We start from the raw sequence: 461,373 nt of genomic DNA on the forward strand, positions 1-461,373 counted from the left end.
CCATGTTCGACATCACGCTTCCCACCACCGCCGGCCCCAGCGGTACGTTGTCGATCACCACTACACTGCCAGTATAGGCATCCTCGATCGACACCCGAACCGAAGGCGCATACAGCATCAACCACAACACATACGCTAACAGCAAATCCTGATAGCGTATGCCGCGGCCGTCCCATTGCAACAAGGCCCGAAGCATGACGATGATGACGCCGATCAAACCGCCGACGGCCGCTGCTGTGCGGTAATCGCCGGTACAGGAGATCATCGCGATGGCATTGAGTATGGCTTGCAAATAGGCGGAATCGCCCACGGAGAAAATTTCAAACATGGGCGACCTGCCTTTTAATGAAAGAGGGAGAAATGCATCGTGGGGAGGACGGGGAATGAGCGTTTAAGGACTTGGCCACGCCATCCCGGACGCCGGCAACTGTGCCACGGTACCGTAGTGTTTCGGCTTCACGGTGGTCATCAACTGCTGGTAAAACGCCATCAAGGTTTGCGGATTGCCGTAGCGTCCGGCGATGGTGACGTACTCGTCTTGAATCTGCTCGCGGGCGTCTTTCAAGGCATCCATCAGCAATTTGGCGTAGGCATGGTCGTTCATGTGCGCCGCGGTTTGCACAGCATTGAGCAAATCGTTGACGATCAATTGCGCCAATTCCAGAGCAATCACCGGCGCGACTTCCTCGGCCCACAACTTTGCAATGCCGGCATCCTCCCTTGCCAAGTTATGGATCATGCCGCCGATGGCATCTGGCACAGTTTGCATGAAGGCTTTTTCGCTGTCGGTGATCTGGCCGCTGTTGGTCGAGAATTTGTAGATTAACCCGTTGCCGGTATTGGCAGAACCCAGCAGGATTTCCATCACCCGTTGCTTCAAGCCCACCAGATTGACGTTCTGGACAATGGGTTTGAGGCACTGATCGGCATCGTGTCCATCCGAACAGGTGTACATCCTGACGGTTTGATAACTATTGCCGACGTCATTGCCGTACATCAAATCCTTGATCCGCAGCACCGGTGGCGGCGCGCTGATGGCATTGTTCTCGCCTTTGCCATCGGGTGCGGCTTGCGGGGCATCGACGATCACGGTACCGGAAATACTCATCGCCGCTTCCAGCAAACTGTTGCCGCCAAAGCGGAACCAGCCGCCGGCATTTTGATTGACCAAGGCTCGCCAGACCAGATTACCCTGGATGATCTTGGTCATGTCGGTCGGGTCGTTCTGCTTGATTTGTTGTACCGGATCGCCCAGGGTGCTGGTATTGGTCCAGCTGGAAAACACATCCGATATGCCTTGGGTAAACGAGGCATTGGATAGATTGGTTTTACTTTGCAGGTCGAAGGCTTTGACCGTGTCGTTGACCAAGCCTTGTGCCAACCGGCAGGAATTGCTGAACATCTGGTTCATCTCCTGAATCTTCTTTTGCAGATCGGTCATCACGGAGGCACACCAGGGACACATGGCGCCGACCGCCAGTTGAAAGGCATAGCCTGCCGCATTGCCGGCCACGTTGCGCATCAATTGCACGAACTGGTTGAAATTGATGAAACTGAAACTGCCGGCGAACAAATCGATACCCCCGCAGCCGGCGCTGAACGAGGGCGGCACAAACGACACCAGATTGGTGTTGGTGATGCCATTGCGCGCCACCAGGCTGCCGCCGGTAATCACGCCACGACGTTGCCCCAAGTGGGCGGTCGGCCCCGTAAAGTTGGTCATGGTGCCGAACATGCTGTCCATTTCTTGCTGCAGGTCGGCATAGGCTGGAACGGAACTCCCGACCAACAGGATCAACACCAGTACCTGGCGGCAGCGCAGAGACAAAGAAAACGAAATCATGGCGTGCTCCCCAGATGGGCACTGCGTTGCAATGCCTGGATCAATGACAAAGGATCTTGTGCCACCGCCGGGCTGATACTGCCAGCCGTAGGTAACAGCATCGGTGTATTGCGAATCCCCTGAGTGGTTTGGTATTGCGAAGCATCGATCCAACCCGCTTCCTTGGCGGCTAGCAGAATCCGACCGGTGATTTCTTCCAGCGACAATGCGCCTTGCGCCAACGGTACAATTTGCTTGGGCGGTTTCATCAGAAACAGCGCCGGGGTTTGCTCAACGCCCAACATCGCCGCCTGACCGTTATTCCGTTTGAACTGACTGAAAAAGCCGTTCGGCATCGGTAAACCATCCAGCGATACGGGATAGATTTTGAAACCGTAGGCGTTTTCCAACATCGCCAGAATCGGTGCCTGCACATGGCAATATGGGCAATCGGATCGGAAGAAAAACAAAATGCCGGCTTGGGCCGCAATCGCTTTCAAGGCTCGTTCGGCCACCACGCTGGCTTGATGATTGGCTTCATTGGCCGCATAAGTCGCTACCGGTCTGCGCACGGTTTCATCGAGTTGCGGATCGGACATCACCACGTAACGGGCCGCATTGGTAAAACGCTCGGCTTTATCCATCATTACCCGCTGCAAATAGTAAAACGCCGCCACATTCTCGGGACTGGGATCGTCGATGGCCTGGTTCAGGTAATGCTCCAGGTTTTGCTTCAGCCAGGCGGAAGACAGCGGTTGGGGTTCTGTAGAAGGTTTGGCTATCGGTTCTGAAACCGATTTTTCCGAAGCATTGGCTTCAGGCTTGGGCAATCGCGGAAGAGGTTCAAGTGGTTTTTCAGCTGGGATGTTCTTGACCGACTCCGGCAACACCTCATACCAAAACCAGCCGCGCTGTTTGTCTTCGAAATACGACAAAGCAGGCGCCGGCAACGCCTCATCCCCGCGGACCATCGAGGTCGGCAGCGACAGAACGATCAGGAATGGAAGCAGGACGTTTTTCGGACTCATAGCCGAATTGTCCAGCACTCCCCTGCCCCGGCTGTTTGCGAAAACTCGCTAATTTTTGAGTTTTCGCAAGTTGAGTAAAAAAATTGCGTTTTAGACGCCCGGATCAACGAAATCCGCGAAAACATCGACTTCTCACGGAAGACCGTCAAACTCGGCCGATTAAAATTCAGCGTGCAGGGTCAAAATCACGATGGAAAAACCTACTGGCATTTGCGTAACGATCGCCTTGGTGTGCCTGGGCCGCAGGGGATTGCCTGGAGATCGGCGAGATCATGGCCGCCCTATACAGGGTTTTTCGTCCAATGTTCATACAGGGAAATGACTGAAGCTAAGACGCCCATCAAGACTAGGCAAGTCATTGATTCTATGAGGCATTTCGTAAAAAAACCTTGTTAGGTTTTTGACTCGGATTTTGACTTGCCTTGAACCCGTAATTTTTTCCCAAAAAAGTCACTAGGTTTTTGCAGCGAAAAAACCTGTGGTTAAGAATAGGTTTTTGACATGAATCCGATTACCGAATCGAACGATCGAATGACGTATGCCGATGAATGCGTCGTTGAGTGGCTGACAGCCAACGTTGAAGGTCTGCATGGTCAGGCGCGTATGCTGGTCGATGATTATTGGCGGCGAGTCAGCCAGGAACGCAAAAAATATCCGGCCTCTCAACGCGGCCGACTGGGTGTCCGAATCCGGCGCCGGGAGAGCGCTTATTCTTTCACCATCGAGTGGTTTTTGATTGCCTCGCTGTCGATCGATGGACAAACCAAACCGGTGACGCAATACCTCAAAAAGGGCAAAGGCTACCGCTATCCTTTGCAGCACGTGCTGAAAAAAGAGCCGGATTGGGAAGCCTCACTGGTAGAGGAATTCGAGAACGAGTTTGCCGACCTACGCAAACAAGTCGATTTATTGGGCAAGTTCCGAGATGCCTTTCATCGCTGTCGGCGTGGACTGCGTGAAAGCCTGAATTGATCGGTAGTCTGTTTCGAATGCCATGTTGGCCCGAAGTTATCCACAGAGGCGTAGCCCCTTATATAGATTAAAAAAAGATTATAAATAGATTAGCACCCGCTTTTTCGTGTCGTTAAAAATCGCTGCAGACCACGCTGGGCAAGGCCTGCGGCGATTCGTAAAAAAGAACTAAGCGTCGGTCGAATGCCGTGCCACTGTCGGCCGAATGCCGTGCCTCCGTCGGTCGAATGCCGTTAGTGCGTCGGCCGAATGCCGTGTCAGGGGGCTTCGACCGGACCAAATAGGCGTCGGTCGAATGCCGTGCTTTTTAGCCGATTTTGTTTTGCAAATAACGCTGCTGACTGGGGGTAGGATTTTTTTTGATTTTGACGGTATCTTCGGAAAGAACATAGCTTTCCAAACAGCCAATCCCCACCAAAGCATCCAGTGCTTTACGCAATCGGTATTTGAAATCGCGCAGCGTCCTAGCGCTACTTCCGCTCAAACGATGGATCGTGCTGATCTTCAACGGATACGGTGCCGCATGCGACGACAGAAAGCCATGCAGCCATAACGCCAGTGGGTGTTTACGCAATAACTGCCGCTGCTCGAATTCGATATGGGTATAACCGTCTTCAAACATTCGTAACATCGACTCGGTCAGTTCCACCACATAGCGCTGAGTTGCCTCGTCGCGGTGGTAGCGCAAAAAACCCTTTTCACCAAAGGTCTGCCGACCGTGATAGGTGATTTCAACGAAGGCACCGCCTAAACGCGCCATGGATTCTTTTAGCCATTCGTGCTGACTTTTGCCAGTCGAGCGGCCCAGCGCCGTCAGCAAGGCATGGGCACTGAAGGTTACGCTAAAGCCGGGCAATTGCGTTCTGGACAGGTGCACGATCTGCATCCAGACGTCCAAGTCGGACTGATTCAGTTGAACCCCCAGATAACGAACTTCGATGCCATCGACAGCCGCCAGTAAGGTGCGTTTTTTGTACGCTATCCGTTCATTGCCCTGCACACCGGCAAACAAGGCACTGCGCAAACAGGCATTTGGCGTGCCGCGCATACCGGCAGGCCAACTGGGAAGGGTGTCTAGCGGTTCAACACGTCGTGGTTGGGCTTTCTTGCGCTCCGTCAGTAACTGGAAGCGTTCGCTCAGGTTGGTCAGTAAGGTCGCTGTTTGTTGAGTCATAGCCATCTCACTTTTTCAAACTACGCGGATCGCAATGCCGGGTTGGATCGGTCGGGGGCAGTGGGGTTTTCTCGAGCCATTCGCGCTCGGCTTCAGTCAGCTCGAGCTGATGATGGCAGTATTTGCGCCAGGCGCGCTCTACCACCAATGGGTCGGGTGTAACCGGCCGCTCATCGTGATTCGTCGCGTCGACGGAGGCCTCGGTGGCCATCGACCAGATGGGATCTGCCAGCCTAACCACATGTTCGATGGACGACGTACACCAGACCGAGCCACCCAATCGACTGGGTTGCCGGGTGACGTCCAGACGCCATGCCTCGGATGTTGTGGTGGGAATCAGGGATTCGATGACAGTTTCGCTGACTTGATCAGACGGGGCTGGTAAGGTGCTGCAACCCACGCTGAACAAGGTGGGCAAGATGGCGGCAAACGGGGCGATGCGGATGTTCATGTCGTCTCCAAAACAGTAAGAAGACTCGACACAGTAAGCACTATTTTTCCAGGCTCGTTTGCGAAAACTCGATAATTATGCGTTTTTCGCAGATTGACTCAAAAAAATGACTGGCATGATAGCGGGTCATGAAAACCACACGTTTACCGTTCTCTATCCCTTGGCTGCAACGTTTCTTCGTTGCCGGCAAACCTGCGCCTGAGTCAAACCCGGCCAGCCCGGAGGAAGAGATACCGCGGTATCCACCGTTCATGAAAGGTTTACCGGCTGCGCCGGTGGCGCGTATTCTCGGCACACAAACCGAGTTGATCCAGTCTATTGAGCAGGCTTTGGCCTGTCCGGAATCCCTGTTTCAGGGCATCGTACTGCCGGTGATTGAGCGTTATGCGGCCTTCAGCCATCTACTGCCGGCGTCGGAATCGCACCACCATCGCGGTGCCGGCGGTTTGTTTCGGCATGGATTGGAAGTCGCGCATTGGGCAACGTTGGCATCCCAGGACTGTCTGTTTGCCACCGATGTCACGCCGAAGGCGCGTAAAGCGGTGGAACCGCGCTGGCGACTAGCCGTTTGTTTTGCCGGGTTGCTGCATGACATCGGCAAACCGGTATCGGACATCGCCGTGATGGATAGACTGGGTCAACACACCTGGAATCCTTGCGATGAAAACCTGGCCGATTGGGCATCGCAGCATCACATCGATCGATATTTCTTACGCTGGCGAGAGAATCGTCACAAGCGTCATGAGCAGTTCTCGGCCCTGGTCATCGAACGGGTATTGACCCGTGAAGCACGCGCCTACATTCTGGCCCCCGGTCCCGACATCATGCAGGCTATGCTGGAAACCATCCACGGTCTGGATCGCGGCTCGAAATGCTACGCACTGGTCATGGCGGCCGATTGCAGGAGTGTGGAACGGGATTTGAAAGCCCATTACCAAGGTCTGGAATCGGCCATGGGCATGCCGGTCGAACGCTACCTGTGCGATGCGATGCGTCGATTGGTCAAATCCGGTCAATGGCTGGCCAATGAAAAAGGCGCCCGCATCTGGCGTTTCCAGGACGGCCTCCATATCGTCTGGCGCAGCGCCGTCAAAGACATGCTGGCTCTGCTGGACAAGGATCACATCCCCGGCATTCCCCGCGATGAAGACACCCTGGCCGATATTTTGATCGAACGTGGGCTAGCTATTCCCAAAACCCTACCGAACGGCGGGCGGTTTCGCTATTGGCGCATGCAAACCGAAACCCTGAATGGCAGCTTGTTCATGTTGCGCCTGGCCTCGATCGAACTGGTATACAGCGGCGAGCCGCCGGTGGCAGTGGATGGCATCGAAGTCAGTGATGAACCGGAATCAACGTCTACCAACCCCGCCGCCGCCCAGTCCCAAGCCACCAGCAAATCGGCTTCCGACACCAGTGGAGGAAAACGGCGAAAAGCGAAGACACCTGACCGTGCAATCGAGACAGTGAGCGCTGAATCCAATGCTGTGCAATTGGCTGAGTCGGTCATCCCGGACGATTTAGCCGCCATTTTGGCGATGGATGCCGACGCTGACAGAGACCGCGATCTACACGAACATTCCGGTCAAGTCTTGGACGATAGAAGTGATCAACACCCAAACGATACCACGCCAAACGCTTCAAATAGCGGTTCGGACGGCACGATTGAAGCAGAGGCGGCATCGGTCTTGCCTCAAAATTCTGCGCCGGATCAAAGTGACGTTGCCAGACAATGGCTGGAATCGCAAGGTCAAGCAGGGCACTGGCTGATTCAACTGGCCGGAATCGTCTTGTCTGAACAATGGCGCTGGGGCACTGATCTTCTGGAACATAAGGACCAATGCCTGCTCGCTTTTCCCCGAACAGCGGATGCCCTGCAACTCGAAGCCAATCAGTTCATCAAATGCCTGGACGAGAAAGGCTGGTTAGTGACCGACGTGCTCTCGCCCATGCGCAAAATTCGGGAGATCGACAAAATCCGTGGCGTGTTACTTGCCAGCGGACCGAGTGCTATGTTCAAACGGCTGTTGGCGAGCACGCTGGTGTCCACCGCAAGTTTGGCGTCAGAGCCACTCGTTCCATCGGCAGTCGTCGGCAGCAGCAGTGAGTCAAAAGCAACACATCGACCAACGACAGCGGCACAGCAGACCGAGCAATCATCATCGCCGCAGTGTCAGGCAGTCGTTGAGAATGCGCCTGCTACTGAAGCGACGGCAGTAGTCGTTGCATCGCTGGATAACATAAAGCCAATGCCTCCGTCTCGGTCCACCAATAGACGGCAGGCTATTCAACCCGAACCATTGTCGTCACGATCGGAATCCAGCGCGCTCCCAAAACAAAACCTCCGGCAAGTCATCGAACACTGGATGGACGAGCTGGCGCAAGCCGCCCCGCCGCCGTCCGCAGACGGAACCGACTCGGCATGGCTCGATGTCGAGGATCGGTCGATTGAGGCCTTGCTGCGAAACACACCCGGCTTGACCCGCACGCAGTTGATGCGGGCACTGGGTAGCCATGCCGATTTTCGAAGTATCGGTACCGTTTTGCAAATGCGGCGTAGACCATGAAATCCGATTACGACTACCAGTTTCCCTGGCGACCCATCTTCGAGGTGTATGCCATCTCGGGTTGGTTGGGCGGTGCCGGATTGGCATATTTCACCAGCCGCTGGTCGGGCCTGCCCCGCGAACCCTTCGATTGGTTGATGACGGCGTGCGCCGTGATGGCGTGTTGGCGGCTGTCACCGGCATTGAGTCTCTGGTATCGCAAACGCCGGTTGCGTCAGTTTCGGTTCCAATATCTGGATACCGAGAAGCTTGTCACCCTGGTGAAGCGCAACCCCGAGGCTTTGTGGTTCGGCTGGGGCTTCGATTGGGCGCAAAAGCACGCACAATTGGCGTATGAAATTCTGAAACGGGATGTCTCGACGCTGATTCCGAGCGATCATCAGCGCATGGGCTCAGCCTGGATACACGGCCTGGAAGTGTCCGAAAGCGACATTCGTCAGCCTTTGCAGCATACCGCCGGCCATACACTGCTGGTTGGTACCACCGGCGCCGGTAAAACGCGTGCCTTTGACGTGTTGGTGACGCAAGCGGTCTTGCGCGGCGAAGCGGTGATCATCATCGATCCCAAAGGCGACAAGGATTTGATGGCCTGTGCCAAACGCGCCTGCGCCTTGACCAAGCGTCCGGATCGTTTCGTGTATTTCCATCCGGCATTTCCGGAAGACAGTGTGCGACTCGACCCTTTGCACAATTTCAACCGTCCCTCGGAAATCGCCAGCCGCATCAGTGCCATTTCGCCCAGCGAAAGCAGTAACGATCCGTTCAAAGCCTTTGGGCAAAAATCGCTGGATAACGTGATTCAAGGCTTGATGGTGATCGAGGAACGGCCAACCTTGGTGAAACTACGTCGTTACCTGGAAGGCGGTCCTTCGACTTTGGTGATTCAGGCATTGGAACGCTATTTCGACAACAACCTCGGCCATTGGCGGCAAGAAGCGCGGCCTTACCTGAAAAACGCCAAGGACATCGACTCGAAAGCGTTGGGGCTGGTGCGGTTTTACCGGGAGGTCGTACAGTATCAATTGCCGAATTTGGATCTGGAAGGCTTGTTGTCTTTGTTCGAACACGACCGGACGCATTTCAGCAAGATGGTCGCCTCCTTGATTCCGATCATGAACATGCTGACCTCGGGTTCATTGGGACCTTTGCTGTCGCCGAACCCGCACGACGCGGATGATCTGCGACCGATCACCAATACCGGCCACATCATTGAAAAAGCCCAGGTCGCTTACATCGGCCTGGACTCGTTATCGGATGGCATGGTGGGCAGCGCGATTGGCTCGATTTTGTTAGCCGACTTGGCCGCCGTCGCCGGCGACCGTTACAACTACGGTGTCTCGGACCGACCCGTCAATGTGTTTGTCGACGAGGCGGCGGAAGTCATCAACGATCCCTTCATTCAGGTGTTGAACAAAGGCCGCGGCGCCAAGATTCGCTTGTTCATTGCCACGCAAACCTTTGCCGATTTTGCAGCCCGCACCGGCTCCCAGGACAAGGCCCGCCAAGTGCTAGGCAACGTCAACAACCTGATCGCGCTGCGAATCATGGACGGCGAAACGCAGCAGTACATCACCGACAATCTGCCCAAGACGCGGTTGAAGTACATCATGCGCACCCAAGGCGTCGCCACCAGCGCGACCAATCCCACGGTGTTTTCCGGCAATGTCGGCGAACGCTTGATGGAAGAAGAAGGCGATTTGTTTGCGCCCCAACTGTTGGGTCAATTGCCGGACTTGCATTACATCGCCAAGTTATCCGGAGGCCGGATCGTCAAAGGTCGCCTGCCGATACTGCGGTCGGAACTGAATCGACAACGGGATCACCAAGGTGCCAGCTCATGACGCGCAATCTGTTGTTCAGCCTAATGCTTTGGCTACTGGAGGTGATCCTGGTGGCCAGTTTCGTTTCCGACCGCTGGACGCGTGAACTGCAGCGCGCCGAAGATCAGATGATGATCGGCTATTTTGGCGCCGATAAAGAATCTCAGATCAGCCATACCGCGCAGCGCTGGTTTGATCGCTTGTTCGTCAGCACCGGTATCCGAGAAAGCGTGTTCCGCTACTTCATCCCGACCGAGCGCGAACGGCAGATGTCCAAAGGCTTCGAGGATGTGGGGCGCAACGATTTGTTTCCCTTTATCGAAAGCCGGCTTAACGTGCTGTGGGACACGATTTTTCAAATGATCAAGCGCCTGACCACGGCCTGCATCTGGTTGCCGTACTTGGCAGCCGCCTTGCTGCCGTTTGTCGTCGACGGACTGGTACGGCGCAAGATCAGCCAGACCAATTTCGATTACCCAAGCCCCATGGCGCATCGCTACAGCCTTTACCTGATTGTAGGCGCGTTGTATCTGTTGCTGGTCAGTTTGACCTTGCCGTTCCCTATTCCGCCGCAAGCCGTCCCGGTGGGCGTCTTTGTCGTCGCTTATGCCGTCAACGTGCTGTTGGCCAATACGCAAAAGCGGATTTAGAGGCAGGCCATGGATTACATCAGGTACCTGGACTGATCGCACCTCAGAAAACAAGCCCCCATATTAAGTCGCAAGCTCAGCCAAACACTCGATTCACCCCGTCAACCTCTATTACTTGTGTACCATGCTGTCGCCACTACCCCGGTGCAGCACCGGGGATCTTCATTTGCTCAATTCCCCCAGACGTATCAGCTTTCCCCGAATGTAGAATCGGGGCAGCCTGCACATTGGCTTTTTCGAGGCTTGCTCGGCGTTAATTCGCATTACGACCTGCACACGCGCGCCGTCACCGTATATCGTGAAAGTTTCACAGAAGGCTTCAGCCAGTTCGTTACTGGCGTAATCGTATCGGAATCGATGAGGGGTTGATTCGGGATGGGTGGCTGATTTAGGCTGGAATATGTACCATTGTGGATGCAACTAAATTAACCGATTGAGAATATTCCATGGCGAAGGGATTCTATAATTTGGAGAGGTAAAGCGTCATGAAACAGACCATCAGCTTTGTCACCTTGGGGGTTGCTGATCTCGAACGCAGTCGCCGCTTCTATCGTGCGTTGGGCTGGACCGAATCGCCGAGCAGTCAGACGGCTGTCGCCTTCTTTCAAGTTGGCTGCATTGCCTTTGCCTTATTTGGTCGCGAATCCTTGGCTGACGATGCCAATGTCTCGTCCGAGGGCTCGGGATTTCCGGGTTTTACTATTGCACACAACGTGGCTTCCGAAAGCGACGTTGAAGCGACCTTGCGGGAAGCCTTGGCTGCGGGAGGTCGTTTGATTCGAGCTGCAGAAAAAGCGCCCTGGGGTGGTTTCCGAGGTTACTTTGCCGATCCCGATGGTTTTCTTTGGGAAGTCTGTTACAACCCGTTCTTTCCCTTGGATGACCAGGGCTTCGTGAAACTGCCAAAGTGAGCGTCGACAGTAGGCTTGTTTATAAAAAATATTTCACCTGAACTACATTCGCCAAGGTCTTGAGTTTTCAAGCTATCCCCATTGGCTCGCAACAACTTGTTGCACCGTATCGACTTGATATTCCAGTAAAAACTGAAAAAATGCACCCCATCGACAACCTGATAGATTTGATGGAGTGCGCTATGAAAGTTTTACTCGTGGCTTTGACCATACTTTTTTCTGCAGCGATTTTGCTGGTCGCTGGTTTTCAATTGATTCGCTTGTTCGTCACCGAAGTGGCCGAATTTGTCTTGGACGCTTGGCATAGTCCGGAATTGCCGTCGGCGCATTGAATTCACATTGTAGGTTCTTCAGTCGGTGGAGGTTGAAGACGACGATTGTTAAAACCTGTGGCGGCTAATGTGGATTAGCCACCATTTCCGCTATTCTCCAATCATAAAACCAAGTCGTGAGATCGAAGGCAACTATCTCTTGTACAACCGGTATGCCAGTCCAATCAGCGTGGAGCCAATCAAGCCCATAAGCAATACATAGCCTAGATAAGCATTCGACGCGCCAAATAAGGCATTACCCACGGTCGGCCACAACTGGCAAATGGCAAGAGGCGAGTCAACGCAGCGCCCATCCATGTCTCCGGCAACTAGGACTGCTAGCGATTGATACAGAAAGGGATAAACCGCGACTAATGCAATAATTAACGGAAACAAGACTTGAGCATGGCTCATCGACCTGGAATCCAACGGAGCTTGTTCCAGTTGATGACCGTCTTTGTGTTTGCTTGCAACCGACTCGACCGTCCGTTGTGCATCAAGCAGGCTGATACCATTCTTGATCCGTATCAAGCGGGCCGCTTCAACTTTATTACCACGCTCTATGGCCAATTCTGCCTCTTGCGGTATCTGAATTTTTCTTGCTTTTCTTTTCACGATGAATCCAACCAAATAAAAATCTAGGCGATTTTACTATGAATCGACAGATCACTGATTGTCATGATCCGGTCTGATGTCTAGCAAAACCAAGATGTTGTGGCCGGCGAGATTATCAGGATTCGGCGGGTGGTTACGAGAAGTTTGGAAACGATGAAGGTTATTCGTTCTTTGCTGAAGTCCAACTATCTTTTAGGGAAACCCACCGTCTGCGCCAACAATACTTGTTGATCATGGGACAATTCCAATGACTCCGCGATGGCGGCACGGTCGATCCATGCACGGATGACCGTAGACAACCCAGCGCTCGCGGAAAATAAATAGACATTTTGCGCAATGGCGCCCGCCGCTGCAGAAGCATATGATTCCCGCTGAGTGACCGGCACCATCGCCAGGCGCCGATAATCCGCGATATAAACCAAATCTAGCGGGGCTTCATCGACAAAGTCTTGATAACCCGTGATGCGTCTCAGGTCTTGTTTCACCATCAGGTCGAGAGCATGTCCGTGAGCATCGTACAGATAGGCGCCCTCAGGCAATGCGACATAAACATCGATCTCCTGCGCGTTTAAAGCCGAAGGCGCGGTACGCCCTCCATCTGGCCTATTAACGCCATAAGCCGCCCACAACAAGTCGGAAAGTAGCTGCAACGGCAAAGCATCAGGAGCAAACTCACGCGCTGAACAGCGTTTTAGCAACGTCTCCATCAGCGGGAGCCCACCCGCTTTCTCTGGCGGAGGAAGCGCGATCGATTCCTTCGATTTGCCCCGAACAGGTCCGGGACGCAGTTGCCCCATTATTCCCAATGCCAATTTGGTCAAAGTGCTCACGGTGGCCTCTCCAGGTTTGGAAGTAAGAAGAACTAAATCGGTTATGCCGCTTTGAACGCAATGACCTTCACAAAATTGCAAAGTTTAGACTTTTGCTCAAGGTCAGGGTATCGAATTTAATCGATTTACCAAATTCGTCACCCGCCGCCCCGATTTCTGCGTCCTGACCGCTATGCCCAAGGCCTTTGGTTCGCAGATCAGCACCACCAATTGCTTGCCACGCGTCACGCCGGTAACGGCATCAACTTTTCCCGCATTCGCAAAATTTTCTGGGGTTACGGATTAGAACTCGCATTCATTACTGCGACAACCGGCCGCGCGGCAATGCGCCGCATTTTGGCACAAAAAAGGTTCTGATAAATTACACACGCTCTTGCGTTGGGGGGAACGTAACAGGGTAAGTTCAAATCTATTTTTTAAGGAATGAAAGCATGAAAAAATCCGTGATTACCTCAATGTCCATCCTTGCTCTAGTCTTCGCCGGCTTGGCGATGTTCAACAGCAGCGTTGCCGGCGAAACCAGCGAAGACGCTAAATCAGTCGCCTGGTACGTCGCGAATATTCAAGAAGCCCGTCAACAAAATCAAGCGTGCTATAACACGCCCGGCCTGCAATCCACGCCGAATTGCGTCAACGCCTTACACGCCTTGGAAATCAGTTTCAAAGGCGGCAACTAATCCTTCGAGCCAGTTCCTCGATAGTACCCAACCTACCCGAGGGTAGGTTTACCTTTGTATGCGTAGTATCCTTCTCATATCCGGCCTCGTGCCGGATTTTTTTCGGCGGACGCCATGAAAACAGAATGGAAATGATGAGTTGGGCTACGAATCCCCGGGCCGTTGGATGCCTAATGGCGAAACTTTACCTGGGTCGGCGTGCAAATCAATGTCAGCCGGAATCAGTGTCATAATCGCCTGTTTTTAACCCCAAAGGAGTCAGCATGAACAAATCCGAATTGATCGATAGTATCGCCCAACACGCCAATCTGACCAAAACCGATGCCGGCAAAGCCTTGGAAGGCTTGATCCATAGTATCGAAACCACTCTGAAACTAGGCAATAGCGTAGCCTTGGTGGGTTTTGGCACTTTTGAACTCAAACACCGAGCCGAACGCAAAGGCCGTAATCCGCAAACCGGCGCCGAAATCACCATAGCGGCGGCAACCGTGCCGAGTTTCAAGCCGGGCAAGGCATTGAAGGAGGCCGTCAACGGATAAAGTCGCGAGAGAAAAACGGTTACACCATTCGAGCTATTGCATGCTTGCTCTAATGGCTTAGCGTACTATTTTTTCCAAATTCTGTGACTACCCTAATCCAAACCGATGACTGACTCCGCCTGGACTAAACAAGGCGTAACATTGAGCCTCAATAACGCTTGCAAGGAGTTCGGCCTTTCCGAACAAGAAATCATTCAATCGATTCAACAAGGCAAATTGCAATATCGGCTCAATTACGCGCATGGAAATCCTTATTACAAGTTACTCAGAAAGGAAGTTCAGGCATTGGCCCAGGCATTATATGGCGATGATTACTTGAAAAAGCAGGCCCTTGAGCATGAGCTGCTGACAGTAAACAAAGAAATCAATAGCCTGAAAAGGAAACTTTCAAAGCTCGAAAAACAAAAAGCAGAACTGTCCCAAAAACTGGGTATCGCTTGAATGGAAGCTTTGTCAGCGCGGGGAATGTAAGCAGATGCCAGTGAGCGATTGGTTCGGTTTGTTGTTTGGCGTGCTATTGGTTGGAAGCGGGTATTTTTCCATCAAAAGAAAACGCTCCTCACACACCCGTTACGGCCGGTTTGAAGGACAGGGCACCATAAACGTGGGTCTTTTCTGGCTACGCATCCATCAACACCAGAAGAACTAACGATTGCCTACAATGCCAACTTGTTGTCTGTGAGCTTCAATGAAGCACTGTCAGTGCTCCAAGCGCAATTTAATACCATGTACGACATTAAAATCCGCACGCTAGATTTGTATGGCTTACTTGAAGAGATCATTTATGATCAAGAAAGCAATGATTCGAATCTGTTTGGCATAATCAATGTCACCGACGCTTGCATCAAGCCAGACAAACCGCCATTTACCTGTAAAAACCCCGGAACTTGCCTATTCTGGGACGGCATACATCCTACCGAAACAGTGGCGCAACGGGCAATGAATGCGTTGGAAAGCTCCGATTAGGTTTAGCGATTGGCCCAGAACCAACTGCAAACACGCTGCGTCGTTTGCGTTGGTTATGGTGTCCTAAGTGTTTCCTGGCGCTCCGTCTGTCGTAAAACATTAGATGCCGTTTAACTCTCCGGATATTCAGCATAGCGCGGCAAGGCATCTCCGTCGCACGACCAATCGGTTCTTGAATGCCAAAATATTCGGGCTTGAGGTTTGATTGGGATTTCATCGTCCAGCGACCCGGCAGGAACCACGACTCCATTTAATTCCGGAACAAATCGAGCAACTTGGCTACCGCATTCACTGCAAAACTGGCGGGTGAAGCGCTTGGCGTCCGGCACTTTGAATTGCTTCAACAAAGATTCTCCGGCACTAAACGCCAAATCCGCGTTCGCCAGGAACAGATTGGTCGCGTGCCCAGTGCCGGAAGACTTGCGGCAACGGGAACAATGGCAGTGATAAAAACGTTCTGGATTCCCACTGACTTGGTATTTCACGGCGCCGCAAAGGCAGCCACCTTTAAGCGTGATTGACATAAAGCCCCCTGGTAATAAAAAAACGAAATAGCGGTCGCGCGCCCAGAACCGGACGAACCAAATCCCTGCATGAGAACCCTGACCGGTTTAGCGCCTTAAGTCTACATCCTAAAGCGAGCGGCCTTCCCGCGACAAACAGAAACCAAAAGCCGGTTGGCCTTGCAAAGCAGGAAGCTACAATATAACGAGATATTAGGTGCTAATTGGGCCCAGACCAATAAAAAGCTACTTGCTACGCCCGAGCAAACTGAAATCGTTGCCGGATGAACTAGCGTGCGGATTCCGATCAAACCCACCACTGATTCCAATTCAAAGTCGGCCAGGGATTCCAATCTCAAAACCACCACCCATTCCGATATGATTGCGCCAGTACAGAATGAGTTTTTTAGGAGCTGTAAACTGTCGCAATCGACCCAAACTAGCCTGTCACGTTTCTCCAAAGCTGCCAGTCGGCCGAAACCAGATTTTGGGACTGGAGGACTACAAAGCCGACGTTGGCGACCTCAACCGAACGGCCAAAAGCGGCCAAATAGTCCAATCCCTTAATTTTCCGATAAGCAGACACTCAGAATTAGTAGTGGCATTTATCAAGTTCCACTGATTGATTCATATCGGTTATTTATGTGAATTTTGATTAACTAATTGCTCCATCGTTTGCAAATCAACATTGTGCGGTCGAATTTCTTTTAATTCTTTGACTAAATCACCTAATCCATTTTTTAAAGCGCCTTGGTTAGCCAATCTAGCTGCCTCTTGCCAGCGGACAGCGAGTTTTCCACCAGAAGTAAGTTGTTTCTTTTTTCCACCAGCACGTTCCCAAATACTATCCAATTCATCGGGTGCGAGATTAGCCCCCAATTCAGCAACTGCTTGAACAAGCCTATTCCGATCCAGATGATTTGGACTGCGGCTAACATGATTAAAAGATAACCAAAGGCACTGTAAAAAAGAAAGCAAATCCTGGCAACTGTCTACTGCAAGCCCCAATTCGTAAGTTTTATTTATTCTGTATAAATCAAAGAGCTTCTCAGCCGCAAGTTTCCATCGATAGTCAGACACTGCTCTACCAATCGCCGCTGCTGTAGCCGTATCCCAATCCATTCCAGAATAAGATGAAAGCCAAGTAACTACTTCCTGCTCATTCAATGGCACATGCCAAGAAAAAAGCACAGCAAGGAGTTTTACGGATGGTCGGTTTTTGCGGGCTTGGCTGACAACAGCCGCTACCAATTGCGGTTCTGGCATGGTGATAAATTGCCCGGCATTACATTCACCCATCAGAATAACCGCTACGTTTGGCAACAATGCCGCGCCTCCATCAGCACTGAGCTTGCCCCAAATCTCTGCCCGTCTTGGATGGCAGAAAACCAACTCCGCCAAATCATTTGCCAATTTTGCAATTAATACAGAAGGTTCGTCACCTGCCAACACGGCATCTAACAGCCCGTTGCCAAGTATTTTCCGATTGGCATTGGCAGGCCAAAGTGTGCCGCCTGCACTGACATGTGCCGCCCAGAGTTTACGCCACGCAGATTGGCTAACATCCAAACCTTGTAATAATTTCGGTTCTTTGGCGGTACGTTGGGCCACTAGCGGAATGAGTTGATGATCGGGATTGGCAATGGCTTCTTCAATAACCGCCAAGCCTGATAAATGCTCGACCAAGTAAACTAATCCAGGCAAAGGATCGCCAGAAAATCCGCATTGGGCTTGGAAAGCTTCATGGGCTGAAAATAGGTTTTCCGCCGCCCAAGCATGTAAGCGTGACCAACTGCGTTCTATGGTTTGTGTTCTGATTTGCTGTAAGTCGGCATCAGATAAAGCAATGCCAGAAGTGGCTGCCAGCAAAGCGGTTTCAAGTTTTTCAGTGGCGGGCAGAATCGCTTTAAGCACTTGCTCACAGTTCGCTAGGCTCAACCAATGCAACGCGGCTTTCGCCCAACCCTTATCAGGATTAGCCAAACCTTCGGAAAGTGAGCTTTGCACCGCGTGTTGCCACCAAGTTTTCGCTCGATTGGGCGATAGTTTTTCCAGCAATTTGGCGGATTCAGCGATGAACAGCGTGGGGGCATTTTGGCTAATCCATAGCGAAAGCGCGGATTTTGGTAGATGTGCTTCGGGTAAGGCAGAACCCAGATTGACTAAAGACATTACGAATGCTGCCGAGCCATTGGCTAAGCCAGCAGAGACGATTTGCAAAGCATCTTTTTTCAAATCTTCGATGGCATTTTTGTCAGGCGCTAAAATTTCCAATGTCCGCAATAATTCAAGCGCATGTTGCGCCTGGGGCGAATTTCGCATTTTATCCAAACGGTCTGCCGCCCGCGCAATCGTGCCTAGGCTTTTCAATTCGGCAGCACTGAAATGACAGGCTGTTTTTATCGTTTCAAAAGTAGGATCATCATTTCCCATCAACCAAGCCGCCGCCCGATTGCTGGTTTTTGTAGCTGCATTAGCAGTAACCAGCCGATGCCGAGACCATTCCGACGTACGGGTAGAGGGTATACCAAACAGCCAAGGCGGGGCGACTGATTCGCCACTTTGCGGTGGACTTAGAGCGACCCGCGCCGAAAATGCCTGCCGTGCTTCAGGCCACAATCGCAGCCAAAGATCAGCAATTATGCTAGGCCATGCTTCCAAACCGACGACTACAGGCGGCTTTCCGGTTTCAGAAGTGACTAACGCTTCGGCAACTGCGCTTAACAAATCGGTGGGTGTAGGCGGAATTTCATCTAGCCCAGCCAATGAAGCCATAACGGGGCGCAAATCAGCAAAATGGCCAATTTCAGCAAGAGGCCACAAAGCCACTTCACTTTTCACCATGCCGCCACGCGTTGCGTCGGAATCGGGAACGGTCCACCACAATGCCCACCAATCGCCTAACGGCTCGCATCCCACCGAAGGCCACCAGCAATCCCCCGGTGCAAAAGTGCCGCAAGGCATATCCGTTAACCCCAATAGCTCCGAAGGCAATGGCGAGGAGTGGCCTTGCCATTCCAACAAGTCGTGCCGATTATCTTTAGCCCCGTATTTGGCTCTTAGCGGTGTCATGATACTTTCAACAACCACGCCAAGGGTTGGGTTAAATCGGCATCCCGCTCGCCGCCATTCGGGGCAATCACCCAACCTTGATGTTCTGGGCCTTCGTCGATGAATTTATCGTTTTCGCTATCTTTATCCAACGCACAGCCTAATGCCGAAAGTCCCCACACACTGACGGCATCATCTGCCCAAAGACTGTGGATAAATGCCGAAACTAATGGCAAATGCGTGGCTAAAACTTTGCTAGGCAGTTCTTCGCTGGTTTCCAACTCGTCATAGCAAGACAACAATACTGTCAGCCGAGGCGAGCACAAGCGTTCTACCGTTCCTAGCCCAGCCACATGCAGCAAAATTTGCAATAATTCCACCCAGCGGGCATTGGCATCCCACACACCGGGGCGTGCCACGCTGCCGTTGCTGTGCTTGGCTCGTTCGCTCAGTTCTGCCAGCACGTCTGGGTAGGTCGTTTCTTTGCGTAAACGGATCAGCAACACCCAGCCGTCGGCTTTTGACAACCTATCGCGCCACGCTTCCGGCACTTCCCGCTCTTTAAAAACGGTTTCCAATTGCTCCCCGCCGTAATCAGGCCAAAACAGATTCATTTCATCGCCTTGGGCATCGACTAGCGGCAACAACACTTCCCTCCATGTTTTCGTTTGCGTGTGGCTGGCGGAACGGCCATTTTCCAAACAATGCAACACTTCCCCCAACGGGCTGAGATCAGGTGGTGTGCCTTGGTCGTTGCGTAACTGTAATTGCCCGGCATGACGGCGCAAGCGTATGTAAAGCTGACCAAAATAATGAGTTTTGCCACTATTTGGGCCACCCAGCAGAACGATTTCAGGTGTGTGCATGATGGCCTCGGTAAGCGGCAAAAGGCTGGTGATGGTGGATGGGTTCAACTATGGGTTGTGCCAGTGCAGGTGTCCAAGTGGCTGCTATCACGGTTGCCAAGGCCGACAACAGCGATTCAGGGCGGTTAGTGCTGGTGCTGGTTTCGTTGGCATGAGGGATTCGCTCATTCAATGATTGGCGAATTGCATTGCGGATGCCTTCACTAGGCTCATGTTCGTCTTTTGCCCAAACCAAAACCGTGGGGCGATTGCCCACATGATTACCCAGTCGTTCCAACAGTTCGCGCAAATCTTTCCTTGCCGTGCCACGTTCCGAACCGGAAAGCCGCTGGCAATCCGCAAACACCAAAAACGCATCGGCGTTGTTGACCACCCAACGCGCGCCTTCGGCATCGGGTGCATCGGCAATCAACGCCCAACGGCTAAACCATTCGCCGGGCGCATCGATTAGCAAGACATCCCTAAACTCATCGTTTGCAGCGCGTAACGCCAGATGCAATAAACCAGGGACGCGGCTAGTGCCGCGCGGTGTATGCGGTGGAAATGACGGAGGTCTGGCAGCATCGTCAAAGCGTGTCCACGCCGCCAACGATTCCCATGCCCCCAAAGTGCGTGATCCTGCAAACTGCGCCCCAGCCAGCGTTCGGCCTTGCAGAAGTTGCAGGTAATTACCGATTAGCAAAGTCGTTTTGCCGGCATCATGTGCGCCCAAAACGCCGACGACAATGGAACGACCGCGTGGGGTTAAATGGGCAATATCCGCCAAACCTAAGGCGCTGCCAGACCAAGGCACACGTGCTGAGGCTTGGGCAGAGGGTAGTGTTGTGGTTTCTGGTTCAATTTCAGCAGCGTTTCCAATCCATGCGGCGCATTCGGTGTACGGCATTTCCCCATATGGGCAAGATTCGCCCTCATGGACATAGCAAGTGGCATTTGAGCATTTTTGATTCATTGATTATTCCCCGCCAATTGCACAGCTTGCTCTTGCCGGAACAAGGCATGGGCAAATTTGGGCAAGCTCAGTTCAAACTCGCCGCTGGCTCCGGTGCGTTTGATGGCGGCAGTAATATCGGTGGTTGGATTTGCCAACACGAATACCACTAAATCACGCAGGCTTAAGCGGCCTGTTTCGGGTAGTGGGGTTAAAGTTTCCAGCCATACTTTGGGTAATTGGGCGCGGTCTTTGACCAGTGCCGCCAATAAATCTTGTAGCGTCAGTTTACGGTCAAATCCGGCTTCGGGCAGACGGTTGACGGCTTCGGCGAGCAAATAGCCGACGCTGGCGGGCGTAGGTTTGGTAACTTCGTTTAGCAGGTCTATTGCCATCACCACGGTGGCGATGGTTTGGGGTAGTTCGCGATAGCTACAGTTTAAGAACGATGAATAGAGGGCTTCTGACCACCAGAGGGCGTTTAGGCGGGTTTGTTCGGATTGTTGGACTTCGATAACCCAGTTTTGTTGGGATGACATTGCTTGGTTTACTGCCGAAGCTACGTTTATCAAGTAGTTTTGAGTATGTTGAATTGTTTCGGTTTGAGACTCGCATAAACTGGTCGCTAATATGTCAAGCTCATCAGCCAGTAGCCTTTGCATCCTTGGTGCAAATTGATAAACCCATTGCTGGTGAGAATTTGTCCAATGGGGATTGGGATTATCCATCGGTTCACCTTGCTCGTTACTAGGGCCAGCAGAAGCTTGTACTTTTAGTAATAATGAATCCCTATCGACTCTAGGCGGGTCAACTTCAGGTAATTCAAAATCTCCTAACAAAACTTCCTTTGTCTGTTCGGCGGAAGTATCGGAGCAAAACATGAGGCTTTCTTCTGAGTTTTTAGCCCATGTCGCGAGCATTTGGCGCACTACGGCTTCCTCTTTCCCCAACCGCAACAACTGCAATGTATCCACCGCCGTCAGCCAAAGAATCGCCGCGTTGTTGCCATCATTCGCCGCAAGGTTACAAGCTGCCAATAATATCGCTCGCAGTAAGTTGACTGGCCTGTCGGTATGCACCGAACGCATGGATTTCCATTCGTTAATCAACGCCCGTTCTGCCTGCACAAGCGCAGGATCATCGATAGGTATATCGGGGTCAAGCCCTGCCAAAATAGCACCGATCAACAATAGTGGCTGACCGCGCAGTTCTTTGGCAACCGCTACGGCGGCGCTTTCCATTTTGGTTAAGCGGTCGTCATGTCCATCTACTTTATCTATAAGTCCTGTGTTCCAAAGATCAGTCAACAAGTCCGTCATGCAAAGCCTCCAAGGCATTGGTTTAAGTGTGTTAGTTTGATTTCAGTGCGGCAAGGTAATTTTGTAGTGTTGCGTTTTCGGGCAAGTCTTCTAAAGCTTCCTCCAAAATGGCTTCCGGCCTTGCCGCCGCACCTTGCCTACTGGCCTGCCAAAGCCGTTGCCACAAATCGCGTGGATTAGGGATGTTCTCAACTTGGCTCGCTTTACCGCCTGCCCGTTGCCACAAAGCACGGGCATCACGCACATCGGGGTATTGCTCCGCCAGCACTTCGATAAGATCACGCGGGATACCGGATAAGTCAGGTAATAAAGGGCTAGATGCCGCCAAAACACTAGCATTTCTGCTTGCTCGGTTAGGCAACAAGCCTTCGCCATCGCGTAATAGCGCGATCAAACACTCCGCCGATGCCCTGGCTGCAAATTGCCGGTAACGGTCATCTTTGAACGCATCACCAAAGTCGGAAACACCTTTTGCCACCAGCACTGGGATGTCATGAATGTCACCCAATGCCCCTAGCGAGCTGGCTTCCATTTCTATGCCCAGCACTTTTCGCATGGATTCGGCGAGGCGGTCAAACAGTTTGGGGTCTTCGGTAACGGTTGCGCCTGTGGCGATAGGTGCGGTATGAATGTTAAAGCTGGCTAGTTCGGGTAGGCCGTGCGGATGCAGTAGTTGCCGTTCTTCAGCTCGTTTGCGGCCTGATTCAGTTAAAACCAGTGGCTTTTCTAACCATGTTTTTTGCCATAAACGTTTTAAAACCTCGCTCCAATCAGGGCATTCTTTGTGGCAATCAGGGTGTAGGCTAGGGTTGCTGTCGCCTGCTAACAGTCTTAATAAAACCCAATCTTCCTGATATTCGTAGGGCAATTGCGGGCGTAATGCCAGCCATTCGGCATCTGGGGGCATTTTAAGATGCTGCATCCGTTGCACCCAATGCGTTGAAGGCCGGTATTGCAGCATATCGCCTTGAAAGCGTTGTTCACCGTTTTCCACCGTCATTTTGCCCGCATCATAAGACCACATCCGATCAGCGAAAATCACATCCCCTAACACCACCTTGCCACGCCGTCCCGCGCAAATGCCGCTCATGGCAATACACTTAGCGGGATTCTCGCTAATGAGTTTGCTGGCAAGGGCTTGGACTTGTTCGCGTCCCATATAACTGGCGTGGCTAGCACGAATGGTTAACGGATTACCGGATGAGGTGGAAAAACTGGCATCGGCAACTAGCCAGCCGTTACTGTCTGGATACTCTTGCCAGCCCGGATCGATCAGACCATCCGTAACTCGTAGAACTTGATCGTATTCGTCTTTTAGCGCGCAAATTAGTAATACATCAACAGGTTGGGTTTTATCAGATAACTTCATGTGAATGTTCGAATTAAACTAGAATTGGAGAAATAAATATTTATTCTTTCAAATTGTAATTTGTAGTTGAAATGTCAGCATTGATCGATTTGAATGGCTGCTTTGTCGAGTATTGACTGGCCGGAAAGGGTCGTCAAGCGACCGACCGATCTTCAGATTCATCGCCGGAAAGCGGTCGGTCAATCATCGTCCGACTCCTGAAACAGGCCGGTCGTCACTGAGTGAAACCGACCCGATCTTGACGATTTCATCGTCAAGATAGTCACGGGTTTTTAACCAACCTGACAGCCAGATGAGTGATCCTTCGCTGCGATTGCTGGTTTTTCACAGCCATGGCCAACGCCTTGGGCTGGGCAATCACCACGACCAGTTGTTTGCCACGCGTGACGCCGGTATACAGCAGATTGCGTTCCAGCAGCATAAAGTGCTGCATGGCCAATGGAATGACAACCACCGGATATTCCGAGCCTTGCGATTTGTGCACGCTGGTCGCGTAAGCCAAGGTAATTTCATCCAGATCACTGAATTCGTAGTCAACTTCCCGATCATCGAATACGATCTTGACTTGGCTTTCTTCAAGATCAATGGATTTGATCCCGATGTCACCGTTAAACACTTCCTTGTCGTAGTTGTTGATTCGCTGAATGACCTTATCACCGGGCGCATAGGTATTACCAAAGCGCGTAATCTTCGGTTCGCTGTGTCCATTTAACCGAGCTTGCAATTCGATGTTCAGCGACCGCGCGCCCAGGCCACCGCGATTCATGGGCGTCAGAATTTGTACGTCGTTGACCGGATGAAATTGGAAACGCTGCGGAATCCGTTCGAGGACGACTTGCATCAATTTAGCGAAAATTTCCTCGGGTGTTTCGGCGTAGAGGCAATAGAAATCATTGAGGGCTTCGGTCTTATCCACCACGGGCATTTGTCCGTGGTTAATGCGATGGGCGTTGGTGATGATTTTGGAGGTACTGGCCTGGCGGAAAATCTCGGTCAGACGCACGGTGGCAATTTGACCGGAATCGATGATGTCGGCCAATACGGAGCCCGGACCGACCGAGGGTAATTGATCGACATCTCCGACGATCAAGACCGCAGCTTCCGTCGGTATGGCTTTTAACAGCTGATTCATCAACACCACGTCCATCATCGACGACTCATCGATCACCAAGCAATCGAGGTCGAGCGGGTTTTCGTCGTTATGCTTGAACGCGAACTGCGTCGGATCGAACTCCAGTAAGCGATGTACCGTTTTCGCTTCCATGCCGGTCGATTCCGCTAAGCGTTTTGCCGCTCGCCCCGTCGGCGCACACAAACCGATTCGCACCCGTTTGGCTCTGAGAATCTTGAGTAGACTGTTGACCAGCGTGGTTTTACCGACACCGGGACCACCCGTGATCACCGAGACTTTATGCTGGAGTACCAGTCGAACGGCAGACGCTTGCGACTGCGACAAGGTCATGCCGGTTTGCTCTTCCACCCAGGGTATGGCTTTATCGGCGTCAATTACACCCCAGGGTGCATCACCTTGATTTAATCGGTTCAGGTGGGCGGCACAGCCTAGTTCAGCGCGATGTAAAGGCGTCAGAAAAATGAATTCGTCACTGCCGTCGATTTCGGCGATTAAATTGCCTTCGGTTAATTCCGCCGCGATCGCTTGGTCGATAATCGGCAGTGGAATTTCCAGTAGTTTCGCCGCCATTTCGCACAGATTGCTGCGAATCGCCGCGCAGTGACCTTCGCCGGACCATTCCTGCAAGACATGCCGGACACCCGCTTGGGCGCGTAGCAGCGATTGCGGGCCGATGCCGAGCTTCTGTGCCAGCGTGTCAGCCGTTTTAAAGCCGATGCCGTGAATATCCAGTGCTAGGCGATAGGGGTTTTCGCGCACTTTCTCGATAGCCTGCTCGCCGTAGGTTTTATAAATTCGCACCGAACGCGATGTGCCGACGCCATGCGATTGCAGAAAAACCATGATCTCCCGAATCACTTTCTGTTCCGCCCAGGCACTGGTCACCCGCTCCTGGCGTTTCTTACCAATTCCCGGTAATTCCAACAGACGCTCGGGTGTTTGCTCGATCACTTCGAACACTTGCTCACCGAAGGCTTTGACCAGTTTTTTGGCGAAATGGGGACCGATACCTTTGACCATACCGGAGCCCAGGTATTTTTCGATGCCGTCCAACGTGGTCGGCGGCACGATTTTTAACGAGATGGTTTTGAATTGCTGGCCGTGCTGGCGATCATTCACCCAGCAACCCAGGCATTCGATGTATTCACCCGCCGTGACACTGGCGGCCGAGCCGATCACCGTAATCAGTTCACGATAACCTTTGACCTTGACTCGCAACACGCAAAATCCCGAAGCCTCGCTATGGAACGTCACATGCTCGATGGAGCCGTGTAGTGTTTCGACGGGATTGTCCGCATGCGCTGGTGCAGCCTGTAAGGTCATGGATCACTAAACCTCGTCATGTTCGATAAACAACGACGCTTGCATGGGATTCGCGTCATTGGACGTGCCATCGATGACAGGAAACAAACGTGAATAAGGTACCAGCCAGGTATTCTGCTCACTGATCTTGACAGTGGCCGTTTTGGGGTTCAGCCTAATGACTTCGCCGAACAGTTCATGGTTGTCCCGGCCCTTAAATCCCACCCGCGTACCGACTTGCAATGCACTTTTGGGAATCCCGGTGGTATGCGGTTTGGGTTGAATCGCCGTATCAACGTCATCCAGATTGAGGTAATAAAATGGGATATTCCAGTTTTTCTGGTCTTTGACGTTTCTCACCAGGCAACGGGTCTTTTGAATCTTCAAGATCACCGCATCGATCAAGCCGTTGGCTTGCGGGTCGAAATAGCTAATCGATTGGCCGACTTTCAATTGGGCTTTTACCTGCTCTACCCGAACCGGATTGATGAGTTCCTGATAAATGGCAGACTGTAATCGATGTAAATCAAACAGTGATGCTTTATTGAGCGCTTCAAGAATTGCTGTGTAGTCCATTGCCGACGTCCCCGGTAAACAGTTTTACTGCGATATTACCGGCTTTTATATCGGCAAAATAGTGCCAGGCATCGGGTAACATACAGAGCCGCCTCGTTTTTTCGCTTCCCGGTGTCACGCGGTTTACCGACGCGATCAAACGATACCCAGTCCGCTATACTGGGTTGGCGGACAAAGCATCTACCAGGGCGATTAATTTAAGCAGCATCTATGGACTTCATTAAACTATGCGTGGGCGAGCGCTTCGAGCATGACATGCCGGAAGAAGGCATGAGTATTGTTCTCGCTAATGGCGCGCCATTATTGACTTTCAATTTTTCAGTTTCGCCGGGCGAAATCCAAGCCTTTCTCAATGGCGCTGCCTCGTTTGCATTGTTTGCCGAACAAAACCATGTGTTCTTTTTGTTTAAAATCGAGGGCTTTCTGGATTGGTCGGACTTGGCATTTACCATTCATCTTGCCGGCGATGAGGACATTGATGAGGGTGACGCCTACTTGCCCTTTAATCTGGTTTTGGTGGAACCGAACACCAAAATTGTCAAAGGTCTGCGCATGGTGACCGTCTCACCGGATTTCAGGTCAAGATTGGCTGAGTTGATCCGTAAACAAGCCTCAGAGCCGTTTGATACGATGGCTTACTATCGTGGCATTGGCAGCCTTTATGACAAATATCCCACCGCAAGCGACTTACTCAAACAAGCCGTGATCATCGAACAAGGCGGAAAGACACTACCGATAATGCATACCCGATAATGACTAAATCCCAGCTCATCGAACACATCAGTCTTAAATTGCCCCATTTACAGCAATGCGATGTCGAAATGGCGATCAACATCACCATCGATGTGATGACCCATCATTTGGCACATGGCCAACGTATTGAAATTCGTGGTTTCGGTGGGTTCTCGGTGATTCAACGAGCCGCCCGGATGGGTCGCAATCCCAAGACAGGCGAACAAGTGAGTTTGCCGATACGGCACGCCACTCACTTCAAACCAGGGCTGGATTTACGTGAACGAGTGTCCCATTCCAGAGACCGATTCCCCTTGATCAAGGACTAGCCATCCAGCTATCCAATGATATCAGCATCGCATTGGCAGTGATTATCTCAGGGATGCTGCGGATAATTCAAAGCCCAGACTCATTTCAATCTTTTTCAGCCCAATTTGCGAAAGCGCGATAAATAGCGAGTTTTCGCAAACGACCTGCCGAAAATCCTCTTCACAATAATGACCATCCCAACCGGAGGTCATTATGGAACCCGTTGCCATCCCCCAATCGATCGACGATCCGATCCATATTTTATTGTGGAGCGCCGACGAGATCGTACCCTTCATGGTCAGCATGCTCACCGGCATGTTGATCGACCAGTTCATTCCCGGCCTGGCGCTGGGGTTGATTGCGGTCAAGTTTTACCGGCGTTTCCGCGATAACCGACCTGACGGTTACACCTTACATGCGTTGTATTGGCTGGGTTTGTTGCCCAGTCGCGCGCAGACCATCCCCAATCCTTATATCCGCCAGTTTCTGCCATGAAATGGGCGGAGTTTCTGCAAACCTGGGACGGGCACGAGACCGAGAACCGGTTTAGCCGCGTCGTCATCATTGGATTGCTCGTCGTTTGTGTGACTACCTCGCTGGCCGCCTGGCGCACCGAACGTAGCATCATCCTGGTGCCGCCGACCTTGACCCAGGAAGTCGAAGTCACCCGCAGCCAGGCATCCAGTGAGTTCAAAGAGTCCTGGGGTTTATTCCTGGCCGAACTCCTCGGCAACACCACGCCGGCCAATGCCGATTTTCTGAAAACTGCGGTTGAGCCACTATTGGCGCCGGATATTTACCGCAGTGTCCTGGATGCCATGAGCGATCAAATCAAGGCCATCAAGATGGATCGGGTGGCAATCAGCTTCACGCCTCGTCATGTCGATTACGAAGCCGAAACCAATAAAGTCTTCGTCAGCGGCGAACTGAAAAGCCAAGGTCCCAGTTCCAAACCGGACGTGAAGCCTCGTACTTACGAATTCATCATCGTCATTAAAAACTATCGGCCCCGATTGGAATACATCGATGTGTATCCGGATACCCCCAGAACGCTGGCTCGTTTGAAATCTACGCAAGGCCAACCGCATGAGGCTCAACCATGAAACGATTATTGCACCCCTGGTTATTTCTTTGCTTCGCCAATGGTGCCTTGGCCGCCGGTGAGTTACCGGTGACGATATTACCACCGGTCACCACCGTGGCCGAAGAGTCACCCGCATCGCCATCACAGCCCGACTTTGGCATTGAGTTACCGCCGGTTGATGCCAGCGTCTTGAAAGCCGCCAAACAGCAAGCGGCAGCGTCAAACGCAGCATCAACCACATCAATCGGTCCCCAGCATATTGCGGTTAAACCCGGCATCAACGAACTGATGCCGATTGCGGTCGGCCACTTGAATCGGCTGGTCACGCCGTTCGAACATCCAGTGGTCACGACAACCAGTCAGGCGACAACCAGCACTAAAGACAAAATCGTTTACGTCGCTACCGCCGACGAAACGCCGGTGACCTTATACATCACCCCCGGCGACAACCAGGACATCGCGCTGTCGCTCACCCTGATTCCCAAACGCATTCCGGCACGGGAAATTCACCTTGATCTGGACAAGGACAGCTATCAGTTGCTGAATCAATGGCAGCGCGCCGATAGCGCGAGTCGGACTTCCAGCCAACAGGAACAAGCTTACATCAGCCAACTGAAAACGCTGTTTCGGGATTTGGGGTTGCAAAAGACCCCAGCGGGTTATTCGTTACGCGAACCCAAGCCGCAGGAACAGATTCGCTGCCTGCAAGACCGTGTGCAGATCAAAACCGGTCAAGTACTGGAAGGTCAGGATCGGCTGATTCTGGTGGGACTCGCCAAGAATACCGGCGGCGACATGCTCGAATTCGACGAACGCAGTTGTGCAACGACACAACAAGACGTACTCGCCGTATCGGTCTGGCCCAACGTAGTGTTGAAGCCGCAGGAAGCCACCGAGTTGTATGTCGTGGTCCGCCAATCGCCTGAGGCATCGTCCACATTGCGGCCTTCGTTACTGAGCGGAGGACAGCCCTAATGGCCAGCGTCGATAACTGGTGGCTCCGATTGAGTCCGGTTGCCAAACGCAATCTGGCCGTCGGCGGCATTGGTACCGCGCTGTTAGCCCTTATCATCGCGCTGGCCACCATCACCCCGGAAGTCAGCAAACCGCTCAGCAAACAGGCTACCATCCAACACATCCTGACCGACAGCGATCCGCGCTCGCTGGGCATCGACGGCATTTCCGCGCAATTGCGCGATCTGCTGCAGAGGAACGACGAGCAAGCCCGCCGACTAGCGGCGATCGAGGAACAGCAACGCCGCGAGCAGCAGTCCGACGAAATCCGCTTCAAACAATGGACCAGCGCCGAGCGCGACGCCTATGAAGCCAAGCTTCAAGCGGTCACCGGTGAAGTTGAGACGTTGAAGAACAAAGCGTCTACACCGGCAGTGGCTGGCAACCCTGGCGACGCCAATCAACCTGCTGTGGAGCCAACGGCACCGGGAAGACCGTCATACCGCCGCCCGAGTAATCCGCCGTTCGACAACGGGCAAGACGATCTCAACCGAGTGTTCGAGCAAGCCGCTATTCCTGCACCGACTGCTAGCAATACCGGCGTCTCAGGAGCACGAGCCAATAGCCAAGCGCCGGCGGCGATGCAGATTCGTGTCATCCGGGAAGGCGCCGAGCAGTCCAATGGTAAAGACAAAGACCCAGCTCCAAACTCTGAGCGAGGCCGTTCGAACCGCGATCATGCCAGCAGCGATGTTTTCATCCCGGCCGGCAGTATTTTAACCGGGGTATTGTTGAACGGTCTCGATGCCCCTACTGGCAAAAAAGCCAAGAAAGAACCCATGCCGGTACTGTTCCGGATCAAGAAGGAAGCCATTCTGCCCAACCGTTTCCACGCCGATGTGCGCGAGTGCTTTCTGCTGGCCGCGGGCTTCGGCGACCTGAGTGCCGAGCGCGCCTACTTTCGCGGCGAGACCTTTTCCTGCGTACGTCAGGATGGTGGCGTGATCGAAGTACCGATGAATGCGTATGCCACCGGCGAAGACGGCAAAAACGGTGTGCGCGGTCGCGTGGTTTCTAAGCAAGGTGCCCTACTCGCTCAATCCATGATGGCAGGCTTTTTACGCGGCTTTTCCGATGCCTTCGGTCGTAACCAAATTCCCGTATTGATGACTGGTGGCCTGGGGGCTCTATCCGGCACCACACCGTTCCAAAGCGCCTTTTCCTCGCAGTCGATGGAAGGCGGTGCCTTGAAAGGCGCGGGCTATGCAATGGAGCGTCTGTCGCACTTTTACATGGACATGGCCGAGGAGATTTACCCGGTCATCGAAGTCGACGCTACCCGCCAGGTCAACTTCATCGTGCAGAAAGGCACGGCCCTGAAGCTGAAGATGCCGAGCTGATTCTTTAACCCAAACCCAAAGGTCGTTATGACGCTACGCCACATTCCTTTATTACTGGCCATGCTATTCGGTACATCCATTGCCCTGGCTGCCAACCCTCAAAAGCCTGCGGTCTCGGATATTACCGCCGGCTTGCTATCGATCAAAATCGACGGCATGCAGGACTTGCCGATCTCGGGCCTGAAGATGGTCAAGTCCGGCGAGCAGACGTTGTTTATCTCCAGTAACGGCCGCTTTGCTTTTTACGGCGGCAAATTGATGGACATCTGGACCCAACAGGAAATCAAGGAATTGGCTGATATCGACAAAATCGCCAATCGCATCGACCTGTCGCGGATGAAACTCAAGTCCGACGATTTGGGCGCCGTGACCGTCGGCCACGGTAAAGCCCAGGTATTGGTGTTCATCGATCCGCGTTGCCCTTATTGCGGCAAAGTTATGAAAGAGCTGCAATCCTTGCAAGACCAGTACACCTTCAAACTGGTCATGGTCCCCATCCTCGGCCCCGAGTCGCAAAACCTCGTCGTGCAACTGGCGTGTCAGTTGGGAGCCAGCGATACCAAAGCCAAAGATGCCGTGCGCGACCGACTGTTGAAACAGGATTACGCCGGCTTGCCGACCGAACCGCCCGCTCAGTGCAACAAAGAGCCACTGCAGAAAGCCGTCGTCACCGCCAAGTTGTTCGATTTGAAAGGCGTGCCGTTTCTGATCGCTCCGGACGGTCGCACCCACAGTGGCGCACCCGAGGTGTTAGCCGATTGGTTAGCCGATAAACCGAAACGGTCGCCCAGTCTGGCAACAACGCCCGATACAAACGCACAAAACACAAACGCCACGGAGAAAAAGCCATGAAACGCTTTCATCAGTTTTCTATTTATAGACTCAGTGTACTGCTGATCGCCATCACCACCGGCTGCGCCACCGACTACGGCTGTAAAGGCATGCCGGACGAGCCCAGCTGTCTGTCGACGACGCAGGCCTACCAGGTCACCAATACAGCGATTTCGGAAACACCTCCGGAAAATAGCCAGGGTTCGGAATCATTAACTAAACCGGCACTCGTACCGCCGTTACAACAACCCGTGCCCAAGATCGACGATCCCACGCCGATTCGTACCCCATCGCAGGTCATGCGCATCTGGATTGCGCCTTGGGAAGATGCCGACGGAGATTTGATGGTGTCCAACTACGTCTACACCGAACTGGAACCCCGGCGTTGGATGATCGGCAAAGCAGCATCGACAGCCAGTTCGTCGTTGATTCCCTTACAAGTCGAACAACGCTTACCCGAGAAACGGCCGACCATTGACGCCAGTGATGACGACAACCCGTCATCCCGACTCGGCAAGCCATTGCCTTGATGGGTCACAACCCATTTAACCGCAGGTCCCACAACCCCTGCGAGAGTGAGCGGGCGACCGCTTAACAAGTGCCGGAATTGATCTTCCGAGATTCGACGGGCAACCGTCTATTTCTTAACACTCGAGGTCATTTGAATGAAGTCGTCCACTCGAACCGGGGTCTTGCTGGCCCTGGCATCGTTATTTTTTATGTTGATGGCATCCGACGCCATGGCCGGTGCCGGCGGTACCGAGTTCAACAACGTCTGGACCTTGCTGACCGGCTGGGTGGAAGGCTTGCTTGGCCGCATCATCGCTATCGTGTTCGTCATCGTCGGCCTGGTCGCCGGTGTCGTGCGCGGCAGCATCATGGGCTTTGTGCTGGGGATTGCCAGCGGGGTCGGCCTGTTTGCGGCACCGACCATTATCACCAACATCGTGACGGCCACGATTTAGGCCTGGAATAACGATGACCGGTTCAACTATTGATACCGAGAAAGCGGCGGGCAACCGCCGCCCTTGCACATTGGCGAAGGATAAGCGGACCGTCAAGGTCCAAGCAGCCAATGGTCAGCCGATCAACCCATGTCATCCGGCTAGAGCCCGGCAGTTGAAACGCAAAAAGCGTGCGGTTCGCGTTTGTCGACAGCCCTTTACGATTCGCCTGCGTGCCGAGCATCAAACCGAAGCCATGCAACACCTGTATTTCGAGGATCAGACCCCATGACCACCGCGCAACGCCAACGTGCCGATCAGTTATTCACGGTACTGGCTTATGAATATGACCATCATCTGTTTCTGATGGCTGATAGCAGCATTGGCTTTGGTTTTCTGTGCCGACCGCTGACCGGTGCCGATGCCAGCGTCTCCGCGCGCGTCAACGTGTTGCTAAACCAGGACTGGCCGACTGACACCTTGTTGCAGGTGAGCCTTTGGACTTCGCCGGACATCGAAGAATCGCTGGCCATCATGCAAACGCGGCGTCTGAAACAGCAAAAGCAGACCTATAAAACTATGACCCAAGCCAGTATCGATTTCTTGCGGCGCGGTACAACCAAAGCCCCGGAAGCGATATCGGGAGCACGCTTGCGGCGCAGCCATATTCTGGTCACGGTCAAACTGCCGATGGCCTATCCCAGACCAAGTGAACAAGACATCCGTCGAGCCAGCGAATTGCAAATGGCCACCCAGCAATCGCTGTCGACCATCGGCATGCATCCGGAACTATTGGGCGCCGATCAGTATGTGCGCATCCTGAATACGCTACTCAACTGGCAGCCCGATGCCGGCTGGAAAGATCGTGTGGTACCCGAGTGCGATCCGACCCAGTTGATCCGCGATCAATTGCTGGATTACGACAACGCCCTCGAACTCGATGAAAAAGGTCTGTGGCTGGGACATAAGCGCGTCAAGACCTTGTCCGCCAAACGCACCCCCGATCATTTTTACTTCGGCAGCGCCAAAAGTTATTTAGGCGACATTCTGTCTGGTACCCGTGGCATCCGCCAGAATACTTTGCTCAGTCTGACCTTGCATTACCCCGATGCCGAATCCACGCGAACCCGTCAGGAAGGCGTGCGGCAATTTATCACCAATCAGGTCAATACACCGATTGCCCGGTTTTTGCCAGTGTTGGTCCAACGCAAACACCATTTCGACGTGTTGTTCGATGCCTACCGCGACGGCGACCGGCCGATTCGGGCTTATTTTGGTGTACTGCTGTTTTGCGACGAAGCCGAAGAAGCGGCGGCCGTTTCGAATGCGCGGGTGTATTTCCGGGAGCTGGGTTTTCAACTGTTGGAAGACAAGTATTTTTGCCTGCCGTTTTTTCTGAATTGTTTGCCGTTTGGTCCTGAGCGCTCGGCCATTGCTGATTTGAAACGCTACCGCACGCTGGCTACCCGGCATGCCATTCCGTTATTGCCATTGTTCGGTGATTGGGCCGGCACCGGGACGCCGACCTTGAATTTCGTCTCCCGTAACGGCGAACACATGGCTGTGTCGCTGTTCGATACCACCGGCAACTACAACCTGTGTATCGCCGCCGAATCAGGTAAAGGCAAATCCTTCCTGACCAACGAAATCATCGTCAGCTACCTGACCGAAGGCGCGCAAATCTGGGCCATCGATGTCGGCCGCTCCTATGAAAACCTCTGCGAGGTGCTGGAAGGCGATTTCGTCAAATTCACCCACGGCTCCGGCATCTGCATGAACCCGTTTGAAATCGTGCAAAACTTCGAGGAAGAAGCCGACATGTTAGCCGGATTGGTGAGCCAGATGGCCGCACCAACCGAGAAATTGACCGATTTCCAGACGGCTGGTCTGAAGCGGATATTAAAACAACTCTGGACCGAAAAGGCTCAGGCCATGTCCGTCGACGACATTGCAAAATGCCTGTGTGCCGAAACCGATCAACGCTTGAAGGATGTCGGCGAGCAGCTTTTTCCATTCACCACTAAAGGCGAATACGGCCGCTACTTCAACGGCAAGAACAATGCCAAATTCGCCAACGACTTTACCGTACTGGAACTGGAGGAACTCAAGGGTCGCAAGCATCTGCAACAAGTCGTGTTGCTGCAACTGATCTACCAAATCCAGCAGGAAATGTATCTGGGCGAACGCAACCGGCCCAAGATCGTGATTATCGACGAAGCTTGGGATTTGCTCACCGAAGGCGATGTCGCCAAATTCATGGAACACGGGTACCGCCGGTTTCGGAAATACGGCGGTGCAGCAGTCACCATCACCCAATCGGTGAACGACTTATATCGTAATGCCGCAGGGCGAGCCATTGTCGAGAACTCCGCCAATATGTACTTGCTCGGTCAAAAAGCCGAAGTCATCGAAGGCATGAAGCAAGATCGGCGCTTGCCGTTGTCGGATGGCGGCTATGAACTCTTAAAAACTGTCCACACGCTGCCAGGTGCCTATTCGGAAATCTTCTTCATCACCGAGATGGGTTCCGGTATCGGACGGCTGATCGTCGATCCGTTCAAACGCATTCTTTTCTCGACCAAACCCGAAGACGTCAACGCCTTGAAGCAATTGCGCCGGCAAGGTTTGAGTCTGGGCGATGCCATTCAACAACTCATCGACAGCCGTAGAAGCAAACCGAGGGAGACTGGTTATGGATCTTAAATCGCAATGGCTCAGCACCGTTTTAATCGCGGCTTGTTTGGGCGGCATGGGCGGTTGGCTGGCTGCGCAACAGCAACTTCAACAGCCATTGGCACGCCTGAATCTGGTTACGCCGGTGTTCGTGCTCGACCGTGCCAAATTGATTCAATCGATACCGCCCAATGCCAGTCAGGAGCAGATGGCGAAAATCGTCGATGACTGGCAGGGTCAAGCCAAAAAGCTCAGTGACGCAGGCTATCTGGTGATAGATTCGACGGCGGTGGTGGCCGCACCGGAGGATGTCTATGTTCGACAAACCGGACGCTAAGCCTATGAATACCCCCGGGTTCCATTCGCCATCGTCGCCCCGCTTCACTCGCCCGCGTTTAGGCCGTTTTCTGCTCAAGGCGATACCGATTTTGTTGCTGGTGTTAGCCGTGGAACGTTACCTCGGCCAACGCTTTCTGATCGGCGGCGATGACCAGGTCGATCGCTGCCTGCCGGATAAATGGATATACCTGATCGACACGCACAACAAGGACATCTGGCGCGGCGATTTGATTGCCTTTCGCGCCGAGCGCATGGCGCCTTTTTTTAAGGACGGCCAGATCATTGTCAAAATCGCCGCCGGCGTCACGGGTGATAGCATTCACGTTGATCCGCAGCACACCATGATCAACGGTGAACGGATCATCGACGGTTTGCCGCTGACGGAGAAACTCAACAAGCCGGCTGCCCGTTTTAACCGCCATGAAACCATCCCACCGGCTGCCTATTGGGTGACCGGGCAAACCGACAAAAGCTTCGATTCACGTTACTGGGGCTATGTCTACGATCATCAAGTGATTGGACGGGCCTATGCGTTGTTTTGATTGGTCTCAACATCCTTGGTGTCAATCGACGATCTGTTTGCTCTGTTGGTTCAGTTTGCATACGGTTCAGGCAGAGGAAGCTTGGCTGCAACGTTCTCAGGCTATTTTGCAGACATTGGAAGGCCAGCCTCGTCCTGACTGGTTGAACGGTCAATCTGAACAGTTGGGCGTGAAACGCCAGGCGCAACAATTGTTGGAAGCCTCACAGGTGATCCAAACAGAGGCGCTATCGACACGATCGACAACAGTGGCAAGCGGTCTGCCAACAACCCGTTCGAACAAACCACTTACCTTGTTGTTTGTGTCCTTCTCGCTGGGTGACTCAGCACTGAAAAGCATCTTCGAAGAGGCGGCAGGCCGGGACGATGTGTTACTGGTGTTTCGCGGCCCCAAACCCGGCCAAAAGCTACCGGCCTTGATGGCAGACCTCAAACGCTTGCTGAAAGGTATTGATCCTCTGCCCAACATCATCATCGATCCCACCCGTTTTCAACGCTGGTCGGTTTCATCTGTGCCAGACATCGTCGTCGAACAGGACGATAAAGCCCGTTTACACGTTCGAGGTGTCAGCAGTCTGTCATGGTTGGACGAGCAAATCAAAGCCGGCAAACAAGGTGATTTGGGCGCCTTGGGCGATGTTGGCGAAATTACCGAAATCGACTTGCTTGAAGAGATCAAACGCCGGATGGCCGCCATCGATTGGAAGCAAAAGCAACAACAAGCCATCGCTCGGTTCTGGGAACAGCAGAAATTTGAAGACTTACCCACGGCTCAGGCCGATCGCGACCGCATCGTAGATTTGACCATCACCGCCTCACGCGATCTAGTTGCTCCCAACGGTCAGCTGATTATCCATGCCGGACAAACCGTCAATCCGTTGGACAAGATGCCGTTTGGCTTATGCCTGAAGGTATTCGATGCCACGGTGCCGGCTCAAGTCGAGTTGATTCAGTGTCAGTCCTGCCAGAATAAACAGGCTCGGGTGATGTATCTGGCCACGGCTCTGCCGCGCCAGTCCGGGTGGGATAGTTTGCAGCGTTTGGAAACTGCGCTTCAGGCACCGGTGTATTTATTGACACCGGATGTGCGCAGCCGCTTTCAATTACAGCAGGTACCGGCGATTGTCGAACAAGTCGGTAACCAGTTAGTGGTTCGTGAACGAAAACTGCCTGCCTCAACAGGAGAGCGGTCATGAATCTGTGGATTTTGCCTTGGACTTTGGGAGTGTTGGTGACGTTGGCTACCCCGGTCTATTCCGAAACCACCACCAATAGCGTCGACCCATTGTGCTCGGACGCCGAGCTGTGGTCCGGCAACCTGATTACCGATATTTGTTGGAGCTGCTTGTTTCCGATTCGTGCAGCCGGGGCATCGTTGGGCGGCGGCAACGTACCGAGCATCGCCACCGACGAGAAGTTCTGTTTTTGCACCGATCCGATGGGCATTCCGGAGCTGGGCATGACCATGGGCCTTTGGAACCCGGCCCGGCTGATTGAGATTGTCCGCAATCCCCGGTGTTCACCGTCGCTGGGCGGACATAAATTCAGCGCCTCGAATGTGCGCTTAATCGCCACTACCGGCAAAGCCGATTTCGATGCCAGCGAAATGTCCTTTTTTAACTACCACTACTTTGCGTTTCCATTGACCATTTTGCTGGACCTATTCTGGGATGGTCGCTGCAACACTGATGGCTACCGGGATTTTGATTTGCTATATGTCTCGGAACTGGACCCGACCTGGAACAACGATTTATTGGCGTTCTTCACCAATCCGGAAACGGCGTTGTTCGCCAATCCGGTGGCCATCTCCGCGTGCGTCGCGGATGCTGCGGCGGCCGCCACTGGCAATCCTTTGGATGCCTTGTTCTGGTGTGCCGGCGCATGGGGCCATATGTATCCCTTATCCGGCATTTCGCCGACCAGTTACGGCACCGATCCCAGGATTACCAGTTTGTTGGCCACGCGCGCCACGGCCTCCTTGCATCGCCGTGGGCTGGCCTGGAAAACCTCGGGCAATGATGCTTTATGCGGCGGCTATATCTATCCTTTCATCCCCAAGTCGCAATACCGGCTATCGATGTTTTATCCGGTCGCCGAAACAGAGTCCAATCATGTAATTGGCGAAACCACGTTCAAATGGGGGGCGGGACGCACGTATCCGGGGCCGGGTGAAGATCATCTATACATCCTATTTAGGTGGCAAGATTGCTGTGTTGGTTTATGAGGCGATGAGACAATTCTTTGATCCCCAAACATTTGTTACGCAAATCCTGTCAGCGGTGCTGTGCGTCACGCTGGCCTGGACACCGTTTGGTGTGTCCTGGGCCGATGCGATTCAGGCGGCCGGGCGTGATGGCCAACAACTCGGTCAGCAAGTCCTCGATGGTTTTGCGTTTCCGCTCGATACCGGCAACGGCACGCTAACCTTGAATCCGGGGACTGCTCAGGAAAGTGCCATATCGATTGGCACCTTGTTTCCGGATACTAACAGCGCTACGACCACGGCCCAGGACTTTGCCGATCTCTATGGCAACAACCCCGGCACACTGGCGGCGGGGTTAAACGCGCAGACCGCCCTGAACGGCGAAACCAGCTTCACCGGCGAAGCCTATCGCACCTTGATCGACAATGCCCACCAGTCGCATCCGGATTTACAAGCCGATCCGATCTGGCACAACGGCGATCAGGTAATCAGCGACTTCACGCCTTGGGCACAGTCGTTCTCGGACTGTACCACTGTGACCACGCAAACGGCGACTAGCCATTCAGTACAAATACCTGATTATCAATTGTGTCTGCGGCAACCAACCGTGCCGCAGAGTTGCACGGCGACGCATCAGGTCAGTGTCGTACCGTTACTCAGTTTTGTATCCGGTGACGGCGGCATATCCAATTGCGGGCCGGGCTGCATGGATTTGTATGTCGGTCGGGTCGGCGACAACTATTGGTCGTCCGGATGCGCGGTGTTTACCTGGCAAGTGACCTATAACGTCCTGCATCCGGAAGCGATTGTCAGCGCTACATTGGAGGACGTGGAGTTCGACGACCATGCTCGGGTGTATTACGGCGGCAACCTGATTTATACCGGTTCCACCGGCTGGGGCGGCGCTTGCGAGCTCAGCAATAGCTGGGTCGATCATCCCAATCGCGACGTCACCTACGCCTTCAACAGCGCGGGCAATAAAGTCTTCAAACAAGACACGATGGTCGGCGGTAATGGCGAGGGCTATTCGCGAATACGACTGCGTTATGACTTGTCGAAACTGATCACCCAGGACGAATGGAGCTGGAGTGGGCCGAATTGCCAAAACTTGGCCAATGCGATCACCGACGGCATTTGCCAAGCCGGTAGCCAATTGAGTTGCACGAACGATCCGGCCAATGCCTCGGGTTGTTATGTCGACCCAACTTCACAGGTCATGGTCTGTGGCTCGGATTTGGCGCAAGTCCCGGTGGCTAGTTCGACAGGGATTCGTAATACCTGTATGAGTATCCAGGCGGCCGGAAACTGCGATTTGAATCAGTACGGTCAATGCTGGACCGATACCGCCGGTACCCACTGTTTAGAACCGCTGGCGAACGGAATACCCAACAAAACCTGCGCGTCGTTGGAAACCCAAGGCTGCTCGTTCATCAAAAGCCAATGTACCAGTGTACTGGCCTCAGGTACCTGCTGGGATAGCATCGATACCTACGACTGCGGACAAACCGTTGGCATTCCCGGCATTCAAAGCAATACTCAACAGCAATGCGCCGGGCCGATCCGCTGCATGGGCGAAGACTGCATCAGCGTGAATCGCACGCAAAGCCAGGATTTCACCAAGGCGGTGGCCTTACTCAACAGCGCCCAGCAAATGGCGATGGATTTGCATTGCGATTACGCCAATGCCGATCTGCAGCAAAAGGATCCGACCACCTGCCAGGTATTCCAAGGCAAGCCGGCCAGTTGCAAAATGGTCGGTGGCGCACTCAGTCTGGTCGATTGCTGCGAAACGCCCTCGGGTGCGATGGGACTGGGACGTTACATTGATTTATTGATCGCCACCAGTCAGATGGACAGCGCGGTGATGGCCATGGACAGTACCTCGGCGATTCGAGGCGCCTGGGAAACCATGCGTACCCCGTTCACGTTGGCCGGCGATGCCTGGAACAGTTTTCAGGCGGATTTTGCCTCGACAGTGAATGACTTGGTCGGCACCGACATGCTCAGCACTAGCGACATTGCCTCGCAAGGCTTGCTCGACTCGCTCAAAGGCGAATTGATGAAGTCGGTGGCGGAATGGATAGGCCAGACCTTTGGTGAAGCGGCCGGCAATGCGCTGTTCAGTGCCGGCGGCCAGGCGGCCTTCGATTCGGCGGGTAATCTCACACCTGCTGCGGAATCCGGTGGTGTCGAATTGGGCGGCGGTGCCGCGGTTGCCGGCGAACTGCTCAGCACCTTGATGACAGCCTATACGGTGGTGATGATCATCATCATGATCATCCAGATCGTCTATTCCTGCGAGGAACCGGAGTATGAACTGGCTGCCAAGAAACAACTGAAAGTCTGCACGGACCTCGGTACCTATTGCGAAAGCAAGGTAGCTGGCGTGTGTTGGGTGCGCAAGGAGAGCTATTGCTGCTATAACTCGCCGTTAGCGCGCATCCTCAACGAACAAATCAAACCGCAATTAGGGATGGATTTCGGCACGCCGGAAATTCCAAGTTGTACCGGCATCAAAGTCGGGGACCTGGACCGCGTGGATTGGACCCAAGTCAATCTCGACGAATGGTTGGCCATTCTGGCACAGACAGGGCATTTGCCGTCCGCCGCCAATGCCGCGTCCATGCTGAATCTCGATCAACTCACCGGGTCGGGCAGCCGACTCAATCCACAGAAATACGGCGCAGCCTCCAGCGGACGACAAGACACTTTAACCCGCACCCAAGGCCGGATGACCGATCTGGACGTACCCACGGTCAAGCGGCAATCGGAACAGGAAGGCTGGGGCATGGGGCCGCAATGAACGGCCTAAACTTTACTGAACCGCGTCTTTCAAGCCCTTGCCGGCTTTGAACGAAGGCAATTTGGCGGCGGCAATGGTAATCGCTTCGCCGGTTTGTGGATTGGGGCCAGTACGCTCGGCACGCTCTTTCACTTCGAAGGTACCGAAGCCCACCAGCACGATCTATCGGTTGTATTAGGTATGTATTAGTCATGTCGGTGTCTTATAGGTTCTAAAAAAAACGGTTCTCCTTAGTCTAGGTAGCCCCCTGCAATCCCAAACATCTGTCCATCACTCCTCATTTTCTAAAGCGCCACTCATCATCATTACACAATTAACTGTACGCTTTTTGTTGACTTTATGATGTCTTTACTTACAATTAACTGCATGCAATAAATATTTTTATCTAAAAATAAATACATCAATTATTTTTGAAAAATGCTTAAGGAAAAGACATTAATCATTACAAACTGCACAAATAGAAAACGACTGGAGCCACCTCCAGAGTGCAGTATTGGTCAGTACGATCCTGGCAATGTTGACGAACTAGCAGGTAGGTGGTTAACGCAATTAGCAAAGGTTGATAAGAAAACTTCCGCTGAATGGCTTTACTGTGGACGTGTGTTCGCCGAAGTCAAAAGTGCAACAACTCTGTTGAATGCTAAGCTACTTGTGGCCTCAGCAGGACTTGGATTAATAGAGGCGTCAAACGAAGTTCCAACCTACAGTTCGACAATCTCTAAAGGGAATGGCGATTATGTACTTGATAAATTGATTGAAGGAAGTGTGTCTGATTGGTGGGATGCATTGAATCGCAAGAGTCCCTTTTCTGTGGCTTTAAATACCCGGCCATATGAACTGGTGTTGATCGCAATGTCTTATCCATATTTCAAGTTGATCCAAAATCAACTCATTGCGCTTAATGACACGGAAAAATCAAAGTTGAGGTTGTTTTTGAGAGTTAATAGAAGCGATGTTTCAAGTTGCCTGTTACCTTATTTGATGCCGTACGATGAGCGATTTGATGGACAAGAAGGACCAAATCGGGGAACGCTGAATGACTTTCCACAGCGTGCATTGAGGCACTTTGCTGAGTCTATTCTTCCAATTTCGTCAATTAACTCATCTGAAATTCACACTTTTTTAGTAGAAGAAGTTTTGAAAGAGTTACAACCTCACAAAAATGTTGCTGGCGTTAGGTTCTCGGATGAAGAAATGACTTGCCTTATTCAAGAGCAATGGTCTGAAAGCTTTACGTCACCAACAAAGATGCTAAGGTTTTTTAGAGACTCCTTAGGCATCGCTTGTGAGCAAAAAAGATTTCAACGACTTTTCCATAACGTAGCTAAGTTAATGGAGACGCGCTAATGCCTAAAGCAATAGAGCATATAGTTGTTCGAGCATTACATAGTACCCAAGGTAATAATGTCGACGTTTATTCTTTTTTTCTTTTTGGCTCCGATATAACAAAGGTCGCTGATATTTCTCGCGTTTGTAGGGAAGATGGTGAAATGCGGGGGTTCCAACGTAAAGAAATTCGTAGTCACGTTAACGCTATTGTTGAGTTCTTAAACAGTGGGCCAGTTTTATTTCCTAATGCCATCATATTAGCTCTCTCGAACGAAATTGAGTTTAAACAAACTCGAGGTCCGTCCCCTATAAACTTTATAGACGTTGCTCAGGCAGGAACACTATCGATTCCTATTTATCCTGAAGGTAAGCGTATAGCTTGGATTGTAGATGGCCAACAGCGATCATTGGCTTTGGCTAGATCAAAGAACAATGAAATCGCAATTCCAGTTGTAGGTTTCGTTTGTCCGGATATCGAAATCCAGCGCGAGCAGTTCATATTGGTTAACAAAGCGAAACCGCTTCCAACTCGGTTAATCAACGAACTACTTCCAGAGGTAAATATGGCTTTGCCTAAAGACCTGGCCGCAAGAAAGCTTCCTAGCGAATTATGCAATCTTCTAAATAAAGACCCACGCTCCCCATTTTACCGCTTGATCCGAAGAGAATCTGATTCTGAGAGTACCAATGCCATCGTAGTTGATTCCGCATTAATTGAAGCCTTTCGCCGAAATTTAAAACCTCCATTGGGAGCCCTTAGTCAATTCAAGATTTCTAACGATATTGATACTGAAGGAATGTATAGAACCCTAACCACGTACTGGTCTGCCGTGCGTGACGTTTTTCAAAACGCTTGGGGTAAGCCTCCCACTGAAAGCCGATTGATGCATTCTGCTGGAATTCGAGCATTGGGGGCATTAATGGATCAAATTATGTTGAGGGCGGATGGCTCTTCTAACCCAGAAGTTGAAGTACGTGATTCTTTGGAAAGGCTTGCCCCTCATTGTGCATGGACAGAAGGGACCTGGGCAGACCTTGGTTGGCGCTGGAATGAAGTCCAAAATACTGGACCACACATTACAAGATTAAGCGAGTTTCTTATCAGACTGGATAGAGAATTATCAAGGCGGGACCGATGAAATTTATCTTTGCTGACAGCATGGATATGGTTGATCCCGAGTATGATTTTTTGAACGATCGATCGAAACCTAGCCGTAAAGTATATTGGGACGATCGTTACCCACATGAAATGTTTAGCTCGGCACCTTACGATGGAGTCTTAGTATCCAGAGCAACTGTAGATGGCTTATATACAGACTCACAAGCAATGCGGTTCCGTAGAATTGGAGCACGAGAATTTCTGAGACTCGATCATCCCAAATTCAGTCATCTAGATATCTTTGGCGATTGTGGCGCATTCTCGTATGCGAAAGAAGAAGTACCACCATTTTCGCCAGAAAATATGCTGGAGTTTTACCATGATGGTCAGTTTTCTCATGGGTGCTCAGTTGACCACATTATTTTTGACTTCGATCCAACAGTAAAAGGTCTGGAAGGAGGGGGTGAAGACGCTCGGCGACGTTTTGATATAACGTTAGAAAACGCAGACGTTTTTTTGAAAGAAAGCAGAGCGCTAGGAAAAGGCTTCACTCCTCTAGGAGTTATTCAAGGTTGGTCTCCAGAGAGCATGGCTGAAGCTGCACGACGCTTGGTTTCTATGGGATATACATATCTAGCTGTAGGAGGGATGGTCCCACTAAAAGCAGCTCAAATTAAGATGTGTCTTGAGTCTATCCGCTCAACCATTCCTGCATCTACCCGGTTACATATCTTGGGGTTCGCAAAAGCCGATGAGATCTCGACTTTTACACCTTATAACATCACTAGCTTTGATACCACGTCCCCTTTAATTCGGGCATTTAAAGATAATAAACAGAACTATTACGTCCGCACAGGCGATGTTTCTTTACGCTATTTCACAGCAATTCGTGTACCTCAAGCAATTGAGAACCAACGATTGTTACGACTAATTAAGCGAGGAGTCTTTCGTTCGGAAGATTTAGTCAAGCTGGAAAAAAATGCACTTCTTCATCTAAGAGCATATGACGAAGGACTTGCTGAATTAGAAGAAACCCTTGAAGCCGTCATGTTGTACAGCTCTCCTCTTATGCTGGAGAAACCTTATGACGAAGTAAAGCACACCAATAAAATTACTACGTTAAAGGCACAATACCTCGAAACGCTCACTGAAAAACCTTGGAAAAAGTGTCCGTGTCCAATTTGTCAGGATAGTTCTATTGAGGTAATGATTTTTCGTGCTAGCAATAGAAATAGGCGACGTGGAATGCATAATCTCCAAGTATATAAAGGGATAATTGATACCCTAAACAAACAAGGCTCACTAAATGGATAAAATATCGTTCTTAGCAATTCGCGCACAACAAAGCCCTAACCATACAGTTGTTTCTTTTGCTGCAAGTGCGGAAGATCTTTTACGCTTTGCATCTATCGAAAGAATTGGCCGAGATTCAGAAGGTCATCTTAGTGGGTTTCAACGCCCACAAATTGCTTCGCATATTAGAGAAATTCGCGATTATCTTGAAAAAGCTGAAGCAGTTCTACCCAACCCCATTGTAGTTGCTTTTACTGATGGCATTACGATCGAACCATTGGATGGAAACGTCTGCCGAATATTGATAGAAACTTCAGATATTCCACCAGGACTTGTTGTAGATGGTCAACAAAGATTGAGCGCACTAAGCCAAATTGAAAACAAGGATTTTCAAGTTTTCGTTTCGGCACTGATTTGTAAAGACGATGCAGAATTAAGAAGACAATTTGTATTGATTAACAATACAAAACCACTTCCAAAATCACTTATTTACGAATTGTTGCCCACAGTAGATGGACTCCCTCACAGACTAGACGCGCGCACTTTTGCGGCCGATTTAACAGCACGCCTTAATTATGACCCTAACTCGTCACTGAAAGGATTAATTCGTCAGCAAACCAATCCAAATGGTTTTATTGCAGACACTTCAATTCAGCGAGTGGTCATGAACTCGGTTAACGATGGCATGATGCGCGAATTTATAAAAGAAAATGACGGTGCCGAGCGTTGTTTTGATCTGATTAGCGAATTTTATCGAGCAGTTCAAAAAGTATTTGCAAATGAATGGAACGGACATACTCCAAAGACATCGCGATTAGTTCACGGTGCAGGTATTGTTTCACTAGGCTACGTTATGGAAATACTGGCATTGCTTGATGGAGCAAGAAATTGGGAAGATTTCGCAAAAGGTATGGGATGTTTATCTGGACGTACCGCATGGACGCACGGTGAGTGGAAATTGGCGGAAAATGATATACGCCATTGGAAAGCCATTCAAAATATAAATAAAGATATCGTCTCCCTCACTCATTATCTTACTTCTATTGTCAGATCAGATCTACGCTCAAGACGTACTGATGTGATTACTTCTTGAAATTGTTGATATTTAAAAATGGCGAGAGTGCCAACCTTTAAAGAATATTCAAAAATCGATAAATTATATTCGTGGTGCTATGGATGTGGCTCATGTCATTCTTGTGACATACATTCCAGAGGTTATAGAGCCTTTCGTGAGCCCAAAGGATAAGACTATATCAACTCGGTTATAAAATTTGATATAGTTCGCACCACTGAACGACGTTGACTAAAGCAATAGGAGTTCGATGAGTTATGAGTTTTGATAGCGATCTTTCAAATCTATCAGAAAAGGAACTTAAGGATTTAATAAACACTGCCAGACAAATTCTAAATCAACGTTTAGAAGAGAAACGTCAGGATGGAATAGAAAAGATCAGAGAAATAGCAGATAGAATTGGAATTCAGGTTGAAATTATTATGCCAAGCAAACAGAAAATATATGGCAAAAGAAAATCAATAATTAAATATAAAGACCCGCATAACCCACACAACACCTGGACTGGCAAAGGTCGTATTCCAAGGTGGTTGAATGCACACATTAACCAAGGGCATTCTATTCAATTATTTAAGATCTCATCTGAATAACACTGGAGATCAAAAAACTAAATCTATAGGTGGTTCGAATGGATTCTTATTATATTTTTAATTAACGAGCCAATACGTCTACCCCTTCGTACCAGGGTTTGCCATCGGAAATATTTCCATATATGCTTTGTAAACTTGCAACAATTTGATCACGACCAGCGCGAGTATCGTAACTCGTGCTTTTCCATTCTGATGTCCAAAAATCTGCATTTATCCCTTCAAGTATATCCTTCGTATATTCTGCAACCTTATCTGGATCAGCCATGCTAAATTTTGTATGTTTATTTATTGACATCGAACGCAACTCACGCACCAGAAACTCTGTTAAACAAACGATGCCAACCTTATCTAAAAGTTTATTCCCTTTATTATTGTTAAAAATGGACTTCCACTCAGTAGAAATCACGTTCCAAATGGTAATAAAAAACTCGTCAATACTTTCGTTATCATCTAGATCTCCAACGCCAAGAGATTTGATAAATCCAATTGCCGCCTCTATGGCTGCTGGCATTACAAAACCTTCATTATTAGCCTTGTCACCGTCATAAGACATATTGTTTGGCCATTTAATCAAACCTTTAAAAGGACTTTCGGAGTCCTTGTCCATAACACCAACGGAACCGACATTGTCATTGAGACTCAACCGAGCATCTTTCAAGCGGTCTGTTAATCTAGCAGTATTATAATTTAAATTAAGAGCCCTAATGTGATCAACTGATACTTTAGCTACCTTGTTATTAATTACTAAAAATTGAAAAGCTTTTTCATCAGCATCTGCATCGAGGAGTGCCACAACATTTACGCAAGTTTGACAATCATATGCTTCGATACCTTTTAGTCTGTGTTGTCCGTCTATTACCAGTCCTGGCTTTTCAGAATCAGAAATGTTGTTAGGTAGATTGATTTTCAAAACAGCTAATCCAGAATCCGTAATAACCCTGTCTTGATCCTGCTGTTCATCAATAGAGACAAAAGTTATATCAATATTATCTAATGTCAATATAACTGCTGTTGGTATTGTGTTTCTTGGTTCACGTTCAAGAAATCTCTTAATACCTAGAATTCGGGTTCTTTTGGGATCACGCTGAATTGCTGCCGGATCGTTCTTACTTAATCGTTGAATAGCCGCCCATTGCAAAATCTCTGATACTTTAGCACGAAATAAGCAAAATCTAGGCGAATTGGAAGTATTTCGCTGACTATAAACAAAGACTGGATAATGAAAAGAGTTGCTCATTATAAATCCTCTAAATATATCCCTGACTCTTGAAAATCATGAACTCTTAAATTAAAAAAATCAGCAGTGTCGAAGGCATCTACTAAATGAATTCGTTGAAGTCTAGGACCAACCGAAAGATATGCATTTTTTAATGTGGAGCCATTCTTTCTCGCATAAGAAATGGCAACTCTCATATGTAACCCGATTTTAAGTTCACAAGGATGATTATCATCGCATATAAATTCAGACTTACCTTCAAACTTTGGAAAAATAGATTGCAAGGGAACCCACTCCCAGGAAGCTATGCTCGATTTTGCTCTGTTGCAATAGGGGCATGATGGCAATAAATTTTCTTCAATTGAATTTCCTCCATATGTATGTGGCCAGAGATGTTCGTATTCAAGATAATGCGGATTAGGAATTAATTTCCCTGTTGCATTATCCGTTATCATATCTGCCTTATCATCCGGATGTAGATCAATGCCGCATGAATAACAATTGAAAATTTTCTTACAATTCTTGATGACTTTGCCTTTCTCTCGTGCATTAGGTGTTTTGCTAGAGTCACTTGCCGCATTTGCTGCTTCGAGTGCCAATTGAGCAAGTTTTGAGAATGAAGAACACGTGGCTTTTGAAATGCCAAGAGTTTCAATCGCAAATGATTCAATTGCCCGGTTACTCTGCTGAGGACAATCTATATATTCTTTCCGATACCATTTTGCAGCTTGCAACAACCTGCCAAAACAGTGCAATACGATTGCGCCTTCAGTGAATCGCATAAAATCGCGACCTCGAATAATATCGGAAATTGAGTCATTATAGAGATGTTCGAGCGCTCTAAATTCGCCTACGTTTTTAACTAAAAAATGAAAGAGTTTTTCACCGTCCGTTGTGGCTTTCCAATTACCAACAAGCCTATCTGAAATTGCCATTACTTACCTTGGAAAGTGTTGTATTAACGAAATGCAATACCATCTAGTGCGCTCTTAACTATGCTGGCAGTACCCTTACCAGAAGGCATAATGATACCCCGTTCTTTGCGCGAGTCCTTAACGCAATAGTAAGCTTGATGTTTGCTGCTTTTCCAAGCAAATACGAATACATCGGCATTCTTCGCAAGTGAAACCAGACGATCAGTTGCAACACCATCATTGTTTGTCTCAACTCGAACTCCTGGAAAGTATTTTTGCAAGATAAGCTTCGCACGTTGGCCTGCACCTTCCGTAAGAGTGTAAATACCAATTAACCCCGTAAACTCAGTCGCTATAGCATGCTTATGGCTATCAATTTCATTGTCACTAGGCGGCGGTAACGATTCGAGAATATTGAAGCAACCGTAGTCCTTTGCAAGAAACTCAAGGACATCTCGCTGTGTTGCAGTTACTCGATGGGGAAATGAACTGACTATAGAAAGCACTTTCGAAAAAAACTGCAATCGCAATTTGCCGCCATCTTGAGCTGGATACAATACTAGAAGTTCGGATGCATTAAGAGCCCAATCAAGATGAATTGGGGAGTTATTCGCTGAAATGATTTCACATAAATCCTCAATGCTCTCTTGATAAACTGGAAGATCTGGCCCTGTAGCAAATAGTGCGTGGACGAGCGACGATGCAATCTCGAGTTCATCTGGGGAAAGTGCGCCACTCCATCCGAGACTTTTAATGAGGTTTAGATAGATCGGTGTAAACGCCCGACTGGATTGGCTTTGTCGTTCAATGAAAAATTCAACAAGGTAAGGGAATGCTTGACGATAAATTTCCTCTTGCTCTCCAATTGCATTACCGATTAGTTGCGCTAATTTGTTACATCGATCATTGTCGTTGCTATAGTCATCAATACTCCATTTGGTAACATTCTCGTCGAGAACGGCGATAGCCGAAGTTAATGTCACGCCATTCGCTACTTCTTGAGCCCAACCAATCCAATCCGAATCTATCTCTGATGAATTAGATGATTGAGCAATGGCTAGTCGAAGACTTTCAAAGCGTGAATGGTCCTTCGAACTAAATCGAGCCAAAACATCTTCAGGTATAGCATCCAATACCTCGAAAACTTTTCGATTAACATCGATAGAATTTAACTCTGCGGCACAACGAAGCAATGTACTGTAAGCCCAGTACTGTGGAAGTAATTCAAAACAAAGTTGAGATGCTGTGACATAGTCCTCATCTGCAATCGCCTGACGTGCACTTTCTAAAGGGGTTATCTCAATTACTGTCGGTTTATCGTTCGCCTTTTCCTGTAATAAGCCAACCCATCGATCTATTAGATTGCGACCCTCGGCACTTTCCGGATAAGCAGTAAGAATCGAATCACACCTTTTAACATTCGGTTCATCCTTTACTAACTCAAATAACAAAAAAGCTCTAAGGACAGTGGCATGCCGTATTCCCTTTCGATCTTTAAACAACGAACCAAATGAGCGAGAAATATTTTGTTTAAACCCAGCAATAATCTCGTCTACATTAAGATTTGTTTCAATCGGTCTGATATACGCTTCATAAAGCGAATCAACCACATCAACTAACGTTTGTCTCGGAAGATTCAGATCCTGAATGGAAGAAATTAATGGCTGGCTTCTAGCTAATTCCTCCTTGCGACCTAATCCAGCAAGGAAACGCACTTCAAGATATTTTCTTTGCTCGGCATCTACACGACCTGAATCAATCAATTCGTCTAGAAATTCTTGGGCATGTTTAGCGTTCCCTGCTAACAATGCCAAATCAAAGTCGCGCCTTATTTTTCCAAAAGGCCTTTGTGTTCTATCCGGTATGGTTGGGCGTCGAGAAAGAAGGTCGCGATACAGAGATAAAGACTGATCAATTTTTTGATAATTATTAGATTTCTCACTACTGAACCTTATAACGCGATTACCAAAACGTTCTTTTAATACCAACTCTGGTTCGCTGGTATCTGATAACTCCCAAGATTCACCACTGAAGTCACTATAACTCGGCCCAATAAAGCTATTAATTTCATCTATTAATTGACAAAACATTTGATCGTCTATGGCCATTCCATACCAAGCTATGGGACCATTAGAACCATATAGTGGCAGTACTAATGGCCGATCAATTACTGGTGAGTTTATCAATTTTATCCAAGGAATAACCCTATCTAAATCGGCTGTTGCAACTTGACCAGATTCAATACTTTGCCATGACAATTGGTTTTTTCCAGAAAAAAACCTTGTTAACCACCACAACTCTTGGGGAGGGATAGTGATACTCATAAGCCCTCTAGATAGATATTAAATTCTAACCGCGACTTTGCAATGTCTTCTGGATCAATTGAAAACTGAATCCATTCATCATTCATCTCAAGACCGTTATAAGTAAGATTCATAGACCCAATCAACAGACTATTAGAAAGCAATATTCCTTTTGTATGTAATTGATCTTGAAGCTTAATTGTCAATTCACTTTCTAAGGCGAATTGTTCTGTCATATCCCTTAATTTATTAATAAAAGGTGTATTTGTTTCTGTGTTACGAGTCACTATTACTACTTGGCTCCCCCTCGCCATTAGTGCAAGTAATACATCTATCAAGCGAATTTCTCTTCTACTCCATTCGGGGTTCAAAGTATCATAATTGCCAGATCTATTATCAATTAGAACGACATTACTAATCCAAGGAGATACGATCCAAATTTTTTCTCCTGCTAGTAGCATCTCACCCACAAACATCATTTGAAGCAATTCACGAAGTGTTGCTACTCCGGTATGCTGACTCTTAAAAATACGACGATAAAGAACTTTCATTGCACCGCCTCGAGAAGTTCTATATCAATCTCTAGCAAATCGTTTGTCTTTCTCACTCCTTGTAATTTCGCATATGCTTTCAAATAACCAGAATCAATCGGATTTGTAATGAATGTATGAAGAGCTGAACCTAATTTGGCGCGATTTACGTCAAGGCATGTCAATGTAACTAATCGACCTTTAGCTAAAAGCTCGATGGCATTTTCCAACCAGTTATTGTCATTATCTACTGGCACCAATTCACGATCGTCTTTAATAGTCTCTATAACTAATAGGCGTTCTATTGGTGGCAATTCGTTAAACTGATTCCAAATTTGTAATGAGGATTGTCTAATCCCTCTGCCTCTAGCCCATAACAATCCGTAAATGGCACTCATTCGCCAAGCCGATCTATCCTGGCCAGGTAAAATACCAACTTCATTAACAACATGGTCAATATCTGCAGCTTGACTTAGCCAATAACAAAGCACTCTTAAATCAATTTCTAAGCCTAATCGCGCCTCTTCTTCTTCCCACCGTTGGATAGCAGTCGAAAGATAAGCATCAGATGCTGTGCCAGTCCCAGGTCTTAAAATGCGGTTTCCCATTGAAACTAAAAAACCATGAAATGGCGAAAATCCTTCGTTTACTAGAGTTAGCCTTAATTTATGTACTGCTTTGGTTAATTGTTCATGGTTTGATATTTCCCTAACTTTCCTAACCATACTTCGCGTTTCGGAAACTGAATCATCGTTGGCCAAAAGATGGATCAACTTAGTCAATTGGTAATCAATTAATTCAAATTCGCTCATCTCAAGGGAGGAACGAACCATAGAAAAGAAGTGACGAGGGTCCTCTGCATATCTACGCATGAGTTCTTCAATATGTCCGCATCCTCCTGGACTTTTCTCTGTAATCCAAATCTCTTGAAAATCATTGCGAGGAGCAAGATGCTCATGAACTTCAGGTCCTCTATCTAGATCGATCGATAGATCATCTAAATTGATAGTTGGACAGAGATCTCCTATTGTTTTCAATAGAGCGGAGCCTAAAGTGCAATGATAGACATCTCGCAACCATGGTTCCCATTCTGCAGAAATGGGTTCCCAAAGATTTCTCGCTAATTTTTCCAATTCCTCAAGAATGTCAGAGCGAGTAAGCAATTCATCAATATCCTGTCGTAAACGATCTTGGCCCCAAGTTTCGGAACCCTCTTCGGTGTCGATTACCTGAGACTGAAAAAGAATTGCTAGAACTTGAGATAGACTAATACTGGCAGTTCCCGAAAGCACTGATTGAATTGCAAAGGAAAGATCACTATTAGTCTGTATTGCCTCGTATGTAATTGCAGATAAAAAAACCTGTGCTAGCCACTCGCGCATGAAGGGACTACCTACATTGGCGAGGACTTGGCCACGCCAAGCATCATCAAAATATCGAGTAGTTCTTAGTGCGCGCCACTTAGCAGAAGAACCTTCGGCAATGGAATATAGACGATCTGGTAAGACTATCTGAAATACCAGGCCATCCGCATAGAACGCAGCGCCAAGTGCAACTGACTCCTCCCCAAATGTAAAATCGAGATTTAATCTAATCTTTTCCCCGGGCCCGATCCCTACTTCGGCCAACGAACCCGTTGCGAAACGCCGCACTTCAATTGGTGCATGGCGGGAATGAGTAAAAAATCCCAATTGTGGAATGAGCGTATTCCACACACTACCATTAGGTGGTTTCAACCAAATTGGCTGACCAAACGGCACAAATTGAGAAACCCAATTAAGGTGAGCTTGAGAACTGTCTGCAATGTTTTCGGAAGGAGCAGAGGGCCTCAGAATCGTAGGCCTGAAAACAGGAACTTCGATTTTGGCACCATCCTTCCAGTAGGAATATTTTCCGAGCGGGATATATTGGCCAAAGTCAGTGATTGCGAGAGTTGAATATGCTAATCCGGAAAGAGCTTCTTGTGACGGAGAAATCCAATATCGCTCAGTACGATACCGAACCCCAAACCTTCTACTGACGCGTCCTGGCGCAAATTCGCGCAAAGCCGCAAAAACAGGCATTGCGTTCTGATCTTCTTGATTGCTTCGTGGAAGCTCGATTTTAACCTCAGCCAAATTAAGATCAGCGAATAAGGTCGCAGGAATAAAATCTGGTAATGGGTTATTGCGGATCTGGAAATCTTGCCCTAATTGACCTTTAAAACACCACTCGGACGACAATCTGCGAAGTGCGGTTGGTATGACCATGGTCATGAGTGGACGAGGGTATTCCCATAAAAGGGCAGAAACTTCATCACTTTGCATTTTCAAAGAAAAACGCAGATGAGTCTCAAGTTTTTTGGTGCTGTTTTCTGATTCAAGAATGGATCTCAGTTCCTTTATTAACCGACTACGCCGATTACCTTTTGTAAGTTCCGATAAGTCTCTCCAAACGCTTCCCGCTGAGGCATCCTGAAGTTTTTGCCCTAAATAGTCGATTGTAGAATAGACTGCTTGCATCCTTGTGATATACCGATTAGTGAGCGGTAACGTCCTCGCCGGCAATTCAGGATCGAAAAGTATGTCGTAACCCTGGTAAGCGATTCTATCGCGACCATAATCTGACAGTACGATGGCTGTCCAAGGTCGCATTCCACGAGTACGGCCAGCCCGGCCTTTACGCTGCAGGAATCCCGCCAGTCCTCTAGGTGCTTTGTGTTGAACTACTGCTCCGACACTGGGGTCATCAAATCCCACTTCTAACGCAGCAGTAGCCACCACGACATCTGCTCTTTGATCCACGCCTCTATCTTGCGAACTGACGCGCTCGATAAACAATTGATTGCCGAGTTCATGCCCCAACTCCTCACACATTCGCCAATCCTGGCCATCTCTATATCGCGATAACGATGATCCAGATCGCCGAAGTACTGCCAGTCCACCATCAGACGCATTTCGCCTATCAACCCTTTGGTTACTATCTCGACCTTCAGCACTAAGTAAATCAAAGTAAAGTCGGTTCGTTACATCAAGATCGTCAGTAAACACAAATGATCGTTGACCAAACAAACCTCCACTCACTGAGTCATTTACGCTTGCAGTCCTTGGATCAAGACAGCGCTGCAATAACATCGTAGTCTGAATGGTGGTAGATAGCAGAGCGGTACGCGACACAGGATCCCCCCTCAAAGCTATCATGTATTCAGCACCTTCTGATTCGACTTCATCTGGGCGCGGCGAAATTTCCTCAACATTAGTGTCCCAAACTCCTGTCAGAGATGCGAAGAAGGACGGTGCTTCTCGTAATGTCGCTGAAAGCCCGACAAATCGTAAAGGTTGTTCGACCAAATGAGTCCAACGCCTCATCAAATAAGCAACTTGAGCTCCATGTCTACCATCGTAAGTATGTACCTCGTCTAAAAGTACTAATTCAGGTGGTCTCTGTGTCTTAGCACCTATTCCAAACAGATGATTGTAATTATTGTCAGACAAGCGCTGATTCAGCATCTCTGTTGTCGTAAACAAAATGTCTGGCGGATATTGAGCAAGCGACTTTCGCGTCAACGGAAATACATCTCCTTTAATATCCCACCCACAGTCTTTACACTTCAGTCGCTCCTTGCCAAGACTATAATCAGTTTCATGCCAATGCATTTCTCCATTGCACATAACACATTGCAGCGTAGGACAAATAAAGTCATTGCCTATCTTATTCCACTTACACCAACGGATGTCAGTTGGCGTATCGCTGTATAGTGCGCCGACTCGAATAGCAACGTTTTTTAAAGATTTGGTTATACCAATCGATCGACCAATAACCTCGCGAAGTTGATCTTTAAGAAGTTCCGACCTTGGATAAAGCGCAACTGTTTTAACCCAGGGCAATGGATCACCGCTGAGATGATGTCGAACCATCGAAGCAAGTGCCGGTAAATAGAACGCCAAAGTTTTTCCGCTACCTGTTCCAGAACAAACAATTGTTGCTAATGCTTTCTTATTTTCTATACCACGTAAAATCCGTTCCGCAGCCCTGACCTGAAACCCAGAAAGCAAAATATCTTTTTTACCTGCCGCAAGTATCGCTTCAATGCCAGTTAAGATCGACGCATTATCAGCAACTAACTTTATTCGTTCCAAGACTTCATTTCGAGTAACATCGCGCTTAGGATATTGCCTACGGCGTCGCTGAAAGCGAAAATCAGCAACCAGCGTAGGGGCTTCTTGCCAACCATTTGGACTACGGCCATGTTTGGGAAACAATTGGCGCAATCTTTGGAGGAGGCGAACAGATTCAGCCATACGCGATCGATACCCAATCTCGCTTTCAGGGATTTCAACCTCTACCAATAGCTTACGTTCAAGAAGTGCGGTTATAACCTCATCAGTATCAAGAAACTCGTCAATTCCAGATTCAAGCGCCGAATCGATTAGCGGCGAAATAAGATCGGATAACTCATGACGCTGGAAAAAACCATCGACAATACCCCAGACTAATAATTTAGATTCTTTTTGTTCTATGCAATCTAAAACGTTGGACAGGAATGTTTCACGTAAATTAGACATGGTTAATTAAATTTGTTTAGCGCGGACCACATAGTTCATCAGTGAATTGTTGCTGCGCAACCAATCAATCACTTCGGGAGTAAGCATTTCGAGACTTGCACCGCCCGTCCCAATTGCTTGAAAGAACTTACTGACATCACGTGGTACGTCTTCCTGAAATTCTATTTGAGCTAATTGATCAGATAGTTTCCTAAGATCGTCAAATTCTTCTGTGTTCCTAGGAATGTTTGAACGATATTTATTAAAGTGTTGATACAGTGTTCTATACCGTTCTAAAGCCTTTTTATTTTCTGGCGTAGGTGCTAATTGTGCACTGCGCTGATTTGGTGGTAATCCGCCAAAAAAATTGCTTGAAAAGAAAACTTTCCAATCATTGGCTTGGGCCTCACTAGATTTTGTTGAAAGTGTTTTCAACTTGTTATTCAAGCTAGTCCACCGCATGCCCTTTAACGTACTTGATTTAGGCGCTTCTTGAAAACGCTGTGAAACATTTCTAACCGTTTCAACTGCAGAATTAAATTCGGACACTGTAGATAGCTTAACTCCTTGATTAGAGAGCAGTTTGGCATTGAATGAGAGTTGTGATATTGGGTTCGCCAGTTGCTCAAGTTCCTTTCTAAGGCCATCTAAAGTCGTTGCTTCCTCCTTATCCACTCCTGCTTCTCGAGCCTTGTTTAAACGATTAAGCATCGATTGAGCCCTATCTAGCATCAACATTTATTGCCCTCCCTTCTGCAATATAAGTATGTCTTCAATTAAATGATCAAATGTCTCTGTCAATTCCTGTACTTTTTCATCCGGACTAACCCCCTGATATTGTGATTCAAGAAATTTTGCTTGTTTTTCTGCTGCGCTTATAACTTTCCTTGCACCATTCAAAAAGTGTTCGGTCACGAGCAATGGCGAGAGTGGAAGTTTAGCCCCTTGCACAATTCTTTTAGCTGGAAATTGATTATCACCATTACTGTCCTCGTTCCTTTGTAGAACTGAAAAGCTTTCTTTGATTGCTGCAGATCGAAAATCCTCACACAAATCCATGAAACCTTTTAAAGAAATCCCAATCTCGTTATCACTCCAAGTCCCCATATCTTTGAGTGTTGTCGCTAAGTCCTTAAATGTACTCAATACAGTTTGCTTATCAAAGTCCGTACCAAGTTCAGTAACTATTGAGTTTTGGATTTTCTTTACATCTTGTAACAATCGGTTAAGCCGGACTATTACCTTTGCATCACTCATGTTCTGCAACTCCTGCTTCAGAGCAGGTGAAAGTTCATATATATCTGCATAATCAATACTGAACCCTTCTGATGGGTAATCATCCAATAAGCGTACTATATCAACACCATACGCTGTCTTCCCTGTTCCCTGAAAACACCCGTTTGTATCAAGTAAGAATTGCCGTAATTGGGGCCTAATTTCGGCCGCTTTTTTTTGTAGAACTGTCCACTCTTTAAACGATTCGGGAGCGGGATCTGTCACAAGTTCAATTTCTTCAAAATTACCAAACAGAAAAGAAGCAAGCGCCGCTGGCGTCCCTCTCCGCTCACTGATACCTAGCAACCGACTGTTTGCTGCCAAGGTGAACATTACAGACTGGTTGTGTTTTTTTACCGAAGCACGAACAATCTCAATAACATCCGGCATAAGACGTTCAACTAAATTGGAGATACGGGCAAGGTCCTCTTCCACGCCGTCATAGTCTGAGTTGGACTTGTATACATCGACATAGCGCAATAGTGCCAACAAGTCTCCACGTAAACGCCCATCAGGGTCGTCGCTATTTATCGCTATCTTAATTGCATCATCTGAAACATTGCCCTCACCACCCGCTTTAGGAATTGAAAATGTATTCACCTTAATCACATTAAGTTTCTGGCATCGCTCGGCATTCCAGTCGATACGCTGATTGATCAAAGTTGCCAGTGCCTTTCGTATTTCATTAGCAATTTTTTGATCTAATCTTGTTTCATTCCGAACCCAATCCTCCAGCGCAGTCTGATACGCGTGGATTTTTTGTTCCTGCTCCGAAGTGGTCTTGCGAGTGGTTGTCTCTGTTGTTTTTTCTGTGGGTTCAATCGGTTTTGAAATCGGCGGAATGTAATCAAAATCCGGTTGAGGCAAGCCAAAAGCCTCAAACACTTCTTTGGGAATGCGACCTATCTCTGATTGTGTCTTTGGGTCATTGCCCCAAATAGTGACTAAACGTTCATAGCGATTTTGTTGGTCTTCTGGTTCATGCAATGATGCTCGCCATTCGGTAACTTTTTGAGACCCTTTTGCAGTGATGCCAGGAGGTGGAAATTGTCCATTTACAAAGGCTTCTCGGCCCATCATTAAGATGTCCCTAATAATATTTTTGATGACATAGCGTGGATTGAAGATTAAGACATTACCTGAAGTCAAAGTGATGCGCGCAAGAAATTCAATAGCCGCTTCAGTGAACGGAAAAAGCGGTACGTTCTCGATATAGCCAAAAGCATTTAGCGTCTTGTTGTCTTCATCACTTCCATCAGAATAAACTCCTGGTGACCAGAACAAATTGCCTGATTCATCCGTTAAGTTTGCTTGTTGATAGTATTTTTTTAATGTAGTCTCACCGTGTCGCGCTGCATTTAAATATGATGCTACAAGTGCCTTTGTGCGCCTTAACGTTTCGGCTTCCGACTCAAGTTGACTCTCAACCACCCATTCGCGCCCTGCACGGGTCGCCAAGGTATCTCTGCCCGCCAGATAGCCATCAGTAACGGCAATGGCAGAACGTATCGTGGCAAACTCTTTACCTTTACTGGTTTCACCTTCCTGAATCAGCACTTTGGCAAGAGTATCTTGAATTCCTACCAAGGCGGCAAAGTCTTCCACCAAAATAACCAACTCCCTGTTGTCCACCAAAAGGAGACGCCGGATCTCCAAAATAACTTCCGCAAGGGTCATCCCCCCCAGAGACTGGTTTAACTGATAAAGTTGTCGGGTTGCTTTGTCAACAACTTCATTTAGCACGCTGACGGCGACAGATTTTCCTCGCCCCTCTTGTGCATTAAGATTTAGTTGGCAGTAACGTTGAACTCGTTTATTGGCTTGTCCAAGGTCAATGTCACTCAAATCGAGGTCCTCTTCCTTAAACTGTGATGCTGTCGAGTCAACCTCTTTTAACTCTCCTTCTACAGAAACTGCACCACTGACCGAACGTTGAATAATCCTAGGAAAAACTGTCTGGCTAAAATGACTAACTGTTTCTGCATCTGCCATAAGTTTGGGCAAGTCCAGTGCATGAGCATAACGATCTTTAAGTGCTATATTCGTCATGTCTTGTTCAAATCTTTGCCTTAAGCTTAAAGCATACTCATTCAGGGCAATTTCTAATTGTGCTTTAAACATAACAACCGCTTCATGCAACGGCACATCTGCCAAAGCCCTAGAAAACTCTTCCTTTACTTGGTCATATTTTGGATTTTGGAGTGGCTCCGCCTCGAGAATTAACTCCACAACACGCCTTAGACTGGCGCTCTTAGGTATCCGAATAATTAGATAACGGTGCGCGTTTGGCAGGCGACGCAAACGGGCGTCGAGTATTCGGATAAGGTGTGATTTACCGACGCCCGAAGCCCCGGTAATGGGTAGTACATGACTTCCGGAAGGGGCATCAGCAACAAAATAACTGATGAGCTCATCTTCTGTAGCTAGTGTTTTGCTTCCAGGCATGACTTTGCCGTCCGGACCAACTCTTGAATACGACAAAGGAAACTGCTGATGTACAGCAAGCAACACTTCGTCAGAAGAGTTCTCAGCTTCAGCCTTAATACATCTATTAATTTCATCTAAAGAAGGCCAATAATTCATGAGACTCATGCATGCACTCCATTCCAGACAACGGATTCGAAACCTATCCATGTACGGTACATTCGGCCAGTTAACCGCAAACTGCTACCGGCATCAGCCCGACCTTTCAACTTGATCTCACCATTTAAATCTAAGCGCCGCAAGGCAAAAGAGAGCGATATCGATAAATGCCCATCACTCGGCTTTCGCCAAGTCGTCGTATTCAAGTTACTTTCAATTTCACTGCGATAAACACCCTTATCGAAGATCGGCAACTGTGTGCTAAGCGCAGTTAAAAAATCGTTTGCAGATAATTCGTGTTGTGTTCCAAAAATCAAAGGCAGTTCATCCCTAATGGCTACCGTTGGGTCAATCTGAAAAGAGGCGCTATCGCCAGAAGCAAAACCTAGGTATCGTGCCCAGAAACGTAGATTCGTCCAGCGAGTGTCATTTTGGACGATCTTTTTATCTCCAGTTATCTGTACTTTTTCATGGTTTTCTGCCCCACCGCTCCATGTCGTTGGCAGCATATATAAATCTTGTGCGAGCAACCAGGTAATACCTCTAACAAAATCACCAGCAGGCGCGGCAGATTCTCCCCAGAATGGAAAAGCATTCTTCTCTTCTAGGATTAAGCTGCGGCAAAATGTAGGCAACTTGGCGGTGAAGCTATCTAAATCCTCCTTTTTACTTTTCGCAAATCTATCATCTAAAGAAATACAGTTATCCTTCTCTGTGAAGAGTCCTAGTTGAGTCCAACGTAACAATGCCCCACGTAATCGCGTTGGAGTGGATGTATCGGAGATTATGTCAGGAAAGCATATCTGCAAAAGATCATCGGCATTAACCTTGCCTAAATAAGCCACAGTACGAAATAAAACAATAAGCTCAGGATGCAATCCGTCACTAGTGTTGTTGAGAATGGTCATTGTTTAATTACTGCAAGTAGTTGTTCGAGTCGTGCTGAGTTTGTCGCTGTATCGGCGATTAAACGATGTGGATAGTTTGGGTCTGCTGTGTTTGACGGATAAAATACCCAGTGCGCTGGGCGTTGCATAAACAATAATTTATTTATTTGTTGTGATGTTATGCGTTCATCAAAAACAGTCACTCTTGCCAAAGGCGAGTAAGGTTCTTCATCCAATTGTCCAAGTTCGCGATTAATCACTATTCCACTCCGCGCATGCCGATATAATTTCCTCCAATCCGCAAGTTTGGCAAGATCGGAGGATTGATCCACACTAAGTTCCTTAACGTTGCATTCAATGACCAACCATTTAACTAAGCTCACAAAGGAAGACAGTGGAGTTCCTGGTTCGTAGAACACTGCAAGAAATGTAGGATCAAGGTGTGGGAATGTTGATTGCCAGGTTGACAAATCAAGCGGGGATAGATTGTAGATGGGTACAGCAATCGGAACGTGATATTGGTCTTTCCTGTTATCCCTGAAACGATCAACGGGACAACCACCACAAACTTGAGTCACACTAACTGGCCAACTCACGGAATTATTACGATACAAGTCCTTGAGAATTTCAGAAACTTCCTTTTCTCCATTGAGAAGAGATTGCATTAACTTAAGGTTTCTTATACCTGCATTTAAGGTTTTCTGACGAGAGTTTGAAATAACATCTTCCCATACGCTTTCCAAACAATGATCATTTCGAAAAAGGCGAATTCGCATGACCGCAAGATCAGTTATTGCAGATGTATAGGAGTCAGTATCATTTTCCGCGCTTTGCATACTGTTTGGCTCGACATCAAGCTCCAGAAAACCGGCACGCGCCATAAGCATTAGGGTCCGCATATTCCACTTCAGGTTCTCTCCAAAACCGCTGCTCATTCCCTGTCTTAATGCTCTAAGATCTATCCTAATAAGCTCGCCATGGTTTGTGTAATTTTTTCTGCTTTCGTACAGTGCGCGCCAACGGGCCATACCCAATTCATTTGAAATAAGTCTAGGGTTTGCCATGTTCTCGGTTAATACCCAGTCTGTATCTTCATAAACCAGTAAGCTAACCGAAGGCATGCCGTCACGTCCGCCACGCCCGACCTCCTGATAAAAACGGTCTAATGTTTCGGGTATCGTCGCATGAAGAATGGTACGAACATCCGCTTTATCGATACCAACGCCAAAAGCGGATGTGGCAACAATGCCGTCTAGTTTATTGCTGATCCAACCATCAATGATCCTTTTGCGCTCCTGGCCATGTGTGCCACCATCAAACCTTTGAATCCTCTTTAACCCAGCATTTTTTAAGATCCGGTACCACAAGGTCGCGTCTTCTCGAGTAGTCACATAAAGAATAAACGGACGTGGCGCATGTCTTAAGGCTTCTAAAATGCGTTCTTGTTTTTCGACTCGAGATTGCGCTTTATAGAACCAATATTGCGGTTCAGGACGTAAATGCACTGCGGCAATCATTTGAACTCTTTCAGGAGGACCAAAAAGATTTGCTAGCGTATCTATGGTTTCTGGAGTGAATGTGGCGCTTAGCAGTAAGGTACGAAAAGGCGGAAGTTTTGCTTCATTTAGTTTTCGAAGCAGACTATTGCGTAAGCCTGCTAATACTTGGAATTCGGGACGGAATTCATCGCCCCACTGTGTAATCAAATGAGCCTCATCTATAACAATATAACGAAGCATACCATTTTGGGCTACTTCAAAAACCGTTCTTAGCAGCGATGTCGTTAACGCCTCCGGCGAGGTAAATAATATTCTTTGCGTCCCCTCGAGCATACGGTGGCGAATCTCAGAGCGATCAATTTCCGGCATGGCCCCATACCATGCTAAAGGCCATGCTTGGTTTATTTGTTTAGATCTCAAAAAATATTGTTCCATTTGCCTTGCTTGATCGATAGCAAGGGCAACTGTCGGTACTACAAATAAGGTTAAGTGCCCATCTTGATAATGAACCAAAGCAGGTGCCTGTCCAACTAAACTCTTTCCAGACCCCGTAGGCAAATTGACGATTAAAGTGTCACCAGGAGGAATCAAAAATGCTCCACGAATTGCTTCCCGTTGCCCAGGACTTGAGTAATACTCATATCCCGTCACATCAGTGATAAAAGGATCAGCTAGGCAACGTCCATCTTCCCTGACAGTTTTGTTCGAAAATGCATCAGTAAACACTCCAACGTTCCCACCATCCAGCCAAGTTGGATTCCATAATGCTACAGAGAGTAAGAAAGAATTTGCACATCCAACTCTCATGACTGAAACCCCGTGCGAAGTCCAGTCCGCTTCTGAAGGCCAAGCTGAATCTGCAGGGACACGTAGGTTCTTCTCACATCCCGAGTTACTAGATTCTCTAAGCAAAATATGCCGAATTAATGGCTGAAGATCGGACTTTTGTAAAACTTCCGTACACCCAAACTCTTTCAGGATCTGAAGGATTCGATCCATGAGGGAGTCGTTAGCGGTCAATTCTGAAATTTGGAGTGACGGCCACTCTAAAAGAATTTCTTGTAACTTGGAAAAATCGAAATCCATTTTCTCACTTGAAAAATTAGCTGGTATAGGGAAACGGCATATCGGATAGAATTACAGCACCTGCTACGTCGATTTTTACAACTGGATTCTTAATTCCTAGATATAGGGCTTGGTTAAGTTTGGTTTCTAACTCTAGTTGTTTACTTTCCGACACTGCTTCAAGTCCATCAAGCATGCGAATACGGGTCGCTAGTTGAGCTTCACGAATCTCGTCTTCTATTCTGGCTCGTTCGATTGCAATTGTCTTTGCGTCAGCCAAACTTGGTCGAGCCAACAGAATTGCTTTCGCGCGATCACGCATGCGGGTGCAACGTTCTGCCCAATTCGCAAAAGTGTCGGGCAAGGCTTCCATCAAAGAAAGAAATCTCAATGTCTTAAGATTAGTATCGATATAACGACCATCATTTCCAAATTTGTCGTATGGCAGTTCCAGGTGCTTTTCAATAAACTCTATAGATGGCTCATCTCCCTCCTCATCAATCCATACCTTTGCAATAATTGGAGGAAAGAGCGAGTCCCTGCGCCGAGAAATAGCTGCACGTGCTGTATCAGTTAATGTAACGGGCGCAGACGCAAGAACCGAATTAGCTCCTTCAAGTTCGCCCTCAATTAAAAAATCGAAGCAAAAATACATTCTGCTTTCTACTTGATTTAGACCTTTACGAAACTGCCGCCACATGGCAAAACTCCGGCCACGATCATCCAGGTCCGAAAAAGATTTTAAGGTTTCGATAAAATCATCACCGTACCGCAAAAGCCGAATACCGTCTTTGACTGCGGTAGGGCGACGAGAACAATGCGGGTAAGTCAATGGTTGCGAAGCGGTTGAATGGCGATCTCCATAATCAAGAACTCCCAAAAAACTATCTAGGAAACCTGATAGTGGTATCAATGTGGCCTGTCCACCGTGTCCAGGTGGCTGATATTGAAACCTAAATACAGGATCAGAGTTATCGACCGCAACCGCCGGATATTGGTTAAACATCAATGTATCGCAAGCCCAATATAGTATTGAACGACGAATGTTTTTCCAGTCTGAATCAATGTCAAAAACGGTCTCTAAATCGCTTTCAACTACAGGAGACAGTTCATCTAATCCGTCTTGTTGGTCGATAAGTTTTAACTCTTTTTCCACGACTCCGTCTTTACCCTTGAGTTTGCTTACCCACGATTCAATGGCTTCAACTCCTTCTGAAAAAATCACACTCTTAATTTGCTGCAATTGATCGTCAACTAAATATTGTAAACTCGAAATAGATCGATCAAACACTCCAAGTGCACTATCGAGTAATGAAAACCAGTTCTTTTGATACTTGGATCCATCATCGAGAAGCACAAGTGATTCAATACCGTCACCTGATCCATATCGATCAACCCGGCCAATACGCTGCTCAATTCGATTGGGTTCTATTGGGAAATCAAAATGAATCATTAATTTTTTTCCACCCTGAAGATTTATTCCTTCCTCGGCAGTTTGATCACAAACAATTATCCTGGTGGACTTATCAGAAATGAACTTAGCTATTGATGACTGCTCATCATCGGCAGTATCAAGAACGTCTCCTTCATGTCGAACAACGATCTCGTCAAACTCAACGGTTAATCGGTCATATACCGTATCAGCAGTCATTTTTTGGGAACAAAAAATGACTATCTTTACCTTACTTAATAACAATGTTGATAGTTCATTAGCAAGACAATCTAATCGACAATTTAACCACTGCTGTCTGTCAATCAACTTTGTTAAATCTAGAAGTAATTGTTCTTCGTCTTCGAATGAAAGTTCCGTTGCGTTGCGAATTGATATTAAGCGCCTCTCAGCTAAAGATTTAACATCTCCTGGATTAGTAAAAAGAGCACTTATCAATTGCCAAAAGAAATTGGTCTTTCCAACATTAGGTACTTGATATTCTTCGGCATCGTCCGTCAAGGTAGCACTAACGCGCCATTGCTCTATAAGGGATTCGATCCTCTCTAATTGAGTTTCTGGAACAATAACGGTGCGAACTCCCATCCTATTTGGAGTTAACCCTGTTACTTGTCTACGTCTATTTCTTAAAATCCTGCGATGCAAACGATAGGTTTCTGATAAATGAGCTCGCAAGATACGAATAGCTTCAATAAGATCCGGGTCATTTTCATCAGGTAAACCAATCAATTTTTGTTTCAAAACTCCTACCAGATGAATTAAGCGCTCATCATTCGGTAATTTTTCGAGCAATTCATCTAAAATTGAATCTAAGTACAGTACGTTTTGCGGGTCTAATGATGCAACCGCCTCAGCAAGTATTTGTCTGTTAAGAATTTTAGTCCGAAACCCATCCTCATCCTCGAGGCTATAAACGACCGGATCTAGTAAATGTAGCATTCGCAAAAAACCCGACTCATTCCTAAGGACAGGGGTAGCTGATAAAAGCAACAATCGCTCAATTTTATTGGAATGAGATCGAACGATGTCATAGAGTCGTCTTGAATGCTCATCGCTCCCTGAGGTCGCGTGATGGGCTTCATCGATAACTAACAGATTTGTGCTATTTAAATGCGCCTCAATTTCGTCTAACAAATCAAAAGAGATAACAAAAACTGACGTATCAATAAAATCAATTAATCCAAATCGATAAATTAATTCTTGACGCCACTGATGCGCCAAAGACCTAGGCACAAGCACAGTTACCCTATGTTTTATAGGGTCATCCAATACAGCTTGTCGAATAACAACGCCAGCTTCAATAGTCTTTCCTAAACCAACTTCGTCGGCTAACAGATAACGTTGCGATGGATCATTCAGAATGCGCCTTATAACGTTTATCTGATGTGATTCAAGTTCAATAACGGATGAAAGTAATGCAGAGATTCCCCAAGCGGATCCCCTCTGTGAGATATACGATGCCATGAAGCCACTGCGAGCTTCCGCATACTGTGGCGTTTCCGTTATTACATTCGCTAAATAGTCAACCGGGTCATCAATTGGCTTTTTGCAACGAACAAACAGATCATCGTATTCACAGAAGACATCGTGTTTATCAGAGAACCGAACCTCCGCACCGTCCCCCGTGTCAACCAATATCCGCCCAACCAACCATTGCCCCCCCTTAAATCGACAATAAACACGGGTATTCGACCCTAAAGTCTTTCTAATAATATCCTTCGGAAGTACAGAACAGATTTCTCGATGAACTTGAGCTGGAGACTCAAAGTATTCAATCTGAAGATGAGTAGCATTAGAATCTATTATCTTTGCTATTCCTAAGTATTCCTGTCTTTTAACTATGCAAAACATTAATCATCCTATTGAGTTCATTCCTTCTTGCAAATCTGCTGTCCACATGTTTTAGTGACGAACTAGAAATTAGCCGATTATATAGAGTTACGCATACGAGGCACAATTAACGTTAGAAATGTTCTCGTTCGATCTCGCTCAATTCAATCGGTTTTACGCTCATTCCATCACATTCTCGATATTTAACATCTCGCTATTTTAATGCGTGGCGATGTATTGCTAAGCGCTTAATCGTTACCTCTATAGATACAACCTGAAGTGCAAGTTTCCTTGATTTCTAAGCATCCCAGTTCGGGTAGCTTCGGTTTAAGTTTTTGCCAAATCCATCTTGCTATGTTTTCACTGGTAGGATTTTCCAGGCCTTCAATTTCGTTCAGGTAATAATGGTCCAGTTGATTAATGATTGGTTTAACAATTGATTTAATGTCTGCAAAGTCCATGACCCAGCCACTGGTTTCGCCAACATTTCCGCTTACAACGATACGCACATGGAAAGAATGTCCGTGCAGTCTGCCACATTTATGTCCTTCCGGTACATTGGGCAATAAATGAGCTGATTCAAAACTAAAGTCTTTATAGATTTCCATTAACTAATGAATTTAAGTGTTTTTAGATTGGTATTGATGTGAATAACGATTATGCGATATCGATCAATTTATGAGTTTGCAAATTCAATCGCCATTTCGGATGCTCTAGGCAGTATTGAATTGTTTGTTGAGTAACAGCATCTTGTTGAAGATTGCCAGTCTTCTTTGAGTTTGGGGTAGCCATTGGTGTCAAATAAAAATAATCGGCTTTGATGTGATTGAATAGCTCAGGTATTGCATCGAGTTGAGGGAAAACCAGTTTCAACTCGTTGCATTCAGTCACAACGATTTTAGATTGCCCCTTAGGGCTGATACAGACCCAATCGATTCCAGGCGGCAGAGGCAATGTACCATTGGTTTCTATCGCTACTTCAAATCCATGCGTATGGAACGCTTCTATCAGGTGTTCGTCTAGTTGCAGTAACGGCTCGCCGCCCGTGCATACTACATAAGGCTGACCGCCATTTTTCTTCGGCCAAAGTTCGTAAACTTTTTGAGCCACAGCATCGGGCGTATCGTAAACACCTCCGTTCTCTCCGTCAGTACCGATGAAATCGGTATCACAGAAATTACAGACCGATTCAGCACGATTTTCTTCTTTGCCACTCCAAAGATTACATTTGCTAAAGCGGCAGAAGACTGCGGGCCGACCGCTTTGAGCCCCTTCACCTTGCAAGGTATAAAAGATTTCCTTGATTTTATAAGGCTTAGGCATCTTAGTAAGCGAGAGGGTCTATCGCACCATTGTTGGAAAAGGCTTCTAGACGTTCGACACAGGAACCGCATTTACCACATGCTTTTGTCCGACCGTTGTAGCAGGTCCAGGTTTGGCTGTAGTCCAGTCCCATTCTCAATCCGTCAGCCAGAATCTGGCCCTTGTTTTGATTTAAATAAGGAGTGGTAATTTCGACCGGATGGTAATTGGCGATCTTTGCTACCGCATTCATCTTCTCTACAAATTCGGGTCGGCAGTCTGGATAAATGGCATGATCGCCCGAATGAGCCCCGAAATAGACTTTATCCGCGCCTTTCGAGACGGCGTAACCGATTGCTAGTGACAACATGATCATATTACGGTTCGGCACGACCGTTGCTTTCATACTTTCTTCGGCATAATGACCTTCCGGTACATCGATATCGGAAGTCAGAGCCGAACCTTGTAATAGATGATTAATTGCCGAAATATCCACTACTTCATGTTCAAGGTTTAATCTCTTGCAAACTGCACGGGCAAACTCAATCTCTTTAACATGGCGTTGGCCGTAGTTAAAGGTCAATGGAAACACGTCGAAGCCGTTTTGTAAGGCCTTGTGCAACACAGTAAATGAATCCATACCGCCTGAGTAGATGACGACAACTTTTTTGTTTTGCAAAATCATTATTTGTTTTGTTCTTTGAGCCGAACTTTTTGGCTGAAATAGAAAGTGAAGAAAGCAATCAAGAAGTCAATCCCTGCCTGTCCCAACATTCCAATGATCGTTTGCAGCGACGAATATTTTTCCGTGTAAACATACAAACTGATATTGGCTAGGCCAAAGGCGATCCAGGCCATGACGCTTACGCCATCCGCAGATTGCTCACGTAATATTTTTACCAGTTGAGCCAAGCAAGCTAATGGAAATATAACAGCGGGAATCCAGCCAGAAAGCTGTATGAGCGAAGGAGTCATGTTTTGAGTGATCAACTAAATAGAGTTTGATTCTACAACATGGGCGAACTTTAAGTGTTAAGAACGGAAGGCTAAAAATCGAACGATCACTGGCTAACGCATATAAAATGGCCGTTTAATTCAGTTTGACCTTTGTGCTAATGCCAGACACCACATACAAACAAGCGACCGGCTTGATCCGCGAAGCCGAGAAAATCAGCAATCTGCCAGTCCGTGTGACGTGGGACGATACACTACAGGTGGGCGCCGTCCTGCATTTGAGCGAAGCGCAATGGTCTAAACAGTTGCGGATTTCCGTCAAACCGAGCAGGCCGGACATTCCCTATTTGGTTGGCGTGCAGTGCGCGTTAGCGGTTCGTTTTTACACACAACGCGAACAAAGGCATTTAACCGCTTCGCAAGCCAGCCGCGACAAAGCTCTCAGTGAATTTCGCGAACTGGGTTATGCGCCCGAGATGGCGAAGTCTCTGGCGGAGAATTTATTGGCGCAACTGGGCAGCCAGATTCGCAGTGCTGCACCGTTGATCAAACTGTCGGCGCAGATATTCAGAGACTATCCGGAGCTACGCGACAGTCAGTTGACACATTTTCTTTTGGAAAAAGAAGACGGCGAACGATCATTAGGCATCGATGCTGAGAAGTTTCCGGAATGGATATTACGCAGTCATCAAGCCATCAACGGCGCTAACGCGTTGGCCGCCGATTATTTGTTCGATCGTACCGATTTTTTTGCGCCGTTCAAGCAAGCCGGTTTTGAAGCTATTTGTACTGGATTGGTAGGCGACATCACCGACAGCAAAGCGGATGTATCCGATACCGATCTGGTCAATGCTTGGTTGAGCCGCTTGGATTTGAACGACCGTTTTGAATGGATGACACCCTGATATGCAAACACCCAGTACCGTTTTTATCAAAATCGCCGATTACGATTTGTCGGGCTTGCCGGAAACCTGCCGTGACCCGAATGCACCCGGTTTCGCGGATACGTTGATTCGACATGTTTCCGACGAATACGCCGCTGATGGGATGTTTGCCAAAGTCAGCATCGAACAGGATACCTTGATCATTGCTGAAGACCTGGAAGCCAAGGCCAAGTCAGACGAAGGTCTAGATGCATTGCAGCGCGGGGTTTATGCCACGGGCAAAGCCATTTTCGAAGCCTTGCTATTCGAGCACCCGAATAATGCGATTGTGCTGTACAACTTAGGCATGGTCTACAGCGACGAAGGTAACCTGGACAAAGCTATTGAGTTATTATCGACCTTGATTCGCCTCAAACCGGATTACGCCCATGGCTGGGTAGCGTTGGCTGTGGCGTACATGCGGAACAATCAAATCATCGAAGCCGATCAATCCGCACAAAAGGCGGTGCAGTTAGCGCCGAACGATCAATACGCACTGCGCACTGCTGGCTATATTGCATCGAAACTGAATGAACCCGAAGCGGCCGCCTTACTGGAAAATGCGGTTAGAGCCGCCCCTAACGATCCCATCGCGTTATTGGCGCTGGCGGAAAATCTAATGGTTACCCATAAAGACGAGGCCATCAAAAAGCGCCTGTCGGCTCTTTTGACGCAGGTCATCGATGTCGCGCCGGGCTCCAAAGCGGCCGAGCGCGCGGAAGAAATCTTGCGAAATCTCGCTTACGACAAATTTCGCCAAACCGGAGCGCTCAATCCGCAAGCCGTTGAGTACTGCCTGCATGCGCTACGGACGTTTCAGGGGATGTCTCATCAAGAAGTGGCGGGTGTGGCCTTGGAAACCGCCGCATTAGGCCAAGGTGGCTTGGATGTGAATAACCCCAATAAAACCTATCAGCTACGCGCAGTTCCCGGCAACTACACCGGCCTGCAGGTGGTTTGCTTCATGTATGTTGCTCTGGAACAAGTCGCGCCAGGTCAGGATATCGGGTTTGATCTCAAGGCGGAATATGAAGAGGCGCTACGAATGTTTAAATCCAGCAATCGTTGATGGAGATTGTCTGATTTTAATAGGGACCATCACATTTATTGGATTTCAAATGTTGCTTCATTCCCTAACGCCGCATTACAGCGTGGGAATAAAGTGAACCGAATTTGGATACACCGCATCCTCATGACACATCAAAAAAACAATCGTATTGCGGTGTTCGTAGACGCCGAAAATGTCACGAACTGGATCAAACACGGCGGCGTCAGAATACTGATGGAAGAGCTGAATCAGTTTGGACAGATCATTATCCGTCGCGCATACGGTGTTTGGAGCAAACCGAATTTGGCCATGCACCAGGCAGCGATCAATCAATCCGGGTTCGAGCTTATCCATTGTTATCATCCTGTGACGGGCAAAAACACAGCGGACATTCAGATGACGCTGGATATCATCGAATGCGCATGGGAACTACCGAACATTACCTGCTTTGTGCTGGTCACAGGCGACTCAGACTTTACACCAGTCTTTCGCCGACTTCGGGAAATGGACAAGGATGTGATTGGCGTTGGCCAGCATTCTACCTTGAGCGAATGCGTGAAGACGTCTTGCACTCGGTTCATTTATACGGACGATGTCATTAACACGTTGATCGGCAATGAGGCTTCGCCACAGGAGTCCCTACCTCCGCAGCCATTACCGAATTCCCAACCAACCCTTACGCTGGCACAGGCCAATGAGTTGGTCATTGCCCACTTGAAGGCATCGCCTATACCGATCAATATCGGACAAATCAAGAGTTCTCTCAAGCAGACTGCGGCCGACTTCGACGAAAAACATTTCGGATTTAAAACGTTCACGGATTACCTAACTGCAAACGACGCCATCGAAATCAGCAAAATCGGCACGGTTAATTTCGCCAGTTTAGCGAAGCCTGCCCAGTCGATCGAAACAGCCAAAGTCGTCGCAACCGCGGAAGCCTACAAAGCCCTACTGAAAAAATACAATGCACTGCCGGACAATGCCGACACGCTGAAAAAAATTTACAAACATGCCGTGGCCTTGAAGGATGTTTATCCTGATCCGGCACAATTCAGAGTGGCTTTATTTGATGTGTGCCATCAGGCTGATCCGAGCATCACAAAAACGACCGTGAACAAGGCATTTTCCTATTTTATCGTCATGGGACTGGTTCATACCGAAAAGGCTAAAGGTGGTATCGATTCCGTGCGGGTGAAAAAAATGACACTCAAGGACTTTTTATTGAAATCCGACAAGTTGGTCATCGCCAAACTTCTGGAGCTCGGAAAGACCCATGCGTTGGACTTGAAAGCCAAGGAAGTCAAGAAAATCACGCTGTCAACGATCAGTAAAGACAGCATCAAAAAATTGATTGGGGAATAAGACACGATAAACCGGATGGATCAGGCACAACTCGTGCGTAAATGCCCCCCTTAAATGCAGCTTTTGCTACCATCGGCCACTGATGAAGAAATAGCCATGCAGGAACTGAAAGCGTTGTTAAAACCTCGCATTGCAACTGGAACATGGCAATGTCGTCAGCGCGTCCAATCACTCTATCCTTGTGGAAATCTTGCCATCGCCACTTGATGGGGTTAATACGCATAGTTTCGACGTTATGCTTCGAGAGAACGGCGTAAATCCTTGATGAGACGGTAAAGGTGGAATGGGTCAGTCGGTGAGGGGACAAAACCAAACCGCTCGTAGAACTGTTTAGCGGGCTCGTCCTTGGCGTGAACAGCAAAAGCACGAATACCGCCAATGTCGGCAGCCTGCAATGTCCGTAGCATGGCGTCTTTTAATAGGCCGGAACCAATGCGGCCTTGCCATGGGGTACTTACAGCCAACCGTGCTAACAACATGACGGGAACAGGGTGACGGGCTAAGCCTTTGGTCAAGCGCTCCGGCGCATCGCCAAAGGCGACTTCGCCCACTACCAGGCTGAAGAAGCCGATGACCTCCTGGTCATGCAGACCGATATAGGTTTGCGAAGCGTTGGCTTGCTGATTGCCTAGCGCATAGCGAATAAGAAAGCGATCAAGTTCGTCGCGCCCACAGGTAAAGCTATCAACGGGATGATCGCGCCGTAGCTTCTCAATCCGAAACCCCGTCATTCGGTCGTCGGCAGATCAAAGGGACTCGGCTCGCGGAACAAACGCTGAATCTGGGGCACAACTTGCGGCGGTGCATCGAGTGCGGCCATGAAATGTTCCCATTGCTCTGCATTAAGTTCAAAGCGTTGTCGCTCGCTAAGCGTTTCGGCGGCGCGTGATAAGGCACTCGCCAATACAAACTGACTGACGGAGCAATGGGCTGCTTGTGCCGCCGCGCTCAAGGTTTGCTTTGCTTCGGGCGATAATCGCAGGTCAAGTTTGGTGGTGCGTGTCGATTGAGTAGCCATAATACCTCCTTTGGGCATGGAAAAGCAGTATAGCCGCCAGACTTTGTCATGACAATAATAAGCTAAACGGTTTACGCAGGATCGACGCGGTAACGAACTCCCTATTTTTTACCCAGTGGTTGAGTCAAATGTGGCTATCACCCTTCTGTGAATCATGATCAAAAGTGGATTCCGGCTCCACATTCAATCCTGATTCCAGTCTAGCAATCCTTAAGTCCTCCCCATGTCCCTGCTCATGCGCCGCCTGATGCGCATGTCGTTCCATCGTCACTATTTTATTGGCCAGTCGCTGTAATCGCTGCTGCCACTGATAACGGGCCTCGATGCAATGTTTGTTGGAGATGATCTGGCATAGCCACAAGGTATCCATCACGATCATCAATTGATCCAATAAACGAATCAACTCGACGAATTGCGCAATCTGCGGCGAGGCAATCTTCGCAACGAATTCCCTGGGATGCGTGTAGGTGGGCGTTTCAGTGATGCCATTGTCGGCTTTGAGTTTTTCCAGACGCATCTTTTCCTGCTGCAGCTGCTCCGCGCATTCGGCAATCATCTGACTGACGAGACTCTCGATTTCATCGACCGTTTCCTCCCGGCCGATGATGCGCAGGATCACGTCGATCGCGTACAAGGACACCATCAGCCGGTGATAGCTATTGCGAATCACGCGAATGGCTTGTTCGCTGTTGATGCTAAACGTACGCTCAAATATCGGGCGACTGATCGTGTGTCGTTTGCTTTTGGGTTGAACCGGACTTTCTGCCATGTCAGCACCTGTTTGGGAGGATTAAAGATCGCCCAATCATACGGTGTCTGTTTCTCATGCCTGTTCGCGAAAGCTCGATAATTGTCGAGCTTTCGCGAACGACTCTTCGAAAAAATCTGCTCCAATGGCATCACAGTTCATGAGGTGTTTTATCTCGTCATGATCCGACTTCGGTCGGCGTTCCGTCTTTAGGCGGCGGCGGTGGTTTCTCATCGGCGTGTCAGGTGCGTCAAGCCTGATGTGATTATTGATTGTGTTTACCCTGCCGGGCGTATCGATTCCCCGCAGGGATTCGGCGCTCCGGCATACCCATCGCCGCGCCGTTGGGTATTGTTATCGTTGAGTCGGGCGCGGCCGACAGGAGAAATGTCATCATGGCCAATCGCGGCGTGAACAAAGTCATCTTGCTAGGCCGGCTCGGCGCCGATCCGGAGGTTCGCTACATGCCAAACAACGGCGGCAAAGTTGTCGCCGTTCGCTTAGCCACCAGCGAAGTCTGGAACGATCCCAAAAACGGCAAACAGGAGCGGACCGAATGGCATCGGGTGGTGTTTTTCAAAAAACTCGCCGATACCGCCGAGCAGTATTTGCATAAAGGCAGTCAGATCTACATCGAAGGCCGTTTGCGCACCCAGCAATGGGGCCAAGCGAATGACAAACGGTACCGTACCGAAATCACCGCCTTTGAATTGCAGATGCTGGATCGCCCTGCCCCATCAACATCTGGAAATGGTTCATCAACATCAAACTCAGCACCCGAGGACTCTGATTGGGATGACGACTACAGTGATATGCCCAACCATTAAACCGCGGAGCGCCGATTACTGGCGTTCGTTGCTTTAAGTTTTCATCACCGATCCTTTTCAGGCTTCGGTATTTCAACCCCAAGGGGAATTCCATTCCCCGGCGGGCAATGGCGTTCCCTTTTTTTATTGAAGGAGACTCACCATGAGCCAAAACAACCGTAATACCTTACCCAAAACCCGTGACCTGCCGATGCCGGCTGTTGTGCAACAAAGTTATGGCCTGTCGGAGCAGTCCTGGAAAGTGCTGACGGAAGTCACCTTTCCCACCGCGAAATCCCCGGAAGCCATTCTGATGGCGCTGGATTATTGCAAGGCTCGCAAACTCGACATCTTCAAAAAGCCGGTGCATATCGTGCCGATGTGGAGTGCGGCATTGGGCCGCAATGTCGAGACCGTCTGGCCGTCCATCATGGAAATCCAGACCACCGCGTCCCGAACTGGTGTTTGGGCTGGCATGGATAGACCCGTATGGGGTCCTGATGTCACCAAAACCTTTACCGGGCGCTACAAGGACGACAACGAGCAATGGCAGGAGTCCAGTGTCACCGTGACCTTTCCCGAATGGGTCGCCGTGACCGTGTACCGGATCGTCGGCGGTAAACGCTGCGCCTTTACCGAGGAAGTCTACTGGCTGGAGGCTTATAGCACGGCCGGCGGTAAAAACTCGCAAGTGCCCACCGCGATGTGGATCAAACGCCCCAAGGGGCAATTGGCCAAATGCGGTAAAGCGGCGTCTTTGCGTACTGCCTTTCCAGAGGAATGCGGCTATGCCGCCGAGGAAATGGATGGCAAAACGCTTGATGACATCGCCGACGGTAACGTGATCGATGGCAGTGCTACGCTTGTGCATGCAGCCGAGGTTGGCAGTGAAGATCAGGTTTGTGGGGACGATGATGCAAACCGCGTCATCGATCTGTCGCAAATCCATCCCAAGGTACAAAAAGCCGTGGCGGAATTAGTTCGTCGCACTACGGCAGCCGGTGCCTGGAAAGCGGCTTACGACTATGCCAATCAGAAGTTCAAAGGCATGGATCTGACGTTTGCCTTGGCCGAGTTGGATAAGGTATCGGAGGTTGAACCCAGGACCACACGGGCATTGGGTCAAACTGAAGCTACCGTCATGCCGCCATTGACACCGAAGGAGATGGCCATGAATCATGCGCGTCAGACTTTGGGTGCCAACCGTTAGTCATATCGCTGGACAGGGCTTTTCCGTTGCTTAATCAGGCTATCGGCTAGGACATTTTCAATCGGGCGTCTGCTGATTTTCAGCATCCGTCACTTCAACCACAACCCATTCAGGGCGTCATGACTCGCCCGTGTGGGGATTCATGACGCTCTGGATTTTTTAATAAGGAGAGATCATGAATGCAATCGATCAATCATTGAACCGCGTGCCCTGTCATACCGACTGGCAGCGTTACGATTCACCGACGGTAATTCGCCGGCATGGCCGCGGCTTTTTAGAGCGTAACTTTAAACCGGGCGTAGTCGTGGCAGAGGTCGACAAACCCTCCAAAGCGGAATTACACAATTTGGTGGAAAGCTTTGGTGGCTTGGTGTTGCCGACCACGGATGCCGTGTTGTTGCTATTTGCCGATTTCCATTGGGCCAAGCGCTGTGAACAGCATTTAACCCAACGCGGCGTGCCTTCGTTGCGGTTAGGCTGTCACATTCAGTTGCCGGATGCCTGGCAATGAACGTCATCGACGTTTCGCAACGTTCCGCCGCATGGCGGCACTGGCGTTCACAAGGTGTCAGTGCCAGCGAAGCGGCCGTCATCATGAATCGTTCGCCGTACAAAAGCCCTTGGCGCCTCTGGGCAGAAAAGATCGGCCTGGTTCTGGAAGCCAGCCTGGACAACAACCCGTTGATCCGCGCCGGCATTCAGCAAGAGCCCGAGGCCTTGCAACGCTTCGAGGACAAACACGAGTTGATGTTGTTACCGTTATGCGGCGAGTCGGAACAGTATCCCTTGATGCGAGCTTCGTTCGACGGCTTGTCCGACGCAAATGAGCCCGTCGAAATCAAATGTCCGCATGAGACCACGTTCTTGGATGTGCTGTTGAATCGGGAAGTATCAGCGGCCTATCAGTTGTATTGGTGCCAGGTGCAACAGCAGCTGCTGGTCGCTGAAGCCGAGCGCGGCTTTTTGTTTTTCTACCACCAAGGCCAGGACGTCGAGTTCGAGATTCAGCGCGATGAGACCTTTCTCACCGAGCTGATCGAGTCCGCGATGGCTTTCTGGTCGGCGGTCAAATCGAAAAAGGAACCGAGCAAGGATCCAGAACGCGATTTGTACTTACCCAAAGGTGATGCAGAGCAGCAATGGCAACAGCTGGCGGCGAGTTATCGCAATAGTGCCGTAAAAATCGCTGATTTGAAAGCGGAGTTAAAAACCTTGGAGGATAGTCAAGCGGCCATTGAAAACACGTTGGTGTTGCTGATGGGCGAATACCTGGCCGCGGAGCATTCCGGGTTGCGCATCAGTCGGTTTCAAAGCCAGGGTGCTATCGATTACAAGGCGGCACTCCAGGCCTTGCAACCGGATGTTCTGGCATCGGCGCTTGAAGTCTATCGAAAACCGTCTGCCACGCGAGTCCGCGTGACCTGCCGGGACGACGACGGTAAACATGCCGAAGTGCCGTTCGATGCGCAGGCTTTGAAAGACCTGGTGGACATGGACTTTTGGTTTTGAGTCTTGATGGTTCGTTTCACGACATCCTGTAACCCTGGTGGTTACGGGATGTTCATTGATTGACGTCAGCCGGTCAAGACAGTTGACGCCTGACAACGGATCGAATCATTTCGTTATGGCCTGTCGGTTTTAGGCTGGGCTTTTAAAAAAGTCCAACCCAAAACCCGCATCGTTCAGGTATTCCTTTCATGGAATCCCGAATCCGGTTGCGACCGGCGTTCCGTTGTTAAGCGGCATGAGCGTTTGCCTCGTGTGCCAGGTGCGTCAAGCCTGGTGTTTTTGTTTGTCCCGTTGGGGTTCATCACCCTTGCGGGATGGTGCCCCCTTTTCACTTTTGAAGGAGGTCATTATGAATCACGACTTTTGGAAAACCTTGCATGGCTGGTTGAACGTTGCGCATAGCGACGACATCCAGGCCAAAAAGCGTTTGCTGCTGGAAATGCATCGTCAAATCTCGGACCCCGGTTTAAGAAGCGACATTCAGCGCATCCTGCGTTTGATGGATCGGGAGCTGTTGGCCCGCGCCGAATGGGCGATGTACTGCGTAATGCAGTTACGTTAATTTTTTCTCCCCTGGTTTACCAGGGTTTTAATCACCCGCTGGGGCTCATTACCCCTCGGGGCCGGTGCGCCCCTTGTCATTTGAGGCTAGTCCTCGAGGAGCTCACCATGTACCAACAATATTCCATTGCTAACACCTTCGGCATTCAGGCCCCGGCTTCCATGAAAGTGGAAGGTTTTAGCCCGGCCAATAACCCGTATGTGCCGGCTATCAAGCCCTATGTGTTTCGCAAGGATCACTTGCGGGATGTGTTGGCGTTTTTGGGCGCACACAATGGCGATGGTTTATACCTGACCGGGCCGACCGGTTCCGGCAAAACCTCGTTGTTGGAGCAAGTCGCGGCGCGTCTCAATTGGGGCGTGCATTCGGTCACCGGTCACGGCCGACTGGAGCTCAACGATCTGCTCGGTCAGTACATGCTAATCGACGGCGGTGCGATGAAGTGGATCGACGGCCCCTTGACCTTGGCGGTACGTCTGGGCCATGTGCTGTTGATTAACGAAATCGATGCAATCGATCCCGCAGAGCTGATTGGCCTGAATGAAATCGTCGAAGGCAAACCGTTGACGATTCCGCAGACCGGCGACGTGATTGCCCCGCATTCCAAGTTTCGTTTGGTGGCCACCGGCAATAGTGCCGGCAGTGGCGACCAGTCGGGTTTGTACCAAGGGGTGTTGCGGCAAAACCTGGCCTTCCTGGATCGGTTTAGGTTGATGGAAGTCGGTTACCCCGAGCCTGAAGACGAAATGAAGCTGTTGGCCGATGTGGTGCCGACCATGCCGGAATCTGTACGGGAAAGCATGATCAAAGTGGCCAATCAGATTCGTAAAGTCTTTATTGGCGGTGCGGATGGCAACGGCATGTTGTCGGTGACCTTATCGACGCGCGGTTTGGTGCGCTGGGCAACCTTGGTGGCGACCTTCAAAAGTGCCCCAAATGCCCTCGCCTATTCGCTGGATCGTGCCTTGACTTTCCGTGCAGAACCCGCCGAACGCGAAGCGATTCATCGCATCGCCAAGGATGTGTTCGGTGACGATTGGGCTGTGTAGCTATGATAGCCTGGAGTTTATACCGTCATCGTAATACAGACGGCAGTTCCAAAGACTGGGCGGTCCGAAGCAATTCGGATGGCAGTATCACCACCCGCTGGGGCAAAACGGCCAATCGATTACCGGGCGTCAGTAATCGTTATGGGATTCAGCAACGCGATATCGAACGGCAAAAACAGGCCAAGGGCTATGAATGGGTTGGTTTGGTGGATATTGATGTGAACGGCAACGTACGGTTTCCGGACACGTCCTCGACGATCGCTCCATCCGTTCCAGAGGCAACCACCATCCCGTCTCCGCCCGTCAGGGTCGACAAGCTGTATTGGCATGTCGATTGTCGCGCCGGTCAGGCGACCTTGCTCGACATGAGGCTCGCCTTGCGACGTTGGTTGGGCGACCTGGAGGCCTGGTCTCAGGCTCAAGGACTTGCCGTAAGCGACTGGTCCGGTTGGCAACGGCTGATCGACGCCAGTCTGGGCGAGGAAGCCTTCGATCTCAGCGGTCAAATCCACCTCGAGCACGGGGTGTTGCCTTGGCTGTGGTTGATGGCCTTGAAGCAGGCCGCCTTTCCTGGCGTCTCGGTCGGAATTGCCACCGAAAGCGGCCGCGACGTGTCGGCAGAGCTGAAAGCCGAAACCGAAGTCCTGGCGCTATTCGAGATCGACATCGAGGCCATAAGGCCGTTGGCGGAAAGTTTGGGGCTATTGAAACCCCGACTTGATCTGGCGTTGGCCATGGCCGATCAAACCGATCACTGGTTTTGATCAGCTGAGGTTCCGACCATTGATTCCTGCAGCGAACTGTTCTCTGCAGTTTTTTAACACTCACCCGGAAGGGGCCATTTGCCCCCATGGGGTCAGTGTGCCTTCTTCCCTAGGAGGTTCACATGACACAAACCCAACTCATTTTAGATCAAGTAGTCTTGGTCAAAGTCGACGCCACGATTTACGGCGCGCGCAAAAAACTCAACAAAGAAGATCTGGTACTGGCCGACGGTAGCAAGTTGCCGCCGGAGGATTTGGCCAGTTTAGGCTCGAAGCGCTTGCTCGATCCGGACCGTCTCTCGGTGTTCAACCGCCTGAAAAAGGAAGCCGAACGCATTTGTTTACGCGTCGGCACCCGCTTTCTGGGCGGTTTCATCGTACCGGTCGCGGCAGCACCACAAGTCACGGTGGAACTGGATCGAATCGCTGGGGATTTTGCTCAGGCACGGGCCGAGTTTTTGGATGGCTACGATACTGCGGTACAAGACTGGATGGTCAAACATCCGGAATTCGCCGGCATCATCGAAAAAGCCATTGACTCGGTGGCCTTGGTCGCCACCCGCTTGACCTTTGATTATCTGGTGGTGTCGGTGGCCTTACCCGAACAGTTGCCAAAAGTGGAGGTCGAACGCCTGGAAAGCAAAATCGGTTCGTTGAGCGAGCAGATGTTCCATGAAATTGCGGTGGACGCCAACTTGCTGGTCGAACAATCGTTGCTCGGCAAGGAACAAGTCACCCGCAACGCGCTCAGGCCGATCAAACGCATCCGCGACAAACTCGATGGCTTGAGTTTTTTGGATCATCGCGTAGCGCCGGTGGTAACCACCATTGACGACTTGCTCGGCAAAATTCCGACTCGGGGCTCAATCGAAGGCGGTTTGCTGCAGGAAATTCTCGCCATGGCGATGTTGCTGGCCGATCCGGATAAAACTCGGCGGCACGGAGAAGGATTGTTGGCGGCGCAAGCGCCTACACCGGAGCTAGAGACCGATGCTGACGTTGATGTCGAAGAAATCGTCGATCCAACGGAACCCGAGTCATCCGAATTGCCAGCATCACCAACACCCGTCATCCCTGTCATTGCAGAGACCGTTTCGAGCGATCCGGATTTTACGGATCTGTTTGATGGCATCTTTGACGATGAGCTCGAAGCAGAATCGTCATCCGATGACTGGGCTTTAGAAGTCTTGCTGGATAAACGCCAGTCCGATTTGGTAACCGGTCACGATGCCGATCAAGCCAATGATTTGGAGAACTCAGCGGAACCGGCAACGGTGACGGCGGGAGACGATGAGGAGGCGGACGATTCCGACCAGGATTACTGGTTCTGATCTGACGCCATTTAACTATTCACCCACTGGGGCAAAGTCATGTCCCGCTGGGGCCATGGTTTGCCCCGTATTTTGGAGCACACCATGAAAAATAGAACCTTACACAACGCATTTCCCATCGTTGCGGCCGCCATTGGCAATCGCTTTGGCGTCAAAGTCAGTGTCGGTGGCAATCAGGCTTATACCGATGGGAAATCGATTCAGTTGCCGGCTTATGACGGCGACGATCAGGATTATCAGGATATCGCCTGGGGACTGTTAGCCCACGAGGCGGCGCATATTCGCTATTCGGATTTTACGCTTCGCTATGGCAGTTCGGTCTTACGTCGGAGGCTTTGCAATGCGATTGAAGATGTCCGAATCGAGTATGAACTGGCCAAAGACTTTCCGGGGACTCGACTGACGATACGCACGGTCATCGAAAAGATGATTGCCAAAGGCGACTTTGTCGCCAGCCGTATCGACGACCATCCGGCCAATATTCTGTACAGCTATGTCTTGAAAAGCTTGCGTGCCAGGGTATTGGGTCAGTCGGCGTTACAGCCGTTGGTCGAGGAAACCGAAATCGCATTGAAGGCAACGTTTCCCATCGGCGCGGTAACGCGACTGAAAGGCTTGCTGTCCGAAGTTCCGGAGAGCTTGCAATCGGAGAGCGATTGTTTGCAGTTGACCGATCGCATCCTGACCATGATTGAACAGGAGTTCGAACAACAACGGCAACGCAATCAGGCCCAGCCATCGGCAGATGAGGAAACCACTCCTCCTAAACCGGATGAGACCTATCAGGATGCTGAATCAGCCGAATCAAATGATACGGAAGGCCCGGATTCCGAGGATGACACGAAGTCCAATGAACGCTTACCCAACGACACTGATGACGAATCGTCTTCAGAATCCGATGGTAACGATGCATTGAATCCGGCAGATCCTGACAATGAACCAACAACATACTCCAATAGCGCTTTATACACTCCGCAATGTGATGATGAAGAGACCACGGAGATTCGGGACCCTATCGACGTCTTGAAAACCTTGTTGTCCGCTGAAGACGGTGACATCGAGCGGGATTTATTCGAATCGCTGAAATCGGCTTTGTCGTTGGCGGCCGAAGACGTATCGGAATTGCTGATGCCGAGCGGCCACGAGCCGCCCATGGATGAGCGGGCTGGTGCGTTTTTGCTGCGTAAGGTGCAAAGCGAATCGGGAAAAATCCGCGCCGCGTTGCAAGGCCTGGTGCAATCGCAAACCCTGAACCGCTCGCAACACGCCTGTCGTGGGCGACGGCTGGATGGTAAGCGTTTGCATCGACTGCCGCTGGGCGAAACCAAGCTGTTTCAACGCAAGCAGTCCAAGGCGGCACCCAATACGGCCATCCATCTGCTACTCGATAAGTCGGAAAGCATGGGTTATCAAGTCACCGATAGCCAGGGTCAGCCGATAGGATCGCGAATGCCGATTGCATTGGAAGCCACTTTGGCGCTGGCCTTGGCCTTTGAAGGGATTCCGGGAGTCAATCCTGGCGTCACTGCGTTTCCAGGCCATCACGATGATTCGGTTTTTCGTCTGATTGAGCATGGCCAACGTGTGAATGCCAGAACTGGTGCCTTCTCTTTGTCGGCTACCGGCAGTACGCCGATGACCGAAGCGATTTGGTTTGGTGCGGCGTCACTGCTGCGTTGCCGGGAACCGCGCAAGGTATTGATGGTAATGACCGATGGTCAACCCAATGATACCCTGAGCACACTGGAGCTGTTGCAGCGCTGCCGCGATAGCGGTATTGAAACCGTCGGTGTGGGGTTGGGACTGGATGTCAGTCATCTATTCCCGATTGCCATCACCATCAACGAACTTCAAGAGCTGAGAGCGCAATTGTTCGAACTCTCGAAATCGTTGTTGTTGGCGGCTTAAATACTGAAGGAAACCTCGCTTACTCGAACAAGGTCGATAGTCGTGCCAGCACGTCATCCATGATGGCGTCCGGTACGCTATCGACCCATCGAGCTTGGCGAGCCGCCAAATCGAGGATACGCGGTTGGTCGCAGCGAATCACACCGGTGGTTTTGATTCCCGTCAACGGAACCGCAAATCCCAGGCGCCGCGCGAAATCACCGCCCGTGGTGATCGGTAATACCACCGGCAGTTTGGTGACCTGATTGAATTCATCCGGGGACACGATGACCACCGGCCGGCTGCCTTTTTGTTCATGGCCTGCGGTCGGATCGAGTGAAACCAAATAGATGTCGCCGCGCTTCATAGCAGTTCGTTACCCACCGCCGGCGTATCGATCCATTCGCGCTCTTCTTCGGACAGTGGTGCGGAATAGTCTGAATTGGCCAGTAATTCGGCCAGGGTGTAATGCGGCTTCGGAGATGGCTCTACGACCAAACGGCCGTGATCGATAACCAAGCCTACCGTCGCGCCGGCTTGCAAGTGTAATTGTTCCAACAATGCCGGAGGCACCGCCAACATGATTGAGCCGCCGACTTTACGTAGATTGGTAGTGTGCATAGCATCGCTCCGGGGATAATTGTTATACAAAAATATAACATAAAATCCCTCTCCACAGGTCGGTTTTTCCGATGGCTCGACTTCTCAAGTCCAGCCATCGGAAAAACAGGCACTTCATGCGTTCTGTCCAGAACGCTGAATCCGACTTCGGTCGGCGTTCCGTCTTTAGGCGGCGAGCAAGGTGTTCCCTTGATCGTGTCGGGTACGTCAAGCCCGATGTAAATCGCAGTGGTGCTACCCACTGAAAATCAAAACCCGCTTCGGGCGACCATCGCCCGGCCGGGCGCTGTTCATTCGAAGTGTTTTCTTAAATTTTCAAAGGAGAACTTCAATGAACTTTATTTTCGGCGTCATCCTTTTGGCGATGTTTATCCTTGCCTTGCGAGTCCTTTGGGCAACGGCGTTGCAACTGCTGAGCGCATTGCAACACGCAGCTCAAACGTTTCACCGCTATCGTGTGCAGCGTTTGGCTCGTAACCGGCTACCGGTAGTCATGCCCCAAATCCGTCATGAGGTGGATTGGTTGGCCATGTCCGATTCCGTGCGCCAGGAAATTCAGACACGTAATCACGCTGTCAATCGTGAGGCTGTACGACTGGAGGCACAATTACAGGCCAAGTTAAAAACCATCGAGATCTATGAAGCGAATATTCAAATCGCCAAACTGGAGCGGGAGTTGTTGAAAATCAAACCGGTGATCGACAGTCCAGAGCCTGAAGTCAAAAAAACTCGGCGCTCGAAAAAGCAGTCGGTTGCCGTCACTGAAACTACAACCCAGAACACGAAACATCCGGTTTCTCAGCTACGGGCTGCATTGAAAGGCAACGATTTATCGACGCCGGTCAGTGAGTCTGTCCGCCATTGAATACCGCAAGCGTCGCGCCGTTTTTTGTCATTACGGTGCGTACTGGCTTAGCCAAGTCAACCTTGGGTTCGTCGAAGCGAAAGCCATCCGGCAACAGCGATTGGAGATCCTCAAAGGTTTCCCGTCGCAATTGCCGGACATTGCTCAACAACGTCCAGGCTCGCTTCGGATCGTCGATATTTTGCAACACATCGGCTTCCGCGGCATCCAACTTCGTCAAAATTGTTTTGCAAAGATTTAACGCATTCAGTCTGGGATCGAGTGGTATTGCCATCGGTTTTCGTACTGGTTGCGTACTCTCGGTCTGCTTAAGACTGAGGAAATCAAAAATGCGCAAAATATCGTCAAACATGGCTATTTCTCTGCTATTTGATGAGTTTTAGTCACCATATACCGATTTTTGCGCGAATTCAACCCCGCTGTGTGAGCCAGATTTAGGCTTAATTCAGCGTTTTTAACCCTGCAGGAACCTCATCCTGTCGGGTGGTCGTTCCTGCATTTTTTGGAGGAGATGACCATGAAAACAATCAACCAACCTAGCGTTGGCACAACCCCTGCCGAAAACAGCACGGTTCGGTATCTGAATCAGTACCGGTGTCCCTACTGCCAAACCGAATGGGAGGATGAATGGGATTGCGCCTGTAACGATCGCTGCCCGGACTGCAACAAGGAAATCGAGCCTTATGAAAGCGCATTGATCGAGGGTGAATCGGCGGAAACCGAGTCCCCAGTCGAAGAACCCGCGTCAGCCAATGTCACGGCGGCGGCTATGAATCGGTTCTTCGTAGTCTCCTACGAAATCGACTATATGCACCGCGTTTCGGTGGGTATCACTGCGGAGAGTCACGAAGCGGCACAACTGATTGCCGAGCAGGCATTCAATGACGCCACGATTTGGGATGACACCGCTGCTATGCCGTTATTGTCCGATGAATTTCATGAATCGGAGGGTGAAAGCCTGGTCTGGGAGTGCGTTGCGGTTGAACAATGGCCAGACCCGGATCATTCGGTACGGCAATTGAAGCAGGAACAAGCAGCCATGCGGGTTTGCCGGGGATTGGTCGAAGCCTATCAACAAGGTGAAGCCAGTGGCGGCAGTATCGATTGGGACGACTTGGATCCATTAATCCCTCTGGCCTTACAAGCCTTGGGGAAACCTGCATTGGAAATTCAATCCTAAAACTTCGCGCGGTCTTTAAGCGCGCAATTTGCAAAAGCCCGAGGTAGCCACGTCATTTGATTTGGCACTCATTTTTTCCACCCACACGGGAATGTCCTATTCCCGCTGGGGAATCGTGATGTTTCCGTTTTTTCCTTGAGGACAACATCATGAAACAAATCTTTGAACACACCTTCGGCACGGGGCATTGCATCCAATATCAGCGTTTGCCGTCGGGCACCTGTTATCACGCCGATACACCGGAACCGGTGGTCGAGTTGCTGGAACAGCTTCGCCATAGCCGACGCAAAATCAGGTTGTATTACGGCGACACCCAAACAGGTCAGTCCTGGCTCGATGAGAATGATGTCATCGGCTGGATCGGCCGCTCGACCGGCACGATTAAAGTGCCACTTTTGATCGAACCGGGTGACATCGGTGGTCCGGCATTGCTGGATCATTGCATCGTCCGTATCGACAGCCCACGCCAAGTGCTTTACCAACACGATGAATTTCGTGTTGGAGAGGTGGAACTGGTCAGAGGTGAGCTTAACCGCTTGCCTTGGGAAATCTGGATCGACGGAGCCGTGCATGCCCGGTTCAAGGGGAAAATCGAAGCCCGGCAGTATCAGGACTTCATAGAAGGCAAACGATTTGCGTTGATCTGACGCGTCGTTTTCACTTTTGACGCTCGGTTAAGCCGAGTTTTTTCAAGATCCCCTGCGGGATGATTCAATCCCGCTGGGATTGAATCGGTCGCGAGGGGGTCTTTGGAGTACACCATGACAGACCCATTTCAACATTACCCCGTATCCTCTGCAGTCCACGCCAGATAAGGCGGTAACACTGGTAATACCAGAAATCTCACTTCACTATAACTTCAACAGTTACAGCGCTCGGGTTTGCTCAGAGTGGCACTACAGTCTTTAGTGATGTTTAAACAGGTCTTTTATAGATCATAAAGTGCTATATTTGTGATCTATGAAATCGTTTTGTATTAATCATGCTCTGGAATTGGCAACTGGCCGATTGGCCGCACTTAACCTATAACGCGTCGCAGCTGGACGATTTTGAAAAGCGCTTATTGCTTGGCGCCGGCGTATCATTCGGCGCGGTGAAGCATTTATCCGAAGACGACAGACGACAGTTGACTATCGAACTGATCAGCAATGAAGCCCTAAAAACGTCAGCTATTGAAGGTGAATATCTGAACCGGGACAGCCTGCAATCTTCCATTTGCCGCCAATTCGGTTTAATCACCGATCATCGAAAAGTCCCGCCGGCCGAGCAAGGCATAGCGGAAGTTATGGTCGATCTGTACCAACACTTCGCAACGCCTATGACTCACGAGCAACTATATCAATGGCATTCCTGGATTACCGCCGGTCGCAACGATCTACTGGATGTAGGACGTTATCGAAGCCACGAAGACCCAATGCAAATTGTCTCCGGTCCCATTTACGCGCCCAAAGTGCATTTCGAAGCGCCGCCGTCCTGCCAGATGGCACGAGAGATGGATCAGTTCATTGACTGGTTCAATTGCACGGCACCCGACGGAAACACACCTTTGCCTGCATTACAACGTGCCGGGATTGCCCATCTTTATTTCGTTAGCATCCACCCGTTCGAGGACGGCAACGGTCGCATCGGTCGGGCGATTGCCGAAAAGGCGTTGGCCCAATGCCTGGGGCAACCAACATTAATCGCGCTGGCATTTACCATCGAACGGCACCGCAATGCATACTACACTGCCTTGGAAATGGCCAACAAGCAAATCGACGTGACTGATTGGCTGGTGTATTTCGCCGAATTGGTGATGGCCGCTCAGGAATACACCCATCAATGGATCGATTTTTTAATTCAAAAAACCAAGCTCTACGACCGCGTACGCGGACAACTGAATCCGCGTCAGGAAAAAGCCTTGGCCAGAATGTTTCGGGAAGGTCCAGATGGCTTTACTGGTGGACTCAGCGCGGACAAATATCGAAGTATTACGGGAACTCCTTCAGCAACGGCCACTCGTGATCTGCAGGATCTAGTCGCCAAGGGAGCATTGATTCGAACAGGCGAACGGAAACATACGCGCTACTATTTGAATTTAACCGAGCCACTGCCTTAAATTCTAATAAGCCTGCTCGCAATACCTGGCCCAATCGGCCATAAGCTGCGATCGCTTTTCCATCAAATCCCCTCGGCGATACGCGGCCTCCGCCTGATTTTTAATCGTGTGGGCTAATGCCATTTCAACTACTTCACTGGGATAATGGGTAGTTTCAGCGGCCCAATCCCTAAAACTAGATCGAAATCCATGAACCGTCAGTTCCGGGAGGCCCATGCGTTTTAATAGTTGCAGCATGGCCATATTAGACAAACCTCTTTTTAATCCAGGAAACACAAATTCATTAGTTTTGAGTAGACTCATCTCCTGAACGATAGCCATTGCGCGAGGTGGCAAGGGTACTCGATGAGGTTTTTTGGCTTTCATCCGTTCAACGGGAATTGTCCATGTCTGACTGATCACATCTATTTCATCCCAAGTTGCGCCGATGGATTCATTGGTTCGGGCGGCGGTAAGGATCGTAAATTCCAGACATCGCGCGGCTACACCCTGTTGATTTTTTAGCTTTACAATAAATTCCTTTATATCCGTGTAAGGCAATGCAGCGTGATGCTCGACGTTTTGAACTTTGGATGGTTTAGGTAAAATCTTGTCGAGATGACCACGCCATCGAGCTGGATTTTCGCCTTCACGATATTTGCTTACAGTCGCCCAATCCAGCACCGTCTCGATGCGACCTCGTAATCTGCTGGCCGTTTCATTTTTGGACGTCCAGATTCCTTCAAGACATTTAACAACCAATGCCGTATCGACTTCCGTGACCGGGAGTTTGCCAATGGTTGGATATGCGTACTGTTCTAGGGTATTGGACCATTGCTGAGCATGCTTAGGATTTTTCCAGCCATGGCGATTAATCTCAATGTAAGCGGCGGCACATTCTGCAAATGTCATTGATTTGGCGACGGACAAGTGAAGCTCGCGTTCAATTTTCCGTTTTTCCACCAGAGGATTCAGACCTTGTTTGAGCAGCTTTCGGTATTCAGATGCTTGCTCCCTGGCTGCTTCCAGCGAAATATCGCCAAAACTACCCAGACCAATCTCGGTAGCCTTTTTATTCCTGACAAATTTGAAAATCCAGCTTTTTGAAAGTGTCGGACTAACCTGTAGGTAAAGACCTCCACCATCACTGTGATAACCGGGAGTTTTGATTGTCACAACCTTGCGTGCGTTCAGCTTATTCAAAATCCGACTCATAAATCCGACTCATAAATCCTACCCTACTTCCTACCCTACTTTCGGCATCGGATTGGAGTATATTTTATCGAACCAAGCTGGACAATAATTTTATAACTTATCGTTTTTTAACAAAAATTTAGGACAATAAAAAACAATATCGGACTCTTGTTAGGCGGACTAGCTCTCCGCCATATTCTAAAAGGCCTTGTTAATCAAGGCCTTTTTTGTTTTAGAGGCTAAGACAAGCAAAATTTGCTGCAAAAGCGCCCTGCGTGGATACAAAACCCTATCAACTAACCAAGCGGAAATGTTTATTTCCCGTCGATTGTAGCCTGCTCAACAATATGCTTTGACGCTTCTTCCAGCAAAATTAGCGTCGACGTTTCCTCGCCGCCTAAATTTCTGAAAGCCTCGTATTGGGTGCCGGGCGCAAATTCCAATCCGGTAAAACGCTCGGCACCATCGTAATCGACCAACAGTTTGCCGTTTTTTGTATATTTGGCGTTGTAGACCAACGATCCCCTGCCCGCGCCGAAACCTACCGTCAATCGTAATGCGGCATTACCCGGATCAAATGCCGAAATCGCCACATCCAGCTGCGTAGCATTCTCGTCGGTAACAAGATTAAATCCCGCAGTTAATAAAGAAGCCTGAATATAACGCTTGAGTTTATCGACAATCTCCGCGTTCTCGCCACTTACATCAAGCTTAATGTCCTTCCCGTAACTCGAAACACTTTCCGACGATAGTGTTTTCAGTTGGTGAGTCGAACACGCGGTTAAGATCAATAGCGATAGAATCAAAGACAGTAATTGCACATTTACCTCAGTTTTTAAAATCCGTATTGCGTTGGCTCGATACAATCGAGGATTCGTTGAATATAGCCCCCTCGATTCCGTCAACGCTTCATTGAGGCCTATTGTATAAGATACCGCTATCGCGACGGCTACCTACCCAGCTGATTTACCAATCACCGCCGGCAATTGCTTGGGCGCCTTGATGCGCAGTTGTTTATTGATGTTATAGCGCCCGAACACCACCTCGATATCGCCCGTTGCCACCCCAAACTCTTTGGCTAGAAAGCGCACCATATGATCGGTGGCCTTGCCGCCCACCGGCGCGGCGGTGACGCTAATCTTGAGTTGCCGGCCTTTAGGTTTGCCGATGACATCCTGCTTGGCGGATGGCGTACCGAGCACATTCGGCACCAGCACGTCGCCATCCCAGCCGCAAAACGAATCCATCACCAATCCCTTGCCCGTTTCCTTAGCCCCGCCCTTCGCTTTGATTTTTTTAGGTTTTGCCATGCTGTCGATTAATTCCGGAAAAATGCGTGTTTAAAAATGAATAACCAACGCGGTCTTTGCAAGACGACGCGGAGCGTCTGGGAACGCACACCTTATCGCGTTTCCAAAGGACGCGAAGGCAATCCCCATGAAGCCGAAGGCACATAAAAATGTCACGTAGGCACCCACCCAGCTTTCGAACATACCCTCGCGAATCTCGAAGGCGCATTCAGCGACCTTGACCGCACCTCCAACACATTTGTCCGTGCCCCCACAGCCAGCGAACACACATTCCGGATATTTTTACATACGCCCGGGAAGTTTTTATACCTCTCCCAAGCCATTGAGAGTGCGTCCACGGGATTATTAGATACACACGGGACATCCGGATATACATTAATTAATACAACCGATGCGCTTCACGTTGTTCTGCACATCCTAAAAGGCGACGAGTTACCGCATGCCACGCCGAACATCGGAGATTTCAGCGGAGATAGCGCATAGGCACGATTAGGCCCGAAGCGCGGGCAAGCCCGTCGTTCCCACGCAGCGCATCGGAACGAGGAATTCTTTAAGGGGTTGGTTTACTCCCGTATGCCGCGCCGAGCACCGGAGGTTTTGCCGAGAATGGCCCGCAGGGGAGCGGCAGGGATGCCGCTCGTTTTCGGAGGGGGCAGGAAGCCCCTTCCGAAAACCCTCGGCAAATACCCACAGGGCACAAGAGCGAGGAGCGCAGGAAACAAGCAGCATCCGGGTCGCCTTTTCTTTGGATACTTTCTTTTGGCCACGCACAAATTCGTCTGGAGCGAATTTTTCTGGTTACCACGCAGCGCGGGCAAGCTGCGGGTTCCCACGTAGCACGTGGGAACCAGAAAAAAGGCCGCGTAAGCGGCCACACCTTTTCGCGCGAAGCGCATACCAAATCCCCTATGCCGCGCCGAGCACCGGAGGGTTTGGGCGGATCAGCCCGGCAGGGGCGCGGCGCGCTTTCGGAGGGCTAGGACAGCCCTTCCGAAAACCCCGTTCAAATCCTACGGCGCGCAGGACCAAAGCGGCATCGGGGGGCTTTTTCTTTGGATACTGTCTTTTGGACACGCACAAATTCGTCTGGAACGAATTTGAACAGCCGATAGGCTGGCCCGGAGGGCGAAAACCAGGGATGATTTTCGTAGCAGAAAGTATCGGAGTTGCCGGTCCGCGAACCGGCGTTAAATTAGGCTTCGCGATAGCAAAACAATATTCATACAAGCTTTTAATTCCGCATGGTTACAAAAACCGTGCCCACCTTATCTGGCTTCGATTTAGCTATTCATTTGGATTGACTTAGATAACAGTATCTACGCTGGCTATTTATTCGATTCACTATTCGTTGAACTATTATTTCCTTGTGTGGATTGTACATTTGAACTTTGCATTGGAACTTTACCAGGAGCCATTTGCATTGTCGGGATATCAGCACTTAGTCCGACAATGCTCCCATTTCCAGGAGCAATCATCATATTGGGTATATTAGCGCTATCAAGTGCCAACTTAGTGGATAATGTAGATACTTCTTGTGTTTTTTTCTCATTGCTCATTTCAGGATTCCCATTGATGTTAACTGTTACAAAGAAAATAGTTAGTGAAATAGAAATAATAAATAACAAACCAGTTAAATGGTTTATTATTAAATTTATTTTTTCAAAGTGATTTTTTCTGTCTGCGCACTTATTAAAGCATTAATATAGTAATTTTCAGCAATAGACAATTGTCTATTTATTCCGTAATTACTGATCAAAAATGAAACCAACGAAAAAATTATTGTTAAAAGAAACAGAACCCACGACAATTTTATCGACCACAAATGCCCTGCGAGATCAATAGGAATAATAAGCTTTATTGCCGTAAGAGAAAGACCTAGCGCTGCTGATGACAGAGACAAAATCGCTTTGTCATAATTTTCGGTATTAGACAACTGACGTTTTAATAATTCGGCTCTATAGGCGTCATGAATTTCAATACATCTCTTTTGCTCTTCTTCCGTTCTAACAAATTTCTGAGCTTTAGCCATAACTTGTAACGTATTTAACTAATAGGTTTGGCGAACGCTGAAGTATTTTGACATTCAGCCACTAAAGTCCGTACGGCGGAACCACAAAATCATCATGCCGCCTGCAACTCCCTCAACGGCAAATGCAAAACCGCTAAATTTTGAATATCCGCTTTTTGACTTGCATGTTGAACATCGATCCCCACCAATGCACCGTTTTCGTCGAAATCCAATACCACACCATCACTGACTTCATCCGAATCGACCGAAGGCCTGTCGGCTAAATGAATGTAAAGAGAATCTGTCGCTTCGTCGTAGCTCAATTTCATGGTTTAAATCTCCGGTCGGGAAAGGCGTTGTGGATGGTTATGCCATCGGACAAGGTAACAACACGCAAATACTTATTTAATTCGGATACGAAAAACCAGTGACGAATTCTACCGTCTTCTTGAATTTCGCGGCGAAACGGTTCGGACAATGCAGATTGGCACCATTCGAGTCTCATGTAAGGCCTTTTTTGCAACACATCGTTACGAAAATACTCGGTCGTCGCTATCTCAATCATCGTCGGATTATAACGAACCGCACCAAATTAACCACACTTCGACTCCCCACAATTCAAACAAGTCATACACCCATCCATCAACACCATCGCTTTAGTCGAACATTTCACGCACAACACCGCTTTTTCCGGAAACGCCTGCCCCTCCGTCGTGCCATGTTGCGCTTCAAACTCCCGGCGCTTTTCGTCGACCAATTGCTGGTGGTGATCGCTGAGTTTTTCCGGCTTGATCATGCCGATGTGTTTCATGTGCGATTCGATGGCGTGACCGATCTCAGCCACCAGGGACGGCATGAATACCCCACCTTTTTTGAAATATCCGCCCTGCGGATCGAATACCGCCTTCATTTCTTCCACCAAAAAGGTGGCGTCACCGCCCTTGCGAAACACTGCCGAAATCAAGCGGGTCAGCGCCAGTACCCATTGAAAATGCTCCATGTTTTTGGAGTTGATGAAGATTTCGTAAGGCCGGCGTTCCTGATGCACCGTGCCTTCGTTCAGGATGATGTCGTTGATGGTGATGTACAGGGCGTGCTCGGACTGCGGGGTTTTGATCTTATAGGTGGAACCCAGCAGCATCTCCGGGCGCGCCAGATTTTCGTGCATTTCTTCCAGTGAAGGTTTTGCCAGTTCGGCTTCCGCCTGGGCAGCTGCTTCCAGGTTTTCTTTGGTCAGCACTTTGTAGCCGACGATTTTTTTGTTGATTTTGTGTAGGGTCATGGGTTTTCCGTATTCTGTAGCTTGGGTTTACCGGCCGGGCATAAAAGCGCATGCGTAACCCAAAATTGCCGTCGTGTTGGGTTACGGCTAACGCCTAACCCAACCTACATTTTTTAAAAATCAAAACTTGCCGTAATAGCCTTCTTTCAAAGCATCAAACAAGTTGGCAGCGGTGTGGGTTTCGCCATCGTATTCCACTTCTTCGTTGCCTTTAAATTCCACCACATGGCCGTCTTCCAGGGTGAACTGGTAGGTGGTGTTTTCCAGGTCGGATTCCTTGACCAACACGCCCTGAAACACTTCCGGGTTGAAGCGGAAGGTAGTGCAGCCTTTCAGGCCTTGGTCGTAGGCGTATTCGTAGATGGACTTAAAGTCTTCGTACGGATAATCGGTCGGCACGTTGGCGGTTTTCGAGATGGACGAGTCGATCCAGCGTTGCGCAGCAGCTTGAATATCGACATGCTGTTTGGGGCTGATGTCATCGGCAGCGATGAAATAATCCGGCAATTGCTGAGCCGGATCCTGGCTGTATGGCATGGCTTGCGGGTTGATCAGTTCGCGGTAGGCCAGCAATTCAAAGGAAAACACGTCGATTTTTTCCTTGGACTTTTTGCCTTCGCGGATTACGTTGCGCGAATAATGATGGGCAAAGCTCGGTTCAATACCGTTGCTGGCGTTGTTGGCCAGCGACAGTGAGATGGTGCCGGTCGGCGCGATCGAACTGTGGTGGGTAAAGCGGCAGCCAACTTCCGCCAGTTCCGCGACCAATTCCGGCAGTTCCTGCGCGACTTTTTGCATGTAGCGGCTGTATTTGGCGTGCAAAACTTTACCGGGCACTTGGTCGCCCAGTTTGTAACCGTCCGCCGTCATTTCCGGGCGTTTGTGCAGCATTTCGCCGGTGACGGTGAATAACTGCTCCATGATAGGTGCCGGGCCCTTTTCTTTTGCGAGCTCCAGGCCGGCTTTCCAGCCTTCCAAAGCCAACTCTTTGGTGACTTGTTCGGTAAATACCAGAGACTCTTCGTTGCCGTATTTCATGCCCAACATAGTAATGGTGGAACCCAAGCCTAAATAGCCCATGCCGTGGCGGCGTTTGCCAATGATTTCTTCGCGCTGTTTTTCCAAAGGCAGGCCGTTGATCTCGACGACGTTATCCAGCATCCGGGTAAAGATACGAATAGTTTTACGATAAGCTTCCCAATCGAAGCGGGCTTCTTTGGAGAATGGTTTATCGATGAAGCGGGTCAGGTTGATCGAGCCCAGCAAGCAACTGCCGTAAGGCGGCAGCGGTTGTTCGCCGCAAGGGTTGGTGGCGCGGATGTGCTCACAAAACCAGTTGTTGTTCATCTCGTTGACTTTGTCGATCAAGATAAATCCCGGTTCGGCGTAATCGTAAGTGGAGGACATGATGATGTCCCACAAGCGGCGGGCCGGCATGACTTTGGTAATGCGGCAAGCCACCAAGCCGGCCTCGTTGACCACATAGCCTTTTTTATTGGGCAGATCGCGCCAAACGATTTTGTCGGTATCGGTTAAATCCAGTTTATCGGCATTGGCTTCGCGTTCGGTAACCGGGAAAGACAGCGGCCATTGGCCGTTGCTTTTAACGGCTTCGACGAATTCGCTGGTAATCAGCAGCGACAAATTGAACTGGCGCAAGCGGCCGTCTTCACGCTTGGCGCGGATAAAGTCCACCACGTCCGGATGGGCGACGTCGAAGGTAGCCATTTGCGCGCCACGGCGGCCGCCGGCCGACGATACGGTGAAACACATCTTGTCGTAAATATCCATGAACGACAACGGGCCGGAGGTATAGGCGCCGGCGCCTGATACATAAGCGTCTCGCGGCCGTAATGTCGAAAATTCGTAACCGATGCCGCAACCGGCTTTCAGGGTCAGACCGGCTTCGTGAACCTTGTGCAAAATGTCGTCCATCGAATCTTCAATGATGCCGGATACGGTGCAGTTGATGGTGGAGGTGGCCGGTTTATGATCCAAAGCGCCGGCGTTGGAGGTGATGCGACCGGCCGGGATCACGCCTTTCCGCAAGGCCCACAGAAATTCTTTGTAGTGTTTTTCTTGCAGCGCCTTGGTTTTCTCCACACTAGACAGGGCCTTGGCGACGCGCTTATAGGTGTCATCAATGGTTTCGTCAATCGCTTTGCCATCCTTGGTTTTTAAGCGGTATTTGCTGTCCCAAATATCCAGGGAAGCACTTTGCAGCGGGATTTCGGTGGCGTCTTGTGTCACAACATGAAGTTTTGCGGTCATTCGTGGATTCCCTTTTCTAGTTGAATGGTTATAGGCCTATCTTGCCGCTCCGGCACGGCTAAGATGTTGATGTTTATTGGATTAAAACCGAAAACAATACAGTCCGGCGATATACTGCATATAGTGTCTATGTTGAAATTCTAGCACAACATATTGTGTTGTCAGCGGGAAATTTTTACTAAATAGCCGCACTTGCGTGCTTTGTTTTTTAACTCAAGGAGTTAGCGGCGGCATTTAATTTCAATTTCCTAATTAGATGGCCTAGCCATAAGATTTCGAATTGAGCGGATGGTTTACTCAGGCGCGGGAGGAGTCGAGGTTGCCGTATCAACCGATTATTCCCGGAATGCGGACGCGCCTAACAACAGCGGACCGCCACTGCATTTGGTGTTTATCGTGGGGATTGAAAATGGCGTTAATAAGACAGACAGTTCTGGTGTTGCGCTCGGCCTGGGCCAGTCAAAGGGCTGGAAGTAATGGAGAGTTCGCTAAACCGCAAAGCTAACAATGGCAAGGCAAAACCCAGCTTGCCATTTTGCCGAAAATAGGAATCCGTTGCGACGATGGCGTAGCGCTTGCCTTAGGAGTATTGATTGGGACGCTTGAGATTACCGAATAGAATCGTGGGAGATTCTACATTTAACCTCCGATAGTCTGGTGGGTGCTGAGGGGTTCGAACCCCCGACCCTCGCCTTGTAAGGGCGATGCTCTCCCAGCTGAGCTAAGCACCCGACTAAAGGACGCGCATTCTATCCAAAACTGGAGCTGCTGCAAAATGTTTTGTTAACTTTGCGATGCAAATACTCGTGCCACACGTGCAGTTGCCAAGAGTTTGCATTCTCCGGACAGCCATTAGAAAAACAGCCGGTACACGCAAACCATTTCTAGAAAAAAATTACACTGATAAACTCACCCCCTCAAAACCGGCCCCTACACACAAACCGCAAACACTGTGTGCGTCAGCTTATTTTCCGGATGTATTGAAAAATCCCGGTTTTAAGTTACCTTTATGTAGGCTTATGACTACGTAAAATGAAAGCCTGGAGGCTCATAGTGTTTCAAGCACAATTATCCAAGTTACCTTAAGACACGTTCTACTAAGCGCTAAACCCGGCGCATTGATACGGAACAATCGAAAGCAGTGACTGGGTTAACAATCCCGGCGCGAGCAGTACTTAAACCGTTATACGTTTATCGACAAAAATCTGATGAGTAAAGGCACCACTTACATACCGATTTACGATTTCTCGCCGAGCGTTAACGCCGGCCATCTAAAACAAATCCTGCCATTATTGATGCGTCATAACGTTGCTGCCAATCCCATCAACTACGCTATTTGGTACGACTATGTGGCCGGCGGAAACCCGAGCTTAAACAAAGCAGTCGACTCGTTGCTCGCCGAAAACAAGGCCTTCGATTACGACAACAGCGTCGAGCTTTACAAATCACACATTTGTAATGCGTCTTTGGAATCTTTCGAGCAAATCAACCGGCAACTGCACAAAGTCATCGAGCAAGCCACTAGCGCGATCAACGAAACTTACAACAAGGCCGAAGAGACCAACGACAGCTTTCAGAAAAAATCAGTCATCTTGGAAACTTTCTCCGCTTCAGACGGCTTGAAAACCATCTTGGAAGAAATCATTCAGGAAACCAAAGCGCTGGCGATGACCAGTCAGGCCATGCAAACCAAGCTGACCGAAGCCAACCAAGAAATGGAGCAATTGCGCACCGAGCTGGCTCAAGCCAGACAAATCGCTACCACCGACGGTTTAACCGGCTTGTTGAATCGGCGCGCGTTCGACATGACCTTGGCAGAAATCATCGAACAATCCGCACCCGATACCGCGTGCCTGTCGATGCTGGACATAGACCATTTCAAACGCATTAACGACACTTACGGCCACACTATCGGCGACAATGTCATTAAATATGTAGCGAATTTAATGAAGAAACACGCCGAGGAACATCATCACGTTGCGCGTTACGGCGGTGAGGAACTGGCGATTATCATGCCCAACACCAGCCACGAAAAGGCGGTAGAAATCTCCGAAAATATTCGCACCGCGATGGCAGCCAGCCGCTTGCAACGCAAAAACGACAACCAGTCGCTGGGCAAAATCACCTTGTCGATAGGCGTTGCCAGATTGCAATCCGGCGATAATCCGGAAAGCTTTATCGTCCGCGCAGATAACGCCTTGTATAAAGCCAAGCAAAGCGGCCGCAATCGGGTAATCCATTCATAAACCGCAGAAAAAACTAGCGATCCGTCAAGCGCTGTACCACTATGCAACCCACCATATCGCCCTCGACGTTGACCATGGTCCGCACCGTATCCAGTATGCGGTCTATGGGTAACAGTATCGTAATGGCTTCGGTCGGGAGACCAACCGATTGCAACACCATCATCATGGTCACCATGCCGGCGCTGGGGATGCCCGGCGCGCCCATGGCGGCGATCATCGTGGTAAAACACACGATCAATTGTTGCGCCAAATCCAGCTCTATGCCGGCTAAATTCGCGACAAATAACGCAGCGGCAGCTTCGTAGAGCGCGGTGCCGTCCATATTGACCGTGGCACCCAGCGGCACCACGAAACCGGCAATACCGGGTTTGACGTGCAAATGCTGTTCAACGCAACGCAAGGTGACGGGCAATGTGGCAGAGCTGGAACTGGTGGCAAATGCGGTGATTAAGGCTTCCCTGGCGCCCAGGAAAAACTTCAGCGGCGAAACCTTGGCAACTATACCTAACAACAAAGGCAACACGACCAAGCCATGCAGCATGGTGGTGCCAATGACCACCGCGACAAATTCCGCCAAACTGCTTAACAAGGCCATATTTTGCGTCGCCAGCAACTGCGCCAGCAAAGCCATGATGCCGAACGGGGCCAGCCGCATAATCCAGCCGACCAAGCGCAGCATTAACTCCAAGCCTTCCTGCAATAGCAGCAAGATATTGCGGTAACGATCCCCTCCCACTACCAAAGCAATCCCCAACAACAGTGCAAACATCACGATGGGCAGGATATTGGCCTGCGCTAGTGCGGCAAACGGGTTAACGAATAAGCCATGCAGGAAGCTGGCTACAAATTGCGCAAAGCTCATTTGCTTGGCGGCGAAGTTGGGAACAGCGTTATTGAATAAGTCTAGATTCAAACCTTTTCCGGGCTCGAATATATTTGCCGCCGCCACGCCCAGCAGGATAGCCAGAGCCATAGAAACCATAAAAAAAACCAAGGTAGACAGCCAGACTTGATGCAATTGGCCGTGCATGCGCAAATTTGCCACCCCAACCGCAATGGAGGTAAACACCAAAGGCACCAACACCATTTTCAACAAATCCATGAATAAAGTACTCAATAGACCGCAAACGTAAATACCTTGTTTGCTGAGCGCGGCGTCCGGTCCCAACTTGGCGAATCCCATGCCCAACGCTACGCCGAATACGGCACCCAGAAAAATTTGTGTGTTTAATGCGACTTTCAATCCGGCCTCCTGAAAATACGCTGATCGTAAAACCCCAAAGCTTAGAGATTTATCATAACAAGCCCAGCCCCCATCATCTAAAAGCGCTGTCAGTGCGCGGATACGTTCCGCCGAGAGCGGCTAAGATTGGCTTTTGGCTTGTCTATTTCGGTAAAATCCGCCGTTATGACGACAATCACCGACCCACTAGAAACCTGTTTATGCGGCTCCGGCCTCGATTATGCCGATTGCTGCGGCCGCTATCACAGCGGAGAACACAATCCACCGACTGCGGAAGCCTTGATGCGCTCGCGTTTTAGTGCCTATGCCCGGCGCGATGTGGACTATTTATTGAATACTTGGGATACCAGCAAACGGCCGGCAGCCATCGACTTTTCCAAGGAAACCGCGCAATGGCAAAAACTGGCGATAGCCAGCACTAAAAAAGGCAGCGCCCACGACAGCAAGGGCATTGTCGAGTTTAAGGCTTTTTACCGACAAGACGGCGAAGACTATTTCATGCACGAAATCAGTCGCTTCGTTAAATCCAATTCCCGTTGGCTTTATCTGGACGGCGTCATCAAAGCCGCAGGCAAAGTTGCGGCAAGTACGGATACCGGCAAAAACGCGCCTTGTCCGTGCGGCAGCGGCAAGAAATTTAAACGTTGCTGCGGCCGCTGAAAACCGGCCCGCTAAACCGTCATCAAGTCAGCGCGCCGCATCCACAAAATTCAATTGCTTCCAGGCTTCATAAAGCACTATCGCCACGGTATTGGAGAGATTAAGACTGCGGCTTTCCTTACGCATCGGCAAATACAGTTGCAGCGCGGTCGAATGTTGACTGAGAAATCCGGCCGGTAAGCCACGGGTTTCCGGACCGAATAACAAGGCATCTCCCGCTTTGTATCGCACCTCACTGTAACCGGTGTGGCCTTTGGTGGTTAAAGCAAATAAACGTTGGGGCTTGGCTTTTTCGACGTAATCGTGCAGGGAACCGTACTGGCGGATGTTCACCCATTCATGATAATCCAGCCCGGCGCGACGCAGACGTTTGTCGTCCAGATCAAAGCCCAAGGGCTGGATTAAATGCAGATGCGCACCGGTATTAGCGCATAAACGGATGATATTGCCGGTATTGGCCGGTATTTCCGGCTCGAACAAGACAATATCCAGCATTGTTTCAGTATTTTTCCACGTCCACCGGCGACAGCTTCCAAATCTCGCGGTTGTATTCGCTAATCGTTCTATCGGTGGAAAACTTACCGCTGGCCGCGGTGTTGAGAATACTCATTTTGGTCCAGCGCTCTTGATCACGCCAAGTTTGCTCGACGCGCTTCTGTGCTTCCAGATAGCTGCGGAAATCGGCGATAGTCATCCAAGGATCGTGCGGACTTTTAATCGAAGCAATGATGTCGTCGAAAATCCCCGGCTCAAACTGATTGAAATGCCCGCATTCCAGCAAGCGCATCGCGCCTTGTAAATCGCTGTCCTGATTGATGAACCATTGTGGATCGTAATGCGGCCGCATCGCCTCCACTTCGGTTTCGGTCAAGCCGAACAGGAAGAAATTGTCGGCACCGACCTCTTCACGAATTTCGATGTTGGCACCGTCCAAGGTACCGATGGTCAGCGCGCCGTTCATCATAAATTTCATATTCCCGGTACCGGACGCTTCCTTGCCGGCAGTCGAAATTTGTTCCGACAAATCCGCGCCCGGACAGATTTTTTCCATCGCCGATACGCAGTAATTGGGCATAAACACCAATCTCAGCTTGTTGCCTACTTCCGGATCTTCATTAATGACATTGCCGACATTGTTTATCAGCTTGATGATTTTTTTCGCCATGACATAGCCAGGGGCCGCCTTGCCGCCGATCAAGACGCAACGATCCACCCAGTTTTGCGTATCGCCACGTTTAATCCGATCATAGAGATGAATCACATGCAGCACATTCAAAATTTGCCGCTTGTATTCGTGGATACGTTTAACCTGCACATCAAACAAAGCATCGACATTGATTTCAATGTCATGTTCTTCTTTTTTGTAGTCAACCAAACGTTGTTTACTGGCCCGATTCAAGTCGTACCATTTTTGCCTGAACGCCGCGTCCTCGGCATAAGGCGCTAATTTGGACAGCTGAGACAGGTCGGTAATCCAGCCGTCACCAATAGTTGCGGTGATAAACTCAGCCAATTCCGGATTACAGCCGGCCAGCCAGCGTCTAGGGGTCACACCGTTAGTTTTGTTATTAAATTTTTGCGGCCAGAGCTCATAAAAATCTTTAAACAAGCCTTCCTGCAACAGCTTGGAATGCAGCTCGGCGACACCGTTGACAGAAAAACTGCCGACGATAGCCAAAAATGCCATCCGCACCTGTTTTTGATAACCCTCTTCGATGATGGACATCCGCGCCATGCGGGGATTGTCGCCAGGCCAACGCGCCGACACTTCAGCCATGAAGTGTGCGTTGATTTCAAAAATAATTTCCATCAAGCGCGGCAGCAAATGCTGCATCAGATTAACCGACCATTTTTCCAAGGCCTCGGGCAACAAGGTATGATTGGTGTAGGCCATCGTTTGCCGCGTGATGTTCCAGGCTTCTTTCCAAGGTAAACCGTGAATATCCATCAACAAGCGCATCAGCTCGGCCACCGCGATGCTGGGATGGGTGTCGTTGAGCTGAAAGCAGTTTTTCTCGGCAAATTTACTGAAATTATTACCGTGGCGCCCCACCCAGTTGGCGATGACGTCCTGCAAACTCGCGGAGGCCAACAGATATTGCTGTTGCAGGCGCAAGGCTTTGCCGTTTTCGTTGGCATCGTTGGGATACAACACCATCGTAATGTTTTCAGCGGTGTTTTTCTCGGCCACGGCTTCGGCGTAATCACCGGCATTGAATTCCTGCAAATTGAATTCTTCCGTGGCGATGGCTTTCCACAAGCGCAGAGTATTGACCGTACCGTTTTTATAGCCAGGCACCGGCGTGTCGTAAGGCATGGCAATCACATCATGGGTATCCAACCAACTGGTGCGCTTGTTGCCTTTTTCATCGATGTGGGTTTGGGTGTGGCCGCCGAATTTGATGCGGTGCATGTATTCCGGACGTTCTATTTCCCAGACATTGCCCATCCGCAACCAATGATCGGGTTTCTCGACCTGCTCACCATTGACGATTTGTTGCGAAAACATGCCGTATTCATAACGCAAACCGTAGCCCGTGACCGGTAGTTGCAAGGTGGCACAACTATCGATGAAACATGCCGCCAAGCGTCCCAAGCCGCCATTACCCAAACCTGCGTCCGGCTCGCTCTCGATGAGTTCCTCGGCTTCCAAACCCAAATCATACAAGGCTTGCGTGACAATATCGTCAACCCCGAGATTCAACATGGCGTTGCTCAAAGAACGCCCCATCAAAAATTCCATAGACAGATAGAAGGCTTTTTTACAATCGGAGTCGCGATAGACGTTGTAGGTTTTCTTCCAGCGTTCGACCAAACGGTCGCTGATCGCCAAAGACAAGGCTTCGTAGGCGTAATGCGGAGAACGGCAATTTTCATCGCGCCCGAGCCGATGACTGTAGTAGTGTTTGAAGTCGGCGATGAAATGCTTTTTTTCCATGCCCAACTTGGGGAGCTTGGTAATATCGGCGGCGGGATTACTCTTATTAAAGACTCTATGCGGCATAGTACTTACCCTTGAGGACAGTGAAAATTAAAGGCCGTGGGCCGCTGATTTTGCAAGGCTGAAAGCGATGCCAAAGGCCCTCTAAATCAAATTGTCGGGCAGCCGCGACGCCCGGTTTGGGGCGCCGCGGTTAAACATTAGTTCAACTTGCCGTGGCATTGCTTGTACTTTTTACCGGAACCGCAGGGGCATGGGTCGTTACGGCCCACTTTGTTGCCGAGTCTGACAAAAGGCTGCTCCGCGTTCTCCGGGTCTGAGTCTGGCTGAGCTGCTGGTGCCACGGGCTCTTCTTCAAAAATGGAGTGGGCTTCCGCGTGTTCGTAGTGCATTTCCAGCGGTGCTTGGCGTTGTTCGTCGATCGCCTGCACGTCTTCTTCTCGCGCCACTTGTACCTTGGCGAGTATACCCACCACTTCCTGCTTGATATGCGTCAACAGGCCGGTAAACATTTGGAACGACTCGCGCTTGTATTCCTGCTTGGGGTCTTTTTGCGCATAGCCTCTGAAATGAATACCTTGGCGCAATTGGTCCATCGCCGCCAGATGTTCTTTCCAGCTATTATCCAGCACTTGCAACATCACGGATTTCTCGAAATGCCTTAGCACTTGCACACCTACGGCCTCTTCACGGGCGCGGCTTTCTTGCTCGGCTTTTTCGATAATCAGCCGGCGCAATTTCGCTTCATTCAGGGTACGGTCGTGCTCCAGCATTTCCACTAGCGGCATCTGCAGATTAAATTCTTGCTGCAAATGGGTTTCCAATCCACGCACATCCCATTGCTCTTCCATGGTTTTCGGCGGAATGTATTCGGTGATGACGTCGTTCAACACGTCAGCACGAATCGCGTTGATAATGTCGTTGATGTCTTCGGCAGCCATCAACTCATTGCGCTGCGCGTAAATAACCTTGCGCTGATCGTTGGCGACGTCGTCGTAAGCCAAAATTTCTTTGCGAATATCAAAGTTACGATTCTCGACTTTGCGTTGCGCGCTTTCGATGGAACGAGTCACCCAAGGATGCTCAATCGCTTCGCCTTCTTCCATACCCAGTTTTTGCATCAAGCTGGCGACGCGCTCGGACGCGAAAATCCGCATCAAATCGTCTTCCAGCGACAGATAAAAACGGGTCGAACCCGGATCGCCCTGCCGACCGGAACGGCCACGCAATTGGTTGTCGATCCGCCGCGACTCGTGGCGTTCCGAGCCGATCACATGCAGACCGCCGCTTGCCAAGACTTTTTCATGTCTTTCCTGCCAAGTAGCACGCACCCGCTCTTTATCGGCTTCGCTGGCATCCGGTCCCAAGGCAGCCAGTTCGGCATTCAGATTGCCACCCAACACGATGTCGGTACCGCGACCGGCCATATTCGTAGCAATCGTGACGGCGCCCGGCATACCGGCATTTTCGATAATGTGGGCTTCGCGCTCGTGCTGCTTGGCATTCAAGACTTCATGGCGGATGTTTTGTTGTTGCAGCATCCGGGAAATCAATTCAGAGTTTTCGATCGACGTCGTACCCACCAACACCGGTTGGCCGCGCTGCACGCAATCTTTGATGTCTTCGATGACAGCCTTGTATTTTTCCCGCGCGGACAGATAAACCAAATCGCCCTTATCTTTACGAATCATCGGTCTGTGGGTAGGAATAACCACCACTTCCAGGCCGTAGATTTTGTTCAACTCAAACGCTTCGGTATCCGCAGTACCGGTCATACCGGATAATTTGTTGTAAAGACGGAAATAATTCTGGAAGGTAATCGAAGCCAGCGTTTGGTTTTCGTTTTGAATAGTCACGTTTTCCTTGGCTTCCATCGCTTGATGCAAACCCTCGGACCAACGCCGGCCGCTCATCATCCGGCCGGTAAATTCGTCGACGATGATAACCTGACCGTCCTTCACTACATAATCCACGTCTTTTTGGAAAAGTACGTGAGCTCTCAGCGATGCGTTCAAATAGTGCATCAAGCGGATATTGGCGGCTTCGTATAGTGTGGAGCCGTCGGCTATCAAGCCGTGCTCCGCCAACAACCGCTCAACGTGCTCATAGCCGGCTTCGGTCAGATGAATCTGCCGCGATTTTTCGTCCACCGCATAATCGCCGGGCATTTGATCCTGTTTTTCCGGGTCGTCGGCTTTTTCCTGTTTGGTCAGGTAGGGAATGATTTGATTGGTCTTCAGGTAAATATCGGTACTGCCTTCCGCCTGGCCGGAGATGATCAACGGCGTTCTGGCTTCGTCGATCAAAATAGAGTCAACCTCGTCGACGATGGCAAAATTCAGATCGCGCTGGACTTTTTGTTCCAGGCTGAAGGCCATGTTGTCACGCAGGTAATCGAAACCAAATTCGTTGTTGGTGCCGTAGGTAATATCCGCTGCATAGGCAACCTGGCGTTGCTCGTGCGTCAAATCGCTGACGATGACACCGGTGGTCAAGCCCAGGAAACCGTATAATTTGCCCATCCATTCCGCGTCGCGGCGGGCCAAGTAATCATTGACGGTAACGACATGCACGCCTTTACCGGGCAAGGCATTCAAGTAGGCGGCCAAGGTCGCCATCAGGGTTTTACCCTCACCGGTTTTCATCTCGGCTATCTTGCCACTGTGCAAGACCATGCCGCCAATCAACTGCACGTCGAAATGCCGCATGCCAAATACACGGGTCGAGGCTTCCCGCACAGCGGCAAAGGCTTCTGGGAGTAAATTGTCTAAGTTTTCGCCTTGGGCCAGGCGGTCGCGAAATTCCTGCGTCTTGGCTTGTAACGCCGCATCGGATAATTTTTCGTATTCGGCGGCCAGAGCATTGACTTTCTTGACTAGCTTGCGTTTCTTCTTGACCAGCCTGTCGTTGCGGCTGCCAACTACCAATTTAACCAGCTTACCCAGCATGATATTTCCAGAGTGAGAGTGAACCAAAGTTTGCGATTATAAACGGTATGGGGCGGCTGTGACCAGAAAACAAGCCCGGCAAGCTGAGACTATTCACCAGCCTGTTTTTGTAAATCGGCTATTTAAAACAGGATTTTTGCTTGGCAGCCGCAGCCTAACTGCATCATCCGGCGATTTCCATCGCCGCAAAGTTAGCACTCGCTGGAACATGGACAAGCCTATCGATCAGCGTATAATTCGCCGGCTTCGGCCCTTGTGGCGGCAAGCATTCGACATCATTACTGGCTTTAACAATTTATGAAAATAGTGATTCTCGGTGCCGGTGTGACCGGCTCTTCGGTTGCCGGCGCATTGGCCAGTGAAGAAAACGATATTGTCGTTATCGATAAAAATGCCCACTTGCTCACCGCATTAAAAGGCCGCCTGGATATAGCCACCGTCGAAGGTAACGCGGCCCATCCCAGCGTGCTGGAACAAGCCGGAATTCAGGACGCCGACATGGTGATTGCCGTTACCGACCGCGACGAGACCAATATGCTGGCCTGTCAGGTGATCAACACCCTGTATAGCAAACCCAAAACCATCGCCCGAGTGCGCGCCATCGATTTTCTCAACCATCCGGAATTATTTGCCCCGGGCGGTATTGATATTGTCATCAGCCCTGAGCAGGTTGTCACCGAATCCATCCACAACCTGATCAAATACCCCGGCGCGCTGCATGTGTCCGAGTTTGCCGACGGCTTGGTCAGGCTGTTTTCGATTCGCGTGGTACCGACCGGCTTTCTGACCGGCAAACGCATCCACGCCGTCAAAGAAAAACTGGCCGACAGCATGATCCGGGTCGCGGCGATTTTCCGCGACGGCAAAGCCATCGCGGTAAACGGCGAGGCGGTGATTGCTACCGGCGACGAAGTATTCTTTGTCTGCCCACGCGATAAGGTTCGTAAAACCCTGGTGGATCTGCATAAACTGGAATCGCCGATCAAAACCATTATGCTGGCCGGCGGCGGCCACGTCGGCAAGCGGCTGGCCATTGCCTTGGAAAAAAACTACCACGTCAAAGTCATCGAACAAGACATCGAGCGCGCGCGGGAGATATCTAACGATTTGCGTAACACCTTAATTCTACACGGCGACTGTACAGACGAATCGCTACTGCAGGAAGAAATGATCGAAGACATTGATTTGTTCTGCGCGATTACCAATAACGACGGCATCAACCTGATTGCCGCCGGCCTGGCGAAAAAACTCGGCGCCAAAAAGGCGATCTGCCTGATCAACAATAATTCTTACCTAAAATTATTGGACGGCACCGAAATCGATCTGGCGATTCAACCGAAACTGGAAACCTTGGGCGGCATCCTCAAACACGTGCGTAAAGGCGACGTGGTCGGCGTCAGCTCGGTATGCGGCGGCAGTGCGGAAGCGATCGAAGCGATTGCTCACCGCAGCAAGAACTCCAGCTCCGTGGTGGGCTTAAGGGTAGATCAGGTCAACTTACCGGACGGCGTCATATTAGGCGCGCTGATTCGCGAAAAAGAAGTGATTCCGGTGCATCACGACACCGTATTCGCGGAAGGCGATCACGTGGTGATGTTTGCGTTGAACAAGAAAATGGTTAGAGACATTGAAGGCTATTTCCAGCCCATCTAGTCCGCCAAATCCGCATCGATAAAAGCCAGTGCCCGTTGCGGCAAACCGTCGTTTCCCTCGCCTTGCAAAGAAGCCTGGCTGTCTTCATGCACCGCTGTCATGAACTGCAACAACTGCATTTCAATCTTCATTTTTTCCTGCGGTTCTTGGGCATCCCACATCCGATTCAATAACTGCTTGGCGTGATGGTGAATCGTGAACGCCACCGCTTCCGGCAGATGCGCGTAACTGGTGCGCAAAGACTCCTTCAGCTTATCCAGTGATTGCAGATATTGCTGATAGTCTTTTAAATCCTGCTGACATTGGGTTTTCACCATCGCCAGCTCATTGCTATTGCGAGCTTTGTTGACGGCCAACTCGTGCGCCAATTGCTGCGACTGTTTTTTCAGTTGCGCCACCAAGGCCTGTTCCGCCAGCGCCTTGGTTTGCCGCAGTTCGGCGACATCTTCGTGCCTGGATAAATGCCATTGCAGATTGTCGTCGCGACTGCGCCGCAAAAACGCCAGCGCTTCGCCCAGCCAACTGCTAATCGACGACATGCAGTTGGTGGCGTAAAGCCAGCATGGCCGCAGCATCGGCTTGTTTACGATAGGTACGCAAGGCTTTGCGCAGATTTTTATATCGAGTGGCTGGCAATTGCGCCCGCACCGCTTGCAATTCATCGCTAATTACCGCGAATAAGGCCCTGGCCTGTTTGCGGTTATCGGCTACCATCAATCGTTGCCGCTTGAATCTGCTCAGATAACTCAACTGCCGGCATTCCGCAGCCTGGCGCCGCTCAATATTTTGCCGACGAATCTGCAAAGACAACAGCTGCCGTACCGCCGCCGATTCGCGACTGAAATACCCGCGCAGCTCACGGTAAACCGCTTTAAATAAGGTCATCACGCCCAGCAAAGCCAGCAGGCCCAAAGCCAGTAACATCACTTTACTGGCCAACAGATAAAACAGCCCCATCAACAAAACCAAGCCAAACTGCAAACACACAAACCCCAGCACAAACAGCAGCATCGCCAGGCTGCCTATCAGTAGTCCGCCGAAAAAAAGCCGTCCGAACATGACTCTCAAGGCCGCTCGATAAACTCCAGCGCATTGCCGTCTCTATCCCGGCAAAACAGCGCCTTGCGGCCGGAGATACTCAGCGTGTAAGCCGTACCGGCCCGCTCCAGATCTTCGCGTAGAGCATCAACGGAATCAATATGCATCGCCACATGCCGATCACGGCCGCCATGCGCCGGCCTGCCGGTGGTGGGATCGGGATTTTCCAATTCCAACAAATGAATTTGCTGCGCACCAATTTGCAGCCAGGCGCCTGGGAACGGTAGATTCGGCCGTTCGGTCTGCTCCATTCCCAACACATCGCGGTAAAAAAGCAGCGATTGCTCGGTATCGGAGACGATCAAACTGGCGTGATGTATCGTGAAATTATGTTTGGACATGGCAATCAACAGGTGAGTAAGGCAGCGAGATTATACCGCCCGATTATTTCACCGCGTAGGTTTTCAACCATTCCAAACTGACAGCGGTCTCAATCGTCGGCCGGTACTCGGCACCCACCCAACCTTGGTAATCCGAGTTTGCGATAACATCGAACAAAATTTTGAAATCTACGGCGCCCGTACCCGGCTGGCCGCGGCCTGGAGAGTCGGCAAATTGAATATGCCCGATTCTATCCATATGTTGGCGCAAAAATCCGGCGCAATCTTCGCCCATCCGGCTCATGTGATAAATGTCGTATTGCATGAATAAGTTTGGATGATCGATTTGCTTGAGCACATCCAGCATTTTGTCGCCGGTGTCGACGATAAAACCTGGCATGTCGTGGCTATTGACCGCCTCGAATACGGTTTTGATACCCAACTCGGCAAACGCTCCGGCGGCGTAAGCCAGATTTTCCAGCAAAGTAGCGTGATATTCAGCCAAGCGACGTGGATTAAAACAACGGCCGGGCAACACATTAATGACGCTTGGCTTCAAGGGTTCGGCGTAAGACAAGGTCTGCTCAACCGCAGCTTTAAAGTCATCGCGTCTTTCTGGAACCGCCGCCAAACCCTCGCCGCCCTGCAGCAAGGTATCGGCATCGACATTGAACAACACCAGCTTTAAGTCTTGTTGAGCCAATAGGTCACCGATTTGTTCGACTCGCAGCGCGTAGGGAAACTGGATTTCCACTGCGTCGAAACCGCACTGTTTAGCCGCCTGAAACCGTTCCGGCAAGGGCAACTCGGTAAATAATAAACTCAGATTGGCTGAAAAGTGCAGCATCAGTCTTGGGCGTACAGTTTGATAAGTGTCGAGGGATCTTGCTCCAAAAAGCCGCTACTGCCGTGCAATTGCATGAGTTGCGCCGCCAAGCCCGACATGGGTATCGCACTGCCCTGCTTGCCGGCTAAATCGACGGCCATATTTAAATCTTTCAATAAGGTTTTCACGCGCCACTTTACCGGCTCGAAACGCTGGTCCGCCATTTCCGGGCCAACGATTTGCAAAGGCTTGGAATCGGCAAAGCCGCCGGCCAGCGCTTCCGGAATTTTTGCGGCATCGACGCCGGCCGAATTGGCCAGCGCCATCATTTCCGCGATCACCAGCACATTGCAACTGACGATCATCTGATTGCAGATTTTAGTGGTCTGACCACTGCCGACCGGCCCCATATGCGTCAAACGGCTATACAGCGGCCGCAATACTTCACGGGCAATTTGAATGTCTTGTTCCGCACCGCCGGCCATAATCGCCAAACTACCCTGCTCTGCCCCGGCCGTGCCACCGGATACCGGCGCATCGACCCAGCGCATGCCGCAAGCTGTCTGCAATTGAAATGCCATGCGCCGGGTAGCTTCCGGATGAATGCTGGATAAATCAATCAACAGTTTGTCGGCAGCGCCGTTGGCGATAATGTGTTCCGTCACCATCGCTTCAACGGCCATGGTGTCGGCCAGGCACAAAATCACCACATCGGAGGCTTTTACCAATTCGCCGACACTGCCACAGACCTTCGCACCGGCGCCAGCCACCACAGCCAATTTAGCGGCAGTGCGATTCCAGACATTCACCTGAAAACCCGCCGCCAGAAGCCGCATGGTTAAAGGTTGCCCCATCAGACCGATGCCGACGAAACCGAGCGTGTAGTGTTGTTCTGCCATAGTGACGCTCGCTGTTATTCGAATAGCGCCGGGCTTAAATCCAAACGCTCAGCATCGCCGCGCCCGCTCATCAGATGTTGATAGACGATTTGAAAAGCTTCGTCGAAATCGGCATTCACGAAACGCTGGGACAAATGCACGCAAATCGCATATAAGCCGGAATAATGCACGGTCTCGCCGGAAGTACATAGGTTGATTTTCTCGGACAGCACCCGCATCACTGACAGCACTGAACCATCTTGCCGCCAGTTGGCGGACACACTGACCACCTCATCGCCCCGGCTCGCGATAGCCGCCAGCGCATTAAAGGATAAATCCACCAGCCCAGCCAAAATTTTGATGAGGTCGCCGCTGGCAATGGCTTTAAAGGTCTCGCTACCGCAATCCAATAATAGCGCTTGGCGCAGCACAATATCCATATCTGACAAGTGCCCGATCTCGCCGTCATCGGGCTGCTTGATAGCGAATTTCCGGTGAAAATCTCTAACTTGTTGTAAATGTTTGTTCATGATTCTACTCCGGGCTTGGATTCAAAGAATTCGGGGAATAATGGCGCGGCGCTGGATAACATCGGTAGTCAACGACCTAGCCATTTTTAGGACATTAGCACAATCGGAGAATGCGCCAATGCATCAAGTAGGGCAACGGGGAAATCGGTTTTAACGCAGTTGCCGGCGCGATTCAATCAACGACAAACTGACTATTACAATCAGCAGGAACAAGGATGTTTCCAATAATAAAAACGCGGCTATTTTGAAATAAGCAAAAGCCGGATCGACATAACGCACCAACCAACCCGCCGCTTCATCGGCAATTGCCGCGGCATAAACGATTGCGCTGATCCAGACTTTCATCAGAGTCGGCAACGAGGTCATCAGCATCAGATGCGTCAGCGTCAATACCAACATACCCATAGCAAACAAATGAAAATGACTGACTTCCAGTAGGCTTTGATAGCTTTTCGGCTCGTTAAACTCTTGCTCGTTACCCAAATAGTAAGAAACGACCGACTCCGGGGTGAGATTCATTTTATGGAAATACATCAGACCATTGCTGATCCACAATAAGGCCACATAGGCCAAGAACATCAAGATCAGAGAGTTGATCAACAGCTGGCGATTTTGCTCGCCGGTTACAAAGAAACGCATTATTTGGGCTTGTTTTGGATGAGAACTTGATAAATCGCCAATACCTTGCGCGCGCTGTTAATTGCGGCTCGGGTGCTGAGCGTCGCCCCCGCCACACCCTGTATATCCTGATTCAGGCTCAACTCTTCGATGGAATGATTAGCCAGCAAGGCCATCCAGCGCTCCGGCGGTTGATATTCCGGCGGCTCATGAAACGCCAATGTGTGGACGTTACGCAATTTGCCATCCGGCGTAAGTACCACCAACAAGGTTTCCGGTTTGGTTCTAACAGTGTGGGCCTCAATCGCGGCATAGCCGATTACTGCACCTTGCTTCTTACCCACATAAAAACTAAACAGATTGGATTCCAACTTGACCTTCGCGAGCTGTTCGATCTGCGCGACTTCCTCCGGCGTGGGAAACAGCGATTGCATTTCCACGGCAGCGTCGTCGCCGAAGGCCAGCTTCATCGCTTCGTCCTTGCTGTAAAACACGGCGGCGACAAGGTTTACGCTCGTTAAACAAAAAACCAGCAGCGTCAGCATAAGCCGACGAGTTTTTGAAATCAGCATGAGTGGGAAAAATCCAGGGAGTGAACAATACGGCGGCTATGATAGAGACCGGCAAACAATTTGCCAAGCCGATACGCGCATAAGCAATTTATGCGGCAGCATTATATAACGATGTACCCCGCTGTATGAAACGGCGGGGCTTAACACGCAACTAGACAGCCGCCTTAGAAAATAAAGCCCACACCCAAGTTGAAGTCGTCTGGAGACGTGCCCGACTTTTGGGTGAAATTACGGTAATCGGCCTTTATCACGACATTCGGAATGGGTTTGTAGTTGAGGCCGACTTGGTAGATTTCGACATCCCTGGTCAAATCGTCTCGACAAATGGCGTTTGCGCATGTCGAAGCAGTAGCAACAGTATCCATACGCTCGTAACGTACGAAAGGAGCCAAATATTGGGTTGTATCGTGCGCAAAGTGCGGCAATATGTCGTAACCAACTTCACTGTACCAACCATAGTTTTCTTCACCGATACTTTTAGCATTGGCGACACTCAACAAGGCTGCATCGCCGATATGCCCCCAGGAACCCAAGGTACGAAATTCCAGGCCACGGTATTTCCATTGCAGATGGGCTTCGTAAAGTTGCGTTGCTACTTCGAGTTGCCGCCCGTTATACAGCTGATTCTGCCCGGAATTACCGACATACGCCGAGCCGCCCACCATGACGCCAGGCAACATCGGCGGCGCATAGTCCACGCGACCGACATAAGCCAAATCTTCCGCCAACGCCTGTCCTCCTGATTGCCGGCCGCTACGAATGCCGTCAGCGCCAAAATTCTTAGCGTTCATACCGTTAACCACATAGGTTGTGTAGGTCAGACCCGGCAACAATTCACCGAATAACCCCACACCGTTTTCACGCCAAGTGCTGGGAATAATGCGTCTTTCGACTTCCGGGCGATTGTTACCGAAGAAAAACGGCGGCTCATGTATCTGGTTGATAAAGCCCATCGGCATTAACACCATCCCGGCCCGGATGTTGACCAGCGGGTCGATGAAGAAATCCAAGGAGGCCATTTCAACGGAGACGGTGCCCGTGCTACCCGATCCGTTATTGCCAGTTGAGGAATGTTCGAACTCTATTTCGCTGTTGAACAGTATGCTGTCAGTGAACTTATAACCCGCATAAATGACTAGTCGTTCGAAATCTGTATTGTCCGGATTAGTGACGGTACCGGTTGCCGCATTACGCCCGCCCTGATCATCAACCCGCGCCTGATAATTGACCTCACCATAGCCACCTAAGGACAGACCCTTGCCTACTTGATACACCTTCGAGGCGGCAGGACCTAAACCGTATGCGCTTTTGTATTCGACTTTTTCCGGCACCACCAACTCGGTACGCAGCTTTTCCACTTCCTCCGTCAATACATTGGTTTTACGCTCCAAATTGCTGACTTCACCGGTGGGCGCTTTTTGCGCGACCGCTTCCAGCTTTTTAGTCATGCTATCAATCTGCTGCTGCTGAGCCTGAATGATCTTCCACATTTCATCCATGGTCTGCGGCTTTTCGGCGGGAATACCTGCAGCGTTTACCCCGGCACTGACGACAATCGCCGAGATCGCGGCGCTAAGTTTTGAGTTTAATGGCTTCATATCGGTCTCCAAGAATTTGAGACTCGAGTATAAAACCCCTACAACAACTAATGCAAATCATTCTCAAATCTATCCGCATTACGAAAAAATAGTTACCCCCAAAATATTGACTCCCATCCAATTCGGCCGCTATAAGCAGCTACACATTGCGATAAGATGAAGTTTTTCAGTACGTTTCATTTTTTTGATGAACACTTCCCTTCTTGAGGCAGAAACACGATCATGTCCCGCTTCGACAAACACCAATTGCCGAGGTTGACGGCTTCTAAAGTATTTGGCTCCTTTTTGCATCAGATGCTGGCGGAAACGTCTTTCAACATCGGTACTGATTCCGGTATACAGACTACCGTCATCACACTGAATGATATACACCGACCAATTCGACACTGGCGCGCTATTCAGAGTCGGTGGATTTATTCAACCAACTGTTCAACAAAATCGCTACCAATACGCCAAACCCGATATAGGCATAGCGAACGATGAAGATCAGTGCGGCGCTTTGGCTGTGACTTGCAGCATCTTTGACACTTGGCGTGATAGCCAAAGTCCAGAGCAGCGCCGCCAAAAAATAGACCACCACACCCGACACCGCCCATGAGATTGGCGGACGACTTGAGCGTGCCGCCGTGTTGTAAAACCAAATGCCGACTAACGCAGCAGCTATCGAACCTAACATGTATTTTCCTGATTTTAAGTGATTTATCGGCGAGACAAGCGCTCGATCCCCAGATTGGCCAACTGATCGGCACGCTCGTTACCGACATCCCCGGCATGCCCCTTCACCCATACCCAATCGATGTTGTGACGCTGGATAGCAGCATCCAAACGTCGCCATAAATCTTCGTTTTTCACTGGTTTATTTGCCGCGGTTTTCCATGCCCGCTTTTTCCAATTAGCCATCCATTCGGTAATACCTTGCAAAACATATTTAGAGTCAGTGTGCAATTTGACGCTACACGGTTTTGTTAGTGTTTCCAGAGCCTGTATTGCGGCCACTAATTCCATCCGGTTATTCGTCGTTTCAGGTTCACCGCCGCATAGCTCCTTTTCTTTATTTCGGTATTCCAAGCGCACGCCCCAACCTCCTGGCCCAGGGTTGCCCTTGCATGCACCATCCGTATAAATAATGACTTCAGTCATGGCCCACCTTTCTATGTAAGTTCGATTTCAATCCCAATCCAACCGCAGCTAAATTGGTGCGGCGTTGCTGTGCCGCAGTCAAAGGAATCAATGTGTATTGCCTTTTCACCGCCTTAATGCCGTAAGCCATCGCAAACAAAGACGCAAAGCTGAACTCGAATTTTCCGTGAGCAATGGTGTAACTGTCTAATCCAAACTCGGCAGTGGTTAGCAATTCGAAATTCATCAGTTTCAACCAATCCAAAACCCGAGCTTTGGTAATCAAATGCGCCCGCCAGGATTCCGCGAGCTTCCAGTCCCATAAAAACTGAAAACGTACCGACATACTGAACGGATTGAAATTCAACATGACCAATTCGCCACCCGGTTTTAACACGCGATTGACTTCGCGTAGGGTTTGAAATCGACGCGCGTCGAACTCCAAAATGTGCGGAAGTATGACTAAATCCATCGATTCAGTTTGAATAGGCAAGCTGAATGCCTTAGCAGTCACCTTCAACGCGCCAGCATCACCCAAGGCCTTGCCGTCAAGAATTAGATAATTCTTATATAAGGAAAAATCGACGAACTCATTTTCCCAACCTAAGCCACCGATCTGGAGTTGTCGTTGTTTACAACTCACCGTTATTGATCTTCGCAGATAGTTGGCCTCCATGGTTTGCAGCAGCTTGCCCCTTGGGGTTTGGTACAACGCAAACAGAAATTGTCTCTTCATTTAACCGCCGCTAAGGGTATGTTTTTTTGGCTATTTTAGAAAGCCATGCTAGGATCTAATTTTTTTATTTTAGCGAGTTCAGACAATGCCCCGCTCAATTTCCAAAAAATCAGGCCGTCATCTGTCTTATCTACTACCTATTTTGCTGGCAACCGGTTGTAGCCAACATGCGCAAAAAGACCATCTAAGCCAATCATCAACCAGCAAGTTTTCCGTATTTACCCGGAATGGCAATGCCGGAAAAATCCATAACAAACAGGTAGAAGCAAAAGAGCACGCCACCATCTGGGATAGGATGCTGTCTCTTTACGCCTTACCGGAAATCGATAATGCCAGAATCGACCGCGAAGTAAACTGGTATCTCAGAAACCCTGAATATCTGACCAGAGTACAACAACGCGCTGAGCCTTATTTATACTTCATACTCAACGAAATCGAAGCGAAAAACATCCCCGGAGAATTGGCCCTGTTACCTGCAGTTGAGAGCGCTTTCAGACCTGACGCAATGTCGCCAGCTCAAGCATCCGGTCTTTGGCAGTTCATTCCGCCGACCGGGCGTCTTTACGGGTTGAAGCAGAATAGCTGGTATGACGCGCGACGCGATGTGGTGCAATCGACTCAGGCAGCCACTACCTTTCTGAAAGAACTGAGCGAGACTTTCAATAACGACTGGTTACTGGCGCTCGCTTCATACAACGCCGGCAAAGGCAATATCAAAAACGCCGTAGATAGAAACCTCGAACGCGGTCAGCCTACCGACTTCTGGTCTCTGGATTTGAACAACGAGACCTCAGCTTACGTACCCAGGCTGCTGGCAATCGCCAAGATCTTTGCCAACCCGGAAAAATATAACGTCAATCTGCATCAATTCGCCAATCAGCCTTACTTTGAATTGGTGGATGTAAAGTCGCAGCTCGATTTGGGTAAAGCCGCCGAAATGGCGCAAACCCCACTGGACGACTTCTTAAAGCTCAATCCCGGCTACAACCGCTGGAGCACCGACCCGAACGGTGCGCAACATCTGTTGATTCCGGTAAGCAAAGCCGATTCCTTTAAAGAGAAACTCGCTGAACTGCCACACGAAGAAAGAATCAAGTGGGAACACCATACAGTTGGCAAGAAAGAGACGCTGAAAAGCATAGCCAGCAAGCACAGCACCAGTGTAGAAGAGATTATTAATGTCAATCATCTTGACGACGATACGGTTGCCCAAGGCACAATCCTGCTAATTCCAGTGTCTTATCATTCACAGAAAGGCGAACCAACCACATCGGCTGTTGCCGCAGTGTCACAACAATCCACGCCAACCCCCGCCCAATCAAGCAAACAGCAATATACGGTTAAGAAAGGCGATACCTTATGGGATGTCTCGCAACGTTTTTCTGTTGATAAAGATGATATTGTGAGTTGGAATAAATTGCCCAAGAAAGCGGCTCTGAAACCCGGTCAAAAACTGACTATCAAGAAAACCAGCGGCAGTATAACCGTGGCATCTACCGCGCCTTCCGTCAAGCAAATCAGCTACACAGTCAAACCCGGCGATACCTTGGCGCAGATCTCCAAAAAATTTAACGTTAACGTCACCGAGCTCCGCAAATGGAATAACGTTCCCAAAAACAAGGCGGACATCAAACCGGGCTCTAAGCTAAAAGTGATGATTGAAGCCGGTCATCCGTCTACCTAAAGCTTCAGACAACAAATACGTAAGTTCAATATGGATCTACGACACTAGATCTTTCTCATCGCCGCAAGAGTAAACTTAAATAAGCGATTTAGGTTTACTCTTATGCTTCGCGAGATCAAACCGCCCCAGTAAAGCGATCAGCATAGGAGACGCTAGTCGCCACATCACCACAGAAATAGTGATTGGACTTAAAATACTGAATTAAAACAGACGATATAGCAAACTTTGCACAGCATTATTTCCGCTGCGCAAGAGCTATAAATTTAAGAATTGATGGCGTCCCCACGGGGGTTCGAACCCCGGTTACCGCCGTGAAAGGGCGGTGTCCTAGGCCACTAGACGATGGGGACTAAGACTATTTTTTCAGAATGACTTCTTCAACAAGAAGTGCCGGTTTAACCGACTTTAGCCAAGTTGGCGTCCCCACGGGGGTTCGAACCCCGGTTACCGCCGTGAAAGGGCGGTGTCCTAGGCCACTAGACGATGGGGACTCAGGACTAAATCAACTACTTTGGTGGAGCCAAGGAGGATCGAACTCCTGACCTCTTGCATGCCATGCAAGCGCTCTCCCAGCTGAGCTATGGCCCCGTAGTTGAGTTCTCGTATTATACGGATTTTCAGAGCTTTGTCTAGGAATTTTCTACATTCTTTATGTATCTGATCGCTCGCTCTATTCTGTGCAAGGTTTTCTCTCTGCCTAATAGAGCCAAAGTCAGATCAATAGCCGGCGATACGCCGCTGCCACAAACCGCAACGCGCAAGGGCTGCGCAACCTTACCCAGATTAAGTTGCAACTGCTCCGCGCTGTCCAATACCACTTGATGAAGGCCTGAAGCTTCCCATTCGCCGATAGAGCAAAATTGCACCAGTAAGTGTTGCAATACATCATCCACGCCCGCTTTGAAATTCTTCTTGGCGGCTTTTTCTTCGTAAGCATCGAATTCCTTGTAAAAGTATTCGCTCTCGGCAGCCATATCCACCAGAGTTTTGCATCGCTCGCGCTGCGCTTTAACCACATCCGCCAGCGCCGGGCCGGTAGTCGGATCGATACCGCGCTCCCCCATATGCCAAGCCAAGTGCCGAGCGACGTGCGCCGGATCGCTATTCATAATGTACTGATGATTCAACCACACCAGCTTCTCGGTATTGAACGTGGACGCGGAAACGTTAACTTTTTCCAACTCGAACAACGCCACCATTTCTTCCAAGGAAAACAATTCCTGATCACCGTGCGACCAACCCAACCGCACCAGATAGTTCAACAAAGCTTCGGGTAAATATCCGTCATTACGATATTGCATCACGCTGACCGCGCCGTGGCGTTTGGACAATCTTGCACCGTCGGAACCTAAAATCATCGGCACATGCGCATACACAGGCAATTGCGCGCCCAAGGCTTTCAGAATATTAATCTGCCTGGGCGTATTGTTAACATGATCGTCACCCCGTATTACATGAGTAACTCCCATATCCATATCGTCGACTACTACCGTCAGGTTATAGGTCGGGGTGCCGTCGGAACGGGCAATGATCAGGTCATCCAGTTCCTTGTTAGCAACGACGATACGACCTTTTACTAAATCGTCGATAATCACTTCGCCCTGCTCCGGGTTCTTAAAGCGCACCACCCGCTCGCCTTGCGGATTGTCAACGCCATGCCGGCACTTGCCGTTGTAACGCGGCTTTTCCTTGTTGGCCATTTGCTGCTCGCGCAAAGCTTCCAACTCTTCGCGACTGCAGTAGCAATAATAGGCATCTCCCTGCGCCAGCAATTGCTGAATGACCTCTTTGTATCGATCAAAACGATGCGTCTGATAGAACGGACCCTCGTCATATTCCAAGCCTAACCAAGTCATGCCTTCCAGAATTGCATTCACCGACTCCTGGCTGGAACGTTCAAGATCGGTGTCCTCGATTCGCAAAATAAATTTGCCACCGTGTTTGCGCGCATACAACCACGAAAACAGAGCGGTTCTGGCACCGCCAACATGTAAATAACCGGTGGGACTGGGGGCAAAGCGGGTTCTAATACTCATCGTCAATTATTTAGTTGTTAAAAATTTCTTGGCATATTCGCCGGGAATGGAGCGAGAGGCGTTTAAACGCATCGCCTGGTAATTAAATTGCACGCTGCCTTTCGCTGCATCGTTTCTGCCCAGAATCGCCAGCGAGGTGGCATGTCCTTGTTTGGCAGCTTTTTCGTACCAATCGGTAGCCTTATCTCTGTCGCTATTCACGCCCATGCCTCGATCATACATCGCACCCATGACCACCTGAGCATCGAGCAAACCTTGATTCGCCGCCTTTTCCATCCACTCCGCGGCCTTGTGCTCGTCCTTCTCGAAACCCTCTCGGCCCAGTAAATACAGCGATGCCAACTTGGCTTGAGCCTGCGCATTCCCCTGCTCAGCCATTTCTTTCACGCTGTCAGCCTTTACCGCACTAGCAAGTAAAAACATCGCACAGAAAAATAAAATCTTGCCCATTACATTCTCCAAGGAAGCCTGAGGATTAAAAACAAACCGGCATTATTTCACGGCGCCCGGCTAAGATGAACGCACTATTTAAAAATAAGGGATTGATGTTAGACTTAAGACACCAAGGCGGTACGCTAGGCCTTGTCGATGCAGAACAATAACCTGGAGAATCAATACATGAAAAGAAACCTTTTATTCACGGCCACTCTGGCCGGAGCGCTGCTTTCCGGTTGCGCGACGCAGTCGAGCAATAATTTCCAGGCATTCCAGCCTGAAGACCTTAACGCGCTGGTTAAATCCGGAAAACTGGTACAAAAAACCAACAGCTTTTTCGTGATTAATGATTCGTCTTCATCCATGAGCCGTACCTATGTAAATTCTGCGGATTACAGCGGCACCAAGCTGGATGTCGAAAAAAATCTGCTCAATAAGTTTAACAAATCCATTCCGGTTATGCCGCTGACATCCGGTTTGCGCAGCTTCGGTTTTGGCCCATGCCTGTCTTGGGGCTCAACTTATCTCAACCAAGCCGTGCAAAATTACACTCAGGCCGGTTTCGAAACTGCAATTACCTCTCTACAATGCTCTAGCGGCGGCACCCCACTGGCCACGGCGCTAAGCGAGTCCGGCAAAGACATCACCTCTGCTCCCGGCAATATCGCCTTAATCGTTTTAAGCGACGGTATCGAGGAAGTCTCGCCGCTACCGACTGCAGAAGCACTTAAATCCCAATACGGAGACAAGCTATGCATTTACACAGTCTGGGTCGGTAATGACCAAGATGTGGCCGGACAAGCGGTGCTGCAAGACCTAGCCAATGCATCGGGTTGCGGATTCTCCACTACTGCCGAAGCGATCACCAGCGCCAAAGGCATGAGTGATTTCGTTAAAAACGTCTTCTTGAAAGCAGGCACACCCAAAGTGGCCGATTGCTCAACCCAAGACGACGACAAAGACGGCGTAAGCAACTGTGCCGATAAATGCCCTGACACCCCTAAAGGCGCTATCGTCGATAAAGACGGTTGCTGGGCGTTCCGCGGCCTACTGTTCGATTTCGACAAATCCGACGTCAAAGCCAAATACGGCCCGCTGATCCAAAACGCCGTGGAAGTCATGAAAATGAACCCTGGTTTGACCATAGAGATTCAGGGCCACACCGATAGTTACGGTAAAGATGCTTACAACCAAAAGCTTTCCGAGCGCAGAGCCAATGCGGTCAAAGCCGAGTTGATCAAACAAGGCGTGGAAGGCAAACGCCTGACAGCGGTTGGCTTCGGCGAGTCCAAACCCGTCGATACCAATGAAACCGACGAAGGCCGTGCCTACAACCGCCGTGTCGAATACAAACGTACCGACCGCTAAACGATAAGCTTCCAGCTTGACGAAACCAGGGAGGCCCAGGCCTCCCTTTTTTATGTCCAGCCCGGTCCAATCCACTGCCGGCGTATATTTGTGTTGCGTAGCGTAATTGTCAATTTATCGAAGCATCAACCTCGTATCTGCATGTTAAGTACACGAAACCATGGGATGCCTATAAATTACCTGAAATCGGACATTCCAGAATTTCGCCAGTCCATTCAAAAATTTTTGATATACCTAATTTGGATTTTTGGCGTGTAACCAAAGCGAGCAACAAATCCCAGATGGCCGCAAACGTGAACGGGCTATTAAAGGTGTAACGCTTTGGCATATTTTGTTTTCAGTGGTCGAGCTCAACCCGTTGCGGCTTATCACCCAATCTGGTTCAATCACGGAAACTTGTTCATAACCAGCTATGACTAACCTTCATCGAATGATATACAGAAGTGAAAATATTCTGCTAATCAATACAGTAGGATTAGCGCCACGTTGGGCGCCAGCCGAATGCCGATAGCGATGCTCACGATCTCTGACTGGGATAGCGCACACGAACGCGACAAGATGATTGAGAGCCCCACTTGGTCAGAAATCGAATCTGCTATTCGCGCGCTGAACAACGAAAACCTAAACGACCTATATCTCTACCCAGAAAAGAATAATACCGAAACCTATCTTTGCATCGGCGGCGGTTCTGGTCGCTACGTTTTAACCGGTTCTATCAAAAACCAATCTTTCCCAACGTTAATCGATCCTGATCGCTCAAGTATGTCAAGTACTCAGTTGGTAGTTGGTGGTCAGTTAGGTGACTACCCAAGCAATTGGGTCATGGATCTTTGCACCACGCTGCAAACCGCGAAAGCTTTCTATGACGGAAGCGGGTTCAAATGCGGTGTTAAGTGGCAGACAGCATGAGTATCGCTACTGGCAAGATTCGTAAACTCATCGCACCCTAAGCCTGCTTTTGTTTGGACATTTGCGATTGGGCATTTTTGTTTGCTTTGGCGGGTATTCGTCGAACTCAGTTTATCCACTCAACACCCATAAATACCGGCCCCTCAACTGTCAGGTCAATACCTGACCAACACCGTTTCGTTGGATAACAAGCGCCGCAGGCGGATCAGGAGTTCATCGCTAGGGCGCACGCGCCAGTCGTCGCCCAATTGCAGGGTCGCTTTATCGGTGCCAGTTCGGTACTCGATTTGGATTGGACATTGACCGCCGCAGAATGGCGTCAGCGTGGCCTGTAGGCTTGCCAGCCAACCGGACGGCAGGCCGCCATTGGCCAGATCTATCGTCAACGTAATGCCGCGGGCATATAACTCGCGCGCTTCTTCCATACTGTAGAGCTTCTCGGCAGTCATCCTAAGACTGTTGGTAAAGTCGTCCATTGCCAATGAACCTTCGGCAATCAGAATCGTGTCTTTGCTGAGCAGGTTGCGGTATTTTTCGTATATATTGCTGAAGGCCGCCACTTCCAGCCGGCCGGTACGGTCGTCCAGCGTTGCAAAGCCCATCATCTTGCCCTGCTTGGTTTGCCGGGTACGCATTTCCACGATCAGGCCGGCAACACGCGCTTCCATTTTGCCTCTGGAGCGGCCGGCATCGACTTCCAGACTGGCGAGCGAGCCATGGGTGATATGTTTTAATTCCGGCAAATATTCGGCGATGGGATGGCCGGTCAGAAATAGCCCCAAAGTTTGCTTTTCCGCTTCCAGCTTTTCTTTTTCGGTCCACGGCTCGACCACGGTGGAATAAGCTTCCGCTTCACCGTCGCTGACTTCCACTTGTACCGCCAAACCGAATAGATCGTTTTGACCGGCCAACGCCATTTTTCCGTGTTGTTCGGCCACTCGCAACGCAGTAGTCAATTCAGCGAGATGCGCCGCGCGATTAGGATCGATGGTATCCAGCGCTCCGGCTCTGATCAATGCTTCCAAAACCCGGCGATTGACCTTGCGCAAATCGACGCGCTTGCACAGATCGTACAAACCCGCAAACGCGCCGTTGGCAGCCCGTTCTTTTAATAGATCTTCAATCGCATTTTCGCCGACACCCTTAATCGCGCCGATACCATAAACAATCTGACCCTGGTCGTTTACCGTAAAACGAAAGTCGGAAACATTAATGTCCGGCGGGCAAATCTCCAGCTTCATCTCCCGACATTCGTCGATCAAAACCACCACTTTGTCGGTGTTATCCATATCCGACGACATCACCGCCGCCATGAACGCGGCCGGATAATGCGCCTTCAACCAGGCGGTCTGATACGCAACCAAAGCGTAAGCCGCCGAATGCGATTTGTTGAAACCGTAGCCGGCAAACTTCTCCATCAGGTCGAAAACATAAGTCGCGATCGCGGCATCGATCTGGTTCGCTAACGCGCCCGACATAAATTTTTCCCGCTCCTTGGCCATTTCCTCCGGCTTTTTCTTACCCATCGCCCGCCGCAACATATCGGCGCCGCCCAAAGTGTAACTGGCCAATTCCCGGGCAATCTGCATCACCTGTTCCTGATACAGAATAACGCCGTTGGTGGGTTTTAAAATCGGTTCCAGTAATGGATGCGCGTATTCAGCCTTGGCGCCGTGCTTGACGTTGATGTAATCGTCAACCATGCCCGATTCCAAAGGGCCGGGACGGAATAAAGCGACGAGCGCGATAATGTCGTCGAAGCAATCCGGTTTCAGTTTTTTGATCAACTCCTTCATGCCGCGCGACTCCAGCTGAAACACGGCCGTAGTCTGGGCGTTTTTTAATAATTCATAGCTGGGCAGGTCGTCGCGCGGAATCTGGGAAATATCGACCGGCTCTTCACCGCGCTGCGCGCGCTGGCGATTGATGGTTTGCAGCGCCCAATCGATGATTGTCAAGGTCCGCAACCCCAGGAAGTCGAATTTAACCAAGCCAACCGCTTCGACATCGTCCTTATCAAACTGCGTGACCAGATTGCCGCCGCCCTGCTCGCAATACAAAGGGCTGAAATCGGTGAGTTTGGTAGGCGAAATCACCACGCCACCGGCGTGCTTACCCGCATTCCGGGAGATGCCTTCCAGCGAACGCGCCATATCGATCAGCGCTTTAACCTCTTCCTCGGTATCGTACAACGCCTTTAATTCGGCACTGTCTTGCAGAGCCTTATCCAGGGTCATGCCAATTTCGAATGGAATCAGCTTGGCCAAGCGATCCACAAAACCGTAGGCGTGCCCCATTACCCGCCCTACGTCGCGAATTACCGCCTTAGCCGCCATCGAGCCGTAGGTGATAATCTGTGATACGTGGTCGCGGCCATAGTGGCGGGCCACGTAATCGATCACCTCGTCGCGGCGTTCCATGCAGAAGTCGATATCGAAATCCGGCATCGACACCCGCTCAGGATTCAAAAACCGTTCGAACAGCAAATCGAATTCGATCGGATCAAGGTCGGTAATCTTCAACGCATACGCCACCAAAGAACCGGCACCCGATCCTCGCCCCGGCCCGACCGGTATCGCATTGTTCTTGGCCCACTGAATAAAGTCGGCAACAATCATGAAATAACCGGGAAAACCCATTTGGGTGATCACGTTCAGCTCAACTTCCAATCTTTCGTCATAGACTTTGCGGTTTTCCGCGAAGCTGCCCTTGCCTACCGGCGGATACTGGATTAAACGCTCTTCAAGCCCTTGACGCGAGGCGTGCTTGAAATAGTCGTCCAGCGTCATACCTTCGGGGACTGGAAAATCGGGCAAATAATTTTCGCCCAGAGTCAGCTCGACATTACAGCGTTTAGCAATTTCCACGCTATTGGCCAATGCCTCCGGAATATCGGCAAACAATTCGGCCATTTCCTCGGCAGTACGCAGGTATTGCTGAGCTGTGTAATTTTTCGGCCGGCGGCTGTCGTCCAGCACCCGGCCCTGATGGATACAGACCCTCACTTCATGCGCATCGAAATCGTTTTTACTGATAAAACGCACGTCGTTGGTGGCGACGACCGGCAAATCCAGTTCGGCAGCCAAATCCGCCGCTAATTTAATATAACGCTCTTCGTCCGCTTTGCCGAGCCGCTGCAATTCCAGATAAAAACTGTCTTCGAACAAATCCCGCCAATATTCGGCACAGCGTTTGGCTTGCTCGGTATTTTCCGCCAACAAAGCCTGACCGACGTCACCATCCATCGCTCCCGATAACACGATCAAACCCTCATGATTCTCGGCAATCCAGTCTTTTTGCAGCATCGGTATCCCTTGGTGCTGCCCTTCCTGGTAGCCTCGGGAAATCAGCTCGGTCAACGTCACATAGCCTTTTTGATTGCGCGCCAACATAGTCAGGCGAAACGGCGAGGCCGGCTCGTCAGGATTGAAAATCAGCGCATCGGCGCCGATCAATGGTTTGATGCCGGCGCCTTGTGCGGCTTTATAGAATTTAACCAGCGAGAACAAATTGCTTTGTTCGGTAATCGCGGCGGCCGGCATTTGATACTCAGCCAGTTTCTTCACCAACGGCTTGATTCTGACTATACCGTCAACCAGGGAGAACTCAGTATGAATACGAAGATGAACGAAACTCGGCGTCATGGCTGTTTAAACAAGATACTTTTTAACAGGAGCAAACGATTTTCGATGCTGCGGGCTAATCCCAAGCTGTTGTAAAGCCGTTAAATGCTGCTGGGTAGGATAGCCTTTGTGAATAGCAAAAGCATAACCGGGATACAGCCTATCCAGCGTCTGCATTTCCTCATCGCGGGCGACTTTGGCTAAGATCGAGGCGGCGGAAATCTCCGCGACCAGCAAATCGCCTTGTACGATAGCTTCTCCCGGTATATCCAATACCGGTAGCCGATTGCCGTCCACCTTGACCCCATCGGGGCGATAGTCCAATTGCGACACCGCCCGCTGCATCGCCACCATCGTCGCTTGTAAGATGTTGATAGTGTCGATTTCGCTGGCTTCGGCCCGGGCAACGGCCCAGCACAAGGCATTGCTTTTGATCTGCTCTGCCAGCAGCTTGCGTTTCTTTTCGGTAAGTTTTTTGGAGTCGGTCAAACCCGCGATGGGTCTGAGTGGATCGAGAATCACCGCAGCGGCAACCACCGGCCCGACTATGCAGCCGCGGCCAACTTCGTCGATACCGGCTATGCGTGGGGGGTTATCGGAGGATACCGCGTGTGACATTACGTAGAAAGCTGACCATATTGGAAAGTTCGTTACTTTCGCCGGCCATATCTTCCATTTCTTCGATGGCGTCTTCCAGACGCAGATTGTTTTTATAGAGGATCTTATAGGCTTTGCGAATCTGCCGAATCACTTCCGGCGGCACGCCGTTACGCTCCATACCCACCGAATTGATCCCGTGCGGGCGAGTGGGCCTGCCACCGACCATCACATATGGCGGAATGTCTTGAGTGATTGCGCTACCCATCGCCGAAAAGCTGTATTCACCGATTTTGGTAAATTGATGCACCAAGGTAAAACCACCCAAAATAGCATGATCACCCAGATGCACATGCCCGGCAATCGAGGCGCCATTCGCCATGATCACATGATCGCCAATTTCGCAATCGTGCGCCACGTGGGTGTAAGCCATGAACAAATTATCGCTGCCGATCAACGTCAATCCTCGATCTTGCTGCGTGCCACGGTGCATCGTACAAAATTCGCGTATTACATTGCGGTCGCCGATTTCCAGACGGGTGATTTCATCGGCGTACTTCTTATCTTGCGGGTCTTCGCCTATCGAGGTGAATTGGTAGATCGTATTATCCTTGCCGATGGCGGTAGGACCTTTAATCACCACATGCGGCCCGATCTCTGTACCTGAATCTATCTGCACATCCGGACCAATAACCGAAAACGGACCGACTTTAACATCGTCGGCCAATTCGGCATTGATATGCACAACCGCTCTGGGATCTATCATTTATGCCTCTGCTGCCACAGCCGCACACATGATTTGCGCACTGGCGGCCAGTTCACCATCTACTTCCGCACGGCAATCGAAGGACCAGAGGTGACGCTTGTGTTTGATGTAAGTCACTTCCAGGCGCAATTGGTCACCGGGAACAACTTGCTTTTTGAAGCGGGCGTTATCGATGCCCGCCAAGTAATAAATCGTGCCTTTGCCCAATTGATCGTTGCTTTGCGACGTCAGTAGCGCAGTAGCTTGCGCTAGGGCTTCCATGATCAACACACCAGGCATAATAGGTTGACTCGGAAAATGGCCTTGAAAAAACGGCTCGTTAAAGGTCACGTTTTTCACAGCCAGCAAACGCACGCCCGGCTCGCAGTCTAGTACCCTGTCTACCAGCAAGAAAGGATAGCGATGTGGCAAGAGTTCCTGAATTTGTAAAATATCGAGTGTGCCGGCCATGAGTTATCTGTGCGAAATGAGGGGAAGCGGGAAGTTCGCTTAGACCAGGAACTCCCCAACTTAAGTGCTGCATGCTCCCTCAATCAGGAAGCATCGGGGAAAATCTTACTGCGACAAGTTTTCCAGTTTTTGCTGAACGCGGCTGGTAACATCAATTTGATCGTTGGCGTAAATAACACCGTCGGTCAGCAACAGATCAAAAGACTCTTCTTTGGCTAACGCTCTTACTGCTTCTACGATGCGTTTTTGCAGATTGCCCAACTCTTCGTTTCTACGCATGTTGAAATCTTCGCTGAACTCTTGTTGTGCACGAGCCGCGTCGCGTTTTTTGTCCAGAATGTCTTTTTCGATTCTATGACGCTCTTCTTCGCCCATTACCGCAGTGTCTCGGCCCAACTTTTCTTCCAGCGATTTAATCTCTTTTTGCTGAGAAACCAGCGCTTTGTCTCTTGGTGAAAATTCAGTTTCCAAGCGCGTTTTTGCTTTGGCGGCTTGTGGCGCTTTTTCCAGAACCTTCGCCACATTGACAAAACCGATTTTCAGCTCTGCGTGACTCACGCCAGCAAAAATCATCAGCATTAGAAACAAAGAAATTCTATTTTTCATGGTCAAAACCATCTCCGGTTAATTTTTTTGAGTTTAAGACAGAACGCAAAAGCGATTATAGGGCAAAACAGGCTCAAACTAAACTAAAATCCCGAGCCGAAGGTGAACTGGAAGGCTTGAGTTCTGTCGGTACTTTCCGAATTCAGGGGCTGGGCAACACTCACTGCCAAGGCACCAAACGGCGACAACCATTCCCCAGACAAGCCCACCGAATAACGGAAATACTTGCGCAAATCGCCGGTACTAAGTCCGGGCGCCAGCGTGCCGGCGTCAACAAATGAGCCAATTCTCACCGATTTCATATCGCTTAAGAACGGCACAGGGAAAAACAGCTCGGCCTTGCCAATCAGCTTGGTGGAGCCCCCGATGGGTCGATTGTAGGTATTGGCGGTATTGATTTCGTTTTGGTCAATGACACCCAAGGTATTTTGCATAAAACCGCGAACGTCACCGGTACCACCGGCAAAATAGTTTTCAAAAAACGGCAAGCCGGAACTACCACCGTAGCTACCGCCATGCGCCACCTCACCTAACAAGCGGAAGGTAAAGTCGTTGGACAAGGGAAAATAATGCTGATGTTTATAGCCGACTTTGAAATATTCCAAATCACTACCGGGTACGGTTATCAATCCGGACAGTCTTTGCTGACCACCGCTATGAGCGAAGGTGGCTCTATCTAAGGTATCGTGAGTCCAACCGACGGAAGTTGACAGCGTATCAAAGCTTTTCGACCGGATTGCAGAAATGTCGTCGCCCTTTTTAAACCCTAGGAATTTTAGAATCGTGTCCGAAGACAAGGTGGTGTTTTCGATCTCGGTGCGCTTTAGATCAATATCAAAACCGATTCTGTCGAACTCGTTCAACGGGATACCAAAGTTGATACCGGCGTTTGTAATGGTTGTATTGTAAGCCGCCAAGTTAGCCGCGTAGGCATTTCGAGAGGTGTAACCCAGGTTGTAGCCCATCGCCACGCCATCCAGCGTGTAATAAGGATCTGAAAAGCCCAGGTTGTAACGTGTCAAAATACTACTGTTGTTGAACGCGAAATCCACCCGCTTACCGGTACCGAAGATATTGTCTTGCGACACGTTGGCGTTAAAGATAATTCCTTGCACCTGGGAGTAACCGACACCGGCCTGCAAGTTACCGGAGGCTTTCTCCTTGATCGTGTAATTAACGTCGATCTGATCGGCCGAACCGACCACAGGCGGCGTTTCCACACCCACTTCCTCAAAATAACCCAATCTATCCAGACGGGTCTTGGTCCGTTCAATCTTGCTGCTGGCCGCCCAACTGGACTCCATTTGCCGGGCTTCCCGGCGAATCACTTCGTCACGGGTCTTGGTGTTACCTTTGACGTTGATGCGCCGCACATACACACGCTTGCCAGGATCAACAAAAAAGGTCATCGCCACGGTCTTTTGCTGCTCGTTAATCTCCGGCACCATATTCACGTTGGCAAAGGTATAGCCTTCGTCACCCAGGCGATCCGAAATGGATTTGGAGGTTTCCGTGGCGTTTTTCCGGGAGAATATCTCACCCGGTCCGACTTTAACCAACTTGATCAACTCTTCAGGCGGCACGATCAATTCACCGGACAATTTGACCTTTTCCAAGGTGTACACGTCGCCTTCCTTGACGTTGATGGTGATGTAAATTTCCTTCTTATCGGCCGTAATATCAACCTGAGTGGATTCAATGGAGAAATTGATATAACCGCGATCAAGATAAAATGAACGCAGCTTTTCCAAATCAGCAGACAGCTTTTGTTTGGAATATTGGTCGTCTTTGGAATAAAAAGACAGGAAGTTGGTGGTGCTTAATTCAAACTCTTTCCGCAACACATCGTTAGCAAAGGATTTGCTGCCGACGATATTGATTTGCTTGATCTTGGCAACCCGGCCCTCGGAAATATCGATATGAATGCCGACCCGGTTGCGCGTCAATTCCGAAACTTCGGTTTTAATTTTCAGGCCGTATTTACCATGGCTGAAATATTGTCGGCGTAGCTCTTGTTCGACCTTGTCCAGGATTTGCTTGTTGTAAACCTTGCCTTCCGCCAAGCCGATTTTTTTCAAGGCTTCGGTTAAATCTTCCTTTTTAATGTCTTTGTTGCCTTCGATAACCACTTTCGCTACCGAAGGCCGCTCGACCACATTCACCACCAGCGTGCCGCCATCGCGTTCCAGCGATATATCCTTGAAAAATCCGGTATTGAATAAAGCCCTGATCGCCGCGGCTTGCTTGTCTTCGGAAAAGGTTTCGCCAACATTAACCGGCAAATAGTTGTAGACGGTACCGGCGGAAATTCTTTGTAAGCCCTTGACCTGAATATCCTCAACTACAAAGCTGCTTGCATGAGCGGCCTTGCCGGACAGCATACTCAGCAACAGTATTTGTAATAGTGGGTTTTTCTTCACGCAGTCAACCATGGAAAATGAACAGGCGCGATTGTAACACGCTGTTTTCGGATTCCCGCGCCTTCAATGGTAAATACTCGTAAATACTGGCCGAAAAATTGCTTTCTTATTCAGTTTCAATTGCAAGGAAAAACAATTCAAAAAAAATTACAAAAATCCAATGCAAGCTATTGAAATAAAATATTTTTGATCAAAACATCAAGTCAACCAAACGTATCGGCAATCAAGTTCCGATAAACGGCTCGCGTGTAATCCGCTTCCGCAGCGGCAACTTGGGCATCGGCTCGCGCACTTACTCCACCGGCGCCTTTCACCGGCGCAATCGCATCGGCTGCATCCAGTTTGTAAACACCGGCCACGGAGATACCGTGGTCAGGCGCGATCAGGCTATAGCAGGTATTCAGCCAATGTGCTTCGGGGACGGGGGTCTGATTAAGCAAGCTCGTCACCGCCAGCGCACACGCTTTAGCTTCGGAATTAGCGGCAAAAGCAGACTTAGGGATAGGCGCATAATGCGCAGCGTCGCCAATGACATGGATAAAGTCGTCAAATAACGATTGGCCGGTCAGCGGCCGAACCGGACACCAACCGGTGCTATCGGCCAAGCCCTGCTGCAAAGCGATATACGCAGCCGTTTGCGGCGGAATGATGTTCAACACGTCGCCCCGGAATCGGTCGCCGAATTCGCTAGTCAGCACCCTATTCGGCTTATCCAGTTCAAGTAAAGGATTATCTGCCAAGCTATGCCACTCGATCAGGCTATTGGCGGTGCCGTAACCGTAATGCTTGGTCCAGCCGGCTTCGAATAGAGCCTGTTTGGAAAAGCTGCGTTTGGCATCGAGGATGAGTATTTTCGAACGCGGTTTATGCTGTTTCAGCCAATACGCCATCATACTGGCCCGCTCGTAAGGGCCGGGCGGACATCGATAAGGATCGGCAGGCACCGCTAGCAACACTACCCCACCGTCCGGCATGGCTTGCAGTTGCCGCGCCAGCATTAAGGTCTGCGGACCGGCCTGCCAAGCATGCGGAAATTGCTCCGCGGCGGCCTGATCGTAACCAGCCATCGCATCCCAGCGAAAATCGATGCCAGGCGACATGATTAACCTGTCATAGCTCACACTCTGCCCGCCGGCCAATCGCAATCGCCGTTGCCCAGCATCTAAACTGCTGACGCGATCAATTAACAGTTTGATTCCATATTTGTCTTGCAAAGCCTGGTAATCGACCGTCAACTGGTCGAGGCCCGCCAAACCGGCAAACAGCCAATTACTGCCGGGGCAAGTGATATATTTGGCTTTAGGTTCGATCAGCGTGACTTGAATATTCGCATCCAGCAAGCGCAGATATTTCGCCGCCGTCGCACCGCCAAAGCCACCACCGACCACTACGACATGCGCTTTGGCACCCGAAAAGAACGGCAATCCGCCACAACCGCTAAGAACACCAGCCCCAACTCCGGCAAAGCCTTGTAAAAAACGTCTGCGGGATAATCCGGTCATTAATGGCGACTCAAATACTCGGCAACCGCCGCCAGCTCGGTGTCGCTGTAACCTTTAGCCAAACGCGGCATCAATGTGGCCGGCCTTTTGTCGTATTTAAAATCCAGCAAGGCCTGCTGGATCTGCTGAGCGGATAAATTTTTTAGCGAAGGGATTGAGCTTTGGGCATCTAAGTTTGAATCGGTGTGACAATTCCAGCAATTAAAGGCCATTGCTCTCGCATCGATTTCAGCATAAGCCATCGAGCTCAATGCGCTGGCAAGCAACGCCGCCGAAACATAGCCCATGCGCTTCATGCCGCTTAAGCAAGCAGTTTCTGCCGAAACACTTCGTACAACAATACGCCAGCAGCCACCGATACGTTCAGGCTTTCCACCTGTCCAGCCATAGGAATTTTCACCAGAAAATCGCAATGCTGACGGGTCAGATGGCGCATGCCAGTACCTTCCGTACCCATCACCACCGCCAAAGGCATATCGAGTTCCATCTGAAACACAGTTTGTTCAGCTTCGCCGGCCGCGCCCATGATCCAGATATTCTGCTCTTTCAACCAGCGCAGAACTCTGGCCAGATTGGTGACCTGATACACCGGCACCGTTTCCGCTGCACCGCTGGCTACTTTACAAACCGTCGGCGTGATACCGGCGGCATTGTCTTTAGTGACGATCACGCCATGCGCACCCACGGCATCCGCGGTACGCAGACAAGCGCCGAGATTGTGCGGATCTTGCACTTGATCCAGCACCAGATAAAACGGCGTCTGGGTTAGCGCTTCAACATCTTGTTTGAGCTGGTCTTCGCTGCGCATCGCCGGCAATTCCACGGCCACCACAATCCCTTGATGATTTTTGCCGTCGGCCATCTTTTCCAGCTTTTTACGCTCGGTTTTTTCCGGATTGATTCCCAGCTTGACGAGATCGTCTATCACTTGCTTCAGGCGCACATCCTGGCGTTGACTATCCACCCAGGCTCGGCGAATTTTCTGCGGTGAATAATCCAGCGCGGCTTGCACCGCGTGAATACCAAACAATTGGGTTAAATTCATGAGCGACGGCGTTTTTTGGCTTTTGGCTTACTTGAGGATTTTTTATCTTTATTCGACTTCGTCGCTTTAGCGCTGGCTTCGGCTTTTTTGCGGCCCGAAGAGGATTTGGTCTTAGCGATTTTTTTACCTGATTGTAGCAACTCAAAATCGATTTTCTTGTCGTCCAGATTAACCCGCACCACGCGAATTTTCACCATATCGCCCAAGCGGTAACGTACGCCGGTACGCTCGCCGTACAACTGATGTTTACTGGCGTCGAAGGCAAAATAATCCTGTACCAGGGAGGCGATATGCACCAAGCCTTCCACGTAAATCGATTGCAATTCAACGAAAAAGCCAAAACCGGTCACGGCGGAAATCACGCCGTCGAACTCTTCGCCGATCTTGTCCATCATGTATTCGCATTTCAGCCAGCTCACCACATCGCGGGTGGCGTCGTCGGCTCGGCGCTCGTTCGCCGAACAATGCTCACCCAACAACACCATGTCAGGATGCGTGTAATAAAAACTATCAACCGACTTACCGGCCAGACAATGCCTGATCGCCCTATGCACCAGCAAATCAGGATAGCGCCGGATCGGCGAAGTAAAGTGCGCATAGGCATCCAGCGCCAAGCCAAAATGGCCTTTGGTTTCCGGGCTGTAAACGGCTTGCGACATGGAGCGCAGCAAAATCGTCTGAATCAAATGCGCGTCGGGACGTTCCTTTACCGACTCCAGCAGATGCATGTAATCCAATGGCGTGGGTTGAGCCTTACCACCCAGAAATAAACCCAGTTCGCCTAGAAAGGTTTTCAGTGCCAGTAATTTTTCCGGGCCGGGGCCATCGTGGATCCGCAGCAGGCGCGGCATTTTTTTCTTGTTCAGAAACTTCGCCGCTGCCGTGTTGGCGGTAATCATAAATTCTTCGATCAGCTTATGGGCATCGTTGCGCTGCAAAGGCACGATTTCAGCGATTTTGCGCTCCGGCCCAAAGACGATTTTGGTCTCCTGGGTGTCGAAATCCATCGCCCCGCGCAACTCGCGCTGCTTACGCATCACCTTGTACAAGTCGTACAGAGTCTGTAAATGTGGCAGCAAAGCGGCGTGTTTTTTTGCCAACTTCTGATCGCCATCCACCAGCATTTTTGCTACGTCGGTATAGGTCAAACGCGCATGGGAGCGCATCACAGCTTCAAAAAACCGGGAACGCAGGACATTACCTTCTTCGTTGATCAGTAATTCGCAGACCATGCATAAACGATCCACTTCCGGGTTCAACGAACACAATCCGTTAGACAGTATCTCCGGCAGCATCGGAATGACTTTTTCCGGAAAATATACAGAAGTACTGCGGTTTTTGGCTTCGGCATCCAAGGCCGTATCGACTTTTACATAATGTGAGACGTCGGCAATCGCTACCAATAATTTCCAGCCTTTCGGGGTTTTTTGCGCGTAGACAGCATCGTCGAAATCCCGGGCATCTTCGCCGTCTATGGTGACCAAGGGCAACTTGCGAATATCTTCCCTGCCCTGCTTGGCGGACTCGGGCACTTGCGGCGTGAGTTCCTTGATTTCTTCCAGTAACTGGTCCGGCCACTGATTGGGCAAATCGTGAGAGCGAATCGCCATTTCGATTTCCATGCCCGGCGCCATATGCGCGCCCAGTACTTCGATGATGCGGCCCAAGGGCTGGCAATGCTGGCTAGGTTGCTGAATTATCTCTGCGACCACGATCTGGCCTTGTTTGGCATGGCCGACGTCTTCCTTGGCAATCAGTACTTCGTGGGCAATCTTTTTGTTATCCGGCACCACATAAGCCACGCGGCCCTCGGTAAAAAACCGACCGACCACTTGATGCGTATTGCGTTCGCTGATTTCAATCACTGCCGCTTCGCGACGGCCGCGTCTATCAATGCCGGCCACGCGCGCGATGACTCGGTCATTAGGCATCAGCGGCTTCATTTCCCGCGGCGACAAAAACAGGTCTTCGCTACCGTCATCGGGTTTCAAGAAACCGAAGCCTTCCGGATGGCCAAGCACCCGTCCGGCGATAGTGTTGCCGCCGGAGCCCAAGCAATATTTTTGCCGGCTGTTAAAACTTAGCTGGCCGTCGCGCTCCATGGCGCGCAGCCTGCGGCGCAGCGCCTCCAGGGCATCAGGTGTTTCCAGGGCAAATTGTTGGGCGATTTGTTGGCGGCGTAGCGGCTTGCCGGCTTCTTGAATAAGCTGGAGAATCAGCTCGCGACTGGGGATGGGATTCTCGTATTTTTCGGCCTCACGCTGGGCGTGCGGATCGACGAGGGCGTTAAAATCAGATGTCTGATCGGTATTTGCTGTCATTGAGTCTGTTTGCTGGGTTCTGCCGCCTGTTCCCTGTCGGAACCGGGCGGCAATCGTCTTTGTTATATAAAATCATAGCCTTTCTTCTTGTTCTGCGTGGGAACGACGTCGTCCAGAATACGCCGGCATTCGAACTGCCAATAGCCCAAGCCGATATTTCTACGGCCGTTCAAAATAATGGGAAAATTCTCATGCCCCATGAACATTCGCAATAAATCGCCGTCTTTCAAGCGAAAAGAATCCATGATGATAAAGCTCTTTTCGCCTTCATTATCTCTTATGCCATAGATCAAGGCTTTCTTGCGCTCCGCATCGGTATCCGCCTCCAGCGCCTGATAAGCCACAGGGAAAGCTTGCGCGGCGATGACCATCACCTCGAATATCAGCTTGGAATCCTGCTTGGGGAGCAGTATTTTGCAAACCACGCCGAGCGAACGTTGTTGCGGCATCGCGTCTATCTTACGAAAACTCACCAAGCTACCGATAGACAGCACGCCTTCCTTGTGGAAATTACAGGACAATGCGCGTTCGGAGTCAGTCTCGGCCCGTATTTCCAGACCGGTTTCCAGACCGGGTCTACCGGTTTCCAATAGATCATAGGTCGTTTCCAAACCAATAGCCACATATCTATCCAGCCTATCGGCAAAATAGACCGTCCCTTGCGGCTCCTTCCCTTGCCAGCGCTGCATCAGATAGTCGAACAGTTCCGCCGAGAGCTTTTGATGATTATTCTTATCGACTTCCAGCGAACTAAAACGCGCCTCCTCCTTGCTGCACAGTTTGTCCGCCTGTTTGATGACTTTACCCAACTTGGTCAGATTCAGGTAAAGCATGGCCGAATCCGACCGGCGATCCGTCTGTGTGCCGCCGAGCAAAAAAGCCGGCGGCAGGTCTTCGTCCATTAAAATCGCGCATTGCACGGCTTGTTCGGCTACCGGTTTGGTTTCGATTTGCAGAAAATCGCTGATTTTCTCGAGAAACTCATAAACCAGTTGAAACTCTTTCTGCATCAAGCCGGATGGATAAGCCAAACTTAACAGCAATATTTGTTTATAGCTGTCTTCGACTGACGACAGTTTACTGAATATACCGCCCTGGTCGGCCACCTTGGAGCCCGCCTTATCCAACTTCACGGCGAGTTTATACAACGAGTGCAAATCGATCCAGATCCAATCCGGCACCGGATAGCTCATCATGTAGTGACTTATCACGATGCGGCTCAAGCCCCGGATAGTCCGCTGTATCGCCAAGGCCGTGGATTTACCCTGCAACCAACCAATTTCTCGGCGGGTCAAATCCTTGACCACACTCCAATAGCCGATGGTAAATTGTCTTTCGATTGCACAGGCCAAGCCGAATATTTTTTTTTCGCTTTCGCCCTTTGGGAAACCGAACTTGATTAACCGCGAGCGCAAATAATCGTCGATCAAGTAGAAGCTGTCTCTGAGTAACTCCAATGCATGCAAGCGCTTTGCCGCCGGCATTTCCACCGAAATTAATTCACCTAACAACTCGTAAAACAAACGGGCGGCCAGACCGGGATTGGCAGTCGGCAGTTCCGTAATCCATTGCCGTAGCGCATCGTCGGTAAACGACGCCGACAATTGGGGATCATTTTTTTGCTGGGGTATGACCAGAAAAAACGAGTTTTTCACAGAGCATCCATTATTGATGAACGTGCTGCGAATCGCTCACTATTCAGGATGACATCCCAATAGGCGACAAAACCAACAGCGCGCTGTGTTGCTAAGCCCTCAACCATTGCCTAGAACAACCCTTCATCGTCTACCATCAAATTTTGCAAGGCATTCACATCCTTTCTGAGTTGCTTCCTTGCCAACAACTTGGTTTGCACGCGCTCAGGAAGCTCGGTAAAAATCAGCACCTGATTGGCTACCAGTAAATCCACCAAATCGTCTATGACCCTGACCATGTCGTTATCGGTAGCTGACAAGGCTTCCCTTGCCTTATCACTTGGGACCTGCTGCAAGAATGCAACTACTTCAGGGTGGTCGACATCGAGCCACTCATCGCTACTGTCGCACAGTTGCACGATTGCCCCTGTCTGATCGCGGACTACAAACGGCACGGGTCACCTACCATCGACATAATCAGCAAAATCCCAGACCTTATCGGTAAGCAACGGCAACGCAAAAACCGATCATCTAGGTGAGATAGTCAAAGCGCCCAAGGTCACGCCAATGTCTATACCACGACCCTTGCCGGACAGCGCCAAAGAAATTTCGCCTCGGGTTAACAATTGCCCGTCTATCGATTTAGTGGCACCGGCATGGCCTTCGAAGGCGACAAAGCTGCCGTAGATTTCATTCAGATTTCTAACTTCGGAAAACACCCCGGTCCCCTCGATTTCCGATTTACCGATGGTAAAACCTATGCTCTTGGACGCCAGTGCAACTTGCGCCCGCTGTCCGTTACTGCAGCTGATATTACCCAGGCCATCGTATTGCTTATAAACGAGTGACCAACCGCTCAACTTGTAAGTCATCGTGCAGGATGTTAGCGATTGCGCAGCCGCCGGAGACACGAAAAACAGTCCGCCTAGGCTTAGAGCCAACAGTGGAATAAATCGAAAAAACTGGGTTGACATTAGAATCTCCATTTTTATAAAACCTTAAATACAAATCGATGCGCCACTATCGCTGCGTAAACGCCATTATATTACAAACAGTGTAAGCTTCCGTTTACTGTGAAACGCTCAACGATAGCACCGATTTAATCCCATCGGCTGTTTCAGCCTGATTCAACTCGGTCGCCATCAGATACAGCCTATCTTTGCTAATCCCGCCCGGTTCGGCCAGATACTGCGCGATATGATTGGCTCTGGCAATCGCCAGATCGTTAAGGCGCTGCGGATCGGGTGGAAAAATGCCTTCCAGTTTCTGTTGCGCCAACGGGTAAAAGTCAGAGTCCGGATTAGCCTTGATCCGCGGCTTGCCTAATAAGGATCTATCCATCTCCTGCGGGAAGACTTCGCCAAAAAACTTGGCCAGCAAGCGCTTGTAGTCATCGTCGGTCAATTCAATGTATTCGTGCCGAACTTTCTCACCTTTGTCGCGCAATTCGCCGGACTTCATTTTTTTCAATACATCCTTTACTGCTTCAAAGCGCATCGCCGGCCAATCCATGTTTTGGTAAGCAATACCTTTGATTTCCAGGGTCAACTCGGGTTTGCTGAGCAAGGCTTTATTAAGCTGATCCAGTTTGGCGGATTCTTCGACAGCCAATTCAGCACTACCCGGTGCGAAAGCCACCGCGCTAAAGTCCTTGTCATCATCGAGCAGCGAACCCAGCGCTTTGAACGGCGACATCGCCACTTTAGAGATCAGATTAACCAACACATCGGCCAGCAAGGAACCAATACTGAATTTCGGATCTTCCAGACTGCCGGTGATGGGAAAATCCAGATTAATTTTGCCGTCCGCATCTTTCAGCAAGGCAATCGCCAAATGCAAAGGCAAGGACACCGCATTCGGATTTTCCACATGCTCACCCAAGGTCAACTGATCAATGAGCAATTTATTCTGCACTGCCAACTGCGCCTGCTTGATGGTGTAGCGCAAATCCAACGCCATTTGGCCTTTCTCAATCCGGTAGCCGGCAAACTCAGCCATATAAGGCGTAATCAACGGCAAAGGCATGTTGGTAAAATTTAGGGCAATGTCCGAATCCCCCGTATCGAATTGATATTTGCCTTTGATACCGACCGAGGCCATCTCGTAAACCTTGCCTTTTAAAGCCAACTTGGCCTCGGCATCTTTGTCCGAGGAAAACCCGCTGACTTCGCCGTTGAGACTGTTCATCGCCGCTACGAACGGTAATATCAAGGAGTAGTCGGAGAAATCCGACTTACCCTCTTTCAGTTCGATTTTACCGATACTGACCCGCGGCTCGGTGGATTTGGCGGCCGCCGGTTTTGCAGGAGGTTTAGCTGCCGGAGCTGGTTTTGCGGGTGTTTGCGGCAGCATTAGATCGTCGATATTGGTTTTACCATCCTTTTTGATATTAAACCGCAGGTAAGGACGGTCAAACATTACCTTGGCGAATTTGAAATCCTGTTTCGCCAAATCGATATCTATTCCCGACACCTCGAGATTGGACCATTTCAAGAAATCCACGTTCTTGAGCTGATCCCGAGTCACCAAACCTTCTAAATTGGCGTCGCCCTGAAAAGTGAGTTGCAGCTGCTCAGCCACCGCTAATTGCAGATTGCCCTTACCACTGAAGTCGCCATCCACCAATTCCAGTTTTAAAAAGGGGTCCAGATAAGGTTGGAACACTTTCAGGTTAATATCGTGAATATCCAGCGCCCAAGACCCCGCAAATGGCTGCAAACTCATCTCGCCGTCCACTTTCAACCCGCCGGTATTATTGAACTTGCAGCTCAATTGCACCGGCAATTTACCACTGTCCTGCGTGCTAAATTTTTGCACCTTGCCACTCAACTCGCTCAGTTGCAGCTCCAGCGGCTTCGGCAAACTGTAATCGGTAAAATGAATGTTGTAGTTGTTGAATGCCAACTCATCCACTCTAACCAGCCAGGGCTTGCTTTCCTCGGCAACCATCGGCGTTGCAGGTGGTTGATTAACGTCTTGAGCCGCGGCATCTCCGGCAAACAAAGCCTGATAATTGACAATACCGTCAGCTTGCAACCACGCGCTAATCCCCGCATCGCTGCTGGATACCACTCCAATCTCAACTTGCTGCTGATTAACATCGACATTAATGCCGTTGACCGCCAAGGCCGGCAGACTCACTAACGGCTTACCGTGATTGTTCTCGGTGATCTCCAGCTGTTTGATCTCGACATTGCCGTTGCTTAGCTTTGTGAGCATCCCATCCGCTGCTTGGGCAAGCGTGTAATCGACTTGCAAACCCAGCACGCCGTTGACGATTTCCACCGGCAGGATTTGTTGCAAAAATAATTGCCAGCTTCTGGCCAGACCTATTTTTTCCAACTGCAACTGACCCTTAGAAGCCAGCGGTGCAATCGAGAAATCGCCATGCCATTGGATAGTGCCGCCCGATTCCAAACCCACACTCAATTCGCCCGGCGCACTGCTTGCCGCCTGAGTGCTGAATTCGTTGAGTTTTAGATTAAGCCGTAACAGGTTTTCCGATAGCACTTGACCGCTGGTAGCATCCCGCCAGCCTATGCGTCCTTCTGTGACCGCGATTTGATGAACCCACAGCGCCAAGCTTTTGCCGTCACTGTCTTTTGTGTCAGGCTGCGACTCTGATTGCTTGGTTTTTATATCCGCAAAATTGAATGCGCCGTCGGCGCGACGTTCGATATTGACTTGCGGATTATGCAAATCAATGACGTCTAAAACCACACCGCCCAGCTTTGCCGACTCGACGGTGTCCAAATCGACAAATAAACGCTCGAAACCCGCCAGATCTTTGCCGTCTTTCGCCGCCAGGGCAAAGCCTTCCAAGGTCAGTGTGAATTTGAAGGGGTTAAAGCGAATTGCCGAAAGCCGGGCTTGCTGTCCGGTTTCTTCCTGAATTAAAGCCGGCAGTTTTTTTAAGGCCAGGGCCGGCACCAGGTAAAACCCCAAGAAGGCGTAGATCGCCAAAAGCGCAATAAGCCCCAATCCTGCGATCAAGCCTTTTTTTCGATTCATTGTCACCACCACACGCTGGGAATTAGTGCAGCTTATTCAACAAATCGGCATCTATCCGGCATCCACCGAGATCCGGATAATCGGCCAGGTTTTGTTCGAAATCTCGAAAGGACGGATGTTGAAAAGCCAGGCGGGCAATCTTGCCTTGCACTAACTCAAACTCCAAAGCCCCGCCTTTTTCACGCGGACTGCCGGGTTTGGTGACAAACAGCATGATGCCGATATTCGCCAAAGGCTGGCCTTGATCTTGAGCCGGACGCGCACAAGTGTAAGTCTCGACATTGAGCCCGCTAAACACACCCGCCAGCTGAGCGGCGTTGATCAGCACGCCTTCGTCAGCAACCGTCGGCACTTGCAGTAGCGCTTCCAAACCAAAGTTGCCCAAATGGTTTTGCAGTAGCACCGTGCCGTTCCCGCCTTTTTCGGTATTTAATAAAGGGTATAGCTGCCGAGCGGCTTCGTCTTTGTTGGGATTTTGCAAAGCCGACAAAAATTGCCGCGCCGCCGATTGAATTGGGTTGATGACGCCTTCTTTTTTCTGCCGTGAGTTGGTCAGCGCCTCCCAATCCTGCTCGGTGTTAACCGCTAGCTTCATGCTCTTCATGACGGCGTAGTCTTCGCTCGCCAGACAGCCGGCGAAGTCCTTAGCCCGATATTGTTCCAGCAACTTGGGGCGGATTTCGTCGGTCATGGCCCGCTGCGCGGAGATATTAAAGTTTTTCCAATCCGGCGAGGTTTTGCTCAGGAAATAGTACAACACCGCATTGCGATCAAATTTATTGAAGCCCAAATCTTTCATCGCCAGCTTCAAGCGCCGGCATTGGCTTTCCACATCCGGGTAATTCTGCCAATCCGGTTGCAGATTGGGTTTCGCGGCCGGGTCGACTTGATCGATCAACTGCCGCAAACTGACTTCGCCATTGGCCGTTTGAATCGGTATCCGCCACAACTCATCAAGTGACAAATCATGCGCGTCGGGCGGCAGGTCACCCGAGGTTTTCAACAGTAATGAGGAGACAATTTCGGGGTATACCCGCAATTCGCCCAGCAGTTTGCTTTCGGAAGACCAAGCACTCAAGCCACCTTCAACCACCTCATAAACGCCAAGACGGATTTGATTGAAACTACTGCTGTCCCCCGCAAGTACCACACTGGCAGGCAAAGAATGCGTCTCGGAACTGTATTTACCGTTACCAGAAGTACCGGCTGCGGGAGTTTTGGCCACCACTTGCGGATTGCTCTCCACCCAGTTGCCGGCCAGCTTGCCCATCACCGCCATACCCGCGCCGACACCGGTGAATGCGAACAAACTGCTGGCGGCATTCACGTCGTTAATTAATTGGGAAAGATTGGCTTCGTGGCTGTTACTGGTCAGAAAGTTGTATTCGATCAGGGTGTCTTTGCTGGAATCGAGCCGTAACCAAGGGGTCAGATAAGATTTTTTGGTTTCCAGCTTGAAATTGCATTTGCCGGTTGTGGCTTGGTACAAAAAGCCGCTGGCTTCGCGCTTCAGTTTTAAGGCATCGTTATGCACACTGAATACTAGCGCCGCGGACAGGTCACCGTTTTCGTAATGACCACCGACATCGCTGCAACCGCCTTTCAGGGCGTTATCCCCTTTGAAATCAAAGTCGGAGACCAATTGTACATAGTAGTCGTCACCGCTCACCATAGATTGACCGCGTAGCGGCTTAATCGGTAAAGACTCGGTTTTGGGATAATCGACGGCAATTTGCCGGGTTGTGGCGCAACCGGCTAGGAAACCGCTGGTTAGCAATGCAGTAGTCAGGACTGAAAAACAACGTATCGACATTAAATATCCTATGGTGTCGCGAAACCCAGGCAGGCATGTGCCCGATGCAGTATCGTTTAAATGTAGAATCGAGTTCTTAGGCGCCGCTTAATCGTGATTCGATAAAATTTATCCTAAGGCATCTTGATGCCGCGGATAGACGCTATTCAAGCACTAATTCCATGCAAGTTAGCCGGGAATGATAAATTGAAGTGTGTTTTGTGGCTATTGTTTTGTTCGACGCGCCAATAGTGCTTAGAGCGCGTCCTGTTTGAAGCGATGGATTTGTCGGCGTTGTTTTTTGTTGGGTTTATGCTCGCGCTCCGACGGATGCAGCAAGGCTTGCTGCTGCTTGTGTAACTCGATTTGCTTAAGCCGCTTATCGATACTGGCTTGGTCTTCGCTGTAAAGCGCCACAGCCTCTTTAGCCGGACGGCGTTGATTATTCAAATCAGTCACCGTAAGCTCCCAAGTGTATTGGTCTTTGGTGACGCTAATCAAATCGCCGATTTTCACTTCCTTGCCCGGCTTGCAGCGCTGGCCGTTGACGTGCACTTTGCCACCGCTGACTGCATCACCGGCCAGACCGCGCGTCTTGAAAAAACGCGCGGCCCATAACCACTTATCGATGCGGACTTGGTTTAACTCACTCAACGCTTAAACCACTCTCCGTCCAGGCTTTAAAACCGCCCGCCATGCTAACCGCACCGCTATAACCCATTTGATTCAAGACCTGAGTAGCCAATGCCGAACGTCCGCCGGTCTGGCAATAAACCACTATGTCCGCATGTTGCCGACCTTGAAAATCCGGATGGGTATCGATCTTAAATTCCAACAAGCCACGAGGAATATTAACAGCCCCCGGCAAATGTCCGGCGGCGTACTCGGCTGGCTCGCGCACATCCAGCAATAAACTGCTCAAGCGCGCTTGCGCAGTCGCCACGTCGATTTCGGTAATCTGTTGTTTGGCGGCAGCCACCAGTTCTTGGGCAGTAAGGCTCATAAAAATTCTCCAGTCGGAAACGGAATTAAGCTTCCATATGTTTTTTCAATTCTTTCGGAATCGAGAAGACTACTTTTTCTTCTATACCTTTGTTTTCACGAACCTGGGTGGTTTCGCCGCCCCACTCTTTGAGTTGATTAATGACTTCCTGCACCAACACTTCAGGCGCGGACGCCCCAGCAGTCACGCCGACTACGTTGATGCCCTCCAGCCACTCTTGTTTCAAATCCTTGTAGGTATCGATCAAAAACGCCTGTTTACCCAGCTGTTCGGCGATTTCCCGCAAGCGGTTGGAGTTGGAGCTGTTCGGCGAACCCACCACTAAAATCAGATCCGAAATCTTTGCCAGATCGTGAACTGCGTCCTGGCGGTTTTGGGTAGCGTAGCAAATATCGTCTTTTTTCTGTTCTTTGATGGACGGAAACTGCTCACGCAATGCGTCGACCATTATTTTGGTGTCGGTCATGGACAATGTAGTCTGCGTGACGTAAGCCAAATTATCCGGATTATTCACTCTCAGGTTTTTCACATCATCCGGGGTTTCAACCAGATAAATATCGCCATGCTCGGTGCATTTGTCGTACTGTCCCATAGTGCCTTCAACCTCAGGATGACCGGCATGGCCGATCAGAATCACTTCTCTATCCTGTTTGGCATGTTTGGCTACTTGCATGTGCACTTTGGTAACCAACGGACAAGTCGCGTCGAACACGGTTAACTTGCGCTCTTCCGCTTCCTTTTGGACCTGCTTGGACACACCGTGAGCGCTAAAAATCAGGTACGACCCCACCGGCACGTCACTGAGTTCTTCGATAAAAATCGCGCCTTTTTCCTTCAAGCCATCGACTACCGTACGGTTATGCACCACTTCGTGCCGCACATAAATCGGTGCACCGAAGGTATCGATCGCTTGATCGACAATTTCAATAGCCCGGTCTACGCCGGCACAGAATCCACGAGGGTTTGCGAGTACGATTTGCATATTCTTGAGTATTTTACTTGGTTAAGACAAAACGATTTTAATCCAATTTTGTTTCCGAGACGATAATTCCGTCGCTATCGGCATAAAGATAGTGATCTTTTTTGAAATTGACGCCGGCAAAAGTGATCATCGAATCCCGATGTCCATGTCCGTGCTTACTGCTGCAAAGCGGGTGAGTGTTCAGAGCCACCACACCAATCGGCATTTTGTTGATCGCTTCCGAACCGCGAATACTGCCGTAAACGACGATACCCTGCCAGCCATTTTCGACCGCCAAAGCAGTCAAGGTATCCCCCAACAAGGCGCAACGCTTTGAGCCGCCGCCGTCGATAACCAGCACCCGATCAGTGACTTTTTCTTCCAGCACGGTCCGCACCAAAGTGTTGTCTTCGAACACTTTTAAAGTCGTGATTTGCCCGCTGAACTGGGTTTTACCGCCGAAATACCGGAACAAAGGCTCGGCAATTTGAAAGTTTTCTTGGGCAGAAAAGCGGTCACATAAAGCGCCGGTAAGAAATGACATACAGCCTCCAAAGGCTAGAAATAACGCGCCAGCAGTCCGTACTGGCAATCAGCATCAGGCAGTGGAATTTTCACTTCATAACCGCCCCCAGAGGCTTCCTGCATGGGCTGACCGTATTTATCGACCATATTCTCCACGGTTATATCCCGATTGCCGTGCGGCAGGATCAATTCCAGCTTATCGCCCAGCGAAAACTTGTTTTTGACGCTAATGTCCGCCCAACCCGTTTCGGTGTCGTAATGGGTAATTTCGCCGCAAAATTGCTGCTGATGACTTTTGGAATAACCGGATAGGTAGTTTTGATGTTCGTGGGTATGGTGGCGCTGATAAAAACCGTCTGTATAACCGCGATTCGCCAAGTTATCCAAAATCCCCAACAACTCGGGCTGAAACGGCCGGCCCGCCAATGCGTCGTCTATCGCTTGCCGATAAGTCTGCGCAGTGCGCGCTACGTAAAAATGCGATTTGGTACGGCCTTCGATCTTCAGGCTGTCGATACCGATTTCCACCAAGCGCTGCACGTGCTCTATCGCCCGCAAGTCTTTGGAATTCATGATGTACGTACCGTTTTCGTCTTCCATCACCGGTAACAACTCTCCCGGACGTCCCTCTTCTTCCAGGAAATAGATATTGTCGGCCAAAGGATGCCGGTCGGCGCCGCCGCAACTGGCGGTATTGAGCCCGGCATTCAAATCATTCATCGAAATGACCGCACTATCAGCCAGCAAATAATCGCCTTCCGCATTTTCCACAGCCGGCTTAGTATCGTATTTCCACCGGCAGGAATTGGTGCAGGTACCTTGATTCGGATCGCGATGATTGAAGTAACCGGACAGCAAGCAGCGACCGGAATAGGCAATACACAACGCACCATGTACAAATACTTCGAGCTCCATATCCGGACATTGTTGGCGGATTTCGGCAATCTCATCCAGCGATAACTCCCGCGACAAAATCACCCGCTCCACACCCATACTTTTCCAGAATCTGACACTGGCATAATTCACCGTGTTGGCTTGCACCGACAAATGAATCGGCATCTCCGGCCATTGTTCCCGCGTCATCATGATCAAGCCAGGATCGGCCATGATCAACGCATCCGGCTGCATCGCAATGATCGGCACCATGTCTTTCAAGAACGTTTTAATCTTGGCATTATGCGGAATGACATTGGCGGCCAGAAAGAATTTCTTACCCAACTGATGCGCTTCGGCTATGCCTTTGGCTAGGTTGTCGGCCATAAAATCGTTGTTGCGCACACGCAGGCTATAACGCGGCTGCCCGGCATAAACCGCATCAGCGCCAAACGCAAAGGCGTACCGCATATTACGAATGGTGCCGGCGGGGGAGAGAAGTTCGATGTGTTTCATGTCTGTACTAAAAAATGAGCTAACAGGCATTCTAGCAAATTATCAACGGCTCCAGGGTATCGGAAGCATTGACCAAAGAACCCGTAAATCTTGGCCTGAACGAACGCGGAATTACTTAACGGGGACAGTCGGTCTATTAAAAAACTGCGGCATCCGGGAAAGAACCTTACGTAAAATAAACATCGGCATTCGCACGGGCAGGTTATTCTTTCGGCAAGCGTAATAAGCTTCTATGTTTCCTTTGATAATGCCGATCAGACTATTATTGGAAATACCGCCGATCCGCATTTTTATCCAGATTTTGGGAATATAAACAGCCTTAACCTTATTCACGGCTAGAAATCGCATAGTCAACTCAAAGTCTGCTTGTCTGGAAAACTGTAAATCGAATCCGCCCAACTGCTCATAGAGGCGGCGACGCACAAAAAAAGTGGGATGCGCCGGCATCCAACCTTTTTCGAATAAACCGCTACGATAGTTACAAGAAGTCCAATATCGAACAATTTTTGAAGCATCGTACCTATCGACATACAACAAATCTGCGTAGCAGACGTCTACAGTAGGGTCAGAAAAAATGTCGGCGACTTGGGATAATATCGTGTCATCCGCATACACATCGTCGGCGTTCAGTGTACCTATGACATCACCGGACGCCAGAAAAATACCTTTATTCATCGCATCGTAAATACCGTGATCAGGTTCGGAAATAAACTTGGCCAGATGCTGACCGTATTTACACACCATATCGACGGTGCCATCGGTTGAGCCACCATCAATGACGATATGCTCGATGTTATTAAAATTCTGCCTCGATACTGACTGCAAATTATCGTGAATAAACTCAGCCGCATTATAAGATACGGTGACAATTGATATTTTCATTGACTTGAGATAAATACTTAAGAATCTTGAAACAATTAATAGCCGTCTCCACCTTTAGCAAAAAGAAATCATCGGTATGTTAATAAGGTGAACTTTATCAATCTTTAATAAAAACAATTGCTCATAAGCCAGAACACTAATGCCTAATAAATTTACCTAACCGTACCCAAACAAAAGCGCAACCACGTCTGAAGTCGCCAGTCAACACTCTTCCGATAAAAACCGATATGGCACCGTAAATTATTGCCAATCCTTTTGGCAGCTTAAAAATTGGCGCGACAAAACAATGAAAAGTCCAATGCCGAGAAAATCTTGCATTAAATCGTGAATAGGCAATGCTCAAATCTTCAGTTCCCTGCAACCGTAACCTTAACACGTAGTATGGATAATAGCCTATCAGCATATCCGACTCGAGTTTATATTTGGTATCGACGGATAATCCACTATCAATATATTTATCAACAATAGCGCCAAACTTATCAACGAACACGTCGGAAAAGGAGTAGCCGCCGCTATTATTACGCTTATAAGCCACCAAATAGCTGTCTACATATAGATTAACAGGCGCCTTTAAAGCAGCACTGTAAATTAAATCAATGTGTACCAGATTGGTTCCGCAGTAATCGTTAGCATCGACACCTTGCAAATAATCCTTGGATATTATATTCACGGAAATCAACGTCGAAAACTTACCTAACTTGACAATAAACTCGTTTGAGTTTGCAAATTCGTACAATTTCTCGCTACCGCCAGGGTATTCAGCCCTAAAGTCGAAGTCGTAACCATATGCTCGGACTGACACCACACCATAATTTTTACGCGCCAATAAACTTTCCAGATGTTTTAACGAGCCATCTATCAGTAAGTCATCATCGCCAAAAATTAAAACGTATTGCCCAGCCGCCTGATTAAAGCATTGTGCAATATTTAGATCAGGACCTATGTTCTCCGAGTTTCTTATATATCGTATCGGAAGTCCTTTGTTTAAAAACTCGTCGACGCAGTCTTTAGTATTGTCGCTGGAACAGTTGTCGGATACTAAAATCTCTATTGGATAAGTTAATTCACCAAGCTGAGATACAATTTGTTCGATATTCTTAACTAAATAATTTGCCCTATTCCAAGTTGGAATGGCAATAGTTAGTAAGGGCCTATTCTCTTTATTCATATTTTTATTATATTATCGCGTGCCACTTTTTACGAAGCATTACCCACATCACCAGAGATGTCGGAAAACCGAACCCAACATTCACTAAAAACAACACCAGCACAATACCCGCCGAACCCAAACTTGGCGCCAGCCAAACCGAGCCACCAACGGTCAACAACGCTCCTGACAAGGACAACCAAAGAAAGGGCTCCTTACGGTGCGCCCTGAGATAGATAGCTAACAATCCGGAAATATGGGCAAACAAAATTGCACCGATGAGAACAAAAGTTTCCCAAAACGGTAAAAATCTTACGCCATACGCCGTGTAATCGGCCGCATAGCGAATCAAAACAAAAAACACCGCCCCCAGGACAAATACCGCAAGTGAACGTTTAAAACCCTTTTTGAATTCCTTGTCCAGTAAATCCCAATCCTGTTGACCGGCAGCTTTCGCTAACACGGGGATTCGGCTCGTCATCCAAGCTAAACTTAACAAACCCAACATGTTGCAAACGGTCATGGTGACACCCATTTGCCCTGCAACCACAGCATTCTGAGTTTGAAACAATAGCGGAGTATGCATCTGCGTTAAAAAATACCCGCAGAGCCAACTGATTCCCAAACGCCATTGCATCGGCCAAAGCTCTCGCCACCAACCGAAGTCTCCGGAAATTCCAAACAACGCTGACACCCATAGTTTCGGATAGCGAAATAGTGCCCATACCAAAGCAATCAAGGCAGCCGATGCGGGCATCATAGCGACCGCATAAAGACCGCCCCCCTGCATTAGGGTAAACCAAATGGCGATAGCGCCAACAATACCTTGCACCAAGCGCAGCGAATAGACCTCCACAACTTTACCGCTGCCTTCCACTATAGCCAAAACCGGTAATAAGGCCAAACCTACTGCGGTACTGACAACTAGAACCAACCAAGGTTGCTGCCAGGCTAAATCCGACTCCTGGGGCCGATGACTAAAGAAATACAAACCGCCCGGATAAACCAACAAAAACAGCAGTCCTGAAACACCATACCAACACAACGCTTTTTTAGTCAGAGCCAGATAGCGGCCGACATTTTTACCAACGACCGCCCCATGCGGCAACCAAGTCAATTCGGCAAATTCATGCGCCGCCTGCTGCACCAGTATGGTGGACAGACCCATATCCAATAACGCCTGCAAGCCGGCGAGACTGGCAAAGGTGTAGTAGTAGCCCTGTTCAGCAGGCGATAAATATCGTGCAATGCAAAACAGCGTAATCAGGCCAGCGCCAGCCTGCCAGCCGCGTTGCGCTAAAACTGCTAACGTTTTCTTATCGACCTGCATATAGTTTTGCCTCGGGTTCCCTGTATCCAATGAATGGATTGGCTAGTTATAAATTCAATTCGGCAAAAAAATCAAAGCCTGGATCGATCAATAGTTAAAGTTCTCTCGGGTAAATTAAAAAGCTTACGATAAAATCGCCGCAAGCCTCCTGCCAAACGGCCGGGCATTAAGCAATAGACCAGCAATACGATTAGGATGCGACCGCGCCAACCATCACCATATGCCAGCATAGACAACAAATAATTGAATTGATTTATACCTTGGGCTTTATAGTTTAAAGCGACTTTAACCAACCATAAGCAGCCGTTCTTACTATTCCTGTCCCTTGTCATATACCGAGTGATTTCCCCAATAAATTTTATACGGAGTTTTGTGTCCGTTAGAAACCTACTGGTTCTGAACCAAGCAGCATACCATTCCAAATCACCGAAATAATATCCTGGGCCGGTATTTGGAGTATGTGTCATTAAGTTATTTTTGGTACTATAAACAAGGAGAGGCGTTTGTTGCACGGCAAGGATGGCTGGTACTAATTGAGGGTAAGCATCGCCAATATTCATGTAAGAATTTGGCAAATAAGCCGCCAAAATAGAACGCCTAGTTATTGTTGCGGAAATCATGCTAATACTAGCAAAAAACAACGATTCATTTTGAGCCAAATCCAGTGCACTGATAAGTTGACCTCTATGCTTATCCTCTACCAGCCAACCCAAACGAATAATATCGGCATCGCTATTTTTCAGTGCAAAAATTAACTCTAAAATAAATTCTAGATGCCAGTCATCATCATCGCCGATAATCCAGCAATATTTTGAATCAGTTATTTCCACCGCTCGCAAAATATTACCGTTACCGCCAATATTATATTTGTTACGATGATATTGCAGATTAGGCCATTGCTCCTGATATGCAGCCACAACATCACCTGTCTCATCTGTCGATGCATTATCCAGAACATGCAGACGCATCTCGGTCAGACCGGCATCGAGAAAAGTTTGCAATGTTTCTTTTAAGCACGAGGCCCTATTATAGGTAATCAATACTGGCTCCAGTAGTTGATTATTCCATTGCCCAAAGTTGGTCATGCTTGCCTCATCAATGAATTTTCAATGAAGTAAACACATAGCAGGCAAAATCTACCCCTTGCTCGTAACATATTCCAGCACATCCACAACTCGTCTTTGCTGCTCCGAAGTAAGTCCAACCCAAAGCGGCAAACGTATCAATTTTTCTGAGCGCGAATTGGTAACTTCAAGTTCGCCGTGAACTCTTCCATATCGTTCCCCAGCCGGCGAAGAATGCAACGGAACATAGTGAAACACTGACGTGATGTCATTACGCTTGAACTCATTCAATACTTGTTGCCGATCAATATCAGAAGCCAATAGCACGTAGTACATATGGGCATTATGTTGACAACTATCAGGGACAATAGGTCGGCGTAGAACACCTTTCGATTCGAGAGGCTCCAATATCTCATGGTAACGCTGCCAGCTTACCAGCCGCTCATGTGTTATGCGCTCAGAATCTTCAAGCTGAGCCCAGAGAAAAGCAGCGATCAATTCACCAGGCAAAAATGATGAGCCAACTTCTTGCCAGGTATATTTATCAACTTCACCACGGAAAAAACGACTGCGATCAGTACCCTTTTCTCGAACAATTTCGGCACGCAATGCTAGGTCAGGATCGTTTACTAATATAGCTCCACCCTCTCCAGATATAACATTCTTGGTTTCATGAAAACTATATGTCCCAAGATCACCGATGCTTCCTAACATGCTCCCTTTATAACTGGCCATGACACCTTGCGCGGCATCCTCTACAACCTTAAGATCATGGCGCTCAGAAATAGCCATAATTGTGTCCATTTCGCACCCAACCCCAGCGTAATGAACTGGTACAATCGCCTTCGTTCGCGGCGTAATAGCTGATTCGATCAATCGCTCGTCCAGATTCAAGGTATCCTCTCGGATATCCACAAAAACTGGCACGCCACCACGTAACACAAAGGCATTGGCCGTTGAAACAAAGGTATAAGACGGCATAATGATCTCGTCACCAGGCTGAATATCCAATAGTAATGCAGCCATCTCCAGCGCAGCCGTGCATGAGTGAGTTAATAAAGCTTTACTACAATGGGTACGCTCCTCTATCCAGCCATGACATCTCTTGGTAAAAGGCCCATCACCAGCCAAGCTTCCATTGAAATGAGCTTCGGCTATATAGTACAACTCCTTGCCTGTCATATAAGGCCAATTAAAAGGAATAGTATTATGCATATTTTTCATACTTTAAATCTTCGTAGCAACTATAAGTCGGGATCCACCTAAGGGATAATTCATTCCAAACTTTATCCCTGCAAGCTCAATCCTTAACAAGCTAGCGAATAATATATTCAACCAAGGATCAATTTTAAGCTCAGATGTGGGATCAAATTTCTCGTCCTTATTCTTTTTAAAAAACCTAGAAAATATCATCGCAGGCAAAATCAAAGACACAAAAGACGTACTTCTGACGATTCTAAACCCCGCCATCTCTACCTTTTTATAAATCTCTATAGCAGAATAACGACGTTCATGAAGTGCATATTCGTCAGCAACGCTCCATAACCACGCATGCTGAGGCACAGTGAGCAATAGCACTCCTTTGGACTTCAATGCCTTATGAATCTGACTAAGAACAAGCTCATCTTCTTTGATGTGTTCGAGTACATCGAAAGCTCCAATAGCATCAAATTCATCCATAAAGGGAATTTGCCGAGCATCCATTTGCATGAGATTAGCTGAAGGAACTCGCTTCGCAGCAAATCCTAGCCCTTCGACGAAAATTTCGCTTCCATTAACTGCCACATCTGGAAAAGAATTTTGAATTGCGCTCAACACAAAACCAGTACCACAACCTATTTCAAGAAAATCTCTTAGGCTTGGAGAGTATTTTTTCAACGCCCACAAAATTATTTTATTTCTCGATTGGAACCAGAAATTAGATGATTCAAGACAAGCTAACTCCGAAAAATAACTTGCCTTAAAGCCTCCGCCACCACGAGCATAATCAGGCGCGTAAGAATCAAAACCGTCTATATTGCAGGGGCTAAATCCACAACTTAAACAGTTAGAGTTTTTAGTATCATATTGCGAGTTACAAGCTAAGCAATGTCTCATACCTTACCCGCATTAACACTTCCAGAAGCCGTAAAAACGAAAAACTTGAATGTAAAAAAAAGGAACAAAGCCACGATAAAAATCGCCGCCGCTTGAACTAACTCATGTGGGTATCCAAGCTTATCAACCATTACGATAAGTATCCCAAGGTTAATAAAATATCCTACGCAATGTACAATTGCGTAACGGACTCCAGCTCCAAGCAAACTTCCCGAGTGCGCGAATGTCAGTTTACGGTTGCCAATAAAGCCAATAACAGCCCCAACAGCATATAGACAAGTCATGGTTATCTTAGGAGCCCCTCCAAAATAAGTAACCAGTAAATAAACCATATAACCCACCGAGTTACTGAAAACTCCAACAACTCCGTAGCGAAATAATTGTTTTACTGAACTTCGACTTCTCTTTTGTGGCAAAGACATATTACCCATAAGTTAAAACAGCCAATCCAAACCCTGTCTTGCCAAAGCCATTGCCGTTATAGAGCATATATCGATGGCCTTTGTGCTCAAAAACAAATGGATACTCAATCATTTCAGAATCCCATCCATAAATAGAAACATCAATGCCCGCGTCTGCCAAGGATAACTCCCACTGCTTTCCATCATTACTAAAAGAATATCCAATTCGGTATTTACCTCCAATATCGCTTCGATAGGAGAACCACATCTTAAATCCGTTTTCTGAATCACCTATAACTGTGGGCCTAGAAAAGGCTTGCGCTCTTCCAATTTCGTAAGGTATTGCTAACCCTTTACGATTCCATTTGTGTCCGTCATGAGAAGAAGCGTATTTGATCGGAGCTAACATTTCTCCATTGCCAATATCCCAAGTTGTAACTGAGCTATACCACATGCTATAACCGTTCTCATCCTTTTGGACCCAAGGATAAGAAAGACTTATGGGATCAACATCATCAGATCCCATTAGAGGAATATCAGAATCTAGCTCTAAACTCCAATCCGGCTTTAAAATCAATCTACCAATATCGCCCCGCCAATGCCCCTGTTTAGGCGTCTGCCAACCCATAAAAAGCATATAGGTTATCCCATTAACCTCATAGCAATTACCGATGCTAACGCCGTCAGCATAAAAACAACCCTCAGGTCCATGTACAAAAAAGGGTTCACTATGCTCACAAACAAGTTCGCGTGTTAGGATATCGATATCAACTGCACCAACCGAAGAGCGATTATTCGCATCTCTGCCGCTAAAAAAAATACGGTATACATCATCTTTCAGTAACACGGGCAGAGGATTTGAAGCATGGGTCATGAGTTTGGGATGAAGCCCGTTACTAGGGGTACTGTAGAGCAGTCCTAGCTTTTGCCATTTGCTATTCATATTCCCCTTAATCTGGTACTTGGAATTTTTGATCGATCTGTTGCCATTCCCATGTAAACACCTTCGGGTTCAGCATTCACGAGCAACAATGCTCCAGCTCCAATAACGCATTTTTCGCCAATTTTAATGTGATCTCTGATTGTCGCGTTAACACCAACGAAACATTGCTCCCCAATTTCGACCCCTCCAGAAATAACGACATGAGAGGCGATGAAGCAATGATCTTTAATAGTAGAGTGATGACCGATGTGATTGCCGCTCCAAAGTGTTACGTTATTACCAATCGTAACGTAAGGCTGAATTGTGTTGTCTTCAAAAATAAAACAGTTATCACCAATTCGCCCTTCGTTTAAAATTGTAGCCCTGCTACTAACATAACTTGCTAACTGGTATCCTTTTGCTTTGGCCGACGAATACTTTTCTTTACGAACTGCATTTAGTTTCGAGTAACTAAGTGCGATAAAACACTCATACTCTTCTGGGCTATACTGCAGAATAATATCTTCAAATGCCACGACTGGAAGACCGCAAAAAAATGAGTCCGTTATATATGCTCTGTCAACTGTAAAAGCCACGACTTCATAATCTGAGTCATTACTGAAATAAAAATAGGCAAGCTGTGCTATTTCACCGCAACCGAAAATTACAAGCCGATTCTTCATAATTATTTCCTTACCAATATCGTGAACTCATACAGCCCATAATCATGCAGCAAAGCCACATTTCGCGAATAGCGGCGCTTACACAAATCAAACAAGGCACACGGGTCCGCATAATAGAGGTAATCGCGCATCTTATCTGCGTCCGAATAAGCGGTAAGACAATTAAACGCAAATCCTCGACTGGCATATTGGGACATAGCATCCAAAGTCGTATGAATATAATCAATCCAAGTATCGTCTGAATACTCAAGCTTGACGTTAAAAACGCCGCTTGCCAAACAATAATCTGTGACTTCTAGCATTTGACTTCCAACATTAAACCTAACATTTGACTGATCGCAATGCTCTATCCTCGCAGCATCGATCATTTCAGCGGAGACATCGTATCCGAGGTACTCAAATTTTTCGAAACGAGCTGCCAAATAGTCCGCCAATGCGGCATAACCACAACCATAATCGGTTATAGAAAACTCATCGCAGGCACCCGCGTCAAGCAATTTACATAATTGACTGAACCGCAAAACTTGGCTAGCCTCTCCATTCCAGTCCACACCCTTAGGACTTACCCCATGCTCGACAATCTTTCTACCGTAGTAATTCCCTATGTCTTTAATTAGTTTTTCAGCAGTCATAATATCGGGCAATCTAAACTATTAAACAAATATATGAATCAAAAATAACCGCATCGTTGCGAGCAGGAGTCACGCCGTAGCTATTAAACATTATGTTATATGTTAGACAGTTTATCATTAATAATTTCTTCCATTAAATCATGAATTGATATACCTCTTTTTTTTGCTTCACTTATTAATCTGTTTTTTGACAATTCAGTAACACCTTCAAGCATTCCAAAATACCTGGTCCTCGCCGTACCTCCACGCAATCCTTTATGAATAACATCTATATTCATTTTTGGAAAACCAATATACGGAGAAAAAGAAATAAGATAAAAGCAATTTCCTAAAACATAGGTTATCTCAATATTATCTGCATTGTATGGAAGCGCGTCCAAGGGAGCATTAGAGGCCCACAATCTATTATTATTAATTGCTATTTCTGCATACGGAGTACCTCTTAAATGTGATGCAATCCCTTCATCACCAAACATCACTTTACCGCCAATCTTGCATACACGCTCCATCTCAGAAATAGCCTTCCCAATATCTCCAAATAAATTAATACCACCAAAATGATAAACCGCATCAAAATACCTAGATGCATAAGGAAGAGATTTGGCATTTGAAACAGAAAAACATAAATTATTAAATTTATTTATGTCACTGCTTTTTTTAACCATTGCCAAACTAAAATCCTGAGCATGTAATTCACCTTCTTCGCCAATAATATTCATAATCAGCGGAATATCCTCACCCAGACCACACCCAATAACTAAAACCTTCATACCTTTAGCAAGGTTTAAACGATTTATAGTTTTAACTCTGAAAAAGGACTCTTGCTCATCAAATGTTTCGAAAAGCCAGTTTAAAAAATTACGATAAATTTCGGTAGATCCCTCTGAATTATACATTTTCAGATTAATATCATCAGTTTCTGTTAAAGAATACGGCTCAATAAAATCGATAACCAACGGGTTGGAGTTTACAAATTTATACAATACACCGTTACTATTAACTAATCCGTTGAAGCCATCAAGCTTAAGCTCACTTTGTACAACAGGATCAGAAAATGCCTTATATAAGGAAATATTTTTGTTAACCATTTAGTTTTTCCTAAAATAGCGAGCCAATAATCAGTAATATTTATTTTTACGCATTGCGAAATATTGCCCAACGGAACTCGCTTCCATATAATCATATCCAAGAATTTCTTTTGCCTCTTGAGATAATGTATTATCATTTATATTGTTTGGTATACTAATCTGTTGTTTAAAAAACGGGATGTTATAGAGATGATTAACCGCGCGACGCTCATAATTTGTTTTATTAAACCCACCGGAATGAAACAGCATACAATCGAGCACAATAAATGAACCAGCTTTTGCCTCTACTTGTATAGCATTACGTTGAATATAACTTAACGAAGGAAATGGTTCTGATAAATGCGATGCAGGAAGTACAAATGTTGCCCCATTTTCAAATGTAAAATCGTCAACACAGAATAAGGCATTGATAGCGAGAGGTTTTGTAGACACAAAGTGCTGATAAGGCAAATCCCGATGCCAAGCTCCTTGATTATAAGTCTCTAGCGGAGGATTGATAACTCCATTTTGCTGATTAAGCACAAACTTTCCTGAAATCAAGCGCCGTAGCACTAACAGAAGATTTTCATTCAAAGCAAGACCAATAAAAACGCCAACTCCTCCATTATGAGTTAAAGGCGACCGAATAGTGTGATATTCATTTATATCTCTAAGCAATTGTTCTCCGTACATCGAAATATATCTCTTTCGAATACGATTAAATTCATCCGAAATATCCTTCAGCTCAGATAACGAATAGCCCCCGTCAACAACTGCATAACCAACTCTTGTAACTTGCTCAACAACCTCATCAATCACTGACTCCACTTGACACTGCTGCCAAACTCCATATGAACCACTAGGTATACTATTAACTGTCATTTTGCACCTCGCGATTGTTGAACATGTCTATAAACATGCCGAATTATCGTATATGGCCGTTGTTTGACCTCGGAAAATACCTTTGATATGTAAATACCTTGCACGCCAATAAAAAAAATAATCAATCCAGAAAACAACCATATTGATGCAATAATTGAAGTGTATCCACTAGGCGGCGAAGCGATGAAAAAAAACCTGAAAGAAAGATAGGCAATGTAGATCAATGCGGAAATCGAGATAACGAATCCTGAGTAGAATGTGAATACTAATGGAAGACTACTAAAAGATGTTACCGCGTTGACGAAATGACTAAATCTTCGAGAGATAGAGTATGTCGAGGGGCTACTTGAGTGTTTTTTGACAATTGATTGGCATTGTTTAAACCCAGTGATAATCCAAAGTCCGCCAATATTAATTTCCCGTTCCTGATGTAACAGCAAGGCTTCAACGTACCTTCGTGACATTAGCCGGGCAGTGACGATATTATTTGGCTGAGCTATTCCAGTAAAAACTCGAAATAAACCATAAAACAAAACACCAGTGATTCTTTCAAAAAAACCTCCTTTGCGCTTGGATTGAATGCCGTATACAACATCGCATGCCTCCGATTCCATTTGCCTTATGAAAGGTAGCAACCATTCTGGTTCTTCCTCAAGATCGCTATCAATCAAAAACACTCGCTCACCTTGCGCTATCGATAAACCGGTCATCATCGCTTTGTGATGGCCGAAATTACGCGACAGATCGACAACAATCACATGGGGATCTTGCTCACTAAGCTTTACAGCAAGATCGAGACTGTTATCCGGAGAACCGTCGTTAACTAGTATTATTTCGTATTCACCACCTGTTAATTCAATCGCGGCAGCGGTTGCCCTAGCATGGAACTCATTAATATATAGTGCCGATTGATAAAGAGTAGCAACAATTGAAAGCTTCATGGGCTAACATACCTCATATAACTACGCGAATCTTTACCGCAATTGAACAAAAGATCCAGTATGGTAACACCATGCGTGAAATCACCCCAAAGTTGCGGGTACTCAGGATATCCAGCATAATCGAACCACGTAAGCTTGATACCTATTTCTCCAAATACGTGTTCGTCAATATAGCCTTTAGCGGATGGACCTGAAATATATTCTGAACCACCAGCTTGAACACAAAGATTTGCAAGGCGTTCTGTTTTACCATCAATAAGATGGTAATCCCATGAATTAGATATTACAGTTTGTATACCTAAATATTTACAAACAACCTCAATAAACCTCCGGTTCAACTGGGAGATATATATGAAAGATTCGCCTTTATAGATAGGTTCAATAAGTGAGGCAATCTCATCAAAATAAGGAGTTCGACGATAGTTTTGCTCAAGTGCTTTCCAATGCATTCCCGACCAGTCATTGCCATCAATTTGGGTTTCTCGAATCTTCTGAAGATACTTACCTTTCACTTGCACGGGAATTGTTAACCATTGAAGACCTTGAGGCGTCTTAATTTGATTGCGATTCCGCCAATCTCGACGAGTATATTGCATATCGTCATATAGAATAAACTCATCTACTGCAGCAATAATGTCAAAATAGCCTTTCCAAGGGATATAATTTGATTGAAGGATGGCTACCTTTTTCATATTAACAAAATTCCTTATAAGCCAGATAAGCCTGCATGTTATAAATCAAACCATTTTAAATACTTATGAGCGCAAGATATAAAACACGAAATAAACACCTACACAACTAAGTTACCAAATAATTTATTTTTATAGATAGTTATAGTTTGCACAACACAACCCGTTATTTTTATGTTCATATACTAGCCCTGCGTGCTCAACATAACTACACCTAGCAATAACCCCTCTAGGCTTAGCAATATCAAGCACTCTTTTAGTGCCCAAGCCAGTCAGCTGCCCCTGCAAGTCGAGATAGGTAATTGGAAATAGTATAGAAAAACGCTTCATGCTTTCATAGGTTAAATCGTCGACAATAATTCTGCCTTTATCCATATTCAGTTTACATGCGCTAGCCAACTCCAAAATATCATGATTAACTGCGCCGAGACTATTCAACGCAATTGATGGACCCACAAAGCCTTCCTTTAAATATTTGTTGAATAATACAAAATTCACAAGTAGGGATGAAGCAACTACACAAACACAGACTAACGCATATATATTTATAAGATGCTTAAAGTATCCAGACCTAAAACCAGCAAGAGATAGACAAACAACAACAACAATTACATAATTAAGAAAAAAAGTCCTATAAAAATTATGAGCCGCGTCATAAGCATACAAAAAAACAATCGGAGAAACAATCAAACACAGAAGCAAATATTTTATATCAAAATATTTTTTACAGGTGTATTTCGCCTTAAAATAACAAAATAACCCATTAATCATCTTAAAAACGCTAAAAAATAAAACCCAAAAAAATATAAAAAGATTAAAAAACAGAATAATCCGTATAAACCAATTTAAAAACCTTAGTTTAATAAAATAAACTATAGACTCAGGTTCGACGGAGGGCAAGTAACCAATCGCATATTCACTATTATAAAGAAACGGCTGAGAATAACCGACAAAGTTATTATTAACCCAGCTAAAGAATCCCTGCAATACAACTGCATGTATATCAACTGTCATAGAAGACAAATAACTCTGTATACCAGGGTAATTGTCGCATGACATGCCCCGACTAAACCCAATAATAGCTGCAATTGACATACCGAACAAATATGCAACAGATAATATCGTGGGAATAATTTTATACGTGAATGATCGACATAGTAATATTGCAAGAACTATAGACAGCGGAACAAATAACACCCCTTGAATATGCACATAAACCGACAATGATGCACTAGCCAGCAAACCAACCAATACAAAAATACCGATATAAAGCTTACGAACTTCAGAATTATCCCAATAAACAAATGAGAGTAAGCAGAAAAGCAAATTAAGCAAATGAATAAATTCAGGACGAGCCATCGTTAGCCCGGAGCCAGCAACCCCAATAAATCCTGTTGAAATAATTAGTACCGCAAGTGGATTTACACCCTTGACAGCCTTCTTAGCCACATATAATGCTATCGTCAAAGTAACCAATAATGGAAAAATACGAAACTGCACAGGATTTACCAAAAGCATAGTTTTAGACAATAACCACGCTGGTAATGCAAGCAGCATCGGGACTTTCAGCCCCCAAGCCGAGCAAAGTGCAAACAACCCGTGAGAAACGCCCTTATCCTGAATAAACCTTCCCGCATAGAATTGCAATGCAACTTCATCAGGATAATAAGGCATGTCACGCCAAACAATTAAAGACAGAATACACAAACCACTGACAGCGATTGCCAAATAGTTTTTTTGAGAAATCACCATGATTTGAATAGATTATCCGACTATAAAATACAACCTATAGACTCACGACCTATGATATTCAACAATTAGCAAACTTGAAAACATCCACATAAATAACGCCACCAAATATACCGTTATATAATCGATAGATACAATATCAAATGACTTTGACGCGGGAGCCACGATTTCTGTTGGCCTCATGCTCAAAATAATCAATTTTAGCTGGGAAATTGTTTCAACGACCTGACTATTGCATTCTTTCTTGTCTAAAATTTTCTCCCAATAAAGTATTTCACTTTTGACACTATTGAGTTCTTTGTTTAATTTTTGCTGATGATGATCGACAATTTTCTGAGCTAAAGCAGAAACTAAGCGTTCAGCATCGTCAACAGAATCCCAATGGACTAGTATCTTAATTGCTTTATTATTATCGATAGGATGCGTCCTAATTCTCTTTGAAAGGCCCGTAGGAGATACGTTATTAGCAGTCGCCACCGAAATTAAGGTTTCTGAGTTACGTAAATATTCGATGGATTCCGCCGCGCCAGCAATGGGCGTATCGTTATCAAATTGACCTAATTTAATTATAACTTGCGCCTCATATTTAACAGGCATTACTTCCAGTAAAATAAAGGCCATCAAAACCCACAATAGGAGATTTAAACCTATATATCCTTTATTTTGTATAAGCGCATCAACTAGGCTTTTAAATGTCATGAAAATTTCCTTAAAGATACTAAAACCGGGTAACTCATGATTATCAACATGAAAAGCAGACAAAATGGACGAATATATGCACCAAATGTCAATCCGGTTGATACATCCACGTAATGCTGCGAAAGAAAACTAAATTGATTGAACTCAATTATCGGACCAACCACAAAATCCAGAGGAATCAACAGCACAAACATGATTATCCTTCTATATTTATTAGCATAACTTCCAATTAAAATTGCACTTAAATATGGCAGTAACAAAATAACTGCATACCCACCAGGGGAATCAGTAGCGACCATCATAGAAAGCAAAACAACTACGCTTAATTGCTCCCAAGTAAAAAAATGAGCTTTTCGCGCCGATAAAAATAAAATAGACGCCGCAACAAAAAGAACAAACCACCTTAAAAAGTGCGCAGTCAAATAGAGGATTACCGGAATCCTGTCCTGATAGTAAAAGACAGCTTTCGACCATGAACTAAGCGAAGTTGTGTACCAAACTTTCTGAAAAAAATCCGAATTAACAGCGCCGGAAAAAGAAAACATATTTTCGAAAATTTGCCTATAGTTTCCATCTTCCAAGACAATCATACTTATTTGATTAATCAATAATGATGCAAAAAAACTTATCAGAAAGTATGTATATTCTCTTTTAAAAAACGGCACGAACCAGAGCACTATTAAATACTGCTTAATATTTATAGCCAACGCAAGAAATACTGCGCCTTTCCAATTGGCGCCAAAAGCCTGAGAAAAAGCCAACAACATAAAAGCAACTATAATATAGTTGCCTCTTTCTAACGCATAAAGCCCGGGAAATTGCATCAGCAACGCAAGAAATATAACAATCTCAACCGAAATATATTTTATACCCACCTGCTTTACGATTAATTTTGTACATACAAAAATTGCACAAAAATAAAACAAAAATAGCCAAGCGATAGAATATGGCGAGCAATCTCGTAACTCTGCCGGTAAAACAACGGAAGCACAATAATCCGGCACTAACATTTGCGCCAATGCAAATACGCTTATCGGATAAATTGATTGCCATATGTCATAACGCCCATCATTTAGACTCCAATAATTTGTATTATAGAAGTCCATAAATGTATCTAAAGGCGCAAAGAAAAATGGCGGCATTGCATAACCGCTGGATTCAAAATACTTGACAAAAAAGATCAGAAAAACCAACTCTGAAAAGATTATCCAGACAAACCACCAATGAATATTTTTATTTTTTACACAAACACTATCAGCTGAAGTCATTCAATATGCCATCCATACTAGATAGTAAATTTAAGATAACTTACTTTGCGCACCATTCTTTTTAAAAGAAAATCGGCGATGCAAGATATAACTGCTTATCACAGTAATAGATACTATAATTGCTTGGGCAATCAATGTATGTAGATTAAGTCTCTCGACCAAAAGAGGTAATGCTATTAAATTAAAACCAAAAGCACCAAGGTAAACCATATTAAACCTAAAAAATTCTTTCAACCACCGCCCTTTCACGCGAAACACATAAATCCTATAACCCAAATATGCATTAATCACCGATACAAAATGACTTATGATTAAAAGCCACACATAATGTAAATCATGGTGTAGGAAAAACCAAATAACTGCAAAAAAACCATACCCAAAAGCGGTATTGTACAAACCTACAAATAAATAACGAATTTTTTCGTTACCCCAAAAACGTTTAGTTATTGAACCCAACTTGCTTTCTCACGATAAAATTAGGTCGATTCTTCACTTCCTCGTATATCAAACCAATATATTCTGCAACAATACCCAACATAGTAAATAATATTCCGAACATCAAAAACATAACGGTCATAATGGTCCCATATCCAGCAAACGGCACACCCCAGAATATTGCTTTTACTATTGTCCATACTAATAGGATAAAAGACGCCGCAGATATGGTTATTCCCAATATAGTAATAAGCTTTAAAGGCACATAAGAATGGGCCAATATGCCTTTTAACGCCAGTTCGATAACCTTGAAAGTGTGAGCTCCTGATACGCCGGCAAAACGTTCGGCACGCTCATGCTCAATACCTATGGATTTATATCCCACCCAGGCGAATAGTCCACGAATAAAACGGTTGCGTTCGTGTATGGAATTGATGGTTTCGTATACTTTTCTATCAATCAGCCTGAAGTCGCTAACATTTCTGGGAACCATGCCGTTGGTCAAACCGTTGGCCACCCAATAAAACAATTGCGAGTTAAAACGGCGAATTAAGCCCGTGCCATTACGTTTGGTAACAATACCGTAAACGTTTTCATATCCCTCTTCCCATTTTTTGATGAACTGAGTTATTAAATGTGGTGGATCTTGCAAATCCGCAGTCATGATCACGGCAGCATCACCAGACGCATAATTCAGTCCAGCTGTAATGCCGCCATCCATTCTAAAATTACGCGCCAGTTGCACAATTTTAAACCGCGGATCTTTCTCATGTACCGCGCAGAGCTTTTCGTAGGTATTATCTTGAGAACCGTTCTCTACGATAATAGCTTCAAAATCGTATGCGCTATTTTCCGCAAATACTGCTGTTAATTGTTTAGCCAATTCATCAACATTGTCCTGCTCGTTATAAGCAGGAATTACCACTGAGATTAGTTTTCTATTCATACTGGATATGTTTATTGCAAATATTGCGCTACTACGGAATATAGATTCTCATCCAAGTCCGGAGTCATTTGGTGCAAGGGATTTGATTGCATCGAACCTGTTTCCGTTACCCTACTGGTAATTTTGGGAAAATAGGTTTGTTCCGGATCTATCGGTACAACAAACCCAGCCGGTTCATCGCTTGCGAATAGGCGTTGGAATTCCGGGTCTTGCTCGAAATTGGCATCGAGTTTGATACAAGGCAGATTAAAGGCTTTAAATAAGGTTAGCCAATCCGGCAAACCCAATCCCGAGGACTGGTCGCAACCAATATAGGCACCATTAAAATAATTTCTTTGCGTCATGCGAATGGATGCATAGCCATTATCGTTAAAAATGAAAATTTTCAGATTTAACTTATTGACAGCAACCGTGCCCAACTCCTGTAAATTTTGGGCAAATCCACCATCGCCTTCCACTAGAACTGTCCTGCGCTGCGGATAGGCGAAAGCCGCGCCTATTGCTCCGCTCAAACCGTACCCCATCGATGCCAAGCCCTTGTTTGTCACAATGTGTTGGCCGCGCTGTTGGGCGAAGGTTTGCATCATCACGGTAAAGGCTCCACCGCTACTGCAAGGAATGACATTATCCGTGTCTCGGCAGTGTACCGACAAACGGCTGACAAAATCGTACGGCGATAAATAATGCTCTGCCGTGTTATTGATCGGCTCGATCAACGGCAATTGGGCTTTCACTTTTTGGCAAAAAGCCACCCATTCGGCATGCTCGCCAAGGCTAGCTGCCGCCAATGCTTGTAACACTTGATTGGCATCGCCTTGCAAACCGCAATCGACGCGGGGATGGCCTTTGCTAAGCTCGGTAGGGTCGCATTCCACTTGCACTACTCTGCCGTTAGGTACGAACTCCTGCCAGTTAAACCCGGTTTGTTGCAGACCCAAACGGGTTCCCAGTGCGATCAGCAAATCGGCTTGTTGCATCAATAAATTGCTGTAACGTTGCCCCCAGGTATTGGGGCGGCCAAAATACAAAGGGTGATCCGCTGCCACCCTATCCGCGCCATTCCATGTGGTTGCCAAAGGAATACCCATGGGTTCCAAAGCCTCGTATATCTTTTCTACCGTCTGTCTGGCAACACCCGCTCCAATCAATAAAAACGGCCGTTTTGCCGTGCGAACATCGTCGATTAGGCGTTGGATTTCGGCTGAATGTATAGGTGGAATTGCTTGTTTAGCGGCTGGAACAAATTCGCATAGCGGATCGTTTACATCAACTGGCGCACCTTGAATATCCAACGGAATTTCAAGAAACACCGGACCTTTGCGGCCTGTAACCCCGGCGTCGATAATCCGATTAAATGCCTCACAGGAAATCAAGCTATCCATCAGCACTGATTTTGAGGTGATCGGCTTGACTATATCCACACCATCAATCTCTTGAATGCCGCGCTGGCGTACTTGTTGCCGGCAAAGATCGGCTGTCTTTACTTGCCCACCTATCACCAACAATTCCCGGCTCTCCAAATAAGCACCCGCCACTGCGGTGACAATATTGGTTAAGCCGGGACCGGCGGTTACCAGAGCAAAGGCTTTGCCATCGGTGCTTATTTCGTTGAAATATTCTGCTGCTATACCGGCTGCCACCTCATGCACCACGCTAACGCATTTGAAATGACGATTCACGCTGGCGAGAATGTGCATGATATTGCCGCCCGCCACGTAAAAGCAGTGGGTATATCCTTTTTCTTTTAACCAATCGGCCAATAGATCGCTATATTTTATGGTCTTGTTTTGCATTGATTGTTTGCCAACTTATTGACGGATACCAAAAAAGATTTCTATTTTCTCGGCAACAAATTCCAACATCTCGGTGGTTAAGGCCGGATAAATACCGATCCAAAAAGTTTGCCGCATAATTCTATCGGTCACATCCAATGAGCCGGAAATTCGATATTGTCTGCCTTTCATATAGGGCTGACGGGTCAAGTTTCCGGCAAACAGCAAGCGGGAGCCGATTTTGTATTTATCCAGATATTTCAACAATTCCACGCGCTCGTGACCTGAGTCTTCCTTCAGCGTGATAGGAAACCCAAACCATGAGGGATCCGATCCCGGTGTGGCTTCCGGCAGAATCAAATACTGCTCGCAAGTAGCCAAGCGTTGCTTCAGGAATTTAAAATTACGTTTTCTGATTTCAATCAATTCCGGCGCACGCTCTAACTGCGCTAAGCCACAGGCCGCCTGCATATCGGTAATTTTTAAGTTATAACCCAAGTGCGAATAGGTGTATTTGTGGTCGTAGCCTGCCGGCAAATCGCCTAACTGCCAACCGAAGCGTTTTTTACAGGTATTATCAACACCGGGGGCGCAGTAACAATCCCTTCCCCAATCCCGAAACGACTCGATGATAGTTTTCAGACGGCGACTGCTGGTAAATACCGCGCCACCCTCGCCCATGGTGATGTGGTGAGCAGGGTAAAAACTGAGCGTACCAATATCGCCGAAGGTACCGACATTACGGCCCTTGTAGGTTGTGCCCAAGGCATCACAGCAATCTTCTATCAACCAGAGATTGTATTTTTTTGCGATTTCGACGACTTTATCCAGGTCAAACGGATTGCCCAGCGTGTGGGCAATCATAATTGCTTTGGTTTTAGGCGTGATGGCCGCCTCGATTTTACTGGGATCGATGTTGTAGGTTGGTATTTCCACATCGACAAATACCGGAACAAGGTCGTAAAGCAGAATGGGATTAACCGTTGTGGGAAAACCGGCCGCTACGGAAATGACTTCATCGCCTTTCTGTAAGGCACGATCACCCAGTTTTTCGGATGTCAAACAGGCAAAAGCCAGCAGATTCGCAGAGGAACCGGAATTGACCGTCAACGCGCTGCTAACCCCGATAAACTCTGCCAATTGCTTTTCAAACTGGTCGTTAAATCGTCCGGTAGTCAACCAACCGTCCAGCGAGGCTTCGACCATATAACTAAGTTCTTTAGCGCCGAGAATTTTACCCGAAGGCGGCACTACGGACTGTTCCGGAACGAAAGCTTTTTCGGCATAACGTTCGGCGGCGTATTGTTCAACCAAATCCAAAATCTGCGCTTTTAATGTATTTTCTGTCACTGTCTTATCTTTGTGTTCAATAAAATTAATGTTGATCAGCCGTCAAAAACTGCTCTAACTGCTCCACGCAGACTTGCCGCATATCCTTGCCTTGTTGATAGGCCAGGTTCCAGTCGACAATCATCGCCAACGCTTGGGCCAGAGTCCAACGCGGTACCCAACCCAGAAGGGTCTTGGCTTTGGAGCAATCAAGCTTCAAATAGTGCGCTTCATGCGGCTGCTCACTACCATCGATTTGCCAACTTGCGCCATTGCCCCATAAATCTGCCAGTTTTTCCAATATCCACGATACGGGTTGCGCATCTGCTTCGCCAGGCCCGAAATTCCAGCCCTCCGCATATCGGCCGCCTTGTTTATACAGTTGTTCTGCCAGCAGGACATAGCCGGTAACCGGCTCCAGTACATGCTGCCAAGGCCTGATGGCCGTAGGGTTACGAATCGTCACAGCCTCCCCTGCCATGAAAGCCCTAATAATATCGGGGATTAAACGATCTTGAGCCCAATCCCCGCCGCCGATCACATTACCGGCACGCACCGACGCCACCGCCACACCGTGCTCAGCGTAGCGTTCGCTGGGAAAAAAGGAATTACGATAGCTGGCAGTCACCAACTCTGAGCAGCCTTTGCTGTTGCTGTAAGGATCGAAGCCGCCCATCGGCTCGTTTTCACGGTAGCCCCACAACCATTCCTTGTTTTCATAGCATTTGTCGCTGGTGACTATCACGACTGACTTTACCGACGCAGTGTGCCTGACCGCCTCTAGTAAATTAACCGTACCCATCACATTGGTGGCATAGGTTTCCACCGGCTGTTGATAGGAATAACGAACAAGCGGTTGCGCGGCCAAATGAAACACAATCTCAGGTTGAAAACTTTGCATTTCCGCCATCACGCTGGCTAAATCGCGAATATCGCCTTCAACGTGCTGCAGTACCGAAGCCACATCAGCCACTTGGAATAAGCTGGGCGCAGTAGGCGCCGGTAACGCATACCCTTTGATCTCCGCACCTAACCGGTGCAGATATAACGCCAACCAACCGCCTTTAAATCCGGTGTGCCCGGTTATAAAAACCCTTTTGCCTCGCCAAAAATCGCTATGCTCTACCATATTTTCCACGGTGCTTTTTGCTGTTGCCAAAGCTGTTCCAAATGCTGTTTATCTCTTAATGTGTCCATGGGTTGCCAGAAGCCTTTGTGGAAATAAGCGTGCAGCTGATTGCTGTTCGCCAGGCGCTCCATCGGTTCTTTTTCCCATAGCGTTTCATCGCTATCGATTAAATCGAACACTGCCGGTGACAACACAAAAAAACCGCCATTGATCCAGGCACCGTCGCCCTGCGGTTTCTCCTGAAAACTCTTGATGCGGCTACCCACCAATTCCAAGGCACCAAACCGGCCGGGCGGTTGCACGGCGGTCACTGTTGCGGCGTCATTGTGAGAATGATGAAAATCGATCAACGCATGAATGTCGACATCGCCGACCCCATCCCCGTAAGTAAAACAGAATGTTTCATCGCCGACATAATCGCGAACTCTTTTTAAGCGACCGCCCGTCATGGTTAACTCACCGGTGTCAACCAAGGTCACCTTCCATGGCTCTGCATATTTTTGATGCACCTGCATCTCGTTATGCTCCATATCGAAGGTCACATCCGACATATGTAAAAAGTAATTCGCAAAATACTCCTTAATAATATAGCCTTTATAACCCAAACATATTATAAATTCGTTAATTCCATAATGAGAATATAACTTCATTATATGCCATAAAATAGGCCTGCCGCCTATTTCAATCATCGGCTTAGGCTTCACCGAGGTTTCTTCATTAATACGAGTGCCCAATCCACCCGCAAGAATAACCAACTTCATTAATATTTCCTCTTGGTTATAGACATAATCATCTACCCACTACATGTATTCAAATTACGAATATACTCGGCAGTTTCTAAAATCTGTAGATCCAGACCTGTTACGGGAAATTCGAACCCCTTTATAATGTCTTTAATAGGCTGCTCATTTCCCAAATAGCTATCGGGTTCCCCATTTATCATATTCGGACGTTCAACTGTTAAGTCAGCAGCATTAAGGAGATTGCATACTTTTTCAGCTAACTCACCCACTTCCACCGTTTCATCACCCACGGTGTCGAAACAGACGATGTTTTCGAAACGTTCCGAAAACATCAGGCGAATACAGATCAGCAGTAAATCCAGTATGTAAATATAAGACCGAAACACGGGCTTATTTGCCCGAATTAACACATTTTCTCGGGCTACGACATTTGCAATAATCGAGGACAAGGCATAAGCATTTAGCTTATTGATATATGGCCCGCTTAGATTAAATATTCTCGGGATAAGAAGTTTTATATCAGCTTTACGGCATATCTCTTGAAATCGCAACTCATCTTCATATTTTAATCTACCATACAGATTTGCAGATTCATCTCTATTACTATCGTTTAAATAATCGTAGACTGCTCCGGACGACGACAATAGCACAGCTTTTACCTGTGATTGTTCCAATACCTGTGTCACCAAGCCCTGAATAACTTTATTCAAGCGAATATATTCATCGTCTGAATATCCGCCAACCTTATCCTTGGTTAAAAACGCAAAGTGAAACAAATAGAGAGTATGTTGCGTATGCCGATGGGTGATTTCCGCCAAAGGTCTAACAGATACCGTACGGCCATCAGCCAATACTATCTGCTGTTCGCGCGATCCATAGCCTGATACCCGCTGGTTAAATTCATCGCCGTACAAAGCGGAGAACAATTCCAGAGTTGCCCGACCTAACCAGCCGCTGGCACCGGTCACAGCAATATGGCTTTGTTTACTAAATAGGTGATCTAATATAAATGAATAATCAGCGCCAAACGCTTTTTCGAAATCAAAAGCCATTATTTGTAGCTCTGACTAATGACTGAACTAATCGCAGACTTCAAATTGATTATATTTGCCTCGGTTTTATCGATAAATAACCGTTCTAACGCTCCGGAACCATTCACACTGATAATAATAAAATGACTGGTGGAATGCTTTTTATCGGATATAAAACACTCAAAGACTTTTTCCACATCAATTCGCTGGATAATTTCCTTCAGCATCGGAATTTCATCCAATAAGCCAATGACATAATCTTTCAACTGTTGAGTATCCGCCGGAATGTGCTCCAGGCCACCGCTCACTTGGGCATAGTTAATAGCAATCAGCATGCCTAACCCAACCGCTATGCCATGGCTCACTTCAAAATTGGAAGCACCTTCCAAAGCATGCCCGAAGGTATGACCAAAATTCAGTAATAAACGCTCGGCCTTATCAAATTCATCAATTTCGATAAACCATTTTTTTGCTTTTAAACTTAATTCAATGACGTCCGCATACCCTTCTACATTCATATCCATTTGCGGATTTAACCGCATATACTCAGAAAAACACGAACTTCCTTTGGCATAGCAAATCTTCACGGCCTCGCACAATCCGGCGATTTTCTGTTCTGAGTTGAGGGTTTTTACTAAATTCGGATCAATTATAATGGTTTCCGGGGGATGGAAGTTTCCAACCAGATTTTTATAACGTCCAACATTGATAGATGATTTACCCCCAATACAAGAATCCACCATACCCAATAGAGTGGTGGGAATATAATCCCATTTGATACCGCGCATATAAATCGATGCACAAAAGGTGGCTATATCCTGCAGGCTACCGCCACCGACGGCCGTCAATTTAGCTTGCCTTGTTAAGGCTAAATCTCGCATTTTTACGATTATCTCGGGTACGGATGTCAAACTCTTGGTTTCTTCATTCGCCGGCACCGCAATAACCTTGGCATTCCCGGAAAAAGCCGTTTCAAAAAAGTTATCGCATAACACGGCGCTATTCTCATCTTGCCGTTGTACTTCGGCAAAAGCACCGTTTTCTATTACCACGCGATAATTTGCAATACTGGATTGAATATCAAACGATACGGACATGACTAAACCCTAAGTCTGCACTAATAAATTGACCTGTTATACCGGTATTTTCCGGAGAACACAGAAAATAAACCATATTGGTCACATCCTCCAATGTGGCTAGTCGGTTAAACTTCGTCGCATCGATTATCTTTTTCAGTTGTTCCGGCGCAAGATTTTGATGAGTCATTGGCGTATCCAATGCCCCCGGCAAAACCGCATTAATTAAATAGCCGTCACGGGCAAGATCGGTTGCAGCAGAAAGCACTAATCCATGCAACGCGGATTTAGTCATGCAATACGATAACTTGTCCTGTCTGGCGATATTTTGCCATATTGAACTAATCACGGCTAAACGCGCATTTTCGGCTAATATATTTTCATTTAATAAAATATTTAATGCTTTGACAATAAACAAGCAATTAGCTTTATATAGTTCAATATTTTTATCTGTATCAACATTATAAACACTATCGTTACAATTCATCCCTTGCGCCCAACACACGGCATTGAATTGGCCTGCTGCTTTAAGCGCGGATAAATTCAAATTGTCATCGAATGGGTCAAATAAAATATGCTCAGGAAGCGCGCTTTGCTTTCTGGACGCTATAACGACCTGCCATCCCTTGGTATCGAATAATTGGCAAACATGTGCACCTATTGTACCGGTACCGCCGAAGACCAGAATTTTTTGCATTGCTTCGACCGAATTAATTGCTGTCTCTTAATACGTTCCAACGTCCCTCAAGCATCGCTATTCGAGACAGATCTTCCTTGGCAATAATGTCGTAATAATCGCGTTTATTCTGTAACCAAAGTAACTCAAAATGCACAGCGTTTAACAAGCCCTTTTCAATATCCGGCTTGTCTAACGAATGACCGGAAAATATGACTTTTCTGGTTTCAAATCGGGTAAGGTGAACCTGATTAATTTCTTTTAATGCGGGTAATGCATCAATGGAAACACCGCCGCCCACTACAAAATCCAAACCTTTTTCTTTACACTCTTTGGCAGTGGCAATGCAACATTCCGTTACTTGCGGCTGATTAATGGCATCTCTCGAATAACCTCGTGACAAGGAAAAATCTACACGGCCAAACACCATGCCATCGACACCGTTATCTTGCCTGGCTTGATCGGCCAAGCTTTGCACGACTTGAAACGCTTGTTCGGTTTCAATATTGAATAAAAAATCAGTATCTTGCTGCTCGTCTTCCGTGAATACTTTGTTCTTCGCGTCTATATACTTAGACAGCGCGTAAGTGCTTTCAATCATCGGCGCGATGATATGATCCACACCAATTAACTTACTCTCTAATAAATCCCGCATTGCTTCGCAACCGCCAATCTTCAAACCCACTTTCAGGTCAGCTCTGCGCACTATCTCAATCAGCCTCAACAGCTCGTCCGTTCTAGTACCTTCCGCTTCAAACTCGGCTTTAATGCCTTCGTATCCATACTCCTGCTTTCCCTTCTTTAAAAGGTCGAGCATTGAGCGTTCTCTTTTATTCATATAACTTCCTCTTTTATTGAAATCAAACCAAGCGGCAGCGATAAACTGCATGCTGCAGTGCCAGCCCGGCGGATATAAACATGTTAAATGTTAGGCTAACAGGCATCCTTGAACGTTGCGCCCAGCAAATCCTTGCTCGAAAGTTGCGGCACGCCCTCAAATGGCCAGGCGATTTTCAAATCTGCATCATTCCAGGTAATGCAACGCTCATATTCGGGCGCATAATAATCAGTGGTTTTATATAAAAACTCGGCTGTTTCGGACAGCGTTAAAAAGCCATGCGCAAATCCCTCTGGTATCCACATTTGCTGTCGATTTTCCACAGAAAGTATCTCGCCGACCCACTTTCCGAATGTAGGGGAATTCTTACGAATATCCACCGCCACATCGAACACCTCTCCCTGGACCACCCTCACCAACTTGCCTTGCGCCTTAGGCGGCAATTGGTAATGTAATCCGCGCAATACTCCTTTTTGAGATTTGGAGTGGTTGTCTTGAACAAAATTGACACTTAATCCTGTCAGCTCCTGAAAAACTTTTTGGTTGAAGCTTTCAAAGAAAAAACCACGTTCGTCACCGAATACTTTTGGTGAAAATAAAACGACATCGGGTATAGCAAGTCTAGTTGCTTGCATTAAAACACCTGCTTATTCAATAGGCCCAGTAAATACTGGCCGTAGCCATTTTTCGCCAATGGTTTGGCCAATTTTTCGATTTGCTCATCGCCAACCCAGCCGCTACGCCAGGCGATTTCCTCCGGACAGGCGATTTTCAAACCCTGCCGGGTTTCGATGGTTTCGATGAAATTGCTGGCCTCGATCAAACTGGCATGAGTACCCGTATCCAACCAGGCATAGCCGCGACCCATGATTTCGACGCTAAGCTGATTTAGGTCCAGATACATTTTATTGACGTCGGTAATCTCCAACTCGCCGCGCGGCGACGGCTGTAAATTGGCGGCTATATCGACGACTTGATTGTCGTAAAAGTACAAACCGGTAACTGCATAATTACTTTTTGGCTGCGTCGGTTTTTCCTCTAGCGAAGTTGCCCTACCCTGAGCATCAAAGCTGACGACACCGTAGCGCTCCGGGTCATTGACATGATAGGCAAAAACCGTTGCCCCTGAGGATTGATCGGTCGCGCGTTCCAATTGAACGTGTAAATCGTGGCCGTAAAAAATGTTGTCACCCAATACCAATGCACTGGGTTGCGCGCCGACAAAATCCCTACCGATGATAAAAGCTTGCGCCAACCCGTCGGGACTGGGTTGTACGGCATATTGCAGATTAATCCCCCAATCGCTGCCGTCACCCAATAAATGCTGAAACAAAGGGGTGTCTTGCGGCGTGGAAATGATCAAAATATCGCGAATCCCCGCCAACATTAGCGTGCTGAGCGGGTAATAAATCATAGGCTTGTCGTAAATCGGCAGCAGTTGTTTGGAAACCGCTTTCGTTACCGGATACAGCCGGGTGCCGGATCCTCCGGCCAGGATGATGCCTTTGCGCTGGTTCATAGTCACTTTCCGTACAGTTCAGACAACATTCGCTCGACACCCTTTTGCCAAGCCGGCAGTTGTAAATCAAACACGCTTTGCAACTTTTCGGTGTTCATACGTGAGTTTAATGGCCGCTGCGCCGGCGTTTGGTAAACGCTGGTGGGAATTGCCGTAACCGATTGTTTGTCGGTTTTCAGCGCCAGTCCGGCTTGACGGGCATAGTCAAGCACCAAATGTGCGTAGTCGTACCAACTGGTTTCGCCGCTAGCGGTTAGATGATAAACACCAGCCACTTCAGGTGTTTTCAAGGCATGACGAATGGCGTGGGCACTCACATCCGCCAGCAATTCGGCGCCGGTTGGCGTACCGATTTGATCGTTAATCACCGATAGCTGTTGCCGTTCTTGCGCCAGGCGCAGCATAGTTTTGGCAAAGTTATTACCTCTGGCTGCATAAACCCAACTGGTCCGAAAAATCAAATGCCGGCAATCGCTGGCCTGAATGGCTCGTTCCCCAGCCAATTTGCTTTGCCCATAGACATTCAACGGCCCAACCTGATCATCTTCCCGCCAGGGTTTATCACCGCTGCCGTCGAATACGTAATCCGTCGAATAGTGCAGCAACCACGCATCGATACGTTTGGCTTCTGCCGCCAAAACTCCCGGCACCACCGCATTGATCGTATTCGCCAAGTCGCTTTCCGACTCGGCCTTATCCACTGCGGTATAGGCAGCAGCATTGACGATGACATCGGGACGCAGCGCGCGAACCGTTTCGGCAATCCCGTTGGGGTTGCTTAAATCGCCGCAATAATGTTGGTCGAATCTGTCAAGCGCAAGCAATTCGCCCAAAGGCGCCAAACTGCGTTGCAACTCCCAACCCAGCTGGCCATTTTTACCGAACAATAAAACTTTCATTCACTCAACCATGCAAAGCATTGATCACGCAGTGCGCCCTGCATAGTTTTTATCGAGCCAGGACTGGTAGTCACCGGACAACACATTGCTAACCCAGGCTTGGTTATCCAAATACCACTGCACGGTTTTGCGAATGCCGGTCTCAAAGGTTTCCGCCGGTTTCCAGCCTAGCTCCCGTTCCAGCTTGCCGGCATCGATGGCATAACGTCTGTCGTGCCCAGGCCGGTCGGTGACATAGGTAATCTGTTCGGCATAGGATTTGCCGTCGCTACGCGGCTGCAGCTCATCCAGAATACTGCATAGCGTGTTGACTACATCCAGATTGGCTTTTTCGTTCCAACCGCCGACGTTATAAACCTCGCCAAGCTTGCCGGCTTCCAGCACCCGGCGAATCGCGCTGCAATGATCCTTCACAAACAGCCAATCGCGTATCTGTTGACCGTCGCCGTATATCGGCAAAGCTTTGCCGGACAAGGCGTTCTGAATGCACAGCGGGATGAGTTTTTCCGGGAAATGATAAGGACCGTAATTGTTGGAGCAATTGGTAGTCAATACAGGCAAACCGTAAGTATGGTGATAAGCACGCACCAAATGATCGCTGGCGGCTTTACTGGCTGAATAAGGACTATTGGGTTGATACTGGTGGGTTTCAGCGAACGGCGCATCGGTCTTTTCCAAAGAACCGTACACCTCGTCGGTAGACACGTGCAGTAAACGAAAAGCCTGCTTGGCCGGCTGTTCCAAGTTGTTCCAGTATTGCCGTACCGCTTCCAACAAACGGAAACTGCCGACGATATTGGTTTGAATAAAATCTTCCGGTCCGTGGATGGAACGATCAACATGTGATTCGGCAGCAAAATTGATCACGGCCCGAATCCGGTACTTTTGCAGTAAACTCAGCAGCAAATCGTAATCCGCAATGTCACCTTGAACAAATACATGCCTGTCATCGTCATGTAGAGAAGCCAAATTCTGTAAGTTACCCGCATAGGTCAATTTATCCAAATTGACGAGCAATTCGTCGCTTTGCGCCAACCAATCCAATACAAAATTGCTGCCGATAAACCCGGCCCCACCGGTGACTAAAATACTCATTTTTAAAGTTTTCTTATTTTTTCTAACCGTCTGCCCGACGAAAAACGCTATTATTACCGGGGCCATTGTACCTTAGTACCATCCTTCAGTGTCTAATGATTCTGCAATCCTTAAGGCAAAAAAAGTTTAAACCTCGCCCCACCCAAACGACTTTCGTTGTCGATCCGCACAAATCCGTTTTTCCCGGCATTTTTGTGCAGGCCGGCCATTACCGACACAAAATACAAACCCAGGCCGGTATTTCCCGACACCCAGTCCAATTCGGCAGTATCGTTTAAGTCCGCGGTTAAAAAATGAGGCGGATAACCCGCACCGTCGTCTTCGATGGCGATGGTTAGATAGCCGTCCTTCTCAGTCACGGCAATCAATACGGTTTTGTGGGTATAGCGCAACGCATTATTCAAGACAGCTGCCAGCGCATTGCTGATGATGGCGTTATCGCAGTAGCACATCTCGTCATCGCCACAATCCACTTGTAGATCAATGTTGTGCAATCCAGCCAAGCGCGCCTGTTGATGAATCGCTTCATCGAGAATATCGATTACCGGGCATTCTTCAATATGCAAACTAAATTTTTGCGAATCGACCTTATACATCACCAGCAATTGCATCAGACTGTGATTAATACGAGCCGCTTCGAATTCCAACTGATTTAATTCGGCAGACGGGCCGTCTTGTTTGGCAGCAGTTTGCCTAACCAGCTCCAGCAAGGTACCCAGTGAGTTTTTTATATCGTGAACGGTTGACGCGAGAATAGTCGGAAACAAATCGTTGTTTTTAGGATGGGTTTGCATGGTTTTAAGCCTTGACCGCTTGAGACTGCCGCAATTTCGCATACTCCATTTGTAATATCCCCAGCTTATGTGGATCAACGCCAATTTGCTTGGCTTTAATAAATAAAGCTCTGATGCGCTGATTTTTTTCTTCGCAAAACTCATTAACCTTCAAATCATGAATCATGATCTTCAACATATTCACGATGATGGTTTTATTATCCGGCATAGTCAGAATGGCCTGTTCGAACAAATCCAATGCTTCGGAAAACTTACCCTGTTTATAAAGCGCCACCCCTTTGTTGTTAGTCGCAATCAAAGCCTGCTTGGTTTTTTGAATCAGAATTTCCGAGTGATTATCCATGCCAATGCCGCTTTGCATGCGGCGTAAATCGTTCAAAAATTGTTCGTCGTCGATATGTGCATGAATCAGATCGTAAAGTATTTCTTCGGCTTTATCGTGTTCATCGCTGAGGAAGCAGGTTTTCACTACCTCCAACTGCAAGTCCCTGGGCGCTTTATTACCCAAGCGGCTGCATATATCCACCGCTTTTAGCAACGCTTTCTGCGACAACTCGTCGTTACCCAGCGTTTTATACACATCCGCCTCCACAGTCGAGGCGCGTAATTCCGCCTCGGGATGATTGGCATATTCTTTGCGCATTTCCTCCAGCGTTTTTAATGCCTCGTCCGCGGCATTGGTTTTGGCATAAAGCTTGGCCAATCCGGCAAAATCACTGCAGGAACGATGCACGGAATGCTTGCCCAGCTTCACCACCGACTTATAGGCCTTCTCGGCGGTTTCCAGATTGCCGTTCCGGTCCGCCGCTTCGGCCAGTTTTTTTTGCCTGAGTATCGATTGCGGCGACAATTGCAAAGCCTGCTGCAACACACTTTCGACGTCGCTGTACTGATCCAATGCTTCGTAGGCCTTGCCCAGCCAGTCGTAACACTCCATCAACATCGGATTGTCAGCCACCAGACTCTGAAAACCGGCAATCGCTTGTTCGATGTTATTGTTTTGAAAATCGATCACGCCCAAACCCAATCGGGCCCAGGGCAGTTCTCTATGCTCCAGAACTTCATGATATATCTGCCTGGCCTTGTCGAAATCGCCGGCGGAAATCGCCAGCTCGGCACGCATTTTCAGCAAATGCAAATGCATTTTCTTGTCCCCGGACAGCAATAGTGCATCGCATAACTGAATGGCTTTAGACAAATCGCCAGCGGCCAACGCCTTGTCGACACTGGCCATAAATTCCTTGCGGGCAAAATTACGTGTCAGCCGACTCATTAGTTGCTGCGCGTTGAAGGGCTTGGTCAGATACTCATCGGGCTTGCTGTCCATAACCCCCAACACCGCACTGGTAGTCTGCTCGGCGCTGATCAATACAAACACGCAGCGATAATCGATTAAATTCCGGTGTCTGGCTTCCTCCAGCACCTGCTGCCCGTTCTTACCCACACCCAGGTTGTAATCGCACAACACAATATCGAAACTGCTTTTGCTCATGGCATGGATCGCGGCTATGCCATTATCCGCTTCGACAACAGTGACGGCTTGCAAGCTATAAAGCATGTCGCGCATCGCTTTCCGAAACACGGGATTGTCCTCGACAATAAGGATACTTTTGCCGGCTAAACTAAAACTCATGGCAGAAAGGCTAATAAAACGCTCAAGAAATCGGCTCCATAAAATCCACGTAGCGGGCGGACTTGAAAAATAAAATTATCATCCCCAACTCGCCCGAGTCCACTTTACAACCAAATGAGTATAGACATGACTGTTGAAGCAAACAAACAAACCCTTGGTTTTCAAACCGAAGTAAAACATTTGCTGCACTTGATGATTCACTCCTTGTATAGCAACAAGGAAATCTTTTTGCGCGAGCTGATCTCCAACGGTTCCGACGCCGCCGACAAATTGCGCTTCGAAGCCCTGGCCAATGACAGCTTGTACGAAGGCGATAGCGAACTGAAAATCCGCGTCGATTTCGACGAAGCCAAAAAGACCATCACCATTACCGATAACGGCATCGGTATGACGCGCGAAGAAGTGCAGGACCACATCGGCACCATTGCCAAATCCGGCACCAAAGCCTTCTTCGAAAGGCTGACCGGCGACCAAGCCAAAGATAGCGAACTGATCGGCCAATTCGGCGTGGGTTTTTATTCGTCGTTCATCGTCGCCGACAAAGTCACCTTAACCACCCGCAAAGCCGGCGCGCCAGCCAGCGAAGGCGTGCGCTGGGAATCCGACGGCCTGGGCGAGTACAGTATCGAATCGATCGACAAAGCCGGCCGCGGCACCGAAATCGTCTTGCATTTAAAAGAAGGCGAAGACGAATTTTTAAGCGCCTGGAAACTGCGTTCGATCATCAAAAAATACTCCGACCACATCTCCCTGCCGATCATCATGAGCAAGGAAATCCCGGCAGAGAAAGACGAGGAAGGTAACGAAACCGCGCCAGCCCGCGTCGAAGACGAAACCGTCAACAGCGCCTCGGCTCTCTGGACCAAGTCTAAAGAAGACATTACCGAAGAACAGTACAACGAGTTTTACAAACACGTCGGCCACGACTTCCAAGACCCATTGGCTCACGTCCACAGCAAAGTAGAAGGCACCAACGAATACACCTTGCTGCTGTACGTACCGGGCCGCGCGCCGTTCGATTTGTGGGACCGCGACGCCAAACACGGCGTCAAGCTGTACATCAAGAAAGTCTTCATCACCGACGACGCCGAGCAATTGATGCCGCGCTATCTGCGCTTCATCCGCGGCGTGATCGACACCGACAGCCTGCCGCTGAACGTCTCGCGGGAAATTCTGCAACAAAGCAAACAAATCAACACCATCAAAGGCGGTGCGGTTAAAAAGGTCTTGGGATTGTTGGAAGACCTGGCCGAAAACGACGCGGAGAAATACCAAAAATTCTGGGAGCAATTCGGTAACGTCATCAAAGAAGGCCCGATCGAAGACCACAAAAACAAGGACCGCGTTGCCGGCTTGTTGCGCTTCTCATCGACCCACACCGACGACAAAACCCAGAACGTCTCGCTGGCCGACTACGTCAGCCGGATGAAGGAAGGCCAGGAAAAAATCTACTTCATCACCGCCGACAGCTTCGCCGCCGCCAAAAGCAGCCCGCACCTGGAAGTGTTCCGTAAAAAAGGCATCGAGGTGCTATTGCTGACCGACCGCATCGACGAATGGCTGGTCTCCAGCCTGACCGAATTCGACGGCAAGCACATGCAATCCATCGCCAAAGGCGAGCTGGACCTGGATAAATTCGACACCGAAGAAGAGAAAAAACATCAGGAAGAAGTCAGCAAGGACTTCGAATCGGTGGTCAAACAACTCAAAGAGGTACTGACCGACAAAGTCAGCGAAGTCAAAATCAGCCACCGTCTGACCGACTCCCCGGCTTGCCTGGTCACCGGCGCTTACGACATGAGCCTGCACATGGAGCGGATCATGAAGGAAGCCGGCCAAGCCGGCGGCATGTTCGGCATGGGCGGCAACAGCAAGCCGATCTTCGAAATCAACCCGGACCACGCCATCGTCCAAGCCCTGAAAAACGAGCAGGACGACGCGCGGTTCGCCGACATCAGCCATATATTGTTCGACCAGGCCATCCTCAGCGAAGGCGGCCAGTTGGACGATCCGGCAGCGTTTGTGCATAAGTTGAACGGATTGTTGCAGGGGTTGTTGAAGTAAGTTGTTTGATTGTAGAAAGGCCGGGAAACCGGCCTTTTTTGTGGTTGTCGCGCTAAAGTGGTCAGTATATCCGTTAACTTTTGCCGACAGACAGATCCTTTTAATTGCTTATAGTCGTCTGAACCTTCCATGTCTAACAGCATTCCCAACTCAGTCATTGGCGCCGTGTCATCAGTCATCGCGGCGCACTATTACAGCCATTCGAAATTGAACGCCCTGTTCTTAGAATGCGGTGCACCCGGTGATGCACCAGAAGGCAACTGCGAGACCAAGTGCACAGCTTGGCTTAAAAGATGCAACAATGATCCAGCTATAGATGCACTCTCCGTGCTAGGACAGGTAATTCAGAGGTTCATGGACCTAGAACCCTCGGATTTGCAGCCGAACATCGCCGAAGGCCAGAACCGCATTCGGGAGAGCCTTTCAAAGAATCAACTTACCTATCAGATCAACGGCTATGTGACTTTAGCCGGAGCGTGCATCACTGCAAAGACTCTATCCGACTACCTAAAGCAAGGTGACTTTGCGTCTATTGAGGCAGAATTTGCGCGCGCGATCACTCAGCTTGAGCGAGATCCTCAAGCTGCAATAACCGCTGCAAGCTCAATCGTGGAAGCGCTCTGTAAAACGTACATTGACACCTTTGCACTCGATATGCCTACCGTCCAATCTATTTCACCGCTCTGGAAGACCGTTCAGACTCATTTGGGGTTGAACATTGACCCAACTCTGAGAGACGATCAGAAGAAGATTCTTCAAGGCGTAGCTTCAATAATAGATGGCGTCGGCGCCTATCGAACGCACATTGGTTCAGCACATGGGCGCGGGGTCGCGCCGCCCAAGATTAAAGTAGCCGAGGCACGCTTGGCAGTTAACGCAGCACATACTGTCGTCACATTCGTAATGGAACGCTGGCACGCAGGCGCATAACCCCTTGAGCGGGACGGGTTTTCCTCGTTCCCACGCGCCGCGTGGTAATGCAGGGCTTGGCCGCGCTGCGGCACAAATTCACCGCAGCGCGGTACATCTGAGTTCCCACGTGACACGTGGGAACTAGCAAGTAGTAAGTAGCCTCGATGCAATCGAGGATTCGAAGGCCAATCCCCTACCGTTTGTCGACGTTGCCCTGATGATCTGATGGCCAATTTTCCCAATTTCCGTCGTGGGCTTGATAACCGGATGGTCGTCGCCCTCGATTCCGCTGGCGCTCCATCGAGGCTACACTTGACTCGTGTCAAATTGATTTTCCTCGTTCCCACGCGCCGCGTGGTAATGCAGGCTTGGCCGCGCTGCGGCACAAATACACCGCGGCGCGGTACATCTGAGTTCCCACGTGACACGTGGGAACTAGAGCAATTTAGCCTACTTAACGATAAATTCCGGAGTGGAGTCTCTCCCGTATGCCGCGCCGAGCACCGGAGCTTTCGGCGGGATCAGCCCGAAGGGGTGCGGCAGGGATGCCGCACGTTGACGAAGGGGCAGTAAGCCCCTTTCGTCAACCCCCGGCGAAAGCTTCGGCGTGCAGGATCAAAGCGGCATCCGGGTGGCCTTTTCTTTGGACACTTTCTTTTGGCCAAACAAAAGAAAGTGTCGCGGTTGTCGGTCCGCGAACCGACATTAAATCAATCCGTCGCGCCAGCGACATAAATCACACAAGGCTACCGAATAAAAACACAATCCCCTATAATCGAACTTACTCAAAATTAACCACCCCAACCATGCCAAGCCCCTTCCAGCGTATCGGTATCATCGGCAAATGCGGCGATCCCGGTATTGCCGTGACGCTGAACGAACTTTTCCGTTACCTAAAAACCCGTGGTCACGACATTGTCGTAGACAGCCAAAGCGCGGAGTTAATAGCCGGTGAAAATATAAATGGCGTGCATATCGAGCGCCTGCCGGAATTGTGCGACTTGATTATCGCCGTGGGCGGCGACGGCACATTTCTGGCCGCGGCCCGCGCCGCCGCCGATTTTGAAACACCGCTGCTGGGCGTTAACCTGGGCAGGCTGGGCTTTTTGGTGGATATTTCGCCGGAACAGTTGTCCACCCGCCTGGATAAGATTTTGGCCGGGGAATTCAAGACCGAGCAGCGCCAATTACTTAGTACTCATATCATCCGCGATCACGAAATCATCCACCAGCAAACGGCCGTCAATGAGGTGGTGGTACACCGCTGGGTGACGCCGAGCATGATAGAGATCGTCACCAGCATCGACGGCGTGTATCTGAATACCCAGCGCTCGGACGGCCTGATCGTCGCCACGCCGACCGGCTCTACCGCTTACTCGCTATCGGCGGGCGGCCCGATTCTGCATCCCGCTTTGAACGCGCTGGTGTTGGTGCCATTGAACCCGCATACCTTGTCTAATCGGCCCATCGTCATCGACGACAACGTGGTCATCGAAATCCGCTTCAGCCAGACCAAACAGATCAATGCGCTGGTGACTTGTGACCACATGGAGATTCCGGACGTGCGGATCAACGACAAAATCGTCATCAAAAAAGCCGCCAAACCGATTAAAATTTTGCATCCCGCGGATCACGATTTTTTCCATACCCTAAGAAGCAAACTCAACTGGAGCGGCTACCCCGCCTAAGGCCATGCTGTTAAACCTGAATATTATCGACCTAGCCGTTGTCGACGCGCTGGACTTGGACTTGGACCCCGGCATGTCGGTATTGACCGGCGAAACCGGCGCCGGCAAATCGATTTTATTGACCGCGTTGGGCCTGGCCTTGGGCGACCGCGCCGATTCCGGCTACGTGCGGCCGGGCAGCAAGCGCGCCGAAGTCAATATCGAATTTGATCTATCCAAGGCACCTTTGGTCAAACAATGGCTGATCGATAACGAACTGGACGACGACGGCCAATGCATGATCCGCCGCACCATCAGCGACGACGGCCGTTCCAAGGCTTATATCAACAACCGCCCGGTCAATCTGCAAACCCTGCAAGGCCTGAGCCGGCAATTGGTGGAAATCCACGGCCAACACGCCCATTTGACCTTGCTGGACAGCGAAGAACAGCGCCGGCTGCTGGACGGTTTTGCCGGCAATCAAGCCTTGCTGGACGATCTGAATACCTGTTACCAAAACTGGAAACAGGCGCATAAGCAACTGCAGCAATTATTAAAAGCCGGCAGCGACCAAGCCGAGCGCGAGGAATTGCTGCGTTATCAACTCGACGAGTTGCAGCAACTGGATTTGGAAAATTTCGATTACCAAGCCCTGGCCGACGAACATCACAAGCTGGCCAACCTCGGCAAAATTCTCGGCGTCGGCCAACAACAGCTGGATGTTTTGTACGACAACGATCAACAATCGGTGGCCGACATGCTGGGCCATGTGATTCATGCCATCAACGAACTGGCCCAATATGCCGGCGAACTGAACGGCGTTGCCGAGTTATTGAGCGATGCCGAGATTCAGATCGGCGAAGCCACCCAGCAATTGCGCCGTTTTCTGGAAAACCAGGAAGCCGATCCGCAACAACTAACTTGGCTGGAAAACCAGATCGGCGTGATTCAATCGCTGAGCCGCAAGCATAAAATCCAGCCGGAAGAATTGCCGGAATTGGCCGCGCGCTTTGCCACGGAACTGGATAACCTCAGCCACAGCAGCGAGCGCATTGAAAGCTTGAATACCGATTGCGAGCGGCTGTTAAGCCAATACCGCAAATTGGCCGGAGAATTGTCCACCAGCCGCCGCCAAGCCGGCACGGAGTTGCAGCAACGCATTTCCGACGCCATCAAGGAACTGGGCATGCCGCACGGCGAGTTCCTCGTCAATCTCCGCACGCCGGAAGACGCAGAACCGCAACGCAACGGCGTCGACAGCATCGAGTTTTTAGTGAGCACCAACCCCGGTTTGCCGGCCAAGCCGCTGGCAAAAGTGGCGTCCGGCGGCGAATTGTCGCGGATTAGTTTGGCGATCCAGGTCACCACCAGCACCGACAAGACTACGCCGACGATGATCTTCGATGAAGTCGATTCCGGCATCGGCGGAGGCATCGCTGAGATCGTCGGCCAAAAGCTCCGGCGTTTGAGCAAGAACCGGCAGGTCTTATGCGTCACCCACTTGCCGCAAGTTGCCTCGCAAGCGCATCAGCATTTATTCGTCGCGAAGAATCAAAAAGCGGCGGTAACATCGTCCACGGTTCGCCGCCTCAGCGAAGACGAACGAGTCAACGAAGTGGCCCGCATGCTGGGCGGCGTAACGATTACCGAAAACACCTTGGCGCATGCGCGGGAGATGCTGGTATCGGGCGGCTTGGCGTCCGATTAACGGCCCCTCACTTCCACGACAAACTCAATACTCCAACCATCACCAACGCCGCCCCGCCTATCTGCGCGGGCGTCAATTCTTCACCCAACACATAACTGGCCATAAACAAGGTTGCCACCGGCCCCAGCGAGCCGATCAACGAGGTGTGACTGGAACCTATCATCTTGATCGCTGCCGACAGCATGAACACTGGCAGCACCGTCGAGAAAATCGCCATCAGCAAGCTCAATTGATATACCCGCATCGGCAGCAGCAAAGCCTGCGGCGGATGGGTGAGTAAAAATTGCGTCAGCGTCGCCGCGCAAGCCACCAGCATCGCGTAAGCGGTAAAGCGTGAAGCACCGATGCGGGCCACCGTTTCGCCGGTGCCGATCAGATAAGCCGAGTAAGTCAAGGTGCTAGCAAACACGAAGCCGGCTCCCAGCAACAGATGTTCAGACTGAATATTGATTTCGTCGAAAAACACCACGCCGATGCCGGCGTAACTGAGCACCAGCGCCACGACTTCCTTGCGGCCAAACGGTTTGCCCAACAGCAACGCCGACAGCACGACGACCATGGTCGGATACAGGAACAGAATCAAGCGCTCCAGCCCGGCAGAGATATATTGCAAGCCGACAAAATCAAACAAACTGGACAGGTAATAACCCAGAAAGCCCAATATCAAGAGAGCCAGATAATCTCGCCGGTTTAATGGCCTAAGATCCTTTTGGCCGGCATGCCGCCACGCAACGATTAAAAAAAACGGCGCGGAAAACAGCATGCGTAAGGCCAATAGCGTCAATGCATCCACCGGCTGGTAATACGCCAGTTTGACCAAAATGGCTTTGCCGGAAAAACCGATAGCCGCCAGGGTGGCCAGGGCAAAGCCGAATAAACGGTTGCGGTTGAATGCTGTGGTGGATTTAGTCGTTGCCATTAGGCCTCCTGAGTGATGCGGGCCTTAGGCGAGTGTCGAAGCAACTGCGGCAAGACCCGCGGTTGCTTGATTGTTTAGAAAAACGCAAACACCACGGCGGTAGGCAATGCCCACAGCCATAGGTGTCTGTTTTTTGTATCGATAGGATTACTCATGCACGAACTATATAAGCGGGCTGATGCCGCTGTCAATCGCTGCTGAACACGACTATCGCTTGAACTGACTCACCAACTCATTCAATTGCGCGGCCAATTTCACCAATTCGTTACTAGCGGCATTGGTTTGCGCGGCATCCTGCGCGGTGCGTTCGGTCAGTTGGCCGATATTGGCAATACTTTGCCCCACGTGCTGCGCAACGCGGCTTTGATTATCGGCCGCTTGCGACATCCGCGAGTTCAATTCGCGGATCTGCGTCACCCGCTCGGCAATCGCGCTTAGACCCTGGTCGGCGCTTTGCACTTGTTCACGGCGCTGCTCAGCGCTGTTTTTGGCATTGTTCATCACCGTGACCGCGTCTTTGGCTTCGCGTTGCAATTGATCGATGATGCTTTGAATTTCCTCGGTTGCTTTATGCGAACGTGTAGCCAAGGTGCGGACTTCATCGGCCACCACCGCAAACCCGCGCCCCTGCTCGCCGGCTCTGGCGGCTTCGATGGCTGCATTCAAGGCCAACAGATTGGTTTGCTCGGCCAGGCCTTTGATCACATCCAACACCGCACCGACACCGTTACTTTTTTGATCCAGACGTTTGATCACTTCAGCGGCTCTGTCGATTTCATTCACCAGTTCGTTGATACCGTTGATGGCATTTTTGGTCGTCGCAGCGCCTTGCGCGGCCTCCTGATCGGCTTCCACGGAAGCTTGCGCCGCACCGGTCGCCCCGCCGCGCACGTCTTGCACAGAGTTCTCCAGTTCGTGTATCGCTTGAATCACCGTCTCGGTTTCGCTGCGTTGTTGCGTGGCCGCTTGCGAAGTTTGTCGGGCCACACCGGATATTTGGTTGGTTGCGGACGCCAATTGCTGACTGACCGAAGACACCTGCCCCAAACTACCGGCAAAATTTGCCAACATGGTATTAAACGACTCGCTGACCTGGCCGATTTCGTCGCCGGAATCGACTTGCAATCGTTGCCGTAAATCCGACTGTCCGGCAATGGCGTTAACCGTGTCGCGCATCGCCACTAATGGATTAACCACAATCTTGCGCATCAGCATATTGACCAGCAAGAGGCCGCCGGCAAACATCACCAAGGAGATAGCCGAAGCAATCACCAAATCGCGATTAATCTGCGCATCGAGATTTGCCAGTGAAAAACTCACCCGCACCGCTCCCAACACTGTCCCCTCGCTCACCGTGTGACAAGTGAGACAGTTGGTGCCGCGAAAATTGGCGCTAGCCTTAACCGGCTCCAGCACGGTGATCAGGCGTCCGTTTTTGTCGTTACCCGGTTGAATGATGCTTTCACCGGCCAGCGCGCGATCATCCAAATTATCAACGGGTCTTTGCTCGGATTTACCGGGACCGTAAAAATCGGTAATTTGCTTGCCACGAATTAACCGCACTTCCGTGACATTGGTATGCGAAAGGGCTTTATCGCGCAATACTTCACCCTGCGCCATCGCGCCGGTCAGCATTAGGGTATTCACGCCGTCGAAATAACTATTGGCAATATCCCGAGCTTTATCTGTCGCCAGCGTTTGTATCATGTCTTTTTGCCGTTCCGCCATAAATAGCGTGCTGACAAACATCAGCAACAAAAATACACTGGCTATGCTTAGCAATATTTTGGATTGGATTGTGGAGTTCTTGTTCATGAGATCAGCCAATGTATTGGAATGTGTGGTTATACACCTTGGGTTGTCGGCAGCTCCTGGAAAATCTATATGTAATCCTAAGCTTACCCTTGTAATCCATGCATCAAGCATAGAACAAATCCTTGCCACACGGGCCATATATAGCAATCAGAGTAACAAGCGGTTATCCTGAATAGTGACGCCGCTCACGAATACGACTACTTTTGCAAATTGGCGCGTAACCCAGCGCATTTGCCGCTTCACGCAGAAGATCTGGCCGTGACCTGAAAAGCTTGCTTGATAACCCAAATAACCCACCGTTTGCCCAGCCTTGGAGAGTTGCCGTGGACGATTTTTTCGGTTTTATCGCTTTTGTCCTGATTTTGGTGCCCATCGTAATAATCGCGATGTTGACCGTTTTAATGGGCCGCCAAAAACGTAACCAGGATGACATTAATCAGACCCTGCGGAAGATAGAAGCGGCACTACGCGAGGACCGCAAACTGCTGCGTGAGCTGGCAAACGCGCAAGTAGTGCCTACTCACGAAACACCGCCGCAACCCGCTTTATTCGAAGTGCAAACACCGGCAACGGAACAGGTGCTATTCGATATTACCCCCAGCCAACTCCCTACCGAACTGGTGCCACCGGAACCCCCAACGACGCCGGAACCGATTGCGGAGCCAGCCCAGGAAAATCCCTGGAGTCAAAACACCTGGCAACCCGCCGAACCCAGCCGTTTCGAACTGGCGGCGCAGAAAGTCCTCAAAGAAATCTGGAACTGGATCATCGTCGGCGAAGGTCACCGCCCGGAAGGCGTGGCGATGGAATATGCGGTCGCCAGCAACTGGCTGCTGCGTATCGGCGTGTTGATTTTGGTGACCGGTATCGGCTTTTTCCTGAAATATTCCATCGACAACGGCCTGCTTGGCGAACAGGCGCGAGTAGCCTTATCAGTGCTGGCCGGTGTCGGCATGATTGTCGGCGGCGTGCGTTTGGTCGGCGGCACCTACCATCTGTTCAGCCAGGGTTTGCTGGGCGGCGGCATTGCAGTGTTGTATTTCAGCGTATTTGCCGCGCACAGTTTTTACCATCTGCTGGACGTCTACCCGACTTTTGCGTTGATGATTTTGGTGACCGCCTGCGCGGCGTTTTTAGCGATCAAGCTGGACTCGATGCTCGTCGCCATCTTCGCAATCATCGGCGGCTACTGTACGCCCATCATGCTCTCCACCGGTCAGGTCAATTTTCCCGGACTGTTTAGTTACATGTTGCTGTTGGGTACCGGCATCCTGGCGATCAACTGGTACAAGCAATGGCATTTATTAAATTTCCTGAGCTTTTTCTTTAATTACCTGTTGTTCTTCGGCTCGATGCAAAACTATCAGGTCGAGTATTTCTGGCAGGTCTTGCCGTTCTTGACCGGCTTTTTTGTGCTGTATTCTACAACGGTGTTTTTGTTCTGCCTGGTCAATCAAACCAAATCGACCCTACTGGATTTAATCGGCCTGATCGTCAATGCCGCCATCTTCTTCGGCACCGCCTACCATCTGATCGACGACGCCTACGGGCAAATCTGGACCGCCTTGCTGACCGTGGCATTGGCGGCGTTTTATGTCGGCCATGTCTATTATTGCCTCGCGCGGAAGGTGGTGGATAAGGAACTATTGATCAGCTTCATTGGCTTGGCGGCATTTTTTGTGACCATCACCCTACCCTTGCTGCTGTCCAATCAATGGATTACCGTCAGCTGGTCGTTGCAAGCCTTGGTAATGCTGTGGATGGCGGGCAAATTGCGCAGCGCGTTTTTACAACAAGTGGCATATCTACTGTATGCGTTGGTGCTGGTGCGTTTTTGTTTCATCGACTTGCCCGGCCAATACGGCATGCAAATGGATAGCCAGCAATCATTCGGCGCCTTCTTGCTGGGCTTGCTGGAACGGGTAATCAGCTTCGGCATACCCATCCTGTCGCTGGCCTTGGCCTACACGCTGATCGAAAAACCGGCACCGGCTTCACCACTAGCCTGCGATGCCGGCAACGATGTGCCGCTGTGGCTGAAAGACAATCTGCTGTTGCAAATCATCCTGCTGGTCGGCGGCGGATTGTTGTTTGTGGTACTGCAACTGGAGTTGTTCCGCAGTTTTGCCTATCTGTATCCACCCTTGCAATTGCCGGTATTGACGTTGGTCTGGCTGGCCATGTGCTGGCTATTGTTGACCCGTTACGTGGCCGGTACGGGCGATTGGCTGCTACAAGCGCTTCGGCTGTTCCTGATCGGCGTGTTCCTGAAGATGCTGTTGTTCGATCTGCCGTCCTGGGACTTGACGCTGGGGCATATCGGCGTCGGCGACAGCGTCTGGACCTTGCGCTACGGCGGCGGCTATTCCTTCGAACTGGCATTGATGCGTTTGCTGGATTTCGCGGCGACCATAGCCTTTTTGCTGTTCGCCTTACGCCGTCTGGCGGACTACGAAACCGACACCGGCAATATCCGCCAATGGCTGGGTGGCGCGGCGCTGGTCTTGTTATTTACCTTTTTAAGTCTGGAAATTAACTCACTCTTGTATCAATATGTGCCGGGTTTGCGTTCCGGCGGCGTATCAATCTTATGGTCGATATTTGCGTTGACACTGGTATTCAACGGCATCAAGCGGCAAATTGCCGGACTGCGCCTGGTCGGTCTGGCGCTGTTTGCCTTGGTGGCCTGGAAGGTGTTTTTCATCGACCTGGCCCGGTTGGAACAAATTTACCGGATCGTCGCCTTTATCGTGCTGGGCATGCTAGCGCTGGGCGGGGCGTTTTTTTACATGCGTTATCAACAAACTTTTATCGGCAATGCCGAAAACAAAACATGATCATGATCGCCAAATTTGCAGTGTTATGCTGCCTGTTTTTGACCCAGGCTTGGGCCAACGAAGCGCCGGCCTTCCGGTACAGCCGACCAGCACTGGCCCAAGATAACGGGCAACAAAGCCTGCTGGCCGTTCCGCTGGACAGCGCGGTGTATGCCAACACCGCCGCCGACTTTCGCGACTTGCGCCTGATCGATCAAAACGGCGTCGAAACGCCTTATTTGCTGCAAAAAATCGCCAGCCGGAAGACCGTCAGTAAGCGCGTGGCCAGCACCAGCAAGACCATCGATTTGCAAAAATTCGGCGACGAGGACGAAGGCTTCGTCGTGACCGTGCAACTGGACAAAAACGCCGCCAACGCCGACGGCCTAAGCCTAGTCACCAACCAACATGATTTCGAATACGCCTTGCAGATTCACGGTTCCAACGACGGCCAAAACTGGCAATTGCTGGTCGAGAGAGCGCAGATTTACGATTATTCGCGTTATATGACTGTTGGAAACCGCGACGTCGAGTTGCCGGCGAATAGCTACCGGCAATTTAAAATCGTCGTCGCCAAAGCCAGCCAAACCCGGGTGGCCGAGCTCTTGGAACTGACCCGCACCGTGCGCGGCGGCGAAGAATTGCAACGCCAGGAAACCACGCAACAGTTCAAAGAACCTCTACATGTCGAGCGTATCGAGCTCTGGCACAACGCCAGCGAAACGGTTGCCGACACCGATCAACAATTTGATTACCCGGCCGGTTTTAAAATCAAACTCGATGCCGAGCAAAAAGCTACTATCATCGACGTAGACACACTGCGGCAACCACTGAACGGCTTGAAGCTGCAAATCATGACTCCAAACTTCAGCCGCCAAGCCGAAGTGCAAATCCCGCTGACGCAAGGCTTGGAAACCCAAATGCGCACCATCGGCAGCGGCACCCTGGAAGCTCTGCATTATCAAGACATCAATCGCGAGCAAACCACCATCAGCTTTCCGGAACAACGGCAATCGCGCTACCGCATTGTGATTCGTGACCAGGACAACCCGGAACTGCATATCAACACCGTCGCCGGCACCGGTCTCGGCTACCAATTGCTGTTCTTGCCGCAAACCGGCCTGAGCTATCAAATCCAATACGGCGCCGAAGCCGCCGAGGCGCCGCACTATGACACCGCACCGATCCAGGAATTATTACGCCGCGGTTACCAGAGCAATCGAGCCGGATTGGGGCCGGAAGCCGAGGCCACAATCGGCGAACAACACTTCAATGTCGCTAAACTGCTGAACAGCTCTTGGTTTCTGGGCCTGGTCATTACCTTGATGGTGGTCGTGCTGGCGTGGAGTTTGTTTCGGGTCGGCAAGCGCGTTGCCAATCTGTCTGATTCAACTGAGCGGGAATGAAGTGCGCTGTGATACCCCAGCAAATAAAAAAATGGGCGGATAAGCCTAGCGTCATCCACCAATCAACATAAATTAAAGCAATGCCACAGTGTCGACACTTGGCATCGCTTCGCCCTACTCCCCTTTTACGCTAGCCGCGCGATGGAGGGTGTGGCGGCGCGACTTGGCCAGTATGCCCAGCAAACCGCCCAGGAACAGCCAAGCCGTAGTCGGCAGCGGCACGGCGGCGACCCGCAGACTGCCGTTGGTTGCCAAGTTGGAAAAGTCGAGTAGCTTGCGGTCTATGCCGGCGACGCTGATGCGGTCCGGGTTTAAACTGCCGCTGAAGTCGGCGAAGTCGAATAACTTGAAAACATCGCCGGCGACCGGCGTGAAGTTACCGCCGAACACCAAGGACAGGGTGCCGTTAAAATCAAAATGGCCGATATTCAGTAATTGATCGTATTGGCTGCCCGGCTGATTACCGAAGATTTCCATCGTCAGCACCGAACTGGCACCAAAGCGGAGGCTGCCGCCGTGGAAGTCGATGGCGGCCGGGCTGTTGCCGGGATTGTAGCCGCCGCGAAAAACAACGTTGCCGCCAAACCCACCGGCGCCGTTGACATCGTTCAGGAAAGTCAAGGTGCCCCTCGATCCAGTCACCAGACCGTTGTTGGTGAAGTCGCCCAGAATGCTGGCGCTACCGGTGTAGCTCAGAGTGTCACCGTCGCCCAAATCGATGCCGTTGATGCTGCCCAGTTCGCCGCCCTTGCCCAAACTGGTGGAGACGCCCAACTGGGCTTTATCTTTATCCAGCAACGTCACTTGATTTGAGCCGACATCAAGCTTGCCGCCAAATTCGAAACCTTGATTGGAATTGACGTTGCCCAGCACCAGTTTGCCGCTATTGGCGCGGATGGTGTTGGCCGCCGTGCCGCCGCTCACTGTCGTTGTCAGCGTGCCGTAACCGGACAAGGTGCCGATGTCGTTCATATCCAGATGGCTACCGTTATGGAAGACGATTAGTCCGCCGTTCACTGCCAGCGTGCCGGCCTTTAGCGAGCCGCCGTTTAGCCATAATAGACTGCCGCTGTTGACGTTCAGGCTGTTGGTCACCGCCAAGGTTTTGCCGCTGGTCAGGGTCGTGAACGGGCTAGAAATCTCACTACGGCCCAAGGTCACGCCGTCGGCACCGGTGACGCTCAAGGTGCCGGCGAGCCAGTTAAACTGCCCGCCAGGCCCAGGGCGAACGTCGTCTTGATTGACGACTTCGAGCGTGCCGCCGTTCAGATTCACGACGCCGGTGCTTAAAATGCGTAAGCGTCCGCCAACCGAAACTAGGCCCTGGTTTTCGATATTAAGCAGCCCCTTTCCACCCCGGCCGATCAACAGATCGCCTTGGTTGCGCCATTGCGAGCCGTCGCCGTTGACCATAACCTTGCCCAAGCCGCCGATGGCATTGCCGATGACCGCGCTTGCGCTTTCCACTTTTCCGCCATTTTCCACATTCAGCGTGCCGGTGCCTTGATTGCCTACCATTAGTCTATCCCGGACAGTCCATGTCGACCCTTGGCCTTTGATGCTTGCCACCCCCACACCGCCACTGGCATTGCCGATAGTGCCTCTGTCGCTTTTCACGCTGCCGCCGCTATCGACGACTAAGATGCCATCACCCTGATCGCCGACCAACAGCTCGCTTTTGTTAAGCCATTGGGCGCCCAAACCCTGCACGTTTACCCGGCCGATACTTTGCGATTTTGCGCCGACGTAACCGAACTGGTTGCTGACGGTGCCGCCAGGACCGACGAGTAACTCGCCTCTGCCGCCGCGCTCGTATCCAACCGACAAATTGCCGATGATCAGCATACTGGAGCCCGAGTCCTCGATTAAAACTTCGCCCTTGCCCTGATTGCCGATAATGGTAGATTGGCTTTCCATGCTCCCGCCCTTGACGATATTCAATTCGCCCGCACCTTGATCGCCGATAACGCTTTGGCCGCTTACGACCATGCCGCCGTTAGCGATTTTCAAACTACCTTGGCCAGGCGAACCAATAAACAGGCTCTGATTCGTCCACCGCGATCCGGCGCCGTCGATGGTGACTAAGCTGGGATGCATGGAGTTACCGCCACCTATGGTGCTTTTGCCGGAGTTCAACACACCGCCATTGGTCACGCTCAGCGTGCCTTCACCAAGATAGCCAATGTGCAGATCGTTACTATTGGTCCAACTCGATCCCAGGCCATCGATGGCCACTTGGGCACCGTTGCCGAGAGACGCCGTCTTACTGATCACCGAGCCGGAATCGAGGATATTCAGGATGGCTTTGCCGTGCGTGCCTACATTCAAGTTCCCGCTATTGGTCCATTTCGATCCCGAGCCTTGGACGGTCATTTCCGCCGTGCTTCCCTGGCCGGCGCCGATGACAGCCGAGACACTGTCCAGCGTACTCCTGCCTTTCACCAGCAATTGTGCTTGTCCGGTTTCGCCGAGCATCAATGGGTTATCGCCGGCGGAAACCCTGGCGTAGCGTAGCAAGGTCAGGGAATGGTCGCGCAAACCGGCGAGTTGATTCACTTGCAAAAAACCGCCGGGGATATTGCCGCCATCCCATATCTGATCGGTGCCGATGATGATCGGCATATTGATGGTTTGCAGATTGCGGCTGGCGTTGACGATATTGCCGATGCTGAAGATGAGATTGCCGTTTAGGGTAAACGCCCTGGCGTCGGCCGCAAAGGTCATGCCCTTGATGGCCAGGCCTTCCGGACCGTCGTTAAGCGGCGTCAACCGGGTGTGGCCTTTGAAGACCAAGTTATCGTAATGTTTCGGCAGCAATAATGGGTCGTTGTTTAGCCAGTTGGTATTGGGATGAAGGAAATCGTTGTTCGAGAAAAACCAACTGTCGCTGTCGCCGCTGCCGTCCCAAACCAACTCAGAGGCAAGGACGGGGGAGGTCAAAAGGCTATTGGCTAGGATGCCGGCCAAGGCCAGCGCTAATGGGTGGGCTTTGAAACAAGGGCGGGACATGGTGCTGCTCCTGAGTAAACGTAAAAAGTATGGTCTCGGAGGCGGTTAGTCGCTAACCGATGTCCGATGGTTGGCGTTTACTGGTCATTTCTTGTGCCAATTGCCGCGTGTTTGCGGCTATTGCCCTGTAAGCGATTGTTTTAAGGTTGTTTTGGTCTTGTCGTTTAAGGCAATTCAGGTTGGCGGCAATGAGCCAGCGGGCGGAAGCGGCGACGATATGTCGTTCGAGTGACGAAATATCGTTGATTGCCGGGCCGATCAGCCCGGTACGCAAGGCCTAGCTTTTCGCTTTGGTCAACATACTCGTGTTTGAATGGTAAGTGGTGCTTACACCACTGCTGGCGTTGCCGAGACGTGGTTTCCAAACTCCCGTTTGCAAACCAGAAAAAGCAGGATTTCAGACTGTTAAAAATCTTTTCCAACGCACCTTATTCAGCCATCAACCCGGCGATTTGGGCTTTGGCGTTACATTGGCCGATGGCCTCGGCTATCTGAGACGGCGTGAGTTTATGTTTAACGGCAACCGTTCCATACCAATCGAATGCTTGATATTCCTTTTGCGCAAATGTGGCGATCTGGCATTTTTTAGCGGGCGAGTTGGCAAACGGCATTGGGCTATCGGCCGGCAAGGGTTCCATGCCTTCCGAGCTAGGTGCGTAAATCAAAAAATCGCCGTTCATCGCCAGGACTGCGCGGTATTGCTGGGCGGTGGTGAAATACAAATCACCGACCGCAATATCAGCTTCTGTTAGCCACAGATTTTTGTTTTTCTTAGTCTTTTTCATGGGGTGATTCATTTAAACAGGTATGGGGATTTTCAAGTATCGGGATTAGCGCGCAGTTTGGCCAGAATAAAATCGGTGTGCGAGACGCCAAGCAGGTCGGCAATCTTCCGCACCAGATACTCCTCTTGCGGGTCGATAGTGCCGTCGGCATAAGCGATTTGCCAGAGGGATTTAACAAACTTTATCTTTTCCTCAGGACCAAGGCATTGGTTGATTGTTGAGGTAAATTCGTAATAATCAACCGCCTGCTGACGCTTGTGTTGCGCCTTGGCCATCAAGGCCTCAGCCTGTTCGGTGGAGAGCGAAAAGCACTTTTGCACCAAGGACAGGATTTTGGTCCGTTCGACATCTTGACAGACATCGTCCATGGTCATCATTTCGGTCATTAAGGCAGTCAAAGCCTCTTGAAGCTTTGCTTCCGCAGCCTCCGGTGACGGTAAGGACAGGTGTTTTTCAAAAAACAGTTTAATTTGCTCGAGCATATTGGGTTTGGCATACATTGCAGATAATTAAAGAACCCGTTAATCCTATTACACGGCCCCTATTTCCGAAGATTGTCATTCCGCCCAGGATCGCCATAATCCAAATGCCATCGCGTGGTTAAGGCAGCAATAAGAAACCGGCAATAAAGTGAAATCTCCCAAGCTAACCAGCCTAAGCGTAATGAACACTCAAACCGCCAAAATCGACAATCACAAAGCCAAGTTGCCGAAAAAGCTTTATATCGCAACCGATGGCTCGTTGAAGTCATGCGTTACCGGGCCATTGCTGGAGCTGCCTATCGATTTTCAGGCGTGGCCGCCAATGGACACCAGCAACATCGTTTTGTTTGTCAGCAAAGCCGCGTAGAAGGCTGGTGAAAAACTCACGAATATTTCCCCTTACCCACGGTAACCTTGATTTTTTTGCGCTGAAATTGACCACGAAGTCGAGTTTCAGCGGTTATGCCCCCTGTTTGGAGAGCTTTTTATTCGCCTGAAGCCGTCTTTGAGCGGTTTTCAGGCGTACTCCACTCCGGTTTCGGCGTGAACCCAAAATGAGTTTACCGCGCCTCCGATAACCGGTAAAGCCGACGCTAAGCTTGGGCAATAGCATGCGCCGATATTTCAAACGTCGCTTAACAGCGGCCGGCTTAATGTTTGGTACCACCAACCGGCCGCTTCACCTTTATTTGCGGTGCGCATTGCCAGCCACACCGGTTCCGGCGGACGCGCTTCCTCAACCTGCAATTCCATCAGCGATCCGGTTTCCAGCTCTTGGGCGATTAATCGGCGCGGTAAAAAGCCAAAGCCCAATCCGGCCCGTTGAAATTGGATTTTGGTGTCTATATTCGGCACCGTAATGCGTTTTTGCCCGGACAATAAACCTACTGTTTTTGCCGGCAGCGACCGGGCGCTGTCGGCGACGGCGATAACGGTATGTCTATGCAGCATGTCGGTTTTAATTGGCTGATCCGCTGCAGCCAACGGGTGGACGGGCGCGACGCAAAATGCAAAATCCACGGTATCGATCTGCCTGACTTGATAGCCGCTCCAATTCGGACAATCGCCGACGGCTATGACGATATCAGCCCGTTCCTCACGTAATGCCTCCCATACCCCGCTCATCACTTCCGTGGTGAAGCGAATGCGGGTTCCGCATTCCAGGGTATTAAACTCATGCAAATCGTTAATAAACACCCTGCTGGGTATCAGCGAATCAAACACCAGGGTCAGTTCGGCTTCATATCCGGAAGCGATTTTATATAACCGAGATTCGAGGTCGCCAAAGGCGTGCAATAACAAACGCCCTTCGTTTAACAAGGCATTTCCGGCCGGAGTTAGCGAAAGCTTGGGGCCATTGCGTTCGAATAACTTCAGATTCAATTGTTCTTCCAATTTGCCGACGGCATAGGAAATGGTGGAGGGTACGCGATGCAGCAGTTCCGCCGCGCCCGACATCGATCCGGTGCGGTCGATCGCATCGATAATTTGAATAGCTTCCAGCGATAACTTCATTAGAACTCCAAAACCACTTTCGAAAAAATCGAATATTAAAAGCAAAATAACTCGTTTTAAATACTAAAAACTCAGGAGTATTCTAATTTCACTCGCTTAAAACCCCAATACTCCATACAAAAGCTGAGTGAATGTTAATTCGAAATTTTTGAAAGGAGCTCGATCATGCTGGAAATTCGTCCCGCCCACCGCCGAGGTAGCGCTCATTTCGACTGGCTATTCTCAAGACACACTTTTTCCTTCGGCAATTACTGCGATCCGCAGCAAAGCGGATTTTCCGATTTGTTGGTAATCAACGAAGATATCGTGCAGCCGGGTAAGGGCTTTGGCACGCATCCGCATCGGGACATGGAAATTTTTACCTATGTCATCGACGGTGCGCTGGCGCACAAAGATTCGATGGACAACGGCTCGGTGATCGAAGCCGGCGACGTTCAGTTAATGACTGCCGGAACCGGCGTGACTCATAGTGAGTTCAATCATTCGCAGAGCGAGTTGGTGCATTTTCTGCAAATTTGGCTGGTGCCGAGTAGCAAAGGCGTCGAGCCGCGCTATCAGCAAAGTCATTTTGGCCCCGCGCAAAAACAAGGCCGGCTGGCGCTGATTATTTCGCCGGACGGTGCAGAAGGATCATTGTCGCTTTACCAGGATGTGCGGGTTTACGCCGGCTGTTTTGATGTCGGCGAACAGGCGCAGTTAACGCTAGCGGATAATCGTTATGCTTACGTGCATCTGGTACGCGGCACTTTGACAGTGAACGGTACAGTGCTGCACGCTGGCGATGGCGCCCGCATCCGCGGCGAGCGCCTAATCGACATACAACAGGGTCACAATGCCGAAGTGTTGGTGTTTGATTTACGCCCGCATGAGAAACCCAGCCGGTAGAGCGCCATGAACGAAATCAGCCAAACGTCGCCCAACAACGAACAAGTTTTTTTCGCCATCCGCCATCGGCTGAAAAAAGGTAAGCGCAACCTTCAGCAATACGAGCGTTGGTTAAGCAAAATCATGCCGATCGCGGCGAGCTTTCCGGGGCATTTGGGCGTACAAGTCGTCCGGCCGCCGGACGGCCACAACGAGTATCTGATCGTGGTGCGCTTTGCCGGAATCCAGGCCTTGGAATTCTGGCAGCGGTCTCCGGAACGCCAGCAGTTGCTTCAGGAAATTACCGGGATTCTGGACAGCGAAGAAGCGATCGACATCAAAACCGGCATCGATTACTGGTTTACCCCGCCGGCGGTGGGTAAGCATCCGCGGCGTTGGAAACAATGGCTGGTGACGACGTCGGTGATCTGGCCGTTGACGATGTATGTGCCGCCAGCGATAGAACCCCTGTTTGTAAAGTATCCGCAGTTAGGAGAGTTCGGCATTCGCCAGGGTGTATTGGCTTTGGTTATCGTCGGTTTGGTGGTGTATTTGATTATGCCGCTCTATGTCCGGCTAATCGCGAAATGGTTTTTTAAAAGTTAGCGTCCGAATTATGCCTAGGGCGCAAGTCAACGGCAGAGGACTGTGGCAATCGTTACCGCAGTCCTGGCAAAGCCTATTAAGACCACTTTAATAACGGGACAGACTGAATTATGGGACAAACTCCTTCCAGCAAAATACTGAACTGGCAGATTGAAGGTTGCCATTTTTCTCGCTTCGATATATCGCCCGAGCAGTCGATTTCACTGGAAAAAATCTTTCACGATGAAATTGCCATTATCGGTTTTTCCGGTGTGGTTTGGAAAAGCCGGCAAAATGGTCAGAACTATCTTGAAACGCCAAATTGTCTAGTGATGCGCGATGCGGGGCAAATATTCTCCCTGAAATCGGCTTTTATAAACAAGGACGGTGCAATTTGTCGCGAAATCAAAATAAGTCCTCGGCAACTGATCGATTATTGCGAAAAACACGAGTTAAGCAAGTTTGTATTGGATTTCAAAAATCCGATTATTGATAACCTGTATTTACGAAATTACTTTGCCGATACGCATAGAGTTTTAGAAGCCAGCCAATGCGCTCTGGAACAATCGACTTGTCTGGCGCTATTCGTAAATCGGTTTTTGCAGCAAGTGACAGGCAATCATTACCGTTGCCCGCACTTATTAAAGCCTTGGAAAGTGAAAATATCCATTGAATATTTGCGGACTTTTTATAATCGAAACATTTCGCTGAACGAGCTTTCGGAAGTCACTAAATCGAATCCGTTTGTGCTATTAAGAAATTTTAAAAAATGCTTGGGAATTACGCCCCACGAATATCTGCAAGCGTATCGAATTATTCAAGCCAAAAAGTTTATTTCTACCGGAGTCGCATTAACCGATGTTGCGACATTGTGCGGTTTTGCCGATCAAAGCCATCTAAATCGCGTGTTTAAAAGAAAGGTCGGAGTAACGCCGGGCCAATTTCGAAACGTCTAATTGTTATTGTTTACCTGCCGAATTATTGTCGTTTTTACGGTAAAAATAGCATAGGCTTTGTAGCACTTTTCCTACCGGCTCCTCCATGTTTCGCTTTGCCTTTTGTTTACAGGAGAGATATTAAACCATTTTATTTATACGTTAATTTTTAAGAAAAAAGTCAATATTGTTCAATACCCAAGTCTTAGAACTTGGTCAAATGCAAGTCCGTGAATTCTAACTTAATCAATTTAGTTTAAAGGAGCAATCAATGAGCGCAGCCACCGAAAAACTTATTACCCCCGATAATTGTGCGTTTATATTTATCGACCATCAACCGCAAATGGCTTTTGGCGTGACCAGTATCGACCGCCAATTACTCAAGAACAACACCGTTGCGATGGCCAAAACGGCCAAGTTGTTTAATATTCCTACCGTTCTCACCGCCGTCGAAACCGAATCCTTCAGCGGCTATATTTGGCCCGAGTTGATGGATGTGTTGCAGCAGGACCCAATCGAACGTTCCAGCATGAATAGCTGGGAAGACGAGGCCTTCGTCGCCGCCGTTAAAAAAACCGGACGGAAAAAATTGGTGATGGCTGCGTTATGGACGGAAGCTTGTCTGATCTTCCCAACCATCTGCGCGCTGGCGGAAGGCTATGAAGTCATCATGAATACCGATGCCTCGGGCGGTACTTCGCTAGAAGCGCACAATGCCGCCATCAGGCGCGCCGAACAACATGGCGCGGAGTCGATCACCTCGCTGCAGGTACTCTTGGAACTGCAACGCGATTGGAGTCGTAAAGAAACCTATGTCGGCACAACGGATATTGCCCGGGAACATTTTGGCGCGTACGGCATGGGTATCGACTATGCGGCCAGCATGGTGCACGACTATGGGCAACGCGCCAAATATCCGCACAAAGTCAATAAATAGGCAGTATTCCGTTCGTTAAATTCACAGATCGAGGCACCGCCCATGACTATCTCTAGCCCGGACACTGTTTTATTCAATGGCAAGATTACCACGCTAGACAAAGCACAGCCGGAAGTCAGCGCCATCGCCATCGCGGGCGGAAAAGTTGTTGCGCTAGGGGCTGATGCACAGATCCGAACGCTGGCAACGGCCGATACCGTTGTCATCGATTTGAACGGTAAACGGGTCCTGCCGGGCTTGAACGACTCGCACCTGCATTTGATTCGCGGCGGCCTCAATTACAACATGGAGCTGCGCTGGGAAGGCGTCGGCAGCATCGCCGATGCCTTGGCGATGCTGCAGCTGCAAGCGGCCAGAACGCCTGCACCGCAATGGGTGCGGGTGGTTGGCGGCTGGAGCGAGTTTCAATTTAAGGAAAGGCGGATGCCGACCCTAGCGGAAATCAACGCGGTTTCGCCGGATACGCCGGTGTTTATCCTGCATCTTTATGACCGGGCGTTATTGAACGGCGCCGCGCTACGCGCGGCCGGCATCGGTAAAGACACACCCGATCCGCCCGGCGGCAAAATTCAGCGCGACGCCAACGGCAATCCGACCGGGATGTTGATTGCCGAACCCAATGCGATGATTTTGTATTCGACCTTGGCCAAGGGTCCGAAATTGCCGCTAGACGATCAAATCAACTCCACCCGGCATTTCATGCGCGAGTTGAATCGCTTGGGCGTGACCAGTTGCATCGATGCCGGCGGCGGTTTTCAAAATTACCCGGAAGACTATCAGGTGATCGAACAACTGCATGCAGACGGACAGATGACCGTGCGCATCGCCTACAACTTGTTTACCCAAAACAAGGGCGGCGAGCTGGCGGATTTTCAGAAATGGGCCGGCGTTGTCAAACCTTACAGCGGCGACAGTTATTTTCGCCAGAATGGCGCGGGCGAGATGCTGGTATTTTCCGCCGCCGATTTCGAGGATTTTCTGCAACCCCGCCCGGACATGGCGGCCAGCATGGAAAAAGAGCTGGGCGACGTGGTTCGGTTTTTGGTGGAGAATCGCTGGCCGTTCCGGCTGCATGCTACTTACGACGAAACCATAGACCGGGCACTGGACGTGTTCGAGGCGATTGACCGCGACACCCGTTTCGACGATTTGCGCTGGTTTTTCGACCATGCCGAAACCGTCAGCGAAAAAAATCTGGCGCGGATCAAGCAGTTGGGTGGCGGCATTGCGGTACAGCACCGCATGGCCTTTCAAGGCGAATATTTTGTAGACCGCTACGGTAAAAAGGCAGCCGAGCATACGCCGCCGCTGCGAAAAATGTTGGAAATGGGCATCCCGGTAGGCGGCGGCACCGATGCCACGCGGGTTGCCAGCTTTAATCCCTGGGTTTCTCTGTATTGGCTGGTGACAGGCAGAACGGTCGGCGGCTTGCCGCTCTACGGCGAGAGCAACTGCCTGGAACGCGAGGAGGCCTTGCGTCTGTGGACCGCCGGTAGCGCGTATAAATCGAACGAAGAGACCGTAAAAGGCGCTTTGTCGCCAGGCATGTATGCCGATCTGGTGGTGACATCGCACGATTTCATGACAGTCCCCGACGAGGCCATCAAGGCTATTACCTCGCTGCTGACCATGGTAGGCGGTAGAGTCGTTTACGCGGCGGATGATTTCAGCCGGTTCGATACGCCGTTGCCGCCAGCCAGCCCCGATTGGTCGCCGGTGCGCTATTTCGGCGGCCATCAAACGCCGCAAACGCATTATGCGTTACCGGCCGCTTCATGCGCAGCGCACGCCTGTGCGATTCACGGTCATCACCCAGGCCAAGATGGAAAACTGTCGCGCTGGTTGGGGCTGGATAATGCTGGAAAACAAGCGCAGTTTGACAATCCGTGGGCACTGGGCTGCGGCTGTTTTGCCTACTGATAGCGGCTAGCCTTCATGCGATAACGCGAAAGAGGACATTGCCAATGAAACCCGGACTCATGCCATTGGCTTTATCGCTGGTTAGCGCAGCAGGGATCGCGCAAGCGTCCGAGCCGGGTTTTAACAGCAACCGCTGGCAGGAAAATTACCAATACCTTGCCAAGCAAACTCGGCGAAGCAGCTATGAATCGCTCAAATACCTGCCGCTGACCGCCGACCGCGAGGACGTGTATTTATCCTTGGGCGGAAATTTTCGGGAACGTTTCAATAGCTACGACAACGATTTGTTCGGACTGAAAACACGCGCCGACGGCCAGCAATTTTTGCATCGCTTTTTGCTGCACGCCGATCTGCATGTCACCGAACACTTGAGGGCCTTTGTGCAATTGGCCAGCTATCTGTCTAATAACCTAGGTCTGCAGAAAGGGCCTTTGGATAACGATAGCGCTGATTTGCAGCAGGGTTTTATCGACTTGCATTTTCAAGCCGTGACCGCTCGAGTGGGGAGGCAAGAGTTTGCGCTGGGTTCGTCCCGTTTGATCAGCGTACGTGAAGGCCAAAATGCGCGGCGAGCTTTCGATGGCGTGCGACTCTCGCTAAAGAACGACAGTCTGGACCTGGATGCGTTCGGCTTTGAAGAAGTGGCGATAACACCGGCGACTTTCGACGACCAGGGAAATACCCAAGAAAAACTCTGGGGGCTGAACAGCAAATGGTCGTTCAAGCCGACCGATGTCGAGATCTATTACATAGGCCTGCAGCGCAAAGACGCCCATTATCAAAACACCGTCGCCGACGAATCCCGCCATTCGTTCGGCAGCCGGGTGTTCGGCAAGCGGTTCGGCTGGGATTGGAATTTTGAAGGCATTTATCAACTCGGCAGCTTCGGACCGTTGACTATCAATGCCTGGACAGCGGCATCCAACACCGGCTATACCTTTGCCACCCCAAGTTGGCGACCGCGCTTGGGTTTAAGCGCCAATATTGCCAGTGGCGACAGGAATGCAAAAGACCGGCAGCTGAATACCTTTAATCCCTTATACCCCAATCTGTCGTATTTTGAGGAAGCGGCGATACTGGCGCCGCAGAACTTTTTTAATCTGATGCCGAATCTCTCCTTGCAGCCGTTGCCGGGCATCCGGCTGTCCGTTGATTGGAACTTTTACTGGCGATTATCAAAAAACGATGCGGTATATACGCGAGGACTCAACCCATTGAAGCAGACGCTAGGGACTAACGGTCGATTTGTCACCCAAGCCCTTTCCACCAATATAGAGTGGGAAATCGATAAGCATTTTTCGCTTGGTTTTAGTTACAGCCATTTTTTTGCGGAACAGGTGATTACCGAAGCGGGAGGAGGGGATACCGACTACGTCCGTACCCAATTCAACGCGGTATTCTAAAAACGGGTTCCGTTGCAGTTGGTTGATGCAATTGCCGGCGAGTTTGTCCCATAATCGGGGAAATTTCTCCGGCTTTTACGACTAAGTTAATTTATGGCTATGGATTCATCCGCCTTGCTGTCCCAACCTTTCCTATTCTTTGAAACGCCAATATTTACGCTGGGTACGCAATCGGTCAATGTCATTTGGTTGGCTAAATTCACGCTGTGTCTAGGGTTGATGCTGTTGGTCGTCCGCTGGATACGCCATATCCTGAATACGCGCTTGTTGGTCGGCCTGGTTGTCAACGAGGGCGATCGCAAACTGATCGCCAATCTCGCAGGCTTTACGCTGTTGGCGGTTGGTATCGTAGCGATCATGCAAGTCATGGGCATCAAATTCGAGACGCTGGCGCTCATTTTCGGCGGCCTGGGAGTCGCGGTCGGCTTTGGCTTGCAAGACATCACTAAGAACATCGCCAGCGGCATTACCCTGATGAGCGAACGCAAACTAAAAGTGGGCGATCTTATTTATTTTGCCGGTGGCGAAGGACGCATCAGGGATATTTTTCTGCGCTCGACCGTGATTACATCGTTCCGAGGTTCGGAACTGATCATTCCCAATGTTCAGCTCACCAACAATATCGTGGAAAAATGGGGGTATCAAGCCAAGCGTGGGCGGGTTGAAATTCCGCTTGTGGTCGAACAGCACAGCAATCTGGTATTGGTGACCGAGTTGTTATTGAAAGCCGCCAGCCAGGAACCCAACGTATTAAGCGATCCGGCACCTAAAGCCTTGCTTCAAGGGTTTGGCGATATCGGGTTGAATTTCGAACTTTGGGTTTGGACCGATCATGTCGATCAACGAAGCCTGATCAGAAGCGCTTTAAACTTTCGGATTGAATACTTATTTCGACTGCATGCCATTAAAATTCCCTATCATCCGACGAATAACCGGAACCTTTACCCGGCCATGGAGGCGGCCGCCAACCCGATCAACGGTTCGCCGGAAGCGGCAAGCATGCCGTCCATACACAATGCTCTCATTGAACTGCCTTATTTTCAGTATTTCGATGAACTGGAAATACGCGAACTGATAGAAAAGGGCTCGCCGCGTTATTTCAATCCTGGCGACATTTTGGTTAAACAGGACGAATACTTTCCATTTTTCTGCGTCATGCTCAAAGGCGAGGTCGATGCGATATTCGAGAACGAGAAAGTCAGTCAACGCCTGTTTAGCCTGGAACATCGCGATTTTTTCGGCGAGCTGCCCTTGCTTTTGAAGATTCCCTATCCGACATCGATGCGCGCCGTCGGCGAAGTTGTTTTGTTTACAATACCCGAGGATTGCTTTGCGGACCTGTTAAGCCGTTATCCGCAAATCAAGGCCGCCGTAAGCGAAGAAATGCTGAAGCGGCAGGAATACATTCGACTCTGTCAATCGTCGTTGAAAAAAATGGGTTTGCTCCCCGAAGAATTCGACAATAATCCGGTCACATGGCTAAAAAGCCGGCTAATGAAGCTGTGGGGAAATTGATCTTCTCCATTTTTGCAGACAAGCCGTAATCTCGGTTGTTGCTGAGGCTCGGATCATGCAATATGCCTTATCCCTCGCGCCGGATAGAAGAAGCGTTTTTTCAAGTCCGGGCCGATGCGGTTTTCGCCGAGCGCTTAGCGCGTAAAAGTGAAAGCGATGCCGCGATTACCTTATTGCTCCGCCACGTAGCCGAAAGTGTGAAAAGGATCGGAGTCTCCCATGCTATGCGCGTCTCCTGGGGGCAAAATGCACGCCGACTCGACCCGCACCCCATACCGAAACACGGCATCGGTCACTTCCACTAGTCAGCGGGGCAATTTTCTATTGGGTCTCCATAGGCATCGTTTCTTTTATTGGTGTTGTCCGGTAAAAACTTGTCTAACAGATGGCCATTGGCGCCGTGAATTTCCACGCCGTCAAAACCGGCACGTTTGGCGTTTTCCGCGCCCTTACGGTAAGTCTCGACGATACCTGGAATTTGCCATTGAGATAATCCGGATGCGAAACCCGGCCTACGCGCCAAAGCTGTAGAAAAATTCGGCCGCCGACGCCGTGAACGGCTTGGGTGACCTTGGTCCAGCCGTCGATTTGTTCTTCCGACCAAATGCCGGGTGTGTCGGGATAGTCCAAGCCTTGCGCGGAGACGCTGGTGGCCTCGCTTATCATCAGTCCGGTTTTCACTAAATTATGTCACCCGACACTTGGCAATAATCTTAGCACCAATCATCAATGGTTTAAGGAAAACCGCACTGACTCGGGTATCGTTAAAAATAAGACGCCTCTATAATCCGCTCCGGCATCCACCGCCCAACCAGCACCAGCAGCCCTTCACTGGCTTGATTGCTCACGGCGATTCAGCATCAGGTGGGCAAGACGATTGCCGGCTTCAATCAAGGGATGGATCACAAAATTGGCGCCCGCTTTTGATAATTGCTGTTCTTCCACACCGTGATAACAAATACTGCTGATTTGCCCCGTGAAACCGCGCTTCCTAAGCTGAGCCACCGCGGTCAAACGCACCTCGAATGCCGGCACCGTCAGGATAATGCCTTTAACCTTATGCAAGGGTAAACCGCTCCATAACTCGGTGTCCTCGGCGTCGCCGTAGAGCACGCGGCGGCCGGCGGCAAGATGATATTCCAACACGGTAGGGTCGGCATCCAAGCCAACCACCCTTTGCTCTTGCTGGCACAGGGTTTTATAGACCACGCCACCGGTTCGGCCCATGCCTATCACCAGCCATTCGGCGGCGCCGAACGAATCCGGCAGGCGGTCCGGGTGGTCGGACTTTCTTTCAAACCTCACCAGCAGTGGCTCTACCCAGGAAAACAAGCGATGGGAATAACGGTTTAACGGTGCGGCAATGGCCAGCGAACCGGCCACCGCCAAACTGATGATAGCGTTCCATTCCGCTGGCAACAGTTGAGCTTTGACGACGGCGCTGGTGGTAATCAGCGAAAATTCGCTGTACGTCGTCAAGGCCAAGGACGATACGAAAGCAGTACGCGCCCGGAGTCCGGCGACCACAAATAGGCCAAAGAACAGCGCACATTGCAAAGGCAACAACGCCAGCAATTGCAAAGCGTCCATAATCTGCGCCCGGTTCGGTAAGTCACTGACACCAATCTGCAAGAAGAACGCCACCAAAAACAGCTCTTTCAAACCCCAGAGTCTGTCGCTTAACTCCTTGATCCTGGGATGATTAGCCAACATCACGCCGGTCAACAAAGCACCAATATCCGCGGCAATACCGACGCTTTCCGCGGCGACGCCGCCGGCCAGCGCCAGGGTTACCCCCAACAGCAATTTCAGTTCCGAAGATCGGCTGACCGACAATACCCGATGCGCTATCGGCCGTAACAGCGGCACCAGTAACAAAGCCAATGCCCAAGGCGTAGGCTGTCTGCCTTCCGCCAGCGCCAGCAAACCGATTGCCACGATGTCCTGCAAAATCAGGATACTCATGACATCCCGACCATGCAGCGACGACAATTCGCCGTTATCTTCCAGCACCTTGATCGCCAACACGGTGCTGGAAAACGCCAAACTGAGCCCCAGCACCAAGCCGCCGGTGACTCGCTGCTCTAGCCACAGAAACACCAGCGCGGAAATCAATGCCATCAACATTAAATGCAAGCCACCGACGCTAAGCACTTCGCGACGAATCAGCGAACTGGGCTTGAGTTTTAAACCGACCGAAAACAACAATAATTCAATACCAATCTCCGCCAAATGGTGAAGATCCGGCAATACCGCAATGCCCAGGGCATGCAATACGTAACCAGCGACCAAATAACCAACCAGCGGCGGAAAAGACAGGCGGCTGGCTACCAAACCAGCGATATATGCCGTACTAATCCAAGTTAATTCCATCATATCTATCAACCAAAATAAAAACACCGTTTAATATATCGGGATCGTAACCTGTTTTAAAAGGTTACTGGCTAATTTTTAAACAGCTAGGCCACTTGCGCCTGGATTTTCCGGACGATCTAGGCCCAACTATTTTCGCGGAAATCCCAAATTTTAGCCGTCCGAGCAAGCCCATCATCTGTACAGAAGGTTGATAGGCCGAGTGTTTTACCGCATCATCCTTTATAGATTCACCCTCCGCCTTTTTACCGGTACGCACCATGAAACACCCCGAATTTTCGTTAACCGACGAGCTGATTTATCTCAACCACGCCGCCGTGGCCCCTTGGCCGAAGCGCACCAGTAAAGCGGTGATTCAATTTGCCGAACAAAACTGCCAGTTCGGCTCGCATTACTATCTGGATTGGTTGAAAAAAGAAAACGAAATCCGCCGCCAATTACAGGCCTTACTGAATGCGCCCTCGGCCAACGATATTGCCCTGGTGAAAAACACCTCGGAGGCCTTGTCCTTCGTGGCCTTTGGCTTACCCTGGCAAGCCGGCGACAACATCGTCTCCAGCAACGAAGAATTCCCGTCCAACCGCCTGCCCTGGCAAGCCTTGGCCGAGCGCGGCGTCGAGTTTAGAGAAGCCGATTTGCACAGTGCCGCAACCCCGGAAGATGCTCTGTTTGCGCGGGTGGATGGCAATACGCGCTTGCTGACCATCAGCTCCATTCAATTCGCCTCCGGCTTACGCATGGATCTGGAGCGCATCGGCGAGTTTTGCCGGCAACGCGGCATTTTGTTTTGCATCGACGCGATTCAAAGCCTGGGAGCGGTGCAGTTCGATGTGCAAGCCTATCACGCCGATTTCGTGATGGCCGACGGGCATAAATGGCTGTTCGGCCCGGAAGGCCTGGGGGTGTTTTATACCAACCCGGCCGCGCGCGACCGGCTCAAGCTCAGCCAATACGGCTGGCACATGATGAAAGACACGCATAATTACGAAAACCTGCCATGGGAGATCCATCCCGGCGCCCGCCGTTTCGAATGTGGCAGCCCGAACATGTTAGGCATTCACGCCTTGTCCGCCAGTTTGTCTTTATTACTGGAAACCGGCATGCCAAACGTCGAGTCGCTGGTTCTGGAACGCAGCGCCTACCTGCGCGAAGCCATCAGCACCAACGCCGAGCTGATTTTACTGTCGCAGCGGCACAGCCGTTTGCAGTCCGGCATCGTCAACTTCAAACACCGATCCATAGACAATGAGGTGCTTTATAAGCATTTGCAAAAAAATGGTGTGGTTTGTGCCCTACGCGGCGGCGGAATCCGCTTTTCCGCGCATTTTTACAATACATTGGCGGAATTGGATCGGGCGTTGGAACTGGCTACAGCCGTTACCGAATAGGCATTTGCAGCGACGATTTTATTGATAGCCATTGCTCCTCCTTAAGCAGGTTAGCATGCGTAAATTGCACTCTCTATGCTAAACGCACCTATGAAAACAGTTACGCTCAGTCGATTTTTGGAAGTGCCGTAAGAGGAATTAGCCAAAGCTCTCCAGTAACAGGTTTTCGTGTGTGCCTGTATTCTTCAATTGTCGGTTGCGGCCCGCATCTATCTGCAATTACAAGATGGGTTTTTGTAGTGTATATCGCCTCAGGTTGAAACCGAGCGCATTGCCCTCCCGTTTTGGGTTGTATCACCTGGACAAACCAGTCTAGCGTCCCATCATGCCGGTAACGGATTAACAATTTATTCCATTCTGTGGCTGTATTGACAACAAAAAAACCTTGACCCACTGCAGAGACTTTCCAGGCCCAGTGTTTGCCAGAACTAATTAGAGGATCAAGATTAATCAGCTTACGTTTCGACCAATCCACAATTCTTGATCCGTAAGCAGCAACCCCTTGGTTACGTGCAATGTCAACCGTCGCGCGCCACTCTTCCGGACGAATTTCCCTATTAAATAAGAACCAACTTTCAGCCTCGCTCCAAGCGCCATTTTCTGCAGTGACCTGAACCGGCGAAAGTGTCGTATTTAACGAGGAGATCGTTTCCGCAGCTATTTTCGCTTTTGCAGTCTCTGTATCAAAAGCATATTCAACCGCGTTGGAATCGAGCCGACTGTCAAAACGGAGCCGATCAACAAGGGTTGTAGCTGGCTTATTACAATCAGATAGGCGACGATCATTGTGAAAAGATAGGCTATCCAAGGGCACCGCTGGACGCGACTGGATGGTAGTCAACGAAGCCAAATCAGCACCCGAGGTTTTATCAATTAACTTCCACTTGCCATACACTCTTAATTCTTCATTTGCCGGCGGAGACAGAAGCAGAGCGACTCGGGCCGCGGGTGAGTCGATGTGGCGACGCGCAATACACGTCTCTGGTAAAAATGGGGCTTCATCGATTAGCACCGTTTTACCAGATGGCGATTTTGGGCATGCGGGATCCCCGTCGGTAGCGAGCTCCAGCCTAACCCAAGGTGAAGCAGTGGCTTCCATCAGTCGCTTGTTACTTTGTTCTTTTGTTATGCCTCCGTCAAATCCAATGAGTGCGGCTGAACTAGTTTCTACAAACAACAACTTTCGATCCCTAAAGAGCTGGATGAGTACATCCGGCTGCATAGCACCGCCTTCGTCGAGAAATCCATCGGTAACGATAACATCAGGTAGAGCCTGCAATTCACTTTTACACGTACCAATCCCTTGTGTTCTCCATCTGCCTGCCGCTTCCGGAACTATGTTCTGCTGGTAGTACGAATAAAACCATCCTCCAAATACCAAAACAATCGCAATGAGCCGAAACCTCCCTTTCAGAAATATGGCAGGTAGCAGAAATGAGCTTGCAAAAATAACAAAGAAAATTGCGGCAAGCGTGTAAGCCAAGTCGTTTAAATTGAATGGCGGCATACTCTTTTCCAAATATTAGTTCGTAAGGTTTAAAGGGCCGAATAGACCCCAGGATTTACCTGAGCAAGTAGCCCAGGTGAAGCTTAGCGAAATCTGGAGTAATAGAAAGGACACGCCCTGATGATAACCCTGCCCCACAGTAACTTCAGTGCATACTGCGCAAACAACCATGTTTATCGACTCCAGATGAGCTTTACACTTTCTTAACATCCCACCCCGGAATTTTTACGACATTTTTACCCGCCAATCGGTAGATTGTGACTCAGGCGATCAGCGGCAAAACCGCCAAAATTTTGGGCTGTTTGACGCATTCGCCCGTCTAAAAAATGCTTAAGCATATTTGCAGGAGGTCTATATGAGCGGGATTTATCTATTAAGCGGCGGCTTGGCGCTGCTGGTGTTTATTTATCTAGTGGTCGCGCTGTTTTATCCGGAGAAATTCTGATGAACGAAACCGGCTTCCTACAAATTTTTATCTATCTGCTGGCCTTACTGCTGCTGAGCAAGCCACTGGGTACGTACATGGCACGGGTGTATCAAGACGAATCCATCGTGGGCAACACTTGGTTTGCCAGGGTTGAGCACGGGCTGTATCGGCTGTGCGGCATCCAAGCCCAGCAAGATATGCGCTGGCAGCAATACGCAGGTGCATTGCTGGTCTTTAACGTGCTGGGTTTACTGGTGGTTTATGGCTTGCAAACCTGCCAAGACCTGTTGCCGCTCAATCCGCAGGCCCTGCCGGCCATCAGCTCCGACTCGGCGTTGAATACCGCGATCAGTTTTGCCACCAACACCAATTGGCAAGGCTATGCCGGTGAGGCCAGCATGAGTTATCTCACGCAAATGCTGGGTTTAACCGTGCAGAACTTTTTGTCGGCAGCCAGCGGTATGGCGGTGCTGGTGGCTTTGATACGCGGTTTCAGCCGACGTAACACCAACGCTATCGGCAATTTCTGGGTGGACATGACCCGTTCCACTTTGTATATCCTGCTGCAGCTTTCGTTGCTGCTGGCCCTCGTACTGGTGGGGCAAGGTGTGGTGCAAACCTTTGATCGCTACGCCACCGTCAAGCTGCAAGAACCGCTGACTTACTCGGCACCAGCAATTGATGCAGGTGGACACGCGGTTCTGGATGCACAAGGCCAACCCGTCACTCAAAGCCAACAAAGCCAGGAACAAACCCTGGCCTTGGGACCGGCGGCATCGCAAATCGCTATCAAGCAGCTCGGCACTAACGGCGGCGGATTTTTCAATGCCAACTCGGCGCATCCTTACGAAAACCCCACCCCGCTAAGCAATTTCTTGGAAATGCTCGCCATCCTGTTAATCCCCGCCGCGCTGTGTCATACCTTTGGTTTTTTGGTCGGCGATAGCCGGCAAGGCTGGGCACTGTTGGCAGCGATGACTCTAGTGTTTGTAGCGCTGGTTTTCCTCACCGTACCCGCCGAACAACACGGCAATCCGGCGCTGGCGAGTTTGGGCGTTGATCAAGCCGCGTCCAATCAACAAGCCGGCGGCAATATGGAAGGTAAGGAAGCCCGCTTCGGCATCGTCAATTCCGCACTATGGGCGGTAGCGACCACCGCCGCCTCCAACGGCTCGGTGAACGCCATGCACGATTCGTTCACCCCCATCGGCGGCATGATCCCGATGTGGTTGATCCAGCTGGGCGAAGTGATCTTCGGCGGCGTCGGCTCGGGTCTTTACGGCATGATCGTGTTCGCGCTAGTGGCGGTATTTATCGCCGGATTGATGATAGGCCGCACGCCGGAATATTTAGGCAAAAAAATCGAAGCCTTTGAAATGCAGATGGCGGCGGTGATTATTTTAATTCCCCCGCTGTTAGTGTTGGGCGGCACGGCGCTAGCCTTGATGACCGAAGCCGGCAAGGCAGCCATCCTCAATCCCGGTGCGCATGGCTTTAGCGAAGTGTTGTATGCGTTGTCCTCGGCAGGTAATAACAACGGCAGCGCCTTCGCCGGCCTGTCGGCCAATGTGCCGTTTTATAACTACTTGCTGGGCTTGGCCATGCTGGTATCGCGTTACGGTCTGATGATTCCGGTATTAGCCATCGCCGGCTCGCTGGCCGCGAAAAAACATGTACCCGTCGGTCCCGGCACCTTACCCACCCATACGCCCTTGTTCGCGGTATTGCTGATTATCACGGTGTTAATGGTCGGCGCGTTGACCTTTGTGCCGGCGCTGGCCTTAGGCCCTATCGTCGAGCAGTTGCACATGCTCGCTCATTCTTGATTTCATAGCAGGTAAGCATATGACTCACAAAGCGCTCTCGTCTTCCTTATTCGACCCTGACCTGCTTAAGCAAGCGGTTTGGGAAGCCTTTAAAAAACTGACGCCGCAGCAACAATGGAAAAATCCGGTGATGTTTGTCGTGTATCTGGGCAGCCTGCTAACTACGCTGTTATGGCTGCAAGCTTTGGCCGGTGATAGCGAGGAATCCGCCGGTTTTATCTTAACCATCACGGTCTGGTTATGGTTTACGGTGCTGTTCGCCAACTTCGCCGAAGCGGCCGCGGAAGGCCGCAGCAAAGCGCAGGCGGCTTTCTTGCGCACCGCCAAGCGCGATATTGCCGCCAAGAAGCTGGATGAACCGCGTTACGGTAGTAACTACACCAAAATCGCCGGATCCAGCCTGGTGAAAGGCGATGTGGTGCTGATCGAAGCCGGGGATTTTGTGCCGGGCGATGGCGATGTCATCGAAGGCGTGGCCTCGGTGGACGAAAGCGCCATCACCGGCGAAAGCGCGCCGGTGATCCGTGAATCGGGCGGCGACTTCAGCTCGGTCACCGGCGGTACTCGGGTATTATCGGATTGGCTGGTGGTGCGGATTTCCGCTAACCCCGGCGAGACCTTTCTGGACCGGATGATTTCGATGGTGGAAGGCGCGAAACGGCAGAAAACTCCGAATGAGATTGCCTTGACCATCCTGCTGGTGGCGCTGACGCTGGTGTTTTTAATGGCCACGGTAACCTTACTGCCTTTCTCGTTGTATAGCGTGGAAATGGCCGGCGCGGGCCACCCAATTTCGATCACCGTGCTGGTGGCTCTGTTGGTGTGCTTGATTCCCACCACCATAGGCGGCTTGCTGTCGGCTATCGGTGTGGCCGGGATCGGCCGGATGATGCAGAAAAATGTCATTGCCACCTCCGGCCGCGCCGTGGAAGCGGCCGGCGATGTGGATGTACTGTTATTGGATAAAACCGGCACCATTACTTTAGGCAATCGGCAGGCTGCGGCTTTCATACCAGCCAAGGGTATCAGCGAGAAGCAGTTGGCCGATGCCGCGCAACTGGCCTCGTTGACCGACGAAACCCCGGAAGGCCGCAGCATCGTCGTGCTGGCCAAACAAAAGTTTGGTTTGCGCGAGCGCGACGTGCAATCCCTGGGCGCGACTTTTATCCACTTCAGCGCCCAAACCCGGATGAGCGGGGTCAATTTCCCCTCACCCCAGCCCTCTCCCGAAGGGCGAGGGAGCGAAAACATGCGGCAAATCCGCAAGGGTGCCGAGGATGCGATTAAACAGTATGTGACCGAACAAGGCGGCCGCTTTCCCGACGAAATCCAGAAAATGGTCGTCGACGTGGCGCGGCGCGGCAGCACGCCGCTGGTGGTAGCCGATGGCAAGCAGGCCCTGGGCGTCATCGAATTAAAAGACATCGTCAAAGGCGGCATCAAGGAACGCTTTATCGAACTGCGGCAGATGGGCATCAAAACCATCATGATCACCGGCGACAATCGCCTAACCGCTGCGGCGATTGCCGCCGAGGCCGGCGTGGATGACTTTCTGGCCGAAGCGACGCCGGAAGCCAAGCTGGCTTTGATTCGTCAGCATCAAGCAGATGGCCGCTTGGTAGCCATGACCGGCGACGGCACCAACGACGCACCGGCACTGGCGCAAGCCGACGTGGCGGTGGCGATGAACAGCGGCACCCAGGCCGCCAAGGAAGCCGGGAATATGGTCGATCTGGATTCCAACCCCACCAAACTGATCGAGATTGTCGAAACCGGCAAGCAAATGTTGATGACCCGCGGTGCCTTGACCACCTTCAGCGTAGCCAACGACGTGGCAAAATATTTCGCCATCATTCCGGCCGCGTTTGCCACCACCTATCCGGCTTTGAACGTTTTGAACGTCATGGGTTTGGCCACCCCGGCCAGCGCTATACTGTCGGCGGTGATATTCAATGCGCTGATCATCATCGCCTTGATCCCGCTGGCTTTGAAAGGCATCAAATATCAGCCGCTCGGCGCTGAAAAACTGTTGCAAAATAATTTGCTGGTCTACGGTGTTGGCGGTTTGATAGTGCCGTTTATCGGTATCAAGGCGATTGATTTAATTCTGGTAACGATGAATCTGGTGTAGGGAGAACAACATGACAAGCTATTTCAGACCTGCTGCCACCCTCCTGTTGCTCATGACCTTTCTCACCGGCGGCCTCTATCCGGCGCTGGTTACTTTGCTGGCGCAAAGCGTTTTTCCTGCCCAAGCCAACGGCAGCCTGATACTCGATAAGCAAGGCCAAGCCATCGGCTCCGCTTTAATCGGTCAAAGCTTCAGCCAGGCCCGCTATTTTTGGGGTCGGCCGTCGGCGACCGCGCCCTACCCTTACAATGCCGCCGCCTCCGGTGGTTCCAACCTCGGCCCGACCAATCCGGCCTTGAGCGACGCGGTAAAACTGCGCATTCAAGCACTACAGCAACTCGACCCGGACAATCGTGCTCTGGTGCCTGTGGATTTGGTTACCGCATCCGCCAGTGGTTTGGACCCGCACATCGGTATTGCGGCGGCCCATTACCAAATCAAGCGCGTAGCCAAAGCGCGCAAATTGCCGGAAAGTGTCGTTCGGGATTTGGTCGAATCGCATAGCGAACCCAGGCAATGGCTAATATTCGGCGAACCTAGAGTCAATGTCTTGAGTTTAAATCTGGCTTTGGACGCCTACTCGCAAGCCGCCAGACCATGAACGAGCAACGCCTGGACCCCGATCAACTTCTGGCCCGCGTCGAACGCGACAAAGCCAAGGCCAAACGCGGCCGCCTGAAGATTTTTTTCGGCGCGGCGGCCGGGGTCGGGAAAAGCTATGCGATGCTGCTGGCGGCGCGCGAACGCCGCGCGGAAAATCTTGATGTGATCGTCGGCTTGGTGGAAACCCATGGTCGCGCCGACACCGAAGCGCTGTTGGCGGGCTTGGAAATCCTCCCAACCCGCAAGATCGACTACAAAGGCGCCGTGTTGCAGGAGTTTGATATTGATGCGGCCTTAAAACGGCGGCCGGCCATCATCTTGGTCGACGAATTGGCGCACACCAACGCCCCCGGCTCGCGCCATCCGAAACGCTGGCAAGATATTCGAGAATTGCTGGAAGCCGGGATTGATGTGTATACCGCGCTGAACGTGCAACACCTGGAAAGCCTGAACGACGATGTCGGGCAGATTGCCGGCATTCGTATCTGGGAAACCGTACCGGACACAGTATTCGAGGACGCCGACGAAGTCGAGCTGGTGGATTTGCCCCCCGACGAATTGTTGCTGCGCCTACGAGAAGGCAAAGTCTATTTGCCGCAGCAAGCCCAACACGCGATTCAGAATTTTTTCCGTAAAGGCAATCTGATTGCGCTACGCGAACTGGCCTTGCGGCAAACCACCAATCGCGTCGACGCGCAAATGCTGGATTATCGTGAAGACAATGCGATTCGCGAAGTCTGGCAGGTCAACGAAAGGCTGATGGTGTGCATCGGCCCGAATGTGCTGGCTGAGCGTCTGGTTAGAGCCGGCAAGCGCTTGGCGACCAGCCTGCGTTCGGCTTGGATCGTGGTTTATGTGGAAACGCCCGAATTGGCGCGCTTGCCCGCCGAAAAGCGCGACGGGATTTTGCGGGTTTTGCGGCTGGCGGAACAGCTTGGCGCCGAAACGGTGACGCTCAGCGCGCCGGAGATGAGCGAAGCGTTGATCCGCTTTGCTCGCGAACGCAATATCAACAAAATCGTGGTCGGCAAACCCAGCCGGCGCGGCTGGCGGCGCTGGCTGTTGGGGTCTGTGGTGGATGTGCTAATCAGCCACGCCCACAATATCAATATTTACTTGCTGGGCAGCCCACAACTGGGCGAACGGGAGGAACTGGAAGCCGAGCTGTCTTTATTCAAGAAATCACCCCTGCCCGGCCTGCGACAACGCATCCCCAGTAAAACTCGCCGCCGCTATCGCGGCTATCTGTGGGCAATGGCGGTGACCTTGCTCTGCACGGCAGTGGGTAAAATGTTGTTCGGCAAGGTGGAACTGGCCAATGTGGTAATGGTGTATTTACTCGGTGTGGTGTTTGTCGCTACCCATTTCGGGCGCGGGCCTTCGGTGTTGGCGTCCTTGCTGAGCGTCGGCGTATTCGACCTGCTGTTCGTGCAGCCTTTCTACAGTCTGTCGGTAGCCGATAGCCAGTATCTGATCACGTTGTTGGCCATGCTGGTGGTGGCTTTTGTCATCAGCAATCTGATGGTCAACGTCCGCGCGCAGGCCAAGGTTGCCGCGCATCGCGAACGCCGCGCCGCGGCCTTATACGCTATGAGCAAGGAGCTGGCGGTGGCGCAAAGCGAACAGCAGATCGTCGCGACCGCTGTTAAACATCTATACGCCGAATTCAGCAGCCGCAATGTCATTTTATTTGCCAATCCAGGCGGGCGGCTGGTCTATCCGAAACAACACAGCCTGCCTCAATCCTTGCGCGGTGCCGATTTGAGCGTGGCGCAGTGGGTCTACGATCATAACGAAATGGCCGGGCACGGCACCCATACCTTACCCGGCAGCGCGGCGATTTATTTTCCGATTCAAGACGAAGACAAAGCCATCGGCGTATTGGCGCTGTTACCGATCAATTTACGCCGGGTGTTTTTGCCGGAGCAGCAAAAATTACTGGAAACCTTTTTGCGGCAAATCGGCCAGGCCGTCGCCCGTTTACGCTTTGCCGAACAGGCCAAATCGACGCAATTGCAAATCGAAGCCGAACGACTGCGCAACTCCTTACTCAGCGCCATTTCTCACGACTTGCGGACCCCGTTGTCGACGATCATCGGCTCGGCCAGCGCCCTGGTCGAAGACGAAGGCCATTTACAGACCCAGCACCGGCTGGAACTCGGCCGTGCCATCTATGACGAAGCCGAACGCATGGCCAATTTGGTGAATAATATTCTGGACATGGCCAGACTCGACGCCGGCGTGGTGGAATTAAACAAACAGTGGCATCCTGTCGAAGAAATTATCGGCACCGTCCTAACGCGCTTGCAAAAACACCTGGCCGGCCGAAAAGTCAGCGTCAGCCTGCCGCCGGGTATTCCGCTGGTATTTGTCGATGCGGTGATGATAGAGCAGGTGTTGATTAATCTATTGGAAAACGCCGTGCGCTATACCGCTGCGGGTTCCGAACTTGAAGTGTTTGCCCAATACGTCGGCAATACCATGGAAATTTCGGTCGCCGATCACGGCCCCGGTATTCCCAAAGGTCTGGAGGATAAATTGTTCGAGAAATTTTACCAAGCCCGGCATGAATCGGCGCAAAGCGGCGTCGGCTTGGGGCTGGCGATTTGCCGAGCCATTGTCGAAGTGCATGGCGGCCGGATTCGCGCTAACAACAAACCGGGGGGCGGTGCGATCTTTACCTTCGCGCTACCCAACGACGAACCCCCTCCGCTTATGGAGCCGGAGGAATGAACGTAATCCCACTGGATTTTGGCCATGGCTAAAACGCATCCCGTCATTATCGTGATCGAAGACGATCCACCGATCCGGCGCTTTTTGCGTACCAGTCTGGCGACGCACGATTTTGCCGTATTCGAAGCCGAGACCGGCAAACAAGGCCTGATTGAAGCCGGCGTGCGTAAACCGGATTTGCTGATTCTGGATTTAGGCTTGCCGGATATGGATGGCGTCGAGGTGATCAAGAGTGTGCGCAGCTGGTCGTCGGCCCTGCCTATCATCGTGCTGTCGGCGCGCAGTAACGAACAGCAAAAAATCGACGCCTTGGACGCCGGCGCGGACGATTACCTAACCAAGCCGTTTGGATTCGGCGAGCTGTTGGCGCGCATACGGGTGGCTTTGCGGCATGCCAGCCGACCGGCGGAACATGCTCAGGACGAAGTGTTTGTCGTCGATGCACTGAAAGTGGATTTGCGCAATCGGGTAGTCAGCGTCGATGGCAACGACATTCATCTGACGCCGATTCAATACCGCTTGCTCTGCGTGCTGATCAAGCATGCCGGCAAAGTTTTGACGCATCAGCAAATTTTGAAGGAAGTTTGGGGGCCGTCGTATCAGGAGAACCCGCATTATTTGCGGATTTATATGAGCCAATTGCGGCAAAAGCTGGAAAGCGATCCGACTCAGCCGAAATATTTGCTGACCGAGTCGGGTGTGGGCTATCGCTTTAAAGTGGGTTAAGCGACTATCGCCGTCTGATGGCCGCAGTGCGAAAACCGAATCAATATCCCACTTCTACCCGGTTTCTACCGCGTTGTTTGGCTTGATACATCGCGGCGTCGGCCCGTTTGAGCAAGAATTCCGGGCTATCGCTACCTTTTAAGGCTGCAACTCCCAAACTGGCGGTCAGATTCAACACGTCCATGCCATAAGCCAAAGTGTGCGATTCAATATCTGCGCGGATGCGCTCGCCTATCACCATCGCACCGTCGATGTCGGTATCGCTCAGCAAAATCACAAACTCTTCGCCGCCGTAACGAAACACCGCGTCGCTGCCGCGCACACTGTCTTTCAACCAGCCGGCCAATGACGACAAAGCCAAATCGCCGCAAGCATGCCCGTAATCGTCGTTGATATGCTTGAAGTGATCGACATCCACAAAAATCACCGACAAATGCTGCGAATTACGATGCGCACGTTTGATTTCGCGCAGCAAACAGTCGTTAAACGCGGTGCGGTTATTGGTTTTGGTTAAAGGGTCGGTGAATGCCATTTTCAATGCTTGCTGAAACAAGGTGGCATTTCTTAGTGGGTAAATCAGGCAACACAACAGGCTTTCCAGCATTTTCAGCTCATCTTTGCTGAAGCGATTGCTACGGGTTAGTTTCAACTCGCCCAGCTGCTGCTCTTCGACTTTTAGGGCATAGCTGCAAGAGTGGCGGGCCATCACGCCGCGTTTGAATTCCAAATCGAAATCTTCGTTGATGTATTCAAAGCCGTTATGCGGAATGGTATTTTGAATTTTGTCGCAGAAAATGGCGATCAACTCGTTGAATTCCAATGAAGTCTGCAAAGCACTACTGATATCGTAGTGATGCAAATTGACAGCGGTTGACGCTTCAAAGGTTTTATTACTGACTATCGCTAAATCGGCTGCTTTATCTCTCATGACGGTTCCCCGAGTCTTGAATCAAACTTCAAGGAGAATAAAGCCAAGAGCGTGCCAATTATTTTATATTTATAAAATACAATGACTTAAACACAAACAACCGCAGTTTTCTTCAGCAAGCGGCAATTTTCCGCCGCTTAGCTGCCGCCGCCCTTTGCCGACTTTTAAAACAAACCCAACTGTACTTGCGCGACTTCCGACATCATTTCCCGCGACCAGGGCGGATCTAACACCACTTCGACATCAACCGAACTGACGCCGGGCAAGGCGCGGATGCATTTTTCCACGTCGCTTTGGATGACCGGACCCATGCCGCATCCGGGCGCGGTCAAGGTCATCTGAATATGCACATCGTTGCCACCATCGGCGTTAGGCTTGGCGCTGCAATGGTAAACCAAACCCAAATCGACGATGTTGACAGGGATTTCCGGGTCGTAGACGGTTTTCATCACTTCCCAACAGTTCTTTTCCACCGCCTTGCTGTCGGTTTCCGACACTAGGGTATGCAAATGCTGGGTTTCCTTGCCCAAGGCATCGGCGTCAATCCCGGCGATCCGTACCATATGGCCGTAATCGGTCACCACGGTGTAATTGCTGCCCAAGGCCTGATGGATGGTCACTTCCTGACCTTTACTCAAGGTGCCGTGGTTGCCGTCCGGAATGGTGACGATGTTGACGTCGCGGGTTAAAAATACAACTTCTCTGTCTGCCATAAGTTTCTTAAGGTTTGAAAGTTTGGGCGTCAATAATTTGACCGGTCTTGCCGATACTGGCGTCGCTGAATAAGTAAACATACAGCGGGTCCAAGCTGTTCATGCTTGGCAGCCTGGTTTTATCTTCGGCCGGGAAAGCTTTCTTCCGTAATGGCGAATCCACCGGTCCCGGGACCAAAGTATTAACACGGATTTTTCCAGCTGCTTCCAGTTCTAGGGCCAGAATACCGGCTAAGCCTTCCAGCGCGATTTTCGCTACGCCGTAAGCACCTGAATAAGCCTGGACTTTACGCGCCGAGGAATCGGAAATAAACACGATGGAAGCATGCTCGCTGCGTTGCAGCAAAGGCAACAACACCCGGCACAACAGGAAAGGCGCACTGAGGTTGACGTTTAAGGCATGTCCCCAATCCTTGGTTTTGTAATTGGCGATGGGGCTGTAAGCGCTAAACTCCACGGCCGCATGCAATACGCCATGCAAAGCACCGTAGCGTTGCGCTATCGCTTCGGCCATTTCTTCGTATTGCGCTTCACTGGCACCGGCCAAATCGAAGGGATACATCACCGGTTCAGGACCGCCGGCAGCGACAATCGCATCGTAGATTTTTTCCAGCTTGGGAATGCTTTTATCCAGCAGAATGATTTGCGCGCCCTGCCCGGCTAATGCCAGCGCCGCCGTGCCGCCCAGACCGCCGCCGGCTCCGGTAATCAGTAAAACCTTATTGCTTAATGACATAAATTAGCGTGTATCCATTCCATCAATTGAGGCGGCTGTTCGATCAAAGCGTCGGCACCCCAGGTATCGGGCTGATCGTCGCTTTGCAAATAACCGTATAGTGCCGCCAGGGTTTTCATATTCGCGCGTTTGCCGGCGGTAATGTCGTGTATCGCATCGCCGATATACACGCAATTCTCCGGCGCTACCCCGGCTTGACGGCAGGCGGCCAACATCGGTTCCGGATGCGGCTTGCTATTGGCAGTGGTATCGCCACTGATAATGCAGGCGGCTCGGTCGCTGAGTTGCATCGCCTCCATCAAGGGCACGGTAAAACGGGATTTTTTGTTGGTGACTACGCCCCACTTCAAACCCAGTTGTTCTATCGCTTCCAAACTATCGGCAATGCCGTGAAAAAAACGGCTATGTTCGGCGATATTCTGTTCGTAGGTATCCAGCATAAAGGCCAGCATCTGCTGCGCCAAGCTGTCTTCAACGCTCACGCAATGCCTGATCATCGGCATGGCACCGTGGGAAATGAAGGGCCGCACTGTCTCCGCAGGCGCTTCCGGAAAACCGTGGGCCAGCAGCGTCTTGTTCAAACAGGCGATCAGATCGGGTGCGGTATCGACCAAGGTCCCGTCCAGATCAAACAGCACGCAATCCAGTTTAAATCCAGTCATGCTGGCTTACTCGGGGCGCTGAAACGCCGCTATATAGTTGACGTCTATATCTTTACCCAAACTAAAGCGCTTGCTGAAGGGGCTGTATTCGATACCGACCATCCCTTGTAACTCAAGCCCTACGCTTCTGGCCATCTGCCCCAATTCGGAAGGCTTGATAAAGGTTTTATAGTCGTGCGTACCTTTGGGTACCATTTTCAGCACATGCTCGGCGGCGACGATAGCCAGCAACCAGGCTTTCGGCACCCGGTTCAAAGTCGAGAAAAACACCATGCCGCCGGGCTTAACCAGTGTTGCGCACGCGGCAATGATGGACGCCGGATCGGGCACGTGCTCCAGCATTTCCATGCAGGTGACATGATCGAAGCCGGCCGGCTGTTCCTCGGCCAGTTGTTCGGCGCTGATTTTCCGGTAACTGGCGTTGACGCCGGTTTCCAGGCCATGCAAATCGGCAATATCCAGCAAGTCTTCGCTTAAATCCACACCCAAGGCATCCGCGCCGGCTTTCGCCAAACCTTCGGTAAGAATCCCACCGCCGCAACCGACATCCACCACCCGCTTGCCTGACAAATCAGCGTATTGCTGAATGAACTGCAAGCGCAAAGGATTGACGTCATGCAAGGTTTTAAATTCGCCGTTCGGATCCCACCAACGCTCGGCTTGCGAGCCGAACTTATGAATTTCGTGAGGATGTACGTTTTCTGTCGCTGTCATAATGCCAACCTGTTCATGGGGCTATAGTTTACTGTATTACTAGGTTATTCGTCATGCGCCAACTTCCGACCCTGATCTTGAATTCAGTACCACGGCTTGAATGGCCTTTAACAAGGCCTCTCGGCGACTTCTAAAATGGCTGTTAATTCGCTGGATGTTCTTGCAAGCGTTCTTGCCAAAGCGTGACTTTTTGTCGCAGAGCCGGAACATCAAACGAGGTCAATTCGCGCTTGCGCAGTAACTGCTTGCCGTTAATCCAAACATCAGTCACCTGATGCCGGCCGGCGGCATAGACGATTTGCGCCAGCGGATTGAACAAGGGTTGAGTTTCCAGTTCACTCAGATCTATCGCCACCACGTCGGCCGCTTTGCCGATAACCAGTGAACCGATTTCAGCGTCCAAACCCAAGGCCTTGGCGCCGTTAATAGTCGCCATTTCCAACGCTGTCGTCGCCGACACCGCGCTGGCATCGCCTGCTACCCCCTTACCCAGCAAGGCTGCAGTACGTATTTCCGACAGCACATCCAGATCGTTATTGCTGGCGGCACCGTCGGTGCCCAAGGCCACATTGATACCCGCAGCCAGACACGCCGCCACCGGACAAAAGCCGCTGGCCAGTTTCAAATTGGATTCCGGACAATGCACGATGTGGCCGCCGGTTTCCGCGTAAAGTTGGATGTCCTCGCTGGACAATTGCGTCATATGCACCGCTATAAACGATGGCGTCAGCAAGCCCAATTCATGTAAACGCTGTAGCGGCGTTTGGCCGTTTTTACTTTTTTGCTCGTCGACTTCGTGCGCGGTTTCGTGCAAGTGCATATGCACCGTCAAGTTCATCTCGTCGGCGTAGGTGATGACATTACGCAAAGGTCCGTCCGACACGGTGTATGGCGCGTGCGGCGCAAACGAGGTGCTGATCAAAGTTTCATGCCGGAGTTGCTCGTGCAGCGCCAAACCCTTGGTCAGATAGGCATCCGCGTTTTCCGCCCAGACGGTCGGAAAATCGAACACGATCAAACCGATATTGGCGCGTATGCCGTGTTGCATGGCTTGTTGCGCGACGATTTCCGGAAAGAAATACATGTCATTAAAACAAGTCGTGCCGCAGCGCAGCATCTCGGCAATCGCCAGATCGGTGCCATCCCTGACAAATGCTTCGCTGACCCATTTTTGCTCGGCCGGCCAGATATGGTTTTGCAGCCAATCCATTAAATGCAGATCGTCGGCAATCCCGCGCAGCAAGGACATCGCGGCGTGGGTATGGCAGTTAATCAAACCCGGAATCAGTGCATGCTGATCCAACACTTCGAGCTGTCGGGCTTGGTACTTTGACATGGCCTGCTCGGTCGGTAACAAATCGACAATTCTGCCGTCATCTATCACAAGACTGGCGTGCTCATGGATTTCGGACGCCGGCTCTACCGGTATTATCCAACGGGCTTGAATGAGAAGGTCGACCAGCATGGGTTCTCCCGATATGCAAAGCGGCGATTATACCTCGTTAGCCGGCTTGCTCGCCTGCGGAGAACAGCGCAGGCCGCCACCCACTCCGACCCACACCCCGATTTAATTTTGCTGAACGTCATGATGCCGGAATGGGACGGGGGCACTGTACTGTCTCGCCTACGCGAAAACCCAACCCCCGCCGTTGTATTTACGCGGGTTCGCAGCCAACGGGAAGTCAATATCCCCCGGCAGTAAGTGCAAAAACACCTTAAAATAGCACTCGTACAACGGACTACCGCCGCATCTGATTTGCCTTTTCAACGCAAATTGGCCGCGCTTTTACCTCAAGCGCATAGGGAAAAGTAGCAGTTGCCGGGCATTTCATAACCTCCTCAAATATAGATTTAGACGAAATCATCATGACTACAACGCAAAAACTTTCCGTACAAGCCTTGCAATGGAGCGGACACAGCCTGAAAGTGCTGGACCAGCGCTTGCTGCCGGAAACCATCACTTACGACGAATACAACGATGCCGCCGGCGTTACCGAGGCCATTGCCTCAATGCGGGTGCGCGGCGCCCCGGCCATCGGCATCGCCGCGGCTTACGGCGTGGTGTTATCGGCGATACAACATTATCCGAACGGCGATTGGCAATCTGCTGTAGAACAAGACATTCGACAGCTGGCCACCTCGCGGCCGACGGCGGTAAACCTGTTCTGGGCGCTGGATAAAATGCGCGGCCTGCTGGCGGAAAATCCGCCGGAACCTGTCGTCGCATTGACTCAATTGGCCGAGCAAATCCACGCCGAAGACATCGCTGCCAACCACGCGATGGGTGAGCGCGGCGCGGATGTCATCGGCGATGCCAAAGCCGTATTGACCCACTGCAATGCCGGCGCGCTGGCCACCGGCGGTTACGGCACCGCGCTGGGCGTGATTCGCAGTTTGCACCAGCGCGGTCAATTACAAAACGTCTACGCGGACGAAACCCGGCCTTGGCTGCAAGGTGCGCGCTTGACGGTGTGGGAATTGGCGCAGGACGGTATTCCGGCCACACTGATCGCCGATTCGGCGGCGGCCTGGCTGATGAAATCCGGCAAAATCGACTGGATCATCGTCGGCGCCGACCGCATCGCCGCTAACGGCGACGTCGCCAACAAGATCGGCACGTATTCGCTGGCGGTGTTGGCCAAACAACACGGGGTAAAAATGATGGTCGCTGCGCCCTCTTCCACCTTCGACTTCAGCATGGAAAACGGCGACAGCATCGAAATTGAACAACGCAATCCTAAAGAATTGTTGGCGGATTGTTACTTAAACGAAGGCTCGTTGGTGAACGCCTGGAACCCGGTGTTCGACGTCACCCCGGCCGCCCTGATTAGCGCCATCGTCACCGAACGCGGCGTGGTTATCGATCCCGGCCTGCACGGGGTAAGGAGCTTGGCACCATGTTAAATTTACCGCGCGGCAATAACCCTGTCTTTGCGCTGACCTGCTTGTGGCAGGGCGTGAAAATGCTCAGCCACCCCGAGTTGCGCAAATATCTGCTCATTCCCTTGTTCATCAATATGGTGTTGTATACCGGCGCCTTCGTGCTGGGCTACCATTCGGTATCGGCCTTGATTCATTCCTTTATCCCGGACTGGCTGTCCTGGCTGAATTGGATTTTATGGCCGCTGTTTTTTATCAGCTTTTTGGTGATCGGCTTCTTTACCTTTACCCTTTTTGCCAATTTGATCGCCGCGCCGTATTACAGCCAGTTAGCCGCCAAAACCTTGCAGTTGATTAGCGGCGGCAGCGTTGCAAAAGCCGATCTGCCTTGGGACAAGGTTTTTTTCGGTGAACTGCGCCGGGTCGGCTATCTATTGTTGCGGGTACTGCCATTGCTGCTGCTGTTTCTGATACCGGTGGTCAATCTGATCGCACCCTTTATCTGGGCGGTATTTGCCGCGTGGGGCATCGCGATGGAATTTTTAGCCTACCCGCTGGAAGAACGCGGCCTACCGTTTCCCGAGCAAAAACAATTCATGCAGCAAACCCGCTGGGGGGTATTAAGCTTAGGTGGCTTGACCGGCCTGGGCTTGACCTTGCCCATAGTCAATTTGCTGATGGGCCAGGCGGCGGTGATTGGCGCGACGATTTATGTCTACCGTTTAGCGGAAACCTCATCGCTGGCGGACAATCAATCGATTACTTAACCACCATGATTAGTTACCCCGGCTCGACCGGGGTAGACGGCGTGACGCGCGTTTTTAGACTCGGGGCTTTTTCGACGCAAACGACCCAAGGCGGAAGTTCGTGTATTTACCTTGAATGTCGGTTTAAAATTTAAATCAGCCATTCAAATAATAAAAGTTGTAGGGTGGATAAGCGAAGCGCCATCCACCTATTTGCGTTCCTATGGTGGATGGCGCTTCGCTTATCCACCCTACGGCCCTATATGGTTTTTTGCAGCTTGCTCAGTTTGCTGCTGCTGGCGCGCCACTGGTTGACAAAAGCCAAATAATAATTCGGCGTTTTGCAGTTTGAGTATGCCATCCCAAACCGTATCTGTTCCAAATTTACAGTCAATCGCCAATTTCTTTAAGATTATGCCAGTAGAGAATTGCGGTTTCTGGAAGTGATGAATTGTCACAATCGACCAGTTGTTGTCTGTCGACCAATCTGATTCAATGGCGGCAATTTAATCATACCCGGTCACAATTACCTGTTACAGGTGATATACGTAAATCAATTGCATATGATCGGACGCTTCGGCTATCGGCTCAAAACCGCGTTGGACGAACTAAAATAACTCAGGCAATCAACGTGACGACAGGCTTTAATTGGAATTCCTTTGAAACCACTATTGAACGAAGGATTCGGTCTTTAGAGTGGATTCTTGATCAAGCGTATCCTACTCATCCACAACAACCAAAGCACTTTATTAGGATGCTCCACACAAACAGGCTAATTGAAGAGAGTGAGTGCGCAATAAATGAGAATATCGTGACTGTTTCGGGTCAGGAGTTGCGTTATTGGTTTCGCCCTTACTGCCAACCGGGATCACAACCATTTGACTCCTGCAGATTGGATGGACTTTTTGGCTTCATGCGCATAGTAATCTGGCCGCGCATGGTTAAAGAGTGGTCTCTAGAGCGCCTAATTCTTGAACCGAAGCTTGATGAGAAAAGTAGGTCCATGGTGGAAACGTACCTACAACTACAGGCGAGGGCAAAAGAAATGGCGAACAGAGAGATTGAGTCACTTCTTAAAGGCAAAAGTGTTCATCTTCAAGTAGTCAAAGCAATAACTTCGCTAGACATTGCTTCCGTTAGCGCTTTTGCAGATAAGATAACGGTAGAGACAGTTGGGATAGGGCGTGAGGATCTATTGTCGCTTGTTGATGCGGTTAATCGAAGGGACGAGGAACTAATTGCATCAAAGCGAAGATCGTTTACGTTCCGTGTGCTTTATCAAGCGCGAATGAACGACCGTTCTCAAGATCCCTTAATAGAGCCACTTACTTATGGCACCGGTGAATTTCAAAGAAAAATGTCCGAACATTCCAAAGCCCTTACGATCGTAGCAGAAAGGCATTTCGCAGAATCTTTTAGGAAATTCTGCCAATGCGATGCCGTTAAGAAGATCGAAAGTGAAGTGTTTGGACAATATAGATCAGTTCACTCACAGGACTTTTCGAAACGTGTCGAAGAACTGGTATCAACTGTTTGCCATTAGTGAACAATTTATGATCTATACCAGCCATTGACAAAGACACCTCGAACGGCAGAAGTTGGCCGATACTTGCCCCACCCCAAAGCCACAGCAGTACCATGTCGAAAAGATGCGTAACCGTTCCGGCTGAAAGCGAAGTATTTTCCAATCATCGTGTCAAAACCCGCCTGGGTCGTGACACAACAATCAAATAGCTTCGTTAAATCAATCTCCACTGATTCTCACATTCGGCATCAGAACTTAATCGTCAAGCCCACAAACGCCGAACGTCCCATGCCAGCGATGTTTCTGCCCCAGGGCACGGTGACATTGGCGGCAGCGGTTGGATTCATGCCGTAGCGGTCGCCCAGATAGGCACCTGCCAACGGATGGTAATACTGCTTATCCAGCACGTTATCGAGACCGACATCGAAACGCACTTTGCCCCATTCGTAGCCGGTACGGGCATTTAATAAAATATACGCCGCCGTCTCGGTTTCGTTGCGGATGGCCTGTACATCGTCTTTACCGTCGACAAATTGCATTTCTATCGCGCTTTGCCAGCTGCTCAAACGGTGATCCAAACTCAACTTCATATTGAACGGCATCATGTGATACAGATTACCGCCATCCATGCGCTCGCCGCGCACGTAACTCATCGTGGTGTGGGCCGCAAATTCACCGACGGTTTGGTCTTTATAAATCCGCGTCCGGCCGGATACATCCATCCCCCACAACCGGGCGTCGTGATTGGCATATTGCAGATAGACGAAGCTGTTGGTGGCGGTTTGCGGTGTGGCTTTGCAGCCGCTGGCCGCCGCATTGGAGGCGCTGACGCAGCGGTCGGCATCGATGAAGTTGTTCACGTAGGTAAAATACGGCGTGACATTCACTTCCCACAGATTGTTTTTCGGCTCGTGGAATGCGGCGGTCAAGCTGACGGTGTGCGCGGTTTCCTCGGTCAAGTCCATATTGCCGACGTAACCATTGCCGTCGCCATGCCAGCCTATCATCGCCATGTCCATATTGCGCGCGCCCCAAACGTAGCGCTCGTATAAATTAGGCGCGCGGTTTTTCCGAGCATAGCCTAGTTCGTATTGGCTCATGTCGTTGGGGGTGAATTGCACCAGGGCGGTCACGTCAAAGGTGTCGTTGCTGCGCTCACGATCACGGGCGTTAAAGGCGTTGGCGGCATTTAGCGCGGTAATCGCCCCTGCTCTATCCACCGTACGAGTCGGACCGGTGTTGATCAAATTGGGATTGTAGGGTTGAACCTCACCAGTATTGGTGGTGGTGTGATCGTAACGTAGACCCAACAAACTGCGCCATTTGGCATCCCAATTGGCTTCCCACTCGCCAAAAAAGCCCACCCGGTCGCGTTCGCCGTTGTTGATGTTTAAATACGCTTCCGGGGCCATCATCCAATAGGCACTGCGGGCGTCGGTATTATTGGCGGCAATGCTGGTATTGGTGTGGACCGCCGGCCAGTAATCATTGATTTTGTTGCTGTGATATTCGTTGCCGATGCGAAAGGTATCGCGCTTGTTGAAAGGAATTTCCGCTTGGATTTTATACCCCAGGTTGCGGCCACGGGTTTCCATTGGCATCTGATCGTTGGGCGGCGCAAAGGTGCCGCCGCTGGCGGTGCCATCCAGAAACTGGCTGTGTTTGTCCTCGCCAATATCCATGCTGTGCTGGGTGCTTTCGAAATAGAATTTGCTCTCCAGCGAACCCCAATCGAAACTGCCCTTGTGCATGATATTGCCGAAGATGCTGTCGTTGTTGGTCAAGTCCATCCGTTGATTGGGAAAGCCCTGGAACGGAATATGCTGCTGACCGCCGCGAATCACGACCAAATGTTTATCGGTTTTGAAGGATAATGCCGCCGAGTGGTTTTGGTTTTCGTAAGCGGTGGATTTGACGATCTGGCCGTTGCCGTCGTTGTAATTCATGCTTTCGGTGTGCGAACCGGTATAGTCCAGCCGCACGTTTTGCGTCGCCACGCCGGCAGCGATGCTGCCGCCAAAGGCGTCGCCGTTGCTGCGGTAAAACGAGGATACGCTGCCGTCCAGCAAAATATCCTTGCCCGGCTCGGCAAATACCGGATCGGGCGTTTGCACGGAAATCGTGCCGCCGATACTGTCGCCGCCCAAGCTCACCGGCGTCACCCCGGTCAAAATGGTGATCTTGCCGATATTGCTGCGGTCTATGTAAGACAGCGGCGGATTCATGTGGTTGGCGCAAGCCGAGGTCAGCGTCATACCGTTAATGTCGATTTTCACCCGGTCGTCGTTCAAACCGTGGATCACCGGCAAACTGGACACGCCGCCGGCACCGTATAAACTCACCCCCGGCGTGTCTTCCAGCAATTTGGCGGTATCGCTAACCGCCGCGCGCTTGCTGGTGAGAATATCCGCTTCCATGTCTGAAGCATTTAACGCTTTTACTCCGGGAAACTTGTCGGTGACGATGACTTTTTCCAGTACCACTTCATCAGCCAGGGAGTTTTCGATTGTGTCATCGGCGCTAACCGCCGAGCTAAAGCCGAGAGGCAGCATGCCAGTCGCCAACAAACCCAATAAGCCGAGACCTGTTGTTACTGACGAGGGGACGTGCCGGACCGTTTGTTGATTGTCTGTGCAGATTTTTTTCATAATTCGCCTTTCGAAAGTCAAAAATAACTTCAATTTGCTATTGCTCCCTACCAAGATCATCAAGACCTTTCCGGCCTTGAAACCGTCAAAAAAGCTGGAATTCTGTGAAATGTCGAAACAGTTTTTATGATTGACTACAGCCGGAAGCGGTCAATTAGCTATAACAAATTAAAGCAAACTATATTGTAATATTAGAATTATTTAATTCAAGTTATTGAACTATGTTATTTAACTTAATATTTGATGAATTTCAATAACTTATGCTGCCATGACCACAGTAATCAAAACAACGTAAACAGCAATTTGCCAAACATCAGAATCGAAAGACCCAATGTTAGCGTTAAGTTTTGCGGTAACTCACTGCCGCCACTTACAATAATCTTCATTTAGCCATTAACCTTTGAGAACACTCTATGAAATACCAACCTTGTATCGACCAATGCACATCCGAAGGCACCCACTGCGGCGGTTGCGGCAGATCGCACCAGGAAATCACCGACACCAAAAAATTGGTGACATCGGTCGTGGAGTTTATCCGGGAGCATGACTACGAAAATCCCGAAGACTTTGTGGAACGGATCAGCAAAAGCATTTTGAAAAAGCTGCAAAAAACCGCCTGACCGTTGCGAATTGATTGCGCCCCACGTCAACAAGAAACGATCATTAAAAAAAACGCCCTTAACGGGCGTTTTTGCTAACCAAGCCTTGCAACCGGCTATCAAGCTTTGCGCTGCTTCATACCGATAAACCCGGCCAGCATCGATCCAAACAACCAAACTGCGCCAGGAACCGGCACAGCGGCTGGCGTTACCGACACCAATTCGTAGCTGTAAGATGTTGCATTGTTGGCTTTATCGAATACCGCGCCGCCGAAACCGCCAAAGCCCATGCCGCTGTAATAATCAAAGCCAGTGGTGCCAAAGTAATTGGTGGCAATCAGTTCTTGTTGCGCGCCGTTAATCTCGTCGCCGAGATACGGGCTGTTGAGGTTGTAGACCATCGCCGACAAATCAGCCAGGTTATGAGTAAACGCAGCGACGATAGAGTTACCCGAGAACGACAAAGAAAACGCCGAGATTTCATTGAAATTCATCCCGAAATTGGCGCTTCCCACGTTAATTTGCCCGGAGTGATTGGCGTCATTCACGGTAAAACTACCGGAAATGGTCGCCCCGTCGTCAAAACCGGTTTGCACAAAATTGTAAACGGCCGCGTTAGCGCCGGGCGCCAATAACGCGGCCGCAACCGCCAAGGCCAGCTTTATAGATTTAGTTGTCATAATCAGCAGGCCTTATTGCGCGGGTGTGGAGGGCAGGAACGGCGAGAAACGGGTACCGGAGGAGGTGCCCAATAAGCCGAAATTATTGGTCCATTGCCCGATAAACGATTGTTTGTCCGGGGTAAATTGCAAATCAAAGAATGATTGCACGGTGACGTTCGGCGCCGGCGAAAAATCTAATTGTGCCACGGCCGAGCAATCGGTGTTCATGGTGGCGGTACCGCTGACCGGGCCGGCGAAACCAGGGGTAATAATTCCGCTTTGCGTGGTAGTGAATGCGCATGAACCGCCGACGACGCCGTTAAGAACCGTAATTTCACACCGTCCGGTATGCAGATTAGCCAGCGCCACGCTGTTTTGATACAGCACATAGCTGCCGTTCAAATTAGCGGCGCTACAACCTGGTGCGGCTTGAACTTGGCTGGACAGCCCCAACGTGGCAGCGAGCAGTAGATATTTAAAGTTTTTCATCGTGTCCTCTCGAAAATCTTGATAGTTATTTTGTGATTGGCGAATTACCCCTAATCATTCCTGCTGATTGCGATTCCGCGCAATCTGAGGCTTAAGTAGGGAAGCAACCCAAAACTACCTATCAATCCCTATGCCACCGATTTAGTAAAACATATAAAACAACAAGATAAGAGAAAACACGCATCCAATTCGTCCGGTAAAACAGACCGATTCAAACCGATTTATGCTAAAAATTAGTGTTATGTCACAAATTATTGTAAAAGTAAGTCGTATGCCCAAAAGAGGTGGGCAAATTTTCCAGGCCAAGGACATTTCACGACATGACCGACAGAAAAAAGGCGGGATACAAAAGGCTGCACAGTGACGAATTATCTATGCAACCCGGTCAGCAACAACATTGCTGGCGTCAATCCTTACCTTCTCAGCTTGGCGAGGGCAGATCGCTAATTTTTCAGCTCGATCCGTCCCTGAGTTACATAGAAACGACCTATCACCCCCTGCACGATCTGGCGATCACCAGCAAAATCGATTTCGGCGAACCACGCCTGGTAGTAACGCTTGGGATAACCGGTCACACCCGCTTCATCGACAGCGACAAGCACGAGCTGACATTCAGCGCAGGCCATACCACGATTACCAGTTTCGACAGCAGTCACGGCGAACGCCGGTACCAAGCAAATCAGCCTATAAAGCAATTGCGTTTTTCAATCGGCAAGCGCTGGATGGACCGTTATTTGGGCGAAAATGAATCGGCATTTTTCTTCCGGAACAATGCCTTGCAACTGTTAAGCAGCCGGCCAAGCCATACTCAAAGCACGATTTCTGCCCGGCAATTACTGGGATGTGACCTCAGCGCCCCTTTAGCACCGCTAACCTTAAACGGCCATGTCATGACGATACTGGCTAACGAACTAAGCGAACTCTGCCGGCCTGAAAAATATGGCTATTCCAGATTCGATGAAGCCAGCCGGCGCATGGCGGACCAGGCTCGCGAGATCCTCGAACTGCATTACCAAGACCCACCGTCGCTGGAACAGCTGGCAAAAACGCTAGGCATCTCCCCGTTCAAGTTAAAAAATCTGTTCCAACATTATTTTAATAACTCTCCTTATGGCGTAGTGACCGAGATCAGAATGCAGCATGCTTATCGCGCATTGGCGTCGACTCGGCAACCCGTCAGCTTGGTGGCAGAGATGGTGGGTTACAGGCACACCAGCAACTTCAGCTTGGCTTTTAGTAAACATTTTGGCGTCTCACCCAAACAAATTTCCAAGAAACGCTGAAAACCCCTGGTTTTCCCATTTCCACCAGTAACACATCCTGTTGTTAACAGGATTTGCCAAATCCAAGCAAATTTGCGGAAATGGCGGCTTTTCCAACAAAGCTTTCATTTTTGCAAACCATGAACAATACCGACTTGCAATCCCTCCCCCGCCAAAGTGTCCCAGCCTTCCCCGGTTGGTGGGCGGCGCTTGGGCCCGGCGTGGTGTGGATGGCGCTAGCGCAAGGCAGCGGCGAGTTGATCTGGTGGCCTTACATGATTGCCAAATACGGCCTGACTTTTTTATGGCTGCTGGTCCCGGCCTGTTTGCTGCAATATCCGTTGAACCTGGAAATTGGCCGTTACACGATGCTGACCGGCGAAAGCATTTTCCACGGATTTATTCGTTTGCATCGCGGCTTTGGGATCTTTCTGTGGCTGCTGATGACCGTGTCGTTCTTGTGGTTCGGTGCGTTTGCTTCGGCCGGCGGCACGGCGATGGCGGAATTGACGCACTGGCCGACAGGCTGGACCCAGCGCGGGCAAAGCTTGTTCTGGGGCTATGCTTCCATTGCGGTGTTCATTACCGCGATTCTGGCCAGCGGCGTGGTTTACACCCTGATAGAGCGCTTTATGAAACTGGTCGCGGTAGTGACCGTGGTCGGTTTAATGTCAGCCTGCCTGCAAAGCGATGTGCTTAAGGCCCTGCCGACGTTTAGTTTGGGCCTGCTCGGCCCGGTCGGCGAGATGCCGCGCCCCTGGGACAGCGCCGATGCCAGCAAGTTATTAACCGCAATTACCTTTGCCGGGCTGGGCGGCTTTTGGATTTTGTTTTATTCCTACTGGTTGCGCGACAAAGGTGCGGGCATGGCCGGCCTGGTGGGTCGTATCACCGGCTTGGGAGGTGCAGAAGAAGCTGTATTGAGCGACGGCTTCCTGCCCGCCGACGAAGCGGAAAGCGCAAAAAACTGGTCGACCTGGCGACGGTTTTTAAGCGCGGACATATTGGTCGGCATTATCGGCAATCTGCTCACCACGCTGATGACCTGTCTGCTGGCTTATGCGCTGTTGTTTCCCAAAGGTTTGCTGCCGCAGGAATACGAACTGGCGGTGGTGCAAAGCCAGTTTTTTGCGGTGAGTTGGGGCGAGATAGGCCGCTTACTGTTTTTGGTGGTGGCGGCCGCGTTTTTAACCGACACCTGGCTGGCCACCGCCGACGCGGTCAGCCGTATCCAGACCGATATTATTTTGACCTTGTTTCCGAAAAGCCGCCGTCTGCCGGCCCGGCGCTGGTATTACATCTTTCTGGGCTTATTGACGGTCATCACCTCGCTGACCATGCAACTCGACGCCCCTGGCCCGCTGATTTTAACCAGCGCGATCATCGGCTTCGGCGGCACCATCATGTTCCCGGTGGCGTTGTATCTGATCAACCACAAAATGCTGCCGCCACATTTGCCGGCATGGGCCAGACCTAAAGGTAAGCCGTGGCTGTTGGGTTTGAGCTTTGTGGTGTATTTGCTGTTGGCATTGTTGTATTTAAAGGCCAGCCTTAAACTTTGAGCCGGTTCGTCACGACAGCCAATCCTCTAATTTGAGACCCGGCACCCGCTGAAATTCCCGGGTATTATTCGTTATAACCGTTAAGTCATTGGCAACAGCGATAGCGGCAATCTGCAAATCATACGGGCCTATGGGTGTCCCTTGACTAGCCAAAAAGGCCCGAATCTCACCAAAACGCTGTGTTGCCGGGCCTGCAAAGGGTAAGCTTGGTACCCATTCTAATAACGTAAGCAGGCGGGAGCGATTTTGTTCTTGCCGAACGCTTTTTGCCACACCGAACCACAACTCCGCTTCGACAGGCGCACACAGTTTTAATGATGTCCTACCTACGTGACGAACATGATTAAGCAAGTTTGGATTTTCCTTCAACAGTGCAATGGCAGCATTGGTATCCAATAAATAAGCCATCAGTCCCAAGTCTCTCTGAGTGTGTCAGTTCCTAAATCGGCATCACTAATATCATCCGGAAAATCTTCGCTTAAACCACCAGCCAATGCAGCCAGAAAGGCCGCTGTATCGTTCTTCTGCTCTGTTTGCGGCTGATCCATTGAATAACGTTGCTCCAGAAACTCGATAAAATCCAAGGCTTCGCGAGCAGCCGATTCCGGGAGATTTAAACTGTGTTTATAAATAGTTTCGGCTAGGTTCATTGGTCATTTCCTGAGCTAGGTCGGTATCACGTCTAAGAATATCCTATCCGCCAGTACTGGCAGCTACAAGCCTAAACCTATAGCGTAAATTCGTAAGAAGCACAAAGGGAATTTGCTAACTAAAACGCGATCTATTGAGGGCTTGGTACTATTCGCACCATCCAAACTTGCGAGGAATTAGCGTATGGATCTAGCCAACAGAGCTTAGATTGCAGACCAGAACCCAAAATCGGTAGTTGCTCAAGAATCATTTGCAGATAGTGTGAAACATTACTACCATCATCGCTGGAGGTAATAAACATGGCCAACGTCGAAAAAATATCTATCGCTTTAACACCCGAAATGGCGACTATATTGCGGCAATGTGTTGAAAGCGGTGAATACGCCAGTTCCAGCGAACTCATTCGTGAAGCACTGCGTGACTGGAAAACTAAACGGTTGTTGCAACAAAGTGAACTTCAAGAACTAAAAAGTCTTTGGCAGACAGGTATTGATAGTGGCTCTGGAACATTTACCGATATGGATGCCGTTAAGATGGAGGCCAGAAAACGCCTTGCATCATCCACTAAATAGTACGGCAAACTATCCATGGGTAGCGTCCAGCGTACTGCTCAATCCGAAGAGGATTTAATTGAGATATGGCTCTACATTGCCCAAGACAATCCCCATGCGGCTGATAGAGTATTGGATGATCTGGAACAGCGTTTCATCATGCTGGCAGACAATCCCCAGATGGGTCGTTACCGCCCCGATATTGCACCAGAGCTACGGTATTTTATATCAGGCAAATACCTTATCCTTTACAGAACCCTAACCGATGGGGTGCAGATAGTTCGCGTCATTCATGGCGCCAGGGATTTACCCAACGTGATCTAGTCGCCGATGCACATTGGTATTCCGCTTCGGCTTTTAGCCTTACCCGCAAGGCATTTAGACTTGCGCACAAAGTTTTTCGCTATCCTCGCCAGGCTTTAAGGCTCGCGAGTGAACCTGCATAGCCTTGCGAATTAAGCTCAAAGCCTCGCGCTCAAGGCAACTAAGCTTGCGCACGCGGTTATTTGCTATCCTCGCCAGGCATTTAAGCTTGGGAGCGGGCCACCACAGCCTTGCGAATCAAGCTAAAAGCCTTGAGGCCAAGGCATTTTGGTTTGCGCCCAAGCCGACGAAGCGTTTGCGAATAGCAAAACACCATTCACGCCAGGCTACGAGACTTGAAGTCCATGTTTCCTGGCGAAAATCAGTGATGTAGATGGATTAACTGCCGGGAAGCAAGCAATAGGCAATGCCGTAAGCAATTGCCGATACGATAGCCCCTAAAAACGACAGCCATAAAACCATCACACTATTCGCAAAGCGACAATAAAGTCATCGCTAATTTAGAGGCCATCAATATTAGGGCTCGCGCCTGACCCCAACGCTAAGCTGACGTAGGGCAAATCAAATAGCCGCTTGCCCGCTTAAAATTCAACTTTCACTGAGCCCAGGAAGCTCCTTGGGGTGCCAATCCCTATCCTAGTGTCACCATTGGTGCCGGTGTAGTAGGTTTTGTCCAAAAGATTGTTGGCATTGAGTTGCAAGGTCACCTTGGATTTCCCGACGTTTAAACCATAACTGGCCAGTAAATTAACCGTTGCGTAACCTGGCAACTGAAAGTCATTCAAATTTCTACCTTGGCTTTGATCGGCCGCGACTACGCCACCACCAATCTTGAGACCACGTAAAGCAGCGTTTTGAAATTCGTAGGTATTCCAAAGACTGCCAAAATTACGTGGTGTATTAGATATACGATTTCCGGTGTTACCAAAAGCACCGTCTTCGTTGATATTTGCGTAAGGCATATGGGTATATGCTCCAATGACGCGCCAGCCTGGCAAAATTTCACCCGATGTTTCAAATTCATAACCTCGCGTTTGCTGCTCGCCTATTGCTCTCGAAATATTTGGGTTACTTGGATCGACCACCGACATATTTCTTCTAGTCAAATCGAAATAAGCAAAACTGACCGACAAACGGCCATCAAGGAATTCAGTTTTCGCACCAAGCTCCCATTCTTCCGCAGTTTGCGGCGGCAAAGCAGGTTGGTTTGGCGCCCTAAAAAACAGAGTGTTGGACGGCCCAAAGTTTTCCGAATAGTTTCCGTAAACAGACAACCATTGAATGGGACGCCAAAGTAAACCGCCTCTAGGACTAACTCGGCTATCCTCAGCGTTAGTCAGGTTTCGCGTTTCATTACGACTAATCGCGTGGTCATAACGCAAACCGACATTACCATACAGGTTAAATGGCAGCTTGATTTGATCTTGGATATATAAGCCATACCACTCTTGATTTCTTCTCGGTGTCGGTGAATAACTGAATGTGGGAGCTGACGTTAAGTAACTTGGGTTATAAATATTGAAATTGGAACCGCCAGGGACATCACAACAAGCATTTACGCCACCTCCATTGTCAATAACAAAGTAATCAAATCCCCACAACATGCTGTGCTCAAGCATCGCGGTATTGAATTTGCCCGTCAGATTGAGAGTGGTGTAGTACTCTTGTTGATGTGATTGACCATTATTAAATCCTCTTCCTGCCGAGGCTGATGATGGGAGATTGGCGAGATTGCCATCTGAACCAACTTTCCCGAAAAAGAAGGTGAAATTTTGCGCAGCATCAAAAAATTCAGCGCCAAAACGATGGCTAAGTTTCCAGTTATCGTTAAACGCATGTGACCAATTCGCGCTAACCAAGGTCCTGTCACCAATGTTGCTGTTATTGAATGGATCGGCTATTTGGCGATTTATTGGCACAGCGGCAGGACGATTTCCGACTACCGGTATACCAGAATCGGTGGTATCGTCAAAATGTTGGTAGTTAATATCCAAGTTGGCTTGGGTTTTATCGGAAATATTCCAAGTCAAGCTGGGGGCGAAAAACACCGTATCGGTTTTTACGAAATCGCGAAATGAGTTGGCATTTTCATAAGAGAGATTCACGCGATAAAGCAAACTGTTATCAGAGCTGATAGTCCCGGTTGAATCAACGGCCGTTCTGTAGAAGTCATAAGAACCGAACTGCTGCTGAATGGAATGATACGGGGTCGCTTGCGGCCTTTTGGTGACCAAATTTATAATCCCGCCCGGTTCGTTACGACCGAACAGAATTGAACCGGGCCCTTTAAGCACTTCTATCCTCTCAACATTGGCTGTTTGCAGCCGAGCGTCGCTAGCCCCCTGTCCTTCAGGCAATAAAAAGCCGTCTCTGTATAAATTCGTGTATTGAAAGCCACGCATGCTAAAAACATCAAATAACCCACCGCTAGTAAAGTTGGCTTTCACGCCTGCGACATTTTGTACAGCCTCTTCAACGCGGATTACTTGTTGGTCCTTTAATACTTGTTGAGGTACAACCGCCACCGAATAGGGGGTTTCCATTATCGGTGTATCAGTCTTAGTTGCGGTGGAAGCGTTCGGCAAACGGTAATCCGGATTATAAGGATCGGTCGAATCATAAGCCGCCTTGCCCACCACCTGCACCGCCGGCATGGTCTGCGGCCCCAGATTGTTGTGCAGTTCCGCCGCTCGCGGCTGCAAGGTGATAGCCCCTTCGCCGGTCGTCACCGCTTGTAGCGGCGCATCGCCCAATAAAATCCTGATCGCTTCATTGGCGGTGTAGTCGCCTTGCAAGTTACGGCTGCGCAGGTTGTCGGCGATGTCGGTGCCGTACATCAGTTGCTGCTGGCTTTGCCTGCCGAACATCAACAAGGCCTGATTCAGCGACTGGGCGGGAATGTCGAAATGGTGTTTGCCGGCGGCATCGCCGTGGGCGGTTTGCGAGATCAGCGCCGCGAGCAAGGCGGCTTTGGCAGCATGGCGCCGACCCTTGCCGGCTGTGGGGTTGCAATGCTTTGCGTTGGACATGGATTCTCCTGGTTTCGGTCTGATTACACGGCAGCAATTGGGCTGGTGTTAGTTAAGACGGAAACTTTTTGAAAACCCACATCAGTCGGCCATTGAATTTTTTACATTGGGGGGAAATAGGCAATGGAAAATTGAATTGGCGATGGCAAAGCGGGACAGTGTTTACCTAAGTAGTTGAGACTAAATCCCCCTCGGTCCCCCTTTTTCAAAGGGGGAAGTGGACGTCGCTGGCTCGGATTCGATGGTTTTATTTCCCCTCTTTGAAAAAGAGGGGCCAGGGGAGATTTTTTAGATAAATCCCCCCTCAATCCCCTTTATGCCCCCGAGGGTACTTTTTCAAAGGGGGAAGTAACAACGTCTAGCGCAGCACCACCAAATAGGGCGTAATACTTACAATCTGCAGCTCCGGTACTGCTGCTTTCAAACTGGCGATGGCTTGATCCAGCGCGTCCAAGCGAAACAGACCGCTGATGCGTTTGTCAGCCAACGCGGTATTCAGCAACACGACGCGGCCGGGACGGTATTGGTTGATTTGGGCAATGGCATCGCTTAGCGGCAAGCCGTCGAATTGCAGATAGCCATCGCGCCACAGCGCCATGCTGTCCGGATGGCCGACGCTTTTTAGGGCAATGCTGCTGGCGCCTATCGACGCGGACTGCCCGGCCGTCAGGCGTTCTTGGTGTTGCTGCCCGTCTTGTATTTCAACAATCCCTTCGACCAGTTCCACCTCGGTTTGCTCGGATTGTCGCTTTACGGCGAAGGCGGTGCCCACTGCCCGCACTTCGCTGCCGGCAGCAGTGACCACGAACGGTCGTTGCGGATTTTTAGCCACGTCAAAAAAGGCTTCGCCGGCTAATAACTCCACCCGGCGCGTGCCGGCATCGAAGTGGATGGCCAGGGCCGTGGCGGTGTTGAGCATTACTCGCGAGCCGTCGGCCAAAGTCACGCTGCGCTGCTCGCCTTTGCCGGTCGTATAGTCCGCGCGCCAGAATGCCGGCGGATACAGCGCGGTGAGCGTGACTGCCAGCATTGCACAGCAGGCGACAGCCAAACGGAAAGATCGGCCACGGTGGCGGGTTCTAGTATTGACCCGGACTTTAAAATCCCTGGGGCTGTCATTTCCGCGCCGACGGGAATCCAGCACAGCCACCGGACTTGCGGCCGGCGCATCCGCTGCCTGCGCTTGCCTGCCACCTTGCCCTGGAGACTGTCGTAAAAGCTTCCTCTCTTCTCGGGACGACTGCATGGATGCAGAAGATGGGATCGTGTCGGGATCAATTACCGAGAGGGCGGTGGTGGTCGGTATAAAATTAATTTGCATCCCCTCACCCTGCCGTCTCCCAGAGGGAGAGGGTTGTATTTTGGCTGTTAAGCTTCCCTCCCCCGGCAAGGGTTGCGCACCGGGAATGCTGCGGCGGCCGCGCAGTTGTCCCAAACCGGCCCACAGCGCTTGGGCGCGTTGCCACGCTTGTTCGTGGGCGCTGTCGGCGGCGCGCCAGGCGTTCAGCTCATGCTGCGCGGACACGGAAAAATCACCGGAATGCAATTGGCTTAACCAAGCGCAAGCCTGTTCCAGCAAACGCTCGGCATCATCCGGCATCGGTTCGGTGGACATGGTCAAATCCTGGTTGAACGGTGGGGGAGATATATCATAGACGAGGCCGGAGGCCTAAACCACAGACGCTATTCGAATCCATCCAGGGTTTTAGCACATTGCAGCAATGCCCTTTTGATGTTCTCTTCGACGGTGCGAACCGAGATATTCAGGGTTTCGGCGATTTCGCGCTGCTTCAGGCCTTCGAAGCGGTTCAGGTAAAAAATGCGCTGGCACAACGGGGACAGGCTGCTCATGCCCTCGATCAGGCGGTCCAAATCTTCCTCACCCAGCGCCACAGTTTCCGCGCAGCGCAGGTCTTCCACTTCCGGCGGCGTATCGTCCGGCCATGACACCAGCGTAGCATGGCGCACGGTTTGACTGCGATAGTAATCAATCACCAGGTTTTGCGCGGTACGGAACAGATAGGCTTTTAGATTGCCGACACTACCCAAGTCCTCGCTGCGGCATAAGCGCACGAACGCTTCCTGGCAAATGTCGGCGGCGGTTTCCCGGCAGCGTACACGCGAATACAGCACAGTCTCCAACTCGCCGTGGCAACTGACGTACAGCTCTTGGAGGGATTGATGGGCTGGAAAAGACATGCCGGCTTAATAGTTTCGGTATCAGTGCTTAAACCGAAAGTAATCAGCAAATTTAAAGCCGGACTAGAAATGTTTTGCGCAATCAAACAGCTAGAAAATTGGCAAGACGCCAAATCCGATAGTTTTTTATTAATCTATGTTAAATAAAGCTGTTCTAGCCCCCTTTTCACACACATTTGCTATACCCAATCGACAGAGACGAGCTGCCCGCAGCCATGGTCCGGCAGCTTAACAATCGTCAAATCCCTCGCCTCTTTCCCGGCTTTTCCGCGCGGCTTCCGCCAGCAATTCATCGATAAAATATCGACAGTAATTGGGTACGTACAGTTGTTTCAGGTAAGCAATCTTCGTCGTGGAACTGGGTATCAAGCCCGACAGGTCTAGAGCGACCAAATCGGCATCCTTGCTGGCTTCGTAAGCCGTACCGGCAATTATCCCCACACCCATTCCCAAGCGCACATAGGTTTTTATCACATCGGAATCGGCCGCCGCCAAGGTAATATCCAGTGGTAAATGGGCGTTATGAAAGGCTTTTTCTATCGTCGAGCGACCTGTAAAACCAGGGGTGTAAGTCAAAATCGGCTCAGCTGATAGCCGTTGCAGGCTTATTTCGCCTTCCGTCAGCCGGTGACCGAGTGGCACCACGGCAACGTGATGCCAGTGATAACAGGGCTTGACCACTAATTTGTCGTCTTCGTCCAGTTTTTCGGTGCAGATGGCGATGTCGGCTTGATGCCTATGTAACAAATTAATCAGATTATCCGGCGACGATTGCACCATATAGATTTTAATGCCCGGATATTTGCGCCTAAACCGGCCTATCGGTTCCGGCAGTAAATATTTGGCCTGGGTATGAGTAGTCGCTATCCGTAAGGTGCCGTTACTATTTTCCAGAAAGTCGTCGGCAATCAGTTGGATATTTTTTTTAGCCTGATTGATTAAATCCACTTCTTCCATGATCTTTTCACCTAAGGGTGTCAGACCCGTCAGTTTTTTTCCCTGTCTGACGAACAGAGGCGAGCCCACTTCTATTTCAAACAACTGGAGTTGCCGACTGACCGCCGACTGCACCACGTGCATTTTTTCCGCGGCTTTGCTCAAGTTGCAATCGGTTTCCTGCAAAACTCGCAGCAATTCCAATTGATTAAGATTCATAGGCGTGCTCCTAAAAAAATTCCGGGATTCAAAGCAAAATTTTATTACTAACCTATACTGTAATTCGACGTTGCAATGACAATCGATTCTTTCGATATAAAAATCACATTATATCGTTTTAATTTAGAGGTTCCGTTCATTAACATGACAAATCGACCAGGTGATTTTGTCGGCTTTTGTTAGTGAGAGGCAAACCTCCTCCTAGCGACAGGGATGTTTTGATGGCGGGTTGCATAGACCCGCCATTTTTTTCGTCACCAGTCTGAGCACATCGGGGCAATCAAGCGATGATTAGTAACCCGGCCACTAACTACCGTTCGCCTTAGTGCCCTTGCGGGCACAGAACCTGCGGAATGCAAACCAGCCGGGGCTTCAACGAGCTCAGCCTTTATGCCCCTGAGGATACGAAAGGGATAACGGTGTGCAATATAGGACCGGGAAATCCTTTCCTGGGATGATGACGAGCGGTCACCCCTTAAATGTCGCCGCTACCGCGAAAGCAGCCTCTCCGAGGCTGCGGACGACGTGGCTGATGGCATAAATAGTTTCGGAGGCCTTAACCAGCGACAGTCCGTTTACGCTGCAACTCCGCCAGAGTCGTTTCCAGCGCATTGGCCAAACCTTCGGCCAGTACCATCGCTTCTTCGGCCTGATCCTTGGCGGCCACCTCGGCTTGCTGCGCCAAGTTCTGTATTTGCTGAATCTCGAAAATACCGGCAAAACCTTTCAAATTATGCGCCACAAATTTAATGGCGGCATAGTCGCGCTGCTCAGCGGCCAACCTTAGTTTATCGACGTTAGCCTGCTGCGCGCCGTCCAAGGCGTTGTCGATCAACTTGTCTATAAAGGCCTGACGACCGTCAAAACGCTGCTGTAAGGCCTCCCAATCGATCAAGCCTTCAGTCGCTACCGCCACCATAGCCTCATTTGCCGCATCCGAAATTTCAATTACCGCGGCAGCACCAGCTTTTCCGCTTGCGTCGTCAGACACTTTGCTGATGGGCACATGCTGCCGCAACGCACCGACCAGGGCGTTGGCATCAATGGGTTTGGTAACGCGATCCCGCATGCCCGTTTCCAGGCAGCGCTGCCGCTCTTCGGGCATGGCGTGAGCGGTCAAACCGATGATTGGCAAATCCGGCGCGATTTCCAGAATACGCCGCGCAGCCTGATAACCATCCATGACCGGCATCTGAATGTCCATCAGCACCGCATCGAAACCGGCATAGCCGGCTTCCTCCAAGCGATCCAGCGCCTGTTGGCCGTTTTCCGCAAAAGTCACCTGCGCGCCTTCGTGGCTCAACAAATCCTCCAATACCAAGCGATTTAAAGCTACGTCTTCCGCAGCCAATATTCTCAAACCGCGCAAACGTCCGCCTTTGTCCTGATGATAATCCGCTGAATGCTCGACACCGGCATCCGTCGCCGGTAGCGGCACAGTCAAAGTGAATTTGCTACCTGTCCCCAACGTACTTTTGACGACAATATCGCCGCCCATCAAGTTGGCCAGATCCCGGCTAATTGCCAAACCTAAGCCGCTGCCGCCGAATTTACGGGTGGTAGAGTTATCCGCTTGCTGAAAAGCGGTAAACAGACGACCAATCTGCTCGGCGGTCATGCCGATACCGCTGTCCGTGACACTGATGTCCGTCATATCGTTGTACCGATAAATTTCCAGACTGACATAGCCATGATCAGTAAACTTCACAGCATTTGACAATAAATTCACCAAAATCTGTCTTAAGCGCAAGGGGTCGCCAATCACCCATTCCGGCAAATCTTGGGGGCGATGCACTATTAAATCGAGTTGCTTTTCCTTGGCACGCATATCCACCAGACTGATGGCATCTTGTATCAACGCATCCAGACGAAACGGATGCTCGTCTAAGGTCATCTTGCCGGCCTCAATTTTGGAAAAATCCAAGATGTCGTTGACCACACTGAGTAAATGCATGCCGGCATCGTAAATACGGGCGCTGTTTTCCTGCATATTCCGCCCGGCATTATCGCGTAGGTTCATTTTGGCCAGGCCGATAATGGCATTTAATGGTGTACGAATTTCATGACTCATATTGGCCAGAAACTCGCTTTTCATATGCACCAAATGCTCCGCCTCCAAACGCGCAGCTTCGTGCGCCTGCTCTACTGCCTTGCGATGGCTGATGTCACGCATAACCCCAATGTAAGTGCTACCAAAATCATCCATCAATTCGTTGACGCTCAACTCTATCGGCACCAGCAGCCCATCCTTACGCTTGCCTTCCACTTCGATTCGCCGGCCGATCATCACCCGTTCCTTAGTATTGTCCAGATGCCGGCGCAAATAACCGTCATGCTCGGAATAGTAAGGCTCCGGCATCAACATCTTCACATTTTGCCCCAATAACTCGTCTTCCTCATAGCCAAACAAATCGCTAATGGCGTCGTTAACCAGCAGCATGATGCCTTTGTTATCAATCAACACCACGGCATCGGACATGGTCCGCAGTACCGCCCTAGTCCTGGCTTCGCTGGTCATCAGTGCCGCTTTGGCACGTTTTTTTTCGCTGATGTCGCGCACCGTGGCTTGCAGCAAAATTTCGTTGTCGATCTCCACCCGGCTGAGTTGCACTTCGGCGTAAAAGGTTTCGCCGGTTAAGCGTTGGTGCAACCATTCGAAGATCACCGAGCCTTCGGCGATGGCCTGCTCGAGCTTTTCATTGGCCAGCTCGGAGGATGATAGGCCGTTTGGTTGAAATTCCGGCGACAATGAGGCCGGGGTTTGCGCTAAAAACGCTTGTTCATCCCGGCAAGCAAACAGATTGAGTGCCGCTGGGTTAACCGAGATAAAGCCACGGCTGGCACTGAGGGTCATCAGCGCATCCCGCGAAGATTCGAACAGGGCCCGATGGCGCTGTTCGCTGGCTTGCAAAGTCTGTATCGCCTGTTTTTGCGCGGAAATGTCTCTGATAAAGGCGCTGAACTCGACAGCAGTTGCCAATTTGTTAGGGGTGATGGCCAATTCAATCGGAAATTCATGCCCGTCACGGTGCAGCGCCACCACTTCAATTCGCTGGTTCAAGACCGTTCCGCGCCCGGTATCCAAATAGCGCCGTATGCCTTGCTGATGAGCTTGTTGGTAACGCTCCGGAATAATCACATCATGCAACAAGCGGCCCAAGACTTCGGTGGCCGGCCAACCGAATATCTGTTCGGCCTGGCGATTCCAGCCATTGATAAAACCATCGGCGTCCATCTGCACCAAAGCATCCAACGCGGTGTCGACAATACTGCGGATGCGGATTTCGTCCTCGCGCCTCGCAGCCAATAGCGCCGCAAAACCATCGGCCATTTCGTTAAAACTCTCCGCAACCTGCCCGATTTCATCACGCAGGGTTAACGGCATTCTTTGCTGAAAATCGCCGCCGGCAAACGCTTTTGCCGTTTTCGCCAGCCTCTCCACGTATTGGCTCACCGCAAGATGGGCGCCAATCGCAAAATAAATGATCAGCATAAATATAAAGCCGGGGATGCCGATACTCAGCGCTAGCGTGGTTTTCGCCACGCCAATTCTGGCCTCGATCAGTTGTTCGGCTGCAGGGATAAAACTGTCGTAAATTTCCGCATACGCTGTATCCAGCGCTAAGGTAACGGTGGAATGAAAGTATTCCGGATTGATGGAGAATTTTTCCTGGACAATATCGGCAATGACATGCTGAGTAATTAGCCTGGCTGCGTTGACAATATTTTCCCTGGTGGTGGCGAGTATTGGGTGCAATTCCGGTTTATAGCGTTTAAAGTCATGAGTCGTTTCTTCAATGACCCTGATGCCGGATTCGATTCTGTCCTTAATCAGGTAAATTTCGATTTTTTCCTGAGCGCTAATCTGCTTTTTGGCCAGTATCCCAATGCCATACGCACGCAATTGCGCAACGCCTTCCAGGGCCTTTGGCATTTGCTCGGTTACCAGCATGATCAGATGGTAGGAATCCAGATTCGAGTCGGTGAACAACAAAGATTCCTCGCCAATCAGTTCTTCTAAATCCAATAACTTCTCGACCAAACGGCTGTGTAAGCGGTAGCTTTCTTCAATGCTTTGGTTGGCGGCGTTTTGCCGGAGTTGCTCCCAATCGTTTTTTATATCCGCGTATGCCGCAGCGGTCAACGAATCCGCCGCCAGCGTTGGCCCCAAAGCCGATAAGGCCGCAGCGACTTTGGCTTCCGATACGTCAAGTTTATCGCGCAAACTCTCTATGCCGCCGAGCACCGCCACGGTGATGCCGCGATGCTGCTGCACAGATTGCATGGTCTGCGTAATATGCTTGATTTGCAACAGTCCCTGCAGTTCGCGCTCTGAATCCAATATCACCCGGTTCAGACTTTGATAAAGAGCGTAAAACACCACGGCAACCGCCAGCAACGACAGAAAACCTATCACCACAAACTTCTTGCTGAAACTCAATCGATTCATCAGCGCCACGGCGGGCGAAAACAACGCTTGCATAGGCAATCCTCGGTGCGATTATTAGATCGGTAGGGATTCAGGCGGGTACTTATCGGCGAGTTTGGGCCGATTGCAGCAAGGCTTTTTGCTTTTCGACAATTTGGTTCAAACGCAAGGCTAGCCTGTTGTCGTTCTCGAACAGGTTGTCCATCTGCGAAGTGAGTTCGTCCACATAACCGTGCAGCAAAAACTCCTGGCTATCAGTCAACCCCAGATGAATAAAGGCGCTTTCCATGTTCATTTTGTGCTGTTCGGCCAAATTCACCATCTGCGAGTGATTACTTTGTTGATTGGCCTCGATCTCGATCAATAAATCGGTCAACTCTCTCACGCCTTCCAGGCGGGCATTCGCTTCCTGTAGACGTTGTTGTTCGCTGATCATGGCTTCGATACGGGCACCGGCACCTTCGGCAAGTATCGCCAGATGATCGCGCAAGCGGCCGATCGCATCCGGATCGTCGGTATCCAGACCGGTCACCAAGAGCGTCACGTGCGGAAAATTAAACACCAAGCGATCACCGGCCTGATAAATCCGGCCCAACTTAGCCACGTAGGTAAGGATGGAGGCTTCGAGCGGCGTACAGATTGTTTCCGGACTAAAGTCGTATTCGTTGGCGGTATCGGTCAATTTCACCAAACCGTTTAGATCGTATTGCTGCAAAGTCTCGATTAACAAACTACCCAATTGCTGAAACGACACGCATTGAAACGATGAGCGTAAGAACTGCAATACCGTGCCGGTTTCGCCCAAACTGGACATAGCGGTAAATGCGGTTTTTTGTGCGTAAGACAGTTGCGATTGCAGTTGCCGTTTTTGCTGCTCGGCTTCGATGGCCAAATCGACCTTGCGCAGAAGCACGTCTTTTTTGGCGTTTTTCGGAATAAAATCGTTACCGCCGGCATCGAACGCGGTCAGCAAAATCTCCAGATCGTCGTGGGCAGACACAAACATGACCTGCACATCGTCATTGCCGTCAGCGCGAATCTGCCGACATACCTCGATACCGCTGAGGCCCGGCATTTCAATATCCAACAAAATCAGATTGGGGGCCAAATCCATGGCGGCCAAACATTCCTCGCCATTGGCAAACTCGTGGAGTTGATAGCCATGCCCCTGCAATTGGTCGGTTATGACCAAACGCAACAGTGCATCGTCATCCACTACAAAAATACAGAACGGTTTTTCGGGCATGATATTTCCTGGGTTGCTGGATTTGCGGGTGAGGCGATAGCGTGTGCCAAATAAGCATAGCGGTCCGAGCCAAAATTGCCCGACCGCTTAGTTAAACCATCTTAACAGCCGCAGCGAACATTCATGCCGGCGGCCGGGCAGAACTGTGACGGCCGCATCGGTTGTGAGAATAAGCTTGTGATAAGGCGCCAAAAATACCTGATCACCAGCGGGATTAGCGTATACAAGCGCGAATCAGGCGCCGTGCGCATTGGCAATAGCCAACGCCGCCCAATCGAAGGCTGGGCCTATATCCCATTTATCGCTGCGAAAATTCACATGACTGGCGATACCGGAATAGCTCTGAAAAAAATCCAGATCGCGTTCAAATTGCTTGGCTTTGGGAGGCAAGGTTTTCGGTATGGAAAATCGCCCGCATAAATCGTTCAGCAACAAGCGAATCGCTTCTACCTGCTGCGCTGGAAAGGTAGCGAAATACTGCTCGCCCCGATAGCTGGTTTGCATATATTTATCGGTTTGGGCTTTGTCACAGTATTTAGTACCGAATAACTGGGTTTGGCCCCGACGCGGCGGCCACCAATTCAAGACCTCCGGATTATCCGCCGCCGGTCGCAATGGTCCGACATTGGCAATTTCTATCGCTATTGAGCGTTGATCCAGTCGGCCGCTAAATCCCGTCACCCCCAGATGATAAGCCCACTGCGTCGGATCGAACACTTCATAGACCGTGCCGTCGACATCGACCAGATAGGCTGCGGCAATATGTTGCGTATCGCCGATCCAGGTATCGAACGCCGACTTGGCTGACGAACCCGCCGTGAAGTGCAAAACAATCAGATCTTTTTTTGGCCTCTCGGTAAAAAACTGCCCAGCCGGCAAACGGAATCGGGAGCGATTGATCTGCAAACCGGCAACCGCAGCGGCAGCTTGGTCACGGAGCAGCATAGTATCGGTACTCGCCTCGTCTTCGTTCGGCGTTAGCAATACCCGCGGATTGGGCCGATCTGTGGCCCCCGCCCAGAAAAAACAATTGTCTTTATCCTGATACCAATAGCCGTTGCCGGATACCACATCACCTGCCGTAAAGCTGACGACCTCGACTTTACTGCCGGCATCCAAGACGCGCAGCACCGGTGCACTGACAGATGCGCGACTGCGGAGATTTACTTTACTCAGCAAGCCGATTGGCTTGCCGGCCACCAAATCGGCTGCCGGATCGGGCAACGCAGTGGCAATCAGCTTGGCAATATCGACACGCGCACCGGGGCAGTTTACCGAGGCACGAATCGCGCTATGCGACAACACATGATCCGCATCGACGCTAATCCGCCAGCGGTCGGCAATTTCCCTGATTAATTTCGAGCATGCCGCTAATTGCATGGCCGTAGGCGGGCCAAGCACCGACACTTCTAAGGCAACACCAATCGAGAAAAAATTGGGATTGGTGTTGGGCCGCTGCTTGATAAATTCGGCAGCCGGATTGACCACCAAACCGGCATGAAATGCCGTGTCGGCTTCCTGGACGTATTGATGAATCTCTCCATTGTTGCCGATGGCGTAATGCACAGACTGCAACGTGCCCGGCTTGTTGTAGCACATAGCGGCATTCGTCAAGCTGCCATCAGTCGTATGCAAAACTATAATTTCCGGTTTGAAGCCTGCCGGGCGGCCGGTCCGAAAATTACCCGGCGCGCAGCCTATCCATTGCTTTTCCATACGGCCTCCTCAGCCCTGCGCCTTCAGATCGCCACGTTCGCCGTGTAACGGATTGGATGCCGGCAAAGTGCCGGGGGTTTGAGGTTCGCCGCCCGCAGTCTGCGTGGTTTGGCGGATTGCTTTCTGCTCATCATCCTTGCGGGCAAGGCCGGAGCGCAATTGCACCAGCTTACTCAATGCGTTATACCAAAACGGCCCGCCCAGACTCAGTAGAAAAATCGACAAAATCAAACCGGGAATACTCACCAGCTTCCAATGCTTACACCAAGCATCCCGGTCAACCGGCAAACTGATCAAGCCCTGTTGAGCTAGAAAATTCAGATAATACTTTTGCTTTTCCTGATCGATGCCTTCTTTGGCTGTAACAGTCTCGTCAGCCGAGGTCTCGGTATCCTGCTCTCCGCTAGCTTTGGCAGCGGCTGGTTCAACTGCATCCTTTAGTTGCGGATCTTCGGTTAGCGAAGGGGCCAATGCCACAAAAGTCGCGCGCATTTGCTCGTCCATAGACAGCCGATTGATCAAATACACGGTGTCCAACTGCAACGCAATCGCTACCAGGGCGGCGCTGATCACGCTGACTACGCGGGTGGTGGCGGTAAATCTGACGCTGACCCGGTCAAGCAAATGGTCGAAATTCAAACAAATTTTCGCCAGAAAATCGCTGGATGCTTCTTGTAGCAAGGCATTAGCCTCACGCACGTCGTGCGCCAGTTCCGGGTTGGATTTTTCAAATTCCAGCGCTAGCATCCGCGCGTTTTTCAAGGTAGAGGCCGGATCTTCGATACCATTGTCGTGCAGCACGGATTTCAACTTGTCCAGCAGATCGATTTGTCCGGCGACGATTTTCTCCAACTGCTGAAACTGTTGTTTTTTGGTTTCGGCCTTTTCTTTTTTGATCTTGGCAAGCAAAGCTTCAATATCCAGGCGCTTAAAAAACAGCGGATATTCCAGGAGTTTGCTCTCCAGGGCCTCCGTGGCTTGGCCAACATTGATGGCTTTATTGGCTAGCCTGACTTTGATCTGTTCAAATTCCGTTTTGATCGACACATCGTAGCCAGCCGCTAAATCCAGCAAAATCTTGATAAATTCTTCGCGATGGATCACTTCGCCGAACTGAAAAAATTGCAACCACGCCGGCAGTCGGCAGCGACAGCGGCCGCCGATAGTCCGTTGCGTCAGGGTTAAGGCGGCGATGGCCTCGGCCTCGGTTCTGGAAAACCTTGCATCCAGCAACTCCAGCAAGTCGGCCAAACCAGTGCGTAGATTGCGGCCGCGGCTGGCCAGTAAATTAAGTATTCCTTGGCTAATCAACGTCACCGCCATGCTGACGATCAACATCACCACCGACAAACCCAGTAACACGTCGAGTGACTTCAACATTATTCTTCTCCTTTGGAAGGCCGTTGCGGCCGAATGAATCTAACATTCCCGCAAAGGCGGCGTCCAGGATTTTGGTTTTTAGCGCTTCCCGCCGCGACACAAACTCAAATGCCAGTCTAAACAGCCAAACGCTCCATCAAATAACACAAACAGTCCTGGCGGATGACTCGTTCGTCCAGCGTTAGCATGGACGGCATTGTTTGCCGCGTGACTTGCACTTGGCCATCCGTAACAGTCAGGAATTGCTCCGTAACCGGCTTACCGTCGTTGTCTTTGGCAATCAAGGGCATCCTGGCGCAGTCGGTTGTGCCCAACACCTTACCGGCCGGAATCTCCGTGAAATTCAGACTTTCCAATTCCGGATCAAGAAGCAGATCGGCCGTGGCATCGCTAAAGCTATAACTGACATCTTCAGCAACAGTCACTTGCGCGACGGTGTGATAAATATCCACATCCTGCTTCGCAATCGGCTGGGCCGGAAATTCATGCAAGTGCAAGCAACTGTCCAGAAATTGAAAAGCATGTTCGGTACCGTGCGGCTGGCCGGGACGGCCGCATTCCAAAGTCACCGCCGGGCAAAACTCGGCAAAGGCGCTGGACTGCGTGCCCTTGGGATGGGTGAAATACACCAGCAAGCGGCCAAACAGCGCGCCGAGATGCAGAAAATCCTTACCCAATTTATTGATGCAGGCGTAATGCGGATTCAAGCCGGTATTGTTATGTACATCCACGCTGGCAAACACCTTGCGTTCGCGCATGATCTGGCAAATCTGCGCTGCCCAAACCGCTTCCGGCGACTCTGGTAAGGCTGTGCCGGGCCAGATGCGGTTGAAATCCGGCTGGCCATCCAGCCGTCTTAAATTGAAACGCGCCGCCTGGGTATTACCGAAAAACAAGGTCAATCCGCGCGGCAAGCTTTGGCCGTGATATTTTTGCAGCAGCTTTTGTACGGCCAGAAAACCGGTGGATTCGTTGCCGTGCAACAGCACCGAGACGAATAACGTTTCCGGGCGTTTGCCGGGGAGGTGGAAAAGCGTGGGCTCGGTGATTAGGGTGTGTAGGTTATTAACCGAAATATCCAGCAAACCGTTTGGCAGGCTGTCGAATTGTTTGGGGATGCAATTGGCGCGTGAAATCTGTGGCATAACGAATTTAACTGATTTGCTTGGAGCGATTCTATCGTTATTTTCAGGCTGACATAAATGAAACCGGGAAAACCACCTACACTTACCCGGCCACAGCATTATTAACCCGGCCCTATTTATCTCTGGTGCCCCGTTAAGGCTGAGCTCATCGAAGCCCGAGGTGGCTGACCCTTCGTTAAACTCAGTACCCTCAGGGCAAAGGCGAATGGCATTTCCGATCTACGCATCCGCTAAATTTCACTAAATTTACATCCCGAGGTCCTTATGGATAAAGACAATACAGACAAGACCACCTATGCGCCGTTCATTCTTCTGGACTCGGGAGAATACCGGTCTCTAATACTTTCCGACCAGGATATGGTTGAGAAATTGCATGTATTCGAAGAGCGGGCTGACGAAGGCTGGAATGGCAACGGTTACGACTGGAACTCAATTGCTCAAGTCATACTATTCGAACAACTGCCCGATTTACAAGATGAGCTCGATTTCGATCCGGAGGCGGGAATGTTTTCCGCACAAGGATCACGTTCCGCGCTGGAACGTCTCGGAAAAGCAATGTCATTGGCCTTTAACAACGAAGAGGTACTTCGAGATCTGCTGTCACGGGCTGAACTTGATTGATCGGTTGGCGTAGAACATTTGTTTATCATTCCCACGCTCCAGCGTGGGAATGTAGCCCGCACCGCTCCAGCGGTGCACATCGGGACGCTGGAGCGTCGTGCAACCCTGTTCCCACGCCGGAGCGTGGGAACAATGATGTTGTGCTTATTCATATCCCCCACCCGGCAACCGCTTCCTCGCTCCGCTGCCGCTGCAAATAAACCCGCGTCAGTTCCGCAAATTCGCCCGGATTTTCCTTGATAAACCGCCGCTGCCAGTGGCTGCCGGTCTGTTGATTGGCTAGGCGCTGGCGAATCACATCCAGATAATTCTCACAATCAGCAGTGCAGATGCCCAACGCCTGCAAGCCCTGAACGGCACGCGGCACTAGCTCCTGCTCGATCAGCACCGCCAACCGTAGTTTATGTTCACCAAACCAGACGACATGACTATCCAAACCGTGCCGCGCCGCTTGATAAAAATTATCCTTGGCCTGGGCGAAGGATAACTCCGCCCCGCCCGCTTGCCATTCGTCGGCCAGATTTTTCACCAGTCCATAATAAAAGGCGGCGTTGGCAATCATGTCCAGTACGGTCGGCCCGGCGGCCGGCGTACGGTGTTCGATACGGATATGCGGCGTACCGTCGGCATCGAAACCCACCAGCGGCCGGTTCCAACGCCAGATCGTGCCGTTATGCAGGCGTAAGTGTTGAAACGCTTCCGGCGCATCGTCGAAATACTCCGGCAGCAGAACCGGAAAATGCTGCTGGTTTTCTACAAAGCATTCCAGGATCGAATGCCGGGCAAAATCGGAGCCAAAACTGACCCGGTGCAAGGGCCCGTCGGCGGCCCCGGCATAGCCGCCGGTGGCAATGGCCTGTTCGAACAAGGGAATACGGGTTTCCGCCCAGAGATCCTTACCAAACAAAAACGGCGCGTTGGCAGCCAACGCCACCATCGCCGCCGAAGCGATGATAGCCGCGTTATACACATGATGAGCGATGCTAAGCGGGCATTGGATATGCAATTGAAACGAGGTGGTGGCGGCTTCCAGCATCACATCGTGATGCTCTATTTTCAGATGCTCATGCCCGCATATATCCAGCACAATCGGCCGGCCTCGGCAGCGCAAAATCTGTTGATTCAAGGCCCGATAACGATTCATGTCCGACATATTGCCCAGATGCAGATCGCTTTGCTGCAAGGTCGGCAAGGTGCCTATCGCCAATAAATGCAAATCCAGTTGCCGGGCGTGCTGTTCAGCTTGCTGCCAGGTGTTTTGCAAATCCTGATGCATGCGGCTGAAAACTTCGCCGGTCAACGCCAGCGGCGGCGTGTTCAGTTCGATATTGAATTTGGCCAATTCCGGACCGGCCATAGGGTGGGCAAAAGAGTGCAGATAGTCCTGATTCATCGGTGCCGGCCGCATGTAGTCGTCCAGCAGCCAAGCTTCGATTTCAAAACCAGCCACCGGCTCGGCTTCCGAACAGGCGCGGCTGTTAATCAGCCGGCCCAGCAGTTCGGTTTCTGCAGATAGGCGCTTGCGGAAACGCTGAAAGTCGGCATCTTGATAGATTGCGGCATGAATTTCTTGACCCATGACATTTGCGCTCTTAGTCCGGCGGAACAGCAGGGAATAGTAAGACCATTGCAGCTAAAGCACGAATTTAATCCATTTATGCGAATTACATATCTGCCGTTATCTGGCTGATTAAATATCGGTAACAGCAATCCTTAACCACCGCTCCAACACCTTACAAACATAGGTTTGTTCGTCGTCATTTAACTCTCTACCCTGCGGAATTTTATGCCATTTTTCCAGGCATCCCCGACAGCAGCAGGCGGTGGCGTGTTGCGCGACGAATACCGGATGGCCGCGAAACGGGGTTTGTTTGCCGTCATTGCGCGGCTCGGCGGCGGCCAGGCGCTTTTCGACAAAGTCCCTGGCGTGGCTCAATACCGTTTCCATGCCTTTGCTCTTTAGATAATCCCGGTCTTTGGCATTCAAACGAAACTGGCTGCGGAATCTGGATTTAGCCAAACCGGCAAATAGTTCGTCCAAATCCCGCACGGTTTTTCGCTATCTCAACACGCCAGCGGAGGGCGTGTAACTGTCCAATACATGGATGTAATTGGCACGCTCATACGCGCTAGGGTCTATGGCGTGCTGTTGACTGACGCTGCCTTTTAACTGGCTGATGGAATCGTATTCGTGTTCGATCAGCCATTGTTCCAGTTCCGCGCGGATTTCGCTGAGTTTGCCCACACCTTGCGCCAACAATACACTGCACAGATGCACCACGTCCGCGCCCGCCAGCAAGGCTTTGATCACATCCGCGCTGTGGTGAAAACCGCCGGTGACCGCCAAGGACAATTTCACGCGACCATATAGCAAGGCCGTCCAGCGGATACGCAACAAGGCTTCGGCTTGCGTGGACAATTGAAGTTTCGGCACCACTTCCAGCGTTTCCAAATCAATATCCGGTTGATAGAACCGGTTGAATATCGCAATACCATCGGCACCGGCAGCTTCCAGGCGTTGGGCAAAATGAATCGGCGAGCTGAATTGCGGACCGAGCTTTAGGGTCAGCGGCACACTCACCCGGCTTTTTAATTCCCGCAGAATATCCAGATAGCGGTTTTCGACCGTTTCGCTGCTTTCGTCGGCATTGGCCGCCAGGTGGTAGATATTCAACTCCAGGGCGTCGGCCCCGGCTTGCTGCAAGGCTTGGCCGTATTCGATCCAACCACCCTGGGAAATACCATTCAGGCTGGCGATCACCGGAATATGCAAACTGCTTTTCAAGCGTTGCAGATGTTCCAGATATTGTTCCTGGTAAGTCAAAATCTGCTCAGGCACCGGATGAAAGGAATCGGCCTCGCCATAGCCGATGCCTTGCCCGAAAAAAAACCGCTCCATCTGTTGCTGTTCGGCTTCGATTTTTTCTTCAAACAAGGAAGACATGACAATGGCCGCTGCGCCGGCATCTTCCAGCCGACGCGCACTGTCCAAGTCCTTGCTCAGCGGTGATGCCGACGGTACTAGAGGATGCGCCAGTTTCAGGCCCAAATAATTTGTTGTTAAATCAACCATGTTGGCTCTCCTGGGCAAGATCGGCTTTCAGTGCCGCTTTGGCAGCGGCGACGCTGGTGGCATCGCTCCATTCCAGCGCGGCCAGTTGTTGGTAGTAACGATAGCGGTTTTTCACGTCTTGTTGCGCCTGTTTCAAGAACGCCTCGGCGTGGTCGGGATGACTCTGCCAGAGCATGCTGAAGCGGGTTTCGCTCATCACAAACTCGCGTAGAGGCACCGACGGTTCCGCGGAATCCAGTTGCATCGGATTCTTACCTTGCTGGATGCGGCCGGGATTGAATCTGAACAAGGGCCAGTGTCCGCTTTTCACTGCCAGGTTTTGTTGGCGATGATTGTTGGACAAATCAACGCCGTGCGCGATACAAGGCGCATAAGCGATGATGATGGACGGCCCATCGTGAGCTTCCGCTTCCAGGAAGGCGTTCAGGGTTTGCGTGTCCTTGCCGGCATAAGCCACATGGGCGACGTAAACGTTGCCGTAATCCATCGCCAGCAGCGCCAAGTCTTTTTTCGCGGTGGCCTTGCCGCCTGCCGCGAACTTGGCCACCGCGCCCAGCGGCGTGGATTTGGAGGTCTGGCCCCCGGTGTTGGAATACACTTCGGTATCCAAAACCAGGATATTGACGTTGCGACCGCTGGCCAACACATGATCCAGACCGCCGTAGCCAATATCATAGGCCCAGCCGTCGCCACCGATGATCCAGACGCTTTTCTTGCACAGATAATCCGCCAGCGGCAACAAGGCTTGCGCGGCAAGTTGCTTTAGCGAGGGTAAATGCTGTTTCAATTCCGCGACACGTTGGCGTTGTTCGTAAAGGCCGGCTTCATCGGATTGGTCGGCTTGTAAAATGGCATCAACCAGTTCGCCACCCAAAGTTTCTCGTAACGACACTAGCAATTCGGCCGCATGTTCGGCTTGCTTATCTATAGCCACTCGCATGCCTAAACCGAACTCGGCATTGTCTTCGAACAATGAATTGTTCCAGGCCGGCCCCCTGCCCTCGGAGTTTTTAGTCCAAGGCGTGGTCGGCAGATTGCCGCCGTAAATGGACGAACAGCCGGTAGCATTGGCTACCACCATGCGGTCGCCGAAGAGCTGAGAGGCCAATTTCACGTACGGGGTTTCGCCGCAACCGACACAAGCGCCAGAGAATTCGAATAAAGGCTGCAACACCATAGAACCCTTGATGGTATTGGTTTTCAGCAGCCTACGGTCGTATTCCGGCAAGGACAAGAAATAATCCCAATTTTGGCTTTCCGGCTCGCGTAGCGGCGCTTGCGGGCGCATGTTCAAGGCCTTGCGGCTGGCGTTGGATTTATCGCGAATCGGGCAAATATCCACACAAAGCCCACAACCGGTGCAATCTTCCGGCGCCACCTGATAACTAATGGATAAACCGGCCGGAAAATCTTTACCCAACATCGCCGCGTGTTTGAAAGTCTCCGGCGCATTGCTCAAGGCTTCGTTAGGCACAATTTTGCTGCGAATCGCCGCGTGCGGACAAACCATCGGACATTTGCCGCATTGGGTACACAAATCGGTTTCCCAAACCGGAATCTCCAACGCCAGATTACGTTTTTCGTAGGCCGCCGTGCCGGTCGGAAAGGTGCCATCGGCCGGCATCGCGCTGACCGGCAAGGCATCGCCCCGGCCGGCGATAATTTCGCCGGTGACGCGGCGGATAAATTCCGGCGCGCTATCCGCTATCAATCCGGCAATATCAAAACCGCTATCGGCCCGCTTAGGCAAAGGCACATGGCGCAAACCGGCCAGCGTTTCGTCTATAGCTTTGAAGTTTAAATCAACGATACGTTGGCCTTTTTTGCCGTAGGTTTTTTGCACGGCGTGTTTAATAGCCGCAATGGCTTGCTCTTGCGGCAACACCCCGGAAATCGCGAAAAAACAAGTCTGCATGATGGTGTTGATGCGTTTGCCCATGCCCGATTTTTCCGCGACCGCGTTGCCGTCTATCAGATAAAACCCAATTTTCTTATCCAACATTTGCTGCTGCATCTTGCGCGGCAGAGTTGCCCAGACTTCATCGACCGACGCCGGGCTATTCAACAGAAACACCGCCTTGTCGGCGGCGTTGGCCAGCATATCGTAGCGTTCCAGAAACACGGTTTGGTGGCAGCCGATGAATTGCGCGTCGTTTTCGCCGATCAAATACGTGGAGCGTATCGGCTTTGGCCCGAAGCGCAGATGCGAAACGGTAACCGCGCCGGATTTTTTCGAGTCGTAAACGAAATAGCCCTGGGCGTATAAATCGGTTTCTTCGCCGATGATTTTGATGGTGTTTTTATTGGCGCCTACCGTGCCGTCACTGCCCAAACCGTAAAACATGGCTTGAAAGGTTTGATCGTGGGTATCGGTGCGGTAAGCCGCGTCCCAATTCAGGCTGGTGTGGCTGACATCGTCGTGAATCCCGACCGTGAAGTGGTTCTTCGGTTTCGCATTTTTCAGTTCGTCGTAAACCGCCTTAATCATGCCCGGCGTGAATTCCTTGGACGACAAGCCATAACGGCCACCCACTACTTTGGGCAGGCTGGTAAATTTTTCGCCATCGCTGAAGGCTTGGGCCACGGCGGCCAATACATCTTTGTATAAAGGCTCGCCGTCGGCACCGGGCTCCTTGGTGCGATCCAAAACTGCGATTTTTTGGCAACTGGCCGGCAAGGCGTCGATCAAATGCTGCGGTGAAAACGGCCGGAACAAACGCACTTTCAACAAGCCCACCGCTTCGCCCTGGCGATTCAGATATTCCAAGGTTTCTTCCACCGCTTCGGCGCCGGACCCCATAATCACGATTACTCGCTCGGCTTGCGGCGACCCGACGTATTCGAACAAGCGGTATTGACGGCCAGTCAAACCGGCTAGCCGGTCCATGGTTTGTTGGGCAATCTCCGGCAACGCGGCGTAGTAAGGATTAACCGATTCCCGGCCCTGGAAATACACGTCCGGGTTTTGCGCGGTACCACGCAGCACCGGCTTATCCGGCGTTAAGGCCCGGCCGCGATGCTGGCTAACCCAGTTGTCGTCGATCATCGCCCGGATGACGCTATCGTCGATCTCGACAATTTTGGCAACCTCGTGTGAGGTGCGGAAACCGTCGAAAAAATGCATGAACGGGATGCGGCTTTGCAAAGCCACGGCATGCGCTACCAGCGCCAAATCCTGCACTTCTTGTGGCGAGTTGGAGCACAACATCGCGTACCCGGTCATCCGCGCCGCCATCACGTCGCTGTGGTCGCCAAAAATAGACAAGCCCTGGCAAGCCAGCGAGCGGGCGGCGATATGAAACACGGTCGGGCTCAGTTCGCCGGCGATTTTGTACATATTCGGCAGCATCAACAACAGGCCTTGCGAGGCAGTGAAGGTGGTGGCCAAGGTACCGGCTTGCAGCGCACCATGAATGGTACCAGCTGCGCCGGCCTCGCTTTGCAGTTCGACTACATGAGGTACAGTACCCCAGAGATTGGGTTGATCGCGGGAGGCCCATTCGTCGGCCCATTCACCCATCGCCGAGGACGGGGTAATGGGGTAAATTGCGATCACTTCATTGAGTTTATAAGCAATACTGGCCGCAGCCTGATTGCCGTCTATGGTGAGGGTTTGCTTTTGCATGGGATAACCTTTTCAGGAAACAAAACGGGGGGCCGTCGGGCAAAGCCGACGGCTTTTTTATGATGCTCTAAGCATAGTCAAAAATTGCCTGACTAATTTTTAGTCAATTTAAAGATGTCCCAAATAGGACGGGCGATTGGCTGGTTTGCTCACGATTTGATCACAAGTTTATCCACAACTTCTGTGTATAACTGTACTTTTGGACAATGGCTGCCACCGAAAACAATAGCCTAAACCCCATGGACTCAAGCTGATTATTCCTCCCCCAACGGCTTATCCGCCGTCTAACATTTGCAAACCTTGCGTTTATTCAGCCCAGTCGTCGCGCAGTACGATAGGCATCACTTTATCTTCGACTGCAATCACGGCCTTATTCAACACTACCAATTGTTTATCCTCGACAAACTGCACACCCAACATATAAAAAATCGGCCCCCAAAACGGGTTGATCATCAAGCCACCGAGTATGCTTTTCGCGCTGCGTTTCAAATTTTTTAACGGGTTAAAAGCGACAGCCAGTGTTTGCTGGGGATGCTCGGCGAATACGTCGGTGATCGGCTTAAAAGTCTGTTTATCCCGGCTTTCCAGTTCATCCAAGGCAACCGAGAGCTTGCGAGCCATTTTGTAAAAATGCAGACGCGCCGCAGTCGCCGATACCGCGAAGGCAATCGCCATCAGCGGCAACAGAATACTGGGCGGCAACAAGGGAGCGAAAGCCGGCGCCAGCAATACCAAGCCATATCCCAACATGACGGTATCTTCCCCGCGCTCGACATCGCGGTCCAGATTTTTAACGATAGCAACCACTTGATTGCCGGACTGATCCAAATAACCTTTGTCTTGAGCCATATTCGTCTCCTTCAGGTTGAATGTGCAGGGTCTTGATTAGATGCCTGCGGTTAAAAAAAGTCAACTGCCAAACCGATACCAAATTGCATGCGCTACGGCCCGCCAACGCCCCACTTTGCTTGCAGATAATCGCGGCGCGTATCGAAAATACGCTGCAACTTATCGCCGATAAAGCCATGCAACAACTGACCCAACCAGCCGAAGGGCATCGTATAAAACACGATGTCTTCCAATACGATGCCGTCCTCGCAAGGTCTTAGGCAAACTTCATGGCTCCAGAATCCAAATGGGCCGACGGCTTGTTGATAGACAAACCTATTCGGCTTATCGCAGTGGCTGACTTCCGAAAGCCAAGACATGGGCACACCCAAAACCGCTTTCATCCGATAACGGATCAATAAGCCGGGGTAAATATCCTCGGGGACCGGCGAAGTAATATCGACATGAAAAAACTCCGGCGTAATTTGATTTAAATAGTGCGGAGACGAGAAGAAAGCCCAAGCCTGCTGCTGGCTGAGCGCCAAGCGTTGCTGGCGGTGGATGTGGTAAATTTTCATGATACTGGCGGACGACGATGCTGAGTTACTGCGATAGCCAGCAATCTACCGTAAAAAAATTTTTGCGGTAGTGCAGCTTATGCACCGCAATCACGCGGATACGAGAGTCCGGACATCAGAACACTCGGAGGTGAGGCAAGATCCGGGTAAACCCAAACAAACCGAAGATTATAGCGTCGTGCCGCTTTCTGCCTTGATTTCAGCAATTAAATCGCCGAGGTTTTCGCGTTGTCTCAGCACGAAATTTCGGCTTTCCACGGCGGTGCGACTACCCAGCATGATGATGTCCTTGCGATGTTTATGCGCCAGATAGCCGGCCAGCAAACCACCGGAGAATAAGGCAAGCGGATGGCGGATCATTGCACGGGTGATGCTTTTGCTGGCGTGCGTCAACCCGGAAATCACGATACCCATCACCACACCTTTGACCAAAATCTCGCCATTGGTCGGCGGTGCCATTCTGCCTTTCTTGCCTTTGCGCGCCGGCGATTTCTTAACTTTCTCGGTAACCGCCTGGTTTACTATTTTTGCTTGCGTCATATCCCTGTCTCCCAAAAAACCACACTCCGGATAACAGCATAATCCAAAACCGCTAAAACTGAACCCTATTAACCGCCGCCGGCATTATTTACCGCTTTACTGACCAATTGTTGTTTAGCGCCCGGATTAGCGGCTTTGCTTAGAGCGGTTTGCAACAATTGATCTTGACCGTAAATATCCGGGTAAAAGCGCGGTTTATCGTCAAGGCCCACAAACACAGTGGTATAAAAAAACAATACGGGTATCGATTTTTTCAGCGTGACCCGCTGGGTTTTAGGCCCGGCCATAGCTTGCTGTATCGTTTGTTGGTCCCATTCGGCTTGGTCGCCCAGCACAAATTCCGCCAGCTTTTCAGCCTCCGCCACTCTAACGCAGCCGTGACTGAGATCGCGGCGATCACGATTAAACGCTGCTTTGCCCGGCGTATCGTGCAAATACACATCGGCTTTGTTCGGAAAAATAAATTTCACCCGTCCCAAGGGGTTGCTGCTGCCGGGTCGCTGCCTGGCGCGGACCCGCCCGCTCTTGATTTCGTCGACGATGCTGTCCTGATTTTCCTCTTCATCGTCGTCGGCGTCACGTCCCACCAACTCTATATCCTGATTCGCCAGAAACTCTTCATCGCTCACTAGCTTGGGCAGCATTTCCTTGTCCATAATGCTTTTCGGGATATTCCAATACGGCATGAATTCCAGATATTTCATGTCCTCCCAGAGTACCGGCGTCTGATTTTGCTCGGCTTTGCCGACGATGACTTTCATCGTCAAAGGCTGTTGATCGTCGCGAGAATTGAAAGCCCATAACTGAAACGCCGGAATATTCACAAATATCCTCGGCCCTTCCGGCAACTCCGGCATCCAACGCAAACGCTCCATGGCTAATTCAAGCATCGCAATTTTTTCGGCCGGCGTTTGATTCAATAAGGCCAGGGTTTGCTTACCGATCACCCCATCGGCTTTTAAGCCTTGTTGCTGCTGTAAGCGTTGCACTGCTTCCGTCGCGGCCGCATCGTAAAGTGTTTCCGTGTTGCCGGCACCGACAACGTCTTCCGCTTTCAACACACCCAACTCCAACAGACGCCGGCGTAACTCGGGCAATTGCGCGTCTTGCTCGCCTGGGCGCAACGATTTCGCCAAAAGTAGTTTTGGCTTCTGCGCCCCAGTATTTTGCTGGCGATAAGCCGCCAACAAAGTCTTTAACTGCTGATATTGCTTGAGTTTTGGCGCCAGCGCCGCCGGCAGTTCGGCAAGGGATTGTTGTTGAATATGTTGGTTCAGCGATACCGCCACCTCGCTTGCCGATTTGGCGGCAAACTGTGGGGGATAATTGAAGTCGCGCGGATCAACCCGGCCAATATGCAGATCATGCGCGTAATGCACCAATGCTATCGACAAAGCCACGTCGTAAGAGACCAACTGCGTCGTTGCAGTGTGTGGCAGCGCAGCGGCTTGTTGTATGTAGCCGCGCAAACGCTCGACTTCGTAAACGTCCGGATTTAAACCATCGACTTTGGCATTGCTTAACAGACTCAAAGCGTCTTCGCGATTTTTCGCGGCCCGACCTTCGCCCAGCCAAATCAGCTGGTTGGCATTCATCTGATACAACTGCTTCAGAGCATCGCTATACTGCGAAAAATCCGCTTGCGCCAGTAAAGGCTGCTGTTTGCCGGCTAGTAACGATTGTATGGCTTGCCCTACGGAAGGCTCCGGGCTCTGGCTGCTGGCGGATTGCGAAAAAACATACAACAGCATCAGTACCGTCAGCAGATACGGTGGAAAATTGCGCCTGGTTGTTTGATTGGTGCGTGATACGGCTTGCTGGGTCATGATTTTTGCAAGTTCAAATTCGGACAAAGGTTGCCATATTGACAAAATACGGGCTCAAGTTCTAGTTTTGCCTTATGAAAAAGGCTTAATGCCATACAGTTCTCCGATCATTGCCGCACCCTAAAAAGTTTCGGCTAAAGTGATGTTGCTATCGGCAAAATACCGTGCAGGCTCAAGTTTCACAAGTTTGGATCAAGCTGTTCAGAACATGTCGATCAGCATGTACGCTAGCTAACAAAATAAGCTCAACCGCCTGTTTGTAAATGATTTTTGCCGATTTAGCAGATATCTGTATAAGAATTTACCGATTAACGGACAGGCGTATCGCGCTAGAATAGCCGCGTAAATTCTGTTTCAGCACCCATCCACGCCTATCGTTTTCATGCATCCCCATCCAGAACCTGAGCAAACCCCTAACGCCAGACAGCTGAATAGCGATTGCCGCTGCTCGTCGCTAAATCGCACAGCGCTACGTCGCGAACTGAACAAGCTGGACGGAAACGGCGATTTGTATCGGATGATTGCGGAGGAACGGCCGAATTTGTTTGCCGAGTCTGCGGTGTTTATCGATCAAGCTTGCCTGGATCAACAATTGGCAATCATCGCTGCACTGGAACGGGTGATTGCACTACCGGCGTATCAACAACAGGTACTTACATACGCACCGGACGCGGCGCGGTTTTTAGCCAAAGCCCATGGCGTATTTCTAGGCTACGACTTTCATTTGAGCGCTGACGGCCCAAAACTAATCGAAATCAATTCCAATGCCGGCGGCGCGATGATTAATGCATTATTGATTCGCGCGCAAAACAGCTGTTGCGAAATCGCCGGCAACCAGCAGCCTGGCTCACTTAAATTGCCTGGGCAGGATACTCGGCCAGCCGAAACCTTATTTATCGACATGTTTTACCGGGAGTGGCGCGCGGAGCGTGGCTTGGCGCCGCTGCGCAGCATTGCCATTGTCGATGAAGACCCAGAAAATCAATACTTGTGGCCGGAGTTTCTGTTGTTTAAACAGTTGTTCGAACAACATAAAATCAAAACCGTAGTCTGCGACCCCAGGGCCTTGCGCTATGACGACGGCGCACTTTGGCACGGTGATCTGCAAATCGATCTGGTTTATAACCGCTTGACCGACTTTGGCTTGGAATCGCTGGAATGCCGGACTTTACGGGAAGCCTATTTAGCTGGTGCGGCCGTGCTGACGCCGCACCCCAGAAATCATGCGCTGTATGCCGACAAAAGGAATCTGGTTTGGCTAAGCAACGACGAGTTTCTGCGTACAATCGGCGTCGATGAGCGCACCCGAATACTATTGCGAGAAGGTATTGCCAGCACGGTGCTGGTTGATGCGCAAAATGCCGATCAGTTCTGGGCCGAACGTAAGCAGCTGTTTTTCAAACCCGCCAGAGGCTATGGCAGTAAAGCGGCGTATCGCGGCGATAAATTGACCCGGCGCGTTTTCGAGGATATTTTGCAACACGATTATGTCGCGCAGACGCTGGTAAAACCCAGCGAACGGCATCTGGATGCCGGCGAGTTAAAACTGGATTTGCGCCACTATGTCTATCAAGGCCAAACCCAATTGCTCTGCGCCCGCCTCTACCAAGGCCAAACCACCAACTTTCGCACGCCGGGCGGCGGTTTCGCGCAGGTGGTGGTAGTGCCATAACGCACAGGAAAAGAGATGGAACCCGGCAAAGCACTAATCGTTATCGGCGCGGCCATCCTGGTGATCGGCTTGATTCTTAATTATGCCCCATGGTTGCTGAATTGGTTCGGCAAGCTGCCTGGGGACATTCGGATTCAGAATAAAAACAGCTTCGTGTTTATACCGATTACATCGATGATTGTGGCCAGCGTGCTGATCACGTTACTGGCCAATTTATTTTTCAGAAAATAAGCTTTCGCACAGCGAGAAAAAATCATGAGCAAACTGGTGATATACAACCACGGCAAGGACAGTATTCCCTGGGGCAAAAAACCCTTGGCATTGGCGGAGGTCGCCAAACGGCAAGGGTTTGAATTTATCAGCCCGGATTATCAAGCCAGCAACGATCCGGACTGGCGGGTACAACAGCTGTTAGCGCTGGATGTATCGGGACATGAAACGATAGTGCTGGTGGGCTCCAGCATGGGTGCTTATGTTTCGACCGTCGCGGCGGAAATCATCAAGCCGAAGGGCTTGTTTTTGATCGCGCCGGCATTCTATTTGCCGGGCTACGCGCGGACCGAGTTTAAACCAACAACAGCCAATATCGAGGTATTTCACGGCTGGGAAGATGATGTGGTACCACCGGAAAACGCCTGGCGCTTCTGCCGCGAACATCGCGCGCGTCTGCATATATTGGATGCCGACCACCGCTTATTAAGCATATTGCCGATAATGGCGACTGCTTTCTCGCGATTTCTCGGCGATTGCGCCGCTTAATATCCAGGGAAAATCCAATGAGCGATTACAAAAAATACCATTGCCAGGAATGCGAACACATTTACGACGAAGCCAAGGGCGATCCGGATAGCGGCATTGCGCCCGGCACCCGCTGGGAGGACATCCCCGACGACTGGGACTGTCCGATTTGCGGCGCGCCGAAAAGTTTTTTCAAGTTACTGGAATATTGAGCGCTCCGATCAGGCAATCTCAGTACATACCGTTACCGAGCAAAGCCCCGGCGGCGGCACCAATGCCGGCGGCTATCGGGTCGCCATTTCCGAGCTGATAGCCCATTGCACTACCGACCATCCCACCTAACAAGCCCTGCGGCGAACGCTGGTCGTAGCCGTAATAAGCCGGTGGCGGTGGTGGCGCGTAATACCGAGGAGCCGGCACATATTCAACGACCGGGGCGGGTTGATAATAAACCACTTCTTCCCGGTACATCGGCCGATAATGCCCGTGATGATGGTGGCCATGATGATGCCCCCAATGCTCATGGTCGGCCAACGCAGCAGACGAAACCAATAAACCCAAAACGATGACTGTTGTTGTTTTTAACATCGCAAACCTCCTGTTAAACAATTATTTGCTTGCGATAAAGTTTGCCGTCCGTAGCTTAATTTTTGCTTATTGGCGATACAAACAGCAGCGCTGTTTTGGCGGCTATCAACGATTCTTTTGCTCCACCCGCTTCAACAAGCCAAATAAATCGCTATTGGTAGACAATACTATGGTGGCGTCGCCGTCTATCACTTTGCGATAGGTTTCCATGCTCTTCAAGAACTTGTAAAACTCGGCGGACTCGGACTTTTGCCCGTATGCCTTAGCGTAAATTTCCGTGGCCTTGGCATCCGCTTCCCCTTGAATTTCTTGCACGCGCTTGTAAGCCGTCGATTCGATTTCGTTAAGATCCCGGTCCCGATTACCGTTAATTCTGGCCGCCTCGCCTTCGCCTTCCGAGCGGAAGCGCTGGGCAATTTGCAAGCGTTCGCTGATCATCCGTTGATGGATACGCTCCAACACTTGATGGTTGTAATTAATGCGTTTGAAACGTACATCCAGCAGCTCGATACCAAACTCCGCCAATTTCGGCGCGGCCGCATCGAATACGTCTTTTTCGATTGCCGCCCGGCCCACCCGAATCGGCCGCAGCACCCCTATGGTGCCTTCGCCGGTCAACGGCCCCAAACTTTCGTCTTGCAAGGGTTTGCGATCCTTATCCGAACGCACCACTTCGATCAATTCATGGCGGGCAATCGCCGTGCGGGTCTCGCTACCCAAAATATCTTCCAAACGCGATTGCGCGCTGCGTTCGTCGCGCAAGCGCAAGTAATATTGCATGGGCTGGGTGATGCGCCAGCGGGCGAAGGTATCGACCTGTACATAGGTCTTATCTTTGGTGGACATTTCCACCATCGGCCCATCCCAGGCCAGGTAACGCTTATCGAAGCTATTGATCTGCTGGGTAAACGGGATCTTGAAATGCAAACCAGGGCTGGTAATCGGCTCGCCGACCGGTTTGCCGAACTGGGTGATGATGACTTGCTCGGTTTGATCAACGGTAAACACCGATTGCCATAGCAAAAACCCCGAAACAACGATTAACAGCCAGTTTCTTATCGATAAATTCATTTCACTACTCCCGCTGCCTGACCGGGAAACGGCAACATCGGCAATATTTGCTGCACCGTGTCATCGACAATAATTTGCTGGCTGGCTTGCGGCAACACCTCGCCCATGGTTTCCAGATAAATCCGCGCGCGGGTCACGTCCGGCGCTTTTAGATATTGCTCCAACACCTGATTGAAAGCGGTGACATCCCCTTCCGCTTCGTTAATTCGTTTAAAACGATAACCTTCCGCCGCGCGAACTTTCTGATCCGCTTCACCACGTGCACGCGGCACGGCTTTGTTATATTCGCCATTAGCCAAATTGATGACATTCTCTCTATCTTGCTGAGCACGATTCACTTCATTGAACGAGGGCTGTACCGGCTCGGGTGGATTCACATTTTTCAGTTGTACCTGGTTAATTGACACCCCCAATTGATAGCGCTCGGCTAAAAGGCGCGCACGTGCCAATACGGTTTCCTCTATTTCTTGCCGGCCGATGGTGATGATTTCATCGACAGTGCGATCACCAACCACTTCGCGCATCACGGCTTCGGAAATATCCCGCAAAGTCACACCGGGGTCGCGGACCACAAATAGATATTTTTCCGGATCGGTGATCCGGTATTGCACGATCCACTCGACCAGCGCCGAGTTCAGATCGCCGGTGACCATAGACTTTTCCAAAGCCGGCTCGTCACTGATTTGATCCGGGTTGGTGAAGCCTGCCGTGGCAAAGCCAAACTCCAGCTTCTGCTGACGCTGAGTCGGCACGGTGATGACGCTATCCACGCCAAATGGCAGTTTGGCATGCAAACCGGACGGAACTTTTTCGATGTATTCGCCAAAGCGCAACACAATCCCCTCTGACTCGGCGGGAATGGTATAAAACGACATGCTCGCGCCGACCAGCACCGTGATGAGAATCAGAACCGCCAAGGGCGAAATCGGCAGCGAATCGGGCAGATTTTTAAAAAGGGGATTGACGTCGTTCAAGGGCTGACTCCGTTAAGTCGGCGAAAAATCAAGATGCAAGGCAAGGCATTGCCGGTCACCAGCACCGCCGAATTTAGTAAACAAGCATGGACCCGCTCCACCCTTTCGTCAATTTGTATGCTATTCAAATCGCTATGGTGGACTCGATAACACTTTGCCGCAAAAACAGCTCAAACTGGTCACTGGGCATCGGCTTAGCGAATAAATAGCCTTGAATTTCCTGACAGCCCTGTTCGCGCAAAAACTCCCGTTGTTCAACCGTTTCCACACCTTCGGCTATGGTCCGCAAACCCAGGCTGGCGGCCAAACTAATCACCGCATTGACGATGGCTTTATCTTCCGAATCAGTACTGATGTCGCGGACGAAAGATTGGTCAATCTTTAATTTGTATACTTTAAATTTCTTCAAATAACTCAGCGACGAATAACCGGTACCAAAGTCGTCGATAGACATGCGTATCCCGCGATCATGCAGATTATTCATCACCGCTATAGCCGCTTCTGGATTCTGCATCGACACCCCTTCGGTCAATTCCAACTCCAAATACTCAGGCGGCAAGCCTTCCTCTTCTAGTATGCGCGAAACCAAATCCGGCAAGGCCGGATGACTAAATTGAGCAGCCGAGAGATTGACCGCCATGATCAAAGGCCCCAACAACCCCTGATCAAGGCAGGTTTTCGCTTGCCGCACCGCCGTTTGCAATACCCACTCACCGATAGGCAAAATCAGTCCGCTATCTTCCGCTACCGGGATGAATTCGGCCGGCGAAACCATACCAAACTCGGGATGCCGCCAGCGCAACAAAGCTTCCGCACCGATCACGCGCCCGCTATGAATGTCCGCCTGCGGTTGATAATAAACATGCAGTTGTTCACGGTCCAAGGCATGGGATAAGGCATTAACCAGTTGTAGATTGCGCTGGGCGCGGGCTTGCATTTCCGGTGTAAAAAAGCGGTAACCGTGCCGGCCATCGGTTTTGACTCGGTACATGGCCACATCGGCGCTTTTAGACAGGCTTTCCAGATCTTCGCCGTCGTTAGGATACAAGGCTATGCCAATCGATGCGCTCATCGTCAAATCGAATTCCTCAATCCGGTAAGGTTCGGCTATCGCATCAAGAAGCTTCTGCGCGACATTCGCCGCCCCGCCGGCATCGGTGCCCGGCAACAAGAAAATAAATTCGTCGCCGCCCAAACGGGTCACGGTATCTTCTTCGCGCAACACGGCACAAAGCCGATTGGCTAACTCCACCAATAGCGCATCGCCGACGCTATGCCCCAAGGTATCGTTAATATTTTTGAAATGATCGAGATCAAGAAACATCAGAGCTAAGTGGCCGTTACTCCGTTTGGCCAAACTCAATGCATATTTCAAATGATCGTCCAATTGACTGCGATTCGGCAAGCCGGTGAGCGAATCGTAATTGGCCAAGTAATAAATGTGCTCCTCAGCCTGCTTACGTTCGATAGCTAAGGCGACGAAATGCGCCACCATTTCCAGCAAGCGCAATTCATGTTTGCTGGGAACGGCAGGGTGACGATGATAAATCGCAAAGGTACCCAGCACTTTTTTACCGGCGGAGAGTACCGGCTCCGACCAGCATGCCGCCAAACCGGCCCGTTCTGCCAGCGGCAAAAAAGGCTGCCAAAAGGGATGCTCGGCCAGATTTTCCGCAATCGTTCTTTGCCCGGTGTACGCGGTATTGCCGCACGACCCCGCTCCGGCACCAATTTTTAGCCCATCGATCGCCTGATTGTAGAAATCCGGAAGACTAGGTGCCGCGCCTAGCCGTAAACATTGCTCATCATCCACGAGCAAAATCGAACAAATGCTACCAGCCAACATAATTTCCAGTTCGGTAACCGCATCATGCAAAATATCCGTCAACTGCAGGTTACCGTTGAGCCGTTCCAGCATAAACACCCGCAAACTTTCCATCTGCTGCGCTTGCTGGCGCTCGGCCTCACGCTCGAAGCCACCGATGGCATGATCGATGTCCATGGCCATTTCCAACAGCAGATTGCGCGCGGCATCGTCAAACACATTGATTTGATCGCCGTACAGCATAAACGCCCCAGCCGGCTTGCCGTTTCGATGCAAGGGTAAGGCCGCGGAAGCCTGCCAATCGAATTTTGCCCCACGCGCATGCCAGGCTACGGTGGCGGGGTCGTGTTGAAAATCCTGACACCAATATGGTTTGTCCTCTCTGACTGCGGTACCGGTTGGTCCGCACCCGGTCGGCAGGTTCTCGTCTATTGATATTTCAATGCCATCCAGATACTCGATGCCGATGCCATAACAGGCAACCGGTTTAATAGTTTGGCTGTTTTGGTCAAGCATGCCGATCCAGGCCATTTTCATGCCGCCAAATATCACGGCGTCGCGGCAGATTTGCGGGAATAATTCGGCTTCGCTGGTACAGCGCACGATGGCTTGGTTACATTGACTTAGCGCGGCATACAATTGCGTCAATCGCAGATTTCTTGCCTCGGCAGTGCGGCGCGCGGCTTCAACGCTTGCCAAACTTGCCCGCGTTTCCGCCAACCAGCCCAACACGCTGTTGCGCATGCCCTTGCTTACCGGAATATCGGCGGAAAAATCGCCGCTACCCAGCCGCACGATCTGATCGTGCAATTCATCGACCGAGGCTCCCAATATTGCGTGTAAAGTCCGATACGCCCGCCAAAGCGTCAATAGCAACATTACCCCGAACACCACAAACACCACCCGCAACCAAAAGGCAATACGCGCTCTGGCAACCACACTCTGTTGCGTGCGCAGGTCTATCAATTCGAAGGCGTCGATGATCGATTGCATGACTTTCGCTTTTGCTCGATGGTAAGTCGCATCGTGCAGCATTAGATTGGCTTGATGCCATTTGCCGTCGGGCATTCCCTGATTCGAATCAACCATGTCCATCGCCGTGCGCTCTATTTGGATAAGTGCAGCGGAATCGGTCGTGGCTTCGGCCATTTTCGCCAGTTCCTGCTCGGAAAACCCGGCTTGCCGCATCAACTCCAGCAAGGCCACCGGCTGCGTGCTTGATTGCGGCGCCGGATGAGCATTGGCGATCACCAAGTCCCAATACATGTCGTGATAATTTTCGGGCCTGGGCAGTTTGCCGTCGCGAATGTCGATAATCTCTTGAAAATAGTGTTTATAAACCGGATCGCCGGTCGCGACATAACTGCGCGCCACATGCGAGAGATCGTTGGACGATTGCCTAAATTCATCGGCCAGCAAGTGTGACGCAAAGCGGATTTCGTTGGCGCGATCAATTTGCTTCTCGGCGCGCACGTAAACCGCGAATGCGATCACGAAAATCACAAACATGACCAGATTCAGCCACAAAATTCGAGAAAACCGGGAAAAGTAATACGGTCGCGTCATTTTGCTTATTCCGTTATTCAACTCCAAAATAGACACCAGCCGGCCAAAAACTTAAAAACAACCGGCCTAAAACCACGAGTAATATAAGTGAAATATAAGGTGAACCGTAACACTAAAGTTTTCCGGCTTTCGGTCCGGACGCCCGAACCATGGGGCTTATCTGTTGAAAATGGATGTCGGGCCTATCCAAACGAATCACTGCGATTACCTATTCACCATTGTGTAAGCGGCTTTTTGCGGCATACTGGCGATTATAATTAAACACAAAAACATTCGGTATTTCACCGTCGTAAGCCCCTTAAGGGAGATCATGCATGCAAAAATACACTCTTACATTCAGGCTCTTGGTCTTCATGCTGCTCGCCTTACCAACGTTTTCGATGACAGCAAACGCGGCTCCGCTGCAAGTTGGCCAATCGGCACCGATATTTCAACTGCAAGCGCACGCTGGCGACCCAGTAAGTTTAGCCGCTCGGCGCGGGAAAGGTTGGACAGTCTTGTATTTTTATCCTAAAGCCGGTACACCCGGATGCACTGCGCAAGCTTGCGCTTTCCGCGACGCCATCGAACTGATCCGCAAACAAAATGCCGAGGTATACGGGATCAGTACGGATGACGTCCAGGATCTGTTGGCATTTCATCAGCAACACAAACTGACCTTCACCTTATTGTCTGACGCGGACGCCAAAGTCAGCGAAACCTACGGCGTAAAAATGCCCATATTGAACATGGCCAAACGCTGGACCTTTATCGTCGATCCCGACTTAACCATACGCCGTATCGATGACGATGTAGACCCGGCCCTGGATGCCAAACGAGTTGCGGAAACGCTGAAGCAATTGCAGGCGAGCGGGAACTGATACAAAACCAAGCGTATAAATATTCACCCAACCGGGCAACTCTTAGCGGGTTTGTAGCTCACAACCATCCTGCCCGCTTCAAACGCCAATACAAGGCCAAGCTGCACACCGCCACGCTGCCCACTACCAAGGGATAGCTATAGGCCCAATCCAGTTCCGGCATATGTCGGAAGTTCATGCCGTACCAACTGAATACCATAGTCGGTATCGCTAAAATCGCCCCCCAACCGGCCAAGCGTTTGACCACCTCGTTTTGCCGCACGGTCTCGAAAGTCAGATGCACCTGCATCGCCGCCAACAACATCTCGCGCATACCGTGGATAGCCTGATCAACACGCTTGATGTGATCGGCGATGTCGCGGAAATATACTCTGACATCCTTATGTATCAGGCCAACATGAAAGCGCATCAACTCGTTGCAAATGTCGATAACCGGATTAATCGCTCCTTCCAAAAGCAATAATTCGCGCTTCAGCTCGTATAAGTCTTCCATGGTTTGCCGGCTGGGCCGGTATTGAAATATCGCGGATTCCAGCACATCGAAACGGTCTTGCAAGCCGGCTATCGCCACCATGTAATTATCGACGATGAAATCCATAATCGAATACAAAGCAAAACCCGGTCCCTTGCTGAGTTGGTGCGGCATGGCCTGACAACGCTCACGCACCTTGCTCAAACTCTGCGACGCGCCATGGCGCACGGTGACCACAAAGCGCGGCCCCATAAAAATGTGCGTCTCGCCGAATTCCACTTTTTTCTCGATCAATTCCGCCGTGTGCAACACGATAAACAAGGAATCGCCGTATTCCTCGATCTTCGGCCGCTGGTGCGCAGCACAAGCGTCTTCAATCGCCAGATCGTGCAAACCAAACTCCTGCTGAATTTTTCTCAATATCTCGGCATTCGCCTCGCGTAGACCCAACCAGATAAAGGTATCGTCTTTCAGCAACACTTCGCTGATGTCTTCGATGGTAACGTCACCGATGCCCAGGCCTTTTTGATAGGCCACGCAGCGCATCACCATGTTTTTATCGATAGTTTCGCTCAAAATGTCTCCCGTTTATTTGGAAATGGTGATTTCCGGCGCACCTTTGCGCGCCAAATCGGTCATGGTCATTTGAAAAATCTGGCATAACAATCTAAAACCTTCCCGATTCCATTGATAGCCGGTTTCCGGCTCTAAGGCATAATAATTGTCGCCGAAACGCACACTAATATCGGTTGACGACGGCTCGTCTTCGCTAACCAGCAAGGCCATGGTTTGCGCAGGATTCTCTCTAACCGAAGGCGTTTGCGGATGTTTATCGACAGGATACTCCGGATCGTCGCTTATCGTTTGACCGATAAAATTCAATACATTGTGAAAACTGCGCAAACGAAACACGCCATGCAGCGGCCACTCGCCACCAGGATAGCCTGCTCGAATATCGACGCTGACATCGTTCTCGGCGCCTTGATCGGCTTCTTCATGCAAACGCAAACGCTCTTCGTTGCTCAATGTTACGGGATCGTAATTGGTCAATAGGATTCGTCCGGTCACCCGCTTAGTTAAGGTCAGTTGCTTTTGGTCTGCGCTAAACTCAACTTTATAGTCTTTTTGCAAAGCAGCCAATTGCTCGGCGTTTAGCGATTCGGCAGGCAGACTCCAGCTGCGATTGAATATCAACGGTTCCACAAACAACTTATGGCTATCCTGAATGGACGACAAATGCAGCACGGCTTGGCGGAACAGCCTATAACCGTCACCATCCATGGGTTTGTTCAAGTACACGCCAGCCTGCTCGCCGCCGTTTAGACGCAGCTCGCCAGCAAGCAGACGCAGCACCAAATCCACGTCCACGCCTTGCCGCAACAACATGGTCAGCTTGCTTTCCTGAAACGGTGTCAACAAGCGCCGGGTAAACTCTTCGCCTTCAATAGGCACAATGCTGATAGTCGGATTTTCCGACATCGTCCCGCCAAATACGGGCGTCATCACCGAACCGACTTCACCGGTAAAGGCCGGCGTGGCACCGGCATTGAATTGAAAATTAAACGTAGCGGCGATGTTCGAGACACCGGTGAAATGCATGGGTTGGTGCTGATGGGCCCGGCCGATGTTCAGCAACAATTGTTTCGACAAAATATCGGTGGCAACCTTGTCGTATTCGACAACTGCCCTGTCCAGCGCCAGCGGCGAAAAGCAGCCTTGCAAAGCACATAAAGCCAACACAGTCGTGTACCTGACGGCGAAAGGCGCGAGAGAATAGCGGCAATTCAAGCTCATCTTTTCTATCCAAACCAAAAATGAGAGAGTGTGCCTGCTACGCCATCCAAAACGCAAGTAAGCTGATGGACACACCGAGACGCATACCGGAAATACTCCGAGTCGTTTTAAACTGCCGAACCTAATTCTGCTAATCGGATTACGAGCATGAAAATTCACCATCTAAGCCCCGAAGAAGCTCTGGACAGTTTAGGCTCCAGCATGAACGGCCTCGCCGATGCCGCCATTGAAGGCCGTTTACATGAATTTGGCTTCAACCGTATCGAGGAATCGAAAAAAACCTCGGCCTTGCTACTGTTTGCCCAAGAGTTTCTGCACTTTTTTGCCTTAATTTTATGGCTGGCAGCCGGATTGGCCTTTTTCGCGGAATCCCGGCAACCCGGCGAGGGCATGGCCACTTTGGGCTATGCGGTGCTGGGTGTCATAGCGATCAACGGCTGTTTCTCATTCTGGCAACGGCATCAAGCCGAGCAAGCAATCGCCGCCTTACAAAAGCTGCTGCCGCATCAAGTTAAAGTGATCCGAGACGGCGAGCTGAGTTTGGTATTTGCCGACGAATTGGTGCCGGGCGACCTGCTGGTATTTCAGGAAGGCGATAACGTGCCGGCTGATTGCCGGCTGCTGGAAGCATTTAATTTGCGGGTAAACAACGCCACCATCACCGGCGAGTCACTCCCCAAGGGCCGCGACGCGCAAGCGTCGGATGTCGAGGACATCAGCCAAAGCCGCAACATTCTATTGGCCGGTACCTCGGTGGTGGCCGGCGAAGGCAAGGCACTGGTGTTTGCCACCGGCATGCATACCGAATTCGGCAAGATTGCCCATACCCTGAAAACCACCGTCAAAGGCCAATCGCCGCTGCAATTGCAAATAAGCCGCCTCAGCCGTTTTGTGGCTTTGCTGGCCCTGCTGTTGGGTGTGGTGTTTTTCTTTATCGGGCAATTCATCGGCCTGACGTTTTGGGAAAACTTTATGTTTGCGATCGGTATCATCGTCGCCAATGTCCCGGAAGGTCTGCTGCCCACCGTGACGCTGTCGCTGGCGATGGCTACCCAGCGCATGGCCAAGCGTAATGCCTTGATCCGCAACCTACCCTCGGTGGAAACCCTGGGCTCGACCACGGTAATCTGTACCGACAAAACCGGTACGCTGACTCAAAACCGCATGGCGGTTAAGCAGCTGTTTCTGGACAATCAATATTGGCAACCCGAGCAATTGGGCAGCGATAGCCTGCAACATCACACCGCCTTTTTAGCCAACGCGGCTTTGTGCCATAGCCTGAAACACGTGGAAGGCAAAGGTTTGCTGGGCGACCCGATGGAAGTGGCACTGGTGTCCATGGCACATGAACAAGGCATGCGCATCGATTACCCGAAAATCGGCGAAGTGCCCTTCGATACCGACCGCAAACGCCTGTCGACTATTCACAATACACCACAAGGCAAAATGTTGTTTTGCAAAGGTGCACTGGAAATGGTGCTGCCGCTGTGCCGGCACATTGTGATGCACGGTAACGTAGAACCTCTCGGTGACGCTGGTCGTCAACAGCTGGTAAACGCTCTAAAAATCCTGGCAGACCAAGGATTGCGCGTGCTGGCGTTTGCCTATCGGCCCCTATCGGACCCTGTCGAAGCCGAGCCGGAACAAGCCTTGATTTTCAGCGGCCTGGTCGGTCTGGAAGATCCGCCGCGGCCGGAAGTCGCGGATGCCATCGCTCAATGCCATATCGCCGGCATTAAAGTCATCATGATTACCGGCGACCATCCGCATACCGCCGTGGCGATTGCCCGGCAAATCGATTTGGTCAAAACCGAAAATCCCAAGGTGATTACCGGCGATAAACTGAAAAAACTCACGTCCAGCCAGTTGCAGGTGGCCTTGGATGCGCCGGAGATTATTTTCGCCAGGGTCGGCGCCGACCAGAAAATGCTGATCGTGGATGCCTTGCAGCGCAAGAAACATGTGGTCGCGGTGACAGGTGACGGCGTCAACGACGCACCGGCCTTGAAGAAAGCCGACATCGGCATTGCGATGGGCAAGGCCGGTACCGATGTCGCTAAGGAAGCGGCCGATATGATTTTGCTGGACGACAACTTTGCCAGCATCGTGGCCGCCATTGAGGAAGGCCGCGCGGTGTTCGACAACATCCGCAAATTCCTCACTTATATCCTCAGCTCCAACATCCCGGAACTGATCCCTTATCTGGCCTTTGTGTTGTGCAAAATTCCGCTGCCATTGACCATCATCCAGATTTTGGCGGTTGACTTGGGCACCGACATGCTGCCGGCTTTGGGCTTGGGCGTGGAAAAGCCGGATGCATCCGCCATGAACAAACCGCCGCGCTCTTACAAGGAAACGCTGATCGACTGGCGCTTGCTGGCCAGGGCTTACGGCTTCCTGGGTCTGCTGGAAGCCCTCGCGGCAATGGCTGCATTCTTTTTTGTGTTGCATCGCGGCGGCTGGGATTATGGCGAGATATTGTCCAACCATCACCCGCTCTACCTGCAAGCCACTACCGCCTGCCTGACCGCTATCATCATGATGCAGATCGCCAATGTGTTTATTTGCAAACAGCGGCAACGCGGCCTGTTAGCCACATCGTTCTTGGACAATAAGCTGATCCTGTCCGGCATCGCTCTAGAAATTGCGTTGATTCTGACGATTGTCTACACGCCCTGGGGCAACGCGCTGTTCGGCACCGCGCCGATAGACATCAAAGTTTGGCTGTTTACCTTGCCGTTTGCGCTCGGCATGCTGCTGCTGGAAGAATTCAGAAAATGGTTGGTGCGGCGCTTCGCGCTTTTTCCTGTCCTGGTAAAACCGCTGAAACTGCGTAAGCGCTTACTGAGTCGCCACTAAGCAATCACGCCCACTAGGCTACCCATCCTTCCGCCTAAGCAGCGGCAGCGCGCCGATAAAACAGCGGAAAAGCGATAGGCGATTGCGGACAATCAAAACCTGACGTGTAGATGCAGGTCACACGGCGTTCAGATTCCGGTTAACAACGCCGATGCGGCTTTTTGATTGTCTTGATATAGCTTGAGCGCGTAGCTAGCCACCTGGTTTTGCAACTTTCCCTTGTTCAAGTCAACAGCCGTTTGCGCATAGTCAGTGTCTTGAATACGGCTGCGGGTTTCGGCCAGATTCTGATAGCTGCTGCTCAGATTCGCCAGATTTGAATTCAAGCCTGCAGCAGTACTTGCCAAGTTACTCTGCTGATTCCCGACATTTTTAATCGCACTGTCTATGCTATCCAGCGCATTGGACGCATTTGCAGCGCTCGATACATCCAATCCCGACACACCCAGGGCGGTGCTGGATACATTACTGAGGCTTAAGCCAAGGGTATCTCCGGGATTGGGGCCGATTTGCAATTGACCGGAAAAACTGCCGTCCAACAGTTTTTGATCGTTGAACTGGGCGTTACCGGCGATACCATCAATGCTTTTACCCAAGCCATTGATCTCGTCCTGAAGGCTTTGCCGATCAGCGGCCGACAGGGAGCCGTTTCCGGCTTGCACCGTCAGTTCACGAATGCGTTGTAGGTTGTCGGTTACCTGAGTTAATGCGCTACTGGCTGTATCCGTAAGCGACAGACCCTTGCCGATATTGCCGATTGCTTGGTTTTGCCCTCCCAAGCGACTGCTTATGGCATCGGCAATTGCCAACCCGGCAGGGTTGTCGGCGGCCGAATTGATCCGCTTCGCGGAGCTAAGGCGCTGGATGCTGGTTTGGATCAGACTTTGGGATTTGTCTAGGTTGTTAGTATTGATTGACGACAACATGATGTCACCTCGCTTACTGTTTTTTGACGGCCTCTTGCTTATCTAACTGAACGGTAATCAGGCTAAGCAACGATGTCTATTGAACTCCCCACCGCTTTGTTGTCATCAGCCGCAGAAGTTGTCGTTATACCCGCCACGGTTTGCGAATAGGTAGACGGTCTTACCTCGGCGTTCTGAATAGTCTTAGTTAACTGCGCGCCTGCATCTTGAAAAGCGTTGGACAGATTCAGTCTTAAGTGCGCGGCGTCAGAGTCCACCTTGGCCTTACTGGCTTGGGAATCGAGCGCCTGGGCTTTGGCTGCATATTGGTCGGCTTGGGCTTGAACGGCATCCGCCTGTTTTCTCAAGGCTTGCGCCATTTGCTCGGCTTGGTCGGCATTTCTTTTGGCCGTCAGCGCGCTCAACTGTTGAAAGCCGGATTGATTAACACTGGAAACAGTTAGGGAAGACATAGCGTTCTAAACTCCCTGAATACACCGCAGGCTGGCGGCAGGTTTCGGAATGAACATGCAGTTTCACTCCAATAGGACACCGTATTACTCCAGGTTCAGAGGAATGTCAAACACCAATTTCGGATATTGCCGGCACTCAGCGCAGCAAAGAAACCTCAGCCCGATAACGCCAACGATTGCCGACAATCTTTGCCAGCATTCGCTGCCCACTCCCGCTGACAAGCAGCTCGAAACTGACTAAAATGCAGGCGATTTTTCTGCTGAGCCGCCGGGAAACCCGGTTGCGATTAGTCCACCATCTACGCCCGTAATCCACATGAACCACGAAGTTATTGCCACTAGGGTAGAACATATCGCCATGGCGACAGGCATCATTGCCGGGCTATCGGCTGTCGCGGCGACAATAGCCACGCCGACCGGCCTAAGCGCTTTTGGCGTCTGGTTGGGGCTGGTCGATGAACCTTTGATAGTAACCGTCGCGCCTATTCTGGATAAATTAGCCACGGTATGCGGCACCATTTCCGGCATGACCTACTTTTATGCTGTCAGGAAAAAGCGGCAAACCGCTAAGCAATCTGTATCCGATCATTCCGCACCATCCGATTAGATCAAATTCGCTCAAACACCAAACCTCTGGATTGCCCCGAGGCGTTGCTTAGTACATCGTGGAAAAAAGGCCTTCTCCAATACGTTACCAAACAGTCAAAAGAGCTTGCCTGGATAAAGCCGCATAACGGGCTTTATCCAGGTCTTTACTCACCTTCTACGTCTGTGCTTACTCAGTTTATCGAGCTTGTTTGAAGCTTCCTCAAACGATTGCAGCATGTTGTCGAAGGCATTGGTATCGGCAGTAGCGCCGACGGCAGGCTGAGTGGACGGTGACCCACTCTGTTCAGTCTTGTTGGTGGTGTCTAGCGATGGCTTGAGAACGTCCGAGCTGCCGGGCTTGGGTTCAGACGCAGCGTCAACGGTGGGATCAATATCGAGATCATAGTTCGCGCTGTCGCTTTTTCCGTCGTTGACCAAATTGCGCCGATATTGCAGGAAGGATTCCCGAGTAAACACATACGGGTCTAAAGCAGCCTCATTGATAAAGTTCAACGCCCCTTCGGCATTTGCCCGATCATTAATCCCCTCGAGAATACCGGTACCCGGCACGTAGGTACCTGGGTTGGCGGCTCTATCGAGGATGCCCGCGCCGCCATCGCGAATAGTGGTGGGCCCAAAAACCGGCAACACCAAATACGCACCTTGCCCGACTCCCCACACAGCCAAAGTTTGCCCAAAATCTTCAACATTGTTTTTTAAACCGACCTCGCTGGCGACGTCTATTAATCCACCCACGCCAATGGTGGTATTGGTTAAAAAGCGTCCTGCGTCCGAAGCGCTCTGTTGGAATTTACCCTGAAGGACATCGTTGAGCACCACGTTAATACCCTTCAAGTTGGTGAAGAAATTATTGACGCCAGTTTCCATGAAATCAGGTGTAATAAATTTATAACCATCGGAAACCGGCTTAAAAAAATATTTGTCCAGTGTCATATTAAAACCGTACATGGACCGGTTAAATCCCTCGTACGGATCAGCATGGCCCGCTTCATTAACGGAAAGCTCATCACGCTTTTCCGTACTCGCGCATCCGGGCAGCAGCAGTGCACTGGTCAATAAACACACTTCTATCAAAAGTGCCCGGTTCTTGCCTGGATGCAATTGGGTAAACATCGCTTAAAAATCCTGAAAGTAGTTTGTTTCTGGAAGCTTTAATTGTAGGGTTAAGACTTAAACCACTCCATATTAAAGAGTCGATTCGCTATTATAGCTCTTGTCGCCGTCTCACTTTGCCTTTTTGCAGTGTTCCATGCTCTGCCTGAAAATTCCACCGCCAAGCTTTAAATCTACACAGCGTCCTGCATATTTGGCTAGACTAAACCTTTATATCATAGCAAACCAGGCGTATGCGGGAAGAACACAAATCCGAAGACAGAAAGCTGGACATCAACCAGATCGTAAAGTGGCTGGAAGAAGACGGCATGTTATCCGCCAAGGATGTCGAAAAATGCCGGCAATACGCAGCCGCCAAAATCAATCTCAACAAGCATCCGTTAAAGGTCTTAGCAGAGTGCGAACTCGCCGACCAAAGCCAGCTCGGCACGCCGTTGACGCAAGAAGACTTGACCCAATGGCTGGCGAAAAAGCTGGCTATGCCTTATTACTATTTCGACCCACTGAAAATCGACGTACCTACGGTCACTGCCTTGTTCAGCAAGGCTTACGCCGGCAATTATAATATTTTGCCGATCAAGATAGACGCCGATGAAATCGTGGTAGCCACCGCCGAACCCTTCATCCGTGCCTGGCAACTCGACCTGGCGAAGATGCACCACGGCAAGATTCGCTGCGTGTTTGCCAATCCGGACGAGATCAAACGCTATCTGGACGAGTTTTATAACTTTTCCAAATCGCTGAAAGGCGCGCAAACCCACAATGATGGCCGCACCACGGAAGGCCAGAACTTCGAACAGTTGGTCGAGCTGAGTAAAAGCGCCGATTTGGACGTGAACAATCAGCATGTGGTGAATTTGGTCAACTGGTTGCTGCAATATGCCTTCGACCAGCGCGCCAGCGATATTCACATCGAACCGCGCCGTCAGCAAGGCAATGTGCGATTCAGGATCGACGGCATTCTGCACAAGGTTTATCAACTACCGATGCCGATTATGAATGCGGTCTTAAGCCGCTTGAAGATTCTAGGCCGGATGAATATCGCCGAGAAACGCCTGCCGCAAGACGGCCGAATCAAGACCCAAAATAGCAACGGCAAAGAGATAGAATTAAGGCTTTCCACCATGCCGACTGCGTTTGGCGAGAAGCTGGTGATGCGAATTTTCGACCCGGAAGTGCTGCTGCGCGATTACGAGCAGTTGGGCTTTAATAAACAGGAGCTGGGGATTTGGAACCGGATGACCAGCCAGACCCACGGTATTATTCTGGTGACAGGCCCGACTGGCTCCGGCAAAACCACTACCTTATATTCCACGCTGAAGCGCTTGGCCACCTCGGAAATCAATCTATGCACCGTGGAAGACCCCATCGAGCAAATAGAGCCGGCTTTCAATCAAATGCAGACTCAGGCCAATATCGGCTTGGATTTCGCCAGTGGGATTCGCACCCTACTTCGGCAAGATCCCGACATTATTATGGTCGGGGAGATTCGCGATTTGGAGACCGCGGAAATGGCCGTGCAAGCTTCGCTGACCGGACATTTAGTGATTTCCACCCTCCATACCAATAGTGCGCCGGCTGCGGTGACACGTTTGTTAAATCTTGGCTTGCCAGGCTATCTGATTCAGCAAACCATTTTGGGGGTAATGGCTCAACGCTTGATAAGAGTGCTATGTGGGCAATGCAAAACCGCGACAACCGTAGACCAAGCACAGTGGCAGGCATTGGTGGCGCCGTTTAAAGTCGCTACCCCTAAACACATTTATAAAGCTGTTGGTTGCAAGACCTGCCGCAATACCGGCTTTGCCGGCCGTATCGGCATCTACGAAATTTTCGAAAACCAGCCGACCCTGCAAAAATTGATCGTGGAAGGCTGCGATACGCTGTTACTGCAACGCCAAGCGATCAGAGAAGGTATGCGTCCGTTGCGGCTAAGTGGCGCGGAAAAAGTTGCCGCCGGCATTACCACCATTGAGGAAGTGTTGCGGGTGGCGCCGGAGCGGATAGATTTTTAAATCTGTCGATCATAGGATAAGATCGAGAAGATGACAGCAGACTCCGGAAAAACCCGGCCTAAGCCGATGCCTTATTTCCCTGCTAAAACGATATAGGCCAATAAAACCGCCCTATAATGAGCCAGCTTAATCCTGGCGTTTTTTCCGATTTACGTTGATGTTGCTCGCAACAGTCGTTGAAGCAAATAGTGCCGATGAAAGAATAAATTCGCCTGACATAAAACCGATCACGCCGGTGATAAAAGCCAAACCGTTCAAAATATCTTTTTGTAAGTCATTCATTTTTGTTACTCCGTAATAAACACGCTTACACTATAAGATAGATATAATTTATCAACAATACCCTCTAATACATATTGTTTGTTTTACGAAAAGAAACAATAGCCAGGTTATCCTGCTAAAACAAGCAATGGCAATGCACTTTAGTGGATCAGGAACGCTGAGGTTCCTGAATGCAATATCTCAAATTACTGAACGGTTTTGCCTTTAATACTCGGCATCATGGAAAACGTTTTGCACGTCATCCAGGTCGTTCAACATATCCAAAAACTTTTCGAACATCACCACATCGTCGCCGCTGATAGGGGTAACACTTCTAGGCATAAACTGAATTTCATCCGCTTCAAAATCGATCTCGCCCAACAAATCCGTTAAGGCCTGCTTGGCTTTCGCGTAGTCGGCATGAGGGGTAAACACGGTCAACTTGCCGTCCTCGTTTTCGATGTCGGACACATCCACATCCCCACTGAGCAGGGCTTCCAACACGGCATCTTCGTCATTGTGCTTGAAGGCCAGGATTGCCGAATGATCGAACATATGGCTGACAGCACCTTGCGTACCGATCTTGCACTTGGTTTTGGTAAAGCACAGCCGTACATCACCAAACGTGCGATTGGGATTATCGGTCAAGCAATCGACGATCACCATGCAGCCACCAGGTCCAAAGCCTTCATAGCGGGCAGGCGCAAAATCTTCTCCGCCGCCGCCCTTGGCTTTATCGATAGCTTTTTCGATGACATGCGTAGGCACTTGGTCTTTTTTGGCTCTATCGATCAACCCCCGCAAAGTCAAGTTGCCGGATGGATCGATACCACCGGATTTGGCGGCCATATAGATTTCCCGACCATATTTGCTGTAAACCTTGGCCTTGGCGTCAGCCGTCTTGGCCATGGACACTTTACGGTTTTGATACGCTCTACCCATTCGACTTTTGCTCCCCGGATCGCTTGGCAAAAAAACGGCGATTCTACAGGTAAGTATTTGCTGTGGGAATTTTTTGACCGGCTTATGCCAGGTCAGACTTTAGGAATGATGGTTAGACTCGCCGCAAAACCAAAATCAAAGAAGCCAGCATTACGGAAGCTCTAATCACATCCGCCGGCGGGCTAAACTTGTTCACCCCGGTAACAAGCGTTCAAAGCTATCTAACGGTAAGGGTTTACTGTAGAGATAGCCTTGAAATGTATGGCAGCCATGGTTTTCCAGAAACCAACGTTGCTCTTCGGTTTCCACCCCTTCGGCTATGACGTCCAAACCCAGATTATTGGCCATGGCAATAATCGTTTGGACGATCACGGTATCGTCCGGATCGACAGAAATATCCCGCACAAAGCTTTGATCAATCTTCAATTGGTCGATGGGCAGTTTTCTGAGATTAGATAACGAGGAATTCCCGGTGCCGAAATCATCCATTGAAAAACGCACGCCAATTTCCCTTAACGCATGCATTTTGCGGATGGTCTCATCAATATCGTCGAGCACCAGACTTTCAGTTAACTCCAACTTCAAGCGATTGGGATTGATATCGCTCTCTCGAATGATTTGCCGCACCACGTCGACGAAATCAGTTTGCCTAAACTGCCGCGCACTGACATTTGCAGCCAGTTGCAAATGTTGAGTATGTGTGCTGCTTTCCCAAATCTTCAGCTGCCGGCAAACGGTTTCCAGTACCCAACGCCCTATCGGCACAATCAAACCAATATCCTCGGCCAAGGGTATAAACTCAGCCGGTGAAATCAAGCCGCGTTCGGGATGTTGAAAACGGATTAAGACTTCAGCACCGATAATATCCAAACCTTGCGAGACTTGCGGCTGATAATACAGTTGGAATTGCTTATCCGTTAAAGCGCCGTGTAAATCCGCCTCCAATTTGACCCGGGCATTGATACTGGCCTGCATCGCAGGGTCGAAGAAACGTATGGTATTCCGCCCGGCTTTTTTTGCCTGGTACATGGCAATATCGGCTTGTTTCAGCAAGCTTTCTATGTCCGAATCATGGTCGTTGAATAACACCGCGCCGATACTGGGCGAATTGCGATATTCGTGGTCGGCAAGCCGGTAGGTTTGCGTCAAGGCAGTAAGGATTTTATTCGCTATCACTTCGGTCTGCGCGCCGGCATCCAGCATTTCATCGCTCAGATCCGTCAACATCACCACAAATTCGTCCCCGCCCAGGCGCGAAACCGTGTCGCCTTCGCGCACGCAAGCCACCAAACGTTGTGCCACCAATTGCAACAATAAATCACCCATGTCGTGACCGAGGGTGTCGTTTAAGGTCTTGAAATTGTCCAAATCGATAAACAGGATGGCCCCCTCCCGCCCGCTACGCGCACTGGCAATCAGCGCTCGTTTCAAACGATCTTGCAGTAATCGGCGATTCGGCAAACCGGTCAACGGGTCATAAAACGCCAAGCGCTCAATTTCCTCGGCAGCGGCTTTAATCGAGGTAATATCTACAAACGTGGCCACATAATTTTTGATGCAACCCGTCGGGTCTTTCACCGTACTGACGGCCAAATGCATGGGAAACACCGCACCGTCCTTGCGTTTACTAGAAATCTCACCTTCCCAGACCCCTGAGTTATTGACCCTTTCCCACATCTCCTCGTAATAGACCAGACCCTGCAAATCCAATTCCAATACCCGCGGATTCTTGCCTACTACTTCCTCGCTGAGGTAACCGGTAATACGGGTAAACGCCTGGTTTACCCGCAGTATCAAGCGATTCTCGTCCAAAACCACGATGCCTTCCTGCGACTCGAAAGCGGTAGCGGCAATCCGCAGCTCCGCGTCCAATAACTGTTGCTGTCTCAGCGCGTGCTCCAACCGGCTTTTTTGTGCCAAGCCCTCGGGTAAGGTCATCGCCAACATCCGGGCAATATCAATTTGTACAGGCGACCAAGGTTCGCTGCGACCCCGCCATAATTCCGTCCACATTTCAAATGACTTACGCGGTGTCAGTTGGTAGTTTCCGCTTTTGTCCATCACCAAGCCTTTCTCGGCCTTGCCCGCCCAGCTTACGGTGCGCGGCTTTTCCTGTCTGAACCAAACTATGACATTGCGCATATCGCCGGGCAGCGGTGTGGTCAATATCCCTGAGGCTATTTCCTGGTATTTTTCTGCCGGTAAAAAATCATTGGCAAGATGATCAGAACTAAATATCTGGCCGCTGGCTTGTTTGCCCAGCCAGAGCAATAATGCCCCTAGATCTGCAGGTTTCAACACCTCGCCGTAAACATGCCGCTTACCTTCCACCACAGCTAATATCCCGGTTGCATCCAGCAACGCCATCAATGGCGGTAGTAACCTTTGCAAGACCCGTTGCTCGTGATCGGTAAAAATATAATTCAGCAACTCACCGATCACATGGTTAGCGCTGGCAACGCAGTTGTACTGCTCCAAGGCCTCAATCGAGGATAATTTCGACGACACCATCCGGCTTATAAACGTCACCGCTTCGCGTTGAGCAATCGACACACGTTTTGCCGTGAAGTGATGACAAGCTATCAATCCCCACAATCGGCCGTTTTGCAGCAAAGAAATCACCATTGAGCCCTGCACACCGATATTGCGCAAATACTGGATATGTATCGGCGACAGGCAACGCAACGCCGAGTAACTCATATCCAAGGGCCTTTCGGTTACGGGATTGAGGCCAGGTAAAATGGGCACCGGCTCGGCATCAATATCGGCAACCAAGCGTACCAGATTACTCGTGTAAAGGCGCCGCGCTTGTGGCGGAATGTCACTGGCCGGAAAGTGCAACCCAAGGTAGGATGGCGCATGATCCACGCTATTTTGGCTGATCACTTGACCGTTCCAATTAGAGTCAAACCGATAGATCATCACGCTATCGTAGCCGCTCATCCGCCGCACCAACAGCGCGACATCATCGAAATAGCGCGAGAAATCGCTATTCGCGTCGTATCTCAGCAATGATTCCTGCATTTCCATTAGCAATTCGGACAATCGCCCTTCCTGGTCGGCGTCGTGATCAGGCACGAGTTCCAGCACAAATAGCCCGTCACTCAAATAAGCATGGGCCTGTAGATCAAAAGGGCCCTGGCGCTGGGGAATGCTGAGTTTCCCGGCGGCAGTGTTTTTACTCTGCGCCGATTGAAACATTTGCTCGATTTGCCCGGCAATTTTTTCGCCGACCAACTCCTGAAGCGGTTTACCGTAAACATCGCCGGTCAATTCGCTGAAAAATTCGCTAATATTGGCGCTCGCCTGCAATACCGTGTAAGGACGATCAGCGCTTAAAACCAACAAGGCGCCATGCGGCTGAATCTGCCCGATTTGTTGAATGGGCTCTGCCGCGCACTTTTCCAGGGCTTGTTGCAACGCCTGTTGATCAATATCATCCATTAGACCGGGCGGAGAACGTGTAACTTACGAATAGGCATAATCATCCAGTACTTGAATAAAAAATTGAAAAGTTTGGCAGGCCGCGTGCTCGGCAGCCGAACGCTGGTCATCGTCACCGGCTAGGTTTTCCGCAAACCGCAGAAAATCTTGCCACATAGGCCCGGTGTTCTGACCATAACCGCGGAAAAAGCAAGCGCCGGCTTCGCCATTTAAACCGTGGTAGGCCTCAAGGCTACGCGAAATAAGCTGTCCACCCAACATCGATCCCTCTATCACGTATAAAACCCCGGTATATTCACCCATGCTGGCTACCTGCGGTGCCGGCAGGTTTTGCGCCATGTTGTATTCCCTAAGCGGGTCTATCCCCAAAAACGCCAGATCGCGGCAAATCCAAGGCAACTTAAGGCGTTGAGAATAGTCGAATTGACAGTCTTGAGAAGACTGAAAGGCAATTAACCGCTGTTCCAAAGCCTGATAGAGATGGTAGTAAGCGGACAGCAGCTTTCGGTATTTAGCCAGCGAATAGTCTGGTTGGGTGATTCCGACCAGAAAACTATGCTGATTTAACCGGTTGTGATAGTCATTGCTTGCTGCCTTCAAAGCCTCGCGGACTGCCAGCCGGGAATTGTGCGGATGTGTATCGGACGATTTCATTCGGAGCCCCGGCAAACCCAATTTAGTAAAAACGGCAGTAAACAGGAATATACCAACAATTCCGCGAAAGGCCAGGTGCATGCCTGATAGCCGGAGCGGCTACATTAACAGGCTGGGTCAGCACTTGGGCAAACGCCGACTCCAGGCCATAAATTCGTCTATCGGCACCGGCTTGCTGAACAAAAACCCCTGACAGGCGTGGCAGCCGTGCTGTTCCAGAAACAAGCGCTGCGCTTCGGTTTCGACGCCTTCGGCAATGACTTCTATCTCCAGATTGTGGGCCATGCCGATGATGGTTTGCACGATCACCGCATCGCTGGTTTTGATACCGATGTTATGCACAAAGGAGCGGTCTATTTTTAACTGGTCGAACGGCAACTGCGTCAGATAGGAAAACGACGAGTATCCGGTCCCAAAGTCGTCCAACGAAAAGCGCACGCCCATCTCTCGGAGCGCGTGCATTTTAGAGATGGTGTCGTTGATATTCTCAAGGACCAGACTTTCGGTCAGTTCCAGTTCCAGCAAGTCCGGGTTAACGCCATGGCTATCCAGCGTCCGCCGCACCTGCTCGACAAAATCCGCCGCTCTAAACTGGCGCGCACTGACATTAACGGCTAGCCGAAATTGCCGCGAACGCGCATGCTGCTCCCACTGCTTCAGTTGCGTGCAAGCGGCTTCCAACACGCATTGGCCAATCGGCAAAATCAAACTGGTTTTTTCCGCCAAGGCAATAAACTCCAACGGCGATACCAAGCCGCGTTGCGGATGCTGCCAACGCAACAGCGCCTCGGCGCCCACTACTTGGTGGTTTCGGTAGATCTGCGCTTGAAAATACAGCTTGAACTGATTTTGAGACAGCGCAAGGCGCAAATCTTTTTCCAAATCGGCGCGAGCAGTCGCCAGCGCCTGCATGCTCGGGTCGAAGAAACGCACAGCATTACGCCCGGCCATTTTGGCTTGATACATAGCAAGATCGGCGTGCCGGAGTAGCTCCTCCGCAAGCTCGTGATCACGGTACAAGCGAATGCCGATACTGGCCGAACAATGGAACTCATAGCCGTTTATGTCATAAGGATGAGCCAACGCATCCAGCAATTTTTCGCCGACTTGCTTGGTTTGCATGGCGGCAAGCTCGACATCGGCGCTCAAATCTGAGAGCAACACCAAAAACTCATCCCCACCCAGACGGCCGACGATGTCGCATTCGCGCACGCTAGTACGTAAGCGCCGCGCCACCTCTATCAATAATTGGTCACCGGCCTCATGGCCGCGCGTGTCGTTAAGCGTCTTGAAATTATCCAGGTCCAAGAACAGGATAGCGCCATACAAGCCGTTGCGGGCGCCGGCAACCAACTCCTGGCCCAAGCGGTCTTGCAGCAAACGCCGGTTAGGCAAATGGGTTAAAGGATCGTAATAGGCCAATCGGTGGATTTCCGCCACCGCGTCCTTGTTCTCGGTAATATCCGAAAATGTACCGACGTAATGGGTAATGCGGCCATCGGGCGCGACTACGGCGGCAATGGTCAGCCATTGCGCAACAATCAGGCCATTCTTATGCCGATTCCAGATTTCACCTTGCCAGTGGCCGGTTTCCTGTAATGAAGTCCACATGGCGGTAAAAAATCCCTTGTCGTGCCGACCGGAGTTGAGCATCTGCGGCGTTTGCCCCATTACTTCTTGCGCTTCGTAGCCGGTCAGCGCGGTAAAGGCTCGATTCACCCGCAGGATTATCGCGTCCGGGGAGGTGACGATCATCGCCGCCTGCGATTCGAAGGCGATGGCGCTGATACGCAGCATTTCTTCCGCCTGTTTACGCTCGCTGATGTCCCGAATAATCGCAATACCGCCAACAATCTTGCCGGCGCCGTCGCGGGACGGCGCGCAGCTCATGTCTATCACTATGCCGGCGGCATCCGGCGCCGGCCTGAAATTGCCTTCATAACTCACCTTTTCACCGTTCAACGCCTGATGCAAAGCGGCAAGTAGTGAACCGTCGTTAAAACCCTTAATATCCAATCCGACGACGTTATCGACGGTATTCTGCAAAATAGCGGCAAACGGTTCGTTGCAGTAAGTGACGATCAGGTCGGTGTCGTAATGAAAAATTCCGATGGGCGAATGTTTCAGCAACAAGCGATAGCGCTGCTCGCTGATACGCATGGCCTCTTCTCTTTCCGCGGCGTCGAGATGCAACACAATATTCTCGGTGATGCTTCGATTGATACGCCGCAAGCTGATCACCATGAAGCACAGGTATAAAAACCCTGCCACGCTCATCGCCACAAACAATCCATTACCGGACATGAACAAGCGGACAATGATGGGCAGTAGCGAGCTCAAAGAAAATAGCACCGCACTAAGCAGATCGGCGGAAAAAGCCACCACGCCGCCGGCAGACAAGCCTGCCAGCATGAAAACCAAAAAGAGTTGGTGCTGCGAACTGTTGGCCGGAAACATCAGAAAACCGGCCGCTCCCCACACCAAGCCCACGGCCAGCACCCCAATCCGAAACCTTTTCATCCAGAACCGAGTGCTTTCGCCCACTTCCGGCGCGGCGGACCGATAAGCCTTGACCAGCAAAGTGCGGGAAACCGCCACCAACACAATCAGCGTCAACCAACTGAGCACCACATGAGCCGCAATCATGTCGCGCTGCATATAAGCCAAAATAGCCGCCAGTAGCGTACTGCTGATCAATGACACATTGCTTGCTGCAAACAGTTGCCGAAGCTGTGCCGCTTGAATTGCTGCTTGTTTGTTCGGGTTACTGATCACGTATGATTTAGCGGCCGGCTACTAACTAACGACTGAAGTGGGTTTGAAACGACTAGCGAAGCACTCTGGATTGTACGCTAACCGGACTAACAGGCAATGCTGTTTTTGGCTGGCTGCTTTAACCGAGCCCTAGTAACCGCCCTTACAATTTTGGTTTTATGATGCCCTACCCCCGACCCTTTCCCGGAAAGTGCGAGAACCCATATTCCGAAATTTGCAATGCCAAAGATAAAGCAGCAATTGCAGCACCAGGCGCCGAAGCATAGTCTATCGCGCCGTTGGAACAGGACCGGCAGTGATTGAATACGTTGCCCTTTGCTGCTAGAAAGAAGCAATTTACGCCATCAACTATTTCACCCGGACTATTGAAACTTCCTAAACCACACCCAACTGTTAAAGAAACTTTGCAGCGATTTTGCAGTCTTTGCCCATGCCGGCGTTTAGCCGGGTTATATCTTCACGATAGGAGTTATTGAATGAATTCACAGGAACGCAACCAGCTCAGCCAGTTTCTGAATCAACTGAACGAAGTAAAGCTCACCCAAAAAGATGCCGAAGCCGAAGCGTTGATTAGAGATGCGGTGGCCAAACAACCCGATGCCGCTTATCTGCTGGTGCAACGCGCCTTGTTGCAGGATCAAGCTTTGACTGCGGCTAAAGCACAAATCGCCGAGTTGCAAAATCAATTGCAAGCCGGTGCAAACCCACAACGTGGCGGGTTCCTGGGCAACGATCCGTGGGCTCAACCTGCCAACAATAGCGGAGCGGTGCCCGGTGCCGGTAATTATCAAATGCCGCGCGGCGCCGCTCCCGCGCAAGCGCCCGGCTTCTTCGGTGGTGGTGGCGGTAGTTTTTTAGGTAATGTCGCAACCACGGCAGCGGGCGTCGTCGCCGGTTCGTTTTTGTTCCAAGGCATCGAAAGTCTAATGGGTCATCACGGCTCCAGCGCCTGGGGCCAGCAAGCAATGGGCGAACACAGCGGCCTTCAGGAACAGACAGTAGTCAACAACTATTACGGCGACGATGCCATCCAGCAAGCCAACTTGGATAATAGTGACGATTTTTCACTTAGCGACGCAGATTACAGCGTGCCGGACGACAGCGACGATTCCGACTGGATTTGATTCACCTTGAGTTCTCCCCCTTTGGGCAGTCTTCGAACTGCCCTTTTTTTGACTTTTCTCTGTGAGGGACCCTGGCACCACTTGGCACAAGCCGAGGTGTTTGCGGGTTGCCACCAGCCTGGTATTAACCCGACGCAGAAAACCGTTCCCCCCATCGAAGAACACAGCAGCCACGGCTTTGAAGGGCTCAGCCCAAACAGCATACCCGTGACAACTAGGACCGGGTTAATAAGTTGACGATGAAAGGCATTTTTTGCGCAAGGCAGCCAACTTGACCCAAGTTCGGCCAAATTGGATACCTTGCAAGCCAAGCTCAGCGCTTATCGAATCGATCCAAATCCATCACTTTGGCCCAGGCATTGGCAAAATCCTGCACGAACTTTTCCTTGCCGTCTGCCGAGGCATAGACTTCCGCTACCGCCCGTAGCTCGGAGTGGGAACCGAAGATCAAATCCACTGGTGTGGCAGTCCATTTAACTTGATCGCTGGCCCGGTCCCGTCCTTCGTAAATGCCTTCAGTAGCTGACTTGGTCCATTTCGTGGACATATCGAGCAGATTAACGAAGAAATCGTTACTGAGCGTGCCCGGACGACTGGTGAACACCCCGTGTTTGGCATGGCCGGCGTTCGCATCCAAAGCCCGCATGCCGCCCACCAACACCGTCATTTCCGGCACGCTCAAGGTCAGAAAATTCGCGCGTTCGACTAGCATTTCCGCAGGCGAATGCGCATTATCTTTGCCAAAGTAATTTCGGAAACCGTCAGCTTTGGGCTCCAGCACCGCGACAGAATTGACGTCGGTTTGCTCTTGCGCCGCATCCATCCGCCCCGGTTTGAACGGCACTTGCACCTTATAACCGGCTTTTTTGGCCGCCTCCTCCACCGCTGCCGAACCGCCCAGCACGATCACATCGGCCAGCGACACTTTTTTGCCGCCTTTCAAGGAGCGGTTGAATTCGGTTTGGACGGCTTCCAGTTTTGCCAGCACTTTGCCCAGTTCGGCGGGATCATTGACCTCCCAGTCTTTTTGCGGTGCTAACCGAATCCGCGCACCATTGGCTCCGCCGCGCATGTCGGTGCCACGGAACGTGACTGCCGAGGCCCAGGCCGTTTTCACCAACTCGGGAATCGTCAGATCCGCAGCCAAGATGGCTGATTTCAATTTGCCGGCATCCTTGGCGTCAATCAATTTGTGATCAACTTTGGGAATAGGGTCCTGCCAGACGAAGTCTTCGGCCGGTACTTCCGCACCGATATAGCGGGCTTTGGGCCCCATGTCGCGGTGGGTCAGCTTGAACCAGGCCTTGGCGAAGGCCGCCTCGAATTCTTTTGGATTATCCAAAAAGCGTTTGGAAATTTTTTGGTAATCCGGGTCCATCTTCAAAGCAATATCGGTGGTGAACATGATCGGCGGATGACGTTTACTCTGGTCGTGGGCATCCGGTACAAAATTATCGCCCTTGCCGTCTTTAGGTATCCATTGCGTCGCACCGGCCGGGCTTTTGGTTTGTTGCCAATCGAAAGTGTATAGCCAGGTCAGATAGTCGTGGGTCCAGCGCGTAGGGTTGGTCGACCAAGCGCCTTCCAGGCCGCTACTGACGGTATCGACGCCGTTGCCGGCACCGCATTTATTCGCCCAGCCCAAACCTTGTTCTTCAATACCGGCAGCGGCCGGTTCCTTGCCCACGCATTCGTCGGGTTTATGCGCACCGTGCGCCTTGCCGAAGGTATGGCCGCCGGCGATCAGCGCCACGGTTTCCTCGTCGTTCATCGCCATCCGGCCGAAGGCTTCGCGGATATGTTTGGCCGCGGCCAAGGGGTCAGGATTACCGCCAGGGCCTTCCGGGTTGACGTAAATCAAGCCCATTTGCACCGCCGCCAAGGGCTTCGCCAACTCACCTTTACCGTCGTGGCGCTCATCGGCCAGAAATTTCTTTTCCGTGCCCCAATTGACCACTTCAGCTTCCCAATCATCGGCGCGGCCACCGGCAAACCCCAGAGTTTTGAAGCCCATATCTTCCAAGGCCACATTACCTGCCAGCACCATCAGGTCAGCCCAGGATAGTTTGGCGCCGTACTTTTGTTTGACCGGCCACAATAGGCGGCGGGCTTTGTCCAGATTGACGTTGTCCGGCCAGCTGTTGAGCGGCTCAAAGCGTTGTTGACCGCCGGACGCACCGCCGCGACCGTCGAAGATGCGATATACGCCGGCACTATGCCAGGCCATGCGAATGAAAAACGGCCCGTAGTTACCATAATCAGCCGGCCACCAAGGTTGGGAGGTGTGCAGCACGCCGGCGATGTCTGCTTTCACGGTTTTCAAGTCCAGGGTTTTGAATTGCTCGGCATAATTGAAGGCTTTGCCCAAGGGGTTGGATTCGGCGGCGTTCTGGCGCAACGGTTGCAGATTCAGTTGCTCCGGCCACCAGAAGCTGTTCATGGTCGGTTCCGGCTCGGCCTGCACCGGTGTGGCGGTCAATGCCGCTGATATGGCTAGTGCCAATGTGGAAGCCAGGAAAATTTGCTTGCTTGTCATGGTGCACCTCTGTTCCTTGTTGTGATTTAAGATAAAAACCAGCCGTTGTTTTTTTCGTTTTAAAGACCGCACGGGATTAACTGTAGCGGCATTTAGTTGTAACGGCACCCTATCCCTTCAGAAAACGGGTTCGGTAGACATATTCAACGGGAGATTGGCCGCAAACTGAAATTGATTTCTTCGATGGACCGATAGGCCAAGTCAATAATAGGCGCTTCCGAGCTGGTATGATTCCGGTCCGGGTGCGCTTTCGGAATACTTAACTCAACAGCGGATAACAGTCGATGAACTTGCGGGATTTAAGCTACCTAGTGGCCGTAGCGGAATTGAAAAACTTCAGCCAAGCGGCTGAGCATTGTTCGATTAGCCAGCCGACGTTGAGCACGCAGATTAAGAAACTTGAGGATTATTTAGGTGTGGATTTATTCCTGCGCGAAAAAAATGCGGTAGAAACCACCGACACTTGCCGGGAAATTTTACCGCTCGCCCGCCGTATACTTGACGATGCCCGCTCCATTCGCCAAATCGCCGCCCACGCCAGTGATCGACACCGCAACATGTTGTCGTTGGGGGCTTTTCCTTCACTAGCAAGCTACGTATTGCCGGAATACGTATTTCGCATCAAGCAGCATTACCCCGAGCTGAAACTCCAACTGGTCGAGGAAAAAACCAACGCTCTTGTAGCCTTACTGCTCGACAAAAAGCTGGATGCTGCCTTGCTGGCCTTGCCTGTCGAACAGGCGAACCTGGAATCGCGAACCCTATTCGAAGACCCTTTCACCCTGGCGGTGTGCGCCGACCATCCACTTGCCGAGCAGGCGGAAATTGACCTGAACACGGTGGCCAAAGAAAATCTGCTGTTGCTGGACGAGGGCCATTGTTTGCGGGATCAGGCACTAAAATTATGCCATCCGTCGCGCTTTGTGGAGCACGACTTCCGGGCATCCAGCCTGGAAACCTTGCGTTTCATGGTCAAAAACGGCGTCGGCGTGACGCTGATGCCTTCGGTCGCCGTGCAGCCGGACGATCATGACATTCGTTATATCACCATCCGCCAGCGGCCCAGCCGGCAAATCGCGCTGGTCTGGATCAAAAATCATCCCCGCAGCGAACTCCTGGAAACGCTGGCCGGACTGCTGGCTTATAAACCGCTGCCCTAAAGCTAAAAAAAGCCGAAGCCACGCTATGAGCCTGACCAAGGGTGGCGACTTCCGCTGCGATTTGCAGCCATATTCTCAAATCATTTACCACAAACAAAACACCTCTATCGTCTTCCCCACCCCGTTGGCCCTGCCAATTGCTTCCCGACAAATTCCCAAACCACCCACAGCAAAATACTTTTGCTTGACATATAGATGATAATCATTATCATTTGTATCCGACAGTCATCTCTCGTGCTGTCATTGCCGCACCTGCACAGCCTCCTAAGTTATCCAGTGTGCGGCAATTTAACTTATAACTTATGCAACCCGAGGTCATCATGTTTGAAGACAACTCTATCGGCGCGCCGAGAAGCCGCGATGTGGCGCAAATTCATGCCGCGACCTGCGTGTTAATGACCCAATTCATCAACGGCCATCACAACCCCAAGCTGGCACATCTCATCGTGCAGCAATTGGGCCGGTTACTGAGCCATCCGGAACTAGAACATAGTGCTTCCAGCCGGGACATGTATCTGCAATTGCTGGAACACTGGCAAACAGTCACCAACCTGTTATTAGAGCGAAAAACAGCTCGCCAGCAGCCGGCAACGGCGCATTGAGCGGGTTTGGCATTTATTCGTCATCATTTTTAGTCCTATGAAAAATCCGTCTAACCCAGTGCGACTTAGCCCGTCAACCGCCGACACGCCGCCGGAAATACCGCAAGCCAGGCAGCGGGTGAATAGCCGTTTATTGTTCGGCACCCAAAACGAAATTGTCATCGAACATCAAGGCGACGAGTACCGTCTGCGCATTACCAGCAACGGCAAATTAATTTTGACCAAGTAAACCGTAACACCCGACAACACCAGCCAGCCAACCCCAGGGTAGCCAGCCAATCGTTTTCAGCTCAGTTAATCGAGAGGCCTGTATGTTACCGACCGCCAGTTTCCGCCAGCTTGCCTGTCTGGCCCCCATGCGCCTCGTAGCCAGCGAAGAGCCGTATAAATCGATAGCCACAATCCAAAAAGCCGAATATAACGAACGTGGCCTGGGCTTGCTCATCGCGCTCGGCTTGCATTTGGCCTGGTTCGGCCTGATGCCGAACAGCGAGAAACCGCAGCCCGTCACGCCGCCGCAACCTATCATGGTGCAGTGGATCGGCGACGCGCAAACCCAACAGGCACCGGCCAAACCACCGGTACAACAAGCCCAGCCAACCCCGGAAAAAACCGTCAGTCAACCCAAAACGCCGCCCAAACCGGTTAAAAAACCCAATCTTGTATCGACCGCCAGCCAAGCGTCGGCTGCAATGGCAGCACCCGAGCCGACGCCGGAACCACCGCGCGCCGAACCTGCACCAACGGCTGCTACCGCAGCGCCTGCTCCGGCGCCCAGTTCTGCCAGCACCAGCGAGGCCACATCGGCGCCGATGACCTTGCCCACCCTGAACGCCGACTACTTGAACAACCCGGCCCCGGCCTATCCCAGCGCATCGCGGCAACTCGGCGAACAGGGCAAAGTCTTGCTGCGCGTATTGGTCAACACCGACGGCGCGGTCGAACAAGTCACGCTACGTAAATCCAGCGGCTTCGATCGCCTCGACCAAGCCGCACAGGACACCGTGCAAAAATGGCGTTTCGTCCCAGCCCGCCGCGGCGAACAGGTGGTTTCGGCCTGGGTCGTGGTTCCCGTTTCATTCTCTCTCGAAGGATAAATCATGGCACTCAATCAAAGTCTCGACCATTTCCTGGCGCAAACCGACAGTGTCGGCACCTTCCTGTTCAGCTTGCTGATCATCATGTCGGTCGCCAGCTGGTATTTCATCGTCGTCAAAGCCTGGCACGCCATCCGCATCCGGCGCCGCGCCGAGCTGTTTTTACAGAAATTCTGGACCAGCGACACCCTCACCGACGTCGCCAGCCACTTGCCCGACGGCACCCAAACCGACCCGTTCTCGAATCTGACCCGCCACGCCATGGCCGCGTCGCAACATCATGCCCGCCACGGTAGCCACGGTTTACAACAGGCCGGCTCGACGGCGGAATTTCTGACCCGTTCCATGCGCCGTGTCATCGACGAAGAAACCGCGCAACTGGAGTGGGGCTTGACCGCGCTGGCTTCCATCGCCAGCACCGCGCCCTTTATCGGCTTGTTCGGCACGGTCTGGGGGGTTTACCACGCCCTGGTCAATATTGGTCAAGGCGGATTGGGCGGTTTGGATCAAATCGCCGGACCGGTCGGCGAAGCGTTGATCATGACCGGCTTAGGTCTCGCTGTCGCAATTCCGGCGGTGCTCGCTTATAACGATTGCGTGCGCAGCAATCGCCTGCTATTGGCGAGATTGGACGGCTTCGCCCACGATCTATTCGCCTTTTTAACCACCGGCGCCACCATCGCCAGCGCGCCAGCCGTTACCGGCGTCGAACTGGCCTACGCCAACGGAGAACAATAATGGCATTCGGCGGCTTCGATCAAAACAAAGGCGGCGGCCATACCGTTGCCGAAATCAACATGATTCCGTTAATCGACGTGATGCTGGTACTGTTGGTGATCTTCATGATCACCGCCCCGCTGATGACGCATGCGGTGAAAATCGATCTACCCAAAGCCAGCAGCGTACCGCAACAACCTAGCGACGAACCGGTGGCGCTGTCGGTGGATGGCGAGGGGAAATTGTTCTGGAACCAGGAACAAATAGACCGCACCGTTTTGAATCAAAGGCTGGCCGAAATCGCCCAATCGCCGCAGCAAGCGGAATTGCATATTCGTGCCGATCAAAACGTGCCTTACCACTTCGTCGCCGAAACGCTGGCGGATGCGGCCAAGGCCGGGGTCAGTAAAATCGGTTTCGTTTCCGAGCCTGAAAAAAAGTGATGTAAGCAAGTCTTGGTTTTCCCGCCGACAGCGGCAAGCCAAAACCAAACTCGGGAAAAATATCGGCCGGTTTCGGGGTGTCTGACCTAGGCAAGGCAAGGATTGCCGATTTGTAATGGCGAACAAAGCGCGGGAGGCCTAGCCGTCAGACACCCCGAAACCGGCCGAAAATAGCCCGTTAAATTTAAGAACCCTATCCGTAAAAGCGGTTTCAACCGCGATTACAAAACCAAACAGCCACCTAGCCATTCGCGCCAGGCAGCCAGCATTTGAGACTGCACTGCCTGTTGGAATCGCTATGCCCTTATCTTTAAGCGCTCGACCTTGGCCGGCCACGCACCGCGCGGACTACTGTCCTTGCCTGTTGTGTGGCTCAACCGGTCGTCGCTCCGTTTGTATCACATCGAAAATCAGCCCTTTCCGTCTGCTCGCCGGACCGATCATTTACGCACTGCTATTACTGATGAGCGCGATGCCCGTAAGCGCCGCCGACGATGCCACGCTAGGTAATATCGAGGAAACCGAGGACGTGGAACTGGCAATCGTTACGGTAAAAGCCAAAAACGGCAATCCTCCGGCAAAAGCCGTTCCCGGTACCGAGTCGGCAATTGATGCAGCAACCATCGAACAACGCATGGTCCGCAATATCAAGGATTTGATCCGCTACGAACCCGGCGTCAATGTCGGCAACGACCCCCAGCGCTTCGGCGTCAGCGGCTTTACCATACGCGGCCTGGGCGGCAACCGGGTGTTGATGCAAATCGACGGCGTGCGCCTGCCGGAAGCCTTCCGCATCGGTTCGTTTGCCAGCGCCAACCGTAATGCGGTGGACATGGACGCCTTAAAAGCCGTGGAAATCGTCCGCGGTGCCGGCTCGGCCTATTACGGCGGCGACGCCATGGGCGGTACCGTCAACTTCGTCACCAAGGATCCGCGCGATTACTTGAATTTATTCGGCAAGGATTATTACACCGGACTGAAACTGAACTACAACACTACCGACAACGGCTTCGTGCAAACCGCAACCTTGGCGGGTGCCTGGGGCGGCTGGGAAAGCATGGCGCTATTCACTCACAACCAAAGCAACGAAACCGACAATAAAGGCACGGCGGATTTCGCCGACGGCCGCCGTACCACGCCCAGTCCGCAAGAAAACGGCAGCTACAATCTGCTGGCTAAACTGCTGTATCGATTTAACGACGACAACGTGTTGCGTCTGACCGGCGAATGGCTGGACAGTCGAGCCGATATTGACGCTTTGTATCTGCGCGGTGCCGACATCAGCCTGCGCAACGTCAACAGCATGCTCACCACCGATACCCAATCGCGCTGGCGCCTGACGCTGGATCACATGCTGAAGCACCTGGATACGCCGCTGTTCAACGATGCGCTATGGAAGTTTTACACGCAAAAATCCGCCACCGGGCAAGTCACTTTGCAAGATCGCACCGCCAACGTGGACGGCAACACACTCACCGAGCGGATTTTCGATTATGCCAACGACGATTTCGGCGGCGAACTGCAACTGGGAAAGGACTTTGTTTTAGGCGATACCGCGCATGCGCTGAAATACGGCGGCCAGATCAGTAAAAACAGCATAGCCCAACAACGCGACGGCAGCTATACCTGCGTCAGCGGTTCCGTCAATCCGCGCACCGGCCGCCCCAATAACATTTGTCCCAAGGGCCGGATCAGCAAGACCGTGACGCCGGATGAGTTTCCGGTACGGGATTTTCCCTTATCAACGGTAACCAAGGCCGGCGCTTATCTTGAGGATAGTATTGGCCTGTTTGATAAACGCATCGAGCTGATCCCCGGCGGCCGTTGGGAATATTTCCGCTTGCTGCCCAAGCCTGATTATTTGTTCGACAAAGCCTCCGCGGCAGCGGTTGCGGAAGGCGCCAATCCGGTAATACCCATCATCATCGACGCCAACGCCTTTTTACCCAGATTCGGCGCCTTACTGCACCTCAACGAGATATTCACGGTGCACGGCCAGTATGCGCATGGCTTTCGCGGCCCCAACTTCAGCGAGAGCAATCTCGGTTTTACCAATATCACCGGCGGATACACCAACCTGCCCAATTACAATATTCAGCCGGAAACCAGCGTCGGCGCGGAAGTGGGTTTGCGCGGCCAGGGCGCTGCCGGGACTTTCGACATAAGCCTGTTTCGTAACGATTACGACCACTTCATCTATAACGCGGTAATTTGCAACCCGGCGACCGCGGCCTGTCCGCCGTTGGGTTTTACCACCTATCAAAACATCAATAGCCCTGACCCGATCCGCATTCAGGGTATCGAAATCAAAAGCCGGTTTTATCTGGACTGGCTAAATCCCTATTTACAGGGCGCCAGCCTGCTGTTCAGCGGTGCCTTTACTGAAGGCATGAATCTAAAAACCCAACGCAATGACGACGACGCCCTAAGACAAATCAGCCCTATGAAAGCCGTCGTCGGTCTGCGCTACGACCAACCAAGCGGCGACTGGGGCACGGAATTGAACCTGACCTTGGTCGGCGCCAAACAAGCCAATACCGCGCCGGCTGACGCCCTATTTCTGCCCAGCGGCTACGGCGTCATCGATTTCAATGCCTACTACAACGCCGGCAAGCATCTCTCGTTCAATGTCGGGGTATTCAACCTGCTGGATAAGAAATACATCGACTGGGAAGACATCAACACCCGCGCCGGCGACCCGCATACCACGCTGGGCAATTTCGCCGACGCCCGCTACTGGGCCGACCGCTATTCGCGTCCCGGCCGCAATCTCGGCGTCACGGTAAAACTGGCCTTTTGATGGAGAACAATCTGATGACCAAGGGCTACAGGGCCAAGAAAGAGGCCCGGAAAAAACTGGAAACGCTGTTCGAAGAATTGCTGGAACACGAGGGTTTCGGCGAATTGCGAATGGAAATGCGCTTGTTAAAACGCGGGCAAAAGGAAGTGATCATCCATTGCGGCAAACAGTACCGCTACGTGCTGGACTTTCAGATGCAAGGCACGCCGAACGGCAATCGCGATGGCAACGCACTTCCGGAATGCCGCGAGCCGCACTGAGTTTTAAATCTCCGCCACCGCAAAGGCCATGGGCCAGCGCGGATAGCCGGCATGGGGCCGAAGCGGCGGACGCTATTTTGACCAAAGCAACGGATCGTCTTCGCGGTGAAGAGATGCGTCAATTTATTTATATAGGAAACCAACCATGAAAACTGCACAAAAACTGACCTTAATCGCCGGCCTGTTGGCCGTTTCCGGCAGCGCTTCGGCTGACTTGACCAACGGCCCCGACCCTTACGCCGCCGGCTACGGCTTCGACACCCCAAGCGAAGCCAGCTGGGGCAACTGGAACCGGGGCAATGCCGGCACGCTGTACGCGGAATGGGACAGCTTCGTGGATAACTCTTATCCCGGCATCCGCACCGCTGCTCCCGATGTGGGCAGCGCCGGCACCACCGACGCCAATATCGGCTGGAACGCCGGCACATTCGCGGCCGGATCTGGCAATTTGTACAGCTTCAGCGTCGCCGAGAATTTCACGGCCTCGCTGAGCGGAGCTACCGACAACCAACCCTTAAGAGCAGCTTTGCAATTCGAAACCTGGGGCGTGCAAATGGACTACAACAGCCTGTTACTGAATGGCGTAGCGCCTACCTTTACGACACAAACTTTCTACGATGGCAACTACGAAAGCTCATTCGGCCCGGTCGAGCTGGTGCAATACCTGGCTTATTGGGATTTGTCCGGACCGGCTAGCAATTATTTGTTCTCGTTTGGCAGCGCCGAACATAGCTTGAGTTTGGGCCAAGTCGCTATCGACATCGGTCCCGGCGCCGATCCGGTAACCAGTGTGCCGCTGCCCGCGGCAGTATGGCTGTTCGGCGCCGGCTTCATGGGCTTGCTGGGTTTAAATCGTAAAAAAGGCCTGGCGGCGTAAGCGCCGGCCTGTAAACGCTTTGCAGCCAGGCCGAGGGCCCGGCTGCAAAGTCCATAAGGTGCGCTTCCCTGAACATTCGCAGCATATTCACTTAACGGAGCTCAGTGTAATGGCAAAATCCATGACTAAACAACCCTTATCGATTGCGGACACTTTAAAACAAGCGTGGCAAGACCTGCGCGCCGATCACCCGCATATGCGGATTCGCGATGCGGCGGCGACGTTGGGCGTCAGCGAAGCCGAACTGCTGGCAACCGACTGCGGCAATCGGGTCATCCGATTGCGGGCACACTGGCCCGCGCTGCTAAGCGCGGTCGGCACACTGGGGCCGGTGATGGCCTTGACCCGCAACGCTTTCGCGGTACAAGAAAGCACCGGGCTCTACGAGGATATACGCCCTTGCGGCGACGCCATTCTGATAGCCGGACACCATATCGCCTTGTGCCTATTGATCGGTATTTGGCATTCGGGTTTCGCCGTGACCGAGGAAACCCATCTCGGCCCGCGCCACAGCCTGCAATTTTTCGACACGGGCGGCGAGGCCGTGCACAAAATCTATTTGACCGAACATGCCGATGCCGGCCTGTACCGGCGTTTGGTCGACATCTTTCGGGCCGACGATCAGTCGCCCAATCCGGTATTGCCCGCGCATGGCCCTAATCCGCCGCTTGGCGACCTTAAACAATGCGCGGAGTTGCCGGAATCCTGGCGGCGCCTGCTGCTGGCCGACACTTCCGAGGCTGCCGTCACCGGCCGGATCGGCATGCCGGCGCTACGCGCGTTCATGCAGCAACTGGCGGCACTGATGTTGCCGATACAAGTGCTGGTCGGCAATCCCGGCGCCCTGCAACTGCACGACGGCCCTATTCAAAACCTGAAGATTACCGGACCATGGTTCAATATCCTGGATCAGCGTTTTAATCTGCACCTCAACGAAATGGCCGTGGCCGGCGCGGACATCGTCCAACTTAGGTACCGGCAACACGCATTAACCGGCCTGCTGGTGCGCGGCCAAAACCGGCAGACCATCGCCTCCGTCTTCGGCGGTTACGACGACACCATCGGCGAAAACGGTTTTTGGCGCGACTTGCTCCTAGCCTCGGCGCTTGCAGGAGGTTCCTAGCCTTTTGCGTCGATACCCAACCCCATAAACCGATACTTTTATCGATAACGCCATATCAGGAAACCCGCATGAACCAGAAAACCATCGATCTCGAACAAGTCAGAGCAGCCTATACCGCGCTGCCGCAAACATTTTCCTCCGCGCTAATGGCCACGGTCAGCGCTTCCGGGGAGCCCGAAGCCAGTTACGCCGCCTACGTGAGGCACGACGGTCATTATTACGTGTATGTCAGCGAACTGTCGGCGCACACCCAAAACCTGTTGCACAACGGCCGGGTTTGTCTGTTGTTCGTCGAGGACGAAGACAAAGCCGCGCATTTGTTCGCCCGGCAACGGGTTACCTATCACTGCTCGGCCGGCGAAATCGACCGCGAGTCCGAAGCTTTCGCCTACATCATGGGCTTATTCGAGGAAAAATTCGGCGCGTTCATAAAACAGCTACAAAAAATGCAGGACTTTCATCTGTTTCGCATCCGTCCGCAACGCGGCAGTTTCGTGCAAGGTTTTGCCAAGGCATTTTCGATAGAAGGCGACGATTTGGGGCAAATCCGCCACGTCAATGACGTCGGGCATAAACAGCGGAAGGCCGAAGCGGAAGCCGATGCCCCGGCTTAATTGCAAAACCAGGTAATGCGCGGAGGCTAGGCATTCGGTAGGGATGCACTTGGTCGCGATTAGCGCCGACTTTTGATTTGTAGAGATCATCTAAAACCCGAACATGAAACAGACCACATCCCTAAGCCATAAACTTGCGCGAGCCGCATGTGCGGCCTTCCTCTGGCTAACCGCCGCCGCGCCGGCCCATGCCGCCGGTCCGAGCCGCATCGTCTCGGTCGGCGGCGCGTTGACCGAAATCGTCTATGCGCTAGGCGGCGCCGAGCGCCTGGTCGGCGTCGACAGCACCAGCCTGATGCCGGCCGAAGCCAAGACGCTGCCGCAAGTCGGTTATATGCGCACACTGTCGGCCGAAGGCGTGCTGTCGCTACGCCCCGACCTGCTGCTGGCCAGCGCCCACGCCGGGCCGCCGGCGGTGCTGGAGCAATTGCGCGCGGCCGGCGTGCGCATTGAAACGTTACCCGAAGACTATTCCGCCGCCGGCATTGCCGCCAAAATAGGCGCCGTTGCCGCCTTGCTGGAACAGCTCGAACGCGGCCGGGAACTGGCCGATCAAGTGCAAGCCGACTTCGATCGACTGGCGCAATGGCGCGCGCAAAGCCGTGAACACCCCAAAGTGCTGTTTTTGATGGCGGTCGCCCACGGCGCGCCGCTGGCCTCAGGTCGCGGCACCGCCGCCGACGTGGTGTTAACGCTGGCCGGCGCCGCCAACGCCGCCGGCGAACTGCAAGGCAACAAACCGATAGGCACGGAGGCAATGGTCGCCGCCGCGCCGGACGTGATTTTGTTGACCGACGTCGCCGCCAACGCCATCGGCGGTCTGGAGGCGTTCTACCGGCAACCCGGCATCGCCCACACCCCAGCCGGCCGGCAACGTAAAGTCTTTATCGTAGATACCCTGGCCTTGCTCGGCTTTGGCTTACACAGCGGTCAGGCGGTGCTGGAACTGGCCGAACGGCTGCACGGCGAACCGGCAGTTGCCGCCGACGCAGGGGCAGGCCGATGACCGTCCATGCCGCGATGGCGACGGCCGGACCGCGTCTTCGGCTAAAACCGACCTTGAGCCGCGCCGGCCTGTGCTGGATGCTGGCATTGCTGCTGGTCGCCGTAGCCTTGGCCGCTCTGGGCAGCGGCGCGGTCGCCATCTCGGCCGGCCAGGCCGTCGCCATCGTCGCCGACCGCTTCGGTATCGCCCTGCCCTGGCCGTTCGGCGCCGACCAGCAAGCGGTGTTGCTGGCGATCCGCGCGCCGCGCCTGGTGTTGGGTTTGCTGGTCGGCGGCGCCTTGGCCGCGTCCGGCGCGGCGATGCAGGGCTTGTTCCGCAATCCGCTGGCCGATCCGGCCTTGATCGGCGTTTCCAGCGGCGCGGCGCTGTCTGCGGTGGCGGTCATCGTGTTGCGCGACAGCCTGTTCGGCACAGTGGCCGGCGTATTCGGCGCCTATTTATTGCCGCTCGCGGCCATCGCCGGCGGTTTTGGGGTCAGTTGGCTGGTATACCGGCTGGCCGACAGCGGCGACCGGCTGGACGTGGCCTCGCTGCTGTTGTCCGGCATCGCCATCAACGCGCTGGCCGGCTCGGCCACCGGCTTGCTGGTCTATCTGGCCGACGACGACCAGTTGCGCAGCTTGACCTTCTGGAGCCTGGGCAGCCTGAACGGCGCCGGTTGGGACGGCGTTGCCATCGGCGCGCCGTTTTTACTCGCCAATCTGCTGCTGTTGCCGTGGCTGGCCGATGCCTTGAACGCCTTGTTGCTCGGCGAAGCCGAAGCCGGCCATCTGGGTTTTCCGGTCGAACGCATCAAAACCGGCGTGGTGGCCTTGGTAGCGCTCGGCGTCGGCGCGGCGGTGGCCTTGTCCGGCGTGATCGGCTTCGTCGGTCTGGTGGTGCCGCATCTATTGCGGCTGGCGTTGGGGCCGGACCACCGCTGGCTGTTGCCGGCGTCGGCGCTGCTCGGCGCCTTGCTGTTGATCTGTGCCGATTATCTGGCCCGCAGTTTGGCGGCGCCGGCCGAAATCCCGATCGGCATCGTCACCGGCCTGCTCGGCAGTCCGTTTTTTCTGTGGCTGCTGTTCCGCCAAAAACTAATGGGCCATTGACATGCTGCAAGCCATAGACCTGAGCCTGCGCGTCGGCGCGAAAACCTTGCTGGACGGCGTGACGCTGGCACTGCGCCCCGGCGAAGTACTGGCCGTGGCCGGCCCGAACGGCGCCGGCAAATCCAGCCTGCTGCGGGCCATCAGCGGCGAGCTGGCGCCGTTCGCCGGCCTGGTGACGATGAACGGCCGGCCGCTGGCGGAATGGCCGCCGCAACAGGCGGCCTTGCTGCGCGGCGTATTGCCGCAAAGTGCCGGGCTGGCATTCCGCTTCACGGTGCGCGACGTGGCCTTGATGGGCCGCAGCCCGCAACGCAAAACCCACAGCGCCGCGCGAAACCGGGCCATCGCCGAACACGCGCTGGCGATGACCGATACCGGCCATCTGGCCGAACGCATCTACACCACGCTGTCCGGCGGCGAACGCCAACGGGTGCAACTGGCGCGGGTGCTGGCGCAAATCTGGGAACCGCAAGACCCGCTGCACCGCTATTTATTGCTGGACGAACCCACCTCGGCGCTGGACCTGGCCCACCAGCACGCGGTGTTGGCCATCGCCCGCCGCTTCGCCGACCAACAACAGGCCGGGGTCCTGGCGGTATTGCACGACCTGAACCTGGCTGCGCTTTACGCCGACCGCATCGCCCTGCTGCACCAAGGCCGGCTCGCCGCCATCGGCACACCGGCGCAAACCCTGAACAGCGAGCTGATCCGGCAAGTGTTCGCTTACCCGGTCAGCATCGCCAGCCATCCGCAAATTCCGGCGGTGCCGTTGGTGATTCCGCGGCGGCAAGTGGCGCCAGGCGTTCAAGAGCGATGAGTTATTAGCCGGGCCCTCGAATACCGTTCGCCCTGAGCTTGTCGAAGGGCGCACCGACCTGGCTTAGCCGAGCTCGGCCCGAACGGAATACCCGTGCTCAATAGGGCAGGGTGAATCGTCAGCCATGCGGCAGGCATTCGATTACCCCGGAATACCCGGTTTAGCGGGTTCGGAGGAAGACGTTAACAACTCCGCCACGGAGGGCGGCACCTTACGATTCGATGCTGCAGATTCTTCGGCATGGCGATGGTGTTATTGGAGGTAAAATCGAATAAACTGGCAGCGGACACTAGCCCGGTTGCAATCGGTCGATCCAGTGGTTCAAAGACGCCGATTGCTCCGTTATCGGTCATTAGTTTCGGTTGCCGAATGGTATATCGACAGGAAAATTACATGCTGACCCATCAGTTATTGAAAATATTGAAAAAATGAGTATTAGCTTGGCGATATACGGAAACCGCTTAACAACTGGTTAGGGAATAGAGATCGCAATGAAATGTATATTCTGTGGGTATAGTGGAAGCACAAAATCAGTTTCCCATATAGTTCCAGAATCTCTGGGTGGAAAACATTCACCTTCCGCAAATAGCGGTGTAACTTGCGATTCTTGTAACCAATATTTTGGCCAAAAAGTCGAATCAAAGGCTTTAAATAGCTTTCCTTTTATTGGGTTTAGAGTGCTTTCGGGAGTTCCGACCAAAAAAGGAAAAGTATCAAATTTTATGGGTACCGCAGGAAGAATATTTGGCACCGGAAAATTTGGAGTTGTAGCGCTTGAACCCCTAAACAAAGAAATTCAGTCAAAGGTTCTTTCTGGTGAGAAAACTCAGTTTAGAGTAATTGCTGAGGTCACAGAGCCTCTACCAGTCTGTAGATTGCTTATAAAAATGGGGCTGGAACAACTTGGTAGTCATTTTCATGAAGTCGCAATATCTGAACGAATGAATGCAGCTCGAGACTTCGCAAGAAGGCCAAAACGCGGAAGCAGTTGGTGGTTTATTTTAAGAAGTAATCCTGAAGAACTCTTTAATGAAAGTTCAGCAAAGTTTGAATCAGCAATTGAAATTGCAGAGCATCAAGGTATTTTAATGGCTACCCTAAAGCTGCCCGGCATCTCCACAATTACCCCGTTGGAAAGTGAAGTTATACCACCCAATAAAAGTGAATTGGCAGAGCCAGAGTACCGAATTATTTGGGCGCAATGTTGAACTGTGCCTAACAAAGCCATCAAACGGATGGTTTTTAAGTCCGGTAGGGTGGGCACGGGGTTTTGTGCCCACGCGGATTTGAATGGTGGGCAATTTTGCCCACCCTACCTCTGCTCGCAACATGCGCTGGAGTAGGCTGCCGGTGAGCTTGCGAACCGCACCGTTCGCGAAACGGTAGAATTTACTCCTTGCGGTTCGTTACCTCACCGCTAGCCGCGAACCTCCGATCTTTTCACAGCAGGCCCGGCGCATACCCGCCGAAACCGGCAGCGACACGACGCTGCCAACCGTCGAAGTTAAAGCGCAAGCCGCAGGCGATCAGGTGCCTGGGACGAATGTTTAAATCTGCTCGGCTTCGATATACCTTTCGAGACGGGCAAATACAAGATTGGTTATTCAGTCGAAGCCTTGGCTGCTGCAAAACTAAGCAAACAAGACCTACCGCATAATATGAGTTGACACCAAGCGAGAACTTCCTTAAAGTCCACTCAGCCTTCGCGCAGAAGGCGTATTGCCAGCCATGTCTCCTGACTAGCCAGCCCTCACGGTGCTAATCAATTCATCCAGGGGACCTTATGACCATATCATTTTTTGCTAGCCGCCATTTCGTTTCCGGCTTTCTTACTAAAGCCGCAAAGTCCATCCAACAGCTGATTTTTAGCTCGACGTTATTAACCCAGCCCTTAAACACCGTTCGCCTCAATGCCCTGGAGGGTACTTTGCCTGTCGAAGGGCCAACCCGCTCACGCTTCGACGCGCTCAGCCCGAACTGGGCGCCAAGGATAAATAGGACCGGGTTAATAGCCTAAGCGGCCCAACGAAACGCTTCGCTGTCAAACATCGAAATTCGATAGGCAAGACGCATGTTCTCGACGAATCTTTATCGTGCGGAAGCCATGGCAGCGCAGACCGGACGCTTGGAAGGCGACATCCTGCTGGCGAGATCCTGGTCGTCGTGGCTGGTATTCACGATTGTGTTGACGCTGGTCGCCGCAACCGTTTTATTTATCAGCTTTGCGTCTTATACCAAACGAACAAACGCTACCGGCATGTTGGTCCCAAATGGCGGCGCGATTATTATTGCCACGCCCGCGCCAGGGCTTATTTCGGCCGTTCATGTTGAGGAAGGTCAAACGGTTCATGCCGGAGACACCTTGTTTACGTTAAGAGACGAACGCCATCTTTCTTCATTCACAAACCGGTCGGACGCCAGCGGAGCCCGATTCGCCGATCAGCTTGAAGCGGCACTGCTCGCGGAAGAAGAAGCCAATCTCCGGGAAAAGCGCCAATTAAGCACCCTGCAGGACAAAAATAATTCGGCACTATCCAGACAGTTGGCGGCAATACAAGTATCGATTGCCGACGCCAAACAACAGATAACTCAGCATCAGGAAAGATTGTTCCTGGCGGAGCAGCGCCTGAATAAGCATCGCGGCCTGGCGGCATCCGGCTTTATTGCAAAAGATAAATTGGACGAGGAGCTGGACAACCTGACGCTATTGCGTGCCCAAGCATCGGATTTAAAGCGGGATTACGACGAACTCGAGCGAAAAAAATTGGAGCTGGAGGACGAAAAACGCATCGCACCGGAAAAAACCCAAATCAGCATCGCCAATATCGACCAAGACTTAAGCATACTCCGCCAAAAAATCCAGGAAACCCATATTCAAAGCCAATTGGCTATCGTCGCCCCGATTGACGGCATGGTCACCGGTATTAGCGTGCACCCCGGCCAAATTTCGGATAAGGATGCTTTGGCAACCTTGCTTGGCGATGGTGCGGAACTGACCGCGCAATTGTACGTGACCACGCGCGGCATCGGCTTTGTCGAATCCGGCCAGAAAGTACGCTTGCGTTACCAAGCCTACCCTTATCAAAAGTTCGGCCAGTATTCCGGAACGGTCGCAAGCGTCTCGAAAAATCCGGTTTCATCGAAGACCTTACCGAATTTATTCGCCAATTCCCCACCGGACGATTATTACCGCGTCACCGTAAAACTGGATTCGCAGTTTGCCTCGGTGTACGGCGAACCGAAAAGGCTGGTATCCGGCATGATCGTGGAGGCGGACATCGAACAAGATACGCGGCGCTTAATTGAGTGGATGATCGAACCGCTTTACGGATTAACCAAATATAACTAGGGAACGCTATGTCACTGATACATTTCGGCATCGATAGAACACAATTTCTCGAGGCGCATTACCAAAGCCGGTGGTGGCTGAAGCGCCAAGTACTGTCCGAGAACAATTTAAACTGGAAGCATATCGACCAGGCGCTTTACGCCATGGAAAACGCCAATACGCAGATTAAATTATTTAAAGACGGACCGGTCGATCCGAGCCGCTATACCGAGCGCTATTGGGAACTGGGCGAACAACGCACACGTATCGTCAAAGACGTTTTGTACCGCTATTTAACGGACGGTGCGACCTTGGTATTAAACAAACTACAGCTCTACCTCCCGGAAATTAACGACTATTGCATGGACGTGGCGCAATTCGTCGGCGAAAAGACCAACGCCAATGCCTATGCGGCATTCGGCGGCGACGGTTCGTTCGGCAAACATTGGGATACTCACGATGTGTTCGCCTTGCAACTGATCGGACGCAAAAGATGGCGCCTCTATCAACCCACATTCGAATTGCCTTTAAACCATCAAACCAGCCTAAACCATAAAGCGGAATGCCCGGCGGAACCGGTGCTGGATACGGTATTGGCGGCCGGGGATTTGCTGTATATCCCAAGAGGCTGGTGGCACGAGGCCCTGCCTATCGCCGGCGACGAGACGTTTCATATCGCCATAGGCACCTTCCCGCCTAAATTATTGGACTACCTGCTTTGGCTATGCGGCAATCAACTGCCGGACCGGATTGAAAGCCGGGGGTCTATCAACCCTTATCTCAATACGACGGACCTTATTGAAGGTTATATCCCGCTGTTACAAAGCACGCTAGCCGAACCGGAAAATCTCCATAATTTTTTCATCGCTTTTACTGAACAACAAAGAGTTAAATCGCGATTTAATATTGGCAGTTTGTCTCCAACCGGCATATCGGATAACACCGCCCTTCTGGGCAATAAAATTCGAATAAACTCGTTCCTACCCATATCCAACGATCAGAAAACTTTATTAGCCAACGGCTTCAAGATAAATCTCGACACCGAAAGCGCCGACTTCCTTGCCGGCATCAGTTCAGCCGATAACTCGCCGGCTAATAAAAGTACCAAGCAATTGTCCGATAAGGAGAATCAACTGTTGAAACAATTATCGATACTCGACCTTATTGAGCGGTTTTAGAGCGCTAAATAAATGACACTTTAAAATCTCCATACCAAAGATCACAAGGAGAATAATAGTCAACCTTAAACTGGATTTTATTATGACACCAATTAATCAAATCTATTTGCCAATGTTTGGCCTCTCATTGGCGGCGATTTGCGCAATTTTGTCAATACACATATTTGCAAAGCCAACACCACATTTAACAAAAGGAAAAAGAACTGCTTTAGCAATTATTCTAACCGCTTGTATAACTTATGAGTTTATTTACTTTGGTTCCAGACTATATTATAAAAATTAATTTTAGGGGGTTACCGATTTTTTCATATTTTTTTCACTAAAAATAAAACCTGTAATCTATATATCATAAAAATGGAGAGCAATATGCGCGAATTGACTATTACTGAAATGTCTGTTGTCGGCGGTGGTTTTATTCCCCCATCTGAAATTCATCCATTTATGGATGCCAGAATAGCGCTTACAACGTTTAAGGGATTGGGATATTTAGGAGTTGCTTTTAAGATAGGATATACCTTAGGTGAAATATTGAACGAAAACACCGATATTCAAAAGTTCATTGCACAAAATTTAGACAAGGTCGTAAATGCACTTCACACAAGCAATATCACAAACGCACAGCTTGGAGAAGATGGCGATGGTGAATGACAATTCGAGCCGATTTACCTGTAAAAAATTTTTTTTTGCTGTTACGACCATCAGGTTTCTCGCTATATTCAGTGTCATTATGGCCATACAAGCTGTTTCTAGGGGGGAATTTTTTGAGTTTTTACAATTAGCGAGTTCAGGCTTAATTCTTTGGTTTTCAATTTTTCATTCCTATGAATTAACACAGCCAATCAATGATGTTACCGACTTATACAGGAAACGAAAGACGACGAAGACTTTAAATCGCATTGAATGGATATTTATTTATATTTTTATATTAGGAACGGTAGGTAGACTACTGATATAGAAATCTGCATTTTTACATGAAGCGTATATCAAATTATGAAAACGTAATTTGAAAAATATACTTCACCATTCATAGCTACGTAGAAAAACCTATTTTTAAACTTATATTTCAATGCAGTCCAAATATATCTAAGGAGAGCAATATGCGTGAATTGACAATTACTGAAATGGTACTCGTTGGTGGCGGCTTATCGGAAGCAGATACTCTAGCAATTGCCGGCGCTTTGGGTGCCGGTGTGGGTATGGGCATGGCGCAATGGGCCGGGTTGACAACAGCACAGCAAATCGCCGCTGCCGGATATTTTGGCGTGGCCGCTTCCGCAGTAACCGCTGCCGGACTAGCGGGCTGGACTATTGGTGAATATCTGAACCAACACACGCCGATTCAAAGCGTATTGAGTAATTTGCTAGGCGGAGAGGATGGGGACGGTAGTTAATGTATTCGACAAAGGGGCACCAAAGAAAGACTCTCTCACCATTTTGAGTCTTTCTTACCGGTGCAGTATTAAATTAATCTATCGGTACTACTCATGAGATATAACCCGTTTCTGATTATCATCGCGTCGGTTTTCGCCCTATTATCGACGCTTGCGGTATTAATATTCGTGTTTCCAAAGGCAACTTCGGATATCGCCTCTCATCTCGACGGTGAGCACTCGATTGTATTGTACATCGCTTTATGTTCAACATTTCTGGCAGGTTTTTTTTATTTTAAAAAAAACCAAAATCACATCGAAAAACTATTCTCGGGAAGACAAACCGCCGAATTTGCGTATCGACGCGATATAACCACTTACTTAGTGACGGGATTTATTTGTGCCGGCGCGGCTTCAGAGTTAGTGACACAAGATAAAGCACTGCATGACAATATTGTTCTGATCTCGGGGATATTTTTATTACTGAGCATTATCTCTGTTATTTATCGGAGATTTTGGCCATCAAATAAACCGTTTCGACGAAATATCTATTGAACATCTCGGAAAAAACCGTAGACCGGATTAGTAAAACTTAATCGGACGAAATTGAGACCTCCATTCCTCGGAATCGCTTCTCCATTCGAAACGACCAGGAATATACGATTTATCGTTTTAGGGTTAATAAAATGATTTACCTAATTGTTAGCTTATATTTTGCTGTGATGGCACTCTGTATTTCTTTAGAGATGTTAGTTAAAAATACCTTGGGCAAGTCCGAAGACAAAATTAACAGAATGCAGTTTTTGCTTCATGCGCTTAATTCCACGGCAATTCTCTTAGTTGCATGGTCTTATTTCAAAAATTGAGTTTTTTAGTTCCGTCCGATTATAGAAACAAAATCTGACGAATTTTTAGTTCTCATGCCCGCGCACTTTCCAAAATTGATGAGCGCTTAATCCATTTATCCAACCCTAGAAAGGAATCTTACCCATGAACCCTACCCGCTCGACCTTAATAGCATGTTTAATACTAACTCTCGTCAACGTTGGTAGCGGGCACGCCACGGAAAATAATACAAACAGCGCCGCCGCCGAGAAATACGGCGCGATCGAACGGCGATTCGAGAACGGTTTCCGGGCCTTGTTGGTTCCCGATAGTAAGGCCGAGCAGACGGCAGTGACGCTGGTGTATTTCAGCGGTTCGCTCGCCGATCCCGAGGGAAAGTCGGGCCTCGCACATTTGCTGGAGCATTTGCTGTTTAACGCGCCGACGACGCCGGACAATCATTCGCTGGTCAGCGAGCTGGCGCGCCGCAACATTGCCTATAACGGCAATACCAATTTCGACCGCACTATCTACCACACGGCCTTTTCCAGCGACCAGCCCACGCTGAACTGGCTGCTGCAACAAGAAGCCTTGCGCATGCATAAACTGGCGATTACGGAAACGGATATTGCCAGGGAGTTACCCGTAGTATTGCGGGAAAAGGAGCTTGGCGATAGCAATCATCGGCAAAAATTAGCGCAACAAATACTGCCGGTTGTTACTCGCTTTGCCCCCTATGTACGCCCGCCGATAGGTAACGAAACCGAATTACGCGGTATCGCCATCGACGACGCCCAGGCTTTCTATCGGACACACTATCGTCCCGACAATGCGCTGTTGATCATTACCGGTCGATTTGACGTTGACGAAACCTGGAAGCAATTGGCAACTCATTTTGGTGAGATTAAATCGCCAAAAATTGGGCAGCCACCGGCATTCCAGGCGGCGTCCGGACAGGAGAGCGGCGACCCGCAAACGAGTTTTCGCGGCGACGACGATGTTGCTTCCGCGTCGTTATTTTATCCGTTACCCCATTCGTTCGATGCCAAGCATGTAGCGGCGATGGGCCTACTGAGCGGCTTGCTGGCCGGTTCACCCGCCAGTCGCTTACATGAGTCGCTGGTTAGCACCGGACAGGCAGCCTCTGTCTCGGCTATGCCCTTGCTATTGCGCAATGGGGGTGCATTCGAAGTAACCGCGCTGCCGCTGTCAGCCGATAGCGAAGCGTTGGAACAACTCCAACACACCTTAGCAGAACAAGTGCATTCGCTGGGCGATACCGTGTTCACTGAAAAAGAACTGGAACGTACTAAAAACTTGATACGCAACGAAGCTTTACATGTGCAAACTCAAGCCGCCGCATTTGGCTACCGTTTGGCTGAATTTGCCTCCCTCGGCGACTGGCGGCTGTGGTTCGAGAGCATCGACGCGGCCCAAGAAATGTCATTGCCGGAGATTCAACAAACCGCCAAAACGCTTTTCCAGCAAGGTCTCCCGGTTGCCCAGTTGATGAGCAGTCGACATGCGACAAGTGTCACGGCGCGGAAAGAATCCCTCGTACCGCAAGCGACAAGCGCCGAACCATCCCCCGCGTCCACGCCTGCGCACCTGCCGGAAACCGTGACCCTGGCGGCTAACGATGCGACGGCGGCGGCTATAGATGCGCAAATCGAGCGCTTTAGCATTAACGAGTCGCTGGCGGTTGCGCTCTGGCCCAAGCCCATACCGACCGGTCGCGTGCAGGGTCAGTGGAATGTGCGTATGGGCACGGCGGACAGCATGCTTGGCAAACGTATGCTGGCGGACCTTACCGGCAGCCTGTTGGCGCACGGTTCGGCCAGTTTAGATCGACAACAACTGTTTGATCGCTTGGTGGGTTTGGATGCCCACTTGTCGATGACGCCGATGGAGGACCGCTTGGCGATTCGCTTCGATCTGCCCGCGAAATCGTTACCGGAATTTCTGGACGTTCTAATTGATGTTCTTCGTCATCCGGCACTGCCGGAGCAGGGATTCAAGGAAATCGGCAATCAATTGCGCGTCGCCTACCAAGGCCTGGGCACAAAACCGCAAGTCGTCGCAGAACAAGCCGTGACCGCACTCACCAGCCCATACCCTATCGGCGACATCCGCCGCGAGCCCGGCATGGAGGAAGCGCTCGCCGCGTTGGAGCGCATCGAATTGAACGATGTAAAAGCCTTCCACGCCGATTATTACGGCGCGAATGGGGAGTTGCTGCTGTCCGGTGAGTTTGATGCCAACGCGACGCGCCGGCAGTTGGAAAGCCTTTTAGGTCCCTGGCGCAGCAAGCAGGTCTACCAGCGGCCGCCCCTGCCTTACGCCGCATTGGCGCCCGGCCGGCATGTCATGACCGTAGCCGATGGCGCGCACGGCACTTACACGGCACAGCTTAGACAGCCGTTGCAAGCGGACGAGACGGACACCCTGGCTTTAATGCTGGCGAATGTCGCGTTGGGCGAGGATGCGCTTCAATCCCGCCTCGGTCGCCGCCTGCGTCAACAAGAAGGCATTTCCTACGGCGTGGCCAGCAAGATCAGCGCTTCCGCCTTCGAACCGCGCGCCACCCTGACCATCAGCGCGACCTATGCGCCGGCCCTGCGGCAACAACTCTCCAAAGCCGTGCACGAGGAACTGGCGCTGCTGGTTAAAGACGGCCTCAGCGCTACGGAATTCGACAGTGCAAAAGAGAACTGGCGCCATCGCAACGATCTGAGCAAGCTGGATCATGACAAGCTGTTCGGCAAGCTGAATCTGCTATTACGCTTACGGCGCGACATGCGCTACTACGCCGACATCAATGCCCGCGTTGAAACCTTGACGCTGGCCCAAGTGAATACGGCGATTGCCCGCCACATCAATCCCGATCAGTTGCTGGAAGTGTTTGTCGATACCAACAATGAAGCACCTTAAGCACTCGCACCATTCGTCGTACTTGCAAACCACCGCGGCCGAATGCGGCTTGGCCTGCGTAGGCTATGTCGCCGCCTGCCACGGTGCCGCACACAGCATGAGCGACTTACGCGCCAAGTATGCGGTGTCGCTACGCGGCTCCACGTTGATGGATTTGGTCGGTATCGGCGCGGCATTGGGATTTTCATGCAGACCGCTACGCCTGGAATTGGCGGAACTCGACCAACTCAGTCTCCCTTGTATTTTGCATTGGCAAATGAGCCATTTTGTCGTGCTAAAAAAAGTGGGGCGCGGCCGGGTGCTGGTCCACGACCCGGCCAAGGGCGAAAGGGAGCTGGCTATAGCCGAAGTCAACACCCTGTTTACCGGCGTGGCCTTGGAACTGACGCCTGCGCCGGCGTTCGAGCGTATTACGCCGAGGTCGCGTATTCCTCTCGCTAAACTGGTCGGTAAAGTCGACGGCCTGATCCGGAGCTTGACGCAAATCGCGGTATTGGCCGTTGCCATGCAATTATTCGCCTTGCTGACACCAATCGTTGCCCAATGGATAGTAGACGGTGCGATTGTGTCCGGCGACCGGGATTTCCTGTTGGTGTTAGCCTTGGCCTATGCCTTGATTGCCGTGATTAAAATCGTGTTGGAAGCCGTTAGAAGCTGGCTGGCCATCGTGCTGGCGACACAATTCAATCTGCAATGGGCCGGCCGCATTATCGGCCATTTGTTAAGGCTGCCCGTGCATTGGTTCGAACTACGGCATACCGGCGACATCGTATCCCGGTTTCAATCGATGCAAGCCATTCAACAGACGCTGACCGGCAAATTAGTCGAAGTAGTCCTGGACGGCGGATTCGGTTTAATTGTCCTGGCGGTGATGTTGTTGTACAGCCCCACACTAAGCGCTTTCGCCGTCGCCGCCGTATTGGCCTATCTGCTGATCCGCGTTTTGCCCCATGGAATCTATCATCGCTTAACCGATGAAGCACTGGCGCACGAGGCCAAGGCGCAAAGCCATTTTCTGGAAAGCATTCGCGCCGTGCACACCACAAAGTTGGCGGGTTTGGAAGAGCAGCGCCGGGCACGCTGGCTGAATTTGTTCGTCGCCGGCGTGAATAAACGCATCGGCGCGCAAAAAATGTCGCTGGGATTTTCGCTGGGCTATAGCGCGGTGTTTGCCGCCGAAGCCATCGCCGTGCTGGCGGTCGGCGCGACCATGGTCATGGACAACGCTTTGACCGTCGGCATGCTGATGGCGTTTATTTCTTACAAAGACGACTTTACATCGCGGATGCAACGGCTGATCGACAACCTGATGTCGATGCGCATGGTCAGCCTGCATGTGGAGCGTTTGTCCGATATTGTCTTGGCGGAAAAAGAACAGACTGACGGCTGCGCCGCAGACAAAGTCATCAACCGAAAGGATTTCAGCCCCACCATCGAGTTTAAAAACCTGGGCTTTCGCTACGGCGCGAATATGCCCTGGATATTTCGCAATTTGCATCTGTCCATCCAACCCGGCGAACACATCGCCATCGTCGGCGCGTCCGGATGCGGAAAAAGCACCTTGGTCAAACTCTGCTTGGGCCTGCTGGAACCGACCGAGGGTGTCATCGAAATCGACGGCATGCCTTTAAGCCAATTCGGATTGGCCAATTGGCGCCGGCTGGTGGGCGCGGTATTGCAGGAAGACCAGTTATTCTCCGGGAGCCTTCAGGAAAATATTTCCGGCTTCGACTTACAAACCAATTTCGAGCTGCTGAAACAAAGCGCTCAACTCGCCGGCATCGACGATGAAATCGAGGCTCTGCCCATGCGTTATCTGTCCCAGGTTGGCGATATGGGCAGCAGTTTTTCCGGCGGGCAAAAGCAACGGCTCATCATTGCGCGGGCGCTCTACAAAGTGCCGTCGGTACTGGTCCTGGACGAAGCGACCAGCCACTTGGATGTCGAAACAGAGCGGAAGGTGAATTTGGCAATCAATTCGTTAAGCATCACCCGCTTAACTATCGCCCATCGGCCGGAAACCATAGGCATGGCGGACAGAGTCGTGTCTCTGGATGCCAGCATACACAGCGAAAGCAGAATGGGTAGTTTCTGAAGGTTATTCCGCCATCCCGCTATCTTAGGCAAACCTCCGGGGAATTTTCCGGCAAGTGCGGTTTCGCTAATTGAGTCTGGTGCTGGATTTAACCACCGTAAAGCCGGCGCGTTTGCTTTTGTCTTTTTGACCGGCTCTGGCCTGGTGCGCGGCTTCGGCCATGGTGTCGGCAAAGCTCAGAAAATCCGCCACTTCCAGGCGCAATGACATGTTCTGCAGATGCAGGTGGACGACGCCGCATTCGCGGCAAATCAATACCTTGCTTAAGGCCGTCGCCGCCAAACATTCGTGGGTACAGGGTTTGTTGCTCATAGGTTTACTCCTTCAAAAATCGTCAGGGATTGGGTAAAAAACTTTTTAAGCGGACTAAAGCTCGGGATTTACTAAACCACGATTGAGCTTGGCTTTTGCCTGAGACAGGAACATTTTCCAAACGATTTGTTTCGACCCTAAATCAAGACATCGGAAATCCGTGGCATGGATTTCGCCTTTTTCGACCAACGCCGCCAAAACTTCCGGAGCGATTGCCAAGCGCACAGCCTCAGGTTCTCTAAATAAGGGGAATAATCTTTTCACGTCGCGGCAGCTGATTTTTAATCTGACTCAAATGATAATTATTCTCATTTGAAAAGTAAAGTATTTCTTCCTCCTTGAAATTTCAGCCATTAACTCGCCGTTGGTTTTGCAGCCTAAAGGCTAATTTCCGCAAGCCTTTAGGCTACCAAGCTCGCGAAACGGCTGGAATGCGCTCAAAGATTTAAGCCTATCCAAGCTTTGATTTCGAATTGGGAAACAGTCTGCACGCAAATTCCGGAGTTGACATTAGTCTCAAAAAAAATAAAATGAGAATCGTTATTATTTGAGAATGATCTTATTTCTTGGCTTTTTGGAGCCGCATATCTCGAATAGCGATCAATAACCGACGGACAATAACTGTCGGTTCGTAAAATCTTAGCCACCCAGCATTCCCAGCCAGGCAGCCAGCACTATTTATTCAGTTACGGGAATACTATGTCTGCAAACCATTCGACCACGAAAAAAACCACCCCTGCCAAGTGGCGCTTGGGGGCTTTATTGCCGCTGGGCGCGGCTCTGAGCGGAGCAGCATTCGCCGCCGACCAGACCGCCGACGTAGCGGCCAACAATGATCAAGAAGTGGTTTTGGAAGACGTTAAAGTCAAAGCCAACCGCGAAAAGCAAGCCATTCGTTTCAAAGCCGAAACCTCGACCACCGGCAGTAAAACCGAGATGGCACTGCGCGATATTCCGCAGTCTGTCAGCGTGGTTAAAAAAGAACTGATCGAGTCGCAAAACGCCTTCAACCTGCGCGACGCTTTACGCAACGTCAGCGGCCTGACCATTGCCGCCGGCGAAGGCGGCCGTACCGGCGATTCCATTACCTTGCGCGGCTTCGCGGCCAGCTCCGACCAATATCTGGACGGGGTCAAAGACAACGGCCAGTACACTCGCGACACCTTTTTCATCGAAAGAGCCGAAGTGCTGAAAGGCGCATCGTCAATTTTATTCGGTCGCGGCGCCACCGGCGGCGTGATCAATCAAGTAGCAAAGAAGCCCACCGGTAAAACCGGGATTAACGGCAGCTTTACCTACGGCTTGTACGACTTCAAACGCACCGCCATCGATGCCGAAACCAAATATCAAGATTTATCGGCCCGGCTGAATGTGATGTATCAGGATGCCGATTCCTATCGCGACTACAACTACAGCAACCGTTGGGGTATCGCGCCTTCGTTCAAATGGGACATCAGCGCCGATACCGATTTGACGCTAAATCTGTTGCACCAACAGGATGAAGGCGTGTTCGATTACGGCGTGCCCATGTATCGAGGCCGGCCGGCCGGCGTGCCTATCAACACCTTTTACGGCTTCACCGATAACCGGATGATGGACACCGATGTCAATGTGGCCACCGTGGCGCTAACCCACCGTTTCGACCAGGACTTCTCGGTGAAAAACTCAATCCGCTACGGCGACTACGAGCGTAAATACCTGACCCATCTGTATTCCGGCGCAGCGGCCTATACCGGCGCCAATGCCGGCACCATCGCCCGTTCGCAAGCCTTGCGCCTGAACACTCAGGAAAACATCTACAACCAGACCGACTTTGTCTACAAAAAGCCCTTGTTCGGCTTCAACAATACCTTGATGTTCGGTAGCGAATTCGGTTGGGAAGAATACGATTACAAATCCAAAAACTCGACCGGCGTCAGCCGGGTGTCGATATTCAATCCGCGCCTTACCGCCAGTACCACCGGCTTGGCGTACGACTTCAGCGGCACGCTGGACACCAGCCGTCTGACCCAAGCCCAAACCTACGCGGGTTATGTGTTGGACCAATTCGAGATCAATCCGGAATGGAAATTACTGGCCGGCACCCGCTACGATGTGTTCGAGGCCCAACAGACTGATCGGATAGGCAGCGCCGACTTCAATAGCAGCGTCGATCAATGGAGCCCGCGCGGCGGCATCGTCTGGCAGCCCAGCAAAGCGCAATCCTATTATTTCAGTTACGGCAAGTCGTTTAATCCGTCTGCGGAAAGCCTGAGTTTGTCGGCCAACAACGCCAACCTGCCACCGGAGCAGAATCATAACTATGAGATCGGCGGCAAATGGGAACTGTTCGACGGCAAATTTTCGGCCACCGCCGCCCTGTTCCGCCTGGAAAAAACCAACGCCCGCACTACCTCACCGCTGGATGCCAATCTGCAAATCCTTGCAGGCGAGCAAAGTACGGACGGCTTCGAAGCCGGTCTGGCCGGCGAAGTGTTGCCGAAATGGGATGTGTCGCTGACCTATGCTTATCTTGATTCGAAAATCACCAAGTCCACATCAACAGCCACCGGCTCGGTCAGCGGCTTAGTGAAATCGTTCGAGGGGATGACGGCCGTCAACGTGCCGGAGCACAGCGGCGTAGCCTGGAGCACTTATCATCTAACCGACAACTGGGAGATCGGCGGCGGCGTGTACTACGCCAGCCACCGTTATGCCGACAGCGTCAACGAAGCGGTATTACCGGGTTACGCCCGCCTGGACGCAGTGGTGGCCTATCATCAAAAACATTACGACGTGCAACTCAACGTGTTCAACCTGACCGATACCGTCTATTACGAATCCGGACAAACCAACTCGGCCTTGCCGGGCACGCCGGTATCCGGGCAGTTGACGGTGAGCTTTAAATACTAAACTCGACGTGTGCGAACGGTTAAACAACATCCGCTATTGGTGAGATGGTTTAACCGTTCCGCCCAATCCGCAAAACCCCTTATTTGCAATTGCCATAGCCCGCTTTTGGAACCCGACCCATGAACACCGCAACCGACTCATTATTGACGCCAGCCAACCGCCCGCCCAAGAAAACCAACGGCGGCTACTTGTTTTTACCGAAAAGCCTGTCGCGCGGCGCCTTTCTTAAATGGCTGCGCCGCACCCATGCCTGGTTCGGGCTGTGGGGCGCGGCGTTGGGCTTGCTGTTCGGCTTTACCGGGATTTTAATGAATCATCGTGACATCTTGAAAATTCCGATTGGTCGCATGGAACAAAAAGAAATCCAGCTGGCCTTGCCGGAACCGCATCCCGCGGACCCGAAAGCAATGGCGGCCTGGCTGGGTGAAACGCTGAGCATCGATACGTCCCACGCCAAAATTCGCAAGGAACCCGGTAAAACCGTAACCTGGAACAATCAACCGGTTCAGCAGCCGGCCTCCTGGCAGATCAACGTGCGCAATCCGCAAAGGATACTGTCCGCCGACTATTGGGAGGGCAACGCCTTTGTCACGGTCAAGCAAGGCGAGGCCAACCTGTTGACCACTTTGAATAATCTGCATAAGGGCACCGGCATGGGCGTCGGCTGGGTCTTATTGGTCGATACCTTGGCGGGCGGTTTGATCCTGCTGGCTTTGACCGGCACCCTGTTGTGGACCAGGCTACACGGCAACCGGTTGGCCGCCGCCGGCTTAGGGCTGGGCTCCATGAGTCTGGCGGTGTTTTTTGCCTTGCAAGCCATCTCGGGTTAGACCATGTTGATCCAAATTCCGGAAGTCCTCTCCCCTGCCGAACTGCAACAGCTGGGCGATATGCTGGCCGACGCGCCTTGGGCGGATGGCCGCATCACCGCCGGCAGTCAGTCGGCACAGGTCAAAAACAATTGGCAATTGCCGGAGCAAACCGAGCAAAGTCAGGCGGCCCGTGCCATCCTGCTGAATGCCCTGAATCGCAATCCCCTGTTTCTGTCGGCGGCGCTGCCGAAAAAGATTTTCCCGCCTTTGTTTAATCGCTATGCCGGAGAACACAACACCTTCGGCAACCACATCGATAACGCCATCCGCCACTGCCCGATCAGCGGCGAACGGGTGCGTACCGATTTATCAGCGACGATTTTCCTGGCAGACCCGGACAGTTACGATGGCGGCGAACTGGTCATCGAAGACACCTACGGCGAACACGCCGTGAAGCTCGCGGCCGGGGATATGGTGTTGTATCCCGGTTCCAGCCTGCATCGGGTGGAACCGGTGACGCGCGGCGCGCGGCTGGCTTCGTTCTTTTGGTTGGAAAGCATGGTGCGGGAAACCGAACGCCGCCGCCTGTTATTTGAAATGGACATGGCTATCCTGGAATTGCGCAACACCCAAGGCGACACCGCGCCGACCGTCAACCTGACCGGCTGTTACCACAACCTGCTAAGGATGTGGGCGGAGGTATGAAACCCGCCTGATAGTTTATTCCGGCTCCTATATAGACCCAGTATCGTCATCCCTCGAACGCCGTAACCTTAGCGCAGCCCTTTTAGCCCTGAGCGGCGCGGGACCGCTGACATATAAGGGCCGGGTAAAAACAAACTGCGTCAGCTTAAGTCCTCGTGCCACTGCCGTTGGCATACCGCTGAAAACTTTATCTTCATCCCGCCGCCAACGGCCAACAGCGCATCCCCTCCTCCCCTATTTGCTTGGCCCTAACGCGCAGCACATTCCATCGCACCTGTAAGCGCAGAACGCTGTCAGTCAACAGATTGACCTATTGACCGGCCTTTTCTTGCGTTCACCATTTCCATTAAGGCGGGCAGCATGATACTTGAGGGCCGGAATGGCCAGCACCTTTATGCGCCTGACAAAGTAGAATGCATAAATGCTACAAAAACTTTGTGATAAATCGATGCTGCGCTACATTTGCAGCTGAAGAATTAACCCGAGAGACACGCTGTCTCTTGCCATGCCCCATTTGCTACAGAATGAAAAATACCTTTTACCCCGTTTGGATAGGCGCGCTGTGCTTGGCTGTTCATACGGAGATTGCTTCGGCCGATACCGATTTAACCGAGTTGAATTTAGAAGAACTGCTATCGGTAAAAATCACATCCGTTTCCAAAAAAACCCAAGCGCTAGGCGATGCAGCGGCGGCGGTATTTGTGATTAGCAACGACGACATCAAACGCGCCGGCGCCACTAACATTCCCGATGCACTACGTTTGGCTCCCGGCATCGACGTCGGCCGCATCGACGCCAACAAATGGGCCGTCAGCTCGCGCGGTTTTAATGGCCGGTTTTCCAATAAATTATTGGTGCTGATCGACGGCAGAAATATCTACACACCGGCTTTCTCGGGTGTGTATTGGGAAATGCAGGATGTCATGCTGGAGGACGTGGAGCGCATCGAGGTGGTTCGCGGCTCCGGAGCAGCGCTGTGGGGAGCCAACGCCGTAAATGGCGTCATCAACATCATCACCAAACATGCCGCCGATACTCAAGGCGGCTTGCTCAGCGCCGGCGGCGGCAGCGAGGAACGCGGATTCGGTGCATTCCGCTATGGCGGCAAGCTCAACGAAAACACCAGCGGCCGCGCCTATCTCAAAGGTTTTGATCGTGACACGCTCAGCAGAGCCGACGGCCAGCCCGCCGGCGATGCCTGGAGCAAAATGCAAGGCGGCTTTCGCATCGACTCAGACTGGTCGGACGCCGACTCCGCCACCGTGCAAGGCGATGTTTATCATAGCAATTTAAACCAGCAAATCGGATTAGCTACGTTCACCGCGCCTTATCGAGAAACGATTGCCGACCAGGTACAAGCCACCGGCGGCAACTTGCTGGGCCGTCTACAACATCGCATTTCCGACACCTCAAATTACACTCTACAACTGTACTTCGACAGCTATGACCGCAGAGAAAGTTTTATTGAAGAAGAGCGTTATACCGGCGACGTCGATTTTCAACACCGCTTTGCGCTAAACGACTGGAACGACATCATCTGGGGCGCGGGTTATCGGTATACCTACACCAAAGAAAACCAAGTGAAGCAGACCTTAGTTAATTTCACGCCACCTCAACGCGGCGAGAGTTATTTCAGTACCTTTCTCCAAGACCAATTAACCTTGGTGGACGAGCAGCTATGGCTGACGCTGGGTTCCAAACTGGAGCACAACGATTACACCGGCATCGAAGTGCAACCCACCGCCCGCCTGCTGTGGGGACCTGACCCCAATCACCGGCTGTGGGCGGCTATTTCCCGAGGTGTGCGCATTCCGTCGCGGGTGGATGCGCATATGGAGTTAATCGGCCAAGTGGTGCCGCCGCTGACCAGCCCCAACAGCACACCTTTACCCCTGGCCCTCGCGGTAACCGGTTCCAACGCTTACCAATCCGAAGAGGTGCTGGCCTACGAAACCGGCTATCGATACACCCCCAGCAACAGCTTTTCCTTGGATGTATCGTTGTTTTATAACGATTATCAAAATCTGCGCTCCTATCATCCTGGATCGATAGACCCGGCAAATGTGCCGTTTTTTATCAAACAGCCTTTGATTATCGACAATACCGGCAAGGGCAAAACCTATGGCGTAGAAACCTCGGTAGTTTGGAAAATGCTGGATTGGTGGCGCTGGGACCTGAGTTATAGCGTGTTGAAAACCGAGCTGACCAGCAATCCCTATTACCAGGAAGCAGTATCGCCGCAGCACAAAACCTCGTTGCGCGCGATGCTCAATCCGACACCGGACATTACCCTGGATGCCTGGCTGCGATATGTGGACAACGCCAGCGCCTTTACCTTAAGCGGGCCGGCATACATTAAAGCCTACACCACCCTGGATTTGCGTCTGGCCTGGAAGCTCAATCAAGCCGTCGAATTATCGCTGGTCGGCCAAAACTTATTGGACAACCAACATCTGGAATACATTCAGGAAACTTTCACCCAAGCCGCCGAAGTGCAACGCGGCGTTTACGGCAAAGTGGTTTGGGAGTTTTGAGTTTGTAGTAAAACAACTGCGCCGAGCTAGTAAGCGACACGGCCCTTGAACTTACCAAAGCAGTAATACCGCTCAGCGAACCAAGTCCGGCAACTAGGCTCCCGCCTGTGCGGGAGCGACAATATTTGAGTACGGATCATTGATCGCTGGTTTTTAGGCAATGTGCTTCCTCGTGCGGCAGGCCATCGACAAGTTCGCCGGCCAGATAGGCGGCCACTGCTTGCAAAGGCGATGTCTCGCTGGTGGTATGCAGCTCAGTATTTCTCTCCAGCAGGTTCCGCTTCACCCCGTCTCCCGCCGACCCGGCAATCGCCACATCAATATAATGCAGCGGATGCCGATTGCCGTCGCCGCGCACATGCCATTCGTGCAGGCTGCCAATCTCGGTTAGATCAAGCGTCCAAGCCAGACTCGCCTCCGCTGCATTTTCGGCAACATAAACCAGCCAGCGCGATGCCCTGCCGGCATGCGGCGCGATATTCCCCTCTTTTTCAACAGCCACGGCAATTAGTATTTCGTTCATCGATTCGGCACCTTTATAACCAAGAAAATTTCCTGTGGAGTAAACGCCCTCATGTCGAAATAGTCAACGTTAGCGTCAGCCGTTAGCTAATTCAAAGGTACGTCCCGTAAGTCGTCATTTCGGCAGGGATTGCCGAAATCCAGACTGCATGGATAGCTGGAAGCTTGCCGTCCATGGCGCTGGATGCCCGCTCTTGTGCCCTGTGGCTTTTTTTGGGCTAGCTGAGCTATTGCACCGCACCAAGCGCCGCGCCAGGCTTTATAAACCGCAAGGTCATTCTATCACTTTCGCCGATCGCGGCGTATTTATCCCCATCCTTGCTGCCTTGGCTAAATGCCGGCGGCAAGCGCCACACGCCGCCCTCGCGGTCTTTGCTGTCCAACGGGTTGGCATTGATCTCGCTGGCAGCCTGCAATACAAAGCCGGCCGCACCGGCCCAGGCAATCAGCTGATTTTGGCCGATATACCCCGAAAAATCGTCGTCCGCCACATCGCCGTTTGCCCGATGTTCGACCAGCCCCAGCGTACCGCCAGGTTTAAGCACGTCGAAAAAACCTTTGAACATCAATGCCACGCTATCCGCTTCCCGCCAGTTATGGACATTGCGGAACGTTAGCACCACATCCGCTGAAGCGGGTGCGCCAAACGTCGGCTTGGCTTCGTCATAAAGCCGAATCTCCGGACTACCGTATAGGCTCGGTGAGGCACGCAATTTGCGCTCAAGCGCGTTGAGTTGCTTTGCATAATAATGTTTGGCGCTGTTCTTGACGGCACTCTCAGGGTTTATCACCGCGGCAATGTAATGGCCGTTTTCCCGAAGCAAAGGCGCCAGAATCTCCGCGTACCAACCATAACCCGGCGTAATTTCGATCACAGTTTGCTGAGGATTCACGCCGAAGAACGTCAGCGTTTGCAACGGATGCCGCCAGTTGTCGCGGGCAACATTAGCCGGGTCGCGCCACTTGCCGGCAACCGCTGCTTCCAGTGTCCATACCGGCTCAGTGCCCATCGCTGTGGAATGTGCGTCCTCCGACGCAGGACAGGCAACCAGCGCGGCGATAACTGCGGTGGCAAGCAGTATTCGAATCACAGTCGCTTCAGCCCTCTTTGCATTCGGCTTATATTCAAGGCAATCCAAAAGACTCCGGCTTTTTAATGCACAGTGCTTCAAAATCAGCCAACGGTATCGGCTTACTGAACAAGTAGCCCTGATATAACTGACAGCCTTGCCGTTCCAAGAATGTCAACTGCTCTTCGGTTTCAACGCCTTCGGCGATACTTTCGATACCCAAGTTATCGGCCATGCCGATGATGGTTTGTACAATCACCGCATCACTTTGGGATACCGTAATATTGCGCACGAAGGACTGGTCGATCTTCAATTGGTCTATCGGTAACTTGGTCAGATAGTTCAGCGACGAATAGCCGGTGCCAAAATCGTCCATCGAAAAACGCACGCCAAAATCACGCAGTTGCTGCATCTTCACAATCGCATCGTCAATGTCATCCAGCACCAAACTCTCGGTGAGCTCAAGTTTCAGCCGATTGGGACTCAAATCGCAGCGCGCCAGGGCAAGCCGGACTTGCTCCACGAAATCATCCTGATGAAACTGTAGGGCGCTGACATTCACAGCAAGCTGTAACTCAGACTTAAGCGGATCGTTTTCCCAGGCTTTGAGCTGCGCACAAGCCGAGTCCATGACCCATTTACCAATCGGCAAGATCAAGCCAGTGTCCTCGGCCAATGGAATAAATTCCGCAGGCGAAACCAAGCCGCGCTCGGGATGGAGCCAACGTATCAAGACTTCTGCGCCAAGAATCTGACCGGCGCGGTTGACCTGCATCTGGTAATACAGCACCAATTGCTGCTCGCTTAGTGCCACACGCAAATTGCTTTCCAATACCGCGCGGGTTTCCAAGGCGGCCTGCATCACCGGATCGTAAAACAGCAGCTTATTACGGCCGCCGCGTTTGGCTTGGTAAAGCGCGGTATCGGTGTATTTCAGCAATTCCTCTGCCGTAATATGTTGGTTGCGAAACATGCAGATACCCATGCTGGCCGAGCAATGGTGATCGTATCCCTGCAACGAATAAGGCTGATTAATGGCAGAAAGAATTTTACCCGCCAGCATTTTGGTATCGGCAGACGCACGGGTTTCGTCCGCACTTAGGCTGTTCAATATCATCACAAATTCGTCACCGCCCAACCTGGCGACGGTATCGCCTTCGCGCACGCATTCTCGCAGACGTTGGGCAACCTCGATCAGCAGCAAGTCGCCAATCGTATGGCCTTTGGTGTCGTTGAGCGCTTTGAAGTTATCCAGGTCAATAAACAAGGCTGCACCATGCTTATCATGCCGGGCATTGGTGACTATGGCTTGTTGCAGGCGGTCGTAAAGCAGACGGCGATTCGGCAGATTGGTTAACGGATCGTAAAACGCTAGGCGCTCGATCTCGGCTTCTGCCTGTTTTTGAGCCAACGCGCGGCTGAAATTTTCCAAGGCAAAGTTAATATCCATGGACATTTCGACCAACAGGTCGCGCGCCGCATCGTCGAAGGCGTTCGCCTCGTCGGCGTACAGTACGAATGCGCCGACCGCCTGATCGTTTTTGAGTAAAGGCAACGCAGCCGACGCCGCCCAGCCGGCGCGCAAGCCTTGTTCGCGCCACGGCACGGTCATCGGATCGTTAATAAAATCCTGACACCAGCAAGGGCGTTGTTCGCGGATTGCCACGCTGGCAGGACCGCGGCCGAAAGCACTGGCGGCATCCATGCACATATCGATAGTAGCCAACTCTTCCGCGCCTTCCCCAAAACTGGCGACCGGGCGTATCGAGCACTGATCGGCCGCAAACACGCCAACCCAAGCCATTTTCATACCGCCAAACTCCACGGCAGCACGGCAAATTTCCAGGAACAGTTCGGTTTCGTCGGCACTGTGGACGATGGCTTTATTGCAATGACTCAAGGCCGCATAGAGCTGCATGTGGCGTTGGACTTTCGCTTCTGCCGCCTTACGTTCGGTCACGTCGCGGGCAATTCCGAGCACGCCTATCGGTTTGCCGTCCTGATTCAACACCGGTGTCTTCAGAGTTTCGAACAAGCCGTAGTAACCGTTATCAGCGAAAGTCAGCCATTCTTCGTTGGCGCAAACCTTGCCGGCGGCCAGCGCTTTGCGATCATGGTCCCGGAAAAAATCCGCCAGTTCCCTGGAGGTAAATTCGTAATCGGTCTTGCCGACGATGTCGGCTTCCTTGGCGCCGTATAAGCGTTCGAATTGCAGATTGCAGCTGATATACACACCCTGCAGATCCTTTAACCAGACCAGATCGGGAATAGTCCGCAGCAAGGTGTGCATGAGGCTATGGGCCGCAACCAGATCGTTCAGACTGGCTCTGAGCTTTTTCTCGCTCTCCAGGAGCTGGTGGCTACGCTCTTCCACCAACTCTTCCAGATGATTGCGCAGCCGGTCGATTTCCAAATGTGTGCGCACGCGCGCCAGCAGCTCCTCACGTTGATACGGCTTGGTGACAAAGTCCACCGCGCCCAGCTCAAAGCCTTGGACTTTTTCTTCCGGGTCCGACAGCGCACTGATGAAAATAATCGGCACATGGCGGGTATCCGGATGCGCTTTGAGCAGACGGCAAACCTCAAAGCCGCCCATACCCGGCATCAGAATATCCAGCAACACCAAATCAGGCGGATTGGCGGTAGCAAAATTAACGGCCAGCTCACCGTTTATCGCCGAGCGCACCTCGTACCCTTCAGCCTTAAGCAGGTCCGACAGCAACTTCAAAGACGCCGAAGTGTCGTCAACGACCAGAATTTTGCCTGCATTTACCATGATGTTTTAGTTAGTTCCCAATAGATTAAGAATAGTCGGATATTCGTAAGCTTCGGCAAGCCGAGTCAATGCAGCGGCCACCCGCAGATCGTACGCTGCAATCTGTTGAATAATCCCGCCTATACGCTCGCTATCCAGATTATTCACTGCCAACTGCAAATCCTCGCGTAAATTCTGCGGCACGACCGACAGCATCTCCGGCGTCAAAATCACGCCCTCCGGCATCATTGCCGGTGAGTCTGCATAAACATAGCGCACGCCCAAGAGCCGGGTTAGGCAGTCGTAGATTTCGTTGGCCCGGAAAGGCTTACAGATTAAGTCGTCCATGCCGGCCGCCATAATATCCGCCCGTTGCTCGGTGAAAGCCGACGCCGTGACCGCGACGATCTTCACCTGTTTGCCGCCCGGCAAGCTTCGAATGATTCTGGTCGCTTCCAAACCCTCCATGACCGGCATCTGTATATCCATCCAGATTAAGTGTGGCTGCCAACTTTGGAAACATGCCACGCCCAACTCGCCGTTCTCGGCCACCTTAACCTGAAAGCCCACGGCCTCCATCAGATTCACCAGCAATAATCGATTCTCCAGCTGATCTTCGATTATCAGAACCCGATAATTATCCTGCCCCGGCATCAGCCCCAGCACCGTGCGTTCTTCCGATCGGTACAAACCGTTAATATCGGCTGCCTGCGCCTGCTTTAGCGGCACATCAATGCGAAACAGCGAACCCTGCCCCGGTGCACTCTCCAGACTGATTGAGCCCTTCATTAATTGCACAAATTGGCGGGTGATGCTTAAGCCCAGCCCGGTACCTTTGTTGTCGGCCAGCTGTCCTATCTGCACAAACGGTTCGAAAATATGCTTTTGGTCTTCAGCGGCAATCCCAGGACCGGAGTCCTCCACTTCAATCAACAGATGGGCGATGGCGTTGTTCTTGGTGGACAAGCGTATGACCACCCCGCCTTGCTGGGTAAATTTCAACGCATTGCCCACCAGATTGATCAATATCTGGCGCAAGCGGGCCTGGTCACCGATGATATAGCGCGGAAATGAGGAAGACTGATCGACGACTATTTGCAGATTTTTCTCGGCCGCGCGTACCTGCATCATCTTCATCACATCCAGCACCATTTCCCCCAAATCGAATGGCGCATCTTCCAACTGGACCCGGCCCGCTTCTATCTTGGCCATTTCCAGCACGTCATTAATCAAGTTCAACAAGTGCTCGCCGCTACGATTGATAATTTCGACGTTGGCGCGATCACCGTCTTGTAGCCGGGCATTTTTCAGCAGAATGGCGGAAAAACCGAGAATCGCGTTCATCGGCGTGCGCAATTCGTGGCTCATGTTAGCCAGGAATACGCTCTTGGCTTTATTAGCCGCTTCGGCGGCGTCGCGAGCCAACAGCAATTCCGCCGTCCGTTGCTGCACAGTGTTTTCCAACTCGTTTCGGTAGCGCATCAGTTCGTTTTCTGCGCGTTTGCGATCAGTGATGTCGCGCGCAATTTTGGAAGCCCCGACAATTTCGCCTTTTGAATTTCGTAGCGGCGACACCGTTACCGAAACGTCAATCAATTGCCCATCCTTACGGCGGCGGATCGTCTCGTAATGCCTAATCGATTCTCCCCGCCTGACTCTATCCTGAATTTCCCGCTCCTCATTTTGGCATTCTCCGGGTATCAAAATAGCAATCGAATGACCGACGATCTCGTCGGCCCTATAGCCAAACATGCGTTCCGCCCCCTTGTTCCAGCTGGTAATGACGCTATCGAGAGTTTTACCGATGATGGCATCTTCAGTGGACTCAATGATCGCGGCGTATTCCGACAACAATTTCTCGGCGTTTTTGCGTTCGCTGATATCCCGGCAAATCGCCAGGTTGTATGTCTTGCCATCAAACTCAAAACAGTTACCGGTCACTTCCACCGGGAAAACCCGCCCATCACGTGTCCGGTGACTGGTTTCGAATTGCATTTGGCGACTCACGGACAGCACCGGCCAAAATTTCTCCCACACGTCCGGCGACCAGCTGGGATCAATATCGAACACCCCCATACCGCGGGTAAGCTCATCTCGACTGTAGCCTAATCGGTTGGCGGCCCCCTGATTCGCATAAAGAAATTTCGGATCGTTCCCCGGCATCAGGAATATGGATTCCTTCACTTGATCCAGGGCATAAGTCAGCAATTGCAGCTGGTGCTGCGCCTGTTTCCGCTCGGTCAGATCATAAACCAAGCCAACGAACCCGCTAACGGCGCCGCCCTCCCCCTGTAAAGCCGTTATAGACAGATTGACCGGCACGCGCGTCCCGTCCTTGCAGATAAAAGTCCACTCGTTTTCTTCGCGTAGACCCCGTTGAGAATGCGCGGTAAACACTTCGAATCCCGGATTAATCAAGACACCCAGTTCTGCAGACAATGTCTGAGCACGCTGTTGAATCTCGGCTGCATCGTGCCAAAGTGCCGGGGTGTGTTGGCCTATCAACTCGTCGGCCGTATACCCCAACAAGCGCTCCGCGGCTAAATTGAAGCTGGTAACCGTGCCGTCAGAGGATGTAGAGACGATGGCATAGGCCGCGTTGTCCAAAATCGTACGATGAAAGGCGTTAAGCCGGGACAATGCCATTTCACGTTCTTCAACCGCTTCCAACATGGCGTTGAAGCTTTCCCCCAAGCGCGCCAATTCATCGGCGCCGACGACTGGAACCCGATGCCGGTAGTCGGCGGACAGCCGAACCCGCTCCGCAGCGACGGTTAAGGAAGCAATCGGCTGAATGATAGTCCGCCGCAGCACCGCCAGTTGCCCTAAGGTAGCGGCCAACAGCACCAGCATACCGGCACCGAATAACCAGAGCAGCTGGTGAGTTTGCTGACTCAATTGCTCCAGACCCATCACGATGCGCAACCGCCCGCCTTTGCCTAAACCCTGCAACAACTCCGCGGCATCGTGGTTTAGATAAATGCCATCGGCTAAGGTTGGCGTACTCCGCGGCGGCTCGGAGGCAGTGTGGTTGAGGCTGGCCAGCATCCGCCCATCATCTAAAAAAATATCCGCCTCTTGAATTTGCGGATTGGCGCGCAAGGTATCCAGCACTTCCTGAGCCCGCGAGGGATCTTCGAAAGCCACCGCCGCCTCAGTGCCCACAGCGACCAACTGCGCGTAAGGTTCCATGATCTGCCGCACGCGCTGTTCCAGGGTCATACTGTGAAACAGTGCCAGCCCCGCCACAGCCAACACGAACGCCAACAGCGCCGCCCCCCAGAGCACTGCCGCAAGTCTGTTGTAAATAGTGGCTTGGATGGACATGACTTATCTCATTCGGCGCAGCTCGCCGTTTTCCAAAATCTCACTGGACACTTCCAACATTTTGGTCTGAATCGTCAAGGAAACCGCTCGGGCTTGATCGAGGTTGACGCTCATCCGCACCCTATCCGTCACTTCAAATCCTATGACTCCACCATCCGGCAAGAATTCCGGCTCGTCACTGACCGTCAGAACCGGTTGCTGTTTCAACACCGCCAGCGCCGTGCGCCGCTTTGCGGCATCCGCATAAGCCATGAAAACAATCTGACACGGCGGCAATTCTGCCACCGTGGCGGCGCGAACAATGACAAAGCCACGGCCCTGCTCCGTTCGTCCGCGCAAGGTGGTTTCTAAAATATCGCCAAACGGATCAGGCCCCAGCACACCGATACACCAAGGCGCATTTCCGGCGGGAAGCGCCTGTTTCGGCCAGACCACGTAATGGGCGAAATTACGCAGAAAGGCCGCTTTTACTTTGTAGGGGTTATCGACTATCACCTCCTGGCCGACTGCCAAACCCGGCAGCAGCAACAGGGCAGCAAGCCAAAGGGCCGCCCTGGCATGGCGCCTCGGACATAGCTTATTGCCTGCACATTGATCGCAAGCCCCTGATGAATTAGCACTCAAAACCGCACTCCTTGCATAACCCATCCGGCATAGCGCCCAACATCGGTAATGTCCAATGCTAACCGGCTTGCCGCTGGGAAACAGTACCGATAGTCGGCTAATGTCATAGTCTTAGCCCCGGTATCAAAACTTCACCGAAAAGTTGATCATCAACTCGCGGGGCCTGCTGCGGCTGCTTTGCGAAGGCCGGTATTGTTCGTCCAGCAGGTTTTTGCCCATCAGATCCACGCTCATACTATGCCCTCCCACTTCCCAGGTATAACCGATGAGGGCGTTCAACAAAGCATAAGTCTGCCGCGAATTAGCCGGACTATCGGGTAACAAAGTCTGATCGAAGACCAGATTGACACCACCGCCCAGATGCAGGCCGCGCAGCGCCTCAACACTAAAGTCGTAACGTGTCCACAAATTAGCCAGGTGCGGCGCGCTCATTTGCAGCGGCGCGTTGTGGAAGCGATTGACGTTCTTATAGTTAGCCAGCCCCGCTGCATCGAGCGTGCCGGGGTCTTGGGCGAGGATGGCATGGTCCTGACCGCTGAATTCGGTGATCCTGGCATCCATGTAGCTGTAGGACAGATACAGTTGCCAGTCGTCTGTCAGTTTAGCGGTGGCGTCCCATTCAATACCACGGGAACGCTGTTCACCGCTTTGCAGACCGTAAATGGTGATGCCGCCGGCGGAATTGGTCAACGCCATGTCGTTGACGATGTTTTTATTTAAGATCTCGAAGTAAGTCAGCGTGCTGGATAAACGACCGTCAAACCAGTCCGCTTTAATGCCGACATCGTAACCCCAGCCCTCAGTCGGCTTAGGAATCGACGTGCTACCGTCCAGATTGTTGGCCGGAAAAGTGCCCGGCACGAACGATTTGGCATAGCTGGCGAACAACGACCATTCGGGTGTCAGCTTGAAGAGCAGCCCGTATTGGGGCGTGACCGCACTTGCGGTGGCGCCCTGTGCTTGGCCGGTCAGGCGGTTTGTGTATTGGCTTTCTGTTGATGTCCAGCGCCAACCGGCCAATAGCAGCAAACGGTCATCGAAAAAACCGAAGGTAGAGCTGCCGTAGACCGATTTGTCGACAGCGTTCACGTTCTCGTCGGTGAGGCTGGTCGTCAGCCGGGATAAGGGTATCGCCGTATTCCGGTTCCAGGTGTTGGGATTGCCGAGATCCCACAAAGGCAAGGGAGAAGCGGTGGGATTGCTGCCCAAGGCCGAATCGTTGGGTGCCTGGCCGGCGGTGCGATGGAAGTTGCGGTCAATGTATTGACCGCCCAGCAGCAAGCGCAGACTGGCGAAGCCCAGGTCATACTTACCCACGCCTTGCAGTTCTATCGTGTCGTCACGGTTGCTGTAGGCTTGCTGCCTGACTCGACGACCCTGCATCAATGTCGTGTTATTACTCATGCCCAAGTTACCGGTAAACAGCGCATCGACATCGTATTCCAGATGCGAATAGCCGGTACGTAGATTCCAGTGTTCGTCGGCCTTAAAGTCTATCCAGGTACTGAGATTGTGGGTGTGACTATGCCGATAGTCGCTGTAAGCCATGCTGTTCCAATTGTCGGGCAAGCCCGGCACATCGACGCCGGAAAGGTTGGGGTCCGCGGCAGTGGGCAATACGCCGGCCTGGGTGTTGTAGCCGGGCTTTTGCATGAGTTGGGGCTCTTCTATTTTTTCGAAGTTTTCGTATTTTAAGGAGACACTCAGGCGGTCGCTGGGTTGCCAAAGCAAAGAAGGCGAGATATTCCAGGAATGGGCATCGTAGGGCTCCCAGTAATGCATATCCTGATCATAAGAAGCCGCCAGCCGGTAGAGCAGGTTTTTTGTAGCAGGTCCCGTCACGTCAACATCGAAACGATACTCGCCGTAGGAGCCGTAACGCCCATCCGCAGCAGCGGCAAACCGGCGCTGCGGGTTTTTGGTGATGACATTGACGATACCGCCCGGCGCGACCTGACCGTACAGAAACGATGCCGGCCCCTTGACCACTTCAAGCCGCGAGATATTGGTGAAATCCAAAATGGACGGACCGTGGACGCCGTCGCGCAACGTGTGAATATTGCCGCCGGCCAAAGAACCCACCGCAAAGCCGCGAATGGCCAAGTTGGCGTTGCCTTCGTTGAAGTCGTTGCTGCGGTAAGTGACTCCCGGCGAATAGCGGGCTATGTCGAAAATATCGCGGGGTTTTTGATCCTTGATGAACGACTCGGTAAAGGCTTGGAGCGCAAACGGCAAGTCGCTGATCGGTGCGTCGAAACGGGAGCCGGACACCGAATTCGAAGCAAGGTATCCGCTATCAAGCTGGGAAGACACATCGAACGGCGACACCTTGACATTCACCAACTCCAGCAGATCCATATCCGCCACATCCCTGCCGGCCTCATCGGCCTGTTCGGAAAGACGGGTGTCGATAACAGCATCGTCAGCCGCTTTCAAATCAGTCGAAAACGTCCGGCCAGCCTGGGAATCGGCTTCGAAGTCGCCGCCGGGTTCCGCAGCCAACGTTAATGGCTGGCGCAGCACACTAAACACAAAAACCAGTCCGATAGACCAGCCGACGCCAAATTGAGACCCACAGTCTTTCATTTTGCATCCCCCCAGTGAGATTTATTAACCCGGCCCTTAAACATCGCCCACACCAGCCTGGACTTCGACGAGCTCAGCCCGGACGGCATACCCGCGACCAATAGGGCCGGGTTAATAACGCGAAGATCTAGTTATTTTTATGAAACCGCGGGACAACACCCGCCGTTCACTAAACAGCTTAGTTCAGTTGGTAACGGAGGGCAATTTCTACGAACGTGGGGATGGGGTTTCTCGCCAGCACCCGGCGAGAAGGAAGAAACGACGGCTGGATAGACTTGCCGCCGTCTATTTAGCCTGACTCAACACAGAGGCCAGATTGACGCCCTTGGGACTGGAAATACACAAAATGATAGGCCCGACGCTGAGCATTGCCAGCTTGTTGACGGCACCGACAATGACGATCTGTTCGATCTCGCCCAAACCCAGCGAGGTTTCACCGTGCTGTGCAGCACGAATGGTTTCCTGAATAATCGCCCCGAACGCATCCATATTGGACGCTTCCGCGGATTGGGCCAGAATCAGGCCGTCGTGGTAGGCTGCGCAAGCGCTTACACCATTGATCTTGACCACTTTATCCACCACAGACTGCACGGCGTCGATGAATGCCGCACGCTTTAAGCGGGTGGCTTCACTGACATTGACGATGTCGGCCGCAGGCTGCCGGCGCGCGGCGAGATAATCGTCGGCGAGCGTATCCAACTGCGCCAACTGCGATTCAAACCAATGCATATTTAAGCTCTAGACAGCGGTTAATTGGCCAGATAACTGGTAAACAATTTTTTCAATACCGGAATGGTTTCTTTTAATTCAAACCGCACCCGTCCTAACAACGCTTCCCGCTGAGTGACCAGAGCCAGAATAAAGCCCGCGTCTATCGGCGTCGATAAAATGTAGCCGTCGTTGTTTTCGCAGATCACCATATTGGTTAAATGATGGCCGACATGTTGCGCCGCTTTGGCCGCCGCGCCGAACACCACCTGCACCGAAGCGCCGATGGCGTCGGTGTTGATTTCAAAATCGCGGTGAATATGCGTGACAAAGCCGTCGCTATCGACAATGGCCGCTGCCGATACGCCCTGGATGTTCATCAGATTGCGCAAGATGGAATCGATTTCGTTGTTCTGAGATTTGCGCGGATCGAGAAATTGGACATTACTACTCATGTTGCTCTCCTGATGCTTTTAATAATTATCAACCTACAGTAAGTCGACGCGGATTAAACACGTCTTGTCACCCAGCGCGTTGCACTTGGTTTCGGTGGCCTTTACATTACGATTGAAAAAAGTTTTGACGATGCCGCCGACCATGCCGGCTTCGAAATGACAAATAGGCGCCGACACATGATGAATACCGGCGCAGGACACGCATTCATCCACCCTTAACTCCAGCACGCCCGCGGACAAGTCCACTTTATCCGGCACCACCAGGCCGATACTCAGCTGCCGGCACAGCAATTTGATTTTGCCGACATAGGTTTCCAGGTCTTTATCGATATTGGCGGCGGCAATTTGGCCCATCGCCAAACCCAAACTCTGGCCGGAATGATAAACCAGCGAAGGAGCACCCTGGCCTAATATGTCTTCTACGTTGGAACCCAAAGCCACCATGCGCAAGGCTTGAAACAATCGAATGGGAATCAGCGGGCCCAGATCGTTGCGATTTTCGATATCGAACTCGCCGGAAATAATACCGTCGAGAATTTGCTGCTGGGCTATCTGATAGTCTGATTTACTGTTTTGTATCATAGCGTCTACCCTCTTCAATTCGGTTAATTATCCACACACTGCAATTCGACCCGACGATTTAAGGCCTGGCCCTCTTTGGTATCGTTCGGCGCCGCCGGATTTCTCATACCTTCCGATGCGGTGAAGATGGCTGTTGAGCCGATACCTTTGCCGACCAACAGTTTTTTAACGGCATTAGCCCGCGTCAAGCCCAACTGCACGTTGGCGGCATCACTACCCAAATTGCAGGTATGCCCGGTCAGTTTGATCCGGTTTTGGCAGCTTCTGGCCGCGCTCAATAGTTCGTTGCTGCTGTTCGCAGATTCCGGCGTTAATTTGCTGGAATCGAATTTGAAATACACGGTAAAAGACGACGTACCAGAGGTTTGCGCCGCAGTATCCGGCGAGACTTTGGGAATACCCGCCGCGGTCGGCTCAGTAGGTAACTCAGGCATCGGGTCCGATGTTTGCGGATTGTCATTTCCGGATGCCGACTGTTGCGCCTCTTGCTTCGCAGCAATCGCTTGATCCGGTTTAGCCTCGGCAAGCAAGGTTGGAGCGACTTCTGTTGAGGGCTGCGGTGCTTGGGTATCGGGGGTTGCCGGCTCAGGAACGGTGGCTGGTGTTGCCGGTTTACTCAAGCCTGCAGTCTGGCTAATGGCTGGCGGCTTTTGCGCTAACTCAGGCACTAAAACCGCCACCACGGCCAGCAAACCAATCACACCAAGCAACCACGGCACATTGCGGCGCAAGGGTTTTTTAAAGGTTTTGTCTGATTTGCCCTGCGGATTGGCAGAACTCAGCCGCGCTTTGTCCGTAGACGGAATAATGCCATCCAGGCCGTCGTGATCGAGTGATCGAGGTTTTTTCATGGAATTCCCTTAAGTTCCGTTTGCCAGAAGCCTGCTGAATATTTGCAGGGACAGTGTGAGCAGGCACCGACTTAAATTTGTTGGGCTATCATATGCAAGTTTCCCTGCAGAATCAAAATTGATGCTGGTTCAAATAATTAAATCTTAGAATTTGACACTGAACTAATTCAGTGAATCCTGAAACCAACTCGACCCAGTAATCGAAAACTTGCGAAGTTAATGATGATTCGCATCAAGTTCGCTACACTTGATAATGACGATTACCAGGGAAGCAAGCCTGCTCAAGCAAGGATGATCAACATCCTGACATCGATTTAGAGAATCCGTTATGCCAGAAAATACCGCGCCAAATTCGCCACAGACCAGCACCAATACCGACCTGCCCAGTTGCAACCGTTGCCGAGATCTGGAGGAACTGGATTTCGATTTTAGTTTTGCCTATCAGCCCATCGTCAATTTTTTTGCCCGCACCGTTTTTGCCCACGAAGCGCTGGTGCGCGGCGTTAACGGTGAATCGGCCGCATCGATACTCGCCAAAGTCACCGATGCCAACCGCTATCGCTTCGACCAAAACTGCCGGATTAAAGCCGTGGAAGGCGCAGCAAGGTTGGGTATCCAGGAGTTTGTATCGATTAACTTTATGCCGAATGCGGTTTACCAACCCGAAGCCTGTATCCGCTCGACTTTTGAAGCCGCGCAACGCTACAACTTTTCCAAAGACCGCATCATTTTCGAAGTGATTGAAGGCGAGGATGTGTCCGACCGTCCGCATTTAATCAATATATTCACCGAATACCGGCGCTTTGGTTTTAAAACCGCTATCGACGACTTCGGCGCGGGCTACGCCGGCCTGAACCTACTCGCCGAATTCCAGCCGGATGTGCTGAAACTGGATATGGATTTGGTGCGCGACATCAATCTCAGCAAACCCAAACAGGCGATAGTGGGAGGGGTTGTGCAAATCTGCCGCGAACTCGGCATCGAAGTGCTGGCGGAAGGCATCGAAACCAAGGCCGAACGGGATTTTCTGCTGGGCTGCGGCGTCACGCTGTTTCAAGGCTATCTATTCTGCAAACCCACATTTCAGGCTATCGGCCAAATCAATCCGGATGCCTGGTCTTAAACCTTAAAACTTGACTGCCTGGCGCTTGGCGCCCCAATCGCCGGGTAAAGGATTAAACACCCCGGCACAAGAACATCCGCAAAACCGGCAGTTGCCGGCGGCATCCAAATTCCAATCCGACAGCTCGTACCAATCGCGGCCGATCAAAATTTTCCCGCAGCCGTGGCAATAGGTACTCTCCGCCGATTTGTCGTGAACATTGCCGACATAGGCGTAACGCACGCCGTTTTTCAAGGCAATGCTGCGCGCCAGCAACAATGTGGACCGCGGCGTGTGCGGGGTATCCGTCATTTTCCAATCCGGATGAAACGCGGTGAAATGCATGGGCACATCCGGACCAAGATGCTCGACCACCCATTGGGTCATGGCTTCCAATTCGGTCTCGGAATCGTTGGCGCCGGGAATCAGCAACGTGGTCAACTCCAACCAGACCGGGGTCTCGTGTTTTAAATATTGCAGCGTTTCCAGCACCGCCTGCAGATGGCCACCGGTGATCTTGTGGTAAAAACCCTCGGAGAAGGCTTTTAAATCGACATTGGCCGCGTCCATGTAGCGGTAAAACTCGGCGCGCGGCTCGGCGCAGACATAGCCGGCGGTCACAGCCACGGACTTCAAACCCAGCTCCCGGCAGGCTTGTGCCGTATCGATGGCGTATTCGTGGAAAATCACCGGATCGTTGTAGGTATAGGCGACGCTGCTGCAAGCGTGCTCCAGTGCGGCTCGGGCTATCGCTTCCGGCTCGGCCAGGCTCATCAGCGTATCCATCTCCCGCGACTTGCTGATGTCCCAATTCTGGCAAAACTTGCAGGCTAAATTGCAGCCCGCGGTGCCGAAAGAAAAAATCGGCGTGCCGGGTAGAAAATGGTTTAACGGCTTTTTCTCGATAGGATCGATGGCAAAACCGCTGGAGCGGCCGTAACTGGTCATCACGATTTGACCATGCAGATTCTGCCGCACAAAGCACAAGCCGCGCTGGCCTTCATGCAATTTGCAAAAGCGCGGACACAAGTCGCACTGCACCTTGCCGTCCGCCAACACATGCCAATAACGGGTGGCTGCTGTATCCGCGCTGAGTAAAGTAGTCATGGCGATGCTCCTTGAACCCCAAGCATAAAATCGGGTCGTTATCGGCGAGAGTTAGCAGTAGAATAAACCCAAGATGGGCGGGGTATTCAATTTTTTGATGCGCCGCTATCCGCCCGGCCTCTGATCGTATTAAAACTTTAAAAAAGGATCAGCGCATGAATAGAAAACCCGCCGTAGCAGGACGGTTTTATCCTGCCCACCCCCAACAACTTCATGACGCGGTGTCCGGCTATTTGCAGGACGTACGCCCCACCGGCAAAGCGCCCAAAGCCATGATCGTGCCGCATGCCGGATACATTTATTCCGGGCCGATAGCCGCTACCGCTTACGCCCGTTTAAAGCCCGCCGCAGCCAGCATTACCCGCGTGATATTGATCGGCCCTTCGCATCACGTGGCGTTTCGCGGCTTGGCAGTCAGCAGAACCCACGCTTACACCACCCCGCTCGGCGATGTTGAGGTAGACCAGGCCGCTATCGAAGCCTTATTGAGTTTGCCGTTTGTCGAATACATCGAACAAGCCCACACGCTGGAACACAGCCTGGAAGTACATCTGCCGTTTCTGCAATCGGTCTTACAGCAATTCACGCTGGTCCCCATCGTGGCCGGCGACGCCAGTCCCGAACAAGTCAGTCAGGCGCTGGAGCTGTTGTGGGGCGGCGATGAAACCTTACTGGTCATCAGCTCGGACCTAAGCCATTATCACGACTACGACACCGCCAAACGCCTGGACCAGGCGACCAGCCGAATGATAGAGCATTTGCAATACACCGAAATCTGCGGCGAGGCCGCCTGCGGCAAGGTGCCGGTCAACGGCTTGTTGAAACTACTGAAACAAAAAGGCCTGTCTATTAAAACCATAGATCTGCGCAATTCCGGCGACACGGCCAGCGACAAACAGCAAGTCGTGGGGTACGGTGCCTATGTCGTTGACTAAAACCTTGCAAACTCCGTTGCTGGAACTAGCCCGGCAATCCATAGCCCACGGCATGCAAACCGGTCGGCCGTTACCGGTCGATTTGGAGAGCTATCCAGCGGAATTACGCGAAATCTGCGCGACTTTCGTCACGCTGGAACGCCGTGGTCAATTGCGCGGTTGTATCGGCATGCTGGAAGCGGTAAGGCCTTTGGTGGAAGATGTAGCGGAAAACGCCTTTGCGGCGGCTTTCCGCGACCGGCGTTTTCCGCCGCTGGCGGCCAAGGAACTGGCCGATCTTGATCTGCATATTTCCGTACTTAGCCCCGCCGTAGCGATGAAATTCGCTTCGGAAGCGGATCTAATCGTGCAACTTCGCCCCGGCATCGACGGCATCATCTTGCAGGAAGGCGGCCGGCGCGGCACTTTCCTGCCCTCGGTATGGGATGATCTACCCGATCCCGCCCAGTTTTTACAACACCTAAAACAAAAGGCCGGCTTACCCGCCGCCTATTGGTCGGACACGATGCAAGCCTATCGTTATACCACCGAGATGTTCGGCTAACTGTCAACCGTTTCGTGCGCCACCAACCCAAGTAAATCCGGCCTTGGCGGCCTTTGATCTTGTTCCGAACCGGCAACGAACATTATAATAGCGGCATTTTCGACTGATCCGGGCCCAGAGTTTCCTGCAACGTGCGTTTATTTTGCGCGCTGAAATCGACATGCCAAAGCCGATCAACCCTCTTCTTCATTCCTGGTATCACTGATGAAAAATCAAAATTACAAACCTTGCGACCTGGTGATTTACGGCGCATTGGGTGATCTATCGAAACGAAAGTTACTGATTTCGTTGTATCGTCTCGAAAAATCCAATTTGCTGGAAACCGATACCCGCATTATCGGCGTTGATCGACTGGAGGAAACCAGCGAAGGCTTCGTCCAAATTGCTCATAACAGCCTGAAATCGTTCTTACACAAAGAGATAAACCCCGAAATCTGGGGCCGGCTGTCGCAAAGATTATCGTATCTGAAAATCGACCTGACTCAACCGGAGCAATATCTACAGTTGAATGCCGCAGTTGATCCGGAAAAGCGGGTGATGGTCAACTATTTTGCCGTGGCGCCGTTTCTATTCAAAAGTATCTGCCAGGGTTTGCAAAGCTGCGGCGTATTAACCGCCGAATCGCGGATGGTGATGGAAAAACCCATCGGCCACGACTTGAAGTCTTCCAAGGAGATCAACGACGTCGTCGAAGAAGTCTTCCAGGAAGATCAGGTCTACCGTATCGACCATTACCTGGGCAAAGAGACGGTACTGAATCTGCTGGCCCTGCGTTTTGCCAACTCGATTTTCACTACCAATTGGAACCACAACACCATTGATCATATCCAGATTACGGTGGGTGAAGACATCGGCATCGAAGGCCGCTGGGAATACTTTGATAAAACCGGCCAGTTGCGAGACATGTTGCAAAACCATTTGCTGCAGATTCTGACCTTTGTAGCGATGGAACCGCCGGCCGATCTGGAAGCGGAAAGCATCCACATGGAAAAAATCAAGGTGTTGAAAGCCTTGCGGCCGATTACCGCACGCAATGTCGAGGAAAAAACCGTGCGCGGCCAATATACCGCCGGTTTCATTAAAGGCGCGGCGGTGCCGGGTTATCTGGAAGAGGAAGGCGCCAACAAGGAAAGCACCACCGAAAGCTTCGTGGCGATTCGGGTGGACATCGACAACTGGCGTTGGGCCGGCGTACCTTTTTACATGCGCACCGGCAAACGCATGCCCAACAAGCGTACGGAAATCGTCGTCAACTTTAAACAATTGCCGCACAACATTTTCAAAGACAGCTTCCGCGACCTGCCGGCCAATAAACTGGTGATCCATTTGCAGCCCAACGAAGGCGTGGATGTGGTGATGTTGAACAAGGTGCCGGGCATAGACGGTAATATCAAATTGCAACAAACCAAGCTGGACTTGAGTTTTTCGGAAACCTTCAAGAAAAACAGTATTTTCGGCGGCTACGAAAAACTGATTCTGGAAGCCCTGCGCGGCAACACCACGCTGTTTTTAAGCCGCGAGGAAATCGAACAAGCCTGGGCCTGGGTCGATTCGATCCAAGACGCCTGGGCGCAAAACCACAGCGCTCCAAAATCTTACCCGGCTGGCAGCTGGGGGCCGATTGCCTCCGTGGCATTATTGGCCCGCGACGGCCGCGCCTGGGAAGAGTAATCAATCTGTATCCATCACGAGAACAACGAACATGGTTAGAGAATTTTTTTTCGAACAACGTAACCACCTGTTTACCGCCTTGGTGGCCGAATGCCAGGATGTGTTATCCGAAGCCGTCAGCAAACACGGTCAAGCCACTTTATTGGTGTCGGGCGGCAGCACCCCTGCCCCGCTTTATGAAGCTTTGTCCAAATCCGATTTGAATTGGAAAAAAATCAAGGTAGCGCTGGTGGACGAACGCTGGGTGGACAATCAACACAGCGCCAGCAACGAAGCTTTAATTCGCCGCAGCCTGCTGATCAACAACGCCAAAAACGTTGAGTTTATCGGCATGAAAACCCCGGCTGCCAAGGCCAAACAAGGTCAGGCAGAGGCTGAAGGCCGTTACGCCAAACTGCCGCAGCCTTTCACGCTGAGCATCGTCGGCATGGGCCCGGACGGTCATACCGCTTCGCTGTTTCCGCACGCAGAAGGTCTGGCCAACGCATTGAGTGAGGACAATCAAAATCTGACCGCGGCCATCACCGCCATTCAAAGCGAAGTGACCGGCGCCAATACAGAACGCCTGACCCTGACCCGCAACGCTTTATTAAAGTCGGAGCGCATCGTGATTTTGTTCACCGGCGAAGATAAGTTGGCAGTATTCAACAGCGCCCAAAAACCGGGCCCGGTAGAGGACATGCCGATTCGGGCCTTATTGAATCAGGAAGACGTGCCGGTGGAATTGTACTGGGCACCTTAGCCGCTTAAATTTAGGGTGGGTTAGACGCGCATAACCCAATCACTCTCGATTCCAAAACGCCGTTCGGCGCGTCGACACCACCCCATCTGCTGCCCTGGAGAGCTTATGCATCCTGTTTTAGAAAAAGTGACCGCCGACGTGGTGGAACGTAGCCGGGAAAGCCGCGCTGCTTATCTGGCCCGCATCGACGCCGCCATTGCCAACGGCCCGCAACGTACCAATCTGCCTTGCGCGAATCTGGCCCACGGTTTTGCCGTCTGTTCGGCGGCTGAAAAAGACGCTCTGTCGCATGCCGTGAAAGCCAACGTCGGCATTATCTCCGCTTACAACGACATGCTGTCGGCACACGAACCGTACCAACACTACCCGGAACTGATCAAACAAGCAGTGCGCGAAGCCGGCGGCGTCGCCCAGTTCGCCGGCGGCGTGCCGGCCATGTGCGACGGCGTGACGCAAGGCATGCCGGGCATGGAATTGTCGCTGTTCAGCCGCGACGTGATTGCGTTATCCACGGCGATTGGCTTGAGCCATAACATGTTCGACGCCGCCTTGTATTTGGGCGTCTGCGACAAAATCGTGCCCGGCTTGCTGATCGGCGCCTTGAGTTTCGGCCATTTGCCTGCGGTTTTTGTGCCCGCCGGGCCGATGACTACGGGTATCTCCAACAAGGAAAAATCCCGCACCCGGCAAAAATTCGCGGAAGGTAAAGTCGGCGAAAAGGAACTGCTGGAGTCGGAATCCAAGGCTTACCACAGCCCCGGCACCTGCACCTTCTACGGCACCGCCAACAGCAATCAGATGATGGTGGAAATCATGGGCCTGCACTTGCCGGGCAGTTCATTCGTCAACCCTTACACCCCGCTACGCGACGAATTAACCAAAGCTGCTGCCAAACAGGTATTGAAATTCACCGCGCTGGGTGACGACTTCCGGCCGATTGCCCATGTGGTCAACGAAAAAGCCATCATTAACGCCATCATCGGCTTACTGGCCACGGGCGGCTCGACCAATCACACCATCCATTTGATCGCTATCGCCCGCGCGGCCGGCATCATCATCAATTGGGACGATTTCGATAATCTATCCAAAGCCATTCCGTTATTGACCAAGATTTATCCGAACGGCCCGGCCGACGTCAACCAGTTCCAAGCGGCCGGCGGCATGGGCTTGTTGATCCAGGAATTGCTGGAACACGGCCTTCTGCACGGCGATATTCTGACCATCGGCGACCAACGCGGCATGGCCCAATACAGCCAAGTACCGACGTTGAACGACGGCAAGCTCAGCTGGGAAGCCGGGCCAGCGGTTTCGCTGGATCCGGAGGTGATTAGCAGTGTGGCACAACCCTTCGCTGCGGGCGGCGGCCTACACGTGATGCACGGCAACCTGGGCCGCGGTGTCTCGAAAATTTCCGCAGTCGCGGAAAAGCATCAGGTGGTTACCGCGCCGGCGATGGTATTCGACGACCAACTGGACGTGGTGGCTGCCTTCAAACGCGGCGAACTGGAAAAAGACGTGATTGTGGTGTTGCGCTTCCAGGGCCCCAAAGCCAACGGCATGCCGGAACTGCATAAATTGACGCCGGTGTTGGGCGTATTGCAAGACCGGGGCTTTCATGTCGCCTTGGTCACTGACGGCAGAATGTCCGGCGCGTCCGGCAAGGTACCGTCGGCGATCCACATGTGGCCGGAATGCATAGACGGCGGCCCACTGGCCAAAGTCCGCGACGGCGACATCATCGCGCTGAACACCCAAACCGGCGAAGTCAACGTCCAGGTGGATCAAACCGAATTCGATGCTAGAGTGCCAACGCCCAACAGCGCCACCGGCCATCATTTTGGTATGGGCCGCGAACTGTTTGGGGCGATGCGGGCAAACGCATCCACCTCGGAAACTGGAGCGACCAATCTGTTTTTCGTGGACTGATATTCACACGTTTTAAGCAATGCCGTCTTAGTTTCACTTTGCCAAATCCGTCCTTCCCGCGGAAGGACGACTTTCTTGAAACCAGAATTAAGCAACATTGTGTCATCACCCCACAACGACAACGTTTACAGTAGGCAAACACATGAAAGCAAATATCGGTTTAATCGGCTTGGCGGTCATGGGACAGAATTTGGTTCTGAACATGAACGACCACGGTTTCAAAGTGGCGGTGTATAACCGCACCGCCAGCAAAGTCGATGAGTTTCTCGACGGTCCCGCCCAAAACACACAAGTCATCGGTACGCATTCCTTGGAACAACTGGTCAACAGCCTGGAGTCGCCGCGCAAGGTGATGTTGATGGTCAAGGCCGGCACTGTCGTGGATCAATACATAGACGACTTGCTACCCTTGCTGTCTGCCGGCGACATTATTATTGACGGTGGTAATTCGCTGTTTACCGACACCAACCGCCGCACCCAATATTTGCAGGAAAAAGGCCTGCTCTACGTCGGCACCGGCGTCTCCGGCGGTGAAGAAGGTGCCCGGCACGGCCCATCGATCATGCCCGGCGGCAATCAAGCAGCCTGGCCGGCGGTTAAACCAATTTTTCAAGCCATCAGCGCTCATGTCGACGGCGACCCTTGCTGCGAATGGGTCGGTGATAACGGCGCCGGCCACTACGTAAAAATGGTGCATAACGGCATCGAATATGGCGATATGCAACTGATATGCGAAGCGTATCAATTGTTGGCTGAAGGGTTGAACTTGAGCACCGACGAGATGCAGGCGATTTTTGCCGAATGGAATCAAGGCGAATTAAGCTCGTATTTGATCGAAATCACTGCCAACATTCTGGCCTATAAGGAAGACAACGGCCAACCTTTACTGAACAGCATCCTGGATACCGCCGGCCAAAAAGGCACCGGCAAATGGACCGGCATCAATGCGCTGGACTTAGGTATCCCACTCACCTTGATCGGCGAGTCGGTCTTTGCCCGTTGCCTATCCGCACAAAAAGACGAGCGCATACGCGCGGCCCAAGCTTTGCCAAAAACCAGCACCCAATTTAGCGGCGACAAAGCGGCGATGATTCAAGCCATTCGCCAGGCCCTATACGCCTCTAAAATCATTTCCTACGCGCAAGGCTTTCGGTTGATGCGCGAAGCCGCCAAGGAATACCAGCTGGCACTGAATTACGGCGACATTGCCTTGATGTGGCGCGGCGGCTGTATTATTCGCAGCCAGTTTTTGAACGACATCAAACAGGCTTACCAGCAAAATCCCGATCTGGAAAATTTGCTGCTGGCCGATTTCTTCGTCGAAGCGATGAAGCAAGCCGAAGCGGGTTGGCGTCAAGCAGTGATCTTGGGCATACAACTAGGCATCCCAACACCGGCATTCTCGTCTGCCCTGGCCTATTTCGACGGTTATCGCACCGAACGTCTGCCAGCCAATTTGCTGCAAGCGCAAAGAGACTATTTCGGCGCCCATTCGTACGAACGCATCGACCGACCCCGAGGCGAGTTTTTTCATACCGACTGGACCGGACACGGCGGCAAAACTGCATCGACAACCTATACGGTTTAGGGCTTGCCCATCAGACCGTTGTTGTTTCGTCAAACACACACGCTTCACGGCGTGGGCTTTCCAAGCACACTCACATTAGGAAAATAACAAATGACCGTAACTATAAAAGAAGTCATGACCACCTCCCCGGTAATGCCGGTGATGGTAATCAATCAACTGGAACAAGCCGTGCCGCTGGCGCGCGCGTTGGTGGAAGGTGGATTGAAAGTATTGGAAATCACCTTGCGGACGCCCGTAGCACTGGACGCCATCCGCCGCATCAAAGCAGAAGTACCGGGCGCGATTGTCGGTGCCGGCACAATCATCAATACCCAAACGCTGAAAAACGCCATTGGCGCCGGCGCGGAATTCATCGTCAGCCCCGGCGTCACCGACAGCTTACTGGATGCGGCTCTGGCTTCCGGCGTGCCGATTTTGCCCGGCGTCATCACCCCCAGCGAAGTGATGCGTTTGATGGACAAAGGCATTACCGCGATGAAGTTTTTCCCGGCCGAAGCGGCGGGCGGTATCCCGATGCTGAAATCCATCGGCGGCCCGCTGCCGCAAGTGACCTTCTGCCCGACCGGCGGCGTGAATCCGAAAAACGCGGTGGAATATCTGGCGCTAAGCAATGTGGCCTGTGTCGGCGGCTCCTGGATGGCACCATCCGAACTGGTCGATGCCGGCGATTGGGCGGAAATCACCCGCCGCGCCGCGGAAGCCTCCGCTTTAAAAAAGTAAACCCATCGCTAGGGTTTTAAATCACCCAGTCGCGGGCATCGTTCGACAAACTGGCTTATTGCAAAATCGGCGTATTATCATTTTCTTGGCAAAAAGGAGTAATTAACGATGCAAAACCATACAAACGAACGCTATGGCACAATGACGATTGCCTTGCACTGGCTGACGTTTATCGTGATGGCAGCCGGTTATGCCTGTATCGAACTACGCGAGTTGTTCCCCAAAGGCAGCGACCCGCGTGAAACCATGAAAGCCCTGCATTTTATGCTGGGTTTATTGGTGTTAATGCTGCTGCTACCGAGACTGGGTTTCCGTCTGACCGGCCCCACACCGGCCATATCACCCGAACCGCCGACCTGGCAACGGCTAGCGGCACGTCTGGTGCATCTATTGCTTTATGGATTGATGTTGGGAATGCCGATAGCCGGCTGGCTGGCATTAAGCGCGGCCGGTAAAACAATTCCGTTTTTTGGCCTGGAGTTGCCGGCGCTGATCGCCGAAAACAAGGAACTGGCCAAAACGATCAAAGAAATACACGAAACCGGCGGAGTGATTGGCTATTACCTGATTGGCTTACACGTATCGGCGGTACTATTTCATCATTACGTGCAGCGCGACAACACCTTAAACCACATGCTGCCGGCATCGAAGAAGCCAGACTGATATTGTCCAGCCATTCCTGGCTACAAATCCGGGAAACGGCTGGTCACAACGTCATTACTCGATAAAATCGTAAATCTTATATTTATCCACCAAGGGCCGCAGCACCTGTTGAGCCACGCGCAGATATTCCGGATTCTGCAAAAACGCCTCGTAAGCCTGCTGGCTTTCGTAAACGCCGGATACGGCCACATCATAGCTTTCATCTAACGCAGCATTCGCTCGTCCACGATTAATCGCCGCCGGTGTACCGACATCGTAAGCCAGCACGCCCGGCAATTTAGCCAAGCCTGCACTGTCTTCTATATATTGTTGCCGCAGTTTTTCATCACCCGCCTGTTTCAGCCAGACTATCACCACGTGGTGTACTTTGCGATTTTGCGCCTGCTGCTCTGGTTTGGCAGTATAGGCACAACCGGTTCCGCCGGCTGCCAGCAGCCCCGCCAGCGCGAGGACATAAAGACGTTTCATGGTGTTTTGTTCTCCTGATACCTATAAATTGATGCCAAAATACTCCGGCTGCCGAGCATTTTAAAGCCCGCGCAAGCGTTTGATCCGTTCTTCGGTATTGGGATGGCTGGATAAATAATCCAGCGCTTCAAGCGATTCTACGGGTTGTTTGGGTACTGTGGTTTGATGGGCGGCCTCCAGTTTTTCCAATATATCGGCCAGCCGACTGACCGGAATAGCGTTGGCGCGCAACAGTTCTGCGGCAAAAGCGTCGGCACGGCGTTCAAAATCGCGCGAATAGCGGGTTTGTAATAATACGGTCGGCGCGACGGCCAGCAGACTGCTGACATCGCCAATGTACCAAGCCATCGCCAAACCCACCACAGAAGCCTGTAGCATTTGCCGCAGAGCATGTTTTTCGTGGACATGGCCCATTTCGTGGGCCAGCACCGCCAAAATTTCTTGGTCGTTACTCGCCAAACTCACCAAGTCGTCCAGCAGCAGAACGCTACCGCCAGGCAACGCAAAGGCGTTGGCGCCCAATGTCGAGCTAGCGCGAAATTCAATATGCGCGGGCCTATCCTCTCTCGGCGGCAAAGCCAAGCGCTGCCAGCCATCCTGAATAGTTTGCCGGCGTTCGTCGGATAATGTGCTGGGCTTCAATAAGGTTTGATCAAGGCTGGCGAAAAACTGCGTATCCATCCGTTCCAGCAAATAAACCGGCACTTGGTCCGCCGCCGCCCGCGCCGCATAAGGCAATCCAAACAAATACGCAACAACGAACAGGCTCAGAGTTAACAGCAGCGCCGCCAACGCATACCACCAACTATTTTCCATACCCGCTACCGCGCTACTACCTGCATCCTGCAACATCTCGGCAAAGCCTTGCCGATCAGCGACTTCACAACGGCCGCCATCGGCGAACAAAATCAGGCGCGGCGTGCTGCCGAGCGGCGGCGGAATTTTCAGACTGGCTAAATTTTCGCGGCGGACAATCTCCCGGCCCTGCAACAACAGCTTGTCGCCCTCAACACAGAGGGTAACGGGATGCGGCCGGGCTTGCCGCCCGTCGTAGTAAACGGCCGTAAGCAACATTTACAAGGCAATATCGAAATCAAACATCTCGGCCATTTCCTCGCCGGCGGCGGAAGTATTTGTCTGTAAACCAGCCACAAACTCGTCGATGCTGCCGCGCGGTAATAATGCGACGCGCTCGATGCGATAGCGCGCCAAACGAATATCAGCAAACGGCTTGTACAGCCCCAAGGTCAGCAAAGTCAACAGGACGTTGCTAAACATAATACCCAGCATCTCCCGCGCTTGAAGCTGGGCCTGAAACCCGTGCGGACCCAATTGCGTGCTATTCCAGACTAAGTTCTGCAGACGCGCCGCGACATAGGGATAAGCCAGTAAAAACAAGGCCAAATAGGTGCCTATCGCGGCTACCAATACACTCATCGCCACTAATTGCTCAGCCTCGACCGGAATCAGCTCCTTGCTACCCAGCAACATAACGCTGACCATCAGGCCGGCAAACACCAGCACACCTATGAATATCGTCATCAGATAGATGCGGTAATAAGCGCCAATTCCGGCAAAGAATTTAAAAAACTCATTACCGTACGTGCTGTTTTCCCGTGCGTAACGGGCCATGCGCTGTTGCGCCAGCGGCCACAGCAACCCCAGAGTCAACGCCGATAATACCGGCAATAGCAGAAAATTGAAGTACGCCTCTCCGGTGCTGCCATGAAACGCAAAACGTAAGCCTCGGTAACTGGTGTTATGCATTCTAAAGCGGAGCGAACGCATCAATAACCAGGGCATCACCGATACGATCACCAGCAAAATTGCCAAGCCTGCAACCCGATCGAATTCACCGACCAAGGTATAACCAGCAAACAACAGAAAAGCGACGATGCGTCCTTTCAAGATCGCCTTGGGATCGCCGTGGTAGTCAAAACCCGCACCGGCTAAAGTAGTGTGGCGGTAAAAATATTGGTTACGTTTGACTTTGGCCCAGGCTGAGTAAACGCCCAAGGTGACAATACTCAAGCAGACATTGACGATCCAAATCCGGAAATACTCGCCACCGCTGCCGCTGAATTGCAACTGCCGTGATTGATATTCTGCCATTTCCATCCTCATTTTAGGTTTTTCCGTTGCAAGCATAGTGCATCGCCGCTATCTAACAATAAAAACGGCCTGCACATAACACACGCTAGTCAGGGGCCGGCTTTTGCAATCGCCGTAAAGCCTTTTATACTTCCTCGACAAAAGCGGTGCAGACCAGTCAGCCAGCGCTTGCGTGGGAACTTACCTTTCTATCTCTGCCGACCCGGTACAAAAATGAGAAAAAACCTACCCGTTACCCAACGTGAATTGATTTACTCAGCTTCGGCTACCATCACATCCGGGACAGATCCCGCCGGCAAGATCAATTATGTCAACCAAGATTTTTTGAACACTAGCGGCTTTAGCGAGGCAGAGCTGTTAAACCAGAGCCATAACATCGTTCGCCATCCCGACATGCCTTCCGCCGCATTCGCCGATTTGTGGCAAACCGTGAAGAGCGGCCGGCCGTGGATGGGAATTGTCAAAAATCGCTGTAAAAACGGCGACCATTACTGGGTGGATGCTTTTGTCACCCCGCGCTTCGAAAATAGCAAGATTGTCGGTTACGAATCGGTGCGGGTTAAACCGGACGTGACCTGCGTGGCCCGCGCCAATACTGTCTACGAAAAGCTGAACCACGGCAAAAATATCGATTCGCCTTTGAGCCGCATCGGTTTGTCCGGCAAACTGACCGGCGGTTTTGTAGTGATTCAATTAATCACCGCCATCAGCCTTTATCTGAGCGAAACGTGCAGTTTTGGCGTAGCGACAGCAATCTTTGCCGGCCCCTTAGCGGTCGGTTATGCCTGGGTTTGGCTTGTATTACAACCTTTAAAAGACGCAGCGGCAGAAGCGCGCCGGGTGATCGACAATCCGGTGATGCAGCAGATTTACACCGCTGATGGCGGCGAAGTTGGACAATTACTGTTGGCGGTGAAGCTGTTAAAAGCCAAATCCCGAACCATCATACGCCGTCTAACTCAAGCCACAGAACCCTTGGCAGGTAAAGCCGATACGAGCTACCAGGCAGTCAGCCAAGTTAGCGCAGCGATGGATAGACAGCTGGCGGAAATTGAACAGATTGCCTCGGCGATACACCAAATGAGCGCCACCGTCAGCGAGGTCGCCCGCAGCGCCGCCAACGCCGCTCAAGCCGCCAATGATGTCAATCGGCAATCGCAAGAAACGCTTTCGCGGGTCAACAATACCATCCAAATGATAGACCGCTTAGTAGTTGCGGTCAGCCAAGCCGAAACAGTTATTAAAATTGTGGCCGATCACAGCAAGAAAATCGGCGGCGTGCTTGATGTGATTCAAGGGATTGCCGAGCAAACTAACCTGTTGGCACTGAATGCCGCCATCGAAGCAGCGCGCGCCGGCGAACAAGGCCGGGGATTTGCCGTCGTGGCCGACGAAGTCAGAACCTTGGCCGGACGCACGCAAAAATCCACGGAGGAAATCCATAAAATGATCGACGGCCTGCGCTCCGGCGTCAATAACGCCGTACAGGAAATGGCTAAAGTCAGGGAAATGGCGGCAACCGGCGCGGAACACGGAAAAAACTCCACCGAATCGCTGCAACAAACCACACTGTCGGTCAATATCATTAACGACATGATCGTGCAGATCGCCAGCGCCGCCGAACAGCAACATATTGTTTCCGAAGAAATTTCCAGAACGGTAGAAGCCGTCGGCAGCTTATCGCGACAAACTACAGAGCATGCGGTTCATGCCAGTACGGCCAGCGGCGGTGTCTCGGCACTCAGCAAAGAGCTGGATATGTTGGTTGAGCAATTCGACGACGTGCCACGCTAAAAACCCACCGTGCCGAAGACTGGGGGCAATAATTTGTCAGCCTGAATACACCCCTGCGCAAGCCGCCGCCAGGAAAGTTCAAAAACCTGAGCGGCGGTTTTTACAGGACTGGCAACATGTTCCGGATTAGCGTCCTTTACTCCGCAAGTTTCCATTTGATGTTACAGCCGATGCTGGGAATTTGTATCGTATCGACAGGCTTTCCCGCCAGTAAGTTATCCAGGGCATTGCGCAAATCTTCGCCGGTAACCGGCACATCATTCTTCGGTGTGGCGCCATCCAAACGGCCTCGATAAACGCAAGCCAAATCGGCATCGAACAGATACATATCCGGGGTGCAGGCTGCTTGGTAGGCTTTGGCCACCGCCTGCGATTCGTCGTACAAATACGCGGCAAAAGGATGTCCCCAGTCCGCCATCATCTGCTGCATTTTATCCGGCGCATCCTGCGGATAGTTTTCGATGTCATTGGCACTGATCGCCACCGTCGAAATGCCTGAGGCGGCGTATTGCCGGGCAATAGCAATCAACTGCTCTTTGACGTGCAACACATACGGGCAGTGGTTGCAGATAAACAAAATCAAAGTGCCGCGCTCGCCTTTCAAGTCCTGCAACGCATACTCGCGGCCGGTCACGGTATCCGGCAAACAAAAGTCCGGGGCGATACTGCCCAGAGGCAGCATAGTGGAGGCTGTCGCGGCCATGGCTAATCCTGTTGAGTGAAAACAAGACTAGAATTATAAAACAGCCCGCCCCCGGAACTGCCGCGAAAATCGCCTTAACTTTCCCTCTCGCCAGCGCATGATCGATATAAGCACCCGAACCGTTCCGCTTCAAAACGCTCCGCAACTGGACAGCTATGTGCTGACCGACAAACTCGGCGAAAGCCTGCAAGCCACGGTTTATAAGGGCTATCACAAACACGTGCCGGAATACCCGCTGGTCGTTAAGTGCTTGAAACTATTGTCCAGTTGGGACGACCAATCCCGGCATCTGCGGCAAAAAATCGAACGCCTGAAAGTATTGCACGACCCGCGCGTCTGCACGCCGTTGGCTTTGGAATCCAACGACGGCGATCAATTCATCGTCCAGCCTTGGTTCAACGGCCAACCGTTGAATGTATGGATCGCTCAACAACAGGCTGTGAATCTGAGCGATTTTTTTACATTGGCCTGCTCCTTGGCCGACACCCTGCAATCGGTGCACGATGCCGGCATTACCCATGGCGGCATCAAACCGCACAATATTCTGGTGCAATCCGGCAGCTTGAGTCTGCGCCTGACCGACTTCATCACGCCGCTGGACATCCGCGATGTCAGTCACTTTATCTACGATCCGGAATTTGTCCGCAACACCCTAGCCTATACCTCGCCGGAGCAAACCGGGCGCATCAACTACCGGGTCGATTTCTCCACCGATTTGTATTCACTGGGTATCGTGTTTTACGAACTGCTGACGGGCCGACTGCCATTTTTTTCAGACGATCCGCTGGAACTGATTCACTCGCATCTAGCTGAGGAAGCCATCAAAATCCACGACATCAGTCCGGGCATCCCCAACACCCTGAGCGAAATCATCGCCAAACTGATTTTGAAGCAACCGGAAAAACGCTATCAAAGTGCTTCCGGTTTGTTGGCCGATTTGCTGCGCTGCCAAAAAGAACACGAAACCACCGGCAGCGTATCGAATTTTGGCATAGGCCAACACGACCGCAGCCGCCGGGTGGTTTTCATTTCGAAAATGGTCGGCCGCCAAAGCGAAGCCGAGCTCATTCGCCAGGATTACAGCGAGGTGACCCAAGGCCGGTTTCGTTCGGTGCTTATTTCCGGCCTATCCGGCATCGGCAAAACCCGGCTGATTCAGGAACTCCAAAAACCACTGGTGAAAAATCGCGGTTATTTCAGCTCCGGCAAGTTCGATCAATACCAAAAAAATATTCCCTACAGCTCGCTGATTCAGGCCTTGCGCAATCTGATACGCACCTTTCTGACCGAAAGCGACGCCCAAGTGCATGATTGGTCCGCAAAAATTCTCGACGCGCTGGACAATGCCGGCGGAGCGATCATTGATGTGGTGCCGGAGCTGGAATTCATCATCGGCCCGCAAGCCGAAGTACAGCCCTTGCCGCCGGTGGAAGCGCGTAACCGTTTCAACAATTTGTTCGGCCGCTTCCTGGCTTGCCTGGCCAGCGAGGACAACCCCTTGGTGTTATTCATCGACGACCTGCAATGGTGCGACAGCGCCACCTTCGATTTTTTGCAAAACCTGTTCGCCAATCACCGCGAACACCCCTATCTATTTTTGCTGGGCGCGTATCGGCATAACGAGGTCGATAGTGGTCATCCTTTGACCAAATTGATCCGTAGCGTGCGAGAAAACGCCGGCCCACTGGCCGAGATCCATTTGACCGAACTCAGCGACGCCGATTGCCACGAAATGGTTGCTTACATTCTGGATTCGTCGCTGAACGCCACCGCCAATTTGGCCGACTTTATTGCCCACCTGACCGAAGGCAACCCCTTATTTGTCAGTGAAAGCCTGGCCTGGTTGTACAACGAAGGTTTACTCAGCATCGACGCCAATCAACACTGGCAATGGGATATGAACCGCATCCGCGACACACAAATGCCGGCCAGCGTGGTGGAACTGTTCAGCGCCAAAGTGCGTAAATTGCCCAGCCGGACTTTGGATATTCTTTATCATTGCGCCTGTATGGGTAATCGCTTTACAGCGGAGGATGTCGGGCTGGTGCTGGACAAGCCCATTGAGCGACTGTTCGAGGACTTAAAACCGGTATTAAGCATGGGCCTGATACTGGAAAATAAAGCCGACCTGCAATTTGTCCATGACCGGGTACAGGAAGCGGTATTGCAGCAAGTTGCCGCCGCGGCGCGCCCCGGCATCCATTGGCGGATCGGCAATCGCTTGCTGTCGGCGGTGCCACCGGGTGCCGAGTTGGTCAGCCTGGACAATTTATTCACCATCGCCGCTCATCTCAATCAAGGTTGCCCGAATGATCTGGACGAAGAAACCGCCTACTGGCTGGTGAATATCAACTTTAATGCCGGCAATAAAGCCCTGGATGCGCTCGCCGGCGATGCCGCCAACGAATTTTTCCTGAAGGCCCACCATTATTTGCCGCCCGATTGTTGGGAAACGGCTTACGCGCTGACGTTTCGGATTTATCAGCGCTTAGCAAAAACCGATTTGATGTGCGGCCGCTACGACAGCTCGGAAGCCTTGCTGAATCGGCTGATCGAGCATGCGGTCAGCGATCTGGACAAAGCCGAAGCGCTGGCAGATCAAACCACGTCGCTGTCTTCGTTCGGCAACTTCAAACAAGCCATCGCCACTGCCAATCGCGGCTTGACGTATTTCAACAAGTCCATTCCCGACGATCCCGAGCAAGCCCGACAACGCACGGAAAATCTGATGCTGATCATCGAACAGCAAGACGATGTCTGGCAAAAAATCCTGAACATGCCGTTTACCGAGCAGCGGCAAAGCAAAATCGAACTGGCTTTTTATAGCGAGTTGATTCCGGATTTGTACATGTGCGGTCTGGTGCCGCAGCTGTATTTATCCGCCGCCCAATCCACCCTGCACTGCCTGGAAGGCGGCATGGACGAATCGGTGATTTATTCGTTTTCCATCATGGGCCTCAATCTGGGCGAACAGGGCAAATTCGCGCAGGCGTTTCTCTATCAGGATTTGGCACACGATTTGTGCGCCAAATATCCCAATACCTTTGGCGCCACCCGCGGCATGAACGGCATCGTCTGGTGCAATATGCACTCGCGCAGCCACCCGGCCGATATTGTCGATTACGCGCACAAGGCCATTCAGTCCGGCAAGAACTGCGGCGATCTCTACAACGCCGGCCTGTCCTACGGCCCGCTGATGTGGAATCTATTGGCCCAGGGTAAAAACCTGCGCTGGGTCGAGGAAGCCGCCGATGAATGTCTGCAATTTTCCCGCAAAAACCAGTTGTCGTTTTCAATAGGTCTGGCCCAGGCGGTGCTGGCCGGCTGGGTATTACCGATGAAGCCCGATTACCGTCCGGTCGATATGCAAACCACGCTGGCGGAATGGCAGGCCAATAACTATGTGGCCGCTACCGGCAGTTACTTCGCATTACTGGGTTTTGCCCAATATTACCTGGGCGACTATGGTGCGGCGGCAGTATCGCTGAAAGCCGTGGAAAACTATTTGCACGGCTTAACCGACAATGTTTTGAAACGTCTTTGGTACGCCTTTCGGATCTTGAACTTGCTGCGCTCGGAAATGGATGCGGCGCGAATCGATGCCGAAATTGCGCCATTGCTTGCGCAACTGGAAGTGTGGGGGCAACTTGGTCCCTTGCTGAAACCCTACCTGATGTTTGTCCATGCCGAGCTTGCCAGACAGCAGGGCCAATACCGCGAAGCGCGCAATCTGTACATGGATGCCATTGCCTTGTCACTGGCGCAGAACTATGGCCTGCTGACCGGCCATATTTACGAAACGCTGGCTGATCTGTTGCTGAAGCAACACTTGGGCGACGCGGAACTGTATTTCGGCGAAGCGCGCCGCCATTACCGCTTATGCCGTGCCGATGCGAAAAGCAACCAGCTGCAGGAACGTCATCAATACGTCAGTCCGGAGACCGGCGCCAGAATAGCCAAACCTCAGCCCGCTCCCACCACCTTACCTAGTCTGGACATCAGCTATCTGATGAAATCGGCGCTGGCGTTATCGGCAGAAATCGATCTGACCCAATTGATGCAAAAAATCATGGCCGTGGTGTTGGAAAGCTCCGCAGCCCAGCACGGTTATCTGTTGATCAAACAACAAGACGAATTATTGGTGGCCGCCGAGCAGCACGTCGGCAAAAAGCGCACCATACACAAACACTATTACAGCTTGAACAAGGTGCGCGGCATCTGCCACGCCATCGTCAATTACGTGCAACGTACCCACGAAAAAGTCGTGCTGAGCGACGCCTGCAGCGACGGCGAGTTTCAAAATGCGCCCGAGGTTGTGGCGTTTGGCTTACGCTCGGTATTGTGTTTGCCGGTGATCAAGCAAAGCGAATTAATCGGCTTGCTTTACCTGGAAAACCGGCTATCCGAAGGCGTATTCACCCCGGAAAAAATCAGCATGACCGAGCTGTTGACCGCCCAAGCGGCCATTTCGTTGGAAAACGCCCGCTTGCTGGAACAAACCCGCCAAGCTTACAAACAATTACAAGAAAACCAGGATCATATGCTGCAAATGGAAAAGCTGTCGGCACTGGGCACGCTGGTCGGCGGCGTGGCCCATGAGATCAACAATCCGCTGATGGGCGTGATGAACTTCGTGGAATTTGTCTCGGACCGCACGGAAGATGCCAAATCCAAGCAAATACTGGCGCAAGCCTTGCAGCAAATTCAACGCATCAAAAACATTGTGTCGAATATGCTGGTGTTCATGCATCAAAAGACCACGCCAACCGGCAGTTGCTCGCTAGAGGAAGTTTTAGGCCAAACCTTGTTGTTGCTGGAAGGCGAATTGCGCAAAACCGCTATCCAAGTCCGTACCGAGATACCGGAAAACTTGCCCAAACTCGCCTGCACGGCGGAAAGCATGCAACAGATTCTGATCAATCTATTGATCAACGCCCGCGATGCGCTAAGCGGTATTGCCCAACCCGAAATAGAAATCAGCGTCCGTTGTGCGGAAAAAATGCTAGAGTTGAATATAAAAGACAATGGTCCCGGCATCCCCGACGAAGTACAAGGCCGCATGTTCGACCCTTTCTTTACCACCAAACCGCCCGGCCAAGGCACCGGCCTGGGTTTATCCGTCACCCGCCGCTTGATTCAAGATGCCGATGGCTCGATAGCCGTGGAAAGCCGCATTGGCGAAGGTTGCCGCATCCGGTTAAAATTCCCCCACTTTTAGTATTTGTTAACGAATAGAGACACAGGCGATGGTAAACAACATTCTGGTGATTGACGACGACCCGGCGGTACGCGGCGCCTTCAAGCTGATTCTGGAAGAAGAAGGCTATCGTGTGCGCGAAGCCGAGAACGGTCTACAAGGTATCGCCATGGTGGAAGCCGATCGTCCCGACTTGATATTTCTGGACTTACGCATGCCCGGCATAGACGGCGTGGAGACCTTACGCCGCCTGAAGGCATTGGACACCAGCTTGAATGTCTATATCGTCACGGCCTTTGCCGCCGAATTCATGGATCAACTGAAAGACGCCCATGAAGAAGGCTTGCAATTCGAACTGGCCAGCAAACCCTTGTCGGCATCGCAAATCCGCAATATCGCCCAAGTGGTACACATCGCCAAAGTTCACGAAGAACGCCGGGCCAACCACCATAAGCTGGTTTTGACCTTATACGTGGTGTCGCTGAATCCGGAAACCCGCAGGCTGGTGGAGCAAATCAGCGCGGTGCTGGCCGGCATATACGAGCCGGGCCATTGGGTATTCGACGTGGTCGAAGTATTGGGCATGCCGGAAAAGGCACTGGAAAAAGAAATCTTTGCCACGCCGATGCTGGTGCGCGACCTGCCGGAACCGGTGTTGAAACTGCTAGGCGATCTTTCGCGAATGTCGTCGGTGATGGCGGCCATCACTACCCAAAATGTTGGTACAGGTGTGCAGACAGTGATTGTTTGATGCCCGGTCGTAACCCCTAAATGCCACAAACACTCAAACAACTCAATCTGATCCTGGACACCATTACCGACGGCGTAATGGTGGTCGACCCGCAAGGCGTCGTTATTTATGCCAATCAAGCCGCAGAACAATTGCTGGAACGCGGCAGTCTGATCGGCCATTCCCTGGCAATTCCGATTTCCGCCGACAAAATTCAATTTCAAGACATCAACCTGATTCGCCCCAGCGGCATAGCCTGGGCGGAACTGCGCTCCACGCCGCTGGAATGGGAAGGCGCGCCGGCCTATGTCATCGGGCTGCGCGACATCACGGCCCGTAAGCAAGCGGAAATCGCGTTGCAGGAAAGCGAGCTACTTTTTCATACGCTATCGAAGATTGCCCCGGTCGGCATTTTTCGCACCAACGAAAAAGGTGAGTGCGATTACGTCAACCATCGCTGGTGCGAAATCACCGGCTTGCATTTTATTGATTCGCACGGTGACGGCTGGATAGCCGGTTTGCTTGCCGAAGACCGCGATGCGGTGATTGCCGAATGGCAGCGTTGCGTATCCGCCTTGCAGCCCTTCAATATGCAATACCGTTTTCAACTGGCGGACGGCAGTGTGCGCTGGGTGGTGGGGCGCGCCGAACCGGAACTGGACGAAACGGGCGGATTGTGCGGTTACGTCGGCACCATTACCGATATTTCCGACATCAAAGCCAACGAAGAGCGCTTGGGACAAGCCGCCGCCGTATTCGAAAGCACCCGAGAGGGAGTGATGATTACCGACGCCCAACGCCGAATTACGATGGTCAACAAGGCCTTTAGCAACATCACCGGTTACGATAATCGGGATGTGATCGGTCATAGCCCCAGCATCTTAAGTTCCGGCCGCCACAACGCCGATTTTTACCGGGAAATGTGGGCCAATATTGCCACTACGGATCATTGGCAAGGCGAAATCTGGAATCGCCGCAAGTCCGGCGAGGTGTATCCGGAATTGTTGAGCATCAGCACCGTGCGCGACGGCAAAGGCGAGATCAGCCACTACGTGGGTGTGTTTGCCGACATTTCCAAGCTGAAGGCTTCGGAAATGGAACTGGAATTCCTGGCCCACCACGACCCGCTGACCAAATTGCCCAACCGCATGCTGTTCCTGTCGCGCCTGCAACACAACATCGAAAAAGCCCGCCGTCAGGCCAACAACATGGCAGTGTTGATGCTGGACTTGGACCGCTTCAAGGACGTTAACGATAGCTTCGGCCATTTGGCCGGCGACGATTTGCTGCAAATGGTCGCCGAACGCCTGACTACCCGGCTGCGTACCAGCGACACCATTTGCCGACTGGGCGGCGACGAATTCGTGGTGTTGCTGGAAGAAGTCAGCCAACCTGAAACCGTCGCTCATGTCGCCACGCAAATCATCAATGCCTTGAACCAAACTTGGCAACTACCCAGCGGTCATGAGGTACGCATCGGCGTCAGCGTCGGCATCGCCATGTTTCCCGAACACGGCGCTTCGCCGGACGAGTTGATCCAACAAGCCGATACGGCCTTGTATCAAGCCAAAAATGAGGGCAGGAACCGCTTCAAATATTTCTCGGAAGATTTGACCCGCGCCGCGCGGGAACGTATCGATATAGAAATCCGCCTGCGGCAAGCTATCGAGCAAGGCGAATTGCGGGTGTTTTTCCAACCGCAAATTTGCATCGAGAATGGCGCGATTATCGGCGCCGAAGCCTTGGTCCGCTGGCAGACTGCCAGCGGCGAACTGATACCGCCGCTACGCTTCATCCCGATTGCCGAGGAAACCGGTCTGATTACCAGTATCGGCAATTGGGTGTTGAGAGAAACCTGTCACCACGGCCAGCGCTGGCGGCAAGCCGGTTTTCCAGCCTTGCGTCTGGCGGTTAACCTATCGCCGCAACAGTTTTTGCATAGTGATATTAGCGACGTGGTCGCCAGGATTTTGGCAGAGACCGGTTTTCCGGCCGAGTGCCTGGAACTCGAACTCACTGAAAGCGCGTTGATGAAACGGGAAAAAGAAGCCATCGAAATTTTACACAAGCTGCACGGGTTGGGCGTGCATCTGGCGATTGATGATTTCGGCACCGGTTATTCGTCGCTGGCTTATTTGAAACTCTTTCCGCTGGATGTCTTAAAGATCGATAAAAGTTTTATTGAAGACATCCCCAAACACACTGACGATATGGAAATCACCGCGACGATTATCGCCATGGCGAAGACGCTACGCATGCGCGTGGTAGCGGAAGGCGTGGAAACCGCCGAGCAACTGGCTTTTCTGAAAAGCCGGCAATGCGATCTTTACCAAGGTTATCTGGTCAGCAAACCGCTACCGATAGCGGAATTCGAAAAGTTTCTGACCGACTACGCTCTTAACAAAAATCTTGAGCCCGTGGTGTCGGCTTGAAACAAGCGCCGGCAGCCCTAAAGTGTGCAATCAATCCACTGTTTTAGCCAAACGCCGGAAAAAAGTTATAATGCCGGTTTTTTAACCTCACCAAAAGGATCAAAAGATGGCTGACAATCTGATTGCACCTTCCATACTCTCCGCAGACTTCGCACGCTTGGGCGAAGAAGTTGTTAATGTCTTAAATGCGGGCGCAGACATTGTGCATTTCGATGTGATGGACAACCATTTTGTGCCCAATCTGACTATCGGTCCCTTGGTTTGCGAAGCGCTACGCAAGCATGGCGTTACCGCCCCAATTGACGTCCATTTGATGGTGGAACCGGTCGACCGCATCATCCCGGATTTCGCTAAAGCCGGCGCCAGCTACATTACTTTCCACCCGGAAGCCTCCAGACACATTGACCGTTCACTGCAAATGATCAGAGACTTGGGTTGCAAATCCGGTCTGGTATTCAACCCAGGCACGCCGTTGCATTACCTGGAGCACGTACTCGACAAAGTCGATATGATTTTGCTGATGTCGGTCAACCCCGGATTCGGTGGTCAATCTTTCATTCCATCCGCGCTGGATAAATTGCGCCAAGCCAGAAAAATTATCGACGACAGCGGTTTGGATATCCGCCTGGAAATCGACGGCGGCGTAAACGTGGCTAATATTCGTGAAATCAAGGAAGCCGGTGCGGACACCTTCGTTGCAGGCTCGGCTATTTTCGGCAAACCGGATTATAAAAAAGTCATCGACGACATGCGCGCGGAATTAGCCGCAGCCAAATAAGTCTGAATTAAAGACGGCCGCTGCGGGATGTCCCGCAGCGGCCCCTTCCCCAAAGCATTCGCTAAATTCCTTAAAACGGAATTCTCGCTCCCAACTCGATAGTGTGATCGGTAATATAGGCCTGCCCTAAGCGGTATTCGTATCGTAAAAAGCCCGCCCGACCTTCCGGCAAACTCAATGCCAACGACGTACCGATATTAAAATAGTCGCGATCCGGCGTATCGGTTTTTACGCTGAATCTGCCGGCACCGGCAGCCGCCTGACTAAAGCGCGCCTGAATCAAACGGCTTTCGTCCAGATACTGATGCACCCATTCGAAACGCACGCCGGGTGACAACACACCCCAAGAGGTACTGATCGCGTTACTGGCTTGACCGCCGATAGTCGATGTCGCCGAATCGATAGATTGGCCGGCAAACTCCATGGCTAAACCGCCACCGCCGCTTTCCTGATAGCTATCCACTTCGGTTTTGCTGTAATCCAGCCTCACATAGGGATTAATCACAAAACTTTGCAGCGCAAAATCTTTACCAAACCCCAAACTAAAGCCGTACTGGTCGCCATTAGCGCTACTGGTAGCCGTATTATCGAATCCGGTATATTGGATGCGCCGATTGATATCGAAGGAATGCAGCGCATAGCTCATAATCCAGTCGATATAAAATGACTGCGGCAGGAAATAACTGCCATACGACGAAAACTCGTACGCATCGGTCGACATACTGCCGCTGTTTAAATTGTAATTGGTATCGGTAGAGCCGTAACCGAAGGCCGCACCCAACACCAATTCATCCATAAAACTGTAATCCAGACCGAAGGTAACCGCCTTTCTGTCGGCTTTGAAGCCCCGTTCGCTGCCGGTATTGGCTTTTTCGCCGACGTTGAATTGACCTTTCAGAAAGAAACCTAACGGGCTATCGCGAAACGGCTGTTCGTTTGGATCATCCCCAGCCGCCCCGCCCCGAGCCGCGCCTAGTGCTGTCATCAACGCCTTGCCGACCGGTATGGTTTCGCCGTTGACATTAATGGTGGAATAACCCAATAAGGAGGCGCTTTGCTGTTGGGAGTTGCGCAGATTAACGATGCGGCCATGCACCACGGAAAATTGCTTGTAACCAAAATCTACAGCCGCCGCACCTTGCGCCGCCACCGCATCCGGAATCACCGCATTCAGGTCGGCGTTGTTTATTTCATTGCAGCGGGCCAATAAATCACCACTCGCTCCCGAGCAAGCACTGGTTAAACCTTCGTAAATTGCTTGCTGATTAGGGGTAAAGGTCGGATCGGCGGTTAAGTTGGGCGTCGAGGTTATTGGCGTAGTGGGCGTAGTGGGCGTGGTGGGGGGCGGAGCGACGTCGTTGTCCGCAATGCTGGCAACTGCTGACGCGCCCGCCGACACCGAATCACCAGTACAGCTTGGCGTTACATTCTGAAGAGATAAGGTCACAGTTTCAGTGCTTTCTACCAATGCATCGTCGATAATATTGATGGATACCGGCGCACTATCGGTATGAGACCCGCCAAACAAAAAGGGAACGCTGAAAGAAAAGGTGCCGCTCGAAATATTGTAGTCACTGCCTGCGGTTGCACTGCCGCCGGCAGCGACGACGTCGCCGCTTATGGTGCAGCCGCCATAATCGCCGGAGCTGCTAGCCAGACTAACGTTAGCCTGGACAACACCATCCGCTTCGTTAAAGTTATAGGACCTGGAAGAAAAATCCAGAGTCCAAGCTTGTACTGAAAATGGCGCGAAAGATAAAGCGGCCGCCGCTGCCAGCAATACTTCCTTGGAACTCAATGCAAGGGGTCGAATTGCCCGGTTTAAGCACTGGCGCGAAGACATCGGCGGCATTGCCGTTAGTCCGCATAAACCTGATAACTTTTCTGAATGTAATATAGGTAGGATCATGAGAATTTAGCAGGTTAGATACAGCGTAATTAAAGAATAAAAACCTTGTATGCTAATTATGGCACTGAATACTATCGATGATTCCAAATCATTAGCAAACAGTCTGAATTCTATTATTGACTGCCATCATGAACATAGATAAATGCTAGCGCATAAATTCTTAAACCAGTTGTTTCAACAAAAGTTATTGCTAAACGCTGTAGACAAACTCCAACTTCAACCTTTTGTAAAGCAAATCCACTGCCATGGCTAGAGTCCTGTATTGCTGGGAATTAGGGGCCGGCTACGGTCACACTGCCGCATTTCTGCCCATAGCCCGACAACTTAAAAGTCTCGGGCACGAGGTTATATTCGCGCTTAAAGATTTGGAATACGCCGACACTTGGTTAGCTGCCGATCATTTTTGTTACCTACAAGCCCCGATACGCTGGCCTGACAGTCGTCCGCAAGCGCCAGCCTCCAGTTATCCGGGAATTCTACAAAACGCCGGCTTTACCGATGAAACTGCTCTGCTAACCCGAGCAAAAGCCTGGCAATCCCTTTATCGCCATGTAAGTCCTGACTTGATCGTATGCGACCACGCACCGACCGCGTTACTGGCTGCCCGCAAATTTGACACGCCTCGAGCGGGGTTCGGCACCGGCTTTTTTTCGCCGCCGCGCATCAGTCCGATGCCCAATATTCGCCCCTGGTTGCGCGTTAGCGATAAGGCCTTAAACATTATCGAAAGCCAAGTGTTAAACACGACTAACTCGGTTTTAGAGCGTTTGAATGCACCACCATTAAGGATTTTGGCGGACTTATTCGACTTTGCGGAAGACTTTATCTGCACGTTTCCGGAACTGGACCATTATCGGCAATACCGTAACGCAAATTATTGGGGACCCACCATTTTGCAGACTGACGGCATGGAGCCAATCTGGCCGAGCGTCGGAGCCGAAAAAATATTCGTCTATTTGCACCCGGAATATCCCGGCCTGGAAGTGTTGCTAAAACAGTTGCGCGCGTCACCATGGTCGATATTGGCGCACATACCCGGCACAACGCCCGCATTTATAGAAAAAAACAGCAGCGCCAATCTACACATTACTCCGCAACCGGTAATCATCTCGGCTGCTGCCAAACAATGCGATTTGGCTATTTGCCATGGCGGTATGGCGACATTGTCGGCATTTTTGCTGTCCGGCAAACCCTTGCTGGCATTGCCTTTTCAGCTGGAACAACTGATCAGCGCTCAAAACCTCGCTAATCTCGGCGCTGGCACTTACATCGCCGCGGAAAGCAAAAATCCCAACTACAAAACAGCCGTCACTGAGCTATTGCGCCATTCGAAACACACACAGACCGCCCAACAGTTTGCGGATAAATACGCCGGCTTCTCGTCAGCACAACAAGCTAGCGATATTGCCAAACGCTGCGAGATGTTAATGAAAGACGCTTACATCAAAGGCAACAACTGATCGAGAATCTTGCCGTTAGTCGCAAACACCTGCTTTGGAAATACACCGGGATTGCCTTTAAAATCGGTGATGGTTGCGCCGGCTTCTTTGGCTATCAACACGCCCGCGGCAATGTCATACAGATTGAGTTCTTGTTCCCAAAAAGCATCGACCTGGCCATCCGCAACCGTGCATAAATCCAATGCCGCCGAACCCAAGCGCCGTTGGCCGGTGGTAGCCTGAGCGATACGGTTGAAACGCGGCAGGTTGTTATCTTCCAAATACTGGCGCAGGCAGGCAAAACCGGTAGACACCATGCTGCTGGCCAGATTGGTTTCATCAGAGACCCGGATAGGTTTGCCGTTTTTCCAGGCGCCCTTGCCTTTTTCTGCGCAGTAATAATCGTCCAAGGCCGGGCCGTAAACCGCGCCCATCATCAATTCACCGTCGATTTCCAAGGCTACGCTGACGCCCCAAAAATATTGGCCTTTCGAAAATGAATGAGTGCCATCGATCGGATCGACGATCCAGCGGCTGGTTTGGTTGGCGGTTTGGCCGCTTTCCTCCCCCCAAAAACCGTACTCCGGACAATGCTCGCTGAGCGCTTGTTTCAGATAATTTTCCACTGCGACATCGGCATCGGTGACCAAGTCGCGAGCGCTTTTTTTGTTAATCGCCAGAGAGTCCAGATCGTTGAAATATCGCATCGCCACGTCGCCAGCCGCGCGGACGATGGTTTCTAAAGCTTCAAGAGTGATGGGCATGATTTTCCTGATTTTGTAGGGATGCGGGCAAGGCGGCGATCCGTCCTGCCCGCTATGAAAAGCGTAGATTCTAACCGCTAATGGTTACAGATTGTGATAGCCGGTTTCTTCGTGCAACACAATATCCAGACCTTGCTGTTCTTCGTCTTCGCTGACGCGCAAACCGATGAACACGCCGATGAGTTTCAATAAAACATAGCTGAATAAAGCGCTCCAGGCCGCCGTCACTAAAACCGCAAGCGTTTGCACGCCGACTTGCTGGGCAATAGTCACGCCGTTCAATCCCAAGCCGCCGAAACTTTCAGCAGCAAACACGCCGGTTAAAATCGAACCGACGCAGCCGCCGACGCCATGTACCGGAAACACGTCCAAGGAATCGTCGATTTTCAAACGGCGTTTGACGAATTGCGTGGCGTAAAAACACACGGCGCCAGCCACAATACCAATAACCAAACCACCCATGGGCCCGACAAAGCCAGAGGCCGGCGTAATGGTGCCCAAGCCGGCGACCATCCCGGTGACGATACCTAAAACACTGGGCTTACTAAAACGCAGCCATTCAATGGTCATCCAGGTTAAAGCACCGGCTGCCGCGGCGATATGCGTCACGGCAATCGCCATCCCGGCACTGCCGTCGGCTTTTAACGCGCTACCACCGTTGAAGCCGAACCAGCCGAACCAGAGCATCCCGGCACCCGTAACCACCATGGTCATATTGTGCGGCGGCATCGCCACCGTGGGAAAACCTTTACGGCGCCCCAACACTAATGCCGCCACCAGAGATGCCACCCCGGCGTTGACGTGAATCACAATCCCGCCGGCGAAGTCCTTCGCACCCATCGCCGCCAGCCAGCCGTTGCCCCATATCCAATGGCAAATCGGCATATACACCACAATCAGCCAAAGTCCGCTAAACCACAGCATGGCTGAAAACTTCATCCGTTCGGCAAACGCGCCAACGATCAAGGCCGGGGTAATAATCGCAAAAGTCATTTGAAACATGAAAAACACGGTTTCGGGAATATCGCCGATCAAAGTTTGCGTGTTCATGTCCGGCAGAAAGATCTTGCTGCCGCTCCCCAAAAACGGTTGCCAGCTGCCGCCATCGGCAAATACGAAGCTGTATACACCGGCCAGCCACAGTAGCGATACCAGACAGGTAATCGCAAAACATTGCATAAGCACCGACAGCACATTCTTGCTTCTGACCAAACCGCCGTAAAACAGCGATAGGCCCGGAATGGTCATGAATAAAACCAGTGCGGTGGAGGTTAAAACCCAAGCGGTATTGGCTTGGTTAATGCCTTCAGCCCAAGCCTGCTCGGGCAACATCAAGCTGTATGCCATTAGCATCAGCGTTCTTTTTATTGTTGTCATTGTCTTTCACTAGATGATGGTGTGTTGTTATTTTTAAGCAGTCTATAAACAACAAAATCGCCCTGGTCTGCGGATAACGCGCAGACCAGGGCGATTTTTGATGTTTCGCTGTTTTTTATATTTGTCTTGAAGACTTAAATAGCATCTTCTCCGGTCTCGCCGGTTCTAATACGAATGATCTGTTCCAAGTTGGTCACAAAAATTTTACCGTCGCCAATCTTGCCGGTGTTTGCGGCCTTGACGATGGTTTCCACGGCTTGGTCGACAACGTGTTCGGCCACTGCGATTTCCAGCTTGACCTTAGGCAGAAAATCCACCACGTACTCAGCGCCGCGATACAACTCGGTATGGCCCTTTTGCCTGCCAAAACCTTTAACTTCGGTTGCCGTCACACCGGCCACGCCGATCTCGGACAAGGCTTCCCTGACGTCGTCCAGCTTGAATGGTTTGATAATCGCTGTAATTAATTTCATGCTATCCCCAAATTCGAATGATTAAAAAGCTGTTTCGTCACTGTTGCCACCATAATAAATAATTCCGGTAGAACCTACAATTTACCCGAGCACAAGCACCAAAGTAGTGCCTCATGATAACAAAAACGGGCAGCCATCGCCGACCACCCGTTTCTTTTCGCGTTAACCGCAGCTTTCAACCCTAAACATGATAAGCGGTTTCGCCGTGTTCGGTGACATCCAGACCTTCACGCTCAGTCGCTTCGCTAACCCGCAGACCCAGAGCCACATCGGCAATTTTGAAGGCAATGAAGGACACCACTCCCGACCAAACGATGGCGATACCTACACCCCAAGCTTGGCTGGCAAGCTGGGTAAGCACGCTGTAGTCAGGCAAGGTCGCGTTGGTGACGTAATCCCATACTCCGGTACCGCCCAAGGCAGGGCTGGCAACCACAGCAGTACCCAAGGCGCCGATGATACCGCCTACCCCGTGCACACCAAACGCATCCAGCGAATCGTCATAGTTCATCGCGTGTTTCAAAAAGGTTACTGACCAGAAGCATACTGCGCCGACCACCAAGCCTAAACCGATAGCGCCCATCGGGCCTGACCAGCCGCAAGCAGGCGTAATCGCGACTAAACCGGCAACCGCGCCTGACGTGGCGCCCAACATGCTGGGTTTACCACGCACAGCCCATTCTGCGCCCATCCAGGCCAAGGTTGCCGCCGCTGCCGCCAACAATGTGTTGAGGAAAACCAATGCCGCCAGACCGTTGGCTTCCAGATTGGAGCCTGCATTAAAACCGAACCAACCTATCCACAACAAGGACGCGCCTATCATGTTCATCGTCACGCTGTGCGGCGCGATAAACTCTTTACCATAACCAATGCGCTTACCTATCATTAAGCAACCGACCAAACCAGCGATACCGGCATTGATATGTACCACGGTGCCGCCGGCAAAATCCAACGCGCCTTTTTGGAATAAAAAGCCCGCCGTCGCACCGGCTGTTTCCGCTGCGGCAGCATCGGTATACGCATCAGGGCCTGCCCAGTACCAAACCATATGCGCCATCGGTAAGTAGCAGAAGCTAAACCAGATCACGGTAAACAACAGCACCGCTGAAAATTTAACCCGCTCGGCAAATGCGCCGATAATCAAAGCCGGCGTGATAGCCGAGAATGTCAGCTGGAACGCTACATAAATAAATTCAGGTACATAAGCCCCTTTGCTGAAAGTGGCCGCCATCGAATCCGGGGTAATACCCTTCAAAAATGCCTTGCTGAAACCGCCGAAGAAAGCGTTACCCTCGGTAAACGCGACGCTGTAGCCGAACGTCGCCCACATAATCGCCGTCAACGAAAAGATCACAAAGACCTGCATCAAGATAGACAGCATGTTTTTAGCACGCACCATACCACCGTAGAACAAGGCCAAGCCAGGTATTACCATTAACGCAACCAGTACGGTTGCAACTATCATCCAGGCGGTATCGCCTTTGTTAACGGTGGCTTGCACGGCCGGTGCCGCCACTTCTTCCGCAAACGCCATGCCCGAGAGTCCAAACAGCGCAAACAGCGCCATGCCTGTTAAATATTTCATTGTTGGTTTCCCCATCTTCATATTAAAGAGCTTCTTCGCCGGATTCGCCGGTTCTGATCCGAACCACCTGCTCCAGATCGGTTACAAAAATTTTGCCATCGCCGATCTTCCCGGTATTGGCTACTTTCACAATCGCTTCGACGGCTTGCTCAAGCAAAGCATCCGCAACCGCTACCTCGATTTTTGCTTTGGGTAAAAAATCCACCACATATTCGGCACCACGATACAGTTCCGTATGGCCCTTTTGCCGACCAAAGCCTTTTACTTCAGTAACCGTCACGCCAGATACACCGATATCCGACAACGCCTCACGCACGTCGTCTAGCTTAAACGGCTTAACCACCGCTGTTATCAGTTTCATAGTTCAACACCTCTTTGCTTGAGTTAATAAATTCCCGAAACAAGCAAAGCATGATGCATGCCACTATTTATTCCCATGATTTTTAAAGCTTTATTAAACACATCCATTAAAAGCACAACAGAATCGCACCAAAGCAGTGCAACGCTTTTTGGATTGCACCATTGCAACTCAATACCACCCTACAGGCCTTGATCTGCCAGTTTCAGTGGTTTGCTTTAAGAATAAATAGGGCTTTGTCGCAACATAGCAACACTGCATTACTTTGGTGCAACAAAAAGAATTTGCACCATTGCGAATCATGAACTAGTCTACATATACCACCTATCTTATTGATTTTTAATAAACCGAATATGGCCTAAAAACTGCTATACAATCTTCAGTAGTCACTGAACCAAGGGGATAACCACCATGAGAAACAACACAACGTTAACAAAATCACACAGCCGCGCTTGCTTAGCCGGGTTAATGGTGATTTGCAGTGCCTCCGCTAGCGCGGACAGCTGGACAGAAGCATCCGGACTACTGGGTGCAGCGGGGATTGACCCAAACGCATCGAAATTCATGACCGATCATAATCTGAAGGTTGGCGGCTGGCTGAACAGTAGCGTCGGCGCCAACATGAATAGCAACGGTGACGGTTTTAACGGCCCAGTGACATTCAACGACCGTAGCGGTGAATTGCAACTCAACCAGTTGTATCTGTATTTGCAAAAAGCCATCAATGTGAACGGCGACTCTTTCGACATCGGCGGTCGCGTCGATGTGATGTACGGTACCGATGCCGCGTTTACACAAGCTTACGGTTCATTCGGATTCGACCCCGGCACCCTAGCGGACAGTGACCGTGGCAACTGGGATCTGAATTTGAGCGGACACGGGGAGCGCTTCTACGGCTTGGCATTACCACAAGCATACGCCGAGTTTAACCTCCCATTCGGTAATGGTATCGCAGTCAAAGCCGGACACTTTTATACTCCAATCGGTTACGAAGTAGTTACCGCTCCCGATAACTTCTTCATCACCAAACCCTACACTATGCAATATGGCGAACCATTTACCCATACTGGCATACTCGCAACCTACGCATTCAATCCGAATTGGACAGTAATGGGCGGTGCAGTTACCGGAAGCAACTCGGGCGGCTGGGACGGCAACTGGGACAGAGACCTGGGCAACTGGGCTTGGTTGGGCGGGGTAACCTGGACAAGCGACGACGCCGGCACATCTCTGGCTATTACATCAACGGCTGGCGAACGCTCCGAAAACAGCAAAGACACATGGGCCATGTACAGCATCGTCGGCAAGCACAATTTCACCGACAAGTTGCATTACATCATTCAACACGATCACGGTTTTGCCAATAATATCTGGACCGGGAACGCAAGCCTTGCAGGGCTTCCAGACGGCAGGGAAGACGCCGAATGGTATGGCGTCAACCAATATTTGATTTATGACGTCAACGACAAAGTCTCAGCCGGTCTGCGCGCAGAATGGTTCCGTGATCATAACGGCATCCGTGTACTCGGCCCTGGCCGTTGCTATGCTGCGGCAGGCACAGTCGGCGACAACTTCGCTTGTGGCAGCAACTACGGCGCTAACTATGTCCCGTTTCAAGAAGCCAGCGGATATTACGCCGTTACAGCCGGCTTGAGCTACAAACCGGCAAAATGGTTGAACTTGCGTCCAAACTTGCGTTACGACTTTACCGATAATGCTAAAGCGTTCGACAACGGTACACGCCACAACCAATTCTTGGTTACTGCGGACGTAGTCATCACTTTCTAAGTTGGTAGCCTAAGTAAATCATCGTTATAAAGCTGTACGCCTCCATTGCGTTGAAAGCCCTTTGGAGGCTCTGTTTGTTATAGCTCTTTACTACGTTTGATGATATTGTTAAATCGTTTAAGCTTCTCAACCAAAACAACTACAACCTACGGAGACCCTCACTAATGTCTGTTGATCACGTTCTGAAATTAATTCAAGAAAACGACGTTAAATTTGTCGACTTCCGCTTCTGCGACACTCGCGGTAAAGAACAACACGTTACTTTCCCAGCGCACACCATCGACGAAGACACCTTTGAAGAAGGTAACATGTTTGACGGTTCGTCCATCGCCGGCTGGAAACACATCAACGAATCGGACATGATTCTGATGCCGGACCCCAGCACCGCGGTTATCGATCCTTTCTTCGACGACAAAACCCTGATCTTGCGTTGCGATATTATCGAACCGAAAGACATGCAAGGTTACGCTCGTGACCCACGCTCTATCGCCAAACGCGCTGAAGCCTATTTGCAATCTACCGGTATCGCCGACACCGCGTTCTTCGGTCCTGAAAACGAATTCTTCATTTTTGACGACGTCCGCTGGAACACCAGCATGGGTGGCTGCTCCTACCAAATCGACTCAGAAGAAGCCGGCTGGAACTCAGAAAAAGTTTACGAAAACGGCAACATCGGTCACCGTCCAGGCGTTAAAGGTGGTTACTTCCCCGTACCGCCAGTCGATTCATTCCAAGACATGCGCTCTGCAATGTGCCTGGTTCTGGAAGAAATCGGCCAAACCGTTGAAGTACACCACCACGAAGTGGCAACTGCCGGTCAGTGCGAAATCGGTGTTAAATTCAATACTTTGGTTAAAAAAGCCGACGAAGTACTGGGCTTGAAATACGTGATTGCCAACATCGCGCACGCTTACGGCAAAACCGCAACCTTCATGCCTAAACCACTGGTTGGCGACAACGGCAGCGGCATGCACGTTCACCAATCTTTGGCTAAAGGCGGCGTCAACCTGTTCACCGGCAACCTGTATGGCGGTTTGTCAGAAACCGCGCTGTACTACATTGGCGGCATCATCAAACACGCCAAGGCATTGAACGCAATTACCAACCCTTCAACCAACAGCTACAAACGCCTGGTTCCTGGTTTTGAAGCGCCTGTGATGCTGGCTTACTCAGCACGTAACCGCTCTGCGTCTATCCGTATTCCTTACGTCACTAACCCTAAAGGCCGCCGTATCGAAGTACGTTTCCCAGACTCCACTGCTAACCCATACTTGGCGTTTTCTGCCATGTTGATGGCCGGTCTTGACGGTATCCAAAACAAAATTCACCCAGGTGAAGCGATGGATAAAGACTTGTACGACTTGCCGCCAGAAGAAGAAAAAGCGATTCCACAAGTGGCGTTCTCTTTGGACGAAGCCTTGGCAGCTCTGGATGCGGACCGCGAATTCTTGACTCGTGGCGGCGTATTCACCGACGACGTAATCGATGGCTACATCGCATTGAAACAAGAAGATGTGACTCGTCTGCGTATGAGCACTCACCCTGTTGAGCTGGATATGTACTACAGCCTATAAATAGTTAAGCCCGTTCTTAACGGGCCCGCACTATCCCAAAGCCCCGCAAGTCATCGGCTTCGCGGGGTTTTTTATGCCCTGGCGCGTACCTCACACACCTGCGCCGCTTTTTAGCTGCGTCGAAGAACAAGCTATTTGTCATCCTCCGGCAATTCAGGCGCCTTCCATGATCCGCGCTTATGGGCTTCCATCACGGTTTGCCACCCATTCTCCAGCTCCTTTTCCGTGATACCAAATTGCTGAAGAATGCCATTAAGGCCGGACGGCACGTCAAACGCTGGCTTGGCAATATTATTGGCACGCGGCACGCTCGTTGGAGAAGATGAAATTATTACGCTGCCATTAATAGGTTTGATGTCTCCTTTAGCACACCGCGCCTGATCGTCGGTATACAAGGTTTTTCCATCGACCACACATTTCATGGGTTCGGCCAACGCCTGACAAACCGGTAAAAATGCGAATATGCTAAAGCCCATTAAAAATAGTATTTTCACGGCCTAATTCCATTGGTTTAAAAGAAAGACATTCGCAGCTCGAACGCAAAGTGCGCCGGAAAAACCGACAGCCAATTTGTTTTCGCTCACAACCTTTACCGATAAGTCTAGCTTGGAATGCCCCTGCCCATTCGATTCGAGATGCTGTTTATAATCTCACAGCGGAGGCACATTAATTGCTTTTCAACTGAAGGGGGCATAGCTCCTTTATTCCCGACACCCTTACCTCAGCACTATTTAGGCGACAATTATGGCTATCAGCGTCTTCGATATTTTTAAAATCGGCATCGGACCTTCCAGTTCTCATACTGTGGGGCCGATGCGGGCAGCAATGACGTTTGTCAATAATCTGGAACAGCGAGGTTTTATTGATGAGGTACAACGCCTGCGCATCGAATTATTCGGTTCGCTTGGTGCGACAGGTAAAGGCCATGGCACCGACAAAGCGGTATTACTTGGCCTGGAAGGCGAAGCACCCGATTTGATTGACCCCGCCATCATTACACAACGGCTATCCGCAATCCGCGAATCCGGAGCAGTTAGGCTATTGCAGCGTTACCCGGTAGCGTTCAACGAGAAAGCCGATTTACTGTTTCAACGTAAAGTACTTCCTTATCACTCCAACGGCATGCGCTTTAGTGTATTCGGCGCAAACGGCTCCGAACTGCTGCAAAGCGATTACTATTCGGTAGGCGGCGGATTTGTCGTGACCGACGCTGCGGCTGCTGCGGACAGGCTGAGCAATGACGACACCTGCCTACCCTATCCTTTCAAAACTGGTGCAGCGATACTAAAACTGTGCGCGACACATAACAAATCAATCAGCGATTTGATGCTGAGCAATGAAAAAGCCTGGCTGGGTGAAGAGGAAATCCGCCAGAAATTATTGAACATTTGGCAGGTAATGCAAGCTTGCGTCGAACGCGGCTTGCACGAAGAAGGGGTTATGCCGGGCGGCATGAAAGTCAGGCGCAGAGCGGCCAATCTCTACCGGCAGTTGAGCGGCGAAATTCCTCGGCAAACTCCCAGCATGCCGGTGGGAACCATGGAATGGGTAAACTTATTTGCACTTGCCGTCAGCGAGGAAAATGCTTCCGGCGGACGGGTCGTAACTGCACCCACCAACGGCGCTGCCGGCATCATCCCGGCGGTATTACATTATTACTGGCGCTTTTGCGATGGTGCGAATGAAGAAGGGGTGATTCGCTTCTTGTTGACAGCCGCCGCAATAGCGATTCTGTATAAAGAAAACGCCTCGCTATCCGGCGCCGAAGTCGGCTGTCAGGGCGAAGTCGGGGTCGCTTGCTCTATGGCTGCCGGCGCACTGGCCGAAGTATTGGGCGGCACGCCCGAGCAGGTGGAAAATGCCGCCGAAATTGGCATGGAGCATAACTTGGGCTTGACCTGCGACCCTGTTGGCGGTTTGGTGCAGGTGCCCTGCATCGAGCGTAACGCGATGGGGTCGGTAAAAGCTATCAACGCGGCGCGCATTGCCCTGCGCGGCGACGGCAAACATTTTGTATCGCTGGACAAGGTAATCAAAACCATGCGCGAAACCGGCGCCGACATGAAAACCAAATACAAGGAAACCTCACGCGGCGGTTTGGCGGTGAATCTGATTGAATGCTGACAACGGCTTAAACGCAATCTCAAGCTGTTTTATATGACCTCTTTCGCAAGAATCTCCAGCGGAGCGTCGCCCCTGCATGGTAAGGGGTAGCCAATCACATAAATGGTACGCTGCGAATAAAATTTTCTGCACGGATCGGCTTTGAGAACCTCCTGCATGAGGGAATCACGAGCTTTTAGGCGCCCGTTTTAAACGCTATTCACGCTATCCTTACAAATTACAGTTCGCCTTAATGCCTTTAGTCTATTGAAGGCCACACAAGCCCCGGCGTCGACGAGCACAGCCTGAACGGCATAAGCGTAATAAACAAGACCGGGTAAACAATAAAACTAGCCATGCGTCCGGAAGTCGGTCGTTTTTTCACCATCATCATAAATAGCTTGGCCCCTGCCCAGAATACCGTCCCGGCCGGAAGCCGCGAATGCCATGATCTGCTCAGCCGTTTCCTGCGGAACTTGCAATTGATTGAGGCTGTTTTGCAACAGTTCCAACACCACATCGTAGTTATCGTCAATGGGCTGTAATCTTAAAAAATGGGAATGTCCGGGGCAGAGCAGGGTCAGATGGGGTTTCTCGTCGCTACCGACTAGATCGCCCGTAACGAACATCTCCAAAAACGCAAAGTCTCGATTATTGACCAAACTGGGCTTGGCGTTCCCTCTGGCAAAAGCCGCCGCAAAATAATCATCAGCCAACTCGGCAAGTTTTTTAGGCTTGACCGGCTCTGCGCTGAGCAAAGCATTAACAAGTTGCTTCAGCGGTTTGGTTTGTTCTTCTATGGGCCTGGAGTAAAAATACCGGTTGATACGATAGTCATCGAGCATGTCGGCATAAAAAATGTCCACGATTTTGGACACCAGGTTCTCGTCAATTTTTGGCAATAGTTTATCTTTCATCGTTTTATCCCCCGTTTTTGTAGTTAACCAGCTTATTTGCTTAAGTCAAATACCGCATGAGTAGGTCCCTTTTGCGTCTATTAACCGCAGCACCAGAGTATAAGTCCGATCCGATAATATCCGCTTAAACGTTTTTCAAAAATCAGCGTCCGCCAGCTAGAGTCATAGCCTCTGAAAAAAAATTTTTAGCAAACAACATTAAGGTCCAATGTTAAGTCTCTGAAGATACGTAACATTGAAAAATCGCGCGACAGATGTCGTTTAAAAACCACTTGAAATCCTTGTTTAACATAGGAAAATCGCGCCCGAAGCGGGATTTTTTTAGACGCTGTTCACACTTTATTCGATCAAATGAGGAGGCATTATGAAAATTGCACTTGTCGCTATGGCCGGAGTCACTATCGGGGCGCTGATAGCTATTTCAGCTTTTCAATTATTGAAAGTCATTTTTCAAGAAATGTACAAAATGGCAGCTGAAGCTTGGTATAGCCCCGAACAACATTAAAGCGGCCCGTATACATCCTTGCGGACGGGTTAAGTAACAGGCGGAAACCAGCCCTTCGCTCGCCCCCCAGCTTTAGCCCATACTCAAAAAAAATGCCCCGCCGGTTTCCCGACGGGGCATTTTCTTTATCAACGTTGCTCTAACAGCCCGCTTTGTCTAGCACGCAAAGTGATAAGGTATTTGACCGAATTATCAGTCGTTACCACCAAATACGCCCAACAGTTGCAGTAAGCTGGTGAACAGGTTGTAGATGGACACGTACAATGACACGGTAGCTAAAATGTAGTTGGTTTCGCCGCCGTGGATGATTTCACTGGTTTGATACAAAATCATACCGGACATCAACAATACGAACATCGCGGAAACCGCCAACGACAGCGCGGGTACCGAGAACAGTAACGCAGCCAAACCCGCGAAGAACGCTACCAGAACGCCCACCATCAGGAAGCCGGCCATAAAACTAAAATCCTTGCGGGTGGTCAAGGCATAGCCTGACAAGCCAAGGAAAATCACGCCGGTACCGCCCAGTGCGGTTAAAATCAGTTCATGGCCGTTGCTGAACGCATGTATATACATGTTTAAAATCGGCCCCAAGGTCATCCCCATGAAACCGGTCAATGCAAACACAAACACCAAGCCCAAAGCACTGTTACTGAAACGGGTGGTTAAAAACAGCAGGCCGAAATAGCCTACCATGGTGATAATCAAGCCCGGATGCGGCAAATCCAGCGTCATGGCTACCGCAGCCATAGCGGCGCTGAACAGCAAAGTCATCGATAGCAATAAATAAGTATTCTTTAAAACCTTATTGGTCGCCAGTATGCCGGCTTCCGAACGAGCAGTTGCAGTATTTAAACGCATGATCAGTTATCCTCTCAAAGTTACAAGTAATGCTATGACCGCGCAACGGCCCTGGAGTTTCAAGGCATTGTCGGTACCGTCTGCTAGTATACCTAAAGAAATTGCACATACGAGGTTAAATAGGACATGAGCCCCACCCCCTACGAGTTAATCGGCGGCGAGAATGCGTTGCGCAGCCTGGTCGACAGATTCTACTTTTACATGGATATTCTGCCGGAAGCCCAGGGCATCCGGGCCATGCATGCCCCCAGCTTGGCAAGCGCCAAAGACAAATTATTTAAGTTCTTCTCCGGCTGGCTGGGCGGCCCCAATTTGTTTATCGAAGAATTCGGCCATCCCATGCTGCGCGCCAGACACTTTCCGTTTCAAATTGGCGAATCGGAGCGCGATCAATGGATGCTATGCATGAACAAAGCCTTGGATGAAATTGAGACAGACCCACGCCTGCGCGAAAACATCCGTACCGCCTTACAACAACTCGCGACGCATATGATCAATCAAGAAGCCACGGGAAGCTGAAGCTCATGTCATTATCCAAACAATTGTTAATCCTGATATCCGCGCTGTTTTTGATGATTTTCAGCGTCAATTTCGCATTGAGCGTCAACAACATCAAGGACTATCTGGAAGGCGAATCAAAAAACCACGCCCAAGATACGGCCACCTCGCTGGGTCTATCGCTTAGCCCTTACATGGTTGATAACCGCGACCCGGTGATTAAAACCATGATGAGCGCCATTTTTGATATGGGTTATTACAAGGAGATCAGACTGGTCGACGCCGACAACAAAGAACTGGTAGCCCTCAGCAGCGACAAACGCATAGAAGGCGTGCCGGACTGGTTTACCGAACTGCTGCCCATGACATCGGCCACCGCCGAAAGCGAAATCAGCTCGGGCTGGAACATGAGCGGCGTGATCTACGTGACCGTCAACTCCGGCTATGCCTATTTAAAACTGTATGAACAAGCCAAATCCGGGTTTTATTATTCGCTGGCGGCATTTTTACTATCCATTGCCTTGTTAGCCTTGTTATTGCGCGTCACGCTGGCATCGCTAAGTAGAATCGATTTACTGGCTCAGCAGATCAGCGACGGCCATTTCGAAAGCATCGAAGCCTTGCCCTGGACCCGCGAAGTGCGCAACGTGGCGGCATCAATGAACACCATGTCGCATAAGATCAAAACTACGATAGCAGCGTTGCATGGCAAGCTGGATCAAATGGGCGCCAGCCTGTTACGCGATGACTTGACCGGGCTGTATAAAAAGTCCGTGTTCGAAACCGACATGAAGAATTTGGCATTGGAAGACGCCGATGCTTTTGTAGTTTTGATTAAAATCGATAGATTGGTCGATCTGGTCAAAGAGCGCGACAGCGACGTGATCGATCAATTCTTACAAGCGTTTGCCGCCATCCTGGGAAAAATCGCCGATCTGGCTGGAGCACAAGCCGGCAAAGCTTATCGATTCTACGGCGCCGAATTTGCACTCGTGCTGAAGCTTGGGAATTCGGAACAATTGGAAGGGTTGATGAAAACCTTGAGCAACGAAGTAAGCGAATTAGGCGAACGTTACCAAAAAACCGATTTGGCCCACATTGGCGTGGTTGCTTTCAATCCGCTGCTGACCACCGAAATTTTATTGGAAGCCGCCCACGAAGCTTATGAACAAGCGCATCTGATCGGCACTAACAGTTATTTCATCCGCACCGGCGATAATTTTGCGCGTGATATTGCCACCTGGAAGGACTTGGTCTTCGATTGCGTCGATAACGACGGTTACTCGGTTTGGTATATTGGCCAGATCGCCGCATTCAGTAGCGGCGAACTGTTGATGGAAGAGGCTTTCATTCAGGTACACGATAAACAAGGCGGCCTGGTGGCCATCGGTCCATTCATCTCGATTGCCGAAAAATTCGCCAAAATCGTCGACCTGGATAAAGGTGTGATACGCATCGCGCTAGATCATATTCAACACAATCACATCGAGCACGCCATCGCCGTCAACGTATCGACCCGTACCATCAAAAACAGCGATTTCCGGCTCTGGTTGGAAAAACTGATCAAACAAAATCCGGCGGAAGCCAAAAAACTGGTGTTCAGTTTGTCGGCTTATGCCGTCGTCAAGGATATAGACGCCTATCAGGCCTTCATCGAAACCGTGCATGCTTGGGGCGCCCGGGTGATGATAAAGCGCTTCGAAACCCAATCCATGTCGGCGGAATTGGTCAAACGCCTGAAACCGGACTTTATCCGCCTGGCCCGCGACATCGGCAACGGCATCGACAGTTCCTCGCAAAAACACGCTTTTGTGCAAACCATGCAAGAAATTTCCACATTGCTGGATATTTCCATCTTGGCGGAAAACGTGCAATCGGATCAGGATTATCGCCGCTTAAAGGCGATAGGAATCGTCGGTGCCAGCCGTTAACAAGGGCGCACTCAACGCTGCCAAAATCGCTATTATCGCCTTCAGCCTGTGTTTCGGCATTGCGCTGGCAGCCGGCCTGTTAATCGATCAGAGTCTGCTGGATAGAGTCGAAAAAAAATACGGTGCGGCCGCCAAGCAACGTTTTGTGGACTGGCAAAGTTTGATCGAGAACGGCAAGAGCTGGCCTGAAGCAGAGAAATTGGAGCGGGTGAATAATTTTTTCAACGGTAACGTCGAGTTTGTTGACGATATTATCCTGTGGCAAAAAACCGATTACTGGGCGGCACCTACCGAGTTTCTGGCTAAAGGCGCCGGCGATTGCGAAGATTACTCCATCGCCAAATATTTTACTTTGGTAGAAATGGGCGTCGATGAAAGTAAACTGCGGATTACCTACGTCAAGGCTTTGGCACTGAATCAGGCGCACATGGTATTAACCTATTTCGACTCGCCGCGCGCGGTACCCTTGGTGCTGGATAATCTGAAGCCGAGCATAGTCCCGGCTACGCAGCGCAGCGACTTGCAGCCCGTGTACAGCTTCAACGGTACCGGCTTATGGCTTGCCAAAAGCAAAGGCTCCGGGCAACATGTCGGCGGATCGGACCGCTTAAGCATGTGGACCGAGCTTAAATTAAGAATGTTGGAATCACCTTTTTGAACAAGCAAACCGCCCCCTTATCTTACAAACTGCGCCGCAGCAGCCGGGCTAAAAACACCCGCATCGTGGTCACCGCCGACAAAATAGAAGTGGTAGCCCCGCTCAAAGTGTCCGAACGGCGCATTCAGGATTTTGTACAAGCCCAAAAAGACTGGATAGAAGCCGCACTAAAGCGCGTCGCCGGCAGAGTGCAAACCGCCTCCCCCAAGCTAGCACCAAGCGAGTATCGGGATGGCGCGCATATACCCTACCAAGGCCGCCGCTTACCGCTAAAAATCACCACCGGCAAAGCCAAAACGGTCCGCATCGAGTTGCTGAACGACGAGATGTTTTGGGTGAAATTACCGGTTGGGATTGCCGATGAACAATACTCCGCACTGATCCAGCAAGCGTTGATCCGCTGGATGAAAAACCAGGCTAAGCAGCATGTCCAGCAATGGGTCGATCTGCACGCGCCGCGCTTTGCCCTGTTTCCGCGCAACATCCGCATCAAAACCCAAAAAAGCCGCTGGGGCAGCTGCGGTCCGCAAAACGACATCAATATGAATTGGCTACTGCTGCTGGCTCCGGCCGCCGTTTTGGAATACGTGGTAGTCCACGAACTTTGCCACATCAAACACAAAAATCACTCTCCGGCTTTTTGGCAATTGGTTGGCAAACACCTACCCGACTTTAAACAACGCCGGCTCTGGCTAAAACAGCACGGCGCCAGCGTGATGCAAGGTCTGTAATTTTGAAAAAATTGGGATTTTATATATTTGCGGCACTGTTTATCTTTGCGGGGCAATTTTTAGTCCATCAGGATTTGGTCAGCGGCACCCCGCCGCCCATAGTGCAAACCACGCTGACCGGCGAAAACCCTATGCCACGCATAAGTAAAGGGCCGGCTGTGTTGTATTTCTGGGCGGAATGGTGCGGGATATGCCGAAGTATGCAGGGCAGCGTCAGCAATGTATTGCGGGATTATCCGGGAGTGACTATAGCGGTGCGCTCGGGCGACGACGGCACCTTACAGAACTATCTGAACGACAAACAACTGAACTGGCCGGTTGTGAACGACAACAGCGGCAATCTCGGTCAACGCTATGGGATTAGAGGCGTGCCGGCTGTATTTTTTATTAACGCCACCGGCGAGATTGTCTTTACGACAGTAGGCTATACGTCGGAATGGGGTATGCGTTTTAGACTTTGGCTGGCAGGATTGAGCTGACTATATCGAGGTAACCATCCGGATTAATGATCGGCTTGTTCAGCCAAATCACCCAGGGCCGCCAATTCCCGCTCCAGCAACTCGCTATCGCCCAGGTTGAGTTCCACCAATCGGCGTAAGTTGGAAATGCTGTCTATGTCGATATGCACGCATTTAAAACCCACCCTGTTGGCATCGGCATGGGTTGCTGCCACTTCCATGCTGATACTGATTTCTTCGGATAAATCGAATTTCAAGTTATATAAAGTATCGGCCTGACCGGCTAAGGGCTGCTCACAATCCAACAGGCAACCGCGCAAGGACAGATCAATAATTTTGCAAGGATAGGTTTGACCCGAACCGGTTAACACAGCGCCCGTATGGTAAAAAATCCTATGAAAACGGCGTTTATCATCGCTTTTTTCAAATGTCATACGCTTAATCCAAGAAAAATTGCATTGAGGTACTATCAACGACAATCACATCGTTGCGTTGCAACTGTACGGTGCGGTCACCCAGGGGCTCGTCGTTAATCGCCAGACCCTCATGTCCTTGCAAGGCGGAAAGGAAATAGCCGTCCTTGCGTCTGGCTATCACAATAACCCCTGCACCTTCGTGGCCCAGGCGGGTCATGGCTTTCTTCAAGCGCAGAATTCGACCGATATGCATGCCGTTCAACACTTGCAAATTGGCTTCGGGAGATTTGACTGCATCTTCCAGCTTTTCATTTAAGGCTCGCACGTCCGCATCGCCAAAGTCGGCTGGCGTCGATACCAGGACTTTTTCCGAAAATTCATCGGTCGTGTTGTAGACGATATAGTGCTTGCCGATATTGATGATGTCGTTGTTTTGCAGACTCCATTCTTTGGTGTGCTGATCGTTGACCAACAGCGGAAATTTTTCGTTCAATTGCTTGAGAACGCAAGTGCCGTCTTTAATCACGGCAACGGCATGCGCGGGCGCGACGGCAAGACTATCAACCACTAGGTCATTGGTTTCATCACGACCAATATGCACTACACCAGAATCAAAAACACCTGTATGGATTGCATTGTCTTTAAAATAAACGGTAAATTTCGCCATCTCTGTTGTTCAAGTAATCCCTGCGCCCGGCTAGTAGTATAGCCATTAAAGCCAAGCTTGCAGATTAATCAATAATTATTTTGATATTACATTATTTTTTAAATCCAAACCTATGATAGCCAAAGACTATTTGCATGCGCCTAACCTCTGCGCGGTGCCCGAATAAATAAAATATACAGTCGCCAAGCGGCGCGCCATGTGGCAACATCCTCGGTTAGACTTTCCCATTAATACATAAGTCATCGATCATGAATCCGACTCAGTCCCATCCGCAAAGCGAACCCGTTATTTCGCAAGACATCTATATTGCCGGCGTCGACGAGGGTAACGGTAAATCCTTGATCATGCTGGCGATCATCGAAATGTTATCCGGCTACGCGGACAATATCGGTTTTTTTCGGCCCATTATTCAAAGCGATACCGACAAAGACGATTTGATTCAATTCATTAGCCACCGCTATCAGCTCTCCATGCCGTACGACGCCATGTATGGATGTACCAGCGCGGAAGCCAGGCAGCTCTTGGCAAACGAACAGTACGACGAACTGCTGAAAACCATTCTGGCTAAATACCGGGCCTTAAAGGCCCGTTGCGATCATGTGCTCTGCGTCGGCAGCGACTATCGACACGGCAACGCCATTTCCGAATTCGATTTCAACGCCGATGTCGCGAACAATTTGGGCTGCCTGATGATGCCGGTTATGCAGGGCGAAAACCGCAGCGACGAACAAATTTTAAACGGTTTGGCCAGCCTGAAACATTCCATGCACGAGCACGATTGCGAATCGCTGGCCACAGTCATCATCGGTGTCGCGCAAAATCAAATTGCCAGCCTACGCCACAGCTTGAATCATTCCAACGAATTTCCGGTGTACGTGGTGCCTGCCGAATCGTCCCTGGAAAAACCCACCATCGGCAACATTGCCAAGGTCATCGGCGCGAAAGTATTTTCCGGCGAAAACGCCACCATGAGCCGCGAGGTGTACCACTACAAAGTGGCGGCCATGTTGGTGCCGGACTTTCTGGACTATGTTGAAACCGGCGACTTGATCATCACGCCTGGCGATAGATCGGACATCATCATGGCCAGCCTGATGGCCTACAACTCCAGTAACTATCCGCAAATCGCCGGCTTGATATTAACCGGCCACCAACAGCCTGCCCCGCAAGTGCAAAAATTGATCGACGGTCTGGGCGGCACACCGTTTGCGGTACTCGGCGTCGATTCCGACACCTTCACCACGGCTATGCAGGTCAGCCAGGTCACCGCCCGCCTGCATTCGCAAGATGACCGGAAGATTGCCACCGCGCTGGGACTAATCGAAAGTAACATGAATATGGTGGAACTGCGGCTGCGGCTGTGCAGCAAGGTTTCGCATAAAACCACGCCGCTGATGTTCGAGTACGATTTGCTGCAGCGCGCCAAGGCCAAGAAGCAACATATCGTGCTACCGGAAGGTAATGAAGAACGGATTCTGCGGGCGGCGGAGATTTTGCTGCTACGCGATGTCGTGAAAATCACCCTGCTGGGTAACGAAGCTGAGATCCGCCAGAAAATTCAGGCGATGGCTTTGAAGATGGACAATGTCAACATCATCGACCCGATTAAATCGGATCTGCGGCCCTTATTCGCGGAAACCTATTACCAAGCCCGCAAGCATCGATGCATTGTTTACGATACTGCCTTCGACCTAATGGCCGATCCCAGCTATTTCGGCACCTTGATGATTCATCTTTCTTATGCCGACGGCATGGTCTCCGGCGCGGTGCATTCGACGCAACATACCATTCGTCCGGCCTTCGAAATCATCAAAACCAAACCGGGCGCATCCATTGTTTCCAGCGTGTTTTTCATGTGCCTGGAAGATCGCGTATTGGTCTATGGCGATTGTGCGGTGATTCCCAACCCCAACGCTGCGCAATTGGCCGACATCGCGATCAACGCCGCCGAAACGGCACGCATGTTCAACATCGAGCCGCGCGTTGCCATGCTGTCCTACTCCACCGGTGAATCCGGCAAGGGCGAAGCGGTGGACAAAGTCAGAGACGCCGTCAAAATCGCTCAAAGTCTGCGTCCGGACCTACAGCTGGAAGGCCCGATGCAATACGATGCCGCCGTGGACGCCAGCGTCGCTAAAACCAAACTACCCGACAGCCAGGTTGCCGGCCGCGCCACAGTATTGATTTTTCCTGACCTCAATACCGGCAACAACACTTATAAAGCGGTACAGCGTTCCTCCGGCGCAATCGCCGTCGGCCCCATCCTGCAAGGCTTGAACAAACCGGTCAACGACCTAAGCCGCGGCTGCACCGTGACAGACATCGTCAACACCGTCGTCATCACCGCGATTCAAGCCCAAGAAGCCGACAAAACATGATATATAAAACGCTATTAAGCAGTTTGCTGTTTTGCACACTGAGCTTTACTTCACTGGCGCAGACCCGCATCGCCATCCTGGATTTTGAATTGAGAGACCTGACACTGGCACCCGGCGTCCCCGCCGAATTGCAAAGAACCGCGTCGATCAAACCGCTGCTGGAGCAGGAATTAGCCCGCGCCGGCTATCTAATCGTAGCCATACCGCACCAGGCACAGCAAGCCGCCAATAGCGGCGTCGGCTATTTGTTCGACCATGCCGACGCCGCCGCGCAACTGGGCAAGCAATACCAAGCCGACTACATTTTGGTGGGGCGGCTACACAAACCCAGCTTTTTATTCGCTTATCTGATGGGGCGTTTGGTCAAGGTAGACAATGGTAGATTGGTCGGCGATTACATTGCCGAATCCAAAGGCCCCAACGCCAGCCTGACCATCAAAGCCGTGGAAAGCCTGACCACGAAAATCGATCATGATCTGGAGCGCCGCTACAGCCCACCGCCACCGGCAAAGCTTGCACATTAATCGCCAACTTCTTCGAGATATTCATGAAAATCCTGGTGCTCAACGCCGGCAGTTCATCGGTTAAATACAGCTTATTCGAGATGTCTGATCGCTCGGTGCTGATCGCCGGCATCATCGAACGTATCGGCGAAGATGCCGCTAGCCATAGTTATGCGCTGGCGAATAATGACCGGACACGCGACGAAATCAATTGCCGCAACCATCAACAAGCCTTGCAGTTGCTGTTCGAAACGCTGGCCGCCTGCCGCGTGTTGAACGACCGCCGCGAACTGGCCGGCATTGGTCATCGGGTGGTACATGGCGGCGAACATTTTCGTGAACCAGCCTTAGTCGATGCGAAAGTGATGCAGCGCATTGCCGAAGTGATCCCATTGGCGCCGCTGCATAACCCTGCCAATCTGTTGGGGATTGAGGAAGCCATCCGGCAAATGGGCGAGACACCGCAGGTGGCGGTATTCGACACGGCGTTTCATCTAACCCTGCCGGATTATGCCTACCGCTATGCCCTGCCCGAACATCTTTATACCGATCATGGCGTCAGACGTTACGGCTTCCACGGTACCTCGCACCGCTATGTTGCCGAGCAAGCCGCGCAGTATCTTGGCAAACCGTTGTCTGAGACCAATCTGATCACTTTACACCTGGGTAACGGTGCCAGCGTCACCGCCATCCAAAACGGTCGAAGTATCGATACATCGATGGGTATGACGCCGCTGGAAGGTTTGATGATGGGCAGCCGCTGCGGCGACATCGATCCGGCCATCCATTTTTATCTAAGCCGCACGCTGAATTTGTCCAATGAGGCCATAGAAACCTTGTTAAACAAAGAAAGCGGCTGCAAAGGCGTTTGCGGCGAAAACGATATGCGGGCGATACACCGGATGGCGGAAGCCGGCGACGATCATGCCCGGCTTGCATTAGCGATGTACGCCTATCGCATCAAAAAATACATCGGCGCTTATTTTGCGGTGCTGGGCCGGGTCGATGCCTTGGTATTTACCGGCGGCATCGGCGAGAACGACGCTTGGCTGCGCGAACACGTCTGTCTGGAAATGCAAATCTTCGGTATTGCCTTGGACCCGGAAAGAAACCAAAAACCGGTGAAACCATGCGACAACATCAGCCCAGCCAACGCCGGCGTGGCGATATTGGTGATTGCCACGAACGAGGAATTGGAAATTGCAATCCAGGCCCAGCAATGCCTGGAACAAAAGCACGCCTTAAATTAGCCGGCCGTAGGCGCAAACTACTAGGCGTTATCAACTCAGCCGGGAATAAGTATTTCATCCCGTAGCTCAAAGAAACATTTCCGTAACATTTCAACCCTATGATCTCGTAAGCGGTCCGCGTCGCCCTTCGGGATTGTTACTGTCAGTTCGTTGTTTTCACCACGCTTCAAACGCAAATCTTCAAATAGGCCGCAAAAAAAACCAATGTGATAATATTGCATTCATGTGTGTTACAATATAACATCTTTGCACATCTTTACTGACTGCTCTACTTCTCATGAAAAAAACCGCTGCCCTAATTTTAATGTTGCCATCGCCGGTTTTGTTGGCCGAAGAACTTGCGATTCAAGCACTAGACGAAATTATCGTCACGGCACCGCTGCAAGATAAAAAATCGGACAGTCCGGTACCGGTCACCGTGTTGAGCGACGACGATTTACGTATGAAGACCGGCCACAGCATCGGCGATACCTTAAAAAACGAATTGGGTATCAGCAGCCAATCTTTCGGCCCCGGCGTCGGCACCCCGGTGATACGCGGCCAGGCCGGCCCGAGGGTGAGAGTCTTGAGCAACGGCATCGGCAGCAATGATGTCTCGGCGATCAGCCCAGACCACGCCACCAGCGTCGAACCGCTGCTGGCGGAGCGCATCGAAGTCCTGCGCGGCCCGGCCACCCTACTCTACGGCAGCGGCGCGATGGGCGGCGTGGTTAACGTCATCGATAACCGCATCCCAGGCCGCCAGTTCGACAAGCTGGTAGGTGCGGCGCTCGAACAACGCTTCGATTCCACTTCCGATGAAACCAGCACCACGATGAAAGTCGAGGGCGGCAAGGACAACATCGCTTACCACCTGGACGGTTTTTACCGCCACCGCAACAATCTGGACATTGGCGGCAGCGGCATAGACACCGCTAAAGTGGCCATCACCGATCCCAGCTTGGCGATTGTCGACAACCCCAAAGGCTATCTAAACAACACCGGCGCCGAAGCCATCAGTGGCTCGGCCGGTTTATCTTGGATCGGCGCGCCCGGCTTTGCCGGCGTATCCATCAATAATATAAATAACAACTACGCCATCGCTCCGGACGGCACCGGCGACGAAACCGTCAGCATCGCGATGCGGCAAACCAAATACGATTTTAAGAGCGAACTGAACAATCCGTTCCGTTTCGCGAAAAGTCTACGCACCCGGCTGGGTTACACCGATTACCAACACACCGAAATTGCCAACGGCGAGCCCGGCGCTTATTACACCAACCAGTCTTACGAAGGCCGCATGGAAATGGCTCACCAGGACCTGGGACCGTTGCGCGGCGTGGTGGGTTTTCAAGCCCAAACCAGCGACTTTAATGCGATCGAAAAACTCACCGGCGAAAGCATCGTCCCGCGTTCGGACATCAGCAGTTACGGTGTGTTCGCCGTGGAATCGTTCGATATTGGCGCGGTGACCTATCAACTCGGCACGCGCGTCGAACAAACCGATATTCGCCCGGACGGTTTCGCCAATCTCAGCTACACGCCCGTCAGCGCGTCGGCTTCGGCCGTTTGGAAACTGGATAATCGCAACAGCCTGAACCTGGCGGTGACTCGTTCCTCGCGCGCGCCGCAGGTCCAAGAATTGCTGTCTGACGGCTATCACGACGCCACCCGCAGTTACGACAGAGGCGACCTGGGTTTAAGAGAAGAAACGGCCTACAACCTGGATCTGGGTTACCGCTTCAAAACCGACTGGTTACGCGCCGAATTTGACTTATTCCACAACTGGGCCAGCGATTATATTTTCCAGCAACGCAGTGGTGAATTCGTCGATCAAGACGGCAATCCCTGCGTGGCGGATTGCGTGCCTTTGGTTACCAGCGGACAACACGACGCCATCTTCAAAGGTTATGAAGCCAAACTGATCATGCCTATGATGGAGAACCAGGTCGGCTTATTGGAAATGACTTTATTCAGCGACTACACCCGCGGCGAATTTCTAAACGGCAGTGACGTACCACGTATGCCGCCCTTGCGCTACGGCCTGCAACTGGATTTCAACCGGGACAAATTATCCACCTATCTGCGCTTTACCCGAGCCGAATCTCAGCCCCATGCCGGCGATTTCGAAACCTCCACCGCGGGCTATTTCTTGCTGAATGTCGGCGCCAACTATCAGATCCAGGCCTATAAAGACGCCAAACTGATGGTGTTCGCCAAAGGTAACAACTTGCTGGATCAAAACATCCGCAACTCGACATCTTACTTGCGAAACTTTGCGCCGGAAGCCGGACGCGGCGCGGAAGTAGGCTTTAGAGTCAGTTATTAGAACGCTGAAACCGGCGCTGTTTTTTTCGACAGCGCCTTTTTTTGGCCAAGCAAACGCTACAATATATCATCCAAAACACCATGACCCTCGCATCCGCACCAGCCAAACAACTCCCTGTCACCGTACTGTCCGGCTTCCTGGGTGCGGGTAAAACCACCTTGTTGAACCACATCCTCAACAACCGGGAGAATTTAAGAGTGGCCGTAATTGTCAACGACATGAGCGAGGTGAATATCGATGCGGCAACGGTCAAAAACCAAGTACAACTGAATCGTGGCCAGGAAAAACTGGTCGAAATGAGCAACGGGTGCATTTGCTGCACGCTACGCGAGGACTTGCTGATCGAGGTCGGCAACTTGGCCAAGGATGGCCGCTTTGATTACTTGGTAATCGAATCCACCGGCATTGCCGAGCCTTTGCCGATTGCGGAAACCTTCACGTTTCGCGACGAACAGGGATTGAGTTTATCGGACATTGCCCGCCTGGATACGTTGGTGACCGTGGTGGACGCGGTCAACTTTATGCGCAATTACCTGGAAGCCTTGAGTTTAAAAGAAACCGGCGAATCACTCGGCGAAGACGACGCACGTAACGTCGCCGATTTGCTGGTCGATCAAATTGAATTTGCCAATGTCATTCTGATTTCCAAAATAGATCTGATCGCCAGCGACGAGCTTATCAACCTAAAAGCGGTGTTACACAGCCTCAACCCCAATGCGGAAATCCTCCCTATCGTGATGGGTCAGGTCGATTTACACAAAGTGCTCGACACTGGCCTGTTCGATTTCGAAAAAGCCGAGCAAGCCCCAGGCTGGTTAAAAGAATTGCGTGGCGAACATAAACCGGAGACAGAGGAATACGGCATAAGCAGCTTCGTTTACAGCGCCCGGCGCCCCTTTCATCCGCAGCGTTTCTATGATCATCTGCACCACGGCGATTGGGATAACGGCACCTTGTTGCGTTCCAAAGGTTTTTTTTGGTTGGCATCGCGCCCTGATCACGCCGGCAGCTGGTCACAAGCGGGCGGCGTGATGCACCATGGTTTGGCGGGTCGCTGGTGGGCGACAGTACCGCGCCAGGAATGGCCGCAAGACTATCTGCTGGACATCCAGTCACAATGGGCCGAACCCTACGGCGACTGCCGCCAAGAACTGGTGTTTATCGGTCAAAACCTCAATGCCGACCAAGTGCGCCGCGAATTGGACGAGTGCCTGTTAACCGACGCCGAACTGGCAGCCGGCCCGGCAGTTTGGCGGCACTATCAAGATGAATTTCCGCAGTGGTTTGCCGATGGCTAGCATCGACAGCTATCTGCATATCATCGGCATTGCATTGTTGCTTATTCTGGCCATTGTCTTGCCCTTGATTGACAGACCGCCCACCAAACGTGTGCTGTCAAAACTGTTTTTGACTGTGTTGGGGTTCATGCTGGCGCATTTTGCTACCCATGCCCTGCCGAACAAATTAGCCGGATTTATTTACAGTTCTCAGCACGAATACCACTCGCTCAAAGCCAAAACACCCCATCGCACATGACTATCGCTATCAGCACTATGGCCGGCGCCATCGCGGCCTGTCTCGCCGTCAGCCTTTGCTCGTTGTCCAGCTTATTTGCATTGTGGTTGAAACCCGACACCTTGCATCGGGTAGTACCGTATCTAGTCGCGCTGGCAGTCGGCGTACTCCTGGGCGATGCTTTTATTCATTTGATCCCCGATGCCATAGACCGCCACGGCAGTGTCAGCGATGTCTGCCTGACGGTATTAGTGGGTGTATTCGGTTTCTTTGTATTGGAAAAATTGGTGCGCTGGCGGCACGACCATAATGTCGACAGCACGCCAACCGGTGGTGAGGTCATGCCATTGGCTAAAATGAATCTGATCGGCGATGCCATGCACAACTTCGTCGACGGCATCTTGATTGCCGGCAGCTTTCTGGCCGATCCGGCACTGGGACTGACCACCACCTTGGCCATTATCGCCCACGAAGTCCCGCAGGAACTCGGGGATGTTGGCGCCCTGCTGCGCGGCGGCTATGCACCCAAGCAAGCCGTACTCTACAACTTTTATTGCTCGCTGACCGTTTTGCCGGGAGCGATTTTTACCTTGTTACTCAGCCAGTTAGCCGAATCTTCCTTGTCGCTGCTGTTACCCATCGCTGCCGGCGGCTTTATTTATATCGCCGCCTCCGATCTGATTCCGGTATTACACGAACCATGCAGTTTTTCCAGCCTGAGCGGACAAACCGCCGCGTTTGGTTTCGGCATCGTGTTTATGCAATTCATCGTATTTTTCGAACAGTTCCTGATCGCTAGTTAAGGAGTTTTTGTGTTTGCTCGCATACCCTTTCGTCAATCATCCCCGTCGCCGTTAACCGGCCCCACATCCTTCCAGCCCGTTTCGTATCGGCCATCGACCCGCACCGTCGTCTCCACAAACTTTGTGGATTTGACGCGCATCTACGAGGACGAGGTGAACTTTTGCTTAATAGAACGACCATTGCCGGCCACCATTGAAGGCTTTATCTATCAAGCCCTGAAGCTATTCGGCCCCTTGGAACTCAGTCAGCCCGTCAATCCATCCGAATTCAACTATACAAACCTGTGGCCCCAAGCCAGCCAACTCGATGGCTATGACACATGGCAGGCAGACATCGAACTATTGACGACGGCGTTCTGCGAACTATTCGAACTCAAGCAAGCCGGCTTGCGCCTAAGGACCTTGAAAACCGCCATGTGTCCGCGCTTTCACGTGGATAGAGTGCCCGCGCGGATGATTTGTAGTTACGGCGGCATCGGCACCGAATGGCTACCGGAATATGCGCTGGATCGACGAAAACTGGGCATGGGCAGTGGCGGCCAGGATGACGCGCAGTCCGGTTTGATCGCCGACCAAACGGCGATTCGGCGGATGCCCGCCTATGCCGTGGGTCTGATGAAAGGCGAAGCCTGGGAAGGTAACGAAGGCGAGGGTTTTGTGCACCGCTCCCCTACGCCAACGGCGGTGCAGCCGAGGCGCTTGGTACTGACGCTGGATATGCTGTGAGGGCGCGGCATTGCTGATCAAATTAGCAGGCGGACACCTCTACGATCCCGCACAAAACCGGCAAGGTGAATCGCACGATCTATTTATCCGTGATGGCGTAATCACAGCCGACCCGGGCCCCGACGCCAAGTTCGATCAGATATACGACGTATCCGGCCAGATTGTCATGGCCGGCGCGGTGGATATTCACAGCCATATTGCCGGCGGCAACGTCAACACCGCACGCCTGTTGTTGCCTGAACAACACCGTAATCACATGGAACGGCGCCTGCTTCATCCCTTCAGCACGGCGAAATGGTCGACCACCGACACCGGCTACCGCTACGCGCGCATGGGCTACACCACGGTGGTCGAACCGGCCATGTTACCGGTCAATGCCTTGGACGTGCATTTGCAGATGGCCGATATACCCATCCTGGATACGGCCGCGCTAGCCATTCTGGGTAACGACGACTTGTTGTTGCGACTGATACGAGCCAAAGCCAGCCAAAACCAAATCAACGACTACGTAGCCTGGACTTTACACGCTACCCGCGCGCTGGGCTTGAAAGTCATCAACGCCGGTGGTGCCAACGCCTTTAAAAGCAATGCCCGCCAATTCGCTTTGGATGACATTGTCCCCGACTACGGCGTCAGCTCCCGGCAAATTCTGCAAACCTTGCAAACTGCCGTATGCCAACTAGGCGTGCCACACCCGGTACATGTGCATTGCAACAACTTGGGTATTCCAGGAAATATCGAAACCATCATAGACACCATGGCAGCCGCGCAAGGACTGCCTATGCATCTAGCCCACGTCCAGTTCTACGCCTATGGCAAGGACGGCAGCAAGGGCTTTTCCTCTGCAGCCGCGCAACTTCTGGAAGCGTTCAACCGCCATCCGAATATCACCATGGATGTCGGCCAGGTGCTGTTCGGCCAGACCGTGACCATTTCCGGCGATGTCATCGCTCAATACAGCCGCCACGCGGATGCCAGCCCCAATAAATGGGTAATGTGGGACGCCGAGTGTGAAGGTTCCGGCGGCGTGGTGCCTTACCGATACCGGGAAGCCAGTTTCGTCAACACCTTACAATGGGCCATCGGCTTGGAGCTTTTTTTGCTTGCAGAAGCCCCGGAGCGTTTATTCTTTACCACCGACCATCCGAACGGCGCACCGTTTACTGCCTACCCCGAATTGATCCGACTGTTGATGGACGCCGATTACCGCCAGGCCTATATGGCAGGCTTAAATCAAGAAGCGCTGGCGATGACCTTGTTGCCCAACCTCAAGCGCGAATTTACCTTAAACGAAATTGCCAGCATGACCCGCAGTGCTGCCGCAAAGTTATTGGGCTTGCATGATCGCGGTCATCTGGCGCCTGGGGCAATAGCCGACATTGCCGTCTACGACCCGGCGGGTATTGGCAGGTGCGATCCGATCACCGGTGCATTTACTACCCATCCCCAAGCAAATATCGCTGCCATGTTCGCCAATGCTGCTCTAATGTTTAAACACGGTGAACTAGTGGTGCAAAACGGCGTGGTCGTGGCGCGGCCAAGCGGCCGAGCTCAAATGCTGCAACCCAATTACGATGCCCGCATCACGCGGACGGTGCAAGATCATTTCAACCGGTTCTACAGTTTGAAACTTAACAATTTCGCCATCAACGATGCCGACTTCGCAGAACGCCCCCGGTTTAGGGTGCACCGCTGATAAGCGGACGAACACAAAAATCCTGAATAATTCAGTTAAACTCATGCTCCCTATCGAAGACATTCAAGGCCGCCCTGACACACGGCGCATTGCCATCGACAAAGTCGGCATCAAAGACATTCTGCACCCGATCCGGGTCAAAGAGAAAAGTGGCGGCGAACAGCGCACCGTTGCGCACTTTGCGATGTACGTCAATTTGCCGCACGACTTCAAAGGCACCCATATGTCCCGTTTTGTGGAAATCTTGAACGATCACGACCGGGAAATCAGCATTGCCTCATTTCCGGCGATGCTGCAGGACATGCTCGCCAAATTGGAGGCCGAATCCGGGTATATCGAGATGCGTTTTCCCTACTTCATCGATAAAGCAGCGCCGGTCAGTGGCGTCCGCAGCTTAATGGACTATCAAGTCAGTTTTATTGGCGAAATCGATAACGCCGGCTGTCGCATCAAAGTGAAGGTGATTGTGCCGGTCACCAGTCTGTGCCCGTGCTCCAAGGAAATTTCCGAACGCGGCGCGCATAATCAACGCTCCCACGTCAGCGTGACGGTGGAGGCCCAGGCCTTTATCTGGCTGGAAGAACTCATCACCTTGGTCGAAGCGGAAGCCTCCTCGCAAATCTATGGCCTGTTGAAGCGCCCGGACGAAAAATACGTCACCGAATACGCCTACGACCACCCCAAATTTGTCGAAGACATGGTGCGCGATGTAGCCGCCCGCTTGAACGCAGAGCCACGGATCATCAGTTACAGCGTCGAATCGGAAAACTTCGAGTCTATCCATAATCACTCAGCTTATGCACTGATACAGCGTGTCAATTCCCCATCCTGACGGAGGCCCTATGAACGCCAACCTCAAAACTAACAGCGCCGTGCCCGTGACCATTCTCACCGGCTTTCTCGGCGCCGGCAAAACCACTTTGTTGAACCGGATTCTCAGTGAAGACCACGGCAAACGGATTGCGGTGATCGAAAACGAATTCGGCGAAGCCGGTATCGACAACGAACTTTTAGTGCAAGCCGACGAACAAATCGTCACCATGAATAACGGCTGTATTTGTTGCACCGTGCGCGGCGACTTGGTGCGTATTCTCGGCGAACTCAGCGACGGCCGCGAATCCGGAGAACTCCAATTTGAACGAGTCATCATCGAAACCACCGGTTTGGCCGACCCGGCTCCGGTTGCCCAAACCTTTTTCGTCGACGAAAACATTGCCGAAAACTACCAGCTGGACGCCATCATCACCGTCGTCGATGCCGTGCACGCCCACCACCAGCTAGCCGAACACCACGAAGCGCAAGAGCAAGTCGGCTTTGCTGATCGGATTCTCCTATCGAAAACCGACCTCCAGGAGCCGGAAATTGTTCTGGATCTGGAAACCCGCCTCCGAGCTATGAACCCCAGAGCGCCAATCAAACACGTGCATTTCGGCCAAACTGAACTCGGCGATATTCTGGATATCGACGGCTTTAATCTGGATGACATTTTGAAAATCGAACCGGATTTTCTGGAAGACATCAGCCATGAGCACGAGGACGACATCCGTGCCTTGGTCTACCAAACCGACCGGCCTCTGGATGCCGCGCGGATTCTGGCATTCCTGAACATCATGATCCGCGACTACGGCAACGACTTGCTCCGCTACAAGGGCATTCTTAACATCGCCGGCTGCGAACAAAAAGTGATTTATCAAGGTGTGCATATGCTGATGACCGAGACTTTCGGCAACCCTTGGCAAGCCGATGAAGCACGGGAATCGAGTATGGTGTTTATCGGTCGCAACTTACCCAAGGAGGATATGCTGGAGGCCTTGGCTTCTTGCCGGGTAGGCGTTTAAACAAAGTCGCTGAATGGGTTATTGGTCACTGGGCAGCAGGCCAGTCACCAGTTGTCGTTGACGTTCCGGTTCAAAAAACAGGCATAATTCGCCTTTACAGATAACCGGTCCGAATAGGTAAATTAAATTTGTATTCGCTTGGACCTCGTAATCACAGCTTTTCATGAAGAAAGCGGCGACCACTTGAAAATGCCCGATCCAGACAAAATCCCTGTTTTTGTGCTCACCGGCTTCCTCGGCAGCGGCAAAACCACCTTGTTGAATCGATTTTTGGCTGACGGGGTAAAGACCGCCGTGGTGATAAACGAGTTCGGCGAAATACCGGTCGATCAGGATTTGTTGGCAAACCAAAATCTGCCGCTGACCGTGCTGTCCGGCGGGTGTCTGTGCTGCAAGGTCAAAGGTGCGCTGGCGCCCACGTTAAAAAACCTGTGGATGGCTTGGGAACAAGCGACAAGCAAGCCCTTCGCACGCATGATTATCGAAGCCAGCGGCATCGCCAGCCCGGAACCGATTTTGGATACTCTGTTGCGCGAGCGCTGGCTGGCTGGCCGTTATCATTTGCAAAACGTCATCACTACCTTGGCTATACCCTCTGCTGCGGCACAGCTGGACAGTTTTGCCGAAGCGCGGGCGCAGGTGGCTTGGGCCGATACCTTATTGCTGACCCATGCCGACGTAAGCAATGCCGACCAGCAAGCCGCGTTGGCAACCCGCTTGCAAGTTCTAGCGCCGGCCACGCCCAGACTGACGGCAGAAGACTTTCATGCACTTAGCCTGCTGACTAAAGCAGGCCCAAGCTTGCGCCGCTTGCCTCCTGCCGGCCCGTTACCGGTACATAACTTTCGCAGTATCTCGCTGCACCTGGAACAAATTCTGCCTTGGCAGCACCTGCAAACCCTCCTCCAAGAGCTGCTTAACCGCCACCCACAAGACTTATTGCGCATCAAAGGCGTGGTTTATCTTGCCGAACAAACCGAACCGATGGTGATTCAGGCAGCCGGCACTCGACTGTACCCACCTACCCCATTAACCGCCAGAACAAGCGACGATGGCCGCAGCCGGCTGGTATTCATCGTTAATGGCGAGCCAACGGCACTTGCTACCGATCTAAACAAGGCTTTTGTTCCGCTGCTTAGCAGGAACGCTATCAAGCTGCATTGATTTATTAAGCCGAACGGTATTTAAGGACCGGGGTGACAATGGCCCAGCGGGAATCCACGCAAACCCAGTATCCGGCGGCATTTTGTATTACCATAGCAAAGGGCATTAGCAAATTTATCCGGGAGGCGGCATATGCAAGGCGACAAACAAGTCATAGCTCACTTAAACGAATTGCTGGCAGGCGAACTGACCGCAATAGACCAGTATTTTATTCATTCCAGGATGTATGAAAACTGGGGCTTCAGCAAATTATACGAACGCATCAATCACGAGGTTCAAGACGAAACCAACCATGCGGATGCCTTGATCAAGCGAATTTTGTTTCTGGAAGGCACGCCGGATTTATCCAAACGCGAACCGCTGGCGGTCGGCACCAACGTGCCGGAGATGTTGAAAAACGATCTGGCGGTGGAATACAAAGTGGTTGCGGATTTGCGCAAAGTCATCGCCTATTGCGAAACCGTGCGCGATTACCAAACCCGAGAAATTCTGGAAGTGATGCTGGACGACACCGAGGAAGATCATGCACACTGGCTGGAAAAACAATTGAGCTTGATCGACATGATTGGTTTGCCAAATTATCTGCAATCGCAAATGTCCTGACTCGGCACTTTGCACAGCAATAGCCGCGCTCGCTTTTAGTGACTGCGGCTTTTTTATGCCAGCCGCTACCGATTGACAGCCATAGTTTTAAAACCTCACTCAGCTTACAGCCTTATAAATCCGCAGCTTGTAAAAGCAATAAAGCGGCTTGATAGTCGAACGCTTCGATTTGCCTGGCAAAATCCGGATATGTAGCCCCCAATTTTGACCGCAGCAACACGGCGTATTCCCGCGCCAAACGGCTGGCTTGCGCATCGCCAATTGCCAAAAGACTTGCCAGTGCAGCTACGACTTGGCGCATATTTTCCGCATCGATAATTTCCTCATCTGCGTCGCTGCTTGCCGGTTGGGAAGGTAAATCCAGAATAGCGCGAACCAAATGCGTCAATTCGCTATCGCACAACGCCGCCAACTCCATGCAGACCGCCAAATCGCTGTTCTCGGCTATCGCCCGGTCCAATTTAGCCGCCAAATCGGCAACCTGTTTGGCACCCAGCGTGCCGGCAACGCCTTTTAAGCAGTGACTGATGCGTTTTGCTTCGGCGGATTTGCCATCAACCAAGTAGGCCTGAACTTGTTTCAAGTCTTCATTGTGGGCATCGGCAAACATACTCAACAATCGTTGATATTTATCCACGTCGCCCTTCACTACAGCCAGGCCTTGCTTGGTATCCAGGCCGCTGATGGCCAGCAAAGCCGGCGGCAGCGTATCGTCCGATGCCCCCGTTTTTGCCGAAAAGCGCCCTGCCTCCGCTTTATCGGGCCTCAGGGGACGCGGATCAGAACGCGGTGCCAACCAGCGCAACAAAGCTGCGTAAAGATCTTCCGGAATCACCGGTTTAGCGACAAAATCGTTCATACCCGCAGCGAGCGAAACATGCCGGTCTTCCTCAAATGCGGCGGCGGTCATGGCCAAAATCGGCAAGCCGGCAAAACTCGGCTGCGCACGTATCGCCCGCGTCGCCTCCAGACCGTCCATTTCCGGCATCTGTACATCCATCAACACCAGATCGTAGGCGTTCTCGCCGATTTTTTCGAGGGCGATTCGCCCGTTCTCGGCGGTATCCACTGCCAAACCCACGCCATGCAACAACTCCAGCGCCACTTCCCGATTGATCGGATTATCTTCCACTAAAAGCAAACGCGCGCCAGCGTAATCTCGGCGTAACGCCATTTCCGCGTCGACGGGCTTTTCACTGGGGTGTAAAGGCATGACGCCGTGCCCGCGTTGAACCAGGGCGGTAAACCAAAAGCAACTGCCTTCACCCAATACGCTATCGACGCCGGCATCGCCGCCCATCATATTCGCCAGGCGGCGGGTAATCGCCAATCCCAAGCCTGTCCCGCCATATTTGCGGGTGGTCGACACATCGGCCTGAGTGAAAGCCTGAAATAAACCGGCTTGTTGCTCCGCTTCTATACCGATTCCGGAATCGTTCACCTCGAAGCGCAGCAGCAAGCCCGCGGCGGTTTCCTCCTGCACCATCGCCCGCAACCGGATCGAACCGCGTTCGGTAAACTTCACTGCATTGGTGGCATAGTTGAGCATCGCTTGGCGCAGACGCATCGGATCCCCGCGCAGCCATTGCGGAACGCCCTGCCCATCCACCTCTATGCTCAAGGCCTTGGCCCGCGCCTGATCGGCGATAATGGAACGAATGTGGTCCAATACCGCCGCCAGGGAAAAATCGGTTTGCTCCAGCTCCAGCCGGCCGGCTTCGATCTTCGATAAATCCAGCACGTCGTTAATAATCGACAATAGATGTTGGGCGGCGCCATCGATTTTGTCCAAACGCTCGCTTTGTTCCGGATTGGGACTGCTTTGCCGCAGCAAATAAGTCAAGCCGATGATGGCATTCATGGGGGTACGAATCTCGTGACTCATATTGGCCAAAAAGGCGCTCTTGGCTTGATTGGCGGCATCGGCCAACAGTTTCGCCGCTTCCAGTTCAGCCGTGCGGCTGGCCACTAAATCTTCCAGGTGGTGCCGATACTGATCCAGCTCGAGCGCCACACGTTTCTTCTCGGTGATGTCTTCCTGTACCGCAACAAAATGGGTTACGCTGCCGTCGGCCTGACGGATTGGCACGATGATGGCAAATTCCACATACTCGCTACCGTCCTTGCGTTTATTGATAAATTCGCCTTTCCAGGTCTGACCACAGCCCAGTGCGGTCCACAACGCCCGATAATTTTCCGGCGGGGTTTTTTTCGATTGCAATATGCGCGGATTACGGCCGATGACCTCGTCGCGCCGGTAGCCGCTCACCTGCAAAAACGCCTCGTTAACGTATTCGATATCGCCGTTCAGGTTGGTGATGATAATACTGGCCGGGCTTTGTTCCACCGCCTGCGCCAACTTACGCAGTTGCTGTTCGGTTTGTTTGCGCTCGCTAATATCCAGATTGACCCCAAACAGCATGATCGGTTTACCCGCGGCGTCATATTGCGCACGGCCCTTGCTGCTCAGCCATCGCGTTTCGCCGGATGGCAAAATATAGCGAAACTCCACCTCGAACGCCTCGCCACGCAAAATGCGGCTTTCCCACTGCGCATCAATCAAATGCTGATCGTCCGGATGCACTCTTGCGCGCCAGTCAGCGTTGAACCGCACACTGCCGGGTTCCAAGCCATATAGCCGCTCGCATTCCGGCGACCAATAACCGCGATCATTGACAATATCCCAATCCCAAATCCCGACATGCGCCCCCTCCTGCGCCAGCATTAAACGCCGTTCGCTCGCGCGCAAGGCTTCCGCGGCAGCTTCCGCGCGCTGGCGGGCTGCGATGGCATCTTCCATCAAATTTAAGGCCGCCAGTTGCGCCTGATGCTGCTCTAACAGGGCTTGCTCCTGGCTTTGCCGCAAGGCCTGCTCCGCTTCACGTCTTAACCGGCGTTGATCGCGTTCCTCGACAGCCCGGCGTATGGAGGGCACCAAGCGGACCGGATTGTCCTTGTACACGAAATCGACCATCCCCAGCCGTAACAACTCCATCGCGACTTCTTCGCCGACGCTGGCGGAGACCAGAATAACCGGCAAATCTTTACTGTGCGTTTGAATGAATTGCAAGGTATCGCGAATATCTATTCCCGGTACCGCGTAATCCGACAGCACCAAATCCCAGTCGTCTTGCAAAGCCATCGCCAGCGCCGCGCGGCTATCTATCCGCCGGCATGCCACGCTTAGGCCGTTCTGCTGCAAGTGGTGCACCAGGGCCAGATAATCAGCCTGTAATTCTTCGATAATCAGTAATTTCAATTCAGGATTCATAGACCCATCACGATCATCATGGCGGCTAAGTAATACGCAAACCGGGCGCGTTTCATCCCGGAACATTCCCAACCGGGTTTGTGCCGGCTTGCTCTATAAACGCCAGCGGATAGGGGCGTTCCTGTCCCAGTTGCCCGGACAGCTCGTTGATGGTTTGTTTCAATGCGATCATGTCCATTTCCCTGCCGACCATGGCTCGGTTGAAACGCTGCAGGGCCTCAGTTTGCTCGCGCAGAGCAACCTCGGCGGCTTTGCGCTCGCTAATATCTAAGGCATAGGCCACACGCCTGATGGATTTGCCGTCGCCGGATTTGATAATAGTCACGTCTATCATCACCGGAAAACGACTGCCGTCCTTGCGTTGATGTTCCGCCTCAAATACCCCATGACAGGTCGAATCCAGAATATTGATCTGCTGTTTGATCTGTTCGACCCAATCGGCCGGATAAACCGTCATGACCGGTTTACCGATCAATTCTTCTCGGGCGTAACCACGCTCCTTAGCAAATACCGGATTCACAGCCAAGAACAAATTGCTCTGCGCGTCGGCAATCGCCAATCCGAATTCGGCGTTTTCGAATGCTTGCGCCCAGAGCTTGAGTTCGTTTTCAGTATTTTTACGTTCGGTAATATCGATACAAACCCCAAATACCCTTTGCGCCCGGCCCATATCATCGTAACTGGCTCCGCCCTTGCAATTTAGCCATCTGAAACGCCCCGGCTCCGCTTGCACCCGAAAATCAAAATCAAAAGTCCGATGCGCGGCAACCGCTGAATCTCGAAAATGCTCCAGCTCGACCAAATCGTCGGGATGCACGCGCTGGGAAAAAGCCGAGTAGTCCCCGGAAAAAGTGCCTGGCGCATAACCGAACATCGTCTCAAGTTCCGGAGTCCATTGCACTTTGTCGTTATCAATATGCCAATCCCAGATGCCGATATTGGCAGTACTTTGGGCCAGACGTAAGCGCTCCTCACTTTCGACCAAGGCCATTTCCGCCAACTTGCGCTCGGTGATATTGGTGTGAGAAACCACCGCGCCGCCTTCCCCAAATCCCAGAGGCGTGACGACCATGGCAAACCAACGCTGCTTCTGCGCGGAATGGCAGGCATATTCATACCTGAAGCGGGGAAGCCGGCCTTCCAGCACCGCCGACAATCCGTTGAATACGGCCTGCGACCCCTGCCGATAAGGACCCGATGCCTGCCGGCAAATCTGCAAATAATTGGTGCCTATGCTGCAAATATCAGCGGATTGCCCGCATGCCAGAGCATCATCCTCGGCAAACTGCTGCCAGGGTCGATTGACGGAGACAATCACACCATCGCGGTTCAGCACGGCGATGTTGGCGCTCACCGAATCCAAAATAGCCCGCTTAAATTCTTCGCTTTCGCGCAGCGAGGCATTCGCCGCTTCAAGCGCTTTGCGGGCCGCCAGCGCATCTTCCATCAAATTGAGTGCGGCTAGCCTGGCCTCGCGTTGCTTTTCCAGGGCCGCCCGCTGCGCCTCTTGCAGCGCAAGTTCGGCTTGTTTACGTGGGGTAACATCCTGCACGGTTCCATGCAAAGCCACGATGTTAGCCTGCTCATCGCGGACCGCTTCGCCGCGGGCCACTACCCAGCGATGCAGTTCGCCATCGTTCTGCATTTCCACCTCGCATTCATAAGGCAAGCCGTCGCTACAAGCCTGAGCTACGGCAGCTTGCAAGCGCTGCCAGCTATCGGGCTTAAAATATCGCCCAACCTCGTCATAGCCGGCTGGCGGTAAATGAGGGGCGCGGCCGAATAAACTGTATATCTGCTCCGACCACTTCGATTCGCCGGTGCGCAAGTCCCATTCCCAACTGCCCAAGGCGGCTAAACGCTGGGCGACTTTCAAAGCCATCTCGCTTTCATGTAGCGCCAGTAACGCTTGTTCACGCTGCTCTATGTTTTCCATGAGCAAGATAAAACACGCAGGGCTACCATCCGGCTTAAGCGCCACGGAAGCGCTTAATCTAATCCAGACAACACTGCCGTTCTTATGAATGAAACGCTTGTCTCCGGAAAAACTATTTATTTCTCCTTCACCTGTCGGCATCTGCAACAAATCGCCAAAATCCTCCCAATAGGTAATGTCCGAAAAATTGCTGCTTAGCAATTCTTCCAGGCTATAACCCACTATCTCGCAAAATTGGCGGTTAGCCTTCAGCCAACGCCCGTCCGGTGCCAATAAACAAATGCCTATCGCCGCTTGTTCGAACGTAGTCTGAAATAAGGTTTGGCTAACCTGCAGTTGGTCGCGCGCGTGCAGCAATTGTTGCCAGTGAGCATTCTCGCGTTGCCGGGTCCGCAGCAGGAATTCGCTAAGCAGGCTGATTAAAACACCATTGCCAATCAATAACGTCCATTGCACTACATCGTAAGGGCCGGCAATTGCCAAGCTGTAATAGGGAGGCAACAGTTGGAAATCGCTGACCATCGCCGCCATCAATGTCGCCAATAATCCAGGCCCCAAGCCGCCGAACAAGGCACTCACGATCACCGGAAACAAAAATAACAGCAACATCGGGCGCTCGCCAATGGATGCCGGCAAACACAAGCGAATTGCCAGCGCGGCCAATACCAGGACCACCGCCGACACGTAGGCGAGTCTTTGGCTGCTCCGGTAACGGGAACGCACCAACGCGGAAAATTCGCCTGATGGCGGCTCGGGGATACTCATAAACGGTCTTCTTCCGCAGCCGATGTATCGCCGCCCATTAATCCGTCCGCATTGCTTACTGATGTTCCGTGCGGTTTGAGAGGGTCCAAGCCGGATTCGGTGGGAACTTCAGCAAAATCATGACCAACAGCACTTTCGGGTTGGGTTGAGAGAAACGCCAATGTATAGGGGGGCTGGCGACCAAGCTGCGCAGACAGCTCATTGACCTGCTGCTTTAAATTAACCATGTCCAGCTCGCGGCCGACCATGGCCCGATTAAACCGCTCCAATTCATCATTCCGCGCTTTTAATTCCGCGGCCTGGAGATTAAGTTGGTCTTCGGCGGCTTTACGGGCGCTGACATCCAGAATAAAACCAATCACCGCCGGCCGGTTTTTGTAATCGAAGCTACGGCCATGTACCTCAACGTCAATGCTTTGGCCGTTGCGGTGTAAGCCTTCGAAACAGTAGTTAAGGTCTTCAATCTCGCCATCAAGGCGTCGACGCAAATTTTCCAACACCATCTGCCTGTCTTGCGGACAGACCAGATCAGCCACAGTTTTGCCGTCGATAATATCCTCGGTCCGCTGATAGCCGAAGATCCTGGCAAACCCTGGATTCACGTAAACAAATCGTGCGTCTTGAATAATATAAATGCCGGCCAGTGACTGTTCCACCAAACCGCGAAAGCGCGCCTCGCTCTCGCGCAGCTTCAGCTCGGCCTGTTTACGTTCGGTAATGTCCCGCGAGATACCGAACACCCCGATGGTTTTACCGTTTGCATCGCACAGCGGGCCTTTGGTGGTCAAGAAAGTTTTTGATCCGAATTGGGTGTCCAGCGTTTCTTCTTCCGTCAGCGTGATATTTTCCGCCATTACCCGGCGGCTAAACTCTTTCAAGTGCTCGGCCTGATATTGCGGAAATAGCGCGCTATCGTCCTGGCCGATGACTTCCTCGACCGGCTTGCCGACAAAATTAGCGGCGGCGGTATTAAACAAAATATACCGGCCGTCTAGGTCTTTAGCATAGATCGCGTCCACGGACAAATCGGAGATTGCCGCTAATAAATCAAGCGCCCGCAAACGCTCGGCTTGCGCCTTCTGCACCGCCGTGGCCAAGGCCAGGCTCTGACTTTGCCGCAACAGATAAAAACCGGCGCAGACGATAAAAATGGTCAAACTACCGACACAAACAATCCAGACGACTTCGCTTCTGGCTTTGCTGTAGATTTCGACCTTATCCAACTTAGTCAGTAACAGCCAGTCGGTACCGCTAATCGCCTGTACCAGACCGATGACGGAGACATTACGGTAATCCTTAGCTTCCAGGATGTTGTCGAGGCTCACCGGACTTTGCAGCGCCTTGCCGGCCAACAAGTTAGGCGTGTTGAGCGGCAAACGCAGCGAAGCTGCCGCATCCGGACGAAAACGCAGCGGATTCAGATAGAGAATCTCATCGCCGGCACGCCGAAACAACAAGGTTTCGCCGCTGCCGCTCGCCACAGGCCAACTCTCCAGAACCGGAAACAGCCACTCGCTGAGATCGATATGTAAAATAATCAGCGGCGCCGCTACCGGCTGCGCTGTCAGCGGCACCACCAAATCCAGCAGGACGCGCCCGCTATCATCTCTGTAGGGATTAACTAATTGGATTTGCCGCGATTTGGTCGACAACTCTGTAAGTTTTAGCAGCTCAGGCAACAGCGTGGCGGGAGCTTTCGCGGAACGCCATAAGCGTTCGCCATCGGGTCTAAGCAGACTGATAGCCGTGACTCCCCAGCTTTTGCGAAATTGTTCCAAACGGCTTTGCAGGCGTTCGGCACTTTGCAGATCCCCATCAATCTGCCAACGATGATACAAGTCGATGATAAATTCGCTGGTTTGGATAAAATCCGCGTCGCCGCGCCGTTCAGTCAGCCAGTCGCTGATTTGCCTGGACTTGAGGCCGGCGACCGCCTGAAGCCGGCCGAACTCTTCTTGGGTGTGTTGCTCGATCGTCAGCGCCGCGCTGGCAGCCATCAAAGCCAGGATGGCGACTATCAATAAGCCCAGCGACAACCAATGGCTACGCGGTGCCTGGGGAACGGTTTGCGGTTCGCTGTTTCGACCAAACCAGCGCCGCATCAAACCGTAGAGCAATAAAGAAGTCACCAATACATAAACCCAGCCTTTCAGCATGCTGGCTAGCGTCAGCTGGTCCGGATCTTTGAATACGTGGTGTACCAATTGATCCGATACCAAAATCCAGCTGGCGGCGAAGATGGCGTATACCAGTACGACGGCTAAGACGCTTTTGCGGCTGACCTGCGCTGAGTTTGATGGATCGTTATTCGACTGCATGAGCTTGCAAAGTCTAATTAATGGTCGAAGCCGTACAAAAAGGACACGCCGTTGACCACAGCTGTTACCGTGTTGCCGTTACCTTGATATTCCAGACGATCAAAGCTCATCAATCTGGCCATCGCGATACCGCGGCCATGCAAATCGAACACCCGTTCCGGGGAAAAATCCAGGAAGTCTTGCCAATCGAAACCGTCACCCTGGTCTTGAATGGTGAACACCAGCTTATCCGGCAGACGCTGGAAATGCACAGTAACAAAACGCCGGCTGAATTCCGGGAGTGTCAAACGTCTTTGAATTTCCTCCAGCCAGACTCCCGCCAGCATCAGTTCGCCTTTTTCCGCATAAGAAACCCCCAGATTACCGTGCTCGACCGCATTGACCATCAACTCCTGCAAACCCTGGATGACGCGCTCCGGCTCCGGACAAGATTGGGCTAAACAATGACTCAACACCTTGGCTTCATCGAGATCGCGAAAACGAAATACGGCGGATTGCACTAGTGACAAAGGACGCCCGGCGCGATTGGCTGTTTCGGACATTTCCTGCAACTCACGGCGTTGTTGCAGTGCGGCATTGATCACGGCGATCAAGATTTCCGGTTGAATCGGTTTGGTCAGATAGTAATAAGCCCCCTGACTAAGCCCTTCCTGGATGCTTCTTTTGTCGCTGCGGGCGGTCTGCAGAATCACTGGTATGGCAGCCAAGACCCGATCTCCCTTGATCAATCGCAGTAATTCCATACCGTTCATCCCCGGCAAGCCCCGGTCCAACAGCACCAGATCGTAGCCCATCCGGTCGTGCTGCAACGTTTCCCAGGCAATGCAGCCATTTGCGCAAACCGTCACCTGAAAGCCCTCGGCAGCGAGTAAATCCCGAATGATGATGGCGATGATTTCCTCGTCTTCAACCAACAATATACGAGCGTGTTGCGTCATGACTCATTTACTCCGGGATTGAATCGAGATGGCGTTGGGCAATAGCGCAGAATGAATCGAAATCGGCTAAAAATGCATCGGCTATGTCCGGATCAAAGTGGCGACCACGTCCCTCAGCAATAATAGTCTTGACTTCAGCAAAAGCCATGGGCTCTTTGTAAACGCGCCGGGAAATCAAGGCGTCGAATACATCCGCCAGCGCCATAATCCGCGCGGAAACCGGAATGGCATCGCCGGCCAACGCCTCCGGATAGCCGCTGCCATCCCACTTTTCATGGTGCCAATGCGCGATTTCCTTCGCCAAAATCAGAAACTCCACAGAGCGCGTCGCATCGCGTTCGGCCATTTCTATCGCATCGCTGCCCAATTTGGCATGGGTCTTCATCACCGCCCATTCTTCGGGAGTGAGTTTGCCTGGCTTTTGCAGGATCGCGTCCGGTATCCCGACTTTGCCAATATCATGTAAGGGCGCGGAGCGCGTCAGCAATTCGATGTAATGATCGGTCAATGTCGCAAAAAAGCGCGGATGGCTCTGCAAGGCCAGGGCCAAATGCTGGACGTAGCCTTGGGTGCGCAAGATGTGGTTGCCGGTTTCCGGATCGCGAATTTCCGCCAGATGCGCCAAGGCGCGAATGCTGACTTTTTGAATCAACTCGTTTTCGCTCATCCGTTTCGCTATTTCCATTTCCAAGTAGGTGTTTTCGTCGCGCAACCAATCTCTGGCCTGCTTTAACTCCAACTGGGTGCGGATCCGCGCTAAAACGATGGGCGGCAGAATGGGTTTGGTAATGTAATCGACCGCGCCGACATCCAATCCATGCAGCTCGGACTCCATGCTGTCCATCGCCGTGACGAATATCACCGGAATCGTGCGCGTGATAGGATCGGCGCGCAGATGCTCGAAGACTTGGTAACCGTCCATGCCCGGCATCATCACGTCAAGCAAAATCAAGTCCGGATAAGGCTGATTGGCGGCCATCTGCAAGGCTCTTTGCCCGGAGGTAGCGACGCGCACGCGGTATTGCGGTTGCAGTAATTCGCTGATGACGGTGAGATTTTCCGGAGAATCATCGACTACCAAAATGGTTTTGCTTTTAGTATCCAACATACTTCTCCCGATAACGGCCGATTATTGTTGTTATGGCCTGAAGAAAATTCATCAATTTTGCTAGTTTAAATAGTGAAATGAACAATATCCCGATAATAAACGGAATTACTAAACCTGAGGTATTTCGATAGAAAAGCTGCGGCAAGTGCCTCAAATTTATAACACAATCCGACACCAACAAGTTTTCTCAGGGGACAAAAGCCGCCACGCTCGCCTGTTGAACTCAAAACGACAACTCCACTGGCTTGCGGAACGAAAAGGACCGATAATTCCGCCTTTTTTCATTTGCCGGATTTGCATGGAATTCAAACTCAAAGCCACCGATGGTCACGCCCGCCGCGGTCAACTGACTTTTGCCCGCGGCGTGGTGGAAACCCCCATCTTCATGCCGGTCGGCACCTACGGCGCGGTAAAATCGCTAACCCCGGAAGATTTAAACGCACTAGGTGCACAAATCATTCTCGGCAATACCTTTCATTTGCTGCTGCGACCCGGTATGGAGGTGATGAAAGCCCACGGCGACCTGCACGACTTCATGCGCTGGCAAAAGCCTATTCTGACCGACTCGGGCGGTTTTCAGGTATTCAGCCTGGGCGCGTTGCGAAAAATCAGCGAACAAGGCGTGACATTCAAATCGCCGGTCAACGGCAGCAAAATCTTCATGGGCCCGGAAGAATCGATGCAGGTGCAGCGCGATCTAGGGTCGGATATCGTGATGATTTTTGATGAATGTACCCCATACCCGGCCACCTATCAAGAAGCCGCTGACTCCATGCGCTTGTCCTTGCGTTGGGCTGAACGCAGCAAGCGTGCGCATGAAGGTAACTCGTCTGCATTGTTTGGTATTGTGCAAGGCGGCATGTATCCGCAATTGCGCGAAGAATCGATAGCCGGGTTGACCGACATCGGCTTTGACGGCTATGCCATCGGCGGCTTGTCGGTCGGCGAGCCCAAGCACGAAATGCTGGCGACACTGGATGCGATCCACCAGAAAATGCCGGTGGACAAACCCCGTTACTTGATGGGCGTCGGCACCCCGGAAGATCTGGTGGAAGGTGTTAGGCGCGGTATCGATATGTTCGATTGCGTGATGCCGACCCGCAACGCCCGCAACGGCCATTTATTCACCCGCCACGGCGTGATCAAAATCCGCAACCAGCAATACCAATTTGATACCCGACCCTTGGACGAAGATTGCAGTTGCTACACCTGCCGAAACTACTCGCGCTCTTATCTAAAACACTTGGACAAGTGCAAAGAAATGCTGGGCTCCAGGCTCAACACCATCCACAATCTGCACTATTACCTGGAGTTGATGCAAGGTTTGCGGGACGCGATTGACGGGCAGACTTTCGATGAATTTGTTGCGGCGTTTTACGACCAACGCGGCAGCCGCGGATCGGTTTAAAAGCCGCCGTTACGTTTCAAAATACGGTGGTTTGCCGGCAAGCCGCCGGATGCTTTACCCGTGTTGAGCGGCTAAGCACCGCCCAACATCTCTAAGGCCAGTTGCGCCATATTTTTTGAGCCGCCGCCATCGCCGAGTTGGTGTTTGACGGCCTGCAACGCCGCTAGACAATTTTGCCGATAATCCCCGTCGTCCAACAGTTGCAGAATCTCGGCCGCCAAATTTTCCGGCGTCAGTTGTTCCTGGATCAATTCCTTGACGATGGTCTTGCCGGCAATGATATTCGGCAGCCCGATAAATGGAATTTTTACCAAGCGCTTACCCAGCCAATAGCTAAACGCCGCCAGCCGATACACAATCACCATCGGCACGCCGAGTAAGGCAATTTCCAGCGAGGCGGTGCCGGAAGTAGTCATCACCGCATCGCAGCATTGGATGACATCATAAGGCTGCTGTTTGATTACCTTAACGGCTAGCGAAGTGTTTACGAAATGCGCAGCCAATGCCGCATCGCTGATCGAATCGGCTTGCGGTAAGACAAACTGCAATTCCGGCCGCTGCGCGGCCAAACTAGCCGCCGCTGCCAACATCACCGGCAGGATACGTTTGATCTCGTTGCCGCGGCTGCCAGGGAGTATGCCGACGACAGGCCGATGGGGGTCCAGGCCGAACAACTCGAAATCCTCGGAGCGACTGCCCTGCGGATGGACTTTATCTACCGAGGGATGGCCCACATAACGGACCGGGACATTTTCGGCTTCGTAATAGCGGGTCTCGAACGGAAAAATCACCGCCATCATGTCGATGGCCTTGCCGTAGGTCACCACCCTGCCCGGCCGCCAAGCCCAAACTTGCGGACTGACGTAAAACAACACCTTCACGCCTTGGCTTTTTGCAAAGCGCGCCAGCTTGAGGTTGAACTCTTTGTAATCGACGCAAACCAGCAAATCCGGTTTTTCATCGCGAATGATCTGTTTCAGTAAATTCAATGCGCGGCGGATCTCGCCGTAGTGCTTCAAAATTTCCACCAAACCGATCACGCCGATGCCGGCCGAGTCGTAGCGCACGTCGATACCGGCCTGGCGCATTTTGCTGCCGCCCATGCCGATGCCGCGAATCGACGGACAACGCTGTTTCAGTTCCAGGAACATATTGGCGGCGTGTTGCTCGCCGGAGGATTCGCCGGCGCTAAACAGCACCGTGTAGGCAGATTGATTGGTCATTTGGGAATAGTTGGTGGGCTGCGCGGTGCTTAGCCCACCCTACATTAATGCGTTTTGGAATTTACGCTGGGAAAACGCCGCGAATCACTTCGACAATTTGCTTGACGGTATCGTCGCTCAGATTGGAACAAATCGGTAAAGAGAAGCAACGCGCCGCAACCGACTCGGTAACTGGCAGGGAAAGGCCTGCGCACTCTTCTTTAAACACATTCTGTTGATGCAGCGGTACCGGATAGTAAACGGCACAACCAATCTTCTGCTCTTGCAAGGCTTTCATGACCTCGTCGCGGCGGTCGGACAACAAGGTGTATTGATGATAGACATGCACACCAATGCCGTCTTCATAAGGCGTAGTCAAGGGCAAATCGGCCATCAGATCAGAATACAAATGCGCGGCATGGCGACGAGCGGCATTGTATTGATCGATGCGTTTTAACTTAGCGCGCAACACCACGGCCTGTAGCTCGTCCAGCCGGCTGTTGTAGCCTATCACGTCGTGGTAGTAGCGCACGTCCGACCCGTGATTGCGGTATTGCTTGATCTTGGCCGCCGTCGCGTCGGAATCGGTCGTCACCAAGCCGCCGTCGCCGAAGCAGCCCAGGTTCTTGCTGGGAAAGAAACTAAAACCGGCTGCATTGCCGAAACTACCGGTTTGCTTGTTGTAGACGGTCGCGCCGAAGGATTGCGCGCAATCCTCGATCAGTTTCAAATCATGTTTTTCGCAAATGGCTTTGATGGCCGGCAAATCGGCAGGTTGGCCGAACAGATGCACCGGCATCACCGCCTTAGTTTTGGCTGTGATGGCTTTTTCGATATTTTCCGGGGTGATATTGAACGTGCCCGGATCGATGTCGACAAACACCGGTTTGGCGCCGACGTATTTGATTGCTTCTGCGGTGGCAATAAAAGTAAATGCGCTAGTAATGACTTCGTCGCCCGCGCCTATGCCTTCCGCCAATAAGGCTAAATGCAATGCATCGGTACCGGACGCGCAACCGATGGCATGTTTAACGCCCAGATACGCAGCGGCTTCTTTTTCAAAAGCCTGCACATTCGGCCCCAGGATAAACGCGCAATTGTTAAGGGTTTCGGTGAAACCGCCGACGATTTCATCTTGAATTTCCGCATACTGCGCTTGCAGATTGACCATGGGGATCATAGTGTCAGCCCTTTATCGATGGGTTAAAAATTTGGTGATTTCTATTGCGGTAGCCAGGGCTTTGCGGCCCGCTTCGCCGGGAACCAGCGGATTTTCGCCGGTCTTGATGCAATTGACAAAATGTTTAATCTCATCAAGCAAGGCATCGCCGCTTTCGAATACCGATTCCTCAGTGACAATTTCTGGAATACCGGGAAACATTTCCTTCTCACCGGTTCTATGTTTAATCAAGACCCGATTCTGAAAGTCCACGGAAATGTAGGAACACGGCCGAAACATGCGCATTTTGCGTTCCATTTTCATGCTGATCCGGCTGGCGGTGACGTTGGCCACGCAACCATTTTTAAAGGTGATGCGGGCATTGGCGATGTCGGTGCCCTGGGTTAATACGGCGGTGCCGCTGGCGTCGATTTTTTCCACTTCCGAATCGACCAGCGCCATGATGATGTCGATGTCGTGAATCATTAAATCCAGCACCACGCTCACGTCATTAGCGCGCGGATTGAACGGCGACAAGCGGTGCGACTCGATAAACAGCGGTTTGTCTTCCATTTTCTCCAAACCGCGTACGGCCGGGTTGAAGCGTTCCAAATGCCCGACCTGCAGAATGACGTTTTTTTCCTTGGCAATCGCGATCAGTTCATCGGCTTCTTCTACGGTAACGGTGATCGGCTTTTCCACTAGTACATGCGCACCGGCATTCAGAAAGTCTTTGGAGACGCTGTGATGGTAGCTGGTGGGCACCACAACACTGACCGCATCAACCTTGCCGAGTAATTCATGGTAATCCGTTAAAGCTTGGGCGCCAGTTTTTTCGGCGACTTGTTGTGCCGCCTCGGGATTGATGTCAACCACCGCCACCAACTCGCAATCCTTTAACGATGCGTATTTTTCCGCATGAAATTTTCCTAAATATCCGGCACCTATCACGGCACATTTCAGTTTATTCATAAACGACCTAAGCTTGATTCGCGGTTTCCCAGCCTTTGACAGACGCGCGCCGGGCATAAAACCGTTCATTGTAACATTAGATTCTGTGTTGAATAAGCCGCACCATCATTCGCAAACAGATCGGCGAATGATTAACCCGGCCCTTAAATACCATCCGCCTTGATGCCATTGAGGGGACTGAGTCTATCGAAGGACAAACCACTCCAGGCTTTGACGAACTCAGCTCAAACGAGGCGCCAGGGATAAGCTGAGCCCGCTGGATAAGGCCAGCCCCATGCATCAACTTGTAATGCCAACAAAAGCAACTAACCTTGCCTCAATACGACGATTCTGAAACAAACGTAGTCCTAAGCCTACACCCAGAGACAGATATGCATCCAAGAAAACTGCGAATAGCTATCGCCCTGCTCAGCGTGGCAGCCCACGCCAACGCGCATGCAACCGCTGCGGAAGACGAACATATCCGCCAGATTGTGCAAGGCGTGCTGAAGGAAAAAGACCAGAAAATCGAACAACTGGAAGCTCGTATCAAACAACTGGAACAAGAAAGAAGCAGCGCTGTAGCGGCGACGCCAAGCCCGGCAGTCGCTAAGGCGGGCGAACCAGCCCCGGCACCGCTGAAAACGGCTGCGAACGGCAAACCTGAACCAACCGTGGACACCAAACTCCAGGCCCTGGACAAAAAAATTGCTGCCTTAAAAGAAGCGGCCGAAGCCAACGGCCTGCAAATGAGCGGTTTTTTCGACATCAACGCCAAAACCGGCAACTCTACTGACCAGACCTTTAGCGTCGGCTCGGTGGAGTTGGACCTGGACTATGTGCACGACGACCACTTCGGTGCCAGCTCGGCTTTAGTGTTATGCGGCAACTCATCCAACGCCGACTATGGTGCGCCCGGTGCGGTATTTTGCGGTAACAGCGGCCCCGGCGCGCTGAGTGGCGGCAGCACAATGGCCGGTATCGCCGTCGCGCTAGTCGACTACCATATGTTTAATGATCGTATTCCGCCGCGCGGCCGGATTTTCAATAACAAAGGTCTGCACATCCAGGCCGGCCGTTTCGACTTACCGTTCGGCAACGATTACCAAAACTTCGCTAACAAGGACCGCATCACTGTTACCGCCCCGTTGACCACCTCCCGCATGCAATTGGGCGGTTACAATGCCGACGGCATTCGTTCCTACGGTGCCTGGGATATATTCAACTATTCGGTATTCTGGACAGACGCGCTGTACGCCAATGACGGCCATACCGTCGGCGGCCGGGTGGGCCTGGCTATGGGGCAAAATACCTACAAAATCCACAACGCCAATCCGGAAGGTATCGAAATCGGTGTCTCCCATCTGAGCGAGTTCGATGGCGAAAACCGCATCCGCAATACCGTTTACGGCGCTGACTTGAGTATCGGCTACGGCATGTGGCGTTTACAAAACGAATTCATGCTGCTGAACGCGCATCAACAGGTGTTTTTGGAACAAGACGCGGATGGCACTGTCATCATCCCCGATCCAAACACCAGCCCGTTCGGCAAAGGCCACCAATTGGGCTACCACTCCACGCTGACCGTGGATTTGGAAAGCCTGAGCAAACAGCCCATCGTGGTGTTCGCCCGCTACAGCCGCTGGCAGCCTTCGCAAGACCTTGGCCTGGACTTTGATGGCAGCACAGTGGCGATCAACGATCTCTCCATGCTTAGCCTCGGGTTTAACTACAAATTCAGCGATCATTTACGGGTCAAATTTGAATACAACGATTCGCTGGGCACAGAAACCGCCGAGCGCTATTTCGACAGAAAACTGGGCATAGCCCAAATCGTCATGTCTTTTTAATCATGAACAAGCTCCTATACAAATGCTTATTGGCCGGCGGCACCGGCGCACTTTTGTTATTGTTCGTCAGTGGCGCGCATACCGCCGACGACAATCCGCACCTCATTTCCAAGCAATCGCCGCAAGCGGGGTGTAGTAATTGCCATACCACGACGCCGGAAATCAAAGAGGACGGCATTTTACACAGCAAAAATATATCAGCGGATCAAACCACCTTTAGCAAGGATGGCGTGGCCATGTGCTCCTCGTGCCATAATCCCAACCAAGGCCACAAAGTGGGCTTGAATATCGACTTTCCGGTACCCGCCGACTTGCCGCTTAACGAGGAAAACGACATTACCTGTCTGACCTGCCACTACACGCACGGCAAGCTGGATAGCGACCGGCCACAAGCCAGCCACAGCTTCATGGATAAACTGATGAACGCCGAAAGACTGAAAAAAAGCTTTTTGCTCCGCCGTAACAACAGCGACGGCGAGCTCTGTTTAACTTGTCACAACGTCAACTAAGGTTCCTGAAAATGAACAATACCGTTACCAAACGTCGCCAAATTTTTATCAAAAGGGATTTTCAAGGCCGTTTCATCCTCGGCGCTTTTGCACTGATATTGCTGGCCGGATTATGTTCGGCCTTACTGATTTATTGGATGACCGGCGGCGATCTGCAGGCCCAATCCCAGTCGGCGCACGCCAATATCGTTAATGCGGCGGAACGCCTGGGCGTATCGATTTTAATCGGCAACTTGGTGGCCATTTTGGTTGCCGGCGGCATTGCGGTGAGCACCGTTCTTTACGCCTCGCATAAAATCGCCGGGCCCTTATATCGCTTCGAAACACTCTGCCAAGAGGTCGGCGACGGCAAGCTTGATACCGTCACGCACTTGCGAGAAAACGATCAGCTACAGGATTTGGCGCTGTCGTTTTCGAATATGGTTGCCAAACTACGCAACCGCCGCGAGCATCGCGCACGCTTAATTGCCGAACTCAACCGGCAGATCGGTTTGTACGCCTTAAACAACGGCGACGCACTGTCAGAAGCCCAACACCATGCCGTTGCGGCAATGGCGGCGTTGGTGACCGATTTAGAAAAACTTGAAAAATAATTACCCAAAAACCTCATGTTTAAAAATATCTCAATCAAATCTTCGCTGATCTTAATTGCTTCCGCTTTGGCATTTGCCAATCTGCTGTTTGTGTTGTCGCTGTGGCATGCGTTTCAGTCCATAGACGACAACTTGCAGGCGGCAACTCAGAAACAAAACACCTCGGACTATTTGTCTCATGTGCGTTTTCATGTCGTGCAGATTCAACAATTTCTGACCGACGTCGGCGCGACGCATGATGATGGCGGCTTTGCCGAAGCCAAAGAAAACCTGGACGCCGCATTGTTAAATCTGGACAAAGCCGAACAATCTCACCCGGTACTACGCGCGCAAGTCGAAACATTGAAACGGGAAATTCAAGTAATGCACGATGCCGGCGTAAAGATGGGTTGGGATTACATTAAGTTGGGCACCGAAGCAGGCACCGTTACCATGAAGGCGCCGGGCTCAGGTCTTGACGACACAGCTGCCACGCTGACCGAAGAATTAATCAGAATTACCGAGCAACTTGATCGGGAGCTTGCCCTCGCCAAACAACAATTAAGTTCGTCTTTGCACGATTACAGCCTATCGCGTATTGCTTTTTCCATCGTGTTGCTACTGTTTGTGACGGTCTGTTTGAGCATGCTTTATTTCAAAATAGAACCGCCATTGACCGAGCTGCAAAAATCGCTGTATCTGCTTAGACAGGGCGGCGGCGATTTGACCCGGCGCATTCCGCACGAAGGCAGTGACGAAGTCGGCATTATCGTCACCCAGTTCAACGAATTTTTAAGCGTCTTACACAGCCTGATGCGGCAAGTGGCGACGGAATCCAACCAGTTGAACACCGCCTCGAACCGCTTGAGCCAAATGTCCGAGCGGGTACAAGAGGATATTTTGAAACAGCAGATGGGCACGGATCAGGTCGCGGCAACGGTAACGGAACTATCCGCGACAGTGACGGAAGTGTCCAACAACACGGCTAACGCCGCGCAAACGGCGCAGAAAAGCAGCGTGGCCGCCAACCACGGCAAGGCAGTGGTGACCAATACGGTGCAATCGATTCATGCGCTGTCTAACAATATCGACAGGGCCAGCACCGTAATCGGTAATGTCGAGCAAAACTGCGTGAATGTCAGCTCGGTGCTGGATGTGATTCAGAGCATCGCCGATCAGACCAATTTATTGGCGCTCAATGCGGCGATTGAGGCCGCCAGAGCCGGCGAACAAGGCCGTGGTTTTGCGGTAGTGGCGGACGAAGTGCGGACACTGGCCAGCCGAACCCAGGATTCCACGCATGAAATTCAAGCGATGATAGAACGCTTGCAGCAAGGCTCGCGGGAAGCGGTGAAAGCCATGTCGGAAAGCCGAAATCAGGCTAAGGAGACCGTTGAAGTCATCGAAAGTACCGGCGAGTTGCTGGACAACATTTCCAGCATGGTGGCGCAAATTTCCACCATGAATACGCATATTTCCGACGCGGTGAAGGAACAAAAAATCGTCGTCGAGCACATTAATCAAAACATCAATTCGATTAATGACGTCACCATCAACAACTCGAAGGACGCCGAGCAAACCGCGGAAGAAGCCCATCATTTGCAAAAAATCGCCGGTAATTTACATACCACGATTTCCCAATTCAAACTGTAAGCCACCCAGCGCGCTATTCGGTTTGCCTGCAAGCCAATAGCGCCTTACAACTCAAATACCTCCGCCAAGGGCAAAATCAACTCCGGCAAGCTCAACAGGGGCAAATCTTCCTCAACCCCAAAAACGTCGGCATTGGCATAGCGACCGTCTGCGCCCAGAAAAAAACGCTGAACATAATTTTCCAACGGGTCGATGACCACATATTCCCTCACGCCGGCACGCTCGTAGAGCGCTTTCTTTTCACGCATATCCTTCAGCGCCGTGCTGGGGGACAAAACCTCTACCACCAAATCCGGCGCACCGTGTATGGCTTTTTCGCCGATCTTTTCCGGGTTGCAGACCACTAACAAATCCGGTTGCACCACATCATGCTCGGAGAGAATGACGTCCACAGGGGCGATTAAAGGCTTGCAGGGCTTACCTTTTAAAAATTGTTCCATCCGGCTAAAAACACGTCCAGCAACCGTCTGATGTTTGATGCTGGCTGCGGGACTCATATTGTAAGGAACGCCGTCGATTAACTCCCAGCGCTCGTCGTCCGGCCATCCCGTATAGTCGGCGATACTGAAGGTTTGTACCGACGCTTTAGGCACGCTATTCATTCTTCGCCCCCAACTGAACATCCAGCTTAATCCAGCGCAAACGATTGGCGTTACTGACGACCGTGACCGATGACATGGCCATGGCCGCGCCGGCAATCATTGGGTTGAGTAACAAGCCAAATAACGGATACAGCAAACCGGCCGCGACCGGAATGCCGATAGTGTTGTAGAAAAATGCACCCAACAGGTTTTGCTTGATATTGGCAACCGTCAATGTCGACAGCGCCATTGCCTCGGACACCTTCAATAAGGAGCCTTGCAGCAACACAATGTCGGCGCTTTCGATAGCCACGTCGGTGCCGGTGCCAATCGCAAAACCGACATCCGCTTGCGCCAGGGCCGGCGCGTCGTTGATACCGTCACCGACCATGCCGACAATTTCGCCTTGCTGTTGCAAGGCTTTTACCACGGCGGCTTTGTCTTGTGGCAAGACTTGCGCTCGGACTTCGCTGATTCCGGCTTGCGCCGCTATCGCTTGCGCGGTGATCTCGTTGTCGCCCGTCACCATCAGCACGCGGATACCCTGCTTCCGTAATTGCCGTACCGCTGCGGCGGAATCGGGTTTAATCGGGTCTGCGACCGACACGATGCCAACCACCGAATTTTCGACGGCCAAAAACATTGGTGTCTGGCCTTTTGCCGCCAACTCGGCCATTTTATCGCGATGCTTGCTATCGTCGATGCCATGTTCCGCTAGCAACGCGGCATTGCCGAACAAACATTGCCGATCCGCGATGCGGCCGGCGATACCGTGCCCGGCCACGGCCTGAAATTTTCTGACCTTCTCCAACTTAAGCTGTTTTTGTTCGGCAGCCGCCAGTATCGCTGCGGCCAAGGGATGTTCGGACCCCGATTCCAGACTGGCGGCATACTGCAACACCTGGACTTCGTCGACATCGCCAAAAGCGATCACTTCAGCCAGACTGGGCTTACCGGCAGTGACGGTGCCGGTCTTATCCAGAATCAGGCAAGTCAACTTGCCGGCGCTTTGCAAGGCTTCGCCTTTGCGGATCAATATACCGATTTGCGCGGCACGACCGACCGCGACCATCACCGAAATCGGCGTAGCCAAACCCAATGCGCACGGGCAAGCAATTACCAACACCGTCATCGATGTGACAAACGCATAACCCAGAGCCGGGTCTGGGCCAATACTCAACCAGATTAAAAAAGTCAGTACCGATATGCCCACCACGGTGGGGACAAATACCGCGGAAATCTTGTCCGCCAGTTTGGCAATCGCCGGTTTGCTGTTCTGCGCTTGCCGCACGCTTTGAATAATCTGCGCCAAAGCGGTATCGCGGCCAATGCGGGTCGCGCTAAATAAAAAACTGCCTTGCTGATTGATGGTGCCGGCGGCGACACTGGCACCTTCCATTTTCTCAACCGGCATCGATTCGCCGGTCAGCATGGATTCGTCGATAGTGGAATGTCCTTCCAACACCACACCGTCCACGGCGATTTTTTCGCCGGGTCTAACCCGCAAGGTTTCACCAAGACCGACTTGCTCAATAGGAATATCGATCTCTTGTCCCTCTCGCACCACCCGAGCGGTACGGGGTTGCAAACCGATCAGCGCGCGTATCGCCGCCGAGGTTTTACCCCGCGCCCGAGTTTCCAGCGCACTGCCCAGATTGATGAACGCCAAGATCACCGCCGAGGCCTCGAAGTAGGCATGAGCGGACAGTGAAGGCAGCTGGCCGGAGTAATCAATGACGATACAGGAGTACAACCACGCCGAGCCGGTACCCAGCGCGATCAAGGTATCCATATTGGCCTGCTTGACCAGCAGCAATTTAAGCGCGCTATGAAAAAAATGTCCGCCGGAATAAAACATCACCGCCAGCGTCAGCAAGGCCATTTCGGACCAAAACACCGTGCCGGCGGCACTACCCATCGCCGGAAACAAGTCCAGATGCGCGCCCGCCATTAAGGGCAGGCCCAATACACCGGCCACGCCTGCCTTGCGCAGCAAATCGCGATAACGCTCTTCTTCCTGCTTTTCCTCTTCGCTCGGGTCTTCCAACCCTTCCATCACCGCCGCATCGTAGCCGGCGGATTTCAAGGCCTGCTTCATGGCTTGATGGTCCGGATTGCCGCCGACAGTGGCGGAGTGATCGGCAAAATTGACGGCAACGGACTCGACCCCCGGTACCGATTGCAAGGCTGTTTCCACCGCGCTGACGCAACCGGCGCAACGCATGCCGAGTATGGAAAGGCGTATTTCCTGTTGCTGATTAGTCGATTGCTCTAAAGTCATGATGAGGATTCCCGAGTAATACCGTTTTGATCTGCGCCCAAAAGCGGACGGCCGCCGATGCGGGCTTTATTCGACCTTGAAACCGGCGTCGGTGATAACGTCTTCGATTTCATCCAAGTCGGTTTGCGCCGGATCAAATTCGACTTCAACCCGCTTGTCTTTGTGCGAAGCCTGCACCGTTACCACACCGGCGATGGCCGACACTTTACTGACGATGCTGTTCTCGCAACCGCCGCATTTCATACCGCTTACTGTCAATGACGCTGATTCGGACATATAAATCTCCATATGATTGAAATTGAGACTGGCCGGCCATTCTCGACTTAAACTATTTGAACATGGTATAAGGCGCGACCTATTCTCATGATAGTGCAATGATCGGGAGCCCGTAAATAAATGACAGATTTTCTGATTGGCAGACAGCAAATCCTGGACCGCCATCTGGACACTTTCGCCTACGAGATTTTATTCAGAGGCAAGGATTTCGATCTCAGTTTGAAAGATGGTGCCGCCAACGCCACTAATCAAGTCATCACCGATACGCTGTTGGAAATCGGCCTGAACGAACTGGTCGGCCCGCACAAAGCCTTCATTAATTTCACCACGCAAAACATACTCGACAAAACGCCGCTGCATTTGCCCAAAGAGCGCATCGTCATTGAAGTGCTGGAAAGCGTGGCTATCGATGACAACATCGTCGCCAACCTGAAAGAATTATCGCAACTGGGCTACACCATCGCTCTGGACGACTTCGTCTTGTCACCGGAGTGGCTGCCCTTGCTGGAATTTGCCGACATTATCAAGCTGGATGTGATGGCCGACGGCCTGGAGGGCACCCGGCAACTGATCGAACAGCTAAAACCCTACAAACTCAAATTGCTGGCGGAAAAAGTCGAAACACATCAGGAATTTGAAACCTTGCGCGAATGGGGCTGCGAGCTGTTTCAAGGGTTTTTCTTCAGCAAACCGAATATCGTGGAGGGCAAGCGGTTAGGGGTCAGCCAAACGGCAGCCATCCAATTGTTGTCCACCGTGAATAAAGCGGATGCCAGTTTCGCGGAAATAGGCAAGATTATCTCGCAAGACGTCGGGATGAGTTTTAAGTTGCTGCATTATTTAAATTCCGCATTTTTTAGCCTCCCGCAAAAAATAGAATCCATTCAGCATGCCATTGCCTGCCTGGGGCTGGTCGAGATCAAGCGCTGGGTCAATATTCTGGCCTTATCGTCTATGTCCGGCAAACCGTCCTCGGTGCTGCAAAACGTGCTGATCCGCGCCAAAATGTGCGAATTGATAGCGCGAGAACTTAAAGACGATCAGGAGCATTATTTTTTAATTGGTATGCTGTCGGGTTTGGACAGCTTGCTGGACATGCCGGCGACCAAAGTATTGGAACAATTGCCGCTGGCGGAAGATGTCGACGATGCCATTTTGAAATATCGCGGCAACGCCGGCGAAGCGTTACAATTCTGCATCGCCTACGAGCGCTGGGAGCCGGGCCTTAGCACCTTTCGTGATATAAATCCCGAGCGTATCGCCAACATCTATCTGGAGAGCATAGATTGGTGGGCGACGCGCATTTTACCTTTCTTGGCAGCTTGAGCCATCTACCCTACCGACATCATCATGAAATTGAGACTGACTTTATTCTGGCTAGGCTGTCTGTTCGCGGCCCATCTTTACGCCACCGAACTAGGCGTGGTCACGGCGGAACAACTGCTAAGCATGCAGCAAAACCACAATGCGCTGGTCGTGGATGTACGTACCGCGCCGGAATGGCAAGCCACCGGCGTCATCGCCAACAGCCAGAAACTGGAATCGTTTGACAGCAACGGCCACTTCGACCAAGAGAAATGGTTAGCCAACCTGGAAAAACTGAAATCGTCGCCGGACCAACCCGTTATTTTGGTCTGTCGTTCCGGGAATCGTAGCGGCAAGATCGGCCAAATCCTCACCGAGCAACTGGGCATGAAAAATGTCTATCATTTATCCAATGGTATCCAGTCATGGATCAAAGACGGCCACCCGGTTAAAGCCGATTGTTTGACTACAGCTTGTAAGTAATATGTCCCTGAACACGCTCAGTAACCAAACCATCGCGCTGGCCGGCATCGCCCAGGCCTGCTCCTTGGTGCATCAGCTTGCCGGCACCGGCACTTGCCCAAACGCGGCGCTGGAAGCCAGCATCGCCAGTCTGCTGAAAATCGACGCAGACAGCGTGGTCGATGTCTACGGCGGCTTGATCGGTGTCGAACACGGCTTACAACAGCTTACGACGCAACTCGGCAGCCGGGTGCTGGCCAGCCCGGAGCAAGCCCGTTACGCCGCGCAGATCGTCTATTTGCAAAAACAACTGATCAAGCAGCCGGATATGCAAAACACCATACAGGCTGGTGTCAGTAAGGCCCAGGCTCAAGCCGAACATTTCGGCATACTGCATGAAAATGTGCTGGCCAATCTGGCCGACGTGTATCACAGCACGATCAGTACCCTGCAGCCACGAATCATGGTACAAGGCGACCAGCAATATCTGGGTAATCAAAGTACTGTAAACAAAATTCGCGCTTTGCTGTTGGCAGGCATTCGCGCCACTTTATTGTGGCGGCAATGCGGCGGCAGCCGTTGGAAGTTATTGTTCTTCCGCAAAAAAATCCAGGACGAAGCCAAGTTTCTACTCACCCAAATCTGAGCAATCATGCCGGAATTACCCGAGGTTGAAACCAGTCGGCGCGGCATCGCCCCGCATATTACCGGCAAAACCTTTAAAGCCGTGATTGTGCGTCACCCGCAGTTGCGTTGGCCGGTTCCCGAGTCCCTGACCATCGATTTGCCGGGCCAGCGTCTGGACGCTGTCGAACGGCGCGGCAAATATTTATTACTCGGTACGGGGCGCGGCACGCTGATCCTGCATCTGGGCATGTCGGGGAATCTGCGCATCACCACACCCGAGCAAACGCTGCGCAAGCACGACCACATCGACTTCATTTTTGCCGACGATACGGTACTGCGCTTTAACGATCAGCGGCGCTTCGGCGCGGCCTTGTGGACTGCCGAAGATCCGATGTTGCATCCCTTGCTGGCCACGCTGGGGCCTGAACCGCTCTCCGCGGCATTCGACGCTAACTATTTGCGGCAGCGGGCGGTAAACCGCGCGGTGCCGATCAAATCATTGATTATGGACAGCCATGTCGTGGTGGGCGTGGGGAATATTTATGCCAGCGAAGCCTTGTTCTTAGCAGGCGTACAGCCGATGCGCTGCGCCGGAGAACTGGATACGCCGGCGTGCGAAGCGTTGGTGGCGGCGATCAAAACCGTATTGCAACAAGCCATCGATAAAGGCGGCACCACGTTGCGCGACTTTAGCAATGCCGAGGGCAAACCCGGTTATTTCAAACAATCGTTAAATGTGTACGGTCGTGGCGGACAAGCCTGCCTGCGCTGCGAGGAACCAATTCAGCAACTCAAAATCGGCCAACGCGCCAGCTACTATTGCCGCAATTGCCAACACTAAGCCCGTTAATGCCGCCAATCGAAAACCGCGGTTACGCGATTGCCGCAACCGTGGTAGCTCAGGCTGCTGCATAAAGTCTCCAGCATGATAATGCCGCGGCCGCAGTAAGCCTCATCACTCTTCCGCAAACCGATGCGCCGTCGCCAATCGAAGCCGTTGCCGCTATCGACGACTTTAACGATCAAGCGGCCACCGTACTCGGTCGCATGATGGATAAACGATAAGCGGATTTTGCCGCGCTGGAGCTGTTGCAAGCGTTCGTCCTTCATCGCATAAAAGCGCATAAAGCCCTCCGGACTGCTCTTCAGAGCCGAATCCAAGCCCAGCACGCCATGGTCCAGCGCATTCGTGAACAATTCACTGACTATCATGAAAATATCCTGGCGATAATTCTGTAAACCCTGGATTTCCATGACGGTGTTGACCATGACCGGCACCGGATTGATCAGGCGCAAACTATCGATGTCAAATTCCAGTACCTGCTTCCAGGTCGTCGCGGCGACCCGCTGCCGGGGAAGCCGGATTTCTCGCCGCCCCCAGGGCACGCTATCGACCGCACAGCTCAAAATAACCAGGGTATTGTCATCTTTCTGAATCGCACCGCCGGTGTGTGCTTCAAGGCTGGCCTGCAAATTTTTGATGGCGTCGGATTTACTTTGCCGGATAGCATTAAGAATGCGTTCCCCGCCGAAAAGCTCACCTTCAGCATTTTCCGCCTCAAAAATACCATCCGTGAGCAGATATAAACACTGACTCTCGCTTACCCGATGCAGTTGCTCTTCGATGTCAATCGAAGGCTGAATACCCAGCGGAATATTCAAAGAGCGTATCGCCAAAAAACTGTTGTCGGCATGATTGACTAAAAAATGCTCGGGTAGCCCGCAGGTAATGCTTTTCATCGACGACGACTCGGGATACAGCGCCACCACCGTCGCCGCCAAAAAGCGGTTGGCCGGCAACACCCGATACAGTTTGGCGTTAATTTCGGTAACGATTTCGTTAATATCGAAACCTTTCCGCGTCATGCCATAGAAAATGTCCGCCAGCGGCGTAGCGGCTATCGATGCCGACAAACCGTGGCCGGTAAAATCGCCCAACAGCACATGCAAATGATTTTCCGGGGTTTTGGCAATCAACACCAAATCGCCGTTAAACAAGGCCATCGGCGACATCACCACTTCCACGGCTTCAGTTTCCAGAAAGTCGGCTTTTAACACGTCATTGAACAGTTTGGCCGCGACTTCATGTTCCAGGTCGGAAGTCTGCCAATAATCGAGCAGCAGCGTTTTTTGCGCGTGCTCGTGCTGATACAACATGCGCAGTTTTAACGACGACCGTATTTTTAACAGCAATAAATGCTGATTGACCGGTCGACAAATGACAGCGTCGATCTCAACAGCGGCGCAATGGTCCAGCAGCGTGTCGGTTAAATCATCGGCAATCAATATGATAGGCAGGTAGGAGTCGGCCGCATCGCGCATATCGGCAACCTGCCGCCAAGGCCAATCTCGACAGGCAATAATCAGTAAATCCACCGGCGCATTTGTCAGCAGCTCCATCACCTCTTCCGCACTCGACGCCACCGCACAGCGAAAATCCTGCGCGCGCAGCACGCCTTGCAAACTATCTGCACTTGGGTTTGCTCCAGCATCCTCCAGCAAAACAATAGAGGTCTGAGCGGGCAGTGGAAATGGGCTGGGATGATTCATTCTGAAGAGTTTGCCCGGCGCTCGATGCACGCTTATTGATTTATAATTTGCGCTTCTTACACCATGCGGCTGGCTATGACGATTTTATTTTTCTCGCTAAGAGGCGTACCCACGGACGAAGCGGACGATGTTCGGCAGTTACTGGCCGACAACGATATTGAATTTTACGAAACGTCAGCAGGCAACTGGGGCATTTCCATGCCGGCTATCTGGCTTTATCAACGCGATGACGTCGATAAAGCCAGACAATTATTCAACGAATACCAACAAGAACGCGCCCTAAACCAACGCGCACTGTACCGGCAATTGAAGGCGCAAGGCGAATACCAAGGCTTTTTCCGCCACAATCTGAACAAGCCCATCCGATTTCTCGGCTATAGCCTGCTCATAGTCCTGATTTTTTACGTCTCTTTGAAATGGTTGTTCGAGCTGGGCCTAGGCCTTTGAATCGTCGTTAGTTAGACTGCAATATCGTCAGCATCCGTTGGGCGTGTTCCGCCACTTCTATACCCAGGTCGGTCAAATACCCGCCGTCATGTTGTGTGACCAAACCTTTGTCGAATAGCCGTTGCGCCGCAGCAATCAACACCGGATCGGCATTGCCATGCACCTTGACACCTTCTTGTACGGACTCCAGATTGAACAAGGATAAAAATTTAATTTCCGCGACCAATTCGTCGGTTAAAAGCATGTGTTGCACCCTTTGTAATAATTATTAATCTTGGCTGACCGTCGTGGTCAGCCAACTGTATACGCGCTTTACAAGCAATTCGTAATCTTGTTGATAGCCGTGATCCTCGCCATCCATTCTTATTTGCCGATACACCGGATTATCTTTACCGGCCATACGCCGTTGCCGGGCGCTATCGAGCACTGCCGGTAAATCAAACTCGGCATAGACATCCAAAAAAGGCAATTGCACTTTTTTAATCAAATCCAGACTTTGCGCCTGTGTTGCAGTCGTTTGCGGCACCGGCAAACTAATCGATACCAGCGCCGCCACGTCATTGGGTTTATCGGCAAGGCGGGATGCGGCCATCAAAGCGCCCATGCCGTAGCCGACAATCGCGATATGTTTCGCACCGTTTTTCAGCAGATGTTCCACAGCCGCATCAATGCGTCCACGCGCCTCCTCAAACAGAGGGTAATACTCTTCAGCCTGGGCGCTGCTTTCCCTGATAGGCATTTGTAAGGCAAGCGTAGCCCAATTATGCATCGGCAACGTGGTTCGCAAGCGATGGATCAAGGGCTTGGCATCGGGATGTTCGCCCATATCGTGCAGTACGATTGCCACTTGGCTGTTGTCGGTCTTTTCGGCTTCCGTGAAGAGCGCCAGAAAAGTTTTGTCGGCGGATTTCAACCAAATCGCCTGCCCCATGGACAATTGTTGCTGAATAGCCGCAGCAAAGTCCTGCTCTCTGCGGCTATCGGTCGCAAACACCAATGTCGAAACTAGCAATAATGCCGTAAATAACGACGCATTGCGCATAGTGAACACTAACCTTTGCTGTAAAAACCGCTAAAGGTATAACGCTCATGGATATGCCGCAACAGCACCATAATCACCGACGCCACCGGCAAGGCCAACAAGACGCCTAAAAACCCGAACAGCTGACCACCCGCCAGTACAGCAAACATCACTGCTACGGGATGTAAACCGATTTTGTTTCCGACCAACCACGGCGTCAACAGCATGCCTTCCATACTCTGACCCACCGCAAAAACGATCAACACCGGCAATAAATGCATCGCATCCTGAAATTGTAGCAAGGCCGCGATGCAGGCAAAGACGATACCGGTGATGGCCCCCATATACGGTACGAAACTGACCAAACCAGCCAGCATACCGATCACCAGGGCCAGTTCCAGATCCACCAACCACAAGCCGACGCTGTAAATCACGCCAAGCGCCAGCATCACATAAAACTGGCCGCGCATGAAAGCACCCAACACCACGTCGGCCTCGCCGGCCAGTTTGGCGACAGTACCGGCAACGCGGCGTGGAAACAAATCGTGGATCCGCGCCACTAAGTCGTCCCAATCGCGCAGTAAATAGAAGGTAATCACCGGAATCAACACCAGATTCATCACCCAACCAACGATCACCGCACCGGAATGGGAGACCGATTGAATCAGGTTCTCGGCAACGCCGTCGCCGTCTTGCCAATGACTCTTGATCAGATTAATCAATTGATCTTCGCGCAACGGTCTAATCGTGCGTCCCAGATATTTTTGCAAAACCGGCACGACCGATTTGTTTATCCAGTTTAAATAAGACGGCAGTTTGTCGATGAATTCGCTGATTTGATATTCCAGGGCAGGAATGATGACGATCAGCAGCGCCGCTATTGAAAAAATGATACCGGAAAACACCACCATGACTGCCAGCGTCCGATTTAAACGCCAACCACGGAATTGCAAAGTTTCCAGCCTATCCACAACTGGATCGCCGAGGTAAGCGAGAATGGCCGCAAACGCAAAAGGCATCAGCACCGGCGCCAACACATACAATAGGCCGCCGAAAGCCAGTATAAAGGCCAGTACAAACCATTTTTGCGAATCGTTCATCTCTACCATCATGCGACCTTATTGCTTGGATTGTTTACGGGCTTTCCAAACTTCCAGCACTATCGGCAAGATCGAAATCAGCACGATGCCTAACACCACTAACTCAAAGTTTTTCTTCACCAGCGGAATATTGCCGAAGAAATAGCCGGCAAACACGCAAATTAACACCCATGCCACTCCGCCGATAATGTTATACAAAATGAAAGTGCTGTAAGGCATTTTCCCTATCCCGGCCACGAACGGCGCAAAGGTGCGCACGATAGGCACAAAGCGCGCCAGTACGATAGTTTTGCCGCCGTAGGTATCGTAGAACGCCTGGGCGCGGTCAAGATGTTCGCGGTTTACCCAACTGAGCGAATAGGCGCGTTGACCAATGCTGCGGCCTATCCAATAGTTGACGGTATCGCCCAGCACCGCCGCAGCTCCCAAGACGCCGAGCAATATCGGCAAATTGAAAGCATCCATTGCCACGAAGGCACCGGCGGCAAACAACAGGGAGTCACCGGGCAAAAACGGCATCACTACGAAACCGGTCTCGACAAAAATCACTAAAAACAAAATGGCATAGGTCAGCGTACCGTAGTCGCTGATGATATTGGCCAAATGTTTATCGATGTGCAGCAGAATGTCGGTCAAATAGTGTAGCCAGTCCATGTTTTACTCGTTTGGTTGAAAAATCTCGGTCAATAATATCTGCTACTAATGACAACTTTTCGGCGCGCTAGAAGAAATAAGCCGCTACTGCCCCGCTTATCAGAGCAAGTGCCGCCGCCAGCAACCATACCCACAGTTTAGGCTTACCGGATTTTTGCTCGTAAGGCACGCCTTCGATGCGCGCATTCACTGCTTTCAATTTACCGCCCGTATCACGGGCGACTTCATAAAACAACACATCGCCGCGCACCGGACGGCGGGCCATGCCTTTTAAAGAGGAAATATGTACAAAAATATCTTTGTCGCCGTTATCCGGCTGAATAAAGCCAAAACCTCTATCGTCTTTCCAGGTTTTTAAAACACCTTTCAGGATGGTCGTATCCGCCATCTTTTCACCTCTAGTTAATTATTATTTTTGTGTATTTTGTCTGAAAAATCCCGAAAACATAAAACCCGGCCTGGGCGCTTTTGATCGATTACGCCGCCTGACTTTGCGATTCCCGGTAAACCTGGCATCCGCTACTACGATGCGTTAGCTGTTTTACCAGCCAACGTGCCTGGCAAACGGCAGACGGTATTGCCGGTTCTGTTTGGATGGTTAATTTGCGAAGAAGACGACGACCACACCCGGCGTCGATATTCATAAAAGCACTGACAAATCGGCTAACGAAATCTTTCACCGCTAACCGATCAATGGGAGACAAGGCGACGTTTCCAGCTATCGCGCAAAACGCCGCCTTTGATTAAAATTTCTTGTCAATCAAAACCTTATCATCGATAACCAGCTTCGACACGCCTCCCAATGCCAAATGCAGGGTACAGGATGCGGTTTTGAAGTTAGAGTCTTTCTCGCCTACCCATTCCATCGTGACATAGGTCGTTTTATCGGTATCGGTTTTGGACGGGAAATACACTTGGGTACCGGTTTTGTTTTCGATCAACTTCGGACATTTTTGGTTAGCCATTTCCTGCATGGCTACCAACGTGCGGATTTGCGCAGCGGCCTCTTTTTCCTCGTTGGATTGATCCTTGCTGACACCCACCAAGATAAAACCGGCTACAAACACCCCCACCACAGCGATCATCAATTTCTGTGTTTCACCCATTGTTGCTCTCCTCTGTTTTGTAGTTATTTTTTCGGCGAATCCGAATTGTTACCCTTCGGATTCTATGCCAATCGACCGGTATCGGCAATGCGCCTGACAAAAGCCTTACTGCGGATCCACCTGCGCAATCCAATCGCCTAAATTATAGTAGTTGGTGATGCGCGCGACTTTACCGTCGCGAATATCGAAAAACGCGCCGGCCGGCAAGCGATAGGTTTGACCATTGGCTTCCGGTAGGCCCTCGTCGGTATTCAGATATTCGCCCAATACCACAAACTCCGCTGCGCCGCGGGTGCCGTCCTCGTTAGCCATGATCACCATATCCACCAACTGTTCTTTGTAGTGGTGATTCATTTTTTTCATGAACTCAGCGAAAGCAGCCTTGCCTTGCTCGCGGTCGCCCTGGTTGATGTCATGTACCACATCGTCGGTCAACAAGCTCAGAAAGGTATCCATGTCGCCGCTGTTGAATGCTTGATAGTACTGTTCGATAAGTTTTTTTGCTTGTTGCATAGTGGTATTGGTGCCTGGATTAAAAACCGGCAATTCTGCCAGAAGCCCGGTTTTTTTTCAGCTTAAAATTCCACGCCCTGCTCGGCTTTGATGCCGGCGGCAAAAGCGTGTTTGATTCGGGTCATTTCGGTAACCGTGTCGGCTGCTTCGATGACTTCCGGTGCCGCATTGCGGCCGGTCATCACCAAGTGTAGCCAGGTGGGTTTATCGTTTTTGATGAAATCGGCGATTTCCTGGCCGCTGATCCAACCATAGCCGCAGCAGTAATTGATTTCGTCGAGGATCACCAAATCAAACTCTTCGGAGAGAATTTTTTGTTTAGCAAACTCCCAAATTTCCCGGCTGGTTTTAATATCTTGTTCCGGATTCTTGGTATCCCAGGTAAAACCATCGCCCAAGGCATGCCACTCGATTTCTTCGAATCGAGTCGCCGCCCGTTGCTCGCCGGTTTGCCACTGGCCTTTGATGAATTGAATCACGCAGACCTTCATGCCCCAACCGGCGGCGCGGAATACCATGCCAAACGCACTTGAGGACTTACCCTTACCTTCGCCGGTGTGTACCAGTACGACACCGTGCCTTCTATCTCTGGTTTTCATTAATTATGCTTCTCTGGCCGATTTAGCAGCCGCTCGTTCAAGTTGGCCGGGCATTGTAACAACTTAGTAGCTGCTACGAGACAGAAGCAGGGATGCGGCACCGCAACCGGTCAGGCGAAGGGCAAAAGCCGCAGTGAAGAATACTTTTGCCGCGCCTGCTTAAAGGCAATGGCGTGTCGATCTAGCCCAGGCACTACTTGCGCCGTACGGAATAGCCCAACATATACAATCCGGCAACAAAAGTCCAAAACGCGGCAGGTAACGGTACGGGCGCATAGCTAAAACCGCTGCCGCTCAGCAACTGATAGCGGCTATCGGCAATACCGAGATATACCAAACCGGTGTTCCCGAAATTGGCGGATGACTCGGTTACGGTGGGTTTGAAATAGCTACTGGCACCCGCTCCGACTTCCAGAAAAGCATCCAGTGAAATCAAGGTATTGACCGGCACCGAAAATGTCGCCACGCCGGTACACGACGCCAGCCATGAACAACTGAAGCTGCGCGGTGTATAACCATTTTCCGTGAAAGAAATACTGTCACCCGTACTTAGTTGCACAGCACCGCTGGCGGCCGCGGTGCCGGACAGTGCTCCCGACACCAAATAAGTCAAAGTCAGATCGATATTTCGACCGCTGGGGCCCACCAACTTGAAGTTATCGGCAAATGACACTTTGCTGCTGGCGCTGGCGACATTCGCGGCATAGGCTGTCGCACTGGCACTGGCACTGGCTTTCATTACGCCGGGAGTGACAAAACCGCCGGCGGCGGAGCGGTACGTCTCAACGTAACTACCCGGCCCACCCGCATTGGGTACTTGATACAACGCATCGACCGCAGACGATGAAGGGCTATTGATGTTGTTTAACACCTTGGAATCCGCATCGTAGGACTGACTGCCATAAGCGGCGTTCGCACTAGCGATCACGGTCAAGGATGTGGTGTACGCAGCTGCTGTTGGTGCATAAGCCAACACTGCACAAAGCGCCAGCAAAGACGAGAAGCGATTCATAAATGTCCTCTAATTGATTAACGTTGTTAAAAATGGTGGATGTCACAACTACCGGCCAGACTCAAAACGTGTGCCGGTGCGCTTAAACGCTACTTTGGAAGTCAGAAACGTTTCAGATACCGGCAGCAGCGGCCCATTGCAGACGCATCGCTCCGATTAGCGCCAATAATACCGATCCGAATAGCCAAGCCGAGGCTGGCAACGGCACTTGAGAAATCCCTGAAACGTTTGCGTAAGCATGAGTGGTAACCCTAAAAAATATGCGCCCGGTGCTCGTGGTTGGCAAAGTGACCGATAAGGTACCTCCAGCGCTGTCCGGCAAACTGCCGACAAAATTGGCGTTAAGAAACAGATCTTTTCGGGCTAGCAGCGATTGGTTAGGGTCGCCGAAATCATTGACCACCAGCACTACGGACGCCGATGCCACATCACTCGGTTCGCTACCGGGTATCAAACTGATATTCATGCTGTAATCGACCGAGAAGGTCGTCACCCCGCTGCCGGAACCAGTAAAGCTACCGGTGCGGGACGACTCAGTAACGACAGCATCGCCAAACGCTGGATCGAGATCCTGGGAATAGCTATATAGGACGTTGGGATCAACATCAGCTCGCGAGGTAAGCGAGCGAATACCGCTACCAGTTTGCAGGCTGGTTAGCGGCGTCACCCAATCGGACGAATAGGTACCGGTGCCATACGGCGTGTCCAGGCGCGTGCCCACGCCCGAAGATTTGTCGTACCAAGCGATGCCGGCATTCACATTGGTTCCAGACGTCACTCGGAAACTCCCCCAGTCAACGCTAACCTCGGCAGTTGCGTTCGCACTCGCGACGGCATTTGTATTGAAGACCACCAGATCGAGGATGGACAGGGTTAGTAATGCAGTTTTGACTTTCATAATATTTCCTTTGGAAATACGAAGCTTGGCTTCACCGGTCAGTTCGAATTTCTAAACGAACTGAAACGGTAGCATAAATAAAGGGCTACTCACTTGGACCAATGGCCAGATAACTGCAAACTACATCGACATCGGTTTCCAAACCTGTTTCGGTATTCGCTGCCGAAATGGCTATCAGGTCTCGGCCACCAGCCGCACCACCCGGAACGTACTCGATAGACCAAGGAACAAACGTAGTACCGGCGTTTGGCATACCTTCGGCGGAGTAGATACTAACGGTTACATCAGGTCTGGCCGAAAAAGGCGGCACACTGGCCCAGAGCAATCGGGTATGCGCGCCGCCCTCGCCTGGTGTCATGTTTTCCGTACCGCTGACGATTTGGGTGTTATTGATATTCAGAACTTGCTGGGTCATAGCTAATACTCCATCTTTTTGGTATTTAATTAAGTAACCATATAGATACCATTTAGATTTTTTTGCGTCAATCGTAAATTATTGGTTTTATTTCGGTACTATTTCACAGACTTTTTTCTAAAACGGAGATGTCGTGTCCATCCTAGTATTAGCCAGCTATGTCCATGCTCATTGCCTGAACGTTGAGCGCTTGCCTTGTTCGGGCGAATCCTTGCAAGCAACCGGCATGATCGAGGAACACGGCGGCAAAGGCTTGAATGTTGGCATAGCCGCGCATAGGCTTGGCGCTGAGGTGGCAATGCTATTGCCGCTGGGAATGGACTCGGCGGCGGATGAAGTAATTGAGCTCATCAAGAACGCGGGCATGAACAGCCGCTGGCTGCTGAAAACAGGCCCGCAATCCGGTTTTGGCGTGGGCTTTATCAGCCCGACCGGCGAGAACTTCCTGGCAGTCTATCCGGGCGCCAACACGCTGCTGAAAGAGGAACACGTCGAACAAGCCCTGGCCTCCCTGCCCCATCTCAATCTGATTTACGCCCAATTCGAAATCCCGGAAGCGCCGATCCGCAGGGCCTTCCAGATCGCTGGTCAGCGTGGTATCCGCACTATGCTGAACCCCTCGCCCTGGCGGCAACCTGATCCCGGCTTGTTAAAGCTGACCGATATTTTGGTGGTAAACGAAACCGAAGCCGCTGCATTATTCGGCCTAAGCAACAATGTGATCAGCCTGGCGCAGTGGCTGAGTAACTTATCCAAGTGGGCGCAACAAATTGCCTGGTCCGGGGAACTACTGGTGGTCACACTGGGTGAGGCGGGATGCGTGGCGTTAACGAAAGACGTGGTTCTTCACCAACCGGCTTGGCCAATAGCCGCACTGGACGCCACCGGCGCCGGCGACGCATTCAGCGCCGGTCTGGCAACTGCCTTGCTGAATAACCTGAGTTTAACCGAGGCTTTGAGACTAGCTAGTGCCAGCGGTGCCTGGGTTGCCAAGCATCATGGCGTATTGGGGTGCTTGCCGACACCAGCCGAGATTAATCATTTTATAAAAACCAATCCAATACCAAAATTAGTCTAGTTCGGCCGGATCTTCAGATTGACCCGGTAGGTATAGGCGTCGCCGCGAAACGTGCCTTCGACATACTCCACAATCTGCCCGTTGTCGGCGTAGGTCTTGCGCTTCAACAACAAGCAGGGACCCGGCTGGTCAAACCCGAATACGGCCGCTTCCGCGTCATCGCTGAGTACCGCTTCGATGGATTGTTCAGCGTGCACCAAGCCCAAGCCACATTGGAGCTCAAGGTATTGATAAGCGGAGCCTTCGCCGTTCCAATCAGCCAAAGCCGGCGCTACCGTTAGATCGTACCAAGCCACTTCGCGCGATAGCGGCATACCGTCTCCCAAGCGCACCCTTACCAAACGTAGAAATCGCGTAGACGCCGGACGATTAAAAATAGACGCGATAGTTCTATCGACGACAATCTTGTGCTCGAGAATTTGCGTAGACGGGATAACTCCCAACTCGCGCATTTCCTCGGTAAAACCTTTCAGTTTACCCATCTCCGGATTAATCCGCGAAGGTGGCGCCTTAACCGTGACGCCGGCGCGACCATGAGTAGCAATACAATCCTGAGCCCGCAATTCTTCATAACAACGCCGCACCGTGGTGCGACTAAGATCCAGCGCTTCCGCCAAAGCTCGCTCGGATGGCAGACTAAAACCATCTCCGAGCTCGCCGGACTGGATCATATCGGTGATGCGTCTTTGCAGTTGCTTGTAGACAGGCTCGGAAATGCCGGTATTCGGGCGAATTTTCTCAATGAAAGCACTGCTGTCATTGGCGGCGAAACTATCGGCTCTTATTTCGATATGGCTGGAAGCACTGGAAGACATTGTGGTTGACCCGGCATATTCATTTACGCAGCAGATTATGGATTTTAAAGCCCAAGATAGCCGCTGCCAGCAAAAAGGTAATAGCGTTGGCTACTATGATAGCTATATTCACCAAATAGATACCATAAATCAACCACAGCAACACCCCCAAGGTAAACATGCTGTACATGCCTAGTGACAAGGATTCGGTGTCGCGGGTTTTGAAGGTCTTAATTGCTTGAGGCAGAAAAGAAGCGGTGGTCAAAGTCGCCGCCAGATAACCGATTAACTCGGGAATTAGGTTCATGTCAGAAAAATCAAGCCGAGAAATGTTTCCAGCCGAAGTAGCTTAAGGCGACCAGCAATAATTGCGCGAAAGCCAACAGCCAGAAATAACCCAAAAACATCATGATCTTAACCGGCGTTTCCTGGCTTTGTTTAGAGCTGACTAACCAGCCGCCGATGCCGGAAACGGCAGCGACGACCAGCAAGCCTATAATGATAATACTCATTGCAATCAGCGCGGCGGGGGTGCCAATACCTCACGGGAGCCGTTGGTTTCCGGCATGCTGACCACGCCGGCGTTTTCCATGTCTTCGATGATGCGCGCCGCGCGGTTGTAACCGATTTTGAAACGGCGCTGCACGCTGGAGATAGACGCTTTGCGCGATTCGGTAACGAACGCCACCGCTTCATCGTAAAGCGCATCGGATTCGCTGTCTTCGCTGTCCAAACCGGCCACTTCGCCGCTATCGGTGCGCTCTTGAGTGATTTCGTCCAAATAATTGGTCGGACCGGTTTTTTTCAGGAACTCCACCACCCGATGTACCTCGTGGTCATCCACAAACGCACCATGGGCGCGCAACGGGATACTAGTGCCGGACGGCAGGAACAGCATGTCGCCGTTACCCAGCAAGGCTTCCGCACCGCCTTGGTCAATAATGGTCCGGGAATCGATGCGCGACGATACCTGGAAAGAAATTCGGGTCGGCACATTGGCTTTGATCAAACCGGTCAACACATCCACTGATGGACGCTGGGTTGCCAACACCAAATGAATACCAGCGGCTCGTGCCTTTTGCGCCAAACGGGCGATCAGTTCCTCGACCTTTTTACCGACCACCATCATCATGTCGGCCAACTCGTCGATGACGATGACGATGCTGGGTAGTGTGTCCAGCAAAGGATAGTCTTCCAATGCCACCGGCGTTTCCGGCCGGAATAGCGGGTCGCGAATCGGCTGACCGGCCGCTTCCGCTTCCCTGACCGCCTGGTTATAACCGGCCAGATTTCGCACACCCAATTTGGACATCAATTTGTAACGACGCTCCATTTCCGCCACCGCCCAACGCAAGGCGTTTTGCGCGTCCTTCATGTCGGTAACGACCGGCGTCAGCAAATGCGGGATGCCTTCGTACACCGACAATTCCAGCATCTTCGGGTCTATCATGATCATTCGCACATCTTCCGGCTTGGCTTTGTACAGCAAACTCAGAATCATGGTGTTGATCGCTACCGATTTACCGGAACCCGTGGTGCCGGCCACCAGCGCATGCGGCATTTTGCCCAGATCGGCCACCACTGGCGTGCCTGAAATGTCCTTACCCATCGCGATGCTGAGCTTGGATTTAGCCCGCTCAAACTCATCCGATACCAGTAAGTCGCGTAGCGAAACCATTTCCCGCTCTTGATTCGGAATCTCCAAACCAATCACCGATTTACCTTCGATAATCTCGACGATACGCACGCTGGTTACTGACAAACCGCGCGCCAAGTCTTTGGCCAGGCTGCTGATGCGGCTGACTTTCACACCGGCCGCCAAGCGTAATTCGAACCGGGTAATCACCGGTCCAGGCAATACCGCTTCCACTTCGGCGGCGATACCGTAATCCTGCAATACATCCTCGACTTGGCGGGAAATTTCTTCCAGCTCGGTTTTGGAATAGCGCTTCACCTTGATTTCACGCTTGTCCAGCAAAGACAAGGTTGGCAAGGCGTTGATGTAGGCGCCGGGCTCCATATCGTCCACGGGTTTGCTGTCTTTTCTACGCAAGGGTCTAACCGCGACAGCGGCAGAAGGTTGCGCGGCTTCTAGCACTTGAATTTGCGACTTTTTCGCGCGCTCTTCGGTTTTAACTTCGGATTGCTGATTACGCGGTTTTTTGGTTTCTTTTACAGGTTCGAGTCGCGCGGGTCTATCCGCGCGATAACGCTCGGGCACCTCAACTGCCTGCCGGCCCACAACCGAACAGGCCGTCATCGCGCATTTGCCGATAAACGCCATCATCGTCAGCCAGGACAAGCCGGTAAACAAGGTCACGCCGGTCATGAAAATGGCCAGTAACAACAGGGTAGAACCGGAATTGCCTAACAGATGCACCAAGGCGTCGCCAATTTCCCGCCCCAGAATACCCCCCGGGCTCTCCGGCAAATCCATCTTGGTACGCAGAAAATGCAGGTGCAAAAACAGAATCGCCGAGCCGGACACTGTAGTAGCCAGGAAACCTGCCGAGCGCGACGCCAGCGCCCACTGCCCACCGGTCTGGCGGGAACCTTGAAACAGGATGTAGCCATACCAGAAAATCATCACCGGAATCAGGTAGGCCATCAAGCCCAGAAAACTCAGTACAAAATCCGCCAGCCAGGCACCAAACAAACCGCAGGCGTTACTGATGGATTGATACGATGTGCTATGACTCCAACCCGGATCGTTGGAATTAAAAGTGACCAGGGCAATTAAAAAAAACAACGCACAACTCGAAAATCCCAGTAATGCGATTTCGCGATAGCCTCGCGAGGCTCTTTCTTCCACAACAGCAACCATAGTTGTCGGCTCACAATAAAAGCGTCACAAAACATGATTATAGATGATGTAAATCGATTTCACATTAGCTTTACCGGCCACGCCATTAAAAACCAGTTGGTAAATCGGTTTTATCGCGGGGGGAATGCCCTTATAATTTTGCTACCCTAACCCGCATGGAGACTCGACATAATGGCTGCCGCAAAACATTGCAAACTCTTAATCCTAGGTTCCGGCCCGGCCGGTTACACCGCAGCCGTTTACGCCGCGCGCGCTAACTTGAATCCGGTGATGATTACCGGCATGCAACAAGGCGGCCAATTGACCACCACCACTGAAGTGGACAACTGGCCTGGCGACGTGGAAGGCTTGCAAGGCCCGGATTTGATGGAACGGATGCGCCTGCACGCCGAGCGCTTCAATACCGAAATCATTTTCGACCATATCCATACCGCCGATCTGTCGCAAAAACCGTTTACGCTAACCGGCGACGCCGGCGTGTATACCTGCGATGCGTTGATCATTGCCACCGGCGCTTCCGCGAAATATCTGGGTCTGCCGTCCGAGGAAGCGTTCAAGGGTAAAGGCGTTTCCGCCTGCGCCACTTGCGACGGTTTCTTTTACCGCAACAAACCGGTCGCAGTGATCGGCGGCGGTAATACTGCTGTGGAGGAAGCCCTGTATTTGTCCAACATCGCCTCCGAGGTGATCGTGGTGCACCGGCGCGATAAATTCCGCTCAGAAAAAATCTTGTCGGACAAGCTGATCGAGAAATCAAAATCCGGCAACGTGCGTATCGAATGGAATCACGAGTTGGACGAAGTACTGGGCGACGACATGGGCGTTACCGGTTTGCGTATCAAGAGCACGCAGGACGGTAGCACCAAAGATTTGGACGTGCACGGCGTGTTTATCGCCATCGGCCACACCCCCAACACCGACATTTTTGCCGGCCAGCTGGAGATGGAGCACGGCTATATCGTCGTTAAAAGCGGCATCCACGGCAATGCCACGGCCACCAGTGTGCCCGGCGTATTCGCGGCTGGCGACGTGATGGACTCACATTACAAACAAGCTATCACCTCAGCCGGCGCCGGCTGTATGGCGGCTTTGGATGTGGAAAAATATTTGGATGAATTGACCGGCTAGGTCTATCCGCTATTGGGGCGGTTAAAACCGCCCCAATACGCTTTCAATATATCCAAGGCAACAGCCGCCAGGTAGACCGGCAAAAATCGGCATAAACCGCACCGAACTCCGCCAGCAACATCCGCTCTTCAATCTCGATTCTGCGAATAAACGCCCAAACCGTCGGCCCTAGCAACATCGCCAACGCCAGAACATCGCCCATCGCCACTCCGGCGGCAAACAAGGCTATCAACAAGCCGGTGTAGGCCGGATGCCGTAGCCAACGGTAAGGCCCTTCTTTGATTAATCTGTGTTCTTGCTGTATCAGCACGTTAGTTGTGAAAAATCGGCCCAATTTCATCACCGCCACGTAACGCAAATAAAGCCCCGAAGCAAACAACAGCATGGCCAACATTTGCCTAGGCAGATAATCAATCCTTATAGGCGCCCACGCCAGATTTTTAAACCACAATGCCAGCGCCAGACTTGCCAAAATACTGATCCACAAAATGCGCTGCGAACGCCGCTCCGTATTCACGACCGGCCCGGCTTGCAGCGCAGTACGGCGGGCCAAAGCAATTTCCGCCGCTATCCAAACCATGCAAAGCATTAGCCACAAAATCCGTACCGATGTCATTGATCGCCCTCCGGCGCAGTGTGCGTGAGATGACGGGTATGCCAGGATCCCCGCGCCTCGTGTAACATACCGCAATTTGCCGGCTGTTATGAAAAAGATCATCGAACTGAAACAGGTTTATAAGGACTATCCGCAAGCCGGCACGCTGCAAACTGTCTTGCATGACATCAACCTGGATATTTATCCCGGCGAATTCGTCGCCATCGTCGGCCCGTCCGGCAACGGCAAATCCACCTTATTAAATCTGCTGACCGGCATCGACCATCCCAGCCAAGGCCAAGTCAGCGTCAACGGCACCGAGCTGCAAACACTCAGTAACGAAAAACTCAGCATCTGGCGCGGCGCCAATGTCGGCATCGTGTTTCAATTCTTCCAGTTATTGCCTACCTTGAATCTGCTGCAAAACATCGTGCTACCCATGGACTTTCTCGGCTCGTTAAACAAGCAACAGCGCCGCGACCGGGCCATGTATTTGCTGGAACTGGTCGGATTGGCCGATGCCGCGGAGCGCTTGCCCAGCCAGGTTTCCGGCGGCCAGCAACAACGGGCGGCGATTGCCCGCGCGCTGGCCAACGATCCCCCGCTGATCGTCGCCGACGAACCCACCGGCAATCTGGATGCGGCCACCGCCGATTCGGTGTTCGATTTGTTTGCGCATCTGCGCGATCAAGGCAAAACCCTGGTAATGGTCACCCACAACGAAACCCTGGCCGACGCCGCCAGCCGCAAACTGGAAATCCGCTCCGGACGGATCCACGCCGACAGCAAGCCGGTGAACCTGATTTGAATACGCTCTGGTATAAAGTGTGGGCCGACTTATGGCTGACTAAAAGCCGCACTGCCTTGGCGATTATCAGCATCGCCGTCGGCGTCTGCTGTGTCGGCACATTGTTCGGCATGATCGATTTGCTGCTGGGCAAAATGGATGCCGCGCATCGGCAATCGCAACCGTCACACATCAATCTGATTTTGAGACAGGATGCAGACATCGGTTTGCTGGAGCAAATCAAGGCCCTACCTGGCGTAGCCGGCGTCGATACGCTGACGCCGCTGAGCGTGCATTTCCGCCAACCTGGCGAGACCGACTGGCAATTGGGAACTCTGATCATCCGGCCAGACTACGACAAGCAACATTTCGACAAAACCGCATTACAATCCGGCGATTGGCCGGGCGTTAATCAAGTAGCGATAGAAAACCTCTCGGCCCAGTTTAGCGGCATGCAAAGCGGCGACATAGAATTCGAAACCGCCCAAGGCCCGCAGACCTGGCCTATAGGCGGTATCGTCCGCCATCCCTTCGTTAAACCGCCCAAATTCGGCGGCCAAATACATTTTTTTGCCGGCACCGCGCAAGCCACCCAATTCGGCATTCCGGCACACAGTTTCCGGCAGTTGCTGGTGCAAATCGCCGAACCTTACAGCAGTGAATCCGCCCGCAGCGTTGCCGGGCAAATTCGCAGCCTGCTGAGCGCGCAGCATATCGGCGTCAACGTCACCTTGTTACAAGACCCGGAACAACATTGGGGCCGGCCGTTTTTAGCCGGGATCAACGGCGTCCTGCAAATCATGGCCTTGGTCTCGTTAGCCCTAGCTAGCGTATTGATTTTAAACACAGTATCGGCCCACATTACCCAGGAAACCGACCAGATCGGCGTCATGAAAGCGCTGGGCGCCAAGACCATCACGATTGCCAAACTGTATCTGCTGGAAATCCTGTTTTTATCGTTGACGGCGATAGTTTTCGCCGTACCACCCGCCCTGGCTACCGCTTATTTCAGTGCCTGCCGACTGCTGGCTTTATTCAACATCGATTGCGGCGCATTTGCCATTTCCGTGCCAGCCGTTAATTACATGCTACTCGGCGGCCTGCTGGCGCCCTTGCTGGCGGGTTTACCGCCGATTCTGCGCGGCGCTGCGCTGACGGTGCGCGTAGCAATCGCCAGTTACGGCGTGGGCGCGGATTTTGGCTACAACCGTTTCGATCTACTAATTGAGAAGTTCGGTGCGCGCTTTCTGCCGACTTTATCCGCCGCAGCCTTAGGGAATTTGTTCCGCCGTAAAGCCAGGCTGGTCTTGACGCAAAGCGTATTGGTCTGCGCCGGCGTGATGTTTTTAGTGTTGACCAGCTTGATCGCCTCGCTGAATTTAACCCTGGACCGGGAAATGGCCCGCAGCCGTTATACCGTGCGCCTGGGTTTTACCAGCGACCAACCCGAGCAAAAAGTACGCGACATCGCCGTAGCGGTAGCCGGCACGGAACAAATTGAATGCTGGCAACGATCCAGCATACAAATTGCCAAGGACGGCCTAGCGTTGCCGCAAAAAGGCAGCCTGGGCCTGCAGATGCTGGCGTTGCCGGCCAACTCGACGATGTACCAACCGCTGATTGAATCCGGACGCTGGCTCCAAGCCAGCGACGCCGGCCAGCGCGTACTGGCGCTGAGTGCGGATACGGCCGCGCTCAACGGTATCCAAGCCGGCGACATGCTGGACGTCGCACTGGGCGCCGATCACAAGAAATGGCAAGTGATAGGTATCTATCGTTGGTTGGCCGGCAATAGCTATGCAGTGGAACCGGTCTATGCACCATTGGAAACTCTACGGCAGATCACTCAAAACCGGGAAATGGCGTCGTTTGCACTGCTGGATGCGCCGGTCGCCGACCTACATGAAGAGGCCGATTATTTACACAGTTTGAAACAACAGTTTCAGGACCATGACGTACAACTGGATGTTTACACCACTCTTGCCAAACTGGAACAACGCCAGTTTACCCGCAACCAGTTCAAATCAGTGCTCAACACCCTGCTGGGCCTGGCCTGCATGATTGCGGCGGTCGGCGGTATCGGTTTATCAGGCACATTAGCCATTAGCGTATTGCAGCGCATTCGCGAAATTGGCGTATTGCGCGCCATCGGCGCCCCGTCAAAAAAAGTGTTCCGCATGTTTTTACTGGAAGGCCTGCTGCATGGCGGCATGGCTTGGTTACTGAGTATTCCGCTCGCTTATCTGGCCGCCGAACCGCTAGCGAAACAACTCGGACGAACTATGCTTGGCATACAACTGGATTTCCGCTTCGACTGGTGGGCTGTTCTGTACTGGCTGATGATCATGTTAATCGTGGCCTGGATAGCCGCCTTCTGGCCGGCGCGCAAGGCAACCCGCCTGAACATTAGAGAATGTTTGGGACATTGAACAGCTGAGTATTGGGTTTTACCTAAATGAGCCGTGGCCATTTATTAATGATTACAAACGCTTTGCTTAACCGGATTAAATTTCTGTTACTGGGCTGTTGCGTGCTGGTCAGCTTTTCAGCGCTGGCCGACGCACCAGTGCGGATCGGTGTATTAGCCTATCGGCCCAAGCCGCAAACCCTGGAACAATGGCAAGCACTGAGTAAAGTCTTGCACCAGGCTATACCGGAGCGCGAATTCATCGTCGAAGCTTTGAACTACGACGAACTGGAGGCCGGTGTGGACAGTAGCCAATTGGACTTTGTGCTGACCAATCCCGGCCACTATGTCCATATCAGCTATCAACACGGCTTTTCAGCACCGCTGGCCACATTGCTCAGACACGAGGACGGCGGCTCTCAGGATAAGTTCGGCGGCGTCATCTTTGCGAAAGCCGAGCGTTTGGATCTCAACGCACTCGGCGACCTGCGCGGCAAAAAAATCGCCGCTACCAGTCAAGACTCCCTGGGCGGCTTTCAAATGCAAGCCTACGAAGCCGCCCAAGCCGGCATAGACATAGTCAAGGCATCCCAATTGGTCATCACAGGTATGCCGCACGATGCGGTAACGGAAGCGGTATTGTCCGGACATGCCGATATAGGCTTTGTCCGCACCGGAGTTCTGGAGGATTTGGCCAAAAATGGCAAGCTCGATCTGCGGCAAATCAAAATCCTCAACGCTCAACCCTCTACTGAATTCAAGCTGCTATCGACTGCGCTTTATCCCGAGTGGCCGTTTTTAGCCATGCCCAACGTAGACCGCGCGCTGGCCAAAAAAGTCGCCGGCTGTTTGCTGCTGATGAGCCCCGACCTCATTCCGGGGATTGAAGGCTTTACCATCCCGGCCGATTACAATTCGGTGGAACAACTACTGCGGAACGTGCGCGCCAAGCCGTTCGACGCTGTTCCGTCATTCACGTTGACGGATATTTGGCAACGCTACCCGACACCGATACTGGCACTCAGCGCCGGCGTATTCCTGGTGGTGTTGCTCAGTTTGAGTTTATTCTCGGTGAACCGCTATCTGGCGGCGGAACGGCGCCGAGTCCGCGAACAGAATATTCGGCTGGCGGATAGCGAATATCGCTGGAAATTTGCTCTGGAAGGCGCCGACGAAGGGGTATGGGATTGGGACATTGTCAGCGGCGAGGTGTTTTTCTCGCCGCGCTGGAAATCGATGGTGGGTTATCAACCGGAAGAATTCGCCAATAACTTCGATGCCTGGCGCGACAGCCTGCATCCTGACGATACCGACCGGGTGCTGCAAACCCTGTCCGACTACTTTGACGGCAGGAATAAATTGTATTGGGTGGAGTTTCGCATGCGCTGCAAGGATGGACGCTACAAGTGGATACTCGCCAAGGGCATGGTGGTGGCGCACACGCCGGAAGGCAAACCGCAACGGATGTTGGGTACACATGTCGATATCGACAAGCATAAACAGATAGAACAAGAATTAAGGCAAAGCCACGACGCCTTGTTGCGTTCCAATGTCGATCTGGAACAGTTCGCTTACAGCGTCTCCCACGACATGCGCCAGCCTTTGCGCATGGTCTCCGGCCATTTGCAATTTTTGGAACGCAATCTCAGGGAATCACTGGATGAAGACGCGCGGCAAAATCTGAATTTTGCCTTGGAAGGCGCCAAACGGATGGATGCGATGATCGTCTCGCTGCTCGAGTATTCGCGCGTCGGCCGCAAGACTCAACAAAAATCCTGGACTGCCAGCGACGCGGTCCGCGACGAAGTGTTGCAATTCGTCGAACCCCTGGCAACACAATGCCAAGCCAACATCCGTTGCCAAGGCGACTGGCCTATCCTGTATGCCAGCCGCGACGAGCTCAGCCGCCTGCTGCAAAACCTGTTGGTTAACGCCCTGCACTATCAGCAAGAATACCAAGCTCCCATTATCGATGTTAACTCCGAGGTCATTGACGGCTGTTGGCGGCTCAGCGTGCGCGACAACGGCATCGGTATAGACCCCGGACAATTTGATAGGCTGTTTCAGTTCTTTAGCCGCCTGCAAGCCCGCACGCGCTTCGAAGGCACCGGTATGGGCCTGGCTTTGTGCCGGCGCATAATAGAACATCACAACGGCAAAATATGGGTGGATTCCGCCGGCGAAGGCCTGGGCTCCTGTTTTACGTTTGAAATTCCCTTGGGCTATACCCCCGCAACCGACAGCCAGCCGACATGAATAAGCACCCTGAAACTTCGGTCGGCGCCCAGCCACGCTCAAGCCTGAGAAAACCGCGGTATTACAGCCACTGGCTGACGGTGGCAGTCCTGCTGATTACATTGCTCACCAGCTATCAGGCTTGGCGGATTGCGGTTGAAGACTTGGCACACGAACGCCAGCTCTATTTCGATTTCCGCGTCCGGCAATTGGTGCAAAGTATTGAGCAACGATTACAAACTTACGAGCAAATGTTATATGGCGCCCGGGGTTTGTTTGCCGCATCAGGATTGGTAGAACGCAGCGAATATAGGGAATACGTCTCCGCACTGAACCTCGACCAACGCTTTCCAGGCATCCAGGGCGTGGGCTTTTCGCTGTGGATACCGAAAACCGAGAAAGACCGGCATGTTGCCGAGATGCGCAAACAAGGCTTTGCCGATTACGACATCCATCCCGTCGGCGAGCGGGATTTTTACACATCGATAATTTATCTGGAACCATTTTTAGGTCGCAATCTACGCGCATTCAGTTTCGACATGTTCTCTGAGCCAACACGAAACCGCGCGATGAGCTATGCCCGCGACAACAATAGCCTGGGCATCAGCGGCAAAGTAATCTTATTGCAGGAAACCGAACAAGACGTGCAAGCCGGCTTTTTAATGTACCTGCCAGTGTATAAAAAGGACGTGCCGCACGACACGCTGGAGCAACGCCGCGCCGATCTGCTGGGTTGGGTTTACGCACCATTCCGCACCAAGGACTTAATGGCCGGAATTGGCGGCGAACTAGAAAGCGATTTGGGATTGGAAATATTCGACGGAGAAACATTAAACGAAGAAAGCCGCATGTACGGCTCCGCACCGCCGGCAAACATTCAACCACTATTGACTTCCAAACAACAGATTGTGTTGGCTTGCCACCCGTGGACCCTATTGATTCATGCCGAACCGAATTTCCAAGCGCGTGTCGATCAAGACAAGCCATTCATTATCGCCGGCAACAGCGTAAGCCTGAGCCTGCTATTAAGTCTGTTGACTTGGCAATTGGTGAATAGCCGCAGCCGAGCAATGGTCCTGGCAGAAAACATGACCGCCGAATTGCGCGAGAGCGAAAGCCGGTTCCGGGCCATGGCGGACTCGGCGCCAGTGATGATTTGGCTCTCGGACTCAGCCAAGCGCTGTTACTGGTTCAACAAAGTCTGGTTAGACTTTACCGGGCGCAGTATTGAACAAGAACTAGATAATGGCTGGACAGAAACAGTGCATCCGGATGATCTGGAGTATTGTCTAAACTACTACACCGGACACTTTGAAAAACGCCTGCCTTTCAGCATGGAATATCGTATGAGACGCCACGATGGTGAATATCGCTGGTTGTTCGACACCGGTATTCCCCGTTACGACGACCACGGCGAATTCGTCGGTTATATCGGCTCTTGCATCGATATTACCGAGCGTAGACGAATCAGCATGGCTCTGGAATCCAGCAACGCCGACCTGAGCCGTTTCGCAGAAATTTCCGCCCATCATTTGATGGAGCCGACTCGCCGCTTCAGCAGTTTTACTCAACGCTTACGCAACTCATTAAAGGCGTATCCGGAGGCCTTGGGCGACGAAGACATTAATAGTAGCCTGGATTATCTGGAACACGACGCACTGCGTTTAATCGGTCTGGTACGTGACATTCAACTTTACGTGACCGCCAATCAAGCCCGCGACAAAATGACTCATGTGGACGCCAAAACCGCTGCCCAAGCGGCTATCCACGCTTTAGCGGACGCGATAGCGATTGCAGGCGCAAGTGTCAGCGTCGGCGAACTACCGCATGCCTATATCGATCTCCCCCGCATGGCCGAGCTATTTAGATTGCTTTTGGACAATGCACTCAAACACGGCCGGCCAGCCAATTCTGAACAACCCTTACGGATCGAAATTGGCGGCGTATCCGATCTGGACGTAAATCGTTATTATGTGCGCGATAACGGCGATGGGATAGATGCGGAATACCGGCAACGGGTCTTCGAAATTTTTGAGCGCCTGCATTATCGCGACAACGAGGCCGGCACCGGCATTGGTCTGTCGATAGCCCGCCGCATCGTCAGCAGTTGTCGCGGCAAAATTTGGATTGAAAGTACAGCGCAGAACGGTACGGCAGTGGTGTTCGAGCTACCCAATATAGAAGGAAATAAGCATGACGGATAAATCAACGCCGCTGTTCGATGTGTTGCTGGTGGAAGACGAACCCGCCGACGCCCATCTGGTGAAAATGAGTTTCAAGGAAAACCGGGTGCGTTGCAATCTGCATCATGTCTGGGACGGTGTCGAAGCGCTGGCGTTTTTACGGCGGCAAGGCGCCGACTATGCCGACGTGCCGCGCCCGGATTTGATCTTACTGGATCTGAATATGCCGCGCATGAACGGCCGCGAGTTTCTGGCTAAAATCAAGTCGGAACCGGACTTTTCCAGCATTCCGGCTATTGTCCTGACCACTTCCGATATTGAGCGCGACGTGGTCGCAACCTATCAACTAGGCGCCAATAGCTACATTACCAAACCGGTGGATGTCGAACAATTTATCGCGGCGGTTCGGCAAATCGAAGGCTATTGGTTCAATGTAGTGCGCTTACCCAGCAAGCAATAATTATGACCGAAGCGACAAATTGCTGCGTTTTATTAATCGAAGACGAACCGGGCGATGCCAGCCTGGTTCGTCAATATTTGCGCGCCTCGCCTACTCTGCGTTTCGAATTGATCTGGCGCGAGAATTTGGCGGATGGCGAACAAATTATTGCCCAACAAAAAATCGACGTGGTGCTGGTGGATTTAAGCCTACCGGATTCGCGAGGCTTGGATACCGTCAGACGCATTCGCAAAGCGACCCGACTACTGCCGATTATCGTGCTGACCGGGCACGACGATACCGAGTTTTCTCTGAAGGCTCTGGACTGCGGCGCGCAGGATTATCTGATCAAATCCAGCATAGACACCGACAGCCTGGTCAGGGCCATACGCTACGCGTTGACGCGGATAAGCTTGGAAAAACGGCTTCACGAGTCCGAGCAACGGATGGGTATGGCCTTACAGAGCGCAAGCTTAGGCTTATGGGATTGGCATATTCCCAGCGGGAAAGTGATTTTCAACGACCTATGGGCCTCTATGCTGGGCTACACGCTTGACGAGGTGGGATCCGATATCGACATTTGGAAACGCTTGGTGCATCCGGATGATTGGCATTTAATCACAGCCTCTCTGGAGCCGCATTTGCGCGGCGAAACCGAGCTTTACTCTGCTGAACATCGCTTACTGCACAAGCAAGGCCATTGGGTTTGGGTACACGATACCGGCCGCGTGCTGGAGTGGGATTTTCAGGGCCAACCGATTCGCGCGGTCGGTATCCATCAGGATATCAGCTTGCGCAAGGCGTCGGAGTTGCGCGACCACTTGTTAATATCGGCCCTGGAAACGGTGGAACATGGTGTAGTGATTACCGACATAAATGCCAATATCGAATGGGCCAATAAAGCCTTTGAAACGCTGACCGGCTTTAGTCGCCAAGAAGCCACCGGCATGCGGCCCAACGAGCTGGTTAAATCCGGCAAGCAAGACCAGGCGTTTTATCAGGCTTTATGGGAGACCATACTAGCTGGAAATACCTGGCGCGGCGAAATCGTCAACCGGCGCAAAAATGGCGAACTGTATGACGAAGAACTGGTGATTTCCCCCGTCAAGGATCAGCAAGGCTGCATACGCCATTTCGTGGGCGTTAAACAGGATGTTAGCGAACGCAAAAGGATGCAAACCGAGCTGTGGGAATTGGCAACAACCGACGGTTTGACCGGTTTTTTAAATCGCCGGCACTTTATGGCCCGTCTGGAAAACGAATTTGCCAGAGTAAAGCGCAATAATCACCGGGTAGCGATATTAATGCTGGACCTGGATCATTTCAAGCAGATTAACGACGGTTACGGACACCCCACCGGCGACGCGATGTTGCAGCACTTTGCCGGCATTATGCGCGCGGAATTACGTCAGATTGATGTGGTGGGCCGGATTGGCGGCGAGGAGTTCGCGATATTCATGCCTGAGACCGATGCCGAACCCGCCATGATCATTGCCGAACGCTTACGTAAGGAGCTAGCCGATACACCGCTGATGATAGATAAGCATGTGATTCCAATAACCGTCAGCATCGGGATTGCCTTAATGCATGCCGATAGCGGTACGGCGGATTGCGTCTTGACCAAGGCCGATAAAGCTTTATACACCTCTAAGGAAAATGGCCGGAACTGCGTGCGCGTCTGGCTTTAGCAGCAGTCTAATAGCCAAACGGCATGGCGCCTTTAAAGCGTGATGGGATAGAACACATTGGAAAAATCGACATAAATTTCCACGCTAGCGCCGCGGCGCCGATCCTGAATGCGTTTCTCGATAATCTCTCTCGGCACCGGCACCCCATTGCGGCGCCGGTCATTTTTGACGTCGCGCTGTTTGTAAACTCGCACCAAAACCTCGCAACCGTTAAACAACAGGCCGTTCAGATTCTTAATAGCGCGAATACCGGCTTCATCGGAATTCACCGACACCAGGCCGTGATGCTCCAGCTGATTGCTGCGCTTGTCCCGAATCACCATCACATCGACGGTTATCACGTGCTTGGCCTGTTCTATTAAATCTTCACTGACCGCCATCGCCACGTAAGAATACAACTCGTTGGGCCGGGTCGATGCCGGGATATTCCGAAAAAAAAGCAGCATAAAATCTAGCTAACAGTAGGCATACGAAATAAGCCAAAGGCGCGTGAACACTGCACTCCGGCGCGAATGGGTTTATGCCGGGCTAACCCCAAGCCATACAAACGCCGCTTAAGTTTAGGCTTAAATTTAACCGGCTTATGCAAATCCGAATTTTTTGTCTGCCTGGGGCTAAGCCTGCCCCAAATCCGCCAAAATCTTATCCCGCACCAACTGTCCGGACAAGGTCACCATCGGCATACCGCCGCCCGGATTGACGCTGCCGCCGACGAAATACAGATTGCTTAATTGCTTGCTGCGTTGCGGGGCCTTGAAGCCGAGATTTTTCCAACGGTCCGCCACCACGCCGTAAATCGAACCCAGGTTGGAATAGTATTTGGCCTGAATATCCAGCGGTGTCCAGTATTCCTCGGTAACGATATGCTGGCGTAAATCGGTGAGCCCCATGCGCTCCAGTTTGGCCAATACCCGCTCGCGCAACGCCCAATAATCGTCGGCCGTCAGCGGTTTGTCCGGATTGATATGCGGGATGTGCGGCAGGATTTTGATGATTTCGTAACCGTCCGGCGCCTGGCTCGGATCGGTTTTGCACGGCGCCACCAAATAAATCGTCGGGTCGTCGGACAATTTGCCGCTATGAAACACCGCATCGAAATGCTCGCGCGGATGATCGGAATAAAAGAAATTGTGATGCGCCAATTGCGGATACAACCGGCTCACACCCAAATGCAACACCAGACCGGAACAGGTCGGCTCGAAGCGCTGCATTTTTTTCAGTTCCGCCGGTGAGTTATGCAGCAATTTGTCCATCGCCGGAATCACTTCCATATTCGACACTACGATGTCGGCCGCCAATACTTCGCCGCCTTGCAGTTTGATGCCGGTGGCTTTGCCGGCTTGGTATTGAATTTCCTCAACTTCGCTGTTCAAGCGAATGGATACGCCCAATTCGATCGCCAGCTTTTCCATGGCCTGCGCCAAGCCGTACATACCGCCCTTCACATACCACAAGCCGTATTCATATTGAATGTAAGGCATCAGATTCATCAAAGCCGGCGAATCGTAGGGCGACGAGCCGACGTATTTGATGAAGTAATTGAGGATGTCGATCAATTTGGGATGGGAAATAAAGCGTTTGACGCCCTGATCCATCGACCGAAATACGTCGAAATTCAAGGCGCGGATGGGGCCGTAAAACTTCAGCAATTCCCAGAAGGTATCCAAGCCCTTGGCAAAGTAACCGGCTTCGGTTTCCGTACCCAGCTTTCTGGAATAGGCCATAAAGTTGGCGAATTCGGCGGCAGTATTCGGGCCCAGTTTGTCCAGCTCGCGGCGCTGATTTTCCGGGTCTTCACACAAATCAATGGTCGTGCCGTCTTCAAAGAAATTGCGCCAATGCGGCTCGACTTTTTCGATGCCGACATAATCGGCCATGTTTTTACCGACTTTGGTAAACAGTGCTTCGAAGATGTGCGGCATGGTCAGGATCGACGGTCCCAAATCAAAGGTAAAACCGTCTTTAGTCATAATGTTCAGCTTGCCGCCGACCTTATCGTTCTTTTCGACCAACTCCACCGCGAAACCTTCACTAGCCAGCGAAATGGCCGCCGACAAACCGCCCAGACCGGCGCCGATCACGACGACACGTTTATTGTTATTGTTTTGCTTCATCAGTAGTCCCGTTTCCATGACAACAGTAATTTAAGATTTTGCCAGCGCTGGGTTAAATCGAACGCTGAATATTCCCGAAAAGCTTGTAGCGCCGGCCAGTTGCGTTTGATGCGTTGTATCAACGAACCTTCGCCGTAGACAAAGTCCATATAGCCTTTAAAGTCCTGGTAGCGCTGTTCCGAATACGGAAACCAGTTCGGTTCCTTGGGTAAATGGCTGCGGCTGGTCATGCCGGCCACGGGGTAGGTAAAACTGCGTAAACCTTCCGCGCCGTGATAACGACCGAAACCGCTTTTTTTCACGCCGCCAAACGGCAGGCCTGGATGACCGATATTTTTGATCACATCATTGATCGCCCAATTGCCGACCTGCAGCTGGTCGGCAACTCGCTCGGCTTTAGCAATATCCTGGCTCCACACGCTGGCATTCAAGCCAAATTCGCATTCGTTGGCCAAACGGATTGCTTCGGCTTCATCGCTAAAGACCATCACCGGCAGCAGTGGCCCGAAGCTTTCCTCACGCATCACCCGCATGCCGTGATGGACATTCCATAGCATGACGGGTTTAAGGTAATTACCCTGCCGTTCCAGCGGCCCGGAGGCTTGCGCGCCTTGGGCAATGGCGTCCTGGTAATGCGCCTCGACAACTGCAATTTGCCTTTCGCTGGTCATTGCACCCAAGTCGCCGTGCGGGCCGTGCCCGACCTGCAATTGCGAAACGCCCTGTTGCAACAAGCTTAAAAACTCATCGTGGCAGTCCTGCTGGACATATAAACGCTCGACCGACACGCACACCTGGCCGCTATTGCAAAACGCGCCGTACAAAGCCGCATCGGCCGCGCGTTGCAATGCCGCATCGTTGAATACCAGCATCGGGTCTTTGCCGCCCAGCTCCAGCAACACCGGAATCGGATACTGCGCGGCGCGTTGCATAACGGCTTTACCGCTATTCAGGCCACCGGTGAAAAACACCAAATCCGGGCCGGCATCGATCAGCTGCGCCCCGGTCACACCATCGCCGACCAGCCATTGCACCAGGCCTTCCGGCAAGTCCAGCTGCTTGAACAAATCGACAATCAGCTGTCCGACCGGCAAACTTAGTTCTGATGGTTTCAGAATCACCCCGTTGCCGGCAAACAAAGCGGTCAGCATCGGCCCGACCGACAGTTGAAACGGATAATTCCACGGCGAAATCACCGCAACCACACCGTAGGGCCGCCGCTCGATGCCGGCAGTGGCGCCGGGAAAAGCGAAGGGTGAAGTGGAAATGCCTTGATAGCTCAGGATATTGGCGGCGTACTTTTGGTAATAGCGAGCCAAATCCAAAACCGGGTAAATCTCGCCCAGCAGGGCTTCGGTGCGGACTTTGCCGGTAGTCAGGCTGATTTGCTCGCAAATCGCGTCCAATTCGGCCATCAATAAAGGCACCAGCTTGGCTAGAATTTTCGCCCTTTCGGCTACCGGCCGCTTGCCCCAGATTTGCGCCGCTGCACGCGCAGCCAGCATCTGCTGCTGAATCGCCTCTAAATCGCTAACCGGAAAGTCGCCCAACACCCGGCCATCGACCGGTGAAACGGCCTGCATCGTCGCCACCGCTTAGGCCTTGGCTTTTTTCAGCCAGGTACTTTGTTGAATTTCCTTGAAATGCACCCGGTGTTTGCGGGAAATCAGATTCGAGGAAATCCGCGCCGACTCGTATATGGTCGGCAAACCGCTACCCGGATGGGTGCCGCCGCCGACCAGATAGCAGTTATCCAGCTCTTCAAAGCGATTATGCGGCCGCCAGTACAGCATCTGGCTGAACTTGTGCGACAAGCTGAAGGTAGCGCCTTTGTATACGTGTTCGTCGCTTTCCCAGGTGCCGGGGGTGATGATCTTTTCGCATTCGATATGCTCTCGTAAATCGCTCAAACCCAGACGCGCACCCAGCGTATCCAGCACTTGCTCGCGCACATCGGCGCAATGGGTTTGCCAATCGACGCCGCTGTCGTTATTCGGCATCGGCACCAGCACGTATAGCGCCGACTTGCCGGCCGGCGCCAGGCTGGCATCGCTGACCGAAGCGTTTTGCACGTAAAACGAAAAGTCCTCGGTCAAAGTTTTATTGCTGAAGATATTGCGGATATTGGTACGGTAATCCTTGGCAAACACAATGGTGTGATGCGGCAGATCGTATTGTTTATCCAGGCCCAGATAGAGCATGAAGGTCGAGCAGGAATACTCGCGCTTTTGCAATTGCTGATGATCGTATTTGCGCAAGGTACCGGGCTCCAGCAAATGCGTCATAGCGTGGGCAAAATCGGCATTGACGATCACTTCGTCGCCGCGCACTTCCTCGCCGTTTTGCAGTCTCACACCCTTGGTCGCGCCGTCTTCAACGATCAGCGAGGCCACTTCGGCATTCAGATGAATATCGCCGCCGGACTCGGTCACCACTTGCGCCATCGCCGTCGCAATCTTATTTAAACCGCCGGCCACATGGTAAATTCCGTATTCATGCTCAAGGTACGGCAACATGGTAAACAGTGCCGGACACTCCCATGGCGACATGCCCAGATACTTGGATTGGAAACAAAACGCCAGGCGCATTTTTTCCTTATCAAAATACTGGCCCAGGTTGTTGAATACGCTTTTCGGAAAGGCCAGCCAGGGCAAGGCCTTGATCAAATCCAGCGAGAAGAACGAAGACCAATTGGAGTAATCGCGGGTAATGCACGGGTACAAACGATTGAAGCGGCTGCGCTCGTTATCCATGAAACGCTCGTAGCCGGCGCTGCCTTCATCGAAAACTCGCTCCAGTTCGGCGCGCATGTTTTCCCTGTCGGAAAACACATTGATCTCGCGGTCGTCATACAACAGCCGGTACATCGGACTGAGCGGCATGAACTGCATATAGTCCTCGCTGCGCCGGCCGCATAATTCAAACATTTCATCCAAAACACCCTTCATCAATAAAAAGGTCGGACCGGTATCGAAGGTAAACCCGTCCATCGTAATGGCCCGATTGCGGCCACCAACATGGGGATGTTTATCGAATATGGACACTTTAAAGCCGCGATGGCTGAGTAACATGCCGGCGCACAAGCCGCCAGGGCCGGCGCCAACGATGATGATATGTTTTGAATCTGCCATGATATGAGATGAGCGGTGCTTGCCGAGTCGTTTTATAAAAGCGCTAATGTAACAGCAAAATGTCAAAAAGCGACCTATTCACCAACACCAAAGTAAAACCAAGCGCACTAGCAGAGGCTACGCGAACCCGGCAAACCCGATTTTATCTAAGGTTGCGCCACCGAGAAATCAACGGCGATTCAGTGTATCGGCTTTACGCGCCGATTATTGATTTGAGCCTGCGCGAACCCTAAGGATTGTTCTCGCGGCTAAAAGTGCATCGATTGGCAGAAGTTTTGCGCGATATTCCTGCGAGCGCGGCATAATAGGCAGCATGAAAACACCGAAAAGACTTGAACCCCTAATCGATAGCGGCTTGATCGACGAGGTCATAGGCTCGCTGAAGAGCGGCAAGGAAGCCGCCGTGTATGTGGTGCGTTGCGGCGCGGAAATCTGCTGCGCCAAAGTTTACAAGGAGGCCGACCAGCGCAGCTTTAAAAAAAGTGTGCTTTACCAGGAAGGCCGCAAAGTGCGCAATAGCCGCCGCGCCCGCGCGATGGAAAAAGGCAGTAGCTATGGCCGTAAAGAACAGGAATCGGCTTGGCAAAACGCCGAGGTGACGGCTTTATACCGCTTGGCGGATGCCGGCGTGCGAGTACCGAAACCCTACAACTTCATCGACGGCGTGCTACTGATGGAATTGGTCGCAGATGCCGACGGCCACCCGGCGCCTAGACTCAACGACCTGGAAATGCCGGCCGAGCTGGCCCGCGAATACCATGCGTTTCTGATTGACCAGATCGTGCGCATGCTCTGCGATGGCTTGGTACATGGCGATTTGTCCGAATACAATGTGCTGGTCGGCAGCGACGGGCCAGTGATTATCGATTTACCGCAAGCGGTGGACGCTGCCGGCAATAACAACGCCCGCGCGATGTTGGAGCGCGACGTTGCTAATATGGCCGCCTACTTCGGCCAGTTCGCCCCGGAATTGTTGACGACACGCTTTGGTAAGGAAATGTGGAAGCTATACCAAAGCGGCGATTTGCACCCGGAAACTCAGCTGACCGGGCATTTCGCAGACAGTAATAAACCAGCCGATCTACGCAGTGTGATCCGCGAAATAGACGCCGCACGCGAAGACAACGAAGCCAAGCAGCGTTTTCTCCAAACTCCATAGCCCTGAGCCCTAAAAAAGAAAAAGCCGGTGTTACCCGGCTTTTTCTTACTGCTTGGCACCGCTGGCCTATCAGGCATAGGTGTCGATTTTGCTGCCTATTCTTGCATCATTATCGCCATCTGTGTCTTTCACAACCGCTTGCACGGGCGGCGTTGCTGCTTGCTGATTGGCTGCGGGCTGTTTCGCTTGGTTGGTGATAGGGAAATACGGTGTTGAACCTACTCCCGATACGGATGACATGATTTATCTCCTCTGGATTGAATAGTACCCGCCATGTTTCGGCTGGCATCCATTTATCGACCGGTTTTACCAAAGCTTTAAACGGGTGCGGCAAGCTAATTCAGCTCACCGCCATGCCCATAAATTCTCAGTCTTTCAGCAGCTGATCGCCTATCGGTAACTGCCGGATCCGCTGCCCGGTGGCGGCAAAAATCGCATTACACAGTGCCGGCGCAATCGGAGGCACGCCCGGTTCGCCAACCCCGCCCAGGGGCGTATCGAATTCGGCGGGCGGCAGCAGATGCACTTTGATTTCGCGTGGCGCGTCATCGATGCGCGTGAGTTGATAAGCATGAAAATTGTCTTGCTGCACGGCGCCG

The 461,373-nt window shown here is 51.4% G+C and carries 406 protein-coding genes, 4 tRNA genes and 3 pseudogenes (2 of these 413 running past the window's edge); 176 read left to right on the forward strand and 237 right to left on the reverse strand.

What is annotated here, in order from left to right:
* From JL719_RS14815 to traF, 3 genes are all read right to left on the reverse strand, one after another.
* On the reverse strand, positions 1-328 hold the 5' end (the start) of the coding sequence (locus JL719_RS14815) for a conjugal transfer protein TraG N-terminal domain-containing protein (RefSeq protein ID WP_033159621.1). It extends 2,870 nt beyond the left edge of the window; 328 of the gene's 3,198 nt are visible here — the first part of the coding sequence; it begins with the start codon at positions 326-328; its stop codon lies beyond the left edge, outside the window.
* A 63-nt stretch (positions 329-391) separates the two neighbouring features.
* Positions 392-1,843, reverse strand: a complete 1,452-nt coding sequence (locus tag JL719_RS14820; protein WP_129871419.1) for a conjugal transfer protein TraH — start codon at positions 1,841-1,843, stop codon at positions 392-394.
* The gene (gene traF, locus JL719_RS14825) at positions 1,840-2,850 is read right to left on the reverse strand and encodes a conjugal transfer protein TraF (protein WP_033159528.1); all 1,011 of its coding nucleotides are present in this window, start codon (positions 2,848-2,850) and stop codon (positions 1,840-1,842) included. The genes JL719_RS14820 and traF overlap by 4 nt, the downstream gene beginning before the upstream one ends.
* Positions 2,851-3,351: 501 nt before the next feature.
* On the opposite strand from traF, the gene mobI reads away from it, so the two are divergent.
* Complete coding sequence (mobI, locus tag JL719_RS14830) at positions 3,352-3,822, forward strand: conjugative transfer protein MobI(A/C) (RefSeq protein ID WP_051670554.1); 471 nt, start codon at positions 3,352-3,354, stop codon at positions 3,820-3,822.
* 307 nt (positions 3,823-4,129) lie between these two features.
* Here the strand turns inward: mobI and trfA are convergent, their stop codons facing one another.
* Both trfA and JL719_RS14840 read right to left on the reverse strand, forming a co-directional pair.
* Positions 4,130-4,996, reverse strand: coding sequence for a plasmid replication initiator TrfA (gene trfA, locus JL719_RS14835; protein WP_033159533.1), 867 nt, complete (start codon positions 4,994-4,996; stop codon positions 4,130-4,132).
* Between the two features lie 7 nt (positions 4,997-5,003).
* Positions 5,004-5,447 carry a hypothetical protein gene (locus JL719_RS14840; RefSeq protein ID WP_033159527.1) on the reverse strand — a complete coding sequence of 148 codons (444 nt, stop codon included), beginning with the start codon at positions 5,445-5,447 and terminating at the stop codon, positions 5,004-5,006.
* Positions 5,448-5,575: 128 nt separating this feature from the next.
* On the opposite strand from JL719_RS14840, the gene mobH reads away from it, so the two are divergent.
* The 5 genes from mobH (at position 5,576) to JL719_RS14865 (ending at position 11,727) form a co-directional block, all read left to right on the forward strand.
* A complete protein-coding gene (gene mobH / locus JL719_RS14845) occupies positions 5,576-8,014 on the forward strand; it encodes a MobH family relaxase (RefSeq protein ID WP_051670552.1) in 2,439 nt (812 codons plus the stop codon).
* Positions 8,011-9,855: a conjugative transfer system coupling protein TraD gene (gene traD / locus JL719_RS14850; protein WP_033159526.1), complete on the forward strand. Its 1,845-nt coding sequence runs from the start codon at positions 8,011-8,013 to the stop codon at positions 9,853-9,855. Before mobH ends, traD begins: the two co-directional genes overlap by 4 nt.
* Positions 9,852-10,484: an IncC plasmid conjugative DNA transfer DtrJ family protein gene (locus tag JL719_RS14855; RefSeq protein ID WP_033159525.1), complete on the forward strand. Its 633-nt coding sequence runs from the start codon at positions 9,852-9,854 to the stop codon at positions 10,482-10,484. The genes traD and JL719_RS14855 overlap by 4 nt, the downstream gene beginning before the upstream one ends.
* 485 nt (positions 10,485-10,969) lie before the next feature.
* On the forward strand, positions 10,970-11,395 hold the full coding sequence (locus tag JL719_RS14860; RefSeq protein ID WP_033159524.1) for a VOC family protein: 426 nt from the start codon (positions 10,970-10,972) through the stop codon (positions 11,393-11,395).
* 182 nt (positions 11,396-11,577) lie between these two features.
* A complete protein-coding gene (locus JL719_RS14865) occupies positions 11,578-11,727 on the forward strand; it encodes a hypothetical protein (protein ID WP_165385970.1) in 150 nt (49 codons plus the stop codon).
* Positions 11,728-11,859: 132 nt separating this feature from the next.
* Here the strand turns inward: JL719_RS14865 and JL719_RS14870 are convergent, their stop codons facing one another.
* A complete protein-coding gene (locus tag JL719_RS14870; protein WP_033159523.1) occupies positions 11,860-12,321 on the reverse strand; it encodes a hypothetical protein in 462 nt (153 codons plus the stop codon).
* 185 nt (positions 12,322-12,506) lie between these two features.
* Positions 12,507-13,151, reverse strand: coding sequence for a nitroreductase family protein (locus JL719_RS14875; RefSeq protein ID WP_033159522.1), 645 nt, complete (start codon positions 13,149-13,151; stop codon positions 12,507-12,509).
* 431 nt (positions 13,152-13,582) lie between these two features.
* Between JL719_RS14875 and JL719_RS14880 the strand changes: the two genes are divergently transcribed.
* The 4 genes from JL719_RS14880 to JL719_RS14895 all read left to right on the forward strand — a co-directional run bounded on the left by JL719_RS14880 (position 13,583) and on the right by JL719_RS14895 (position 15,333).
* Positions 13,583-13,828 carry an EexN family lipoprotein gene (locus JL719_RS14880; RefSeq protein ID WP_033159521.1) on the forward strand — a complete coding sequence of 82 codons (246 nt, stop codon included), beginning with the start codon at positions 13,583-13,585 and terminating at the stop codon, positions 13,826-13,828.
* A 263-nt stretch (positions 13,829-14,091) separates the two neighbouring features.
* The gene (locus tag JL719_RS14885) at positions 14,092-14,367 is read left to right on the forward strand and encodes an HU family DNA-binding protein (protein WP_033159520.1); all 276 of its coding nucleotides are present in this window, start codon (positions 14,092-14,094) and stop codon (positions 14,365-14,367) included.
* 105 nt (positions 14,368-14,472) lie between these two features.
* Positions 14,473-14,808, forward strand: a complete 336-nt coding sequence (locus JL719_RS14890) for a hypothetical protein (RefSeq protein WP_033159519.1) — start codon at positions 14,473-14,475, stop codon at positions 14,806-14,808.
* Between the two features lie 285 nt (positions 14,809-15,093).
* Positions 15,094-15,333: a hypothetical protein gene (locus JL719_RS14895; protein WP_129871420.1), complete on the forward strand. Its 240-nt coding sequence runs from the start codon at positions 15,094-15,096 to the stop codon at positions 15,331-15,333.
* A gap of 110 nt (positions 15,334-15,443) precedes the next feature.
* Here the strand turns inward: JL719_RS14895 and JL719_RS14900 are convergent, their stop codons facing one another.
* From JL719_RS14900 to JL719_RS14935, 8 genes are all read right to left on the reverse strand, one after another.
* Positions 15,444-15,857: a GFA family protein gene (locus tag JL719_RS14900; protein WP_084153568.1), complete on the reverse strand. Its 414-nt coding sequence runs from the start codon at positions 15,855-15,857 to the stop codon at positions 15,444-15,446.
* A 615-nt stretch (positions 15,858-16,472) separates the two neighbouring features.
* Positions 16,473-18,908 carry a GAP1-N1 domain-containing protein gene (locus JL719_RS14905; RefSeq protein ID WP_033159517.1) on the reverse strand — a complete coding sequence of 812 codons (2,436 nt, stop codon included), beginning with the start codon at positions 18,906-18,908 and terminating at the stop codon, positions 16,473-16,475.
* Positions 18,905-19,753 carry a TRAFAC clade GTPase domain-containing protein gene (locus JL719_RS14910; protein ID WP_033159516.1) on the reverse strand — a complete coding sequence of 283 codons (849 nt, stop codon included), beginning with the start codon at positions 19,751-19,753 and terminating at the stop codon, positions 18,905-18,907. Before JL719_RS14910 ends, JL719_RS14905 begins: the two co-directional genes overlap by 4 nt.
* Positions 19,740-20,705: a TRAFAC clade GTPase domain-containing protein gene (locus JL719_RS14915; protein ID WP_033159515.1), complete on the reverse strand. Its 966-nt coding sequence runs from the start codon at positions 20,703-20,705 to the stop codon at positions 19,740-19,742. Before JL719_RS14915 ends, JL719_RS14910 begins: the two co-directional genes overlap by 14 nt.
* Positions 20,702-22,003: a GTPase-associated system all-helical protein GASH gene (locus JL719_RS14920; protein WP_033159514.1), complete on the reverse strand. Its 1,302-nt coding sequence runs from the start codon at positions 22,001-22,003 to the stop codon at positions 20,702-20,704. Before JL719_RS14920 ends, JL719_RS14915 begins: the two co-directional genes overlap by 4 nt.
* A 31-nt stretch (positions 22,004-22,034) precedes the next feature.
* A complete protein-coding gene (locus tag JL719_RS14925) occupies positions 22,035-23,372 on the reverse strand; it encodes an effector-associated domain EAD1-containing protein (RefSeq protein ID WP_033159513.1) in 1,338 nt (445 codons plus the stop codon).
* A gap of 262 nt (positions 23,373-23,634) precedes the next feature.
* Positions 23,635-25,827: an SF1B family DNA helicase RecD2 gene (gene recD2 / locus JL719_RS14930; protein ID WP_033159512.1), complete on the reverse strand. Its 2,193-nt coding sequence runs from the start codon at positions 25,825-25,827 to the stop codon at positions 23,635-23,637.
* A 6-nt stretch (positions 25,828-25,833) separates the two neighbouring features.
* Complete coding sequence (locus JL719_RS14935; protein WP_051670550.1) at positions 25,834-26,382, reverse strand: hypothetical protein; 549 nt, start codon at positions 26,380-26,382, stop codon at positions 25,834-25,836.
* Positions 26,383-26,592: 210 nt separating this feature from the next.
* On the opposite strand from JL719_RS14935, the gene JL719_RS14940 reads away from it, so the two are divergent.
* From JL719_RS14940 to traN, 16 genes are all read left to right on the forward strand, one after another.
* The gene (locus JL719_RS14940; protein ID WP_033159511.1) at positions 26,593-27,135 is read left to right on the forward strand and encodes a hypothetical protein; all 543 of its coding nucleotides are present in this window, start codon (positions 26,593-26,595) and stop codon (positions 27,133-27,135) included.
* Positions 27,135-27,443, forward strand: a complete 309-nt coding sequence (locus JL719_RS14945; RefSeq protein ID WP_033159510.1) for an integration host factor subunit beta — start codon at positions 27,135-27,137, stop codon at positions 27,441-27,443. Before JL719_RS14940 ends, JL719_RS14945 begins: the two co-directional genes overlap by 1 nt.
* A gap of 193 nt (positions 27,444-27,636) precedes the next feature.
* A complete protein-coding gene (gene traL, locus JL719_RS14950) occupies positions 27,637-27,918 on the forward strand; it encodes a type IV conjugative transfer system protein TraL (protein WP_033159426.1) in 282 nt (93 codons plus the stop codon).
* Positions 27,915-28,526 carry a TraE/TraK family type IV conjugative transfer system protein gene (locus JL719_RS14955; RefSeq protein ID WP_033159425.1) on the forward strand — a complete coding sequence of 204 codons (612 nt, stop codon included), beginning with the start codon at positions 27,915-27,917 and terminating at the stop codon, positions 28,524-28,526. The genes traL and JL719_RS14955 overlap by 4 nt, the downstream gene beginning before the upstream one ends.
* A complete protein-coding gene (locus JL719_RS14960) occupies positions 28,523-29,482 on the forward strand; it encodes a type-F conjugative transfer system secretin TraK (RefSeq protein WP_051670523.1) in 960 nt (319 codons plus the stop codon). Before JL719_RS14955 ends, JL719_RS14960 begins: the two co-directional genes overlap by 4 nt.
* On the forward strand, positions 29,482-30,861 hold the full coding sequence (locus tag JL719_RS14965; RefSeq protein WP_033159625.1) for a TraB/VirB10 family protein: 1,380 nt from the start codon (positions 29,482-29,484) through the stop codon (positions 30,859-30,861). Before JL719_RS14960 ends, JL719_RS14965 begins: the two co-directional genes overlap by 1 nt.
* Positions 30,862-30,888: 27 nt before the next feature.
* The gene (locus JL719_RS14970; protein WP_129871403.1) at positions 30,889-31,713 is read left to right on the forward strand and encodes a DsbC family protein; all 825 of its coding nucleotides are present in this window, start codon (positions 30,889-30,891) and stop codon (positions 31,711-31,713) included.
* Entirely contained in the window at positions 31,710-32,222 is a 513-nt protein-coding gene (locus JL719_RS14975) for a TraV family lipoprotein (protein WP_033159626.1), read from the forward strand. The genes JL719_RS14970 and JL719_RS14975 overlap by 4 nt, the downstream gene beginning before the upstream one ends.
* Before the next feature lie 135 nt (positions 32,223-32,357).
* A complete protein-coding gene (gene traA, locus JL719_RS14980; protein ID WP_033159627.1) occupies positions 32,358-32,657 on the forward strand; it encodes a TraA family conjugative transfer protein in 300 nt (99 codons plus the stop codon).
* A 13-nt stretch (positions 32,658-32,670) separates the two neighbouring features.
* Positions 32,671-32,928: an RRXRR domain-containing protein gene (locus JL719_RS14985; protein ID WP_033159628.1), complete on the forward strand. Its 258-nt coding sequence runs from the start codon at positions 32,671-32,673 to the stop codon at positions 32,926-32,928.
* On the forward strand, positions 32,925-35,339 hold the full coding sequence (gene traC / locus JL719_RS14990) for a type IV secretion system protein TraC (RefSeq protein WP_033159629.1): 2,415 nt from the start codon (positions 32,925-32,927) through the stop codon (positions 35,337-35,339). The genes JL719_RS14985 and traC overlap by 4 nt, the downstream gene beginning before the upstream one ends.
* On the forward strand, positions 35,329-35,646 hold the full coding sequence (locus tag JL719_RS14995) for a hypothetical protein (RefSeq protein ID WP_033159630.1): 318 nt from the start codon (positions 35,329-35,331) through the stop codon (positions 35,644-35,646). Before traC ends, JL719_RS14995 begins: the two co-directional genes overlap by 11 nt.
* Positions 35,624-36,190 (forward strand): signal peptidase I, encoded by a 567-nt coding sequence (gene lepB, locus JL719_RS15000; protein ID WP_033159631.1) that lies wholly within the window; start codon positions 35,624-35,626, stop codon positions 36,188-36,190. Before JL719_RS14995 ends, lepB begins: the two co-directional genes overlap by 23 nt.
* Positions 36,177-37,385: a TrbC family F-type conjugative pilus assembly protein gene (locus JL719_RS15005; protein ID WP_165385960.1), complete on the forward strand. Its 1,209-nt coding sequence runs from the start codon at positions 36,177-36,179 to the stop codon at positions 37,383-37,385. Before lepB ends, JL719_RS15005 begins: the two co-directional genes overlap by 14 nt.
* Entirely contained in the window at positions 37,382-38,413 is a 1,032-nt protein-coding gene (locus tag JL719_RS15010; protein ID WP_129871421.1) for a TraU family protein, read from the forward strand. Before JL719_RS15005 ends, JL719_RS15010 begins: the two co-directional genes overlap by 4 nt.
* A 4-nt stretch (positions 38,414-38,417) precedes the next feature.
* Positions 38,418-41,195: a conjugal transfer mating pair stabilization protein TraN gene (gene traN, locus JL719_RS15015; protein WP_129871422.1), complete on the forward strand. Its 2,778-nt coding sequence runs from the start codon at positions 38,418-38,420 to the stop codon at positions 41,193-41,195.
* A 12-nt stretch (positions 41,196-41,207) separates the two neighbouring features.
* On the opposite strand, the pseudogene JL719_RS15020 reads toward traN, so the two are convergent.
* Positions 41,208-41,357 (reverse strand): annotated as a pseudogene (locus JL719_RS15020) (HU family DNA-binding protein); the annotation flags it as partial.
* Positions 41,358-41,612: 255 nt separating this feature from the next.
* Between JL719_RS15020 and JL719_RS15025 the strand changes: the two are divergent.
* The 5 genes from JL719_RS15025 to JL719_RS15045 all read left to right on the forward strand — a co-directional run bounded on the left by JL719_RS15025 (position 41,613) and on the right by JL719_RS15045 (position 46,578).
* On the forward strand, positions 41,613-42,542 hold the full coding sequence (locus JL719_RS15025; protein ID WP_033159476.1) for a hypothetical protein: 930 nt from the start codon (positions 41,613-41,615) through the stop codon (positions 42,540-42,542).
* A complete protein-coding gene (gene dbpB / locus JL719_RS15030; RefSeq protein WP_033159477.1) occupies positions 42,542-43,663 on the forward strand; it encodes a DGQHR domain-containing protein DpdB in 1,122 nt (373 codons plus the stop codon). Before JL719_RS15025 ends, dbpB (JL719_RS15030) begins: the two co-directional genes overlap by 1 nt.
* Positions 43,660-44,937, forward strand: coding sequence for a tRNA-guanine transglycosylase DpdA (gene dpdA / locus JL719_RS15035; protein WP_033159478.1), 1,278 nt, complete (start codon positions 43,660-43,662; stop codon positions 44,935-44,937). Before dbpB (JL719_RS15030) ends, dpdA begins: the two co-directional genes overlap by 4 nt.
* Positions 44,930-46,009, forward strand: a complete 1,080-nt coding sequence (gene dbpB, locus JL719_RS15040) for a DGQHR domain-containing protein DpdB (RefSeq protein ID WP_033159479.1) — start codon at positions 44,930-44,932, stop codon at positions 46,007-46,009. Before dpdA ends, dbpB (JL719_RS15040) begins: the two co-directional genes overlap by 8 nt.
* A 236-nt stretch (positions 46,010-46,245) precedes the next feature.
* Positions 46,246-46,578, forward strand: coding sequence for an H-NS histone family protein (locus JL719_RS15045; RefSeq protein ID WP_033159480.1), 333 nt, complete (start codon positions 46,246-46,248; stop codon positions 46,576-46,578).
* Positions 46,579-46,639: 61 nt separating this feature from the next.
* Here the strand turns inward: JL719_RS15045 and JL719_RS15050 are convergent, their stop codons facing one another.
* From JL719_RS15050 to JL719_RS15115, 14 genes are all read right to left on the reverse strand, one after another.
* Entirely contained in the window at positions 46,640-47,815 is a 1,176-nt protein-coding gene (locus JL719_RS15050) for a DGQHR domain-containing protein (protein WP_033159481.1), read from the reverse strand.
* Positions 47,815-48,729: an HNH endonuclease gene (locus JL719_RS15055; protein ID WP_033159482.1), complete on the reverse strand. Its 915-nt coding sequence runs from the start codon at positions 48,727-48,729 to the stop codon at positions 47,815-47,817. The genes JL719_RS15050 and JL719_RS15055 overlap by 1 nt, the downstream gene beginning before the upstream one ends.
* A gap of 23 nt (positions 48,730-48,752) precedes the next feature.
* Positions 48,753-51,032, reverse strand: coding sequence for a protein DpdD (gene dpdD / locus JL719_RS15060; protein WP_033159483.1), 2,280 nt, complete (start codon positions 51,030-51,032; stop codon positions 48,753-48,755).
* The gene (gene dpdK, locus JL719_RS15065) at positions 51,029-51,562 is read right to left on the reverse strand and encodes a phospholipase D-like domain-containing protein DpdK (protein WP_033159484.1); all 534 of its coding nucleotides are present in this window, start codon (positions 51,560-51,562) and stop codon (positions 51,029-51,031) included. The genes dpdD and dpdK overlap by 4 nt, the downstream gene beginning before the upstream one ends.
* On the reverse strand, positions 51,559-56,085 hold the full coding sequence (gene dpdJ / locus JL719_RS15070) for a protein DpdJ (RefSeq protein ID WP_033159485.1): 4,527 nt from the start codon (positions 56,083-56,085) through the stop codon (positions 51,559-51,561). Before dpdJ ends, dpdK begins: the two co-directional genes overlap by 4 nt.
* A 6-nt stretch (positions 56,086-56,091) precedes the next feature.
* Entirely contained in the window at positions 56,092-56,802 is a 711-nt protein-coding gene (locus JL719_RS15075; protein WP_033159486.1) for a hypothetical protein, read from the reverse strand.
* Complete coding sequence (dpdH, locus tag JL719_RS15080; RefSeq protein WP_033159487.1) at positions 56,803-59,931, reverse strand: protein DpdH; 3,129 nt, start codon at positions 59,929-59,931, stop codon at positions 56,803-56,805. It lies immediately after the preceding gene.
* On the reverse strand, positions 59,928-60,830 hold the full coding sequence (dpdG, locus tag JL719_RS15085; RefSeq protein ID WP_051670543.1) for a protein DpdG: 903 nt from the start codon (positions 60,828-60,830) through the stop codon (positions 59,928-59,930). Before dpdG ends, dpdH begins: the two co-directional genes overlap by 4 nt.
* Positions 60,827-63,394: a protein DpdF gene (dpdF, locus tag JL719_RS15090; RefSeq protein WP_033159488.1), complete on the reverse strand. Its 2,568-nt coding sequence runs from the start codon at positions 63,392-63,394 to the stop codon at positions 60,827-60,829. Before dpdF ends, dpdG begins: the two co-directional genes overlap by 4 nt.
* Before the next feature lie 16 nt (positions 63,395-63,410).
* On the reverse strand, positions 63,411-66,674 hold the full coding sequence (dpdE, locus tag JL719_RS15095; RefSeq protein ID WP_033159489.1) for a protein DpdE: 3,264 nt from the start codon (positions 66,672-66,674) through the stop codon (positions 63,411-63,413).
* A gap of 227 nt (positions 66,675-66,901) precedes the next feature.
* On the reverse strand, positions 66,902-67,261 hold the full coding sequence (gene queD, locus JL719_RS15100; RefSeq protein WP_033159490.1) for a 6-carboxytetrahydropterin synthase QueD: 360 nt from the start codon (positions 67,259-67,261) through the stop codon (positions 66,902-66,904).
* Positions 67,262-67,310: 49 nt separating this feature from the next.
* A complete protein-coding gene (queE, locus tag JL719_RS15105; protein ID WP_033159491.1) occupies positions 67,311-67,976 on the reverse strand; it encodes a 7-carboxy-7-deazaguanine synthase in 666 nt (221 codons plus the stop codon).
* Position 67,977: 1 nt separating this feature from the next.
* A complete protein-coding gene (gene queC / locus JL719_RS15110) occupies positions 67,978-68,640 on the reverse strand; it encodes a 7-cyano-7-deazaguanine synthase QueC (RefSeq protein ID WP_033159492.1) in 663 nt (220 codons plus the stop codon).
* On the reverse strand, positions 68,640-68,930 hold the full coding sequence (locus JL719_RS15115) for a hypothetical protein (protein ID WP_033159493.1): 291 nt from the start codon (positions 68,928-68,930) through the stop codon (positions 68,640-68,642). The genes queC and JL719_RS15115 overlap by 1 nt, the downstream gene beginning before the upstream one ends.
* Positions 68,931-69,070: 140 nt before the next feature.
* Between JL719_RS15115 and JL719_RS15120 the strand changes: the two genes are divergently transcribed.
* The 3 genes from JL719_RS15120 to JL719_RS15130 all read left to right on the forward strand — a co-directional run bounded on the left by JL719_RS15120 (position 69,071) and on the right by JL719_RS15130 (position 72,242).
* A complete protein-coding gene (locus tag JL719_RS15120) occupies positions 69,071-69,814 on the forward strand; it encodes a hypothetical protein (protein WP_033159494.1) in 744 nt (247 codons plus the stop codon).
* Between the two features lies 1 nt (position 69,815).
* Complete coding sequence (locus JL719_RS15125; protein WP_033159495.1) at positions 69,816-70,901, forward strand: tetratricopeptide repeat protein; 1,086 nt, start codon at positions 69,816-69,818, stop codon at positions 70,899-70,901.
* Positions 70,902-71,024: 123 nt separating this feature from the next.
* Positions 71,025-72,242 (forward strand): NYN domain-containing protein, encoded by a 1,218-nt coding sequence (locus JL719_RS15130; RefSeq protein ID WP_051670545.1) that lies wholly within the window; start codon positions 71,025-71,027, stop codon positions 72,240-72,242.
* A 233-nt stretch (positions 72,243-72,475) separates the two neighbouring features.
* On the opposite strand, the gene JL719_RS15135 is transcribed toward JL719_RS15130, so the two are convergent.
* The 4 genes from JL719_RS15135 to JL719_RS24300 form a co-directional block, all read right to left on the reverse strand.
* A complete protein-coding gene (locus tag JL719_RS15135) occupies positions 72,476-72,973 on the reverse strand; it encodes a GNAT family N-acetyltransferase (RefSeq protein ID WP_033159496.1) in 498 nt (165 codons plus the stop codon).
* Entirely contained in the window at positions 72,970-73,260 is a 291-nt protein-coding gene (locus JL719_RS15140; protein ID WP_033159497.1) for a type II toxin-antitoxin system TacA family antitoxin, read from the reverse strand. The genes JL719_RS15135 and JL719_RS15140 overlap by 4 nt, the downstream gene beginning before the upstream one ends.
* Positions 73,261-73,384: 124 nt before the next feature.
* Positions 73,385-74,029, reverse strand: a complete 645-nt coding sequence (locus tag JL719_RS15145) for a hypothetical protein (RefSeq protein ID WP_051670546.1) — start codon at positions 74,027-74,029, stop codon at positions 73,385-73,387.
* Between the two features lie 244 nt (positions 74,030-74,273).
* Entirely contained in the window at positions 74,274-74,405 is a 132-nt protein-coding gene (locus tag JL719_RS24300; RefSeq protein WP_256438876.1) for a hypothetical protein, read from the reverse strand.
* Between JL719_RS24300 and JL719_RS15150 the strand changes: the two genes are divergently transcribed.
* From JL719_RS15150 to JL719_RS15190, 9 genes are all read left to right on the forward strand, one after another.
* Entirely contained in the window at positions 74,404-74,835 is a 432-nt protein-coding gene (locus JL719_RS15150; RefSeq protein ID WP_033159498.1) for a single-stranded DNA-binding protein, read from the forward strand. The two genes, JL719_RS24300 and JL719_RS15150, sit on opposite strands and share 2 nt — an antisense overlap.
* 142 nt (positions 74,836-74,977) lie before the next feature.
* Positions 74,978-76,024 carry a phage recombination protein Bet gene (gene bet, locus JL719_RS15155; RefSeq protein ID WP_033159499.1) on the forward strand — a complete coding sequence of 349 codons (1,047 nt, stop codon included), beginning with the start codon at positions 74,978-74,980 and terminating at the stop codon, positions 76,022-76,024.
* A 175-nt stretch (positions 76,025-76,199) separates the two neighbouring features.
* Complete coding sequence (locus JL719_RS15160) at positions 76,200-76,535, forward strand: hypothetical protein (protein WP_033159500.1); 336 nt, start codon at positions 76,200-76,202, stop codon at positions 76,533-76,535.
* A complete protein-coding gene (locus JL719_RS15165) occupies positions 76,532-77,533 on the forward strand; it encodes a YqaJ viral recombinase family nuclease (RefSeq protein WP_033159501.1) in 1,002 nt (333 codons plus the stop codon). The genes JL719_RS15160 and JL719_RS15165 overlap by 4 nt, the downstream gene beginning before the upstream one ends.
* Before the next feature lie 349 nt (positions 77,534-77,882).
* Positions 77,883-78,095 carry a hypothetical protein gene (locus JL719_RS15170; protein ID WP_026600258.1) on the forward strand — a complete coding sequence of 71 codons (213 nt, stop codon included), beginning with the start codon at positions 77,883-77,885 and terminating at the stop codon, positions 78,093-78,095.
* 107 nt (positions 78,096-78,202) lie between these two features.
* On the forward strand, positions 78,203-79,144 hold the full coding sequence (locus JL719_RS15175) for an AAA family ATPase (RefSeq protein ID WP_033159502.1): 942 nt from the start codon (positions 78,203-78,205) through the stop codon (positions 79,142-79,144).
* Between the two features lie 2 nt (positions 79,145-79,146).
* Complete coding sequence (locus tag JL719_RS15180) at positions 79,147-79,908, forward strand: hypothetical protein (protein WP_033159503.1); 762 nt, start codon at positions 79,147-79,149, stop codon at positions 79,906-79,908.
* A gap of 122 nt (positions 79,909-80,030) precedes the next feature.
* Entirely contained in the window at positions 80,031-81,239 is a 1,209-nt protein-coding gene (locus JL719_RS15185; RefSeq protein WP_033155170.1) for a DUF3150 domain-containing protein, read from the forward strand.
* An 84-nt stretch (positions 81,240-81,323) separates the two neighbouring features.
* A complete protein-coding gene (locus tag JL719_RS15190; protein WP_033155731.1) occupies positions 81,324-83,147 on the forward strand; it encodes a VWA domain-containing protein in 1,824 nt (607 codons plus the stop codon).
* Between the two features lie 19 nt (positions 83,148-83,166).
* On the opposite strand, the gene JL719_RS15195 is transcribed toward JL719_RS15190, so the two are convergent.
* Entirely contained in the window at positions 83,167-83,493 is a 327-nt protein-coding gene (locus JL719_RS15195) for a type II toxin-antitoxin system PemK/MazF family toxin (RefSeq protein WP_033155171.1), read from the reverse strand.
* Entirely contained in the window at positions 83,490-83,747 is a 258-nt protein-coding gene (locus JL719_RS15200; protein ID WP_033155172.1) for an AbrB/MazE/SpoVT family DNA-binding domain-containing protein, read from the reverse strand. The genes JL719_RS15195 and JL719_RS15200 overlap by 4 nt, the downstream gene beginning before the upstream one ends.
* A gap of 331 nt (positions 83,748-84,078) precedes the next feature.
* On the opposite strand from JL719_RS15200, the gene JL719_RS15205 reads away from it, so the two are divergent.
* Positions 84,079-84,612: a hypothetical protein gene (locus tag JL719_RS15205; RefSeq protein ID WP_033155173.1), complete on the forward strand. Its 534-nt coding sequence runs from the start codon at positions 84,079-84,081 to the stop codon at positions 84,610-84,612.
* On the opposite strand, the gene JL719_RS15210 is transcribed toward JL719_RS15205, so the two are convergent.
* Positions 84,590-84,964: a hypothetical protein gene (locus tag JL719_RS15210; RefSeq protein WP_033155174.1), complete on the reverse strand. Its 375-nt coding sequence runs from the start codon at positions 84,962-84,964 to the stop codon at positions 84,590-84,592. The genes JL719_RS15205 and JL719_RS15210 overlap by 23 nt on opposite strands.
* Before the next feature lie 165 nt (positions 84,965-85,129).
* On the opposite strand from JL719_RS15210, the gene JL719_RS15215 reads away from it, so the two are divergent.
* The 3 genes from JL719_RS15215 (at position 85,130) to JL719_RS15225 (ending at position 87,890) form a co-directional block, all read left to right on the forward strand.
* The gene (locus tag JL719_RS15215; protein WP_033155175.1) at positions 85,130-85,792 is read left to right on the forward strand and encodes a hypothetical protein; all 663 of its coding nucleotides are present in this window, start codon (positions 85,130-85,132) and stop codon (positions 85,790-85,792) included.
* Between the two features lie 149 nt (positions 85,793-85,941).
* Positions 85,942-86,439: a hypothetical protein gene (locus JL719_RS15220; protein WP_033155176.1), complete on the forward strand. Its 498-nt coding sequence runs from the start codon at positions 85,942-85,944 to the stop codon at positions 86,437-86,439.
* Positions 86,440-86,774: 335 nt separating this feature from the next.
* Positions 86,775-87,890: a Fic family protein gene (locus tag JL719_RS15225; protein WP_033155177.1), complete on the forward strand. Its 1,116-nt coding sequence runs from the start codon at positions 86,775-86,777 to the stop codon at positions 87,888-87,890.
* Between the two features lie 3 nt (positions 87,891-87,893).
* On the opposite strand, the gene JL719_RS15230 is transcribed toward JL719_RS15225, so the two are convergent.
* The 9 genes from JL719_RS15230 to JL719_RS15270 form a co-directional block, all read right to left on the reverse strand.
* Positions 87,894-89,072 carry a tyrosine-type recombinase/integrase gene (locus tag JL719_RS15230; protein WP_201798996.1) on the reverse strand — a complete coding sequence of 393 codons (1,179 nt, stop codon included), beginning with the start codon at positions 89,070-89,072 and terminating at the stop codon, positions 87,894-87,896.
* Positions 89,073-89,377: 305 nt separating this feature from the next.
* Positions 89,378-89,884, reverse strand: a complete 507-nt coding sequence (locus JL719_RS15235; protein WP_033155179.1) for a DUF4410 domain-containing protein — start codon at positions 89,882-89,884, stop codon at positions 89,378-89,380.
* Positions 89,885-90,016: 132 nt separating this feature from the next.
* Positions 90,017-90,373 carry a DUF167 domain-containing protein gene (locus tag JL719_RS15240; RefSeq protein ID WP_084153189.1) on the reverse strand — a complete coding sequence of 119 codons (357 nt, stop codon included), beginning with the start codon at positions 90,371-90,373 and terminating at the stop codon, positions 90,017-90,019.
* 1,325 nt (positions 90,374-91,698) lie between these two features.
* Positions 91,699-91,929, reverse strand: a complete 231-nt coding sequence (locus tag JL719_RS15245) for a hypothetical protein (protein ID WP_203531398.1) — start codon at positions 91,927-91,929, stop codon at positions 91,699-91,701.
* A 95-nt stretch (positions 91,930-92,024) separates the two neighbouring features.
* On the reverse strand, positions 92,025-92,402 hold the full coding sequence (locus JL719_RS15250) for a hypothetical protein (RefSeq protein WP_201798998.1): 378 nt from the start codon (positions 92,400-92,402) through the stop codon (positions 92,025-92,027).
* A gap of 92 nt (positions 92,403-92,494) precedes the next feature.
* A complete protein-coding gene (locus JL719_RS15255; RefSeq protein WP_033155182.1) occupies positions 92,495-92,710 on the reverse strand; it encodes a DUF2283 domain-containing protein in 216 nt (71 codons plus the stop codon).
* 263 nt (positions 92,711-92,973) lie between these two features.
* On the reverse strand, positions 92,974-93,663 hold the full coding sequence (locus tag JL719_RS15260; protein WP_033155183.1) for a TSCPD domain-containing protein: 690 nt from the start codon (positions 93,661-93,663) through the stop codon (positions 92,974-92,976).
* A 120-nt stretch (positions 93,664-93,783) separates the two neighbouring features.
* Positions 93,784-95,934, reverse strand: coding sequence for an adenosylcobalamin-dependent ribonucleoside-diphosphate reductase (locus tag JL719_RS15265; RefSeq protein WP_033155184.1), 2,151 nt, complete (start codon positions 95,932-95,934; stop codon positions 93,784-93,786).
* A gap of 655 nt (positions 95,935-96,589) precedes the next feature.
* Positions 96,590-96,665, reverse strand: a tRNA-Val gene (locus JL719_RS15270).
* Positions 96,666-97,142: 477 nt separating this feature from the next.
* Here JL719_RS15270 and JL719_RS15275 point away from each other — a divergent pair.
* A complete protein-coding gene (locus JL719_RS15275; protein ID WP_033155185.1) occupies positions 97,143-98,180 on the forward strand; it encodes a GGDEF domain-containing protein in 1,038 nt (345 codons plus the stop codon).
* A 13-nt stretch (positions 98,181-98,193) separates the two neighbouring features.
* Here JL719_RS15275 and JL719_RS15280 read toward each other — a convergent pair whose 3' ends face one another.
* Entirely contained in the window at positions 98,194-99,423 is a 1,230-nt protein-coding gene (locus tag JL719_RS15280) for a dicarboxylate/amino acid:cation symporter (RefSeq protein ID WP_033155186.1), read from the reverse strand.
* 165 nt (positions 99,424-99,588) lie between these two features.
* Between JL719_RS15280 and JL719_RS15285 the strand changes: the two genes are divergently transcribed.
* The gene (locus tag JL719_RS15285; RefSeq protein WP_033155733.1) at positions 99,589-100,083 is read left to right on the forward strand and encodes a YchJ family protein; all 495 of its coding nucleotides are present in this window, start codon (positions 99,589-99,591) and stop codon (positions 100,081-100,083) included.
* Between the two features lie 27 nt (positions 100,084-100,110).
* On the opposite strand, the gene trmL is transcribed toward JL719_RS15285, so the two are convergent.
* The 3 genes from trmL to secA all read right to left on the reverse strand — a co-directional run bounded on the left by trmL (position 100,111) and on the right by secA (position 105,972).
* Positions 100,111-100,578: a tRNA (uridine(34)/cytosine(34)/5-carboxymethylaminomethyluridine(34)-2'-O)-methyltransferase TrmL gene (trmL, locus tag JL719_RS15290; protein WP_033155187.1), complete on the reverse strand. Its 468-nt coding sequence runs from the start codon at positions 100,576-100,578 to the stop codon at positions 100,111-100,113.
* Between the two features lie 4 nt (positions 100,579-100,582).
* Positions 100,583-103,087: a glycogen/starch/alpha-glucan phosphorylase gene (locus tag JL719_RS15295; protein ID WP_033155188.1), complete on the reverse strand. Its 2,505-nt coding sequence runs from the start codon at positions 103,085-103,087 to the stop codon at positions 100,583-100,585.
* Positions 103,088-103,224: 137 nt separating this feature from the next.
* The gene (secA, locus tag JL719_RS15300; protein WP_033155189.1) at positions 103,225-105,972 is read right to left on the reverse strand and encodes a preprotein translocase subunit SecA; all 2,748 of its coding nucleotides are present in this window, start codon (positions 105,970-105,972) and stop codon (positions 103,225-103,227) included.
* Between the two features lie 297 nt (positions 105,973-106,269).
* Between secA and trkA the strand changes: the two genes are divergently transcribed.
* Positions 106,270-107,625: a Trk system potassium transporter TrkA gene (gene trkA / locus JL719_RS15305; RefSeq protein ID WP_033155191.1), complete on the forward strand. Its 1,356-nt coding sequence runs from the start codon at positions 106,270-106,272 to the stop codon at positions 107,623-107,625.
* Here the strand turns inward: trkA and JL719_RS15310 are convergent.
* The 13 genes from JL719_RS15310 to JL719_RS15370 form a co-directional block, all read right to left on the reverse strand.
* Positions 107,622-108,164 (reverse strand): hypothetical protein, encoded by a 543-nt coding sequence (locus JL719_RS15310; protein WP_033155192.1) that lies wholly within the window; start codon positions 108,162-108,164, stop codon positions 107,622-107,624. The genes trkA and JL719_RS15310 overlap by 4 nt on opposite strands.
* On the reverse strand, positions 108,151-108,684 hold the full coding sequence (locus JL719_RS15315) for a hypothetical protein (RefSeq protein ID WP_033155193.1): 534 nt from the start codon (positions 108,682-108,684) through the stop codon (positions 108,151-108,153). The genes JL719_RS15310 and JL719_RS15315 overlap by 14 nt, the downstream gene beginning before the upstream one ends.
* A 5-nt stretch (positions 108,685-108,689) precedes the next feature.
* Positions 108,690-109,064: a VOC family protein gene (locus JL719_RS15320; RefSeq protein ID WP_033155194.1), complete on the reverse strand. Its 375-nt coding sequence runs from the start codon at positions 109,062-109,064 to the stop codon at positions 108,690-108,692.
* A 43-nt stretch (positions 109,065-109,107) separates the two neighbouring features.
* Positions 109,108-109,890: a hydroxypyruvate isomerase family protein gene (locus JL719_RS15325; RefSeq protein ID WP_033155195.1), complete on the reverse strand. Its 783-nt coding sequence runs from the start codon at positions 109,888-109,890 to the stop codon at positions 109,108-109,110.
* Complete coding sequence (locus tag JL719_RS15330; RefSeq protein ID WP_033155196.1) at positions 109,890-110,768, reverse strand: NAD(P)-dependent oxidoreductase; 879 nt, start codon at positions 110,766-110,768, stop codon at positions 109,890-109,892. The genes JL719_RS15325 and JL719_RS15330 overlap by 1 nt, the downstream gene beginning before the upstream one ends.
* 14 nt (positions 110,769-110,782) lie before the next feature.
* Positions 110,783-111,277 (reverse strand): nucleoside triphosphate pyrophosphohydrolase family protein, encoded by a 495-nt coding sequence (locus JL719_RS15335; protein ID WP_033155197.1) that lies wholly within the window; start codon positions 111,275-111,277, stop codon positions 110,783-110,785.
* A gap of 150 nt (positions 111,278-111,427) precedes the next feature.
* Positions 111,428-111,916, reverse strand: coding sequence for an Aq_1264-related membrane protein (locus JL719_RS15340; RefSeq protein WP_033155198.1), 489 nt, complete (start codon positions 111,914-111,916; stop codon positions 111,428-111,430).
* Positions 111,916-112,467, reverse strand: a complete 552-nt coding sequence (locus JL719_RS15345) for an FMN-binding protein (protein ID WP_033155199.1) — start codon at positions 112,465-112,467, stop codon at positions 111,916-111,918. Before JL719_RS15345 ends, JL719_RS15340 begins: the two co-directional genes overlap by 1 nt.
* A gap of 164 nt (positions 112,468-112,631) precedes the next feature.
* Positions 112,632-114,065 (reverse strand): porin family protein, encoded by a 1,434-nt coding sequence (locus JL719_RS15350; protein WP_033155200.1) that lies wholly within the window; start codon positions 114,063-114,065, stop codon positions 112,632-112,634.
* A gap of 129 nt (positions 114,066-114,194) precedes the next feature.
* On the reverse strand, positions 114,195-114,452 hold the full coding sequence (locus tag JL719_RS15355; RefSeq protein WP_084153191.1) for a GIY-YIG nuclease family protein: 258 nt from the start codon (positions 114,450-114,452) through the stop codon (positions 114,195-114,197).
* Positions 114,453-114,459: 7 nt separating this feature from the next.
* Positions 114,460-114,741 (reverse strand): hypothetical protein, encoded by a 282-nt coding sequence (locus JL719_RS15360; protein WP_033155201.1) that lies wholly within the window; start codon positions 114,739-114,741, stop codon positions 114,460-114,462.
* 23 nt (positions 114,742-114,764) lie between these two features.
* Complete coding sequence (gene rnhA / locus JL719_RS15365; protein ID WP_033155202.1) at positions 114,765-115,205, reverse strand: ribonuclease HI; 441 nt, start codon at positions 115,203-115,205, stop codon at positions 114,765-114,767.
* Positions 115,198-115,920, reverse strand: a complete 723-nt coding sequence (locus tag JL719_RS15370) for a class I SAM-dependent methyltransferase (RefSeq protein ID WP_033155203.1) — start codon at positions 115,918-115,920, stop codon at positions 115,198-115,200. The genes rnhA and JL719_RS15370 overlap by 8 nt, the downstream gene beginning before the upstream one ends.
* An 85-nt stretch (positions 115,921-116,005) precedes the next feature.
* On the opposite strand from JL719_RS15370, the gene JL719_RS15375 reads away from it, so the two are divergent.
* On the forward strand, positions 116,006-117,604 hold the full coding sequence (locus tag JL719_RS15375) for a LysM peptidoglycan-binding domain-containing protein (RefSeq protein ID WP_033155204.1): 1,599 nt from the start codon (positions 116,006-116,008) through the stop codon (positions 117,602-117,604).
* 274 nt (positions 117,605-117,878) lie between these two features.
* Here JL719_RS15375 and JL719_RS15380 read toward each other — a convergent pair.
* The 5 genes from JL719_RS15380 to JL719_RS15400 form a co-directional block, all read right to left on the reverse strand.
* Positions 117,879-117,954 (reverse strand) — tRNA-Glu (locus JL719_RS15380).
* Between the two features lie 65 nt (positions 117,955-118,019).
* Positions 118,020-118,095, reverse strand: a tRNA-Glu gene (locus JL719_RS15385).
* Positions 118,096-118,116: 21 nt separating this feature from the next.
* A tRNA-Ala gene (locus JL719_RS15390) sits at positions 118,117-118,192 on the reverse strand.
* Positions 118,193-118,233: 41 nt separating this feature from the next.
* Positions 118,234-119,640 (reverse strand): glutamate--tRNA ligase, encoded by a 1,407-nt coding sequence (gene gltX, locus JL719_RS15395; RefSeq protein ID WP_033155205.1) that lies wholly within the window; start codon positions 119,638-119,640, stop codon positions 118,234-118,236.
* Positions 119,641-119,646: 6 nt separating this feature from the next.
* Positions 119,647-120,090: a tetratricopeptide repeat protein gene (locus tag JL719_RS15400; protein WP_033155206.1), complete on the reverse strand. Its 444-nt coding sequence runs from the start codon at positions 120,088-120,090 to the stop codon at positions 119,647-119,649.
* Positions 120,091-120,258: 168 nt separating this feature from the next.
* Between JL719_RS15400 and JL719_RS15405 the strand changes: the two genes are divergently transcribed.
* Positions 120,259-121,443 carry an OmpA family protein gene (locus tag JL719_RS15405; protein WP_033155207.1) on the forward strand — a complete coding sequence of 395 codons (1,185 nt, stop codon included), beginning with the start codon at positions 120,259-120,261 and terminating at the stop codon, positions 121,441-121,443.
* A gap of 513 nt (positions 121,444-121,956) precedes the next feature.
* Complete coding sequence (locus tag JL719_RS15410; protein ID WP_129871423.1) at positions 121,957-122,352, forward strand: hypothetical protein; 396 nt, start codon at positions 121,957-121,959, stop codon at positions 122,350-122,352.
* 155 nt (positions 122,353-122,507) lie between these two features.
* Here the strand turns inward: JL719_RS15410 and dnaE are convergent, their stop codons facing one another.
* The 53 genes from dnaE to JL719_RS15675 form a co-directional block, all read right to left on the reverse strand.
* Positions 122,508-125,996 carry a DNA polymerase III subunit alpha gene (dnaE, locus tag JL719_RS15415; RefSeq protein WP_033155208.1) on the reverse strand — a complete coding sequence of 1,163 codons (3,489 nt, stop codon included), beginning with the start codon at positions 125,994-125,996 and terminating at the stop codon, positions 122,508-122,510.
* A 6-nt stretch (positions 125,997-126,002) separates the two neighbouring features.
* The gene (gene rnhB / locus JL719_RS15420; RefSeq protein ID WP_051669596.1) at positions 126,003-126,593 is read right to left on the reverse strand and encodes a ribonuclease HII; all 591 of its coding nucleotides are present in this window, start codon (positions 126,591-126,593) and stop codon (positions 126,003-126,005) included.
* The gene (gene lpxA, locus JL719_RS15425; RefSeq protein ID WP_033155209.1) at positions 126,568-127,338 is read right to left on the reverse strand and encodes an acyl-ACP--UDP-N-acetylglucosamine O-acyltransferase; all 771 of its coding nucleotides are present in this window, start codon (positions 127,336-127,338) and stop codon (positions 126,568-126,570) included. The genes rnhB and lpxA overlap by 26 nt, the downstream gene beginning before the upstream one ends.
* Positions 127,339-127,788, reverse strand: a complete 450-nt coding sequence (fabZ, locus tag JL719_RS15430; protein ID WP_033155210.1) for a 3-hydroxyacyl-ACP dehydratase FabZ — start codon at positions 127,786-127,788, stop codon at positions 127,339-127,341.
* A gap of 105 nt (positions 127,789-127,893) precedes the next feature.
* Positions 127,894-128,394 (reverse strand): OmpH/Skp family outer membrane protein, encoded by a 501-nt coding sequence (locus JL719_RS15435; RefSeq protein ID WP_020485707.1) that lies wholly within the window; start codon positions 128,392-128,394, stop codon positions 127,894-127,896.
* An 83-nt stretch (positions 128,395-128,477) separates the two neighbouring features.
* Positions 128,478-130,814: an outer membrane protein assembly factor BamA gene (gene bamA / locus JL719_RS15440; protein WP_373276514.1), complete on the reverse strand. Its 2,337-nt coding sequence runs from the start codon at positions 130,812-130,814 to the stop codon at positions 128,478-128,480.
* Positions 130,815-131,017: 203 nt separating this feature from the next.
* Positions 131,018-132,316 carry an NAD(P)/FAD-dependent oxidoreductase gene (locus JL719_RS15445; protein ID WP_033155212.1) on the reverse strand — a complete coding sequence of 433 codons (1,299 nt, stop codon included), beginning with the start codon at positions 132,314-132,316 and terminating at the stop codon, positions 131,018-131,020.
* The gene (locus JL719_RS15450; protein ID WP_051669598.1) at positions 132,316-132,612 is read right to left on the reverse strand and encodes a c-type cytochrome; all 297 of its coding nucleotides are present in this window, start codon (positions 132,610-132,612) and stop codon (positions 132,316-132,318) included. The genes JL719_RS15445 and JL719_RS15450 overlap by 1 nt, the downstream gene beginning before the upstream one ends.
* A gap of 5 nt (positions 132,613-132,617) precedes the next feature.
* Positions 132,618-133,361, reverse strand: coding sequence for a 23S rRNA (guanosine(2251)-2'-O)-methyltransferase RlmB (rlmB, locus tag JL719_RS15455; protein WP_033155213.1), 744 nt, complete (start codon positions 133,359-133,361; stop codon positions 132,618-132,620).
* On the reverse strand, positions 133,358-135,682 hold the full coding sequence (rnr, locus tag JL719_RS15460) for a ribonuclease R (protein WP_033155214.1): 2,325 nt from the start codon (positions 135,680-135,682) through the stop codon (positions 133,358-133,360). Before rnr ends, rlmB begins: the two co-directional genes overlap by 4 nt.
* A gap of 62 nt (positions 135,683-135,744) precedes the next feature.
* Positions 135,745-137,337, reverse strand: coding sequence for a cyclic-di-GMP receptor FimW-related protein (locus tag JL719_RS15465; protein WP_033155215.1), 1,593 nt, complete (start codon positions 137,335-137,337; stop codon positions 135,745-135,747).
* 110 nt (positions 137,338-137,447) lie between these two features.
* The gene (locus tag JL719_RS15470; protein WP_033155216.1) at positions 137,448-137,771 is read right to left on the reverse strand and encodes a hypothetical protein; all 324 of its coding nucleotides are present in this window, start codon (positions 137,769-137,771) and stop codon (positions 137,448-137,450) included.
* A 72-nt stretch (positions 137,772-137,843) separates the two neighbouring features.
* Positions 137,844-138,290, reverse strand: coding sequence for a hypothetical protein (locus JL719_RS15475; protein WP_026604268.1), 447 nt, complete (start codon positions 138,288-138,290; stop codon positions 137,844-137,846).
* Positions 138,291-138,384: 94 nt separating this feature from the next.
* Positions 138,385-141,327, reverse strand: coding sequence for a DUF748 domain-containing protein (locus JL719_RS15480; protein ID WP_225892863.1), 2,943 nt, complete (start codon positions 141,325-141,327; stop codon positions 138,385-138,387).
* A gap of 22 nt (positions 141,328-141,349) precedes the next feature.
* Entirely contained in the window at positions 141,350-143,140 is a 1,791-nt protein-coding gene (locus tag JL719_RS15485; RefSeq protein WP_033155218.1) for a hypothetical protein, read from the reverse strand.
* Positions 143,141-143,374: 234 nt separating this feature from the next.
* Positions 143,375-143,773 (reverse strand): Hsp15 family ribosome-associated heat shock protein, encoded by a 399-nt coding sequence (gene hslR / locus JL719_RS15490; RefSeq protein ID WP_033155219.1) that lies wholly within the window; start codon positions 143,771-143,773, stop codon positions 143,375-143,377.
* Entirely contained in the window at positions 143,766-144,122 is a 357-nt protein-coding gene (locus JL719_RS15495; RefSeq protein WP_033155220.1) for a rhodanese-like domain-containing protein, read from the reverse strand. Before JL719_RS15495 ends, hslR begins: the two co-directional genes overlap by 8 nt.
* A 25-nt stretch (positions 144,123-144,147) precedes the next feature.
* Positions 144,148-145,104, reverse strand: a complete 957-nt coding sequence (gene ispH, locus JL719_RS15500; RefSeq protein WP_033155221.1) for a 4-hydroxy-3-methylbut-2-enyl diphosphate reductase — start codon at positions 145,102-145,104, stop codon at positions 144,148-144,150.
* 37 nt (positions 145,105-145,141) lie between these two features.
* Entirely contained in the window at positions 145,142-145,627 is a 486-nt protein-coding gene (gene rraA / locus JL719_RS15505) for a ribonuclease E activity regulator RraA (RefSeq protein ID WP_033155222.1), read from the reverse strand.
* 14 nt (positions 145,628-145,641) lie between these two features.
* A complete protein-coding gene (gene trhP, locus JL719_RS15510) occupies positions 145,642-146,997 on the reverse strand; it encodes a prephenate-dependent tRNA uridine(34) hydroxylase TrhP (protein ID WP_033155223.1) in 1,356 nt (451 codons plus the stop codon).
* Between the two features lie 111 nt (positions 146,998-147,108).
* Positions 147,109-147,879, reverse strand: coding sequence for a glycosyltransferase family 2 protein (locus tag JL719_RS15515; RefSeq protein WP_033155224.1), 771 nt, complete (start codon positions 147,877-147,879; stop codon positions 147,109-147,111).
* Between the two features lie 136 nt (positions 147,880-148,015).
* Positions 148,016-149,047 (reverse strand): glycosyltransferase family 2 protein, encoded by a 1,032-nt coding sequence (locus JL719_RS15520; protein ID WP_033155225.1) that lies wholly within the window; start codon positions 149,045-149,047, stop codon positions 148,016-148,018.
* Between the two features lie 7 nt (positions 149,048-149,054).
* Positions 149,055-150,356, reverse strand: a complete 1,302-nt coding sequence (locus tag JL719_RS15525; RefSeq protein WP_033155226.1) for a lipopolysaccharide biosynthesis protein — start codon at positions 150,354-150,356, stop codon at positions 149,055-149,057.
* A gap of 71 nt (positions 150,357-150,427) precedes the next feature.
* Positions 150,428-151,441: a glycosyltransferase family 2 protein gene (locus JL719_RS15530; protein ID WP_033155227.1), complete on the reverse strand. Its 1,014-nt coding sequence runs from the start codon at positions 151,439-151,441 to the stop codon at positions 150,428-150,430.
* Positions 151,442-151,492: 51 nt separating this feature from the next.
* Positions 151,493-152,644 (reverse strand): dTDP-4-amino-4,6-dideoxygalactose transaminase, encoded by a 1,152-nt coding sequence (gene rffA / locus JL719_RS15535; RefSeq protein ID WP_225892865.1) that lies wholly within the window; start codon positions 152,642-152,644, stop codon positions 151,493-151,495.
* A gap of 3 nt (positions 152,645-152,647) precedes the next feature.
* The gene (locus JL719_RS15540; protein WP_084153193.1) at positions 152,648-153,517 is read right to left on the reverse strand and encodes a class I SAM-dependent methyltransferase; all 870 of its coding nucleotides are present in this window, start codon (positions 153,515-153,517) and stop codon (positions 152,648-152,650) included.
* Entirely contained in the window at positions 153,514-153,939 is a 426-nt protein-coding gene (locus JL719_RS15545; RefSeq protein ID WP_033155741.1) for a GtrA family protein, read from the reverse strand. Before JL719_RS15545 ends, JL719_RS15540 begins: the two co-directional genes overlap by 4 nt.
* A 1-nt stretch (position 153,940) precedes the next feature.
* Positions 153,941-154,861 (reverse strand): glycoside hydrolase family protein, encoded by a 921-nt coding sequence (locus tag JL719_RS15550; protein ID WP_033155228.1) that lies wholly within the window; start codon positions 154,859-154,861, stop codon positions 153,941-153,943.
* Positions 154,858-155,523: an acetyltransferase gene (locus tag JL719_RS15555; RefSeq protein ID WP_033155229.1), complete on the reverse strand. Its 666-nt coding sequence runs from the start codon at positions 155,521-155,523 to the stop codon at positions 154,858-154,860. Before JL719_RS15555 ends, JL719_RS15550 begins: the two co-directional genes overlap by 4 nt.
* Positions 155,524-155,525: 2 nt before the next feature.
* Positions 155,526-156,155, reverse strand: a complete 630-nt coding sequence (locus JL719_RS15560; RefSeq protein WP_033155230.1) for a methyltransferase domain-containing protein — start codon at positions 156,153-156,155, stop codon at positions 155,526-155,528.
* A 95-nt stretch (positions 156,156-156,250) separates the two neighbouring features.
* Positions 156,251-157,243: a class I SAM-dependent methyltransferase gene (locus JL719_RS15565; RefSeq protein ID WP_051669599.1), complete on the reverse strand. Its 993-nt coding sequence runs from the start codon at positions 157,241-157,243 to the stop codon at positions 156,251-156,253.
* Between the two features lie 30 nt (positions 157,244-157,273).
* Positions 157,274-158,104 (reverse strand): phytanoyl-CoA dioxygenase family protein, encoded by an 831-nt coding sequence (locus JL719_RS15570; protein ID WP_033155231.1) that lies wholly within the window; start codon positions 158,102-158,104, stop codon positions 157,274-157,276.
* Positions 158,101-159,045, reverse strand: coding sequence for a glycosyltransferase family 2 protein (locus tag JL719_RS15575; protein WP_033155232.1), 945 nt, complete (start codon positions 159,043-159,045; stop codon positions 158,101-158,103). Before JL719_RS15575 ends, JL719_RS15570 begins: the two co-directional genes overlap by 4 nt.
* The gene (locus tag JL719_RS15580; RefSeq protein ID WP_033155233.1) at positions 159,042-159,737 is read right to left on the reverse strand and encodes a WbqC family protein; all 696 of its coding nucleotides are present in this window, start codon (positions 159,735-159,737) and stop codon (positions 159,042-159,044) included. Before JL719_RS15580 ends, JL719_RS15575 begins: the two co-directional genes overlap by 4 nt.
* Before the next feature lie 129 nt (positions 159,738-159,866).
* Positions 159,867-161,486, reverse strand: coding sequence for a hypothetical protein (locus JL719_RS15585; RefSeq protein WP_033155234.1), 1,620 nt, complete (start codon positions 161,484-161,486; stop codon positions 159,867-159,869).
* 42 nt (positions 161,487-161,528) lie between these two features.
* Positions 161,529-162,182: a hypothetical protein gene (locus JL719_RS15590; RefSeq protein WP_033155235.1), complete on the reverse strand. Its 654-nt coding sequence runs from the start codon at positions 162,180-162,182 to the stop codon at positions 161,529-161,531.
* Positions 162,179-163,450 (reverse strand): hypothetical protein, encoded by a 1,272-nt coding sequence (locus JL719_RS15595; RefSeq protein WP_033155236.1) that lies wholly within the window; start codon positions 163,448-163,450, stop codon positions 162,179-162,181. Before JL719_RS15595 ends, JL719_RS15590 begins: the two co-directional genes overlap by 4 nt.
* A 30-nt stretch (positions 163,451-163,480) precedes the next feature.
* A complete protein-coding gene (locus JL719_RS15600) occupies positions 163,481-163,906 on the reverse strand; it encodes a GtrA family protein (protein ID WP_084153194.1) in 426 nt (141 codons plus the stop codon).
* Positions 163,890-164,831, reverse strand: a complete 942-nt coding sequence (locus JL719_RS15605) for a glycosyltransferase family 2 protein (RefSeq protein ID WP_033155237.1) — start codon at positions 164,829-164,831, stop codon at positions 163,890-163,892. Before JL719_RS15605 ends, JL719_RS15600 begins: the two co-directional genes overlap by 17 nt.
* An 11-nt stretch (positions 164,832-164,842) precedes the next feature.
* Positions 164,843-166,624, reverse strand: coding sequence for a thiamine pyrophosphate-binding protein (locus JL719_RS15610; protein ID WP_174843458.1), 1,782 nt, complete (start codon positions 166,622-166,624; stop codon positions 164,843-164,845).
* 15 nt (positions 166,625-166,639) lie between these two features.
* Positions 166,640-167,953, reverse strand: a complete 1,314-nt coding sequence (gene rfbH / locus JL719_RS15615; RefSeq protein ID WP_033155238.1) for a lipopolysaccharide biosynthesis protein RfbH — start codon at positions 167,951-167,953, stop codon at positions 166,640-166,642.
* 25 nt (positions 167,954-167,978) lie between these two features.
* On the reverse strand, positions 167,979-169,061 hold the full coding sequence (gene rfbG, locus JL719_RS15620) for a CDP-glucose 4,6-dehydratase (RefSeq protein ID WP_033155239.1): 1,083 nt from the start codon (positions 169,059-169,061) through the stop codon (positions 167,979-167,981).
* Complete coding sequence (gene rfbF / locus JL719_RS15625) at positions 169,055-169,822, reverse strand: glucose-1-phosphate cytidylyltransferase (RefSeq protein ID WP_033155240.1); 768 nt, start codon at positions 169,820-169,822, stop codon at positions 169,055-169,057. The genes rfbG and rfbF overlap by 7 nt, the downstream gene beginning before the upstream one ends.
* Positions 169,823-169,854: 32 nt before the next feature.
* The gene (locus tag JL719_RS15630) at positions 169,855-170,856 is read right to left on the reverse strand and encodes an NAD-dependent epimerase/dehydratase family protein (RefSeq protein ID WP_033155241.1); all 1,002 of its coding nucleotides are present in this window, start codon (positions 170,854-170,856) and stop codon (positions 169,855-169,857) included.
* Positions 170,856-171,932 carry a 3-dehydroquinate synthase gene (locus JL719_RS15635; RefSeq protein ID WP_033155242.1) on the reverse strand — a complete coding sequence of 359 codons (1,077 nt, stop codon included), beginning with the start codon at positions 171,930-171,932 and terminating at the stop codon, positions 170,856-170,858. The genes JL719_RS15630 and JL719_RS15635 overlap by 1 nt, the downstream gene beginning before the upstream one ends.
* Entirely contained in the window at positions 171,916-172,608 is a 693-nt protein-coding gene (locus JL719_RS15640; RefSeq protein ID WP_033155243.1) for an SDR family oxidoreductase, read from the reverse strand. Before JL719_RS15640 ends, JL719_RS15635 begins: the two co-directional genes overlap by 17 nt.
* A gap of 13 nt (positions 172,609-172,621) precedes the next feature.
* Positions 172,622-173,476, reverse strand: coding sequence for an aldolase/citrate lyase/malate synthase family protein (locus tag JL719_RS15645; RefSeq protein WP_225892867.1), 855 nt, complete (start codon positions 173,474-173,476; stop codon positions 172,622-172,624).
* A 44-nt stretch (positions 173,477-173,520) separates the two neighbouring features.
* Entirely contained in the window at positions 173,521-174,060 is a 540-nt protein-coding gene (gene rfbC, locus JL719_RS15650; protein ID WP_033155244.1) for a dTDP-4-dehydrorhamnose 3,5-epimerase, read from the reverse strand.
* Entirely contained in the window at positions 174,060-174,944 is an 885-nt protein-coding gene (rfbA, locus tag JL719_RS15655; RefSeq protein ID WP_033155245.1) for a glucose-1-phosphate thymidylyltransferase RfbA, read from the reverse strand. The genes rfbC and rfbA overlap by 1 nt, the downstream gene beginning before the upstream one ends.
* A 2-nt stretch (positions 174,945-174,946) precedes the next feature.
* Positions 174,947-175,843 carry a dTDP-4-dehydrorhamnose reductase gene (gene rfbD, locus JL719_RS15660; RefSeq protein ID WP_033155246.1) on the reverse strand — a complete coding sequence of 299 codons (897 nt, stop codon included), beginning with the start codon at positions 175,841-175,843 and terminating at the stop codon, positions 174,947-174,949.
* Positions 175,844-175,867: 24 nt separating this feature from the next.
* Positions 175,868-176,938 carry a dTDP-glucose 4,6-dehydratase gene (gene rfbB / locus JL719_RS15665; protein WP_033155745.1) on the reverse strand — a complete coding sequence of 357 codons (1,071 nt, stop codon included), beginning with the start codon at positions 176,936-176,938 and terminating at the stop codon, positions 175,868-175,870.
* 110 nt (positions 176,939-177,048) lie between these two features.
* Entirely contained in the window at positions 177,049-177,732 is a 684-nt protein-coding gene (locus JL719_RS15670) for a sensor histidine kinase (protein WP_033155247.1), read from the reverse strand.
* 4 nt (positions 177,733-177,736) lie between these two features.
* Positions 177,737-179,365 carry a tetratricopeptide repeat-containing response regulator gene (locus tag JL719_RS15675; RefSeq protein WP_033155248.1) on the reverse strand — a complete coding sequence of 543 codons (1,629 nt, stop codon included), beginning with the start codon at positions 179,363-179,365 and terminating at the stop codon, positions 177,737-177,739.
* A gap of 126 nt (positions 179,366-179,491) precedes the next feature.
* Here JL719_RS15675 and htpG point away from each other — a divergent pair, with 126 nt between their 5' ends.
* The 4 genes from htpG (at position 179,492) to recN (ending at position 185,716) form a co-directional block, all read left to right on the forward strand.
* A complete protein-coding gene (htpG, locus tag JL719_RS15680) occupies positions 179,492-181,429 on the forward strand; it encodes a molecular chaperone HtpG (protein ID WP_033155249.1) in 1,938 nt (645 codons plus the stop codon).
* 129 nt (positions 181,430-181,558) lie between these two features.
* On the forward strand, positions 181,559-182,359 hold the full coding sequence (locus tag JL719_RS15685) for an abortive infection family protein (protein ID WP_033155250.1): 801 nt from the start codon (positions 181,559-181,561) through the stop codon (positions 182,357-182,359).
* Positions 182,360-183,147: 788 nt separating this feature from the next.
* On the forward strand, positions 183,148-184,029 hold the full coding sequence (locus tag JL719_RS15690; protein ID WP_033155251.1) for an NAD(+) kinase: 882 nt from the start codon (positions 183,148-183,150) through the stop codon (positions 184,027-184,029).
* A gap of 4 nt (positions 184,030-184,033) precedes the next feature.
* Positions 184,034-185,716: a DNA repair protein RecN gene (recN, locus tag JL719_RS15695; RefSeq protein WP_033155252.1), complete on the forward strand. Its 1,683-nt coding sequence runs from the start codon at positions 184,034-184,036 to the stop codon at positions 185,714-185,716.
* Positions 185,717-185,723: 7 nt separating this feature from the next.
* Here recN and JL719_RS15700 read toward each other — a convergent pair whose 3' ends face one another.
* Entirely contained in the window at positions 185,724-186,635 is a 912-nt protein-coding gene (locus JL719_RS15700; protein WP_033155253.1) for a DMT family transporter, read from the reverse strand.
* Between the two features lie 207 nt (positions 186,636-186,842).
* Positions 186,843-188,450, reverse strand: a complete 1,608-nt coding sequence (locus JL719_RS15705; protein ID WP_033155254.1) for a methyl-accepting chemotaxis protein — start codon at positions 188,448-188,450, stop codon at positions 186,843-186,845.
* Between the two features lie 323 nt (positions 188,451-188,773).
* Here JL719_RS15705 and JL719_RS15710 point away from each other — a divergent pair, with 323 nt between their 5' ends.
* Positions 188,774-191,287: a DUF2339 domain-containing protein gene (locus JL719_RS15710; protein ID WP_033155255.1), complete on the forward strand. Its 2,514-nt coding sequence runs from the start codon at positions 188,774-188,776 to the stop codon at positions 191,285-191,287.
* A gap of 2 nt (positions 191,288-191,289) precedes the next feature.
* Positions 191,290-192,672 carry a DUF3999 family protein gene (locus tag JL719_RS15715; protein WP_033155746.1) on the forward strand — a complete coding sequence of 461 codons (1,383 nt, stop codon included), beginning with the start codon at positions 191,290-191,292 and terminating at the stop codon, positions 192,670-192,672.
* Between the two features lie 114 nt (positions 192,673-192,786).
* On the opposite strand, the gene JL719_RS15720 is transcribed toward JL719_RS15715, so the two are convergent.
* The 3 genes from JL719_RS15720 to JL719_RS15730 all read right to left on the reverse strand — a co-directional run bounded on the left by JL719_RS15720 (position 192,787) and on the right by JL719_RS15730 (position 196,948).
* The gene (locus tag JL719_RS15720) at positions 192,787-195,681 is read right to left on the reverse strand and encodes a hypothetical protein (RefSeq protein ID WP_033155256.1); all 2,895 of its coding nucleotides are present in this window, start codon (positions 195,679-195,681) and stop codon (positions 192,787-192,789) included.
* Between the two features lie 428 nt (positions 195,682-196,109).
* Positions 196,110-196,466, reverse strand: a complete 357-nt coding sequence (locus tag JL719_RS15725; RefSeq protein WP_033155747.1) for a hypothetical protein — start codon at positions 196,464-196,466, stop codon at positions 196,110-196,112.
* A 32-nt stretch (positions 196,467-196,498) separates the two neighbouring features.
* Complete coding sequence (locus tag JL719_RS15730; RefSeq protein WP_033155748.1) at positions 196,499-196,948, reverse strand: tellurite resistance TerB family protein; 450 nt, start codon at positions 196,946-196,948, stop codon at positions 196,499-196,501.
* A gap of 181 nt (positions 196,949-197,129) precedes the next feature.
* Here JL719_RS15730 and JL719_RS15735 point away from each other — a divergent pair, with 181 nt between their 5' ends.
* Positions 197,130-197,315, forward strand: a complete 186-nt coding sequence (locus JL719_RS15735) for a hypothetical protein (protein ID WP_033155258.1) — start codon at positions 197,130-197,132, stop codon at positions 197,313-197,315.
* A gap of 257 nt (positions 197,316-197,572) precedes the next feature.
* Here JL719_RS15735 and JL719_RS15740 read toward each other — a convergent pair whose 3' ends face one another.
* The gene (locus JL719_RS15740) at positions 197,573-198,463 is read right to left on the reverse strand and encodes a LysR family transcriptional regulator (RefSeq protein WP_033155259.1); all 891 of its coding nucleotides are present in this window, start codon (positions 198,461-198,463) and stop codon (positions 197,573-197,575) included.
* A 165-nt stretch (positions 198,464-198,628) separates the two neighbouring features.
* Here JL719_RS15740 and JL719_RS15745 point away from each other — a divergent pair, with 165 nt between their 5' ends.
* From JL719_RS15745 to JL719_RS24515, 8 genes are all read left to right on the forward strand, one after another.
* Complete coding sequence (locus tag JL719_RS15745; RefSeq protein WP_033155260.1) at positions 198,629-199,348, forward strand: pirin family protein; 720 nt, start codon at positions 198,629-198,631, stop codon at positions 199,346-199,348.
* Between the two features lie 6 nt (positions 199,349-199,354).
* Complete coding sequence (locus JL719_RS15750) at positions 199,355-199,933, forward strand: antibiotic biosynthesis monooxygenase (protein WP_033155261.1); 579 nt, start codon at positions 199,355-199,357, stop codon at positions 199,931-199,933.
* 110 nt (positions 199,934-200,043) lie between these two features.
* The gene (locus JL719_RS15755) at positions 200,044-200,868 is read left to right on the forward strand and encodes a helix-turn-helix transcriptional regulator (RefSeq protein WP_051669601.1); all 825 of its coding nucleotides are present in this window, start codon (positions 200,044-200,046) and stop codon (positions 200,866-200,868) included.
* A 250-nt stretch (positions 200,869-201,118) separates the two neighbouring features.
* A complete protein-coding gene (locus JL719_RS15760; protein ID WP_033155263.1) occupies positions 201,119-201,784 on the forward strand; it encodes a hydrolase in 666 nt (221 codons plus the stop codon).
* Between the two features lie 42 nt (positions 201,785-201,826).
* A complete protein-coding gene (locus JL719_RS15765; protein WP_033155264.1) occupies positions 201,827-203,704 on the forward strand; it encodes an amidohydrolase in 1,878 nt (625 codons plus the stop codon).
* A gap of 44 nt (positions 203,705-203,748) precedes the next feature.
* Positions 203,749-205,107, forward strand: a complete 1,359-nt coding sequence (locus tag JL719_RS15770; RefSeq protein ID WP_084153196.1) for an alginate export family protein — start codon at positions 203,749-203,751, stop codon at positions 205,105-205,107.
* Between the two features lie 93 nt (positions 205,108-205,200).
* Positions 205,201-206,622 (forward strand): mechanosensitive ion channel domain-containing protein, encoded by a 1,422-nt coding sequence (locus JL719_RS15775; protein ID WP_084153197.1) that lies wholly within the window; start codon positions 205,201-205,203, stop codon positions 206,620-206,622.
* 62 nt (positions 206,623-206,684) lie between these two features.
* Positions 206,685-206,927 (forward strand): hypothetical protein, encoded by a 243-nt coding sequence (locus tag JL719_RS24515; protein ID WP_051669603.1) that lies wholly within the window; start codon positions 206,685-206,687, stop codon positions 206,925-206,927.
* Here JL719_RS24515 and JL719_RS24240 read toward each other — a convergent pair.
* Positions 206,924-207,288: pseudogene (locus JL719_RS24240) on the reverse strand (oxidoreductase). The gene JL719_RS24515 and the pseudogene JL719_RS24240 overlap by 4 nt on opposite strands.
* Positions 207,289-207,450: 162 nt before the next feature.
* Entirely contained in the window at positions 207,451-208,998 is a 1,548-nt protein-coding gene (locus tag JL719_RS15785; RefSeq protein WP_033155266.1) for a cation:proton antiporter domain-containing protein, read from the reverse strand.
* A gap of 257 nt (positions 208,999-209,255) precedes the next feature.
* On the opposite strand from JL719_RS15785, the gene JL719_RS15790 reads away from it, so the two are divergent.
* A complete protein-coding gene (locus JL719_RS15790) occupies positions 209,256-210,383 on the forward strand; it encodes an aminotransferase class V-fold PLP-dependent enzyme (protein WP_033155267.1) in 1,128 nt (375 codons plus the stop codon).
* A gap of 106 nt (positions 210,384-210,489) precedes the next feature.
* Here the strand turns inward: JL719_RS15790 and JL719_RS15795 are convergent, their stop codons facing one another.
* Positions 210,490-211,890 carry a hypothetical protein gene (locus tag JL719_RS15795; protein ID WP_033155268.1) on the reverse strand — a complete coding sequence of 467 codons (1,401 nt, stop codon included), beginning with the start codon at positions 211,888-211,890 and terminating at the stop codon, positions 210,490-210,492.
* A 355-nt stretch (positions 211,891-212,245) separates the two neighbouring features.
* Here JL719_RS15795 and JL719_RS15800 point away from each other — a divergent pair, with 355 nt between their 5' ends.
* The 6 genes from JL719_RS15800 to JL719_RS15825 are packed head-to-tail and all read left to right on the forward strand — an operon-like array spanning position 212,246 to position 220,336.
* Positions 212,246-212,335 (forward strand): potassium-transporting ATPase subunit F, encoded by a 90-nt coding sequence (locus JL719_RS15800; protein WP_033155269.1) that lies wholly within the window; start codon positions 212,246-212,248, stop codon positions 212,333-212,335.
* Entirely contained in the window at positions 212,335-214,143 is a 1,809-nt protein-coding gene (gene kdpA, locus JL719_RS15805; protein WP_033155270.1) for a potassium-transporting ATPase subunit KdpA, read from the forward strand. The genes JL719_RS15800 and kdpA overlap by 1 nt, the downstream gene beginning before the upstream one ends.
* Before the next feature lie 19 nt (positions 214,144-214,162).
* Positions 214,163-216,274, forward strand: a complete 2,112-nt coding sequence (gene kdpB / locus JL719_RS15810; protein WP_033155271.1) for a potassium-transporting ATPase subunit KdpB — start codon at positions 214,163-214,165, stop codon at positions 216,272-216,274.
* Positions 216,275-216,284: 10 nt separating this feature from the next.
* The gene (gene kdpC / locus JL719_RS15815) at positions 216,285-216,875 is read left to right on the forward strand and encodes a potassium-transporting ATPase subunit KdpC (protein WP_033155272.1); all 591 of its coding nucleotides are present in this window, start codon (positions 216,285-216,287) and stop codon (positions 216,873-216,875) included.
* Complete coding sequence (locus JL719_RS15820) at positions 216,872-219,610, forward strand: DUF4118 domain-containing protein (protein WP_033155273.1); 2,739 nt, start codon at positions 216,872-216,874, stop codon at positions 219,608-219,610. The genes kdpC and JL719_RS15820 overlap by 4 nt, the downstream gene beginning before the upstream one ends.
* A 24-nt stretch (positions 219,611-219,634) precedes the next feature.
* Entirely contained in the window at positions 219,635-220,336 is a 702-nt protein-coding gene (locus JL719_RS15825; RefSeq protein ID WP_033155274.1) for a response regulator, read from the forward strand.
* A 40-nt stretch (positions 220,337-220,376) separates the two neighbouring features.
* Here the strand turns inward: JL719_RS15825 and JL719_RS15830 are convergent, their stop codons facing one another.
* The 6 genes from JL719_RS15830 to JL719_RS15855 form a co-directional block, all read right to left on the reverse strand.
* Positions 220,377-221,264 (reverse strand): GGDEF domain-containing protein, encoded by an 888-nt coding sequence (locus JL719_RS15830; protein ID WP_033155275.1) that lies wholly within the window; start codon positions 221,262-221,264, stop codon positions 220,377-220,379.
* Positions 221,265-221,428: 164 nt separating this feature from the next.
* Positions 221,429-221,977, reverse strand: a complete 549-nt coding sequence (gene sufT / locus JL719_RS15835; protein WP_033155276.1) for a putative Fe-S cluster assembly protein SufT — start codon at positions 221,975-221,977, stop codon at positions 221,429-221,431.
* A gap of 7 nt (positions 221,978-221,984) precedes the next feature.
* Positions 221,985-222,713, reverse strand: coding sequence for an SDR family NAD(P)-dependent oxidoreductase (locus JL719_RS15840; protein WP_033155277.1), 729 nt, complete (start codon positions 222,711-222,713; stop codon positions 221,985-221,987).
* Entirely contained in the window at positions 222,704-223,375 is a 672-nt protein-coding gene (locus tag JL719_RS15845) for an HAD family hydrolase (RefSeq protein ID WP_033155278.1), read from the reverse strand. The genes JL719_RS15840 and JL719_RS15845 overlap by 10 nt, the downstream gene beginning before the upstream one ends.
* 6 nt (positions 223,376-223,381) lie before the next feature.
* Complete coding sequence (gene ubiG, locus JL719_RS15850) at positions 223,382-224,089, reverse strand: bifunctional 2-polyprenyl-6-hydroxyphenol methylase/3-demethylubiquinol 3-O-methyltransferase UbiG (protein WP_084153198.1); 708 nt, start codon at positions 224,087-224,089, stop codon at positions 223,382-223,384.
* A 142-nt stretch (positions 224,090-224,231) separates the two neighbouring features.
* Positions 224,232-225,554, reverse strand: coding sequence for a TRZ/ATZ family hydrolase (locus tag JL719_RS15855; protein ID WP_033155280.1), 1,323 nt, complete (start codon positions 225,552-225,554; stop codon positions 224,232-224,234).
* 401 nt (positions 225,555-225,955) lie between these two features.
* Between JL719_RS15855 and mtnA the strand changes: the two genes are divergently transcribed.
* Both mtnA and cysZ read left to right on the forward strand, forming a co-directional pair.
* Entirely contained in the window at positions 225,956-226,993 is a 1,038-nt protein-coding gene (gene mtnA / locus JL719_RS15860; protein WP_033155281.1) for an S-methyl-5-thioribose-1-phosphate isomerase, read from the forward strand.
* Positions 226,987-227,736 (forward strand): sulfate transporter CysZ, encoded by a 750-nt coding sequence (gene cysZ, locus JL719_RS15865; protein WP_033155282.1) that lies wholly within the window; start codon positions 226,987-226,989, stop codon positions 227,734-227,736. Before mtnA ends, cysZ begins: the two co-directional genes overlap by 7 nt.
* Positions 227,737-227,966: 230 nt before the next feature.
* On the opposite strand, the gene JL719_RS15870 is transcribed toward cysZ, so the two are convergent.
* Complete coding sequence (locus JL719_RS15870; protein ID WP_165385972.1) at positions 227,967-228,173, reverse strand: hypothetical protein; 207 nt, start codon at positions 228,171-228,173, stop codon at positions 227,967-227,969.
* Positions 228,174-228,346: 173 nt separating this feature from the next.
* On the opposite strand from JL719_RS15870, the gene JL719_RS15875 reads away from it, so the two are divergent.
* On the forward strand, positions 228,347-229,258 hold the full coding sequence (locus JL719_RS15875; RefSeq protein ID WP_033155283.1) for a hypothetical protein: 912 nt from the start codon (positions 228,347-228,349) through the stop codon (positions 229,256-229,258).
* Positions 229,259-229,488: 230 nt separating this feature from the next.
* On the opposite strand, the gene JL719_RS15880 is transcribed toward JL719_RS15875, so the two are convergent.
* The gene (locus tag JL719_RS15880) at positions 229,489-231,888 is read right to left on the reverse strand and encodes a TonB-dependent receptor plug domain-containing protein (RefSeq protein WP_225892871.1); all 2,400 of its coding nucleotides are present in this window, start codon (positions 231,886-231,888) and stop codon (positions 229,489-229,491) included.
* A 413-nt stretch (positions 231,889-232,301) separates the two neighbouring features.
* On the opposite strand from JL719_RS15880, the gene JL719_RS15885 reads away from it, so the two are divergent.
* On the forward strand, positions 232,302-232,508 hold the full coding sequence (locus tag JL719_RS15885) for a DUF1289 domain-containing protein (RefSeq protein WP_033155285.1): 207 nt from the start codon (positions 232,302-232,304) through the stop codon (positions 232,506-232,508).
* Between the two features lie 98 nt (positions 232,509-232,606).
* Here JL719_RS15885 and JL719_RS15890 read toward each other — a convergent pair whose 3' ends face one another.
* Complete coding sequence (locus JL719_RS15890) at positions 232,607-233,167, reverse strand: hypothetical protein (RefSeq protein ID WP_033155286.1); 561 nt, start codon at positions 233,165-233,167, stop codon at positions 232,607-232,609.
* 12 nt (positions 233,168-233,179) lie between these two features.
* On the reverse strand, positions 233,180-233,638 hold the full coding sequence (locus JL719_RS15895) for a hypothetical protein (protein WP_033155287.1): 459 nt from the start codon (positions 233,636-233,638) through the stop codon (positions 233,180-233,182).
* Between the two features lie 320 nt (positions 233,639-233,958).
* Here JL719_RS15895 and JL719_RS15900 point away from each other — a divergent pair, with 320 nt between their 5' ends.
* On the forward strand, positions 233,959-234,921 hold the full coding sequence (locus tag JL719_RS15900; RefSeq protein WP_033155288.1) for a helix-turn-helix domain-containing protein: 963 nt from the start codon (positions 233,959-233,961) through the stop codon (positions 234,919-234,921).
* A 119-nt stretch (positions 234,922-235,040) separates the two neighbouring features.
* Positions 235,041-236,462, forward strand: coding sequence for an Nramp family divalent metal transporter (locus JL719_RS15905; protein WP_225892873.1), 1,422 nt, complete (start codon positions 235,041-235,043; stop codon positions 236,460-236,462).
* A gap of 9 nt (positions 236,463-236,471) precedes the next feature.
* Here the strand turns inward: JL719_RS15905 and JL719_RS15910 are convergent, their stop codons facing one another.
* Together JL719_RS15910 and JL719_RS15915 are read right to left on the reverse strand one after the other, a co-directional pair.
* The gene (locus JL719_RS15910) at positions 236,472-236,870 is read right to left on the reverse strand and encodes a type II toxin-antitoxin system VapC family toxin (RefSeq protein ID WP_033155289.1); all 399 of its coding nucleotides are present in this window, start codon (positions 236,868-236,870) and stop codon (positions 236,472-236,474) included.
* Positions 236,870-237,112 (reverse strand): DUF2281 domain-containing protein, encoded by a 243-nt coding sequence (locus JL719_RS15915; protein WP_033155290.1) that lies wholly within the window; start codon positions 237,110-237,112, stop codon positions 236,870-236,872. The genes JL719_RS15910 and JL719_RS15915 overlap by 1 nt, the downstream gene beginning before the upstream one ends.
* A gap of 300 nt (positions 237,113-237,412) precedes the next feature.
* Here JL719_RS15915 and JL719_RS15920 point away from each other — a divergent pair, with 300 nt between their 5' ends.
* Both JL719_RS15920 and JL719_RS15925 read left to right on the forward strand, forming a co-directional pair.
* Positions 237,413-237,685: a type II toxin-antitoxin system ParD family antitoxin gene (locus JL719_RS15920; RefSeq protein ID WP_033155291.1), complete on the forward strand. Its 273-nt coding sequence runs from the start codon at positions 237,413-237,415 to the stop codon at positions 237,683-237,685.
* Positions 237,686-237,700: 15 nt separating this feature from the next.
* Positions 237,701-237,988, forward strand: a complete 288-nt coding sequence (locus tag JL719_RS15925; RefSeq protein WP_033155292.1) for a type II toxin-antitoxin system RelE/ParE family toxin — start codon at positions 237,701-237,703, stop codon at positions 237,986-237,988.
* Positions 237,989-238,569: 581 nt separating this feature from the next.
* Here JL719_RS15925 and JL719_RS15930 read toward each other — a convergent pair.
* From JL719_RS15930 to JL719_RS15975, 10 genes and pseudogenes are all read right to left on the reverse strand, one after another.
* A complete protein-coding gene (locus JL719_RS15930; RefSeq protein WP_033155293.1) occupies positions 238,570-241,017 on the reverse strand; it encodes a TonB-dependent siderophore receptor in 2,448 nt (815 codons plus the stop codon).
* Between the two features lie 358 nt (positions 241,018-241,375).
* Positions 241,376-242,338 (reverse strand): FecR family protein, encoded by a 963-nt coding sequence (locus JL719_RS15935; RefSeq protein ID WP_129871472.1) that lies wholly within the window; start codon positions 242,336-242,338, stop codon positions 241,376-241,378.
* Between the two features lie 135 nt (positions 242,339-242,473).
* A pseudogene (locus JL719_RS24460) lies at positions 242,474-242,632 on the reverse strand (DUF4880 domain-containing protein); the annotation flags it as partial.
* A gap of 68 nt (positions 242,633-242,700) precedes the next feature.
* Complete coding sequence (locus JL719_RS15945; RefSeq protein ID WP_129871424.1) at positions 242,701-243,216, reverse strand: RNA polymerase sigma factor; 516 nt, start codon at positions 243,214-243,216, stop codon at positions 242,701-242,703.
* Positions 243,217-243,444: 228 nt separating this feature from the next.
* Entirely contained in the window at positions 243,445-244,371 is a 927-nt protein-coding gene (locus JL719_RS15950; protein WP_033155295.1) for a LysR substrate-binding domain-containing protein, read from the reverse strand.
* Positions 244,372-244,927: 556 nt separating this feature from the next.
* Positions 244,928-248,854 (reverse strand): PAS domain S-box protein, encoded by a 3,927-nt coding sequence (locus JL719_RS15955; protein ID WP_051669605.1) that lies wholly within the window; start codon positions 248,852-248,854, stop codon positions 244,928-244,930.
* A gap of 49 nt (positions 248,855-248,903) precedes the next feature.
* Positions 248,904-250,046 carry a response regulator gene (locus JL719_RS15960; RefSeq protein ID WP_033155296.1) on the reverse strand — a complete coding sequence of 381 codons (1,143 nt, stop codon included), beginning with the start codon at positions 250,044-250,046 and terminating at the stop codon, positions 248,904-248,906.
* 234 nt (positions 250,047-250,280) lie between these two features.
* Positions 250,281-251,762 carry an N-acetylmuramoyl-L-alanine amidase gene (locus JL719_RS15965; protein ID WP_033155297.1) on the reverse strand — a complete coding sequence of 494 codons (1,482 nt, stop codon included), beginning with the start codon at positions 251,760-251,762 and terminating at the stop codon, positions 250,281-250,283.
* Positions 251,763-251,771: 9 nt separating this feature from the next.
* Entirely contained in the window at positions 251,772-253,142 is a 1,371-nt protein-coding gene (locus JL719_RS15970) for a hypothetical protein (protein WP_051669607.1), read from the reverse strand.
* Between the two features lie 116 nt (positions 253,143-253,258).
* Positions 253,259-254,287, reverse strand: coding sequence for a M14 family metallopeptidase (locus JL719_RS15975; RefSeq protein ID WP_174843459.1), 1,029 nt, complete (start codon positions 254,285-254,287; stop codon positions 253,259-253,261).
* Between the two features lie 264 nt (positions 254,288-254,551).
* Here JL719_RS15975 and JL719_RS15980 point away from each other — a divergent pair, with 264 nt between their 5' ends.
* Positions 254,552-254,908 carry an Imm51 family immunity protein gene (locus JL719_RS15980; protein WP_033155298.1) on the forward strand — a complete coding sequence of 119 codons (357 nt, stop codon included), beginning with the start codon at positions 254,552-254,554 and terminating at the stop codon, positions 254,906-254,908.
* Between the two features lie 148 nt (positions 254,909-255,056).
* Here JL719_RS15980 and JL719_RS15985 read toward each other — a convergent pair whose 3' ends face one another.
* The 8 genes from JL719_RS15985 to JL719_RS16020 form a co-directional block, all read right to left on the reverse strand.
* Positions 255,057-256,487 carry a glutamate-cysteine ligase family protein gene (locus tag JL719_RS15985; protein ID WP_033155299.1) on the reverse strand — a complete coding sequence of 477 codons (1,431 nt, stop codon included), beginning with the start codon at positions 256,485-256,487 and terminating at the stop codon, positions 255,057-255,059.
* Between the two features lie 111 nt (positions 256,488-256,598).
* Positions 256,599-256,958: a DUF4186 domain-containing protein gene (locus JL719_RS15990; RefSeq protein ID WP_033155300.1), complete on the reverse strand. Its 360-nt coding sequence runs from the start codon at positions 256,956-256,958 to the stop codon at positions 256,599-256,601.
* A gap of 9 nt (positions 256,959-256,967) precedes the next feature.
* Entirely contained in the window at positions 256,968-257,981 is a 1,014-nt protein-coding gene (locus tag JL719_RS15995) for a dihydroorotate dehydrogenase-like protein (RefSeq protein WP_033155301.1), read from the reverse strand.
* Positions 257,974-261,606, reverse strand: a complete 3,633-nt coding sequence (gene nifJ, locus JL719_RS16000; RefSeq protein ID WP_033155302.1) for a pyruvate:ferredoxin (flavodoxin) oxidoreductase — start codon at positions 261,604-261,606, stop codon at positions 257,974-257,976. The genes JL719_RS15995 and nifJ overlap by 8 nt, the downstream gene beginning before the upstream one ends.
* Positions 261,607-261,912: 306 nt before the next feature.
* Positions 261,913-262,455, reverse strand: coding sequence for a hypothetical protein (locus JL719_RS16005; RefSeq protein ID WP_033155303.1), 543 nt, complete (start codon positions 262,453-262,455; stop codon positions 261,913-261,915).
* Between the two features lie 92 nt (positions 262,456-262,547).
* Complete coding sequence (locus tag JL719_RS16010) at positions 262,548-263,012, reverse strand: SRPBCC family protein (RefSeq protein WP_033155304.1); 465 nt, start codon at positions 263,010-263,012, stop codon at positions 262,548-262,550.
* A 168-nt stretch (positions 263,013-263,180) separates the two neighbouring features.
* Positions 263,181-263,552, reverse strand: coding sequence for a hypothetical protein (locus tag JL719_RS16015; protein WP_051669609.1), 372 nt, complete (start codon positions 263,550-263,552; stop codon positions 263,181-263,183).
* 68 nt (positions 263,553-263,620) lie between these two features.
* Positions 263,621-265,378 (reverse strand): L,D-transpeptidase family protein, encoded by a 1,758-nt coding sequence (locus JL719_RS16020; protein ID WP_033155305.1) that lies wholly within the window; start codon positions 265,376-265,378, stop codon positions 263,621-263,623.
* 382 nt (positions 265,379-265,760) lie between these two features.
* On the opposite strand from JL719_RS16020, the gene JL719_RS16025 reads away from it, so the two are divergent.
* Genes JL719_RS16025 through JL719_RS16040 form a run of 4 tightly spaced genes read left to right on the forward strand, consistent with a single transcriptional unit; the run spans position 265,761 to position 268,000 of the window.
* Positions 265,761-267,050 carry a hypothetical protein gene (locus JL719_RS16025; protein ID WP_033155306.1) on the forward strand — a complete coding sequence of 430 codons (1,290 nt, stop codon included), beginning with the start codon at positions 265,761-265,763 and terminating at the stop codon, positions 267,048-267,050.
* A gap of 15 nt (positions 267,051-267,065) precedes the next feature.
* Entirely contained in the window at positions 267,066-267,281 is a 216-nt protein-coding gene (locus JL719_RS16030) for a DUF2905 domain-containing protein (RefSeq protein WP_033155307.1), read from the forward strand.
* Between the two features lie 24 nt (positions 267,282-267,305).
* On the forward strand, positions 267,306-267,809 hold the full coding sequence (locus JL719_RS16035; RefSeq protein WP_033155308.1) for a YqiA/YcfP family alpha/beta fold hydrolase: 504 nt from the start codon (positions 267,306-267,308) through the stop codon (positions 267,807-267,809).
* 17 nt (positions 267,810-267,826) lie between these two features.
* Positions 267,827-268,000 carry a rubredoxin gene (locus JL719_RS16040; protein ID WP_033155309.1) on the forward strand — a complete coding sequence of 58 codons (174 nt, stop codon included), beginning with the start codon at positions 267,827-267,829 and terminating at the stop codon, positions 267,998-268,000.
* Between the two features lie 19 nt (positions 268,001-268,019).
* On the opposite strand, the gene JL719_RS16045 is transcribed toward JL719_RS16040, so the two are convergent.
* From JL719_RS16045 to JL719_RS16060, 4 genes are all read right to left on the reverse strand, one after another.
* Complete coding sequence (locus JL719_RS16045) at positions 268,020-268,376, reverse strand: hypothetical protein (protein WP_033155310.1); 357 nt, start codon at positions 268,374-268,376, stop codon at positions 268,020-268,022.
* Between the two features lie 105 nt (positions 268,377-268,481).
* The gene (hflC, locus tag JL719_RS16050) at positions 268,482-269,447 is read right to left on the reverse strand and encodes a protease modulator HflC (protein ID WP_033155311.1); all 966 of its coding nucleotides are present in this window, start codon (positions 269,445-269,447) and stop codon (positions 268,482-268,484) included.
* The gene (gene hflK / locus JL719_RS16055) at positions 269,444-270,421 is read right to left on the reverse strand and encodes an FtsH protease activity modulator HflK (RefSeq protein WP_051669611.1); all 978 of its coding nucleotides are present in this window, start codon (positions 270,419-270,421) and stop codon (positions 269,444-269,446) included. Before hflK ends, hflC begins: the two co-directional genes overlap by 4 nt.
* A 124-nt stretch (positions 270,422-270,545) precedes the next feature.
* On the reverse strand, positions 270,546-273,812 hold the full coding sequence (locus JL719_RS16060) for a bifunctional diguanylate cyclase/phosphodiesterase (protein ID WP_033155312.1): 3,267 nt from the start codon (positions 273,810-273,812) through the stop codon (positions 270,546-270,548).
* A 314-nt stretch (positions 273,813-274,126) separates the two neighbouring features.
* On the opposite strand from JL719_RS16060, the gene JL719_RS16065 reads away from it, so the two are divergent.
* On the forward strand, positions 274,127-274,672 hold the full coding sequence (locus tag JL719_RS16065; RefSeq protein WP_051669613.1) for a peroxiredoxin: 546 nt from the start codon (positions 274,127-274,129) through the stop codon (positions 274,670-274,672).
* Positions 274,673-274,730: 58 nt separating this feature from the next.
* Here JL719_RS16065 and corA read toward each other — a convergent pair whose 3' ends face one another.
* Positions 274,731-275,696, reverse strand: coding sequence for a magnesium/cobalt transporter CorA (gene corA / locus JL719_RS16070; RefSeq protein WP_033155758.1), 966 nt, complete (start codon positions 275,694-275,696; stop codon positions 274,731-274,733).
* Positions 275,697-275,732: 36 nt separating this feature from the next.
* Positions 275,733-276,938, reverse strand: coding sequence for a hypothetical protein (locus tag JL719_RS16075; RefSeq protein ID WP_051669615.1), 1,206 nt, complete (start codon positions 276,936-276,938; stop codon positions 275,733-275,735).
* 147 nt (positions 276,939-277,085) lie between these two features.
* Here JL719_RS16075 and JL719_RS16080 point away from each other — a divergent pair, with 147 nt between their 5' ends.
* Entirely contained in the window at positions 277,086-279,797 is a 2,712-nt protein-coding gene (locus JL719_RS16080) for a cation-translocating P-type ATPase (RefSeq protein ID WP_033155313.1), read from the forward strand.
* A 128-nt stretch (positions 279,798-279,925) separates the two neighbouring features.
* Here the strand turns inward: JL719_RS16080 and JL719_RS16085 are convergent, their stop codons facing one another.
* Together JL719_RS16085 and JL719_RS16090 are read right to left on the reverse strand one after the other, a co-directional pair.
* Positions 279,926-280,723, reverse strand: a complete 798-nt coding sequence (locus tag JL719_RS16085; RefSeq protein ID WP_033155314.1) for a flagellin — start codon at positions 280,721-280,723, stop codon at positions 279,926-279,928.
* 62 nt (positions 280,724-280,785) lie between these two features.
* Entirely contained in the window at positions 280,786-281,175 is a 390-nt protein-coding gene (locus JL719_RS16090) for a hypothetical protein (protein ID WP_033155315.1), read from the reverse strand.
* Between the two features lie 316 nt (positions 281,176-281,491).
* Here JL719_RS16090 and JL719_RS16095 point away from each other — a divergent pair, with 316 nt between their 5' ends.
* Positions 281,492-281,782 (forward strand): hypothetical protein, encoded by a 291-nt coding sequence (locus JL719_RS16095; protein WP_051669617.1) that lies wholly within the window; start codon positions 281,492-281,494, stop codon positions 281,780-281,782.
* Between the two features lie 149 nt (positions 281,783-281,931).
* Here the strand turns inward: JL719_RS16095 and JL719_RS16100 are convergent, their stop codons facing one another.
* Positions 281,932-282,897, reverse strand: a complete 966-nt coding sequence (locus JL719_RS16100) for an MlaA family lipoprotein (protein ID WP_033155316.1) — start codon at positions 282,895-282,897, stop codon at positions 281,932-281,934.
* Between the two features lie 233 nt (positions 282,898-283,130).
* Between JL719_RS16100 and tfpB the strand changes: the two genes are divergently transcribed.
* On the forward strand, positions 283,131-284,912 hold the full coding sequence (gene tfpB / locus JL719_RS16105) for a type IV pilus assembly ATPase TfpB (protein WP_033155317.1): 1,782 nt from the start codon (positions 283,131-283,133) through the stop codon (positions 284,910-284,912).
* Between the two features lie 126 nt (positions 284,913-285,038).
* On the opposite strand, the gene JL719_RS16110 is transcribed toward tfpB, so the two are convergent.
* The 5 genes from JL719_RS16110 to JL719_RS16130 all read right to left on the reverse strand — a co-directional run bounded on the left by JL719_RS16110 (position 285,039) and on the right by JL719_RS16130 (position 292,988).
* A complete protein-coding gene (locus JL719_RS16110; RefSeq protein ID WP_165385973.1) occupies positions 285,039-285,194 on the reverse strand; it encodes a hypothetical protein in 156 nt (51 codons plus the stop codon).
* 204 nt (positions 285,195-285,398) lie between these two features.
* Positions 285,399-286,115 (reverse strand): YebC/PmpR family DNA-binding transcriptional regulator, encoded by a 717-nt coding sequence (locus tag JL719_RS16115; RefSeq protein ID WP_033155318.1) that lies wholly within the window; start codon positions 286,113-286,115, stop codon positions 285,399-285,401.
* A 192-nt stretch (positions 286,116-286,307) separates the two neighbouring features.
* Positions 286,308-289,559, reverse strand: a complete 3,252-nt coding sequence (locus JL719_RS16120) for a bifunctional diguanylate cyclase/phosphodiesterase (protein ID WP_051669618.1) — start codon at positions 289,557-289,559, stop codon at positions 286,308-286,310.
* A gap of 24 nt (positions 289,560-289,583) precedes the next feature.
* Positions 289,584-290,213: a biliverdin-producing heme oxygenase gene (locus JL719_RS16125; RefSeq protein ID WP_165385974.1), complete on the reverse strand. Its 630-nt coding sequence runs from the start codon at positions 290,211-290,213 to the stop codon at positions 289,584-289,586.
* A 117-nt stretch (positions 290,214-290,330) separates the two neighbouring features.
* Positions 290,331-292,988, reverse strand: a complete 2,658-nt coding sequence (locus tag JL719_RS16130) for a bifunctional diguanylate cyclase/phosphodiesterase (RefSeq protein ID WP_051669622.1) — start codon at positions 292,986-292,988, stop codon at positions 290,331-290,333.
* Between the two features lie 476 nt (positions 292,989-293,464).
* Between JL719_RS16130 and JL719_RS16135 the strand changes: the two genes are divergently transcribed.
* Positions 293,465-294,112, forward strand: a complete 648-nt coding sequence (locus tag JL719_RS16135) for a DUF2076 domain-containing protein (protein ID WP_033155319.1) — start codon at positions 293,465-293,467, stop codon at positions 294,110-294,112.
* Positions 294,113-294,425: 313 nt separating this feature from the next.
* Here the strand turns inward: JL719_RS16135 and katG are convergent, their stop codons facing one another.
* On the reverse strand, positions 294,426-296,648 hold the full coding sequence (katG, locus tag JL719_RS16140) for a catalase/peroxidase HPI (RefSeq protein ID WP_033155320.1): 2,223 nt from the start codon (positions 296,646-296,648) through the stop codon (positions 294,426-294,428).
* 284 nt (positions 296,649-296,932) lie between these two features.
* On the opposite strand from katG, the gene JL719_RS16145 reads away from it, so the two are divergent.
* The 22 genes from JL719_RS16145 to JL719_RS16250 all read left to right on the forward strand — a co-directional run bounded on the left by JL719_RS16145 (position 296,933) and on the right by JL719_RS16250 (position 320,982).
* Positions 296,933-297,808: a LysR substrate-binding domain-containing protein gene (locus JL719_RS16145; protein ID WP_033155321.1), complete on the forward strand. Its 876-nt coding sequence runs from the start codon at positions 296,933-296,935 to the stop codon at positions 297,806-297,808.
* A 320-nt stretch (positions 297,809-298,128) separates the two neighbouring features.
* Positions 298,129-298,410 (forward strand): hypothetical protein, encoded by a 282-nt coding sequence (locus tag JL719_RS16150; RefSeq protein ID WP_033155764.1) that lies wholly within the window; start codon positions 298,129-298,131, stop codon positions 298,408-298,410.
* A gap of 37 nt (positions 298,411-298,447) precedes the next feature.
* Positions 298,448-298,639: a hemin uptake protein HemP gene (hemP, locus tag JL719_RS16155; protein WP_033155322.1), complete on the forward strand. Its 192-nt coding sequence runs from the start codon at positions 298,448-298,450 to the stop codon at positions 298,637-298,639.
* Positions 298,640-298,721: 82 nt separating this feature from the next.
* Positions 298,722-299,507 carry an energy transducer TonB gene (locus JL719_RS16160; protein ID WP_033155323.1) on the forward strand — a complete coding sequence of 262 codons (786 nt, stop codon included), beginning with the start codon at positions 298,722-298,724 and terminating at the stop codon, positions 299,505-299,507.
* A 3-nt stretch (positions 299,508-299,510) separates the two neighbouring features.
* The gene (locus tag JL719_RS16165) at positions 299,511-300,245 is read left to right on the forward strand and encodes a MotA/TolQ/ExbB proton channel family protein (protein WP_033155324.1); all 735 of its coding nucleotides are present in this window, start codon (positions 299,511-299,513) and stop codon (positions 300,243-300,245) included.
* Positions 300,245-300,667: an ExbD/TolR family protein gene (locus tag JL719_RS16170; protein ID WP_033155325.1), complete on the forward strand. Its 423-nt coding sequence runs from the start codon at positions 300,245-300,247 to the stop codon at positions 300,665-300,667. Before JL719_RS16165 ends, JL719_RS16170 begins: the two co-directional genes overlap by 1 nt.
* A 463-nt stretch (positions 300,668-301,130) precedes the next feature.
* Positions 301,131-303,467 carry a TonB-dependent hemoglobin/transferrin/lactoferrin family receptor gene (locus JL719_RS16175; RefSeq protein WP_033155326.1) on the forward strand — a complete coding sequence of 779 codons (2,337 nt, stop codon included), beginning with the start codon at positions 301,131-301,133 and terminating at the stop codon, positions 303,465-303,467.
* 14 nt (positions 303,468-303,481) lie between these two features.
* Entirely contained in the window at positions 303,482-303,727 is a 246-nt protein-coding gene (locus tag JL719_RS16180) for a hypothetical protein (RefSeq protein WP_033155765.1), read from the forward strand.
* 145 nt (positions 303,728-303,872) lie between these two features.
* The gene (locus JL719_RS16185; protein WP_033155327.1) at positions 303,873-304,604 is read left to right on the forward strand and encodes a hypothetical protein; all 732 of its coding nucleotides are present in this window, start codon (positions 303,873-303,875) and stop codon (positions 304,602-304,604) included.
* Between the two features lie 121 nt (positions 304,605-304,725).
* Positions 304,726-305,727, forward strand: a complete 1,002-nt coding sequence (locus JL719_RS16190; protein ID WP_051669623.1) for a ChuX/HutX family heme-like substrate-binding protein — start codon at positions 304,726-304,728, stop codon at positions 305,725-305,727.
* Between the two features lie 68 nt (positions 305,728-305,795).
* Positions 305,796-306,341: a HugZ family pyridoxamine 5'-phosphate oxidase gene (locus JL719_RS16195; protein WP_033155328.1), complete on the forward strand. Its 546-nt coding sequence runs from the start codon at positions 305,796-305,798 to the stop codon at positions 306,339-306,341.
* Between the two features lie 103 nt (positions 306,342-306,444).
* Positions 306,445-307,347 (forward strand): heme/hemin ABC transporter substrate-binding protein, encoded by a 903-nt coding sequence (locus JL719_RS16200; RefSeq protein ID WP_033155329.1) that lies wholly within the window; start codon positions 306,445-306,447, stop codon positions 307,345-307,347.
* Entirely contained in the window at positions 307,344-308,438 is a 1,095-nt protein-coding gene (locus JL719_RS16205) for a FecCD family ABC transporter permease (protein WP_033155330.1), read from the forward strand. The genes JL719_RS16200 and JL719_RS16205 overlap by 4 nt, the downstream gene beginning before the upstream one ends.
* A 1-nt stretch (position 308,439) precedes the next feature.
* Positions 308,440-309,255: a heme ABC transporter ATP-binding protein gene (locus JL719_RS16210; protein WP_033155331.1), complete on the forward strand. Its 816-nt coding sequence runs from the start codon at positions 308,440-308,442 to the stop codon at positions 309,253-309,255.
* A 491-nt stretch (positions 309,256-309,746) separates the two neighbouring features.
* Positions 309,747-310,463, forward strand: coding sequence for an HNH endonuclease (locus JL719_RS16215; RefSeq protein ID WP_084153201.1), 717 nt, complete (start codon positions 309,747-309,749; stop codon positions 310,461-310,463).
* 863 nt (positions 310,464-311,326) lie between these two features.
* Positions 311,327-312,604, forward strand: coding sequence for an HlyD family secretion protein (locus JL719_RS16220; protein WP_033155334.1), 1,278 nt, complete (start codon positions 311,327-311,329; stop codon positions 312,602-312,604).
* Positions 312,605-312,612: 8 nt separating this feature from the next.
* Entirely contained in the window at positions 312,613-313,761 is a 1,149-nt protein-coding gene (locus tag JL719_RS16225) for a cupin domain-containing protein (protein WP_051669626.1), read from the forward strand.
* Positions 313,762-314,127: 366 nt separating this feature from the next.
* Positions 314,128-314,409: a hypothetical protein gene (locus JL719_RS16230; protein WP_033155335.1), complete on the forward strand. Its 282-nt coding sequence runs from the start codon at positions 314,128-314,130 to the stop codon at positions 314,407-314,409.
* 449 nt (positions 314,410-314,858) lie between these two features.
* Positions 314,859-315,152: a hypothetical protein gene (locus JL719_RS16235; RefSeq protein WP_033155337.1), complete on the forward strand. Its 294-nt coding sequence runs from the start codon at positions 314,859-314,861 to the stop codon at positions 315,150-315,152.
* 93 nt (positions 315,153-315,245) lie between these two features.
* Entirely contained in the window at positions 315,246-315,686 is a 441-nt protein-coding gene (locus JL719_RS16240; protein ID WP_033155338.1) for a hypothetical protein, read from the forward strand.
* A 435-nt stretch (positions 315,687-316,121) separates the two neighbouring features.
* Positions 316,122-318,887, forward strand: coding sequence for a M16 family metallopeptidase (locus tag JL719_RS16245; RefSeq protein ID WP_033155340.1), 2,766 nt, complete (start codon positions 316,122-316,124; stop codon positions 318,885-318,887).
* Positions 318,874-320,982, forward strand: coding sequence for a peptidase domain-containing ABC transporter (locus JL719_RS16250; protein WP_084153202.1), 2,109 nt, complete (start codon positions 318,874-318,876; stop codon positions 320,980-320,982). Before JL719_RS16245 ends, JL719_RS16250 begins: the two co-directional genes overlap by 14 nt.
* Before the next feature lie 66 nt (positions 320,983-321,048).
* Here the strand turns inward: JL719_RS16250 and JL719_RS16255 are convergent, their stop codons facing one another.
* The gene (locus tag JL719_RS16255) at positions 321,049-321,294 is read right to left on the reverse strand and encodes a hypothetical protein (RefSeq protein WP_033155341.1); all 246 of its coding nucleotides are present in this window, start codon (positions 321,292-321,294) and stop codon (positions 321,049-321,051) included.
* 54 nt (positions 321,295-321,348) lie between these two features.
* The gene (locus JL719_RS16260) at positions 321,349-321,558 is read right to left on the reverse strand and encodes a hypothetical protein (RefSeq protein ID WP_033155342.1); all 210 of its coding nucleotides are present in this window, start codon (positions 321,556-321,558) and stop codon (positions 321,349-321,351) included.
* A gap of 435 nt (positions 321,559-321,993) precedes the next feature.
* Here JL719_RS16260 and JL719_RS16265 point away from each other — a divergent pair, with 435 nt between their 5' ends.
* The 4 genes from JL719_RS16265 to JL719_RS16280 all read left to right on the forward strand — a co-directional run bounded on the left by JL719_RS16265 (position 321,994) and on the right by JL719_RS16280 (position 328,237).
* The gene (locus JL719_RS16265; protein ID WP_033155343.1) at positions 321,994-324,186 is read left to right on the forward strand and encodes a TonB-dependent receptor; all 2,193 of its coding nucleotides are present in this window, start codon (positions 321,994-321,996) and stop codon (positions 324,184-324,186) included.
* A gap of 119 nt (positions 324,187-324,305) precedes the next feature.
* Positions 324,306-325,016 (forward strand): PepSY-associated TM helix domain-containing protein, encoded by a 711-nt coding sequence (locus JL719_RS16270; protein WP_033155344.1) that lies wholly within the window; start codon positions 324,306-324,308, stop codon positions 325,014-325,016.
* Between the two features lie 3 nt (positions 325,017-325,019).
* Positions 325,020-325,703: a Fe2+-dependent dioxygenase gene (locus tag JL719_RS16275; protein WP_033155345.1), complete on the forward strand. Its 684-nt coding sequence runs from the start codon at positions 325,020-325,022 to the stop codon at positions 325,701-325,703.
* Between the two features lie 524 nt (positions 325,704-326,227).
* Positions 326,228-328,237, forward strand: a complete 2,010-nt coding sequence (locus JL719_RS16280; RefSeq protein WP_033155346.1) for a TOL_0244 family TonB-dependent receptor — start codon at positions 326,228-326,230, stop codon at positions 328,235-328,237.
* Positions 328,238-328,373: 136 nt separating this feature from the next.
* Here the strand turns inward: JL719_RS16280 and JL719_RS16285 are convergent, their stop codons facing one another.
* From JL719_RS16285 to JL719_RS16330, 10 genes are all read right to left on the reverse strand, one after another.
* Positions 328,374-328,760 carry a NifB/NifX family molybdenum-iron cluster-binding protein gene (locus JL719_RS16285; protein WP_033155347.1) on the reverse strand — a complete coding sequence of 129 codons (387 nt, stop codon included), beginning with the start codon at positions 328,758-328,760 and terminating at the stop codon, positions 328,374-328,376.
* A gap of 226 nt (positions 328,761-328,986) precedes the next feature.
* Entirely contained in the window at positions 328,987-329,850 is an 864-nt protein-coding gene (locus tag JL719_RS16290) for a class I SAM-dependent methyltransferase (RefSeq protein WP_033155348.1), read from the reverse strand.
* A gap of 34 nt (positions 329,851-329,884) precedes the next feature.
* Positions 329,885-332,605, reverse strand: a complete 2,721-nt coding sequence (locus tag JL719_RS16295) for an EAL domain-containing protein (protein ID WP_033155349.1) — start codon at positions 332,603-332,605, stop codon at positions 329,885-329,887.
* A gap of 6 nt (positions 332,606-332,611) precedes the next feature.
* Complete coding sequence (locus JL719_RS16300; protein ID WP_033155350.1) at positions 332,612-335,911, reverse strand: PAS domain S-box protein; 3,300 nt, start codon at positions 335,909-335,911, stop codon at positions 332,612-332,614.
* A 3-nt stretch (positions 335,912-335,914) separates the two neighbouring features.
* Positions 335,915-336,535 carry a YfiR family protein gene (locus JL719_RS16305; RefSeq protein WP_033155769.1) on the reverse strand — a complete coding sequence of 207 codons (621 nt, stop codon included), beginning with the start codon at positions 336,533-336,535 and terminating at the stop codon, positions 335,915-335,917.
* Between the two features lie 123 nt (positions 336,536-336,658).
* The gene (locus JL719_RS16310) at positions 336,659-339,121 is read right to left on the reverse strand and encodes a TonB-dependent siderophore receptor (protein ID WP_033155351.1); all 2,463 of its coding nucleotides are present in this window, start codon (positions 339,119-339,121) and stop codon (positions 336,659-336,661) included.
* Positions 339,122-339,406: 285 nt separating this feature from the next.
* Positions 339,407-339,850, reverse strand: coding sequence for a roadblock/LC7 domain-containing protein (locus tag JL719_RS16315; protein ID WP_033155352.1), 444 nt, complete (start codon positions 339,848-339,850; stop codon positions 339,407-339,409).
* Positions 339,851-339,870: 20 nt separating this feature from the next.
* A complete protein-coding gene (locus tag JL719_RS16320) occupies positions 339,871-340,284 on the reverse strand; it encodes a roadblock/LC7 domain-containing protein (RefSeq protein WP_033155353.1) in 414 nt (137 codons plus the stop codon).
* A gap of 33 nt (positions 340,285-340,317) precedes the next feature.
* Positions 340,318-340,866 (reverse strand): V4R domain-containing protein, encoded by a 549-nt coding sequence (locus JL719_RS16325; protein ID WP_051669630.1) that lies wholly within the window; start codon positions 340,864-340,866, stop codon positions 340,318-340,320.
* A gap of 23 nt (positions 340,867-340,889) precedes the next feature.
* On the reverse strand, positions 340,890-341,717 hold the full coding sequence (locus tag JL719_RS16330) for an OmpA family protein (protein WP_051669632.1): 828 nt from the start codon (positions 341,715-341,717) through the stop codon (positions 340,890-340,892).
* 328 nt (positions 341,718-342,045) lie between these two features.
* Here JL719_RS16330 and JL719_RS16335 point away from each other — a divergent pair, with 328 nt between their 5' ends.
* A complete protein-coding gene (locus JL719_RS16335) occupies positions 342,046-342,840 on the forward strand; it encodes an EAL domain-containing protein (protein ID WP_051669634.1) in 795 nt (264 codons plus the stop codon).
* Between the two features lie 3 nt (positions 342,841-342,843).
* Here JL719_RS16335 and amrS read toward each other — a convergent pair whose 3' ends face one another.
* Positions 342,844-343,926 (reverse strand): AmmeMemoRadiSam system radical SAM enzyme, encoded by a 1,083-nt coding sequence (gene amrS, locus JL719_RS16340; protein ID WP_033155354.1) that lies wholly within the window; start codon positions 343,924-343,926, stop codon positions 342,844-342,846.
* Positions 343,927-344,081: 155 nt separating this feature from the next.
* Between amrS and amrB the strand changes: the two genes are divergently transcribed.
* The 8 genes from amrB to JL719_RS16380 all read left to right on the forward strand — a co-directional run bounded on the left by amrB (position 344,082) and on the right by JL719_RS16380 (position 352,715).
* Complete coding sequence (gene amrB / locus JL719_RS16345) at positions 344,082-344,861, forward strand: AmmeMemoRadiSam system protein B (protein WP_033155355.1); 780 nt, start codon at positions 344,082-344,084, stop codon at positions 344,859-344,861.
* Positions 344,848-345,405, forward strand: a complete 558-nt coding sequence (amrA, locus tag JL719_RS16350) for an AmmeMemoRadiSam system protein A (protein ID WP_033155356.1) — start codon at positions 344,848-344,850, stop codon at positions 345,403-345,405. The genes amrB and amrA overlap by 14 nt, the downstream gene beginning before the upstream one ends.
* Before the next feature lie 204 nt (positions 345,406-345,609).
* Positions 345,610-347,076, forward strand: a complete 1,467-nt coding sequence (gene zwf, locus JL719_RS16355; RefSeq protein WP_033155357.1) for a glucose-6-phosphate dehydrogenase — start codon at positions 345,610-345,612, stop codon at positions 347,074-347,076.
* A 31-nt stretch (positions 347,077-347,107) separates the two neighbouring features.
* The gene (gene pgl, locus JL719_RS16360) at positions 347,108-347,818 is read left to right on the forward strand and encodes a 6-phosphogluconolactonase (protein WP_033155358.1); all 711 of its coding nucleotides are present in this window, start codon (positions 347,108-347,110) and stop codon (positions 347,816-347,818) included.
* A 105-nt stretch (positions 347,819-347,923) separates the two neighbouring features.
* Positions 347,924-349,744: a phosphogluconate dehydratase gene (edd, locus tag JL719_RS16365; protein WP_033155359.1), complete on the forward strand. Its 1,821-nt coding sequence runs from the start codon at positions 347,924-347,926 to the stop codon at positions 349,742-349,744.
* A gap of 142 nt (positions 349,745-349,886) precedes the next feature.
* On the forward strand, positions 349,887-351,332 hold the full coding sequence (gnd, locus tag JL719_RS16370; protein ID WP_033155360.1) for a decarboxylating NADP(+)-dependent phosphogluconate dehydrogenase: 1,446 nt from the start codon (positions 349,887-349,889) through the stop codon (positions 351,330-351,332).
* 90 nt (positions 351,333-351,422) lie between these two features.
* The gene (locus tag JL719_RS16375) at positions 351,423-352,052 is read left to right on the forward strand and encodes a bifunctional 4-hydroxy-2-oxoglutarate aldolase/2-dehydro-3-deoxy-phosphogluconate aldolase (RefSeq protein WP_033155361.1); all 630 of its coding nucleotides are present in this window, start codon (positions 351,423-351,425) and stop codon (positions 352,050-352,052) included.
* Between the two features lie 108 nt (positions 352,053-352,160).
* Positions 352,161-352,715: a cytochrome b gene (locus tag JL719_RS16380; protein ID WP_033155362.1), complete on the forward strand. Its 555-nt coding sequence runs from the start codon at positions 352,161-352,163 to the stop codon at positions 352,713-352,715.
* A gap of 54 nt (positions 352,716-352,769) precedes the next feature.
* On the opposite strand, the gene JL719_RS16385 is transcribed toward JL719_RS16380, so the two are convergent.
* The 3 genes from JL719_RS16385 to JL719_RS16395 are packed head-to-tail and all read right to left on the reverse strand — an operon-like array spanning position 352,770 to position 355,295.
* Positions 352,770-353,183, reverse strand: a complete 414-nt coding sequence (locus JL719_RS16385; protein ID WP_033155363.1) for a Dabb family protein — start codon at positions 353,181-353,183, stop codon at positions 352,770-352,772.
* A gap of 60 nt (positions 353,184-353,243) precedes the next feature.
* On the reverse strand, positions 353,244-354,257 hold the full coding sequence (locus JL719_RS16390) for a M48 family metallopeptidase (RefSeq protein WP_051669636.1): 1,014 nt from the start codon (positions 354,255-354,257) through the stop codon (positions 353,244-353,246).
* A complete protein-coding gene (locus tag JL719_RS16395; RefSeq protein ID WP_201799000.1) occupies positions 354,258-355,295 on the reverse strand; it encodes a YjgN family protein in 1,038 nt (345 codons plus the stop codon).
* Between the two features lie 213 nt (positions 355,296-355,508).
* On the opposite strand from JL719_RS16395, the gene JL719_RS16400 reads away from it, so the two are divergent.
* On the forward strand, positions 355,509-357,089 hold the full coding sequence (locus JL719_RS16400) for a methyl-accepting chemotaxis protein (RefSeq protein WP_033155364.1): 1,581 nt from the start codon (positions 355,509-355,511) through the stop codon (positions 357,087-357,089).
* Between the two features lie 136 nt (positions 357,090-357,225).
* On the opposite strand, the gene JL719_RS16405 is transcribed toward JL719_RS16400, so the two are convergent.
* Entirely contained in the window at positions 357,226-357,792 is a 567-nt protein-coding gene (locus JL719_RS16405; protein WP_033155365.1) for a thioredoxin family protein, read from the reverse strand.
* 97 nt (positions 357,793-357,889) lie between these two features.
* Between JL719_RS16405 and JL719_RS16410 the strand changes: the two genes are divergently transcribed.
* The 4 genes from JL719_RS16410 to rpe all read left to right on the forward strand — a co-directional run bounded on the left by JL719_RS16410 (position 357,890) and on the right by rpe (position 366,929).
* Positions 357,890-363,010, forward strand: a complete 5,121-nt coding sequence (locus JL719_RS16410; protein WP_033155366.1) for an AAA family ATPase — start codon at positions 357,890-357,892, stop codon at positions 363,008-363,010.
* A 28-nt stretch (positions 363,011-363,038) separates the two neighbouring features.
* Entirely contained in the window at positions 363,039-363,740 is a 702-nt protein-coding gene (locus JL719_RS16415; protein ID WP_033155367.1) for a response regulator, read from the forward strand.
* Positions 363,741-363,760: 20 nt separating this feature from the next.
* Complete coding sequence (locus JL719_RS16420; RefSeq protein ID WP_033155368.1) at positions 363,761-366,151, forward strand: sensor domain-containing protein; 2,391 nt, start codon at positions 363,761-363,763, stop codon at positions 366,149-366,151.
* Between the two features lie 106 nt (positions 366,152-366,257).
* Positions 366,258-366,929 (forward strand): ribulose-phosphate 3-epimerase, encoded by a 672-nt coding sequence (rpe, locus tag JL719_RS16425; RefSeq protein ID WP_033155369.1) that lies wholly within the window; start codon positions 366,258-366,260, stop codon positions 366,927-366,929.
* A gap of 70 nt (positions 366,930-366,999) precedes the next feature.
* On the opposite strand, the gene JL719_RS16430 is transcribed toward rpe, so the two are convergent.
* Positions 367,000-368,727 carry an autotransporter domain-containing protein gene (locus JL719_RS16430; RefSeq protein ID WP_033155370.1) on the reverse strand — a complete coding sequence of 576 codons (1,728 nt, stop codon included), beginning with the start codon at positions 368,725-368,727 and terminating at the stop codon, positions 367,000-367,002.
* A gap of 356 nt (positions 368,728-369,083) precedes the next feature.
* Here JL719_RS16430 and JL719_RS16435 point away from each other — a divergent pair, with 356 nt between their 5' ends.
* Positions 369,084-370,298 (forward strand): glycosyltransferase, encoded by a 1,215-nt coding sequence (locus JL719_RS16435; RefSeq protein WP_033155371.1) that lies wholly within the window; start codon positions 369,084-369,086, stop codon positions 370,296-370,298.
* Here JL719_RS16435 and JL719_RS16440 read toward each other — a convergent pair.
* The 5 genes from JL719_RS16440 to JL719_RS16460 form a co-directional block, all read right to left on the reverse strand.
* Positions 370,277-371,041 carry an inositol monophosphatase family protein gene (locus tag JL719_RS16440; RefSeq protein ID WP_033155372.1) on the reverse strand — a complete coding sequence of 255 codons (765 nt, stop codon included), beginning with the start codon at positions 371,039-371,041 and terminating at the stop codon, positions 370,277-370,279. The genes JL719_RS16435 and JL719_RS16440 overlap by 22 nt on opposite strands.
* Positions 371,042-371,125: 84 nt before the next feature.
* Complete coding sequence (locus tag JL719_RS16445; RefSeq protein WP_033155373.1) at positions 371,126-372,418, reverse strand: ammonium transporter; 1,293 nt, start codon at positions 372,416-372,418, stop codon at positions 371,126-371,128.
* 134 nt (positions 372,419-372,552) lie between these two features.
* Positions 372,553-372,891, reverse strand: a complete 339-nt coding sequence (locus tag JL719_RS16450) for a P-II family nitrogen regulator (RefSeq protein WP_020485493.1) — start codon at positions 372,889-372,891, stop codon at positions 372,553-372,555.
* Between the two features lie 181 nt (positions 372,892-373,072).
* The gene (locus tag JL719_RS16455) at positions 373,073-374,476 is read right to left on the reverse strand and encodes an ammonium transporter (protein ID WP_020485492.1); all 1,404 of its coding nucleotides are present in this window, start codon (positions 374,474-374,476) and stop codon (positions 373,073-373,075) included.
* A 22-nt stretch (positions 374,477-374,498) separates the two neighbouring features.
* Positions 374,499-374,837, reverse strand: coding sequence for a P-II family nitrogen regulator (locus JL719_RS16460; protein WP_020485491.1), 339 nt, complete (start codon positions 374,835-374,837; stop codon positions 374,499-374,501).
* Positions 374,838-375,398: 561 nt separating this feature from the next.
* Between JL719_RS16460 and JL719_RS16465 the strand changes: the two genes are divergently transcribed.
* Both JL719_RS16465 and glnA read left to right on the forward strand, forming a co-directional pair.
* On the forward strand, positions 375,399-376,622 hold the full coding sequence (locus JL719_RS16465; RefSeq protein WP_225892875.1) for a porin: 1,224 nt from the start codon (positions 375,399-375,401) through the stop codon (positions 376,620-376,622).
* Positions 376,623-376,786: 164 nt separating this feature from the next.
* Positions 376,787-378,196, forward strand: coding sequence for a glutamate--ammonia ligase (gene glnA, locus JL719_RS16470; protein WP_020485489.1), 1,410 nt, complete (start codon positions 376,787-376,789; stop codon positions 378,194-378,196).
* A gap of 131 nt (positions 378,197-378,327) precedes the next feature.
* Here the strand turns inward: glnA and JL719_RS16475 are convergent, their stop codons facing one another.
* Positions 378,328-378,690: a hypothetical protein gene (locus JL719_RS16475; RefSeq protein ID WP_129871426.1), complete on the reverse strand. Its 363-nt coding sequence runs from the start codon at positions 378,688-378,690 to the stop codon at positions 378,328-378,330.
* A gap of 250 nt (positions 378,691-378,940) precedes the next feature.
* On the opposite strand from JL719_RS16475, the gene JL719_RS16480 reads away from it, so the two are divergent.
* Positions 378,941-380,320, forward strand: coding sequence for an L-serine ammonia-lyase (locus tag JL719_RS16480; RefSeq protein WP_033155376.1), 1,380 nt, complete (start codon positions 378,941-378,943; stop codon positions 380,318-380,320).
* A gap of 329 nt (positions 380,321-380,649) precedes the next feature.
* On the opposite strand, the gene JL719_RS16485 is transcribed toward JL719_RS16480, so the two are convergent.
* Complete coding sequence (locus tag JL719_RS16485; RefSeq protein ID WP_033155377.1) at positions 380,650-381,216, reverse strand: globin family protein; 567 nt, start codon at positions 381,214-381,216, stop codon at positions 380,650-380,652.
* Between the two features lie 364 nt (positions 381,217-381,580).
* On the opposite strand from JL719_RS16485, the gene JL719_RS16490 reads away from it, so the two are divergent.
* Complete coding sequence (locus tag JL719_RS16490) at positions 381,581-381,721, forward strand: hypothetical protein (protein WP_155931185.1); 141 nt, start codon at positions 381,581-381,583, stop codon at positions 381,719-381,721.
* Between the two features lie 192 nt (positions 381,722-381,913).
* On the opposite strand, the gene JL719_RS16495 is transcribed toward JL719_RS16490, so the two are convergent.
* Positions 381,914-382,582, reverse strand: a complete 669-nt coding sequence (locus JL719_RS16495; RefSeq protein ID WP_171695947.1) for a Bax inhibitor-1/YccA family protein — start codon at positions 382,580-382,582, stop codon at positions 381,914-381,916.
* A 126-nt stretch (positions 382,583-382,708) separates the two neighbouring features.
* Between JL719_RS16495 and JL719_RS16500 the strand changes: the two genes are divergently transcribed.
* From JL719_RS16500 to JL719_RS16520, 5 genes are read left to right on the forward strand one after another with little or no spacing between them, the layout of a single operon-like run.
* Positions 382,709-383,101 (forward strand): group II truncated hemoglobin, encoded by a 393-nt coding sequence (locus JL719_RS16500; protein ID WP_033155379.1) that lies wholly within the window; start codon positions 382,709-382,711, stop codon positions 383,099-383,101.
* A gap of 5 nt (positions 383,102-383,106) precedes the next feature.
* Positions 383,107-385,011 carry a bifunctional diguanylate cyclase/phosphodiesterase gene (locus tag JL719_RS16505; RefSeq protein WP_033155380.1) on the forward strand — a complete coding sequence of 635 codons (1,905 nt, stop codon included), beginning with the start codon at positions 383,107-383,109 and terminating at the stop codon, positions 385,009-385,011.
* Positions 384,998-385,669, forward strand: coding sequence for a transglutaminase-like cysteine peptidase (locus JL719_RS16510; protein ID WP_033155381.1), 672 nt, complete (start codon positions 384,998-385,000; stop codon positions 385,667-385,669). Before JL719_RS16505 ends, JL719_RS16510 begins: the two co-directional genes overlap by 14 nt.
* Positions 385,666-386,400, forward strand: a complete 735-nt coding sequence (locus JL719_RS16515; protein ID WP_033155382.1) for a M48 family metallopeptidase — start codon at positions 385,666-385,668, stop codon at positions 386,398-386,400. The genes JL719_RS16510 and JL719_RS16515 overlap by 4 nt, the downstream gene beginning before the upstream one ends.
* A 2-nt stretch (positions 386,401-386,402) precedes the next feature.
* Positions 386,403-386,879, forward strand: coding sequence for a protein disulfide oxidoreductase (locus JL719_RS16520; protein ID WP_225892876.1), 477 nt, complete (start codon positions 386,403-386,405; stop codon positions 386,877-386,879).
* A 23-nt stretch (positions 386,880-386,902) separates the two neighbouring features.
* On the opposite strand, the gene JL719_RS16525 is transcribed toward JL719_RS16520, so the two are convergent.
* Both JL719_RS16525 and JL719_RS16530 read right to left on the reverse strand, forming a co-directional pair.
* Positions 386,903-387,292, reverse strand: coding sequence for a PilZ domain-containing protein (locus JL719_RS16525; RefSeq protein WP_033155384.1), 390 nt, complete (start codon positions 387,290-387,292; stop codon positions 386,903-386,905).
* Positions 387,293-387,296: 4 nt separating this feature from the next.
* The gene (locus JL719_RS16530; RefSeq protein ID WP_033155385.1) at positions 387,297-387,941 is read right to left on the reverse strand and encodes an FHA domain-containing protein; all 645 of its coding nucleotides are present in this window, start codon (positions 387,939-387,941) and stop codon (positions 387,297-387,299) included.
* Between the two features lie 248 nt (positions 387,942-388,189).
* On the opposite strand from JL719_RS16530, the gene pta reads away from it, so the two are divergent.
* From pta to bfr, 13 genes are all read left to right on the forward strand, one after another.
* On the forward strand, positions 388,190-390,319 hold the full coding sequence (gene pta / locus JL719_RS16535; RefSeq protein WP_051669641.1) for a phosphate acetyltransferase: 2,130 nt from the start codon (positions 388,190-388,192) through the stop codon (positions 390,317-390,319).
* Positions 390,316-390,843 (forward strand): DUF2380 domain-containing protein, encoded by a 528-nt coding sequence (locus tag JL719_RS16540; RefSeq protein ID WP_033155386.1) that lies wholly within the window; start codon positions 390,316-390,318, stop codon positions 390,841-390,843. The genes pta and JL719_RS16540 overlap by 4 nt, the downstream gene beginning before the upstream one ends.
* 23 nt (positions 390,844-390,866) lie before the next feature.
* Complete coding sequence (locus tag JL719_RS16545; RefSeq protein ID WP_033155387.1) at positions 390,867-392,072, forward strand: acetate/propionate family kinase; 1,206 nt, start codon at positions 390,867-390,869, stop codon at positions 392,070-392,072.
* 277 nt (positions 392,073-392,349) lie between these two features.
* On the forward strand, positions 392,350-394,380 hold the full coding sequence (locus JL719_RS16550) for a TonB-dependent receptor (protein WP_033155388.1): 2,031 nt from the start codon (positions 392,350-392,352) through the stop codon (positions 394,378-394,380).
* Between the two features lie 80 nt (positions 394,381-394,460).
* Positions 394,461-395,678, forward strand: coding sequence for a zinc metallochaperone GTPase ZigA (gene zigA, locus JL719_RS16555; protein ID WP_033155776.1), 1,218 nt, complete (start codon positions 394,461-394,463; stop codon positions 395,676-395,678).
* Complete coding sequence (locus tag JL719_RS16560) at positions 395,671-395,916, forward strand: hypothetical protein (RefSeq protein WP_033155389.1); 246 nt, start codon at positions 395,671-395,673, stop codon at positions 395,914-395,916. Before zigA ends, JL719_RS16560 begins: the two co-directional genes overlap by 8 nt.
* Positions 395,913-396,698 carry a ZIP family metal transporter gene (locus tag JL719_RS16565; protein ID WP_051669643.1) on the forward strand — a complete coding sequence of 262 codons (786 nt, stop codon included), beginning with the start codon at positions 395,913-395,915 and terminating at the stop codon, positions 396,696-396,698. Before JL719_RS16560 ends, JL719_RS16565 begins: the two co-directional genes overlap by 4 nt.
* 123 nt (positions 396,699-396,821) lie before the next feature.
* Positions 396,822-397,424, forward strand: a complete 603-nt coding sequence (locus JL719_RS16570) for a DUF1826 domain-containing protein (RefSeq protein WP_225893117.1) — start codon at positions 396,822-396,824, stop codon at positions 397,422-397,424.
* 10 nt (positions 397,425-397,434) lie between these two features.
* Positions 397,435-399,120: a formylmethanofuran dehydrogenase subunit A gene (locus JL719_RS16575; protein WP_033155391.1), complete on the forward strand. Its 1,686-nt coding sequence runs from the start codon at positions 397,435-397,437 to the stop codon at positions 399,118-399,120.
* A 43-nt stretch (positions 399,121-399,163) separates the two neighbouring features.
* Positions 399,164-399,952 carry a GTP cyclohydrolase FolE2 gene (gene folE2, locus JL719_RS16580; protein WP_051669645.1) on the forward strand — a complete coding sequence of 263 codons (789 nt, stop codon included), beginning with the start codon at positions 399,164-399,166 and terminating at the stop codon, positions 399,950-399,952.
* Positions 399,953-399,962: 10 nt separating this feature from the next.
* The gene (locus JL719_RS16585) at positions 399,963-400,958 is read left to right on the forward strand and encodes a CobW family GTP-binding protein (RefSeq protein WP_033155392.1); all 996 of its coding nucleotides are present in this window, start codon (positions 399,963-399,965) and stop codon (positions 400,956-400,958) included.
* A 189-nt stretch (positions 400,959-401,147) separates the two neighbouring features.
* The gene (locus JL719_RS16590; protein ID WP_033155393.1) at positions 401,148-402,122 is read left to right on the forward strand and encodes a CobW family GTP-binding protein; all 975 of its coding nucleotides are present in this window, start codon (positions 401,148-401,150) and stop codon (positions 402,120-402,122) included.
* A 132-nt stretch (positions 402,123-402,254) separates the two neighbouring features.
* Positions 402,255-402,725, forward strand: coding sequence for a bacterioferritin (gene bfr / locus JL719_RS16595; protein WP_033155394.1), 471 nt, complete (start codon positions 402,255-402,257; stop codon positions 402,723-402,725).
* Positions 402,726-402,837: 112 nt separating this feature from the next.
* On the opposite strand, the gene JL719_RS16600 is transcribed toward bfr, so the two are convergent.
* Genes JL719_RS16600 through JL719_RS16620 form a run of 5 tightly spaced genes read right to left on the reverse strand, consistent with a single transcriptional unit; the run spans position 402,838 to position 413,061 of the window.
* On the reverse strand, positions 402,838-405,996 hold the full coding sequence (locus JL719_RS16600) for a response regulator (protein WP_033155395.1): 3,159 nt from the start codon (positions 405,994-405,996) through the stop codon (positions 402,838-402,840).
* Positions 405,997-406,048: 52 nt separating this feature from the next.
* Positions 406,049-408,697 (reverse strand): PAS domain S-box protein, encoded by a 2,649-nt coding sequence (locus JL719_RS16605; protein ID WP_051669647.1) that lies wholly within the window; start codon positions 408,695-408,697, stop codon positions 406,049-406,051.
* On the reverse strand, positions 408,694-411,015 hold the full coding sequence (locus JL719_RS16610; protein ID WP_051669649.1) for a PAS domain S-box protein: 2,322 nt from the start codon (positions 411,013-411,015) through the stop codon (positions 408,694-408,696). The genes JL719_RS16605 and JL719_RS16610 overlap by 4 nt, the downstream gene beginning before the upstream one ends.
* A 17-nt stretch (positions 411,016-411,032) precedes the next feature.
* Complete coding sequence (locus tag JL719_RS16615; RefSeq protein WP_033155396.1) at positions 411,033-411,953, reverse strand: response regulator; 921 nt, start codon at positions 411,951-411,953, stop codon at positions 411,033-411,035.
* Between the two features lie 7 nt (positions 411,954-411,960).
* Positions 411,961-413,061, reverse strand: coding sequence for a response regulator (locus JL719_RS16620; RefSeq protein ID WP_033155397.1), 1,101 nt, complete (start codon positions 413,059-413,061; stop codon positions 411,961-411,963).
* Positions 413,062-413,359: 298 nt separating this feature from the next.
* On the opposite strand from JL719_RS16620, the gene tgt reads away from it, so the two are divergent.
* Positions 413,360-414,469 (forward strand): tRNA guanosine(34) transglycosylase Tgt, encoded by a 1,110-nt coding sequence (tgt, locus tag JL719_RS16625; protein ID WP_033155398.1) that lies wholly within the window; start codon positions 413,360-413,362, stop codon positions 414,467-414,469.
* Between the two features lie 71 nt (positions 414,470-414,540).
* Here tgt and lpxB read toward each other — a convergent pair whose 3' ends face one another.
* The 3 genes from lpxB to JL719_RS16640 form a co-directional block, all read right to left on the reverse strand.
* A complete protein-coding gene (lpxB, locus tag JL719_RS16630) occupies positions 414,541-415,692 on the reverse strand; it encodes a lipid-A-disaccharide synthase (protein ID WP_033155399.1) in 1,152 nt (383 codons plus the stop codon).
* A gap of 61 nt (positions 415,693-415,753) precedes the next feature.
* On the reverse strand, positions 415,754-416,851 hold the full coding sequence (locus JL719_RS16635) for a DegT/DnrJ/EryC1/StrS family aminotransferase (protein ID WP_033155400.1): 1,098 nt from the start codon (positions 416,849-416,851) through the stop codon (positions 415,754-415,756).
* Between the two features lie 12 nt (positions 416,852-416,863).
* On the reverse strand, positions 416,864-417,802 hold the full coding sequence (locus JL719_RS16640) for a Gfo/Idh/MocA family protein (RefSeq protein WP_033155401.1): 939 nt from the start codon (positions 417,800-417,802) through the stop codon (positions 416,864-416,866).
* Positions 417,803-418,173: 371 nt separating this feature from the next.
* Between JL719_RS16640 and JL719_RS16645 the strand changes: the two genes are divergently transcribed.
* Genes JL719_RS16645 through JL719_RS16660 form a run of 4 tightly spaced genes read left to right on the forward strand, consistent with a single transcriptional unit; the run spans position 418,174 to position 422,365 of the window.
* The gene (locus JL719_RS16645; protein ID WP_033155402.1) at positions 418,174-419,631 is read left to right on the forward strand and encodes a hypothetical protein; all 1,458 of its coding nucleotides are present in this window, start codon (positions 418,174-418,176) and stop codon (positions 419,629-419,631) included.
* Positions 419,632-419,633: 2 nt separating this feature from the next.
* Entirely contained in the window at positions 419,634-420,140 is a 507-nt protein-coding gene (locus tag JL719_RS16650; protein WP_033155403.1) for a cytochrome c3 family protein, read from the forward strand.
* Between the two features lie 11 nt (positions 420,141-420,151).
* The gene (locus JL719_RS16655) at positions 420,152-420,733 is read left to right on the forward strand and encodes a hypothetical protein (protein WP_033155404.1); all 582 of its coding nucleotides are present in this window, start codon (positions 420,152-420,154) and stop codon (positions 420,731-420,733) included.
* A gap of 15 nt (positions 420,734-420,748) precedes the next feature.
* Positions 420,749-422,365, forward strand: coding sequence for a methyl-accepting chemotaxis protein (locus tag JL719_RS16660; protein ID WP_051669651.1), 1,617 nt, complete (start codon positions 420,749-420,751; stop codon positions 422,363-422,365).
* Between the two features lie 44 nt (positions 422,366-422,409).
* On the opposite strand, the gene JL719_RS16665 is transcribed toward JL719_RS16660, so the two are convergent.
* The 3 genes from JL719_RS16665 to JL719_RS16675 all read right to left on the reverse strand — a co-directional run bounded on the left by JL719_RS16665 (position 422,410) and on the right by JL719_RS16675 (position 425,503).
* Complete coding sequence (locus JL719_RS16665; RefSeq protein ID WP_033155405.1) at positions 422,410-422,967, reverse strand: Uma2 family endonuclease; 558 nt, start codon at positions 422,965-422,967, stop codon at positions 422,410-422,412.
* The gene (locus tag JL719_RS16670; protein ID WP_033155406.1) at positions 422,960-425,227 is read right to left on the reverse strand and encodes a heavy metal translocating P-type ATPase; all 2,268 of its coding nucleotides are present in this window, start codon (positions 425,225-425,227) and stop codon (positions 422,960-422,962) included. The genes JL719_RS16665 and JL719_RS16670 overlap by 8 nt, the downstream gene beginning before the upstream one ends.
* 66 nt (positions 425,228-425,293) lie before the next feature.
* Positions 425,294-425,503: a heavy-metal-associated domain-containing protein gene (locus JL719_RS16675; RefSeq protein WP_033155407.1), complete on the reverse strand. Its 210-nt coding sequence runs from the start codon at positions 425,501-425,503 to the stop codon at positions 425,294-425,296.
* 120 nt (positions 425,504-425,623) lie between these two features.
* Between JL719_RS16675 and JL719_RS16680 the strand changes: the two genes are divergently transcribed.
* Genes JL719_RS16680 through mutM form a run of 4 tightly spaced genes read left to right on the forward strand, consistent with a single transcriptional unit; the run spans position 425,624 to position 428,738 of the window.
* Positions 425,624-426,829: an EAL and HDOD domain-containing protein gene (locus JL719_RS16680; protein ID WP_020485445.1), complete on the forward strand. Its 1,206-nt coding sequence runs from the start codon at positions 425,624-425,626 to the stop codon at positions 426,827-426,829.
* Positions 426,830-426,853: 24 nt separating this feature from the next.
* Positions 426,854-427,291, forward strand: coding sequence for a rhodanese-like domain-containing protein (locus JL719_RS16685; protein ID WP_033155408.1), 438 nt, complete (start codon positions 426,854-426,856; stop codon positions 427,289-427,291).
* Between the two features lies 1 nt (position 427,292).
* Positions 427,293-427,916: a high frequency lysogenization protein HflD gene (gene hflD, locus JL719_RS16690; protein WP_020485443.1), complete on the forward strand. Its 624-nt coding sequence runs from the start codon at positions 427,293-427,295 to the stop codon at positions 427,914-427,916.
* Between the two features lie 6 nt (positions 427,917-427,922).
* Positions 427,923-428,738, forward strand: a complete 816-nt coding sequence (gene mutM, locus JL719_RS16695) for a bifunctional DNA-formamidopyrimidine glycosylase/DNA-(apurinic or apyrimidinic site) lyase (protein WP_033155409.1) — start codon at positions 427,923-427,925, stop codon at positions 428,736-428,738.
* A 5-nt stretch (positions 428,739-428,743) separates the two neighbouring features.
* Here the strand turns inward: mutM and JL719_RS16700 are convergent, their stop codons facing one another.
* The gene (locus JL719_RS16700; protein ID WP_033155410.1) at positions 428,744-430,447 is read right to left on the reverse strand and encodes an ATP-binding SpoIIE family protein phosphatase; all 1,704 of its coding nucleotides are present in this window, start codon (positions 430,445-430,447) and stop codon (positions 428,744-428,746) included.
* A 75-nt stretch (positions 430,448-430,522) separates the two neighbouring features.
* Between JL719_RS16700 and JL719_RS16705 the strand changes: the two genes are divergently transcribed.
* Positions 430,523-430,894 (forward strand): DUF6164 family protein, encoded by a 372-nt coding sequence (locus JL719_RS16705; RefSeq protein WP_033155411.1) that lies wholly within the window; start codon positions 430,523-430,525, stop codon positions 430,892-430,894.
* Positions 430,895-430,901: 7 nt separating this feature from the next.
* Here JL719_RS16705 and JL719_RS16710 read toward each other — a convergent pair whose 3' ends face one another.
* The 11 genes from JL719_RS16710 to JL719_RS16760 form a co-directional block, all read right to left on the reverse strand.
* A complete protein-coding gene (locus JL719_RS16710; RefSeq protein WP_033155412.1) occupies positions 430,902-431,138 on the reverse strand; it encodes a TIGR02647 family protein in 237 nt (78 codons plus the stop codon).
* A gap of 24 nt (positions 431,139-431,162) precedes the next feature.
* Positions 431,163-431,936 (reverse strand): DUF3530 family protein, encoded by a 774-nt coding sequence (locus JL719_RS16715; RefSeq protein ID WP_033155413.1) that lies wholly within the window; start codon positions 431,934-431,936, stop codon positions 431,163-431,165.
* 8 nt (positions 431,937-431,944) lie between these two features.
* A complete protein-coding gene (locus JL719_RS16720) occupies positions 431,945-433,015 on the reverse strand; it encodes an AI-2E family transporter (RefSeq protein ID WP_033155782.1) in 1,071 nt (356 codons plus the stop codon).
* 18 nt (positions 433,016-433,033) lie between these two features.
* Positions 433,034-433,669 carry a DedA family protein gene (locus JL719_RS16725; RefSeq protein WP_033155414.1) on the reverse strand — a complete coding sequence of 212 codons (636 nt, stop codon included), beginning with the start codon at positions 433,667-433,669 and terminating at the stop codon, positions 433,034-433,036.
* A gap of 67 nt (positions 433,670-433,736) precedes the next feature.
* Positions 433,737-434,057, reverse strand: coding sequence for a cold shock domain-containing protein (locus JL719_RS16730; protein ID WP_051669653.1), 321 nt, complete (start codon positions 434,055-434,057; stop codon positions 433,737-433,739).
* 355 nt (positions 434,058-434,412) lie between these two features.
* Positions 434,413-434,775 carry a hypothetical protein gene (locus tag JL719_RS16735; protein ID WP_033155415.1) on the reverse strand — a complete coding sequence of 121 codons (363 nt, stop codon included), beginning with the start codon at positions 434,773-434,775 and terminating at the stop codon, positions 434,413-434,415.
* 105 nt (positions 434,776-434,880) lie between these two features.
* A complete protein-coding gene (locus JL719_RS16740) occupies positions 434,881-435,288 on the reverse strand; it encodes a ketosteroid isomerase-related protein (RefSeq protein ID WP_033155416.1) in 408 nt (135 codons plus the stop codon).
* Positions 435,289-435,350: 62 nt separating this feature from the next.
* Complete coding sequence (cobO, locus tag JL719_RS16745) at positions 435,351-435,887, reverse strand: cob(I)yrinic acid a,c-diamide adenosyltransferase (RefSeq protein ID WP_033155417.1); 537 nt, start codon at positions 435,885-435,887, stop codon at positions 435,351-435,353.
* 193 nt (positions 435,888-436,080) lie between these two features.
* Positions 436,081-436,899 carry a hypothetical protein gene (locus JL719_RS16750; RefSeq protein WP_033155418.1) on the reverse strand — a complete coding sequence of 273 codons (819 nt, stop codon included), beginning with the start codon at positions 436,897-436,899 and terminating at the stop codon, positions 436,081-436,083.
* Positions 436,900-437,011: 112 nt separating this feature from the next.
* A complete protein-coding gene (locus JL719_RS16755; RefSeq protein WP_033155419.1) occupies positions 437,012-437,797 on the reverse strand; it encodes a hypothetical protein in 786 nt (261 codons plus the stop codon).
* Between the two features lie 85 nt (positions 437,798-437,882).
* Positions 437,883-438,212: a hypothetical protein gene (locus JL719_RS16760; RefSeq protein ID WP_033155420.1), complete on the reverse strand. Its 330-nt coding sequence runs from the start codon at positions 438,210-438,212 to the stop codon at positions 437,883-437,885.
* A 133-nt stretch (positions 438,213-438,345) separates the two neighbouring features.
* Between JL719_RS16760 and JL719_RS16765 the strand changes: the two genes are divergently transcribed.
* Positions 438,346-439,290: a ribokinase gene (locus JL719_RS16765; protein WP_033155421.1), complete on the forward strand. Its 945-nt coding sequence runs from the start codon at positions 438,346-438,348 to the stop codon at positions 439,288-439,290.
* Here the strand turns inward: JL719_RS16765 and JL719_RS16770 are convergent.
* From JL719_RS16770 to JL719_RS16785, 4 genes are read right to left on the reverse strand one after another with little or no spacing between them, the layout of a single operon-like run.
* Positions 439,287-440,105, reverse strand: coding sequence for a GntR family transcriptional regulator (locus tag JL719_RS16770; protein ID WP_033155422.1), 819 nt, complete (start codon positions 440,103-440,105; stop codon positions 439,287-439,289). The two genes, JL719_RS16765 and JL719_RS16770, sit on opposite strands and share 4 nt — an antisense overlap.
* Before the next feature lie 19 nt (positions 440,106-440,124).
* The gene (locus JL719_RS16775; RefSeq protein ID WP_033155423.1) at positions 440,125-440,391 is read right to left on the reverse strand and encodes an SWEET family sugar transporter; all 267 of its coding nucleotides are present in this window, start codon (positions 440,389-440,391) and stop codon (positions 440,125-440,127) included.
* 10 nt (positions 440,392-440,401) lie between these two features.
* Positions 440,402-440,596, reverse strand: coding sequence for a hypothetical protein (locus JL719_RS16780; protein ID WP_033155424.1), 195 nt, complete (start codon positions 440,594-440,596; stop codon positions 440,402-440,404).
* A 5-nt stretch (positions 440,597-440,601) separates the two neighbouring features.
* Positions 440,602-442,908: a DNA translocase FtsK gene (locus JL719_RS16785; protein WP_033155425.1), complete on the reverse strand. Its 2,307-nt coding sequence runs from the start codon at positions 442,906-442,908 to the stop codon at positions 440,602-440,604.
* A gap of 171 nt (positions 442,909-443,079) precedes the next feature.
* Here JL719_RS16785 and trxB point away from each other — a divergent pair, with 171 nt between their 5' ends.
* Positions 443,080-444,036 carry a thioredoxin-disulfide reductase gene (gene trxB / locus JL719_RS16790; protein ID WP_033155426.1) on the forward strand — a complete coding sequence of 319 codons (957 nt, stop codon included), beginning with the start codon at positions 443,080-443,082 and terminating at the stop codon, positions 444,034-444,036.
* 43 nt (positions 444,037-444,079) lie between these two features.
* On the opposite strand, the gene JL719_RS16795 is transcribed toward trxB, so the two are convergent.
* The gene (locus JL719_RS16795) at positions 444,080-444,652 is read right to left on the reverse strand and encodes a methyltransferase family protein (protein WP_033155427.1); all 573 of its coding nucleotides are present in this window, start codon (positions 444,650-444,652) and stop codon (positions 444,080-444,082) included.
* An 88-nt stretch (positions 444,653-444,740) separates the two neighbouring features.
* On the opposite strand from JL719_RS16795, the gene JL719_RS16800 reads away from it, so the two are divergent.
* Genes JL719_RS16800 through JL719_RS16825 form a run of 6 tightly spaced genes read left to right on the forward strand, consistent with a single transcriptional unit; the run spans position 444,741 to position 454,370 of the window.
* Positions 444,741-445,439 (forward strand): ABC transporter ATP-binding protein, encoded by a 699-nt coding sequence (locus JL719_RS16800; RefSeq protein ID WP_033155428.1) that lies wholly within the window; start codon positions 444,741-444,743, stop codon positions 445,437-445,439.
* Positions 445,436-447,847, forward strand: coding sequence for an ABC transporter permease (locus JL719_RS16805; protein WP_033155429.1), 2,412 nt, complete (start codon positions 445,436-445,438; stop codon positions 447,845-447,847). The genes JL719_RS16800 and JL719_RS16805 overlap by 4 nt, the downstream gene beginning before the upstream one ends.
* A 47-nt stretch (positions 447,848-447,894) precedes the next feature.
* Positions 447,895-450,081, forward strand: coding sequence for a PhnD/SsuA/transferrin family substrate-binding protein (locus JL719_RS16810; RefSeq protein ID WP_033155430.1), 2,187 nt, complete (start codon positions 447,895-447,897; stop codon positions 450,079-450,081).
* Positions 450,078-452,264, forward strand: coding sequence for a CHASE domain-containing sensor histidine kinase (locus JL719_RS16815; protein ID WP_033155431.1), 2,187 nt, complete (start codon positions 450,078-450,080; stop codon positions 452,262-452,264). The genes JL719_RS16810 and JL719_RS16815 overlap by 4 nt, the downstream gene beginning before the upstream one ends.
* On the forward strand, positions 452,254-452,703 hold the full coding sequence (locus JL719_RS16820) for a response regulator (protein ID WP_033155432.1): 450 nt from the start codon (positions 452,254-452,256) through the stop codon (positions 452,701-452,703). Before JL719_RS16815 ends, JL719_RS16820 begins: the two co-directional genes overlap by 11 nt.
* Positions 452,704-452,705: 2 nt before the next feature.
* The gene (locus JL719_RS16825) at positions 452,706-454,370 is read left to right on the forward strand and encodes a diguanylate cyclase (protein ID WP_033155433.1); all 1,665 of its coding nucleotides are present in this window, start codon (positions 452,706-452,708) and stop codon (positions 454,368-454,370) included.
* 32 nt (positions 454,371-454,402) lie between these two features.
* Here the strand turns inward: JL719_RS16825 and JL719_RS16830 are convergent, their stop codons facing one another.
* The 4 genes from JL719_RS16830 to JL719_RS16845 form a co-directional block, all read right to left on the reverse strand.
* Positions 454,403-454,816, reverse strand: a complete 414-nt coding sequence (locus JL719_RS16830; RefSeq protein ID WP_033155434.1) for an RNA recognition motif domain-containing protein — start codon at positions 454,814-454,816, stop codon at positions 454,403-454,405.
* A 168-nt stretch (positions 454,817-454,984) separates the two neighbouring features.
* The gene (locus JL719_RS16835) at positions 454,985-456,502 is read right to left on the reverse strand and encodes a phytoene desaturase family protein (protein WP_225892877.1); all 1,518 of its coding nucleotides are present in this window, start codon (positions 456,500-456,502) and stop codon (positions 454,985-454,987) included.
* Positions 456,484-458,067, reverse strand: coding sequence for an aldehyde dehydrogenase family protein (locus JL719_RS16840; RefSeq protein ID WP_033155436.1), 1,584 nt, complete (start codon positions 458,065-458,067; stop codon positions 456,484-456,486). The genes JL719_RS16835 and JL719_RS16840 overlap by 19 nt, the downstream gene beginning before the upstream one ends.
* 12 nt (positions 458,068-458,079) lie before the next feature.
* Positions 458,080-459,615 carry a phytoene desaturase family protein gene (locus JL719_RS16845; RefSeq protein WP_033155437.1) on the reverse strand — a complete coding sequence of 512 codons (1,536 nt, stop codon included), beginning with the start codon at positions 459,613-459,615 and terminating at the stop codon, positions 458,080-458,082.
* Between the two features lie 59 nt (positions 459,616-459,674).
* Here JL719_RS16845 and JL719_RS16850 point away from each other — a divergent pair, with 59 nt between their 5' ends.
* Positions 459,675-459,848 (forward strand): hypothetical protein, encoded by a 174-nt coding sequence (locus JL719_RS16850; RefSeq protein WP_165385975.1) that lies wholly within the window; start codon positions 459,675-459,677, stop codon positions 459,846-459,848.
* 80 nt (positions 459,849-459,928) lie between these two features.
* Positions 459,929-460,774 (forward strand): PA4780 family RIO1-like protein kinase, encoded by an 846-nt coding sequence (locus tag JL719_RS16855; RefSeq protein ID WP_033155438.1) that lies wholly within the window; start codon positions 459,929-459,931, stop codon positions 460,772-460,774.
* 69 nt (positions 460,775-460,843) lie between these two features.
* On the opposite strand, the gene JL719_RS16860 is transcribed toward JL719_RS16855, so the two are convergent.
* Both JL719_RS16860 and JL719_RS16865 read right to left on the reverse strand, forming a co-directional pair.
* Positions 460,844-461,014 (reverse strand): hypothetical protein, encoded by a 171-nt coding sequence (locus tag JL719_RS16860; protein WP_165385976.1) that lies wholly within the window; start codon positions 461,012-461,014, stop codon positions 460,844-460,846.
* A 127-nt stretch (positions 461,015-461,141) separates the two neighbouring features.
* Positions 461,142-461,373 carry the end of a xanthine dehydrogenase family protein molybdopterin-binding subunit gene (locus JL719_RS16865; RefSeq protein WP_051669657.1) on the reverse strand. 2,126 nt of this gene lie beyond the right edge of the window, so 232 of the gene's 2,358 nt are visible here — the last part of the coding sequence; the start codon falls outside the window, past its right edge; it ends in the stop codon at positions 461,142-461,144.

The sequence above is a fragment of the Methylomonas sp. LW13 genome, from assembly GCF_016865255.1.
Lineage (GTDB): Bacteria > Pseudomonadota > Gammaproteobacteria > Methylococcales > Methylomonadaceae > Methylomonas.

What these genes read in the sequence shown, in the direction of transcription:
- JL719_RS14820 (WP_129871419.1), bottom strand. Translation starts at nt 1,843, where the DNA reads ATGATTTCGTTTTCTTTGTCTCTGCGCTGCCGCCAGGTACTGGTGTTG.
- traF (WP_033159528.1), bottom strand. Translation starts at nt 2,850, where the DNA reads ATGAGTCCGAAAAACGTCCTGCTTCCATTCCTGATCGTTCTGTCGCTG.
- mobI (WP_051670554.1), top strand. Translation starts at nt 3,352, where the DNA reads ATGAATCCGATTACCGAATCGAACGATCGAATGACGTATGCCGATGAA.
- trfA (WP_033159533.1), bottom strand. Translation starts at nt 4,996, where the DNA reads ATGACTCAACAAACAGCGACCTTACTGACCAACCTGAGCGAACGCTTC.
- JL719_RS14840 (WP_033159527.1), bottom strand. Translation starts at nt 5,447, where the DNA reads ATGAACATCCGCATCGCCCCGTTTGCCGCCATCTTGCCCACCTTGTTC.
- mobH (WP_051670552.1), top strand. Translation starts at nt 5,576, where the DNA reads ATGAAAACCACACGTTTACCGTTCTCTATCCCTTGGCTGCAACGTTTC.
- traD (WP_033159526.1), top strand. Translation starts at nt 8,011, where the DNA reads ATGAAATCCGATTACGACTACCAGTTTCCCTGGCGACCCATCTTCGAG.
- JL719_RS14855 (WP_033159525.1), top strand. Translation starts at nt 9,852, where the DNA reads ATGACGCGCAATCTGTTGTTCAGCCTAATGCTTTGGCTACTGGAGGTG.
- JL719_RS14860 (WP_033159524.1), top strand. Translation starts at nt 10,970, where the DNA reads ATGAAACAGACCATCAGCTTTGTCACCTTGGGGGTTGCTGATCTCGAA.
- JL719_RS14865 (WP_165385970.1), top strand. Translation starts at nt 11,578, where the DNA reads ATGAAAGTTTTACTCGTGGCTTTGACCATACTTTTTTCTGCAGCGATT.
- JL719_RS14880 (WP_033159521.1), top strand. Translation starts at nt 13,583, where the DNA reads ATGAAAAAATCCGTGATTACCTCAATGTCCATCCTTGCTCTAGTCTTC.
- JL719_RS14885 (WP_033159520.1), top strand. Translation starts at nt 14,092, where the DNA reads ATGAACAAATCCGAATTGATCGATAGTATCGCCCAACACGCCAATCTG.
- JL719_RS14890 (WP_033159519.1), top strand. Translation starts at nt 14,473, where the DNA reads ATGACTGACTCCGCCTGGACTAAACAAGGCGTAACATTGAGCCTCAAT.
- JL719_RS14895 (WP_129871420.1), top strand. Translation starts at nt 15,094, where the DNA reads ATGTACGACATTAAAATCCGCACGCTAGATTTGTATGGCTTACTTGAA.
- JL719_RS14900 (WP_084153568.1), bottom strand. Translation starts at nt 15,857, where the DNA reads ATGTCAATCACGCTTAAAGGTGGCTGCCTTTGCGGCGCCGTGAAATAC.
- JL719_RS14905 (WP_033159517.1), bottom strand. Translation starts at nt 18,908, where the DNA reads ATGACACCGCTAAGAGCCAAATACGGGGCTAAAGATAATCGGCACGAC.
- JL719_RS14910 (WP_033159516.1), bottom strand. Translation starts at nt 19,753, where the DNA reads ATGCACACACCTGAAATCGTTCTGCTGGGTGGCCCAAATAGTGGCAAA.
- JL719_RS14915 (WP_033159515.1), bottom strand. Translation starts at nt 20,705, where the DNA reads ATGAATCAAAAATGCTCAAATGCCACTTGCTATGTCCATGAGGGCGAA.
- JL719_RS14920 (WP_033159514.1), bottom strand. Translation starts at nt 22,003, where the DNA reads ATGACGGACTTGTTGACTGATCTTTGGAACACAGGACTTATAGATAAA.
- JL719_RS14925 (WP_033159513.1), bottom strand. Translation starts at nt 23,372, where the DNA reads ATGAAGTTATCTGATAAAACCCAACCTGTTGATGTATTACTAATTTGC.
- recD2 (WP_033159512.1), bottom strand. Translation starts at nt 25,827, where the DNA reads ATGACCTTACAGGCTGCACCAGCGCATGCGGACAATCCCGTCGAAACA.
- JL719_RS14935 (WP_051670550.1), bottom strand. Translation starts at nt 26,382, where the DNA reads ATGGACTACACAGCAATTCTTGAAGCGCTCAATAAAGCATCACTGTTT.
- JL719_RS14940 (WP_033159511.1), top strand. Translation starts at nt 26,593, where the DNA reads ATGGACTTCATTAAACTATGCGTGGGCGAGCGCTTCGAGCATGACATG.
- JL719_RS14945 (WP_033159510.1), top strand. Translation starts at nt 27,135, where the DNA reads ATGACTAAATCCCAGCTCATCGAACACATCAGTCTTAAATTGCCCCAT.
- traL (WP_033159426.1), top strand. Translation starts at nt 27,637, where the DNA reads ATGGAACCCGTTGCCATCCCCCAATCGATCGACGATCCGATCCATATT.
- JL719_RS14955 (WP_033159425.1), top strand. Translation starts at nt 27,915, where the DNA reads ATGAAATGGGCGGAGTTTCTGCAAACCTGGGACGGGCACGAGACCGAG.
- JL719_RS14960 (WP_051670523.1), top strand. Translation starts at nt 28,523, where the DNA reads ATGAAACGATTATTGCACCCCTGGTTATTTCTTTGCTTCGCCAATGGT.
- JL719_RS14965 (WP_033159625.1), top strand. Translation starts at nt 29,482, where the DNA reads ATGGCCAGCGTCGATAACTGGTGGCTCCGATTGAGTCCGGTTGCCAAA.
- JL719_RS14970 (WP_129871403.1), top strand. Translation starts at nt 30,889, where the DNA reads ATGACGCTACGCCACATTCCTTTATTACTGGCCATGCTATTCGGTACA.
- JL719_RS14975 (WP_033159626.1), top strand. Translation starts at nt 31,710, where the DNA reads ATGAAACGCTTTCATCAGTTTTCTATTTATAGACTCAGTGTACTGCTG.
- traA (WP_033159627.1), top strand. Translation starts at nt 32,358, where the DNA reads ATGAAGTCGTCCACTCGAACCGGGGTCTTGCTGGCCCTGGCATCGTTA.
- JL719_RS14985 (WP_033159628.1), top strand. Translation starts at nt 32,671, where the DNA reads ATGACCGGTTCAACTATTGATACCGAGAAAGCGGCGGGCAACCGCCGC.
- traC (WP_033159629.1), top strand. Translation starts at nt 32,925, where the DNA reads ATGACCACCGCGCAACGCCAACGTGCCGATCAGTTATTCACGGTACTG.
- JL719_RS14995 (WP_033159630.1), top strand. Translation starts at nt 35,329, where the DNA reads ATGGATCTTAAATCGCAATGGCTCAGCACCGTTTTAATCGCGGCTTGT.
- lepB (WP_033159631.1), top strand. Translation starts at nt 35,624, where the DNA reads ATGTTCGACAAACCGGACGCTAAGCCTATGAATACCCCCGGGTTCCAT.
- JL719_RS15005 (WP_165385960.1), top strand. Translation starts at nt 36,177, where the DNA reads ATGCGTTGTTTTGATTGGTCTCAACATCCTTGGTGTCAATCGACGATC.
- JL719_RS15010 (WP_129871421.1), top strand. Translation starts at nt 37,382, where the DNA reads ATGAATCTGTGGATTTTGCCTTGGACTTTGGGAGTGTTGGTGACGTTG.
- traN (WP_129871422.1), top strand. Translation starts at nt 38,418, where the DNA reads ATGAGACAATTCTTTGATCCCCAAACATTTGTTACGCAAATCCTGTCA.
- JL719_RS15025 (WP_033159476.1), top strand. Translation starts at nt 41,613, where the DNA reads ATGCTTAAGGAAAAGACATTAATCATTACAAACTGCACAAATAGAAAA.
- dbpB (WP_033159477.1), top strand. Translation starts at nt 42,542, where the DNA reads ATGCCTAAAGCAATAGAGCATATAGTTGTTCGAGCATTACATAGTACC.
- dpdA (WP_033159478.1), top strand. Translation starts at nt 43,660, where the DNA reads ATGAAATTTATCTTTGCTGACAGCATGGATATGGTTGATCCCGAGTAT.
- dbpB (WP_033159479.1), top strand. Translation starts at nt 44,930, where the DNA reads ATGGATAAAATATCGTTCTTAGCAATTCGCGCACAACAAAGCCCTAAC.
- JL719_RS15045 (WP_033159480.1), top strand. Translation starts at nt 46,246, where the DNA reads ATGAGTTTTGATAGCGATCTTTCAAATCTATCAGAAAAGGAACTTAAG.
- JL719_RS15050 (WP_033159481.1), bottom strand. Translation starts at nt 47,815, where the DNA reads ATGAGCAACTCTTTTCATTATCCAGTCTTTGTTTATAGTCAGCGAAAT.
- JL719_RS15055 (WP_033159482.1), bottom strand. Translation starts at nt 48,729, where the DNA reads ATGGCAATTTCAGATAGGCTTGTTGGTAATTGGAAAGCCACAACGGAC.
- dpdD (WP_033159483.1), bottom strand. Translation starts at nt 51,032, where the DNA reads ATGAGTATCACTATCCCTCCCCAAGAGTTGTGGTGGTTAACAAGGTTT.
- dpdK (WP_033159484.1), bottom strand. Translation starts at nt 51,562, where the DNA reads ATGAAAGTTCTTTATCGTCGTATTTTTAAGAGTCAGCATACCGGAGTA.
- dpdJ (WP_033159485.1), bottom strand. Translation starts at nt 56,085, where the DNA reads ATGTCTAATTTACGTGAAACATTCCTGTCCAACGTTTTAGATTGCATA.
- JL719_RS15075 (WP_033159486.1), bottom strand. Translation starts at nt 56,802, where the DNA reads ATGTTGATGCTAGATAGGGCTCAATCGATGCTTAATCGTTTAAACAAG.
- dpdH (WP_033159487.1), bottom strand. Translation starts at nt 59,931, where the DNA reads ATGAGTCTCATGAATTATTGGCCTTCTTTAGATGAAATTAATAGATGT.
- dpdG (WP_051670543.1), bottom strand. Translation starts at nt 60,830, where the DNA reads ATGACCATTCTCAACAACACTAGTGACGGATTGCATCCTGAGCTTATT.
- dpdF (WP_033159488.1), bottom strand. Translation starts at nt 63,394, where the DNA reads ATGGATTTCGATTTTTCCAAGTTACAAGAAATTCTTTTAGAGTGGCCG.
- dpdE (WP_033159489.1), bottom strand. Translation starts at nt 66,674, where the DNA reads ATGTTTTGCATAGTTAAAAGACAGGAATACTTAGGAATAGCAAAGATA.
- queD (WP_033159490.1), bottom strand. Translation starts at nt 67,261, where the DNA reads ATGGAAATCTATAAAGACTTTAGTTTTGAATCAGCTCATTTATTGCCC.
- queE (WP_033159491.1), bottom strand. Translation starts at nt 67,976, where the DNA reads ATGCCTAAGCCTTATAAAATCAAGGAAATCTTTTATACCTTGCAAGGT.
- queC (WP_033159492.1), bottom strand. Translation starts at nt 68,640, where the DNA reads ATGATTTTGCAAAACAAAAAAGTTGTCGTCATCTACTCAGGCGGTATG.
- JL719_RS15115 (WP_033159493.1), bottom strand. Translation starts at nt 68,930, where the DNA reads ATGACTCCTTCGCTCATACAGCTTTCTGGCTGGATTCCCGCTGTTATA.
- JL719_RS15120 (WP_033159494.1), top strand. Translation starts at nt 69,071, where the DNA reads ATGCCAGACACCACATACAAACAAGCGACCGGCTTGATCCGCGAAGCC.
- JL719_RS15125 (WP_033159495.1), top strand. Translation starts at nt 69,816, where the DNA reads ATGCAAACACCCAGTACCGTTTTTATCAAAATCGCCGATTACGATTTG.
- JL719_RS15130 (WP_051670545.1), top strand. Translation starts at nt 71,025, where the DNA reads ATGACACATCAAAAAAACAATCGTATTGCGGTGTTCGTAGACGCCGAA.
- JL719_RS15135 (WP_033159496.1), bottom strand. Translation starts at nt 72,973, where the DNA reads ATGACGGGGTTTCGGATTGAGAAGCTACGGCGCGATCATCCCGTTGAT.
- JL719_RS15140 (WP_033159497.1), bottom strand. Translation starts at nt 73,260, where the DNA reads ATGGCTACTCAATCGACACGCACCACCAAACTTGACCTGCGATTATCG.
- JL719_RS15145 (WP_051670546.1), bottom strand. Translation starts at nt 74,029, where the DNA reads ATGGCAGAAAGTCCGGTTCAACCCAAAAGCAAACGACACACGATCAGT.
- JL719_RS15150 (WP_033159498.1), top strand. Translation starts at nt 74,404, where the DNA reads ATGGCCAATCGCGGCGTGAACAAAGTCATCTTGCTAGGCCGGCTCGGC.
- JL719_RS24300 (WP_256438876.1), bottom strand. Translation starts at nt 74,405, where the DNA reads ATGATGACATTTCTCCTGTCGGCCGCGCCCGACTCAACGATAACAATA.
- bet (WP_033159499.1), top strand. Translation starts at nt 74,978, where the DNA reads ATGAGCCAAAACAACCGTAATACCTTACCCAAAACCCGTGACCTGCCG.
- JL719_RS15160 (WP_033159500.1), top strand. Translation starts at nt 76,200, where the DNA reads ATGAATGCAATCGATCAATCATTGAACCGCGTGCCCTGTCATACCGAC.
- JL719_RS15165 (WP_033159501.1), top strand. Translation starts at nt 76,532, where the DNA reads ATGAACGTCATCGACGTTTCGCAACGTTCCGCCGCATGGCGGCACTGG.
- JL719_RS15170 (WP_026600258.1), top strand. Translation starts at nt 77,883, where the DNA reads ATGAATCACGACTTTTGGAAAACCTTGCATGGCTGGTTGAACGTTGCG.
- JL719_RS15175 (WP_033159502.1), top strand. Translation starts at nt 78,203, where the DNA reads ATGTACCAACAATATTCCATTGCTAACACCTTCGGCATTCAGGCCCCG.
- JL719_RS15180 (WP_033159503.1), top strand. Translation starts at nt 79,147, where the DNA reads ATGATAGCCTGGAGTTTATACCGTCATCGTAATACAGACGGCAGTTCC.
- JL719_RS15185 (WP_033155170.1), top strand. Translation starts at nt 80,031, where the DNA reads ATGACACAAACCCAACTCATTTTAGATCAAGTAGTCTTGGTCAAAGTC.
- JL719_RS15190 (WP_033155731.1), top strand. Translation starts at nt 81,324, where the DNA reads ATGAAAAATAGAACCTTACACAACGCATTTCCCATCGTTGCGGCCGCC.
- JL719_RS15195 (WP_033155171.1), bottom strand. Translation starts at nt 83,493, where the DNA reads ATGAAGCGCGGCGACATCTATTTGGTTTCACTCGATCCGACCGCAGGC.
- JL719_RS15200 (WP_033155172.1), bottom strand. Translation starts at nt 83,747, where the DNA reads ATGCACACTACCAATCTACGTAAAGTCGGCGGCTCAATCATGTTGGCG.
- JL719_RS15205 (WP_033155173.1), top strand. Translation starts at nt 84,079, where the DNA reads ATGAACTTTATTTTCGGCGTCATCCTTTTGGCGATGTTTATCCTTGCC.
- JL719_RS15210 (WP_033155174.1), bottom strand. Translation starts at nt 84,964, where the DNA reads ATGTTTGACGATATTTTGCGCATTTTTGATTTCCTCAGTCTTAAGCAG.
- JL719_RS15215 (WP_033155175.1), top strand. Translation starts at nt 85,130, where the DNA reads ATGAAAACAATCAACCAACCTAGCGTTGGCACAACCCCTGCCGAAAAC.
- JL719_RS15220 (WP_033155176.1), top strand. Translation starts at nt 85,942, where the DNA reads ATGAAACAAATCTTTGAACACACCTTCGGCACGGGGCATTGCATCCAA.
- JL719_RS15225 (WP_033155177.1), top strand. Translation starts at nt 86,775, where the DNA reads ATGCTCTGGAATTGGCAACTGGCCGATTGGCCGCACTTAACCTATAAC.
- JL719_RS15240 (WP_084153189.1), bottom strand. Translation starts at nt 90,373, where the DNA reads ATGGCAAAACCTAAAAAAATCAAAGCGAAGGGCGGGGCTAAGGAAACG.
- JL719_RS15245 (WP_203531398.1), bottom strand. Translation starts at nt 91,929, where the DNA reads ATGAGCAATGAGAAAAAAACACAAGAAGTATCTACATTATCCACTAAG.
- JL719_RS15250 (WP_201798998.1), bottom strand. Translation starts at nt 92,402, where the DNA reads ATGGCTAAAGCTCAGAAATTTGTTAGAACGGAAGAAGAGCAAAAGAGA.
- JL719_RS15255 (WP_033155182.1), bottom strand. Translation starts at nt 92,710, where the DNA reads ATGAAATTGAGCTACGACGAAGCGACAGATTCTCTTTACATTCATTTA.
- JL719_RS15260 (WP_033155183.1), bottom strand. Translation starts at nt 93,663, where the DNA reads ATGACCCTACACAAAATCAACAAAAAAATCGTCGGCTACAAAGTGCTG.
- JL719_RS15265 (WP_033155184.1), bottom strand. Translation starts at nt 95,934, where the DNA reads ATGACCGCAAAACTTCATGTTGTGACACAAGACGCCACCGAAATCCCG.
- JL719_RS15275 (WP_033155185.1), top strand. Translation starts at nt 97,143, where the DNA reads ATGAGTAAAGGCACCACTTACATACCGATTTACGATTTCTCGCCGAGC.
- JL719_RS15285 (WP_033155733.1), top strand. Translation starts at nt 99,589, where the DNA reads ATGACGACAATCACCGACCCACTAGAAACCTGTTTATGCGGCTCCGGC.
- trmL (WP_033155187.1), bottom strand. Translation starts at nt 100,578, where the DNA reads ATGCTGGATATTGTCTTGTTCGAGCCGGAAATACCGGCCAATACCGGC.
- JL719_RS15295 (WP_033155188.1), bottom strand. Translation starts at nt 103,087, where the DNA reads ATGCCGCATAGAGTCTTTAATAAGAGTAATCCCGCCGCCGATATTACC.
- secA (WP_033155189.1), bottom strand. Translation starts at nt 105,972, where the DNA reads ATGCTGGGTAAGCTGGTTAAATTGGTAGTTGGCAGCCGCAACGACAGG.
- trkA (WP_033155191.1), top strand. Translation starts at nt 106,270, where the DNA reads ATGAAAATAGTGATTCTCGGTGCCGGTGTGACCGGCTCTTCGGTTGCC.
- JL719_RS15310 (WP_033155192.1), bottom strand. Translation starts at nt 108,164, where the DNA reads ATGTCGTCGATTAGCAGTTGGCTGGGCGAAGCGCTGGCGTTTTTGCGG.
- JL719_RS15315 (WP_033155193.1), bottom strand. Translation starts at nt 108,684, where the DNA reads ATGTTCGGACGGCTTTTTTTCGGCGGACTACTGATAGGCAGCCTGGCG.
- JL719_RS15320 (WP_033155194.1), bottom strand. Translation starts at nt 109,064, where the DNA reads ATGTCCAAACATAATTTCACGATACATCACGCCAGTTTGATCGTCTCC.
- JL719_RS15325 (WP_033155195.1), bottom strand. Translation starts at nt 109,890, where the DNA reads ATGCTGCACTTTTCAGCCAATCTGAGTTTATTATTTACCGAGTTGCCC.
- JL719_RS15330 (WP_033155196.1), bottom strand. Translation starts at nt 110,768, where the DNA reads ATGGCAGAACAACACTACACGCTCGGTTTCGTCGGCATCGGTCTGATG.
- JL719_RS15335 (WP_033155197.1), bottom strand. Translation starts at nt 111,277, where the DNA reads ATGAACAAACATTTACAACAAGTTAGAGATTTTCACCGGAAATTCGCT.
- JL719_RS15340 (WP_033155198.1), bottom strand. Translation starts at nt 111,916, where the DNA reads ATGCGTTTCTTTGTAACCGGCGAGCAAAATCGCCAGCTGTTGATCAAC.
- JL719_RS15345 (WP_033155199.1), bottom strand. Translation starts at nt 112,467, where the DNA reads ATGCTGATTTCAAAAACTCGTCGGCTTATGCTGACGCTGCTGGTTTTT.
- JL719_RS15350 (WP_033155200.1), bottom strand. Translation starts at nt 114,065, where the DNA reads ATGAAGCCATTAAACTCAAAACTTAGCGCCGCGATCTCGGCGATTGTC.
- JL719_RS15360 (WP_033155201.1), bottom strand. Translation starts at nt 114,741, where the DNA reads ATGTTAGGTTCGATAGCTGCTGCGTTAGTCGGCATTTGGTTTTACAAC.
- rnhA (WP_033155202.1), bottom strand. Translation starts at nt 115,205, where the DNA reads ATGACTGAAGTCATTATTTATACGGATGGTGCATGCAAGGGCAACCCT.
- JL719_RS15370 (WP_033155203.1), bottom strand. Translation starts at nt 115,920, where the DNA reads ATGAAGAGACAATTTCTGTTTGCGTTGTACCAAACCCCAAGGGGCAAG.
- JL719_RS15375 (WP_033155204.1), top strand. Translation starts at nt 116,006, where the DNA reads ATGCCCCGCTCAATTTCCAAAAAATCAGGCCGTCATCTGTCTTATCTA.
- gltX (WP_033155205.1), bottom strand. Translation starts at nt 119,640, where the DNA reads ATGAGTATTAGAACCCGCTTTGCCCCCAGTCCCACCGGTTATTTACAT.
- JL719_RS15400 (WP_033155206.1), bottom strand. Translation starts at nt 120,090, where the DNA reads ATGGGCAAGATTTTATTTTTCTGTGCGATGTTTTTACTTGCTAGTGCG.
- JL719_RS15405 (WP_033155207.1), top strand. Translation starts at nt 120,259, where the DNA reads ATGAAAAGAAACCTTTTATTCACGGCCACTCTGGCCGGAGCGCTGCTT.
- JL719_RS15410 (WP_129871423.1), top strand. Translation starts at nt 121,957, where the DNA reads ATGCTCACGATCTCTGACTGGGATAGCGCACACGAACGCGACAAGATG.
- dnaE (WP_033155208.1), bottom strand. Translation starts at nt 125,996, where the DNA reads ATGACGCCGAGTTTCGTTCATCTTCGTATTCATACTGAGTTCTCCCTG.
- rnhB (WP_051669596.1), bottom strand. Translation starts at nt 126,593, where the DNA reads ATGTCACACGCGGTATCCTCCGATAACCCCCCACGCATAGCCGGTATC.
- lpxA (WP_033155209.1), bottom strand. Translation starts at nt 127,338, where the DNA reads ATGATAGATCCCAGAGCGGTTGTGCATATCAATGCCGAATTGGCCGAC.
- fabZ (WP_033155210.1), bottom strand. Translation starts at nt 127,788, where the DNA reads ATGGCCGGCACACTCGATATTTTACAAATTCAGGAACTCTTGCCACAT.
- JL719_RS15435 (WP_020485707.1), bottom strand. Translation starts at nt 128,394, where the DNA reads ATGAAAAATAGAATTTCTTTGTTTCTAATGCTGATGATTTTTGCTGGC.
- JL719_RS15445 (WP_033155212.1), bottom strand. Translation starts at nt 132,316, where the DNA reads ATGACCGGATTATCCCGCAGACGTTTTTTACAAGGCTTTGCCGGAGTT.
- JL719_RS15450 (WP_051669598.1), bottom strand. Translation starts at nt 132,612, where the DNA reads ATGAAGCGCATGGGCTATGTTTCGGCGGCGTTGCTTGCCAGCGCATTG.
- rlmB (WP_033155213.1), bottom strand. Translation starts at nt 133,361, where the DNA reads ATGAATTTAACCCAATTGTTTGGTATTCACGCGGTGCAAGCCGCGCTG.
- rnr (WP_033155214.1), bottom strand. Translation starts at nt 135,682, where the DNA reads ATGACAGCAAATACCGATCAGACATCTGATTTTAACGCCCTCGTCGAT.
- JL719_RS15475 (WP_026604268.1), bottom strand. Translation starts at nt 138,290, where the DNA reads ATGTCAACCCAGTTTTTTCGATTTATTCCACTGTTGGCTCTAAGCCTA.
- JL719_RS15480 (WP_225892863.1), bottom strand. Translation starts at nt 141,327, where the DNA reads ATGAATCGAAAAAAAGGCTTGATCGCAGGATTGGGGCTTATTGCGCTT.
- JL719_RS15485 (WP_033155218.1), bottom strand. Translation starts at nt 143,140, where the DNA reads ATGTCGATACGTTGTTTTTCAGTCCTGACTACTGCATTGCTAACCAGC.
- JL719_RS15495 (WP_033155220.1), bottom strand. Translation starts at nt 144,122, where the DNA reads ATGAGCCTTACTGCCCAAGAACTGGTGGCTGCCGCCAAACAACAGATT.
- ispH (WP_033155221.1), bottom strand. Translation starts at nt 145,104, where the DNA reads ATGCAAATCGTACTCGCAAACCCTCGTGGATTCTGTGCCGGCGTAGAC.
- rraA (WP_033155222.1), bottom strand. Translation starts at nt 145,627, where the DNA reads ATGTCATTTCTTACCGGCGCTTTATGTGACCGCTTTTCTGCCCAAGAA.
- trhP (WP_033155223.1), bottom strand. Translation starts at nt 146,997, where the DNA reads ATGAAACACATCGAACTTCTCTCCCCCGCCGGCACCATTCGTAATATG.
- JL719_RS15515 (WP_033155224.1), bottom strand. Translation starts at nt 147,879, where the DNA reads ATGAAAATATCAATTGTCACCGTATCTTATAATGCGGCTGAGTTTATT.
- JL719_RS15520 (WP_033155225.1), bottom strand. Translation starts at nt 149,047, where the DNA reads ATGAATAAAGAGAATAGGCCCTTACTAACTATTGCCATTCCAACTTGG.
- JL719_RS15525 (WP_033155226.1), bottom strand. Translation starts at nt 150,356, where the DNA reads ATGCAGGTCGATAAGAAAACGTTAGCAGTTTTAGCGCAACGCGGCTGG.
- JL719_RS15530 (WP_033155227.1), bottom strand. Translation starts at nt 151,441, where the DNA reads ATGACCAACTTTGGGCAATGGAATAATCAACTACTGGAGCCAGTATTG.
- rffA (WP_225892865.1), bottom strand. Translation starts at nt 152,644, where the DNA reads ATGAAAAATATGCATAATACTATTCCTTTTAATTGGCCTTATATGACA.
- JL719_RS15540 (WP_084153193.1), bottom strand. Translation starts at nt 153,517, where the DNA reads ATGAGACATTGCTTAGCTTGTAACTCGCAATATGATACTAAAAACTCT.
- JL719_RS15545 (WP_033155741.1), bottom strand. Translation starts at nt 153,939, where the DNA reads ATGTCTTTGCCACAAAAGAGAAGTCGAAGTTCAGTAAAACAATTATTT.
- JL719_RS15550 (WP_033155228.1), bottom strand. Translation starts at nt 154,861, where the DNA reads ATGAATAGCAAATGGCAAAAGCTAGGACTGCTCTACAGTACCCCTAGT.
- JL719_RS15555 (WP_033155229.1), bottom strand. Translation starts at nt 155,523, where the DNA reads ATGAAGAATCGGCTTGTAATTTTCGGTTGCGGTGAAATAGCACAGCTT.
- JL719_RS15560 (WP_033155230.1), bottom strand. Translation starts at nt 156,155, where the DNA reads ATGACTGCTGAAAAACTAATTAAAGACATAGGGAATTACTACGGTAGA.
- JL719_RS15565 (WP_051669599.1), bottom strand. Translation starts at nt 157,243, where the DNA reads ATGGTTAACAAAAATATTTCCTTATATAAGGCATTTTCTGATCCTGTT.
- JL719_RS15570 (WP_033155231.1), bottom strand. Translation starts at nt 158,104, where the DNA reads ATGACAGTTAATAGTATACCTAGTGGTTCATATGGAGTTTGGCAGCAG.
- JL719_RS15575 (WP_033155232.1), bottom strand. Translation starts at nt 159,045, where the DNA reads ATGAAGCTTTCAATTGTTGCTACTCTTTATCAATCGGCACTATATATT.
- JL719_RS15580 (WP_033155233.1), bottom strand. Translation starts at nt 159,737, where the DNA reads ATGAAAAAGGTAGCCATCCTTCAATCAAATTATATCCCTTGGAAAGGC.
- JL719_RS15585 (WP_033155234.1), bottom strand. Translation starts at nt 161,486, where the DNA reads ATGGTGATTTCTCAAAAAAACTATTTGGCAATCGCTGTCAGTGGTTTG.
- JL719_RS15590 (WP_033155235.1), bottom strand. Translation starts at nt 162,182, where the DNA reads ATGACATTTAAAAGCCTAGTTGATGCGCTTATACAAAATAAAGGATAT.
- JL719_RS15595 (WP_033155236.1), bottom strand. Translation starts at nt 163,450, where the DNA reads ATGACTTCAGCTGATAGTGTTTGTGTAAAAAATAAAAATATTCATTGG.
- JL719_RS15605 (WP_033155237.1), bottom strand. Translation starts at nt 164,831, where the DNA reads ATGAATAGAAAACTAATCTCAGTGGTAATTCCTGCTTATAACGAGCAG.
- JL719_RS15610 (WP_174843458.1), bottom strand. Translation starts at nt 166,624, where the DNA reads ATGCAAAACAAGACCATAAAATATAGCGATCTATTGGCCGATTGGTTA.
- rfbG (WP_033155239.1), bottom strand. Translation starts at nt 169,061, where the DNA reads ATGGTAGAGCATAGCGATTTTTGGCGAGGCAAAAGGGTTTTTATAACC.
- rfbF (WP_033155240.1), bottom strand. Translation starts at nt 169,822, where the DNA reads ATGAAGTTGGTTATTCTTGCGGGTGGATTGGGCACTCGTATTAATGAA.
- JL719_RS15630 (WP_033155241.1), bottom strand. Translation starts at nt 170,856, where the DNA reads ATGGCTTTTGATTTCGAAAAAGCGTTTGGCGCTGATTATTCATTTATA.
- JL719_RS15635 (WP_033155242.1), bottom strand. Translation starts at nt 171,932, where the DNA reads ATGTCCGTATCGTTTGATATTCAATCCAGTATTGCAAATTATCGCGTG.
- JL719_RS15640 (WP_033155243.1), bottom strand. Translation starts at nt 172,608, where the DNA reads ATGCAAAAAATTCTGGTCTTCGGCGGTACCGGTACAATAGGTGCACAT.
- JL719_RS15645 (WP_225892867.1), bottom strand. Translation starts at nt 173,476, where the DNA reads ATGCAGTTTATCGCTGCCGCTTGGTTTGATTTCAATAAAAGAGGAAGT.
- rfbC (WP_033155244.1), bottom strand. Translation starts at nt 174,060, where the DNA reads ATGCAAGCAACTAGACTTGCTATACCCGATGTCGTTTTATTTTCACCA.
- rfbA (WP_033155245.1), bottom strand. Translation starts at nt 174,944, where the DNA reads ATGAACCAGCGCAAAGGCATCATCCTGGCCGGAGGATCCGGCACCCGG.
- rfbD (WP_033155246.1), bottom strand. Translation starts at nt 175,843, where the DNA reads ATGAAAGTTTTATTGTTCGGTAAAAATGGCCAGCTGGGTTGGGAGTTG.
- rfbB (WP_033155745.1), bottom strand. Translation starts at nt 176,938, where the DNA reads ATGAGTATTTTAGTCACCGGTGGGGCCGGGTTTATCGGCAGCAATTTT.
- JL719_RS15670 (WP_033155247.1), bottom strand. Translation starts at nt 177,732, where the DNA reads ATGCAAACCCATCCTAAAAACAACGATTTGTTTCCGACTATTCTCGCG.
- JL719_RS15675 (WP_033155248.1), bottom strand. Translation starts at nt 179,365, where the DNA reads ATGAGTTTTAGTTTAGCCGGCAAAAGTATCCTTATTGTCGAGGACAAT.
- htpG (WP_033155249.1), top strand. Translation starts at nt 179,492, where the DNA reads ATGACTGTTGAAGCAAACAAACAAACCCTTGGTTTTCAAACCGAAGTA.
- JL719_RS15685 (WP_033155250.1), top strand. Translation starts at nt 181,559, where the DNA reads ATGTCTAACAGCATTCCCAACTCAGTCATTGGCGCCGTGTCATCAGTC.
- JL719_RS15690 (WP_033155251.1), top strand. Translation starts at nt 183,148, where the DNA reads ATGCCAAGCCCCTTCCAGCGTATCGGTATCATCGGCAAATGCGGCGAT.
- recN (WP_033155252.1), top strand. Translation starts at nt 184,034, where the DNA reads ATGCTGTTAAACCTGAATATTATCGACCTAGCCGTTGTCGACGCGCTG.
- JL719_RS15700 (WP_033155253.1), bottom strand. Translation starts at nt 186,635, where the DNA reads ATGGCAACGACTAAATCCACCACAGCATTCAACCGCAACCGTTTATTC.
- JL719_RS15705 (WP_033155254.1), bottom strand. Translation starts at nt 188,450, where the DNA reads ATGAACAAGAACTCCACAATCCAATCCAAAATATTGCTAAGCATAGCC.
- JL719_RS15715 (WP_033155746.1), top strand. Translation starts at nt 191,290, where the DNA reads ATGATCGCCAAATTTGCAGTGTTATGCTGCCTGTTTTTGACCCAGGCT.
- JL719_RS15720 (WP_033155256.1), bottom strand. Translation starts at nt 195,681, where the DNA reads ATGTCCCGCCCTTGTTTCAAAGCCCACCCATTAGCGCTGGCCTTGGCC.
- JL719_RS15725 (WP_033155747.1), bottom strand. Translation starts at nt 196,466, where the DNA reads ATGAAAAAGACTAAGAAAAACAAAAATCTGTGGCTAACAGAAGCTGAT.
- JL719_RS15730 (WP_033155748.1), bottom strand. Translation starts at nt 196,948, where the DNA reads ATGCTCGAGCAAATTAAACTGTTTTTTGAAAAACACCTGTCCTTACCG.
- JL719_RS15735 (WP_033155258.1), top strand. Translation starts at nt 197,130, where the DNA reads ATGAACACTCAAACCGCCAAAATCGACAATCACAAAGCCAAGTTGCCG.
- JL719_RS15740 (WP_033155259.1), bottom strand. Translation starts at nt 198,463, where the DNA reads ATGAAGTTATCGCTGGAAGCTATTCAAATTATCGATGCGATCGACCGC.
- JL719_RS15745 (WP_033155260.1), top strand. Translation starts at nt 198,629, where the DNA reads ATGCTGGAAATTCGTCCCGCCCACCGCCGAGGTAGCGCTCATTTCGAC.
- JL719_RS15750 (WP_033155261.1), top strand. Translation starts at nt 199,355, where the DNA reads ATGAACGAAATCAGCCAAACGTCGCCCAACAACGAACAAGTTTTTTTC.
- JL719_RS15755 (WP_051669601.1), top strand. Translation starts at nt 200,044, where the DNA reads ATGGGACAAACTCCTTCCAGCAAAATACTGAACTGGCAGATTGAAGGT.
- JL719_RS15760 (WP_033155263.1), top strand. Translation starts at nt 201,119, where the DNA reads ATGAGCGCAGCCACCGAAAAACTTATTACCCCCGATAATTGTGCGTTT.
- JL719_RS15765 (WP_033155264.1), top strand. Translation starts at nt 201,827, where the DNA reads ATGACTATCTCTAGCCCGGACACTGTTTTATTCAATGGCAAGATTACC.
- JL719_RS15770 (WP_084153196.1), top strand. Translation starts at nt 203,749, where the DNA reads ATGAAACCCGGACTCATGCCATTGGCTTTATCGCTGGTTAGCGCAGCA.
- JL719_RS15775 (WP_084153197.1), top strand. Translation starts at nt 205,201, where the DNA reads ATGGCTATGGATTCATCCGCCTTGCTGTCCCAACCTTTCCTATTCTTT.
- JL719_RS24515 (WP_051669603.1), top strand. Translation starts at nt 206,685, where the DNA reads ATGCCTTATCCCTCGCGCCGGATAGAAGAAGCGTTTTTTCAAGTCCGG.
- JL719_RS15785 (WP_033155266.1), bottom strand. Translation starts at nt 208,998, where the DNA reads ATGATGGAATTAACTTGGATTAGTACGGCATATATCGCTGGTTTGGTA.
- JL719_RS15790 (WP_033155267.1), top strand. Translation starts at nt 209,256, where the DNA reads ATGAAACACCCCGAATTTTCGTTAACCGACGAGCTGATTTATCTCAAC.
- JL719_RS15795 (WP_033155268.1), bottom strand. Translation starts at nt 211,890, where the DNA reads ATGCCGCCATTCAATTTAAACGACTTGGCTTACACGCTTGCCGCAATT.
- JL719_RS15800 (WP_033155269.1), top strand. Translation starts at nt 212,246, where the DNA reads ATGAGCGGGATTTATCTATTAAGCGGCGGCTTGGCGCTGCTGGTGTTT.
- kdpA (WP_033155270.1), top strand. Translation starts at nt 212,335, where the DNA reads ATGAACGAAACCGGCTTCCTACAAATTTTTATCTATCTGCTGGCCTTA.
- kdpB (WP_033155271.1), top strand. Translation starts at nt 214,163, where the DNA reads ATGACTCACAAAGCGCTCTCGTCTTCCTTATTCGACCCTGACCTGCTT.
- kdpC (WP_033155272.1), top strand. Translation starts at nt 216,285, where the DNA reads ATGACAAGCTATTTCAGACCTGCTGCCACCCTCCTGTTGCTCATGACC.
- JL719_RS15820 (WP_033155273.1), top strand. Translation starts at nt 216,872, where the DNA reads ATGAACGAGCAACGCCTGGACCCCGATCAACTTCTGGCCCGCGTCGAA.
- JL719_RS15825 (WP_033155274.1), top strand. Translation starts at nt 219,635, where the DNA reads ATGGCTAAAACGCATCCCGTCATTATCGTGATCGAAGACGATCCACCG.
- JL719_RS15830 (WP_033155275.1), bottom strand. Translation starts at nt 221,264, where the DNA reads ATGAGAGATAAAGCAGCCGATTTAGCGATAGTCAGTAATAAAACCTTT.
- sufT (WP_033155276.1), bottom strand. Translation starts at nt 221,977, where the DNA reads ATGGCAGACAGAGAAGTTGTATTTTTAACCCGCGACGTCAACATCGTC.
- JL719_RS15840 (WP_033155277.1), bottom strand. Translation starts at nt 222,713, where the DNA reads ATGTCATTAAGCAATAAGGTTTTACTGATTACCGGAGCCGGCGGCGGT.
- JL719_RS15845 (WP_033155278.1), bottom strand. Translation starts at nt 223,375, where the DNA reads ATGACTGGATTTAAACTGGATTGCGTGCTGTTTGATCTGGACGGGACC.
- ubiG (WP_084153198.1), bottom strand. Translation starts at nt 224,089, where the DNA reads ATGACAGCGACAGAAAACGTACATCCTCACGAAATTCATAAGTTCGGC.
- JL719_RS15855 (WP_033155280.1), bottom strand. Translation starts at nt 225,554, where the DNA reads ATGCTGGTCGACCTTCTCATTCAAGCCCGTTGGATAATACCGGTAGAG.
- mtnA (WP_033155281.1), top strand. Translation starts at nt 225,956, where the DNA reads ATGACTACAACGCAAAAACTTTCCGTACAAGCCTTGCAATGGAGCGGA.
- cysZ (WP_033155282.1), top strand. Translation starts at nt 226,987, where the DNA reads ATGTTAAATTTACCGCGCGGCAATAACCCTGTCTTTGCGCTGACCTGC.
- JL719_RS15880 (WP_225892871.1), bottom strand. Translation starts at nt 231,888, where the DNA reads ATGAAAAAAATCTGCACAGACAATCAACAAACGGTCCGGCACGTCCCC.
- JL719_RS15885 (WP_033155285.1), top strand. Translation starts at nt 232,302, where the DNA reads ATGAAATACCAACCTTGTATCGACCAATGCACATCCGAAGGCACCCAC.
- JL719_RS15890 (WP_033155286.1), bottom strand. Translation starts at nt 233,167, where the DNA reads ATGACAACTAAATCTATAAAGCTGGCCTTGGCGGTTGCGGCCGCGTTA.
- JL719_RS15895 (WP_033155287.1), bottom strand. Translation starts at nt 233,638, where the DNA reads ATGAAAAACTTTAAATATCTACTGCTCGCTGCCACGTTGGGGCTGTCC.
- JL719_RS15900 (WP_033155288.1), top strand. Translation starts at nt 233,959, where the DNA reads ATGACCGACAGAAAAAAGGCGGGATACAAAAGGCTGCACAGTGACGAA.
- JL719_RS15905 (WP_225892873.1), top strand. Translation starts at nt 235,041, where the DNA reads ATGAACAATACCGACTTGCAATCCCTCCCCCGCCAAAGTGTCCCAGCC.
- JL719_RS15910 (WP_033155289.1), bottom strand. Translation starts at nt 236,870, where the DNA reads ATGGCTTATTTATTGGATACCAATGCTGCCATTGCACTGTTGAAGGAA.
- JL719_RS15915 (WP_033155290.1), bottom strand. Translation starts at nt 237,112, where the DNA reads ATGAACCTAGCCGAAACTATTTATAAACACAGTTTAAATCTCCCGGAA.
- JL719_RS15920 (WP_033155291.1), top strand. Translation starts at nt 237,413, where the DNA reads ATGGCCAACGTCGAAAAAATATCTATCGCTTTAACACCCGAAATGGCG.
- JL719_RS15925 (WP_033155292.1), top strand. Translation starts at nt 237,701, where the DNA reads ATGGGTAGCGTCCAGCGTACTGCTCAATCCGAAGAGGATTTAATTGAG.
- JL719_RS15930 (WP_033155293.1), bottom strand. Translation starts at nt 241,017, where the DNA reads ATGTCCAACGCAAAGCATTGCAACCCCACAGCCGGCAAGGGTCGGCGC.
- JL719_RS15935 (WP_129871472.1), bottom strand. Translation starts at nt 242,338, where the DNA reads ATGCAAATTAATTTTATACCGACCACCACCGCCCTCTCGGTAATTGAT.
- JL719_RS15945 (WP_129871424.1), bottom strand. Translation starts at nt 243,216, where the DNA reads ATGTCTTTTCCAGCCCATCAATCCCTCCAAGAGCTGTACGTCAGTTGC.
- JL719_RS15950 (WP_033155295.1), bottom strand. Translation starts at nt 244,371, where the DNA reads ATGAATCTTAATCAATTGGAATTGCTGCGAGTTTTGCAGGAAACCGAT.
- JL719_RS15955 (WP_051669605.1), bottom strand. Translation starts at nt 248,854, where the DNA reads ATGCAAGCGTTGTTTTCGCCCGCCGTGGCGCTGATGAATCGATTGAGT.
- JL719_RS15960 (WP_033155296.1), bottom strand. Translation starts at nt 250,046, where the DNA reads ATGCCCGAAAAACCGTTCTGTATTTTTGTAGTGGATGACGATGCACTG.
- JL719_RS15965 (WP_033155297.1), bottom strand. Translation starts at nt 251,762, where the DNA reads ATGGAAAAGCAATGGATAGGCTGCGCGCCGGGTAATTTTCGGACCGGC.
- JL719_RS15970 (WP_051669607.1), bottom strand. Translation starts at nt 253,142, where the DNA reads ATGTTGAAGTCACTCGACGTGTTACTGGGTTTGTCGGTGGTGATGTTG.
- JL719_RS15975 (WP_174843459.1), bottom strand. Translation starts at nt 254,287, where the DNA reads ATGCCACAGATTTCACGCGCCAATTGCATCCCCAAACAATTCGACAGC.
- JL719_RS15980 (WP_033155298.1), top strand. Translation starts at nt 254,552, where the DNA reads ATGGATAAAGACAATACAGACAAGACCACCTATGCGCCGTTCATTCTT.
- JL719_RS15985 (WP_033155299.1), bottom strand. Translation starts at nt 256,487, where the DNA reads ATGGGTCAAGAAATTCATGCCGCAATCTATCAAGATGCCGACTTTCAG.
- JL719_RS15995 (WP_033155301.1), bottom strand. Translation starts at nt 257,981, where the DNA reads ATGGTTGATTTAACAACAAATTATTTGGGCCTGAAACTGGCGCATCCT.
- nifJ (WP_033155302.1), bottom strand. Translation starts at nt 261,606, where the DNA reads ATGCAAAAGCAAACCCTCACCATAGACGGCAATCAGGCTGCGGCCAGT.
- JL719_RS16005 (WP_033155303.1), bottom strand. Translation starts at nt 262,455, where the DNA reads ATGGCTCAAGACAAAGGTTATTTGGATCAGTCCGGCAATCAAGTGGTT.
- JL719_RS16010 (WP_033155304.1), bottom strand. Translation starts at nt 263,012, where the DNA reads ATGAAAATTTACCACATCCACCGCCAGCAACGCTTGGCGCTCAGCCAG.
- JL719_RS16015 (WP_051669609.1), bottom strand. Translation starts at nt 263,552, where the DNA reads ATGACGCAAGCAAAAATAGTAAACCAGGCGGTTACCGAGAAAGTTAAG.
- JL719_RS16020 (WP_033155305.1), bottom strand. Translation starts at nt 265,378, where the DNA reads ATGACCCAGCAAGCCGTATCACGCACCAATCAAACAACCAGGCGCAAT.
- JL719_RS16025 (WP_033155306.1), top strand. Translation starts at nt 265,761, where the DNA reads ATGCATCCCCATCCAGAACCTGAGCAAACCCCTAACGCCAGACAGCTG.
- JL719_RS16030 (WP_033155307.1), top strand. Translation starts at nt 267,066, where the DNA reads ATGGAACCCGGCAAAGCACTAATCGTTATCGGCGCGGCCATCCTGGTG.
- JL719_RS16035 (WP_033155308.1), top strand. Translation starts at nt 267,306, where the DNA reads ATGAGCAAACTGGTGATATACAACCACGGCAAGGACAGTATTCCCTGG.
- JL719_RS16040 (WP_033155309.1), top strand. Translation starts at nt 267,827, where the DNA reads ATGAGCGATTACAAAAAATACCATTGCCAGGAATGCGAACACATTTAC.
- JL719_RS16045 (WP_033155310.1), bottom strand. Translation starts at nt 268,376, where the DNA reads ATGTTAAAAACAACAACAGTCATCGTTTTGGGTTTATTGGTTTCGTCT.
- hflC (WP_033155311.1), bottom strand. Translation starts at nt 269,447, where the DNA reads ATGAATTTATCGATAAGAAACTGGCTGTTAATCGTTGTTTCGGGGTTT.
- JL719_RS16060 (WP_033155312.1), bottom strand. Translation starts at nt 273,812, where the DNA reads ATGACGCGACCGTATTACTTTTCCCGGTTTTCTCGAATTTTGTGGCTG.
- JL719_RS16065 (WP_051669613.1), top strand. Translation starts at nt 274,127, where the DNA reads ATGCAAAAATACACTCTTACATTCAGGCTCTTGGTCTTCATGCTGCTC.
- corA (WP_033155758.1), bottom strand. Translation starts at nt 275,696, where the DNA reads ATGGTGATGCGCTGCGTGGCCTATCAAAAAGGCCTGGGCATCGGTGAC.
- JL719_RS16075 (WP_051669615.1), bottom strand. Translation starts at nt 276,938, where the DNA reads ATGAGCTTGAATTGCCGCTATTCTCTCGCGCCTTTCGCCGTCAGGTAC.
- JL719_RS16080 (WP_033155313.1), top strand. Translation starts at nt 277,086, where the DNA reads ATGAAAATTCACCATCTAAGCCCCGAAGAAGCTCTGGACAGTTTAGGC.
- JL719_RS16085 (WP_033155314.1), bottom strand. Translation starts at nt 280,723, where the DNA reads ATGTTGTCGTCAATCAATACTAACAACCTAGACAAATCCCAAAGTCTG.
- JL719_RS16090 (WP_033155315.1), bottom strand. Translation starts at nt 281,175, where the DNA reads ATGTCTTCCCTAACTGTTTCCAGTGTTAATCAATCCGGCTTTCAACAG.
- JL719_RS16095 (WP_051669617.1), top strand. Translation starts at nt 281,492, where the DNA reads ATGAACCACGAAGTTATTGCCACTAGGGTAGAACATATCGCCATGGCG.
- JL719_RS16100 (WP_033155316.1), bottom strand. Translation starts at nt 282,897, where the DNA reads ATGTTTACCCAATTGCATCCAGGCAAGAACCGGGCACTTTTGATAGAA.
- tfpB (WP_033155317.1), top strand. Translation starts at nt 283,131, where the DNA reads ATGCGGGAAGAACACAAATCCGAAGACAGAAAGCTGGACATCAACCAG.
- JL719_RS16110 (WP_165385973.1), bottom strand. Translation starts at nt 285,194, where the DNA reads ATGAATGACTTACAAAAAGATATTTTGAACGGTTTGGCTTTTATCACC.
- JL719_RS16115 (WP_033155318.1), bottom strand. Translation starts at nt 286,115, where the DNA reads ATGGGTAGAGCGTATCAAAACCGTAAAGTGTCCATGGCCAAGACGGCT.
- JL719_RS16120 (WP_051669618.1), bottom strand. Translation starts at nt 289,559, where the DNA reads ATGGATGATATTGATCAACAGGCGTTGCAACAAGCCCTGGAAAAGTGC.
- JL719_RS16125 (WP_165385974.1), bottom strand. Translation starts at nt 290,213, where the DNA reads ATGAAATCGTCCGATACACATCCGCACAATTCCCGGCTGGCAGTCCGC.
- JL719_RS16135 (WP_033155319.1), top strand. Translation starts at nt 293,465, where the DNA reads ATGAATTCACAGGAACGCAACCAGCTCAGCCAGTTTCTGAATCAACTG.
- katG (WP_033155320.1), bottom strand. Translation starts at nt 296,648, where the DNA reads ATGACAAGCAAGCAAATTTTCCTGGCTTCCACATTGGCACTAGCCATA.
- JL719_RS16145 (WP_033155321.1), top strand. Translation starts at nt 296,933, where the DNA reads ATGAACTTGCGGGATTTAAGCTACCTAGTGGCCGTAGCGGAATTGAAA.
- JL719_RS16150 (WP_033155764.1), top strand. Translation starts at nt 298,129, where the DNA reads ATGTTTGAAGACAACTCTATCGGCGCGCCGAGAAGCCGCGATGTGGCG.
- hemP (WP_033155322.1), top strand. Translation starts at nt 298,448, where the DNA reads ATGAAAAATCCGTCTAACCCAGTGCGACTTAGCCCGTCAACCGCCGAC.
- JL719_RS16160 (WP_033155323.1), top strand. Translation starts at nt 298,722, where the DNA reads ATGTTACCGACCGCCAGTTTCCGCCAGCTTGCCTGTCTGGCCCCCATG.
- JL719_RS16165 (WP_033155324.1), top strand. Translation starts at nt 299,511, where the DNA reads ATGGCACTCAATCAAAGTCTCGACCATTTCCTGGCGCAAACCGACAGT.
- JL719_RS16170 (WP_033155325.1), top strand. Translation starts at nt 300,245, where the DNA reads ATGGCATTCGGCGGCTTCGATCAAAACAAAGGCGGCGGCCATACCGTT.
- JL719_RS16175 (WP_033155326.1), top strand. Translation starts at nt 301,131, where the DNA reads ATGAGCGCGATGCCCGTAAGCGCCGCCGACGATGCCACGCTAGGTAAT.
- JL719_RS16180 (WP_033155765.1), top strand. Translation starts at nt 303,482, where the DNA reads ATGACCAAGGGCTACAGGGCCAAGAAAGAGGCCCGGAAAAAACTGGAA.
- JL719_RS16185 (WP_033155327.1), top strand. Translation starts at nt 303,873, where the DNA reads ATGAAAACTGCACAAAAACTGACCTTAATCGCCGGCCTGTTGGCCGTT.
- JL719_RS16190 (WP_051669623.1), top strand. Translation starts at nt 304,726, where the DNA reads ATGACTAAACAACCCTTATCGATTGCGGACACTTTAAAACAAGCGTGG.
- JL719_RS16195 (WP_033155328.1), top strand. Translation starts at nt 305,796, where the DNA reads ATGAACCAGAAAACCATCGATCTCGAACAAGTCAGAGCAGCCTATACC.
- JL719_RS16200 (WP_033155329.1), top strand. Translation starts at nt 306,445, where the DNA reads ATGAAACAGACCACATCCCTAAGCCATAAACTTGCGCGAGCCGCATGT.
- JL719_RS16205 (WP_033155330.1), top strand. Translation starts at nt 307,344, where the DNA reads ATGACCGTCCATGCCGCGATGGCGACGGCCGGACCGCGTCTTCGGCTA.
- JL719_RS16210 (WP_033155331.1), top strand. Translation starts at nt 308,440, where the DNA reads ATGCTGCAAGCCATAGACCTGAGCCTGCGCGTCGGCGCGAAAACCTTG.
- JL719_RS16215 (WP_084153201.1), top strand. Translation starts at nt 309,747, where the DNA reads ATGAAATGTATATTCTGTGGGTATAGTGGAAGCACAAAATCAGTTTCC.
- JL719_RS16220 (WP_033155334.1), top strand. Translation starts at nt 311,327, where the DNA reads ATGTTCTCGACGAATCTTTATCGTGCGGAAGCCATGGCAGCGCAGACC.
- JL719_RS16225 (WP_051669626.1), top strand. Translation starts at nt 312,613, where the DNA reads ATGTCACTGATACATTTCGGCATCGATAGAACACAATTTCTCGAGGCG.
- JL719_RS16230 (WP_033155335.1), top strand. Translation starts at nt 314,128, where the DNA reads ATGCGCGAATTGACTATTACTGAAATGTCTGTTGTCGGCGGTGGTTTT.
- JL719_RS16235 (WP_033155337.1), top strand. Translation starts at nt 314,859, where the DNA reads ATGCGTGAATTGACAATTACTGAAATGGTACTCGTTGGTGGCGGCTTA.
- JL719_RS16240 (WP_033155338.1), top strand. Translation starts at nt 315,246, where the DNA reads ATGAGATATAACCCGTTTCTGATTATCATCGCGTCGGTTTTCGCCCTA.
- JL719_RS16245 (WP_033155340.1), top strand. Translation starts at nt 316,122, where the DNA reads ATGAACCCTACCCGCTCGACCTTAATAGCATGTTTAATACTAACTCTC.
- JL719_RS16250 (WP_084153202.1), top strand. Translation starts at nt 318,874, where the DNA reads ATGAAGCACCTTAAGCACTCGCACCATTCGTCGTACTTGCAAACCACC.
- JL719_RS16255 (WP_033155341.1), bottom strand. Translation starts at nt 321,294, where the DNA reads ATGAGCAACAAACCCTGTACCCACGAATGTTTGGCGGCGACGGCCTTA.
- JL719_RS16265 (WP_033155343.1), top strand. Translation starts at nt 321,994, where the DNA reads ATGTCTGCAAACCATTCGACCACGAAAAAAACCACCCCTGCCAAGTGG.
- JL719_RS16270 (WP_033155344.1), top strand. Translation starts at nt 324,306, where the DNA reads ATGAACACCGCAACCGACTCATTATTGACGCCAGCCAACCGCCCGCCC.
- JL719_RS16275 (WP_033155345.1), top strand. Translation starts at nt 325,020, where the DNA reads ATGTTGATCCAAATTCCGGAAGTCCTCTCCCCTGCCGAACTGCAACAG.
- JL719_RS16280 (WP_033155346.1), top strand. Translation starts at nt 326,228, where the DNA reads ATGAAAAATACCTTTTACCCCGTTTGGATAGGCGCGCTGTGCTTGGCT.
- JL719_RS16285 (WP_033155347.1), bottom strand. Translation starts at nt 328,760, where the DNA reads ATGAACGAAATACTAATTGCCGTGGCTGTTGAAAAAGAGGGGAATATC.
- JL719_RS16295 (WP_033155349.1), bottom strand. Translation starts at nt 332,605, where the DNA reads ATGGTAAATGCAGGCAAAATTCTGGTCGTTGACGACACTTCGGCGTCT.
- JL719_RS16300 (WP_033155350.1), bottom strand. Translation starts at nt 335,911, where the DNA reads ATGTCCATCCAAGCCACTATTTACAACAGACTTGCGGCAGTGCTCTGG.
- JL719_RS16310 (WP_033155351.1), bottom strand. Translation starts at nt 339,121, where the DNA reads ATGAAAGACTGTGGGTCTCAATTTGGCGTCGGCTGGTCTATCGGACTG.
- JL719_RS16315 (WP_033155352.1), bottom strand. Translation starts at nt 339,850, where the DNA reads ATGCATTGGTTTGAATCGCAGTTGGCGCAGTTGGATACGCTCGCCGAC.
- JL719_RS16320 (WP_033155353.1), bottom strand. Translation starts at nt 340,284, where the DNA reads ATGAGTAGTAATGTCCAATTTCTCGATCCGCGCAAATCTCAGAACAAC.
- JL719_RS16325 (WP_051669630.1), bottom strand. Translation starts at nt 340,866, where the DNA reads ATGATACAAAACAGTAAATCAGACTATCAGATAGCCCAGCAGCAAATT.
- JL719_RS16330 (WP_051669632.1), bottom strand. Translation starts at nt 341,717, where the DNA reads ATGAAAAAACCTCGATCACTCGATCACGACGGCCTGGATGGCATTATT.
- JL719_RS16335 (WP_051669634.1), top strand. Translation starts at nt 342,046, where the DNA reads ATGCCAGAAAATACCGCGCCAAATTCGCCACAGACCAGCACCAATACC.
- amrS (WP_033155354.1), bottom strand. Translation starts at nt 343,926, where the DNA reads ATGACTACTTTACTCAGCGCGGATACAGCAGCCACCCGTTATTGGCAT.
- amrB (WP_033155355.1), top strand. Translation starts at nt 344,082, where the DNA reads ATGAATAGAAAACCCGCCGTAGCAGGACGGTTTTATCCTGCCCACCCC.
- amrA (WP_033155356.1), top strand. Translation starts at nt 344,848, where the DNA reads ATGTCGTTGACTAAAACCTTGCAAACTCCGTTGCTGGAACTAGCCCGG.
- zwf (WP_033155357.1), top strand. Translation starts at nt 345,610, where the DNA reads ATGAAAAATCAAAATTACAAACCTTGCGACCTGGTGATTTACGGCGCA.
- pgl (WP_033155358.1), top strand. Translation starts at nt 347,108, where the DNA reads ATGGTTAGAGAATTTTTTTTCGAACAACGTAACCACCTGTTTACCGCC.
- edd (WP_033155359.1), top strand. Translation starts at nt 347,924, where the DNA reads ATGCATCCTGTTTTAGAAAAAGTGACCGCCGACGTGGTGGAACGTAGC.
- gnd (WP_033155360.1), top strand. Translation starts at nt 349,887, where the DNA reads ATGAAAGCAAATATCGGTTTAATCGGCTTGGCGGTCATGGGACAGAAT.
- JL719_RS16375 (WP_033155361.1), top strand. Translation starts at nt 351,423, where the DNA reads ATGACCGTAACTATAAAAGAAGTCATGACCACCTCCCCGGTAATGCCG.
- JL719_RS16380 (WP_033155362.1), top strand. Translation starts at nt 352,161, where the DNA reads ATGCAAAACCATACAAACGAACGCTATGGCACAATGACGATTGCCTTG.
- JL719_RS16385 (WP_033155363.1), bottom strand. Translation starts at nt 353,183, where the DNA reads ATGAAACGTCTTTATGTCCTCGCGCTGGCGGGGCTGCTGGCAGCCGGC.
- JL719_RS16390 (WP_051669636.1), bottom strand. Translation starts at nt 354,257, where the DNA reads ATGTTGCTTACGGCCGTTTACTACGACGGGCGGCAAGCCCGGCCGCAT.
- JL719_RS16395 (WP_201799000.1), bottom strand. Translation starts at nt 355,295, where the DNA reads ATGGCAGAATATCAATCACGGCAGTTGCAATTCAGCGGCAGCGGTGGC.
- JL719_RS16400 (WP_033155364.1), top strand. Translation starts at nt 355,509, where the DNA reads ATGAGAAAAAACCTACCCGTTACCCAACGTGAATTGATTTACTCAGCT.
- JL719_RS16405 (WP_033155365.1), bottom strand. Translation starts at nt 357,792, where the DNA reads ATGGCCGCGACAGCCTCCACTATGCTGCCTCTGGGCAGTATCGCCCCG.
- JL719_RS16410 (WP_033155366.1), top strand. Translation starts at nt 357,890, where the DNA reads ATGATCGATATAAGCACCCGAACCGTTCCGCTTCAAAACGCTCCGCAA.
- JL719_RS16415 (WP_033155367.1), top strand. Translation starts at nt 363,039, where the DNA reads ATGGTAAACAACATTCTGGTGATTGACGACGACCCGGCGGTACGCGGC.
- JL719_RS16420 (WP_033155368.1), top strand. Translation starts at nt 363,761, where the DNA reads ATGCCACAAACACTCAAACAACTCAATCTGATCCTGGACACCATTACC.
- rpe (WP_033155369.1), top strand. Translation starts at nt 366,258, where the DNA reads ATGGCTGACAATCTGATTGCACCTTCCATACTCTCCGCAGACTTCGCA.
- JL719_RS16435 (WP_033155371.1), top strand. Translation starts at nt 369,084, where the DNA reads ATGGCTAGAGTCCTGTATTGCTGGGAATTAGGGGCCGGCTACGGTCAC.
- JL719_RS16440 (WP_033155372.1), bottom strand. Translation starts at nt 371,041, where the DNA reads ATGCCCATCACTCTTGAAGCTTTAGAAACCATCGTCCGCGCGGCTGGC.
- JL719_RS16445 (WP_033155373.1), bottom strand. Translation starts at nt 372,418, where the DNA reads ATGACAACAATAAAAAGAACGCTGATGCTAATGGCATACAGCTTGATG.
- JL719_RS16450 (WP_020485493.1), bottom strand. Translation starts at nt 372,891, where the DNA reads ATGAAATTAATTACAGCGATTATCAAACCATTCAAGCTGGACGACGTC.
- JL719_RS16455 (WP_020485492.1), bottom strand. Translation starts at nt 374,476, where the DNA reads ATGAAATATTTAACAGGCATGGCGCTGTTTGCGCTGTTTGGACTCTCG.
- JL719_RS16460 (WP_020485491.1), bottom strand. Translation starts at nt 374,837, where the DNA reads ATGAAACTGATAACAGCGGTGGTTAAGCCGTTTAAGCTAGACGACGTG.
- JL719_RS16465 (WP_225892875.1), top strand. Translation starts at nt 375,399, where the DNA reads ATGACCGATCATAATCTGAAGGTTGGCGGCTGGCTGAACAGTAGCGTC.
- glnA (WP_020485489.1), top strand. Translation starts at nt 376,787, where the DNA reads ATGTCTGTTGATCACGTTCTGAAATTAATTCAAGAAAACGACGTTAAA.
- JL719_RS16480 (WP_033155376.1), top strand. Translation starts at nt 378,941, where the DNA reads ATGGCTATCAGCGTCTTCGATATTTTTAAAATCGGCATCGGACCTTCC.
- JL719_RS16485 (WP_033155377.1), bottom strand. Translation starts at nt 381,216, where the DNA reads ATGAAAGATAAACTATTGCCAAAAATTGACGAGAACCTGGTGTCCAAA.
- JL719_RS16490 (WP_155931185.1), top strand. Translation starts at nt 381,581, where the DNA reads ATGAAAATTGCACTTGTCGCTATGGCCGGAGTCACTATCGGGGCGCTG.
- JL719_RS16495 (WP_171695947.1), bottom strand. Translation starts at nt 382,582, where the DNA reads ATGCGTTTAAATACTGCAACTGCTCGTTCGGAAGCCGGCATACTGGCG.
- JL719_RS16500 (WP_033155379.1), top strand. Translation starts at nt 382,709, where the DNA reads ATGAGCCCCACCCCCTACGAGTTAATCGGCGGCGAGAATGCGTTGCGC.
- JL719_RS16505 (WP_033155380.1), top strand. Translation starts at nt 383,107, where the DNA reads ATGTCATTATCCAAACAATTGTTAATCCTGATATCCGCGCTGTTTTTG.
- JL719_RS16525 (WP_033155384.1), bottom strand. Translation starts at nt 387,292, where the DNA reads ATGACATTTGAAAAAAGCGATGATAAACGCCGTTTTCATAGGATTTTT.
- JL719_RS16530 (WP_033155385.1), bottom strand. Translation starts at nt 387,941, where the DNA reads ATGGCGAAATTTACCGTTTATTTTAAAGACAATGCAATCCATACAGGT.
- pta (WP_051669641.1), top strand. Translation starts at nt 388,190, where the DNA reads ATGAATCCGACTCAGTCCCATCCGCAAAGCGAACCCGTTATTTCGCAA.
- JL719_RS16540 (WP_033155386.1), top strand. Translation starts at nt 390,316, where the DNA reads ATGATATATAAAACGCTATTAAGCAGTTTGCTGTTTTGCACACTGAGC.
- JL719_RS16545 (WP_033155387.1), top strand. Translation starts at nt 390,867, where the DNA reads ATGAAAATCCTGGTGCTCAACGCCGGCAGTTCATCGGTTAAATACAGC.
- JL719_RS16550 (WP_033155388.1), top strand. Translation starts at nt 392,350, where the DNA reads ATGAAAAAAACCGCTGCCCTAATTTTAATGTTGCCATCGCCGGTTTTG.
- zigA (WP_033155776.1), top strand. Translation starts at nt 394,461, where the DNA reads ATGACCCTCGCATCCGCACCAGCCAAACAACTCCCTGTCACCGTACTG.
- JL719_RS16560 (WP_033155389.1), top strand. Translation starts at nt 395,671, where the DNA reads ATGGCTAGCATCGACAGCTATCTGCATATCATCGGCATTGCATTGTTG.
- JL719_RS16565 (WP_051669643.1), top strand. Translation starts at nt 395,913, where the DNA reads ATGACTATCGCTATCAGCACTATGGCCGGCGCCATCGCGGCCTGTCTC.
- folE2 (WP_051669645.1), top strand. Translation starts at nt 399,164, where the DNA reads ATGCTCCCTATCGAAGACATTCAAGGCCGCCCTGACACACGGCGCATT.
- JL719_RS16585 (WP_033155392.1), top strand. Translation starts at nt 399,963, where the DNA reads ATGAACGCCAACCTCAAAACTAACAGCGCCGTGCCCGTGACCATTCTC.
- JL719_RS16590 (WP_033155393.1), top strand. Translation starts at nt 401,148, where the DNA reads ATGCCCGATCCAGACAAAATCCCTGTTTTTGTGCTCACCGGCTTCCTC.
- bfr (WP_033155394.1), top strand. Translation starts at nt 402,255, where the DNA reads ATGCAAGGCGACAAACAAGTCATAGCTCACTTAAACGAATTGCTGGCA.
- JL719_RS16600 (WP_033155395.1), bottom strand. Translation starts at nt 405,996, where the DNA reads ATGAATCCTGAATTGAAATTACTGATTATCGAAGAATTACAGGCTGAT.
- JL719_RS16605 (WP_051669647.1), bottom strand. Translation starts at nt 408,697, where the DNA reads ATGAGTATCCCCGAGCCGCCATCAGGCGAATTTTCCGCGTTGGTGCGT.
- JL719_RS16610 (WP_051669649.1), bottom strand. Translation starts at nt 411,015, where the DNA reads ATGCAGTCGAATAACGATCCATCAAACTCAGCGCAGGTCAGCCGCAAA.
- JL719_RS16615 (WP_033155396.1), bottom strand. Translation starts at nt 411,953, where the DNA reads ATGACGCAACACGCTCGTATATTGTTGGTTGAAGACGAGGAAATCATC.
- JL719_RS16620 (WP_033155397.1), bottom strand. Translation starts at nt 413,061, where the DNA reads ATGTTGGATACTAAAAGCAAAACCATTTTGGTAGTCGATGATTCTCCG.
- tgt (WP_033155398.1), top strand. Translation starts at nt 413,360, where the DNA reads ATGGAATTCAAACTCAAAGCCACCGATGGTCACGCCCGCCGCGGTCAA.
- lpxB (WP_033155399.1), bottom strand. Translation starts at nt 415,692, where the DNA reads ATGACCAATCAATCTGCCTACACGGTGCTGTTTAGCGCCGGCGAATCC.
- JL719_RS16635 (WP_033155400.1), bottom strand. Translation starts at nt 416,851, where the DNA reads ATGATCCCCATGGTCAATCTGCAAGCGCAGTATGCGGAAATTCAAGAT.
- JL719_RS16640 (WP_033155401.1), bottom strand. Translation starts at nt 417,802, where the DNA reads ATGAATAAACTGAAATGTGCCGTGATAGGTGCCGGATATTTAGGAAAA.
- JL719_RS16645 (WP_033155402.1), top strand. Translation starts at nt 418,174, where the DNA reads ATGCATCCAAGAAAACTGCGAATAGCTATCGCCCTGCTCAGCGTGGCA.
- JL719_RS16650 (WP_033155403.1), top strand. Translation starts at nt 419,634, where the DNA reads ATGAACAAGCTCCTATACAAATGCTTATTGGCCGGCGGCACCGGCGCA.
- JL719_RS16655 (WP_033155404.1), top strand. Translation starts at nt 420,152, where the DNA reads ATGAACAATACCGTTACCAAACGTCGCCAAATTTTTATCAAAAGGGAT.
- JL719_RS16660 (WP_051669651.1), top strand. Translation starts at nt 420,749, where the DNA reads ATGTTTAAAAATATCTCAATCAAATCTTCGCTGATCTTAATTGCTTCC.
- JL719_RS16665 (WP_033155405.1), bottom strand. Translation starts at nt 422,967, where the DNA reads ATGAATAGCGTGCCTAAAGCGTCGGTACAAACCTTCAGTATCGCCGAC.
- JL719_RS16670 (WP_033155406.1), bottom strand. Translation starts at nt 425,227, where the DNA reads ATGACTTTAGAGCAATCGACTAATCAGCAACAGGAAATACGCCTTTCC.
- JL719_RS16675 (WP_033155407.1), bottom strand. Translation starts at nt 425,503, where the DNA reads ATGTCCGAATCAGCGTCATTGACAGTAAGCGGTATGAAATGCGGCGGT.
- JL719_RS16680 (WP_020485445.1), top strand. Translation starts at nt 425,624, where the DNA reads ATGACAGATTTTCTGATTGGCAGACAGCAAATCCTGGACCGCCATCTG.
- JL719_RS16685 (WP_033155408.1), top strand. Translation starts at nt 426,854, where the DNA reads ATGAAATTGAGACTGACTTTATTCTGGCTAGGCTGTCTGTTCGCGGCC.
- hflD (WP_020485443.1), top strand. Translation starts at nt 427,293, where the DNA reads ATGTCCCTGAACACGCTCAGTAACCAAACCATCGCGCTGGCCGGCATC.
- mutM (WP_033155409.1), top strand. Translation starts at nt 427,923, where the DNA reads ATGCCGGAATTACCCGAGGTTGAAACCAGTCGGCGCGGCATCGCCCCG.
- JL719_RS16700 (WP_033155410.1), bottom strand. Translation starts at nt 430,447, where the DNA reads ATGAATCATCCCAGCCCATTTCCACTGCCCGCTCAGACCTCTATTGTT.
- JL719_RS16705 (WP_033155411.1), top strand. Translation starts at nt 430,523, where the DNA reads ATGACGATTTTATTTTTCTCGCTAAGAGGCGTACCCACGGACGAAGCG.
- JL719_RS16710 (WP_033155412.1), bottom strand. Translation starts at nt 431,138, where the DNA reads ATGCTTTTAACCGACGAATTGGTCGCGGAAATTAAATTTTTATCCTTG.
- JL719_RS16715 (WP_033155413.1), bottom strand. Translation starts at nt 431,936, where the DNA reads ATGCGCAATGCGTCGTTATTTACGGCATTATTGCTAGTTTCGACATTG.
- JL719_RS16720 (WP_033155782.1), bottom strand. Translation starts at nt 433,015, where the DNA reads ATGAACGATTCGCAAAAATGGTTTGTACTGGCCTTTATACTGGCTTTC.
- JL719_RS16725 (WP_033155414.1), bottom strand. Translation starts at nt 433,669, where the DNA reads ATGGACTGGCTACACTATTTGACCGACATTCTGCTGCACATCGATAAA.
- JL719_RS16730 (WP_051669653.1), bottom strand. Translation starts at nt 434,057, where the DNA reads ATGGCGGATACGACCATCCTGAAAGGTGTTTTAAAAACCTGGAAAGAC.
- JL719_RS16735 (WP_033155415.1), bottom strand. Translation starts at nt 434,775, where the DNA reads ATGGGTGAAACACAGAAATTGATGATCGCTGTGGTGGGGGTGTTTGTA.
- JL719_RS16740 (WP_033155416.1), bottom strand. Translation starts at nt 435,288, where the DNA reads ATGCAACAAGCAAAAAAACTTATCGAACAGTACTATCAAGCATTCAAC.
- cobO (WP_033155417.1), bottom strand. Translation starts at nt 435,887, where the DNA reads ATGAAAACCAGAGATAGAAGGCACGGTGTCGTACTGGTACACACCGGC.
- JL719_RS16750 (WP_033155418.1), bottom strand. Translation starts at nt 436,899, where the DNA reads ATGAATCGCTTCTCGTCTTTGCTGGCGCTTTGTGCAGTGTTGGCTTAT.
- JL719_RS16755 (WP_033155419.1), bottom strand. Translation starts at nt 437,797, where the DNA reads ATGAAAGTCAAAACTGCATTACTAACCCTGTCCATCCTCGATCTGGTG.
- JL719_RS16760 (WP_033155420.1), bottom strand. Translation starts at nt 438,212, where the DNA reads ATGACCCAGCAAGTTCTGAATATCAATAACACCCAAATCGTCAGCGGT.
- JL719_RS16770 (WP_033155422.1), bottom strand. Translation starts at nt 440,105, where the DNA reads ATGTCTTCCAGTGCTTCCAGCCATATCGAAATAAGAGCCGATAGTTTC.
- JL719_RS16775 (WP_033155423.1), bottom strand. Translation starts at nt 440,391, where the DNA reads ATGAACCTAATTCCCGAGTTAATCGGTTATCTGGCGGCGACTTTGACC.
- JL719_RS16780 (WP_033155424.1), bottom strand. Translation starts at nt 440,596, where the DNA reads ATGAGTATTATCATTATAGGCTTGCTGGTCGTCGCTGCCGTTTCCGGC.
- JL719_RS16785 (WP_033155425.1), bottom strand. Translation starts at nt 442,908, where the DNA reads ATGGTTGCTGTTGTGGAAGAAAGAGCCTCGCGAGGCTATCGCGAAATC.
- trxB (WP_033155426.1), top strand. Translation starts at nt 443,080, where the DNA reads ATGGCTGCCGCAAAACATTGCAAACTCTTAATCCTAGGTTCCGGCCCG.
- JL719_RS16795 (WP_033155427.1), bottom strand. Translation starts at nt 444,652, where the DNA reads ATGACATCGGTACGGATTTTGTGGCTAATGCTTTGCATGGTTTGGATA.
- JL719_RS16800 (WP_033155428.1), top strand. Translation starts at nt 444,741, where the DNA reads ATGAAAAAGATCATCGAACTGAAACAGGTTTATAAGGACTATCCGCAA.
- JL719_RS16810 (WP_033155430.1), top strand. Translation starts at nt 447,895, where the DNA reads ATGATTACAAACGCTTTGCTTAACCGGATTAAATTTCTGTTACTGGGC.
- JL719_RS16815 (WP_033155431.1), top strand. Translation starts at nt 450,078, where the DNA reads ATGAATAAGCACCCTGAAACTTCGGTCGGCGCCCAGCCACGCTCAAGC.
- JL719_RS16820 (WP_033155432.1), top strand. Translation starts at nt 452,254, where the DNA reads ATGACGGATAAATCAACGCCGCTGTTCGATGTGTTGCTGGTGGAAGAC.
- JL719_RS16825 (WP_033155433.1), top strand. Translation starts at nt 452,706, where the DNA reads ATGACCGAAGCGACAAATTGCTGCGTTTTATTAATCGAAGACGAACCG.
- JL719_RS16830 (WP_033155434.1), bottom strand. Translation starts at nt 454,816, where the DNA reads ATGCTGCTTTTTTTTCGGAATATCCCGGCATCGACCCGGCCCAACGAG.
- JL719_RS16835 (WP_225892877.1), bottom strand. Translation starts at nt 456,502, where the DNA reads ATGGAAACGGGACTACTGATGAAGCAAAACAATAACAATAAACGTGTC.
- JL719_RS16840 (WP_033155436.1), bottom strand. Translation starts at nt 458,067, where the DNA reads ATGCAGGCCGTTTCACCGGTCGATGGCCGGGTGTTGGGCGACTTTCCG.
- JL719_RS16845 (WP_033155437.1), bottom strand. Translation starts at nt 459,615, where the DNA reads ATGGCAGATTCAAAACATATCATCATCGTTGGCGCCGGCCCTGGCGGC.
- JL719_RS16850 (WP_165385975.1), top strand. Translation starts at nt 459,675, where the DNA reads ATGTCAAAAAGCGACCTATTCACCAACACCAAAGTAAAACCAAGCGCA.
- JL719_RS16855 (WP_033155438.1), top strand. Translation starts at nt 459,929, where the DNA reads ATGAAAACACCGAAAAGACTTGAACCCCTAATCGATAGCGGCTTGATC.
- JL719_RS16860 (WP_165385976.1), bottom strand. Translation starts at nt 461,014, where the DNA reads ATGTCATCCGTATCGGGAGTAGGTTCAACACCGTATTTCCCTATCACC.